Below are 461,373 nucleotides of genomic sequence, written 5' to 3'. Positions count from 1 at the left end.
AAGATGCTCGGGACGCGCGGGCGTACCGTGCTTTTCGAGATACGCGGGCGTCGCGCACACCGTCATACAGCCGGTGGTCAAACGCCGCGTGACAATGCTCGCGCTGCGCATCTGTCGCGTGACCACCACCCCCACGTCGAAACCTTCTTCGACCAGATCGACCTGACGGTCAACCAGCGTGACATCGGGAATGACCTTCGGGTAACGCTGCGCGTACGTCTGCAGGACGGGCGCGAGGTTATGCAACCCGAACACGACCGGTGCGACTATTCGCAACGTGCCGACGGGTTCGTGATTGCGCGCCACCACCATCTGCTCGACGTCTTCCAGTTCGTCGAGAATCTGGCGTGCGCGCTCAAGATAAACCTGGCCGGATTCGGTCAGGGACAAGCTGCGAGTTGTGCGATTGAGCAGCCGCGTACCAAGGCGGCCTTCGAGATCGGCAACGTGACGGGTGGCAACTGCGTTGGAAATATCCATCGCGCTCGCAGCGCGGGCAAAACTGCCGAGATCCGCCACTCTGACGAAAACTCGCATCGACTGCAAATGATCCATGGGACAACTCCTGCCGTGTTACAGCTTCCTGACAATTAGTGAAAACCAGTGAAGCGAACTTGGAATTCTCCTACGACTCGCGAAATCGTGCAGAAGTTGCCCGCCGAAGCGGAAATATTGTCGATATTTGTACCACTGTGCTCCCAAGTGTGAGGCAGAGGTCCCGATTATTCCAACAAGAGCAACAATCTGCTGCGCCGCAGCTTGCACTATCTTTTTTGTTCGAACAGATGCAAAGGCGCCCCGGCATTGCGAAATCAGAAAAAGTCGCAATACGGGGTCGGAATGAAAAAGAAAAAACCGCCCGAAGGCGGCTTTCATGCGAAGTGAATACTCACGTATTCAGGCAGCGAGTTTTCCCTCAAGCGCGCGTTTTGCCTCGGTCAAAGCCGGCGGCAGGCCTTGCTGCAATGTGTCAAACAGCGCGGTATGCAGCGCGAGTTCATCGCGCCAGGCGGCGTCGTCGACTGAGATCACCTGCTGGAATTGCTCGCGGCTGAAATCGAGGCCGCTCCAGTCGATGTCTTCATAACGCGGCGACACACCGAACGCGTGCTCTTCACCATGCGCCTTGCCCTCGATGCGCCCAACCATCCAGCTCAACACACGCATGTTCTCGCCGAAGCCCGGCCAGACGAACTTGCCGTCCGCGCCCTTGCGAAACCAGTTGACGCAGAAGATCTTAGGCAGCTTCGCGTTCAGTTGCTCGAGACGTTCGCCGGTTTTCAGCCAGTGCCCGAAGTAGTCGCTCATGTTGTAGCCGCAGAACGGCAGCATCGCGAACGGATCGCGGCGCACCACGCCTTGCTGCCCCGCCGCCGCCGCGGTGGTTTCCGAGCCCATGGTCGCCGCCATGTAGACGCCTTCGACCCAGTTGCGCGCTTCGGTAACGAGCGGGACGGTGGTGGAACGGCGGCCGCCGAAAATGAACGCGTCGATCGGGACGCCCGCCGGGTTCTCCCAGTCGGCGTCGATCGACGGACATTGCGAGGCCGGCGCCGTAAAGCGTGCGTTCGGGTGCGCGGCCTTGCGCCCGCTCTCCTTCGAGCTCGCCGGCGTCCAGTCCTTGCCCTGCCAGTCGATCAGATGCGCGGGCGGCTCGTCGGTCATGCCTTCCCACCAGACGTCGCCGTCGTCGGTCAGCGCCACATTCGTGAAGATGACGTTTTCCTTCAGCGTGGCCATCGCGTTGAAGTTGGTCTTTTCGCTCGTGCCCGGTGCGACGCCGAAATAGCCGGCCTCCGGGTTGATCGCGTACAGACGGCCGTCCTTACCCGGCTTGATCCATGCAATATCGTCGCCGATCGTGGAGATTTTCCAGCCGTTCAGGCCTTCCGGCGGAATCAGCATCGCGAAGTTGGTCTTGCCGCACGCCGACGGAAACGCCGCCGCGACGTGATGCTTGCGCCCTTCCGGCGACGTCACGCCGAGAACCAGCATGTGTTCGGCGAGCCAGCCTTCGTCGCGGCCCATGGTGGACGCAATGCGTAGCGCGAAGCACTTCTTGCCCAGCAGCGCATTGCCGCCGTAGCCTGAGCCATAGCTCCAGATTTCCCGCGATTCGGGGAAATGGACGATGTATTTGGTGTCGTTGCACGGCCACGGCACGTCTTTCGCGCCCGCCGCGAGCGGCGCGCCGACCGTATGCACGCACGGCACGAACTCGCCGTCTTCGCCCAGCACCTCATACACCTTGCGGCCCATGCGCGTCATGATGCGCATGTTGGTGGCCACATAGGGGCTATCGCTCAATTCGACGCCGATGTGCGCGATCGGCGAACCGAGCGGCCCCATCGAGAACGGCACCACGTACATGGTGCGGCCGCGCATGGCGCCGTCGAACAGGCCGTCGAGCGTCGAGCGCATCTCAGCCGGTTCGATCCAGTTGTTGGTTGGCCCGGCATCTTCACGGCGTTTTGAGCAGATGAAGGTGCGCTCTTCGACGCGCGCGACGTCCGACGGATCGGACCACGCAAGGTAGGAATTGGGACGGTTGGCGGGATTGAGTTTTTTGAGGGTGCCGGCTTCGACCATCTGGGCACATAAGCGGTCGTACTCCTCTTGCGAGCCGTCGCACCAGACGATTTGATCGGGCTTGGTCATAGCGGCAACGCGCTCGACCCATTCGATCAATTTTCGGTGCTTGACCCACGCTGGCGCCGCTGCGGACACCTCGACAGTGGGTTTTCCTTCGAATAAGGGATGATTCATCGACTTGTCTCCGTTTTGAAAGCAATAGAAAAACGGTACAAGCCCAACAATGCTGCATGCGAGAGGCATTCAATTCGTGGCATCGACTTTTCTACAAACCGACGCGCAATTGTGCAGGTCATCGTGGGCTATACGGCCTGTTGTGTGGAGGCGCCGGTGAACGACCTTGCCGACGGTCGTCTGCAACCGTCTGTAAAGCGACTTGCCTCAACACGCAACAAACTGTTAAAAACGATGTCAATCGGCCTTGCCGTGGCGCTGCCGTTCTTCGCGGCAGCTTCTACAGTAAGGCATTCAGCCAGACCGACATGTGACCTGGGTCACATGGTGGGACAGTCAGCATAACACTCCGTTCCGCACCGCTATGGTGCGCCGCAAGACACATACCATGAAGATTGCAATTCTCGACGATTACCAGGACGCCGTCCGCAAGCTCGACTGCTTTCAACTGCTGGCCGACCACGAGGTCAAGGTTTTCAACAATACCGTCCGCGGTCTCGGTCAGCTGGCGAGCCGCCTTTCCGAAGTCGACGCCCTCGTCCTGATTCGCGAACGCACCCGCATCAGCTCGCAACTACTCGACAAGTTGCCGCGTTTGCGCATGATCAGTCAGACCGGAAAAGTTTCCAGCCATATCGATCTGGCGGCCTGTACCGAGCGCGGCATCGCCGTGCTGGAAGGCAGCGGCTCGCCGATCGCACCGGCCGAACTGACCTGGGCACTCATCATGGCGGCTCAGCGGCGGATTCCGCAATACGTAGCAAACCTTAAGCAAGGGGCCTGGCAGCAGTCCGGCCTGAAGACATCGGCACTGCCGCCGAACTTCGGATTGGGCCAGGTATTGCGCGGCCAGACGCTGGGGATTTGGGGTTACGGCAAGATCGGCCGGCTGCTTGCCGGATACGGCAAGGCTTTTGGCATGAATGTGCTGATCTGGGGCCGCGAGCATTCGCGCGAAGCGGCGAGCGCGGACGGATATGGTGTGGCCAAGAGCCGCGAGGCGCTGTTCGAGCAAAGCGATGTGCTGTCGTTGCATCTGCGTCTGCATGACGACACGCGCGGCATCGTCAAGCAGGAAGACCTGATGCGGATGAAGCCGACCGCATTGCTCGTGAACACGAGCCGGGCCGAACTGCTCGACGACAACGCGCTGGTGAACGCGCTGTCGCACAACCGTCCGGGGATGGTCGCGATCGATGTCTACGAAAGCGAGCCGATTCTGCAGGGGTACAGCCTGCTGCGCATGGAAAATGTGATCTGCACGCCGCACATCGGCTACGTGGAACGCGAGAGCTACGAGTTGTATTTCACCGCGGCATTCCAGAACATTCTGGCTTTCGACGCCGGCGACACGGCCAGCGTGGCGAATCCGGAAGCGTTGCAGGGCGGGCGTCGGCGTTAGGCGCCCAGCTCAGCGCGCTTCGTGCGCCCCGGCTTCCAGCAGATCCGCCATGCGTTCCAGAAAGACCTCGCCGTCGACGCGACCGAGGTTGTACGCATGCACCATCTGCGACGGGCTCGTGTAATCCCAACTCGAAATCGGTACCTTGCGCGACGGCTGCACATAGAGCCGTTGCTGCACGCCATGCGGCACGACGAACATCTGCGGCCGGGGATAGAGCCGCGTGACCATCACCAGCACGTTGCCGGGCGCATCGGCGTCGAGCGCGCCGACCGGCACGTTGTCGACCATCCCCCCGTCGAGCACGGGCCGCCCGTTGCGCCGCAAGACTGGCGTGAACGGCGGCGTACTCGACGATTGCAGAATCAGATCGGCGAGATCTTCGACCGTCGCACAATCCTGCGCGCGCACGAATTCCGGATGAAAGCCGAGGGTCTGACCCAGCGTCGGATGCAGCGTTTTGCGCACGTATTTCTCGATGTTGTACGCGATCAGGCCCGCGGCGACCGCGCTTCGCGCGCCGAGCCAGCGCGGCAGATGCGACACGCCGATGCGGATTTCGGGCGCGCTGGCGAGTGTCGAGAATTTGTCGCGGTAGATGTCGAGCAGCGCCTGCCGGTAGATCCGGTAATGTGGAAAAACCGATTCGCCACGCAGCAGATTGCCCCAGTACGCGTTGCGGGTGTTGTGGCGCAGCGCGTCTTCGTAATAGCGCATGACCCAGTCGGAATCGCGCGTGTAGAGCATGCACGCGGTGGCGGCGCCGGCCGAAATACCAGTGATGACGCGCGGACGAATATGCAGCTCGGGCTGCACCACGTCCCAGAATCCCGCTTGCCACCAGCAGCGATTGCCGCCGCCGGCGAATACAACCTGATCGAACATCTTGGCTTTTTCCTCTAATACGGCTTGCGGGCCCGTTTTCAGGCTTCAGTCGAACAGCGCGTAGGTGGTGGTGGCATGGACGGCCATGTTGCCGGCTTCGTCGAATAACTCGACTTCGCCGAACACGAGGTTGCGGCCCATGCGCAGCACGCGCGCGGTGATCATCACGTCGCCGTTGCGAACCGCGCGCATGAAACTGATATTGAGCGAGACGGTACTCATCGGTTTGAAGCCGCCGAGGGCGGCCGAAATCGCGACGATCATTGCCGTGTCGGCGGCCGCCATAAAGACCTGCCCGGAGATCACACCGCCGGAATGGCGCAGCCCGCCGGAAAATGGCAGACGCAAAGTCGCACTTTCTTCGTCGACCTTGACCGGCGTCAGCGCGAGCGCGCGGACCCAAGGCGCGAGGATGCGGTCGAGCAGTTCGATAATCTCTTTGTCATCCATGGCGATTCCCGGTCGAAAGCCGCGCGACGGTTCGCGCGGCAGATGTCCGCGACATGATACCGGACAGCGATCCATGCGCCTTTCCGGTGCCTGACGGCAGGTCGCGCACGCGCTGGGGCGCCCGGTCAGGATTTTTATAAGAAATCTACTAAAGGGACTTGGCAATCTCGGAAAGTTACTGCATAATTTCGCTTCTGTTGGGGCGTTAGCTCAGCTGGTAGAGCAGCGGACTCTTAATCCGTAGGTCGACAGTTCGAATCTGTCACGCCCCACCAAAGAATTCAACAAAAAGCCCGGTCCTTGCGACTGGGCTTTTTGCTTTGCGGCGCCGGTACCATGAGAGCAGGCCGACTCCTTATTCCCCCGAGCTGTCATCGGGATCCACGATTTGAAGCGCCGGAGCCTCACTATGTCCAAGTCAAAGTTAAGCCCGGGCGATCTGGATGCCCCGCTCTCCGAAAAAGAGTTCGACGAACTCGATGAGTTTCTGATTTCCGACATAACGTCGGACGAGACGCTCACGATCATGGGCCTGGACGGTTATCTGACCGCGATGATCATCGGGCCGACTGCCGTACCGCCGAGTTACTGGCTGCCGGGCATCTGGGGACCCAGCGAAAACGACACGCCCGCATTCGAAACAATGGATCAGGCGCAGCACATCCTCGGACTGATCCCGCGGTATATGAACGGCATCATTGCCGAGATTGAGAACGACCCCGATGGGTTCGAGCCGGTATTTGGCGTCAGCCGCATTGACGACAGTGGCCGCGAATACATTGACAGCGAAGCATGGGCAATGGGCTTCATGCAAGGTCTCATGCTCGTCCGCCAAGACTGGCAAGCGCTATTCGATAGCGAGCAGGGTCGGGAATGGCTGGAGCCGATTCGCCTGATGGGCGCACTGGATCTCACGGACGAAGTGCTAGATTTAGTCGACACACCGGAGCAATGCGAAGCCCTCACCAAACAGATCCCCGCCAGCATCGCTGCAATCTATCGTTTCTGGCTTCCCTACCGTCAGGCCGTTCACGAACGGACGCTGGCCACCACCGTTCAGCGCGCCGAACCGAAGGTCGGCCGCAACGATCCGTGTCCCTGCGGCAGTGGCAAGAAATTCAAGAAGTGCTGCGGCGCGGCGGCGGCGCTTCACTGACAGCAATTTCCTTCAATACACCCCGCCCTATCGCCCGATACCGTTGAGCGTCGCAAATCCTGCGCACTCACGTATCGAGGCATCAGATGACTGTCTTACTCTCCATGGCCGCCTTCGCGTTGGCCTCGTCGATTTCTCCCGGTCCGGTCAATGTCGTCGCACTCAGCGCCGGCGCCCAGCATGGATTCGCCGCGAGCATGCGGCATGTGACCGGCGCGACCGTCGGATTCACGCTGCTGTTGTTGCTCATCGGTCTGGGTCTGCATGCGTTGCTCGCGCATTTCCCCAATCTGATCGACGTCGTCAAATGGGCGGGCGTCGGCTTTCTGCTTTACATGGCCTACAAACTCACCGTCGATGACGGCAGGCTCGGCGCGGACAAACCCGCTCGAGGGCCATCATTCGCCTACGGCGCGGCGATGCAATGGCTCAATCCGAAGGCATGGATCGCTTCACTGGCCGGCATGGCCGCCTATGCGGCCGATGGCGACGGCCGGCTCGTCTGGCAATTCACCGTCGTGTACTTCGTGATTTGCTATCTGTCGATCGCCAGTTGGGCGTATGCCGGCACGTTCCTGCGTCGATACTTGCAGGAGCCGAAGCGCGTGCGGCTATTCAATCGTGTGATGGGGGCTTTGCTCGCGGCAAGCGCGTTGTATCTGCTGATAGCGTGACGCGGACCGCGGAACACACGTCCGGAAGTCAACTGCGATACTGCCCGGGCGTAGCGGCGACCAGCCGCTTGAAGGTCCGCTGCAAATGCGCCTGATCGGCAAAGCCCGCGTCGAGCGCCACGTCCGCTATCGGGTGGCCGCGCCGAAGTCGCGCGCGGCTGTATTGAATGCGTCGATTGATCAGATACGCGTGCGGAGTCATGCCATAACGCTGCTTGAACGCGCGGATCAAGTGCGAGGCGGAAAGCTCCGCCGCCTGGCAGACGTCTTCCAGCTTCAATGCACGGGTGCAGTTTTCGGCGATGAATTCGGCGGCTCGTGCAACCTGGCTGCTCGCATCTTCATCCGGCAAGGGTGCCGGATTCAACGTCTGCTGTACGTCCGAAAAGAACATGAGCGCGGCGCTTTCCTTGCGCATGGGCTCGCTATCGTCGTCGACGAGGGTCGCGTATAGACGGTTCAACCCGTCGAACAACGACGGGTCCATCATCATGGTCTGCGAGAAAGCGCGAAACGCGTGGTTGTCGCTGAAACCCAAGTCGTGTTGCAAACCCGTGAGCCACTCCACATCCACATGCAGCATCCGATACGACCAGCGCTCGTCGGCGACCGGGTTACACGCGTGCACGTCGTCTGGATTCATCATCACGACCGCACCGGCGCCGATCCATTCACTCGCGTGGCGATTCACATACACGCTATGCCCACCGGTGACCGCGCCGATCGAGAACGTCTCGTGCGAATGTTTGGCGTAGCAGACCTCGCGGCCGTCTTCGATAGAACGCGCCTCGATGAACGGCAATGCTTCGTCGCGCCAGAACTTTGGCGCTGCAGCCGTCACCGCTGATTCACTCCGGTCATTCGTCCCGCTCATCGCGTGCTCCTCGGTCATGCGCTTTATTCCATCGCAACGTCGTCGCCTGTGCTCGTCGGCGCAAACCCCCATCCTAACGGCGCAATCCGTCGCGGACCAGCGCGGGAAACGTTACGCCCACCGAAAACCCCGACTTTTCGTGCTTGCCAATCCCAAAATACATAGTTATATTATGACTAGCCAAACAATGACTAACTTGCAGCCACTTTGACTATGGTCCGCCACTCTCCGCTCGCCCTCGCCGTCCTCTCCATGCTGACTGAAACGCCGCTGCATCCCTACCGAATGCAGCAGCTCATCAAGGCACGCGGCAAAGATGAGGTGATCAACGTCGGTCAGCGCAACAGCCTCTACCAAACCATCGATCGCCTTTTGCGCGGCGACCTGATCGCCATCCGCGAAACGGAGCGCGACGGCGCGTTCCCCGAACGCACGGTCTATGAAATCACCGAAGCCGGCCGCGACACCGGCCGTCTGTGGCTGCGCGAACAGCTTGCGCAACCCGCCCGGGAATTCCCAGCCTTTCCGGCCGCCATCTCCTTCCTGCCGATGCTCTCGCCCGACGACGTGTGCCGCCAGCTCGAGACGCGCATCGGCGCACTGGAGAGGGAATTGATCCGCTTCGACGAAGGCATGAACGAAGCGACCCGGATGCAGGTGCCGCGGCTTTTCCTGCTCGAAGCCGAACTGGTGCGCGCGCAACGGGTTGTCGAACTGGAGTGGGTGCGCAGCGTGGTGACCGATCTGAAGGCCGGCACGCTGACCTGGAGCCAGGAATGGATCGACGAAATGGCTCAACGTTTCACGTTGCCAGCCGGCGAATACAAGTACAGGCTGGCCCAACCCGCCGCAAAAAAGGAGGCGAAATCATGAACCGTGAACCCATGGAGGTGATCGTGATCGGAGCCGGCACCGGCGGCCTCTGCCTTGCGCACGGGTTGAAGCGCGCCGGCATCAACGTGAATGTCTACGAACGCGACCGCACGCGCGCGGACAGCTTGCAGGGCTATCGCGTCGGCATCAATGCGCACGGGCTCGCGTCGCTGGAAGCGTGCCTTCCGCCCGAACTGTATGCGACCTTTCTGGCCACCTGCGCGCGCACACCCGGTCACTTCAACATCCTGACCGAGCGAATGACCGAATTGCTCACGGTGCCGCTCGAAGACGAATCGATGAGCGGCGGCAAATCGGTCAGCCGGATGACACTCAGGCAAGTGCTGCTCACGGGTCTCGAAGCGCACGTGCATTTCGACAAGACGTTTACGTCGTACGAACAGCATGCCGACGGCAGCGTCACCGCATATTTTGCGGACGGCACGCACGTCACCGGGGATCTGCTGATCGGCGCGGACGGCGCGCGCTCGAAGGTGCGTCGCCAGTTGCTGCCCGACGCGCGGCTGGAAAACACCGGCATCGTCAGCGTCGGCGCGAAGGTGCCCATGGACGAAACGTCGCGCGCGCTACTGCCGCCCAAGGTACTCGACGGCATTACGCTGATCAACGCGCCGAAGGGTTATGGCGGCATCGTGCATGTGATGGAATTTCCGTGGCGCGCGGACGGCAACGGAATGAAGGACGGCATCGGCAGTAACGACGCCGAGCTGCTCTCGCGCTGGCCGGGATTGCTCTGCGACAACACGCGCGACTATCTGATGTGGGCCGTCTGGGGCGCATTGCACAACTTGCCGGCCGATCCCACATCGCTCGGGCAGGCCGCGTTGCTCGCGCTCGCAACGCAGATCACCGATGGCTGGCATCCGAACCTACGCGCCCTCATTCGCGCATCGGATCCGTCCACCGCCTTCAGCGTCGATGTACGCACGTCGGTTCCCGTCGACGCATGGCCGACCACCAACGTCACCGTCCTCGGCGACGCGGTGCATCTGATGACGCCGGGCCGCGGCGTGGGTGCGAACACCGCGCTGCGCGATGCCGCGCTGCTTGCTTCGCGTTTGGGCGATGCACAACACGGCAAGCTGTCGGGTTACGACGCCGTCGCGGGCTACGAAGAAGAGATGCGCCGCTACGGTTTTCACGCAGTCGCGGAATCGCGCAAGCAGTTCGATGCGAGCGGCGCGCTGCATCGGCCGGTGGTCGGACGGATGGCGTTGAGCGCAATGCGCACCAGCTTGCGCGTGGTGAACAACGTGCCGATGCTCAAGCGCCGCATGGTCAACGCCGAGAACGAATTTCGCGGCGCCCATCGCCAGGCGGCGCCCGCCGGGCAAGGCCAGTAAGTTACTTCGCCGTCACGTCGATATTGCCGAGGTATTTCGCCGCCAGCGTCTTCACCGTGCCGTCGGCCTGGACCTTCGCAATCGCCGCGTTCAGCTGATCGCGCAGCGCAGTGTCGCCCTTACGAATCCCGTAGGCGATGCCGCTGCCGAGAATCTTGTCGTCGCGCACCGGCTGACCGACGAACGCGTAGTCCTTGCCGTTAGGCTTCGACAGAAAACCCGTCTGTCCAGCCGGCGCGAGAACGAGCGTGGCATCGAGCCGGCCCGCCACGAGATCCGTGTACACCTGGTTCTGATCCTGATATGGCACCACGGTGACGCCAGCCGGTTCCCAATGCGTCTTCGCGAAGGTTTCCTGAATCGACGCCTGCAACACGCCCACGCGTTTGCCCTTCAACGATGCCGGCGTCGGCAGCAAACCGCTGTCGCGCTTCGCGATCAGTTGCGTCGGCACGCGATACACGACGGTGGTGAAATCGATCGCCTGACGACGCTGCTCGGTGGCGTTCATCGCCGAATTGATCGCGTCGAACTTGCGGCCTTGCAGCGCGGGGATCAAACCGTCGAACGAGGTTTCGACCCATTTGCAGGTCAAATGCGCGGCGACGCAGACGGCATTGCCGACGTCGACGTCGAGACCTTGCAACTCACCGTTCGGGCCTTTCGATTCGAACGGCGGATATTGCGCTTCGAGTCCGAAACGCAGCGTGGATGTGTCCGCGGCGATCGCGCCAGACGACGCGGCAATCGACGCGAATGCGCAGGCCAGCGCCAATAGAGGCTTGAGCAATTTCATAACGTGTCCCTTTTCCTTCAACAATCAAATTTCGCACAAACGTCGCGCGCCTTCAATCAAGGTCGCGTCGTCCTTCGAGAAGCTCAGGCGGATCAAGCCGGAATCCGTGCCGTCGGTATAAAACGCCGACAGCGGAATCGTCGCGACACGTGCATCGCGAATCAGGCGCAGCACGAAATCACTATCGCTTTCTTCGGAGAAATTGCGGAAACGCGCGAGCATGAAGAAGCTGCCTTCGCTCGGCAATAACTCGAAGCGCGATTCGCGCAGCGCATGGGCGAGCAGATCGCGTTTCTTCTGATAGAACGCGGACAGCCCGAGATAGCTCTCGCGATTCGCCAGTGCATCGACGAACGCGTACTGCATCGGCGTATCGGCGGAAAACACCATGAACTGATGGACTTTGCGAATCTCGTCCATGAGCGCGGCAGGCGCGAGGCAATAGCCGACGCGCCAACCCGTCACGTGATACGACTTGCCGAACGAGGACACGATCACGCTACGTTCCGCGAGTTCGGCGTCGCACGCCATGCTCTGATGTTTGGCGCCGTCGAACACGACATGTTCGTAGACTTCGTCGGAAAGAATCACGATGTCGGTGTTGCGCGTCACGGCCTTCAGACGGGCGATGTCATCTTCACTGAACACGGTTGCGGTCGGGTTGTGCGGCGTGTTGATGATGATCATGCGCGTCTTCGGCGTGATCGCGGCGGCGACCTCGTCCCAGTTCACGCGAAAATCGCTCAGCGAAAGTTTGATCGGAATCGGCGTTGCGCCTTGCAGGCGAACGATCGGGCCGTAGCTGTCGAATGACGGCTCGAAGTAAATCACTTCATCGCCCGGATGCACCAGCGCGCTGATCGTCGAATACAGGCCTTCGCTGGCGCTGGCGATCACGGTCACTTCGCTCGACGGGTCGTAGCGCACGCCATACAGCGACTCGACCTTATGGGCGAGCGCTTCGCGCAGGGCGGCGATGCCGGCCATCGGCGCGTACTGGTTATGACCGGCGCGCATGGCTTGCGCGACACCGTCGATCAGTTTCGCGTCGGGCGCGAAGTTCGGCGCGCCTTGCGACAGGTTCAGTGCATCGTGTTGGGCGGCCAACTGGCCGATCACGGTAAAAATCGTCGTGCCTACGTCAGGCAGTTTCGAGCGGGCTTGCGTGGCGCTCTGCATAAGGCTATCTCCCTTTCTCCATCCGGCAGCGGATTCGCGGACCGCCAACTGCGCGGCGGCCCCATCCGGTTCGATGATTAGGCATCAGCCGAAGAACGGTCACAATCGAAACTTTGTCATGCACGGCATGCGTTTACGTCATGGCTCGCGCAATACCGTGCTGGGACGGGCCAAGGCAATAAAATCAGGGGTTTGGCGGGAGAAACACAGTCGCGCGGGGAGCGCGTAAAACAGCCGAGGTATGACGTAATGTGATGCGGGTGGGACGGCTGCGATCGTGCGACCGCAGCCGTAATCCACTGATCAATTGACTAGTGGACGATCAGGCGTCGTCCATCATGCGGACTTTGACCTTCTTGCCCTTCACCTTGCCGCCACTGAGCTTGCGCATTGCCTCGCGCGCGATGCTGCGCTCCACGGCCACATAGGTCGACATTTCGGTCACGTTGATCTTGCCGATCTGCGAACCGGCGAAGCCTGCTTCGCCGGTCAGCGCGCCGAGCACATCGCCCGGGCGGATCTTTTCCTTACGGCCGCCGAGAATCTGCAGCGTTTCCATGGGCGGCAGCAGACGCTCGTTGCTCGCCGGTTTGAGATCGGCCAGCTTGTGCCACTCGACTTCACGCTTTTGCGCCTGTTCGAGACTTCCCACGCGGCCCATCTCGTTCATGCTGGCCAGACTGAGCGCCCAACCTTCCTGATCGGCGCGACCCGTGCGGCCAATGCGGTGCACATGCACTTCCGGGTCCGGCGTCACGTCGACGTTGATCACCGCTTCGAGCTCGGCGATGTCGAGGCCGCGCGAGGCGACGTCCGTGGCAACCAGTACCGAGCAACTGCGGTTCGCGAACTGGATCAGCACCTGATCGCGTTCACGCTGATCGAGTTCGCCGTGCAGCGCGAGCGCATGAAAACCCTGCGCGCGCAGCACGTCGAGCAGATCGCGGCACTGCTGCTTGGTGTTGCAGAACGCCAGCGTGCTCACCGGACGATAGTGGTTCAGCAGCAGACCGACAGCGTGCAGACGCTGATCTTCGGTGACTTCATAGAAGCGCTGACGAATCTTGGTGTCGTCGTGCCGCTCGGCAAGCTTCACTTCCTTCGGATTACGCAGGAATTGCTGGCTGAGTTTGGCGATGCCTTCCGGGTACGTGGCGGAAAACAGCAGCGTTTGACGCTCTTTCGGGCATTGCTTCACCACGGTCGCGATATCGTCGAAGAAACCCATGTCGAGCATGCGGTCGGCTTCGTCGAGCACCAGCGTGTTGAGCGACTGCAACGGCAGGCTGCCGCGCTCGAGGTGATCCATGATCCGGCCCGGCGTGCCGACCACGATGTGCGCGCCGTGTTCGAGGCTGGCCGTTTGCGGACGCATCGGCGTGCCGCCGCACAGCGTCAGCACCTTGATGTTTTCTTCGGCGCGCGCCAGACGGCGGATTTCCTGCGTGACCTGATCGGCGAGTTCGCGCGTCGGGCACAGCACCATCGCCTGCACGGCAAAGTTGCGCACGTCGAGGCGGTTGAGCAGCGCCAGCGAAAACGCCGCGGTCTTGCCGCTGCCGGTTTTCGCCTGGGCGATCAGATCGTTGCCGGCCAGCGCGATCGGTAGGCTCGCGGCCTGAATCGGCGTCATCTCGAGATAGCCGAGCTGCGTCAGGTTGGCGAGCGTGGCGGGCGGTAGCGGTAGCTGGCTAAACGGCGCGCCGGCTTGAGTGGGGGTGTTCATAAGGTATTGGCTCGCTATCGACTGAGAAGGCTGAGGAGACTGAAGAGGCTGAAGGCTAAGGACTATTCGGCCATGGGGCCGGTGGCGGGACGGCCTTCGATCTGCTCGTACAACACCGAACCATCTTCCCCGTCGAAACGCTCGACGTAATTGCGCGCGCCGCACATCGGGCAACGGAACAGGAGTCCCTGCCCTTCATTCTTGATGACGACGTCCGACATCTCCCACTGCTCGCCGCAGGGCTGGTTTCTACAAGTAAACACGTTGATTCTCCAACTGGATTCGATTGTTTATTGGGTGGGCCGGATCAATGGCCCAGCCGTGAATGCCGTCACTGTCGTGGTCGGCACCGCCGACGGTACAAGCCGAGCGCTTCAACCCAGATGCGTATGCCGCGCACGCGTTGCGCTCACGTCCATGTCGGTGAGACCCTGGACGATGCCGCAGTCTTCAACGGCCTGTTCGCCGTGGCATTGCTCGCGCAGCGTGGTCAGTTGCACTTTCAGTTGCTTCAATTCTTCGATACGCGTGTCGACGTGTGCAATGTGCTCGTCGATCAAGGCATTGATGCCGCCGCAACCGTCCGCCGGTGCGTCCGTCAGACGCAGCAACGCACGGATTTCGTCGTGGGTCATATCGAGCGCACGGCAATTGCGGATAAAGCGCAGGCGTTCGACGTGCCTCGCGGAATAGCTGCGGTAATTGGCCTCGGTGCGCTCCGCTTCGGGCAACAGGCCCTCTTTTTCGTAGAAACGGATGGTTTCGGTCGTGCAATGGGCGATTTTCGCCAGTTCGCCAATTTTCATGGACCCTCCGGATTGCGGCCTTGACCTTGTAGTGGCTTCAAGGTGTTTACTAGACCACAAATCGAACCAGGAAGCCACCCATGCCTCACGCCAATCTCGCCGAAGCGGACCGCCCGGAAGCGGCCAAAGCCTGTGCCCACGGGCATGAAGGGCATGTGTACGAGCATGCAAACGACGACGCCGATGGTCACGGTCATCGCGAATTCCGTGGTCACGGCCACGAAGCGCACACTCACGTTCACGGTGAAAGCTGCAGCCATGGCGACGCAGCGAACGACCACGGTCATGCACATGCCCACCGCCATGCCGAGGCAGGCTGTTGCGGAACGGCCCACGTTGCGGCGGCGCCGATCAAGCTTCCACAATCCGAAGCCGTCGGCAGCGACGTACGCACCGCGATCCGCATCATGCAGATGGACTGTCCGACCGAAGAAGCGCTGATCCGCAAGAAATTCAGCCGCATGCCGTATGTACGCAGCATGGACTTCAACCTGATGCAGCGCGTGTTGACCGTCGTGCACGCGCCGGACGCCCTCGACTCGATTCTCGCTGCGATCCGTTCGCTCGACTTCACGCCCGGACTGGCGAGCGCCGGTAGCGACGCCAAGCCTGCGGGCGCACCCAGCGCGCCGCCCAAACCGTGGTGGCCGCTGGCGCTCGCCGGCATCGCCGCGGTGGGCTCAGAGGCTGCCGGCTGGCTTGGCGCTCCGGTCTGGCTGGCTGCGGCTCTGGCGATCCTCGCGATCGCCTCCTGCGGCCTCACGACGTACAGAAAGGGCTGGCTCGCCATCCGCAACGGCAACCTGAACATCAACGCGCTGATGAGCATCGCGGTGACCGGCGCGCTGGCCCTGCAGCAGTGGCCGGAAGCCGCGATGGTGATGGTGCTCTTCACGATTGCCGAACTGATCGAAGCGAAATCGCTCGACCGCGCCCGCAATGCCATTCAGGGGCTGATGCAACTGACACCCGAACAGGCCTGCGTGCAGCAAACCGACGGCAGTTGGCGGCCCACGGACCTCAAGTCGATCACGCTCGGCGCGGTGGTGCGCGTGAAACCAGGCGAGCGGATCGCGCTCGACGGCGAAATCGTCGCGGGCCGCTCTAGCGTCGATCAGGCGCCGATCACCGGAGAAAGCCTGCCGGTCGACAAAACCGTAGGCGATGCCGTGTTCGCCGGCACGATCAACCAGGCCGGGTCGTTCGACTATCGCGTGACGGCCGCGGCCAGCAATACGACGCTCGCCCGCATCATTCACGCGGTCGAAGAGGCGCAAGGCACCAAAGCGCCGACCCAGCGTTTCGTCGACCAGTTCGCGCGCGTGTATACGCCGATCGTGTTCGCCGCCGCGCTCGCCGTGGCCGTGTTGCCGCGGCTGCTGTTCGGCGGACAGTGGCACGAATGGGTCTACAAGGCGCTGGTCATGCTGGTGATCGCCTGTCCGTGCGCGCTCGTGATCTCGACGCCGGTCACGATCGTCAGCGGCCTTGCTGCCGCCGCCCGCAAGGGCATCCTGATCAAAGGCGGCGCCTATCTTGAACAGGGCCGCAAGCTGAGCCGGCTCGCGCTCGACAAAACCGGCACGATCACGCACGGCAAACCCGTGCAAACCGAGTTCGAGATGCTGGGCGACGTCGACGTCGACGTCGTTCGTTGCAGGACGCTCGCGGCGAGCCTGGCGGGTCGCTCGGATCATCCGGTGTCGATGGCGATTGCGGCAGCGGCAAAAAGCGACAGCATCGCCAGCACCACGGTCGATACCTTCGAGGCACTGGCCGGCCGCGGTGTGCGCGGCGAAATCGACGGCTTGCCGTACTGGCTTGGCAATCATCGGTTGGTCGAAGAACTCGGACGCTGCTCGGCTTCGCTCGAAGCGCGGCTCGACGCGCTTGAAGGGCAAGGCAAAACCGTCGTGGTACTGGTGGACGCCGAACGCGTGCTCGCGCTGTTCGCCGTCGCGGATACGGTGAAGGAGACGAGCCGCGCCGCCATCGCCGATTTGCAGCGGCTCGGCGTGCGCGCCGTCATGCTCACCGGCGACAACCCGCACACGGCGGCCGCGATCGCGCAGCAAGTCGGCATCGACGAAGCACGCGGTGATCAGTTGCCTGAAGACAAGTTGAACGCGGTCGCGCAGTGGTCGCAGGAAGGCGCAACGGTCGGCATGGTCGGCGACGGCATCAACGACGCCCCCGCCTTGGCGCGCGCCGACATCGGCTTCGCGATGGGTGCGATGGGCACCGACACCGCGATCGAAACCGCCGACGTCGCGCTAATGGACGACGATCTGCGCAAGATTCCGATGTTCATTCGTCTCTCGAAGGCGACGCATTCGGTGCTGGTGCAGAACATCACGCTGGCACTGGGCATCAAGAGCGTCTTCCTCGTGCTGACGATGATGGGGCTGGGCACGATGTGGATGGCCGTATTCGCCGATGTCGGTGCGAGCCTGCTGGTGGTGGCGAATGGCTTGCGGCTGTTGCGCAAGTAACCCTCATTCGTTGCTCAACAACTAGTAACAAAAAGGGCGGCCCATGGGCCGCCCTTTTTTATCGCTTCACGTCAGCCGCCTCAGAATGCCGCTGTATCCGTGCCATAGGCTTTGTCGTACGGTCCCGCCGGCAAGCCGGTGCCGTACACACCCACCGCGCTGAAATTCGCCTGACGGGCGAGCGGAATGTAGTCCGGCTTCGCCTTTTCGATGGCCGCCGCGACCGCCGCCGAAATCAATACGCCGATCAAGCCGCCGCTCGAATTCACCTGCGGCGAATAATTCAAGACTTCATGGTTCTTCCACAACTCTTCACCGGTGGTGCCGCTCTTCAGCGAATAGTCGAGCTCGACCGTTGTGGTGGTTTTCAGCACCACGTACTTCGACTCCCAGTGCTTGATGCGGATGTACATGATCGCATCGGCGCCGAACATCTTGCCGAGCGCGGTCGGGTCGTTCGAGTGGACCATGTTGGCATCGGACAGACCGTCGTCGGCCATGACCTTCTTGGTCAGATTGACCGGGAACACGTAGTAGCCGCGCTCGGCGATCGGACGCGAAATGGTCGACAGGAAGAAGTCCGGTGCGTCGACGTCGACGCTCTCGTTGACCACCGGCACCACCAGGATCGAGTGCGGCGCCTGAGCGCGGAACGCGGTGTAGTCGGCGTGTTTCTGGGCCGTCTTGATCGGCGCGCAGGCGGCCAGCGCGGCCACCACCACGACAGCAAAGGCCGGACGAAATAAGGAATGAATACGCATCATGGCTTTTTGGTCGGGTTAGTGGACGCAAGGCGGATCATGTTCGTCATCAGCACGGCCGACTCCGGCCAAGTCGCCTTTTCTTTTTCAAAGTATTTGCTCGCGTTGGCGTTGTCGCCGGTTTCGAACAGCAGCTCGCCGTACTCGGCGTACATGCCAGGCGGCACTTTCTTATTCGCCGATTCCGACGCCTGAATCGCGGCCAGCAGCTTCTCCGCAAACGCGTGGCTGTCGGCCGGCGTCTGGTAGTAGCTGTACATCGCCGACTCGTAGTCGCCCCAGTTGTACTTCGCCACCGGCTGTTGCACGCAGCCGCTCGCCAACGCCACCAATGCGGCCGCGCAGCCGCCCTTTATCCAAGTTCTCATCATGGTTGTTTTTCCCCGTTCACACCGTTCGCCACATCGACCTTGATCGTCTCCCCGGACGACGCGAAGACCTTTTTGCTCAGCACAACACCTTCATTGCGTTTCACTTCGATCGTGTGCGCGCCTTCTTCGACGGTCAGCACGCGCTGCACGCCGTCGTACAGCGAGGCCTGGCCGATCACCGTGCCGTCGATCACGAGCGTTGCATCGGCGGGCGCGCCGATCAGCGCGAGCGTGGGCCGCGAACCGCCTGTTTCCACTTTCGATTGAGGCATCGCGCAGCCGCCCAACAGCGTCGCGGCGAGCACACACGACATTCCCAGCGCGCCGAACCGGCGCTTCATTTGGCTTGTGAGCATGGCTTACTCCGCGACGTAGTAGGTGGCCGCGCTCTTCGCGGCAAGCGCGCCGCTCGTGACCTGCGCGACCGACCCTTCATTGGTTTCGTTGTCGCCGAACGAACTGACCACGCGGACGGTCGCAACCGGTGTCGCCGGCAATGCGATCTGGAAGCCGGTCTGGCCGCTTTGCACCGATTCGCCCGGCTTGTACACGCGCAACGTGGCGCCCGGCTGGATGCCCTGGCGCGGACCGCCGGTGATGAACACCGTGCTGCCGTCGACCTTCAGAATGTCGGTGCGCCATTGACGCTCGTTGAGCTTGGTCATCATCGCGCCGATCACATCGGAGATCGCGGCGGAGATGGCCTTGTCGTTGAGCGTGCCGTCGTAGTCGGCACGGCTGCCGAAGCCGGCGATCTCGCCTGACTCGGTGCTCGCCTCGCCGCTGCCCTGCGCGGAGAAGAACACGTAACCGGTCTTCACGTCGACGAGACGCAGTTCGACTTTCGCGTGCGCCGTCTGGACCTTGGTGGAGCTCAGGAAGCCCGCTTTGCCGGTCGTACCGCGGCCGAACTCGGTCACCGAACCGAGGATCAGCGTGTCGACGCCGATCATCTTGCCGTCCTTGTTCAGCCCCTGCTCCGCGGCGATCTTGGTCAGGTCGGGACGCTCGAACACCATGAACTGCTTCGACTCGACCAGACGCGCGGCCAGGATATCGCTCGCCTGTTTGCCGAGCGGGTCGAGACTTGAGTCGGTGACGAAGGTGCGGCCATAGCGCGTCTCGTTCGAGAAACGGCCGATCGCGACCTTGCGTTTGAAGGTCTTCAACGCGGGGCGCGGCTTGCGCCTGTTGCGCGGCGGCCTGCTGGACTCGCGGTTGCGGTGCTTCAACCTTGACCGGTTGATCGGATACCGTCGCGCAACCGGTCATCGCCATGACGAGCGTCACGGCGCTTAAGATACGTTTCTTCATTTTCCCCGATTTGCTTCGTTATGTTGGCCTTGGCGGACTTCAATGCGCGCACTGTTGATGGCCGCATTCGAGTCTGCTCATCGTTATGCATAGCGGATTAATCGACTTCCGTCGGAGGCGAATTCGCTTTATCAATCAAAGACTTTTCACTTTTTATCCGATTCGGAAAACACTCTATACCGCTTCGCATACCGTTAATATCGGCATGCGAATGCGAAACTTAAGGTCTTATTTAATTGCGCATGAAGAAATTCGGAAAGCCACGGCCCGTTGCGCCAATGTCCTATGCATTTAATGCGCGAATGAATAGCCGTGCGATTGCGCGCGGCCACTGATTCCGGCCTTTAACGTATCGGAAGGCCGTATGCCAAACAGCTTCCGGTAATCGGTCGCGAACTGGCTCAGATGCCAGAAACCCCAGGCCACGGCGACATCCTGGACCGAACGTGACGCCGGCGCCGCATGGCACAGATCGCGCCGCGCGCCGTTCAGGCGAATCGTGCGCAGATAGGTCGCGGGCGCCATGCCAAGCACGTCCTGAAAGCAGTATTGCAGCGTGCGCCGGCTCACATGCAGCCGCTCGCACAACTCCGGCACGTTGACCGCACGCTCGCGATTGGCCAGGACGTACTCGCGCGCTTCAGACACGATCGACTGACGCCGCCCGCGCGCAGGCATCGCGACCGGCTCCCCGCAGGCAACGCGCCCACATCGAATAGCGACGCCAGCACCGACGCCTGCAAATTGTCGCGTGCAAACGAGGACAGCGGCGTGCCGTTCGCCGCGCCGTCATCGAGCAGCTGGCGCAGCGACGCGCACAAGCGCGCCTTGCGAGCCGCGCCGATCGACACAACCTCCGTGTTCGGCAGATGGTCGGCCAGACCGATGCGCTCGACTTCAGCCGCGTACCGGCGCAGCACTTCCCCCTTCACCACCACGCCGAAAATCTCGTAGCCCGCCGAGGTCAGCAATTCGAATTCGATCCCGCCCGGACGAAATGCGAGCGCATCGCCCGCGATCACCTGTGCGTCGATCCGGCCGGATCCCTCGGGGCACGTCGGAATGCCGAACCAGTAAGCGTCCTCCTGCACCTCGCAAGTCTGCCGCAACGTATGGCTAGTGGTTTCGACGAACACCTGCATGTGATCGAGACACAGTTCCGTCAAACCGCCGACGAAGCGGCCCGCAGTCAGTTGGTCGTAGGTCTGGTTCCAGCCGTGGAGATTACGCGCCTGCTCGTCGGCGTCGTACGCGACACAGGTCTGCACGCAGAAGCTCGGCTCCTGCGTGTGCGTCGGTGCTGTCAGGCTGTCGTTTCGGAATTCAATCGTCATACCGGATCTGCGAGCACGAAGTATCGAGGAGAAAAAGGAAGGCAATTCCCATGCCGAACGGATTCAACGCTTACTGTGCCTGGATCTCACCGGCAGGTGCTCACGCCCTGTTCAATTCCTGAACAGCGGTGCGCACACTGCTCAGAAACGAAACGCTCATTTCTGGGAACGTGAGCTATGCCACGCGCCACGCGTTGCAGGAGTGCCTGCTGCGCGTGCGCGGCTCACCAGCGCGGTGCATTGGCACAGTTCTGGCTGTAGCCTCTCGCGGCCAAGCGAAATATCACGCCGAATATAGCCCATTCAACATGTGAGGAGCACACAGATGAATCACGCAGAGATGCAATTCTTGACCACCGAATTCCCGTACAAAAAGCAGTATGCGAATTTTATCGGCGGCGAATGGGTGAAGCCTGTAGGTGGCGAGTACTTCGACAACGTGTCGCCGATCACCGGTGAGCCGTTCACCTCGATCCCGCGTTCACGCGAAGCCGATATCGAACTCGCACTGGACGCCGCGCATCGTGCGAAGGCAGCGTGGGGCAAGACCTCGACCACCGATCGCGCGAACATCCTGAACCGCATCGCCGACCGGATGGAAGCGAATCTGCAGCGCATCGCCGTGGCTGAAACGATCGACAATGGCAAGCCGCTGCGCGAAACGATGGCTGCGGATATCCCGCTCGCCATCGATCATTTCCGCTATTTCGCCGGCGCCGTGCGTGCGCAGGAAGGCTCGATATCCGAGATCGACCATGACACCGTTGCGTATCACTATCACGAACCGCTCGGCGTGGTCGGCCAGATCATTCCGTGGAATTTCCCGATCCTGATGGCGGTGTGGAAACTCGCGCCTGCCCTCGCTGCCGGCAATTGCGTCGTGCTAAAACCGGCCGAGCAAACGCCTGCGTCGATTCTCGTGCTGATCGAACTGATCCAGGACTTGCTGCCGCCGGGCGTGCTGAACGTGGTAAACGGGTTCGGCCTTGAAGCCGGCAAACCGCTCGCTTCGAGCAAGCGCATCGCAAAGATCGCTTTCACGGGCGAGACAACGACCGGCCGCCTGATCATGCAGTACGCAAGCCAGAACATCATTCCGGTGACGCTCGAACTCGGCGGCAAGAGCCCGAACATTTTCTTCGCCGACGTGATGAACGAGGACGACAGCTACTTCGACAAGGCGCTCGAGGGCTTCACGATGTTCGCGCTGAATCAGGGCGAAGTCTGCACGTGTCCGTCGCGCGTGCTGATCGACGAAAAGATTTACGACCGCTTCATGGAGCGCGCGTTGAAGCGTGTGGCCGCAATCACGCAAGGCCATCCGCTCGACACGAAGACGATGATCGGCGCACAGGCCTCGCAGGAACAACTGGAAAAAATCCTCTCGTACGTCGATCTCGGCAAGCAGGAAGGTGCCGAGTGTCTCATCGGCGGTGAGCGCAATACGCTTGGCGGCGAACTGAGCAAGGGCTACTACATAAAGCCGACCGTATTCCGCGGCCACAACAAGATGCGGATCTTCCAGGAAGAAATCTTCGGGCCGGTTGTTTCCGTGACGACCTTCAAGAACGAAGACGAAGCGCTCGAAATCGCCAACGATACGCTCTACGGTCTCGGCGCCGGCGTATGGACGCGCGACGGTACACGCGCCTATCGCTTCGGCCGGCAAATCCAGGCGGGCCGCGTGTGGACCAACTGCTATCACGCGTATCCGGCACATGCTGCGTTTGGTGGCTACAAGCAATCGGGCATCGGCCGGGAAAATCACAAGATGATGCTCGATCACTATCAGCAGACCAAGAACCTGCTCGTCAGCTATAGCGACAAGCCGCTCGGTTTCTTCTGAGCGTAACGTAACGACCCTGTCCGAGCGGGCCGCATTGCGCGGCTCGCTCTTTTTCAGCGAGGGCATGTGATGGCTGATGAGAAGGAAGTGGCCCGTGTGATCGCCACGCCTGCTGCGGTCGATTTGATCGATAAGCTACGCGCCGAACACGGAGCCGTGCTGTTTCACCAATCCGGCGGATGCTGCGACGGTAGCGCGCCGATGATGTTTCCGCAGAGCGAGTTCATGGTGGGCTCGTCTGATGTGAAACTCGGTGCGATTGCCGGTGTGCCGTTCTACATGAGTGAATCGCAGTTCGAGTACTGGCAGCACACGCAGTTGATTATTGACGTTGTGCCGGGCAATGGTGGGATGTTTTCTTTGGAGCGTCCGAGCGGGTTGCGGTTCTTGACGCGCTCGCGACTGTTCGAGGATGGCGAAAACGCGTGGTTGGAAACGCATCCGGTGGAACGGGCGGATGCTTAACTCATATCTCTTAGCCGCGCGTGTCTAGTTTGAATCGTCGCCGACTGCGGGTGGTGTCGGCGCACTCGCCAGCAGTGCATCACTGTCGTCTTTCAGGCCGACGCCGGTCAGTCCCAGACGCCGTGCGTTCGTCAACAGATAGTGCAACTTGTGTGCGGCTGATTCGTAGTTAAGACCTTCAGGCCGCACGTTGGAAATACAGTTGCGTTGCGCGTCGCTGCAACCCACTTTTGGCGCGTAGGTCAGGTAGATACCCAGGCTATCCGGCGAGCTCAACCCTGGACGCTCGCCAATCAGCATCACAACCAGTTTGGCGTTGAGCAGTTCACCGATCTCGTCACCGAGCGCAACGCGCGCCTGACGCGCGACTACGACTGGGCCGATCTTCCAATCGGCCATGCGTGGAACGACAGCTTGCAGCAGCGGGATCGATTGCTTCGACGCGGCGAACGCAGAAAGGCCGTCACCGATGACGAAAACCACTTCAGGTGAATCGATCTTGAGTTGTCCAAGCGCTACACGGCTCTCATCGCTTAAGCGCCTGCCCAGATCAGGACGCCGCAAATAATGCTCGCGATCGGGCGCGGCACTATGCACATCCAATGTGCTGAAACTTTGCGCGCGCAACTGTTCGTGCAGCACGTCCACATCGAGCGGATGATGTACCGCGTCGCGCGCCTGCGCATGCGAGAGGTTGAACGCCAGCAATGGTGCCGTCGGCAAACTATTGCCCGCGCGGCCCAATGCGATGCGTGCGTTCGTGAACTGCCGCAGCGCGTTCCATGGATTCTTTTTCGAGCAAGTCGCTCATGCGATCCCCATCCAATCGGGTGCGCCTTCCAGCAGCGGTTGTTGTGTCGATGCACTCAGCAACGCGCCGCGCGCGTCAGTGATCTGCATCGACTCCAGCCATTCTTCGAATTCCGGTGCACGGCGCAGGCCGAGCACGTCGCGCACGTAAAGGGCGTCGTGGAAGGACGTGCTTTGATAGTTGAGCATCACATCGTCCGCGCCGGGAATGCCCATGATGAAGTTGATGCCCGCTACGCCGAGCAGCGTGAGCAGGTTATCCATATCGTCCTGATCGGCTTCGGCGTGATTCGTATAGCAGATGTCGCAGCCCATCGGCACGCCGAGCAGCTTGCCGCAGAAATGATCTTCAAGACCCGCACGCGTGATCTGCTTGCCGTCGTACAGATACTCCGGTCCGATGAAACCGACCACCGTGTTGACCAGAAATGGATTGAACTTGCGCGCGACTGCATAGGCGCGTACTTCGCAAGTCTGTTGATCGACGCCGAAATGCGCATCGGCCGACAAGGCGCTCCCCTGGCCGGTTTCGAAATACATCAGGTTATTGCCGACGGTGCCGCGTTTCAACGACAACCCTGCTTCATACGCTTCCTGCAACAACGCAAGCGAAATGCCGAAACCCGCGTTCGCTTTCTCCGTACCGGCAATCGACTGAAACACCAGATCGACCGGCGCGCCTTTTTCGATCGCCGCAATCGTGTTCGTGACGTGAGTCAGCACGCAGGATTGCGTGGGCACCTGATAGCGTTGCCGGACGTCGTCGATCATCAGCAACAGCTTGGTGATCGCGGCAAGATTGTCGCTGGCGGGATTGATGCCGATCATCGCGTCGCCGCAGCCGTACATCAGGCCGTCGAGCATCGATGCGGCGATGCCTTTGACATCGTCGGTTGGGTGATTTGGTTGCAGACGCACCGACATGTGCCCCGGGCAGACCAACCGTATTGCGAAAGCGCGTAATCACCGGACGCTTACGCGCCGCCGCGATCAGATCCTGATTGCGCATCAACTTCGAAACCGCCGCCACCATCTCCGGCGTGAGGCCGGCGGTGATACGCGTGAGCGCATCCGCATCGGTCGTGTTGCTCAACAACCAGTTGCGGAAATCGCCGACCGTGAGATGCGAGATCTCAGCGAAGGCTTGCGGCGAGTGATCGTCGATCACGAGGCGCGTCACCTCGTCGCTTTCGTATGGGACCAACGCTTCGTTGAGAAACGTGCGCAGCGGCACCTGCGCGAGCGCCATCTTGGCCGCGACGCGCTCTTCTTCGCTCGCCGCCGCGACGCTCGCGAGCTGGTCGCCGGAACGCTGCGGACTGGCTTTCGCCATCAACGTTTTCAGGTCGGCGAAACGGTAAGTACGGCTGCCGATTGTCTCGGTGTAGCTCATCTTTACGACTCCATCGCCGCTGCTTATACAGCGGCTCGATCCGTCACTCTTCGAGCAAAGCGTCCGACGGTGCTGCTTCGCGTTGATGGCGCGTCAACAGGAAGTAGACGTAACCAAGCGCGAGGAAGATCGCGAACACGATAGCCACCAGGAAATTGAAGTAGACCATCGTAGCCAGACAAATCACCGCGGCCACCAGCGCGAACGCCGGAAAGAACGGAAACAGCGGCGCGCGGAACGGCCGCTCCATGTTCGGGTTCGAGCGGCGCAGCTTGAACAGCGACAACATACTGATGATATACATCACGATAGCGCCAAATACGGACATCGTCACGATGTTCGCCGTCAGCGTCTGGCCGCCGAACTGGATCAGCTCGTCGCTGTAGATCGCCGCGATGCCGACCACGCCACCCGCGATGATCGCGCGATGCGGCGTCTTGAAGCGCGGATGCACCTTGGAGAGCCACTCCGGCAGATAACCCGCGCGGGCCAGCGCGAAAATTTGCCGCGAATAGCCGAGGATGATGCCGTGAAACGACGCGACGAGCCCGAAGAGGCCGAGCCACACCAGCATATGCATCCAGCCGCTATGTTCGCCGACGATAAATTTCATGGCCTGCGGCAGCGGATCGTTGATGTTCGACAGCTTGGTCCAATCTCCGGCGGCGCCTGCGAACACCATCACGCCAATGGCGAGCACGACCAGCGTCAGAATGCCGGCGACATAGGCTATCGGAATCGAACGCTTGGGATTCTTGGCTTCTTCCGCAGCCATCGCGACGCCTTCGATCGCGAGGAAAAACCAGATCGCGAAGGGAATCGCCGCGAACATGCCGTGGAACGAACCCATGCTGAAGGTGTCTGCACCGGACCAGCCGCCATTCGTGAAGTTCGACCACTGAAAACCGGGCGACGCGACGCCCATGAACACCAGCAATTCAAAGATCGCGAGCAGCGTCACGCACAACTCGAAGGCCGCCGCGATCTGCACGCCGACGATATTCAACGCCATGAAGACGAGATACGCGCCCATGGCCGCGTGTTTCGGCTCCAGGCCGGGAAACTGCACGTGCAGATAGGCGCCAATTGCGAGCGCGATTGCGGGCGGCGCAAAGACGAATTCGACTAATGTCGCCGCGCCCGCCAGATAACCGCCAGTCGGGCCAAAAGCGTGGCGCGCGTATGCGAAGGGGCCACCCGCATGCGGAATCGACGTGGTGAGTTCGGTGAAACTGAAAATGAAGGTGGTATACATCGCGGCAATAAACACCGCCGTGATGACGAAACCGAGCGTGCCGGCGCTCGCCCAACCATAGCTCCAGCCGAAATACTCGCCGGAAATGACCAGCCCGACCGCGATCCCCCACAGTTGCCACGTGCCGAGCGTCTGCTTCAACTCGTGATGCGTAACTTTACCGACGTGCTGACTTTTGGATTCTGATTTCATCGGACGCTCCTGATGTTGCCGCTTGCTCAACGCCGCAAGGCTTTGCGGTGCATGGGCGGACAGGCTTCAGCCGATGGTAGTGAGCCATTATTCGAGGTGTTATCGAAATTCGGCAAAGTTCGGGGGCGATTGTGTCAGTCGGCGCTTAATTCCGTTTGCGTGCGATAGGTGAAGTTCGCAGGATTTGGTAAATGGGGACGTGGTACTTTGGTTCGCATCCCTTCGGCAATCTTCTTTTGGTTAGTTGGTCACTCACTCATGAACCCATTGGACAATCGGGCGCGCTACGAAACGCGGCTCGGCCGCGTGCTGGATCATATTTACGATCATCTCGACGAACCGCTGGATATCGATCGTTTAGCGGACATTGCCTGCATGTCGCCGTATCACTGGCATCGCATCTATCAGGCGATGTATGGCGAGACGGTCGCGACGACCGTGCGTCGCTTACGGCTGCATCGCGCGGCGGGATATCTGGCGAATGGCTCGATGCCGATCGCTGAGATTGCCGAGCGCTCGGGCTATAGCAGTTTGCAGTCTTTCTCTCGCACCTTTCGCGCGGTGTTCGGCATTCCGCCGACGCAGTACCGCAAACAGGGAACACATAGCCGGTTTCGTCCGGCGCTTTCAGGAGACGATCAAATGACGATGCGTGAAGTGGTGATTCGTCACGTGGAGCCGATGGAGGTTTTGTCGGTGGATCACGTTGGGCCGTATATGCAGATCGGCAAGGCGTTTGATGGATTGTTCGGCTGGCTGGCGAAACACAATTTGCTGGCGGGGCAGATGCGCATGATCGGGATTTATTACGACGATCCGGGGGTTGTTGCAGAGAATGCGTTGCGGTCGAAGGCTGGGGTGTTGTTGCCGCATCCGGTTCAGGCTTCGGTGACGGTGAGTCCGCCGGTTTCGATGGCGCATGTGAAAGGCGGTGAGTACGCGGTGTTGCAGCACAAGGGGCCGTGCAGCGATATGCGTGCGGCTTATGAGTGGTTGTATGGGACGTGGCTTGTGCAGTCGGGGCGTGAAGCGGCGGATGCACCGGTGTTCGAGGAGTATCTGAATAGCCCGAAGGAGACTGCGCCTGCTGAGTTGTTGACGGAGATTTGTTTGCCGTTGGTTTGATGGTTTTGGCTTGGTTCGCTTTGTTCTGCCTGCTTTGTGCTTCCTTGTGCAGCGGGTTCGCGGTTGCCTCTCTGGTTTTTATAGCCTTTGTATATGTATACGTAGTAATAGTTAACAAGCCTCGCACCTGGCTGTGGATAACTTGAATCTTCGTTTACGGATCAAGGGACTGCAGAATCCATAACCCTGCGGAGCGTGGGCGAACAGGAGCAAGGAGCCAGGGAAAACTTTTGACTGACCTGGCGAGGTCGCCGGTTTATCAAAGTTTCGCCCACAACGTGTCAGGTGGGTTGTACAAAAGTTGTCCAGAGGGGGCTGTGGATAAGTGGGGCTATTTGCGTATCCGCCGAAGCGTGAGCCCTTTGCGACGGCTGGAAATTACCGATCCGACATAACCAGTTTCCTCGACGAACTAAAAAAGAAACACGTAGATCTCGAAGAAAGGCAGAGGAAGGGCCGGGTCTTACTCTGGGACTGCGAGCCGATCGACCTCGACGAGCGACGCGCAAATGCCAGTTCCACGGTGCAGTTCCTGCGAAACTCGTCGCTGTAGTCAGCGACGTGATGAGTGGGACGCGCAGAGAGCGATCAGCGGTTGGATAAATGAGCAAGACCGCCTGAACCCGCCCGCTAGGAGCGTGCGCGGCAGAAGTCTGATGTCATCCGGTCGGGCAGGGTAAACGTTGTTAGCAGATGACAACAAGCTATCTCCCCTACGAGCCGCAGCAGCAGATGTTGCTGCCCCACGCGCTGCAAGACTGGCTGCCCGAAGGGCACCTTGCCTACTACATCAGCGACACGGTGGACTCACTCGACCTCTCCGCTTTCCATGCGCGGTATGCCGGCGGTGGTCAGCGCAACCAGCCCTTTCATCCGGCGATGATGGTGAAGGTGCTCGTGTACGGCTATGCGACCGGCGTGTTCTCGTCGCGCAAGCTGGCCAGGAAGCTGCATGAGGATGTCGCGTTCCGGGTCCTGGCGGCGGGCAACTATCCGGCGCACCGGACGCTGTGCGACTTCCGCGCCTTTCACCTCAAAGAACTGTCGGACCTGTTTGTGCAGGTGGTGAAACTGGCCAGGGAGTGCGGACTGATCAGGCTCGGGACGATTGCCGTTGACGGCACGAAGATCAAGGCCAATGCCTCGCGCCACAAGGCGATGAGCTACGACCGGATGAAGAAAGCCGAGCTTGAACTGAAAGAACAGATCGATGCGCTGCTGGCAAAAGCGAAAGTGGCCGATGACGCTGAGAAGAACGAGCCTGAACTCGATATTCCGGCCGAGATCACGCGGCGCGAGGACCGGCTTGCGGTCATCCGTGCTGCGCGTGCGCGTCTGGAAGAGCGCCAGCGCCAGGCCGATATCGCGCGTGGTCGTAGCGACGACGACACGCCGCCGGACGGCGGCGACAAGCCGAAAAAGAAGTCGCGCTTCAAGTACAGGTTCGGCGAGCCCAAGCCCGACGCCCAGGAGAATTTTACTGACCCGGAAAGCCGGATCATGAAGCACGCCGGCGGCGGCTTCGACTATTCCTACAATGCCCAGGCTGCCGTCGACGACACGGCCCACATCATCGTCGCGGCCGAACTGGGTAACAGTGCCGCCGACAGCGGCCAGTTGCCAGGCGTTCTTGCTGCCGTGCTGCGTGACGCTGGCGCCAATCCCAGGCAAGTCCTTGCCGACGCGGGCTACCGGTCGGAAGCGACGTTCGAGCAATTGCGCGAGCATCCCGCCGAGCTGATTGTGGCGCCCGGACGCGAGGGCAAGAAAGATGTGAGGGTCGATGCCCTGAAGCGCCCGCTGTGCGCCGCGATGGCAGAAAAGTTTACTTCTGCGCAAACTCAGGCGGCCTATCGAAAGCGCAAATGGCTGTCCGAACCGCCGAATGCCTGGGTAAAAAGCGTTCTCGGATTTCGACAATTCAGCATGCGCGGACTGGCCAAGGCTCAGGCCGAGTGGAAGCTCGTCTGCGTGGCGCTGAACCTGCGCAGAATGTCGAAAATGAAACTTGCGTAAGCCCGGAAGGGGGCAAGTTTGCCTGATTTCGCCCCCGGGCAAACCATTTTTGCGCGCACTGGCGGGCAAAACTGCAATCGCAGTTGACGCCGCCCGATCTGGCGTCAACTCCGGAGGCTCAAATTCTGTCTGCCGCGCGGACTCCTAGCTCCGCTGCATTGAGCGGGGCGGTTTCCAGCACCACCGAAAACTTGTCTTCCGAAGACCACGCTTCGGGATTCTTCCCATCTCCCGGCACCACCGCTCCCTGTCCTTTCGCCTCGCGGCGCCATGCATACAACGTATAAGTCGTAATCCCTGTCTCTCCGGCTAGCGCCGAAACACGTGCGTTCTCCGGCGGCATCATGCGACGCACCACCGCTTCTTTTCTTTCTGCTGGGTAGGCTTTCATTTACTCTGATTTTACCGTCCCCGGACCTTGTCTATGAGAATCAGATGACACGACAATAAGTCTGACACCGGGGGATTTGACCACGTAGTGCGACTGGCACGGCAGATTCCAGCTTCCGACCGAAGGCCAGAGCGAAATATGCTCGCCGTCGAACGTTAGCGACCAATCTGTCGGCGTGAGCGGGGTTACGACCTCGTTTCCGCAGCCGCAACAGCAGCTGTGAGAGATCGTTCCATATTCCATTGAAACGTAAAGGCGTCCCAGCTCAAGTTCTCTTGGAATGGTCTTGACGAAGACGGGCTCCAGCACCGAGACGCGCATCATTCGTTCACCTCGTTTACGAGCATGTTTCCGTCCGTTGTGTACGAGCAGTGCATCTCTTTGTCCAGATCGCGATAGAAACCGCGATACTTCTTCCACCTGATCACCGCCAGCGCAGCATTGAGTGCGTTTAACTCAGCGATCTGAATATTCGACCGATAAACGTTTTTTTCATCAGCCCCCTCGAACGCGATCTTCCTGTTAGCGAAATCGCGATGTCCAGGTTCGCTGAGTGTTACGCGAAGAATCCCGCCGAGCGTTCCAGCAGAGAGCTCCAATCCCATACCAACATCGAGAAATGGTACGCCAAGCTGCTCAAGACGCCTGACGGCAGTCCGTTTAGCTACTCCGTCATCCATGCAAAGAAACGCAAACGTGACGCAGTCCAGCAAATGCACGTTCGTTTCGTTCAACTCAGACGCGTGCGCGACAATACCGCTCCGCATCTGGCCGTAGATCTGTGCGAAATACTCGACCTTCTTCGGCACTTCGCGCAGCTCGTCAATGGTCGGTGCACCCGGGGCGCGAAACGCGTTGTGCTGGTAAAAATCGTCTCCGTCGATGAGGTGAATTTCCTCTGCCGGTGTCTTGGCGACCAGATCAAGAACATAGGAGCCGGTACCGCCAACGCCGACGCTCGCGTTCCAGCAGCTTCGTCAGTGCGCCAATGCCTGCTCGATCTGATGCTGTCTCGACGTAATTAAACACGCTGTCCTCGTCCGGTTCGACCGCGAACACCTTTCGGGGGCTCGAACCAGGCTCAATCACCCCCGCTGGCCCTGAAATAATCGTTGCATACGTGGCCAATTTCTCGAAATAGTCGACGTACCCGTCCTGATTTGGCTTGCTGGACAGATAGTGCGATCCGACATGCATCAGGTCGTGCGGAATCTGGTTGCCCGCCGCAATGCTGCGCATCGGAGTTCCGTCTGCCTGACACGGGAATACGTGGCCTGACTAGGCAGTCCTCGATATCTGTGACCCTGAAGTTACTGAATGTTCGCGAGGAGTTCAAGGGGCGATCGAACCGTGAAGCTGGTCAAACCGGTTCGCCATTCCTCATTCATTCGCTTTCTGCATCGGTTTAATCTCGACTATTCATGCACACTAATTGCGTATTATCAATCGCACTTGCCACTGTGATAACACCGACCGCGATCCAGTCAGGGTAAAGGCAAAATTTTCCACTCAAATTGTTAAACGGTAAAAATTCCACATTATGTCGCGTGCATCAAATGGGGGAAATTTTTGCATCTTTAATCGATTGGCCATTCTGGTTGACCTAATGTGATACCTTTTCGTCTGAAGAGTCGGTAAAATCGCGTGGCGCCGATTTAGGCAGAATAAAAAGGAATTGCCGTGTCGAATCTTGCTCAAGATTTCAAGGCTCTGCTGGGGGGCAGGCAGCAGGGTCGCATTCTCACCCTGTCATTTCCACACAACGATGCGCCCGCGTCGGTATTGCTCGCGAACCGGCTCGAAGGCACGGAAGCGCTGTCGCGCGATTTTGAGTTCACGGTCGAGATCCTCTCCGATAATGCCGGACTCGCACTTAAGGATTTCATCGGTAAACTGCTTGGCGTTCAACTCGTGCGGGGTGATGGATCGTTACGCTATTTCAGTGGGTACGTGTTTGCTTTCCGTCACGTTAAAACCGATGGAGGTGTCGCGTATTACGAGGCGCAAATCGGTCCGTGGCTGCGATATCTGAAACTGCGTCGCAATAGTCGCCTCTTTCTCGACCAGAATCTCCATACCCAGACATCAACGCTGCTCGGTGACTATGGAGTCCTGCCGGTCTGGGACTGGCGTGTGCATGGCGAAGATCCGTCAATGACAATGGCATGCCAGTACAACGAGGACGATCACAATTATCTGAGCCGCCGCTGGGAAACCGCGGGTTACTTGTATTGGTACGAACACACGAGCGACGGCCACATGCTGGTGGTAACCGATGCGTCAGCGGACGCCGCACAGATTGAAGGTCCAAGCGCCGAGGTCCGTTTTCAAAGCGAAGCCGGATCGCAGGAAGAGGACGGCATCGCAGACTGGGCGCCGGTGCGTCAGATGATGCCCACACAGGTCGCGCTCTCCCGGTTTGACTTCAAGAATCCGCGGCCGGCCACGGTTGATATGCCGACGGTCAACAAGCAAGGCAACGTTCCGCAGCTCGAGGACTACCAGTATGCCGGTGCATACGGGTTCAAGCCCGGGCAGGATGGCGACGATGTCGCGCGCCGCAGGATGGAGGAAATCGAGGCGGCGGCCAAGCACTTCGACGGAAAGGGCAACAGCCGCTACGCGATGCCGGGTCGCTGGTTCCGCCTGACAGACCACTACGGCAGCGCCGTTTCAGGCGACGCAAGCAAAAGCGAGTTCCTCATTATCTCCGTGCGCCATGCGGCATCGAACAACTACCTGCAGGGCACAGAGACGGCTGCGGAATACAGCAATGAACTCACCTGCATCCGCCGCAGCATCCCTTGGCGCCCGGGGCGGGGCTATAACAGCGTCGACACCCGTATCCTGGCTCCCCAGACAGCGACCGTTGTCGGCCCTGCTGGACAAAGCGTATACACGGACCAGTATGGCCGTTGCAAGCTCCAGTTCCACTGGGACCGCGACGCGAAGGGCGACGAAACGAGTTCGACCTGGGTGCGCGTAGCGTCTTCGTGGAGCGGTGGCGAGCAAGGCGGCGCCGCGCCCCCGAGAGTCGGCTCGGAGGTGATTGTCCAGTGGCTGGAGGGCAACCCGGACCGGCCTATCGTCACGGGTCGCGTCGCCAACGAGAAGAACATGCCTTCATGGCAGTTGCCGTCGCAGAGCGCGCTGATGGGGTTCCGCTCGCGGGAATTGGACGGAGCAAGCGGCAACACTGCCGGCGGCCGCAGCAACCATCTCCTGTTCGACGACACGGCCCAGCAGATACAGACGCAGTTACGCAGCGACCACGAGAACAGCCAACTCTCGCTCGGCTATGTCACCCGTATCGAGAACACAGCGGGTCGCCAGGATGCGCGTGGCGAAGGTTTCGAATTGCGCACGGACGCTGTCGGTGCGATCCGCTCCGGCAAGGGCATGCTTATCAGCACCGATCCTCGCCCGCAGGCCAAGTCGCATCTGTCGGACGTGAGCGAGCCTATCGATCGACTCGGGAAGGCCCAGACCCTGCATGGGCAGTTGGGCAAGCTTGCACAGCAATATCAGGCACAGGATAGTGGAGCGGACCAGTCGAGCGTCGCCGACGCCCTGAAGACCCAGAACGATGCCATCAAAGGCAGTGGGGCCGTGAGCGGCAGCGGAAGCAGCAACGGTGGTTCATTTCCCGAATTCAATGATCCCCACCTCGTTGTCGCCAGCCCCGCTGGGGTTGCCATCACCACGCCTGGGTCGTCCCATCTTGCGAGCGGGCAGCACGTGGCGCTCACCTCCGGGGAGGACGTTTCGATCGCCGCGGGTAAGTCGTTGCTCGCGAGCGTGTCCGAAAAGTTTTCCCTATTCGTGCACAAGCTCGGCATCAAGCTGATTGCAGCTAGCGGCAAGGTGCAGGTGCATGCGGAGAACGACGAGCTTGAGCTACTGGCAAAAAAAGTCGTCAGTCTGATCAGCACCACTGACTGGATTAACATCACCGCGAAGCAAGGGATCAAGCTGACTGCGGGTAACAGCCAGTTTGTGATCAGCGCGGACGGGTTGAACGGGTTTACGCCCGGCAGCAACCTGATTCACGCCGGTAGCCACAGCACTATGGGCCCGCAAAGCGTTCCGGCGCAATTCCCTGGCGCAGATCTCTGCTCTTCGTTGTCGAGCGGCGCGGCTCAAGCCGGCAATGCTTCGATCGCCCTGTAGTCCTCGAATGAACAGAATGATTCCACCGATGTTGCCCGTTCCCGAAGTCTCGACCCCGTTGGAGCGTGGTTTTCTGCTGATCGAGCCAGCGACGCTCGTTCATGTGCCCGAGCTCAAACGATTTGACCTGCGTGCGTGCACGCCGCGCGTCCTCGCGCATCGCGAGGAGTTGATGCCGAGACTCCTCGATGTCGAATCGCTCACCGCGGATATGCGTGAAACAGCAACCCGCTACTGGCTGGATGAAATCGAGACCGAACGGCCGCCGGTCGTGTGCGCATGGATCGATAGCGACGCCGATGTCGATACCCTCTCGGAACACATCGCCCGCTATCTGGTCGGGCCTGGCGCGAACGGCCAGCCGGTCTTCTGGCGGTACTACGATCCGCGGGTACTGAGCGTAACGCTGGAAATCTTCGACGCCGCTCAACGGCAGGCGCTGCTCGGGCCAATCAAATCCTGGCAGTTCGCTTGGGCGGGCCATCGCTGGAACGTGCCAGGACCCGGCGTGTCGTCCGACACGCTCGACGGCTATGTTCCGGGGTGGCCGCGCCCCGAACAGTGGCCGCGCGTCGACCGCAGCGATGTCGCGGTACGCGTCCTGAATCGGCTCCCCGCGATGCCCGTCGAAGAGGCGGAACGCTTGCCGGGAAAATTTGACCGGATTTTCTGCGATGTCGTCCAGCGCGGCGTAACGATGGGCGCCGACGATCTCGCGGATTACACGTGGCATTGCCTGCGATATGGCGCGGCATTCGAGCAGCACCCGGTGATCGTTGACGCGTGGCCGGCGCTCTCCCGCCGCGAAACCACCTGGCCCGACGTGAAGGCGCGCCTCACGCCCGGCGATTTTCAGCATTTTGAACAGGCTTCCCGCTCGCAGACGGCGGAGAGGATCAAAACATGACAGCTTCTTGCCCACTGTGCGATCGAAAATCGCTCCTGATCTATCCCGTCCGCTACGCGGTCGCGTGCCCGCTGGGCGCAGCTAAAGCCCCGCCCCTGTCGGGCAATTTCAAAATCGACGGCCGCGCTCCGCAGTCTGCGGGGACTGCTCGATACACGCTGCGCTCGCTGCGCCCGGGCTATCTCTACACCTATGACGAGAAGCGTCAGCGGTTGCGCGCGTACATGGTGCTTGAGGACGGAATCATGTGGAGCTTCCCGCCCGGGACACGGCCGCCGCCGGGCGACGCGGAGCAGGAACTGACACGGGGTTGCGCGATGGCCGGCGACCTCAAATTCGAGTCGCTCGGCCGCTGCATCGACGTCGAGCACACTCCCGGTGTCGATGAGGCGGCGAATTTGTGGATGGGCTGGTCGAACGTGCAGTGGACCAAGGCGCTCGTCGAGAAGGTCTCGGACGCGACCTGGCGCAAGCTGCACATGCAGTGCATCAATGTGCCGGCGATGCTGGCAGGAAGTGCGACCGACACTGGCGAGTTTCAGGCGTCGCAAGCGAAGGTCGCACACTTTGCAATGGACGAAAAGGCGATGAAGGACGCCTTCGGCTTCAGCAACCGGGCACCGAAAGACGAGATCAAGTTGCGCCAACGTAATCTGGTAAAGCGCATCGGAGACGCGATGGCGCAATCTCCGATAAAGAAGGGGTTTATCGTGGCGGTCAACGATCCTGTCGCCGTTACGAATGACCTGGCAGAACTGACGGTCCCGAATCTGAACAACGGCTTTGACCAGGATATCTACTGGAAGTGGATGTCGGCGCAGCTTCTCGAGCGGGCGGAGTCGGGCATTCGGGGGAGCGCGCGCGCGATGACCGGAATGTCGTACGGGATATCGAAGACGATCGCGGATGCTAATGTGCTCAATGCGAAGGCAGGCGTTGAGCAGGCGCCAGACGCAGTAGGGCTCTTCAGGTTCCTCTACAACGCAGCCAAGACGGGAAGCTTTGATCAGGCGTTGAAAGAGGATGAGCGGAACGTGAACGACATTCCCGGCGCACAAACGAGATCGGAGAACGAGGCGTGGGAAGACGCCACGACGAAGATCGGACCAGACGGCAAGCCTACGAGCGTGCTGGACGAAAAGGCGTTAGGGAATTTCAAAACGGAATACCAGAATGCCCTGACCGCGTTTAAACCCAAGTGGCAACCGCTTGTTCAGGCTCACGCGGGCTGGTTAAAGTCGCAATTGCTGGCCGAATGGATGGCCGGTGTGAGCGACGTGAAGGACATCCGCAGCGGCTTTGCCTACAGCGAATCCTGTGCACAGGCGATTGGCGTCGCCGCGGGCACCGAGGATTGCAAAAAGGTGCTCGACGATTGGCTGAGCAGCGCCCAGGCATCAAACATTCGCAATGTGTACGCACGTGCGCTGATGTTCAATCAGGACGACCTGATAAAGGCGGCGGACTCACAGGTACATGGCTCGGATATCCAGTACGAGAATTTCCTGAATATCTACAAGGAAGCTTTCAAGCGTGTCGAAAAAAATGCCACTGCCGCCGCGCTGCGTGACAGGCTCGTTGTAACTACGGCCAATTACATCGTTGCGACCCTCACCAAGGGAACGCGAGGCGCAGCATGGGGATTCACGATGATCCGGCTTTCGCTGCACGCGGGTGTACGCGTCACGCCATCGCAGGTCAGCAATATCAAGATGCGCACCTGGTTGCTGGCTCAGGCAAAGGAACTGGGCGTGAAACTGGACGGCGACCAAACCGAACAGCGGGTGAAGGCAGCACAGGTCAGCAAACAGGTTATCAAGGGGGCGTCTCCTTCCAATCCGGATATAGTGGCCTATGAACTTGACACGGACGCGCTGGTTCGGTCAGGAAAGCTCGACGCAAGCGAGGTCAGTAGTATCAAGATCGCCGGAGTGGAAACCACACGGAAGTGGCTGGGCTCGTCAGCTCCGGTAGAGTTCCATCAAGGCGTGGCGACAGTCATCTTCCAGATGGCGACGTTGACCTTCGCCGCCAAGGACTTCTTGGACAGCGATGAATTTAACAAGACCGATACCTCGATAAAACTTTTGGCGTGCATCGTGTCGATTTTAGGGAATATTGTCGAGACAGCATCGGAGACCGTACGCAGCGGTCCGGTTCATCCGCTTGCGGCCTATATTACGAAGCAATGGGCGGGTGCGAGCGAATGGGCTGAGGTAGGCGCCAAAGTCGGCCGTGGGATGGGGGCTGCGGCGGGCATTGGGCTGGCCTTAATCGACATTTTTAAAAACTTGCCGGAATCTGTTCGCAACAAAGAGTACGGTCTTGGGTTCTTATATTTCTTAAGCGGATCTCTCGGGGCTTACCTCGCAGTTGGCGCATATTTGCAGGTTATTCCGGGCTTCTGGATTGCATTCGTTGCTTCAATACTCGTTGGTATCGCCATTGCCGTTTTCAAGGCATCGGAAATGAAGGATTGGATCTCGCGTTGCAAGTTCAGTGCAGGTGAGCACTATCCCACGCTTGATGCTGAAGTCCGTGCGTTTACGTCGGCCGTTGGGAGCTAAACCATGGACGAGCGATTGATGAAGAAGTGCATCGGCCAACCTGTGCCCGAGTGGGATATGGCGCACAGGTTGCCGATCAACCGACCTGTCGGTCCAGAGGTCCAGGATTTCGGGGCGACCTTTTGTATCAACTCCACGTTCATGGATGTGACTGAGCCGTCATACCTGGACAAGCAGTGGGTTTTGGCAGGGGCTGCGCTGGCCTGCGCGGGTATGGCTATCGGCCCGTACGGTTATGTGATTTCTCACGCCGAACCTGGGCCGGCGTTCTGGATGTTTGCTTTCGACTGCCTGGCTCTTGCAGTGGTGGCGGCGTTCGGCTCGTTGGTGTGGAAAATTGCACGAGGCTTGGTGTTTGGTCTGAAGTACCGGCCGATTCGCTTCCACCGCGGTGAAGCCAGACTCTATGCAATTCGTGCACGGCGGTACTTCGCCAAGCCTGGCGACGGCGACGTCGTATGGGAAGCTCCGTGGACAAGCGATTCGATGTTCTGTCTGCACCGCGAGGAAACGCCATTCGGGACTGTATTTCACATCCGGCACTACGCGGTCGATGGTAAGGGCAATGTCGTCCGGGCGTTCTCGATCGGCCGCGAGTGGACTGGCAAGGCACAGGTTGAGATGGCGTTGGCGCAATGGAATTACTGGTGCAGGTACATGAGCGAAGGGCCAAGTCGGTTGCCGAAGCCTATGCTGTTCCATACTCGGCGCGAAACGCTGCGAGAATCGTTCCTGTTTTCGATGTACAGCTTCGGAATGCGTGCACCCGCTTTTGTGCGAATTATCATGATGCCGCAGATCCTGCTGTTCACAGGATTGCGGGCTCTCGCAAACGTAACCAACCGTGCCCCAGTCTGGCCGGACAACGTTGAAAAAATCAGTTCGATTGCACAAAGCGACCCCTATGCAGAGCCGCGCAACAATACCCCGGTCGGTTGGGGAGACACCGTGCTGGCCCAGCAGCGCGGCGACTATCCAGAGAACCCGAAGGCTCGGGCTGAAGACTGGACCGGCGAAGCCGATGGCAAGGCGCATGCGGTAGCCTGGCTCGCGAACCCGGCCGCTCTGGTGGCCAGGTCCGTTGTGCGAGGGGTGCAATGAAAGATGGAGCAAGGCATGGTCGATGCGGATCCTCGCTAACTCGACGTGTCGGGACCCGGTGTGGCCGGACGCTGTCCAGTGGGTCGGTGCGGTGGTGCCAGACGATCCGTATGCGGAGCCACGCACGGGTACCCCTGTTGGTTGGTAGGGAGCTGTGTTGGCGAGACGGCGGGGCGACTACCCGATCAATCCGAAGGCTCGAGTCTGACGATGAAGAACGAAAGCGGACGAAGCGTGATGAAAACAAGCGTTAACCCAATACGCAGTAGCTTCGCAACTGACGCTATCGCTGCCCTATTTATTGCACTTGCTTTGCTCGCTGGCTGCACGCCAAGTAACGCTTCGACAGACGAAGTTGTCGAGGCGGCAGTCAGATCAGCGCTGCCCAATGAAAAGGATATCAAGTTCGACGGACTGTACGAAACCACTCCCGATTTGCACGGATCCAGCGAAACACCGAACTACAAGCGCGCGTTCACCTGCGGGTACGTTACCTATACGAATGAGGCAGGGAAATCCATCAGGGCGCGCTTCATCTATCTTTCTCATTCGGACGATCCGTCGCAGGCCGGTCAAAATTTTCTCAGTGTGGAGAAGCCCGAAATAAATTACGGCATTCGCGATAAGGAAAATGGCGGTAAATATGTGACTTCATTCGAACTGACTGGATGGAATCGATCGTGTGCCGATGCCCAGCATCCCAAAACTTTCAGCGGCGTTGCTCCGGAAAGCAATGGATAAAACGGACCTGAGTCGACACTGGTTTCATCCGGCCGGCGACGCTACAGAATGAGCAAGGCGAGGCTAGAGATGAAAGACGAAGCTGGACGAGGCGTGATCCGCCTGAACGACAAGACGACACACGGCGGACACGTGACGACCGCCAGCGATAACTTCAAGGTAATGGATGTGCCCGTCGCACTTGAAGGCGACAAGACTTGGTGTCCGCAGTGTCAGGGCACCTACGCCATCTTGCCGAAGGACAGCACACGCCAACATCTCGGAAAAGCGGTCGCCTATCACGGGGACCCAACCGAGTGCGGTGCGACGTTGATCGCGTCGCTGTAAAAGCGGCTTGGTGTTTCTGGATCACGCTGTTCAATTGCAGCGAGGACTCGCGTGACCGGAACTGGCGATGGGCCCGAGGCATCCGATGCGGTAGTCGTGGAGTAGGCGTGGATGATTCATGGTGAAAACGTCTATCGGCAAACCGGCGCCCGGGTTGGGCATGGCGCGCCGTTGCCAGTCGATTGTCGGGTGCTGCCAGCATGCGGGAGCGGGAATGGTCTTTCGCATCAACTCGACCGGCACGCCGGTAACTGAACCTTTGTTCATTTTGAAGCAGGGCTTCATGGCGGCAGCCATGGGACGCAGGCTTTTCGCATCGTGCGAACGCAAGCCGATTTTCAGGCGCACGGCTGCTAAACATCTGTTACCTGGCCCGCTTGGGTCGGCGTTCAGTCCTTTGTGTGCCGACGCATACCCAATTAGCCGAGAAAACCCAAGCCCGATGCCTAAGTCAAAACGATTGCGCCTGATCTACGGCGTAACCCTTTCGTTAATCCGAAGTTCCCCCATCCACCCAAGCCACCAAGCGGGTGCAAGCCCCCGTGTTTCAAGGCATCCGCGCTTTCGAAGCCCTTCCTGTGGATTACAAAATGTAGTCACTAAAATTTCTTGAAATCTACGCAATATTACCTATATTTGTTCTATGGCAAGCAGGACTGGAGCCGCTCACGTCGTCACCACAACGCGCACTTACAAGGGCACGGTGTACCGCACGCACCTGCTGCGACGTAGCTACCGCGAGGACGGCAAGGTCAAGAACGAGACGCTGGGCAACCTCTCGCATCTGCCCGAGCCGCTGATCGAGATCATTCGGCGCTCGCTGCAGGGCGAGACGTTCGTCCCGCTGGGCCAGGCGTTCGAAGTCACCGGCTCCCTCGCTCACGGCCATGTGCAGGCCGTTGAGTTGGCGATGCAGCGCCTGGACTTCGCGTCGCTGCTGGGCAGCAAGCCCTCACCTGAGCGCGAACGGGTGCTGGCGATGGTGGCCGCGCGCATCGTGGCGCCGCACACAAAGCTGGCCACCACGCGCTGGTGGCACACCACCACGCTGGCGACGGACTTCGGCGTGGCCGACGCGAACGAGGACGATCTGTACGCGGCGATGGACTGGCTGCTCGCGCGCCAGGACGCGATCCAGAAGAAGCTCGCCGCGCGGCATTTGAGCGCCGGCGGCCTGGTGCTGTACGACCTGAGTTCGAGCTACTTCGAGGGCACCACCTGCCCGCTGGCCCGGCTGGGCCACAACCGCGACGGCAAGAAGGGACTGCTGCAGGTCAATTACGGACTGCTCACCGATGCGCGGGGCTGCCCGGTAGCGGTGTCGGTGTATGAAGGCAACGTGGCCGACAGCAGCACCTTCCTGCCCGAGGTGCAGCGCCTGCGCGAGAGCTTCGGCGTCGGGCAGCTGGTGATGGTCGGCGATCGCGGCATGATCTCCAGCAAGGCCATCGACGAGCTGCGCGAGACGCAGGGCATCGACTGGATCACGGCCTTGAAGAGTGCATCGATCCGCGCACTGGTCGAGCAGGGCCAACTGCAGCTGGGGCTGTTCGATGAGCACAACCTCATGGAGATCGCCTCGCCGGAGTATCCCGGCGAGCGGCTGGTGGCGTGTCGCAATCCGCAGCTCGCGACGCTGCGAGCGCACAAGCGGCAGGACCTGCTCGCTGCTACCGAAAAGAACCTGCAGCAGATCAAGGAACGCGTGGAAGCGGGCAGACTCAAGGGCGCCGATGCGATTGGGCTGCGCGTGGGCAAGGTGGTCAACCAGTACAAGGTGGCCAAACACTTTGAACTGCAGATCAGCGACGGGAGCTTCTCGTTTACGCGCAAGCACGAGGCGATCGCCGCGGAGGCCGCGCTGGACGGCATCTACATCATCCGTACTTCGGTCGAGGCCACGCGCATGGAGGCGGCCGAGTGCGTGCGCAACTACAAGGCGCTGGCCAACGTCGAGCGGGCCTTCCGCAGCCTCAAGACGGTGGACCTGAAGGTGCGCCCAATCCACCATCGCACGGCTGCTCGGGTGCGCGCGCACATTCTGCTGTGCATGCTCGCCTACTACGTGGAATGGCACATGCTCGAAGCCTGGCGCGAACTGATGTTCGCCGACACCGACCTGGCGGCCAAGGCCACGCGCGACCCGGTGGCGCCGGCGCAGCGCTCGCAGCAGGCGCAGGAGAAGGTGGTGAGTCGCACCGTGGCGGATGGCTCGCCCGTCCACAGCTTCTCCACGCTGATGGCCGAGCTGGGCAGCATTGTGCGCAACACCTGCCGCACACCAGGAGCTGGCCCCGAGGCGCCGACGTTCGACATCATCACCACGCCCAATGTGACGCAGCGTCACGCACTCGATCTGATCAGACAGATCCACCCGTAGACAGAAACCGGATCCCCGAATTTATGCCGGTGCCTGTGGCACGGGGGCAAACTCGCCCGGCCAATACTGGAACTTCGGTCTAGCGTCCCGCGCCGAGTTAGCCAACGCTCGGCCCAAAAAGTGCCGATTGAGCACGTTTGCCGCAATCGCGTGGCGTCCGCCGGCACTCGAAGATGGTGCAACGGAACTCATTAGTATTACTATGTAGTCTACTCAAACCCAACATTCAGCAAGTCCGGTGCATCGTGGTTAAGGTGAGTCCGCAAAACAAAAAAGGGTTACAAGCGAATCGCTTGTAACCCTTTCAACCTCTTGGTAGGGCGCGGATGACTGGAACAGTCGTGCTACGGATTAAGAGATTCCCGCTCTTGCTTGACGTTTCGCCCCGTCTGCCAGTCGCAATAACTGACGTCCGCGTGTGCGGCCACTTAACTCGATCACGGTGTCACTCAGCGAGTACCAAGGCTCACGAAAACTTGCCCGATTTTTTCACTATCTGTGGCAGCAGATTTTCACTTACCTGGCACAGTTTTCACTTTCTGTGGCACCCGACAGCTATCTCAAACATCAATATTCCCCGCCCTCAACGCATTCGACTCAATGAAAGCTCTCCGCGGCTCCACATCATCCCCCATGAGCGTCGTAAAGATGCCATCAGCCGCAATGGCATCCTCAATCTGCACACGAAGCAAACGACGCACGGTCGGATCCATCGTCGTCTCCCAAAGCTGCCCAGGATTCATCTCGCCCAAGCCTTTGTATCGTTGCTTGGAGATATTGCGTTCAGCATCAGCCAGCAACCACTTCATAGCGCTCTTGAAGTCGGTAACAGCCATACTCCGCTCACCACGCTTGATCACCGCCCCAGTACCAATCAACCCCTTAAACGTATTAGCGGTATTGATCAGCTGTTGGTAATCAGCGGTCAGCTGAAAATCCTGATCCAGCACAGAAATCTTCTGATTACCGTGATGGGTCCGCGCAACGCGCAGCGAGCGCAGCTCACGCACCGGGTCATACATCGTGGTGACCTTGACCTCAGGCTTCAACGCATCATCACGCAACTTAGCCTCAAGCGCCGCCGCCGACACTGCAGCCGCTTCCTCGCTGGACAGGTCAATCACAACCCCATCCATCACAGCCTCAAGCGCCCCAGCGTCATACAACCGGCTCAGACGATTCACCACAGCCTGGGCCAGCAAATAAGCCCGAGCCAACTCACCCAACGCATCACCGGTAATCGGCGTAGAACCTTCAGAAGCCAACAACTCCGACCCCTGCAACGCCAGCTTCAGGATGTGGGCATTAACCTCAGTCTCATCCTTCAAATACCGCTCATCCTTACCCGCCTTGATCTTGAACAGCGGCGGCTGCGCGATATAGATATACCCACGCTCGATCATGTCCGGCATCTGACGATAGAAGAACGTCAGCAGCAGCGTGCGGATGTGCGCGCCGTCCACGTCAGCATCGGTCATGATGATGATGCGGTGATAACGCAGCTTATCGAGGTTGTAATCCTCTTTGCCAATACCGCAGCCTAAAGCCGTAATCAGCGTCACAATCTGCTCCGAAGAAAGCAGCTTGTCATAGCGCGCCTTCTCCACATTGAGCACCTTGCCGCGCAGCGGCAAGATCGCCTGAAACTTCCGGTCACGCCCCTGCTTCGCCGAGCCGCCTGCCGAGTCGCCCTCGACGATATAAATTTCCGACTTCGCCGGGTCTTTCTCCTGGCAATCTGCCAGCTTCCCAGGCAAACCAACGCCATCCAGAACGCCCTTACGACGCGTCATTTCACGCGCCTTCCGAGCCGCATCCCGCGCCCGCGCCGCATCAACAATCTTGCCGCAAATGATCTTCGCGTCGTTCGGCGTTTCCAGCAGGAATTCCTCGAGCGCCTTCGCGACCACATCCTCCACCGGCGCGCGCACTTCCGACGACACCAGCTTGTCCTTGGTCTGCGCGCTGAACTTCGGCTCCGGCACCTTCACCGACAGCACGCACGAGAGCCCTTCGCGCATGTCGTCGCCGGACGTCTCGACCTTCGCTTTCTTCGCGACTTCGTGATCGTTGATGTACTTGTTCAACACGCGCGTCATCGCCGCACGCAACCCGGTCAGGTGGGTGCCGCCGTCGCGCTGCGGAATGTTGTTCGTGAAGCACAGCACGTTTTCGTTGTAGCTGTCGTTCCACTGCATCGCCACTTCCACGCCCACGCCGTCTTTCTCGCCGCTGATGTGGAAAATGTTCGGGTGCAGCACGGCCTTGTTCTTGTTGATGTACTCAACAAAACCCTTCACGCCGCCCACAAACGCGAAATCTTCTTCCTTGCCCGTGCGCTGGTCGGTCAGCTTGATTCGCACGCCGTTATTCAGGAACGACAGTTCGCGAATCCGCTTGGCCAGAATGTCGTAGTGATATTCGACGTTGCCGAAAATCGTCTCGTCAGCCAGGAAGTGCACTTCGGTGCCGCGGTTTTCGGTGTCGCCAATCAGCTGAATCGGCGAGACAGCCACGCCGTCGATCTCTTCGATCACGCGGTTCTGCGGCACGCCACGGTGGAATTCCATGAAGTGCTTCTTGCCGTCGCGGCGGATGGTCAGGCGCAGCCATGCCGAGAGCGCGTTCACGCACGAGACGCCCACGCCGTGCAGGCCGCCGGACACCTTGTAGCTGTTCTGGTCGAACTTGCCGCCGGCGTGCAGTTCGGTCATCACGATTTCAGCGGCACTGCGCTTCGGATCGTGCTTGTCGTCCATCTTCAGACCGGTCGGCACACCGCGGCCGTTGTCGGTGATCGAAATCGAGTTGTCCGCGTGGATGATCACCTGGATATCGTTGCAATGCCCCGCCAACGCTTCGTCGATGGAGTTGTCCAGCACTTCGAATACGAGGTGATGCAGACCGGTGCCGTCCGATGTATCCCCGATGTACATCCCGGGACGCTTGCGCACCGCCTCCAGACCTTCAAGGATCTGAATCGACGAGGCGCCGTAGCTGTTATCGGGTTGCGAATTGTTCAGTTCAGTCATGGATTTTTTCCGGTTCTGCGTTACTGCAAGGTTGCTGCTCGGGACTTTTCAAAACACCATAAAAACGCCAAAGGGGCGCTGCGCCCCTTGGTGTTGTTCTTTGGTTTTGGACGCGTTAGATGCGCATCGGCATCACGACGTATTTGAATTCGTCGTTCTCGGGAATCGTGATCAACGCGCTGGAGCTGGCGTCGCCAAGGCTCACTTGCAACATGTCGACCTTCAGGTTCGCGAGCACGTCGAGCAGATACGTGACGTTGAACCCGATATCGACGCTGTCGCCGTCGTACGCGATTTCCAGTTCCTCCTGCGCCTCTTCCTGATCGGCGTTGGTCGACATGATCTTCAACTGGCCCGGCTCGATAATGCAGCGCACGCCCTTGAATTTGTCCGACGTCAGAATCGCGGCACGTTGCAGCGAGCGCTGCAGTTCTTCACGGCCGATCAAGAACTGATTCTTGTGCGACTTCGGAATCACGCGCTGGAAGTCGGGGAATTTGCCTTCGACCAGCTTCGACACCAGTTCGACCTGGCCGAAGGTGAACTTCACCTGCGTGGGCGCGATGTCGATCTTCAGCGTGTCGTCGATGTCTTCCAGCAAACGCTGCAATTCCAGAATCGTCTTGCGCGGAATGATCACTTCCTGACGCGCGAACGAGCCTTCAATCTTCATGGACGAGAACGCCAGACGGTGGCCGTCTGTTGCGACCGCCATCAGCTGGTCGCTGTCCACCACCAGCAGCATGCCGTTCAGGTAGTAGCGGATGTCCTGCTGGGCCATCGAGAAATGGACCATGCCGAGCAACTGGCGGAACGTTTTCTGGGGAACCACCAGGTTCGCGCCGTAGTCTTTAGCCTGAGCAACGGTCGGGAACTCGTCGGCCGCCAGCGTTTGCAGCGCAAAGCGGCTCTTGCCGGATTGCACGGTCAAACGCTTGTCGTTCAGCGTGAGCGTGACCTGCCCGTCGGGCATGGCGCGCAGAATGTCGAGGAGCTTTCTTGCTGCCACCGTGGTCGCGACCGAATCGCCGCCCACGCCAAAATCGGCACGCGTGGTGATCTGCAACTCGAGGTCGGTCGACAGGAACGACACGTCAGGGCCGTTCTTGGTAATCAGCAAATTGGCGAGGATCGGCAACGTATGGCGGCGTTCGACGATGCCGCTCACGGTTTGCAGCGGCCTGAGGAGGTTATCGCGTTCGGTCTTGACCAGTTGCATAGAGTTCCTTCGTTGATATAACGGCCTGCGCGCCTGACTTGCCAGCCTTACAGCGCGCAACCGCGGCTCCCCGCCGGCGCCACGCAGCGCCTGTCACGGCGTGAATTCCGCCCGCGGCCGCCGGGCGGTTAAACCTGTATTGTGCCTGAAAACGGAACCGCTCCACTAAAATGGGGGCGAGTTCCGAAATAAACAGGTCGAATTTCCCATCCGACCTGCTTAACCTTTCAGCGTTTGCTCCAGCACGTGCAATTCGTGGTTCAGCTGCGCGTCCGTGCCGCGCTCGGCGGCGATCTTGCGTACCGCGTGCAGCACGGTGGTGTGGTCGCGCCCGCCAAACAGCTCGCCGATTTCCGGCAAACTCTTCTGCGTCAGCTCCTTCGCCAGATACATCGCGATCTGCCGCGGCCGCGCAATGTTCGCCGGACGCTTCTTCGAATACATATCCGCGACCTTGATGCTGTAGAAATCAGCAGTGGTCTTCTGGATGTTTTCCACCGAAATCTGTCGGTTCTGTACCGTCAGCAGGTCTTTCAGCGCTTCTTTTGTCACTTCAATCGTGATTTCGCGGCCGTGGAACTTCGAATACGCGAGGATCTTGCGCAGCGCGCCTTCCAGTTCACGCACGTTCGAGCGCAGATGCTTGGCGACGAAGAACGCGACGTCTTCATTCAGGCTCACGAACTCGGATTGCGCCTTGCGCATCAGAATCGCGACGCGCATTTCCAGCTCGGGCGGCTCGATCGCCACCGTCAGACCGGAGTCGAAGCGCGAGATCAGGCGGTCGTCGATGCCGGAGATTTCCTTCGGATACGTGTCGCTTGTGATGATCACCTGCGCCTTATTCGCGACCAGCGCCTCGAACGCGTAGAAGAATTCCTCTTGCGTGCGGGACTTGCCGGAGAAGAACTGAATATCGTCGATCAGCAGCAGGTCGAGCGAGTGATAGTAGCGCTTGAAGTCGTCGAACGCCTTGCGCTGGTAGGCCTTCACCACGTCGGACACATACTGTTCCGCGTGGATGTAGCGAATCCGCGCGCCGGCCTTGTCCATGAGAAGCTGGTTGCCGATCGCGTGAATCAGGTGGGTCTTGCCGAGACCCACGCCGCCATATAGAAACAGCGGGTTGTACGAGATGCCGGGGTTGTCCGCGACCTGAATCGCCGCGGCGCGCGCCAACTGGTTGGCCTTACCGGTCACGAAGTTGTCGAAGGTCAGCACGGGGTTGAGCTTCGAACGCTCGTACATGGAGTCGTTATCGCCGTTGCCGTTCGAGCTCGCGCTTTGGCCCGGACGCCATGTACGGCGAGCAGCCGCGGCTTCGTTCGCGTCGAGGCTGGGCAGATCGAGGTCGGCGGCATCTTCAGCCGCCGCGCGGGCGTTCGAGTTGAGGTCGGCCGCAGCGCGTGCATTCGCGTTGAGGTTCGCCATGGCGCTGTTCGCGCCGTTGGCGCGCGCCGCATGTGCCGATTGCACGGCGCCGACGGCCGCATCCACTGCGGCACCGCCGCCGTTTGCACCGGACGAATGGCCACCACCCATCGAGCCTGAAGAAGACGGACGCGACGGCGCCGACGACGCTGCCGCGGGGGCGCGCATGCCGGCTTTCGGGTCCAACACAAATTGCACGTCGACCGGGGCGTGCCAGAAATCGCGGGCCATGTCCGCGATGCGGCCGGAGAACTGGCTCTTGACCCAGTCGAGCTTGAAGCGGTTCGGCGCAGCGATGCTAAGCGTGTTCGCAGCGGCGTCGAAGGCGACCGGGGCCAACGGTTTGATCCACGTCACGTACTGCTGGGGCGTCAGCTCGCGCTCCAGCAATGCGGAACAGTGTTGCCAGAAATCGTTCATCGAGTTGCTGTCGTTATGATATGCACGGCGGTTCGCCGCTGCCCCTGTCGCGCATGCGCAACAAGGCCCTGAGCAGCCAGGCCGAACCAGGCGCAATGGCTCCAGGCGCTTGTGCCACAAGGGTTTGCGGGGCAAGCGAGCCGGAGCGGCGTGCAGGATTTTTGGGAAGTAAGGCGAGATTCTAACGCCAAAACGTCGGCGAAAGGGAGTTATCCACAGGGACGGATCATCCGGTGAACTCTTCGTGGGGTCAGGCCGAACCAGGCTAAACTATTGACGGTCAACGAAAAACCGGTTTAAATAGCGGGTTCCGCGAAAACCAGTTCAGTAAACCTCCGGCCATTGCGCTTTCAGCGATGATCGCGCGGTTATTTTTCGATCAAGTGAGAGCAACATGAAACGTACTTACCAACCTTCCGTTACCCGTCGCAAGCGCACCCACGGCTTCCGCGTTCGCATGAAGACCGCAGGTGGCCGCAAGGTCATCAACGCACGTCGCGCGAAGGGCCGCAAGCGCCTCGCCATCTAAGGCTGGCGAGCGGATTGCGCGCTCTGTCTGTGGCAAGCGACGCCCGCGGTGAAGCGGGAACGGCTGGGGCGCCGCAACTGGGCTCGGTTCCGTTGCGAGCGCAAGCCGCCTTCCCCAAAGCCGCAAGGCTACTGAAAACGGATGAATTTTCATCCGTTTTTCGTTTGCGCCCGTGGCGCCGCACCGCGCACTTCGTGGTGTACGGCCGGCCCACCGGCAACGACGCACGCTTAGGCCTCGTGATCGGCAAGAAGTATGCGCCGCGCGCGGCCACGCGTAATCTGGTACGTCGAATCGCGCGTGAAGCCTTCCGGCTGCGTCGCGCGGAATTCGGCGGTTGGGATGTGCTGTTGCGTCTGCACACGCGCTTCGACAAGAAAGCTTTGCCGAGCGCCTCGTCGCCCCCGTTGAGGGCGCTGTGCCGCAGCGAGATAGAGGCGCTGCTCGACAAGGCAGCGCGCGAAATTGTCCGTCGCGAGGCGCCGCCCGCGGAAGCGCCCAAGACGGATTGATGCTCAAGTGACCGTCCGGTTTGCAGCACAGGTAGCCAAAGCATCGGCAGCCCCGCTGCGCGGGCCTCACCCGGTACTCCACGTTGCGCGGCGCGTCCGGCCGCACCAGTCATGCAAACGGTACTCATCGCTTTACTGCGTTTCTACAAGGTTGCCGTGAGCCCAATGCTCGGCAACCGGTGCCGTTTTTACCCTTCCTGCTCTGATTACGCGCGCGAAGCAATCCAGTATCATGGCGCCGCGCGCGGGACTTATCTCGCCGCCAGGCGTATTTGCCGCTGCCACCCGTTTTCCGCGGGCGGCATCGATCTCGTCCCGCCTCCCATTTCTGAAAAGCGCTGACGCGCCGTTCCATCGACACTGAGACAACGCATGGATATCAAACGCACCGTCCTATGGGTCATCTTTTTCATGTCAGCGGTCATGCTGTTCGACAACTGGCAACGCGACCACGGACGCCCGTCGATGTTCTTCCCGAGCGCCAACCCGACCAAGACCGTCGGTAGCGCCGCACCGGGAACCACGACGCCGGGAACCCAATCGGCCGATCTGCCGGCCACCAACGCAGCAGCGCCGGGCAATGCGCCGGCCGCCGCGGCCCAAGGCCAGCTGATCAGCTTCAGCACCGACGTCTATAACGGCGAGATCGACACCCGCGGCGGCACACTGTCGAAGCTGTCGCTCGTCAAGCAAGGCGACGGCAAGACGCCCGATCTGGTTATCACCCTGTTCGACCGCACCGCGAACCACACGTATCTGGCGCGCACGGGTCTGCTCGGCGGCGATTTCCCGAACCATACCGACATCTTCACACCGGTGCCGAATCAGCCGCACGATCTGACGGGCGACGCCAAGTCGTTCCAGCTCAGCCTCGAGTCGCCGGTCAAGGGTGGCGTGAAGGTCATCAAGACCTACACGTTCACGCGCGGCAGCTATGTGATCGGCGTCGACACGAAGATCGAGAACGTCGGGACCGCACCGGTCACGCCGTCGGTCTATATGGAACTGGTGCGCGACGACACACCGGTGGAAACGCCGCGCTTCTCGCACACGTTCATCGGGCCAGCTGTCTACACCGACCAGCACCACTTCCAGAAGATGACGTTCAGCGACATCGACAAGAACAAGGAAGACTTCGTCAATTCAGCCGACAACGGCTGGATCGCGATGGTGCAGCACTACTTCGCGTCGGCGTGGATTCCGCAGCAAGGTGCGAAGCGCGACATTTATGTCGAGAAGATCGATCCGACGCTGTATCGCGTCGGCGTGAAGCAACCGGTGGCAACCATCGCCCCGGGCCAATCGGCTGACGTGTCCGCGCGCCTGTTCGCCGGTCCGGAAGAAGAGCGCATGCTCGAAGGCATCGCCCCGGGTCTGGAGCTGGTGAAGGACTATGGCTGGGTCACGATCATCGCGAAGCCGCTGTTCTGGCTGCTCGAGAAGATCCACAGCTATGTCGGCAACTGGGGCTGGTCGATCGTGCTGCTCACGCTGCTGATCAAGGCCGTGTTCTTCCCGCTGTCGGCAGCAAGTTACAAATCGATGGCGCGCATGAAGGCGATCACGCCGCGTATGCAAGCCCTGCGCGAACGCTTCAAGGGCGATCCGCAGAAGATGAACTCGGCGCTGATGGAGTTGTACAAGACCGAGAAGGTCAATCCGTTCGGCGGCTGTCTGCCGGTCGTGATTCAGATTCCGGTGTTCATCTCGCTGTACTGGGTGTTGCTGTCGTCCGTTGAAATGCGCGGCGCGCCGTGGATTCTCTGGATTCACGATCTGTCGCAACAGGATCCGTTCTTCATCCTGCCGGTGCTGATGGCCGTCTCGATGTTCCTGCAGACCAAGCTGAACCCGACGCCGCCGGACCCAGTTCAAGCCAAGATGATGATGTTCATGCCGATCGCGTTTTCGGTCATGTTCTTCTTCTTCCCGGCCGGTCTGGTGCTGTACTACGTGGTGAACAACGTGCTGTCGATCGCCCAGCAGTACTACATCACACGGATGATGGGTCAGTCGAAAACGAAACCAGCCTGATGATGTCTTGCCAGCGGCGGGCAGTGGTAGCGCCCGCTGGGTAACTGGCAGAAGCTGGCTGTAAAAAAGCCGCCCGGTTTGCACCGGGCGGCTTTTTTTATGCGACTGACCCGGCCTGAAACGGGCTGGCACCTTTGTCAGGGCAGATCACTCGGCCGGCGCGCCCTTATCTTTCGATGCGTCTTCAGACGCGGCGCCGGCTTCCTGTTGCGTGCCGCCGTCGAATTCCGTGATCAGCTCTTCCACCAGATTGCGCTGGCGCGGCGACAACCCGGCGAACCGGTTAGCCATTTGCGTAACCAGTTCGATCGTTTCCGGCGTCAGTGGATATTTCTCGCCACGAGCAAGCGGCTTCGTCTTGCCGGATGGCGCGGGCCCGTAATGCAGCCAGTGCACGTCTTTTTGCAGCCATGCAGCTAAAACCTGCAACTTATCGCGCTTTGGAAGCGTCGTACCCGCGAGCCATTTGTGCGCGGTTTGTGGCGAGACGGCCGGGCCACCGCTATAGAGCAGATTGAATTCCCTGGCCAAATCGGTCCCACCCTTAATATCTTTGGGGAGTGAGTCTTTCAGCCGTTTGGCGAAAGCTGCTTTTTCTTTGGAGGTCGGCATGGGCCCGATTGTGCAATTCGGCGCATAATCAGTGGACAACCAATTACGCTATTTTATAGCTCAAATAGGCTATTTTTAGCCTGAAATCGCCACCTAATAACGTATTTCACGATTTCGCCGAATACCGTCTTTCCTTGTGCCGTGTGCGTTTTAGGCATTCTGATGCGTCCATCCATCGCAAATGTGTCTTAAGCTATCTTAGCTTGCATAAGATAAATCTTCATTTATCTTATGAAATTCGGGCCGCATTAGGAGCCCTGCCCTGGTCAAGGGTCCGAGGAGGCCCGCGTTACAATGCCCGGCGCCCGCTCATGCGCATTCAATCCCTTCTGATAGCCTCGTCCCCATGCTCGCCACCGATTCCGATCCGATCGTCGCCATTGCCACCGCACCCGGCCGGGGCGGAATCGGGGTCGTGCGGATTTCGTGCGGCCGTGCCGGGGCAGCCGCCGCTGAGCCGCTGATGCAAGCGCTCACCGGCCAGGCGCTCGCGCCACGGCATGCGAGCTATGTGCCTTTCCTCGACGACGCCGGCAACGCGCTCGATCGCGGCATCGCGCTGTACTTTCCCGCGCCGCACTCCTACACCGGCGAACATGTGCTCGAGTTGCAAGGCCACGGCGGTCCGGTCGTGCTGCAACTGGTGCTGCAGCGCTGCATCGAGGCCGGCCGTGCGTTTGGCCTGCGTCTGGCCGAGCCGGGCGAGTTCACGCGCCGCGCGTTTCTCAACGACAAGCTGGATCTGGCGCAAGCGGAAGCCGTCGCCGATCTGATCGAGGCCAGCACCGAGGCCGCCGCACGTTCGGCAGGCCGCTCGCTCGACGGCGCGTTTTCGCGCGACATCCACGCGCTGGTCGAAGAGGTCATCACGCTGCGGATGCTGGTCGAAGCGACGCTCGATTTCCCGGAAGAAGAAATCGACTTTCTCGAAGCCGCCGACGCCCGCGGCAAGCTCACGCGAATTCGCGAGCGCCTTGCGCATGTGCTGAGCGAAGCACGCCAGGGCGCGTTGCTGCGCGAGGGTTTGTCGGTCGTCCTGGCGGGACAGCCGAACGTCGGCAAGTCGTCGCTGCTGAACGCGCTGGCCGGCGCGGAGTTGGCCATCGTCACGCCGATTGCCGGCACGACGCGCGACAAGGTCGCGCAGACGATCCAGATCGAAGGCATTCCGCTGCACGTGATCGACACGGCCGGCCTGCGCGATACTGAAGACGAGGTGGAGAAGATCGGCATTGCGCGCACGTGGAGCGAGATCGAACGCGCGGACGTCGTGTTGCATCTGCTCGATGCGCGAACCGGCATGACCGTTGAAGACGGAACGATTGCTGGTCGTTTCCCAGGCGGCGTGCCGGTGGTGCGCGTGCTGAACAAGACCGATCTGACCGGACTCGCGCCGACCGTGACACCGCTGGACGCCGATCAGGATCTCAGCGAAGTGCGGCTGTCGGCGAAACAAGGCGACGGCGTGGCGTTACTGCGTGAGGAATTGCTGCGCATCGCCGGCTGGCAGGCTGGCGCGGAGAGTGTCTACCTCGCGCGCGAGCGGCATCTGATTGCGCTGCGTGCGGCTGAAGAACATCTTGCGACGGCAGCGGCGCACGCCGATCAGAACGCTCAAGCACTGGATTTGTTCGCCGAGGAGCTGCGTCTCGCGCAGGACCAACTGAATTCGATCACCGGTGAATTTAGTTCGGACGACCTGCTCGGCGTTATTTTCAGCCGGTTTTGTATCGGCAAGTAGGACGGATTGGCTTTTTGCGCACGAAAGGCTTATCAACACTGACAAGCAAGGCCTTTCAACACACTCTTCCTGGCACGCACCAAACGCCACCCGTTGACCCAAAACCGTCCATTTCTTTGGTACACAACCGACATCCGGTTTAAAATCGCCGCTGTCCGTGTATCAAACGATCCGCCATGCCAAAACTAGCCGCCCCCCTCACCGAAACGCAGATCCGCGCGCTTGAACCCCGCGCCACTCGATATTGCGTCGCCGACGGCAACGGCCTCGTCATCGAAATCATGACGACGGGCACCAAGGTCTGGCGCTTCCGCTATTCGCTGAACGGCAAGCGCGAGCCGCTCGTCACAATCGGCGACTACCGGATGATTTCGCTGCGGGTCGCGCGCGCCAAGGCGCAAAAGTACGCGGAGATGGTTGCGGGTGGCGTCTCGCCGGTGGCAACGGCGCGCCGCGACCGCGGAGTGGAGAGCAAGACAGAGGTCCTGCGCGAGGGCGCGGAACTCTATCTCGCGACCGAGATGGCGGGCAAGTCGGCGGAATATCAGCGCACCACGCGCCGCGCGTTTGAAAAAGATGTGCTCCCCGCGATTGGCGCCAAGCCGATCAAAGCCGTGACGGACGACGACATCCGCACAATATGCGACCAGATCAAAAGCCGTGGTTCGCCCAAGATGGCGCTGCACACGCGCAACGCGGTCAAGCGGCTCTATGGGTACCTGATCGCCCGGCAACTCGCCACGGCCAATCCGGCAGAGCTCGTCCCGGCCCGCTTCATCGCCACGCCGGACAGCCGCGCCCGCGTGCTCGCTCCAGACGAAATGGGCGCCATGCTCCGCGCGATTTATGCATCGAACATTCGACGTCCGCTGAAATTGGCTTTGCATCTGCTCGTGCTGACGATGGTGCGGAAATCCGACATCGTCGAGGCGGCCTGGTCCGAATTCAACCTCAACGCAGCGCGATGGACGATCCCCGCCGCGCGGATGAACAAAGGTCGCGACCACGTGGTGCATCTCCCGCATCAGGCAGTCGCCCTGCTTCGCGAACTTCAGGATACGAAGACCAGCCGAAACTTCGTATTCCCGAGCGTCAGGGGCGACGATCGGCCGATCGCGAAAAGCACACTCAATCAGGCCGTCAAGTCGCTCGGACTCGACGTAGAGCATTTCGTCCTACATGACTTTCGACGCACCGCCGCGACCCATTTGCGCGAGATGGGCCAGCCTTCGAACGTGATCGAAAATGCGCTGGCGCATACCGTCAAAGACAACCCGGGCGGAGACGGCCACGCTTCGCGGCCTGTCGCGGAACGGCGTCAAACCTTGCAACTGTGGGCGGATTTCGTCGACACCCAGATCGAGCGCAGCCGACATGGCGTGATCGGCTAAGCGCGGCAAACCCAGCAGACGCCAGGTCCGTTGCCGCGATTCATCTCACCATCGGCCAGTGGCGCCTTTGATGGTACACAACTAAATAAGCATCAACCGCAAGCACCTGCCCAACAAAAGAAAAACATCCTCTTCACTAGGTTCTCAATCTCCCCGCGCCACACCCCGTCAGCCCATTCACGTCAATCCCGCCGCGCTGCCGGCCAACCCATGACCGCGTCCTTTTTTTTCTTGCCGTTCATCGCCTAAACTGAAGCATGCATGCAAGCCGGGACGGAGGCTCCCATGTCTGAATCGTTATTGGCTTATTTGTTGGGACCTTTCGTAATGCTGCTGGTCGGCGTGGCGATCTGGGCGACGTCCCACTACCGCCACAAGACGAGGCCGGAGCGCCTCGAGCGCTGGCTCGACACGCACTATGCGGAGTGGCTGCATCACAAGCATTGAAGGCAGGCACCAACACAAAAAGGCCGTCGCACATTGCGACGGCCTTTTTCTCTGCGGCGCGCGAGCATCGAAACGATGCGCGCCCGCGCATGTCATTTACCAGCCCAGTTGCTGCTGCTGCGGATACCCGTATTGTTCGGGCGGCGGCGCACCGCACGCCACGTACGCACGCTGGTACTGGTCATAGCAGTATCCCGGCGGCGGTCCCGCGTACACGGGCGCCGGCTGATACACCGGTTGCGCGTACACAGGCTGCGCATAGACCGGCTGCTGGTAAGCGACCACCGGCGCCGGATTCAGCGCGGACGTCACCACCGCGCCGAGCAAGGCGCCGCCGATCAGCGCACCGACGACATCGCCGCCATTGCCATGAGCCGACGCCTGACCTGCTGCGCTCAGGCTCCCCACCATCAACAACGCCACCGCAATCTTTTTCATGTTTCGCTCCCGCCGTTCAGGCATGGAACAGATTGTGCAGGGCGCGCGCGGAAATAGATGCTGCAGTTGGTAACCGGGCATTACGGGTGTAACGCCTCTCGGGGTGAAGGGACCACGCCATCCGCCATCCATTCCCACGATCAATGTAAAATTCGCCGCATGACCCGTCGGACAAATCCGACGACCCGCAAAGCTTTCCGATCCTTCGACCCCGAGACCAACAAGTCGACATCGGCGTCGAGACCAAGCCAAAAAGTTAAGGGGCGTGCGCGTGAAACAATGGACCATCCGGCAACGGATTCTGTGCAGCTTCGGGATCGTGCTGATCGTGATGCTGGCAATGGCAATCGTCACGTTCGAGCAACTCGGCGGCATCGACCGCGACGCGAAGAGCCAGCAGCAGGACTCAATGCCCGGCCTCTACTACGCGACCGCGATGCGCGCGGCCTGGTTCGAGAACTACACCGTCACGCAGCGCCTCGTCTATATCGATGCGGACCCCGATTCCGTCAAGCGCGACACCGCTCGCCTCCTGGAGACGCAGCAAACACTGCAGAAGCTACTCAACGATTACGGCGGCACCGTCTTCCGTCAGGACGATCGTGACCTCTTCAACGATTTCCGGCAGCAATACACGCAATACCTGCCGATCCAGGCGTCGCTGATGAGCGCCCTGTCGACCTCGAAAGAGAACGCCGCACGTGTCTTCAACACGCAGCTCACGCCGATCTGGGAAAGCGGCCGGCTCTCCGTGCGCAAGCTGGTGGACGGCAACAAGACCTACGCCGACCAGTCCGCCGAAAGCATCCGCAACTCGGTCGAGACGACCCGTATCGTGCTGCTCGTGATGCTGCTGATCGCCGCGGTCGCTGCCGTGCTGGCCGGTTACTGGCTGCTGCGCGCGGTCACCACGCCGATGGCGAAGGTGCTGCAGGTCGTCGACATCATGCGTACGGGCGATCTCACGCAACGTCTTCAACTGAATCGCGCGGATGAAATCGGTGCGCTCGAAGCGGGCTTTAACCGCATGACCGACGAACTCACCGCGCTGGTCGGCCAGGCGCAGAAGTCAGCGGTCCAGGTCACCACCTCGGTGACCGAAATCGCCGCAACCTCGCGTGAACAGCAAGCCACCGCGAACGAAACCGCGGCGACCACCACCGAGATCGGCGCCACGTCGCGCGAAATCTTCGCGACCTCGCGCGATCTGCTGCGCACCATGAACGAAGTCTCTGAAGTAGCCGGCCAGTCAGCGGCGCTCGCGGGCACCGGCCACGCCGGTCTCGCGCGCATGGAAGACACCATGCGCCTCGTGATGGAAGCGGCCGGTTCGGTCAACGCGAAGCTCGCGATCCTCAACGAGAAGGCCAGCAACATCAACCAGGTCGTCGCCACCATCACCAAGGTCGCGGATCAGACCAACCTGCTCTCGCTGAACGCGGCGATCGAAGCGGAAAAAGCCGGCGAATACGGCCGCGGCTTCGCGGTCGTGGCAACCGAGATTCGCCGACTCGCGGATCAAACCGCCGTGGCGACCTACGACATCGAACAGATGGTCAAGGAGATCCAGTCGGCCGTGGCTGCAGGCGTCATGGGCATGGACAAGTTCTCCGAAGAAGTCCGGCGCGGCATGCTCGACGTGCAGAACGTGGGCGGTCATCTCACGCAGATCATCCAGCAGGTGCAGGCGCTCGCGCCGCGCTTCTCGATGGTCAACGAAGGCATGCAGACGCAAGCCACCGGCGCCGAGCAGATCACCCAGGCGCTGACGCAACTCTCGGAGGCCGCGCAGCAGACGGCGGAATCGCTGCGTCAGTCGACCCAGGCGATCGACGATCTGACGCACGTCGCCAATAGTCTGCGCACCGGCGTATCGCGCTTCAAGGTGACGGCCTGACGCGCCGCAACGGGCTCGTTCAGGCGCACGCACACGCTGAAGCAAACCACCTACACGCCACCCCAGCCCACGCCGATGCTCTTGATCCTCTTCACGCTCGATAGCGAACGCTACGTGATCGACGCGACGCAGGTGGAGCGTCTGATGCCGCTCACGCCGCAATCGCCGCCGAAGACGATCCCCGGCGCGCCGTCGTGGGTCGCGGGCGTACTCGATTACGAAGGCACACCGCTGCCGGTGATCGATCTGCCGGCACTCGCGCTCGGCCGCCCCGCCGCGCAATTGATGTCGACGCGCGTCGTGCTGGTGCGCTATCCGCACGCGGGCACGGTGCGCCTGCTCGCGCTGCTGCTAGAAGGCGCAACGCGCACAATCCGCCTGGACGCGGACACGTTTCACGACGCCGGCATCGACATGCCGCATGCGCGCTATCTCGGCCCGGTCGCGAGCGAAGCGGGCGGTCTGGTGCAATGGATTCGCGTCGAGCACCTGCTGCCCGACGAGGTCAAAGCGCTGCTGTTTCCCGAGCCGCACGCATGAACGCGCATCACGACAACGTGCCGGTCTATCGACGCTTCACCGATCTGCTGCATCGAACCATCGGGCTCGATGCAGCGTCGCTCGGTCATAGTGCGATCGAACGCGCGGTCGATCGGCGCGCCGCCGCTTGGTGCGCGGACGGTCACGTCAACGCCACCCTCGCCGACTACTGGGAAGCCGCGCAGGCGTCGCCGGCCATGGTGCAGGCGCTGGTGGAATCGGTGGTGGTGCCGGAGACCTGGTTCTATCGCGACGCCGACGCGTTCAAAGCGCTCGCACGCCTCGCGCATGAGCGCCTCGACGAACGCGGCACCGCGCTGCCTTTGCGCATTCTGAGCCTGCCCTGCTCGACCGGCGAGGAACCGTACACCATCGCGATGACCCTGCTCGACGCCGGCATCGACGCCGCGCATCTGCGCATCGACGCCATGGATATCAGCGAGCGCTCGCTGGCCGTCGCGCAGCGCGCTGTGTACAGCCGCAATTCGTTTCGCGGCAATGCGTTTCCGTTTCGCGATGCCCACTTCACGCGCACCGAAGATGGCTGGCGCCTCGCGCCGCGCATCGTCGACGCGGTCCGGTTTTCGCGCGCCAATCTGATGCAACTCGATGCCACGGCGCTCGGCGTCTACGACTTCGTGTTCTGCCGCAATGTGCTGATTTATTTCGACCGCGACGCACAGCAAACGGCCTTGCATGCGCTTAACGACGTGCTGGCTGAAAACGGCACGCTGTTCGTCGGTCCTGCGGAAACTGGGCTGTTGATGCGTCACGGCATGCAGTCGGCGAAGATTCCTCTTGCGTTCGCGTTCCGTCGCGCCGGGCCCGCTGAAGAGCAGTTCAACGGCTGGCACACCGCACCGCTCGCCACCGCCGCGGCACTTGCCATGACGCATTCGCCGGTGCCCGCGCTCGCGCCGCCGCAAGTGTTCTCGGCCGAGCCTTTCGCGTGGCCCGATCCGGTTGCGCGCACTGCGTTCAGCGCGAGCTCGCCGCTCGCGTTTTCCAGCGGTACGTCTGCGCACTCGCCCGTTAGCGGCATGGCGGGACGCGTGGCCAACCCGTTGAAACCCGCGTCGTCGCCGCGCGATCTCACGCTGCCGCAAACCACCTCGCCGACTCAAGCCGCGCGCGACACGCTGCAAGCCGCGCACGCGTTGGCCGACGCGGGCCGTCTGACGGAAGCCGCGAACGCGATCAACGCTTATCTGGAACAGCACGCACCGCACGCCGACGCGTTCTACCTGCTCGGTGTACTGGCCGACGCCGGTGGCGACGCGAACCTGGCACGCGGCCAGTATCGCAAGGCGCTCTACCTCGACCCTCAGCACGCCGAAGCGCTCGCGCATCTGGCGACGCTGCTCGAACTCGAGGGCGACCGCAACGGCGCGCGTCTATTGATGGAACGCGCGTCGCGCGCACAGGGAGCGCAACGTGGTTGAAGCGCGCACAGTGACCTTCGACGATTGCTGGAATCGCATCGGCGTGCGCGGCGATTCGTCGTGCGAACGGCTGGTCGAATACGTGCGCTGTCTGAATTGCCCCGTGTTCGAAGCGGCCGCGGCCAAGCTGCTGGAGCGTCCGATTCCGCTCGTGGATCTCTCGCTGCATGACGCCGGTACGCCCGCGTTACAGGCGTTACAGCAACGGCATGAGCCGCAAGGCGCGAGCGAATCGTTCCTCATTTTCCGCATCGGCGGCGAATGGCTTGCGCTGCCTACGCCGATCTTCAAACGCATCGTGCAGACACGGCCGATTCATACGTTGCCGCACCGCCAGCATCGCGCGGTACTGGGCGTCGTGAATGTGCAGGGCGACTTGCTGGTGTGCCTGTCCCTCGCGCATCTGCTGGGTTTCGAGGCCGACACCGCCGTGAGCGACGATCAGGCGCGTCACGATCTGCCCCGTTTGCTGGTGGTGTCGCGCGCCGAAGAGCACGCGGTGTTCCCCGTCGACCAGGTCGACGGCGTGCATCGAATCGCACTCTCTACCTTTTGCCCCCCGCCCGCGACGCTCTCGCAAGCCGCCGCCGCGCATACGCGCGCTGTGGCTCCGTGGCGCGGCATGACGGTCGGCCTGCTCGACGCCGATGCCTTGTTCGATACCTTGAACCGGAGTCTCGGATGACGGACGACCCGCGCCGCCCGTCGCTGATCGATCTCTTCCGCGAAGAAGCGCGTACCCAGGCACGCGTGCTCAACGACGGCCTGCTTACTCTCGACCGCGCGCCGCGCGATGCCGCCGCGCTCGAGGCCTGCATGCGCGCGGCTCACTCGCTGAAGGGCGCGGCGCGGATCGTCGGCGTGCAGGTTGGCGTCGAACTCGCGCACGCGATGGAAGATTGTTTTGTCGCGGCGCAGGAAGGGCGCGCGTTGCTCGATGCAGCGTGGATCGACGAGTTGCTGCGCGGTGTCGATATCGTTGCGCGCATCGGCAATGACGAGGACGAGTCTGCGCGTGACGCGGTCAGTGCGTGCGTGGCGTCGTTGCAAGCGCGTATGGCGGGTGTCGTGCCGCATGGCGCGGCGTTGCGGCGGGAGGCTGTGGCCGCGGCTGCCGCTGCACCTGCCGCGAATCCTGTTCGCGACGCCGGATCTGCAGCCAGCGGAGCCATCGAACCGCAAGCCGCATCCGCCAACGCTGACCATGACGCCGATGCCGCATTCAATCTGCTAGCCAACGCCCTGCGCGCCGAAGCGACGCCCGCCTCGACCGAACCGGCCAGCACGACTGCAAATGGGTCCGCGCCCGCCTTTGGAACCCCGTCCGCTTCTGCAAGCGCCTCTGCGTCCGCCGCAGCAATCCCGGCCGTTCCTGCAAGCACCTCTGGGTCGTCGGCAGCAACCGCATCCGCCCTGAACGAAGCAAGCCTCCCAGCAACCGACCCCGGCCGCATGCTGCGTGTACGCGCCGACAACCTCGACCGGCTACTCTCCTTATCCGGCGAGTCACTGGTCGAATCCCGCTGGCTCAAACCTTTCGCTCAATCGATGCTGCGCGTCAAGCGCGTCCAACGTGACGGCTCGCGCGCGCTGGATCAGTTGCACGAAACGCTCGCGGACCTGAAGCTCGACCCGCGCGCGCACGCCGCGCTCGAAGAATTGCGCCGCCTCACAGCGGAATCGCAGCATCTGCTCGCCGAGCGCCTGGCCGATCTGGAGAGCTTCGACCGCCGCTCGACGCATCTGTCGCAACAGCTTTACGACGCCGCGCTGCAATGCCGGATGCGCCCCTTCGGCGACGGCACCGGTGGTCTCGCGCGCATGGTGCGCGACGTCGCGCGTTCGCTCGGCAAGAAGGTGCGCTTGCAGCTGGTTGGCGAATCGACTCAGGTGGACCGCGACATCCTCGATCTGCTCGAAGCGCCGCTCGGCCATATGCTGCGAAACGCGATCGACCACGGCATCGAACCGCCCGCGATACGTCTCGCGCACGGCAAGCCCGAAGAAGGTACGCTGACGCTCGACGCGCGCCACACCGCCGGCGCGTTGCTCATCACGGTTACCGATGACGGCGCGGGCATCGATCTCGACGCGTTGCGCGCCTCGATTGTCAGCAAGAAACTGGCGAGCGCCGAAACGGCCGCGCGCCTCTCCGAGACCGAACTGCTCGAATTCCTGTTCCTGCCCGGCTTCTCGCTGCGCGATCAGGTTACCGAAGTCTCGGGCCGCGGCGTCGGACTCGACGCGGTATACGACGTTGTCAAACGCGTGCGTGGCACGGTGCGCATCACGCAGGAACCCGGCGTCGGCACGCGCGTGCAATTGCAGTTGCCGCTCACGCTCTCGGTAATCCGCAGCCTGCTCGTCGAAGTCGCGGGCGAGCCGTACGCCGTGCCGCTCGCGCATGTGAATCGCACGCTGCACGTGAGCCGCGCGGATATCGAATTGCTTGAAGGCCATCAGCACATTGCCTTCGACGGCCGCCGCATTGGCGTCGTCACCGCGCATCAGATTCTCGACACCGCACCGCCCGCCAACGAAGCAGACACCGTCAGCCTGATCGTGATCGGCGACGGCGAAGAAACCTACGGCGTGGTAGTCGACCGCTTTCTCGGCGAGCGGATGCTGGTCGTGCAGCCGCTCGATCCGCGCCTCGGCAAGATCAGGAACATCACGGCCGGCGCGTTGATGGAAAACGGCGACCCGGTGCTGATTGCGGATGTCGACGACTGGCTGCGCTCCGTCGAAAGGCTGGTTGCCGGCGGCGATCTGAAACACACGCAGCATGGCGCCGCCCTCGCCGCCCGGCGCGTCACGCGGCGCGTGCTGGTGGTCGACGATTCGCTCACCGTTCGCGAACTCGAACGCAAGCTACTGACCACGCGCGGCTACGACGTGACGATCGCCGTCGACGGCATGGATGGCTGGAACGCGGTACGCGCCGAGCGCTTCGACCTCGTGATTACCGACATCGATATGCCACGCATGGACGGCATCGAACTCGTCACGCTCATCAAGCGCGATCCGCAACTGCAGACGCTACCGGTGATGATCGTCTCGTACAAGGATCGTGAAGAGGACCGCCGCGCCGGCCTGAACGCGGGCGCGGACTACTATCTGGCGAAAGGCAGTTTCCATGACGAAGCGTTGCTCGATGCAGTGCGCGATCTGATCGGCGAAGCTTACGGTTAAACCCACAGGTAAAACGGATGAAAATCGGAATCGTCAATGACCTGCCCCTCGCTGTCGAAGCACTGCGTCGCGCGCTTGCCGCGCGTCACGACTACGAGCTGCTGTGGGTCGCGCAAGACGGCCAGCAGGCGGTCGATTTCTGCACCGCTCACCGCCCCGACATCGTGCTGATGGACCTGGTGATGCCGAACGTCGATGGCATCGAAGCGACGCGCCGCATCATGGCGAAGGCGCCGTGCGCGGTCCTGATCGTGACCGTCGACGTGGGCGCGAACGCGTGGCGCGTCTACGAAGCCATGGGCGCGGGCGCGCTCGACGCGGTGGATACGCCCTCGCTGAGCGGTCCGGACGCGCACAAGAGCATCGCCACCCTGATCGCCAAGATCGACCGCATTGCCGCGCTGGTTGCGGAACGCAATGGGCCTGGCGCCGCGGCTGCGGCGGGACCGGCAAGCGTGACGAATCGCGACACGCCGCTGGTGGCGATCGGCGCTTCGGCGGGCGGCCCGGCGGCGCTTGCCACGCTGCTCGCCGGCTTGCCGAAGGATTTCCCGGCGGCCATCGTCATCGTCCAGCACGTCGATGCGGCGTTCGCCGCCGGCATGGCCGACTGGCTGAACCAGCAGTCAGCGCTGCCGGTGCGGATCGCGAGCGAAGGCGACCGGCCGCAAGCGGGCGTCGTCCTGCTCGCCGCCACCGACGATCATCTGCACCTGAAATTGCCCAACGTGCTCGGCTATACGGACGTGCCAGCGGAAACACCCTACCGGCCTTCCGTCGACGTGTTTTTTCATAGCGTCGTGGCGCGCTGGCCGGCTCGGGCGATCGGCGTGCTGCTGACCGGCATGGGCCGCGACGGCGCGATCGGCCTCAAGGCGATGCGCACCAAGGGTTTTCACACGATTGCGCAGGACGAGGCGACCTGCGCTGTATACGGCATGCCGAAGGCGGCCGCGGCGCTTGACGCCGCCGCCGCGATCCTGCCTCTACCCCGCATTGCCGCGGCGCTCGTCACCGCAGTCGCTGCGGGCTAAGGCCAGGCAGGCGCACACTAGCCGCACATTGGCCCGTTACGACTCATAGACATTCATTCTGGCTGACCAACATGGACACTTCCAAACCGCTTCAGAACGCCACCGCGCCGGACCTCGCAGAACACGACGCGAACGCGCAGGCGTACGCGGAGGACGCGCCCAACAGCGCCATCGACGACGCGTTGGCGCGCATCCTCGGCAATCCGCCCGCGGCCGAGTGCCCGATCATGGTGCTGCTGGTCGACGATCAGGCGATCATCGCCGAGGCGATCCGCCAGGCGCTGGCCGACGAAGGGAGCGTCGATTTTCACTACTGCGCCTCGCCCGAAGAGGCGGTGCGCTGCGCGCAGGAAACCCGCGCGACGGTGATCCTGCAAGACCTCGTCATGCCGGGCACCGACGGCCTCACCCTCGTGCGCCAATACCGGCAAAATCCGGCGACGCGCGACATTCCGATCATCGTGTTGTCGACCAAAGAAGAGCCGCTTGTGAAAAGCGCCGCCTTCGCTGCGGGCGCCAACGACTACCTCGTGAAGCTGCCGGATCGCATCGAGCTGATCGCACGGATTCGCTATCACTCGCGCTCGTATCTGAACCTGCTACAGCGCGACGAGGCCTATCAGGCCCTGCGTCAGTCGCAACAGCAGTTGCTCGCGACCAATCTGGAACTGCAACGGCTCACGCATTCGGACGGTTTGACGGGGTTGTCGAATCGCCGTTACCTCGACCAGTACCTGGCCGCCGAATGGCGTCGCGGCACGCGCGACAAGACCGGCCTCGGCTTTCTGATGATCGACGTGGATAACTTCAAGGCCTACAACGACACCTATGGGCACGTCGCCGGCGACGAAGTCCTCAAGCGCGTCGCGCACACCATTGAGTCGTGCCTCGGCCGCTCGCCCGACCTCGCGGCACGGTTTGGCGGTGAAGAGTTTGCGGTCGTGTTGCCGGGTGCGTCGTCGGGCGGATTGCGTTTGCTCGCCGAAAAGATCCGCCTTGCAATCGAAGGGCTTGCCATTCCGCATGCGGGTTCGACGAGCGGCGTCGTGACGATCAGCATCGGCGCGGCAATGATCGTGCCGTCCGCCGCGGAACCGGTGACAACGTTGATCGAAGCTGCCGACGTCGGACTGTATCGAGCGAAACGCGATGGGAAGAATCAGGTAGCAGTGAGCGGCTGATTGCCGGCAATCCAGTTCAGAAACTGCGCGCTGTAACAGAGGTGGTGGACAATATCGCCGAGAGCAGTTCGAACCTGAACCTGAACCTGAACCTGAACTTGAACCTGATACGTACGGCAAACGAGAGGACGCGTGATGAGCTACGACGACAGCAATCCCTTCGCGAAGATTCTGCGCGGCGAACTACCCTGCATCAAAGTGGCGGAAAGCGACGCGGCGCTGGCCTTCATGGACCTGATGCCGCAAGCCGACGGTCACGTGCTGGTCGTGCCGAAGGAAGCGGCGGTCGAAATTTTCGAATTGTCGGATGCCTCGACGGTCGCGTGCATGCGCATGACGCAGAAGCTCGCCATCGCCGTTCGCGCGGCCTTGCGCCCCGACGGTGTGTTCATCGGACAATTCAACGGCGCGGCGGCGGGACAAACGGTGCCGCACGTGCATTTTCATGTGATCCCGCGCTGGGAAGGACAACCACTGCGCATGCATGCGCGTGAAGTCGCCGATGCGGCCACCCTCGAAGCGCTGGCCGTGCGCATTCGCGACCATTGGCGCGCGCCCACTGACAGCGAGCGCGACGCAGCTGGTCATGCCCCGTAATATGTGTAATAGCCGGTGAAACCAGCCGAACTCGCTGTGCGGCTAGACTGGCGTCTGCCTTGTACCCACAAGGCATTGAGTGTGGATCTCTTTTTAGCCTGCCCGAAACGGCAGGCTTTTTTATTGTGCGCCGAGCATGCGCAACAGCTTGGGGGTGTGAGTCCCCTGTCCAACCTGATGGTGGTGAAGGACTAGCGAAACGCAAGGGCGTCGTCGTGAGGCGGGGTCTGAAGGAAGCGTGTAGCAAAGCCATGACCTGACGAACAGAAACCAGATGCGAGGCCTACCTGGCCGGACGAGCAAGCAATTGATTGCGAAGTCCATAGCCATCAAGGGCTGGGGTGGTAGATCTGGCAGGTGTGTGGGGAAGGCGGTTGCGCTTACCTCGGGAGGCCTGCACGGCGTCCTGAAATGAGGACTGAGCGGCTCGCAAGGGCCGTTGACCACCGTGCAGGAGTCAGCAGAGGGCATATTGTGCGCTGGGCAGCGCGTTGTTCCGGAGGGTTGAAGTCCCTCTGGCGCTCGGATGAGGGGCGCCATATCCGAAAGCGGGGGTAATGCCTCGCTGGCCGGAGAGAGGTGGGAAGGTATGGAGACGTCTAACCGGGCACGAAGGCGAAAGCCGGAAACGGACAAGGCGGACCTGAAGCCATCATCTCGCAGTACTCCGGAGGGCAGGGTGTCCGCCGCGAGGCGGAATCCGAAGGGCATGAGGAGAAGTACCGGGCCGTAGTCGATGGGGGCTGCCCCGATGACGAACCGGTCGGCCAAAGGTGGGGTAAGGTCGAGCCTGCACTATGGAGGCGAAGGCGTTCTCATTCACCCACCGCACCAAGGTGTTTGCGGACGGCACGGTACGGAAGAACAGCGTGTGACCCCAGGAGAACTGGCACAGTCCGCGGGTGGCACCGCGGGAAGTGAGCCTATAAGCGAGGAGCGAAGTGGCGAGCGGTGCTGTGTCAGTAGTCGGACGGCTGAGTAGTACCTGAAGCGTGGCTAAAACCACGTGACCGAGCGATCGGCGACAGAAGTGGGTCGGGGAAGGCAGCCGGCGAAGATGATTGGGAAGAACCCGGACGGCAGTGAGTAAGGACACGGAGGAGGATCAGTTCCATGAGCGAAATACCCGTACATCCGCGCCCGAGGAGACTGTCTGACTGGATCAACCCGATGGAAGCAAGGAAGGTCCACTCATTAATTGACAAGGTTTATCAACGGAAGAATCTGGAAGTCGCCTGGGAGCGAGTCCGGGCCAACCGGGGTAGTGGCGGTGTCGATGGAATCAGCGTGGCAGACTTTGCCGAACAGGCGGACCAGCATCTGGACCGTCTGCAGACAGAACTGCGTGCGCGGACCTATCAGCCGCAACCGGTCCGGCGGGTCTCGATCCCGAAAGTCGGCAAACCGGGGGAGTTCCGCAATCTCGGCATACCGTCGATTTACGATCGCGTATGTCAGCAGGCGCTGCTCAACCGTCTGGAGCCGATCTTCGAGCCGGTATTCGACGAGGCCAACTTCGGGTATCGGCGAGGGCGATCGACACACGACGCTTTGCGCAAGATCTGGAGGGAGATCGAGGGCGGCAGGGAATGGATTGTTGATGCTGATCTGAAGGACTTCTTTGGATCAGTTGACCATGACAAACTTCTGTCGCTCATTGCCCAGCGCATCGCTGACGGTCGGGTACTAAGCCTGATCAAGGCGATGCTTAAAGCCGGTAGTTTCGGCAAGGGTCGTCTCTTTCCGAGCGAGCGTGGAACGCCGCAAGGTGGGGTAGCTTCACCGCTGCTCAGCAATATCCTCCTGACGCCGTTTGATCGGGAGATGCGGCTTAAGGGCTACCAGCTTACCCGTTACGCGGATGACTGGGTGATCACCTGTTCATCCCAGGCAGAAGCGCGCGCAGCCATCGCGGCGGCGACGAAGATTCTGAGCGCACTGGGTGTGCAACTCCATCCGCAGAAGACGCGGATCGTGCATGTCCGGTTTGGATTCGAGTTTCTCGGCTACAAGATCAAGCGTGGGCGGCAGTTATCGCTGCCCACGGCCAAAATCCGCAGTGGCGCCCGATCGGGTGCGCTGTACGCGTACCCCCGGGAGAAATCGGTCCAGCGTTTCATGGATCAGGTGCGTCGTCTTACAAAGAGATGTGTGCCGCTTCGAACGCGGGAGCTGATTGGACGGCTCAATCCCATCCTGCGGGGCTGGGGGCACTACTACAAGCGCTCCCACGTCCGGCGAATCTTCAACCGGCTCAACCGATGGATCGTGCGGCGTATCTGGTCGCATCGATTCAAGCGCTGGCGCAATATGGGCTGGAAGGTCTTGCCCGAGGCGCGGCTCTATGGCGAGTTCGGGTTGGTCAACCTTGTGCAACTGATACCTTCAATTGCGTCCCAGCATGCTGCATCTTCGTGAAAGCTGCATGCCGGAAAACGGCACGTGCAGTTTGAGCGGCGGACGGAGGCCAGCGCGTCAGCGCGCCTCCTCCGACCCAACAGGGCGGCGACGCCTGAAGGCCCGAACGGAAAGGAGCGGCGAGTAAGCCGGAGAACTCGACATGGGAGCGCAGCAGAAAACGCATCGCGTCCTCGACAGCGGAGGCAGGGGTGAAGCTCCGATGGCTGCTGATCGAGGGGCTGAACCTATGGCGGCGAACCCCGAGTCTGAAAGCCCGTCGGCATATGACCGACTGATGGAAGAAGTCTGCGAAAGGGGGAACCTGAAGCAGGCGTTGAAGCGTGTGAAAGCTAACAAGGGCGCACCGGGCGTGGACGGGATGACCGTTCAGGCATTACCGGCGTACCTGCGGGAGCATTGGCCGTCGATACGGGCCACGCTGCTGAACGGCACATACCAGCCTCAACCTGTGAGACGGGTCGAGATACCCAAGCCGGATGGCGGTGGCGTGCGCAAGCTCGGCATCCCTTCTGCGCCTGACCGATTCGTCCAGCAGGCGGTCTTGCAGGTGTTGCAAAGGCAGTGGGACCCGACGTTCTCGGACTCCAGCTACGGTTTCCGTCCGGGACGCTCGGCGCATCAGGCAGTGGCGCAGGCGCAAAGCTACATCCAGTCGGGGTATCGATGGGTTGTAGATTTGGATCTGGAGAAATTCTTCGATCGCGTGAGCCACGACATCTTGATGAGTCGGGTGGCAAAACGGGTTAGTGACAGACGCGTTCTGAAGCTGATTCGCTCCTTCCTGACGGCGGGCGTGATGGAGCACGGGCTGGTTGGTGCGACGGACGAGGGCACCCCCCAGGGTGGTCCCCTGTCGCCGTTGTTATCCAATCTGATGCTCGACGAGCTTGACCGGGAGCTTGAGCGACGCGGGCTGCGTTTCGTGAGGTACGCCGACGATTGTAACGTCTATGTACGCAGCGAACGCGCGGGCCAGCGGGTGATGGCGGGGCTGAAAGCCTTCCTCACCGGCAAGCTGAAGCTGAAGGTCAATGAAGCGAAGAGCGCCGTCGCACGGCCACACACGCGGACGTTTCTGGGCTTCACCTTCTCGGGGCGGGAGCAGATCAAACGGCGCATTGCGCCCAAGGCACTGGCTCGCTTCAAGGATCGGGTCCGGGAACTGACTCAACGCACGCGCGGGGTCAGCGTCGACCAGATGATCGGCGCGCTGAAACGTTATCTGGCAGGGTGGCGGGGCTACTTCGGTTTCTGCGAAACGCCCAGCGTTCTGCAACGCCTGGATGAATGGATACGCCGCCGCATCCGCTGCTTCTTCTGGAAGCAGTGGAAACGGGGCCGCACAAGATTCCGGGAGCTGACAGTACGCGGCGTCAGCCGAAACCTTGCTGCCCAGACGGTCGGTTCGCCACACGATGCGTGGCGGCTGAGTTGCAGTCCCGCGCTGGGCATCGCCTTGTCAAACCGTTACCTTCGCTCGCTGGGGCTTCCATCACTAAGGCCATAGTCGATTAACCGATCCGAACCGCCGTGTACGGACCCGTACGCACGGTGGTGTGGGAGGGGTCGGGCCGCGAGGCCTGCCCCTATCCCGATTGCGCGATGAGTTCGAGAACTGCCCTCGCCTCACGGCGACGCTTGCAGCACGACGATCCATGCCGCAGACCACCGGCTCACAGCCGATGCCGTGCGCTACGCAGCGGATGCCGCCAGTCGATACGGCGCGGTTTCGCCGGCACGGCCCGCAAATCGTGCAAATGCCGATGCTCCTGCCACAATTCATCAGAGAAAAGAAACGCGACGATGAGTAGCGGGATGACCAGAAAGGCGCCCAATATCAAGTGCTCGATCACGGTACCCTCCATCGAAAGAGCATGATTTCATTGTAGAGCACCGCATGTGCCCATACGGTGCCGGGCCCCTCACAAATTTGCGATAACCGGCCTGCGACAACGCGACGCCCCACCCTCGCCGAACCTGCGCGGCGCCGTGAGCTTCGCAAGAACGACGTTCGCCGGAGCCCGGCGTTGCAAGAACTCCCCGCGCTGAGCCCGGACTAACAGGAAACGCGGGCTCGGGTTTTCATCCTGAGCTTGCGCACTCAAATCAATAATTCTCAAGGGGAATCCAATGACTATCGAACACAGCAGCGAACTGACCCTGCGCCCGCTCGAACGCACCGATCTGCGCTTCGTCCACGAAGTGAACAACAACGCAAAAATCATGCGTTACTGGTTCGAGGAGCCCTATGAAACGTTCTCTGAACTGGCCCAACTGTACGACCGGCACGTGCACGACCTGCGCGAGCGCCGTTTCGTGGCGATCGACAATGACGGCCAAACCGTCGGCGTCGTCGAGTTGATCGAGCTGGACTATATTCACCGGCGCGGCGAGTTCCAGATCATCATCGCGCCCCATGCCCAAGGCCGCGGCTACGCCACCGTCGCCACGCAGCTTGCGATCGACTACGCGTTTTCGGTGCTGAATCTGCGCAAGGTCTACCTGATCGTCGACAAGTCGAATACCGCTGCCATCCACGTCTATGAAAAGTGCGGTTTCCGGCACGAGGCCGAGTTGATCGAGGAGTTTTTCGGCAATGGCCGCTATCACAATGCATTACGCATGTGCATGTTCCAGTCCGAGTTCTTCAAGGCCAATCACCACGGCGAATGAGTCCAGCCTGAGTTGCCCAGGGGCGCGATGCTGCGTCGCCTGGCGCGTCTGACAGACCTGGCACCGTTAATCTTCTGTATACACACCGTTATTTCGTGATTTTTTATTAGTCGGATGAATGACTTTGTGTGCAATGCACCAAGTCCATCCATTAATTGTATTAATTCACTTAATTGGTGCCTCTCGTTTACGCGAATACGTGCCGCAAAGCTTTACTGGTTAAAGCGGCGCGCCCTGCCCGTCTTTTAGTTATCCGTTTCAATCCGCCCTGTTTAAGCTTCCGCTCAAGGTTTAAGCGGGTGTGACAGGTGGTGCGACAATTCGCCGCTGTTGCGACCGCACACAAGATGTGCTTGTCGTTCTCTCGCGTTCTCCTAAAGTGCAAGGTGCGGGTTCGACGTTAAAGTTAAATACATAGCTAACCTGAGTAATTCAACCCGCACCGGAGGAAAATATGAAGACGCGAATCGCCCTTGTTTTCGCCATTGCGAGTTTGGCTGCCGCTTCTGTTCAGGCGCAAGACGCCATGGTTAAGCCGCAGCAAACCATCCAGTTCAAGGCCAACGCGTATGGTTGCCTGTCGAAGGATAAACTCGACGCCGCCGATGTGCATGCGCAAGCCGGTGAACAGCAAAAAATGCAGGAATTCTTCTCCGGATATCAGTGCGTCTCAACGCCGGAGAACTCGAGTTTCCGCGTTGTGCGCGTGGTTGGTCACGATGTCGAATTCGTGAATGCCGGCAATAGCGATACACAAGGCCTCTGGGCAAACGATCGATTTATCAAGCAGTAAGCTGACCACTCAAGCCCCGGCGAAATGCCGGGGTTTTAATTTGTGCCATAGACCCCCCGACTTTAAAAGCGGAGGGCTGGGAACCTGCGAGTTATAAAACGGCTGGGCATGGCGCGCCTGGCCGTTTTTATTGCTACCCGCTTTTTCCATGCGGTGAAGCCGATGAAAAAAACCGATGCGGGCTTTCGGTCCGCATCGGTAATACGCCTTCTCGCAAAGCGCAGGGAGAAACGTCCAGCCGGTCAAATGGCGATCAATGAGAGTCGCGCGGCACCGGCGCGCCGCTCGATCCGACCAGGAAGTCCAGATCCGCGCCCTGGTCCGCTTGCAGCACGTGATCGACATAGAGCTTGTAATAGCCGCGCGTGGGCGGCGCAGGCGGCTGCCACGCGGCACGGCGCCGCGCGAGTTCTTCGTCGGTGACGTCCAGATGAAGACGGCGCGCGTCGACATCGAGTTCGATCATGTCGCCGGTTTGCACGAACGCGAGCGGGCCGCCCGCGGCCGCTTCAGGCGAGACGTGCAGCACCACGGAGCCATACGCCGTGCCGCTCATGCGGCCGTCGGAAATGCGCACCATATCCGTGATGCCTTTTTGCAGCACCTTCTTCGGCAGCGGCATGTTGCCGACTTCCGCAAAGCCTGGATAACCCTTCGGCCCCGCACCCTTGAGCACCATGATGCAGTGCTCGTCGATGTCGAGCGATTCGTCGTCGATCTTTGCGTGCAATTCCTCGATGTTCTCGAATACCACCGCGCGGCCACGATGCTTCAGCAACTGCGGCGTCGCGGCCGACGGCTTGATTACCGCGCCATTTGGCGCCAGGTTGCCCTTGAGCACCGCAATGCCGGCCTTCGGCTTGAACGGCTCGGCGAAGCGCGTGATGACCTTCTCGTCGTGATTCGGCGCGCTGCGCACGTTGTCCCAGATCGTCTTGCCATTCACCGTTAGTGCTTCGCGATGCAGCAGGCCTTGCTCGCCGAGTTGCTTGAGCACCGCGGGCAAGCCGCCCGCGTAGTAAAAGTCTTCCATCAGGTATTCGCCTGACGGCTGCAGATTCACGAGACACGGCACGTTCGAGCCGAGCTCCCAGTCTTCCAGCGAAAGTGGCACGCCAATGCGCTTGGCCAGCGCGATCAGATGCACGACCGCATTGGTCGAGCCGCCGATCGCCGCGTTCGTGCGGATCGCGTTTTCGAACGCCTCGCGCGTGAGGATCTTGTCCATCGTCAGATCCTCGCGGACCATCTCGACGATACGGCGGCCCGCCAGATGCGCGAGCACCTGCCGGCGTGCATCGACGGCGGGAATCGCCGCGTTGTGCGGCAAGCCCATGCCGAGCGACTCGACCATCGAGGCCATTGTCGACGCGGTGCCCATCGTCATGCAATGGCCGCGTGAGCGGTTCATGCACGATTCGGCTTCGGTGAATTCCTCCTGCGTCATCGTGCCGGCGCGCACTTCCTCGGACATCTGCCAGACACCCGTTCCGGAGCCGATGTTCTTGCCGCGAAACCGTCCGTTGAGCATCGGGCCGCCCGACACGGCCAGCGCCGGCAAATTGCACGACGCCGCGCCCATCAACAGCGCGGGCGTCGTCTTATCGCAGCCGACTAGCAGGATTACGCCGTCCATCGGATTGCCGCGAATCGATTCCTCGACGTCCATCGAAGCGAGGTTGCGAAACAGCATCGCGGTAGGCCGCAAATTGGTCTCGCCGAGCGACATCACCGGAAACTCGAGCGGCAAACCGCCCGCTTCGTGCACGCCTTTTTTCACATACTCGGCGAGCTCGCGAAAATGCGCGTTGCAGGGCGTCAGTTCGGACCACGTATTGCAGATGCCGATCACCGGGCGCCCGTCGAATTCGTCGTGCGGAATACCCTGGTTTTTCATCCACGAGCGATGCAGAAAACCGTCGCGGTCCTTGAGGCCAAACCACGCCTGGCTGCGCAGCGGCTTTTTAGTCTGGTTGGAATCAGCCATGAAATCTCCTGTTGGCAAGCATGTAGTGAGGGGCGTGCGTTAGCGTCAATGCACGCGCTTGCTGCGGCGGAACTGATCGAACAGCACCGCGAGCAGCAGAATCCCCCCGCGAATCAGGTATTGGTAGAAGGTCGGCACGTTCATCAGGCTCATTGCGTCCTGCACGGAGCCCATGATCAGCACGCCGACCAGCACACCGGAAATCGTCGCGACGCCGCCTGTCAGCGAGACGCCGCCGAGCACGCATGCGGAGATCACGCCGAGTTCGAGACCGACCGACGTTTTCGGGTCGCCGAGACTCATGCGTGACGCCAGCATCACGCCCGCAAAGCCAGTCACCAGGCCCTGCAATACGAACACTGTGATCTTGATCCGGGTAACCGGCAAGCCCGCGAGCAAAGCGGCCTCGCTATTGCCGCCGACAGCCAGCACGTTCTTGCCGAACACGGTTTTCTTCAGCAGAAAACCGAACAGCACGAAGCCGACGATGTTGCTCCAGATCGGATAGGAAATGCCGAGGAACGCGCCACCGCCGAGGTCGAAGAAACGCTCCTCCGAAATCATCACCGCGTCGCCGTTCGACGTGATGAAGGCGAGGCCGCGCACGACTTCCATCATCGCGAGCGTGACGATCAGCGAGTTGATCTTGTAGCGCGCCACCAGCACGCCGTTGACCAGTCCAACCGCGCCCCCCGCGAGCACGCCGGCGGCGATGCCGAGCATCACGCTATGCGTCGCGGTGATCAAGGTGGACGCCACCACGCCTGCGAACGCAACAATCGAGGCCACCGACAGATCCACTTCGCCCAGCGCGAGCACGAACATCATGGTCACGGAGATCGAGCCGATCAGCGTGACGGAGAGCAGCAAGCCCTGAATGTTTCGCGAGCTTAAAAAGTCGGGCACGGTGAACGACAAAGCCGCGAACAGGATGATGAACACCATCACGATGCCGGACTTGTTGATCAGGTCCCAGGTGCGTGCGGCGCGCGCACCCAGACCCGCGGAAGCGATAGCCGGCGTAGAGGAGTCGGTTGAGGGTGTGTGCATGATATCTATTCCGTTGCCTTCAGTTTCATTCGGTTTCCTGATTAATACGGCATGCCTAGCGCGGCAGCGCGAGCTTGATCAGCGCATCCGGCGTGGCCTGCGCCTTCGGCAGATTGCCGACGATGCGGCCTTCCTTCATCACGATCACGCGATCCGTCACGCCGATCACTTCGGCCAGATCGCTCGATACGACGATCACCGTGCGGCCGGCTTCGGCCAGCCCATACAGCAAGCCGTAGATCTCGCTTCGCGCGCCGACGTCGATGCCACGCGTGGGTTCGTCCATCAGGAACACGTCGATGTCTTCAGCGAGCCAGCGCGACAGAATCACCTTCTGCTGATTGCCACCGGAGAGCGTGCCGATCGGCGTTTCGCCGTTACGCGTTTTGATCGAGAGCTTGCCGATGAACTCTTTCGCGGTCTGCGCTTCCTTGCGGCGATTGAGCACGTTGAAGCGGCTGAAGTGGCGGCGGCAACTGATGTTGAGGTTGTCCGACACAGAAGCGATCGAGACGATGCCTTCCTGTTTGCGATCTTCCGGACACAGTGCGACGCCGGCGCGTACGGCATCGCGCGGCGTGGCGAAGCGCACGCGTTTTCCCTTGAGCACGATCTCACCGGCGCCCGGTTTGACGGCGCCATAAATCAGTTTCATCAACTCCGAACGGCCTGCGCCCACCAGACCGAAGAAGCCGACGATTTCGCCTTGACGTGCGGCAAAAGAAGCCGGTTCGCGCAAGCCGCGTCCCATCAAGTCTCTGACTTCGAGTTGCAGGCCACCCAGTTCGCGCGAGCGGTAGCCGTACACGTCGGCGATCGATCGGCCCACCATGCAGCTAATCAGGCGATCGCGATCGAGTCCGTCGCCGGCTTCGAACGTATCGATGCGGCGGCCGTCGCGAAACACCGTCACGCGGTCGCACAGTTCGTAGACTTCATCCATTCTATGCGTGACATAGATAATCGCGCGGCCCTCGGCTTTCAACGCGCGGATGATCCGGAACAACTGCGCGGTTTCGCGCGAGGACAACGAGCTGGTCGGTTCGTCGAACGCAATCACGCGCGCATCGCGCATCAGCGCCTTGCCGATTTCGATCATCTGCCGCTGACCGATCGAGAGATTCTTCACCTGCTGCGAAGGGTCGATTTTTTCGCCGAGTCTTTCCAACTCACGCACCGCACGCGCAACCAGCGCCTTCTCGTCAAGCACACCGAAGCGATTGGGCAGGGCGCCGAGCATCAGGTTTTCCGCAACCGTTAGCTCGGGTACCAGATGCAGTTCCTGATAGATGATCGCGACACCCGCCGCGATAGCCGCCTTGGTGCTGGTGAACTGTTGCTCGACGCCATCGAGCGACAAGGTGCCGGCCGCCGGTTGATTCACGCCCGACAGCACTTTGAGCAGCGTCGATTTGCCGGCGCCGTTTTCGCCCATCAAACCGTGTACTTCGCCGCGCCGCACGTCGAGCGACACCTGGTCGAGCGCGAGCACGCCGGGAAAGCGCACGGTGATACCGTCGAGTTGCAGATACGGATCAGCCGACGAATGCGTAGGCGAGGGCGCTTGCGCGGGCAGCGCCGTTTCGCCAGGGTGAGAAACCGTCATCGAAAGCCTCTTGCGGGTAGATCATCTGTGCGGGCCGATCTCGCGTTGACATGATCGTGAGCGTGAACATGAACGTGAAAGAAGCCCGCAGCGCGCAAACTCGAATAACGCTTAAATGCCGAGCTCTTTACGCACGTCCTGCCAGTTGCCCCGCACCATCAGCTTGCCGGTGGTTTGCGTATCGGCGGGCGGCTGCTTGCCGTCCTTGATCCACTCCACGAGGTTCTCCGTGCTCTCTTTGCCATGCATCGTCGAGCTCACGGCGATCGTGCCGTAGAAGCCTGTCGGTTCCTTCTTCTGGAACTCGGCAAACGCTTCGCCCGCACCGTTAATGCCGACGCCGATCACATCGGCCGCCGGAATGTGCAGTTGCTCGGTCGCGCGAACGCCGCCCAGCACGCTTTCCTCGTTGAGCGCGAAGATCACCCATTTCTTGATGTTCGGATGCTGCGCGAGCACGGGCGACGACGCGTTGAAGCCGCCTTCGTCATCCGTGGTCTTTTGCGGGGCGTCGAAGATGTTTTCCTTCTTGAAGCCGCCGGCCAGCAGCGATTCCGTTGCGCCATCTGTGCGCAGTTTGGCGGTCGGCAATTCGTAGTTCGTGATGCGCAGCGCGCCGACTTCTTCCGGCTTCCAGCCGCGGCGCTTCATCTCTTCAGAGATCGCGGTGCCGACCTGATTGCCGATCTTGAACGCGGACATGCCCAGATGCGGCACGTTCGACAGCGGCTTGCCGGTGGAGTCGACCAGTTGATCGTCGACGGTGACGAACTTCATGTTGTAGCGCTTTGCACGCGCCTGAATCGCCGGTCCGAGCCGCACGTCGGGCGCGCAGATCACGAAGCCTTTGGCGCCTTGCGCACCGAGGTTATCGATCGCGGCCAGCACTTTTTCGCCGTCCGGCGTGCCGATGTTGACCACCGAGAAGCCGTCCTTCTGACCGAGCGCGGTGGCGGCTTTCTGTTCGTTGATGAACCACGCCTGTTCCGGCATCTTCACGAGGAAGCCGACTTTGAGTTGCTGATCGGCGTGCGCGGAGAATTGCGCGGCAAAGGGTGCGGCGAGCGCCGCGGCGGCAATCGCTGAGAGCGTCAAACGGCGAAGCTTGCTGGTCATACCTGTCTCCTGAGGTTGAAAGGCTGCATTGATTTCGTTTAGTTGCAGCACGGGGATTCACGGCGGCGTCAGCCGGCACGTGGATAGGCGATGGGGTGGGGCATGCGGATCGCGATTCATCGACGGGAGGGCGCCACCTAAGGACACTCGTGAGGAAGCTCAGAAAGTCCACGAATGGTATGAGCCGCCCCAATAACTTTCCAATCCCTTTTTAGGCCATCCCGATATCAATTTCGATATGGCATCATGGAGACTTCACGACGGCAATTCGTCCGACAGACGGCTTCAAGCCGCGTAAGGAGACAGGTCATGACGCGTAGCTACTCGAACTGGTTCGTGCGGGCGCGGCTCAAGACGCGGCAGTTGCAATTGCTCGCCGCGATGGAGGAGGAGGGCAACGTCCGGCGAGCCGCCGACGTGCTCGGCATGACCCAGCCCGCCGCGTCGCGGCTTCTGAAAGAGCTGGAGGACATGCTGGAGGTGAGTCTGTTCGATCGCACGCCGCATGGCATGCGCGCCACCCTGTACGGCGAAGTGATGATCCGTCACGCGCGCATGGTGCTCTCGAATCTCAGCCATGCGCATGACGAAATCTCGGCACTTCGGGCCGGTCTGGCCGGCCAGGTGCGAATCGGCGTGATTGCCGCGGCCGCCGCGACAATGGTGCCGCGCGCCATCGCCAACGTGAAAAGACGCTATCCCCAGCTGGAAATCTGGGCGGAAGTGGAAACCTCGGACGTGATGCTGCCGAGGCTCGCCGAAGGCGAACTGGACATCATGATCGGCCGGGTATTGGAGCGGCAAAACCAGTTCAAGACCGACATCCACTACGAACCGCTTGCCGACGAACCGCTCTGCGTGGTGGCGCGTTCCGGCCATCCTCTCGAAAATGAAACAGGTTTGACACTGCGGGGAATCGTCAACGCGAGCTGGGTTTTGCACCCGCCGGGCAGTGTTTTACGCCATCGCTTTGATCTGATGTTTTCGCAGATCGGACTGAATCCGCCCCAAAACGTCGTCAATACCAACAATTTTTTGGCGATTTCGAGCTTATTGCTCCAAAGCGACATGTTGGCGGTTTTACCCGAAGAAGTGGCGCGTCAGTACCAACAGTACGGTGTTTTGCAACGGATACCGATCGATTTACCGTACAGAATGGATACATTCGGTATCATCACGCGCCAGTCGCACCTGCTTTCGCCGGCGGCCTCCGTCGTCCTCGAAGCCTTGCGGGAAGCCGCGGGCGAGGTCTATGGCACCGCCTTCGAGCCGCCAGTGGCGCGATAAATGCTTCTCCCGTTGCGATAGTCGCAATTGCAGCCTGTTTCCGGCTCGGGAGGACACGCGATGTACACCAAACACCGAAAACGGCAACGCGCCGTCGACGATTCTCTTTCTGTTCGCTCCGGTGGAGCGAGCGCCTGGTTCAGTAACGGCATGGCTCTCAAATCGACGATTTACAAGGCAGAACTTCAGATCGCCAACATGGACCGGCACTACTATGCCGACCATGCCCTGACGATCGCCCGCCATCCCTCGGAAACCGACGAGCGGATGATGGTCCGCGTCGCCGCGTTCGCGCTGTTCGCGCAGGAACGCCTCGAATTCTGCAAAGGTTTGTCGGATGTCGACGAACCGGACCTCTGGCAGAAGGACCTCACCGGCGCGATCGAAACCTGGATCGAAGTCGGTCAGCCTGACGAACGGCGCATTGCCAAGGCAAGCGGCCGCTCGAACGACGTGATCGTGATCGCCTATGGCGGCCGCACGTCGGACATCTGGTGGCAAGGGGTGCGCAGCAAGGTCGAACGCATGCGCAATGTGACGGTCTGGACGCTTGGCGAAGACGTGGCGGCGGCGCTTGGCAAGCTCGCCGAGCGGACCATGCGTCTGCAATGCACCGTGCAGGACGGCGAAGCGTGGCTCGGTAGCGCCGACGCCGATGCGGTGAAAATCGAGTGGACGGTGTTGAAGGCACCCGCCAACGGTTGATAGCGTTTGATAACGCCGGAAGCGCCGCATGAGTTTTTCTACGGCTGTGCGCGCCAATCTGGCTTGACGCCGGCCTGTTGCACAGACCGGGAGGCGGCGGTCACCACGCCCTTCATGGCGAAGTTACGGCAACGTCATAGCGACGTCACCCGCGAGGCTTCAGGCGGGCCTTTGAGTTCGACCATATTGCCCTCCGGGTCGAACAGATACAGCGACTGCCCAAACCCATCCGCGCCATAGCGCAAAGCCGGCTCGCCAGGCCGCGCGCCGTGTTCGACCAGATGCGCAGTGAGCGCCTCGGCGTCGAACGGCTCAACGCGCAAACACAGGTGATCCATATTCCGCCCCGCGCCCGGCACACCGTTTTCGGGGTGATCGAGCTTCCCGCCGACCTTTAACAGGTCGATCAGCGAGCGCCCCGCGCGCAATTGTGTCAGGCCCAGATCGGCCTGCTCCTTCTCGACGCTGCAACCGAGCACCTCGCAGTAAAAACGCGTCATCTCCGGAACGTTCGACGCCCGAATGACGATGTGATCGATCTCGCGAATGTGGATTTTCATATCGAACGGCCCCTTGGCTGGCTCGCAGAACGGATGAACAGCAACCAGTGTAGAAGAAAGGAAGAGGCAACGAGAGCGGGAGATGAACCGGCCGCAAGGGACAGATCGGAAATGCTCAGACGAAAAAAAGCCCGCTCTATGTGGAGCGGGCTGAATCCATATCAGGAGGAGACATGGAGGAGACAAGTACTAATATACACATGGGGTTGGTGCGACGCAATAACTTTTTAAGGGAAAACCCGATATCGTGCCAAATTGTCGCAGTTTGACGCGAAACGAGCGCCTGGCGGGGCTCGGTGCCTACGAGGAAGCGCAATGACAGAGCAAGAACCGGGGCGTAGTGTGTTGGCATGCGGCCTACATTGGTGAGCATCGACACCGCCTTTCCGGGACCATCATGAACCGCACCGACCGTACCGATATCGTCGACGAAACCGCCGTCGGCACCACCCGCTGGAGCACCGACGCCGAGCGTTGGGACGCCGTTACCCGCCATGAGCAGCAGGCCGACGGCGCGTTTTTCTACGCCGTCAAAACGACGGGCGTGTTCTGCCGACCGTCCTGCGCGTCGCGCCAGCCACGCCGCGAAAATGTCGCGTTCTTCACCGACGCAAACGCCGCGCGCGCCGCGGGCTACCGCGATTGCAAGCGTTGCCAACCCGGCGGCCTGCCGCGCGAGCTGGAGATCGTCAATCGCGCCTGTGCCGCGATGGATGCCGATCCGCAGCAACGCCTCACACTCGCGCAACTGAGCGACGCGGTGCACGTCAGCCCGTTCCACTTGCAACGTCTGTTCAAGCGCGTGGTGGGCGTCTCGCCGCGTCAGTATCAGGCCGCGCAGCGCGGCGCCGCGTTGCGCGACGCGCTGCAGAGCGGGTCGGACGTGACACGCGCCACGCTGGATGCCGGCTTCGGCTCGCCCTCGCGGATGTACGACAGCGCCTCGGCGGAATTGGGCATGGCGCCGTCCGCGTTCCGCCGCAAAGGCGCGGGGCTCACCGTGCGTTACGCCAGCGCGCCGACCTCCCTCGGCTTCGTGCTGGTGGCCGCAACCGACAAAGGCATCTGCAAAATCGGTTTCGGCGACAATGCCGCGACACTCGCCGACGATCTGCGCGGCGAGTTCGCCAACGCCGATCTGGTCGAAGACGCAACGCGCCTCGCGCCGTTCATCGCGCAGATCGAAGCCTATCTGGAGGGCACGCGTCAGGACTTCGATCTGCCGTTGGACATCGCCGCGACCGCGTTCCGGCAACGCGTCTGGGACGCGCTGCGGCGCATTCCTTACGGTGAAACGCGCAGCTATTCCCAGATTGCGGAAGCGGTCGGCTCGCCCCGGGCCGTGCGCGCGGTGGCAAGCGCGTGTGCGACGAATCCAGTCGCGCTGGCGATTCCGTGCCATCGCGTCGTGCAGAAGGGCGGGGCGCTGGCGGGGTATCGCTGGGGCCTGTCGCGCAAGGCCGCACTGCTCGACAACGAAGCCCAGCACGCCGGCGGCGCTTCGGTCGATGAACCCAAGCGCCGCGAGCACGCGGCCACTGCTGTCACCATCACCAACCTGGACCACGCCGCGTGAGCACGCTTGACGACGTTGCAACACTCGAATTGCCGTTCAAACCACCCTTCGACTGGCCGCGCCTGCTGCGCTTTTTCGGCGGACGGGCCACACCCGGCGTCGAAGCGGTGGAAGACGGCGCCTATCGTCGCGCGATCGACTGGGCCGGCGACAGCGGCACGCTGACGGTGCGCCTGCATCCGCGCAAGCGCTGCATCGTCGCGAACATCGAAGGCCCGGCGAGCCGCCATGCTGACGCGCTCGCCGCGCCGATCGCGCGGATGTTCGACCTGCACGCCGATCCGAAGAAGATCGGCAACGAACTGGCCGCCGATCCCTGGCTCGCACCGTTAGTTGAAGCCGTGCCGGGCTTGCGCGTGCCGGGCGCGTGGTCGGGCTTCGAGCTGGTGGTGCGCGCCATCGTCGGGCAGCAGGTCAGCGTGAAGGCGGCGACCACGATCATCGGACGATTGGTGCAGCGTGCCGGCGAGCGCATCGAGGGTCATCCGCATGAGCACACCGCGTGGCGCTTTCCGACGCCTGCCGCACTGGCCGCCGTGGATCTGGAAAAGATCGGCATGCCGGGTAAACGCGTAGCGGCGTTGCAGGGTTTCGCACAGGCGGTCGCTTCAGGCGACGTGCCGCTCGACAGTGGCGTCGCCGATGCCAACGGCCTGCGCGCGGCCTTGCTCGCACTGCCGGGCATCGGTCCATGGACGGTCGAGTATGTGGCGATGCGCGCATGGCGTGACGCCGACGCCTGGCCCGCATGGGACCTCGTGCTGATGCAGGCGATCTGCGCGCGCGATCCATCGCTCGTGCGGCCCACGCAGCAACGCACTCGCACCGACGCGTGGCGGCCGTGGCGCGCGTACGCGGCGATGCATCTCTGGAACGAGGTCGCGGATCGGGCAGGCGCCGCGCGCGGCGGCTGAGGTTGTGCGGCAGTCGGGAAGCCAGGCCGCACGCCATAGTGGATCGGCCCGGTGCTTGCGCTCGGCAGCGGAGGCCCTGCACGCCGGTCGGGAATCAAAGCGGGTCGCGCCCGCTGGCATGTGACCGGTAGCGTAACAAGGCGGTGGGCAGGCCGTTTCGTATCGAAATTAGGCCAGGTTGAGTCGTCCGAGGGCCTGCCGAAGCGGCCTCAAGCAGCCGTTGTGGCGAGATGTTAAAGTGCCCGCTACCCGAAAATTCCGCCGAACGTTGTCAACCGCGCAGTGCTGCATGATCGCAGTGAAGCGGCACATGGCGGCCGACAACGCCCGACTCGCATCAATGCCAAACACGACACCTTCCCGCACGACCGACGCGTTATTGCACCGCCTGTCCGTGCTGACCGCGGGCCCGCAGCGCGACGCGCTGATACGCGGCCTGCGCGGCATCGAAAAGGAAAGCCTGCGCGTGACGCACGACGGCAAGCTGGCCATGACGCCGCATCCGCGCGCGCTCGGTTCGGCGCTCACACATCCGTCGCTCACCACCGACTATTCCGAAGCGTTGCTCGAACTGATCACGCCGGCCGAGCACGACGTCTCGATCACGCTCGAGAAGCTGGATACGCTGCATCGTTTCGTCTACGCCGAACTCGGCGACGAGATCCTGTGGAACAACTCGATGCCCGGCCTGCTGCCCGAAACGGACGACGGTATTCCGATCGCGCATTACGGCACGTCGAATATCGGCAAGCTGAAGTACGTGTACCGCCTTGGCCTGGCGCTCCGTTACGGCCGCACGATGCAATGCATTGCGGGAATTCACTACAACTATTCGCTGAGCGAAGAAGTGTGGCGGGCGTTGCATGCCGACCAGCAATCCACGGCAAATGCCGTCGATTTCCAGTCCGACCGTTACCTCGCGCTGATCCGCAATTTCCGCCGTACTAACTGGCTGTTGATGTATCTGTTCGGCGCCTCGCCGGCGCTGGATCGCCGATTTCTCCGCGATCGCCAGCACACGCTCGACACTTTCGACGCCGACACGCTGTATCGCCCGTATGCGACCAGCTTGCGCATGAGCGACCTCGGCTACTCGAACACCACCGCGCAAGCCGCGTTGCGCGCCGACTACGACACGCTGCCGGGCTACCTGGATGCGCTGACGAAAGCCGTGAGCCAGCCGTATCCCGCGTATGAGGCGATTGGTACGCAGCGCGACGGCGAGTGGGTGCAGATCAACACGAACGTGCTGCAGATCGAAAACGAGTTCTATTCGACGATCCGACCGAAACGCGTCACGTATCCGGGCGAGCGTCCGCTGCATGCGCTGGCTGCGCGTGGTGTGCAGTATGTCGAAGTGCGCTGCATGGACATCGATCCGTTCGAGCCGACCGGCATTTCGCTGGAGACATCGCGTTTTCTCGATGCTTACCTGCTGGTCTGCGCGCTCGACGACAGCGCGTTGTTGCCACCGGACGCGTATGCCGAGGCGAATCAGAACTTTGGCCGCGTGACGATGGAAGGCCGCAAGCCGGGCCTCGAACTGACGCGCGACGGCAGCCCGATCGCGATGACAGATTGGGCGAACGAACTGCTCGTCAAGATCGACGCAGCTGCGGCAACGCTTGACGCATTGCACGGCGGCGACGCCCACGCCCGCGCCGTGACGGTTGAGCGCGCGAAACTGGCGGACGCATCGCTGACGCCGTCGGCGCGCGTGTTGCAGACGATGCGCGACAAGCAGCAGAGCTTCCTCGCGTTTGGCCTTGAGCAAAGCGAAGCGCACGCCGCATATTTCCGCTCGCGTCCGCTGGATGCCGCGCAGACCAAGGAGTTTGTCGATCTTGCGGCGCAATCGCTTGCAGGGCAGGCCAAACTCGAACGGGAAGAGGTGGGTTCATTCGACGCATTTGTCGCGGCATACCGGGCGTACACACTGAACCGGTTTAGCGTCTAAAGAAGAAGACAGGCTGTTGTGGGCCCATGCCGTTCAGTTAGCACTGAAGGGCATTTTCTTTGGTGAAGCCGAAATCGTCGCAGAGTGCCGCATTTTCTCTGCGCGCAAGTAACGTCTACATAAAGCGGTGCTGGATGAGCGGCCATAGCGGCAAAATCTCCACTCGTTCGAGCCATTCGCCAATGCGTATGAAACACCGTGCCCGGGATGCGGTCCAACTTTCATGACACGCTCCAGAGAGGGAGGCTTCACCGTGATGAAAAGAGGTCTGTTGGCCGCAGTGTGCGTGGCGGCGGTGGGGTGTACGACGCAGGGGCAGGTCGATCCGGACGTCATGCAGATTGCGACCACGCCGTTGACGTGTTCGACCAAGGCCGAGTGTGATGTTTGGTGGCAGCGTGCACAGGCGTGGGTAGCGGGGCATTCGACATACAAGATTGAATCCGCGACTGACACCTTGATCCAGACGGCGGGCCCGGATGGTGGCAAGCGTGCGTTGGCGTACCAGATCACGCGCACGGCGAACCCGGACGGCACGGCAACGATTGGATTCGCGGCGCATTGCGACGGCTCGATGGGATGCAAACCGAACCCATGGGCGGCGGGCGCCGACTTCAAGGAAACCGTACGAGGCACGGCAGCGGGCGCACCGCAAAACGGCGAAAAGCCGTCGCAACCCGCACCAACGGCGATGCACCCGGACGCTTCGGGACAATCGATCCCGGGGGACGCGATAACGCAGTGAGGGAGAAAACAGGAGGCGCCTGAAACTACGAAGGAGCGCCAATCAAACCGACGGCGCAAAGGCACGACGGCCGACTTCAAAAGCTACGCTACGGCGCGCGCAGCGCCGCCGGAAGAATGAGCGCCTTGTCACTCACGCGGAGTGTGCGAGAACACGGATTCCAGATGCACCACTACCGCAACTATGCGGGGGACCCGCTTAAGAATTAGCGGTTTGAGCCGCTTTCTCTTGCTTACTTCTCTTTGCGGCCGGCCGGCAAAGAGAAGTAAGTGCCGCCCCGCACAGGGCAACGCTAATAGACTACGAAGAAATCAAGGAAAGGCCAACACTACGAGGCCAACACCCAAACAAAGCCCCGCACAGGCAACAAAAAAACCTTAGTGCCCCATAGAAGCCCCCATCCCCTTCCTGGGCTTAGTAACCCAAACAAGCAAAGCCAGTACAAGAAACGCCCCACAAGAAATACGAAAAAAATCATTAGTAGCCATCATATAAGCCTGCGCAGTAACAACCTGATTCAACTGCGCGGTGACGCTATCACCCGAAAGCCCGAGCCCGGCCAACGCATTGGTATAAGCATTAGTATTAGCCGAATAGACATTAACCGAATCGGTCAACATCGCATGATGATAGATCGTATCGTTCTCCCAGTACGTTGTACTGACAGCCGTCCCAATCGCCCCGGACAAAGTCCGAAAGAAATTCGACAAACCAGAAGCACTAGCGAGCCGCTCATCCGACACGCTGGACAGCGTAATAGTCGTCATCGGCACGAAGAAACAGGCAACCCCAATACCCTGCACCAACCGCGGCCAGATCACATGATTGAACGGCACGTCGAGCGTAAAAGTCGAATTCCAGAACGACACAAACGCAAACACGATGAACGCAAAACTCGCGACAACGCGCAGGTTCAACCGATGCATATTCTTGCCGATCATCGGCGACAAAAACAGCGCAAGAATACCGACCGGCGCCGTCGCGAGGCCGGCGATCCCCGCGGTGTATCCCATCACCGTCTGCAGCCAGAGCGGGAAAATCACCACCGACCCGAAGAACGCCATAAACCCGAACGAAATAATCACCACGCCGAGCGCGAAGTTACGATCCTTGAATAGCGAAAGATCGACGACGGGTTCCTTCTCCGTTGTCTCCCACACCAGCAGAAACGCTATCGACACCACGGCAATAATCGCCAGCGTGATGATAAATGTCGAATTGAACCAGTCTCGATCCTTGCCCAGGTCGAGCACCATCTGCAGGCACGACACACCGATCACGAGCAACGTGAGCCCGACCGCGTCGATACGCTGTTTGGTCACCTTGGTCTCGCGGCCGCGCAGCAGCAGGAACGCGCACGCCGCCGAGAACAACCCGATCGGCACGTTGATATAGAAGATCCACGGCCACGTGTAGTTGTCCGTGATATAGCCGCCCATCACGGGTCCGAAAATCGGCGCGCAGATCACGGTCATCGCCCAGAGGCCGAGCGCGAGCCCGCGCTTCTCCGGTGGGTATGAGCGCATGAGAATCGTCTGCGAGAGCGGGACCATCGGCCCGGAGACGAGCCCTTGCAGAAGCCGGAACGCGATCAGCGACTCGAAGTTGTGCGCGAAGCCGCACAGCGCGGAGGCGATCGTAAAAAGCAGAACGGACAGCGTGAAGAGCCGCACCTCGCCCACGCGCCGCGCGAGCCACCCGGTCAGCGGCACCGCGATCGCCGAGGCCACGGAATACGACGAGATGACCCATGTACCCTGACTGGTCGCCACGCCAAGGCTGCCGGAAATAGTCGGCACCGCGACGTTCGCGATCGACGTGTCGAGCACTTCCATAAACGTGCCGAGCGCAAGGCCGACGGTAAGCAACGCCAGCGCTCCGCCTTTGAGCGGAGCGGGTTCGGCGGCGGGTAGGGCTTCGGCGGGTGCCGTAGCAGCCATGTGTTTCTCCTCAACCGGGAAAGCTTGTCGCGGCAGCTTTATCGCACCTTTCGAATGGCGCGCTTACATGCCGGATCACCCTCTGCCCAGACAGATATATTCTGACGCTGACGCTTTCGAAAACGCCTCTTGATTACTGCCCGCCGTGATCTGACGGCGGCTCTTCGGGTGATGCCTCTTCCAATTCCTGCGGCGGTCCGAGTCCGCAACAGGCGCTTGCTCCCGCACCGATGCCGTTCGCGATGAAACGGCCGAGCAGGTCGAGCAGGGCGGCATGATCCGCGGCTGAAAATCCGCGCAACTGCTCGTTCAGTACGGCGGCGCCCAGACCGGGCAATTGCTGCGCGGCTTCGTGGCCTTGCGGCGTCAGTTCCAGCTTGACCATCCGGCGGTCAGCGTCGCTGCGCGTGCGTACAACAAAGCCTTTCTTTTCAAGGCGATCGAGCAGGCGCGTCATCGATCCACTGTCGTACGACATGACGCGCGACAACTCGAACGGCGTGCTCGCGCGTTGCGCGGACAACATCAGAATCACGCCGATCTGCTGGGCAGTCAGTCCCAACGGTTTGACCGCACGGTCCATCCGCTCGACAAGCACGTTTCGCGCTTTCGTCAGGTAATAGCCAAGACTCGATTCGAGGTGAATCTTGTCCGCTTCGTAGGGGCCGTCAGTCATCGTGTATCCGGGAACATCGTCAAGCAGAACGAATTCTAGCTGCCTAAGCAGACAAGTCAAATTGGATTTGCGCAGCGCAAACCGCGCAAAAACAACACCGCCATTGCACGTGAAGCAAAGTATCTTGAAATTTAATTGCATAGTCAATATTATTGTAGGCAACGAGTTACGCGCGACCCGCGCCACCCGAGACCATGTTCTGACCGATTGTCTGCACGCCGCCATGGCGCCGTGCTCAAAGGATTTCCCCGATGCTGTACCTCAAAAACACCCTTGGCGGCTTGAGCCGCTCCCTGACCGATTCCGCGCTGAGCAGCTTTCAAGGGCCGCATCGCTGGTGGAAACTGGCGTTGTTCGCCGTGCTGTTCGTGCTGCCCGGTGGATCGGTGGGGGTCGCGGCGTTGGCGTGGGTCGAGCACCGGCGGGGGCAGAAGGGCGCTAAGGCCGTTCCGGCGCAATTGAAAGCGTTGCCGGCTGTGGGCAGCGGTGTCGTCGCAGCGGCCAACGGCACCCCGGTCATTCCCGTGAGCGTTTCGGGCACCTGCCACGCGCGAGGCGATGCACCGTGCCGCGCGGCGGCTGGAAAGCTGGCCCGGCAGACTACCTCGTCGGATTCGCGCGTCTGATCCGTAACAGCGCGTAACCATCCCGACACCCTAAGTAACACACCTTCGCCTCCCCCCGCATTACCCTTTCAGTTTGCCGCGCCCATGCGGCCCCATACGCTAACATTCCGGCAGAGCCATGATCTCGCCCGGCTGGCAGTGCCGTCATTGGCCGCACTGCGGCGTCCTGAAGGAATCCATTGCATGCAGTTTGATCGAATCTCGCGCGCGCGGACGCTTGCGCCCCGCGCCCTGACTATCGCAGTTGCGGCGGCCCTCGCCACCCTGCTGGCCGGTTGTGTGGTTGGCCCTGACTACAAACGGCCCGCGGCCGAGACCCCCGCTTCCTACAAGGAAGCCGCGCCCGGCTGGAAAGTCGCCCAGCCAGCCGATCAGCAAGACCGCGGCGACTGGTGGACCATCTACGAAGACCCGCAACTCAACGCGCTCGAAGACAAGCTGAACGCATCGAACCAGACCATCGCCCAATTTGCCGCCGCCTATCGCCAGGCCCGTGCGCTGGTCGGCGAGGCGCGCGCGGCGTATTTCCCAACCGTTGGTGCATCGGCGGGCGCCACGCGCGCCGGCAACGGTTCATCGTCCAGTGGCAACTCGACTTCGAGCCGCTCCGGCATCAGCAATAGCTTCAACGTGCAACTCGACGCCAGCTGGGAGCCGGACCTGTGGGGCTCGGTCACGCGTTCGGTGAACGCGCAGAAGGCAGGCCAGCAGGGCGCTGCAGCCGATCTCGCGAATGCGCGGCTGTCCGCCCAGGCCACGCTCGCGCAAACCTACTTTTCCCTGCGCGCGCTCGATTCCACCCAGAAGCTGCTTGACGACACCGTCGCGGCTTATGAGCGCTCGCTGCAACTCACGCAGAACCAGTACGCGGCAGGCGTCGCCGCACGTTCCGACGTGATTCAGGCACAAACGCAGTTGCAATCGGCACAAGCGACCGCGATCGACAACGGCGTGCAGCGCGCGCAAGACGAGCACGCGATCGCTGTACTCGTCGGCGAACCAGCCTCGACATTCTCGATTGCGCCGATGCCACTCACGGCCACGCCGCCCGGCGTGCCCTCGCAGATGCCGTCGGCGCTGCTCGAACGGCGCCCGGATATTGCCTCGGCTGAGCGCAAGGCCGCGGCGGCGAACGAGCAGATCGGCGTTGCGATTGCCGCGTTCTTCCCGTCGCTGACCCTGTCGGCCACCGGCGGCTTCCAAAGTTCGGTGTTCTCGCAGTTGCTGACCGCGCCGTCGCGGTTCTGGACGCTCGGCCCACAACTCGCCGGCACGATCTTCGACGCCGGCTTGCGTGAGGCAAAGACCGAAGCCGCTCGCGCTGCTTACGATCAGGACGTCGCAGCGTATCGTCAAACGATTCTGGCCGCGTTCCAGGACGTCGAGGACAATCTCGCCTCGCAGCGCATCCTTGAACAGGAAATCGTCGTGCAGCGGCAGGCGGTGGATTCCGCGCGTCAGGCGCTCGCCATTGTCACGAACGAGTACAAGGCGGGCACGGTCGGCTACGTCAATGTGTTGACCGCACAGACCACCGCTTTCACGGCGGAGCTGAAGCTGGAGAGCATCGCCGGGCAGCGGATGGTTTCGTCGGTGGGTCTGGTGAAGGCGCTTGGCGGTGGTTGGGACGCGTCGCAAATGAACCGCGAAACAGGCGATGTGGCCGCGCCGGCGCCGCTGCCGGCATCGGCGGCGACGCCTGTGGCGCAAAGCGGCGCCACTTCACAGCCGGCGCCGAGCAACTAGACGCGCTAAATGCACACCAACCCGCTCACCAACCCGCCCACCAACCCGCACGTCAGTGCACGAACGTCAACGCGACCGTATCCGGTCCGCTTGGCCGCCCCAACAGATTCAGCAGCCCCGCGAGGTTGTCACGCGCTTCCGGGGCGGCGCTGGCCGTCCCACGAAACGATGTCGAGGCTGCCGACACGCTGCCATTGCCGGTCAGCATCAGCGGTCCCTTGAGGGTCGTCAGATCCAGCGTGGACGACGCACCCTGTGCCTGAAACAGCAGCCGATAAGAACCCAGCGGCTTGACCAGCGAGACGCGCGAACTGACGTCGTTCAGGGTCACGGTGAGCTGGCCGAACGCCTCCTGATTGAAGCTGCGCCAATCGGACCATGCGAGGCGCACGTCGCCTTGCAGGTCGAGCGTATTGAAAGGTGCGCCGAGGCCGCTTAGCAGCGAAGCCGGTACCGCCATCGCGCCCAGCGTGACGGTGGCGCTGCGCGGGGAGATGTCGACGGTGATCGGGTCGGGCATCGCTTCGCTGTGCCGCATGATCATCCGCACACGGCCGGTGAAGAGCGGCCAGAACGCCGTGCTCCATTCGATCCGCCCCGGCAGCAGGGTCGCGGCACTCATGTCGGAACCGGCGGCAAGCATCAGCGTGGCCGAGCCGTGCCACAGCGAGCCGGCAGGATCGACGAGATTGACGTGGCCATGGGTCTGCTTGGCGAACTGCGGCGTGATCCAGGCGGCCGGTAACAACGTGAGCATCACGGCCGCGCTCGCCAGCACCGCGACCGCCAGCCAGGGTAGCGCGACGCGCAGGCGCCGCATCCAGTAAGTCATGCGAGATCCTGTAACGGCGCGGTCATTTCACGGTAGACGGCTGCAACGATGCCGTCAGATCCACCTGGCCGTCTTCCTTGAGAGCCGTCACGTGCGCCTCGGCAACCTGCACCTTGAACTGCTTGCGCGCGTCGTCGACCCAGCTCGTCCACGCCGGGAATGACACATTCTTCATCTGGATCTGCACGGCGTTGCCGATCACCTGCACCTGGGTCGCGGCAAGGCCGTGATCGCTGAGCGATGCGCTTAGTGCGTCCTTCAGCGCGGCGCCGGTCGGCGCGACACCCTGAGCCGCTGCCGAGAGCTGGCGCGCTTCATTCGACTGCGCGGTCATCTGTGCCAACTGGCGCTGCAAGCTGGGCAGCGATTCATGCAGACGCGCGCGGCCATCCTGCGCCGGCGCCCACAGCACGGACCACGCGATCACCACGGCCAGCGCCCCGCCGCCCCACGCCAGCAGCGTTTTTTCGCGTTCGGTGCGCTGGTCCCAGAATCCAGCCCAGCTTTGGGCGAGTTCAGCTTTCATTGTCCGTTCCTGATGGTCCACTTGCCGGTGTTGCTGTCGATCGCGCCGGTCAGGCCGTTGCGCGAGAGGCGTTTGGCGAAATCGGCATCGAGTTTCACCTCGGGCTTGAAGGTCACGTCGAGCCGCCGGTCGTGATAGTCGAGCGCGGCGATGCCGTTGACCGGCACCGGCGCCAACGAGCGCGCGAGGCCATCGGCGAGCGAGAGAAAATCGTCCGGCGACAGTTCACCCGCCGCCACCCGCAACTGCTGCAACTGGCGCGACATCTGATCGGGCGCATCGAGCACGACCGTCGTCTTGGGGAAGGTATTGAGGAGCAGTTCGGTCATCTGCGTGCTGATCGCGTCACGTTGGCGCGAGAGCATCAGCCACTGCACGTTCGCGCCGACGATCGCGATCACGAGCGCGCCGACCGCCAGCATGACCGGCAGGCGCAGACGCCGCAGCGTCGCGCGGTCGAGCCGCCACGGCTGCGAGGCAAACTCGAACTGACACAGGTCGAAGCGGCACGCCAGCGCCCGGCGCGCGAGTTGCTCGAACGGCATCGGGCTGGCCCCGTGCACGTAGGCGGCGAGCTTCGCCGGGCTGGTTGCTGAGAGACTCGGCTCGTTGCCGGGCACCTCCGTCAGCATGTGCAGCGAGACCGGCGCTGCGCCGGCGAGCGCGCCGAGCGTCGCGTTCACAGCGCTAGCCGGCACCGCCAGCCCCTCGCCTTGCGCGCCGCGCGCGATCGCCAGCTCGACGCGTGGCGCACCGTTGGTCATGGCGCTTTCGACCGCGCCTTCGAGCAGCAAGGCGGGCGCGGTCTGAACAACGGCGCCAAGCACGGCCGCCACCATCGGCACCGCCGACGCGACGCCAGGCGCCACCACCGGCGCGCCACCCGGCAACGACGTCGCCACGCTGGCGGAGCCCGCCATCACCGGCTCGCCCGCGTTGACCGTTTCCGCGACTTCGGCGGGGATGTCGAGCGTGGCGGCTGGCGGCAGACAGCGTGTGACCGGCACGGCGCGCAGACTACGATGGCCGGCGGCGGCAAAGCCTTCGCAGATGAAGCGGAACCAGCCGCGGTCGATGATCGCGAGCAACTGCTGGCCGCCCGCGACCGGTTGCGGATCGACGGCGATGTGACAGGTTTGCGGGTCCTGGATCAGCTGATCCTCGACGATATTCGGCAAAGCCTGACGCAGCCGCGGGCCGCGCAAGGGCGGCAGCTTGGCGGGCATCATCAGCAGGTCGCGGGCGGCGACCATCAGCACCGTCGACGAGGCGCGCGGCAGCAGCACAAGCGCCGAGCGGCCTGCGCGTTGGGTACGGCCCGACTTGTCGAGCAGCAGGAACGGCAACTCCGGCAGTTGCCATTCCTGCGACGGGACCGCCGGATCACGCGGCGGCAATAGAACGATCAGCGTGCTCAAAGGCCACTCTCTCTGGGAAAGGCGTTATTCATAGTTGGTCTTGTATCCGCACGATACGCGTTGTGTGAGTCAAAGCGTCGCGATAGACGAGGGTCGTGCGGTCCACTACCGCGCGTTCGTGCTGCACACGGCCGTGGATCAGGAAGTAGTTCGTATTGACGTCCATCTCACTCTGGTCGATGGAGCCCGACTGTACGCCGGCGCCGTTCAAAGCGAGTTGGACGTCGGCGACGTTATGGAAAAACACGGTCTGCCTGCGGGCGACGAAGGCTTGCGCGCTGGACAGGCTCATGCTCGGCACGATCGCCGCGACGACTTCGGCGGAGGCCGTATTCATGTTGACCGCCGACACGGTCGGCAGCACGGTCACGAAGGGCCGCAAGCGCGCGACCATTTCCGGCGTATAGCCGGGGATATCGAGCAATGAATCGACGCTGGTCATTTGCAGCGGCGCGACCGCCGCATTGTCGTCGCCGTCTTCGATACCGGGTTTATCAGTGAAGCTGCCGCTGGTGGCGCCACCACCCGCGGTGATCGGGGTCGCCGCCGAGCCCGTGGTGGACGTGATCGTCTGAAAACGGGTCGCCGATTGCGCGAGACTTGTGCGTACCTGCACGGCGGTGGCTTTCGCCAGTTGGCTGTTGACGCCGAGGGATACGAGCAGGCGCTGATACGCGCCGATCTGTTCCGTGTTCAGTTGCATGACGCCGGGCGCTGGGCTCGAGACCAGATTGCGGAGGTTGAATTTCGACTGGGCGTCTTCGATTGAGCCGGAGAGGTAGGTTGCCTGGCCTTGTTCGGCCCGGACTTCGCCGATTTGTCCCAGGAAATCCGATAGGCGTGTTTTGGCGATGGGGACGCCCCATAGGCCACCCAGGTAGGTGATGCCGGCTGAGGTGTCGCCCTCCGAGCGGAGGATCAGGCGTGTCCAGTCTAGTGCGCCGCGGGCGACCCATTGCGCCTGGGATAGGAGGCGCTGGTTTTCTATCCTTCGGATTTGGACTTGCTGGCGCCAGAGTAGGCCCGATACTAATATCGCTGATAGCGCGACTACTAGTAGGGCGCTGATTATTGCTGCGCCGTGCTGGTTTTTTGGCTGTGCTCTTACGGTGTTGGTCTTTCCTTGTTTTCTTGTCGGTCTATTAGCGTTCCCCCTGTGCGGGGGGGCACCTACTTTTCTTTGCCTGCCGCAAAGAAAAGTAGGCAAAAGAAAGCAGCTCAATCCGCTAACTCTTAAGCGGGTCCCCTGGCTTGGAGGGGGTAGTGGTGCATCTGGAATCTGTGCCCCCGTACCCTCAACCCGAAGTGACAAGGCAGTCATACTTCCCGCCTCGCGCTGCGCGCTCGCCGGAAGGGTCTGCTTATTAGATGCGCCAACCGTTTTTCGTGAATTGCCGCTCGGCGCGCGCAGCGCCGCCGGAACGAATGACTGCTTTGTCACGAAAGTTGAATGTGCGAGGGCACGGATTCCAGATGCACCACTACCGTTGGCTGTGCGGGGGACCCGCTTAGCATTAGCGGTTTGAGCCGCTTTCCTTTGCCTACTTTTCTTTGCGGCAGGCAAAGAAAAGTAGGTGCCCCCCCGCACAGGGGGAACGCCAATCGACCGACAAGAAAACAAGGAAAGGCCAACACCATAAGAGCGCAGACTAGAACGCAGAGCAGACAAAGAACAGAAAGAAAAGCACCGCCGCAGGCGCCCAGACACAGAGCGTCGCGAAGACAACAAAAATCGAGACCGTCGCAGAGACAACAAAAAAACCCTCATCTCATTCTCCGACGAGAAAAACCCGCGTAACAGGCCGCGCCAACGACTTAGCCCCAATACTCACTTCCAGCCCAGTCACCGACCGCGGCAGCGGCGCATTCCCCAACTGGGGCACCTTCAAATTATTATCGTTCTCCGTAATCGCACTCTGCACGTCCTTCATCTGCGTGGTCCAGCCAACCTTCGGCACATAAACACGAGCTGAAATAGCACCGACACCGCCCATCAAAGGCACCGCCGTCCAGCCATTTCCCTCGCCACCGCGCAACGCACTCCGCAACTCGCCCACGTTCCCCAGCGGCGGCGACGCATACCGAATCACCCGCCCCTCGGACACGCGATACCGCACCACCTGCAATCGCGGCGCCGTCCCCGGCAAGACCATCTCCCGCACAATCTGCAACACGCTGCCGCTGACCGATATGGCCGCCTGCCCGGACTCGTCGTCCGACGCGGCCTGCCGCGCGTCGATCCGCATCTGGTCGAATAGCTGCGCGAAAACTCGCTCGTCTTCCATCGCGTTCGTAATCGTCTCGCGGCCACGAATGATCTGGTCCAGCCCGCGCCACGACAACACGGCAATCACCGCCATGATCGCAATCGCGACCAGCAACTCGATCAGCGTGAAACCACGCGCGCCCGATCGGCCGCGGCGCTCAGAGCGAACGGTTGTTTTCATTCGCGACCACCGTGACCATCTGGGCGAGATTGCCGGAACGCCCAGGCGTCGTCACCATCACTTCCACTCGACGAAACACCGGATTCGGCGTCGCCGTCACATGCTCGGTACAGATCAACTCCAGATTGCCCTGCGAACAGTCAAAACTCGTCGAGCCGACGTTCGGCCAGCCATGCGTCAAATGCAATTGCGCCAGCGTATTGTCCGCACTCCATCCCGCCAGCAGACGTCGATGCAGATCGGCTTCGCCGCTCGCGAGACTCCCCACCGCGCGCATCGACGCCGCCAACGCAATCGCGATGATCGCCAGCGCCACCAGCACCTCGATCATCGTAAAACCGCGCTGCGAACCACACTGCGATACGCGCGCCCCCATGTCCCTGCAACGACGCATCTCAGTGCACCTCATAGCGGCCATTGCCGGTGCCGACAATCGTTGCGCGCCCCGCGGCCGAAAACAGCGTGATCTGCACGGGCACGTCAATCGCCTCGGTACCGAAGATGACGCGGCTGGGTTGCGAATCCGAACCCGGATAGCTGATCGTCACGCCGGTCACGCCTCCTTCCCAGTTGCGCGGCCCAAGCAGATCGTCACGCAGCGGGCGCCAGCCGTCTTCAGTACGCAAATCGAAACGAAAGCCGCCGTCGAGCGGTTGCCATGCGATCGGCCGCGCACGCACCTGGGCTTCGTCGCCGGCCGATTCGAACAGCAGCGCGAGTCGCTGCGCTTCTTCGTTCAGATCAGTGCGCGGATTGCGGGTCATCGTCAACGCTGTCAGCGATACCAGAATGCCCGCGATCACCAGCACCACCATCATTTCCAGCAGCGTGAAACCCGCCGCGCGCTTCGAGCCGCCTGCGCTGAAACCACGTGCGCCCCGCGGGCCGCGCACGCGTGCGCCGTCGCACGCCGTGCCCGGCAGCGAGGCCGTACACGGCGTGTCCACACGGGACTTGCAAGCGGACAGTCGCATAGTGCCAGCCACGAACGATCAACTAAAGATCAGAAAAACAAAGAGTCGATAAGACGCGCGGTGGATCGCGAGGAAGCAGGGCGATCCGGCGCGCCGGACAATCAACGGCGCCTAATAAACTACTGAACTACCGGACTACTGCCACGAACCGACGTCGGCGTCGTTACCTTCGCCGCCCGGCTTACCATCCGCGCCATAGCTGAACACGTCGATTTCGCCATGCACGCCCGGGTTCAGATACTGATAGGTATTGCCCCACGGATCGTTCGGCAGACGTTCGAGGTAACCGCCATCTTTCCAGTTGCTCGGCACCGGGTCGGTGGTCGGCTTTTCGACCAGCGCGCGCAAGCCTTGCTCCTGAGTCGGATAACGGCCGTTGTCGAGACGATAGAGTTTCAGCGCCTGCATCACCGTGCCGATGTCCTGCTTGGCGGCCACGCGCCGCGCTTCGTCCGGACGGCTCATGATTTTCGGCACGATCAACGCGGCCAGAATGCCCAGAATCGCGATCACGACCATGATTTCAATCAGCGTGAAACCGCGTTGAAGACGGCTGCGCGGACCCGCGATTTCAATACGTCGAGTGGTCGACAGTTGCATAGCTTGCTACCTCTTCTCAGGTGAAATTTTGATCGGGCGGGATTCGCCTGTCAGCCAATCAGGCTGCCATTGAACGCGCCCGGTCGGTCATTTTAATGTCATGGTGTTGAAGGGTTACGAGAAAACGCCGGGCCGCCCCAAGTTTCCGCTCCGCAGGAAGTCCCCTCCGGGGCTTGGCGCGAAGCGCCAGATCAGGGGCACTTTCCCTCAACGCAATTTTCACAATAGTCCGTACAATGTACGCATGAACGCCATTCAAATCCGCCTTCTGTCGCTCGCCCTGTTCGCCGTGTTTTGCGCGACGCTGACCTACTGGGTCATCACGCTCTCCACGACTTCCGGCGCGCCGTTGCCCGCTGCCGCCGCGCATGCGCAGGTCTCGACCGAACAGGCCGCCACGCTGTTCGGCGGCCAGCTCACCCGCAGCGCCAACCAGGACGTGCATCTGTTCGGCATCCTCGCTTTAGGGGAAGGCGCCGCCGCCATCGTCAGCGTCGGCGGCGAACCGCCGCGTGCAGTGTCGCTCGGCAGCGCGCTCATGCAAGGCGCCAAACTCTCCGAAGTCCGCCCCCGCTCGATCATCATCGACCGCAATGGCGCGCATTCCGAAGTGTTCCTGCCGGCCAATCCGGCAGGTCCCACCATCTACGTGCGCTAACCCAGGCGCTCTGCCTGGCTTTAGCTGATTGCGCGGCCGCTGCAACCGCGCAATCGAAGAACTTCTCCGCCTTACTGCACCAGATTGTTCAACTCGATGATCGGCAGCATCACCGCCAGCACGATCACCAGCACCACGCCCCCCATCGCCAGAATCAGCAGCGGCTCGAGCAGGCTCGTCAGGAACATCGTGCGACGCTCCAGCTCGCGTGCTTCACCGTCGGCCGCGCGGTCGAGCATGGTGGTCACGTCGCCGGTCGCTTCACCCGAACGGATCAGGTGAACCAGCACCGGCGGAAACGTCTTCGTATTGCCGAGCGCGCGCGATAGCGACGTGCCTTCGCGCACACGCACGATCGCGTCGTCGATGTTCTCGCGCATCGCGTTGTTGCTGAGCGTTTCGGCAGCGGCTTGCAGTGCGCGCAGAATCGGCACGCCCGCTGCCGTCAGAATGCCGAGCGTGCTGGCGAAGCGCACCGTGTTGTAGCCGCGCACGAGTTTGCCGAGCAGCGGGGCGGTCAACAGCCACCGGTCGAATGCGAGGCGCGGGCCGGGCTGCTTCAGGATCGAGCGGACCAGATACGCCAGCGCAACGATGCCGATCAGCATGGCCCACCACCAGTGCCGCACGAAACCGGACAGCGCCATCATCATGATGGTGAGGAAGGGCAATTGCTGCTTGGTGCTGGCGAACACGTTCACGACTTGCGGCACCACGTAGCTCAACAAAAACGTGACGATGCCGAATGCGATGAGGGTCACGATTGCCGGGTACGTGAACGCGAGCACGATCTTCTGCTTGAGCGCGTTGCGTTGCTCGATGTAGTCAGCGAGGCGCGACAGCACGAGACCGAGCTTGCCGGTATGTTCGCCGGCGGCCACCAGCGCGCGATAGATCTCGGGGAAGTCTTTAGGATGCTGCGTCAGCGCATTCGCGAGCGAATGCCCGCCAAGCACTTCAGCGCGAATCGACGCCATCAGCTCGCGAATGTAGTCGCGCTCCGATTGCTCGGTCAGGACCGAGAGCGCTTCGTCGAGCGGCAAGCCGGCGATCAGCAGGCTGGCCAGTTGACGCGTGAGAATCGCCTGCTCGCGCTGCGATAAACGCCGCCCCAGCGACAAGCGCTGATTGCGCTCGCCTCGCGTGCGCGTCGCGGCCGGTTCGACGACGAGCGGCGTCAGTCCTTGCGAGCGCAGATTGGTCCGCGCGCCACGCGCGCTGTCCGCGTCGAGCACGCCTTTTTGCGCCTTGCCCGCCGCGTCGATCGCTTCAAAACGAAATGCCGGCATGACCTTATGCTCCGCCCGTCACGCGGATCACTTCTTCAAGCGACGTCAGCCCGGATGCGAGCCAGCGGTCCGCATCCTCGCGGAGCGTACGCATGCCTTGAGCACGGCCCGAAGCCAGAATTTCCGCGTCGGACGCATTGCGGTGAACCAGCGTGCGGATCTCGTCGTCGATCAGCAGCAGTTCGTAGACGCCGCGTCGGCCTGCGTAGCCGGACTGACCACACCTGTCGCAACCGACCGGATGCCAGCGCACGCTGCCATCTTCCTCGACGCGCTCTTCGCGACACACCGGGCACAGTCGCCGCACCAGCCGCTGCGCCAGCACGCCGAGCAGCGACGACGCCAGCAGGTACGGCTCGACGCCCATATCCGTCAAACGGGTCACCGCGGAGGCCGCATCGTTCGTGTGCAATGTCGCCAGCACAAGGTGGCCGGTGAGCGAGGCCTGCACCGCGATCTGCGCGGTTTCCAGGTCGCGGATTTCACCGATCATGATGATGTCCGGGTCCTGCCGCAGAATCGAGCGCAGCGCCCGCGCGAAGGTCATGCCGATCCGCTCGTTGACCTGCGTCTGGCCGATGCCTGAGAGGTCGTATTCGATCGGGTCTTCGACCGTCATGATGTTGGTCGTCGCGGTCTCGAGCCGCGACATCGACGCATACAGCGTGGTCGTCTTGCCCGAGCCGGTCGGACCGGTCACCAGCACGATGCCGTGCGGCCTGCCGATCAGCTTGTCGAACTTGACGAGCGTGTCGGGCGCCATGCCGAGCGCTTCGAGATTCAGGCGCGATGCGTCCTTTTCCAGCAGACGCAGCACCGCGCGTTCGCCGTGGCCGGTAGGCAGCGTGGAGACGCGCACGTCGACCGGACGGCCGCCCACGCGCAGCGTGATCCGGCCATCCTGCGGCAGACGCTTCTCGGCAATGTCGAGCTGCGCCATGATCTTGATCCGCGAGATCAGTGCACCGTGCAGCGCTTTTTTCGGCCGCACGACATCGCGCAGCGTGCCGTCGACACGGAAGCGCACCACGGAAGAAGTCTCGAACGGCTCGATGTGAATATCCGAGGCCTGTTCACGCGCCGCTTGCGTGAGCAACGCATTGATCATGCGGATGATCGGCGCGTCGTCTTCCGACTCCAGCAGATCCTCGACCTCGGGAATGTCCTGCATCAAACGCGAGAGATCGACTTCGCCTTCCACTTCGCCAACCACTTGTGCCGCGCTGCCGTCCTGGCGCGCGTAGGCCTGGTTGATCGCCTGCGCGAGTTCGTCAGCCGGCACACGCGTCACGGACAACGCGCCGAAGTTGCGCGCGACTTCAGCAAGCGCCGCGTCACTGGTTCGTTCGCTGATCCAGACTTCGAGGCTGTCGGCATGCTGATGCGCGACCAGAATCTGGCCGCTGCGGGCAAAGCCGTAGGGCACGAGACGCGCGGCGACCGCCGATGGCGCACCGCGTTCGGCATGCTCCGCCACGACTGCGGGCGGCATCGCCGAGACGCGCGTCGCCGACGGCGGCGTGGACGGCGTGCTCACGGCTGCGCTCCAGGTGACGCTGTGGACGGCGCCGCGGGTACCGGGTTCGTCTGCACAGCACCGCCATTCGTGACCGGCGCCGGAGCGGAACCCGGCGGCGGCGCCATCTGCTGGCGACGCATCTGGTCGAGATTGAACAGGTTCATTGCCGGCGACCCACCCTGGCTCGGCCCAATCGGCATCGGCGGAACCACCGGATCGTCCTTGTCCTTGATCAGATTGTTGTCCGACTTGTACGCGCCCGTCACACCTTGGACGTAGTCGTAACGGTTCGCCGTCACGGCCTGTGCGGTATCGCGATCGGTAATGATCACGGGGCGCAGGAACACCATCAGGTTGGTCTTCTGGCGAGTCTTCTGTTCCGAGCGGAACAACTGGCCGAGCCACGGAATATCGCCCAGCAGCGGCACCTTGCTGTTGCTGACCTGGTAGTTGTCCTGCATCAAACCGCCCAGCACGATGATCTCGCCGTTATCGGCGAGGACCGTCGACTGGATCGAACGCTTGGTGAACTCCGGGCCGGCCGGGTTGGTCGCCGCGTTGGTCGTGCCGTTCACGATCGCCGAATCTTCGGTATAAAGCTGCAACTTGAGAATCCCACCGTCCGTGATCTGCGGCTTGATATGCAGCGTCAAACCGACGTCGACGCGGTCGAACGTATTGAACGCGTTGCTCGTGGTGCCGCTCGTGAGGTTCGAATACGAACCCGTCTGGATCGGCACGTTCGTACCGACGACGATCTTCGCTTCCTCGTTGTCGAGCGTAATCAGGTTAGGCGTGGACAGCACGTTCGCGTCGGCGGTCTGCGACAACGCCTGCAGCAGCGCGCCGAGTCCCTGCACACCGAAAATGTTGTGCACCCACCCGACGTTGAGCCCCTGCTGGATACCCCCATTGCTTGCGAGCGCCCCGGCGAGACCGCCGGTAGCGCCAGTCGCCGCGGCCGCAGCCGTCAAATTGATGATGCTGTTGCCAGAGCCAGTCGCCAGATTGGTACCGGCAAAAATCGAATTGTTCGCCACCTGCCACTGAATGCCGAGATTGGCGTTCGTGTTCGAATTCAACTCGACGATCAGCGCTTCGATATAGACCTGCGCGCGCCGCGCATCGAGCTGGTCGATCACCGCTCGCAGGTTGCGGTACACCGGCTCAGCCGCCGTAATGATCAGCGAGTTGGTCGCAGAGTCCGCCTGGATCATGCCGCCCGGCTGATTGTCGTCGCTCTTGTCCTTGTCGCCGCCGAGCAGGCCGGCTGAACCCGAACCGCCGCTCGAACCATATCCGCCGCCGCTGCCACCCAACGGCGACGCCCCCCCGCTGCTGTTGAGTCCACCCGATGGCAGCGGCGGTGTACCCGACGTGCCCGTCGAATTGCCGCCCAATCCACCACCGCCGTTCTGATTGAACGAATTCGCTTCGTTCGAGCCGCCCGATGAGCCGGTGTCGCCGCCTTTGCCGAGCATCCCGCGCAGGGTCTTCGCGAGCTTCGTCGCGTCCGCGTTGCGCAGCGCCACGACGTGCATGTTGCCAGGCATGGTGGTCGGCGTGTCGAGTTCTTTCGCCAGCTGCTTCGCGGACGCGAGCCTGCCGCCGTTCGACGCACGGATCAGCAGCGAGTTGGTGCGCGGGTCCGCGGTGACCGACACCTTCAGCGTCGCGTCGGTGCTGCCGATCGCGCCGGGGTCGAGCATCTTGGTGAGTTGCGTGGCGATGTCGATTGCGTTGGCATTCTTCAACTGCACCACCGACACCGACTGGCCCGCGGCCGTGTCGACACCCGCAATGATCTGCGCAATACGCCGCACGTTGTCGGCGTAGTCGGTCACCACAATCGTGTTGTTGGCCGGGTAGGCCGCCACGGTATTGTTTGGCGAGATCAGCGGCCGCAAGATGGGCAGCAGGTTATTGGCCGATTCGTTCTTCAGCGAGAACACCTGCGTGACGATCTGATCGCCGCGCGCAACCGGCGTATTGCCGACATAGGTCGGCACGCCTTGCAGCTTGGCATCGGCCTCGGGCACCACCTTCAACACGCCGTGGTCTTGCACCAGCGCGAAGCCCTGCATCCGCAAAGCGGATTGCAGGGTCTTCAGTGCCTGATCTTCAGGCACCGCATTTTCCGACACGAGGTTCAACTGACCCTTCACGCGCGGATCGACGATGATCGTTTTGCCAGTCGCCGCGCCGATCGCCTTGGCCACCTGGTCGATATCGGCGTTCACGAAGTTGAGTGTCACCTGAGCCTGTGCTGTCTGCGCGGTGATCAATCCAGCCACCAGCAGCGCCGTTGCGACGCGACGCAATGCCATACGATTTCTTCTCATGGAATGTGGGATCGATGCCAACGGCCGCAGCCGTCGACGGTCATGCAGTGCGAACATTTGAGCAAGCCGCCGCCCTGTCGGTCTGCCAGCCGGCCTCACGAGCGGTCAACGCCCCGGATGCCAGACATCCAATGTCCAAAAAAAATGAACAGTAACAGTTTTTCATGTCGGATTTGTCACAAAAGAACCAGCCCGTGCGATTACTCTAAAGACCGTCACAAACTGTCAAGCAATTGAAAGCAAATGGCTTCTGTGTGCTAAGCCGCAGAAACGCTTCGTTTTACGCTCGATTATGTCGGTCAGCCAACTTGACGCATATAAGCCTGCCGGTATGATACGAGCCGTTCGAGGTCCTGGTCGCGACCTGCTGAGGCGGGTTTTCCCCGATGCCCGACAAAGGCCCGGCCAGTGAGCCTCACCGGCTCCCAGCGGCTGAATTATGGCTGATGCATTGCCTTACCAGACCTTACCCTTGTGATTTGTTTAGTCGTCTTGACTGATGAAAAGAACCTTCGTCACCGTCGCCGCAGGACTTGCCATGCTGATCGCAGCAGGGCAGGCACACGCCGATTGCTTTGACGAGGCGGCGAAGTATCAGAAGGTCAACCCCCTGATTCTGCGCGCAATTGCGTGGCAGGAGTCGCACAATCGGCCTGACGCGCAACATAAGAACGCCAACGGCTCGACCGACTACGGCGTCATGCAGATCAACTCGATCCATCTGCCCGTGCTCGCGCAATACGGCATCTCGCAGGGCACGTTGATGGAGCCTTGCAAGAACGTCTACATAGCAGCATGGCATCTGCGCCGCCAGATGAATAAGTATGGCAATACCTGGCAGGCGGTCGGCGCGTACCACTCCGAAACGCCGGCGCTGCGGGACAAATACGCGCAGCAGATCGCCGCAATCCTGCGCAAGTGGAATCTGATGCCGGCTGGGCACTGAGCAGTCCCCGCCGCCCGGCGGTTCCCCGTTTGATGCACAATGCGGCTTCGTGCTGCCGTCGGCGTTCGGCCTTCTTCTGGCCCCGGAGTCATGCGACCCCAAGCCCGGCACGCCCTCCAATCCTCTTGTCTTCCCGTACTGCGATGAACCAGCCGCTATTGCCCGTCACCGTGCTCTCCGGTTTTCTGGGCGCCGGAAAGACCACGCTCCTGAATCACATCCTCGCGAATCGTGCCGGTCTGCGTGTCGCCGTGATCGTCAACGATCTGGCGGCCGTCAATATCGATGCAACGCTCGTGCGCGACGCCGCCGCGCTCTCGCATCTCGAAGAGCAGCTTGTCGAACTGTCGAACGGCTGCATCTGCTGCACGTTACGCGATGACTTGCTGGTCGAGATCAAGCGGCTTGCCGCCGAAAAGCGCTTCGACGCGATCCTGATCGAGTCGACCGGTGTGGCCGAGCCGATGCCGATTGCCGAAACCTTTACCTTCGTCAACGACGACGGCGCGTCGCTGTCCGATGTCGCGCGGCTCGATACGATGGTCACAGTGGTCGACGCGTTCAACTTCCTGCGCGACTACGGTTCAGCCGAGGCGCTCTCGGAACGGGGTATCGCCGCGACTGAAGAGGACGATCGGACGCTGGTCGAATTGCTGATCGAGCAGATTGAATTCTGCGACGTGCTGGTGGTGAACAAGGCCGATCTGGTGAGCGCCGATGAACTCACGCGTTTGCAGCGCATCCTCGCTCGCGTCAATCCGCGTGCCGTGCAGGTGGTGAGCCGCTTCGGCGAAGTGCCGCTGGCCGAAGTGCTGAATACCGGGCGTTTCGATTTCGACGAGGCATCGAGTGCGCCGGGCTGGCTGGCGTCGCTTAATGATGAACATGAACACGGCCATGCGCATCACGGTGAGGCAGACGAATTCGGCATCGGCAATTTCATTTATCGCGCGCGGCGGCCGTTTCACCCGGAGCGCCTATGGGCGCTGCTGCATCAGGAGTGGAAGGGCGTCTTGCGCAGCAAGGGATTCTTCTGGCTCGCCACGCGTAACGACATTGCCGGTTCGCTATCGCAGGCGGGTGGCGCTTGCCGGCATGGTCCGGCGGGGATGTGGTGGGCCGCTCAGGATCGCAGCGAATGGCCGGACGGCGATGATGAGCTGGCCGCCGAAATTGCCGCCGACTGGTACGGCGATCCGGACGATCTGAGCATCGGCGATCGTCGTCAGGAACTGGTGATGATCGGCGTCGGCATCGACCCGACTGTCTGGAAAGCAAAGTTCGACGCGTGCCTCGTCACCGATGAGGAATATGCGGCGGGTCCGCAAGTATGGCAACACTTCGCCGATCCGTTCCCGGCATGGGACTTCGACGAGGACGACCACGATCATCGTGATCATGAGGGCCATGGTCACGGCGAAATCGTGCATCGTCACGATTGAGCTTGAGCGGTATCTCCACCCGGTGCCGAGAGCTTTAGCCGCGATTGGCATCGCGGCTAAACCACAAATCGCAGACGAAAAAAAAACCCGCCGTTGGCGGGTGTCAACTGCCAGGCAGTAATCTGCTTAGCGCTTGTTGACTGCGTCCTTGAACGCCTTACCAGCCGTGAACTTGACGGTCTTGGCGGCCGGGATCTTGATAGTCTCGCCGGTCTTGGGGTTACGACCCGTACGTGCTGCGCGCTTGCCCGAACCGAAGCTGCCGAAGCCGATCAACTGGACCGCGTCACCCTTCGACACGGACTTCTTGATCACTTCAAGCAACGTGTCCAGCGTCTCACCGGTTTGAGCCTTGCTGGCGCCGGTCTGTCCTGCGACGGCGTCGATCAGTTCCTGTTTGTTCATTAAGGTTCCTTTCTGAGTTTAGGTTGACACGAACAGCGCGAACGCGCCGATTATACGTGCGCGGGCCGCGCCGTCGAGCAGCTGCGGCTCCGGATCCCCTCCGGACAATTAGCGCGTGGCAGTTGACTGCCCCGCGGCCGTGCTGCCGCTCCCTTCGCGGCGCTTGCTATGATAGCGCAGCGCAAACCCAATCAGGACAAGGGTTTCAAAGAATTAAGCGGTTCTGGGGCCGATACCGGGGGGAAACCCTTCTTTTTCCTCTTCGCGGACCTCAATCGAAGGCTGAAACCCAGTATGGACGGGGCTTAGCGTTGGTTTTTGCCAACGTTGCGCACGTCTTTTTCGCCGCCTGGCGAGCTGCGCGCGCCGGCGGTAACCTCTGACCCGCTCTTTCCAGCGTCATTTTCCGCCGCGCATGACTGATCCGCTGATCCCCGCCGTCCTCGCATTTCGCGCTAACGGCACGCCTTTCTCCCCGTTCTACGACGACATTTATCACAGCGCCGTCGGCAGTCTCGAACAGGCTGAATATGTCTTCCTTCGCGGTAACCGGCTGCCGGAGCGGTGGCAGGGGCGCCGCATTTTTACCGTGCTCGAGACCGGCTTCGGCATGGGCATCAACTTCCTGACGACCTGGGCTGCCTGGCGAGCCGATCCGGCGCACTGCGAGCGGCTGCATTTTGTGTCGACCGAGAAGCATCCGTTTACTCAAGCCGATTTGCGCAGCGTTTATGCGACGACGATTTCAGATCCGGAAATCGCCGCGCTGGCGGAAACGCTGGCCGCTGAATGGCCGATGCTCGTCCCCGGCATGCACCGGCTCGAATTCGAGGGCGGACGGATCACGCTGACGCTCGTGTTCGCCGACGCGGTGGACAGCTTGCCGGCGTTGCGGTTGCGCGCCGACGCGTTCTATCTCGACGGCTTCGCGCCGGCCAGAAACCCCGAAATGTGGACGCCTGCGATCTTCAAAGCGCTCGCCCGGATGGCCGGTGAACGTGCCACGTTTTCGACCTATAGCAGCGCCGGCGAGATCAAACGTGCGTTGACGCAAAACGGCTTTGTGTACCAAAAAGTGGACGGCTTCGGCTGGAAACGTGCGATGCTGGTTGGCCATTTCGCGCCACGCTGGCGCGTGCGCCGCTATGAACCGCCCGCGCCGCTCGAAGTCGACGAACGGCACGCGATCGTAATCGGCACCGGGCTCGCCGGCTGCGCGGTAATCGAGCGTCTGGCCTCGCGGGGTTGGCGAGTCACGTCGCTGGAGCGGCACGCGTCGGTGGCTCAGGACGCCTCGGGCAACCCCGCCGGCGTGTTCCATCCCATGATCTCGCGCGACGACAGTGTCGCTTCGCGCGTCACGCGCGCGGGCTTTCTCTACACGCTCAGACGCTGGGCAGCACTCGAGCGGCTGGGTCACCGTCCATTGCGCGGTGCGCCGGGCTCTTGCAGATCGCCGCGGACGACGAAGAAGCAAGCTCGATGAGCGAGGCCATCGCGGCGTTCGGTTACCCGTCTGAATACGTGACGCCCGTATCGCTCGCCGAAGCACAAAGACTCGCGGGCATGCCGCTCGCGCGCAGCGGCTGGCTCTTTCCGCACGGTGGTTGGATCGACCCGGCGTCGCTTTGCGCCGCGCAGTGCGCAGCGGCGGGCGGGCTGCTCGAACGCCGCTTCGGCGTAGAGGTGACGCGCCTCGAGCGGTCCGGCAATCAATGGTCCGTTTTCGACGCAGCAGGGCAGGCCGTTGCGCGTGCGCCGGTCGTCATTGTCGCGAGCGCACACGACGCCGCGCGCATCGCCGGTTTGCAGCACGCACCGACTCGCAGCATCCGCGGCCAATTGACGTTGCTGCCACCGGGCACCGTCCCTCCGCTCGCGATGCCGGTAATAGGCGAAGGCTACGCCGTCCCGCTCGCCGACGGCGTCACGCTGACCGGCGCGACCTACGAACTCGACGACCCTGACACCTCGCTGCGACCGGATGGCCATCGGGAAAATCTAGAGCGTGTCGCGCAGATGCTGCCGGCCTTTGACGGCATCGTCGATCCGGCTCGCGCGGCGGCGCTTGGCGGGCGCGTCGCGTTTCGCTGCGTGACGAGCGACCGGATGCCCATGGTCGGCAATTTCGCCGACGAAGCCGCCTCGACGCACGACGCCCAGCGCTTGCGTGGCGCATGGCCGCTCGATTTGCCGCGCGTCGACGGCTTATACGGTGCATTCGCTTATGGGTCGCGCGGCCTGGTATGGGCGGCGCTGGGAGCCGAGTTGATCGCTTCGCAGATCGAAGGCGAGCCGTGGCCGCTCGAACGGGAGTTGGCCGAAGACATCGATCCTGCTCGCTTCCTCTTACGCGCGTTGCGCCATGGCACGGCCGGTTAACCGTGCGCGCTGAACCTCGCTGACGAGAAAAGTTATCCACCGAAACGTGTGGATAACCGCGCCGTTTACCGGCGTAACTCATGTGGAACCGTTGTGGACGTAAACGGGGTAACTTTGCCGCCGCCGAAAATCGCCAAAAGTTACCCTCGACTACGCGCCGCTGCCGCACACGCTGTACATCCTGTTATGCGAGCGGCAACCCGATGAATTGATTCGGTAAACCGGGGTTATCCACAGAAAACGAGGCACCTTGTTAACTGTTACTACGTATACATACAGTAAACCGGTAAACAGAAGAGCCGTCGCGAGTTCGGGCGCAATCGTCGAGCTCGAACCCCAGGTGCAACGGATAGAAAAAACCTCCGGCAACATCCCAAAAAAACGCTTCTGCAACGTTGAATCGGTACCCTATGAGAACCCGACCCGTTCTCAAAACGGTCGCTTTTTCCTCATCTTGCGAAGATAACGTACGTTTTTACCGTTTTGCCTGCATGTTCCTGTCTTTTCGGTCGAGTCTGAAAAAGCTATGGCACAATCGCCGTTCTTTTCCGCGTCGTGCCTCGCCTTTGGCGGCACACGCTGCAATGGAACGGTGCGGCTCAATCAGAATCTGATTCAAAGTCGACGGCGTTCTTTCACCGTGCCGGGCCGGTTACTTCGGCCGCACCCCAGAATGTGCCGGGCTCCATGCGGCTGCGGCGCGTTCAGATCATCCGATCGTTGAAAACTCGCAACGCGGGTCACGCGAAGCGATCGCGACAGTGAGCGCCTCATGCGCTCATCCGCTCGCCGGTATTTTTGCGCCGGTTCGTGTCGTCTGCCGTTGCTGCCAAGGAGAACCCATCACGATGAAGTCGGCGTTTTCATTTTTTCCCGCCTGGCCGCTCACACCCGACGCTATTTTTTGGGCTGGTCTTGCTTTGCTCGCCGCAGGCCTGTGTGGTGAGCTTTGCTATCGCGCATGGCGTTTGCCGCGTATTTCCGGGTATGCGGTCATTGGCCTGATAGCGGGCGCAGCCGGTTTCGGCGTGATCGACGCTGATGCCGCGAGCGCCGCGCGGCCGTTGCTCGATGTGGCGCTCGGTTTGTTGTTATTCGAACTGGGCAGCCGGCTCGACCTGCGCTGGATTCGCCGCAATCCCTGGTTGATTCTGTCGAGCGTCGCTGAAGCCACGCTGACGTTCGCGCTCGTTTTGCCGGTTCTGTTGTTTCTCAAAGTGCCGCTGATGGTGGCAACGGTGCTCGCCGCGATTGCCATGGCAACGTCGCCTGCGATGGTGATCCAGCTCAAAACCGAGCTGCGCGCGGAAGGTCAGGTGACCCAACGTTTATTGACCTTGACCGCGCTGAACAGCATGTACGCGGTGGTGATCGAAAAGCTCGTATCGAGCTGGTTGCATCAGGAGGTCTACGGCAACGTTTACGCGACGATTCTGCAGCCGCTTTATCTGCTGGTCGGCTCGCTCGTGCTGGCCTATCTGTTGGCGCGCACCTGCACGTTTTTTTATCGCCGCCTGAACATGCAGGACGAGCATTCGTTTGTCGCGCTGTTCGGCCTCGTGCTGCTGGCCATTGCGGTGGCGCATGTGTTCAAGCTTTCCACCATTCTTGCGTTGCTGGCCGCAGGCATCATCGTGAAGAATCTTGAAGCGCGTCCGCAGTTGTGGCCGGAGCATTTCGGCACGGCTGGCTGGTTGCTGACCGTGATTCTGTTCGTGCTGACGCTGACTACATTCGAATGGAAAGACATCGCGTTAGGCGGAGTCGCGGCGCTGGGTCTGATTGTTGCGCGTCTGGTCGCGAAACTGGTGGGTGTGATGGCCTTCGCCAAGCCGAGTGGTTTGAACTGGAAACAGGGCATGGCCCTCGGATTGTCGCTATCGCCGATGTCAGCGCTGGCGTATCTGCTTGTCGACGATACCTACAGCCTTTATCCGAATTTCGATCCGCAACTGCGCGCGGTCGTCATGTGTTCGATTTTCGTGCTGCAGATTCTCGGGCCATGGCTCGTCTATCGCAGCCTGGCGCTCGTGGCCGAACGGCGCGAGGAGTAGCGCGCGCTGCTGCTCGATGCTTCGGGCGCTCGAATTGCACGCTTTATCCAACTTATTCGATTCAAAAACGGCCGGGTGCGTGACACAGACATGTGAAACGCACCGGCCGACCTGACTCAGGGGACGCCATGTCACTCGAACCCTTCATCGATTCGAAACCGTTCACTTTCGGTGTCGAACTCGAAATGCAGATCGTGAATACGCACGACTATGATCTGACCAAAGCCGGCTCGGATCTGATGCGCCTCATCAAGGATGAAAAAATCCCCGGCAACATCACGCCGGAAATCACCGAAAGCATGATCGAGTTGTCGACCGGTATCTGCACGACGCATGAACAGGCCGTGACCGATTTGCGCAAGATTCGTGACACGCTGGTTTCCGCGGCCGACCATCTGAACGTCGGCTTGTGCGGCGGTGGCACGCACGCGTTCCAGCAATGGAGCGAAAGGCAGATCGTCGATACGCCGCGCTTTCAGTATCTTTCCGAGTTGTACGGCTATCTTGCCAAGCAATTTACGGTGTTCGGCCAGCACGTTCACATCGGCTGTCCGGATCCGAACAGCGCGCTGTATCTGCTGCACTCCATGTCGCGCTTCATTCCGCATTTCATCGCGTTGTCCGCTTCGTCGCCGTTCGTACAAGGCGTCGACACCGGTTTTCATTCGGCACGACTGAATTCCGTGTTCGCGTTCCCGCTGTCGGGCCGTGCGCCATTCGTGCTGACGTGGGACAGCTTCGAGGAATATTTCTCGAAGATGGTCCACACCGGCGTGGTCAACAGCATGAAGGATTTTTACTGGGACATCCGGCCGAAGCCCGGTTTCGGCACGATCGAAGTGCGCGTGATGGACACGCCGTTTTCAGTGGATCGCGCCGCGGCGATTGCCTGCTACATCCAGACGCTTGCACGGCACCTGTTGCTCGACAAGCCGATCACACCGAAGGAAGACGATTACCTCGTCTACACGTTCAACCGGTTCGAGGCATGCCGCTTTGGTCCGGCCGGCAACTGCATCAATCCGCAAACGAGCGAACGCAAGACGATTTCCGAAGACATCCTCGAAACGCTGGATTTGATTGCTCCGCATGCCGAAGCGTTGGGTTCAGGCAACGCGCTCGCCGAAATCGGCGCGATTGCGCGCGGTCAGGTCAATGACGCGACATGGCTGCGTGGCGTCTTCGGGCGGGAAAAGTCCTTGCACGAAGCCGTAAGGCAGCAGTGTCTGCAATGGCGAGCCTAGCCAGATACAGGATTGCTTACGTTAAACCGTAAGGAAGACCCGCTTCGTGCGGGTTTTTTTCATAAATAAATTTCCAGCTCGGGGGGCTTTAGATTTTTCTAAAGTTTACGTATACAAACGTAGTAGTAGTTAACAAGCATTGCATCTGCCTGTGGACAACTGAATAATTCCCTGCAAAGTCAAAGTGCTACGTAAACCATAACTGGGCTGATCCGAGGCGCATCGGCGCCGGTAAACAAGGACAACTTCGGTAAGGGTGGAGGAGGCTGGTTGCTTATCCAGAATCGGCACACACGTCATCCCCGGTGTTTTCCCATGGTTATCCACAACTTGCATTGGATAACTTAGCTGTACGATTGGCCGGTCTCGCATAGAATGTCGTTTCCGCCGTCTTTGGCTGGCAAGGCGGTAAATTTTTGAGATAGTAGAAACCGTCTCGTCTGCTTTTGGGCGAGGCTACCCCACACAGGCTATGGGCGTGTTCGGCAGCGGTTTGCCGGCATCGCACGCAAGCTTTAATAAACCAAACGAAGATTATGAGCGAAGGCGTATACGGAGAAAAGGCAACCGGGCGAGTGACCCACAGCCTATTGCGATTGAGCACGGCCATGCGGAGCCAGGCTTGGGAATGGGCGGAAGGCGCAGGCCTGACGCCGACCCAGGGCGAAATCCTGGTCTTGCTGATGCAGCGCAAGGGCCCGATGCGTCTTGGCGAAATCGCCCGCGAAACGGCGCTGACCGCCGCGACCACCAGCGATGCCGTGAGTACGCTCGAGACCAAAGGCCTGGTCGAAAAACGCCGCGCCCTCGACGACGGCCGCGCCCTCGCGGTCCGTCTGACGGCGCGTGGCCGCACCGCCGCGAAGCGCGCTGCGCAATGGCCGGACTTTCTGGCCAAAGCGGTCGGCACGCTGCGCGACGAAGAGCAGACCCTGTTCTATCGCACGCTGCTGAAGACCATCCACCAACTGGAAGCGCAAGGCACGATTCCGCCGCATCGCATGTGCCTGAGCTGCACGCACTTCGAGCCGAGCAAGAATCCGAAGAAGACGCCGCATCACTGCGCGCTGCTCGACATGAACATGTCGGACACGGATTTGCGTCTCGATTGCTCGGTGTACGAAGCGGCTGACGTCGCCACCCAGAAGAAGACCTGGAAGATCTTCGCCCTGTAAGGCGATTTCTTCCGGGACAATCCGCTACACTGCGAAGCCGTGTTCCGGCGGGCGGCGATTGCCGTCCGCCGGACGGTTCGCGCCGTGTATCGGCAAGTCTTAAGTCAACCTGAAGGTGGGACGGGCTGATGAATCGCGAAGTTCTGGCCATTCGCCATGTGCACTTCGAGGATCTGGGTAGTTTTGAACTGGAGCTCGGGGAGCGTGGTCGGCCGGTGCGTTATCTCGACGTCGGCCTTGGCCGTATCGAAGCGCCGGATCCGGTTGCCGCATCGCTCATGGTCGTACTCGGCGGCCCGATCAGTGCAACCGACGACGCGCATTACCCAACGCTCGTCCCGTTGCTTTCCATGATCGAAAAGCGCATTGCCGCCGGTTTGCCGACGCTCGGCATCTGTCTTGGCGCGCAGTTGATCGCGCGTGCGCTCGGTGCGCGGGTCTATCCCGCAGGCCATACCGAACTCGGCTGGACACCGCTTACGCTCACCGATGCCGGCCGTGCGTCACCGCTGCGTCATCTGGATGGCGTGCACACGTCGATGCTGCATTGGCACGGCGACACCTTCGAATTGCCCGACAACGCCACACGTCTCGCCTCGACGCCTGCCTGTGAAAACCAGGTATTCTCATGGGGCGGCCACGTGCTGGGTCTGCAATGTCACCCTGAGATTCGCGCCGACCGGTTCGAGCCCTGGCTGATCGGCAATGCCGGTGAGGTTGCCGGCCATGGTATCGATGCGCGTCAGTTGCGGGCTGAGACCGCGCAGTTGGGTCCGGTGCTGGAAGCGGCCGCCCGCCGGATGTTCGGCGAGTGGCTCGATCAGGTCGAACCGAAACCCTGACCTGGGCTGCCTGCAGATAATTACCCGCGGTGCTATGCTCGTTCGCTCTCGGGTTTCTACTGGGCGTAATCCATGAGCGCGCTTTTTTCTCCGCTCACGCTGCGTAGCGTGACGCTTCCCAATCGTATCGTCGTCTCCCCGATGTGCCAGTATTCCGCCGATCGTGGCGAGGCTACGGCGTGGCACATGATCCATCTTGGCAGTCTCGCGCTATCCGGTGCAGGCATGCTGTGCATCGAGGCGACCTCCGTGGAACCGGATGGCCGCATTACGCCCGGTGATCTCGGACTGTGGGACGACGCCACCGAAGCTGCGCTGGTGCCGGTCCTGGCCGCGATCCGCAAGCATTCGCACATTCGCGTTGCAATGCAGTTGTCGCATGCTGGGCGCAAAGCGTCGAGTCAGGCGCCCTGGGAAGGCGGCCAGCTGATTGCGGTTTCGCAAGGCGGCTGGCTGCCGAATGCGCCGTCGGCGTTGCCGCACAAGGCGGGTGAAGAGCCGCCGCTCGCACTCGACACACCCGCGTTGAACCGGATTCGCGAAGCGTTCGCGGCTTCCGCGCGCCGCGCCGCGCGTCTCGGCGTCGATGCGCTGGAAATACACGCGGCGCACGGCTATCTGCTGCATCAATTCCTGTCGCCGATCGCCAATCAACGCAGCGACGACTACGGCGGTTCCCTAGAAAATCGCATGCGCTTTCCGCTCGAAATCTTCGATATCGTGCGCGCCGCGTTTCCCGCCGACAAACCGGTCGGCGTGCGGGTCTCGGCGACCGACTGGGTCGAAGGCGGCTGGACACTCGAGGACACGATCGTGTTCGCGCAGGAGTTGAAAAAGCGCGGCTGCGACTGGATCGACGTGTCGTCCGGCGGTGTCTCGCCGTTGCAGAAGATTCCGCTTGAGCCGGGTTATCAGATTCCTTTCGCGAGGGCGGTCAAACAGGCCACCGGCCTCACAACCATCGGCGTGGGTCTGATTACCGATCCGCTGCATGCCGAACAAATTATCGGGGAGGGTGATGCGGATCTGATCGCGCTGGCCCGCGCGCTGCTCTACAACCCGCGCTGGCCGTGGCACGCCGCGGCGCAACTGGGCGCGACGGTCGAAGCGCCGCCGCAGTACTGGCGCTCGCAACCGCGCGACCAAAAGGCACTGTTCGGTGAGATTTCGTTCGGACAACGGTGAACTTGCCAATGCGCCTCATGCGCGCACGTCTTTTTGACGGTTGAAGGAAGCCGTCTTGAGCGTGTAGGATGCCGGATGTGGCGCATGAGCGTCGCAGGTCGACGCGGCGCTCGCAAGGCGCCGCGTTTGCTATCCGCGTCAGAAAAAGCAGCGCGCCAGATGCGGGCATTTTTGACGGCTGCCGGATCTTCACCCCCAGTTCTTCACAAGGATTCATTCAATGAGTTCACGCAGGATCGCCGTGCGCCGTTCGGGTGTGCACGGCAAAGGCGTGTTTGCCACCGAGCCGATTGCGGCCGGCGAACGGCTGATCGAATACAAGGGTGAGCGGATCTCCTGGAAAGAAGCGTTGCGCCGTCATCCGCATAATCCGGACGAACCAAATCACACGTTCTACTTCGCGCTCGATAGCGGCAAAGTGATCGACGGGAAGGTGGACGGCAACAGCGCGCGCTGGATCAACCATTCGTGCGCGCCGAATTGCGAAGCCGAAGAGATCGATGGTCACGTGTACGTGCACGCGTTGCGCGATATCGCCGAGGGTGAGGAAGTCTTTTACGACTATGGCCTCGTCATCGACGCGCGCCAGACCAAGAAGCTCAAGAAGGAATACGAATGCCGTTGCGGCGCGCGCAAGTGCCGCGGCACGATGCTGGCTCCGCCGGAGAAAGAGAAGGGCGCTTCCAGGTCCGACAAGTCGGATAAGAAAGTGAAGGCGACCGAGAAAAAAGCGAAGAAGAAATGAAACGCGGGCTGCCTGAGTTGAACGCAAGTGAACTTCAAGCAGCCCGCGGCGGCGCATTGGGCCGCTGCGGAATCACATATCGATCGGCGCCGAGTGCGCCGATTTTTTTGCCGGACGCCGTGTGCCGGAATCGGCGTCCTGCTGAACGCTGGTTGGAATGGGCATCAGCGGAATGCGCACGATGAAGCGCGCACCGCCTTCCGGCGCATCTTCGTAATGCACGCTGCCGTGATGCAGCACCATGATGTCGTGAACGATCGCGAGACCGAGACCGGCGCCGCTATCCACACCGGCATCGCTCTGGCCGTCGCCGCGGAAGAATCGTTTGAACAGATCGGTTTGCTGTATGAGCGGCACGCCCGGCCCATTGTCTTCGACGACGATTTCGGCCATGCGCAGATCGTCGATCACGGTTTGCGATACCGTCACGGTGATGCGGCCGCCGTCGAAACGCGAAGGTGGCACGTACTTGAGCGCGTTATCCAGCAGATTGGCGATCACTTCGTGCAACAGCACCGGATTGCCGCGCACCATCAGCGGGTGATCGTTAGCCGGATCGTCGAGCCGCTGAAAGCCGAGGTCGACGTGGAAGGTCAATGCGCGCGGCACCCATTCCGCGCCCGTATCGAACGCGAGTGCGGCCATATCCACGTTGACGAACCGTGCCGCCTGTTCACCCGGCTCGGCGCGCGCAAGTGAGAGCAACTGATTCGACAGCCGCACGGCGCGGTCGGCCGCCGCGCGCAGTTCACGGACCGCGGCGAGCGTCTGCTGCGGGTCACGCGCGACTGCAGCCTGTTCCGCATGCAACTTGACGGCGGTGAGCGGCGTGCGCAGCTGATGCGCGGCGTCGGCGATAAATTTGCGCTGGCCGTCGAGGGCCGTTTTCAGACGATCGAGCAGCGCGTTCAGCGCGCCGGTGAGCGGCCGGATTTCGACCGGCACGTAGGTCTCATCCACCGGTTCGAGCGACGTGTGGGTCTGCCGGTTCAGCGAGTCCGCGAGATCGGTGAGCGGATTGAGCTGTTGATTGACTACACGCCACACGATTACCCAACCCGCCAGCAGCAGCAACAGCAGCGGCATCATGATCGCGACCAGAAATTCGGCGGCGATACGAAAACGGTGATGTACCGGCTGACCCACTTCCACGACGATTGGATTGCCTTTCGGCTGATCGACACGCACCTGTGCCACCCGCACGGTCACGCCTTCGTGCTGGGTTTCGAACACGTACGCATAGTGCATACGGCGCACGCTGGTGCCCTGCAGCGGCAGATTGTGGTCGCCGGCGATTTCGGTTTCGCCGTTGCTGATCCGATAGACGAGTTGTTCGACCGGATCGGAGAACATGGCCTGCGCGAGCGGCGGCACCGTCACCTTGGCATCAGGGCCGGCTATCTGGATCTGTTTGGAGATCGCGGTGGCGAGATCGGCGAGCGACCGGTCGACCACATGCTGCGTGTACTGCCACGCCAGCCAGTAAGCGATCAGGCCGCTCATGAGCGCGAGCAGCGATAGGGGAGCAGCGAGGCGCCGCAGCAGCGTGCGGCGCAGACTATTGGCGGCCGGCTGGGGCATGATCGAACGCGCGGGAAAGAGGCAACGGCGACAAGCACCGTGGCGCCGTGAAAACTCGCCGGCTGCCGGCGAATGGCGCACCGAGTGCGCGGCGCCGGCCCGGCGCTGTCAGGCCGCAATACACATATTGCGACCCTTGCAACGATTATGCGGCCTGACGGATTTCCTGCAACAGGTAACCGAAGCCACGCACCGTGACGATTTCGACACGGCAGTTTTCGAGCTTTTTACGCACCCGATGCACATAGACTTCGATCGCGGTATCGCCGAGATCGCCGCCGAAGTGCGTCAGATGGTCTTGCAGCTGAGCCTTGCTGACCACACGGCCATGGCGCAGCAGCAGCATTTCGAGTACCGCGAATTCGCGCGGCGACAGTTCGAGCGGCTTGTCGTCGTTAAAAATGCGGCGATCGACGCCCGACAGACGCACACCGCCCAGCGACACTTCCGGACGCGGCATATCGCCGTGCGGGCCGCTGCGGCGCATCACGGCGCGGATACGCGCTTCGAGTTCAGTGGGTTCGAACGGCTTCAGCATGTAGTCGTCCGCGCCGGAATTCAGGCCCTGCACGCGGTCGTTCAACTCGTCGCGCGCGGTGAGGATGATCACCGGCGTGTGGCGATTGCTCTGACGGAAGCGCGCGAGCAGCGTCATGCCGTCGATACCGGGCAAGCCCAGATCGAGGATCACCAGCTCATGGCGGTTTTGGGTGAGGGCCTGTTCGGCAAAAATACCGTCATGGACCATGTCGACGGTGAAGCCGGCTTGTTCGAGACTACTTTGGATGCCGCGTGCGATGGGGCGGTCATCTTCGATCAGAAGGAGTCGCATGGATTTCGCTCAAGTACAATGGGTTTAGGCGTTTGGGCAAGCGGTTCGCCGGGGCGCCTGCTGCACAGGCAGCCTGCCGCGCGGCCGTGCCGAACCGGCACCTGGCGGCCACGAAACAGCTATCGAGCAGCCATGAAGTAGCCCGAAAGCAGCCACCGAGCGATCACGACGTCATGTCCGAAATAACGATTCACGAACTGGAAGCCGCAATCAACTTCTGGCGCGCCCGCTCACCTTCGAGCGGCGACGAACTCGTTCTGTGCAAGGAGGCAAGCGCGCTCTCCAAGCCGTATGCGCTGATGATTGTACAGCGTCAGCAGACGCTATCACCGGATCGTTTGGACGGGATCGCCAGGCTTGCGTGGGATTCTTACGTGCGCCTTAATAATAGCCTGTAGAACTGAAGGGTTGGGCGCCGGATTGCCTGCAATGCCCTTTCATTGCCGCCAAAAACGTTCGATACGGCGTGAATCGAGGCAGCTGATCCCGTGTATTACGAAGTAATACTGTCGATAAATCGGGCCAATTTGATGTCCCGCTCGGTCAAGCCATTGGCTTCGTGCGTCGACAGGGTGATCTCCACCTTGTTGTACACGTTGAACCATTCCGGGTGGTGATCCATCTCCTGCGCCTTGATCGCCACGCGCGTCATAAAGCCGAATGCTTCGTTGAAGTCGGCGAATTTGAAGTGGCGCTGGATCGCGTCGCGGCCCGCCACGGCTTGCCAGCCGCGCAGTTCCGCAACCTGCGTGGCGCGTTCTTCGGAAGTCAGTTTGTTAATCATGATGCTACCTCCTTGATCTGAACCGGCGCGCCGGTGGGCGTTCGCCATCTGCTATTTTTTCACGGATGCCATCAGCCTGCAGTCGGACTGCTCAGGCTGTGTTGTCAGATATCGCCGTCGGCTTGCCAGCCTTCCTGCGAGCCGCGCGTGATGACGCGGTCACTCGCGAGCACGTCGCCTGCCGCGAACGCGGGCTCGGCGGCCAGCTTTGCCAGCAGCGGCGCGAAGTCGGTTTGCGCCACGCCAAACAATTGCGCGAAGTCGTCGATCACGAAGTAGGTTTTCTGGAACGTGTCGATGCGATAGCGCGTGCGCATCACGCGTTCGAGGTCGAAGCCGAGCCGGTTCGGCGCCGCGCTGTGCTGGCTGTAGAGCGTCTCGCCCTTGCTCGACACGATGCCCGCGCCGCAGATCTTCACGCCGTTCGGACTCGCCGCGTCGCGGATCAGGCCGAATTCGACGGTGTACCAGTAGAGCCGCGCAAGCAGCGGCAGCGCGCCCGCATCATTCGCGGCGAGCGCGGCACGGCCGTACGCGTGCATGTAGTCCGCGAACACCGGATTGATCAGCAGCGGCACGTGGCCGAACAGATCGTGAAAACAGTCCGGCTCCTGCAGATAATCGAGTTGATCAGGACGGCGCATCCACCATGTCACGGGAAAACGGCGGTTCGCCAGATGCTCGAAGAACACCTGATCGGGCACGAGTCCGGGCACGGCGACGATTTGCCAGCCCGTCGCGGGCGTTAGCTTTGCGTTGATTTCGTCGAAGGAGGGCACGCGGTCGGACGGCATGCCGATGCAGTCGACGCCCGCCAGAAACTCATCGCACACCCGACCCTTGAGCAACGCGGTCTGGCGTGCGTAAAGCTGTTGCCAGACGGCGTGGTCGACTGCGCCATATCGTGCGATTGGCTGGTCGATGGTGAAATCGGCGCGGGTTTCGAGGCCGGCGTCGAATTGCTCTTTGAGTTTGGCGGTGTTGGCTGTGGACATGGTGCTGCGCGCTCTACGGTGGCTGCGGGTTGAAACGGTGATGCAAGTGTAGAGCGGTGAACGTGCGGAAAGGGCGCAATGATGGCGTCGTGACGTGTCAATATGCAATAATCGTGCATTGCATACAGGTTTAATGCGGATATCGATCATGCTAGAACTCGATCACTTCGATCTCGCGCTGCTGGACGTTCTTCAGCGGTTCGGCCGGGCCACGCATCAGCAATTGGCTGAGCAGGTGCCGCTGTCACCGTCGCAGATCGGGCGGCGCTTGCAGCGCCTGGAGCAGGTGGGTGTGGTGGACGGCTATCGCGTCGTGCTGCGCCCGGAAAAACTCGGCCTGGGCGTGACTGCTTTTACGAGTCTGAAGTTGAAGCATCACGGCGATTCGATCATCGAGCAATTCCAGCAGCAGATCGAGGTGCTGCCGGAAGTCCTGGAATGTCACGCAGTGGTCGGCGACGCCGATTATCTGCTGCGCATTGTCGCGCCCGATCTGAACTATCTGTCGACGTTCGTGATGAAAAAGTTGATGCGTGTGCCGGGCGTAGACAGCGTGCGCTCCAACATCGTGTTGACCACGTTCAAGCGCAATGGGCCGTTGCCGCTTGGCCATCTGTCGCCGGGAGCGGCCGCTGCCTGATGCTGCGGCTTCCCGGCCGTTGGCGCGCTTTCGGGACTTGAAGAGGGGCGCGGTGAGAGGGTTGACTTCGCCGCGACCGGTGACGCTTCAGTTTTACGCAGCCTGCTTCGGTTCGTTGTCCGGGCTCAGCAAATCGACGTAGGCCACCGCCACCAGATCCGACTCCGGCACGCCGAGGGTCTGGAACATCGCGTGCGCTTCGGCGTGGCCGCCTTCTTCGTCGTCGTCCTGAGCCAGCACGACTTCCAGCTCGACGAAGTCGCCGAGACCATCGACGCGGTCCAGATGGATTCGCGTGCGGCCCGTCAGATAAACGTGACGTTCCTTCGTGACGATGCCACGCGTGGTCAGCGCCGTGGCGAGCAGCGCGTGCATGGCTTCAGGGTTGGTCACCGGGCTGCGCGTGTAATAGGACGCCTTCGGGCCGTCGCGGTCGTCGCGCTGATAGAAGATCAGTTCGGCCGGTGTGCCGTCGTCGAACTGGCGCAGCTTCAGGCGGCCGCGCGGCACGTCGTAGAAAAAGTCCTGCTGGCGGAAGATCAGCGGCGCCTCGGGTGCAAGCTTTGCGGCTCGCTCGCGCAGTTGCTCGAAATGCTGGGCGCGGGCTTTGATTTCAATGTTGCGTGCCATGTCAGGCTCCTGTCGAAGGATGGCGTGGTCGGCAGCTTCCGGTGTTGCCGGGGCGAAGCTGCCAGGAAGGACAAAGTCAGACGGAACAAAAACGAAGCGGGGCCGGCGCGTGAGCGCGAACCCTCAATCTATCAAAAAGCGCGTGACGACGTCGTTTCAGATGACGGGGCCGACAACGATGGCCTGTCAGTATGACTAGCGCCCACGACCGCCAAGGGGCGACCGGTGCGGCTGGTCTGCACAGAACCGCCAGCGGGCACGACTGGCGGGCGCACAGTGAGCGGTTGTCATGAGTGTGGCTCATATCGCGCTCGTTGTGCCCTCGGGCATGTCTTCATGCTGCTTTCATGTCGCCCATTGCTGCTCGATCAGCTTCAGCGCGGCGGCAATCGCCGGTTCGTCCTTGCGCTCCGCCAGCGTGATAAAGCTGAGCTGGGTCGGTACGGTGACGCCTTCGACAATGGTTAACGCGTGCGCATGCGCTTCGGCGATCGCGGTGGCGTCGCGCGCGAGCGTCAGCCCGACGCCTGACTTGACCAGATCGAGCATCGACGGCTCCTGATCCACCTCCGCCACCTTAACCGGTTTTACGCCGGCCTCGTTAAAGCAGCGCGACAACAATCGATTGTGCGCGGACGCGGGCGGCGTCCAGATCCACGGCAGTTCGGCGAGCGAACGCCAGTCCCGCGCGCCCTTCACGCGATCTTTCCAGCCCGCCGGCGCGAGCACGCGGTACTGGAAGTGAGTGAGCGTGACGGCGTGAAAGGTGGCGCTGTCGCGGGCATCGTCATCGGATGGCAGGCCGATGTAATAGCCCACATCCAGTTCGCCCGCGCGAACCTGCTCCAGCACCCAGCCCGACATGCCGTGACGCAAGGCCGTTTCGATGCGCGGCCAGGTTTCCACCAGTTGCTTGAGAAAGCCGCCGAGACGCAGAAAAGCCGGATCGAGAATCGTGCCGATCCTTAGTCGGCCGCGCACTTCGTGGCGCAGCGACGCCGCCGCGCGTTGCACGTCGCTTGCGGCGCCCAGCGCACGTTCGGCATGGGGCAGCAGGGCCTGACCGTCGCGTGTCAGCGAAAGCCCGTGCGAGGTCCGCGTGAACAGCGTCACGCCGAGCGTCTCCTGCAAATGCTTGATTTGCAGGCTGACGGCAGGTTGGGTCAGGTGAAGCTGCACCGCGGCGCGCGTGAGATTGCCTTCGCGCGCGACGGTGACGAACGCCCGTAGCAGAGTGAGATCCATATTCTGATATTAGCTCGGCTTATAGCGCAGTTGAGCATTACTCATTGGATTTGTCGCCCCAAAGCGCCGTACCCTTGCGTTCATCACGCCGGTTTCGGTGGGCGGAAGACATTCTTAGGAAGAGGACAGGAAGATGAGCGAGACCTATCAGGACGAGACCGTCCGGAGCGAGACGAGCGCACGCGCGCTGACCCATTTCATCAACGGCAAGACGATCGAAGGCACGAGCGGCCGCTTTAGCGACGTCTTCAACCCGGCGCTTGGCAGTGTGAGCGCACGCGTGCCGCTGGCGAGCGTCGCTGAAGTCGACGCAGCGGTCGCTGCCGCCAACGCTGCGTTTCCCGCCTGGAGCGAAACCGCGCCGATCAAGCGGGCGCGAGTGTTATTCAAGTTCAAGGAATTGCTCGACCGTCACCATGACGAGCTGGCGGAATTGATCACGCGTGAGCACGGCAAGGTGTTTTCGGATGCGAAGGGTGAGGTGATGCGCGGCATCGAGATTGTCGAGTTTGCGTGCGGCATTCCGAATCTGCTGAAAACGGACTTTACCGACCAGATCGGCGGCGGTATTGACAACTGGAATCTGCGTCAGCCGTTGGGCGTGGTCGCGGGTATTACGCCGTTCAATTTTCCGATGATGGTGCCGTGCTGGATGTTTCCGGTGGCGATTGCATGCGGCAACACGTTCGTGCTGAAGCCGTCGGAGCGTGATCCGTCCGTCTCGAACCGACTGGCTGAACTGCTGAAAGAGGCGGGCTTGCCGGATGGCGTGTTCAATGTCGTGCATGGCGACAAGGTGGCGGTGGATGCATTGCTCGTGCATCCCGAGGTGAGTGCGTTGTCGTTTGTTGGTTCGACGCCGATTGCCGAATACATCTATACGGAAGGCACGAAGCACGGCAAGCGCGTGCAGGCGTTGGGCGGTGCGAAGAATCACCTCGTGGTGATGCCGGACGCGGATCTCGATCAGGCTGTCGATGCGTTGATCGGCGCGGCGTATGGTTCCGCGGGCGAGCGGTGCATGGCGATTTCGGTGGCGGTCGCGGTGGGGCATATTGCCGATGAATTGATCGAACGGCTGACACCGCGCGTGAAGAGTCTGAAGATTTTGAATGGTATGGAATCGGAAGCCGAGATGGGGCCGTTGGTGACGGCGGCGCATCGCGAGAAGGTGACGGGTTATATCGATGCCGGTGTTGCGGCGGGTGCGAAGCTGGTTGTCGATGGTCGCGGTCATCAGGTGGCCGGGCATGAGAAGGGGTTCTTTCTCGGCGGCACGTTGTTCGATGATGTCTCGACCGATATGAAGATTTACCGTGAAGAGATTTTTGGTCCCGTGCTGTGTGTTGTGCGGGTGCCGGATTTTGCTTCTGCTGTCGAGCTGATTAACGCTAACGAGTTTGCTAATGGGGTGTCGTTGTTTACCTCCGATGGCGGGGTGGCTCGGGCTTTCTCGCGGCGGATCGAGATTGGGATGGTGGGGATTAATGTGCCGATTCCTGTGCCGATGGCGTGGCATTCTTTTGGTGGGTGGAAGAGGTCGCTTTTTGGTGATCACCATGCTTATGGTGAGGAAGGGGTTCGGTTTTATACGCGGTATAAGAGCATCATGCAGAGGTGGCCGGATAGTATTGGGAAGGGGGCTGAGTTCACCATGCCGGTGGCTAAGTAGTTTGTTGGTTTTTGCCTGTGAGGCGGTTGTTTGTCTGTGGTTTTATGGCGGTGGCCTTTCCTTGTTTGGTTATTGGTCGATTAGCGTTCCCCTGTGCGGGGGGGCACCTGCTTTTCTTTGCCTGCCGCAAAGAAAAGTAGGCAAAAGAAAGCGGCCCACACCGCTAGCTTATAAGCGGGTCCCCTGGCTTGGAGGGGGTAGTGGTGCATCTGGAATCCGTGCCCTCGCGCATTCCGCGCGAGTGACTAAGGGCTCATCAGCTCCCACTCCGCACTGCGTGCGTCGCGGATGGGTCTGCCTGGGAAACCGGGGGCTTTGTTTAGGTGCGGTGGGGGGCCATCGGCTTCGACTCGCCGTGGTGCGTGATCGCTTGGTAGCAAGTTGTGCTGACTGAGGTGGCCGAGAGTGAGGAAGCGTGGCACGGGCTGCCGAGTGCAGTGATCGGCGGCCAGCAAAAGTGAGTAGGAGAGGGTGCCGAGCGAAGCGGGCGACAGCCAGCGTATGTGATTGGAGTGGGCGTAAGTGAACCAATGTTGTTATGAAGTGCCCTTCGGCGCGCGCAGCGCCGCCGGAAGTATGACTGCCTTGTCACGAAGGCTGAATGTGCGAGGGCACAAATTCCAGATGCACCACTACCTCCTCCAAGCCAGGGGACCCGCTTATAAGCTAGCGGTGTGGGCCGCTTTCTTTTGCCTACTTTTCTTTGCGGCAGGCAAAGAAAAGTAGGTGCCCCCCCGCACAGGGGGAACGCTAATAGACCGATAAGAAAACAAGGAAAGGCCAACACGCCAGGCAACCAGACAAGCAACCGCCGAGCAGGCAAAACCCCCCCCAAGCGCCGAGCAGGCAAAAAAAGCTTAGGAGACGAAACAATGAGCAACACCAAAAAACCACAACAAGCAACCCCCCGCCTGGAAGGCGAATTCGACTACATCATAGTCGGCGCCGGCACGGCAGGATGCGTCCTAGCCAACCGCCTATCGGAAGATCCAGAAATCCAGGTCCTCCTGTTAGAAGCCGGCGGCAAAGACGACTACCACTGGATCCACGTGCCGGTAGGCTACCTCTACTGCATTGGCAATCCCCGCACGGACTGGCTCTACAAAACCCAATCAGAACCCGGCCTGAACGGCCGCTCCCTCTCATACCCACGAGGCCGAGTATTAGGCGGCAGCTCATCCATCAACGGCATGATCTACATGCGCGGCCAACGCGAAGACTACGACGAATGGGCCCGCGTCACCAACGACACCTCCTGGTCCTGGAACGCCGTCCTCCCCATCTTCAAACGCAGCGAAGACCACCACGCCGGCGCATCGGAATCACATGGCGCGGGCGGCCCGTGGCGAGTCGAAAAGCAACGCCTGAAATGGAAAATACTCGAAGAGTTTTCACACGCCGCGCAACAAACCGGCATACCCGCCACCGACGACTTCAATCGCGGTGACAATACCGGCGTCGGCTACTTCGACGTCAATCAGAAACGCGGTATCCGCTGGAATGCGTCGAAAGCGTTTCTGCGTCCAGCGCTCAGGCGCCCAAATCTCACCGTCATCACCGGTGCGCACACACAGCGTGTGGTATTCGAAGGACGACGCTGCACCGGCGTCGAATATCGCGGCGACAACACCGACTATCTCGCCAAAGCCCGTTGCGAAGTCATCCTCAGTTCCGGCTCGGTCAACTCGCCGCAATTGCTCGAACTGTCCGGTATCGGTCAGGGCGCGCGTCTGCAAAACCTCGGCATCGAGGTCGTGAAGGATCTGCGCGGCGTCGGCGAAAATCTGCAGGACCATCTGCAATTGCGAATGGCCTATAAAGTCGAGGGCGTGCGCACGCTCAATACCGCCTCCGCCCATTGGTGGGGCAAGCTGATGATCGGCATGCAGTACGCGCTCTTTCAAAGCGGCCCCATGTCCATGTCGCCATCGCAACTCGGTGCGTTCGCCAAATCCGATCCGGACGATCCCTCGCTCACGCGCCCCGACCTCGAGTATCACGTGCAGCCGCTTTCGCTCGACCGCTTTGGCGAACCGCTGCATCGCTTCAATGCGTTCACCGCGTCGGTGTGCCAGTTACGGCCGACCTCGCGTGGCAGTATTCATATTGGATCAGCCGATGCATCGGCGCCGCCGCTGATCGCGCCCAACTACCTGTCCACGGATTACGACCGGCACGTTGCGGCCAACGCGTTGCGACTCACGCGCCGGATTGCCGCGGCGCCCGCGCTCGCGCCCTATCGGCCGCAAGAGATTCTGCCCGGGATCCAGTACCAGACCGAAGAAGAACTTCAGCAGGCCGCTGGCGCGGTCGGCACCACCATCTTTCATCCGGTCGGCACCTGCCGTATGGGCACCACCGACGACCCCGGCGCCGTAGTCGACAATCGACTACGAGTTATCGGGGTTGACGGTCTGCGTGTGGTCGACGCATCAATCATGCCGTCCATCACATCGGGCAACACCAATTCGCCGACGCTGATGATCGCCGAGCGCGCGAGCGACATGATCCGGGAAGACCGTCGCGCACACGCGGCCGGCAGCGTTCAAGCTCAGTCGAGCACCGCGTCGTCTATGTCCGCTGTGTGACAGTCGGAGGGAGCCGGGGGCGCGGCGCATACCTCGGCGTTCCCAGCTGGCATGGCCCGAGAAGGATTGAGGCCCAGTTCGAGCGGCCTCCAGGCACGCCCCGCACAAGGCTCAAGGAGCACTCGCGCGCGCCGCGAGCCCGCCTCGGGCCTCCTTCACGCAGTTGTCATCCACTAAGTGCAAATCCCAATGAATGCGCTGCATCATTGGCGCGACAATGGCAGCCATGCTGCGTGCCGCCCCACGGATTACCGTCCGGATTGGTGCAGCACGCCAACGAGCGGGCACGGGGGTGCCGCCGTCATCAAACGTCGCGCAGCCGTTCGCGCGGAAGATCGTAGTGCTTCGCCTTACTCCGTATAGAAGGGAACATGATTCTCGGCGATACGATTCTCGAAACGCGCGGCCTCACCCGCGAGTTCAAAGGCTTCATCGCCGTGAACGGTGTGAACCTGCGCGTGTGCCGTGGCTCGATCCATGCGCTGATCGGCCCTAACGGGGCGGGCAAGACCACCTGCTTCAATCTGCTCACCAAATTCCTCGAGCCGACCGCGGGCCAGATCGTCTTCAACGGGATCGACATCACCAATGAACGCCCGGCGCAAATCGCGCGGCGCGGCATCATCCGCTCGTTTCAGATCTCTGCCGTATTTCCACATCTGACAGCATTGCAGAATGTGCGCATCGGTTTGCAGCGCGTGCTCGGCACGGCATTTCATTTCTGGAAGAGCGAGCGCACGCTGCGCCAACTCGACGATCGGGCGATGGACCTGCTCACGCAGGTCGGCTTGACCGATTTCGCCGATGTTTTGACGGTCGAGCTTTCATACGGCCGCAAACGCGCGCTGGAAATCGCCACCACGCTCGCGATGGAGCCCGAGTTGATGCTGCTCGACGAACCGACGCAAGGCATGGGCCATGAAGACGTCGATCGTGTCACCGCCTTGATCAAGAAGGTGTCGAGCGGCCGCACGATCCTGATGGTCGAGCACAACATGAACGTGATCGCCGGCATTTCCGACACCATTACCGTGCTGCAACGGGGCGAAGTGCTCGCCGAAGGCAGCTACGCCGAAGTGTCGAAGAATCCGCTCGTCATGCAAGCCTATATGGGCAGCGCAGATGCAGCGCTCGCCGGAGCCCACGCATGAATACGATTGCCGAGCGCGAAAACCTCGAGGTGAGCGGCACGGTTGGCGGTGCCCCCGCACTGGAGATCGCGGGTTTGCAGGCATGGTACGGGGAGTCCCATATCCTGCATGGCGTCGATTTGACGGTGAACCGCAGCGAAGTCGTCACGCTGCTGGGCCGTAACGGCGCGGGGCGCACCACCACCTTGCGCGCGATCATGGGGCTGACCGGCCGGCGCACCGGTTCGATCCGCATAGGCGGACGCGAAACCATCAACCTGCCCACGCATCGCATCGCCCATTGCGGCATCGGTTATTGCCCGGAAGAGCGGGGGATTTTTTCGAGCCTCTCGTGCGAGGAAAACCTGCTGTTGCCGCCGCCCGTCGGCGACAAGGCGCACATGATGTCGCTCGAAGAAATCTATTCGATGTTTCCGAATCTGCAGGAACGCCGCATGAGCCAGGGCACTCGGCTCTCGGGTGGCGAGCAGCAAATGCTGGCCGTTGCGCGCATTCTGCGTACCGGCGCGAGTTTGCTGCTGCTCGACGAAATCTCGGAAGGCCTTGCGCCGGTCATCGTGCAAGCGCTCGCCCGTATGATCATGACGCTCAAGGAGCGCGGCTACACGGTCGTGATGGTCGAACAGAATTTCCGCTTTGCCGCGCCACTTGCCGATCGCTTCTACGTGATGGAGCACGGTGCGATCGTCGAGCACTTCGGGGCCAACGAGCTCGAAAGCAAGATGCCGGTGCTGCATGACTTACTGGGCGTATAGACAGGAAGTAACGAGAAGCGTCCGATTGCCTCTGATAACCACAAGCGAAGAAACCAGGAGACAGGAATGAAAAAGAACCCACTCGCGCGGCTTGCCACTTTGTGTTTCGCGGTTGCCGCCGGCGCCGCGTTGACGATGAGCAGCGCGCAAGCGGCTGACGATGCGGTGAAGATTGGCTTCATCACCGACATGTCAGGTCTGTACGCGGATATCGACGGCCAGGGCGGCCTCGAGGCGATCCGTATGGCGGTGGCGGACTTCGGCGGCAAGGTCAACGGCAAGCCGGTCACGGTGGTCTACGCCGATCACCAGAACAAGGCGGATATTGCGGCATCGCGCGCGCGTGAGTGGTTCGACCGCGACGGCGTCGATCTGCTGATCGGCGGCACGAACTCGGCAACCGGCCTCTCGATGAACACCGTGGCCGGTGAAAAGCACAAGGTCTACATCAGCATCGGCGCGGGCGCCGACACCCTGACCAATGAGCAGTGCACGCCGTACACGATCCACTACGCGTACGACACGACAGCGCTCGCCAAGGGCACCGGCTCGGCGGTGACGAAGCAGGGCGGCAAGACGTGGTACTTCCTGACCGCGGATTACGCGTTCGGCAAGGCGCTCGAAAAGAACACGTCGGACGTGGTGAAGGCTAATGGCGGCCAGGTGCTGGGCGCCGTGCGTCATCCGCTGTCGGCATCGGATTTCTCGTCGTTCCTGTTGCAGGCGCAAGCGTCGAAGGCGCAGATTCTGGGCCTCGCCAACGCGGGCGGTGACACGATCAACTCGATCAAGGCCGCCAAGGAATTTGGCATCACCAAGACAATGAAGCTGGCCGCGCTGCTGATGTTTATCGACGACGTCCACAGCCTGGGTCTGGAAACCACACAAGGCCTGGTGCTGACCGATAGCTGGTACTGGAACAAGGACGCCACCACGCGCGCCTGGTCGCGGCGCTACTTCGACAGGATGAAGAAGATGCCGTCGAGCCTGCAGGCCGCCGACTACTCGGCAACCATGACTTACCTGAAGGCCGTGCAGGCGGTCGGTTCGACCGATTCCGACAAGGTGATGGCGCAACTGAAGAAGGCCAAGATCGACGACTTCTACGCGAAGGGTTACATCCGTCAGGACGGCAGCATGATCCACGACATGTACCTGATGCAGGTGAAGACGCCGGCCGAATCCAAAGAGCCGTGGGACTACTACAAGATCACCGCGACGATTCCGGGCGAGCAGGCGTTCACAACCAAGGCCGAAACGCGCTGTGCGCTGTGGAAATAAGCGCAGGCTGATAACCAGATGACCGTCTGTCTGCCTTGCGTGTCAGGCGATGCGCGGTGCCGTTTTGGTACACAGACGGACGGCAAACCGCTTCATATGCCGCGTGCGATCGGCGGATGTCTCGCCGATCGCACGCCGGCTGGATTGTGCGTAACCGATCTCATCTTGGCGCTGGCTTAAGGGATTAAGGCTTCAATGGAAATCTTTGGCGTTCCGCTACCGGCGATGCTGAGCCAGTTGCTGCTGGGGCTCGTGAACGGCTCGTTCTACGCGATTCTGAGCTTGGGCCTGGCCGTGATCTTCGGCTTGCTCAACGTAATCAATTTCGCGCACGGCGCGTTGTTCATGCTTGGCGCGATGCTCGCGTGGATGGGTCTGTCGTATTTCGGCTTGCCATACTGGGTGATGCTGGTGCTCGCCCCGCTGATCGTCGGCGTGTTCGGCATCGTGATCGAACGCTCGATGCTGCGCTGGCTCTACAGACTCGATCACCTGTATGGGCTGCTGCTCACCTTTGGGCTCACGCTGGTTGTCGAAGGCGTGTTCCGCTCGATCTACGGTTCGTCCGGCCAGCCGTACGACGTGCCGTCGGCGCTCTCCGGTGCGACCGATCTCGGCTTCATGTTCTTGCCGAATTATCGCGCTTGGGTGGTGGTGGCATCGCTCGTGGTCTGCTTCGCGACGTGGTTCGTGATCGAGAAGACGCGCCTTGGCGCCTATCTGCGCGCGGGCACCGAAAATCCCAAACTGGTCGAGGCGTTCGGCATCAACGTACCGTTGATGATCACGCTCACGTATGGCTTCGGCGTCGCGCTGGCGGCGTTCGCCGGCGTGCTGGCCGCGCCGGTGATTCAGGTCTCGCCATTGATGGGCCAGCCCATGATCATCACCGTGTTCGCGGTGGTCGTGATCGGCGGCATGGGTTCGATCATGGGCTCGATTCTGACTGGGCTGATGCTTGGCGTGGTCGAAGGGCTGACGCGCGTGTTTTACCCGGAAGCCTCGGCGACCGTGGTCTTCGTGATCATGGCGCTCGTGTTGCTGGTGCGCCCGGCGGGTCTCTTCGGCAAGGAAAAATGATGCAGAGAAAAGTGCTCTACGCCGTGCTACTGGTCGCGCTTCTTGCGGTGCCCGTCCTCGGCATCTATCCGCTATTCGTCATGAAGGTCCTGTGCTTCGCGTTGTTCGCGGCGGCTTTCAATCTGCTGATCGGGTACACGGGTTTGCTCTCGTTCGGCCATGCCATGTTTCTCGCCTCGGCCGGTTATGTCACCGGCTACGCGATGCAGACGCTCGGCTTCTCTCCGGAGTTGGGCGTACTGGCCGGCACCGCCGCCGCGACGCTGCTTGGGCTCGTGGTCGGCCTGTTTGCGATCCGTCGGCAGGGTATCTACTTTGCGATGGTGACGCTGGCGCTCGCGCAGATGGTCTACTTCGTGTTCCTGCAAGCGCCGTTCACGCACGGCGAGGATGGCCTGCAAGGCGTGCCGCGCGGCAAGCTGTTCGGCCTGCTGGATCTGTCGTCGGATGTGACGCTGTACTTTGTCGTGCTGGCCGTGATGGTGCTGGCGTTCCTGCTGATTGTGCGAATCGTGCACTCGCCGTTCGGGCAGGTGCTGATAGCGATCAAGGAGAACGAGCCGCGTGCCGTGTCGCTCGGTTATGACACTGATCGCTTCAAGCTGCTGGCCTTCATTCTCTCCGCAGGGCTCGCCGGTTTGGCGGGTTCGCTGAAGGTGCTGGTGCAGGGCTTCGAAACACTGAGCGACGCGTACTGGACCATGTCGGGCCTGGTGATTCTGATGACGCTGGTTGGCGGCATGGGCACGCTGTTCGGGCCGCTGCTCGGCGCGGCGCTGATCGTTGCGCTCGAAGACCGGCTCGGCGATATCGGCACGGCGCTAGCAACGACAACCGGGGTTGAATGGTTCCGGTCGCTGGGCGAATCCGTGACCATCGTGACGGGTGTGATTTTCATTGCCTGCGTGCTGGCGTTCCGGCGCGGCATTGTCGGTGAGATCGTCGCGCGAGTGCGGCCGTTGCGCGCCTGAATTGACGCAAAATTTTAGATTGCTTCGGCATCCGATATAATTCGACGGTCCTTAAAATCAAGCCGGATCGTGCGTTGCGCGGCGATGAGGCCCAGAGTGCAAAGCGGCGCAGAACGTGCCCCAAATTTGTGCCGCAGTGCACCACTAGGGTAATTGCTAGTTGTAAACAGTTAGGTGCTCGTTTAATCTTCATGCAGTTCTGATGCATCGCGAAATTTGCAGGTGGAGAACGAGGAGACAATGAGGCACTCAGTGCCCAGACGAAAGCGCTGTTGGATTGATATCCAACAGCGCTTTTTTTTATTTGTACTTTTCATAAAGCACCATTCAAATCTGCCGCTAATTCGGTGACCCTTTTTTATTCACCGAGCCACGCCCAATTTCACCTGCCGCTACCCTGCAAAATGCTTGCAGCGCGGGGCTTTCGTCCGCTAAACTCGCCATTCACCGACCGCTGGGTCGGGGATTTAAATCCGTGGATTTAAATTCGAATGAATAACGGGGTAGATCGAGGAGCGGGATGAAGTCGGCATTGCGTTGGATGAGCGCGGCATTGGTCGCCACCGGAGTATCCGCGGCATGGAGCGGCCATGCATTCGCGGACGTGAAAATCGGCGTGACGGTCTCGGCAACGGGGCCGGCTGCATCGCTCGGCATTCCGGAAAAGAACACGATCGCGCTGCTGCCTAAAGAAGTGGCGGGCCAGAAAGTCGACTACATCGTGCTCGACGACGCTACAGACTCGACCCAAGCCGTCAAGAACGCGCGCAAGCTCACAAGCGAAGATCATGTGGATGCGTTGATCGGCTCGACCGTCGTGCCGAACTCGCTGGCCATGATCGACGTCGCCGCCGAAAGCACCACGCCGATGATCTCCATGGCTGCGGCGGCGAGCATTGTCGAACCAATGGATGCGAAGCGCGCGTGGGTCTTCAAGACACCGCAAAACGACATTCTGATGGCTACCGCGATCGCGCAGCACATGGCGAATCACGGTGTGAAGACGGTCGGATTCGTCGGCTTTGCCGATGCGTACGGCGAGAGCTGGTTCAAGGAATTCGGCAAGGCGGCCGATCTCGCGAAGATCAAGATCGTTGCAAACGAACGTTTCGCACGCAACGACGCTTCGGTGACCGGTCAGGTGCTGAAGATCATGTCGCAGAATCCTGATGCGGTATTGATCGCTGGCGCAGGCACCCCCGCCGCGTTGCCGCAAAAAACCCTCAAGGAACGCGGTTACAAGGGCAAGTATTATCAGACGCATGGCGTCGCCAACAATGACTTCCTGCGCGTGTGTGGCAAGGATTGCGAAGGCACCTATCTGCCGGCTGGTCCGCTGCTGGTTGCTGACCAACTGCCCGATTCGAACCCGGTGAAGAAGACCGCGCTCGCATACAAGCATGCGTATGAGACCGCGTACGGCGCCGGGTCGGTATCGACATTCGGCGGTCACGCGTGGGATGCAGGCTTGCTGCTGCAACGCGCGATTCCGCTTGCGCTGAAGAAAGGTCAACCGGGCACGCCTGCGTTCCGTGAAGCATTGCGTGCGGCACTTGAAAACACCAAAGACATGCCCGCTTCCCACGGCATCTTCAACATGAGCGCGAACGACCACGCTGGCCTCGACCAGCGGGCGCGCGTGATGGTGGAGATCGTCGGCGGCAAGTGGAAGCTGTCCGGCGACTGAGCGAAGGCGAAGCGATACGGAACCCCATCAAAAAGACGCGTGCAGTTGACGCGTCTTTTTTAGTGCCCGCGTTTGATGAACGGCGGTGCATGAAGTGCGTTGGACGTTGGTCAAGTGAAGGACGAGTGAAGGACAAGTAAGGGATGAGCGCTCAAAAGGCGGCTCAAGCCGCCGGTTTCAGGACAAACCCGCATTCGGGCGACAGTCTATTGACCGTGGATGATGCAGAACGCAATACTACTAACATGTTAGTGTTTCGTGCATAAGAAATCGCAGTCATGGTTCGCAGCAGGGGAGTGGCACCAGAACGGCGAAGGCATTGATGCAGAGCAGGGAAAACCATGCTTGGCATGCCTGAACCCTATAACTAGATTCAGACACCCGGCTCGTGAGCCGGATTACAGATACGCGCTTCAAAGCGTTTGGAGACTTGCATGAAAAAGACAAAGCAATGGGTACGCACCGGTATCGCGATGGCGTTGATGTGCGGCGCGGGCGCTGCCTTCGCGCAGGTGAAAATCGGTGTCACGCTGTCCACCACGGGACCGGCCGCATCGCTCGGGATTCCTGAAAAGAACACGATTGCGCTGCTGCCGAAAGAGATCGGCGGCAAGACGGTGCAATACATCATCCTCGACGATGCATCGGACACCGGCAAGGCCGTGCAGAACACGCGCAAGCTGATCGACGAGGACCACGTCGACGCCATCGTCGGTTCGACCGTCACGCCGAATTCGCTGGCGATGCTCGATGCCGCAGCGGAAGGCAAGACGCCGATGATCTCGCTGGCGGCATCGGCGGCGATCATCTCGCCGATGGACGCGAAGCGCGCATGGGCCTTCAAACCGCCGCAAAACGATAGCCTGATGGCTGACGCAGTCGCCGACTACATGGAACGTCACGGCGTGAAGACGGTTGGCTTTATCGGCTTTGCGGATGCGTACGGCGACGGCTGGAACAACGTCTTCACCGCTGCGGCCGCGGCACATCATCTGAAGATCGTCTCCAACGAACGCTTTAACCGCACCGACGCATCGGTGACCGGCCAGGTGCTGAAGACGATGGGCGCGAACCCGGATGCGGTGCTGATCGCGGGCGCGGGTACGCCGTCGGCGCTGCCGGCCAAGACGCTCAAGGAGCGTGGCTACAAGGGCAAGGTCTATCAGACGCACGGCGTCGCCAACAACGACTTCCTGCGCGTGTGCGGCAAGGATTGCGAAGGCGAATTGCTGCCGGCCGGCCCGATCCTGGTGGCCGACCAGTTGCCGGACTCGAATCCGGTGAAGAAGTCGTCGGAAGCCTACAAGGCCGCGTATGAGAAGGCATATGGCGTGGGCTCGGTGGCGACCTTTGGCGGCCACGCATGGGACGCCGGCCAGATGCTGCAAGCTGCGATTCCGGTCGCACTGAAGACCGCTCAGCCGGGCACTGAGGCGTTCCGTGTGGCACTGCGTGGCGCACTGGAAAACATCAAGGAGCTCCCGGTCTCGCACGGCATCATGAACACCAGCACGACCGATCACAACGGCCTCGACAAGCGCGCGCGCGTGATCGTGCAGATCGTCGACGGCAAGTGGAAGCTGCAGAACGACTAACACCAAAAGCGGTACGCGCCTCTCGCGCAACGTGCGGCGCATGACGCCGCATTGCCATTCTGTTCGATGACAATGGCGACGACCGCCGCGCCTATTCCGGCGCGGCGGTCGCCTTTTCAGGCATTGCAGGTTGGCGGCCGGCTGCGGGTTTTGCCGCCATGACTGTTTCCCGGTTTCGAATTCGACGCTTCAGGACGAGGAAGTATGGATCTATCAATTGCGGCGATCCTCGCGCAGGACGGGATCACCACCGGCGCAATTTACGCGCTGCTCGCGCTCGCGCTGGTGCTGGTGTTCTCCGTGACGCGGGTGATCTTTATCCCGCAGGGAGAGTTTGTTTCGTACGGCGCGCTGACGCTCGCCGCACTGCAGACGCAAAAATTTCCGGCAACGTGCTGGTTGCTGATGGCGATGGGCGCGGCATGCTTTGTCGTCGAGATAGCGGGTCTCGCGCGGCATCCCGAAAGACGCCGGCATGCGGCTCGCACGCTGGTGATGCTGGTCGGCAAATACCTGCTGTTTCCGATCGCGGTTTACGCGCTCACGCAGGGTGTCTTCCTGCACCCACTGCCGATGATCGCGCAGATCGCGTTGACGCTGCTGATCGTGATTCCGATGGGACCGTTCGTCTACCGGCTTGCCTATGAGCCGATCGCGGAAGCGACCACGCTGCTGCTGTTGATCGTGGCGGTGGCGGTGCACTTCGCGATGGTCGGCCTTGGGCTCGTGATGTTCGGTGCGGAAGGCTCGCGCACCACGGCGTTTTCCGATGCGACCTTTAATCTCGGCACGCTGTCGATTTCCGGGCAAAGCCTGTGGGTGGTCGGCACGGCGGCGGTGTTGATCGGCGCGCTCTATCTGTATTTCGATCGCTCGATCTCGGGCAAGGCTTTGCGCGCGACCTCGGTGAACCGGCTCGGCGCGCGCCTCGTCGGCATCGGCACGACGCAAGCGGGGCGCCTCGCGTTCACGCTTGCTGCGGGCCTCGGTGCGCTGTGCGGCATCCTTGTCGCTCCCTTGACCACGATCTACTACGACTCGGGCTTCCTGATCGGCTTGAAGGGCTTTGTAGGGGCGATTATCGGCGGTCTGGTCAGCTATCCGCTGGCTGCGGCAGGCTCGATCCTTGTCGGTCTGCTGGAGTCGTATTCGTCGTTCTGGGCGAGCGCTTACAAGGAAGTGATCGTGTTCACACTGATCATCCCGGTGCTGCTGTGGCGGAGTCTGGCCAGCCCGCACTCGGAAGAGGAAGAGGAGTGACACGATGAAACGGATCATGCAAAACAAGTTCTTCTGGTTGTTCCTCGTGGTGCTGTTCGCGTTGCCGGTTTTGCCGCACCCGATTCACGTGCCTGAGTACTGGGTGACGTTGCTTAACTACATTGGCCTGTATTCGATCGTCGCGATCGGTCTCGTGTTGTTGACGGGTATCGGCGGGATGACGAGCTTCGGGCAGGCGGCGTTCGTCGGCATCGGCGCCTATGCGACCGCGTATCTGACGACGGCGTATGGCGTCTCGCCATGGCTCGCGCTGATCGCGGGCGTGGTGGTGACGGCGTTGATCGCGCTGATGCTCGGGCTCGTGACGATGCGGTTGTCGGGCCACTTTTTGCCGCTCGGCACGATCGCGTGGGGGCTCGCGCTGTTCTATCTGTTCGGCAACCTGGAGATGCTCGGCAAGTACGACGGCATCAACGGAATTCCGGTGTTGAATGTTTTTGGCATCAACCTGGAATCCGGCCGCCATATCTATTACCTGATCTGGGTGGTGGTACTCGGCGCGGTGATTTCTGTTCAAAATCTGCTTAATAGCCGACCGGGGCGGGCGATCCGTGCCTTGCGCGGTGGCGGCATGATGGCCGAAGCGATGGGCGTCAACACGGCGTGGATGCGTGTGGTGATCTTTGTCTACGCCGCGGTGTTGGCGTCGATCTCGGGCTTTCTGTACGCGCATCTGCAGCGCGCGGTGAATCCGACGCCGTTCGGTCTGAACCACGGCATCGAGTTTCTGTTCATGGCGGTAGTAGGTGGCGTGTCGCATGTCTGGGGCGCGGTGCTCGGTGCCGCGATCCTGACGGTGTTGCAGGACTATCTGCAAACATTGCTGCCGAAGCTGCTTGGCGAGAATGGCAACTTCGAAGTGATCGTGTTCGGCATCCTGATGGTGCTGTTGCTGCAATACGCTCGCCAGGGTGTCTGGCCGTTTGTCGCGCGGTTTTTCCCGAAGGGGCCGCGCGCGCATGTGCCGGATCACACGGAGCCGTTGCCGCAGCGCAGCAAGCCGACTGCGGGTGAAAACCTGCTGACGGTGAATAAGGCGCGCAAACAGTTCGGCGGGTTGGTCGCGGTGAACGATGTCAGCTTCGAGGTGAAAGCAGGGCAGATCATCGGCCTGATTGGCCCGAACGGCGCCGGCAAGTCGACCACCTTCAATCTGGTCACGGGCGTGCTGCAAGCGACGAGCGGCGAAATCACGTTTCGCGACGAGCGGATCGATTCACTGAGTTCGCGTGAAATCGTCAAGCGCGGCATCGGCCGCACCTTCCAGCACGTCAAGCTGCTGCCGGGAATGACGGTGCTGGAGAACGTGGCGATCGGCGCACATCTGCGTGGTCATGCCGGTGTGTGGCGCAGCGTTGCGCGGCTGAACGGTGCTGAAGAAGCGCGTTTGATGGCCGAAGCGGCGCGCCAGATTCGCCGCGTCGGACTCGAGCACCATATGTACGACGAGGCGGGGAGCCTCGCGTTGGGGCAGCAGCGGATTCTCGAAATTGCTCGCGCACTGTGCTGTGACCCGACCTTGCTGCTGCTGGACGAACCTGCCGCGGGTCTGCGGTATCAAGAAAAACTGCAATTGGCGGACTTGCTGCGCCGTCTCAAGGCGGAAGGCATGAGCGTGTTGCTGGTCGAGCACGACATGGATTTCGTGATGAACCTCACCGATCGGTTGGTGGTGATGGAATTCGGTACGCGGATCGCAGAGGGCTTGCCGCAGGATGTCCAGCAAGATCCGGCGGTGCTTGAGGCATATCTGGGCGGGGTGGAGTGATGGAGAACACGATGAATGCGGCTCCGATTCTTGACGTGAACGGTTTGTCGGTCCGCTATGGCAAGGTCGAAGCACTGCACAGCGCGGCAATCAAAGTGCGACCCGGGCAGATCGTCTCGGTGATTGGTCCGAATGGCGCGGGAAAGTCCACGCTGCTGAACGCGATCATGGGCGCATTGCCGACTACGGGCCATGCGAAGGGCTCGGTTCTCTATCAAGGTGAAGACGTCAGCGCGGTGCCGGTTGAAAAACGGGTCGCGCGCGGTATGTGCCTGGTGCCGGAAAAGCGCGAGCTGTTTGCTTCGATGACCGTTGAAGACAACCTGGTTCTTGGCGCGTATCGGCGCAAGCGGGCAGGGGAACGTAACTTTCTCGTTCAACTCGAGCCGGTCTTTACGTTGTTTCCTCGCTTGAAAGAGCGCCGGAAGCAGGCAGCCGGGACGTTATCCGGTGGTGAACGGCAGATGCTGGCAGTCGGGCGTGCATTGATGGGCAAACCAGATTTGCTGATGCTCGACGAGCCGAGTCTGGGCCTCGCGCCGCTGATCGTGAAGGAGATTTTTCACATCATTAGTGCGCTGCGGCAGACGGGCGTCGCGACGTTGCTGATCGAGCAGAACGCACGCGCTGCGCTGCAAATATCCGACTACGGTTACGTGCTTGAAACGGGCGAACTGGCGCTGGAAGGGCCCGCGGCTGATCTGGCGCAGAATCCGCGCGTGATCGAAACGTATCTGGGATTGGCCAAGAAAGTGGCTTAGTCCTGTAATTTCGTTCAGGTTGCTGTTGTCTGAGGCGGTGTGTTTCACGTGAAACACACCGCTTTTTTCTTGCCTGGCCATTCGGCCGAAATTCGGGCCTAAACCGAACCCGTTATAATTCGCCCATACATTTTCCTTTGAAAGGCTCACGCGACGATCTGGCGTGAGATCCGCGATGCTTTTTCCCACAGAATTTGACGTAATCGTCGTCGGCGGCGGTCATGCCGGCACCGAAGCCGCATTGGCTTCGGCACGCATGGGCAATACGACCCTCCTTCTGACGCATAACATCGAAACCCTCGGTCAGATGAGCTGCAACCCGTCCATTGGTGGGATTGGCAAGGGCCATCTGGTGAAGGAAGTCGATGCGCTTGGCGGTGCGATGGCGGCCGCGACGGACGAGGGCGGAATTCAGTTCCGCATCCTCAATTCGTCGAAAGGCCCGGCGGTACGCGCTACGCGTGCGCAGGCAGACCGTCTGCTGTACAAGCAGGCGATCCGGCATCGGCTGGAGAATCAGCCGAACCTGTGGCTCTTCCAGCAAGCGGTCGACGATCTGATGGTGGAGGGTGACCGGGTGGTCGGCGCCGTGACGCAGGTGGGAATTCGTTTCCGCTCGCGCGCAGTGGTGCTGACGGCGGGGACCTTCCTCGACGGCAAGATTCACGTGGGTTTGAATAACTACACCGGTGGCCGTGCTGGCGATCCGGCGGCGGTGTCGCTGTCGGCCCGCCTCAAGGAATTGAAGCTGCCGCAAGGCCGCCTCAAGACCGGAACGCCCCCGCGCATCGACGGCCGGACGATCGACTTTTCGAAGCTTGAAGAGCAGTCGGGCGATCTGGATCCGGTGCCGGTTTTCTCGTTTTTGGGCCGCGTCGAGCAGCATCCGCGCCAGGTGCCGTGCTGGGTCACGCATACGAATGAGCGTACGCACGACATCATTCGTGGCGGGCTCGATCGCTCGCCGATGTACACGGGCGTGATCGAAGGGGTGGGGCCGCGGTATTGCCCGTCGATTGAGGACAAGATTCACCGTTTCGCGTCGAAGGAATCGCATCAGATCTTCCTCGAACCGGAAGGCCTGACGACAAACGAGTTCTATCCCAATGGGATTTCCACCAGCCTGCCGTTCGACGTGCAGCTGGAACTCGTGCGTTCGATGCGCGGTTTGGAGCACGCGCATATTCTGCGGTCAGGCTACGCGATCGAATACGACTACTTCGATCCGCGTGGGCTGAAGGCGTCGCTGGAAACCAAGGTGATCAATGGCCTGTTCTTTGCGGGTCAGATCAATGGCACGACGGGCTACGAAGAGGCGGCTGCGCAAGGCTTGCTGGCGGGGATTAACGCCGGCTTGTACGTGCAGGGCAAAGACGCATGGTGCCCGCGCCGCGATCAGGCCTACTTGGGCGTTCTGGTCGACGATCTGGTGACGCGTGGGGTGTCCGAGCCGTATCGCATGTTCACGAGCCGCGCGGAATACCGTCTGAGCCTGCGCGAGGATAACGCCGATATGCGCCTGACGGAGATCGGTCGCGAACTCGGTGTGGTCGACGACGTCCGTTGGGACGCATTCAGCCGCAAACGCGACGCTGTTTCACGTGAAACAGAGCGTCTTCGCACGACGTGGGTTAATCCTAAGACGTTACCGGCTGAAGAAGCGACCGCATTGCTCGGCAAGCCGATCGACCACGAATACAGCTTGGCCGATCTGCTGCGCCGGCCGGGTGTGACTTACGACGGCGTCTGCGGTTTGCGCGAGGGCGCATGCGCTGCGCCTGAAGCGCTGGCCGAAGACAGCGTTCTGCTCGCCCAGATTAAGGAGCAGATCGAGATCGGCATTAAGTATCAGGGTTATATCGATCGCCAAGCCGATGAGATCGAGCGGAATGAATCGCACGAAAGTACGCGTTTGCCGGAGGGATTGGACTACGCCGAGGTAAGAGGGCTATCGTTCGAAGCGCGTCAGAAGCTGACGCAGTTCCGGCCCGAAACCATCGGCCAGGCGTCGCGTATTTCCGGCATTACACCGGCGGCGATCTCTTTGCTGATGGTTCACCTGAAGCGTGGCTTGGGGCGCCGTTCGACGAAACCCGCCGAACCCGGCACCGACAGCTCGCCGGTGACGCAATGACGGTGAGTCAGAAGGGAAGTGGTAGCGAGGCATTGGCGCCGTTGTTAGCAGACGGCGTTCGCGAACTCGGCCTCGATCCGAGCGACGCGCAACGCGGCAAGCTGCTCGACTACGTTGCGCTGCTGTCCAAGTGGAACGCTGTTTATAACCTGACGGCGATTCGCGATCCGCGGCAAATGCTGATCCAGCACATCCTGGATTCGCTCTCGATCGTACCGCATCTTGCCACGCGTGGCGTGTCCTCTGTGCTGGACGTGGGTTCCGGTGGTGGTCTGCCCGGTATCGTGCTGGCTATCGTGCTGCCCGACTGGACCGTCACCGTGAACGACATCGTTCATAAAAAGACGGCGTTTCAGGCTCAGGCCAAAGCTGAGCTTGGCCTTGCGAATCTGTCGGTTGTTACAGGCCGCGTCGAGACTTTGCAGCCGGGCGCCGAAGTACCGGCAAAGTTCGACGTAATCGTGTCGCGCGCATTCGCAGAGCTCGCGGATTTCGTTACACTGGCCCGTCATCTGGTTGCGGAACAGGGCGCGATCTGGGCCATGAAGGGCGTGCGCCCGGATGGCGAGATCGAGCGCTTGCCAGCGGGTGCCCACGTGGAGCAGATCATTCGGCTGAACGTGCCGTCGCTCGACGCGGAGCGGCATTTGATCAAGGTTTTGGTGGACGCCGAGAACTGACAGCCGCCGGCAGGTTCGAGGCACGCACCGCGACCAAAAAGCGCTTTTTACTTTATTCAAGCAGCTTCAAGCAGCAAAAGGGACACACCAACGATGGCAAAAATCTTCTGCGTTGCGAACCAGAAAGGCGGCGTCGGCAAGACGACGACGGCAGTCAATCTGGCCGCGAGCCTGGCAGCGCAGGGGCAGCGTGTCCTCCTTATTGACCTGGACCCGCAGGGCAACGCCACGATGGGCAGTGGCATTGACAAGGCCGCGTGCGCGAACACCGTCTACGAAGTGCTCGTGGATGGCGTGTCGGTGGCAGACGCACGAGTGCGCCCGGAGGCCGTCGGCTACGACGTTCTGCCCGCGAACCGTGAACTGGCGGGTGCCGAGGTTGAACTCGTCAGCGTACAGAATCGCGAGCGCCAGATGAAGATTGCCTTGGCGGCGGTTGAAAGTGAATACGATTTCGTGCTGATCGACTGCCCGCCTGCCTTGTCGCTCCTGACACTCAACGGCTTGTGTGCCGCACATGGCGTGGTGATCCCGATGCAGTGCGAGTACTTCGCGCTCGAGGGCCTGTCGGACCTGGTCAACACGATCAAGCAGGTGCACGCGAACCTGAATCGCGATCTGAAGGTGATCGGCTTGCTCCGCGTCATGTTCGATCCGCGTATCACATTGCAACAGCAAGTCTCGGATCAGCTGAAAGAGCACTTTGGCGACAAGGTGTTCGACGTGGTGATCCCGCGCAACGTGCGTCTTGCTGAGGCGCCTAGCTATGGGTTGCCGGGCGTCGTGTTCGATAAGGCATCGCGCGGCGCGCAGGCGTACGTGCAATTCGGTGCAGAGATGATAGAGCGGGTGCGCACGTTGAATGACGCGCCCCAGGCGTCCTAAGCGGATCGAGGAAGCACAATGAACGCAGTAGCAAGAAAGAAGGGGTTGGGCCGCGGTCTGGAAGCGTTGCTTGGCGGCAGCGCGGATATTACCGAGGTCGTGGCGATCGAGGGTGCGCCGAACGTGCTGCCGCTCAGCAAGCTGCAGGCCGGCAAGTACCAGCCGCGCACGCGCATGGACGAAGGCGCGTTGCAAGAGTTGGCGGCCAGCATCCGTGCTCAGGGGCTGATGCAGCCGATCCTCGTGCGGCCGGTTTCGGCGGATAAGTACGAGATCATCGCCGGCGAGCGGCGTTTCCGCGCTGCGCGTATTGCCGGTCTCGACGAGGTGCCGGTGCTGGTGAAGGACGTGCCGGACCAGGCCGCCGCCGCGATGGCGCTGATCGAGAATATTCAGCGCGAAGATCTGAATCCGCTGGAAGAAGCGCAGGGCATTCAGCGCTTGCTCGACGAGTTCAATTTCACGCATGAGCAGGCGGCTGAGTCGGTGGGCCGCTCGCGCAGTGCAGTATCGAATCTGCTGCGTTTGCTCAACCTCGCGACGCCGGTGCAGACGATGTTGCTGGCCGGTGATCTCGACATGGGGCATGCACGCGCGCTACTGGCCGTCGACGCCGCGACGCAGATCACGCTGGCCAACCAGGTCGTGAACAAGCGCATGTCGGTACGCGAGACCGAAAAGCTGGTGACGGCGACCACCAAGGCTGCGCCCACCGTGAAGGCACGTGCGAATCAGGACGGTGGTCGCGACACGCGGCGGCTCGAAGAGGAGTTGTCTGATCTGCTGGCCGCAACGGTCAAGATCAAGCTCGGCCGACGCGGCCGTGGCCAGGTGCTGGTGGACTTCGGCGATCTGGACGCACTGGAAGGCATTCTTGTCCGGCTGCGTGGTAACGCTACTACTGCTTGATCATCGCGGGTTGAATTTGAGGGGATGTGAACACACTGGGGCCTCGGTGGGTTCCGCTCCTCCTCGAACGCTTAGTGTGTTTGCGGTGGTAGTGGTGGCGCGGCGGCCATATCGGCCGCAGGCATCATTCATTTGACGATTCCCTGATTGATCGATGGTCGGCAAGAGTTTCAGTTGGATTCCTAATTATCTGCCGTGTTTAATAGTGAGGATTCCGGCATATCGGTTTGCACTGCGGCTTTCCCGATGACGCCGATATGGTCAGGTTGCGCCGGGATCCGAGCCTGCGGCGCAGATACGGCCGTTTGCGGGGGGCTTTCTGCTGCATGGCTGCGACGAGTTCCCCATACCGCGTCCTTTGACGTCTCTGGATCTTGCGAAGGGCGTTGTGTGCCGACGCGTGGTAAGGGTGGATGCGAAGGGCGGGGCAGGCATCGACATGAAGCGGTGGATACCTGACTGTTCGCGTCGTCGGTCGCCCGGCATGGAGAACAATGTCCAGCGCTGCGTGGTCGCGATGGGAAGGGCCACGGCCCGCGCTCTCGCCTCTACCTAACGCCGTCCTTTATGTCCACCAAAGCTGGCAAAAACAATCGTCTGTTGCATTTTTGAGACGTCCGCAATAGCGTCGAAACGACGCATCCGCGCGCTTCAACCTCGTCGATTCATTGCGCATGTTTTGCCACCCCCCGGCCGCCTTACATTTGCCGTGTACGCGTTGTCCGACATCATATTCCCGGATCGTGAAGGCCGTTTTCACACTGGTTATTGAGTGGCCTAAAGTCTTGAATTGCCTGCAACTATCGCTTACAATCGCCCGGATTTAATTGCACGGCAACCCCGTAAGCGCAGCGTAAGCTCACGGGCTGGAACAAGACTTTCGGAACACTGCGATGGCGGTTAAAACGTCGAATCAAGCGCCGAAGAATGGGCGTGACGACCACCGCGCTGAACGCACCGTTTCCGATGCGTCCACCGGTCAGCACGTTACAACTGACGATGCGTGGGATGTCGAGCAACAAGATAACAATATCGTTCCGCTCACCCGGGCCGAGGCTGAAAAGCTGTTTGGTTCGAATGTGAGTCGTCCATCGCGCGTTACGCCTTTCAAGGTCGTGGCGGCGCAAATGGTTTTGTCCCTGGGTGCTACGCTCGTGTGGTGGCTTTTTTACAAGCCGCCGGGCGATGCTGCGCTGTCCGCGTTCCTGGGGGGAGCGATCTGCTGGGTGCCGAGCGCGTTGTTCGCGGCACGGCTTAGAACGCTGAGCGGCGCCGAAACAGCGATGAGCTGGATGATCGGCGAAGCGCTCAAGATGGGGACAACGATCGCGATGTTTGTAGCTATCGCTTTCTGGTATCACGACGTACGCTGGGTGCCGCTGCTTGTGACCTACCTCATCGCGCTCAAGACGTACTGGATCGCCTTGGCGTGGCGCTAAGGTTGTTGTAGCGAAAAGTTGTAGCACAAGAGTAGCAGCACAAAATTCAGGCCGGCGCGCAGCGTCGGCATCAGGAGTGCGGATTTGACAGGGTCCGCACCCGGCGTGTTCCCGCAATACAGTATTGCGGCGGGAACGGCCCGAGACGATTTTCGACAATTTGGGTGGCATTAACGATATGGCAGCTAGCGAAGGCACGCGCGCTCTGGATCCGTCCGAGTACATCGCGCACCACTTGCAGAACTTTTCCACCGCGCACCAGACGTCGATTTTCGACATTCACGTGTGGAATCTGGACACCCTTTTCTGGTCGATCGTTTGCGGTCTGGCCACGATCGCCATCCTGCATCTCGCAGCCCGCAAGGCAACGTCCGGCGTGCCGGGCCGTTTCCAGTGCGCGATCGAAATGCTGGTCGAGATGGTCGAAGATCAATCGAAGTCGATGATCCACGGCTCGCGTACCTTCATCGCCCCGCTGGCACTGACCGTGTTCGTCTGGGTCGCCCTGATGAACTCGCTCGACTTCATCCCCGTCGACCTGCCGGGCCGCGTGATCGGCTGGCTGGGCCTCTCGGAAGTCATTCCCCATCACCGCATCGTGCCGACCGCCGACCTGAACGGCACGCTCGGCATCGCACTCGGCGTGTTCGCGCTGATGATTTACTACAACTTCAAGATCAAGGGCGCAGGCGGCTTCGTGCATGAACTGCTGTCGGCTCCGTTCGGCGCGCATCCGCTGCTGTGGATCCCGAACCTTGCATTGAACATCATCGAGTTCGTCGCAAAGACGGTCTCGCTCGGCATGCGGCTGTTCGGCAACATGTACGCGGGCGAACTGTTGTTCCTGCTGATTGCCCTGCTCGGCAGCATGTGGGGTTTCGGCGCGGACGCGTCAGTGCTCGGCTTTATCGGCCACGTCATCGCGGGCACGGTCTGGGCGATCTTCCACATCCTGATCGTTCTGCTGCAAGCGTTCATTTTCATGATGCTGACGCTGGTGTACATCGGACAGGCACACGACAGCCACTAATCACGGCGTGTCGAACGACGAATTGTTTTAGTTTTTGTTTTATTAAATCCCAGTTCCAACCAGTTCTAAAAGACTTTTCACAAAGGAGTGATCATGCAAGCTTTCATCGCCAACATCCAGGGTCTGACCGCCATCGGTATCGGCATCATCATCGGCCTGGGTGCAATCGGCGCCTGTATCGGTATCGGCCTGATGGGTGGCAAGTACATCGAAGCATGTGCTCGTCAGCCGGAACTGATGAACCCGCTGCAAACCAAGATGTTCCTGCTGGCTGGTCTGATCGATGCGGCGTTCCTGATTGGTGTTGGTGTGGCAATGCTGTTCGCGTTCGCGAACCCGCTGCTGTCGAAGCTGGCAGGCTGAGGTTCCTCGGAAGTTTGCGCCTGAGCTATAACTGGTAAAGGCGCAGGGCGGAACGGGCACTTAGGCGCTGATCGAATACAGAATCGATGAGCGCCTTGCCGTTTCACTTTCCGAACTAGCAACGTTTAAGGAAACACCGTGAATCTCAACGCAACCCTGTTTGCGCAAATGGTCGTGTTCCTGATCCTCGCGTGGTTCACGATGAAGTTCGTGTGGCCGCCGTTGATCAACGCCCTCGACGAGCGCTCGAAGAAGATTGCTGACGGTTTGTCTGCCGCTGAAAAGGGCAAGGCTGAACTCGAAGCCGCTCACAAGCGCGTCGACCAGGAACTCGCTCAGGCACGCAATGACGGTCAGCAACGCATTGCTGACGCAGAAAAGCGCGCTGTGACAGTCGCTGACGAAATCAAGGCTCAAGCACAAGCTGAAGCCGCTCGCATCATCGCGCAAGCGAAGGCCGACGCGGACCAGCAAGTCGTGAAGGCGCGCGAAACGCTGCGCGGCGAAGTCGCTGCACTCGCCGTGAAGGGCGCAGAACAGATCCTGAAGCGCGAAGTCGACCAGGCAGCTCACGCTGACCTGCTGAATCAACTGAAAGCCGAGCTCTGATCATGGCCGAACTTGCAACCATCGCCCGTCCGTACGCAGAAGCGCTGTTTGGCGTGGCCGAAGCTGGTGACATCGCCGCCTGGTCCACGCTCGTGCAGGAGCTGGCACAGGTTGCGCGTCTGCCCGAAGTGCTGTCGATCGCCTCGAGCCCGAAAGTAAGCCGCGCCCAGGTCAGCGAACTGCTGCTGGCCGCGGTCAAGTCGCCGCTCAAGGACAACGCGCAAGCGAAGAATCTGGTGCAAATGCTGGTCGATAACCATCGTCTGCAATTGCTGCCGGAAATCGCTGTGCAGTTCGAAGAGTTGAAGAATGCCCGCGAAGGGGCGGCCGATGTGCTGATCGTCAGCGCATTCCCGCTCGAAGGCGCGCAGTTGAACGAACTCGTCGCAAGTCTCGAACGCAAATTCAAGCGCAAGCTGAAGCCGACGGTCGAAATCGACTCGTCGCTTATCGGCGGCGTGCGCGTGACGGTCGGCGACGAAGTGCTCGATACCTCGGTCCGCGCGCGGCTTGCCAGCATGCAGACGGCTCTGACGGCCTGAAGCGCCCGAGGCGCTTCAGCAGCTGGCACGCAACAGAATTGACTATCAGGAGCGAATAATGCAACTCAATCCCTCTGAGATCAGCGAGCTGATCAAGAGCCGGATCCAGGGCCTTGAAGCGAGCGCAGACGTTCGCAACCAGGGCACCGTGATCTCCGTGACCGACGGTATCGTGCGTATTCACGGCCTATCGGAAGTGATGCAGGGCGAAATGCTCGAATTCCCGGGCAACACCTTCGGTCTCGCACTGAACCTCGAGCGCGACTCGGTCGGCGCCGTGATTCTGGGTGAGTACGAACACATTTCGGAAGGCGACATCGTCAAGACGACGGGCCGCATTCTCGAAGTGCCGGTGGGTCCGGAACTGCTCGGCCGCGTGGTCGATGCACTCGGCAACCCGATCGACGGCAAGGGCCCGATCAACGCGAAGAAAACCGACGCAATCGAAAAGATTGCTCCGGGCGTGATCTGGCGTAAGTCGGTTTCGGAACCGGTCCAAACCGGTCTGAAGTCGATCGACGCAATGGTGCCGGTTGGCCGTGGCCAGCGCGAGCTGATCATTGGCGACCGCCAGTGCGGCAAGACGGCAGTCGCAGTCGACGCGATCATCAACCAGAAGGGCAAAAACCTCTTCTGTATCTACGTCGCGATCGGCCAGAAGGCTTCGTCGATCATGAACGTGGTGCGCAAGCTGGAAGAAACCGGCGCGCTGGAATACACGATCGTCGTGGCCGCTTCGGCTTCGGAATCGGCTGCGATGCAATACCTCGCACCGTACGCCGGCTGCACGATGGGCGAATACTTCCGCGACCGCGGTCAAGACGCCCTGATCGTGTATGACGATTTGACCAAGCAAGCTTGGGCATACCGTCAGATCTCGCTGCTGCTGCGCCGCCCGCCGGGCCGTGAAGCTTACCCGGGCGACGTGTTCTATCTGCACTCGCGCCTGCTGGAACGTGCTGCTCGCGTCTCGGAAGAGTACGTCGAGAAGTTCACGAACGGCGAAGTGAAGGGCAAGAGCGGTTCGCTGACGGCACTGCCGGTCATTGAAACGCAAGCAGGCGACGTGACCGCATTCGTTCCGACGAACGTGATCTCGATTACCGACGGCCAGATCTTCCTGGAAACCGACCTCTTCAACGCAGGTATCCGCCCGGCAATTAATGCCGGCGTGTCGGTGTCGCGCGTCGGTGGTGCGGCTCAAACCAAGGTTGTGAAGAAGCTGTCGGGCGGTATCCGTACCGACCTCGCACAGTACCGTGAACTGGCCGCGTTCGCACAGTTCGCATCGGACCTCGACGAAGCGACCCGCAAGCAACTGGAGCGCGGCCGCCGCGTGACGGAACTGCTGAAGCAGCCGCAGTATCAGCCGCTGCAAGTGTGGGAACTGGCTGTCGCGCTGTTCGCCGCGAACAACGGCTACCTCGACGATCTGGAAGTTGCGCAAGTGCTGCCGTTCGAAAAGGGCCTGCGCGATTATCTGAAGACGAGCCACGCTGACCTGGTCAGGCGCATCGAAGATACCAAGGAACTCTCGAAGGACGACGAAGCCCTGCTGCATACGGCTCTCAAAGACTTCAAGAAGTCCGGCGCTTATTGATCCGCGAGTGATCCGCAAGGCATAAACGGACCTCGAAGCGGCGCGGGCCGCAGGCAACTGAACCCGCGCTGATTCGATGGGACCCGAGTAAGCGCTAAAGCGCTAACTCGGGCCGACAAGGAGCAAGCAATGGCTGGAATGAAGGAAATTCGCGGCAAGATCAAGAGCGTGCAAAACACGCGCAAGATCACGAAAGCGATGGAGATGGTGGCCGCATCGAAGATGCGCCGCGCTCAGGAGCGCATGCGCGCTGCTCGCCCGTATGCCGACAAGGTCCGCGATATCGCTGCGCACATGAGCCGTGCGAACCCGGAGTATCGTCACCCGTTCATGGTGTCGAACGAAGGCGCGAAAACGGCCGGCATCATCCTCGTCACGACCGATAAAGGGTTGTGCGGTGGTATGAACACCAACGTGCTGCGTGCGTCGCTGCAGAAGTTCAAGGAACTGGAAGGTCAGGGCAAGACGATCGAAGCAACGGCGATCGGCACCAAGGGTCTGGGTTTCCTGAACCGTCTGCGCGCCAGGGTGGTGTCGAATGTCGTGCATCTGGGCGACACGCCGCATCTGGAAAAGCTGATCGGCGCGGTGAAGGTGCAGCTCGACCTGTACTCGGAAGGCAAGGTTTCGGCGGTGTACCTCGCGTACACGCGCTTCGTCAATACGATGAAGCAGGAGCCGGTGATCGAGCAACTGTTGCCGCTGTCGGCGGACCAGTTCGAGCGTAAGGACGAAGACGGCACGACGCCGAGCACGCAGTGGGACTACATCTACGAGCCGGACGCACAGGCAGTGGTGGACGAACTGCTGGTGCGTTATGTCGAAGCGCTGGTCTATCAGGCCGTCGCGGAAAACATGGCATCGGAGCAGTCGGCACGCATGGTCGCAATGAAGGCCGCTTCGGACAACGCGAAGACGGTCATCAACGAACTGCAGCTTGTGTACAACAAGAGCCGTCAGGCCGCGATCACGAAAGAACTGTCGGAAATCGTCGGTGGCGCTGCGGCGGTCTGACCGTAACGGTCAAGCACGCCGCTTCGTGTGCGCCCTCGTGGCGCGCCCGTCTAGCTGGCCCCATCGAAACTGCGCCTTTGCGCGAGTGAAGAATTGAGTATCTAAAGGAAAAGCGATGAGTACTACTGCTTTGGTAGAAGGCAAGATCGTACAGTGCATCGGCGCGGTGATCGACGTGGAATTTCCGCGTGAATCCATGCCGAAGATTTACGACGCGCTCATTCTCGAAGGTTCGGAACTGACCCTCGAAGTCCAGCAACAGCTGGGCGACGGCGTCGTCCGTACCATCTGTCTGGGTGCATCGGACGGTCTGCGCCGTGGCACGGTTGTTAAGAACACGGGTAAGCCGATCAGCGTGCCGGTTGGCAAGCCGACCCTCGGCCGGATCATGGACGTGCTGGGTCGCCCGATCGACGAAGCCGGCCCGATCAACTCGGACGTGGTTCGCGGTATTCACCAGAAGGCTCCGGCGTTCGACGAACTGTCGCCGTCGACGGAACTGCTCGAAACCGGCATCAAGGTTATCGACCTGATCTGCCCGTTCGCCAAGGGCGGTAAGGTTGGCCTGTTCGGTGGCGCCGGTGTGGGCAAGACCGTGAACATGATGGAACTGATCAACAACATCGCTAAGGAGCACGGTGGTTACTCAGTGTTCGCCGGTGTTGGCGAGCGTACCCGCGAAGGGAACGACTTCTATCACGAAATGAAGGACTCGAACGTTCTCGACAAGGTCGCGCTGGTGTACGGCCAGATGAACGAGCCGCCGGGTAACCGTCTGCGCGTGGCGCTGACCGGTCTGACGATGGCTGAGCACTTCCGTGATGAAGGCCTCGACGTGCTGTTCTTCGTCGACAACATCTACCGTTTCACGCTGGCAGGCACGGAAGTGTCGGCACTGCTCGGCCGTATGCCGTCGGCAGTGGGCTATCAGCCGACGCTGGCTGAAGAAATGGGTAAGCTGCAAGAGCGTATTACGTCGACCAAGACTGGCTCGATCACGTCGGTGCAGGCCGTGTACGTCCCTGCGGATGACTTGACGGACCCGTCGCCGGCTACGACCTTCGGCCACCTGGACGCAACCGTCGTGTTGTCGCGTGACATCGCTTCGCTGGGTATCTACCCGGCAGTCGATCCGCTCGATTCGACCTCGCGTCAGATCGACCCGAACGTGATCGGTGAAGAGCACTACGCGATCACGCGCGGCGTGCAGCAAACGCTGCAGCGCTACAAGGAATTGCGCGACATTATCGCGATTCTGGGCATGGACGAACTGGCGCCGGAAGACAAGCTCGCCGTTGCGCGCGCTCGTAAGATCCAGCGTTTCCTGTCGCAGCCGTTCCACGTCGCTGAAGTGTTCACGGGCTCGCCGGGCAAGTACGTGCCGCTGAAGGAAACGATCCGTGGCTTCAAGATGATCGTTGAAGGCGAGTGCGACCACCTGCCGGAACAAGCGTTCTACATGGTCGGCACGATCGACGAAGCCTTTGAAAAGGCCAAGAAGATCCAGTAAAGGTCGGGTGTAACGAAGCGGGCGCCGCCGGCCTCGCGCGTATCGATACTCAGCGGTGTTGGAACGCAAAACCGGTGCCTCTTACTACGCTCAACAGCCTTGCATGGGACCGGAGTAAGCGCTAAAGCGCCAACTCTGGTCGAGCTTTGCAGGGGACCCGAGTAAGCGCTAAAGCGCCAACTCTGGTCGCCACAGGAGTCGATATGGCAACCATTAAAGTAGACGTCGTCAGTGCGGAAGAGCAGATCTTCTCGGGCCAGGCGAAGTTCGTCGCGCTGCCGGGCGAAGCGGGTGAACTCGGCATTCTGCCGGGCCACACGCCGCTCATCACGCGGATTCGTCCGGGTGCGGTGCGCATCGAAGCTGAAAACGGCGAAGAAGAGTTTGTGTTCGTCGCCGGCGGTATCCTCGAAATCCAGCCTGGCGCAGTGACGGTTCTTGCCGACACGGCAATCCGCGGCAAGGATCTCGACGAAGCCAAGGCTGAAGATGCACGCAAGCGTGCGGAAGAAGCGCTGCAAAACACGGGTTCGAACCTCGAATACGCCACCGCGCAAGCGGAACTGGCGTACGCGACGGCTCAACTCGCTGCGATCCAGCGTCTGCGCAAATTGCGCGGTCAGAACTAGGCAATACGTATTACGTATCAGAGAGAAAGCAGCCTTCGTGGCTGCTTTTTTTTGACCCCTACTTGACGTTTACGGAAAGGTAAGCGAAATTCCTTTTTTGGCCAGCACGGCTGGTAGTTGGCCGCTTGCGGCGTCCGGTGTGCAATCGTACGTTTCGTAGCTCGCGGCCGACAACTCACACTCGCAACTCACGTTCACAGCATGCCGCTGCAGCGATCCACCGATGCGCTGCGGGTAACACTTGATGCCGTCCGGACACAAGCCGGTGGCACAATCGATTTCAAACTCATTTCAATGGGGCGAGCTTCCGCTCACGGAGACAACACCATGGCAACGCACATGTCAGGCGAAGGCGCACTTATCGAACCCAAAGACAGCTTGTCATACGTTCGCGGGTCGGCCGAAAATCCATTGAGCGAGGCGCCGGTCGGGCAATTTCTGCGCGACACTGCGGCGCGTTTCCCTGACCGCCCGGCTGTGGTGTTTCGCGAGCAGCGTATTCGCTGGACATGGAAGGAGTTCGCCGAAGAAGTCGACGTGCTGGCGTCCGGGCTTCTCGCGCTCGGCATCGTGAAGGGCGATCGCGTCGGCATCTGGTCGCCGAATCGCGTCGAATGGCTGCTCACGCAGTTCGCCACCGCGCGTATCGGCGCGGTGCTGGTCAATATCAATCCGGCCTACCGGCTCGCGGAACTCGAGTACGCGTTGAACAAGGTCGGCTGCAAGGCGATCATCGCGGCCGAGCGTTTCAAGACGTCGATGTATCTCGAGATGCTGCAGGAGCTCGCGCCGGAACTCGCGACGCACAATCCGGGTGAACTGCACGCTGCTCGCTTGCCGGATCTACGCTGCGTGATTCGCATGTGCGACACGGAAACGCCCGGCATGCTGACCTTCTCCGATGTGATCGAGCAGGGCCGCGCAACGCTCGACGTCGCGAAGCTCGATGCCATCGGCGCGACACTATCCTGCCACGATCCGATCAACATTCAGTTCACCAGCGGCACGACCGGCAATCCGAAGGGCGCGACGCTGACGCATAGCAATGTCGTCAACAATGCGCGCTATATCGCGATGGCGATGCGTCTAACGGAGCAGGACGGCCTGTGCATTCCCGTCCCGCTCTATCACTGCTTCGGCATGGTGCTGGCGGTGCTGGCGTGCGTATCGGTCGGCGCAAATATGGTGTTCCCGGGCGAGGGCTTCGATCCGGCTGCAACGCTCGCAGCCGTCGCCGAAGAGCAATGCACCGCGCTGCACGGCGTGCCGACCATGTTCATCGCCGAACTCGATCATCCGGACTTCGCCACCTACGACCTCTCGCGTCTGCGCACGGGCATCATGGCCGGCTCGCCGTGCCCGATCGAGACGATGAAGAAGGTCGTCTCGAGAATGCATCTGAACGAGATCACCATCGCCTATGGCATGACGGAAACGAGCCCGGTGTCTTTCCAGAGTTCGACTACCGACCCGCTCGACAAGCGCACCACGACAGTCGGCCGTATCCAGCCACACCTGGAAGTGAAGATCGTCGATCCGCTCGGCAATATCGTGCCGGTGGGGGAAACCGGCGAGCTATGTACCAAAGGCTATTCGGTGATGCAAGGCTACTGGGGGGACGAAGCGAAGACCCGGGAAAGCATCGTCGACGGCTGGATGCATACCGGCGATCTGGCGACGCTCGATGCCGAAGGCTACTGCAACATTGTCGGCCGCCTGAAGGACATGCTGATTCGTGGAGGGGAGAACATCTACCCGCGTGAGATCGAGGAGTTTCTGTTCCGCCATCCGAAAATCCAGAGCGTGCAGGTGTTCGGCGTGCCCGACTCGAAGTACGGTGAGGAAGTGTGTGCGTGGATCGTATTGCGTTCAGGAGAGCAGGCCACAGCCGAGGAAATCCAGCAGTTCTGTCAAGGCCAGATCGCTCACTACAAGGTGCCGAAGTACATCCGCTTCGTCGACGAATTGCCCATGACGGTGACCGGCAAGGTGCAGAAATTTGTGATGCGTGAACGGATGATCAGTGAATTGAAGGTGCAGGAAAACAAGACGGCCTGATGGCCATGCGGGTTCGGCGCCGCACGAAGATTCGCGTGGCGCCGGCCGACATTTTGAGGGAAACCGTTTGCTGTGAAAGGTGGCCGCGAGCGGGAAAACGCGCGGCTGGAAAACCGCAAAATCGACCCGCTAGAAAGCGCGCAAACGTTTGACCAGACGAAAAAAAAGCGGGCCTGGAGCCCGCTAAAAACCACACGCTACGGGGTTAGCGCGAGGAGACCAAAGATGGAACCAACTGAGACGACGACCCTGCGTCGACTACGGCCCCAGCAGGGATGCCCCTTCACAGGGCTTCGGCATACGCCGACCGGCAAGTGCATCGTATCCGCTCACACCACGCACCCAGCCACATCCGTGTTGAAACCGTTGAGGGCATTGTGGGCGAATTAACCTACGAGCGCGGTAACAAAGTGTTTCAGGTTGTAACGCCCGCCAGATAAGGCGTTGCGGGACTTATTTCCAATTCAAACCGTTTTAAACGTAATTTTTACCTATGACTATTGGGCAATTTCATACGCCTGATTGATGCCATCCGAGAAGCATATTGCAGCGTAGTCCATTCAGTCGATTCCGCATGAAATAGTTGCACGCTCATCTTTTTGAGACGAATCGGTTGTGTTACAGGCGTTTTTCCGGCGTAACGACGCCGTCCGTTCGCGGACAAGTGCGTGCGCTGCGCCGCAACATCCCACATAGGCGGTAACGATGCGCAAGGGGGCCGGCGCGGTGGCCCCTGTTCAACTGCATTGTTCGTATTTTGCTTAACACCTTGGGGTCTGGTTACATGATTGTGCCAGCCATGCGAACCTATTAATCGATCAATCCGGCTGGCTTTTCGGATGTGGCGGGACGCGGATTACGTCCCCCGGTCTTTACTTCAGCCATTTATCCGAGATCGCCTGATACTCGCCGGTTGCTCGCGCAAGGTGCAACCATTGATCGACGTATTGCTGGAACGCCACGTCGCCGCGTGGCAGCAACCAGGCCTTCTCACCATACTGGAAAGGCTTGTCCGGATGCACCGAGCAAAGACCCGGATTCAGCTTCTGCTGCAGCAGGGTCTCCGACGCATCCGTCACCATCACGTCGGCCTTGCCGGCGAGGATCTGTTTGAAGATCGTCACGTTGTCCGGATAGACGGTCAGGTTCGCATGCGGGAAATACTGTTTGGCGAAGCGCTCGTTGGTGCCGCCCGGATTAACGATCACGCGAGTTGCCGGTTGATCGATCTGCGCCACGGTCTGGTACTTGTTGACGTCGTCACACCGGACGATCGGCGTTTTGCCGTCGATCATGTACGCCTGGGTGAAAAAAGCGCGCTTCTGGCGCTCGAGCGTCGGCGAGACGCCGCCCACGCCGATATCGCATTTCGCCACGAAGTCGTTCATCAGGTTCGGCCACGACGTCTTGACGAATTCCGCCTTCACGCCAAGCGATTTGGCGAGCGACTCGGTCATGTCGATATCGATGCCCTCGAACTGCCCGTCTGCCTTGTAAAACGAATAAGGTTTGTAGTCGCCGGTCGTACAGGCGCGCAGCGTGCCGCGCGCGAGGATGTCGTCGAGCCGCGAGGGCGCCGCGGCAGGGGCGCTGGTCTGCGCCTGGGCCACGCCTGCATGCATCAAAACACTGGCCAAAACGCCGAGCAATGCGAGTGCTGCCTTATTCATCGATTCTCCTTGGTCGCCCGTAATTGTGTGGTAAAGCCGTCGGATGATAGCCCGGCAATTTGCACTTGAACATTGGCCGTTTGGCTGAGTCACGACGCCGCACGGGGCAGCAAAGACGCCGACCGCCAGCAAGGTCCGCGAGCGTTATTGCCCGCATCAAGCACGATATGGCGAGCCGGGTCCGGTAAAATGCTTCTTTGCCCTCAGTCGTACGCAACGTGGCCCATAAACTCCTGAACGACACTTTCCTGCGCGCGCTGCTGCGCCAGCCGACCGACTACACGCCGATCTGGCTGATGCGGCAGGCTGGCCGCTACCTGCCGGAATACAACGCCACGCGAGGTCGTGCGGGCAGTTTCCTCGGTCTGGCGAAGAACCCGGCGTACGCAACAGAGGTCACGCTGCAGCCGCTCGATCGCTATCCGCTCGACGCCGCGATCCTGTTCTCCGACATCCTGACGGTGCCGGACGCCATGGGTCTGGGTCTTGAGTTCGTTAACGGCGAGGGTCCGAAATTCGCCCGGCCGGTGCGTACGGAAGACGATGTAGCGCGCCTCGCGGTGCCGGATATCGACGCCACGCTGCGCTACGTGACCGACGCGGTGCGTGAAATCCGCACCGCACTCACCGACGCGCAAGGCCGCCAACGTGTGCCGCTGATCGGCTTTTCAGGCAGCCCGTGGACACTCGCGTGCTACATGGTCGAAGGCGGCGGGTCAGCGGACTTCCGCACGGTCAAATCGATGCTGTACGCGCGCCCAGACCTGATGCAGCGCATTCTCGACATCAACGCGAAGTCGGTTGCGGCCTATCTGAATGCGCAGATCGAAGCCGGCGCGCAAGCCGTGATGATTTTCGACACGTGGGGCGGGGCGCTCGCGGACGGCGTCTACCAGCGCTTCTCATTGCAGTACATCCAGCAGGTCGTGAGTCAGTTGAAACGCGATCACGACGGCGAAAAAGTGCCGGTGATCACCTTCACGAAGGGCGGCGGGTTATGGCTCGACGAGATCGCCAATACCGGTGTGGATGCGGTCGGTCTCGACTGGACCGTGAACCTGAGCCGGGCCCGTGAGCGCGTGGGTAGCAAGGTGGCGCTGCAGGGCAATATCGATCCTTCGGTGCTGTTTGCGCCGCCGGCTTCGATTCGCATGGAGGCGCGCGCCGTGCTCGACAGCTTCGGGAATCATCCTGGCCACGTCTTCAATCTCGGCCATGGCATTTCGCAGTTCACGCCGCCTGAAAACGTTGCCGAACTCGTCGACGAAGTACATCGTCATAGCCGCGCGATTCGAAGCGGCGCGCATGCACCAACCTGACACCGAAAACGTTGTCATTTTTGCTGCAATGCGGCGAACTGGGCTCTCGGTCTAAGGGAATATTTGTAGGCAGCGGGCCGTCAGATGGCGGTCTTGCGAAAGTCAAGACTTGACTTATGCACATTGATCACGCTGCGGCGCGGTAGAAGCTTTCGTCGTGCCTCAACCCTTGCACATTGGCGGCGCATTTGATCTAAGCCTTGTCTGGCAAGGGTTTCACGGGTTCACGACAAAATGTGCGGAAACCCACAGAAGGCCGCTGCGGCGCGGTTCCTGGGCCATCCGGGCGAAGTTCTTAACAAAGTTATCCACAGGCAAGCGGACCGATTGCAATTGTTCAGCCGAATCCAAAACTTAGCGCCGAAATTGAAGTTTTACTTTAACTTCGACGGGTTCGCCGTTTGCTCAATGTGCATTGTGATGCGGCGTCGTGCCGCATCCATTGACCTGATCCACCCCGCGGCGTGAGTGAAGTGTTCGTCCGCGTCGCGCTGGATCATCCGCTGCCGACCTTGTTCGACTACCGCTGCGACGCGCCTGAACAGGTCGCGCCGGGCATGCTGGTAAGCGTGCCGTTCGGCAAGCGGCACGTGGTGGGCCTCGTATGCGAAGTGACCACTCACAGTGACGTGCCTACTGACCGCCTGCGGGCGGTCAACAACGTCTGTACCGCTTGCCCGCCGGTGTCGGCCGAATGGTTGGCGCTCGCCGCCTTCGCTGCCGACTACTATCAGCGCGGCCTCGGAGAAGTAGCCCTGCCCGCTTTGCCGCAAGCCCTGCGTGACGCCTCGCGCTGGTCGCGTCTGTTCGCCCCGGAAGAGCGTTACAGCCTGACGGCGACGGGTCGCGCCGCATTGCCGGAAAGCTTGCCTGCGCGCGCCGGCGCGTTGCGCAAGCTTGCCTCGGCGCTCGCCGAGGCTGAATTTCTGATCGCCGCCGACGCTCGCGCACTTCACCCCAAAGCCATTGCAACCCTGGAAGCATGGCAAGCCGAAGGCTGGGTTGCGCTGGAGGTGATCGAAGCTGCCGAGGTGCTCGCGGCCCCCGCATCGCCGGATACGCCCGCACCCGCCTTGCCGACCCTCACCGACGAACAGGCAGCCGCGGTCGAATCGATCCGCGACGCGAACGGTTTTGCCCCGTTTCTGCTCCACGGCGTGACGGGCAGCGGCAAGACCGAGGTATATCTGCGCGCGCTCGCCGAGATTCTGGCGGCGAAGCCCGACGCGCAGGCACTCGTCCTCGTTCCTGAAATCAATTTGACGCCGCAGTTCGAGTCGGCCTTCCGGACGCGCTTTGCCGCGCTCGAAGGCACATCGATCGTCACGCTGCACAGCGGCCTCGCGGAAGGCGAACGGGCCCGCAACTGGTTCGCCGCGCACACCGGGCGCGCCCGCATTGTGCTCGGTACGCGCCTGGCGGTGCTTGCCTCGCTGCCGAAACTCGCGATCATCGTCGTCGACGAGGAACACGATCCGGCCTACAAGCAGCAGGAAGGCCTGCGCTATTCGGCGCGCGACCTGGCGATCTATCGCGCCAAGCAACTCGGTCTGCCGGTTGTGCTCGGCTCGGCCACGCCGTCGCTGGAAAGCTGGTGGCAGGCGGATCAGGGGCGCTATAAGCGTCTTACCCTGTCGCGCCGTGCCGTCGCCGAGGCTGTACTGCCGACCGTCAGGCTGATCGATCTGGAAGAAGAGCGGCGGCGCGGCCGGGCCTCGGTGGAGGGATTGTCCGGGCCGTTGATCGCGGCGCTGAAGGCGCGGCTCGAGCGCGGCGAGCAGAGCCTCGTGTTTCTCAACCGGCGCGGTTACGCCCCGCAACTCGCCTGCGATGCCTGCGGCTGGGTGGCCGGCTGTCCACGTTGCAGCGCGTACGTGGTGTTGCACAAACCCGAGCGCGCGCTGCGCTGCCACCACTGCGGCTGGGAGTCGCGCATTCCGCGCTCGTGCCCGGAGTGCGGCAATGTCGACATCGCCCCGATGGGACGCGGCACGCAACGCGTCGAAGAAACGCTGGCGAGCGCCGTACCCGGCGCCCGCGTGCTGCGCATCGACGCCGACAGCACGCGCCGCAAAGGCAGCGCGCAGGCGCTGTTCTCCGACGTCCACGCAGGCGAAGTCGACATCCTCGTCGGCACACAGATGATTGCGAAGGGCCACGACTTCCAGCGGGTGTCGCTGGTCGGCGTGCTGAATGCCGACACCGCCTTGTTTTCACACGACTTCCGCGCGAGCGAACGCCTTTTCGCGCAATTGATGCAAGTGAGTGGCCGCGCGGGGCGCGCCGGTTTGCCGGGCGAGGTGCTGGTGCAGACGCGCTATCCGCGCCATGCGCTGTATCACGCGCTGGGGCGGCATGACTACGTGGGCTTTGCCACTTCGACACTGGGCGAGCGGCGCGACGCGCATCTGCCGCCGTTCGTGTATCAGGCTTTGCTGCGCGCCGAAGGCCGCACGCTCGAAGCCGCGCTCGCCTTCCTGCAGCAGGCCGCCGCCGCGCTGACGGAGATCCCGGCCGCCGCGCGCGTGACGGTCTATGACGCCGTGCCGCTTACCATCGTCAAGGTGATGCACGTGCATCGCGCGCAATTGCTGATCGAGAGCGCGTCGCGGGCCGCCTTGCAGGCCACTTTGCGCGCGTGGCAACCGATGATGCGCGGGCTGAAAGGCGTGCTGCGCTGGAATCTCGAAGTCGACCCGCTCGACATCTGACGCCTCTTGCCGCGCCACTCGGGGCGTTACTTCTTTGAGTCATATTCATAGAGCGAATGGTCGTTTCGCTTTGCGCCGCCGCTCGCCTATATTTCGCCGAATCGGCGCATCTTTAGGCAAAACCCGAACATTCCCGCGCCGATGCACCTCAACTGACTCGGGGCATGGCGATGAGCGATACCAATCAAACCCTGCCGACTGGCGCAGCGCCCGGCAAACACCGCAGTGGCCTTAGCGCGCACGGCGGCGGTCTCTTTTCCACTGAAGACTGGTGGGCCGTCTGGATAGGCCTGCTGGTGATCGTGATCGCCTGGGGGCTGTTCGCCTCGGGCAGCAGCATCAAGTGGCTGGCGGTTGCGCCGGCTAAATGGTCGAGCGTGACGCAAGTCGTGCAGGACATCGGTAAGCATGTGCCGAACTACGTCGCGCTGTTCATCGCGTTCGCCGTGCTATTCGGCGTGAGCCTTGCTGCGTTGAAGCAGCGCGTCAGTGCTTTTCTGGCGTCGTTTCTGATCCTGTTCATCGCGTCGGCGCTGATTTTCACGCTTGGCGCATGGGTCAATGCGTCGAAGTACAACCTTGAGCCACCGCTGGTGGCGCTGGCGCTCGGCCTCCTGATCTCCAACGTGTTCACGCTGCCGACGTGGTTCTCCGCGGGCTTGCGGGTGGAGTTTTATATCAAGGTCGGCATTGTGCTGCTCGGCGCGACACTGCCTTTCACGTTGCTGGTGTGGGCGGGGCCGGTCGCGGTGGGGCAGGCGACCATCGTCTCGCTCGTGACGTTTTTCGTGATCTTCCTTGCCGGCAAGGCGCTTGGCCTCGATCGGCGTTTTGCGGCCGTGCTCGGTGTGGGCGGCGCGGTGTGCGGCGTTTCGGCGGCGATTGCGATTGCCGGCGCGGTGCGGGCCAAGCGCGAACAGGCATCGGTGGCGATCACGCTGGTCGTGCTATGGGCGATCGTGATGATCTTTGTGCTGCCGTTCGTATCGCGCTCTCTGGGCCTCTCGACGGCGGTGGCCGGGGCATGGATCGGCACCTCGGAATTCGCCGACGCCGCGGGCATTGCCGCCGCGCAAGCCTATGGCGACTTCGCGAAGCAAGCGGGCGGCGTGATTGCCGGCGCGCCCGAGGCGTCGCTGCAGGCGTTCACGCTGATGAAGGTGGTTGGCCGCGACATCTGGATCGGTATCTGGGCGCTCGTGCTGGCGATTGTCGCGACGACGCGTTGGGAATCGCAGGACAGCGGTGTCGAAGCCAAGGCCAATGCGGGTGAAATCTGGGCGCGCTTTCCGAAATTCGTGATTGGCTTCGTGATCGCGTCGGCGCTGGTGACGTGGATCGCCAGCCATTACTCGTTGGCTGATTACCGCAAGGTCGTCACGCCCGAATTCGTCGCGCCGATCGCCGCGCTGCGCACATGGGCGTTCACGTTCTGTTTTCTGAGCATTGGGTTGACCACGCGCCTGCGCGCGCTTTCGGCCACCGGCCTGAAACCGTTCCTGGCCTTTACGGCCGGCGTCGCGGTCAATATCGCCATCGGCTACGCGCTGTCCGCGCACGTGTTCGCACCGTACTGGAATAGCTTGGGGCAGGGCTCGTGATGACCGAGGCCGTCCTCATTGCCGGCACGGCCCACGCACGCTTCGATGCGTGCGCGCCGCGCTGTGCAAGCTGCCGGTATCGCGCAGAAGATCGGCATTCACTGGAGCAGAGCATTCCGGGCCTCGCCGTGTTCAGTTCCGGGTTTGGCGCGAGCGTGGCGGAGAGCCGGCTATGCCGTCTGCACGACCAGTTCGTTTCGCCTGACGACGCCTGCGCCAAGTTCATGCCGATCCCGCAAAGCTGACGCGCGCGTCTTCGCCGCCGCCGCTTGAACGGGGCGACGCACATTCACTACTCGCGGTATCAATCGAGACCGGCGTCGCTGTGTAGGTCGCGAGTCGCCGGATTCAGTCACTCAATCGTTCAATGCTGCGTGCGTTTCGCCGGCCGATGCGCGCGAAGCAGGGCGCGCGCGTCCGTCCACGGACTTGCGCCGGCTCGAAGAGCTACCCGTCGCGCCACGAATGAAGAGCACGGCGCACATCGCGCACATCGCCCAGATGCCCAATATCACTAACCACTTTTCCATTTCACCAGTCCTCTAAAACCCCGTACCGTTTTTATGTGCGTGCCTTGCGGCCGCAATCATCCATGTTCTGTATAACGGCGCGTCGAGCAATCTGATAAGGGTAAATGCAAAAAGAATCACGCCAGGGAAAGTACTGATCGCAACCGCCGTCGCCACGCGTAGCGCAATTCGGCGCAAACCCCCGCCGCAGAGGGCTTCTAAGAAGGTGCAACCATGCATGATGCATGGTTGCACCTTTTTATTGGGAGGCGTACGATTCGCTCAACTTTTAGTCTTTTGCCAGCAATTTAGTCTGGTATCCGAAGAAGGAAACATGGCTAGCACCACCCTTGGCGTCAAGGTCGACGACCTCCTGCGTTCCCGGCTGAAAGATGCCGCCACTCGCCTCGAACGCACTCCGCACTGGCTGATCAAGCAGGCGATCTTCGCTTACCTCGAAAAAATCGAGCACGGCCAATTGCCGCCTGAATTGTCGGGCCACACTGGCTCGGCCGATCTGGCCGACGGCGCCACGGTGGATCAGGAGGAGGACAGTGCCTCGCATCCGTTCCTCGAGTTTGCGCAGAACGTGCAACCGCAATCGGTCTTGCGTGCGGCGATCACCGCTGCGTATCGCCGTCCCGAGCCGGAGTGCGTGCCGTTCCTGCTTGGCCAGGCGCGTCTGCCGTCCAATCTGGCGGGCGATGTGCAGGCCATGGCCGGCAAGCTGGTCGAAACGCTGCGCACGAAGAGCAAGGGCGGTGGCGTCGAAGGGCTGATCCACGAATTCTCGCTGTCGAGCCAGGAAGGCGTCGCGCTGATGTGCCTCGCCGAAGCACTGTTGCGCATTCCGGATCGCGCCACGCGTGACGCGCTGATCCGCGACAAGATCAGCAAGGGCGACTGGAAGTCGCACGTCGGCCAGGCGCCGTCGCTGTTCGTCAACGCCGCGACGTGGGGCCTGATGATCACCGGCAAACTGGTGGGGACCAACAGTGAGGCGAGCCTCTCGTCGGCGCTTACGCGTCTGATCGGCAAGGGCGGCGAGCCGCTGATCCGCAAGGGCGTCGACATGGCGATGCGCCTGATGGGCGAGCAGTTCGTCACGGGCGAGAACATCTCCGAAGCGCTGGCGAATAGCCGCAAGTACGAAGCACGTGGCTTCCGCTACTCGTACGACATGCTCGGCGAAGCCGCCACCACCGAAGCCGACGCGCAGCGCTATTACGCCTCGTACGAACAGGCGATCCACGCGATCGGTAAGGCGGCCGGCGGCCGCGGCATTTACGAGGGCCCGGGCATTTCCATCAAGCTGTCGGCATTGCACGCACGCTATTCGCGTTCGCAGCAGGAACGCACAATGAGCGAGTTGCTGCCGCGCGTGCGTGCTTTGGCGATCCTCGCGCGCCGCTACGACATCGGCCTGAACATCGACGCCGAAGAAGCCGACCGCCTCGAAATCTCGCTCGATCTGCTCGAAGCGCTGTGCTTCGATCCGGAACTGGCCGGCTGGAACGGCATCGGTTTTGTGGTGCAGGCGTATCAGAAACGCTGCCCGTTCGTGATCGAGTACATCATCGATCTGGCGCGCCGCAGCCGTCACCGCATCATGGTCCGCCTTGTGAAGGGCGCGTACTGGGATACTGAAATCAAGCGTGCGCAAGTGGACGGCCTCGAAGGCTATCCGGTCTACACGCGCAAGATCTACACCGATGTCTCGTACGTTGCCTGTGCGAAGAAGTTGCTCGGCGCGCCGGACGCGGTCTATCCCCAGTTCGCCACGCACAATGCGCACACGCTGTCGGCGATCTATCACCTCGCGGGCAATAACTACTACCCCGGCCAGTACGAGTTCCAGTGCCTGCACGGCATGGGTGAACCGCTATATGAGGAAGTCACCGGCCGCGACAAGCTGAACCGTCCGTGCCGCGTGTATGCACCGGTCGGCACGCATGAAACGTTGCTCGCGTATCTCGTGCGCCGTCTGCTGGAAAACGGCGCGAACACGTCGTTCGTGAATCGCATCGCCGACGAAAATGTCGCGATCAAGGACCTGATCGCCGATCCGGTCGACGAAGCCTCCAAGATCGCCCCGCTCGGCGCACCGCACGCGAAGATTCCGCTGCCGCGCAATCTGTTTGGCGCCGAGCGTCTCAATTCGATGGGCCTCGATCTGTCGAATGAACATCGTCTGGCGTCGCTGTCGTCGGCATTGCTGGCGAGCGCGCATCATCCGTGGCGCGCCGCACCTATGCTCGAAGACAACGAGATCGCCGTCGGCGTCGCACGTGATGTGCGGAACCCGGCCGATCATCGCGACCTCGTCGGTACGGTCGTCGAAGCGACGTCGGAACACGTGAGCGCCGCATTGGCCCACGCGGTCGCCGCCGCACCGATCTGGCAAGCGACACCGGTCGAAGCCCGTGCCGATTGCCTCGCGCGTGCCGCCGATCTGCTCGAAGCGCAGATGCACACGCTGATGGGTCTCGTGGTGCGTGAAGCCGGCAAGTCGCTGGCGAACGCGGTTGCGGAAATCCGCGAAGCGATCGACTTCCTGCGTTACTACTCGACGCAGATCCGCGACGAATTCTCCAACGACACGCACCGCCCGCTCGGTCCGGTGGTGTGTATCAGCCCGTGGAACTTCCCGCTGGCGATTTTCATGGGTCAGGTCGCCGCGGCGCTTGCAGCGGGTAACACCGTGCTCGCGAAGCCGGCTGAACAAACGCCGCTGATTGCCGCGCAAGCCGTGCGTATCCTGCGCGAAGCCGGCGTGCCGGCGGGCGCGGTGCAACTGCTGCCGGGCGACGGCGAAACGGTCGGCGCCGCCTTGGTGGCTGACCCGCGCACCCGTGCGGTGATGTTCACCGGTTCGACCGAAGTCGCGCGTCTGATCAACAAGACGCTCTCGAACCGCCTCGATCCGGAAGGCAAGCCGATTCCGCTAATCGCCGAAACCGGCGGTCAGAACGCGATGATCGTCGATTCGTCGGCGCTCGCGGAACAGGTCGTCGCGGACGTGCTGCAGTCGTCATTCGATTCCGCCGGTCAACGGTGTTCCGCGTTGCGCGTTCTTTGTCTGCAGGAAGATGTTGCGGACCGCACGCTGGAAATGCTGACGGGCGCGATGCGCGAACTGGCAGTGGGCAATCCGGACCGGCTGTCGATCGACGTTGGCCCGGTGATCGATCTCGATGCGAAGCGCGGCATCGACGCGCACGTCGCGGCGATGCGCGAGAAAGGCCGCAAGGTCGAGCAACTGCCGATGCCGGAAGGCGGCGCACAAGGCACGTTTGTTCCGCCGACGCTGATCGAACTCGACAGCATCGACGAATTGAAGCGTGAAGTGTTCGGCCCGGTGCTGCATGTGGTGCGTTTCCGCCGCAGCCAGCTGGACAAGCTGCTCGAGCAGATCCGCACAACGGGTTACGGCCTGACGCTCGGCATCCACACGCGGATCGACGAAACCATTGCCCATGTGATCAGCCGCGCGCATGTCGGCAACATCTATGTGAACCGCAACGTGATCGGCGCCGTGGTGGGGGTTCAGCCGTTCGGCGGTGAAGGTTTGTCGGGCACGGGTCCGAAAGCGGGCGGCGCGCTGTATCTGCAGCGTCTGTTGGCGACGCGTCCGGCAGGGTTGCCGAAGTCGCTGGCGCAGTCTTTGATCGCGGATGTGCCACAAGCCGGCCCGAACGGGGATAATCGCGGCGACAATCCGTCCGCTGCATTGACGGCGCTGCGCGACTGGCTGATCAGCGAACAGCAGCCGGTGCTGGCCGCACGTTGCGACGGTTATCTGTCGCATGTGCCGGCGGGCGCCACTGCGGTATTGTCGGGGCCCACCGGCGAGCGCAACACGTACACGTTGGGCGCGCGCGGCACGGTGCTGTGTATCGCCTCGACGGCGAGCGGTGCGCGCGTGCAGTTTGCCGCGGCGCTGGCTACGGGAAATCGCGCGTTGTTCGAAGGCGCGGCCGGTGAACAATTGGTGTCGCAGTTGCCCGCTGCGTTGAAGTCTTACGCAAGCGTGAAGAAGAGTGCCGATGCGTCGTTCGACGCGGTGCTGTTCGAGGGCGATAGCGACGAACTGCTGGCGCTGGTGAAGGAAGTGGCGAAACGTCCGGGTCCGATCGTCTCCGTGCAGGGCGTCGCGGCTCGCGCGCTGGAAAGCGGCGACGAGGACTACGCGCTCGAGCGTCTGTTGACGGAACGTTCGGTCAGCGTGAATACGGCAGCAGCAGGCGGTAATGCGAATTTGATGACGATCGGTTGAGCGACCCTCATCGGTCTTTTCAATAAAACGGAAGCGGTACGGCGACCCCGAAAAACCGCTCCATTCACACCTGGTACCAAGGAGAAGCTATGCAATACAAGATGAAACAGCTGGCAGGCGCAGCGCTGGTTGCGGCCATGTCGCTGGCGGGGACGGCCAACGCTCAATCGACTGAAGACGTGAAGATCGGCTTTGCCGGTCCGATGACGGGCGCACAGGCGCACTACGGCAAGGACTTCCAGAACGGCATCACGCTGGCTGTGGAAGACATGAACGCGACCAAGCCGATGATCGGCGGCAAGCAGGTTCGTTTCGTGCTGGATTCGGCCGACGACCAGGCTGACCCGCGCACCGGCACGACCGTTGCACAAAAGCTGGTGGATGACGGCATCAAGGGCATGCTCGGCCACTTCAACTCGGGCACCACGATTCCGGCCTCGCGCATCTACGCGAACGCGGGCATCCCCGAAATCGCCATGGCGACGGCGCCTGAGTACACGCAACAAGGCTTCAAGACCACGTTCCGCATGATGACGTCCGATACGCAGCAAGGTTCGGTCGCCGGCACGTTCGCGGTGAAGACCTTGGGCATGAAGAAGATCGTTATCGTCGACGACCGTACGGCTTACGGCCAGGGTCTGGCTGATCAGTTCGAAAAGGCGGCGAAGGCTGCGGGCGGCACGATCGTCGATCGTGAATACACGAACGACAAGGCTGTGGACTTCAAGTCGATCCTGACCAAGCTGAAGTCGGTCAACCCGGACATGGTGTACTACGGTGGCGCGGATTCGCAGGCAGCACCGATGGTCAAGCAGATGAAGCAACTGGGCATCAAGGCTCCGTTGATGGGCGGCGAAATGGTTCACACGCCGACGTTCATCCAGCTCGCGGGTGACGCTGCGAACGGCACGGTGGCATCGCTCGCCGGCCTGCCGCTGGAAGAAATGCCGGGCGGCAAGGACTATGTTGCGAAGTACAAGAAGCGTTTCAACGAAGACGTGCAAACGTACTCGCCGTACGCTTACGACGGCGCAATGGCCATGTTCGACGCTATGAAGAAGGCTAACTCGACCGATCCGGCGAAGTACCTGCCGCTGCTCGCGAAGACCTCGATGCCGGCAGTGACGGCAGCGAACCTCGCATACGACGGCAAGGGCGACCTGAAGAACGGCGGCATCACGCTGTACAAGGTTGTCGACGGCAAGTGGACGACGCTGCAAAGCGTGGGCGGGAAGTAAGCGGTTTTTTGCTGCTTGCTTTGACGTCAGGAACCCCGCTTCGGCGGGGTTTTTTTATGACGCTTCGAGCTTGTGCTTCTTGCTTGAGCCTGGCTTGAGACCGACTAGTTAGCCTTCTCCCGAAAAAGAATTCATCGACAATTCCCGCGGGTGGCGCGAAATCAGTAAAGCGCTTTTTATACGAGACATGTCGTATAATTGGAGGTGCGGTTGTCGATACCAAGCAAGTACAGGCAAGTGAAGCGCGCGGTCATCGCAGCGCTCAGATCCGGGAAGTTCCAGCATGAGGCCCGCTCGGGCATTAGCGTGAAAAACCTTCTGTCGACCGGGCAGGTCACCGCTCAATTCGTCGAGACCCTCATCACGCGGAGCGATGGCATGCAATACAGTTCGTCACCTCACCACAGCGTTCCGTCAATCGATGTCCATATCATTGAGTCTGGCGGCTGGTACGTGCAGTTCTACTTCGTGGGCGATCCGGAAACCGTGTTTATCAGCGTGCACCAGTGAGTGAAGCCATGAAGATCAAACTTTACGAAGAAGGCGAGAAGAGCAAGGCAATCTGTCATCGTTGCAAGCAGCTTGTGAGTACGACCTTTGCGCGGCGTGACGTGCCTTTCAGCGACGGCAAAGGTGAGGTGAAGAATATTCTCGCGACGGTGTGCGACGTCTGCGACCACGTGGTGGCTGTTCCAGCGCAATCCACGCCGGCCATTCGCGAAGCGCGGCAGAAGGAAGTCAGGCCGATCGAGGCACAACTGCCCGCCATTTATCTGGATATTCTCGACCTGGCGGCTTATATGGTCGACAACGCGAGCTCGACCGAGTTTCGGAAGGTGCTCATGACGCTCTATCTGCATCGTTTTGCATCCGGCGAATATCCGCGGGCACGGCTGATCGAGGCGCATAAGTCAGCGACTGAGCGCTTCAAGGAGCGGCGCGGCGCTGCACGGCGACGACTTTCGATGAAGGTGACGCCACGCATCGCCGAGGACATCAAGATGCTGATGCACGAGACAACCATGAGTCAGACAGAGGTCATCAAGTCTGTGATCTATCAAATCCAATCCGACGTGATCGAATCTCACAAGCCTGCGCTGATGAAAGAGCTTGGGGCTTTGTCGGTCATATACGCTTAAGCCACGGGCTCGGTGGGTACAAAAAAGCCCTGCGGTTCACTTGAACCGTAGGGCTTTCTCTTGTGTGCTTTTCGCTATGCATGCCGGCCGCAAGGCAACTTCATTACTCCCCTCGGAGCTTCCTCCCCTGCTCCCGAATCTGCTCTAACGTCGCGCCCGGCGTGCTCGCCTCCTGCGGCATGCGAATCTCGATCACCGCTGCACGCTTCGCTTCTATCGAGCGTTGCAATGCAGGCAGAAAATCCTCAGTCCGCTCCACGATCTCTCCGTGCGCGCCGAACGATCTCGCGAACGCCGCGAAGTCAGGATTCGTGAGACCGGTGCCGTGTACGCGATTCGGATAGTGCCGTTCCTGATGCATCCGGATCGTGCCGAAGTGGTTGTTGTTCACGACGATGAAGATCACATGCAAGTCGTACTGCATCGCCGTCGCCAGTTCTTGCGCGGCCATCATGAAACAGCCGTCGCCAGCTAATGCGACGACTGCGCGTTGCGGATACAGCGACTTCGCCGCAATCGCCGCTGGTACACCGTAGCCCATCGCGCCACTGGTCGGCGCAAGCTGCGAGCGGAAATGTCGATACGAGAAATGCCGATGCAGCCACGTGGCGTAGTTGCCCGCACCGTTTGTGAGGATCGCGTCTTCCGGCAGATGCGCGCGCAATTGCTGGATCACTTCGCCCATTTGCACGTCGCCGGGAATCTGACGCGGCTTGCGCCAGTCGAGATACGCCTGGTGCGCTTCTTCCGCCGCGCCGGTCCATGCGAGCTTCTCGGAAGACGGCTTTAATGCCGCAAGCAGTGCCGCAAGTTCTGGCATGCCGGAGACGATCGGCAAGTCCGCCGCGTACACGCGGCCAAGTTCCTCCGCGCCTTGATGCACGTGCACCAGTATTTGCTTCGTCTTTGGAATATCGAGCAGCGTGTAGCCATTCGTCGTTGCTTCGCCCAATCGCGGGCCAAGCGTAAGCAGGAGATCCGCATCGCGGATACGTTGAGCAAGCTCCGGATTGATACCAAGGCCGACATCGCCCGCGTAGTTCGGATGCTCGTTGTCGAGCGTGTCCTGGAAGCGGAACGCGAGGCCGATCGGCAATTGCCAATTCTCGACAAAGCGTTGCAGGTCGGCACATGCCGCAGGCGTCCAACCACTGCCGCCAGCGATCACCATCGGTCGTTGCGCGGCTTCCAGCAATCGGCGCAACTCTTCCATTTGCGCCGCGGAAGGCGACGCCGCCACGCGCTTATACCGCGGCGCACCGGCAACGGCTTCGCACGCATCGCTCAACACATCTTCCGGCAACGACAACACGACCGGCCCCGGACGCCCCGACGTCGCCGTGTGAAATGCATGGCTCAGATATTCGGGAATGCGCTTCGGGTCGTCGATTTGCGCGACCCACTTGGCCATCTGACCGAACATGCGCCGATAGTCGATTTCCTGGAAGGCCTCGCGGTCGAGATGCTCGCGCGCGCATTGACCGATCAGCAGGATCATTGGCGTTGAGTCCTGAAACGCGGTGTGCACGCCGATCGATGCATGCGTCGCGCCGGGTCCGCGCGTCACGATCGCGACGCCCGGACGTCCTGTCAATTTGCCGACGGCTTCAGCCATGTTCGCGGCTGCCGCTTCGTGCCGGCAGACGATGGTCTGGATGTGGTCCGTTTCGTCGTGCAGCGAATCGAGCACGGCGAGAAAGCTCTCGCCGGGCACGCAGAAAACACGTTCGACGCCGTGCGTCAGCAAGGCATCGACAACGAGACGCGCGCCGGTGGTTTGGGCGGCAGGAGAAGCGGAAACGGGAGCATTCGGCAGCGACATTGCGATGAAGCCTCCAGATGGTGCATGGGTGCGATCGGATGTTGCCGCATCGGCTTGAAAGGCGCCGATGGGCGCTTCGACAGCTTACGCCGACAACGCGGCCGATGTCACGGCGCAGCCCAACCTTCCCATCTGCCGATAGCGAACGCGAAAACGGAAACGAAAGCGAAAACGCGGGCCGAAGCCCGCGTCATCAATCGCTTTGGAACGCAGCGTTCAGCACTCGACAATATTCACCGCCAACCCACCGCGCGACGTTTCCTTGTACTTCGTCTTCATATCCGCGCCGGTCTGCATCATCGTCTTGATCACGGAGTCCAGCGAGACGTAATGCGTACCGTCACCGCGTAGCGCCATACGCGCTGCATTCACGGCCTTCACCGAGCCCATTGCATTGCGCTCGATACACGGAATCTGCACCATTCCGCCGACCGGATCGCACGTGAGTCCGAGGTTATGCTCCATGCCGATCTCGGCAGCATTCTCGACTTGCTCAGGCGTGCCGCCCATCACCGCCGCGAGCGCACCCGCGGCCATCGAGCAGGCCACGCCGACCTCGCCCTGGCACCCCACTTCCGCGCCCGAAATCGACGCGTTCAGCTTGTACAGAATGCCGATTGCCGCGGCCGTCAGCAGGAAGTCGATCACGCCTTGCTGATTCGAGCCCGGCATGAAACGCGTGTAGTAATGCAGCACCGCCGGAATGATGCCGGCCGCGCCATTGGTCGGCGCCGTGACCACGCGCCCGCCCGCCGCGTTTTCTTCGTTCACGGCGATGGCGTAGAGATTGATCCAGTCGACCATCGACAGCGGATCGCGCAGCGCCAGCTCAGGATTACTCGACAAGGCGCGATACAACTGTGGCGCGCGACGCTTCACCTGGAACGGACCGGGCAAAGTACCGTCCGCATCCGGATTGTTGATGCCGCAACCGCGCGACACGCACGATTGCATCACGTCCCAGATCTTCATCAAGCCCGCGCGCGTTTCTTCTTCCGTGTGCCAGACGCGTTCGTTGTCCCACATCAATTGCGCGATGCTCTTGCCGGTCGATTTGCACAGCGCGAGCAATTCGTTGCCGCTGCGGAACGAATGCGGCAATTGTTCGACGGCACTCAGCACCTTCGTATTCGGCGCGCCCGCCGTCACCACAAAACCGCCGCCCACCGATAGATACGTCGACTCGCGCAGCGTCTCGCCCTGCGCGTCGAACGCACGCAGCTTCAGGCCGTTCGGATGCTCCGATAGCGCCTGGCGATAAAACGAAATGTGATCTTTTTGCACGAACGGCACGTCGTGCGTGCCGAGCAAGGCGAGCTTGCGCGACGCCTTCACCGCTTCCAGCCGTTGCGCGATCGTGTCCGGATCGACCGTGTCGGGCGCGTCGCCCATCAACCCGAGCATCACGCCGCGATCCGTGCCGTGCCCCTTGCCGGTCGCGCCGAGCGAACCGTACAGATCCACTTTCACCGATGCCGTCGCCGCAAGCAGCCCGTCGCGTTCGAGCCCTTGCGCGAACATCAGCGCGGCGCGCATCGGCCCGACCGTATGCGAGCTGGACGGACCAATGCCGATCTTGAAGAGGTCGAACACGCTGACTGCCATTTACTGCTCCCTGCTGATAAAAGTAAGTTTAGCGCGCTGGCAGCGGTAAGCACACGGCGAGCCACGCGGGCGGCGTCGGTGCGAGCTGCAGCGCGATCGGCGTATAGCGTCCGTCGAGACGCGCCGCCAGGTGAAACAGTTCCGTCGCGTTTTTCGGATCCCATTGACCCGAATAGCCGGGCAAACCGGCCTCGCGACGTTTGGCATCGAACGGAACGTTCGAATGCACGAATTCTTCATGCGTCTTGCTGCCGTCCGCGTACGGCGTGAGCCAGTTCAGCGCGGCCGCCAGTGAGGCGCCATTCGTCCCCTTCTCCGGCAACCAGTTGCGGTTGTGGCGGCGCGCGGCGAGCGCGGCGGTCACGAGCGGCTGCAGGTCGTAGGTGACGTAATGCAAGGCGTCACGCTCGGCGAAGTCCACCGTCGAGCCGTCCGGTGCGATGTTGTCGCCGATATGTTCGTCGAACAAACGCTGCGCCGCGTTGATCATCTTGCGGTTATCCAGCGTGAACGCGGCCATCGCGATCAGCTTGATCCGGTGGCTCTGCCAGTTGTTCTTGAACGTGCCGGTGAGCGGCCGCGGCCGCGCGTCGATTTGCGCGATATAGCCGCTCGCAAGCTTCGTCAGGAACGCCATCGATGCATTGCGCGTCTTCACCGGCAACGCGCTTGCGGTCATGTCATAGGCGAGGATCAGGCCTTCGAAACGGGTTTCGTCGATCGGATTGAAACTGGGTTGATAAGTCGTGACCCACGCATACAGCAAGCGGTCGACCAGCTTCAGATAGCGATCGTCGCTGGTTGCGCGCCAGGCGAGCGCGGCGTCGCGCAACAGATCGAGATCCTTCTCCGCCTCGACGCTTTGATCGTAGATGCCCTCGTGCGGCAGCGTGCCTTCGGTATGCAGTTTCGCCACGGCATGCGGCGGGTCGTTCAGATGCGCCTGCACATTGCTCACCAGTGCCTTGACGCCGGGATCGGCGTTCGTGCGCTCGCTGGTTTGCAGCGCGGGCGCCGCACAAAAATTCATCGCGGCTTGCGCCTGCCGCAGCGGCAGCAGCAGCACCGCTGCGCCTGCCAACAGTAGCGCGCAGGCCTGTTGCCACGTCTGGACTCGCCTTGTTTCGGTCCGGCTTTGCATCAATCGCACCTTTCGCGCCATGCGAAACTCCTCGTTTGGCTGATTCGGTGTGTGATGTTAGCCGTTTGCGGACACAAGCGACAGAACCGCGCAACGCCTGCTTACAACCTTCAGGCGATGCGCGGTCAAGGCCGGACTTACTCGTAGTCGGCGATCGGTACGCAGGAGCAGAACAGATTGCGGTCGCCGTACACGTTGTCCGCACGGCCGACTGGCGGCCAGTACTTCTTCGCGATCAGTGTGGGCAGCGGATACGCGGCGGTTTCGCGCGCATACGCATGCTTCCATTCGTTCGCGATGACCACCGCCGCCGTATGCGGTGCATGCTTGAGCGGATTGTCTTCGCGGTCCGAACGGCCTTCTTCCACCGCGCGAATTTCCTCGCGGATCGCGATCATCGCTTCGATGAAGCGGTCGAGTTCTTCCTTCGATTCCGATTCGGTCGGCTCGACCATCAGCGTGCCCGGCACCGGGAAGCTCATGGTCGGTGCGTGGAAGCCGTAGTCGGCGAGACGCTTGGCGACGTCGTCGACGGTGATGCCGCTGGTTTCCTTGATCGGGCGCAGATCGAGAATGCACTCGTGTGCGACCAGTCCGCCGGGGCCCGAGTACAGCACCGGATAATGCGGCGCGAGTTTGTTCGCGACGTAGTTGGCGTTGAGGATCGCGGTTTCCGTGGCGGCCGTGAGGTTCTTCGCACCCATCATCGCGATGTACATCCACGAAATTGGCAGGATCGAGGCGGAACCGTACGGTGCGCCCGACACAGCGCCGATACCGTTCGGCGCGCGTTCGTAGCCCGTTGCAAGCTGATTCGGCAGGAATTGCGCGAGATGCGCGCCGACGGCGACCGGACCGACGCCCGGTCCGCCGCCGCCGTGCGGAATACAGAAGGTCTTGTGCAGGTTCAGGTGCGAGACGTCGCCGCCGAACTGGCCCGGGGCGCACAGGCCGACCATGGCGTTCATGTTCGCGCCGTCCACGTAGACCTGGCCACCGTGCGCGTGCACGATCTCGCAGATTTCGCGGACGTTCGCTTCGAACACGCCGTGCGTGGACGGGTACGTGATCATGATCGCCGCGAGCTTCTCAGCGTGCTGAGCGGCCTTCTTCTTCAGGTCTTCGATATCGACGTTGCCTTGCGCGTCGCACGCCACCACGACCACTTGCATGCCGGCCATTTGCGCCGACGCCGGGTTCGTGCCGTGCGCCGAAGCGGGAATCAGGCAGACATTGCGATGCGCTTCGCCGCGCGACGCGTGGTAAGCGTGGATGATCAACAGACCCGCGTACTCGCCTTGCGAGCCGGCGTTCGGTTGCAGCGAGACAGCTGCATAGCCGGTGGCCGCGATCAGCATCTGTTCGAGCTGATCGATCATTTCGCGGTAACCGACGGTTTGCTCAGCCGGTGCGAACGGGTGAATCTGACCGAATTCGGGCCACGTGACCGGCAGCATTTCCGAGGTCGCGTTCAGCTTCATCGTGCACGAACCGAGCGGGATCATCGAGCGATCGAGCGCGAGGTCCTTGTCCGACAGGCTGCGCAGATAGCGCAGCATTTCCGTTTCAGAATGATGACGGTTGAACACGTGGTGCGTGAGGTACGCGCTGGTGCGTTCAAGCGCGGCGGGCACAGTGCTCTCTGCGGGAAGCGCCGCATCGAGCGCGTCGATTTGCGCGACTTCGTCGACAAATGCCGCTTGGGCGAACGCCGCGAGCAGATCGGCCAGATCGCTGCGCGTGGTGGTTTCGTCGATCGAGATGCCGACGCGCGTGTCGCTCACGCGGCGCAGATTGATGCGCTTGGCCGTCGCAGCGTCATGCAGTGCCTGGGTGCGTGCACCGGTTTCGAACGTGAGCGTGTCGAAGAACGTGTCGTTGACCAGCGTGTAGCCGAGCTTCTTCGCGCCGGCGGCCAGCAACGCGGCGATACGGTTCACACGCAGCGCGATCGTCTTCAGACCGTGCGGGCCGTGATAGACGGCGTACATGCTGGCCATGATCGCGAGCAGCGCCTGCGCGGTACACACGTTCGAGGTCGCCTTCTCGCGGCGGATATGCTGCTCACGCGTTTGCAGCGCGAGACGCAGCGCCGGATTGCCCTGTGCGTCGACGGTCACGCCAACGAGCCGGCCCGGCATCTGACGCTTGAATTCGTCGCGCACGGCGAGGTAAGCCGCGTGCGGGCCGCCGAAACCGACCGGCACGCCGAAACGCTGCGTGTTGCCGACGGCCACGTCCGCGCCCCATTCGCCCGGCGGCGTCAAAACGGTCAGCGCGAGCAGGTCGGCGGCGACCACCACGTGGCCGCCCGCAGCGTGGATCGCGTCAGCGAGCGCGCGGTAGTCGCGCACGTCGCCGTTCACGCCCGGGTATTGCAGCAGCACGCCGAACGCATTCGCGTTCGCGGCTTCCGCTGCCGGACCCACTTTCACTTCGATGCCGACCGGCGTGGCGCGCGTCTTCACCACTTCGATGGTTTGCGGCAGCACGTCGTCGGCGACGTAGAACACGTTCGACTTCGGCTTGCCGACGCGTTGCAGCAGCGTCATCGCCTCAGCGGCGGCGGTGGCTTCGTCGAGCAGCGAAGCGTTCGAAATCGCCAGACCCGTCAGGTCGACGATCATCTGCTGGAAATTCAGTAGCGCTTCCAGACGGCCCTGCGAGATTTCCGGCTGGTACGGCGTGTACGCGGTGTACCACGCCGGATTTTCCAGCACGTTACGCAGGATCACCGCTGGCGTGTGCGCGTTGTAGTAGCCCTGCCCGATGTACGAGCGGAACACCTGGTTCTTGTCCGCCAGCTCACGCAGCGCGGCGAGCGCTTCGGCCTCGCTCTTCGGCTGCACGAAGGGGCCGAGCGGCAGTGCTTCGCTGCGGCGGATCGTTTTCGGAATGACGGCGTCGATCAGCGCGGCGCGCGACGCGAAGCCGAGGGCTTCGAGCATTGCGTGCTGGTCGGCCGAATCCGGGCCGATGTGCCGTTCAGCGAAGGCGTCGTGCACTTCGAGCGCGGCGAGCGAGAGAGGAGTGCGGTTCATCAGACGATCCGGGTGTTCGAGCTTCATGAGGTGTTCCTGCCGGTGCGGGCGTCCGTTCGATGATCGAATCGGACGCGCCGCGCCTGTCGGGTTTAAACGTAATGGTGCAACGTGCGGCGAATCAGGCGCCGATCGACTTCGAGTACGCGTCCGCGTCGATCAGGCGATCCAGCAATGCGTCCGCGGCCGGCTTGATCTTGAAGAGCCAGTTCTCGTACGGCGCGCTGTTCACGCCGTCCGGGGTGTCGGCGACGGCCGGGTTCGCTTCGATCACTTCGCCCGAAACCGGCGCGTAGATATCCGAGGCGGCTTTCACCGACTCGATCACGGCAACGGTTTCGCCCGCGCTCACGGTCTTGCCCAGTTCCTGGACTTCGAAGAAGACGATGTCGCCGAGCGCTTCCTGCGCGTGGTCGGTGATACCGACCGTCAGCGTGCCGTCCGCTTCGGTGCGGACCCACTCGTGCGATTCGGTGTATTTCAGATCGGCCGGGATGCTCATCGGATGCTCCTATGCGGTGTGATTCGTTAAAAACTTAAAAGTGGACTGACGCACGCGCCGGCTGCTTAAACAGCGAGCACCTTGCCGTTGCGTACGAACGGCAGTTTTACCACGCTTGCGGGAACGTTTTTGTCACGAATCTGGACGTGAACGGTGTCGCCCGGTTGCACGCCTTTCGGCACACGTGCAAAGGCGATTGATTCCTGCATGGTCGGGGAAAAAGTGCCGCTGGTGATTTCGCCTTCGCCCTGCGGCGTGACGACTTTCTGATGAGCGCGCAGCACGCCAGCCGCCTTGCCGTTGTCCTTCAGCAGGATCAGACCGACGAACGCGGCCTGCGAGCCGTCGGCCTCGAGCTTGCCTTTGCCGACGAAGTCGCGCGGCGACGTCAGATCGACGGTCCAGGCGAGGCCGGCGTCGAGCGGCGAGACGTTGTCGTCCATATCCTGGCCGTACAGGTTCATACCGGCTTCGAGGCGCAGCGTGTCGCGCGCGCCAAGACCCGCCGGGCGAACGCCTTGCGCTTGCAACGCGTTCCACAGTGCGACGACGTGATTCGCCGGGACGATGATTTCGAAGCCGTCTTCGCCGGTGTAGCCGGTGCGGGCGACGGTGAGTTCGCCGAACGGCGTGCCTTCGACGCGCGCGGCGTTGAACGGCTTCAAGGCTTCCGTGGCGGCGCGTGCGGCCGGGACGGTTTGCCAGACTTTTTCGCGGGCGTTCGGGCCTTGCACGGCGACGATCGCGTAATCGCGGCGCGGCGTGATGGTCAGGCCGAAGCTGCCTTCGGCGTTGAGCTGGCCGAACCAGGCGATGTCTTTCTCGGCGGTGCCGGCGTTCACGACCACGCGGAAATGATTTTCGCCGAAGTAATAGACGATCAGATCGTCGATCACGCCGCCATTCGGGTTCAGCAGACAGGAGTAGAGCGCGCGGCCCGCCGTTTGCAGCTTGGCGACGTTGTTGGCCAGCGCGAATTCGAAGAAGGCGCGCACGCGCTCGCCGGTGAAGTCGACAACGCACATGTGCGAGACGTCGAACATGCCGGCGTCGGTGCGCACGGCGCGGTGTTCGTCGATCTGCGAGCCGTAGTTGACGGGCATGTCCCAGCCGCCGAAATCGACCATACGGGCGTTGAGCGCACGATGGGTGGCGTTGAGCGGGGTGTGTTTGAGTTCGGTCATGGGGCCTCAGGCGTCTCGCGAAACAAAAAAGGCCATGCGGCGCTACGCCTCGCGGCTAATGCCTGCGAGCGATTGCGTTGCATGACCCCTCTGTCCTCGATACCTGAGAGATTGCGCTGCCGTGCGATGTTGAAGCCGTCATCGCCACGGTGAAACGCGCGCCCCTTCGGTGGGCAGCCTGCCAGAATCTGCTCGATATACGTTCGACGTACGCGACGCAGACGGCTACTGCCGCTCTCCAGAGTGCGAAAAATCCATGTCTTGATGCTGCCTGGACGCGGGTTTTTCGACGCGGTCGGTCCTTTTGCCTGAGAGTTTGCGGGTATGCCCCTTCGGCGGCGCGGCCTGCGATTTTCTGCGGCCAGCACGCTCTCCCGACGCGTGCGGCGAATGTACGCGAGGGCCGGAGGCTTGTCAAATAAAGGCCCGTAACGGGTATGGCGGTTGGCGCTGCGGGCTCGCGGATATCAAAAAAAAAGCGCGGGACGTGATGCCCGCGCTGGTTTGCTTCAGTGCCTGAACCGGCGCGATTATTCGCCGATGGCGTGTGCCGCGTTGTCCAGTTCCTGGTTCAGCACGCGCTGTTCGTCGCCGGAAAGACCGCCGCCGTGTTGTGCCGCCATGTCGCGAGTTTCCTGACGGATCACGTCGAGGCGATGGTGCAACGCGCCGCCTTGCGGGGGCGGGTAGTAGCCTTGGTTGACGTGAGCGTCGATGCGGCGGCTCAGGTTGTCGATACGGCCGTTCACTTGGTTGAAGCGCTGATCCGCGATCTGCTGCGGGTTAGGGCGCGGCGCCGGCGCGGGTTGCTGGGGCGCCACCACGCAGGCGGCGAGGGAGCTGAGCAAGGCGCATGCTGCTACTGCGCGGACGATACGGGGCATGGACTCTCCGGAAGTCGTTGTCGTTGTGTGTGTGGTGCTACTGGGGTAGCAACGGATAGCCGGGGATTCGCGCTGACCGGGAAGGCGGGGTTATTTGTAACGTTATGTTCCTTTCGGGGTTGTCAGGCTTTTTGGCTTTGGCGGCGGCATGGTTCGCATGCCGCCGCCAGATAGTCAGAAAGCGCCCCGTAGGCAAACAGTCAGTCAGCGAATACGCTCGAACGGTAGCCGGGCGCCTTCTTCCGAGCTTCGGGCGGCAAGCTCGATAATCGTCATCACGTCGACCGCGTCCTGAGCGCTGACAGGGAACTTCACGCCGTTCTGAATCGAATCCGCCAAGGCAATATAGAAGCCGACATATTCGCCGTTGCGCGTAGGCACTTCCCGCTCCACTTCCTGACCGTCTTCGAGTACGCGCAGCACGCCCGCCGTGTTGTCTGCGCCGAACCCTTCGTCGCCAGGGCGCAGGCCCGCTTTCAACTGATCTTCCTGCGTATCGAGCCCGTATTTCACGTAGCTCCCCTGCGTGCCGTGAATCGCAAACCTCGGCGCGACGAGCGCGGTCAGCGCGCTTGCATGCAGCACCACTTCGAACTCGCCGTATCCCAGTTGGATATGCACGTAGTCCGGCGCGCTGGCCTGGTCGCGATGCGTCCGAACCGTCGCAGACACGGTCTGCGGTGCGCCGAACAATGCCAGCGCCTGATCGATCAGGTGCGGTCCGAGATCGAATAGCAAACCGCCGCCGCGCGAAGCTTCCTCGCGCCAGCGCTGCCGAACTTCCGGCCGGAAACGGTCGAAATGCGATTCGTATTGTGTGATGCGCCCCAGCTCTCTGCCGGCAAGCAGATCCCGCACGGTCAGAAAATCACCGTCCCAGCGGCGGTTGTGAAAGGGCACGAACAGCTTGCCCCGGGCGAGCGCGATGTTGGCGAGCGTATGGGCGTCGGCGGCGGTCAGCGTGACCGGCTTGTCGACCACCACGTGCTTGCCCGCCTCCAGCGTGCGGCGCGCCAGGTCGAAGTGCGTGTCGTTGGGCGTCGCGATCACAACACAGTCAATTTCTTCGAGCGCCAGCAGGGCGTCGAGATCGGCCACCACCTTTGCATGCGGGTAATCGGCCAGCGCGTGTTCGGGCTGACTCGTCGCGATGGCCGCGATGTTCGCGCGCCCGCAGTGCTCGATCACCGGCGCATGAAAGGTCGCGCCAGCAAAACCGTAACCCATCAATCCAATCTTCAGCGATACGGACATGCGTGTCTTCCTGCAAAAACGGCGCGCCGTTTTGCCACCGCGGCGACGGCGCGCAACGGCGTAATTGTGGCATGTCCCCAAGGCGGACTGTCAGCGTTGTCGAGGGCGGTTGTCGGCGATATCCGTGTTAACATCGCTCCTCTCGCGCGAAAGCGGAGCGAGCTGGAGCCCGCAGCACACGCGGCGCTGTTCCAGCTGCCGCCCCCGCGCAGCATGCCCCCGGGCCTTCGGTCTCGCGATTCCGCAACCAGGCGCCCTCAACCGCATTACCCATCCACAGACGATGTCCGCAGGCCTGAACCCCGCTCAAAATGAAGCGGTCCGTTATCTTGACGGTCCGTGTCTCGTGCTCGCCGGCGCAGGCAGCGGCAAGACGCGCGTGATCACGCAAAAAATCGCGCACCTGATCGAAGCCAAAGGCTTCGAGCCGCGCCACATCGCCGCCGTCACGTTCACGAACAAGGCCGCCCTGGAAATGCGCGAGCGCGTGGGCAAGCTGCTCGAAGGCAAGACGCTTACCACGCCCGGCAAGGAAGGCCGCAAAGTGCCCGTCAACCAGTTGACGGTCTGCACTTTCCATTCGCTCGGCGTGCAGATTCTGCGGCAGGAAGCGGAACACGTCGGCCTGAAGCCGCAGTTCTCGATCATGGATTCGGACGACTGCTTCGGCATGATCCAGGAGCAGGTCGGCTCGACGGACAAGGGCTTCATTCGCAAGATCCAGTCGATCATCTCGCTGTGGAAGAACGGCATGATCATGCCCGAGCAGGCGATCGCGATCGCCGCGAACGAGGACGAACATCAGGCTGCCATCGTCTACCGCAATTACGTGGCGACGCTGCATGCGTATCAGGCGGTCGATTTCGACGACCTGATCCGTCTGCCCGCCGAACTCTTCGAGAAGAACGAGCAGGTACGCGACCGCTGGCAGAACAAGCTGCGCTATCTTCTGATCGACGAGTATCAGGACACCAACGCGTGCCAGTACGAACTGGTGAAACTGCTGGCCGGTAAGCGCGCGGCCTTCACGGCGGTCGGCGACGACGATCAGGCCATCTATGGCTGGCGCGGCGCGACGCTCGAAAATCTCGGGCAGCTCAGCAAGGATTTTCCGAAGCTGCATCTGATCAAGCTCGAGCAGAACTACCGTTCGACGGTGCGTATCCTCACGGCCGCGAACAACGTGATCGCGAACAACCCGAAGCTGTTCGAAAAGAAGCTGTGGTCCGAACACGGCATGGGCGACACGATCACTGTCACACCGTGCAACGACGAAGAGCACGAGGCCGAGTCCGTCGTGTTCCGACTGTCCGCGCACAAGTTCGAGCGGCGCGCGAATTTCCGCGACTACGCGATCCTGTATCGCGGCAATTTTCAGGCGCGCATCTTTGAACAGGTGCTGCGTCGCGAGCGGATTCCGTATGTGCTGTCGGGCGGCCAGTCGTTCTTCGACAAAGCCGAGATCAAGGATATCTGCGCGTATTTGCGCCTGATCGCCAACGCGAACGACGACCCCGCGTTCATCCGCGCGATCACCACGCCGCGCCGCGGCGTCGGCAATACGACGCTCGAAGCGCTCGGCTCGTTTGCGGGCCAGGCGAAGGTGTCGTTGTTCGAAGCGGTGTACATGGGCGGCATCGAGGCCCGTTTGTCGCCGCGTCAGATTGAACCGATGCGCGTGTTCTGCGACTTCATGCAGCGCCTCACCGACCGCGCCGAGAAAGATGCCGCCGGCCCGCTGCTCGACGAACTGATGGACGCGATCCACTACGAAGCCTATCTGTACGACGCGTTCGACGAACGTCAGGCGCAGTCCAAGTGGCAGAACGTGCTCGAGTTCATGGAATGGTTGAAGCGCAAGGGCACCAAGGCTGAGCCCGCGGGCTCGGACGGTTCCGGGAATGGCGAAGCAACCGGCTACGACACCGCCGACGGCCTCGGCGACACCGGCAAGAATCTGCTCGGCCTGATCCAGACCGTGGCCCTGATGTCGATGCTCGAAGGCCGCGAAGAAGATCCGGATGCGGTGCGGCTCTCGACGGTTCACGCGTCGAAGGGGCTGGAGTATCCGCACGTATTTCTGGTCGGCGTTGAAGAAGGCATCATGCCGCACCGTGGCGGCCCCGACGACGAGCCGATCGACGACGCGCGCATCGAGGAAGAGCGGCGTCTGATGTACGTCGCGATCACGCGGGCGCAGCGCAGCCTGCATCTGAACTGGTGCAAGAAGCGCAAGCGCGCGCGCGAAACCGTGGTGTGCGAGCCGTCGCGCTTTATTCCCGAGATGCTGCTCGAGGATGCCCCGCCGCCGACGCCTGAAGAAGCGCCGATGTCGCCGAAAGACCGGCTCGCGAGTTTGAAGGCGTTGTTGCAGAAGCCTTGAGCGTTGGCGCGGCGCGGGTGCAAAACCCCGCGCACGTCAGGTGCATCGGCGGTTTTTCGTGAACGCGAGCTACAGTGGCACGGCCCGTTAATTGGACGTCGATTGCGCGTCTATCGGGCGCTACTCGGAGACCGCCCGCATGCCAACGCCGCCGCTCGCGCACTATCGCCGCGCGCTCGACACCTACATCGACGCAAAAGACAACACGCGTGCTGACCGCATTGCCGAAGCCTTTGCACCGGACGCGGTTCTCACCATTTCGCTCGCTACGTCGAATATCGCGTTTCCGGCGCGCACGGTCGGTAGCGATGCGATCGCGAAAACGCTCGTCAGTGATTTTGGCGCTCAGTACGCGCGGTGCCGCACTTACTACGTGTGTGATTCGCTGACGCTGGATAACGGCACGATCGACGCGTTGCCCTGGCTGGTGGTGATGCGCGAGAAGGCCACCGGCGCATTGCGCGTCGGCCACGGTGTGTATCGGTGGAGTTTCGACGCGACGCCGGCGGTCACGGGGTTTCATATCCACATCGCGCGCATGGACGTCGTGCCCGACGCCGACGGCGCATTGCTCGAAGCGTTGCAGGATGGGTTGAGCTATCCGTGGCTCGTACCCGCCGACTTGCACGCGCATTTTACGTCGCTCGCGCGAAGCACGCCGGCGCTGGCATTCGTCGAGGCGTTCAGCCGTCCTGCGCTTGCATCGGCGGGCACCTGACCTGACGGCGTATCGAGCGCTTGCACATGAAAAATCCCTGCCCGTGTCGCCACGGTGCAGGGATTTTTGTTTTGCAGCAGGCAACCGCCGGAAGCGGTCTCGGAAGCGCCTTATTTCGCCGCGCTGATCATGTAATCGACGGCGGCCTTCACGTCCGCATCTGAAGCGGTCGAACCGCCTTTGGGCGGCATCGCGCCCTTGCCGTGCAGCGCGTAGTTGTAGACCGTGTCGATCGGGTCCTTCAGGCGCGCCGCCCACGCTTCCTTGTCGCCGAACTTCGGCGCGTTCAGCACGCCGGCCGCGTGACACGCCTGGCAAACCTGCTGATACAGCGCTTTGCCGGCTTGCGAGGCGTCCGCGCTTTGCGTTCCGCCGGCCGCCGGTGCAGCGGCTTGCGGCACGCTTGCCATGGCGGCCATCGCGGCGGCGGCTTGAGCGGCCCCGGCGTCCGAAGCACCTGTCGGCGCAGCGGCGGCAGCGCCCGAAGCGGCGGCCGCAGCTCCCGCTGCCGGCTGCGCCGGTTCAGGGAAGCTCGCGCCGGAATTGTTCGCCATGTAAGCCACTGCGCGGGCGATTTCGAAGTCGCTGTAGTCGTCCGGGCTGGTGCCGCCGCGCGGGGGCATCGCGCCCTTGCCGGCGAGGGCCGTGTGCCAGAGCGTGTCGAAGCCCTGCGCAATGCGCGGCGCCCAGTCGGCGGTATTGGTGAATTTCGGCGCGCCTGCAGCACCCGACGCGTGACACGCGGAGCAAACGGCTTTGTAGACCTCTTCGCCGGTCTTGTAGACGCGCGGCGCGTTGGCGTCGCGAATGTCGACTTGCGCGAACGGCTTGATGCGCGCGCTGACCTCGGCTTCGGAAAGACTGTCTGTACCGGCGCCGGTGCGCGTCGAATTATCGACGTAGATCACTAGCAGAACGATGATGACGATCGGCACCGCAAAACTGGCAATGATCGCGGCAATGAGCTGCCCGGGGGTTTTGATTGGGGCTCCGTGTGGTGCTTCGCTCATGCTTGTCTCGTCTCCGTGGGTATGTGAGCGGTACAGCGTGACGGCAACTTCTTGTTCTTAAATCAGGCACGGACGATTATAGACGCAACATTTCGGCGGCGGCGAGGGGCGAGGCGAGGTGTTCAGCAGGCGTTTACCCGCATCGTGAGGCGCAGCTGGCACCGCCTGGATGGCTGGCAGAAGACACCAAATCCCGCCATATAGGCCGTCCGGTGGACGGTTGAGCCGAAACCGGGTATCCTTTCGGTCTCGCTTTGGCGTCGCTCCTGTTCAGGTTGCCGCGCTTTCGTGTTGAAGCGCCCGTAGCTCAATGGATAGAGTACTGCCCTCCGAAGGCAGGGGTTGCTGGTTCGATCCCAGCCGGGCGCACCAAATAGAATCAAGGGATTAGCAAGAATTCCGAAATTCGTTCCTCGCCCATTTCCCGAGGCTCCCGTAATTTTTCCGTAACAGCGTTGCGGAGGATAATGGGAAGCTTGGCAAGCATCATCAAGCGCTCCAGCCGGGGCACCACCAAATACGAAGCCGCAATCAGAAAGCGCGGCGGGGTATCGATTTCCAAGACATTTCCGTCGCGTCGCGAAGCGCAGGCTTGGGCCGCGACCATCGAGAGCGAAATTGCTCGGGGCATGTTTGTTGATCGCACCAGCGCCGAGCGCAACACACTCGGGAACCTACTGGAGCGGTACGCACGGGAGATTTCACCATACAAAAAAGGTGGTGCCCTCGAAATCTTGCGTATGCAGCGCCTCATGAGCGACCCCTTAGCGCGGATCAAGATCGCCGCCCTTATCCGCCTTCGAGCACACGGCCGCACCGCCGTCCGTCGCGAAGCTCGATTTTCCGAAGTGGGATGAAGCGAAGGCGACCTCGGTCGACTTCATCGCCAATCTGAATTTCCTGCTGCAGTTCGCGCAACCCCCCGCTCCCTCCGAAAAGGAATTGATGGCGCGTTTCGCGAAGATTGGCATTGCGCCAGGCGCACCGTTCGATCCGGCCGCCTTGCCGCCGGAAACGCGCGCCGCGCTCGAAGCCGGTGTCGCGGACGGCAAAGCCGCATTGGCCGATGCCGAAAAACACACCACAGGCTCGTTCAACCTGGTCGGCACACCTGAAGATCGCGTGGCCGTGCAATCGGTGATCGCGAAGATCGGCCTGTATCCGCTCGCCGAGTACGACGGCAAGGTCAAGGAAACCGACTGGTCGAAGCTGCCGAGCTTCGGTCCGACCGGTGGTGCCGCGGCCGGCAACGCCGAAGAGATCAAATGGGTCGATCCCAACCGGTTCTGGGACGAACTGCCCATGGTGCTCGAGGAGACGCCGCCGCAACGCGGCGAAGAAACGCTCTACGCGCAGGCGCGCGCGCTGATCGCGGCGGCGCAGAAAGATCCGGCGATCAAGACCGCGATCGTCGACGAAGCGACCAAGGCCGAGGCGGACCTGGTCACGCCTTTGTTCAACTTCAACACTTTCGGCAAGCGGCTGCCCGCCAACTGGAACACCATCAGCAACGGCGCCGCGTTCGGTACGGACTACTTCACGCGTACGGCGGTGGCGAAATCGAACATCTTCGTCAACAAGCCTAACGAGACCAAGTATTTCTACGCCGATGGCTACATCCAGCAGATCGGCCATGACAGCGGTGGCCTGGCCGATGCCACCGGCGGCAATCAGGGGCATTCGGTGGGCATCGGGCCGATGGTCACGTGGTCGGGCAAGGTCCAGAAAACGCCGGTGTCGGCATCGCTGCGGTGGGTCAATGAGTTCAATGTCAGCAACCGGCCGAAGGGGAATGCGGTGGAACTCTCGGTCAGCGCGACCTTCCAGTAACGGAGCATGCGTCTGGTGATGCGTTGTTCCTTGTGTGTGCCGTTTTCCGCCGCCGCCGCGGCGCCCGAGCGGGTCGATGGGCGCCGCAGCGCCGGGTTGCGCGCTTCGGCGGTGGCCGTGGCGTTGCTGCTCGTGTCGGTCCACGGCCACGCGGTGTCGAAATTCACCGATCCCGATGACGGCGCTTTCGACATGAGCAATCTGCTCCTGACGCATAGCGGCGTATTGCCAGTGCCGACGCTGATCACCGCGCCTGCAGTCGGCTATGGTCTCGGCCTGGGCTTGCTCCATTTCTCGCTGCCGAAGAAAAGCGCCGACGCGTCTGGCGACTCCGACGATTCCAAAGCACCGCCGAACATCACCGGCCTCGGCGGCTTTGCGACCGGCACGCATAGCTGGGGTGCGGGACTGATGCACTTCCACACATGGGACGACGATCACATCCGCTATCTCGGGGTGATCGCCAAGGTGGGGCTGCATCTGAACTACTACGGCATCCAGAATCAGCCGCGCGCATATCAGCTCGACGGTATTGCCCTGGTCCAGCAGGTCTTGTTCCGGATCGGCAATAGCCACTGGTACGTCGGCCCGCGCTACACCTTCTTCGACGCGAGCACACGGTTCAGTTCGAGTATCCCGCAGGGCATTCGCCAGTTCGAGAAAGATCAGCGCGTTGCCAAGGGCGGCGTGGTGGTCGACTACGACACGCGCGACAACATCTTCTATCCGTCGAGCGGCACCTGCGCGGAGCTCGAAGCGGACCTCGCACGTGGCGGACTTGGCAGTTCCACCAATCTTCAGGAGCAGACGGCACGCGGCTATCAGTGGATTCCGCTGTCGAAGACCTGGGTGCTCGGTCTGCGTGCCGACACCGGTTTTTCGCAAGGAAACATTCCGTTTTTTGCACAGCCCTATGTGTCGTTGCGCGGGGTGTCCGATGCGAAGTTCCAGGACAACAACCAGCTCACCGCGGAAGCCGAAATCCGCTGGAACGTTACGCCGCGCTGGTCGGTGCTCGGCTTTGGCGGTGTCGGTAAAGCCTATGGCCATCTGCATTCGTTTTCGGATGCGCCGACCGCGTTCGGCTTTGGCGCAGGTTTTCGTTATCTGATTGCTCGCAAGCTCGGCGTGACGATGGGTATCGACGTCGCGCACGGGCCGGGACAGAACGCGTTTTATGTGCAGGCGGGTAGTGCGTGGCGGTGAACCGTGGGAACGTGGTTATGGATCGAAATGGTCGTGAAATGTGGCCCTATTCGACGAAGTGCGCCACCGCACCCGTCGATATGCTGTTCGGGACCCTCGTCGACGTTCGCGCCTCAATGTTGAGGTGTGACCGGCGACGCGATGCGAACCCCCTTTTGCGGACCATCATGAACGTAACCACATCAGACGACTTTATCGGAGTTCAGCCCCAACACCCCTTTTCGAAAGCTTTTATCGTGCTCGGATATCGGGATGGATCGATCTCCACGATCCCGAATAATTTCTTCCGAGACTGGCTGGATGAAGAAGCGAAGATTGGGACCTTCTCGATTGGCAAGTGCTCGGGAATCGGTGTCGGCTCGATCGCCAAATATGATGGCGAGTCGCAGAAGCTTGTCATTGGAAAATATGTCGCGGGTGGCTTGAGATTGAAGTTCCTGCTGAACGGGCAGCACGACATGCGGACGATTTCAACGTCGATGCTTAGCGCTTACGGCAGTGGGCTGAACAACGTACCACCGCCTCAGTACGACGATACGGTAATCCGTAACGACGTATGGATCGGCGACGAAGCAATGTTTCTTGGCGGTTCCACCATCGAAAACGGATGCGTGATCGGGGCGAGAACCGTGGTGCCGCCGAATTTCAAAAGCGAACCCTACGGCATCTATGTGGGTAGCCCTGCACGTCTTGTTCGATTCCGGTTCTCTGAGCGTATCCGCGAGAAACTTCTCGAACTTGCGTGGTGGGACATGCCGATGGTGTGGATGCAAAAAAATAACGACCGTTTCCTTGTTGACCTGACGGCAGACGAGGGGCGGTCAATGGAAATCCTGACCGAGTTGCTACGCGCAAAAGGTGGGGCCGTCGGGACCATGGCCGCGACCGGGACTTGATGCGTCAGCTCGGAGCAGGATGGCATTGCTTGATATCGAGGTCGTGCTGACGGCGAGCAGGAGCGAATTCGCATCTTGCCGATCAGCGTGCCCGGTTGACTTGTCGACTGGGCACGTTGCGTCCGACGACCGGTCTATCCCGCCGTCAATGCTCATGGAGCGATGCATAGTGAAAACAACGATGAAGCAGTCCTTGCTGTTGCTCGCCGGCGTCTGCACGTCGCTGGCGGTGACACTCGCCACGCCTGGACAGGCGCTCGCCGCAGCCGCCGTGCAGCCTGCACTGCAGCCCCTCCCAACTGTCTGGCCGCGCGATTTCGATAGCGCCCAGCAGCGCATCGAGTTGTACCAGCCGCAGGTCGAAGTGTGGCAAGGCAACCGGATCGAAGGCCGGGCGGCCTTCGCGGTCGGCGCGAAGCACGCCGAACTACGGCGTCGCGCATTTCACCGCGCGGGCTGAAATCGACAGGACGAGTTCGACGGTTCAACTGCTCGACATCGTCTTCGATCGGGTCGGCATGCCCGCTACACCGGCTGCCGCTGCCGACGTGAAAACGGCCTTGCAGGAGCGGATTCCGAAAGACGGTCTGACCACCTCGCTTGAACAGCTACAGGCCAGTTATGCCAGCACCCACGAAGGCGGCGAACCCGGCCTCGCGGTGCAGAACACTGTGCCCAACATCATCTTCGCCGAGCGTCCCACGTTGCTCGTGCTGGTCGATGGCGACGCGAACTGGCGTGTGCTCGGCGACACGCACTATCAACGCCTGATCAACACGCGAGCGATGCTGCTCAAAGACGCAAGCGGCACGCTGCATCTGAACGCCGCAGGCTACTGGTACGAGGCAAAAACGCTCGACGGTCCGTGGCATTTGAACGCAACGCCGCAGCACGAACTGGTCGCCGCATCGAACAATGCGCAAACGAATCTCAAATCCGACCCGATGTTGCCCGCCGATGGCAAGAAGCCTGCACAAGCGCCTGACGTGGTGGTCGCCGCGCAGCCGGCCGAACTGGTGGTGACAAACGGCAAGCCGGCGCTGCAACCGGTGAAGGGCGTGAATCTGCTTTCCGTCGCCAACGCCGACCACGCGCTTTTCGTCGAACCACGCGACAACCATTACTACCTGCTGCTGTCGGGCCGCTGGTTCAGCGCGGCGAACCTTGCCGGACCGTGGACCTTTGTCGACGGCAAGAGTCTGCCCGCCGACTTCTCGAAGATCGCCGCCGACGACCCGCATGCGAATGCGCTCGTCTCCGTGCCCGGCACGCCGCAGGCGAAGGAGGCGGCGATCGCCGCGACCATCCCGCAGACGGCGACGGTGTCGCGCAAGACCGCTTCGTTGACGGTCGCCTATGACGGCGCGCCTAAATTCGTCGGTATCGCCGGTACTTCGCTCTCGTATGCGGTGAATACCGCGACGCCGGTGATCCAGACCGCGCCTTCGCAATTCTTCGCGGTCGCCAACGGGATCTGGTTCGCCGCGAGCACTGCGAGCGGCCCGTGGCATGTCGCCGATACCGTGCCGGCCGCGATCTATACGATTCCGGCGGCGTCGCCCGTGCATTACGTGACCTACGTTCACGTCTATTCGGCGACGCCGGATACGGTGGTGGTCGGCTATACGCCGGGGTACATGGGCGTAGTTGTCAACGCGGTCGGCACGGTCGTGTACGGCATCGGCTATGTGTACGCGCCGTATGTCGGCGACGTCTACTATGGCTATCCTGCCACCTATGGCTACGGCGCGGGCTTCGCGCTCGGCACCACGGTGGGCTTCGCGTTCGGCTTTGCGATTGGCGCGACGTGGGGCGCACCGTCGCCGTACTGGGGGCCGTATTGGGGTGGCGGCCCGTGGAGCTGGCAATACGCGAACGTCAACCAGGCCAATATCTACGGTCGCTGGGGGCAGGGCACCGTGACGCACGCAAGCGGCTGGAACGGCTGGACCGGCAATAGCTGGGCGGGCACGGCGGCGTCGGGCTTCAATCCGTACACGGGCGGTGACTTCCAGGCGAGCCGCGGCGCGGTCGAGAACGGCTATAACGGCAACTACGCGGCGGGGCGGCAAGGCTCGTTCAGCAATCCGTCGACGGGACGCAGCGGGGCGGCGCGCGGCGGCGTGGTCGGTAATGAAGGCTCGGGCGACTACGCGGCGGGTAGGCAGCGCGCCGGATACAACGCGCAGACCGGACGTTATGGCGCGGCTGAAGCCGGCGTGAGCGGCAATGCGTATTCAGGCGATCACCAGGCGGGCACGAAAGGCATCGTCGGCAATAAGGACACGGGCAAGGCCGTCGCGTGGAATAACGGCAACGTGTATGCGGGCAGCGACGGCAACGTCTACCGGCATGATCAGGGCGGCGGCTGGGAGCAGCACAGCGCCGACGGTTGGCAACCGATTCAGGCGAATGCTAGCCAAACCCAGCGGCTCGACTCGCTCAAGCAGGGGCATGACCTGGGAAATGCGCGCGCGAGCGGGGAGTTTCAGGGGCAGCGGCGATTTGGCGGCGGCGGAGGCGGGCGGTTCAGGCGCTGAAGCGGGGGCGGCTGATTTCGATTAAAGATATTTGTCGCCCTGCTGGCGATCCCGGACCTTCTTCGCGGGGTTTCCGTACGTCACGGAAAAAGCATCGACCGCCTTCATGACAATGGATCCGGCGCCCACCACGCTGTGCTCGCCAATTGTGATTCCATGACGCAACACGGCGCCGATGCTCACGGCGGCGTGGCTGCCGATGCGGCAATTGCCGCCGGTAGTCACGCCAGGCGCGAGGCTCGAAAAATCCTCCATGATGCAATCGTGATCGAGCGACGCCTTCGTGTTCACAATGCAGAATCGACCCACGCGGCAGTCGGCATTGATAACGGCGCCCGCCATGACAACCGTGCCGGCGCCGATGCTCGTCCCTTTGCCGATGCTAGCCGCCGGGTGAACTGCGCTGACGAATGACAATCGCGGACAGATCTCCGCCACCTTGTCGGCCACCCTCGCGCGAACGCTGTTATCCCCGATTGCCACGATCACACCGTGCAGATCGTGTTCGGTGGCGAGCCTGTCCAGATCGGGCTCACCGCTAAGCACGCGATAACCGAGGGTTGTCTCGCCCACTGCGCGAAAGGCGTCGATAAGGCCCGCGATCCGGTAGCGACCCTGCTTTTCAACAATGTCGATAATGACTTTGGCGTGTCCGGAAGACCCGACAAGCACGATGTTTTGCATTGCCCACGTTCCGCTCTTAAGACCGGCTCAATTCATTGAATGCCTGCGATGATGCCGACAATGCGTTCAACCTGGACAGGATTCAGGTCGGGAAAGATCGGCAGGCACAGGATCCGTTTCGACGCCGCGCTGGCGGCGCTCAAATTTTCCTTGTTCGAAGACGGCAGCCCACGATACATCGGGAATTCGGAAATTAGCGGATAGAAATAGCGGCGCGCATAGATAGCGTGTTCCTTCAGGCGCTCATACAGCGCGTCGCGGCTGATCGGAAAGTTGTCTTCAACCTGCACGGGAAAATAAGCGTAATTGGCGACTTTTTCGCCCGCGTCCGACAGACAACGAATGCCGGGCACGCCAGCCAGCAGCTCACGATACTGCGCATCGATCGCCTTGCGTTTTGCCAATGCGCTATCGACGTGTTGCAGTTGCAGAAGCCCGAACGCGGCATTGATTTCGCTCATCTTGCCGTTGATGCCGGCGGCCACGACCGTCACTTCATCGACGAAACCGAAGTTCTTCAGGTGGTCGATGCGCTGTTTGGTTTTCGCGTCCGGGCAGATGATCGCGCCGCCTTCGAACGTATTGAAGACCTTGGTGGCGTGGAAGCTGACGATCGACAGATCGCCGTGCTTGAGCACGCTGCCATCTTCGGTCTGCACGGCGAATGCGTGCGCGGCATCGTAGATGACCTTGAGGTTGTAGTTATCGGCGATCTTCTGGATGGCTTTCACATCGCAGGGATGGCCGTAGCAGTGCACCGGCATGATCGCGGTTGTTTGCGGCGTGATAGCCGCTTCGATCTTTTCCGGGTCCAGATTGAGCGTGTCCGGATCGACGTCCACGAAGACCGGCTTGATGCCGTTCCAGAGGAGCGAGTGCGCGGTCGCTGCAAACGAGTAGGGCGTCGTAATGACTTCGCCGTTGATGCGCAGCGCCTGCAGCGCGGTCACGAGGGCCAGCGTGCCGTTCGCGAATAGCGCGAGGTGCTCGACGCCCAGATACTCGCAGAGCGCCTTCTCGAGTTGCTGATGGAAGGGTCCCCCGTTGGTGAGGGTCTTGCTGGTCCAGATTTTTTCGAGGTACGGCAGGAACTCGGCCAGCGGCGGCAAATGCGGCTGAGTCACATAGATGCGTTCATCGTCCAGCGACGCGATCGCACGAAGAGGAGCGCTTGAGCCCATGGTTTCCTCGCTACTGTTTTTTAGTCCGGGTCACGGATAACGGCCGTTATGCGGTGTGAACCGGGTCACCGCTTGCTGCTTGCGGGTCGTACGCGTTGAAGGCTGCCGGAGCGAGATCGTTGCACCAGCGGTGCCACATCGTGCGAAATGCGCGTGAAAGACTTTCTGCGACAACTTCCGGCTGGAACGGGGGCGACTGTTTGCAGCGCTCCCGCAACGCCGTGCGAATGCTGGCGAGTGCGGGGATGTCGGAGGCCAACTTGACACCCTTCGCCACGAAGTCGTCCGCGTCTTCAGCCGCGAACGCGTCGAGACCCGAATGGGCGAGCCATGCCATCGCTGCCCGGCTCGCCATGGTCTTGCCGGCTATCGTCAGCGTAGGCGCGCCCATCCACAACGAGTTCAGAACGGTCGTCGAACCGGTATAGGGGAAGGTATCGAGACAGATGTCGACCTGAAAGTGCTGTTGCAGGTAGACCTCTACGCGGGAACGCGGACGGAAAGTCAGGCGGTCTCGTGAAATGCCTTCGTTGACGAACCAGTTGATGAGGTTCTCATCGCCTTCGTCACCGTTCATCGAACCGAGCACCATCCGGGAAGTGGGCAGCTCGCGAAGCAACCTCGCCCACACGGCGATCACGTCGGGGCGCAACTTGTTCAACCGGTTGAAACTGCCGAACGTGATGTAGCCGCTGTGCATGGCCGGCAGGATGTTGACCGGCGGGGCATTCCTGTCCGGCTGGAATGGTCCGATGGCCGCCAGGTGCACGAGTTTCTCGGAGAACTGCTGCTCCATGTCGCCGAACGGCGTAAAGAAGCGGTCGCTGAGGTAGTAGTCCATCGCGTCGAGACCGGTCGTCGCCGGGTATCCGATCCAGCTGACCTGAATCGGTGCGGGTTTGCGCGCGAATGCCTGCAGACGGTTACGGCCGGTATGCCCGCTCAGATCGATCAGAATGTCGATTTTATCGGCGCGGACCTTGGCGATGAATTGCTCGTCCGACATGCCGGTGACCGTGGCCCATTGGTCAGCCTGACTGCGCAACCACTGCGTGTAGTCATCCTCGTGCACATGGTTGTAGTAGACATGGAGCTGCAGGCTCTCGTCGTTCGCGAGCGGCTCCATGATCGGCATCAGGTAGGAGGCGACTGCGTGCCGGAACAGGTCGCCGGAGACGATGCCGACTTTCAACCGGCGATCCGGCGCGCGGCCATTCGTATGACGCGGCTTCGGCAAGCGTAGCGAAGCTTCATGAATCCGCGCAAATTCGCGATGTTCGGCGTAGATTTGCTCCGGCGCGATGTGAGGATTGTGCGCGATGGTAAAGAGTAGATTGCTGCGCGTCGGTGCATTCTTGGGATCGAGTTCGAGCGCGCGGCGAAAGCATAGCTCGGCCTCGTCAGTAGCGCCGGCGTTAAGCAGCACGACGCCCAGCGTGCTGTGTGACTCCGCGTAGTCGGGCGTGAGTTCCGTTGCGCGGCGGCACTCGGCGATCCCTTCGCGGGTGCGGCCCAGGCCGGCGAGCACCATGCCAAGGATACGATGACCTTCCGAATGGTCCGGATGCAGTTCCAGCAGTTTTCTGCACTCGGCTTCGGCTTCGACATTCTGACCAAGCAGGCGCAGCAAGTCGGCCAACGCCTTGCGAACATCGGAATCGTCGCTGCCAAACTTTATGGCGTTTCTCAGGGGCTCGGCGGAATCGCTGTATTGGCCAGCCTTATGAAGCGCGATACCGAGGCAACGCCACGCGAGGCCGCTCGACGGAAATCGTTCCGTCAGGCTTCGTCCGAGCTTGATGGCTTCCGGAATGTGGCCCCTGGCGTAGAGCGTGTTGAAGCGGCTTATTTCTTGCGGAGAGGGGCGGCGCGTATCGAGTGCTGCCGTTTCTGCTTCCGTGGCGTCCGGGTCTGTCGAAATGACCATCGTCGTGGAGGGTTCCGGCGATACAACGACCGGCGCGACCGCGGCGGTGGCGTACCCGACACCGCCGTGTGCCATCCGCGTAATCAGTCCGTTGACTGCTGGCCCCTTCAGTCCCCTTTGCTGACCCATTTCCAGCGCCAGCCAGGCCGCCTGGGTCTGGTCCGCGTCGATCAGTGCGCTGATGTAAGCAACCCAGAATTGCCCGTTGTTCGGCGCTCCGCCGAGCGCGGCTTCCAGATGCGGCAGGGCATCGACAGGGCGGCTGCACTGCACATACAGCACACCGAGGTTGTACTGTACGTCGGTGTGGCTGGGACTGGCTTCGAGGATCGCCTTGTACAGCGCTTCTGCGTCGTCGAACTCCTGCTTGTGGTGATGCGCGAGCGCGGTCTCCAAAACCAGAGCGATGTCATGCTCGAACTGTTGTTCGGGCGTCAAGGGTTCAGCGGTCGGCTGCTCGTGCAGGAGAGTCATGGTGTCAGCGCAGAATGGTCTATGACGGAAATTGTGCGACCGGGAGGGCGTTTCCGATGCGCGGAGATGACGGTAAAAAAGCCGCCTGTTTAGCGCATGGAGAGCGGCGGCGGAGGGCCGGACGCCAAGAAAAAAGCCCGCACGAGGCGGGCTGAGGGAACGAGCGCGCCCTTGCTTCAGCGCGTAGTTCTTATTGTCTGGTACGGCAGTTCAGTGCAGCGGTGCGTTTGCGCGGGTCGATCCCACGCGGTTCGGCCTGTTCGGTTCAGCCAGGAGCGGCCGCCGAATCTTTAGCCCGCTTAAAGCCGGGCCGTCCGCAGATATTCGCCAGCGGCTCTGCTACGCCCCATCGCTGCTTCGAACTCGACGTGCAATTCGTTCTGGGTGGTTTCCGCTTCGGCGAGCAGCGCTTCGTCGATGGACTGGATCCGGCGGATTATCTCCAGCGCGGCCGGTTCCTGATCCGCTGACAGCGACATCAGCAGCGGCGAACGCACCTCGGTCAGGCGGGCGGCTTCCGGCCAGTCGGCCAGTGAGGCTGCCTGTTCGATTTCCCGTGTGATCGACAGCAGACGTTCGACCAACTCCGACTGGTTCATTTCGATCGGGTTCATGGCTTAGCCCTTGTTGGTCGCCAGTGCGCCAGCGCTGTTGGTGCCGCCGAACAGGGCGGTCAGGTACTGCGAATTGTTGTTCATCGTCGCCATCAACGTGTTCAGCGCGGTGAACTGCGCCTGATACTGGCTCGTCAACTGCGCTGTGTAGTCGGCAAGCGCCGTTTGCTGCGTGGTGATGCTCTTCAGGTCAGCGTTCAGCGCGCTATTGCGCGTATCGATGATGCCGCCGGTCTGCGTGAAGGTCGTGATGCTGCTGTTCAACTGTTCGGCAATGCCGTTGGTCGAGTTGAAGAGCGAGGCGACCGTTGCCGGGTTGGCCGTCAGTGCTGTGCTCAGCGCGGTGTTGTCGACCACCATCGTGCCGTCTGCCGGGTCGTCCTTCAGCGTAATGCCGATCGATGCCAGCGTGGCGCCGGTGCTGCCCGAGCCCACCGAGCCGCCAACGATCGAGGCCAGCGCGTTCTTGATCGTCTGCAACGTCGAGTCGCCCAGGAGCGGGCCTTGCGACGAGGACGACGAGTTGAACGACGTGAGCGTGGACATCGTCGTGACGACGGTGTTGTAGAGGCTGACGAAGTTGTTGATCGCGGTGCTCTGCGACGTGGTGTCCGTCGCAACGGTCAGCGTCTGCGTGGTGCCCGCCGATGCCGCCGTCAGATTCATCGTGACGCCGGAAATGGCGCTCGTCACAGAGTTGGTGGAGCTGCTGGCCCCGATCCCGCCGACCGAGAATTCCGCGTCCTGTGCATACCCGCTTTGCGTCCAGGCGCTGCTCGAATTCGCCGACGTGATCGACGACTGGCCGCCCGTGGTGCTTGCGGTCGAGGTCACACCGAGGCTCGACAGGCCGGTGTCGGACGTGACATTGCTGGTCGAGACGTTGATGACGTTGGCCGCGCCCGTGTTCGCCGCGCGCAGCACCAGGTGGGCGCCGTCCGTACCGGTCACGATGGTCGCCGTGACACCGGGGTTGCTGCTGCTGCCGTTGATTGCGGAAGCGATGCCGGAGAGCGTGTTGTTCGTGCTGTCGACGTTGATGTTCATCGACTTGCCGCCGAGCGAAACCGTCAGCGTGCCGGTGCCGAGCTGCGTGGTGGCGCCAAATGCCGCCGAGGACAAAGCCTGCGAGCTGGCGATCTGCGTCACCGCGACCGAGTAGCTGCCTGCCACGGCGCCCGCACCTGCTGTCGCCGACAAACCGGTGCCGCTGGCGGTTGCCGAGAAAGTCGACAGCGTGGTGCCGTTGGCAAGGTTCGTAATGCCCGACTGAAGCGCGCCCAGCGCGGAGCTCAGTGCGCCGTACGCGGACAGCGTGGTGTTGTCCGTAGTTTGTTGTGCCGACAGAGCCGCGGTTTGTCCCGCGGTCTTCGCGTTCACGAGTGCCGTAACGAGCGACGACACATCCATCGACGAGTTGCCGGTCGAGCCGCTGATGATCGATTGAGCGGCCGACTGCAGCGCCGAGTTGGCGGCGGCGGTTGACGCAGCAGTAGACGTGGTTGAGATCGAGGACATGCGGAGGCTCCGGGCGTCTGGAAATCTGTATTGGGTGGTGCGCGATGCTACATCACTTCTTGACGGAAACGCACAGCGGGAGGCGAGCCTCCCGTTGCTTGAAAACCGGTGATGCGCCGCACTTGCGCGCGGCGCATCACCTTACTGCGTCAGCTCTTACTGCAGGAGCTTGAGAACTTGCTGCGGGTTCGAGTTAGCTTGCGCCAACACCGAGATACCAGCTTGTTGCAGCACTTGCGCCTTGCTCAGGTTCGCCGTTTCTTGTGCGAAGTTGGCGTCCGTGATTTGCGATTGTGCCGACGACAGGTCGGTCGATTCAGCTTGCTGCGACGTTGCGATTGCGGTGAAGCGGTTTTGTGCGGCACCCAGCGAAGCTTGCAGGTTGTTGACGGTCTGCAGTGCGTTGTCGATCGAGACCATTGCTTCGTTCGCGCCGGTGACCGTGCTGATGTCGAGGTTCGAAACCGTCGGCGGGCTGTTGATCGCGTTGATCTGTGCGACTGCCGATGCCTGGGCAGCGGAACCCGCGCCTGCCGTCGTCGTTGCAGCAGCCTGGAGTGCCAGAGCCCCGACCTGGACGCCCGTGCCGCCCGTCGCGTTTGCGCCGAACACTGCGGCTGCGACAGTTCCTGCAATCGCCTGGTTGTTCTGATCGGTGAAGGTGTAGCCGCCCTTGCCGTCCGACAGCACGTTGATTGCCGTGATTGCCGGGCTGGCAGCCGTCGTGTAAGCACCCGTCGCGTCCACGCTGAGCGAGACCGTGCCGACGGTTTGACCCGTTTGCACCAGGCCGCCACCGATCTTCGCTGCCGACATCGACTGGCTCAGGTTCAGGCTGATGGTCTGGCCAACGTTCGCGCCGACCTGGAACGTCAGGCTGCCTGCCGAGCCGTCCAGAATGTTCGTGCCGTTGTACGTCGTTTGCGAAGCGATACGGTTCACTTCCGAGATCTGCGCCGAGACTTCCTTCTGCAGAGCTGCCTGGTCGCTCGACGACAGCGAACCGGTCGATGCTTGCACGGCCAGCTGACGGATACGTTGCAGGCTGGACGTCAGCGACGACAGTGCGCTCGATGCGGTTTGAACCATCGACACGCCGTCATTCGCATTCGACACGCCCTGGTTCAGGCCGTTGATCTGCGTTTGCATACGCGTCGAGATCGCCAGACCTGCTGCATCGTCAGCTGCGCTGTTGATGCGCTTGCCCGAGGACAGGCGGGTGATGGCTTGCGAAAGGGCGCTTTGCGAGCCATTGAGGTTTTGCTGTGCAACCAGCGAGTTGATATTGCTATTGATTCCGAGCATGAAAATCTCCTAAATAAGCCTTGAGCCCAATACGCCACGTTGGCATCGGCGGAAGCACTCGTTCATTGCTGGCCGCCTCAGTGAAGGTTGACGGCCCCTCTAAAAAAAACTTGAGGAACTTTGTTCAATAGCGACCCAATTGTTTTTCGGGGCGGTTGGGCCGGCGCGCGTCTGTAAGCCACTTGCAGCCTTGTTCGGGAGATCCGCTGCAGCTATTGAAAAGACGGCGTATTCTCTTTTTCTCTCGCGGCAAACCCTGGAGAAATCATGCAAAAGCGCCGGATTGGACGTTCCGAATTAGAGGTCGCGCCGCTTATGTTCGGCGGCAATGTATTTGGCTGGACCGCCGATGAAGCCACCTCGTTTTCGATCCTGGATGCCTTTGTCGATGCGGGGCTCAACTTCATTGATACCGCCGACGTTTATTCCGCATGGGTGCCGGGCAATCAGGGCGGCGAATCGGAAACCATCCTCGGCAAGTGGTTCAGGCAGAGCGGCAAGCGCGACGGGATCGTGCTTGCCACCAAGGTGTCCAAGCACCCGCAGCGCAAGGGTTTGTCTGCCGCGAACATTCAGGCGGCAGTGGAAGATTCGCTACGGCGCTTGCAAACCGATTACATCGACGTCTATTTTTCTCACGACGACGACACCGAAACGCCTTTGGCTGAAACGCTTGGCGCCTATCAGCGGCTAATCGAGGCGGGCAAGGTGCGGGTGATCGGCGCGTCGAACTACAGCGGCGCGCGCGTCGAGGAAGCGCTCGCCGTGTCCCGCCAGCATGGATTGCCCGAGTACCAGTTGTTGCAGCCGGAGTACAACCTGTATGATCGCGCCGCTTATGAGCGGGACATCGAACCGGTGGCGCTCGCCAATCGGCTCGGCGTGGTGGTGTACTGGAGCCTTGCAAGCGGCTTTCTGTCCGGCAAGTACCGGTCGCAGGCCGATCTGGCCAACAAGGCGCGCGGCAGCCGGGTCGAGAAATATCTGAACGAGCGCGGCTTGCGGATTCTGGACGCGCTCGACCAAGTCGCCGAGCGGCACGGCAGCACGCCGGCCACCGTCGCACTGGCCTGGCTGATCGCGCGGCCGAGTGTAACGGCCCCAATTGCAAGCGCGACCTCGGTCGACCAGCTCAAGAGCCTGGCCGCCGCCGTCCATCTGATGCTGACCAGGGCCGATATTGGAGAACTGGACGAGGCGAGCGCCTGATCGCGCAAGGGACCTGGCGTGATCGCTAAACCCCTGGTAGGATGGAGAGTTTCCTGATATCATCGGGAGTGAATTGAGATCTTTGCCTGTTTCGTTAATGTTTTTCATTGATGAAAGGTTGGCGAAACGGCAACAGGCGTGGCTTTGGCATTTCGTCTGTCCGCGTTCCGCGGTGAACTCCCCACCTCTCTTTTCCGGCCTCCGTGGCCGTTATGCCTCTCGTTTCATTCGTGGTTTGGCCGGGATTTGTCCCGCGTTTGCCTGTTACTGGCCATGAATCGAAACGACCGGAGGGCCGGCGCGTGAGCGGTATCCCGCCACGCAATTTACCCCTATCAAGTGATTGAGTTAGGAATTACATGACGACGATTCTTCTGAAAGAAAACGAGCCGTTCGAAGTGGCGATTCGCCGCTTTCGTCGCGCAATTGAAAAGAATGGCCTGATCGCTGAACTGCGTGAGCGCCAATCGTACGAAAAGCCGACTACGGCCCGTAAGCGCAAGAAGGCTGCTGCTGTGAAGCGCCTGCACAAGCGCCTGCGCAGCCAGATGCTGCCGAAAAAGCTGCACTAAGCACGCTTTTCCGCGCGCGCTTTTCTGCGCATTAGTACGCCGAACGGCGGTGTGAGCTTCGAAAGAAGCCACATCGCCGTTTTGCTTTTGGTGGGCCTGTGGACCGATTTGCGCGGGACTTGTGCGGCTGTGACGCGCTGCGGCGCGTTAGGCGGCGCTCTTCAGGCGCTTCGCGGACAGGCCAAATTGCCGGGCGATCGAGCCCAGACGCTCATGCCATTCCCACGTGCCGAACACGTCATGCACGTTTTGCAGGCAACTGAGCAGAGTGACGGTGGCCGGGTCGTACACATTGAGGTTGGCGTGCAGGAGCGCCTTTTTAAGCGCAGATACGCCGGCATCCATATAAGCGGGCACCTCGACGGATGCTTTGCCGATGTAGCGTACCGGAACGCCTTCCATCGCGGTCACGTAGTCACACGGCTTGATGAAATGGCCGACCGGGCAGCCACCGCAGTAGCCGCGGTAAGCGCCGCCGCCGCGAGGCAGCAAGGCGGCGCGTTTCCGGCCAAGCAGATGATCCACGGCCTGATCGAAAATCTCCTGATGGGTCAGGAAGTTCAGGGATTTCATGGTTGGTCTCCCATGCGTTACGCAGCGGTTATTCGTTGTTCGAGCGCATGAAAGGCAGTATCGGGCACGCGCCGATTCGCGAAACCCGGACTAGCACAGCGAAAAGCCTTCAATTCCCGGGTTTGACCCGTTTGCCGTGCCGCCTCAGCCCGCTTTGCGATTGCGTCCCTTCTTGCCGAGCGCCGCGCATCGCGCGCGGCACATGCAGGTCGCCTCGTGATCGTTCACCATGCCGACCGCCTGCATGAACGCGTAGCAGATCGTCGAGCCGACGAACTTGCAGCCGTAGCGCTTCAGCCCCTTGCTGAGCGCGTCCGAAATTTCCGTGGATGCCGGCGCCTGCTTATACGATGCCCAATCGTTCTGGATCGGCGTCTGATCGACGAACGACCATAAGAAGTTGGCGAGCGAGCCGTGCTCGGCCTGAATCTGCTGCACGGCGCGCGCGTTGGTAATCGCCGACTCGATCTTGCCGCGATGGCGCACGATACTTTCGTCCAGTAGCAGCGCATCGACATGTTTGGGCGTGAAGCGCGCGACTTTATCGATGTCGAAGTCGGCGAAGGCGCGACGATAGCCGGTGCGTTTGTTAAGAATCGTCGACCATGACAAGCCCGCCTGCGCGCCCTCCAGTACAAGCATTTCGAACAAGTGCTGATCGTCGCGCGAGGGTACGCCCCATTCGGTGTCGTGGTAGTGTGCGAGCGCTTCGCTCGATACCCAGTTGCATCGCTGTGTCACTTTCGCGCTCCCGCGTTGTCATGTCGCCCGTCAGCATAGCGGAAGCCGTGCGCGCTGCAAGCTGGCCATTCGGCCGATTGCAGGATCGAAACTGACCTGCCACGCTATGCGTTATTCACCTCCTGAACTCACTCAATTCGATGGATAAAGACCTCTTTTTGATCGGCATCGATGGCGGCGGCAGCGGTACGCGCGTCGTCCTTGGCGACGCCCAGGGCCGCGAACTGGCACAGGCGGCGAGCGGGCCGTCGGGGCTGGGCCTCGGTGTGGAGCGCGCGTGGCAGGCTATCGGAGCCGGCTGCGCCGACGCATTTGCACGTGCCGGCGTGCCGCTGGACTGGTCGCGCTGCGTACTCGGCTGCGGATTGGCAGGGGTCAATAATCGCGACTGGCTGGCCGCATTTCGCGCGCAGGCACCGGCGGTAGCCGGACTCGCGGTGGAAAGCGATGTCTACACCAGCTTGCTTGGCGCGCACGGTGGCGCGCACGGCGTGGTCGTCGCGCTTGGCACCGGCAGTCAGGCGGCCGCGCTCGACGGCAATGGCGAATGCCGAATCTCCGGCGGCTACGGTTACCCGTCTGGCGATGAGGCGAGCGGCGCCTGGCTCGGGTTGCGGGCCGTCGTCCACGCGCAGCAGGCGCTCGACGGGCGCGTACCCCACGACGATCTGGCGCAGGCGCTGCTCGCCCACACCGGTGCGCATGACCGCGACAGCCTCATAGTCTGGCTGTGCGAAGCCAATCAGACGGCTTATGCAAGGCTCGCGCCGATCGTCATCGCGCATCGCACGCATCCGTTCGCGGCGCGATTGCTCGGCGAGGCCGGCGAGGAAGTGGGCAAGATGATTGCCGCGCTCGATCCGTCGGCGGCCTTGCCGGTCGCGTTGTGCGGCGGTCTCGGCGCACCGCTGCGCGAATACGTGCCACAGATTTATCAGCCCCGTTTGCGCGAGCCGTTGGCGGATTCCGCACATGGCGGTTTGCAGTTGGCGCAGCGCGAAGCGGCTCGCGTCGCCGGTTGAGAATCGTCTGGCGCGCCGGCGGCGATCTCGCGGATGCGGCGCACAACGGTAAAATGCGATCTTTGACGCTGCCCGGCTGCTCACACCATGTACAAAGTCATTGCCACGGACCTCGACGGCACGCTGCTTAACGCCGATCACCAGGTGGACCCGTTCACGATCGCGACCGTGCGTAAGCTGGAAAGCGACGGGCTGCACTTCGTGATCGCGACGGGGCGCCACTACTGCGACGTTGCGGGCATTCGCGACCTGCTGGGCATCAACCCGTATCTGATCACGTCGAACGGCGCACGCATTCACGCGCCGGACAACACGGGGATTCACGCCGACGACCTGCCACCGGCCATCGTGCGGCGGTTGGTGCAGCCGGAAATCGTCGGCGCGCACGGCCGCGTGATCGTCAACCTGTTCGCCGACCAGGCGTGGTTGATCGACCGGGATGCGCCGGACCTGTTGAAATTCCATCAGGATTCCGGCTTCACCTACGAGGTAACCGATCTGCCGAAGCACGACGGTGTCGATATCGCGAAGGTTCTTTACATCGGCGAGCCCGCCGATCTCGCGCATGTCGCGGCCAACCTAGCGCGCGAATTCGGCGACGCGCTGTATGTCACCTATTCGCTGCCCGATTGCCTGGAAGTGATGACGTCGAACGTATCGAAGGGGCGCGCGTTGCAAGTCGTGCTCAAGCGCCTCGGCGTCGACGCCTCGCAATGCGTGGCGTTTGGCGACAACATGAACGATATCGATCTGCTGGAGACAGCCGGCCATCCGTTCATGATGAACAACGCCAATCCCGATCTCATCACGCGTTTGCCGGACGTGCCGCGCATCGGCAACAACTTCGAAGCCGGCGTCGCGCACCATCTGCGCAAACTTTTCTCGCTCGACGACGAACTGATGTCCTGAAAACGGAACGGCCCGCGTCCTCTTTCGGGGACTCGAGCCGGTTCTTCGAGACGTCAGGCAGCGTTACGATCAGCCGTGCCAGCCGCCGCGGCGATCGCCATGATCGTCGCGACCCCAGTGTCGGTCGTTGTGATCCCAGCCGCGATCATCCCGATGGTCGTCGCGATAGTAGCCGCCGCGATCGTAGCGATGGTCCCAGCCGCCGTTGCCGTAGGTGCCGTAGTACACCGGCTGCGGTGCTGCATAAACGGGTGCAGGCTGGGCATAAACCGGTGCGCCGAGCGACAGGCCGATATTCAGATCCGTATGCGCTTGCGCGACACCGCATGCGCCCGCCGCGAGTCCAGCCGCAACCAGCAAGTGAGTGACGATGCGTTTCATGGTGTTCTCCTGTGAGGCGACGTGTGTTTGTTGCACAGGACCAATCTACGCATTCCGGGCGTTGGCAACTGCGACGAGATGTTACGGACTGCAAGCATCGTCGCAGGCTCCGAAGGGCTGTAGAAGGAACATTCGAAGGCAACACGCCGGATGCGCTTTCCGCTTGAAGCCCCGTCACATAAGGATTCCAGGCTCCTTGGGACGAGCCGGGACCCAGTTGCCACCGGCCATTGCAACAATCAGACAGCCGCGCTCGTAATCGCGACTTACACCTGTATTACCCGATTAATCAACCGAGCTCGCGGAAGCACCCGCCGCAGCCGCAGAAGGAGTACCCGGCAGCGCCGCGCATGGGCAATCCACAGCGCGGCCGTTCAGTCCCTGGCGGTCAAGTTTGAAACTGGCGTGGGCCGTGCCGTTTTGCCAGTCGAGGCGAACAATATAGATACTGTCGAAATCATCGCTTTGCCAGTTGGGCACATCGGCGGCATTGCCGCCATGCGTGCTCATCATCTGGCGCAACAACTTCACAATCAGCTTGTGCTCCCACGCGACGACAATCAGCTTGTTGCGATTGGACGGATTGACGAGCGCCGTGTCGAGCTGATCAATCTGGGCGAAACCGTACGGCGTTTGAACCGGCATCTGGAATTGGATGGCGGTCGGCTCGATGGTCGCAAGCGGCCGAATGTAGTAATAGGGGTGACCGCTGTCGTCTTTTTGCTGGCCGGGATCGGGCGCATAGATCGCATCCGGTTTGCCGAACTTGGCGGCGATCACGGCCGGCAAGGCCAACGCACGGTTGAGCCCCCGGCAATTGAGTTGGCCGTAACCCTTGGCGGGTTTCTCGCCATGGCGCACGAATACGAGCGTTTCGGTATTGCCGTCCGCCGCATGGGCCGCGGGTAACGCCAGCACACCCGCGCACAAACCGGCGATGGAGAGTGCGACGCCATGCAGGAATCCGCGGAAACGGGTCATCGGTAGCACCTGTGCGAGCTTGGGAAGTCGCACGATTCTAGCAGCGGACTATCGGCCGGCTAAGGCGCTGCCTGCGTCGTGCTGACAAAAAAACAAAGCGGGCGCCGTAGCGCCCGCTTTGACTGCCTGGATAGGCGCACTCGCTGATCAGTCGAGCGCCAGTTCCTGCGACTTGCCGCGGCGGCATTCGGCGATGAGCGGGTACAGCACGCCTGCGATCACTGCGCCGATGATCGGTGCGACCCAGAACATCCACAACTGATCCATCGCTGCGCCGCCGACGAACAGCGCCGGGCCGGTGGAGCGCGCCGGGTTGACCGACGTGTTGGTGACCGGAATCGAGATCAGGTGAATCAGCGTCAGGCACAGGCCAATCGCGATTGGCGCGAAACCGGCCGGCGCACGCTTGTCGGTCGCGCCGAGGATCACGAACAGGAAGAAGCCAGTCATGACCACTTCGCAAATGAACGCAGCCGCGAGCGAATATTGGCCCGGCGAGCGCTCACCGTAGCCGTTGCTGGCGAAACCGCTGGCGACGAGGTCGAAACCCGGTTTGCCCGATGCGATCAACGACAGCACCAGCGCACCCAGCACCGCGCCGATCACTTGCGCGACGATGTACGGCAGCAGGTCGCGAGCCGGAAAGCGGCCGGCGACGGTCAGTCCGACGCTTACGGCCGGATTCAGGTGGCAGCCGGAGATGTGGCCGATCGCATAAGCCATTGTCAGGACAGTGAGGCCGAACGCGAGCGAAACGCCCACAAAGCCAATGCCCAGACCGTGAACCGGACCGGCGAAGTTAGCGGCGAGGACGGCGCTGCCGCAACCCCCGAGCACGAGCCAGAAAGTGCCGAACAGCTCGGCGGCGAGGCGCTTTGACAACTGCATGATTGGTAATCCTAAAATGTTTGACGCCTGGAGTGGCATGAATGCTAAGCGCAGGTGCATGCCATTGAGCGCGCAATTCTAGGGAAAGACAGCCGGATTAGGTGTCAAGAATTGTCAATGTGGAGTCTCCTTTACCTATTATTACGCGATAAAGATCTCGTTTTACAATTCATCGACGCTTAATAATTATCAGATGATTTCTTCCTAAATCGGTATTATTGTCCATTGCGAATTTTTATAATTGCAGCTAGTCTGCGAGCGAATGAGTTCTAGAAAAGGGGAGAACCGGAATGTCTCAATATGCAGACCTCAAGGCGCAGATCGCCAAATTGCAGGCACAAGCAGACGAAGCCCGGCGTACTGAAATCGACAATGTTGTCGCTGACATCCGCCAAAAGATCGCTGAATATGGTCTAACCGCGCAAGACCTCGGCTTTGCGGTTGCCGCACGGCGCGGACGCCCGCCAAAGAAGGCGCCGCTGCCGGCCAAGTATCAGGATCCGAAATCGGGCAATACCTGGAGCGGGCGCGGCAAACCGCCAAAGTGGATTGTCGGCAAGAATCGCGAACGCTTTTTGATTGGCGCGGCGTGAATGCCCAGCCGGTAGCAGGCGAAAGCCAACTGAAGGTTGATCGGTGCGGAATTGTTAATTCGTGATGCGCCAGTCCAGGATGGAAGCGCATCCACACTTGCAATTAAAAAAGCCGCCCGTGAGAGGCGGCTTTTTCGTAGTTGGAAGCGGGTTAACTCCTGCCAACCGCTCGCGCAAACGATTCACCAGGCAAATTTACTCGTGATTGGCGTGCAAATCGGAAAAAGGCAGAAGTACGGCTTAAGCGGCCAAGCGCATAAAAAACGCCAGCCGCTTAAGCGCGTTGCAGAACCCGTTGCTGGACCCGCCGCTCGACCCACCGCGCAATCCAGCATTCAACCCACCGCGACCTGGCGCAACACCGGGCGGCGCGTCGCTTCGATCAGTGCCGAATAGCCGTCAACGTAATTCTGAGCCATCGTTTTCGAACTGAAGCGGCGTTCGAACTGTGCGCGAATCTCCGTGCGCGACAGTTCGTCCAGACGCTGCAGCGCGGCTACCGCACCTTGAACGTCCTCGACAATGTAGCCGGTCACGCCGTGGTCGATCACTTCCGGCACCGAGCCGCGGTTGAACGCGATCACCGGCGTGCCGCACGCCATCGATTCGATCATCACCAGACCGAACGGCTCCGACCAGTCGATCGGGAACAGCAGCGCCTTGGCGCCCGATAGAAACTCGGGCTTCTGCGCCTCGTTGATTTCGCCGACGAACTCCACGTGCGCCATGGAAAGCAGCGGTTCGATTTCCTTCTTGAAGTATTCCTGGTCGACCTTGTCCACCTTGGCGGCGATCTTCAGCGGCAAACCGCTTTGCGCAGCGATCTTGATAGCTGTATCGACGCGCTTCTCAGGACAGATACGACCGAGGAACGCCAGGTATTCCGGCTCTTTGTGTGTTTGCGGCGTGAGCAACTGCTCCGGCAGGCCGTGGTAAATCGTGTTCAGCCAGTTGGCCTGCGGCAGCGGCACGCGCTGCGAATCCGAAATCGATACCACCGGCACATTCGAGAACGCGTCGAACACCGGTTGCAGTTCCGGCAAGTCCAGGCGGCCGTGAAGTGTCGTCACAAACGGCGTGTCCATGGTGGTGAAGAGCGGGAACGGCATGTAGTCGAGGTGAAAGTGCAGCACGTCGAACTCATGCGCGACACGGCGCACTTTTTCCATCATCAGGATGTGCGGAGCCAGCGCGTCGCGGATCGTCGGATCGAGGCGCAGCGCACGAGGCCAGCAGGCGTCGAGGTTCGCGGAGGTGATCGAGTCGCCGCTCGCAAACAGCGTAACGTCGTGGCCGAGGTCGACCAGCGCTTCAGTCAGATACGAGACGACACGCTCGGTGCCACCGTAGAGTTTCGGCGGGACAGCTTCGTACAACGGCGCAATTTGTGCGATTCGCATGCGTTTTCTCCTGTTCAAAACGGCTTCGCACAGCGGTGCTCGAGTAGAGCGAGGCGCGAATGCCTGACGGACGGTTGGGCGCGGTAGGCCGCCGCCCGGGGGGGGCGAACCTGTATCGGGAAATCCCTAGGCTTCATTATCGGGATCGGCCGGCCTAATTCGAGTTATTTTTCAAACACTTAATGTTGTTACAGCGCGAAACATGATGCGTTACAGGTCAATAAAGACCTGTCCCGATAGCCAGGAAGCGCCCCTGGATGGACATTCGAGCGCTGGAAGGACACGAGCAAATGACGAGCAAACCAGGAGCAAGCGACGGTCCCGGGACAGGAGCGCGACCTCTACACCGCGCGCGTTGCGCTGAAGTGAAAACGTCTTATAATTCTTTCTCACCGCAACAAGGTGCGGACCGTGAGTCACCCAGGACTCACCATTTGGTTCACATTTTTGTTGAAGATTCATCCAAAGCGCATCGTCAGCGCCAGGCTGCGCGCCGCTTCACCAGCTTCAACCTTCTTTCCGCCCCCTCCGTGTAGGACAAATTCCTACACGAATGACGGATTAATCCGTCAAGCAGGCAGGGTGTCTGTCCGATTTCCGTCTGCTCCCCCTTTCGACACAATGCTCGCAAGACCAGAAACGAGCCGATTCGTGCGGTTTAAGCGCGCGCGTTCGAGCAAACGTTTCCGTAACGGCCTGACCAGCCAGATACACCCCGGGGGAACCATGAGCGCGACAAGCGAAATGCTCAATGAGATCAGAGAAGTCAACCTGTCTTATCTCCTGCTCGCGCAGCGCCTGCTGCGTGAGGACAAGCCTATGGGCATGTTTCGCATGGGGATTTCGGATCAGCTAGCCGACGTGCTCGCCAATCTGTCTTTGGCGCAGACCGTGAAGCTGGCGGCGTCCAATCAGGTGTTGTGCCGCTTCCGTTTCGACGACCATGCCGTGCTGTCCGCCCTTGCGGACAAAGGCAAATCCAGCGCCGTGGCTCAGGCGCATTCCGCGATCCTGATGGCAAGCCAGCCAGTCGAACAAGTCGGCTGATGGCAGCTTGTAGTTCTAAAAAAGCGATCAGGACGGGGGAAATGCAAGCGGATGGCAATTAAAAGTGTTGTGCAGGAAGTCAGGGAAATCACCCTGGCCATCGAGCTGATCGAACTCGGCGCGCGGTTGCAATTGCTGGAAGCCGAAACCAGTCTGTCGCGCGACCGGCTGATCAAGCTGTACAAGGAACTGAAAGGGGTGTCGCCGCCCAAGGGCATGCTGCCGTTTTCGACCGACTGGTTCATGACCTGGCAGCCGAACTTTCACTCCTCGCTGTTCTATAACATCTACCGTTTCATGGCCGGCCACGGCGGCTGTCTGACGATCCAGTCGATCGTGAAGAGCTACCGGCTCTATCTGGAACACGTTCAGTTGCACGACGACGAGCCCGTGCTCAGTCTCACGCGCGCGTGGACGCTGGTGCGCTTCTTCGACTCCGGAATGCTGCAAATGACCGCCTGTTGCCGGTGCGGCGGGCATTTTGTCGCGCATGCGCACGATCCGCAGCACGCCTTTGTCTGCGGGCTGTGTCAGCCGCCTTCGCGCGCGGGTAAGACAAAGAAATTTGTCGACGCCCGGGCCCGCGAAAGCCTCGCCGCGCTCGAAGTTTGAGCCGCGGGGGCGGCATCGGCCCACCGCTCGCAACCCGAGCGCGGCATCCACAAGCGCCTTCTGGCGGGCTTTCCGGCCAGGTCGGCCGGCGCCGGGCCCGGCCGGTCCGGCTTAACCCGCCTCTGGTTTACACCGGAGCGCCGCGCCGCTTTTCCGTCAAAGTTTTCTGCCCCGTTGCCGTAAACCAGATTAACGACGGTAACCGTCGCTTCTTTGTGAGGGCTCGGCAGTGCTGATTTTCGTGGGAACACTCGTGACGCTTTTGTCCGTTTTCGGCGGTTACGCGCTGGAAGGCGGCCATCTCAGCGCGCTGTTGCAACCCGTCGAAGTGCTGATGATTGTCGGCGCCGGGGTCGGCGCGTTCATTCTCGGTAACGGGATGAAGACGATCAAGGCGACGCTGCGCGTCATTCCGACGCTGTTCAAGGGCGCGAAGTACAACAAGGACGTCTATATGGAGCTGATGGCGCTCCTTTACGTTCTGCTGGCCAAGGCGCGCAAGGAAGGCACGCTGACGCTGGAAGCCGACATCGACGATCCGTCGAAGAGCCCGATCTTCACGCAGTACCCGAAGATCCTCGCCGACCACCACATCATCGAATTCCTGACCGACTACCTGCGTCTGATGGTGGGCGGCAACATGAACGCGTTCGAGATCGAAAGCCTGATGGACGAGGAGATCGAGACGCATCACCAGGAAGGCGAAGCGCCCGCGCACGCCCTGAACAAGGTCGGCGACGCGATGCCGGCATTCGGTATCGTGGCCGCGGTGATGGGCGTGGTGCACACCATGGCCTCCGCCGACAAGCCGCCCGCGGTGCTCGGCGAGATGATCGCCCAGGCGCTGGTCGGCACCTTCCTCGGCATTCTGCTCTCGTACGGGCTGATCGGGCCGCTCGCAAGCGTCGCCGAACAGCGCGTGACGGAGTCGACCAAGATGTTCCAGTGCATCAAGGTGACGATCCTCGCCAGCCTGAATGGCTATGCGCCGGCTATTGCCGTCGAATTCGGCCGCAAGGTGCTCTTCTCGACTGAACGCCCGTCGTTCGCCGAGCTGGAAGAGCACGTGCGCCGCGTCAAAGCCAAGTAACGGCCGCCGGGAACCGATTCGATGAGTAAGGACAAAGACCGCGCCATTGTCGTCAAGCGCTCCGCGCCGGCCAAGAAAGGCCATCACGGCGGCGCGTGGAAGCTCGCGTATGCGGACTTCATGACCGCGATGATGGCGTTCTTCCTGCTGATGTGGCTGCTGAGTTCGGCCTCCACCGTGCAGTTGAAGGGCATTGCCGACTACTTCAACCAGCCGTTGAAGATCACGCTGTGGGGCGGCGATCGCAGCGCCGAGGACTCGAGCATTCTGAAGGGCGGCGGCCGCGACATTTCGACCGACTCACAAGGCATCACGCGCGCCACCGACGGCTCGACCGCCCGTGCCGAGCGCACCGCAGCGCATAACAACGAAGATTCAGACAAGCAGTCGCAGGGCGAGCTGGAACGCCGCGAACAGGTCCGCCTGCACGATCTGCAGGTCAAGCTGATGGCCGCGATCGAAGCGAACCCGGTGCTGCGCCAGTTCAAGCAGCAGATCCGCATCGACTCGACGCTGACCGGCCTGCGCATCGAAATCGTCGATTCGCAGAAGCGGCCGATGTTCGCGACCGCGCGAGACGTGGTTGAACCGTATATGCGCGACATCCTGCGAGAAATCGGCCACACGCTGAACGACGTGCCGAACCGGATCATCGTGCAAGGGCACACCGACGCCGTGCAGTACGCCGGCGGCGAGAAGGGCTACAGCAACTGGGAACTCTCCGCGGACCGCGCCAACGCGTCGCGCCGCGAGTTGATCGCCGGCGGCATGGACGAAGCGAAGGTGATGCGCGTGCTCGGCCTCGCGTCGACGCAGAACCTGAACAAGGCGGACCCGATGGACCCGGAAAACCGCCGTATCAGCATCATCGTGCTGAACAAGAAGTCGGAGGAGGCGCTTGACCATGACGACTCCACCACGACCACCTTGTCGGACGACGCAGCCGGCTCCAAGCCGCTGCTGCAAAGACTTGCGCCACCGGTGACGGTTGCGCCGAAGGTGTCGGCGGCAGCGCCGGCAGCCCAGTAACAGATAGCGGTTGGCTGACCGGTCCATGCGTCCAGATGGCGCGAACGGCCAGCCGATCCATCGCGTAAGTGCAGTGAGGTTTTCATGATCAGGCACATCCTGGCAATCGACGATTCGGCATCGATGCGGCAAATCCTCGCCGCCACGCTGACGACGGCCGGCTATGAGGTGACGCTCGCGGCGGACGGCAACGAAGGGCTCGAAAACGCGCTCGCCATGTCGTTCGACCTCGTGCTGACGGACCAGCACATGCCGGGCAAGACAGGCCTCGATCTGATCGCCGAACTGCGCGGCAACCCGGCCTACCAGGCAACACCCATCCTCGTCCTCACGACGGAATCGGGCGAGCCCTTCAAGGCGGCGGCGCGGGCCGCGGGGGCGACCGGCTGGATCGAAAAGCCGCTCGACCCGGACATGCTGACCGAACTGGTCGCGGCGTTAGCTGAACCGGATCAGGCATGAGCGCTTAAAAAAACACCACCTTTACACAAGTTATAGAAGCTTTCGACGCGGCGGCACGGCAGCCCAAGCCTAGACAGGAACTCTCGCGGTGACCCAGGCATGACACTCGACATCACTCAGTTCTATCAGACGTTCTTCGACGAAGCGGACGAACTGCTCGCGCAGATGGAGCAGTTGCTGCTCAATCTGGATATCGCCCACCCGGACCCCGAAGACCTCGCCGCGATTTTCCGCGCGGCGCATTCGATCAAGGGCGGCGCGGCGACGTTCGGCTTTACCGCGCTGACAGAAACGACGCACATTCTCGAATCGCTGCTCGACCGCGCGCGCAATAACGAACTCGTGCTGCGCAAGGACATGATCGACACGTTCCTCGAAACCAAGGACGTGTTGTCGGGCCAGCTCGCCGACTACCGTGCGAGCGCCGAGCCGGATACGGCTGTGGCCAAGGCGATCTGCGCGAAGCTCGAACAGTTGCACGCGGAAAGCCGTCTTGGTATTGAAGCGGCAGCGGTGGCGCCGGCAGTGGCTGCGCCGGTGGCAGTCGCGGCAGCCGTGGGAGCACATACGGAAGCACATACGGAAGCACAAGGCGGTACCCCGCCGGAGCACGTCGTCGAACAGGCGGTGTTGGCGGCGGGTGAATGGACTGACGGCGAAGCGGCACAGACCGCGCAAGCCGGGGGCGCCGGCAGTGAAGGCGGCCCACATCTGAAAATTACGCTACGGGGCGTGGGTGAGAAGGACCAGGAACTGCTGGCCGAAGAGCTCGGCAACCTGGGGAACATAGTCGGGAAGGTCAAAAGCGGCGGCGATCTGACGCTGTGGCTGCAGACCGATGTGACCTCCGACGACATCATCGCCGTGTGCTGTTTCGTGATCGACGAAAGTCAGATCTCGATCGGCCGCGGCACCGCACCGGCGGACGAGACGGAGCAAGGCGAACCTGGAACGCCGAACGCTGCCGATTCGACCCCGGCGCAAGCAGCACAGGCGGCACCGGCGGTACAGGCAGCATCGTCGGCACCGGCGGCCCACACCGCTGCGCCCGCTCAGGCCGCCGCCACACAAGGAACGTTTGAAGCATCGGCGCCGCCGGCAGCTGCCGCGGCTGCACCCGCAGTGGCGAGCAGCGCACCGGTGGCAAGCGCGGCAGCCAGCGCACCGGCAACCGCGGAACAGGACCGCAAGGCAGCGCGTCCGGCCGCGGCGGCAGGCGGCGCGGAAGGCAGCTCGATTCGCGTCGGCGTCGAGAAGGTCGATCAGCTGATCAACCTGGTCGGCGAACTGGTGATCACGCAGGCGATGTTGGCCGAGACCACCAGCACGTTCGATCCGGCCTTGCATGACCGGCTCTTCAACGGCATGGCGCAACTCGAGCGTAACGCGCGCGATCTGCAGGAAGCGGTGATGTCGATCCGCATGATGCCGATGGATTACGTGTTCAGCCGCTTCCCGCGTCTGGTGCGCGATCTGGCGGCGAAACTCGGCAAGGAAGTGGAACTCGTCACCTTCGGTCAGGCGACCGAACTCGACAAGAGCCTCATCGAACGGATCATCGATCCGTTGACCCACCTCGTGCGCAACAGTCTCGACCACGGCATCGAAACCGTGGAAGCGCGACGGGCGGCGGGCAAGGACGCAACCGGTCAGCTGGTGCTGTCGGCCGCGCATCATGGCGGCAACATCGTCATCGAAGTAAGCGACGACGGCGCCGGTTTGCGCCGCGACAAGATTCTCGCGAAGGCCGCGAAGCAGGGCATGCAGGTCAGCGAAACGATGTCCGACGAAGAAGTCTGGAACCTGATTTTCCTGCCGGGCTTCTCGACGGCGGAACAGGTCACGGACGTCTCGGGCCGCGGCGTCGGCATGGACGTGGTGAAGCGGAACATCCAGTCGATGGGTGGTCACGTGGAAATCACCTCGCATGCGGGCAAGGGCAGCACCACGCGCATCGTTTTGCCGCTGACGCTGGCCATTCTCGACGGCATGTCGGTGAAGGTCGGCAACGAGATTTTCATTCTGCCGCTGAACTTCGTGATGGAGTCGCTGCAACCGCGAGCCGAGGACATCTACACGGTGGCCAACGGCGAACGCGTGGTGCGCGTGCGCGGCGAATATCTGCCGCTCGTCGCGCTGCATGAAGTATTCACCGTCGAAGACGCCAAGCAGGAACCGACGCAGGGCATCGTCACCATCATGCAAACCGAAGGGCGCCGCTTTGCGATGCTGATCGACGAGCTGGTGGGGCAGCAGCAGGTGGTCGTGAAGAATCTGGAAACGAATTACCGCAAGGTGCACGGCATTTCCGCCGCAACCATTCTCGGCGACGGCAGTGTCGCGCTGATCGTGGACGTGGCGGCGCTGAATCGCGAATCTCGCCACGCGCACGGCGCGATGAGCCTCGCATGATGTCCGTCAAACTCGTCGCAACACTCACTAAATTTATTTCATCCCAACCGTTTGGGGGCTAACGTGGCAGAAGTCCAATCCATCAATTCGAGCGTCGCGAACGCGACGAATGGTCGCCGCGACGCGCAGCAGGCAGACGCCGGCGGTCAGGAATTCCTCGTCTTCACGCTCGGCGCCGAAGAGTACGGCATCGACATTCTCAAGGTGCAGGAAATCCGCGGCTACGACAACGTGACGCGTATCGCCAATGCGCCCGAGTTCATCAAAGGCGTGATCAATCTGCGCGGCATCATCGTGCCGATCGTGGACATGCGTATCAAGTTTCATCTGGGTCGCGTCGAGTACGACCACCAGACCGTCGTGATCATCCTGAACGTCGCGCATCGCGTGGTCGGGATGGTGGTGGACGGCGTGTCGGACGTGCTGACGCTCGCCACCGACCAGATCATGCCGGCGCCGGAATTCGGAGCGACGCTGACGACCGAGTACCTGACGGGGCTGGGCACCGTCGACGGCCGCATGCTGATCCTGATGGACATCGAGAAGCTGATGACCAGCCGCGAGATGGCGCTGATCGAAACGCTCAGCTCCTGAACCTGGATACGACTCAGTAAGAAGCACAGATAGAAGCACAGATCGAACAGGGAGCGCCAAGATGCTGAGCAGGTGGTCGATTCGCACATCGTTGACGATGATGGGGATCATTCTCGTTGCGCTGACCGTCGTGGTCGGCGCCCTTGGTCTAACCGCGTTGAACGGCGCGAGCCAGTCGCTCGACCGCATTGCGCGCGGCGACCTGGTTGCCATTCACGCGCTCGACGATGCGTCGTCGTACCTGTTGCGTTCGCGCGTGACGCTGGACCGGTTCGCCGCGTTGAGCACCGCTGGCGACACCGAGCAGGCAAAGAAGGCGCTCGATCGTGCGCAGGAGTTGATCGGCAAGTCAAACGAGAACTGGCAGGCGTTTCTCAACGCACCGAAGAACGGTGTCGACCAGGCGTTGATCGACGAACTGACGGCGCGCCGCACGACCCTGACGCGAGACGGCGTGGACCCGGAATTCGTCGCGTTGCGCGCGAACGATCTGACGGCCTATCACGCGATCGCCGATACCAAGATCCCCCCGATGTTCCTTACGTACGATAACGCGGCGTCTGCCGTCATCAAGGGGATGCAGCAACACGCGATAGATCAGCAGACGAGCGCGCAATCGAACGTCTCGCTGATGACGACGCTGATCATCGGCGTCACCGTGTTCGCGCTGCTGATGGTGGTGGGTATCCGCTTCGCGCTGCGCGGCCTGATCGTGCAGCCGCTGAACGACGCGACGGCGTGCTTCGAACGGATCGCTTCGGGCGATCTGTCCGAGTCAATCGAAGTATTCAGCCGTAACGAAATCGGCCGCCTCTTCGCCGCCATCAAGCGGATGCAGGAAAGCATGGCGACGATGGTGAAGGCGGTTCACAGCAGCACCGAATCGATCGACACCGGCGCGCGCGAAATCGCGATGGGCAACACCGATCTCTCGCAACGCACGGAGCAGCAGGCTGCCTCGCTGCAGGAAACCGCATCGAGCATGGAGCAGCTGACCGGCACCGTGCGCCAGAACGCGGAGAACGCGCGCCAGGCGAGCCAACTGGCCGTCAATGCGTCGGACATCGCAACGCGCGGCGGCGACGTGGTGAGCCAGGTCGTCACAACGATGCAGGACATCGCAACCAGTTCGAACAAGGTCGTCGACATCATCGGCGTGATCGAAGGGATTGCCTTCCAGACCAACATTCTCGCGCTGAACGCGGCGGTGGAAGCCGCGCGGGCAGGCGAACAGGGCCGCGGTTTCGCGGTGGTCGCAGGCGAAGTGCGTAGCCTCGCGCAGCGCAGCGCCAGCGCCGCCAAGGAAATCAAGGAACTGATCGGCGACTCGGTCGACAAGGTGCAAAGCGGCTCGGCGCTGGTCGGCCGCGCGGGCACCACGATGGAGGAGATCGTGCAGGCGGTGCGCCGCGTGACCGACATCATGGGCGAAATCAGCGCGGCTTCGGAAGAGCAGTCGGGCGGCATCGAACAGGTGAATCGCGCGGTCGTGCAGATGGACGAGGTGACGCAGCAGAACGCCGCGCTCGTCGAACAGGCTGCGGCCGCCGCGGCGTCGCTCGAAGAGCAGACGCGTCAGTTGCAAACCGTGGTGAACGGCTGGAAGGTCGCTGGCGGCGAGGCGCGCAGCAACGTGACGGCGGCCCGTCCGCACGCTGCGGCACGCTCGAACGGCAGCAAGAGCGGCGGGCAGCAACGGCAGTCGGCAAAGGCGACGCCGCAAGCGCCCGCACACGCCGCCGCGCACCCGGCGGCAGGCAAGGCGGCCAGCACGGCAACCCATGCAGCATCCGCTTCGGCCACCCAGGGGGCGGACGGCGCCCGTGTCGAACCGGCTCTCAAACCGAAGACGGCCCGTGCCGCCTCCGAATCCGCAGTACGTCCGGCCGCAGCAGGCGCCACGACGGCGGGATCGGACGCGGACTGGGAAACGTTCTAGGAAGTGGCACAGAGACATGCGGTCATTCGGCATCTCGCTCCCTGAGGGGCGAATCATCGAAGCACGCTTACAAGGCGTGTGGCGGGCCGACTGTGTGTTGGCAGAACTCGCGGGCGGGCGCGACCCCGCGAACTCAATCCCTTTCGTCAGAAGCAACCCTTCTGACGAAAAGCCGGATGGCTCGTATTGCAGGCAGGAACATTCATGATGGCAACGCGCGCACAGCAACGCTCCGAGCGGGCGGAACCGGCTAGATCCGGCGAGCAAGGACGGGATTTCGAATTCACGTCGGCGGATTTCGCTCGTATTCGCGATCTGATTCATCGCAGCGCGGGCATTTCGCTGTCGGATCACAAGCGCGACATGGCGTACAGCCGGCTGGCGCGGCGGCTGCGCGCCCGTGGCCTCGAAGCCTTCAAACAGTACCTCGACCTGCTCGAAGCGGAAAACGATCCGGCCGAGTGGGAAGCGTTCACCAATGCGCTGACCACCAACCTGACCGCCTTCTTCCGCGAAGCCCATCATTTTCCGATCCTCGCCGAATTCGTGCCGCGCCGCGCGCAGCCCGTTTCGGTGTGGTGCTCGGCGGCCTCGACCGGCGAGGAGCCGTATTCGATCGCGATGACGCTGATCGAAGCGCTCGGCGATAGCGGCGCGCGTCAGGCCAGCGTGCTCGCCACCGACATCGACACGCAGGTGCTGGCGAAAGCCGAAGCCGGCATGTATCAATTCGACCAGGTGAAGCATCTGTCGCCCGAGCGGCTCAAGCGCTTCTTCCTGAAAGGCGCCGGCGCGCACGCCGGCATGGTCAAGGTGCGCCCGGAAGTGCGCGCGATGGTGCGCTTCGAACAGCTCAATCTGACCGACCGCGACTACGCGTTGCGCTCGCAGTTCGACGCGATTTTCTGTCGCAACGTGATGATCTATTTCGACAAGCCGACCCAGGCCCAGGTGCTCGCGCGCTTTGAGCCGGCGATGAAATCGGGTGGCTTGCTGTTTGCCGGCCACTCGGAAAACTTCACCTATGTGACGCAGGCATTCAAGCTGCGCGGCCAGACCGTCTATGAACTGACGCGCGACGCAGGCGCCGCCGCGCGCACGCCGGCACGCGCCACGAGCCATGCCGGCAGCGGGGTGACAGCATGAGCAGCAGCCTGCCGATCGCCAACAATCTGTATTTCGACAACCACTTCCAGCGCCCCGGCGTGAAGTTGTTGCCGAACGAGTTCTACACCACGAGCGAAGACATGGTGCTCGTCACCGTGCTCGGTTCGTGTGTCGCGGCCTGCATTCAGGACCGCGCGGCCGGCATTGGCGGCATGAATCACTTCATGCTGCCCGACGACGGCGCGGACGCCGGCCAGCCCGCGTCGGATTCGATGCGCTATGGCGCGTACGCAATGGAAGTGCTGATCAACGAGTTGATCAAGGCCGGTGGCCGCCGTGAACGCTTCGAAGCCAAGGTGTTCGGCGGCGGCGCCGTGCTGGCCGGCATGACCACGATGAACATCGGCGATCGCAATTCGGAATTCGTGCGCCGCTATCTGGCGCTCGAAAAGATCCGCATCGTCGCGGAGGATTTGCAGGGTAATCACCCGCGCAAGGTCGCCTTCATGCCGCGCTCCGGCCAGGTGATGGTGAAGAAATTACGCCTGCAGCAGGAAGCGGGCGTGGCCGAGCGCGAACAGGCGCTCATGCGGCAAAGCGCCGAAGCGCGTGCCGAACGGCTCGCGGCGGCGCGCAAACGGGTCGAATTGTTCGCGACGCCGGCCGCCACGCGGCCCAAGGTCGAACTGTTCGGCACAGCGGCAGGCGGTGCGGGCACCGGTGCATCGAAGCCGCGCATCGAGCTGTTCGGCGCAGGCCCGCGCCCGATTAATTCAAACAACGCCAGAACTACAGAGGAGGCGTGAGCGCTGTGCAAAAGATCAAAGTACTGTGCGTCGACGATTCGGCGCTGATCCGCAGCCTGATGACGGAAATCATCAATGGCCAACCGGACATGACGGTCGTGGCGACCGCACCCGACCCGCTGGTCGCGCGCGATCTCATCAAGCAACACAATCCGGACGTGCTGACGCTCGACGTCGAAATGCCGCGCATGGACGGTCTCGACTTCCTCGAGAAGCTGATGCGTCTGCGGCCGATGCCGGTCGTGATGGTGTCGTCGCTAACCGAACGCGGCAATGAAATCACGCTGCGCGCGCTGGAACTGGGCGCGGTCGACTTCGTCACCAAGCCGAAGGTCGGCATTCGCGACGGCATGCTCGACTACTCGGAAAAGCTCGCCGACAAGATTCGCGCCGCGGCCCGCGCACGGGTGCGCCAGGCCGCGCCGGTGCAGCACGCGGCCACGCAGGCCGCGCATGCGCCGGCCGCCGCCGCGCCGCTTTTCAATAATCCGCTGCTCAGTACCGAGAAGCTGATCATCGTCGGCGCCTCGACGGGCGGCACCGAAGCGATCCGCGAAGTGCTCGTGCCGCTACCGCCGGACGCGCCTGCCGTGCTGATCGCACAGCATATGCCGCCGGGTTTTACAAAATCTTTTGCACAACGCCTTAATGGTTTGTGCAGGATTACCGTTAAAGAGGCAGAGCACGGCGAGCGCGTGCTGCCAGGACATGCCTATATCGCGCCCGGCCACGCTCACCTGTTGCTGGCCCGCAGCGGCGCGAACTATATTGCGCATTTGTCCGACGAACCGCCGGTGAACCGGCATCGGCCGTCGGTCGACGTATTGTTCCGTTCGGCCGCGCAGCACGCGGGCAAGAACGCGGTTGGCGTGATCCTGACGGGGATGGGGCGCGATGGCGCCGCCGGACTGCTGGACATGAAAAAAGCGGGGGCGTATACCCTTGCGCAGGACGAAGCGAGCTGTATCGTGTTCGGCATGCCGCGCGAAGCGATTGCGCTCGGCGCTGCGGACGAAATTGCGTCGCTGTCGGAAATGAGCCGTCGCGTGATGGCGCGTCTGTCGTCAATGGGTGATCGCGTACAGCGGGTATGATGCGCGGGCCTGACTGAACTGGCGGTAATGCACCGCATCATGAATCAAGCAAAGGGAATGAAATGGATAAGGGAATGAAGATTCTGGTGGTTGACGACTTTCCGACGATGCGCCGGATTGTCCGCAACCTGCTCAAAGAGCTCGGCTACTCGAACGTGGACGAGGCGGAAGACGGTCAGGCCGGCCTCGCGCGTCTGCGCAGCGGCACCTACGAGTTCGTGATCTCCGACTGGAACATGCCGAACCTCGACGGTCTGGCCATGCTCAAGGAAATCCGTGCCGACGCCAACCTCACGCATCTGCCGGTGCTGATGGTGACGGCCGAGTCGAAGAAGGAAAACATCATCGCGGCGGCGCAAGCCGGCGCGAGCGGTTATGTCGTCAAGCCGTTCACGGCCGCGACGCTCGACGAGAAGCTCAACAAGATTCTCGAGAAGATGGCCAAGACCGGGAGCTGATGTGAATTTGCCGACCAACGCGCAAGGCGCCGACGCAGTCAATGAAAGCGGCGACTTCGCGTCCGACCGCATTCTGGCCCGCATTGGACAACTGACGCGCACGCTGCGCGACTCGATGCGTGAGCTTGGGCTCGACAAGCATGTCGAGCGTGCGGCGGAAGCCGTGCCCGATGCTCGCGACCGTCTGAAGTACATCGCGAACATGACCGAGCAGGCCGCCGAGCGCGTTCTGTCGGCGATCGACATCGCGAAGCCGATCCAGACGCAATTGCAGCAGGACGCGGGCGAGCTCGATGCGCGCTGGGAAAAGTGGTACGAGGCGCCGATCGAGCGCGAGGAAGTGCGCGCGCTGATGAACGACACGCGCACCTTCCTGCGCGGCGTGCCCGAAGCCACGGGCGCGACCAATTCGCAGCTGATGGAAATCATGCTGGCGCAGGACTTCCAGGATCTGACCGGGCAGGTCATCAAGAAGATTACGGACGTCGTGTACCTGATCGAGCAGCAATTGCTCGGCGTGCTGGTCGAAAACATCGCGCTCGAACGGCGCGAACAATTCGCGGCGAACGCGGCGGCGCTGGCGGCCGAGCCGTCGTCCACCGGCAGTCCGGAACATCTGCTGAATGGCCCGCAGATCAATCCCGAAGGCAAGACGGACGTGGTGCAGGACCAGTCGCAGGTCGACGATCTGCTGGCGAGCCTCGGCTTCTGACCTGGCGGCCGCCAGACCGCCGGCCGCCGGACCGGTAATGGATAGCAAGCCGCGCTCCCGCGCGCGCCTGCTGTCTGCCGACACAAACCACAGGCATACTACGGACTCAAGCAGCGGCACCACCCTCTGGTGAGAAGTAGTCACCGGCCGGTGGCACGGTGAGGCATTGCTTCAAAGTGCGACCGCGGCGGTGCCGTATGATCGGCATACATGCGGCCGGTTCGCGCGGTGCGAGCCGAGCAGCAGTAGCTCGGGAGGAGCCTTGTCATGTGGAGTCGTGTACGTCGCGCCGGGTTCGTTATGGCGCTAGCATTACCCTCGCTGTCTGCCGTGCAGTCCGCCTATGCGGGACTGGGCGGCACCCCAATGACACCCCCGGCGGATGCGTCGGTTTCTTCCCGCACCGTCCAGCCCGGTACCAGTTCGGCAACGGCGGCGCAAAGCGTGATGCGTTCTGCATCCAACGCGGCTTCTTCCACTTCGGCCACCGCGTCCTACACCGTGCGTGAAACCACCTTCGGCAACGGCACGGTGGTGCGCGAATATCTTGCCACGGACGGTTCGGTCTTCGGCATCGCATGGCGCGGTCCGCAAATGCCGGATCTCAACGATCTGCTCGGCAGCTATTTCCCGCAATACGTCGCCGGCGTCAAGGCTGTGCGCGCGGCGCGCGGAGGCGCTCGTGGCCCCGTTGCGGTCGACCAGAGCGGCCTCGTGGTCCGCTCCGGCGGCCACATGGGCGCGTTCAGTGGCCAGGCCTGGTTGCCGCCGGCGTTGCCCGCCGGCGTCAGCGGTTCCGACATCCAGTAAGAGCGAGGACGAACGATGCGAACCATGCAAAGTGCTGTGAAGCCCAAGGGCTGGATGCAGGCCATCCTGGCCGTGGCGTTGGTGTCGATGGTGGCCGCCTGCGGCGGTGGCGGCGGCTCCAGTTCCAGTGGCAGTTCGTCGGACTCGCTGAACGGCGGTTCGCTGCCGGCCAGCCCGACCCAGCAACCGATCGCCTCGAACGCGGTGAACACCGTGCCGATCACGGTCGCGCGGGGTGTGAACGGCGTGATCAATATTCCGACGGTTAGCGTGACCGTGTGCCCGCCGGGCACGACATCCAATTGTCAGACGATCACCAACGTCCAGGTCGATACCGGTTCGTTCGGGCTGCGTCTGGTTAGTTCGGTGGTGAATTCATCGCTGCTCAATGCGTTGCAGCCCATCTCCATTGGCGGGGCGCAACTCGCCGAATGCGCGAACTTCGCCGACGGCTTCACGTGGGGTACGGTGCGCACCGCGACCGTGCAGATCGGCGGCGAGACGACGGCCACGCCCGTTCCGATACAGATCATCGGCGACAAGGCGTCGAGTTCCGTCCCGACCGGCTGCGGCAGCGGCACGGCGGAAAACACGGCTAACGATCTCGGCGCCAACGGCATTCTCGGTATCGGCACGGCGCCCACCGATTGCGGCACAACCTGCTCGAACGCGTCGACCGCCGCCACTTACAGCAATTATTTCGCGTGTCCGGGCGGGACCTCCTGCTCCCGTATTCCGGTGCCGATCAACCAGCAGGTCGCCAATCCGGTTGCCAACTTCGTGGCCGACAATAATGGCGTGATCGTGCAGATGCCGCCGGTGTCGAATACCGGTGCATCGTCAGCCGCTGGTACGCTGGTGTTCGGGATCGGCACGCGGTCGAACAATGCGCTGGCGGCCGCGCAGACCTTCGCCACCGATTCCTTCGGCGACATGAACAACAGCGTCTATAACGGCACGACCGTGCAGGCGTTCCTCGACTCGGGTTCGAACGCGTACTTCTTCTCGGATAGCTCGCTCGCGCTGTGCGGCAGCAATTACGCCGGGTTCTATTGCCCGTCGTCCGCGCAGACCCGGTCGGTCACCCTGGCCGGCGCGAATAGCACGAAAGCCAGTGTCAACATCGGCATCCTGAGTGCGGCCACGCTGTTCGGTAACAGCAGCAACTATGCGTTCAACGATCTGGCCGGGCAGATCGGCAGCGGCGGCAGCTTCGATCTCGGTTTGCCGTTCTTTTATGGCCGGTACGTGTACTACGGCTTCGATCAGACGGCGAACGGCGGTCAGTCACCTTACGTCGGCTTCTGAGGCGCCGGGCGCCGGGCTCCGGGCGCATGGCGAACGTGTAAGAACCGGCCGGACACCCGCGCGAAACCGCGCGGGTGTCCGCCGGCCATAGCTCGCGCGCAGCCGGGCACCCTTGGCTGGTAGTTCTTTGGCCACCCACCACCTTCGGCCGAAGCAGGACCTTTCCGAGAGTCCTTCCCGGTCCCGCCAGCAAGCTCCGCCGGGCACTTTGCCGGCTGTTCCATCTCTCGAAATACCCCCCTTTCTCCGCCCTTATCCGCCGATCGCCGCTTGCGTCGAGCGGGAATAATCGCTCTCACTGGAAAGAGGCGTCGTGCCTCGGCCGACTGGAGAGCGTTTGTGGCAGAGGATAGCGACCTCGAAAAAACCGAATCAGCCACCCCTCGGCGCCTGCAAAAGGCGCGCGAGGAGGGGCAGATCGTGCGTTCGCGGGAGCTGTCGACGTTTGCGCTGCTTGCAGCGGGATTTTTCGGCGTGTGGGGCATGTCCAGCAGCATCGGCGAGCATCTGCAGGCCATGCTGCACGCGGCCTTTACGTTCGACCATGCCACGGTGTTCGAAACCCGCCGCATGCTGATCGGCGCAGGCGCCGCGGGCCGCGAAGGCCTGTCTGCGCTGCTGCCGATTCTGGCCTTCACCGGCGCGGCTGCCTTGCTCGCGCCGATGGCGCTGGGCGGCTGGCAGTTTTCGTCGAAGGGCCTCGAGCCCAAGTTCAACCGGCTGAATCCGATCGAAGGGCTCGGCAAGATGTTCTCGATCAACGGGCCGATCCAGCTCGGCATGTCGCTCGTTAAGACGCTCGTGGTGGGCGTCATCGGCGGTACGGCGATCTGGAATCGCCGCGAGGAAATTCTCGCGCTGGCGACCCAGCCGGTGCATCTGGCGCTCGCCAACACCATGCATCTGATCGCGGTGTGCTGCGGGATGACGGTAGCGGGCATGTTCGTCGTCGCCGCGCTCGATGTGCCGTATCAACTCTGGCAGTTCCACAAAAAATTGCGCATGACGAAGGAAGAAGTGAAGCGCGAACACCGCGAAAGCGAAGGCGATCCGCACGTCAAAGGCCGGATTCGCCAGCAGCAGCGCGCCATTGCCCGCCGCCGCATGATGACCCAGGTGCCGAAGGCCGACGTGGTGGTCACCAACCCGACGCACTTCGCGGTCGCGCTGCAGTACACCGACGGCGAGATGCGCGCGCCGAAGGTGGTCGCCAAGGGCGTGAATCTGGTGGCCGCGCGGATTCGCGAAATCGCCGCCGAAAACAACGTGCCGCTGCTGGAAGCACCGCCGCTCGCGCGTGCGTTGTATCACAACGTCGAACTGAACCGTGAGATTCCCGGCCCGCTGTATGGCGCGGTCGCCGAGGTGCTCGCGTGGGTGTATCAGTTGCGGCGTTTCAACACCGAAGGCGGCGTCGCGCCGGTCGCACCGACCGAGTTCGACGTGCCCGCGGACCTCGACAAGGGCGGCGTCCCGGACGATGAAGCCGAACAGGAAGCCGCCGACGTGCTCAATTCCGCCAACAAGCCAGATAACAACGACGTTTCAGGAGCCTCCGCATGAACGCTCGCGCCGGATTCCTGTCCCGACGGCCGGATGCCTTGAGCAGCACCAATTTGCGCGCCCTCGCCGGGCCGGTGCTGATCTGCATGATCCTCGGCATGATGATTTTGCCGTTGCCGCCGTTTCTGCTGGATCTGCTGTTCACCTTCAATATCGCGCTTTCCGTGATGGTGCTGCTCGTCAGCATGTACACGATGAAACCGCTCGACTTCGCCGCTTTCCCAAGCGTGCTGCTGTTCTCGACCTTGCTGCGCCTGTCGCTGAACGTGGCGTCCACCCGGATCGTGCTGCTTGAAGGCCACACCGGCCCGGATGCGGCGGGCCAGGTGATCGAGTCGTTCGGCCACTTCCTCGTGGGCGGCAACTTCGCGGTCGGTATCGTCGTCTTTGTCATTTTGATGGTCATCAACTTCATGGTGATCACCAAGGGCGCGGGCCGGATCGCGGAAGTGTCCGCGCGTTTCACGCTCGATGCGATGCCCGGCAAGCAGATGGCGATCGACGCCGACCTGAACGCCGGCCTCATCAACGAAGATCAGGCCCGCAGGCGCCGCCTGGAAGTCTCTCAGGAAGCCGAGTTCTACGGTTCGATGGACGGCGCCAGCAAGTTCGTGCGCGGCGATGCGGTCGCCGGCTTGCTGATCATGGTGATCAACATCCTGGGAGGGCTGATCGTCGGGATGGTGCAGCACGGCATGGATTTCGCGTCCGCCGGCAAGACCTACACGCTGCTGACCATCGGTGACGGCCTTGTCGCGCAGATCCCGTCGCTGGTGATTTCGACGGCGGCCGGCGTGATCGTCTCGCGCGTCGCGACGAATGAAGACATCGGCACGCAGCTGACCGGCCAGCTCTTCACGAACCCGCGCGTGCTGATCATAACGGGCGTCATTCTGGTATTGATGGGTCTGATTCCCGGCATGCCGCACTTCGCGTTTCTGATTCTCGGCGGCGGTCTGATTCAACTCGGCCGGACGATGAAAAAGCGCAGCGAGGAACGCAAGAGCAGCGCGACGCTGGTCGATGTCGCACCGGCCGCGATGGCCCCGGTGGAAAACGCCGAAGCGAGCTGGGACGACGTAATGATGATCGACACGCTCGGTCTCGAAGTGGGCTACCGGCTGATTCCGCTTGTCGACAAGAACTCGGACGGCGAACTGCTCAAGCGGATCAAGAGCATCCGCAAGAAGTTCGCGCAGGAAATCGGCTTCCTGCCGCCGGTCATCCATATCCGCGACAACCTCGAATTGCGGCCGAACGGCTACCGGATCGCGCTCAAGGGCGTCGAAGTGGGCGTCGGCGAAGCGTATCCGGGGCAGTGGCTGGCGATCAATCCGGGGCAGGTGTCCGCCGCGCTGCCAGGTACGCCGACGCAAGATCCGGCGTTCGGCCTGCCGGCGATCTGGATCGATACGAATCTGCGCGAACAGGCGCAGGTGTATGGCTACACGGTGGTCGATTCGAGCACCGTGGTGGCCACGCACCTGAATCACCTGGTGGTCACGCATGCGTCCGAATTGCTCGGGCGCCGCGAAGTGCAGTCGCTGCTGGAGCGCATGCAGAAGGACACGCCGTCGCTGGTCGACGATCTGGTGCCAAAGTCGCTGCCGCTCACCACGCTGCAAAAGGTGCTGCAAAACCTGCTGGAAGAAGGCGTGCCGATCCGCGACATGCGCACGATTCTCGAAGCCCTTTCCGAACACACGCCGAAGATCACCGACGCGCACGATCTCACCGCCGCCGTGCGCCTCGCGCTCGGCCGCGCGATTACGCAGCAGTGGTTCCCGGGTGTGGGCGACATGCAGGTGATGGGCCTCGACTCGAACCTGGAGCGGGTGTTGTCGCAGGCGCTTTCCACGGGCGCCAATCCGGGCCTCGAACCGGGCCTCGCGCATACGCTGCTGAACGAAACGCAGAAGGCCATGACGCGTCAGCAGAACCTTGGGCTCTCGCCGGTGCTGCTGGTGCAGCATGCGTTACGGCCGATGCTCGCGCGCTTCTTGCGCCGGAGCCTGCCGCAGCTGAAGGTGCTCTCGTACGCGGAAGTGCCGGATACGCGCAACATCAAAGTAGTGAATCTGATCGGGGCACACGGTTAAACCCCGCGCGGCTGGGCCTGACGGATAGCCGAAATTGTTCCAGACCGATGGTTTCCGCCGGCGCTCCTCGAGCGCCGGTTTTCATTTCGGCGCCTGATTTTTCGCGCTACAAGCGGGCGACGGAGATCATGCTGCGTCCGCGAAAGGGCCGCCGGATGGCGTCGCAGAGCCTGTTTCAAACCGTCGAGCGTGTGAATCGAAACGCGTTTCCATCGCCCGAATTGCCTGCCTTTACCCGTCTTTATCCATCGATCGTCACTCGACGGGTTTCGCAATAATGATCTCAATGGGAAGCGGTATGTTGCCGGTCCGTTAGTCCGTATACCTCATCGGGGGTCCAGCTTGAACATTCGTAAATTTGTCGGTGCTACCAGTCGCGATGCTCTGCGTCTCGTGCGCGAAGCGTTGGGCCCGGATGCCGTCGTTTTGTCCAATCGCACGATGGAAGACGGCAGCGTCGAGATCGTCGCACTGGCCGACAGCGACCTCGCCGCCATCACGCCGAAAGCGCCGCGCGGCAGCGCGGGCGCACCGCTGGCCGCACCGATGAACGCCATGGCCGGACAGCATCCCGCGCTCGCCGCACCGCGCGCCAACCCGACGATGCAAGCGAATCCGTATGCGAGCGGCATGCCCGACGTGTTCTCGTCCGTGTTCGGCGCAAGCCCGGAAGCGGGTACCGAGAACATGACGCCGAGCGCCGCCAACGCTGCTGGCGCTGCTTCGGGCTCGAGCGCCAAAGCAGCCGCCCCCGCCGCGCCGAAGGCCACGCTGCAGAACGCGCCTAAAGCAACGCCGGGCGCGCCCGCTGCGGCATCGCCGTCGCAATCGATCAATGTCGAGCAGCCCAGCGCCCGCGCGGCGGCGACGCGTCTCACCGAAGACATCCGTGCGGATCTGCTCAAAGCCGCCGGTGTGCAGGCCGCGCCCGCTGCCGCACAGCGCACGATGGCCGAATCGAATCCCTGGCTGATCGATCACGCGCGCCGCATCGCGGCCGAACAGCAGGAGCAAGGCGCGTACAGCGCGCGCCCCGCCGCGATGACGCCGGCCGCCGCGATGGCCAAGGGCCTCGGCGCCGCGGTCGAACCCGGCGCGCAACCGGCCGTGCCGCTAGCCGCCGATACACCCGAGTGGGCGCGCGAAGCCGCGCAACTCGCCGCGCGCCGCGCCGCTCAGAAAGTCGCACCGATGCCCACCGGCGACGACGCCCGCACTCCCGCGGCAGTCGCCGAAGCGATCAAGGCGCGCATGGAGCAGGTCGTCAACGACACCGTGATGAACGAACTGTCGTCGATGCGCGGGATGATGGAAGAACACTTCGCCGGCCTCTTGTGGGGCGATCGCCAGCGCCGCAGCCCGACGCGCGCCGCGCTCACCAAGCACCTGTTCGCTGCGGGTTTCTCCGCGCAACTGGTGCAGATGATGGTCGACAACCTGCCCGACGACGTCGACAACATGGAAGGCGGCATGGATTGGGTGCGTTCGGTGCTCGAATCGAACCTGCCGGTGATGGAAGACGAAGACGCGCTGATGGAGCGCGGCGGCGTGTTCGCGCTGATGGGCCCGACGGGTGTGGGCAAGACCACGACCACCGCCAAGCTCGCCGCGCGCTGCGTGATGCGCTTCGGCGCCAGCAAGGTGGCGCTCCTCACCACCGACAGCTACCGGATCGGCGGCCACGAACAACTGCGCATCTTCGGCAAGATTCTCGGTGTGTCGGTTCACGCGGTGAAAGACGGCGCCGATCTGCAACTTGCGCTCTCCGAGTTGCGCAACAAGCACATCGTGCTGATCGACACGATCGGCATGAGCCAGCGCGACCGTCTGGTTTCCGACCAGATCGCGATGCTGTGCCGCGCCGGTCAGCCGGTGCAGCGTCTCCTGCTGCTCAACGCGACGAGCCACGGCGATACCTTGAACGAAGTGGTACAGGCCTATCAGCGCGCACCGGATCAACAGCCGCTTGCCGGCTGCATCCTGACCAAGCTCGACGAAGCCACCAATCTGGGCGGCGTGCTCGATACGGTGATTCGCTACAAGCTGCCGGTGCACTACGTGTCGACCGGTCAGAAGGTGCCGGAGAACCTGTACGTCGCGACGAAAAAATTCCTGATCAAGAGCACGTTCTGCATTCCGCGCGATAACTCGCCGTTCGTACCGCACGACGACGACATTCCGGCGTTGCTGTCCGCGCTGTCCGCGCGTTCCACGGCCGAACTGCACGAGGTCCGCTTTGGATAAATACATCTCCGATCAGGCGGAAGGATTACGGCGGCTGTTGGCGAAAAGCGGTTCGCGGGTGCTGGCGGTGACGGGCGGCTCGGGCGGCGTTGGCTGTACGACGACAGTGGTGAATCTCGCCACGGCGCTCGCGCAGCAGGGTAAGGACGTGCTGGTGATCGACGAGTGCCTCGGCGGGCAATCGGTGAGCGCGATGCTCGGCGGCGTGCGCGGTGCGGGCAATTTTGCGGCGGTGATGCGCGGCGAGATGACGCTCGACGACGCCGCTACGCGCCACGCGCTCGGCTTCTCCGTGCTGGCCGCCTCGCGCAATCACCGCGAAGGCCACACGGCCGAGCAGTTCGGCGTGGTGTTGCGCGGTTCCGCCGACATCGTGCTGATCGATGCGCAACTCGACCAGCACGGCCACCTGTCGCCCCTCGCGATGCAGGCGCACGACGTGATGATCGTGACAAGGGTTGCCGCGCAAGCGATCACCGAGGCGTACGCCTGCATGAAGCGTCTGCACTACGCACACGCTACCGCGCAGTTTCGTGTGCTGGTGAACCACGTGCAGAGCGTGGACGACGCGCATACCGCTTTTGTGAACCTGGCCGGCGTGGCGGGGCGCTACCTGACGGTGGCGCTGGAAGACGCCGGTTGCATTGCCGCCGATGTGCGGATGGCGCGAGCCCTGGAGTTGTCGCGATGTGTCGTCGATGCGTTCCCGTCGACACCGGCTGCGCGCGACTTCCGGCATCTTGCCGCCGAATTGCAGTACTGGCCGATGCGGCCAGCGATGTCGTCGCAAACGCCGTGGATGGCGCCTGCGACAGTTACAGCGGCGCAACACGCCGACCAACCGTCCGCGCAGCACGCCTGAGAGGCGGCACATGGACAAGGGGAGCACGATGTATAACGCTCAGGGAAAGATTTCCCAAGCCGACGTTCTGACGAAGTACGCGCCTCTGGTGCGTCGCCTCGGCTTGCAGCTCGTTGCCAAGATGCCGGCGAGTGTCGATCTCGACGACCTGATTCAGGCCGGCATGATCGGCCTGCTGGACGCGGCGAGCCGGTACAAGGAAGACCAGGGCGCGCAGTTCGAGACGTATGCCAGCCAGCGGATTCGCGGCGCGATGCTCGACGAATTGCGCAGCAACGACTGGTTGCCGCGCAGCTTGCGGCGCACGTCGCGCGAAGTGGAATCCGCGGTACACAAGGTCGAACAGAATCTGGGCCGCTCGGCGAGCGAAACGGAGATTGCCGAGCATCTGCAAATGCCGCTCGACGAGTACCAGTCGATGCTCCAGGATCTGCACGGCAGCCAGCTCATCTATTACGAAGACTTCGACCGTTCCGCGGACGACGAACCGTTTCTCGACCGTTACTGCGTCGATCATTCGGACCCGCTGTCGGCGCTGCTGGACGACAGCTTGCGCTCGGCCCTGATCGAGGCGATCGACCGCTTGCCGGAGCGCGAGAAGCTGCTGATGTCGCTGTACTACGAGCGCGGCATGAACCTGCGCGAAATTGGCGCGGTGATGGAAGTGAGTGAGTCGCGGGTGTGCCAGTTGCACAGCCAGGCCGTGGCGCGCTTGCGCACACGCCTGCGCGAGATGGCCTGGGCGAACGCCGAGGCGACTTGAGTTTGATGGACTGATGTTGGGGCGGCGGTGCGAGAAACGTCCGCCTGTTTTTCTCTTCTCTTCGGTTACCCGTTACGCGTCCGCCATCTCATGTTCCGCGGCCAGCGCGAGAAACGCCGAGCGCGACATGCCGCGCGCCTGGGCGTAAGCGTCGATATCGTGAACCAGCGCTTCGGGCAGCGAGATATTGATGCGCACCGCTTTTTTCAGCGCCGGAATATTCCGCGTGGTGACAAAACCCCAAGTAAAACCCGCGTAGTCCGGATTAAGCCGATGCTCGTCCAGGGTCAGCCGCTCGGGAATCGGCAAGCCCTCGTCGAGCAGCGTATCCAGATGTGCCTCGATCGCTTCTTTCGCGTTCGCGTAGGCGTCTTCCAGTGAATCACCCGCCGAATGACAACCCGGAATGTCGGGGACAACCACGCCGAACGCATGGTGTGCGTCACCAGGCTCGATCGCGATCGGGAAAATCAGATTCTTCATTTCAGGCCTGCCTGTTTCAAGCTGCTGTTCAGTGTGCCGGGCGGAAGATCTTTCTTCGGGTGCGGGATGGCCACGAGACCGTTTTTTTCCGCGTGCCGGAAATGATGGTGGCTGCCCGATATTCGGACCAGCCGCCAGCCATCCGCTTGAATTGCTTTCACGAGCTCGGCGCTGTTCATATTGCATTCCTGGAATGCATACACACGATTACACAACTTCGCTAGTGGGTAACGCTCCGCGTGGCTCGTCTGGAGCAGCATCGAAAAGCTGCGCGTGACGGTGGAGAACCTCGGCGGAGAACCTCAGTGGGGGACCCGTGATTTCAACGTGGTGCAAGATTCCGCGCTACCTGGCCGGATGGCTAACGTGCGTCGGAGGAGGGCTTAGGCGCCCTTTGCGGGAGGAGAAAACAAAAAGGGCTCGTCAAAGACGAGCCCTTTTTGTTGTGCGCCGAGCATGCGCAACAGCTTGGGGGTGTGAGTCCCCTGTCCAACCTGATGGTGGTGAAGGACTAGCGAAACGCAAGGGCGTCGTCGTGAGGCGGGGTCTGAAGGAAGCGTGTAGCAAAGCCATGACCTGACGAACAGAAACCAGATGCGAGGCCTACCTGGCCGGACGAGCAAGCAATTGATTGCGAAGTCCATAGCCATCAAGGGCTGGGGTGGTAGATCTGGCAGGTGTGTGGGGAAGGCGGTTGCGCTTACCTCGGGAGGCCTGCACGGCGTCCTGAAATGAGGACTGAGCGGCTCGCAAGGGCCGTTGACCACCGTGCAGGAGTCAGCAGAGGGCATATTGTGCGCTGGGCAGCGCGTTGTTCCGGAGGGTTGAAGTCCCTCTGGCGCCCGGATGAGGGGCGCCATATCCGAAAGCGGGGGTAATGCCTTGCTGGCCGGAGAGAGGTGGGAAGGTATGGAGACGTCTAACCGGGCACGAAGGCGAAAGCCGGAAACGGACAAGGCGGACCTGAAGCCATCATCTCGCAGTACTCCGGAGGGCAGGGTGTCCGCCGCGAGGCGGAATCCGAAGGGCATGAGGAGAAGTACCGGGCCGTAGTCGATGGGGGCTGCCCCGATGACGAACCGGTCGGCCAAAGGTGGGGTAAGGTCGAGCCTGCACTATGGAGGCGAAGGCGTTCTCATACACCCACCGCACCAAGGTGTTTGCGGACGGCACGGTACGGAAGAACAGCGTGTGACCCCAGGAGAACTGGCACAGTCCGCGGGTGGCACCGCGGGAAGTGAGCCTATAAGCGAGGAGCGAAGTGGCGAGCGGTGCTGTGTCAGTAGTCGGACGGCTGAGTAGTACCTGAAGCGTGGCTAAAACCACGTGACCGAGCGATCGGCGACAGAAGTGGGTCGGGGAAGGCAGCCGGCGAAGATGATTGGGAAGAACCCGGACGGCAGTGAGTAAGGACACGGAGGAGGATCAGTTCCATGAGCGAAATACCCGTACATCCGCGCCCGAGGAGACTGTCTGACTGGATCAACCCGATGGAAGCAAGGAAGGTCCACTCATTAATTGACAAGGTTTATCAACGGAAGAATCTGGAAGTCGCCTGGGAGCGAGTCCGGGCCAACCGGGGTAGTGGCGGTGTCGATGGAATCAGCGTGGCAGACTTTGCCGAACAGGCGGACCAGCATCTGGACCGTCTGCAGGCAGAACTGCGTGCGCGGACCTATCAGCCGCAACCGGTCCGGCGGGTCTCGATCCCGAAAGTCGGCAAACCGGGGGAGTTCCGCAATCTCGGCATACCGTCGATTTACGATCGCGTATGTCAGCAGGCGCTGCTCAACCGTCTGGAGCCGATCTTCGAGCCGGTATTCGACGAGGCCAACTTCGGGTATCGGCGAGGGCGATCGACACACGACGCTTTGCGCAAGATCTGGAGGGAGATCGAGGGCGGCAGGGAATGGATTGTTGATGCTGATCTGAAGGACTTCTTTGGATCAGTTGACCATGACAAACTTCTGTCGCTCATTGCCCAGCGCATCGCTGACGGTCGGGTACTAAGCCTGATCAAGGCGATGCTTAAAGCCGGTAGTTTCGGCAAGGGTCGTCTCTTTCCGAGCGAGCGTGGAACGCCGCAAGGTGGGGTAGCTTCACCGCTGCTCAGCAATATCCTCCTGACGCCGTTTGATCGGGAGATGCGGCTTAAGGGCTACCAGCTTACCCGTTACGCGGATGACTGGGTGATCACCTGTTCATCCCAGGCAGAAGCGCGCGCAGCCATCGCGGCGGCGACGAAGATTCTGAGCGCACTGGGTGTGCAACTCCATCCGCAGAAGACGCGGATCGTGCATGTCCGGTTTGGATTCGAGTTTCTCGGCTACAAGATCAAGCGTGGGCGGCAGTTATCGCTGCCCACGGCCAAAATCCGCAGTGGCGCCCGATCGGGTGCGCTGTACGCGTACCCCCGGGAGAAATCGGTCCAGCGTTTCATGGATCAGGTGCGTCGTCTTACAAAGAGATGTGTGCCGCTTCGAACGCGGGAGCTGATTGGACGGCTCAATCCCATCCTGCGGGGCTGGGGGCACTACTACAAGCGCTCCCACGTCCGGCGAATCTTCAACCGGCTCAACCGATGGATCGTGCGGCGTATCTGGTCGCATCGATTCAAGCGCTGGCGCAATATGGGCTGGAAGGTCTTGCCCGAGGCGCGGCTCTATGGCGAGTTCGGGTTGGTCAACCTTGTGCAACTGATACCTTCAATTGCGTCCCAGCATGCTGCATCTTCGTGAAAGCTGCATGCCGGAAAACGGCACGTGCAGTTTGAGCGGCGGACGGAGGCCAGCGCGTCAGCGCGCCTCCTCCGACCCAACAGGGCGGCGACGCCTGAAGGCCCGAACGGAAAGGAGCGGCGAGTAAGCCGGAGAACTCGACATGGGAGCGCAGCAGAAAACGCATCGCGTCCTCGACAGCGGAGGCAGGGGTGAAGCTCCGATGGCTGCTGATCGAGGGGCTGAACCTATGGCGGCGAACCCCGAGTCTGAAAGCCCGTCGGCATATGACCGACTGATGGAAGAAGTCTGCGAAAGGGGGAACCTGAAGCAGGCGTTGAAGCGTGTGAAAGCTAACAAGGGCGCACCGGGCGTGGACGGGATGACCGTTCAGGCATTACCGGCGTACCTGCGGGAGCATTGGCCGTCGATACGGGCCACGCTGCTGAACGGCACATACCAGCCTCAACCTGTGAGACGGGTCGAGATACCCAAGCCGGATGGCGGTGGCGTGCGCAAGCTCGGCATCCCTTCTGCGCCTGACCGATTCGTCCAGCAGGCGGTCTTGCAGGTGTTGCAAAGGCAGTGGGACCCGACGTTCTCGGACTCCAGCTACGGTTTCCGTCCGGGACGCTCGGCGCATCAGGCAGTGGCGCAGGCGCAAAGCTACATCCAGTCGGGGTATCGATGGGTTGTAGATTTGGATCTGGAGAAATTCTTCGATCGCGTGAGCCACGACATCTTGATGAGTCGGGTGGCAAAACGGGTTAGTGACAGACGCGTTCTGAAGCTGATTCGCTCCTTCCTGACGGCGGGCGTGATGGAGCACGGGCTGGTTGGTGCGACGGACGAGGGCACCCCCCAGGGTGGTCCCCTGTCGCCGTTGTTATCCAATCTGATGCTCGACGAGCTTGACCGGGAGCTTGAGCGACGCGGGCTGCGTTTCGTGAGGTACGCCGACGATTGTAACGTCTATGTACGCAGCGAACGCGCGGGCCAGCGGGTGATGGCGGGGCTGAAAGCCTTCCTCACCGGCAAGCTGAAGCTGAAGGTCAATGAAGCGAAGAGCGCCGTCGCACGGCCACACACGCGGACGTTTCTGGGCTTCACCTTCTCGGGGCGGGAGCAGATCAAACGGCGCATTGCGCCCAAGGCACTGGCTCGCTTCAAGGATCGGGTCCGGGAACTGACTCAACGCACGCGCGGGGTCAGCGTCGACCAGATGATCGGCGCGCTGAAACGTTATCTGGCAGGGTGGCGGGGCTACTTCGGTTTCTGCGAAACGCCCAGCGTTCTGCAACGCCTGGATGAATGGATACGCCGCCGCATCCGCTGCTTCTTCTGGAAGCAGTGGAAACGGGGCCGCACAAGATTCCGGGAGCTGACAGTACGCGGCGTCAGCCGAAACCTTGCTGCCCAGACGGTCGGTTCGCCACACGATGCGTGGCGGCTGAGTTGCAGTCCCGCGCTGGGCATCGCCTTGTCAAACCGTTACCTTCGCTCGCTGGGGCTTCCATCACTAAGGCCATAGTCGATTAACCGATCCGAACCGCCGTGTACGGACCCGTACGCACGGTGGTGTGGGAGGGGTCGGGCCGCGAGGCCTGCCCCTATCCCGATCAAAGCAATCTACTCAACCGCGTCAGCGCGTGAAACGCGCCGCGCGATCGAAATCTTCAAGCTGCCGGACGCGCCGGAATTCGCCCGTCCGGTCCGTAGAAACCGGCCTTCTGAGGCACGGCCACTTGCAGCGCGGTCAGCGCGCGCTGGTTGTAGTCCATCCGCACGCGGATCAGCTCGCCGTTGCTCGTATTGAAGCGCCGCGCCCGCTCGGCGGCTTTTTGCAGCAGCGCCCATTGCTCGGCGAGCCGCGTATCCGCGCTGGCGGCGAGTTCCATACCGGGCCAGCCGGCCGGAAAGCCCATTTCCGCAAGCAGCGCGTCGCGCGTCGCTTCCAGATTTGCGAGCGTGCCGATCAGTTCGGTTTTCTTTTCAACGATTGGCGGCAGCAGTTCGAGCGGCGACAAGGCGGTCAGTGCCTTGGTCTCGAGCGCCAGAATCGAGGCGAACGCCTCGACGGCCGAATATTCTTCGATGAGGGTGGCAAGCAGGGCGTCTTTCATCTCAACAACTCGCTGAACACGACGACTCGCGCATGATTCGCGAGCCGGGTTTGTCGAACGCCGCCCGGCACTTCACCGTACTTCGATGCGTCGGTTAGTTGCCGGTCGACGAGGTTTTGCTTTGCAACAGTTCGCGCGCGGTGTTCAGCACGCCGTCGGCGATCTTGCTCGAATCGATCGTGAGCGAGCCATCCTTGATGGCTGCCTTGATCGACTCGACGTGCGCCGTGTCGATATCGGCTGAGCCGGATGCCGCGAGACTGCGCAGATGCTGCGACAGACCCGACAGGCTGACGCTGGCGTCGCCCGAGCTCGAACCGCTGGTGGTGGTCTGCGAGGCTGTGCCCGCACTCTGCGCGTTGGTGTTCGCGGTCGCCGCGTCGCTTTGCTGCGAGCGGGACAGGGCGTCTTTCAACGTCGGCAGATTCGAATTGGTTGTGGAATCGACTTTCACGATTGGCTTCCTGAACGATTTGATTCTGATAACGGCAACCCGTGATCAAAACTTTAGCGCAATCGCTCCGGGTGTTACCTTTCCTTACAAGTCGATTTGGCCCCACGACGGGTTCCATGGGCACTACATCCACAGCGCCCGAATCCGCCTCGGCGCGCGGGTTGCCGGACTTGCCGCCGCACTCGCCGCCGCGCAGTTTCACAATTGAATCTCCACCGTCGAACCATCCTTGACGATGCCGGAGATGATCTGGCCGTTGGCCGTCTTCACCCGTACCTGCTGACCCGGCGAGGCGTTGTTCATCGCGCTGCCTTCGGCCGAAATCGCGAACCCTTCGCCCGCTGCGACGACCCGAACCGTTTGTCCGATCGACACCGCCGACGCGCTTTTCAGCATGTCGCGGCGCAGCGGCATGCCGCCAGCGATGCGCACGAGCGACACCGAGCCGACCGCCTGCGACGGGTCCGTGACGATTGCCTGCGGCAAACCGGTCAGGTCGCCGTCGCGCGCGACGAGGTCGGCGGCCGTGAACACTTCACCCGGCGCCATCGCGCGGGCGGCCAGATAGTAGGTGGCGTGCAGCGAAATGCGCGCTTGCAGATAGATGGTCCACGGCCGTTCGCCGGCGCAACGCACGCCAACGGTCATACGGCCCCACAGGCGCGCGCCGCTGGGCATGAAGGGCTCGAGCATCGTGCAGGCCGCGAGCCCGCGCGGAAACGCTGGGGCGACGGTGATGTCGACCTTGCCCGGCAAGCCTGCCGATTGCTGCTGCAAGAAGGCGAGCGCCGCGCTGCGGATCGCCTCGGCGTCCTGCTGGCCCGGGAGCGGCACGGGTTGCGCCACCACGGCGGGGCGCAGATTCGGTTGCGTGACCGCGGGCGCCACCTGGCGCATCGCCGGCGTGCGGGCGATGGTCGCGGGCGGTGTCGGCATCGGCGCGGGCGTTGCCGCGGCCGCCGGTGCGGGCTTCGATGCGGCTGCGGGGGGCACAATGGGTTTGCCGTTCGCGCCCAACTGGGGCGGCTCGCCGCGCGAAGCAAGACTGTCGAAGCCGCTGGCCGCCGGCGCGTTGCTGGTTGCGCTTTCCACACCGTTGCTGGGCGAGTTGGCGAGCACCGATTGCACGCCGGTGCCTTGCCGCGATCCCGGCGCCATATTGACGCGTGCAAGGTCGGCCGCGGGATTAGCCATCGCCGCCGCATTGGCGCTGCCCGGCGCGGGAATCGTCACGACCCCGTTCGCGTCGGGCTTGAAACTGGTACGGATCATCTGCGGCGCGGCAGGCGGTTCGCCCGCGCCCGCAATGACGATCGAGCCACTTGCATTGGCGGCGCGCGTGAATGGATCGGCGTTGCGTGCGACCGGTCCCGGCGTGAGCGACTGCGCGGTAGCGGCGGCAAGCGTTGCCGCGGACCCGGTGCGTTTCGCGGGCGTTGCCTGCATCTGCGCGGCCAGATCGGCGAGGGCGGCGGGATTCTTTTCACCGGGGCCAGGAATCACGATGGAGGCGCCGGTGTCCTGCGCCTGCGCAACCGGAAGCAGCACGATGCCGCCGGCGACCCACACCGCCAGGCTCACAACGAGGCGAGTCAGGAGACCGCGTGCCCCACACGAAGCACGCCGGACCGCGCCCACGCGATGCGCCGCCGCGCGGCTTGCGCGGTGCGTCGGATCGAAGCTGGATTGGTCCATCGTGTTTCTCCATCGAATGCATCGGTACGTCTTGCATTCTAGTGAGCGCCCCCATTGCGCAAACGTTGAATAGAAGCCCCCTTTCCCGGTTATTCGTCCGATTGCCACTTGCGTTCGGCCCATAAGATGCACTTCATGCAAAAAGGTCTTCCCGGCCGACGCATGCCTCGTGCGAGGCATTGCCAGGCACAAGCGGGAAGCCTCGGGAACGTTCTCCGGAGATTTCTATGCTGGACAAACTCGATGCCGAATTCGCCTTTGGCCGCCAGGCGCTCGATGTGCGCGCTTACCGGCAGGAGCTGCTGTCGTCGAATATCGCCAACGCCGATACCCCCGGGTACAAGGCGCGCGATGTCGACTTCGCTTCGTCGCTGGCCGGCGCGCTGAAGAAGACGGGCGGCGGTGTGGGCACGGGCGCCTCGAACAATTCGACGCTCGCCATGACCCAGCCCGCCGGGGTGACGAGCGGCATGTCGATGGTGTCGACCGCGCCGGGCCACATGTCCGGCAAGACGACGCTGACGCCGACCGGCGGCACGCCGGACGACTACGGCAATCTGCAATACCGCATTCCGACGCAGCCCGCGCTCGACGGCAACACGGTCGACATCGATACCGAGCGGGTGCAGTTCGCGGACAACACGTTGCACTTCGAATCGGGCATGACGGTGCTGTCGGGCCAGATCAAGACGATGCTCGCGGCGATTCAGTCGGGCTCGTAGTCGAGCTTGTAGAGAGCCGGCATAACGACCGGCACCGCACAGAGTCACGCAGTACGCAGGAACAATCGCTACGGGATTTAACGGAAGCCGGGTCGAACCGCGCAACTACGTTGCATGGGACCGGAGTAAGAGCTTTGCATGGGACCAGAGTAGGCGCTAAAGCGCCAACTCTGGTCGACAGCTGAAGCGCTAACTCCGGTCGACATAGGAGAGGGAAGGAAACATGCCATCTTTGATGAACATTTTTGGTGTTGCAGGCTCCGCGATGTCGGCGCAGTCGCAGCGGCTCAACGTGACGGCGTCGAATCTCGCCAACGCGGACAGCACGACCGGCCCGGACGGCCAGCCGTACAAGGCCAAACAGGTCGTGTTCGCGGTCAATCCGATTGGCGGCGCGCGCTCGGGCTCCGGCCAGCAGATCGGCGGCGTGCAGGTCACCGGCGTGGTCGACGACCCGACGCCGATGAAAACCGCCTACGACCCCGGCAACCCGGCAGCCAATTCGGACGGTTACGTCACGCTGCCCAACGTCGACCCGGTGCAGGAAATGGTCAACATGATCTCGGCCTCGCGCTCGTACCAGGCCAACGTCGAGACCCTGAACACCGCCAAGACGCTGATGCTGAAAACGCTCACGATCGGAACCTGAGGAGAGCTCCTTGACCACCAATACCACCATCGGCAGCAACGGCACCAACGTGTCGCAAACGCTGCTCGATACGATGAACGGCACGAGCAGCAGCAAGAGTGCGACCAGCGCCACCAGCTCGACCGGCAGCACGTCGGGCACCTCGGCGACCGATCTGCAGAACACCTTTCTGCAATTGCTCGTCGCGCAGTTGAAGAACCAGGATCCGACCAATCCGATGGACAGCTCGCAGATGACCTCGCAGCTGGCGCAGATCAACACGGTGTCGGGCATCAGCCAGCTGAACACGACGCTCACCTCGCTCGCCACCCAGATGTCGGCAGGCCAGCAGTCGCAAGCCGCGCTGCTGATCGGCTCGACCGTGCTCGCGCCGGGCAACTCGGTGTCGGTCGCAAGCGGCAAGGCCGGCGCGTTCGGCGTGCAGCTCGCCAACTCGGTGAGCGATCTGCAGGTGGTCGTGAAGAACTCGGCGGGCACGATCGTCAACACGATCGACCTCGGCAAGCAGTCGGCCGGCACGATTCCAGTGGGCTGGACGCCGACCGACACGGCCGGCAATACGCTGCCCGACGGCACCTACACGATCAGCGCAGTCGGCACGATCAACGGTCAGCAGGCTACGGCCACCACGCTCGCGGGCGCGACGGTGCAAAGCGTCGTCATGCAAAGCAGCGGTACGCCGGGCCTCGTGCTGTCGAACGGCTCGACCGTGGGGCTGACCAGCGTCGCCGCCATCCTCTGATTCAGATTCTGTCAGTTACGTCTTTCCAGATACGGAGACCGTCATGGGTTACCAACAAGGTTTGAGTGGTTTGTCGGCGTCGTCGAGCGACCTCGACGTGATCGGCAACAACATCGCCAACGCGAATACGGTTGGCTTCAAGAGCGGCGCGGCGCAATTCGCCGACATGTACGCCAATTCGGTGGCGACGGCGGTGGGCAACCAGGTCGGCATCGGTACGAAGCTTTCCGAAGTGCAGCAGCAGTTTGCGCAGGGCACGATCACCAGCACCAACCAGGCGCTCGACGTCGCGATCAACGGCAACGGCTTCTTCCAGCTGTCGAACAACGGCTCGCTGGTGTACTCGCGCAACGGCGTGTTCCAGCTCGACAAGAACGGCAACATCGTCAACGCGCAAGGCCTGCAACTGATGGGCTATGCCGCGAACACCGCGGGCATCATCAATACCGCGCAAACCGTACCGCTCAGCGTGCCGACGGCGAACATCGCGCCGCAAGCGACCACCAAGATCGTCGCCGGTTTGAACCTGAACGCGCAGGATCCGCTCATGCTCGGCACGCCGGTCGTGACGCCCGGCGTTCACACCGGCACGACTACCACCACCGGCGCGACCATCACGAACACCGCTTCGGGCACGAACAACGACAACTACACCGTCACGTTCACGAGCCCGACTACGTACACGGTGACGGACACCACGCTCGGTACGACGACCGCCCCTGCTACGTACACGGCCGGCACGTCGATCCCGCTGGGCAATGGCCAAACCGTCACGTTCAACGGCGTGCCGGCGACCAACGACACCTACACGATCGCGCCGACCCCGGTTGCGTTCAACCAGAACAGCTCGTCGACGTACAACTACTCGACCAGCACGACGGTCTACGACTCGCTCGGCGGCTCGCAGACGGTCAACATGTACTTCGCCAAGACCTCGGCGGGTACGTGGAATGTGTACGCTGGCACCTCGACCGGCACCGCGAACCTGGTCGGCCACGCGAACTTCAATTCGTCGGGCACGCTGCTCGGCACCACCGACGCGGCCGGCGTCGCCACCACCACGCCGTTCGTCTTCAACTTCGGCATTCCGACCACCGACGGTTCGTCGACGCCGCAGAACCTCACGCTGAATATCGCCGGCACGACGCAGTACGGCGGCAAGGACGGCGTGAACTCGCTGCAGCCCGACGGCTACGCAGCCGGCACGCTGACGAGCTTCACGATCGGCGCGGACGGCACGCTGACCGGCAACTACTCGAACCAGCAAACCGCGGCGCTCGGCCAGGTCGTGCTCGCGAACTTCTCGAACCAGAACGGTCTCGTGAACCTCGGCAACAACGAGTTCCAGCAAACGTCCCAATCGGGCGTCGCGCAGATCTCCGCACCGGGCTCAACCAATCACGGCGTGCTGCAAGGCGGCGCGGTGGAAAACTCGAACGTCGACCTGACGAGCGAACTGGTGAACCTGATCACCGCGCAACGCAACTATCAAGCGAACGCGCAGACGATCAAGACCCAGCAGACCGTCGACCAGACCCTGATCAACCTGTAAGCGACCGGGACTAACCCATCATGGATCGGCTGATCTACACCGCGATGTCGGGCAGCACGCAAGCGCTCGAACAGCAGGCTATCGTTGCCAACAATCTGGCGAACGCCTCGACCACCGGCTTTCGCGCGCAGCTTGCGACTTTCCGCGCCGTGCCGATGGCGTTCGGCGACGGCAGCTCGATCAACGACAACACCACGCGCACCTTCGTGCTGTCGTCGACGCCGGGCGCCGACTATACGCCGGGGCCGATCCAGCAGACGGGCAACCCGCTCGACGTGGCGATTCAGGGTCCGGGCTGGCTGGCGGTGCAGACCGCCGACGGCAACGAGGCTTACACGCGCGCCGGCAATCTGCACGTTGACGAAAACGGGCAACTGGTGAACGCCATGAACCAGACCGTGCTCGGCAACGGCGGCCCGGTATCGGTGCCGCCGGGAGCGGAAATCACCATCGGCAAGGACGGCACGGTGTCCGCGCTGACGCCGGGCGATCCGCCGACGGCGGTGGTGACGGTCGATCAGCTGAAGCTGGTGAATCCGGATCCGCAAACCATGACGCGCGGCGACGATGGTCTCTTTCGTACCGCCGACGGCAATGCCGCCGACGCCGATCCGGCCGTCACGCTGGCGCCGGCATCGCTTGAAGGCAGCAACGTGAATCCGGTCAGCGCGATGGTCTCGATGATCACCAACGCCCGCCAGTTCCAGATGCAGACCAAGCTGCTGGAAAGCGCGGATAAGAACGACCAGTCCGCCAACCAGTTGCTCAGCTTTAGCTAACGGATGGGATCGGACTAAGCGCTAAAGCGCTAACTCCGGTCGACACAGGAGAAGAATAGTGAATCGCTCACTCTACATCGCCGCTACCGGCATGAATGCGCAACAGGCGCAGATGGACGTGATCTCGAACAACCTCGCGAACGTGAGCACCAACGGCTTCAAGGGTTCGCGCGCGGTGTTCGAGGATCTGCTGTATCAAACCATCCGCCAGCCGGGTGCGAACTCGACACAAAACACCGAGCTGCCGTCCGGCATCCAGCTCGGCACGGGTGTGCAACAGGTCGCGACCGAACGTCTGTACACGCAGGGCAACCTGCAGCAGACCGGCAACTCGAAAGACATCGCGATCAACGGTCAGGGCTTTTTCCAGGTGCAGATGCCTGACGGCACGACCGCCTACACGCGTGACGGTTCGTTCCAGACCAACGCGCAAGGCCAGCTCGTCACGTCGAGCGGCTATCAGGTGATTCCGGCGATCACGATTCCGAACAACGCGACCTCGCTGACCATCGGCAGCGACGGCGTAGTGTCGATCACCGTGGCAGGCTCGACCAACAGCCAGCAGCTCGGCTCGATGCAGGTCGCCACCTTCATCAACCCGGCCGGTCTGGATGCGAAGGGTGAGAACCTGTTCTCGGAAACTGCTTCGTCGGGTGCGCCGAATGTCGCGCAACCGGGCCTGAACGGCGCCGGCACGCTCAATCAGGGTTACGTGGAAGCGTCGAACGTGAACGTGGTGCAGGAACTGGTGAACATGATCCAGACGCAGCGCGCTTACGAAATCAACAGCAAGGCCGTGACGACGTCCGACCAGATGCTGCAGACCCTCAGCCAGATGCAGGTTTAAGGCGTAGGGACTGGGAATTAAGAGGCGTTACCAAGATGTCGCACTTCACTCGTAATCCGGTTCACTCGCGCACCGCTCAGGCGCTCGTGCAGCTTACGCTGCTCGCGGCGCTGGGCGGCTGCGGCCTCGTGCCGAAGCAGCCGATCACCCAGCAGCCGATGACGGCACTGCCGCCGATGCCGCCGCAAGCGCAGTCGCCGGGCTCGATTTTCAATCCGGGTTACGCGGGCCGGCCATTGTTCGAAGACCAGCGGCCGCGCAATGTCGGCGACATCCTGACGATCGTGATTCAGGAAAACGTCAACGCGACCAAGTCGTCGGGTGCCAACGCGAATCGCTCGGGGAACACGGCCTTTAGCGTGCCGACCGCGGGCTTCCTCGGCGGCCTGTTCGGCAAGACCAACTTGGCCGCGAGCGGCAGCAACGGGTTCCAGGGCACCGGCGGCGCGAACGCGTCGAACACCTTCAACGGCACCATCACCGTGACGGTGACGGGTGTGCTGCCGAACGGCAACCTGATGGTGAGCGGCGAAAAACAGATGCTGATCAACCAGGGCGATGAATTCGTGCGTTTCTCCGGCGTGGTGAATCCGAACACGATCTCCAACCTGAATGCCGTGTACTCGACCCAGGTGGCCGACGCGAAGATCGAATACTCCGCGAAGGGCTATCTCAACGAAGCCGAGAACATGGGCTGGTTGCAGCGCTTCTTCCTTAACGTGTCGCCGTGGTGATCATGCGTACCGTCTTCTTTCGCTCCGGCCGCCTCAATCGCCCCAGCCGGTTCACGCGGCTGGTTCAGCTCGGCCGCGCCATGGCGCTGCTCGCACTCGCCTGCGCGGCCTTGCCGGTGGCGACGCCCGCCTATGCCGAACGTCTGAAGGACCTCGTGCAGATCCAGGGCGTGCGTGACAACCCGCTGATCGGCTACGGCCTCGTCGTCGGTCTCGACGGCACGGGCGACCAGACCACGCAAACCCCGTTCACCACGCAGACGCTCGCCAACATGCTGGCGAACCTCGGCATCTCGATCAACAACCAGGCGGCGGGCTCGAGCAATCAGCAATCGTCGCTGTCGAACATCCAGTTGAAGAACGTCGCCGCGGTGATGGTGACGGCGGTGTTGCCGCCCTTCGCGCGTCCCGGCGAAGCGATCGACGTGACGGTGTCGTCGCTCGGCAATTCGAAGAGCCTGCGTGGCGGCACGCTGCTGCTCACGCCTCTCAAAGGCGCGGACGGCCAGGTGTATGCGCTCGGTCAGGGCAACGTGGCGGTCGGCGGCGCCGGCGCCAGCGCGAACGGCAGCAAGGTGCAGGTGAATACGCTCAATGCGGGCCGCGTTGCCGGCGGCGCGATCGTCGAACGCGCGGTGCCTACGTCGGTATCGCAAGCGGGCACCATGCAGCTCGACCTGAACGAGATGGACTACGACACCACGCAACGCGTCGTAGCCGCGGTGAACAATGCGTTTGGCAGCGGCACCGCCACGGCGCTCGACGGCCGCACGATTCAACTGCGCGCGCCGTCCGATCCGGAACAGCAGGTCGCCTTCATGGCGCAATTGCAGAATCTCGACGTGAAACCGGCGCAAGCCGCCGCGAAAGTGATCCTGAACGCACGTACCGGCTCGATCGTGATGAACCAGATGGTCACGTTGCAAAGCTGCGCGGTGGCGCACGGCAATCTGTCGGTGGTGATCAATACGCAGCCGGTGGTGAGTCAGCCGGGCGCGTTCTCGAACGGCCAGACGGTGGTGGCCAAACAGTCGCAGATTCAGTTGAAGCAGGACAACGGCGCACTGAAGCTGGTGACCGCCGGCGCCAACCTGGCCGAAGTGGTGAAGGCGCTCAACGCACTGGGTGCGACACCTGCGGATCTGATGTCGATCCTGCAGGCCATGAAGGCGGCGGGCGCTCTGCGCGCCGACCTGGAAATCATCTAAGGAAGACACAAGATGAATTCGGATACGACCAATTCGGCCAACGCGGCGAACGACCTGACCCAGCGCTTTGCGCTCGACGTGCAGGGCTTCGGCAAATTGAGCGCGCAGGCCAAGGCTTCGCCGCAAGCCGGCATGAAGATGGCCGCGCAGCAGTTCGACGCGGTGTTCACGCAGATGATGCTGAAAAGCATGCGCGATGCGACGCCGCAGGACGGCCCGTTCGACTCGCACGACAGCGCCACCTTCACGTCGATGATGGATCAGCAGTTGTCGCAACAGATGTCGCAGAAGGGCATCGGCGTGGCTGACGCGATGCTCAAGCAGATGATGCGTAATCAGGGCATGCAGGTGGGCAGCGCGAACGGCGCGGGCGGTGGCCTGACCGGCATGGCCAATGCGCTGGGCGGCGGCAGCGGTGGCGACGAAGGCCAGACGGCGGCGCTGAACGCGCTGGCAAAAGCCTACGGCAACGCGCAGGCCAATGGCCAACTGGCGATGGGCAAGGGCTACTCGGCCAACAGCGCACTGACTCCGCCGATCAAAGGCGACGGCAGCTCGCCGAGGGTCGACGCGTTCGTCGACAAGCTCGCCGGACCGGCCCAAGCCGCGAGCGCGGCAACCGGCATTCCGGCTCGCTTTATCATCGGCCAGGCCGCGCTCGAATCGGGCTGGGGCAAGAGCGAGATCAAGAAGGCGGACGGTTCGACCAGCCACAACGTGTTCGGCATCAAGGCGACCAAAGACTGGAGCGGCAAGACCGTTTCGACGGTCACGACTGAATATGTGAACGGCAAGCCGCAACGCACGGTCGAAAAATTCCGCGCGTACGACTCGTATCAGGAAGCGATGACCGACTACGCGAGCCTGCTCAAGGGCAACCCGCGCTACGCACAGGTGATCAATTCCGCGCATGACGTGAATGGTTTTGCCAACGGCATGCAGCGCGCCGGTTACGCTACGGATCCGCATTACGCGAAAAAACTGATGTCCATCATGCAGAAAATGGGCTGATTGCCGTTAATGCAGGTGCGCGGCAGGTGCGTGGCAGATGCGCAGTTGCATTCGACCGCGCAGCCGGTCAGTTTATGCGGTCTGATTTTCTCGAATACTGTATGCACGCGACGGGGCCAGGTGCATAACAAGACGGACGAGGCCGGCCGCCTGCGGGCGGCCGGTCCACCCGCATATCCGGCATGATTGCAGCCGGGATTCGATGCAACCGGATTTCACTGGCGACATATCGGCGTTTTAACGTTTGCGGCAAATATTTCATTACAGGCCCCTAAATTTTGGCCGAAAGCTGCCGCTAATCAGTTAGACCCGATACCGGAAAGCGTTGTAATGTCCGGTTGAATGCGCGTGCTGCGGCTTCGATGAAGACCGCGCGAAAGCCCCGGCAGGAGCCTTGGCACGCGCCCGCAAGAACATGCATACCGGCAAGCCCATGGATACTACCCAGTCGCACGGCCAGACCGACGCACCCGGCCAGTCGCACGCACAGCTAGACGAGAGCGCACCCGATTTCGGTCGTCGCAATCCACTGGAGATCGGCGTTCAGTTACGCAACCTCGTGAATCGAGGCGATTTCCTCACCGTTGAATATGCGGGCGGTCAACTCGTAACGCGACTGCTCGATGTCGACGTGCGCGGGCGCACCTTCACGTTCGACTGGGGCGCGCTCTCCGACCAGAACAAAGGCTTATTGGGCGCGCCGCGCTGCCAGTTCCATGCGTCGCCTGACGGCGTGCGCGTCGAGTTCGCGACCGGCACGCCGCGTGAAACCCGCTACGAAGGACTGCCTGCGTTCGAGGCCAACTTCCCCGAGGTGCTGTTTCACGTTCAGCGCCGCGAGTATTTCCGCGTCGATGCGCCGATTCTCGATCCGTATATGTGCAGCGGCCGTTTGCCCGAAGGCGACACGTTCCGCTTCGAAGTGCACGATCTGTCGCTCGGCGGCGTCGGCATGCGCACCTCGGATGAACGTGTGGCTGAATTGCCGATGGGCACGCGCCTGCAGGATTGCGAACTGTCGCTCGGCTCGCTCGGCCGGCTTTCGCTCGATCTGCAACTGGTGTCGCACCGCTCCACCGCGTTGCCGAACGGCACGCAGCGCTATCAGCTCGGGTTCCGTTTCCTGACGCTGCCGGGCAGCGCCGAAAACACGCTGCAACGTCTGATTACGCAACTCGAAATGAAGCGCCGCTCACTGGTGCGCTAGACAAGCTAGGAAGCCTTGCGGCACGCGCCTCGCAAACGTTGAAACAAACGTCGAACACACATCGGAATGGCCCTCAATTTTTCCTCGCCGGGGCCGTTAAACAGATTGTTCAAGTAACGCGGCGGCAAGTGGTCGGTGTCGCCCTTCAGGATGACGCATGTCGAGCAACCTCATCAATCTCGGACTCAGTGGACTGAACGCAGCCCAGTGGGGACTCACGACGACGGGCCAGAACATCAGCAACGCGTCGACGCCCGGCTACACGATCGAGACCCCGGTCTACGCGGAAAGCGCCGGCCAGTACACGGGTTCCGGTTTTCTGCCGCAAGGTGTCTCGACCGTCACCGTGACGCGCCAGTACAGCCAGTACCTGACCACTGAGCTGAACAACGCGCAGAGTTCGGGCAGCTCGCTGTCGACGTACAACACGATGATCTCGCAGTTGAACAATCTGATCGGCAGCCCGACCTCGGGCATTGCGAGCGCGATCACCAGCTATTTCACCGGTTTGCAGAACGTCTCGAACAACGCCTCCAGCCTGGCTACCCGCCAGACCGCGATGAGCGGCGCGCAGACGCTCGTGAACCAGATCAATGCCGCGGGCCAGCAATACGACTCGCTGCGCCAGAGCGTCAACACGCAGCTCTCCAACACCGTTTCGCAGATCAACAGCTACACGCAACAGATCGCACAGCTAAATGGACAGATCGCATCGGCGAGCACACAAGGTCAGCCGCCGAACCAGTTGATGGATCAGCGCGATCAAGCCGTGTCGAGCCTGTCGCAACTGATCGGCGTGAACGTCGTGAACAGCAACGGCAGCTACAGCGTGTTCATGAGCAACGGCCAGCCGCTCGTCTCGGCCGGCAATAGCTACAACCTGGGCACGGCGCCTTCGACGGGCGACACCAGCGAACTGTCGGTGCAGTATCTCGGCCAGGCCGGTGCGAACCCGGCTGCCGCGCCGCAAAACCTGCCGGACAGCAAGATCACCGGCGGTACGCTGGGCGGTCTCGTCGCGTTCCGCAGCCAGACGCTCGACCCGGCCGAAGCGCAACTCGGCGCGATAGCGGTGAGCTTTTCCGCGCAGGTCAATGCGCAGAACGCCCTCGGCATCACGCTCGCGGGCGCCCAGGGCGGCGCGCTGTTCTCGGTGGGCGGCCCGACCGTCTACGCGAATACGCAGAACACCGGCAACGCGTCGTTGAACGTTTCGTTCGCGAACCCCGCGCAGCCGACCACCGGCGATTACACGCTGGCGTTCAACGGCAGCACCTACACGCTGACCGACAATTCGACCGGCAGTGTGGTGGGCTCGGCCACCAATCTGACCCAGCCGATCAACGGTCTGAATTTCTCGACCACCGGCACGATGAACGCCGGCGACTCGTTCACGGTCGAACCGACCCGCGGCGCGCTGAACAGCTTCAACACCGCGACCACGGACCCGTCGGCGATCGCCGCGGCAGCACCCGTGCTCGGCTCCGCGGCGTCGACCAATACCGGCACCGCCACGATCACGCAAGGCACGGTGACGGCCGGCTACACGATGCCGAATGCGACCACCACGCTGTCGTACAACGGTGCGGGTCTCTCCGGCTTCCCGGCAGGTTCGACGGTGACGATAGCGGGTACGCCCCCCACCGCTTACCCGATCGCCAGTGCGGCGACCGTCGTGCCGTATTCGGCGACCACCGGCGCGACGCTGACAATCACCAACCCGACCGCCGGCCAGATGAACAACGTCTCGGTGACGATCAGCGGCGCACCGGCGAGCGGTGACAAGTTCACCATCGGCCCGAACACCGGCGCGAACAACGACGGTCGCAATGCACTGGCGCTGTCGAACCTGTCCGCGGCGAAGGCATTGGGCGGCGGCACGGTCACGCTGGCGGGCGCGTATGCGAACTACGTCAACCTGGTCGGCAACCAGACCAACCAGATTCAGACCTCGAGCACGGCGCAGACCTCGCTGGTGACGCAGATCACCACCGCGCAGCAGTCGGTCTCGGGCGTGAACATCAACGAAGAAGCAGCCAACCTGCTTCAGTATCAGCAACTGTATCAGGCGAACAGCAAGGTCATCCAGACCGCGCAGACCCTGTTCCAGACGCTGCTTGGCATCTTCCAGTGAGGCGTTGAACATGCGCATCTCCAGCACGCAGTACTTCAACATGAACGTGGCGACAATGAGCGATCAGCAAGCTCAGTTGTCGCAGTTGTATCAAGAGATCTCGAGCGGCGTGAGCCTCTCCACGCCGTCGGACAATCCGCTCGGCGCGGCACAGGCGGTGCAGTTGAGCTCGACGGCGACGACCCTGTCGCAGTACACGACCAACCAGGGCGCGGCGCTCGCTTCGCTGCAACAGGAAGATTCGACGCTCGGCAGTGTAAATACGGTGCTGCAGAGCATTCACACGCTGGTGCTGCGCGCCGGCGACGGATCGCTCAACGACGGCGACCGCGGCTCGATCGCGACGCAATTGCAGAGCCTGCGCAGCCAGTTGATGACGCTCGCCAATTCGACCGACCCGCAGGGCAACGCCTTGTTCGGCGGCTATCAAACTACTGCGCAGCCGTACACCACCAACTCGGCCGGCGTCGTGACCTATTCGGGCGACACCGGCACGCCGAGCATGCAGATCACCTCCTCGCACACCGTTCAGACCGGTGACAACGGGATTGCGATCTTCGGCAGCGTGGCGGCGATCGGCACCAGCTCGGTGCCGGCCGCGACGACCGGCAACACGGGTACGGGCGTGATCAGCACCGTCAGCCTGACGAACCCGACCAACCCGGCCAATGCGGACACGTACAACATCGCCTTCACGTCGGCGACCACCTTCACGGTGACGCAGACCACGCCGTCCGGCACGGTGACCACGGGCGCTCCGCAACCGTTCACGGCCGGCTCGGCGATCACGCTCGGCGGCCAGACGGTGAACATCACCGGCGCGCCGAACGCGGGCGACAGCTTCACGGTGACGCCGGCCACGCAAGGCAGCACGGATGTGTTCGCCAACCTGAGCCAGTTGATCACCACGTTGCAAACGCCGGTGTCGGGCGGCGCTTCGACGGCCAGTTACCAGAGCGCGTTGACCACCAGCATGACCCAGCTCGAAAACACGATGAACAACGTCGTGACCGCGCAGGCAGCGGTGGGTGGCCGCGAACAGGAAGTGCAGGCGTTGCAGACGGTCACGCAGACCAACACGTTGCAGACGTCGAGCAACCTGGCGGATCTGACGCAAACCGACATGGCCAAGACGATCGGCCAGTACACGATGACGCAAAACGCGCTGCAAGCGGCACAGCAGGCATTCGTGAAGATTCAGAGCGTGTCGCTGTTCCAGTACCTGAACTGATCGGGCGAAGTAGTCGGAAACAAGGAAAGGGCGGAAACCGATGTGAACCGGGTCCGCCCTTTTCTGTTTTGGGTGGCCGATGCGCGACTGAAGTGCGTGAGCGATTCACGCGCAACGCGTGGCTTACACGCAGCCAGCCGCGCTACTTCAACCCGGCCGCCACACGTCCCATCTGATCGATGCCGACGTCGAACAGGCGCATGAAGAACGGAATCATGTTCGGGATCATCAGTTGCAGAAGCAGCATGCCGATCAGCATCGTCAGCGGAAAGCCGATCTGGAATACGCCGATTTGCGGTGCGGCGCGGTTCAGGATGCCGAGCGCGAGGTTGGTGATCAGGAGCGCGACGACCACCGGCAGCGACAGCAGCAATCCCGCCGAAAACACCGTGCTGCCGAAATTCGCCAGCGTGCGCCAGCCGGGCGCGCCCAGAATGTTCGCCGACACGGGCACGGACTGGAAGGTGGCCAGCAACGCGCTGATCATCTGCAGATGGCCGTCGATCACCAGAAACACCAGCATGGCGATGGTGTTCATGTAGCTCGACAGCACCTGGCTCGAACTGCTTGCCTGCGCGTCGAAGAAGGTTGCGAAACCGAGGCCCATGCCCAGACCGACGAAATCGCCGGTGGCGCTGATCGCCTGAAAGACGATCTGCATCGTCATGCCGAGCGCGATGCCGATCAGGAACTGGTTGACGATGATCCACACGCCTTGGGCGGAAAACACCGTGGCCTGCGGCAGCGCGCCGAGCGTGGGTGCGACGATGATGGTGATGAAGGCCGCGAGGCCGATCTTCACGCGGGTCGGCAGCGAGCGGTTGCCGAGTACCGGCGCGGTCGCCACCAGCGCAAGAATCCGCACGAACGGCCACAGGAACGCCGTGAGCCAGGTGTTCAGTTGGGCGTAGGTGACGGAAAACATGACGGTGCGGGAGAGCGGATGCGCCGAACGGAGGCCGGGGCCGCGCTCAGTTGACGAGCGTCGGGATGCTGGTGAGCGTCTGGCGCAGGTAGTCGAGCATGGTCGTCAACATCCACGGACCGGCGATCACCATGGTGATGGCGATCGCGAGCAGCTTCGGAATGAACGACAGCGTGGTTTCGTTGATCTGCGTAGCGGCCTGGAACAGGCTCACCACCAGACCGACCACCAGCGCGACCAGCAGCAACGGCGCGGCAAGCAGCAGGCCGACATACATGGCCTGGTGCGCGAGCGTCATGACGGATTCCTGATTCATGGCGTAGTACCGGAAGCGTGAAGGATTGAGTGAGCGGAATAAACGCGCGGGTTAAACAAAGCTCTGCGCGAGCGAGCCGAGCAGCAATTGCCAACCGTCGACCAGCACGAACAGCATCAGTTTGAACGGCAGCGAGATGGTGGCGGGCGACACCATCATCATCCCCATCGACATCAGCACGCTCGCCACCACCATGTCGATGATCAGGAACGGGATGAAAATCGTGAAGCCGATCTGGAAGCCCGTCTTCAGTTCACTGGTCACGAACGAGGGCACCAGTAGCGACAGCGGCACGTCTTCCGGGCCTTGCATCGGCGCGGCGTGCGAGATGCGGGCGAACAAGGCGAGATCGCTTTCGCGGGTCTGGCGCAGCATGAAGGTCTTGAACGGCGCGAGGCCGCGGTTGACCGCCGTCTCCATCGGCATCGAGCCTTCGGAGAACGGTTTGTAGCCGTCGTTATAGGCTTTGTCGAGTACCGGCGACATCACGAACAGCGTGAGGAACAGCGCAAGACCGACCAGCACCTGGTTAGGCGGCGTGGTGGTCGTGCCGAGTGCCTGGCGCAACAGCGACAACACGATGATGATGCGCGTGAAGCTCGTCATCATCAGCACCATCGCCGGCAGGAACGACAGCATCGTGAGCAGCAGCATTGTCTGCACGCTCAGCGAGTAAGTCGTGCCGCCGTTCGGGCCCGGGCTCGTATTGAAGGCCGGCAAGCCGGCGGTTTGTGCGAACGACAGCGTCGGCAGCGCGAGCATCAGCGCCGGCAACATGACCGGCGCGACGCGGCGCAGGACTGCGAGGATTTTCGCGGTGGCGCAAGACATGCGGGTGGTGTGCTGATAACGCGCTGACTGAACCGATTGCACGGATTGCGCTGATTGAAGGCTGAACTGCATTACCGATCCCCGCTGCCTTGCCCATTGAAACGTTTGCCCATTTCGCCTTTCAAAGCGTCGCGAAAGCGTTGGCCGAAGGTGCCGGGCAACGCTGCGCCGGGTGCGGCCGATGCGCCTGGTTGCGTGCCGGCGACCGGATCGAGCGCGGCTGAACCGGCGGGCATCGTGTGCAGCAGACGCACATTGCCGGGCGCCGTGCCGAGCACGAGCCACGTATCGCCGATCTCCACCACGGCGACCCGCTCCTTGCCGCCGAGCGAGGCGCCGCCGATCGTCTTCACGAGACCGCCGCGATTGGCCGGCTGCAAGCCGAAGCGGCGCGCGAGCCATGCACAGGCGAACACCAGACCGATCACCACCAGCAGGCCGACGATGGTTTGCAACACCGCGCCGACGCCGAGTGCCGGAACGGCGGTGCCGGCACCCACACCCGACGCGATTTTCGCGGCGTTGTTGACCGCGTTCATGTCGGCTGCGTGGGCGGGCGAGGGTGTGAATGCCGCCACCGAAGTCAGCGCGAACATCAGCGCCGAGGCGGCCGCTGCCGTGCTTGTCGTCATTGCCGTCGCTGTCGTTGCTGCGGGCAGGGCGCGATCGAGAACTTTGCGCGCCGCATGCAGCATGGCGCGACCGGCAACGCGTGTCATCGATTCAACTTCCGGATGCGTTCGGACGGCGTGATGATGTCGGTCAGACGGATACCGAACTTGTCGTTCACGACCACCACTTCGCCTTGAGCGATCAGGCAGCCGTTGACCAGCACGTCCATCGGCTCGCCTGCCATGCCGTCCAGTTCCACGACCGAGCCCTGCGCGAGTTGCAGCAGGTTGCGGATCGCGATTTTGGTGCGGCCGAGTTCGACGGTCATCTGGACGGGAATGTCCAGGATCATGTCGATGTCGTTGCGCGTCGAGGTCGATTCGACCTTCGAGAGCGGCTGGAACACGCCGGCCGTGGCCGGGCTGACTTCCGTGTTGTCGTTCTGCTCGGCCAGCGCGCTGGCCCAGTCGGCCATGGCCGCGTCGTCTTCGGCGCCGGCTGCGTCGGCGGCCAGTTGCGGCTCGCCAGCGGCCAGTTCGGCCTCAGTCTTTGCGTTCAGGTCACTCATATCCACCTTCCTTCATCGTGTCGGCTGCGCTGATCATTTTCTGGACCCGCAACGCGTACTGACCATTGAAAATTCCGTAGCCGCATTCCATCACCGGCACGCCATCGACTTTCGCCGTGATGTGTTCGGGGATGTTGATCGGCAGAACATCGCCTTTGCGCATGTTCAGGATCTGTTCGAACGTGATCGGCACCTGGGCTAGGTCGGCGGTCAGTTCCACTTCCGCTGCCTGCACCTGTTGCGACAGCACGCGGACCCAGCGACGGTCGACTTCCAGCGCCTCGCCCTGGATCGGCGACGAGAGAATGTCGCGGATCGGTTCGATCATCGAATACGGCATGCAGATGTGCAGCGTGCCGCCCGTCGTGCCGAACTCGATCGAGAACTGCGTGACGATGACGATTTCGTTCGGCGTTGCCACGTTGGCGAACTGCGTGTGCATTTCCGAGCGCACGAATTCGAACTGCAGCGGACGCACGCTTTTCCACGACGCCGCGTAGTGCTCGAACGTGAGATTGAGCAACTTCATGATGATGCGCTGCTCGGTTGCCGTGAAATCGCGGCCTTCGACGCGGGTATGGAAACGCCCGTCGCCGCCGAACAGGTTATCGACCACGAAGAACACCAGATTCGGGTCGAACACGAACAGCGAGGTGCCGCGCAACGGCTTCACGTGGACCAGATTCAGGTTGGTCGGGATCGGCAGGTTGCGGGTGAATTCGCTGTACTTCACGACCTTCACCGGACCGACGGAGATTTCCGCCGAGCGCCGCATGAAGTTGAAGATACCGACGCGCAACAGACGCGCGAAGCGGTCGTTGATGATTTCAAGACCGGGCATCCGGCCGCGGACGATGCGTTCCTGCGTCGCGATGTTGTACGGGCGTACGCCCGTATGTGCGGCCTGCTCGGATTCCGAGTCGGACTCGCCGGTGACGCCCTTGAGGAGGGCATCGACCTCCTCCTGGGACATGAACTCTTCGTGGCCCATTCCTTATTCCTCGTGCGTCCGGCGGTTAATGATGGCGGCGTGAAACAGGATCACTGCACGACGAATTCGGTGAACAGCACGTCCTGGACGTGGATCGGCGCGGCGCCCTTATCGGTCGGCTGTTCGATCAGCGTCTGAAGTTCGGTGGCGAGCGCGCGTTTGCCTTCTAGCGGCGCGAGGTCTTCCGGGTGTTTATTCGACAGTGCGAGGAGGATGCGGCTGCGCACTTCCGGCATATGGTCGGAGAGTTCCTGCTGGGTTTTCGGGTCGTTGAGCTTGAGCGTCAGGCCGATGCGCAGGAAGTGTTGCTGACCGTCGTCCGATTGCAGGTTGACTGTCATCGATTCGAGCGGGAAGAAGATCGGGACGGCTGATGGCGCTGGTGCGCTGGGGGTTGCTGTTGAGGCGGGGGCCGGGCTGCGCTGGGACATGTAGAACCACACACCCGCGCCGGCAACGCCTGCGGCGACGATCGCGATGAGGGCGATCAGGATGATGCGCTTCAAGGGGCCCGGGGAAGCGGGCGCGGCTTGCTGGTTTGCGGTCGTGGTTGCCATGAGGTTTGCTTTGCTTGCCTTTAGTGCTGGTGAGGGTGATTGTTGTTGATTTGCCTGCGGCGCGATGGGTCGAAAAGAAGGGTTATTGAGGGCTATCTCTGGTTTTTGCCTTTCAGGCGGGATTTGTTTTTTGGTTTTGGGTTTGGGGTTTTTTGCCTTTGGTGGGTTTGTTGTTGTTGCTCATTTGGCCGTGTGGCGTTTGGTTTCTGTTTGCCGGGGGCGTTGGCCTTTCCTTGTTTTCTTATCGGTCTATTAGCGTCGCCCCTGTGCGGGGCAGCACCCACTTTTCTTTGCCTGCCGCAAAGAAAAGTAGGCAAAAGAAAGCGGCTCACACCGCTAGCTCATAAGCGGGTCCCCTGGCTTGGAGGGGGTAGTGGTGCATCTGGAATCTGTGTTCTCGCACATTCAGCCCTGGTGACAAAGCCGTCATACTTCCGGCGGCGCTGCGCGCGCCGAAGGGCATTTCATAGAACCAGCTGTTGCGTTTTTGCGATCCTGCCGCGCTCGGTTTGCGGTACTTCCAGATTTCGATCGTGTTTGCGCATTCGGCTGCGCGCCGAGGCGAAGCCAATGGCTCCCACCAAGCGAAAACGAAGCCCAAGGTTTCCCAGGCAGACCCATCCGCGACGCACGCAGTGCGGAGTGGGAGCTGATGAGCCCTTAGTCACTAACGGCGAGTGTGCGGGGGCACGGATTCCAGATGCACCACTACCGTGGCTGCGCGGGGGACCCGCTTAAGAATTAGCGGTTTGAGCCGCTTTCTTTGCTTATCTTTCTCTGCGGCGGCAAAGAAAGTAAGTGCTGCCCCGCACAGGGGCAACGCTAATAGACCAATAACAAATCTAGGAAAGGCCAACGGCATAAAAACACAGACAACAACCGCCGAGCAGACAAAAACCGCTAATTAAGCAAACGTATCCACCAATCCCACCTGCCGCCGCACGGCAACATTAGCCACGACAGAATCAGAAGAATCCGAACCAGCGCCACCGGCAAAACCCCCTGCAGCCCCGCTGCCACCCCCACCGGAACGGCCAGAACCACCTGCACTCTGCTGCTGCCCACTCTGCCGGGCAAACCCATCGCTAACACTAGCGCTCCCCAACCCAATCCCGTTGGACTCCATCGCCTCGCGAAGCTTCGGCAGCGCGGCCTCGACCGCCTCCCGCACCTGCTGGTGCTGCGAAACAAACAACGCATGGGCATGGTTATCGGCAACCTGCAACACGACCTGTAACGGCCCCAAATCCTTCGGATTCAACGTCAGTTCGGCGCTCTGCGAATGCCCATTCGACAAAAACACCACCTTCTGACTCAACGCGTCTTCCCAGTCCGTTGTGCCAACCTGCGGCGACAACGTGTTCGCCACTTCCGCCGCACCGGCGCTACCCGCCGTTTGCACAGCCGCCGACGCACTCGCAGCGCCCGCCGCGGCCTGGCCGGCTGCCAGCGCCGCCGTTGCGGCATCCGCCGCGCTCTTGAAGGACGCCAGATCGCTAGCCTGTGCACCACCGGCAGTCGTCGCGGTCAACGCGTCAGCCGCCGCTTTCGCCGCCGTCGATGGATCCGCAACCGTCGTGGCTGCCGCCGTCAATGCAGCCTTGCCGGCGCTCGATCCCTTGCCGTCGCCAAACAAACCGGCCGCAAGCGTCTTGCCGTTCGCCGATCCGTTGAGTCCATTGAGTCCGTTGTTCGCGCCGGTACCCTGGCCGCCGGCCGCGGTCGCAGCGTTCGTCGCCGCACCGCTCGCCAGCGCCTGCGCCGGCACCATGCCCTGGCCGTTCGCCAGCGCAGCCAGCGCCGCCTGCAATGCGTCCTGCGCCGACTTCGGATCGGTCGCGTCAGTCTTTTTGCCCGTGGTGCCCGTCGTACCATCCGCGCCGGTCTGCGTGGTCGCGGCGTCAGTCAGTGCCGTGGCCGGGTCAGCTGTGGTCGGGTCCGTGACGTTGTTCGCATTGGCTTGAGCCTGCATCTGAGCCTGGGCTTGAGCCTGCGCGGCAGCGGCTGCCGCGGCCGTGCCCGCGTCGGTCTGCGTGGTCGCGTTACCGGACTTCGACGGCGTTGAGCTGGTCTTGTCGGTCGAGGCCTGCTGCGTGTTGGAGGAAGAAGCCGACGACGAGCCCGACGAAGACGCGCTCGTCGTGCTGCTGTTGTCGGCTTTGCTGCTCGCGGCATCCGCGCTCCTGGTCGACGGATCGGGCGGCGGCGGCGCGTCATGCACGCTCGACGAAGAGGCCGAAGCCGGCGGGGAAGCAGACGAAGACGCAGCGGATGAAGCGGACGACGAAGCCGGCGGCTTGCTCGCACTCTGCGCGGCCGCATTGTTTTGCAGGTCGATGTTCTGCTGCAAGGTTTGCGAAAACGACGTGGCGTTCGCCGCGGCGGCCATGGCCGCGCTGCTGGACGTGCTTCTGGCCGAGCCGAGCAGTGAGCCGATCTGTGAAAGAAGCGACATAGGGGATCCTGTCAATCCGTCAAACGGGGTGTTCGGTCAATCGAGGCGGCGCCCGGTGCGTCAAACGCCCTCGGCACGCATCCTCAGAATGCGGGCGGCATGTTCGTCGGCGTCGCGCTGATCGCGCCGCGCCATGGTTTTCGCTTCGGCGGCTTCGCCACGCGCCTGCAGCACTTCATACGAGCCGAGCTTCTGCTTCTGGCGCTGCCAGTCGGGCTTGGCGGCCTCGACGCGGGCATTCGCCGTGACCAGCAGGTTGCGCTGCTGTTCGATGGCGGCGTCGAGCGTGTCGATGAACGCCTGGAAATTGCGCATGTTGCCGGCAGGCATGCCAGTCTGGGCGGTTGCCGTGAAACGCGCGTGATATTCGTCGCGATACTGCACCAGCGAGTCAAGTTGCGACTGCACGTCGTTGCGCTCGCGCTGCGCGCGGCCCAAACGTTGTGCGGCGGCATCCACATCGTCCTGGGCAAGGCCGATGAGTGTCTTGATCGGAAAGTGTTTCGCCATCGTCAGCCTCCTTGGGCAAACAGAGCGTCCAGCATCTCGAGACTCGGTTCAAAATTCGCGCATTCGCGAAAGCCTTGCTGCAAAAACGCTTCCATCCGCGGGTACAACGCAATCGCCCGGTCGAGCAGCGCGTCGCGCCCGCTCGAATAGGCGCCGACGTTGATCAGATCGCGGTTGCGCTGATAGCGCGACAGCATCTGCTTGAACATACGCGTCTTTTCCAGATGGTTATCGTCGATCAGCGCGGTCATTGCCCGGCTAATCGAGGCTTCGATGTCGATCGCCGGATAATGCCCGGCCTCGGCGAGCGAGCGCGACAGCACGATGTGGCCGTCGAGAATCGCGCGCGCGGAGTCGGCGATCGGATCCTGCTGGTCGTCGCCTTCGGTGAGCACGGTGTAGAACGCGGTGATTGAACCGCCGCCCGCCGGGCCGTTGCCGGTTCGCTCGACGAGCGCCGGCAGTTTGGCGAACACCGAAGGCGGATAACCCTTGGTGGCGGGCGGCTCGCCCACGGCCAGCGCGATCTCGCGCTGCGCCATCGCGTAACGGGTCAGCGAATCCATCAGCAGCAGCACGTGCTTGCCCTGGTCGCGGAAATATTCGGCGAGCGAGGTCGAGTACGACGCAGCCTGCATTCGCAAGAGCGGTGAGACGTCGGCCGGCGCCGCGATGACGACGGAGCGCGCGAGGCCTTCCTCGCCGAGAATCTGCTCGATGAATTCCTTCACTTCGCGGCCGCGTTCGCCGATCAGGCCGATCACGATCACCTCGGCGCTGGTGTAGCGCGCCATCGTGCCGAGCAGCACCGATTTACCGACGCCCGAACCGGCGAACAGGCCCATGCGCTGGCCGCGGCCCACGGTCAGGAGCGCGTTGATCGCGCGCACGCCGACGTCGAGCACCTTGTGAATCGGTTCGCGGTTCAGGGGGTTGATGACCGGCGCGGAGAGCGGCGCATCGGCATGCGCGCCGAGCGGGCCGAGGCCGTCGAGCGGGCGGCCGGACGCATCCAGCACGCGGCCGAGCAATTCCCAGCCGACCGGCAGGCGTTTCGCGCCCGCCATCGGATCGGCGATCGGTGCGCTTTCGAGCGGATAGACGCGCGCGCCGGGCAGCAGGCCGATCACTTCGGTGGTCGGCATCAGAAACAGCTTGTCGCCGGAGAAGCCGACGACTTCCGCTTCGGCCATTGCCAGCGAACTGCCGAACGGCAGTTCGATCATCACTTCGGCACCCACCGAAAGGCGCAGGCCGACCGCTTCGAGCACCAGACCGGCGGCGCGCGTCAGGCGTCCGCAGGCACGCATCGGCTTGGCGATGGCGTTGCGGGCGCGCAGTGCGTCGAGCCGGCCACGCCAGGCTTGCATGTGCGGGTTGCTGTCGAGTGCGGGATCGTACGGGGCGGGAGGGGGTGAAGCAGGACGTGAAGAGGCGGTATTCGAAGCGGCATCGGCAGTGGCGGACGTGGCGAACACGCGGCTGGCCGCCGTGCCCTTCGCCGGGTGCCCAGCGCCCGGACCGCGCAACGCGGCGTCGATCGCCGCGACTGCAGCCGCGGCGGGCGTCACCGCCGCCGGGACATCCGCCAGCGCCTCGGCGCCGAACGATGCCAGCGCCAACTCGCGTTCGAGCGGCGTCAGGTCGCTTGCGCGGATATCCTCGAGCGTCGGCTTCACCATGTGCTCACCTTGCCAAGCGCGGCGGCGACGCGCTCCCAGCGCGTGTCGATGCCGGCGTCTACCTCGCCGGTGCCGGCTTGCGCGCGGCAACCGCCGCGTTCAACCGCCGGATCGGTCCGCACGGTCCAGCCGCGCGTTTGCAGTTCTTCCATCAGATAGGCTTCGACGACCGGCAGATCGGCGGGGCTGACGATCAGCGCCGGTGCACCGACCAGCGCCGGCTCGGTAGCCAGCACCTCACGGGCGGCGGCAATCAGCGCGGTCGGATCGTGCTGCACGTGCTGGCGCACCACCTGCTGGGCGATGTCTAGCGCCAACGCGACCAGCGTTTCGGAGATCGCGCCTTGCGCTCCGTCGAGCGCCGCCTTGAACGTCTCGGCCAGCGCCGCGAGACGCGCCACTTCTTCGCGCGCTTCGCTCTGGCCCTGCTCGAAACCTTGAGCGTGACCCTGGTCGTAACCGGCCTGATAACCGAGCGCCTGCCCGGCTACATGACCTGTCGCGATGCCCTGTGCATGCGCGGCGTCGCGCAGACGTTCGAGCTCGGCTTCGAACGCGCCGTCGTCGACTTCAGGTTCGGGCGGCGCCGGCGGCACCGGATCGAACGAGGCCATCTCCCAGCGCTGGTAGGCCGAGAGCCTTTCCTTTGCTGCGGAGTTCTGATCAGACATATGCATCTTCCGCCTTGCCGCCTAGAACGATCTGGCCGCTTTCCGCCAGATTGCGCACGATCTGCAGGATGCGGCGCTGCTGCGTCTCGACTTCGGAGACGCGGACCGGGCCGCGCGCATCGAGGTCTTCGGCGAGCAGTTCGGCAGCACGCTGCGACATGTTCGACAGGAACTTCTGGCGCAGCGCGGGCGGCGCGCCCTTCAGCGAGATGATCAACGCCTCGGACTCGACTTCCTTCAGCAACAGCTGGATCGCGCGGTCTTCCAGATCGAGCAGGTTCTCGAACACAAACATCTGATCAATGATCTTCTGCGCGAGTTCCGCGTCGTATTGGCGAACGTTCTCGATGACGCCTTCTTCATGGTTGCTCGACATGAAGTTGAGAATTTCGGCCGCCGTGCGGATGCCGCCCATCGGGCTGCGCTTGAGGTTGTCGCTGCCGGACAGGAGGCCGGTCAGCACGTCGTCGAGTTCGCGCAGCGCGGCCGGCTGGATACCGTCGAGCGTCGCGATCCGCAACAGCACGTCGTTGCGCAGACGCTCGGTGAAACAGGCGACGATTTCTGACGCCTGATCGCGGTCCAGGTGAACGAGGATAGTCGCGATGATCTGCGGGTGTTCGTTCTTGATGAGCTCGGCCACCGCGGCGGAGTCCATCCACTTGAGGCCTTCGATCCCGCTGGTGTCGCTGCCCTGCAGAATCCGGTCGATGATCGCGCCGGCCTTGTCGTCGCCGAGCGCCTTGGTCAGCACCGAACGGATGTAGTCGCTCGAATCGAGCGAAAGGGCGGTGTGCTGCTCGGCTTCGCGCACGAATTCCTGCAAGACTTCGTCGACCTGCTCGCGCGTCACGTTCTTCAGCGCGGCCATCGCGACGCCGATCTTCTGGACCTCACGCGGCCCGAGGAATTTGAACACCTGCGCGGCTTCTTCCTCGCCGATCGACATCAGCAGGAGCGCGCTCTTCATTACGCCTTCAGCGCTCATCGGACACCCAATTTTTCACGACGGTTGCGACGATCTTCGGATCCTGACGCGCGATGTTGCGCGCGAATTCCAGATTCCGTTCGTATTTGTGTTTCGAGTTTTCCAGCGCGAGCATTTCACTATCGCCTTCCAGTTCGGCGACGTCGGCCGCGCCCGCGCGCTCGGCGGCGGGAATGCCGTCCAGCAGGATCGGCTCGTCGGGCGACGGCAGCGCCGCGGCGGTAGCCGACTCCGGCGGCGGGAAAGCGCGGCGCAGCGCCGGCTTCACCATCACGAAGTAGAGGAACAGGGCGACTGCGGCGATGCCGAGGTAGGTCGCGATCTGCTTGGCGAGCGCGATCATCTCCGGCGTGCGCCACCACGGCAGGTCGGCATCCGGGTCGACGTCGGTGGTGAACGGACTGTTGACCACGTTGACCGAGTCGCCGCGCGCCTGGTCGAAACCCATCGCGTCCTTCACCAACTGATTGACCTGCGCGAGCTTGTCGGCGGTAACCGGCTGCATGGTCGCGTGACCCTTGGCGTCGACCACCCGCAAATAGTTGACCACCACCGCCACCGAGAGACGCTTGATGCCGCCCATCGGCCGCTCCGAATGCCGCACGGTCTTGTCGAGTTCGTAGTTGGTGGTCGAGTCCTTGCGGTCGCTGACCGGCGTGGTCGTCACGCCAGGCGAGCCGTTACCCGCGGTGATCGGCGCGGAAGCCGGCTGCGGCGGCTGGTTCGACAGCGCGCCCGGCACGCCCGAGGCCGCGGCTTGCGACATTTCGGTGGCGGTGCTCGATTGCTGGCTGCGGATCGCCGCCTGCTGCGGGGTGCCGTTCGGACCGTAGTTTTCCGAGGTCTGCTCGCTGCGCGAAAAGTCGATGTCGGCGCTGACCTGCGAGTGCGCGTTGCCGGAACCGAACAGGGGCGACAGGATCGCGTCGATGCGTTGCTGGGTGTTGCGCTCGATCTGCTGGCGGTACTTGAGTTGCGAAGCGTCCAGACCGCTGCCGGTGGACGGCTGCGTCAGCAGGTTGCCGTCCTGATCGAGGATGGTCACGCCCTTCACCGGCATATCCGGCACCGCCGACGACACCATATGGGTGATCGCCAGCACCTGGCCTTCGTCGAGCGCACGGCCCGGGTAGAGATTGACCAGCACGGAGGCCGATGGCGCTTCCTTGTCGCGCACGAACACGGAGGGCTTCGGAATGGCCAGATGCACCCGCGCCGACTTCACCGACGAAATCGATTCGATTGTGCGCTCCAGCTCGCCTTCCAGCGAGCGTTGATAATTGATCTGCTCGGCGAACTGGCTGATGCCGAACTTCTGGTTGTCCATCAGTTCGAAACCGACCGAACCGCTCTTGGGCAGACCTTGCGAAGCCAGACGCAGGCGCATTTCATGCACCTGGTCGGACGGCACGAGGATTGCGCCACCGGCGTCGGAGAACTTGTAGGGGATATTGGCTGCCTGCAACGCGGTGATGATGGCGCCGCCGTCGCGGTCCGACAGGTTGCTATACAGCACCTTGTAGTCCGGCGCGCGCGACCACAGGAGCAGGCCCGCTACGATCGCGACCAGCAACGCGACCGCGAATATCAGCGGGGCGCGCGGGTTGCCACGCATTTGCGCGAGACCCGACAGACGCTGGCCGAAGTTGCCGCCCAGGTTGCTCCCCAGGCCGCCGAGGTCCGCGGCGGCGCCGGCCTGGCCAGTGCCGGCAGCACCGGCGCCGGGCTGCGCGCCGGCGAGGCCCATGCGGGCGTCGGGGTTGATCAAAGAGTTGGCTGACGAATCCATGCGTCGGGTATCTCCGGGATGCCTTTGCGTTCTGCCGCTTGAGCGCACCGAGGGTCGGCGGGCGTGCGGACAGAGACTTTCACCATTGAAATTATCCGCAGCGCCGCCCAACCCGATTGCTTGAATAGAGCCGGGTTTCCCCCCTAGTTTCGGGGCTTTCCCGTATGACCCGCTGCTATGCTTTCGTCCAGATCGGTACGGTTTCCGGCATGCCGGTCGTCATTCCCAGGAGAGAACATGACTTTGCCCGTGAACGCGCTCTCGTCGGCGCTGCAACAGATGCAGTCGATGGCGGCGCAAGCGGCCGGCGGCAATAGCCCGGTCGCCGACCAGTCCGGCGCGGCGACGGCCGGCGGTTTTGCCTCGGCGCTGAAGGCGTCGTTGGACAAGATCAGCGGCGATCAGACCAAGGCGGCCGGCGAAGCGCAGGCGTTCGAGCTCGGCGCGTCGAATGTCTCGCTGAACGACGTAATGGTCGACGGGCAGAAGGCCAACATCGGCTTCCAGTTCGGCTTGCAGGTGCGCAACAAACTGGTGACGGCCTATAACGACATCATGCAGATGTCGGTGTAAGTGCGACTCGGGCGGCAAAGCGGTTCCGCCCGCCCGAATGCCTGCGCCCGGATACAACGCTGTGCGGTTGTACGGCAGGACAGTCTGCCCGCCGCGCTCTCGAGGCGCTTCGCGGCGGGCGGCCTTGCCACGCTCAGCGCGATATCGCACCTATCGGCTCCTTAATCCTCCTTACAACGGACTAAAGCTTTCCCGCTGCCTATCCGATAACCAGATACAGGCAGAAATCCGGGTGCGGCAACGTGCCAGGATTGGGAGGCCACGACCAACCGCAGTAGCAGAGAGGAGGAGCGCCGATGTTTTCCCCAGGACACTCTGGAGCCAATGCGTACGCACGCGTCGGCGTCGAGACAGGGGTGATGGGCGCGAGTCCGCATCGTCTGATCGTGATGTTGTATCAGGGCGCCCGGCAAGCGATCGCGCAAGCTCGCATGCATGTGCAGCAAGGCAATGTGCCGGCTCGTGGAGAGGCGATCGGCAAGGCGATTCAGATCGTCGAAAGCGGGCTGCAACTGTCGCTAAACCTTGAGGTAGGCGGCGAGATTGCAGAGCGGTTGGACGCGCTATATAGCTATATGTCGCGCCGGCTGCTCGAAGCCAACATAAAACAAAGCGAGGCGATGCTGGTCGAGGTCGATGGCCTGCTGGCGACACTCGAAGAGGCATGGATCGGGATCGCCCCGGAGATCGCGCGGATGGCTGTCCAGCCGGCCGCGGAAAGCATGAGATGACATCAAACGCAGAATATTTCGCCCGCTACGAGGCGATTGCAGCGATTTCCCGCCGCATGCTGACGGCTGCCCGGCGAGCCCTGTGGAACGATCTGGTCCACTTGCAGGAGGAATATCGGAAGCTGGTGGACGCGTTGAAAGACGCGGAAACCGGCGTCAGCCTGGACGATGCGGAGCGCCTGCGCAAGTACGCGCTGATCCGTCAGATCCTGGCCGACGACGCTGCGATCCGCGATCTGGCGAATCCGCGCATGGCCAATCTGTCGGCGCTGTTCGCCGGACGGCCGACCCGCGTACTCAAAGAACTGTACGGGGCGCGCTGAGAGTGCCGGCGGCCCGCGTGCTGCATGAGTCCGCCTGACTGAATTTGAGCGCGTCGCAGTCAATGCGACCAAGGAATCGGTATGAACGGAATCGACACGGTCGTCACTTCGCTGCTCGCGAACCGGGTCGACAGTCTGCTCAACCTCGCGCCGGGTAGCGCGACGGCCTCGCAGACTGGCGCGGCGGGCGTCGATGCCGAGGTTCTCAATACCACGCCGGTTTCGCCGCCTGCGGCACCGCCGGCTTCCGCGCAAACCGCGCTGTCCGCCGTCGCACTGACGCTCAATGCGATCGTGAACTCAGGCGGCGAGGCGACTCCGGCGGTGCTCGGCCAGACGCCGATCTGGCCGGCCGCGCCGGCGCTCGACGTCGAAGCCGGCGGCTTGCCGCTCTTCGATACGGCGGCTACGCCCGCGGCTTCATCCGCGAATCCGAATACAGCCGGTGCTGCCGCTACTGCCGGTACGACGGGTGCCGCCAGTACCGCAGCCACCACCAATGTGGCGGCGGCTCAGGTGCCGGTCGCCGCCCTCGCGGCCGCGCTCGAACAGACGGTCAGCGAAAGCGGCCTCTTTTACGAATCCCATCTCGCGCAATGGCTGGCGGGCCAGCGGCCGCCTGCCGCGCTGGCTGGCGAGGCGCAAAACAAACTGGTGGCCGCCGCCGCGCAATTGCCGCTCGACTGGGCGAGCGACGCCGATCAGGCTTCTTCTCCCAATGGGGCACCTCGGCAGGGCATGGGCGCGGGACCCAACGGTCCGGCCAACGGCTCGCCGGACGGCAACGCAGCAGCGCGTGCGATGCCGTCGATCCAGACCGCGCAGGCCGCGCGCTTCGTAGCCGGTGAGGTGCTGGCGAGTTCTCTTTCCGACCTGAACGGCCAGCCCGCGCACTCGAGCTTAAGAAGCGCCGCGGCGCAACTGGCCGACGGCGGGTCATCGCAAAGCTCGCAATCGATGGCGGCCGCGGTGCATCCCGCGACCGTTCCCTTGGTGCGCCAGCAACTCGATCTGCTCGCCACCGGGCAGTTTCGCTGGACCGGCGAAGCATGGCCGGGCGCCAAGCTCGACTGGACCATCGAACAGGAAGGTGACGAATGGGACCGCAGCGGCGGCGGCATGGCAAGCGAGGACGACCAACCGTGGCGTACGCGGCTGACGCTCTCGCTGCCCACGCTCGGCACCGTCGATGCGGACTTGACGCTGACCGGCTCGCGGCTCGTCGCGCGCGTGCAGGCGAGTCCGGCCGGCGCGGCGCGACTGGCAATGCAGGGTGAGAGTTTTCGTCAACGGCTCGCGGCAGCGGGCATCGAACTGAACGGACTGACGATTCGCGAGATCGGCGGCGGCATTCCGGCTACCGCGGCCGGTGCAGCGGGCGCAGCGGCTACCGGACAGGCGGCGGCGTCGGCGTATGCGCGCTCGGCGTCGGCGGCCTCTGCGGCTTCGGCGACTTCGACAGTTGACAGAGCGCCGGTGGGGCGCCGCACGGCGCGTGTTGCGCACCCGGGAGCCATGCCGCTCGACGATTTCGATTGGGATATGTGAGATGAGCCGCAAACATCGCCGCAGTGCGGCCGCGCTCGTCTATGACGCACAGGGCAGCGATCCCGCGCCACGCGTGATCGCCAAAGGCTACGGCATGCTGGCCGAGATGATTGTGCAGCGCGCCAAGGAAGCCGGTTTGTATGTGCACGAGGCGCCGGAAATGGTCTCGTTGCTGATGCAGGTCGATCTCGATACGCGGATTCCGCCGCAGCTTTATCAGGCGGTGGCGGAGCTGCTCGCGTGGCTGCATCGGCTGGAAAGCGGCGCCGAGGTTGAGCCCGAAGGCGGTGCGGCCGCCGCGCAGGACGTGACCGATGTGGTGGCGACGGATATCGCGGATGGTTCTGGCCGGGCGGCCGGGCGCTGAACGCGTCGCGCGGGTGGCCGGCGCACGGACGGCCGGCCCGTCAAAACCGCATCATCAACTTCAGTAGCGCATTCACCCGCTTGCCGTACGGCGGCGAGATCCAGCCGCGCGCGTTCAGGCGCGCCTGCGTCAGCACCGGCTTCATCTTCGAGAAGGTCACGAAGCCTTCGTAACCGTGATAAGCCCCCATCCCGCTCGCACCGACGCCGCCGAACGGCAGGCTTTCGCACGCCAGATGCATGAGCGTTTCGTTGATCGCCATGCCGCCCGCGATGGTGTCGCGCGTGACGCGATCGATGGTCGCGGTGTCGTCGGCGTAGAGATACAGCGCGAGTGGACGCGGACGCGCGTTGATCCATGCGATCGCGTCGTCGAGCGTGTCATAGGAGACGATCGGCAGCAGCGGGCCGAAAATTTCCTCCTGCATCAGCGCGCTTTCATCCGGCGCGTTCGTGACGGCGATCAGCGGAAAGCGGCGGCTTGCCTCGTCCGGCATGCTGTCGGTGAGCGTGTGTAGTTGCGCGCCTGCGGCCTGCGCTTCATCGGCAAGTCGTTGCAGTCGCGTAAAGTGCCGCTCCGAGATGATCGAGGTGTAATCGAGGTTGTGCGCAAAGCCGGGGTACATCTTGGTCATTCGCACGCGTGCCCGGTCGATGAACGCCTGCTCCTTGCCGCGCGGCACCAGCACGTAGTCCGGCGCGACACAGGTCTGGCCGGCGTTGAGCGTCTTGCCGGCGACGAGGTTATCCACCGCGTAGTCGAAGCGCGCGTGCTGACCGATGATGGCCGGCGACTTGCCGCCCAGTTCTAGCGTGACCGGCGTCAGATGTTCGGCGGCGGCGCGCATCACTTCATGGCCGACCTTGGTCGAGCCGGTGAACAGCAGATGGTCGAACGGCTGCGCGCTGAACGCGGCGGCGAGCGCGGCGTCGCCGTTCACCACGGCGACGTGATCGCGTGCAAAGGTCTGGCCGATCAGCTGCTCGAATAGCGCCGAAGTGCGCGGCGTCAATTCGGACATCTTGATGATCGCGCGGTTGCCGGCCGTCAGCGCACTGATCAGCGGACCCACCGCGAGCAGCACCGGATAATTCCACGGCACGATGATGCCGACCACGCCAAGCGGCTGCGGCACGACTTTCGCGCGCGCCGGCATGAGCCATTTGTTGGTGCTGCGGCGCTGCGCTTTCATCCAGCGTTTGCCGTGCCGGAGCGCGCCGGCGATCTCTTCCTTGATGAGCAGGAATTCGGCGAGCAGCACTTCCTGCTTCGCGCGATTGCCGAAGTCGGCGTTCATCGCGTCGGCGAGTGCGTCGCGGTTGTCGAGCATGACGTTGCGCAGCGCTTTCAGATGCCCGGCGCGGGCCTCCCACGACGGATACGGCGCGCGCAAATAAGCATGGCGTTGATCGCGCAGCAGCGCTTCGAGCGCGGCGACTTCCGGCAGATCGTTCTTCATATATGTCCACTCCCTGATGGATAACGGTGCGCGTTAAGTCGCGCTTATTGATGTGCCTGGTACGTTGTCGATCCACCCGCTTCGCTTCAAGCGGGAAATGCTCTTTCGATGATCGCCGCGTGGTCGAACGTGACCGGCAGCGTGCCGTACACGCGGCCGTTCTCGCCGCAGCCGTCGGCGAGACGCGTGGCGATGAAGGCCTCGGCCACTTCGAGCGGCGCGTGCTTCAGGAGCAAGGTGGCTTGCGCGATCAGCACGATCTGCTGCGCGATCCGTCGAGCGGAGGCTTCACGATGTTCGGCCGGACCGGTGAGCGTGGCGGCGAGCCTGCCGAGTGCGGCGCTCAAAGCCGGGTGCCCTTGCGCATCCGCCTGCCATGCGGCGGACAGGGCCTGCGCCGCGTCGGGCTCGCGCTCTATGGCGCGCAACACGTCGAGGCACATCACGTTGCCCGAACCTTCCCAGATCGAATTTACCGGCGCTTCACGATAGAAGCGCGCCATCGGACCGGTTTCGACGTAGCCGTTGCCGCCCCAGACTTCCATGGCCTCGCCGGTGAATTCCAGCGTGCGCTTGCAGACCCAGTACTTCGCCGCCGGGGTGACGATCCGCCGCCATGCGCGTTCGGCGGGTGCGGCCGACGACGCATCGGCCGATTCTTCGAAAGCGCGCGCGAGCCGCATGAACAACACCGTCGCGGCTTCCGATTCCAACGCCAGATCGGCGAGCACATTGCGCATCAACGGCTGATCGGCAAGATGCCGGCCGAAGGCGCTGCGATGCCGGGCATGGTGGATCGCCTGCACCAGCGCCGCGCGCATCAAGGCCGCGCTGCCGATCACGCAATCGAGCCGCGTGTAGTTCGCCATTTCGATGATGGTCGGCACGCCGCGGCCTTCGTCGCCGATCATGATGCCGAACGCGTCGAAGAATTCGACTTCGCTGCTGGCATTCGAGCGGTTACCGAGCTTGTCTTTCAGACGCTGGATCTGCACCGCGTTCTTGCTGCCATCTGGCGCGAAACGCGGCACGAAAAAGCATGAGAGGCTCGCGTGATCGTCGGTGCGGGCGAGCACCAGATGCGCGTCGCATTGCGGCGCGGAGAAAAACCATTTGTGTCCGACCAGGCGGTATTCGGTGCCGCGGCCGCGGCCGCTGCCGGGCGTGGCATACGCACAGGTTTGATTGCTGCGCACGTCCGAGCCGCCCTGTTTCTCGGTCATGCCCATGCCGATCATCGCGGAGGTTTTTTGCGTGAGCGGCACGTCGCGGGGATCGTGTTCGCGGGCATAGAGCTTGTCGCGCAGCGTGTCGAACAACGCGGGTTCGCGTTGCAACACGGGGATGCTCGCGAAGGTCATCGTCAGCGGGCAGAGGGAGCCGGATTCGAGTTGCGCGTGCAGGAAATAGCCCGCGCAACGGGCGACCATGGCGCCGTGCTGCGGATCCGAAAACGGCAATGCGTGCAGGCCTTCGCGGCGCAATAGCGACAGCAGGGTATGCCACGAAGGATGAAACTCCAGCGCGTCGATGCGTTCGCCGCGCGGGCTGTGTGTGACAAGTTCGGGCGTGTGGCGGTTCGCCAGTTCGGCAAGCGCAAGTGTCTCGGGCGTGGTGAGGGCCGCGCCGTGCCGCTGCAACGCCTCGCGATGCCACGCGGCCCCTTCGCGGTCGAGGGCGGCGGACAACGCCACGTCGCTCGAAAACAGGTTGTAGTCCGCGAGAGGAGGCGCCTGATTTGTCACGTCGTGGGTGTGGCCGAAGCTGTTCCGATCCATCTGCTGTCTCCGTTCACCGGATGCGTGCCGCCGCTGATCGACGGCGTGCTGTTTTATCGCGGCGTGTCGTGCCGCACGCTCAGAGGACGGCGTGCGAGGCGCCGTGTTTGAATGCCGTGCGCGGCGGCCTGGCGGGCGCATGCGCGTCTTTCATCATAGGGTCGCGGGCGGGCTTTCGTTTAGAGGGATCGCTCTGACACGAACCCGCCGTCGCGCCTGAACGCTCCCTACAATGCCGATAAAACACACGTAGACAAGTGTGCACGAGACCGGGTCTGCAAGCAACGCGGCCCCACCAGGAGGAGCGGATGCAATACGACTACATCATTGTCGGTGCGGGCTCGGGCGGCTGCTCGCTCGCGAGCCGTCTGGCGGATAGCTGCCCCGACGCGACGATCGCCCTGATCGAAGCGGGTCCGCATACGGACCGCAATCTGTTCGTGAACATGCCGGTGGGCGTGGCGGCCGTCGTGCCGCACAAACTCAAAACCAACTACGGCTATCTGACGACGCCCCAACCGGGGCTCGCCGGCCGCCAGGGTTATCAGCCGCGCGGGCGGGGCTTCGGCGGGTCGAGCGCGATCAACGCCATGATCTACACGCGCGGCCATCCGCTCGATTACGACGAATGGGCGCAGCTCGGCTGCGAAGGCTGGTCGTGGGCCGACGTGCTGCCGTATTTCCGTCGGGCCGAAGGCAACGAGCGCGGCGCCGATGCATGGCACGGCGCGGACGGCCCGCTAACGGTGTCCGATCTGCGCTATCACAATCCGTTTTCGAAGCGCTTCGTGCAGGCCGCGACCGAAGCCGGTTACAAACTGAACACCGATTTCAACGGGGCGGACCAGGAAGGCGTCGGTTTCTATCAGGTGACGCAGCGCGACGGACAGCGCTGCAGCGTCGCGCGTGCTTATATCTACGATCGCGCGCGGCCCAATCTCCATACGATCGCCGATGCGACGGTGCTGCGCGTGACCTTCGACGGCAAGCACGCGAGCGGCGTCGAAATCGTGCGCGGCGGCCGTACTGAAACGCTCGAAGCGCGCGCCGAGGTGGTGCTCGCAGCGGGCGCGTTCAATTCGCCGCAACTGCTGATGTGCTCGGGGATCGGGCCGGCGGCGCATTTGCAACAGCTCGGTATCGACGTGCTGCACGATGCGCCCGTGGTCGGTCAGAACCTGATCGACCACGTCGACTTCACGATCAATAAACGGGTGTCGTCGATCGAGCCGACCGGCTTTTCGATTCGCGGCATCGCGCGGATGCTGCCGCAGTTCGTGACCTTCATGCGGCATGGGACAGGCATGCTGTCGAGCAACGTCGCCGAAGCGGGCGGCTTTTTGAAGAGCCGGCCGACGCTCGAGCGCCCGGACCTGCAACTGCATTTCTGCGCGGCCATTGTCGACGACCACAACCGCCATATGCACTGGGGCCACGGCTATTCGCTGCACGTGTGCGTGTTGCGTCCGCATAGCCGCGGCACGGTGACGCTCGCGAGCGCCGACGCGCGCACCGCGCCCGTGATCGATCCGCGGTTTTTCAGCGACTCGCGCGATCTCGACCTGCTGGTGGAAGGCGCGCAGATGGCGCGGCGCATTCTCGACGCACCCTCGCTGGCGCTACACGGCGGCAAGGAGCTGTACACGCATTCCGGCCAGACCGAGGAAGATTTGCGCCGGACCATCGCCGAGCATGCCGACACGATCTATCACCCGGTGGCTACGTGCCGGATGGGCGGCGACGCGCAATCTGTGGTCGATCCGCAGTTGCGGGTGCGCGGCGTGACGGGGCTGCGGATCGTCGATGCGTCCGTGATGCCGACGCTGATTGGCGGCAACACGAATTCGCCGACGGTGATGATCGGCGAGCGCGCGGCTGAACTGATTGTGGCGAGCCGACGCGCGGGGCAAACGGTGCCTGCGATGGCGGCGGGAGTCGCCGGTGTAGCGGCGTGAGGAACAGCAATCTTCTTAATCTTGGTCGTAAATATAAGAATATTTAGGCGAACGTCGGTTAATTCGTCATAAATTGTGTCGCTTCGTTTATGAGATTTCCCCAAACCTATAATCGCGCCGCGAAAAAGAGCGCGTCAGGTGGCGCGTTCGGGAACTCTAGGAAGCGAAGCAATGAGTATCAATGTGATTCAGCTGATTCAGTCCGCGTTGACGGACGGTATTGTGCGACAGCTGGCGACCCGCTTCGGGCTGCCGCCGGACGCGACCCAGAAGGTGCTTGCAACAACCGGCCCGGCGCTCATCGCCGGCCTGATGCAGAAGGGTGCAACGCTCGACGGCGCGCGGTCGCTGTTCGCCGCGATCATTTCGCCTGAGGTGAATGGCCACATCGCCGAGCAGTTGCCGCAACTGCTCGGCAGCACCACCGGCGTGAGCCAACTGGAAGGTGCGGGTCGCCACTTGCTCGAGCGCGTGCTCGATCGCCGCGTCGATACGCTCAGCGACGAAGTCGCCACTCAAACCGGTGTGCCGGCGCATGCGACGCACGCCATGACGGGCATCGTCGGCGCAACGCTGCTGGGCCTGCTGAAGCGTCATTTTCTCGAAGGCCAGGGCAACGTGGGCCAACTGCCGACGCTGCTGGATCATCAACTGCCGGCGATTGCGCCGTACCTGAACGATCGTTTGATGGGCGGCCTTGGCCTGAGCACACTTGGCGCGTTCAGCGGCAATATTCTGTCGCAACTGAAGGCGGTCTCGGCGCACATCGACCATCCGACGCCTGCCGCCAAGCCGGTGGCCGAGGCCATGTCGAGCATCCGCGTGCCAGTCGACGCTGTGGTGCGCGAAGAGCGCCGTCCGCGCAAGTGGCTGTGGTGGCTGCTCGCGGCGATTGCTGCCGTGCTGGCTTTCCTTTTCCTGCGCGGTTGCCAAAATGAGCAACGCGGCGCACAAAGCAGTGAGCGCAGTAGCGCGGAAGCCGCGGCCACTGCGCAGCCCGCATCCGCACCGGCTGAGGCCTCGGCCGCCGCGGTCTTAACGCCCGCTGCGAGCGACGCAGCGGCTTCGACGGCAGCCGCCAGCGCCGTTGCGGCAAGCGCCGCCAGCGAAGCGCAGCAGCCCGCCGCCGCACCCGCGCCGACCAAAGACAGCCAGATCAGCTTCACGGTCGACGCCGCCGGCAAGCCGACGCTCACCGCGACGGTCGGCAGCGAAGCCGACAAGACTCAACTGATCGACGCGCTGACCAGGCGCATCGGTGCCGAGCATTTCGTCGCGAACGTGACAGTGGACCAGGACACGAAGTCGGCCGACTGGCTCGCTCGTCTTGACGGCCTGATGCCGCTAATGGCATTGCCGGGCGCGGAGGTGAAAGTGGACGGCGCGCGCATCGAACTGAGCGGCAGCGCGGCAAACGCAAAGCTCGGCTGGCTCGATAAGCTGAAGTCGCTGTTCGGCGCGTCGTATCAGATCGGTTCGTTCAACGTCGAACAGGCGGTCGCCAATGCAACTGAGAACTTCCACGGTGCGATCAAGGGCCTGCTCGCGCCGGACAGCTCGTGCGTGACAGCGGACGTGGTCAAGGTCCTGAACCTGCAGGTCATCAACTTCGTGAGCGCCAGCGCCCGCGTGCCCGTCTCGGCGATGGCCGATCTGAACCAGTCGGCACAAGTGCTGCACGCCTGCGCCCGCAACGGCAGGGCGCCCAAGCTCGAAGTGGCCGGTTATTCGGACAATGTCGGCGGCACACAAGCCAATCTGGAACTGTCGACGAGGCGCGCCGAAGCGGTTCGTGCGTATCTCGTAAAGACGGGCGTGCCGGCGGATTCGCTTGTCGCGCAAGGTTACGGCGACGTGCGTCCGGTCGCGAGCAACGACACGGCGAGTGGCCGCTTTGCTAACCGCCGCATCGAGTTTGTCACGCAACAGTAATGACGACGTTCGGTGAGCGTCCGAGGTAAGCCGCTGAGGTGAGTCGCTGAGGTGCGCCTGAAAAACATGCCGTCCGGTCTGCGCCGGGCGGCATGTTGTCATTTGGCTGGCCGCATTGGCGGCGGCCGCGTTTGCGGTGGCCGCATTTGCAGTGGTCCCGTTCGCGTTAGCCGCATTTACGGCTTCGGTGTCTGAACAGGCGCCGTGATGCCGATCACGCCGATGCCCGGCCCCAGCATGAAATCGTCGCCGGCCTGGCCGGGCAGCGTCTCGCGCGCCACCTCCAGCCACGCGCGCGCCGCATGCGACAGATACCCGTTGCGGCGCCAGCCAATCGCCATCTCCCACGGAATTTCCGGTTCCACCACGGGGCGGCAGGTGAACTGCGCAGGGTCGAGCCGTCGGCAGTAGGGCGCCGGCAACAGCGCGATGCCGACGCCGGCCAGCACCAGCGCCGCCATGAAATCCCAGTGCCCGCTGCGCCCGACGATGGTCGGCGCAAAGCCGGCAGCGCGGCACGCATTCAGCACGACATCGTTGAGTGCGAGGCTCTCGCCGTAGAACACGAACGGCTCGTTGGCGAGCTCGGCGAGCGGTACTTCGTGCAGGTCGTCCCAGCGCGAGCCGGCGCGCGCGACCAGCCATAGCAATTGCCGCGTCATCGGCAGCACGTCGATGTTTTCCGGATCGACTGGTTGAAGCACTCCACCGAGTTCCAGCTCGCCATGGATCAGCGCGGCTTCGATCGCGCGCGAACCCTGCTCGAACAGCTTCAGCTCGATTTTCGGGTAGCGCTGGCGGAAAGCGGCAATGGCGGGCGTGAACAGCGAACCGCCCATTGGCGGAATGCCGATGGTCAGCTCGCCCCGACCGAGGGTGTCGAGATCGTTCAGTTCGGCCTGCAATTGCGCGTGCGCCGCCAGCACGTCCTGACCGCGCTGGTAGACGATCCGGCCGGCGTCGGTCAGCACCATCTGGCGCCCGTCGCGCAATAGCAGCGGCGAACCGATTTCATCTTCCAGCGACTTGACCATCTTGCTGATGGTCGGCTGCGTGACGAACATCTGCTCGGCTGCGACAGTGAAGCTCTGCTGACGGACCACTTCGACGAAATACCGCAGCGCACGTAGTTCCACGATGCCTGGCTCCGAAATTCCAATTTGGAATGAATTCGGTAATTGTAAGTCATTAAATTTATGCCGCAGGCGCAACCTGATGATGCACTTCGTATCTGCGTCGTTCGTGGGCCGCGCGTTGTTCGGCGCGGTCGCGCACGGTGCTTCGTCAGCTTTTCCAGGATGGACGCCGCCGGAAGCGGGATAACATCCGCGGTTCTCTATCGTTCGGCCCGCCGCGCCTGTTTCAGCCCATGACGCCCATCTCGATCATCATTCCCTGCTACAACGGCACGACGACGCTCGCCCGCGCGCTTCAAAGTTGCCTGATCCAACCGGAAGCCGCGCAGATCATGGTGGTGGACGACGGCTCGACCGATGCCTCCGCAGACCTGGTCGCACACTTCGGGCGTCTCGACCCGCGCGTGTGCCTGCTGCAGATGCCGTGCAACGGCACCCCGGCTCGGGCGCGCAACTGGGGCGCGATGCATGCGGATCACGGTCTGCTTGCTTTCCTCGACGCTGACGACGAATACCTGCCCGGCGCGCTAGCCGTCGCGAGTGCGTTTCTCGCGCAGAACCCGAAAGAAGTGTCCGTACGTCTCGACGTCGACTACACGGATTTTCCGGCCGATATTCTCGGTCACCCCGATTTCGACAAGCATGCCGCCACGCTCAGCAACACCGTGCCGAGCAGCCTGATTATTCGTCGCGCGGTGTTTGCGGCCCTCGGCGGTTTTCCGATGACTGACGTGTTCCGCCGCATGGGTGGCGAAGACGGCGCGTTTTCTTGGGCGTTGCGTGATATTTTCGGCAACCGGCGTCTGGACGACGTGAAGCGCGTGCGCATGCACTATCACGCGGGCATTCACGCCGAACGCTATTTCCGCATTGCACTTGGCTTTCAGACGCCGGATCCTGCCGATGTGGCCGAGGCGTTCCACTTTTCAAGGCAGTTCCTCGACACCGCGCGCGCGGGTATCGAGCAATTGCGCACGGCAAGCGTCGTTGTCGAGCCTGCCGCGTCTGCTCACTCGAATCAGCCCGCTTAGTAACTCACCCGCGCAAACCGCGCTCAATCCGCCCCCAATGCAGCACCCTCCCGATCCCCACCCCGAAGCCATCTCGATTTGCTACAATCGCCGTTCGTCTTCGAGGAGCGTTGCGACGGGTACCGCGAATCAGCATTCGCCGGCCGCCCGCCAGGCTCGGAGGCTTCAATCGGAGGGGCAGGAGGCGCACCGCGCGTTCCCATCCACCGCATCGAACCGCGCTCACGTCAAATTTCTAGTCAATTTCTTAGAAAGGAGGGCGTGATGAACGCCGCAGTTCTCGATTCAAATTCCAGGCAGGATTTCCTCGTCGCCGATATGTCGCTTGCAGCCTGGGGCCGCAAGGAACTGAATATCGCTGAAACCGAAATGCCCGGCCTCATGCAGACGCGCGAGGAATACAAGAGCTCGCAGCCGCTGAAGGGCGCGCGCATTGCGGGTTCGCTGCACATGACGATTCAAACCGGCGTGCTGATCGAAACCTTGACGGCACTCGGCGCGGACGTTCGCTGGGCATCGTGCAATATTTTCTCGACGCAGGACCATGCAGCCGCCGCGATCGCGCAAGGCGGCGTGCCGGTGTTCGCATTCAAGGGCGAATCGCTCGACGAATACTGGGAATTCTCGCACCGCATTTTCGAATGGCCGAATGGCGAATTTGCCAACATGATCCTCGACGACGGCGGCGACGCTACGTTGCTGTTGATCCTCGGCTCGAAGGCCGAGAAAGACCGTTCGGTGATCTCGAAGCCGGAAAACGAAGAAGAAGTTGCGCTGTACAAGTCGATCGCCAAGCATCTGGATGCGGATCCGGTGTGGTACTCGACGCGTCTCGCGCACATCAAGGGCGTGACCGAAGAAACCACGACCGGCGTGCACCGTCTGTATCAGATGGAAAAGGAAGGGCGCCTGCCGTTCCCGGCCATCAACGTGAACGACTCGGTCACGAAGTCGAAATTCGACAACCTGTACGGCTGCCGTGAATCGCTGGTCGACGGCATCAAGCGCGCAACCGACGTGATGATCGCGGGCAAGATCGCGGTCGTGGCCGGTTACGGCGATGTGGGCAAGGGCTGCGCGCAATCGCTGCGCGGTCTGGGTGCCACGGTGTGGGTCACGGAAATCGATCCGATCTGCGCGCTGCAAGCAGCAATGGAAGGCTATCGCGTCGTGACGATGGAATATGCCGCCGACAAGGCCGACATTTTCGTGACGGCAACGGGCAATTTCCACGTGATCGGCCACGATCATATGGCTGCCATGCGCAACAACGCGATTGTCTGCAACATCGGTCACTTCGATTCGGAAATCGACGTTGCCTCGACGCGCCAGTACCAGTGGGAAAACATCAAGCCGCAAGTCGACCACATCATTTTCCCGGACGGCAAGCGCGTGATCCTGCTGGCTGAAGGCCGCCTCGTGAATCTGGGTTGCGCGACGGGTCATCCGTCGTTCGTGATGTCGGCATCGTTCACGAACCAGACGATCGCGCAGATCGAGCTGTTCGTTCACGGCGACAAGTACGAAAACAAGGTCTACGTGTTGCCGAAACACCTTGATGAAAAGGTCGCGCGTCTGCACCTTGGTCGTATCGGCGCGGAACTGACGGTGCTGTCGGATTATCAGGCTGGCTATATCAGCGTCCACAAGAACGGCCCGTTCAAGCCGAACCACTACCGCTACTAAGTAACCGCGTCTAAGTGACATTAAGCACGCGGGCGGTTAAAGCATGACAGTTTGACGACCGGGCGGCCCGCAAGGCGCCGCCCGGTTCGCCATGCCCGCCTCGTCCCGTTCAAACGGACATCCTGCCTGAAAGGAGCTCTACATGACCGTGCTGCTGACCTGGCTGATCAACGCGCTTGCGCTCCTGATCATCACCTACCTCGTACCGTCGATTCATATCCGCAGTTTTGGCACCGCTTTGATCGTCGCGGTGGTACTCGGGTTGATCAACACGATTCTGCGACCGGTGCTGATCCTGTTGACGCTGCCCGTTACGATCGTCACGCTCGGACTTTTCATTCTGGTGGTCAATGCGCTGTGCTTCTGGTTGTGCGCGTCGCTGCTGAAGGGATTCGAAGTGTCGGGTTTCTGGTCGGCGTTCTTCGGCTCGATTCTGTACAGCATCGTTTCGTGGCTGCTGTCCGCGCTTATTTTCGGCAACCGCAGTATCGGTTGATCTACTGAATCATGAACCCGATCGAACTTTCATTCGAATTCTTCCCGCCGAAAACGCAGGAAGGCGTCGAGAAGCTGCGCGCCACGCGTGCGCAGCTCACACCGCTCAAGCCCATGTTCGTGTCCGTCACGTTCGGCGCTGGCGGTTCGACGCAACAGGGCACGCTCGATACCGTCGTCGAAATGGCGAAGGAAGGTCTTGAAGCGGCACCGCACGTGTCGTGCATCGGCTCGTCGAAAGAGAGTCTGCGCGCGATCCTCAACGAGTACCGCGCGCATGGCATCCGCCATATCGTCGCATTGCGCGGCGACTTGCCGTCCGGCATGGGCGAAGTCGGCGAACTGCGTTACGCGTCGGAACTCGTGAGCTTTATCCGCGCCGAGTTCGGCGACTGGTTCTGGATCGAGGTGGCCGGCTACCCGGAGTACCACCCGCAGTCGCGCTCGCCGCGTCACGATCTGGAAAACTTCGCCCATAAGGTGAAGGCCGGCGCCAATTCGGCGATCACGCAGTATTTCTTCAACGCGGACGCGTACTTCCGCTTCGTCGACGATGCGAGGAAGCTCGGCGTCGACGTGCCCATCGTGCCGGGCATCATGCCGATCACGAACTTCTCGCAGCTGATGCGTTTCTCGGAGATGTGCGGCGCGGAAGTGCCGCGTTGGGTCGCGCGCCGTCTGGAAAGCTTCGGCGACGACCGCGAGTCGATTCGCGCGTTCGGGCTGGATGTGGTGACGGATCTGTGCCAGCGTCTCATCGACGCAAAGGTGCCGGGCCTGCACTTCTATACGTTGAACGGCGCAGCGGCGACCAAGGCGATCTGCGAGCGGCTCGGCGCTTAAGCACCGGGCGACCGCCAGTGGCCTGAACATCGTTGTAAAGAACCGCACGGTTGACCAAACCGCGCGGTTTTTTTTCGGGCGGGCAATCTCGCGCGGCCATCTATCTCGTACGGAAAATTCGCGCCCGCGAATTTGTTCTGAAACTGTTGCTGCGCCGCAACAGACATGTGCCACCCGGCATTTCCTTCCGCACGTATAAGCCCGCATTGAACCCGATTTTTGCGCTGTCTATGCTCGAAGCGCAGCCGACGTGGCTGCTGTGCGGAGAACGATATGACAGTCTCAGAGAAGCTGTTTGCGGTTCGCCAGTTCTGCCAGCCAGTTCTTGCCGCCCTCGCGGTTGTCACGGCAAGCATGTTGCCCGTGGCGGCGCAAGCGGCTTCCCTGCCCGACAAAACGCTCGTGTTCTGCTCCGAAGGCAGTCCCGCGGGCTTTGATTCCGCGCAGTACACGACCAGTGTCGAATTCACCGCCGCCTCGTACACGGTCTACAACCGCCTTGTCGAGTTCGCGCGCGGCAGTACCGATATCGAGCCGGGCCTCGCCGAGAAGTGGGAGGTGTCGCCGGACGGCCTGCAATACACGTTCTACCTGCGGCACGGTGTGAAGTTTCAGACCACCTCGTTCTTCAAGCCGACCCGCGAATTCAATGCCGACGACGTCGTCTTCACTTACCAGCGGATGCTGGATCCGGACCAGCCGTTCCGTAAGGCGTACGCGGTTCCATTTCCCTACTTCGTCGACCTCGGACTGGCGAAGAACATCGCCAAGGTCGAGAAACTCGATCCGTACACCGTGCGCTTCACGCTGAAGGAAGTCGATGCACCGTTCCTGCAGCAGATCGCGATGCCGTTCGCGTCGATTCTCTCGGCGGAGTACACGGATCAACTGCTGAAAGCCGGTAAAGCGTCCGATATCAATCAATACCCGGTCGGCACCGGGCCGTTCATTTTCCGAAGCTATACCAAGGACGACACGATCCGCTTCGACGGCAATCCCGACTATTGGAAACCGGGCATCGTGAAGGTCGGCAAGCTCATCTTTTCGATCACCCTGGACCCTGCGGTGCGGTTGCAGAAACTGAAACGGGGAGAATGTCAGGTGATGAGTTATCCGCGCCCTGCGGATATTCCGCAGATCAAGGCCGACTCGTCGCTGGCACTGCCGAGCGAGGTTGGCTTCAATCTGGGCATCCTCGGCTACAACACGACGAAAAAACCGCTCGACAACGTGCTGGTGCGACGCGCGCTGGATATGTCGATCAACAAGAAAGCGATTATCGAGTCGGTGTATCAGGGCGCCGGGCAAATCGCGACGAATCCCATGCCGCCGACCCAATGGGGTTACGACAAGAACCTGAAAGATGCGCCTTACGATATTGATAAGGCCAAGGCTTTGCTGAAGGAGGCCGGCTACCCGGACGGCTTCGACCTGACGCTGTGGGCCATGCCGGTACAGCGTCCCTACAACCCGAACGCCCGGCTGATGGCCGAAATGCTGCAGGCCGACTGGGCGAAGATCGGTGTCAAGGTAACGATCGCCACCTACGAGTGGGGCGAGTACATCCGCCGCGCCCACGCTGGCGAACACGAGGCGATTCTGATCGGCTGGACGGGGGATTACGGCGATCCTGACAATTGGCTTGGCGTGCTGCTCGGCTGCGATGCGGTGAAGGGCAGCAATTTTTCCAAATGGTGCTACAAACCTTTCGACGACCTGATCAGGAAAGGCCGCGGCACCACCGATCTCGCCGAGCGAACCAAGGCATATATGGAAGCGCAGGAAATCTTCAAGCAACAGGTTCCGTTCACGCCGATTGCCCACTCGACTGTCTACCAGCCGATCAGCAAAGACGTCACCGGCTTCAAGATCGACCCGTTCGGTCCGACGCAATTCATGAGCGTTGGCCTGAAATAGCCGCAGAAACAACCCGTGGGCCGCTTTTTGCCGGGCCCACCTTTGGCGCCGCACGTTCCGGCCAGCGCCGGCGTGCGGTCGCCCATATGCCGCATCTGTTTCCGATCGTCAACGGGGGTATTTTCCTCCGCTTGTTGGTGGTAGCCAAGCTCAAGTAATATCGCGCTACGCCGGCGGGAGCCGGCCCCGAACCTGGAGGAAACATGAAGCAAAACAACCTGTTGCGCGCTGCGCGTGTTACGACGCTCGTCGCCGCTGCAGCGGCATCGCTGGTGGGCGCAAGTGTCGCGCGCGCCGAGATTCCGAATAAAACCCTGGTTTACTGCTCAGAAGGCAGCCCTGCGGGTTTCGATCCGGCCCAATACACCACGGGCACCGATTTCACGGCTAATACATTCACCGTCTACAACCGCCTCGTCGAATTCGAACGCGGCGGCACCAAAGTCGAACCGGGCCTCGCCGAGAAGTGGGATGTCTCCGCGGACGGCAAGACCTACACGTTCCATCTGCGTCATGGCGTGAAGTTCCAGACCACGTCGTTCTTCAAGCCGACGCGCGAATTCAATGCGGACGACGTCGTGTTCACGTTCCAGCGCATGCTGGACACGAACCAGCCGTTCCGTAAGGCGTACCCGGTCCAGTTCCCGTACTTCACGGACATGGGCCTCGACAAGCTGATCACCAGCGTCGAAAAGGTCGACCCGTACACGGTCAAGTTCACGCTGAAGGAAGTCAACGCGCCGTTCATCCAGAACATGGCGATGGAATACGCGTCGATCCTCTCGGGTGAATACGCGGACCAGCTGCTGAAGGCCGGCAAAGCCGCCGACATCAACCAGAATCCGGTCGGCACGGGCCCGTTCATTTTCCGCAGCTACACGAAAGACGCGACGATCCGTTTCGACGGCAATCCGGATTACTGGAAGCCGAACGCGGTGAAGATCTCGAAGCTGATCTTCTCGATCACGCCGGACGCCGGCGTGCGCGTGCAGAAGATCAAGCGCGACGAATGCCAGGTGATGAGCTATCCGCGTCCGGCCGACATCGCGCCGCTGAAGGCTGAAGCGAACATCGACATGCCGTCGCAGCCGGGCTTCAACCTCGGCTACCTCGCGTACAACGTGACGCACAAGCCGGTCGACAAGCTGGAAGTGCGTCAGGCGCTCGACATGGCGATCAACAAGAAGGCGATCATCGAGTCGGTGTACCAGGGCGCAGGCCAGTCCGCGACGAACCCGATGCCGCCGACGCAATGGTCGTATGACAAGAATCTGAAGAGCCCGTCCTACGATTCGGACAAGGCCAAGGCGCTGCTGGCGAAGGCCGGCTACCCGAACGGCTTCGACATCACGCTGTGGGCGATGCCGGTGCAACGCGCGTATAACCCGAACGCCCGCTTGATGGCGGAAATGATCCAGGCCGACTGGGCCAAGATCGGCGTGAAGGCGAAGATCGTCACGTATGAATGGGGCGAGTACATCAAGCGCGCTCACGCAGGCGAAGACGACACGATGCTGATCGGCTGGACCGGCGACAACGGCGATCCGGACAACTGGCTCGGCACGCTGCTCGGCTGCGAAGCGGTGAACGGCAACAACTTCTCGAAGTGGTGCTATAAGCCGTTCGACGATCTGATCCAGAAGGGTCGCGTCACGTCCGATCAGGGCGCACGCACGACGGCGTACACGCAGGCGCAGCAGATCTTCGCGCAGCAACTGCCGTTCTCGCCGATCGCTCACTCGACGGTGTACCAGCCTGTCAGCAAGAAGGTGGTCGATATGCGTATCGAGCCGCTCGGTTATGCGCGCTTCGATGGCGTCAGCGTCAAGTAAAAGTAATACAGTCAAGCTTACGCAGTAGCTTTTCGCACGGTTAGAAAACTGGTCGAAATGGTCCGGCGGCCGGGGTCACAAGCCCTCGTCGCCGGTTGCGTTTTTTCTTCATCAAGACCATAGGGACGAACCATGTTCCGCTTTGTTTTGCGCCGCATCGGCATGGTGATACCGACGTTTATCGGCATCACGATCCTCGCGTTTGCGCTGATTCACCTGATACCGGGCGACCCCATCGAAGTGATGATGGGCGAGCGCGGCGTCGATCCCGCCATGCATGCCGCCGCGATGCATCGCCTCGGGCTCGACGAATCTCTGCCGATGCAATATGTCCACTACATTGGACGCGCCGCGCACGGCGACCTCGGCACCTCGATCATCACCAATACCAGCGTGATGGGCGAATTCCTTGCACGCTTCCCCGCTACCGTTGAACTGTCGTTCTGCGCCATGATGTTCGCGTTGATCGTCGGCCTTCCGGCGGGCGTGTTCGCGGCCTTGAGGCGTGGCACGGTGGTCGATCACGGCGTGATGGGCACGGCGCTGACCGGCTACTCGATGCCGATCTTCTGGTGGGGCTTGATCCTCATCATGGTGTTTTCCGTGAAGCTCGGCTGGACGCCGGTGTCGGGCCGCATCGCGGTCGAATACGACATTCCGCACGTGACCGGCTTCATGCTGATCGACGCGATGATGTCCACCGACGAAGGCGCGTTCAAATCCGCGCTCAGCCATCTGATCCTGCCGGCCATTGTGCTCGGCACGATTCCGCTGGCGGTCGTCGCGCGTATGACGCGCTCGTCGATGCTCGAAGTGTTGCGCGAGGATTACATCCGCACTGCGCGTGCGAAGGGCTTGTCGCCTGGCCGCGTGATTGTTGTGCATGCATTGCGTAATGCGCTGATTCCGGTCGTGACCGTGATCGGCTTGCAGGTCGGCACGCTGCTCGCCGGCGCGGTGCTCACCGAGACGCTGTTTTCGTGGCCGGGTATCGGCAAGTGGCTGATCGACGCGATCGGCCGACGCGATTATCCGGTGGTGCAGGGCGGTATCCTGATGATCGCTACGCTGGTGATCGTTGTGAACCTCATCGTCGATTTGCTGTACGGCGTGTTGAACCCGCGCATTCGCCATACGAGGTAACACGACCATGGCAGACATTCAAAACACAGTCCCCACCGCGGTCACGCCACCTAGTGGCCGCGCAATAGCCGCTCGCGAATTCTGGGCGAATTTCTCGCGCAATCGTGGCGCGGTCGGCGCCGGCATGGTCGTGCTGGTGTTGATCTTCATCGCGATCTTCGCGCCGTTGATCGCGCCACATAGCCCGATCGAGCAGTATCGCGACTCCGTCAAGATCCCGCCCGCATGGCTCGACGGCGGCAACTGGAAGTTCATTCTCGGCACCGACGAAGCGGGCCGCGACATCCTCTCGCGTCTGATGTACGGCGCGCGGTTGTCGTTCTGGATCGGCTTCGTTTCGGTGGTGCTGGCGCTGATTCCGGGCATCGTGCTCGGTCTGATCGCGGCATTCTTCGAGAAGTGGGCCGATACGCCGATCATGCGCATCATGGACGTGCTGCTCGCCTTGCCCTCGCTGCTGCTCGCAGTCGCGGTGGTCGCGATCATCGGTCCGGGTCTCGTCAACACGATGCTGGCGATTGCGATCGTCGCGTTGCCGGGCTATGTGCGTTTGACGCGTGCTTCGGCGCAAGGCGAATTGCAGAAAGAGTATGTGACGGCTTCGCGTGTTGCCGGCGCGAGCACGCTGCGCCTGATGTTCTCGCAAGTGCTGCCGAACTGCACCGCACCGTTGATCGTGCAGGCTACGCTGGGCTTTTCGTCGGCGATTCTCGACGCCGCGGCGCTCGGCTTCCTCGGTCTCGGCGTGCAACCGCCGTCGGCGGAGTGGGGCGCGATGCTGGCCTCGGCGCGCGACTATATCGACAGTGCATGGTGGATCGTCACGATGCCGGGCCTCTCCATCCTGATCTCGGTGCTCGCGATCAATCTGCTCGGCGACGGGCTGCGCGACGCACTCGATCCCAAACTGAAACGGATGGCCTGATATGGATAAGTTATTGACCATCCGCAATCTCGCGGTGGACTTCAACGGCCTGCCCGCTGTCGATCGGATCAACCTCGACGTGGCGCCGGGCGAAGTAATCGGCGTGGTCGGCGAATCGGGTTCGGGCAAGAGCGTGACGATGATGGCGCTGATGGGCCTGATCGACGCGCCAGGCAAAGTCACCGCGGATGAAGTCACCTTCAACGGCAAGAATTTGCTGAAGGCATCGGCAAGAGAGCGCCGCAAGATCATCGGCAAAGACATCGCGATGGTGTTCCAGGACGCGCTCACCAGTCTGAATCCGAGCTACACGGTCGGCTATCAGATCAAGGAAGTGCTGAAGCTGCACGAGGGCTTGCGCGGCAGCGCGTTGGACAAACGCACGCTGGAGTTGCTCGACCAGGTCGGCATTCCGGACCCTAAAGGCCGCATCGGCTCGTTCCCGCATCAGATGTCGGGCGGCATGAACCAGCGCGTGATGATCGCCATGGCGATCGCTTGCAACCCGAAGCTGCTGATCGCCGACGAGCCGACCACCGCGCTCGACGTGACGATTCAGGCGCAGATCATGGAGCTGCTGATCAAGCTGCAGAAGGAACGCGGCATGGCGCTCGTGCTGATCTCGCACGATCTGGCCGTGGTGTCCGAGGTCGCGCAGCGCGTCGCGGTCATGTACGCTGGCGAAGTGATCGAAACCAACCGCGTTCCGGATATCTTCGCGGCGCCGCATCATCCGTATACGGAAGCGTTGCTGGCGGCGATTCCCGAGCACAATGTCGGCGCGGTGCGGCTCGCCGCGCTGCCGGGCATGGTGCCGGGTCGCGACGACCGTCCCAAAGGCTGTCTCTTCGCACCGCGCTGCAAGTACGTGGTCGACGACTGCATGAAGGCGCGCCCCGCACTGGCGCAGATGCAGGACCACGCTGAAGTGGCGCGCGTGCGCTGCATCAAACCCCTGAACCTGAGCGGCGACGCCAACGTTCACACCCATGGAGGCGCACGATGAACGCAGTATTCGAACCGCGGCGCCAGTCGGACCATCCGGGCGATCACGTGCTGGTTGCCGACCAGCTTGCGCGTTACTACACGGTGAAACGCGGCATGTTCAGCCAGGGCACGGTCAAGGCGTTGAACGGCGTGTCGTTCGCGCTCGAACGCGGCAAGACGCTCGCGGTGGTGGGTGAATCCGGTTGCGGAAAATCCACCCTCGCGCGGCAACTGACCATGATCGAAGCACCCAGCGCGGGCCGCTTGTTGATCGACGGTGAAGACGTGGCCGGTGCCGATCACGCGAAGATCGCCGCGCTGCGGCGGCGCGTGCAGATGGTGTTTCAGAATCCGTTTGCTTCGCTGAATCCGCGTAAGACCGTCGAGCAGACGCTTGGCGAACCGCTCGCGATCAACACGCAACTGAGCACGACCGAACGTGCCGAACGGATCGCGCAGATGATGCGTACTGTCGGCCTGCGTCCCGAACATGCAAAGCGCTATCCGCATATGTTCTCGGGCGGTCAGCGTCAGCGCGTGGCGATTGCGCGCGCGATGATCCTCGATCCGCAGATCGTGGTTGCCGATGAACCGGTGTCCGCGCTCGACGTGTCGATCCAGGCGCAGATTCTCAATCTGTTCATGGATCTGCAGGAGCAGTTCAAGACCAGCTACGTGTTCATCTCGCACAATCTCTCGGTGGTGGAGCACATCGCCGACGATGTGATGGTGATGTACTTCGGCGGCGTGGCGGAACTCGGCGACAAGAAACGGATTTTCTCGAATCCGCGTCATCCGTACACGCGTGCGTTGATGTCGGCCACGCCTTCGATCTTCGAAGCGGACCGCACGATCAAGATCAAGCTGCAAGGCGAAATGCCGTCACCGCTGCATCCACCGTCGGGCTGCACGTTCCATCAGCGCTGCCCGTACGCGATCGACCGGTGCCGCAGCGAAGAACCGAAGTTGCGTGAAGTGGATGGCCGTCAGGTGTCATGTCACCGTGCCGAGGAGGTGGGGGACGTGGATGCCTGATGCAGTGGCGGCGCGTCGTCTTACGCGCCGCTCGCGTGATGGCGGCTGCCACGCTGCTTTTGCGCGGCGCTGGGGAGCGCGCGCACTGACCGGTGCCGTGCTCCTCGGCGTTTGTTCTGTTTTTCATCCGGGCGCGGGGCCGATCGGCGTCGCGCAGGCCGCCGGGGCGGCCGCCAATACGCCCGCTCAGGCGGGGCGGCCGGCGCTGCCAGTGCCCAATCTGCCGGCGCCGCCACGCGCCACCCTGCCGGGCTTCAATCCGCCGCCCGCCACGCCGGGCACCACGGCGAGCGGCCCGGTGCGTATGCAACCGGCGCGCATGCCGTTCTACGTCGCGACACGCGGCACCACGACCATCTATGTGCTCGGCACGCTGCACGTGGGAGACCCCGCCGACTATCCGCCCGGGCAACCCTTCCGCGCGCCGGTCCTCGGCGCACTGGCGGCATCGCCGACGCTGGCGCTCGAACTCTCGCCCGACGAATTGCTGGTCTCGCAAGACGACGTGTCGAAGTACGGCGTATGCCGGCGCGACTGTCTGCCGGGCCTGCTGCCGGAACCGCTGTGGCACAAGCTGGCTTTACGCCTGCGTGGCAATCCCGCGGCGCTGGATGAGATCAAGAAGATGCGGCCGTGGCTCGCGTCTCTCGTGGTCGAAACCTACGATTCGTTGAGTGCCGGCTTGCAGACCGAGTACGGCACGGAAGCGCAATTGCAGAACGTGTACATCAGGACACGCGGCAAGATCGTTGGTCTCGAGACCTTGCCTCAGCAGATGCGCGCGTTCACCGGACTCACGCTCGCGCAGCAACGCGAAATGCTCGCACAAGACCTGGTGCAGACGCCTGCGGAAAACGTCGACGATGTGAAGACGCTGCATCGGCTGTGGCGAGTGGGGGATGCCGATGCGATCGCGGCCTGGCAAACTGCGAAGTCCGAAAAACTGGCGCGCGACAAGCGTATCTCCGGTTCGATCGACAACCGGATCGTGTACGAGCGCAACCGCCGCTTCGTGTCGCGGATGCTGCTGATCGCCGGGCCGAACAAGCCGGTGTTCGTGGCGATCGGCGCATTGCATCTGGGCGGCCGCAAGGGTGTGCTGCAGCTATTGCGGCAGCACGGGTTCGTGGTGGATGCGGGGTGAGATTCGTCCCAGCCTTGCGCGAGACATGCACAGAGTGTCCGGCTACAGTCCGAACCGGGGTAGGCCGTCCGGCCAGAATAGGAACCGGTATTTGAACAACCAGTCCGATGCCGACGTGCGCCGCAAACTGCTCGCGGCTCACGCGGACATAGCTACCCATGCGTGCTATGATGTATGTACAGACGTCAATACAGGTGCTGAGTGCGGTTTGAATGGGACGGAGTCAAGAATCAAATCAACATTCGTAAGCATGGCATCGACTTTGGAGATGCCGTCGACGTGTTCGATCATCCGGTGCTGACGGCGATAGATCAGCGGGAAGACTACGGTGAAGATCGCTGGGTCGCGTTAGGCTGGATGGCCGCCATCGTAGGCGTGGTGGTGTACGTTGAACGCAGTGCGGATGTGATCCGTATCATTTCGGCCCGCAAGGCGACAAGGCATGAGGTGAAACGCTACAAGTACAGCGTCTGGAATTGACTGGCACCGTGGGTGGCGTTGGAATGGCTGAAAACGAGCAGAGGCGAAATTATGGGTAAAACATCAGGAACCGACTGGAAGCGGCTTGCAAAGGCAGGCGACGCGCAAATCGACACGAGCGATGTGCCGGAATTGGGCGACGACTTTTTTGACCGGGCTGAGCTGCACGTTCCGCCGAAGCAGGCTGTAACGATGCGCCTGGATGCGGACGTGCTGGAGTGGTTCAAAGGGCAGGGGGCGGGCTATCAGACGCGCATCAACAAATTGTTGCGCGCCTACATGCTGGCGCAGCAGCGTCGTCGTTCTTAACGCGCGGCGCGGTGGCGTTCTGTCTGCGCATGAACGGGTTGAAAAGGCGCTGCGCAAGATCGCCTGAAATCTGCGCAGCGAAGACTTTATAGACTGCCGTCGCGTAGTTCGTCCGACACACGGTTGACCACCGGCGCCCAATCGCCCAACGCCGCTTGCCGGAACAATTTCATCGACGGATACCATGGCGAATCGCTGCGCGCTTCGAGCCAGCGCCAGTCGGAGTTCGCGGGCAGCAGGACCCACACCGGCTTGCCCAGCGCGGCAGCCAGGTGCGCCACGCCGGTGTCCACGGCAATCACGAGATCAAGATTCATGATGAGCGCGGCCGTGTCGTCGAAGTTGTGCAGATCGGCGGTGAAATCGTGGGCGCGGAAAGCTTCGGGCGCATCAGCCAACTGATCGTGCGCCAGGCCCTTTTGCAGTGCGTACCATGCGACGTCTTTCAACTCGCCTAGCATGCTCAAGTCGGCCAATGTCATCGAGCGATAACGGTCATTGCCAAACGTCGGACTGCCGGACCAGACCAGGCCCACTTTGCGTTTTCCTTTGCCGGCTGCGTCCACCCGCCTGCGCCATTTTTTGATCTTTGCCTTGTCCGCGAACATATACGGCACCTCCGCGGGAATGGTCGGCAGCTCGGTGCCGACGCACGAGGGCACGCTCATCATCGGCACCCAGAAATCGTACTGACCGTCTGGCGTGCCACCGAACGCGCGATGCACGCCCGGAATGCGCCCGACCAGCGGGAGCAGCGGCTCGCGCACACAGATATCGACCGTGGCGCCAAGCTGCTCGAGCACGCGTGCTTAGCGCAGAAACTGGAAGTGATCGCCGAAACCCTGTTCGCCGATCAGCAACAGTCGGCGCCCGTCGAGCGGCTCGCCATGCCACTCGGCAACGTCCGGCACGGCGATCGCCTCGTAATCGTTCCTGCGCCAGCGCTTCGCAAATTCTGCCCAGCCCTGTTTGTAATCCCCGCGCTTGAGCAACAGCCACGCGAGGTTTTGATGCGCGTCCGCGTAGTTGGCATCGAGCGTAAGCGCCTGGCGATAGAAACCTTCCTCTTCGTCCAGACGGCCTTGGGCGCCGAGCGATCCACCGAGGCAAACCAGATTCGTGGGGTTCGGCGTGAGTGCGACGGCCTGCCGATACTTCGATTCGGCACCCGCGTAGTCTCCGCGCTTACCGATCAGGCTGCCCAGGTTGATGTGCGCCTCGGCATAGTCGCCGCGCAGTGCCAGTGCCTGTTCGAAACTGGCGATGGCCGCCACGTGATCGCCCTGTGCGTTGTGCGCATTACCCGCGTTGAAGTGCGCCTCCGCCGATTGCGGATCGAGCGACAGCGCCTGTCGATAGCAGCCCAGTGCCTCGTGGTAGCGACCAAGCTTGCTCAGCGCGGTGCCGAGATTCAGATACGTATCGGCCATCGACGGATTCGCCGTCAAAGCCAGTTGGTATTGCCCGATCGCCTCTTCGAGCGCGCCTTGCGCTTGTAGCGCGACGCCGAAGTTGTTGCGCGCGTCGGCGAAATCCGGCTGTAACTGCAACGCCTGGTCGTAGCAGATCATCGCCTCGCCGGGATGGCCGAGGGCGGCGGCGACGAGGCCGCGATTGCTCCAGCGGGCGGCGTCGGTGCGATCGAGTTTGAGCGATTCGCTCATCAACTCGGCGGCGAAACCATGGTCGCCGCGCTGATGTTGCAGCACGCCGAAGTAATGCAGCGCTTTGGCATACGCGGGATCAAGCGCGAGGGCTTCGCGGCAGAACGGCTCGGCGGCATCGAGGTGGCCGGCCTGGTGTGCTTCGAGTGCGGCCTCAATCAGCGAGGTGAGGTAAGCGGAGGGCGGCGTGCCGGTGTTTGCGGCGTCAGGGTGGGATTGATGTTCCATGAGGGACCTGCTGGAAGGCGCTGGCGGCGCGCTGCGCGCCGGCGCGTGTGGATGGGAAACCATCCACCAGCTTATGTTCCAGCCGTTTTGCTGACGATCGGACGCATCTTAAATTGGCTATTTCATTTTGGTCCGGGTTGAGCCGTCTGCCTCGCTCGTCTGAATCCAGCCCATCGATTCACATCGGCGCGAATCGCCGCTCCAGCCCACACATTCAAACGCCTGGTTCGTCAATGTAAGCCGAAGCGGTGAGCCAAAATTCCTACAAGAACATCAGGAAATTCAGCAGGAAAATATTCACGACCAGCAAGGTCAGTGCGGTGGGCACCTGCACTTTGATGACTGCGTTCTTATCCGGCAATTCCAGCAGCGCCGCCGGCACCATGTTGAAGTTCGCGGCCATCGGCGTCATCAGCGTGCCGCAGTAGCCCGAGAACATGCCGATCGCAACCATCACCGCTGGGTTGCCGTGAAACACGCCGACCAGAATCGGCACGCCGACGCCGCCGGTCATCACCGGAAATGCGGCGAAGCCGTTGCCCATCACCATTGTAAAAAGCGCCATGCCGATGCAGTATACGGCCACTGCGACAAACCGGTAGTCGAGGCTGATGTAGGCCGTGGTGACGTGGGCGACCGCCTTGCCGACGCCTGTGTCCGAAAACACGAGGCCGAGCATGCCGAGCATCTGCGGCAGTACCGCGGCCCATGACAACGCATCGACGAGGCGGCGCGCCTCTTTCATCGACTGTCCGACCGTGTCGCGCGTCAGCACGCAGGCAATCGCAAGTGCGATCACGCAGCCAATGCCGAAGCCGATCAGCGTGACGTTGGCCTTCTCGATCAGCGGCATGCCGCCGAAGATCAGATGGCTGGCCGATAGCGTAATGAGCACGGTCACAACCGGAATCGTCAGCGCGGGCACGAACAGCTTGTTGCCGAGCCGTGTGGCGCTAGCCTTGCGCGCGTCGAGTGACAGCAGCTTCGGCTTGGCCGCGGTCACGCCGCCGAAACCCGCAATCAGCGCCATCACGATCACCAGCACGCCAACCACCGAGGGCGGCAGCTTGTCGCCGATCAGGAAGATCAGTGCATAGAGAATCCAGAAACCACCGGCGGTGAAGCGGCGCGGGTGCTCCTTGTCCGTGACGATCATGCCGCCGACAACCAGCAGCACCACGCCCAGCAGCCAGAACAGATAGGTAATCGTGAGCGTCATGCTTTGTCTCCTGCGGCGGGTTGCGTCGGCGAAACGGCGGCGGTGTTCGCTGCGGCATTGCCGCGCAATTCGCGTTCGAGCCTGCGGTCGAGCATATAGAGGCGGAAGCCGTGAATGATGAACGCGCAGATCGCGGTCGGGATACCCCAAACGGCCACGTGAATCGGCTCGACGACGATACCGGCTTCCTTCAGGAAGGTTGTCATCAGCACAATCGCGCCGAACGCGACGAAGATGTCTTCACCGAAGAACAGGCCGACGTTGTCGGTTGCCGCGGAGAAGGCGCGCAGCTTGAAGCGAACCGCGTCGCTGATCTTGCCGAAGCGCGTTTCCGTCGCGCCTTCGGCCATCGGTGCGATCAACGGACGCACCATCTGCGGATGGCCACCAAGACCGGTCAGGCCGACCGCCGCGGTCAGCTCGCGCACCAGCAGGTAGACGATCAGCAAACGTCCCGCGGTCGCGGCCTTGATACCGCCGATCCACGCCTGGGCGCGCTCACGCAGGCCATGCCGTTCCAGCAGGCCGATCACGGCCAGCGGCAGCAGAATGATCAGCGGAATATTGCGGGTCTTGATAAAGCCGGTGCCGATTTCGGCGAGGATTTTTTCAGGCGGGAAGTGCGCCGCGAAACCCGTGATGATCGCGGCTGCCGCCACGATCAACATCGGATTGAACCGTAATAAAAAGCCAACGATGATAACGGCCACGCCAATAAGCGGCCATAGACTGACGGTTGTCTGCATCTGGATCTCCAAACAGGGTTTCAACCTCGCCGCTTGTGGCGGCTAACGTGGGCCGGCGCTGGGGGACCCCGCGCCGTCTTGCTGTCACGGCTCTTGCTGGCCGCGTTGCTTCGACTACACCTGCATCTGCACCTGCACCTGCTGCTTGACTGCTGTTCCACAGCGGATACTGCAAAACGTCCTGCACCTGGCAAACGCCCCGCTTGGAGCGGGGCGTTCGGGGTTGGGGTTCGGTAGCGGTTGAATCGCGCTGTCCGGTTCGCGTGGGTCGACGCGGGGATCAGACGCTCGCGGCGCCGGCCGCGTGAACTTCAATGCCCGCTTCCTGTAGCGCGCCGCGGATGCGCCGTGCGAACGCCAGCGCATGCGGGCCGTCGCCGTGCAGGCAGATGGTTTGCGCATTGAGCGGCACCCAGTGTCCGTCGACGGACCGCACGCGGCGCTCGCGCACCATGGCGAGCGTGCGCTCGAGCACCTCGTCTTCGTCGTCGAGCAGCGCGCCCGGCTCACTGCGCGGCACCAGCGAGCCGTCGGCGCGATAGCCACGGTCGGCGAATACCTCTTCGACGGCGGTCAGGCCCACTTTGCGCGCGGCTGTCACGAGTCCGCTATTGGCGAGTGCGAACACCGCGACCGACGGGTCGAAATCATGGACCGCCGAGACGATCGCGTCGGCGATCTTCGCGTCGCGCGCGGCCTGGTTGTAGAGCGCGCCGTGCGGCTTGACGTGCGCGATGCGCCCGCCTTCGGCCTGCGCGATCGCCGACAACGCGCCGAGCTGATACAGCACGCCCGCATAGATCTCGTTGGCCGGCAGGTCCATTTCCTTGCGGCCAAAATTCTCAGGATCGTTAAAGCTTGGATGGGCGCCGATCGACACGCCTTTTTGCACCGCCCATCGCACGCAGTCGCGCATGGCGTTGGCGCCGCCCGCGTGCCAGCCGCACGCGATGTTGGCAGAACTGACGAGGTCGAGCAGGGCCTCGTCAGAGCCGCAGCCTTCGCCGAGATCGGCGTTCAAATCGATTTCCATGGTGTTCCTCTACTTAGTGTTACAGCGCTGCGACCGCCGGCTGGCGCGCACAGCGTTCTTCGTGCATGGCAATGGCAGCGTCGATCTGCCGCAAGTACGTGCGTTCTTCCAGTAAAGCCTGACGGGCCTCAAAGGGCGTCGTCGGGATGAAACGGATGGCGGCGTTCAGGCGGACCTGCGCGAGTTTCCACAGATCGGCCTGGATTACGGCGCCGATTTTCGGATAGCCGCCGGTAGTCTGCGCATCGCTCATCAGCACGATTGGCTGGCCGTTCGGCGGGACCTGGATCGTGCCGGGCAAGACCGCGTGCGAGAGCAGATCGTTTTTCTGGGTGCGCTTCAGTGCCGCGCCGGCGAGGCGGTACCCCATGCGGTTGCTGTTCGGTGTCACCAGCCATTCGTCGGACCAGAACGACTCGTGCGCTTCTTCAGTGAAGCTGCCGTATTCAGGACCTTGCAGCACGCGGATCGGCACCGCCCACGGCACGCCGGACGGATGCCGGCCGCGCCGCAGCGGCTCGTGAACCAGCACGAACTTGCACCAGGCGGGCGCCTTTACGCCGAACTCCGGCGCGTCGGGGGTGAAACCGACGTGGCCGCGTTGCGGCGGCGCGCCAACCGGCAGACGATCGCCGTCGCGCAGCGCCCGGCCGCCGAGTCCGCCGAACTGGCCGGCGAGATCGGTGCTGCGCGAACCGAGCATCGGCAAAACGTCGATGCCGCCCGCGACGCAGACATAAGCGCGCATGCCGCGTTTGGCGGCTTGCAGGATCAGTTCCTGACCGGCTTGCACCGGCAGGCTCCACCATGAATAGACCGGCTTGCCGTCGAGCGTCGCGCCGAATTCGGTGCCGGTGATGGCGACGCGCGTGGCGCGCAGGAAGCGCAGCACCGTTGGGCCGAAGGTAATTTCCAGGCCGGCCGCATCGGGGCGGTTGCCGACCAGCCGGTTGCCGACTTCGAGCGACAGACGGTCGAGCGCGCCCCCCATCGCGACGCCGAGGTGCCGGTAGCCGTGACGGCCGAGATCCTGAATCGTAGTCAGAAGACCCGCGCGAATCACATCGATCATGCCTGTATCCCCGCGACAGTAAAGCGCACCCGGTCGCCCGGTTGCAACAGCGTGGGCGGGCGCCGGGCCGGGTCGAACAGCGGCAGTTCGGTGCGGCCGATCAACTGCCAGCCGCCGGGAGAGGTCGCCGGATAAATACCGGTCTGCTCACCGCCGATGCCGACCGAACCGGCCGGCACTTCCAGCCGCGGCGACGAACGGCGCGGCGTGTGCAGGACTTTGTCGAGCCCTCCCATATAGGCGAAGCCCGGCTGGAAGCCGAGAAAAAACACCACGTATTCGCCTTCCGCATGACGTTGCACGACCTCGCGCACGCTCAGGCCGGTGTGATCGGCGACCGCTTGCAGGTCGGGTCCGAACTCGCCGCCGTATTGCACCGGGATTTCCACTTCGCGGCCCGCTGCGGGCACGTCGCTCACCGCGTTCCAGGCCGCTTGCAGTTGGCTTACCAGCGCTTCGCAATCGGCTTCGAGCGAATCGAATACGAGCGTCAGATTGTTCATGCCCGGTACGACTTCCAGCACATGCGGCCACTCGCGCGCAGCCTCGGCGGCGGCCCACACGTGCCGCTGGCACTCCAGCGTGGCGGGCGGCGGCGCCTCGCAGACTAGCGCGGCATCGCCGAGCGGAAAGATTCGTGGTTGGCTCATCGCTTACTGGCCCAGGTCGAGTCGGAAATGTCGAGCATATCGGACCCTCTGGATATATACCGGCAGAGGGTGTGCGATGTGTGCAGCGTACATTATCAGTAAAATATCAACAAATTCTCAATAAGCGTTTTCGCCAGGCTTTCGGGACGAGTCGCTCGTCGTACACTCCCGACACCTTCCCAACCCGTTTCTCGAGAAACTTCATCATGTCGCGCCACCCCACCAAGATCGTCTCCTCGGAACATCTCGTGTCTGACACAAGCGCGGAACTGTCGGAGCTGGAGTACGCGCTCATCATGGCGGGCAACGCGTTCAACCGATGGATGGTGCGCTGCATGTCGGCCGCCGGCGAAAAGGACATGACCGCGATCGAAGTCTCGTTGCTGCACCACGTCAGCCATCGCGAGCGGCGTAAGAAGCTGGCGGACATCTGCTTCGTGCTGAATATCGAAGACACCCACGTCGCGACCTATGCGCTGAAGAAGCTCGTAGCTAGAGGGTATGTAAAAAGCGAAAAGACCGGCAAGGAAGTGTTCTTCTCGGCGACCGATGCGGGCCGCGAGCTCTGCCTGAAGTACCGCGAGGTGCGCGAGAGTTGCCTGATCTCGACGCTGAAGGAGAGCGGCTTGACCAACGAGCAGATCGGCGAGGCGGCGCAACTGATGCGCAACGCGTCCGGGCTGTATGACACGGCCGCGCGGGCGGCGGCGTCTTTATAACGGGGTTTGGTCCAGGCGATCGGTGAGGGATGCGCCTCGCCCGGTGCTCCTCAAACGCTTAATCCGCCGGGCGCGGATAAAGGCCGGCTTCCGTCACGATCAGATCGAGCGGAATGTCGTGGGCTTCGCGCCGCAAGGCGTCCGTGCGGCACGCTTCATAGGCGATGCCCACAGTAACCGGCTTCTTCGACCCCGGCCAGGCGGCGAGCGTGCGATCGTAGTAACCGCCGCCGTAACCGAGCCGGTAGCCGTCGGCATCAAAGCCGACGCAGGGCACGAACAACAGATCGGGAATGACGACGCGCCCCGAAGCGGGCTCGGCAATCTTGTGATGGCCGATCTTCATTGGCGTATCGGGCGCCCATGCGTGAAATTCGAGTGGTACGCCGCGTTCCTTGACGACCGGCAAACTCGCCTCGCGTTGCGGGTCGGCCGCGAGCCAGATCGCAATCGCCGCGCGCGTGTCGAATTCACCCGCCAGCGGCCAATAGAAACCCACGCGGCTCACGCCGTAGTGCTTCAACGCATCGAGAATGCGACGACTGAGCGCGGTATTGTGCGCCGGCTGGGAAGCCGCTTGTAGCCTTGCTTCCAATAGCATTCGACGCAGCGCCTTTTTCGATTCTGCGACAGGGTTGCATGCTATGCTTGGGTCCAATTCGCGCTCCAGAAACAACGATGTCAAAACGCCTCTATCGAGTATATCGCGCGGCCGGTCTGGCGCTTGCCGCTGCGGCACTCGTCGCGTGCAGCACGGCCTCCGCCGTCAAGCCCATTCCCCTTTCGCAACTCACGAACGACGACCAGATCTTCGTCCAGCTTCGCGAGGCCGCCCGCAATAATGACGCGGCGCGCGCAGCGCAACTGGCGAGCATGATCCCGAGCTATCCGGCGCCTTCGTATCTGGAGTACTTCCAGCTCAAGCCGCAGTTGTTCGATTCCAGCGGCCATGCGCGCGTTGACGCGCCTGATGCGCCGGTGCTGTCGTTCCTGCAGAAGTACGACGGCCAGGCCATTGCCGACCGTCTGCGCAACGACTACCTCACGGTGCTCGGCGCGCGTCACGACTGGCGTAACTTCGATCAGCAATACGCGCGCTTCGTGTTGAACGACGATACGCAGGTAAAGTGCTACGCGCTCGAATCGCGTGCCGCGCGTGGCGAGAACGTTGCGGACGCCGCGCGTGCGCTGCTGGTCGATCCGAAATGGTACGGCGACGGCTGCGTCGATCTGATCACCTCGCTGGCGGTCAGCCAGCAATTCAGTTCCGACGACGTGTGGCAACAGATCCGCCTCGCGTACGAGCAGAACTACACCAGCACCGGCAGCAAGCTGGTCGACGCGCTCAGCAACCAGCCGCCCGATCCGGTGCTGTTCGGCCAGGCCACGAGCACGCCGCCGTTGCTGCTGGCGCGCGGCGTCGGTCCGGACACGCTGTCGCACCAACTCGCGTTGCTCGCGATCACGCGCATGGCGCGTAACGACCCGGCCATGGCCGCGGCCACGTTCGCCTCGGTGGCGCCGTCGCTGAGCTCGCCCGAGCGCGCAATCGGCTGGGGCACGATTGCCTATCAGGCCGCAACCAAGCAAATGCCGAGCGCGGTCGACTGGTACCGGCTCTCGGTGAATGCGCCGCTGTCGAACCCGGCGTACGAATGGCGCACCCGCACTGCGCTGCTCGCGGGCGACTGGACGATGGTGCGCTGGTCAATTGAACAGATGCCGGCGGCGCTGCGCAGTCAGCCGTCGTGGGTGTACTGGCATGGCCGTGCGCTCAAGCAGGCCGGCGACACGACCACGGCCAACCAGGAATTCGAGTCTATCTCGCAGGGCTTCAACTTCTACGGCCAACTGGCTTCTGAAGAGCTCGGCCAGAAGATCACCGTGCCGCCGAAAACGACGGTGACCGATGCCGAAATCCAGCAGGCCGGCAATACGCCGGGGTTCGATCTGGCGCAGCGGTTCTATGCGCTGAATCTGCGGCTTGAAGGCAATCGCGAATGGAACTGGCCGCTTCGTAACATGAGCGACCGGCAACTGATTGCCGTTGCCGAATATGCGCGCCGTATCGAGCTATATGACCGCACCGTCAACACGGCGGACCGCACGAAGAGCGAGCATGATTTCTCGCTGCGTTATCTGTCGCCGTTCAAGGACATCGTGGAGCGCGATGCGCAGTCAAACGGGCTCGACGTCGAATGGGCGTACGGGCTGATTCGTCAGGAATCGCGCTTCATCATGAACGCGCGCTCGGAAGTCGGCGCGAGCGGTCTGATGCAGTTGATGCCGGGCACCGCGCAACTGGTGGCGAAAAAGATCGGCCTCGGTCCGATTTCGCGCGAGCAGATGAACGACATCAACACCAACATCCTGCTCGGCACGAACTATTTGTCGATGATCTACAATCAGTTCGATGGGTCCGCCGTGCTGGCCACCGCCGGTTACAACGCCGGTCCCGGCCGTCCGCGCAACTGGCGGCAATCGTTGCAGCGTCCGGTTGAAGGCGCGATCTTTGCCGAGGCGATTCCGTTCCAGGAAACACGCGACTACGTGAAGAATGTGTTGTCCAACACGGTCTACTACGCGGCATTGTTCGAAGGCCGTCCGCAATCGCTGAAGGCGCGTCTGGGTTATATCGCACCGTAAGCGCCGTGCTGCCGCCGCGTCATTTCTGATGCGGCGGTGCGCCACGCCAGCCGTTGCCGCGGCTTCCACCAGGGAGTCGAAAATGCGACATCAAGCCGTTGCGATCATCGGTGGTTCCGGTTTTATCGGCAGCTATCTCGTCAACGCCCTCGTTGAAATGGGCAAAGACGTGCGCATCGCCACCCGGCGCCGCTACAACGCCCGCCATCTCACCTTGCTCCCCATCGACGTGATCGAAGCCGACGTGTTCGATCCGGTGCAACTCGCGCGTTTCGTTGAAGGCGCCGATTGCGTCGTCAACCTCGTTGCCACGCTGCATGGCAAACGCGGCACGCCTTATGGCCCGGAATTCGCGCGCACGCACGTCGAATTGCCGACTAAAATCGTTGCGGCTTGCGAAGGCAAAGGTGTGCATCGCCTGATTCATATCAGCGCGCTCGGCGCCGACTCGAACGGGCCGAGCATGTACTCGCGCTCCAAGGGCGACGGCGAAAAGGCCGTGCACGCGGCGAATCTGGCGTGGACGATTTTCCGGCCCTCCGTGGTGTTCGGTCCCGAAGATCAGTTCCTCAACAAGTTCGCGTTCCTGCAGCGGATGTTCCCGGTGATCCCACTTGCCATGCCGGATGCGAAATTCCAGCCGGTGTACGTCGGCGACGTGGCGAAAGCGATCTGCAACGTGCTCGATCTCGACGCCGCCAGCGGCCATACTTACGAACTGGGCGGCCCAACCGTCTATGCGCTCGAAGATCTCGTCAAGTATTGCGGTGATGTGATTGGCCGGCATGCGCGGATTATTCGTCTGCCGGAAGCGCTGGCGCGTTTGCAGGCATTGACGTTCGAAATGGCACCGGGCGAACCGGTGATCTCGCGCGACAATCTCGATTCCATGAAAGTCGACAACGTGTTGAGCCGACCGCTTGCGCCTGAACTCGGCATTGAACCCGCCAGCATCGAAACTATCGCGCCCGTGTATCTGACCGGCGCGTCGACGCGTTCGCGCTTCGACACATTTCGCGCCAGCGCGGGGCGCTGAACCTTTTTATCCACTCCTTTAAACAAAGCATGAAACTGCTTATCGGCGACAAGAACTATTCGTCATGGTCGATGCGTCCGTGGCTGCTGCTCAAACATTTCGGCATCCCGTTTGATGAGATGCTGATTCATCTGAATGAACCCGGCACGAAGTCCGCGATTCTGGCCCATGCGCCGACGGGTCCGGGCAAGGTGCCGTGTTTAGTCGACGAAGACGGATCGACCACCTGGGATTCGCTGGCGATCGCCGAGACGCTGTCTGAGCGTTTCCCGCAGCATGCGCTGTGGCCGCGCGATGCTGCGGCGCGCAGCCGCGCGCGCAGCGTGAGCGCCGAGATGCATTCGGGCTTCGGCGATTTGCGCTCGAATATGTGGATGAACATTCGCGCGTCGTTTCCCGGGAAGAACGGCACGCCGGGCGTGCTCGCCGACATCGCGCGTATCGAGGCGATCTGGAGCCAGTGCCTCGCGGCCCACGGCGGCCCGTTCCTGTTCGGCGAGTTCGGCATTGTCGACGCGATGTACGCACCGGTGGTGATGCGCTTCAGGACTTGGCAGCCGGCGCTATCGGACGTCTCCGCGGCCTACGTGGAACGCGTGACGGCGTTGCCGGCGGTGAAAGCCTGGATCGACAACGCGCTTCGCGAAACGCACGCGGTTCCTTATTTAGACGATTGCCCATGAATATCTACGCGGTCGGCGGCGCGATTCGCGACGAGTTATTGGGCGTGCCGGTGCAGGACCGCGATTACGTGGTGGTTGGCGCTACGCCCGAGCAGATGGTGGCGCAGGGCTATCGTCCGGTGGGCAAGGATTTTCCGGTGTTCCTGCATCCGCAAACGCACGAGGAATACGCGCTCGCACGCACCGAGCGCAAGACGGCGGCGGGCTATCACGGCTTCCAGTTCTTCTACGCACCGGACGTCACGCTTGAAGAGGATCTCGCTCGCCGCGATCTGACGATCAACGCAATGGCGCGCGAAGTGCGCCCGGACGGCGAACTGACCGGTCCGGTGATCGACCCGTTCAACGGCCGGGGCGATTTGCAGGCGCGGTTGTTTCGTCACGTCAGCGATGCGTTTCTCGAAGACCCCGTGCGGATTTTGCGGATTGCGCGGTTCGCGGCGCGCTTCGTCGATTTCACCGTGGCGCCGGAGACGATGGCGTTGATGCGCAAGATGGTGGGCGACGGCGAGGTGGATGCGCTGGTGGCCGAGCGCGTGTGGCAGGAGGTGTCGCGCGGGTTGATGGAGAAGAAGCCGTCCCGGATGTTCGAGGTGCTGCGGGAGTGCGGCGCGTTGGCGCGAATTCTGCCGGAGATCGATGCGTTGTTCGGCGTACCGCAGCGGGCCGACTATCACCCCGAGGTGGATACGGGCGTGCATGTGATGATGGTGATCGACCATGCGGCCGCGCAGGGGTACGCACTGACAGTGCGATTTGCTGCGTTGACGCACGATCTGGGCAAGGCGACTACGCCGGAAGATGTGCTGCCGCGGCATATCGGTCACGAGGGGCGCAGCGTCGATTTGCTGAAGCCTTTCTGTGAGCGGTTGCGGGTGCCGAATGAATGCCGCGATCTGGCGCTGCTCGTTGCGCGGGAGCACGGGAATATTCATCGCGTGATGGAGATGGGGGCTGCGGCGCTGGTGAGGTTGCTCGAGCGCAGCGATGCGATTCGGAAACCTGCGCGGTTTGCTGAAGCCTTGCAGGCGTGCGAGGCGGATGCGCGTGGGCGGCTTGGGTTTGAGATGCGGGAGTATCCGCAGGCCGAGCGGTTGCGGATTGCGCTTGTTGCTGCGCGGGGTGTGGATGCGGGTGCTGTGGCTCAGCGGCTCGTTGACTCGCCTGGTGGGATTAAGGATGCGGTGCATCAGGAGCGCGTTCGCGCTGTTGAAGTGGCTCTTTTGTGAGGGTTTTGGTTTTTGCCTCTTTTGAATTTTGAGTGGGGCCAACACCATAAAAACACAGACAAACAAAGCGTCGCGCAGACAAACAGCTCAAAAAAAACCCACGCAGCAGGCATAAACACGAACAAGCGCCGCTAAGCCAAAACCCTGGCAAGAATCGACAAAACCATAGAAAGCACCAACGTCGACATAAACGGAAACGGATACTCCCGCCCGAAGAGGCGCAACGTCACATCCCCAGGCATCCGCCCAATCCCAATCTTCCTGAGCCACGGCCAGCAGGCCGACAACACCGCCACCGCAACAAACGTAGTCAACAGCCAGCGGATCATCACAAATCCCTAAGGCAAAAAATCACAGCGTATGTGACCGGTCGCCGCCGGCAAACGCCTGCAACGTGTCATCCAGCCCGCGCGAAAACGCGATCACTTTGAATAGCTCGCCCATCTCCGCTTCGGACAATAACTTCTGCACCGCATTCGCCGCCGGCAAAAACTTCGCGCTATCAGAAGGATCGAGCGCCGATAACGCCTCGGTAATCCCCGCGTTCAACAAGAATCGTGCTTGTGAAGTGAACCCCAATAAGTCCGCGCCCGCCTCAACGCCGGCTTCGGCAATGCCGGTAAATTCCACGTGCGCCGTGATGTCCTGCAAGCCCGGATAAACGAACGGATCACCATGCGCCCGGTGCCGGTAATGGCACATCAACGTACCCTGCGCGCGCTGCTCATGGTAGTACTCGTGACGCGGAAAACCATAATCGATAAAGAACGCCGCGCCACGCGTGAGCATCGTGCAAATGGTCCGCGTGAACGCGCGGGCGGCATCGTGCGTTTCGGTGACGTAGTCCTCGCCGGCAGGTTCTATCTCAGCCAGAAGCGCAATGTCCGAAGCCTCCGACACCAGACGGTCGTCGAACGCAAAAAACTCGTCGTGCCACACCACGCCGCGTTCGTGCCAGGCGCCGCCGGTAAAGGAAAAAAGCCGCACGGGCATCGCGTCCAACACCTCGTTGCCAATCACCACGCCTTCAAAACTTTCCGGCAACGCGTCCAGCCAGCGCACCTTCGCGGCCAGCGCGGGTGCCGCGGCTTCGATCGTCTCGCGTTGGCGCTCGCGCAACTCACCCGACAAATCCACGATCGCGTAGCTGTCGAACTCGACACCCAGCGCGTCGAGCGCGTTCAGCAAGCCGGCGGCGAGTTTGCCCGTACCGGCGCCGAATTCCATCACGTCGCGCGTGCCGCTTGTCTGCAATGCCTCGGCAAGCGGGCGTGCCAGCGTTGCCGCGAACAGCGGCGACATTTCCGGCGCCGTCACGAAGTCGCTGCCGTCGTCGCCGCGCAGGCCGAATTTGCGGGCGCCGCCGCTGTAGTAACCGAGTCCCGGCGCGTAAAGCGCGCGCTCCATGTAGCGGTTGAAGGGCAGCCAGCCGCCTGCCGCTTCGAGCTCCGCACGGACCTGCGCGACCAGTGCTTCGGACTGCGCAAGCGCGCTCGGGCCGGGAGCAGGTAAACTATCGAGTTGGTGAGCTTTCGGATTCATCCCCGCATTGTAAATGACCGCCTCTCTGGATACTGCTGCCGCCCGCGCGCCTGAAACGCCGCGTATCGCGCTGATTACCGGCGCCGCCCGCCGCATCGGGCGCTCGCTCGCGCTCGGTTTCGCCGCGCGCGGCTGGGACGTGGCGGTCCATTACGGCGCGTCGCGAAAAGAAGCCGACGAAGTGGTCGCGGAAATCGTCGCCCTGGGCCGCCGGGCGGTGGCGCTGCACGCGGAATTGGGCGACGAAGCCCAGGTCGAGCGGCTCTTGCCGGCCTGCATTGCCGCGCTGGGCCGCCCGGTCTGTATCGTCAACAATGCGTCGCGCTTTGAAGAAGACACGGCGCGCAACGTCGGTTACGACCTTCTGCTGAAGCTGACAGCGATGAATCTCGGCGCACCGCTCGTGCTGGCGCGTATGCTGTTCGAGGTCACGCCGGAAGCCGCGCGCACGGATGAAAGCCAGCGCAGCGTGGTTATCAATGTGCTGGACCAGAAGCTGTACAACATGAACCCGGACTACCTGTCCTACACGCTGTCAAAAGCAGCGCTGCAGACAGCGACGGTCGCACTGGCGCAGGCGTTGGCGCCGAAAGTGCGGGTGGTCGGGCTCGCGCCCGGTCTGACGATGCAATCCGGCGATCAAACGCCGGCTGATTTTGAAGCCGCTCACCGAACTACGCCTCTAGGCCGCGCGTCGCGGCCGGAGGATATTGTCGCCGCCGCGCTGTATCTCGCCGATGCAGCGGGCGTCACCGGAACGACGCTGGTGGTCGACGGCGGGCAGCACCTCGTGCCCCTGTCGCGCGACGTAATGTTTTTGACGGGCGCCTGAAGCGCGCGCGTGCGGGTTGCCGGCCAAAGCCGGCGGCCGTTCGCGCGTTGATGCGTCCCTTTGCGTGTCCCGCACACTTTTTTCGACTGGAACGAACATGTTTGCCGCTCTTTCGCATCCCCGGCTCGCCGATTGCCGCCGGCTCTTTCTGCGCAATTACGAAGTGCATATCAACATCGGTGTGCACGACTTCGAAAAGCGCGGCGAACAGCGCGTCGTGATCAACGTCGAACTGTTCGTGCCGCTCGCGATGTCCACGCCGGTTCAGGACAAATTGCACGAAGTCGTCGACTACGACTTCATGCGCTCGACCATCGCGCGCCGCGTTGAACAAGGTCATATTCACTTGCAGGAAACCCTCTGCGACGACCTCGTCAAGGCACTGCTCGATCATCCGCAGGTGCGCGCGGTGTGTGTGTCGACCGAAAAGCCGGACGTTTATCCCGACTGCGACGCGGTGGGCGTCGAAGTCTTCCGTATCAAAGAGGATTGAGCCATGAATGCTCAGGACATCCTGAACGGCACGGCGGCCGCTGAGGCGGGCGAGGCCGCGCACGCCCCCGCGGGCAAGGCGCCGCTCACACGCCGCGAGCAGAAAGAAGCCTACGAGAACAACAAGCTGTTCAAGCGGCTCGCGCGCCAGGTCGGTGAGGCGATCGGCGACTTCAACATGATCGAGGAAGGCGACAAGGTGATGGTGTGCCTGTCGGGCGGCAAGGACAGCTACGCGATGCTCGAGATCCTGATGCGGTTGCGCGAACGCGCGCCGATCAACTTCGACATCGTTGCGGTGAATCTCGATCAGAAGCAGCCGGGCTTTCCGGAGCATGTGCTGCCTGAGTATCTGAAGCAGCTCGACATTCCGTTTCACATCGAGAACCAGGATACGTACAGCATCGTCAAGCGGCTGGTGCCGGAAGGCAAGACCACCTGCTCGCTGTGCTCGCGGCTGCGTCGCGGCATTCTGTATCGCGTGGCGGGCGAACTCGGTGCGACCAAGATCGCGCTCGGCCATCACCGCGACGACATCCTGCAAACGCTGCTGCTGAACATGTTCTACGGCGGCAAGCTGAAGGGCATGCCGCCCAAGCTGCAATCGGACGACGGCAAGAACATCGTGATCCGCCCGCTCGCGTACGTGAAGGAAATCGATCTGGAAAAGTACGCGGAACTGCGCGAATTCCCGATCATTCCGTGCAACCTGTGCGGCAGCCAGCCGAACCTGAAACGCGCTGAAATGAAAGCGCTGATCCGCGATTGGGAGAAGCGCTTCCCGGGCCGCATCGAGAACATGTTCAATGCGTTGTCGAACATCGTGCCGTCGCATCTGATGGATCACAAACTGTTCCCGTTTGCCGACCTGCGCGCAACCGGCGAGGTCGATCCGCAAGGTGACATCGCTTTCGACGAAGAGCCGTGTTCGACCGATACCGGCGAAGGCGCGTTGCTCAACGGATCGAAACCGATCTCGATCGTCCAGTTCGACGATATGTGAGCGGCGTGGGGACAGGCAAAAAGCACGTGGAAAATGTGCGATTTCGCGCATTTCCGCTCGTGGTGAGGGCGCGCCAGCGGCCGTTACCGTCATAGGCTGCGTGATAGAATCGTCGGCTCCAAACTCGTCTGATTGCCGACGCCATGAACATCGTTATTTTGGCGGCAGGCACCGGTAAGCGCATGCGGTCCGCGCTTCCCAAGGTGCTCCATCCTCTGGCCGGCCGGCCGCTCCTCGCTCATGTCATCGACACCGCTCGTGCGCTCAAGCCCACGCGTCTGGTCGTGGTGGTGGGTCATGGCGCGGAAGCCGTGCGTCAAGCGGTAGCGGCACCGGACGTCCAGTTCGCTGCGCAGGAGCAGCAACTCGGCACGGGCCACGCGGTCCAGCAGGCGCTGCCCTTGCTCGATCCGTCCGAACCCACGCTGGTGCTGTACGGCGACGTGCCGCTCACGCGCGCCAGCACGCTGCAGGCGCTGACCGATCGCGCGGGCCGGGACGGCTACGGCGTTCTCACCGTCACGCTCGACGACCCCAGTGGCTATGGCCGCATCGTGCGCGATCAGCACGGCAAGGTGTCGCGCATCGTCGAACAGAAAGACGCAACGCCCGAACAGCTCAAGATCGCGGAAATCAACACCGGCATCATCGTCGCGCCGACCGGGCGTCTTGGCGGCTGGCTCGCGGCGCTGAAGAACGACAACGCGCAGGGCGAGTTTTACCTGACCGACGCGGTCGAGATGGCGATTGAGGCGGGACTCGAAGTCGTCACCACCCAGCCCGATGAAGAGTGGGAAACGCTCGGCGTGAATAGCAAGCAGCAGCTTGCCGAACTCGAACGGATTCATCAGCACAATGTCGCCGAAACGCTGCTGGTTGCAGGTGTGACGCTTGCCGATCCGGCTCGCCTCGACGTGCGCGGCTCGCTCGAATGCGGCCGCGACGTCTCCATCGACGTGAACTGCGTATTCGAAGGCCGCGTTACGCTGGCCGACAACGTGACCGTCGGGCCGAACTGCGTGATCCGCAACGCGACGATCGGCGCCGGTACACGCATCGACGCGTTCACGCACATCGAAGGCGCCGAAGTCGGGGCGAACGTCGTGCTCGGCCCTTATGCACGGCTGCGTCCGGGCGCGTCGTTGCAGGACGAGTCGCATGTCGGCAACTTCGTCGAGGTGAAGAACGCAGTGCTCGGTCATGGCTCGAAAGCGAACCATCTCACGTATATCGGCGACGCGGACATCGGGGCGCGTGTGAATATCGGCGCGGGTACCATCACCTGCAACTACGACGGCGCGAACAAATTTCGCACGATCATCGAAGACGACGTGTTCGTCGGCTCCGACACGCAACTCGTTGCGCCTGTGCGCGTGAAGCGTGGCGTGACGATCGCGGCGGGCACAACGGTCTGGAAAGATGTCGAAGAAGGCATGCTGGTCCTGAACGACAAGACTCAAACGAGCAAGCCGGGCTATGTACGCCCGGCCAAGAAGAAAAGTTGATGGGCGTGACGCGCGCACGAAGCGCGCTCCCTGAATCTCGTTACTGAAAAGGAATAAGCCATGTGCGGCATTGTCGGCGCGGTTGCGCAACGTAATATCGTTCCCGTCCTGATCGAAGGACTGCGTCGCCTCGAGTATCGCGGCTACGATTCCTGCGGCGTGGCCGTTCTCGGCGACAGCGGGCCGCGTCGTGCGCGCAGCGTCGCGCGCGTTGCCGATCTGGACGAGCAGGTGCACGAAAGCCACCTGGATGGCATCACGGGCATTGCGCATACGCGCTGGGCGACGCACGGCGCGCCGGTGACTGACAACGCCCACCCGATCTTCTCGAAAGATGAGCTCGCGTTGGTACACAATGGCATCATCGAGAACTACGAATCGCTGCGTGAAATGCTGCGGGGCAAGGGCTACGTGTTTGTCTCGCAGACCGATACAGAGGTTATTGCCCACCTGATTAACAGCCTGTATCGCGGCGACCTGTTCGCGGCGGTGCGTGAAGCCGTCATGCAATTGCACGGCGCGTACGCGATCGCGGTGCTGCATAAGGATCAGCCGCATACGGTGGTCGGCGCGCGGCAAGGTTCGCCGCTGGTAGTGGGACTCGGCAACGGTGAGAACTTCCTCGCTTCGGACGCGCTGGCGCTTGCCGGCAGCACCGAACGCTTCATCTTCCTGGAAGAAGGCGACGTCTGCGAACTGTCGCTCGAAGGCGTGCGTATCGCCGATCGGGACGGCAACGAAGCGCAGCGCGAAGTGCGCCAGGTCGCGGCATATGGCGGCGCGGTCGAACTCGGCCCGTATCGTCACTTCATGCAGAAGGAAATTTTCGAGCAGCCGCGTGCGATTACCGACACGATCCCGCAAGCCGATTCGTTCGACGCATCGCTATTCGGCGAGGGCGCCGACAAGGTCTTCGCGGACATCGACAACCTGCTGATTCTGGCGTGCGGCACGAGCTACTACTCGGGGCTGACCGCGAAGTACTGGCTCGAGTCGGTCGCGAAGATTCCGACCCAGGTGGAAATTGCCAGCGAGTATCGCTACCGTGAGTCGGTGCCGAATCCGAAGTCGCTGGTCGTGGTGATCTCGCAGTCGGGCGAAACGGCCGACACGCTGGCGGCGCTCAAGCATGCGCAGGCGCTGGGGCATAAACATACGCTGTCGGTATGCAATGTCGGCACGAGCGCGATGGTGCGCCTAACGGAATTGTCGTTCCTGACGCATGCGGGTCGCGAGATCGGCGTGGCGTCGACGAAGGCCTTCACGACGCAACTGGTTGCGCTGTTCGTGCTGGCCGCGACGCTCGGGAAGCTGCGTGGGCAGGTGACCCAGGAGCAGGAAGCCGAGTATCTGAAACTGCTGCGTCACTTGCCGGCCGCGTTGAATAGCGTGCTGGCGCTGGAGCCGCAGATCATCGCGTGGTCGGAAGAGTTTTCGCGCAAGGAACATGCGTTGTTCCTCGGACGCGGGCTGCATTACCCGATCGCGCTCGAAGGCGCGTTGAAGCTCAAGGAGATTTCCTATATTCACGCGGAAGCGTATCCGGCCGGCGAACTGAAGCACGGTCCGCTGGCGCTCGTGACTGAAGCGATGCCGGTGGTGACGGTGGCGCCGAATGACGCGCTGCTGGAGAAGCTGAAGTCGAATATTCAGGAAGTGCGCGCGCGGGGCGGCGAACTTTATGTGTTCGCGGACGCGGATACGAAGATCGTGAATGACGAAGGTCTGCACGTGATCCGGATGCCGGAGCACTACGGCTTGCTGTCGCCGATTCTGCACGTGGTGCCGCTGCAGTTGCTGGCGTATCACACGGCGTGTGCGCGAGGCACGGATGTGGATAAGCCGCGCAACCTGGCGAAGTCGGTGACGGTGGAGTGAGGCCTGTCCTTGTCATCGAGGATGTTGTTCGCACCAAATGAAAGTGTTCCGCGACCTCTTGTAAAAGCGTTCCGTGTAGGGGGTCGAAATTTGGCTCAAACGCTTGCTGGACGGGCCACGGAACACTTCTACTGGGTAGTGTGTAATCGGTCAAAAAGTCGGTCTCACGCCCCCCGGCTCTGAGAGCAATCGCGTAGGGGTTACGTTCACGGAACGCTTCTCCGCTACCGTATAGCGTTCTTTGTGTCCCGCCTAAATAGAAAGCTTCCAGAAGTGGTGGTCGAAAGCTGTTTGCGAGGGGGCTCTTTCCCTCGCTAAGCCTTGGTGCACAAGGCTGAAAGTCTTCTTCGCGTTGTTGACGCCTAATGCGTTTTCACGCCTCTCACTTACCCCCCAGGGATAGGCTATTTCTGGTGCCAGAATGTCATCGGCCTGAAAGGCGATGAAATCCGAACCGCACCGGTTTCGCCTGAAAATTTGACCCAAAGCTCGGCTATTGAGCGCTCTCTCAGAGGTCAGCCGGAGCCTGTAGGCGCTGACGCGGGCGTGAGCTCAAGCGGCATTGAGCGCAATTGATAAATGGTTCCCGCCCGCGCGTGGTCGGAAACCTTGCGAAGACGACATCACAGACGGTGAGCCGGACGATGTTCAAGACGCGTTCGATGGTTCGAGAAATCTGGCGAACTCGGTGACCGTGGAGGCGCGAGAGTTTCCGAGTTCCCGCTGGTGCTGACATGGAATAGTTTCTTTTACGGTTCCCCGAAAAAGTTCCTTTTACGGTTGCGTTCGTAGCCGCACAGCTTTACGCAACAAGGCGTAAACGAAACTAATCATCGAAGGGCGCTGACGCGATTTTCAGCGCCCTTTGTTTGCAACCGGTCTTCCGTTTTTTTGCTTCCAAGAAGACGGCGAGGGCCTCCAACGTCGCATGGCCGTCGAAATGGCAGCGGTGTCGCCTGTTCGGGGCACGGCTAGTCCGTCAGCTATGAACCACTCCGTCACCCCGGCCGGATAGTCTTCCGGCCACCCTTCCGCCAGCTATTCCGCCTCCCGCACCGCCGCAGCGATTACTCCCAAATCGCTTTCGGCCATGCCCTCCGCCAGCGGCGCTCCCGACGCGCCCGTTTCACTTCCGTTGCCGGCAACCTCCTGCATTGTTTCCAGCAACTTTTGCGCGCAAGCCGCCGTGGGATTCGCCGACAGAGTTATTGCCCAGTGGTTACGTGATGCAGTTCAGGGGAAAGTCACACTCTGGACTACTTCACGCCGGCAAAATCGGCTCATCGTGCGGCCATCGGGCAGATGGTGGTCCACTACCCAACTTATTTTGAGGTCGTCCTCGAAGCCTTCACATAGGACGCAAGGCGGTGCTGCAGCAGCACGCCTATATCCATGCTGTCGAGCCCTAATGTGGATTTACGCTACTGATGTCGCGAAGTGCACCCTACTCGTGTCGCTTTAGGGCGTTTTCGACCAGATTTTGAGAGGAGGCGGCTGCGCCAAAAGGCCGCAAGGAAGCGATGTACACCCTACCGGTGTCGCACATCTATCTCAGTGCACCCAACAGATGTCGCACGGGCCATTTCCCTCAAAGCCCCGCCAGACATGGCTGAACATCGGTCGGCAGCCGAGTTTGTTGCATGTACGCGCTGAGCTTAGGTCCTAATCAACTCACCTCGCATTTCAAGCGCGCCTACATATATGAAGCCGCGCTCTTCACGCGTCGTCGTCTCCGGCCACGCGGGGTTCATACGCTAGCAAATCACACATGCACTGCATATGCATACAGTATCGTGCTGCCGCCCGCCCGTCACCGCCCTGAGACCCTCGAGGAACGTGACCGTCGTCCATCACGTCAAAACGCCGCGGCCAGTCGGCCGTCAAGAAGAATCACGCGAGTTTTTGGCTTCTGTAGTGCGGCGCGCACCATTTAACACAAAGAATTCCACCGCCCCGGTCGGATAGTCTTCCGGCCTCCCCCTTGCCAGCAATTCCACAGTCCCCATCCGCGTTCGCGCCCCCGCTTCGGCGCACTTCACCCTCTTGCTCCCGCCCGCATTGATGCCAAAAGCGATTGCGCGCAAGCCGTCCTGTCGCGCGCGCGTCGCAAGCGTTCGCGCATCTCGTCCCGCATGCCAAGTTCTCGCGTGACCAACTCGACGTCGGTTGCAGTGCCTGATATCCGATGTACTTGATAAAGCCCCGAAATCTCGGATAGACTTCGCTTCTGTTTGCTAAACGAAAGCTTAAAAGAGCCACTGCAGGCAAGAACCAAGCGAACACTCGGGGGAATTCATGCGCGCAAAAATCCGCGCGGCGCTCGTCGCCGCAAGTCTTATTACGCTGTTCGCAGGCTGCAGCCAGCCGACCGAAACCGTAATTCCATCCGACACGGCAAGCTGGGATACCAAGCTTGCGCCGAGCATGCAAAAGCTCAGTGAAGAAGACCGCAAGCTCGCCGCAGGCTACCTTGTGCGAGTAAAGATGAGTGAGGTCTTTGGAGCCAAGGGCGGTATCCCGGTTGGCATGACGCTCGGTCAGGCAATCGAGGAACAGCGTAAATGGATTGCGGCGCAGAAAGAGAAGGAGGCCGAAGAGGCGGCGTTGAAGGAGAAGCTCCAGAAGGAGCATGAGGAAGCGTTGGCGCGCATCAATCAGGCAGTCACAGTCACCCTACTGGAGAAAGGCGAGCGGTTCAAAGATTACCAGGTCGGGCGCTTCAGTGACCAGCAAACCTTTCGAATCGGTGTCAAGAACAAGTCAGAGAAAGCCCTTGCCGGTGTCTCCGGTGACCTTGTATTCATTGACATCTTCGACAAGGAAGTCGGTCGAGTCGGCTTCAAGATTGCCGAAACCATTGCGCCGGGGCAGGACTACGTGTGGGAAGGGACTCGCGACTACAACGAATTCATATCAGAACAGAAAGCGGTGTGGAATTTGGAAGAGGGCAAGTACAAAACCAGATTCGAGCCGGATACGCTCGTCTACGCGGACGGCACAAAGCTTGTCGGGGAAGCGCAGTAAGCAGCCCACCCCTCGTCCGAACGCTAGCCACCGTCATTGATTCCAAAACCGATTGCGGGTATCGGATACGCATATCAGCGCGGTTTCATCGCGGCCCGAAACGCGGATTCATCAGAGGCCGTGCGTCGGACGCGTCTGCCGGGCAAGCAAACAATTGAAAGCACTGCCCGGCATTGATGACTGCGCCCACGTCCTACGCGGCGCTTTGCCTGCGGTATCGGGGACTGACGTCGCGGCGCACGCGGCGTCAGCAACCCTCAGCCAGCCGGATACTCCTCCGGTCACTCTTCTGCTAGCAAGGCCGCGCGTCTCGCATGGCCGTCACGAGGCGCCGGCTCCCGAGGTCATCCACGCGTTCCTTGTGGGTCAGCCCGACCATTTCAGCAACTCGAACTACGACGGCATTCCGCAAGTTGGCATGCCTGTATGACCGCGCTGCCTACGGCTGCCGTGATGAGCGCCTGCCGCCAAGCGTTGCACAGCCTTGCGGTCATAATGGAAAGGCGGGATTCGGTGCTTATCGCTCGCGCGAGCAAACCAGCACGGGCTCGGGAGCACTCGAAACTCCAGAGAGCGCTCGCAATCTTTGAGTCAGTTCGCAGTTACAGCCACCTCGCACCATCACGTCGACGAACCCGGCGTCCCGAAATTTACAGCCGACGAGAAGCATCGATGATTCTCACGACCACCTGCACGCTCGCCGCCGCCGCAATGGAATGGTAAGCGCCATCAGGGCACTACGTTTTCAGATGCGAAGTCTCGATGTCACGGCTAGCTTTTGCCGTGCTTTTTGAGGTCAGGAAAAAGTATAATTATCAAGGCTGCGTGTGTGGTGTCCAACTTGTATGCGTCGGCAGCGCTGGCCTCGCGCGCTTCGCGATAGGCGGCCAGCTTCTTGCGCCACTTGCCGGTCTTGTCTTGGTCGAGCAGTCCCTGCATTCGTCCGAAGACAGTTAGCGCACGCAAGAAAAACTGGAATATCTCCTTGTGCTTGGCCTCAACCTGGTGCGCGACTTCGAGAAGGTTCTTGAAACGCCAGCCAACCGGATGTCCATATTTCGCCGAATAAAGCGCATCAAGGAGCGCACGCGGAAGGCCCGCGGGAAGCATTGGCAGAACTACTGGCGTGTAGGCGCTGCGTCGATGGAGGTTGTCCCACTCGTCTTCCAGGCCGTTCGGCCCATAGCTAGAATATTGATTCCAATACCATTCGAAGTAACCTCGGAACGTCCCGAGCGCTTCTGCAACTCGCTCGCTCTCACGCTCATTCACAAGGCGTTCTTTCTCAGCGCGGTAGTCGAAATAGAAGACACGCTGCTCCGCCGCGTCAAACGTAAGCTCGTCAAAACCGACGAGCTTGCGGCGAAGCTTAAAATCATTGGCGACCGAGGCCGGGTCGGCCCAGATGCACCCCAGCATGAACCGTTTCGCATTCTGCGACGCAAGGACGGTACGTGCGTTCACAACGAACGCGTTCTGGTTATTGTTGAAGAAGACGTCGTCGGCCGTCAGTCGCCGGCCGTTGAGCTCAAAGTTCGCGAACACCCAAAGCAACATCGCGCCCTGCTCAAGGTAAAAGATTCGCCGTTCAGCGATGACATCGAGGAACGTGGTGGACAACTGGACCTCGACCACGACTGGTCGCCTCTCAAAGCAGGCGCTCACATCGGGCTGGCGCCACTCCCCGGTCAGCGCGTTCCTCAGGCGCTTCTCTGTGACAATGTGTGTGAAACGCGTGTCAAGCCGCATGCATCGGACAACCCATGCCTTCATCCTGCGATGAAGCTCGCTTTCCTTAGCGCCATTGTATTTGCGAGCCCTAATTTCAGCGTGAGTGAGTTCCGCCCGCGTCACCGCGGCGCAACTGCCATCTTCGTATTCGTGACGAAAGTGAAACTGACGCTTGTCTGCACGCGCGACAAGATAGACGGCCACACCGCACAAAGGGCACGCATACAACGGCCTCTCCATCTTCTGGCTGGTTTTGATGGCCATCCGTAATTCGATGGCCTTCGCGTAATCATCGCCGATGACATCGGCGGCAGAACAATGCTCTCCTGTCCGAAGGTCTAGCACTTCTGCAATCGTAGGATTTTCAACCGCGTACGACATGTTGCATCCAGGCTGGGCGAGACGTAATTGATACTGGGGCGCGTCCGCAACGGCGAGTTCGGCTCCCTGCACGGTCCGGGAGTGTTGCGTTCAACGCAGGGTGGTAGGCATGTCTTCATGCATGCCCCCGGAGGCCGGACGCAGCAGCGCGTTGCGTCCAATCCACTAACCCCCCACTGCCTATCGGCGCTGGCGACTGAAGATGTAGTTACGAGCCAGCGCCCCAAGGCCATCGGCCCCATTAGTCCCCTAATCGGAGCGTTACAACACCCCGGAAGGGCAATCAGCCGCCTTTGCTCTTAAACAGACGTTCGTGCATCCATCCCTCACTGGTTGCAACCAGAACGGCCTTGGACGGAACTGGCTCCCCGAGACCCGCTTTGACATCGGGATACGCTGCCTGAATCGCCGGCTGCGTAACCCAGCTTGGAGCATCCTCGACAATCAAAGAATAGTTCACTTGCGAAATCTTCGTACCAAACATGTCGGCCGGCTCGGTGAAATTCACCACCTCCTTCACCTTGTATTTACCACCGCAGAAAGCATCGAAGCCGCCGAAGTTTCCCGAGCCGCCTTTGACGAGATACTTCTTTCCTTCATCGGTCAATGTATATTGAGTGGCGGGAATTTTCTGATTTGGAAAGACCGAAGGTACCTCTGTTTCGCCCGCCGACAGCAGGCCAGCGTTCACCAGCGCGGCTGCTTTCTCAGGTTCATGAGCGAAAAAGAACCCTCCCTTCTTCTCGAGTGCGAACGGTGCTTCCTTTCTCGGTAATGCGACGCAAACACCCTTCGTCGTGTTGAGATAATCTTGAATAGCGTCCGCGAAATTGCTCTTATTCGCATCTTTTTTGCTTCCACAACCGGACACTGCAAGCAGTGCAACTGCAGACAAGGCGAAAACAATCAATTTCTTCATTTTCTAATTCCCATTTTTTATGCGTCTTGCTTAGACCAACTGCGCCGCCCCCGGCGACGCGGTGCAATTATGTCTTCACTCAACCGGTTACTCAACTCCGCCCCAAGCGCCAACTTGCTTTATTTGGCAATTGCAAAGATTGACCGTCAAGTGGGCTAAAGATATTCCCCGCTGTTGCCGTTAACGTCGTCGTCGCCTTTTCAACAATAACGAGGGTTAATGTGAGCATCGGTTTCCGATTGTCGGTAGTGGCAGCTGCATTTACGTTGACGGCGTGTGCCGAGACCGGCACTGCTTTGCAAAGCTTGAACAACGGTCTGGCGCAAGTGAATCAAGCTATGGCTCCCTCGGGAGGGAGTACACCGTCTATCTTTGGACCCTCGCTATCAGTGGAGCAGCAGGGGCAGATGCGCGACGCAATCAGTGCATCGCTATCATCAAGAGATGCTGGGCTCCGCGGCATGGTTGGTTCCGCCCAGCCGGTTCTAGTGGCTGTGATGTCAAAATCAGCCTGTTATCACGACTGGAATGCCTCTCGTGTCCTTAGCATGTATACCTCAGCACAGCTTGGGAATGGCTATATTCCAGCGCCGTACAGCAGCATGAGGTATGCCCCAAAGAACCGCTGTTTGAGCGTATTGCGAACCGATTCGTGGACACAGAAGTCCCTGAACGCATTCACCTTCAGGGCCGTTTACTACAGCCCGGAGAGCGGCGAGAGCCAGGGTCTCACATATGAATTCATCAAGTCAGACGGCTCTTGGCTTCTGAACGCCGTACTTTGAGTAGTCATCGAAGTCGCCGTGCACCGCCGTCGATAGTCAAGGCATTATCGGCGCCGCCCGCAATCGGTACGGTAAGTTTGTTTGCTCTGTTTGTTCATTGCCACACTTTGGGGGTTCAGTTGAAGGTAAGAAATCTTGTTGTCACGCTGTCCTTGATGGGGCTTGCTGCTTGTGGTAAGAATGACGATAGTGCCAAGGCTACCGCGCCAGCTTCTCCGCCGAAAGTTGCTACCGCTGCGGAGACTGCCGCTCCAGTACCAAATGCCGTAGCTCATCAACTTCCCAATAGCCAGTCGGAGAACACTCCACTCGCAAGCTACGAGCAGGTTGACCGGACTGACGGAACGTGGCTGACGTATGTTGCAATCACTCATGCGACAGGTCAGCCTGCTCAGGAAGAGCTACTCAATCTCTTCTCGCCACAGTATTACAACGAACACGACGCGTTCAAGAAGCATGATTTGATTGCAACAGAATGGCCGCGAATTCAGACGAATATGCAGCACTATGCTGCACAAAAGTACTACTCTGTTCCGTTTGGCGCGTCACCGACGACGAACGGAAGCAATGCACTCAACGTCGCAACTTTCGCAATCAAGCCATACGATTTCGACACAAAGAGCTTCCCCTTGACTCCATTTGGTCAAACGGTCTACGGCAACCGACAAGGGGTGCAACTATACATTAGCACCCCCGATGCATTTACCCATCTGAAGGTCGGTGATGAGGCGCTGGCACGTCAAATGGAGCAAGCGCGCTCAAATATCAGTTTATTTATCGGCGGCACGGTGTATCTCCGCGTAGATGATATTCAAAATGGAAATCAAGTGCATGCGACGGTCGAGCATGTCCACTACGACATTTACGACAGGATGCCCGGGATTGGCGGCGGGAAAAAAATTGCCGAATCAGATACCTAAGGTTCCCGCGACTAGCCTTTGAGCATAGGAGAGACTCGCGGTCGAGGACGCTATCGTAGGTGCTCGCACCTAGAGTACGAGCCAAGGACCATTCACGTCGTCCAGCAATTCGAAAAGTTAGAGCGTAGTTTGTCCGCTGTCTTGTCGCATTACATGTAACCGGCAGGGTGCGACTCGACAGGACGGTCCTCTGGAATCGTGCGTTGCCAGCAGCACCGTCTAGCGAAGAATAATCAACCGGGAAGCAGTCAGTTGGTCAGCCGGTTCATCGCTCGTCAGCGACCTCTGCGGACATGAGAGTACAGACTTCGAACAAGCAGAGCAACGCTCGGCGTACGGCGTAGGCGGCATCGACACGATTAGCTTGGAGTTCGGAGAGGCGCCCGCAGTGAGACTGCGATATCTGAAAAGCGGATGGCCTTTCTGGCTTGACTTAGCCGATTCCTGCACAAAAGCACCCGAAGACCTAGATGCTTTCACGGTAGAGCTTGATTTCGCGCGGTTGGACGAGGGCTGAGACCCTGGTCCTGCGCCTGACCCGACGATTGTTCAATGGTGCCAGCAGGTTTGCTCATGTCTTGGCGAGCACGAGACTTCTCAATGCCCCACGTGGTCTGGGCGATGTCTTCAATCTTTGACACGAACTTATCGACGTTCAGTCCGGCTATGAACGCAAATGCGAGATAGCCGATATGCGAACCACCGGGCTTGCTACCGGCATCCAGAACGAGAAGTCCAGCCTTCAGAAAAAGGTAACCCGCTCCGCCGCAGATGATACTGGCAAACGGACGGAGGAAATACCAGCAATACCAGTCGGCGGACCAGCGGTCATGCACGCTCCTGTTCACGTACACTGCACGGATGCAGTATAGGGCGCCGCCGATACCTCCGGACAAACAGCAAAGCAGGCCGATGCGTAGTACCGCCGCCCACGTCGGCAGCGCGCCGACGAGAATGGCGGCAATGCCGGCCGCGCTGGTCACAGCTGTTGCAGCCAGATACGCGACAATGAGATAGAACATGGTTGACCCCGGAAGTTGTCCGTTCGAGTTCTAATTTGCACTGCCTTCACGAACGAGCGCAGCATACCCTTCGGGGTGCCGGATGAGCAAGACTGCTGCGTGCTTCAACTGACCATCAAGAAGAGCTGCCGTGTCGCGGTCCATCTGAGAAGGGCCGCTCGGTTGCAAATGACTATGCCACGTGCCAAGGCACCACAGCGTACCGTTCGCAGAGGCCTGATAGCGACGGATGGCGTCTTCCCTACCTTCTACTCCCAAAACGAATCGCGCTGCCGAGCGTTGACTGTCTGACGGAGCCGGAATCGTACCGGTGATGAAAATCTCGCGTGTCAGCACAGATACGCTACCGACGATAAGCCCACCGCTTTCAAGACCCGGGTACTGAGCGACGTTATCGACAATCTGTCGGTGGGCAGCATCCAGAACTCGAACCGTCCACTCATTGGAGTCGTAGACTTTGGCGATTTGAGTCGCGCCAACCGAGTCACTGTTCCACTGGATGGACATCCCGTCGTCGCCAATCATGGCAAGCGCCGCGATACCGGTTGGCGGGCGGCCAGCATCATCAATCTGCAGGAGCTTCTGCCCAACGCCAGCTGCCACAAGCGAAACACGCGCATCCGACATCGCAATCGTGACTGAGTGACAGCCGACACCAATGTCGAGTGTATGGTTTTCAGCATCTTCGGACGAACGCAATATTCCTGCCTTGCGCATGCGTTCATAGCAGTGGTACATGAGTTCCGTAGAAGTGGGGGTCCGTTGAGGTCCTTCTATCGTCATGAACGCGGCGTGTCCGCGGTTGACCAACGCCGCTTCGACAACGCGAGCGGAAATCGGGGCTTGCGTAAGGAAATTCCGGACTGCGGGCGAACCAGTCGTATTCACGACGAACGCCTCATCTCCCGCAAAGGCGCCGCGGTATCGTATGTCCGTGAAATCGAGCTTGCGCAGGTCATCCTCGAATATCGTCGGTGCCCTTCGTCCGAAGGACGCGACAATCTGCGAAAGGCGGCGGGCTTTGCCACTTAGCCGGGCCACATCGTCGGGCAACAAAGTGTGCCGAGCCGCGTTATGCGCAACAACAATCTTGCTGTCAATCAGCAAAGACGGTCGAATACCGGCACGAGCGACATGCATTACAAGCTTCGACCCGAGGCTGCCGCAGCCGGCGAAGACATATTGCGCCGTTGACCTCTCTGACAACCCCGACGTCCTCTTCAACAGCGCCGCACCAATAGGCGTGTTGAATGCAATCATCGTAACGGGCTTGTCGCTGCCCACATCGAGTCTTTCAGGCATCGCAAGCTCGACACGATATGCCAGCATCTCGTAGGGCGTTTTCTGCCCGATGATGTGGATTGGGCGACGAATCGGAAAGACGAAGAAGATATGAAGACGACCGCGGTTCCGCTCATTGACGACTAGCCGGTTGAAGTTGCTCACGAAGTCATCGACCGAGACACGACAGCCTAGCTCTGTCGCACGCGCGGCCATCTGCGCGAGAGTCTGCACCGTATCGGCTTTGTACGTGATATCAACCGGTGCGCCGTTCGGTCCGCCAGACGTCGGCCAGCACACAAGTATGGGCGCGACGCCGTCCAGGCCACGCTCCCACGTCTTTTGCTGCTGAACAGTTTTCGCCATCCACTCTGACGATAAGCCACCTTTGTGCATGTAGCCTTTCCATGTCAACGACATGGTTCGGTCGTCCCAAGACAGCGTGGGGCACATGAACATGCGCCAGCCGCCCAACGGCGGACCGGGCGGATTCGACGGTACAAGCGAGTCTGGGTCAATCTGCAGGACGTTGAACTTCGCGTCTCGCCGACTCGGTTCCCAACCCTGCTCATTGTTGGTCAGTTCATCAATGGCTGCCCTGTCGAGCCAGTCGGAAAGCTGCACGATGAGGCGGTAGATGCCTTCATCGTGCAAAATGTCTCGCTGGTCGCCGACGGTAATGCATGGCGGCACAGGGTCGCCCGCAGAGTGGGGATATATGTGCGGCAGGTTCGTCGGAAAATCCGCTCGCAACGTGAATCGAGGCGCAGCGGTCGGGAAATTCGCAGGGAACGCGACCAGTACTTCTTCAGACGCCAGAACGCCGTTTTCGCTTCGGCCGGCAGCCGCCGCGCGCGATGGCAGATTCACCGAAATGTGCGCTATGACGGCCCACACGCCGTTACGTTCGCCGATTACCTGGGCATCCAGCACTGCCGGATGCGCCTTCAGCGTCTCAATCGCCCCACGGATAGCCGGCGTCACCTGCGCATCAAATTCATCGGCCATGGGAAAGCGGTTTGGTCGCCAAAACCGATGCAACAGCCGCACGCGGCTCAACCGACGTTTTCCATTTCGCCTTCACGCCACCCGACGTAACTTCGAATGTCATCGGCTCAGGCTTCTTCTCGTTCGGATGAGTCGACGTGTTGATGAAGGTGCCCGAAGCATCTTTCGCGATAGCTACGTACTCCCGCTTCGCGCGGATGCAAGGCGGGTCGTTATCGTCGTCCTTGATGGGACAACTGCTTGCCACGAGGTACGCGCCCGGCCGCGTCTGAGAGAGCGCATCGCGCGCGTCCGGAGACACCTTGGCGCCTTCCTTCTTCTCGCTCCAGCTGTCGTACGACAACGTATGCCACGAACAATGGTGCGGAGTCGAAAGCAGGTCGTATTGCAGCACATGCGGCTTGTTCTTGTGCCGCTTCCATTGCTTTTCCCAGATGTAGACTTCGGCATCGCCACCCGAGAGGAATTTCACCGCATCGGACTTTGCGCCAGTGCCGATGGAGTAGTTCATGATGACGCTTGACTCATTCTTCGAGAGCTTTTCAGCATCTTCTTCGTTGTCTGCGTTCATCGGCGCGAGCAACAAGGCGCTGAAATTTGTCTCCGCGTGGCCGGCGACCCGAGTAACCGTGGAGTCCGTTTTGATAACGATTTGGCCGAGATTGTCGGTCTTGCCATCGGCGTCCTCACCGAGGATAAGAACGCGGTCTCCATCCTCGCCCATTCCCTCTTCTTCGAAGAGGCGAACACGGCGCTTCGCCTCCGTGTTCCATGCCTTAGCGTCATCGCACAGCGTGTGGTACTTCGAAGCCCGCCGGAAAATCAGCGGCGAAGACCACATTTCACGAACGACGATTTTCGACGGCGTGCCTGTTGTCGGGTAATCCGACAGCGGTGACATATGAAAATGCTCACGCAGCCCGCGGCAATGGTCCTGGTCCGGATGGCTGAGAACCATCACGTCAACATATGGGCGACCCTCCGCGTCCTCGTCAAGCATTTCGCGAAGGTCTTTCAAGACGTCGCGAACATCGTCCCCCGGTTGGCGAATGTTTACGTCGATAAGAATCTTGCGGCCGCTCGACAGGCGGATGAGTGTCATGTCCCCGTTGCCGACGGGAAAAAAAGTGATTTGCGGTGTCACCGATAACCCCTGTATCAAGACGTGTTTTAGGCTCCTGTCGCACCCTGAATGTGTCAGAAGCGGCACGGCGTTCGGCCCCTTATTTTAGTCATCTCTACAAAATACGCCACAAATTCGCTGCATGACCACTAGATGTGGTATTTTTCAGTGTAACACAATCAACTCGCGGCAATGAGCCGGACGGAACACATTGCCGCTTCGCGCTAACGTCGCGCCGATAGGGGTAAGCTCGTTGCGCTTGTCGTAAGGTCACTGCGGGTCAGTTTGCGACCTCGCGGACCGAGTTGACCGTCGACCTTTCACACCTTGCGACGCGCCATCTTCTCCGGGGGCCTCACTGGACGTCTTGCGTGCGCTCGCGCCTGCGTTGGTCGATTTGGACGTACTGTCCGCCTTCTCTTTCGTAGACGCTTTCGCCGTTTGCGCTGAAAAAAGGCTTTCGCAGGCGACTACAAGCTTGTGTGCGTAGGAAAACGCCGCGCTTCGGACCGTTTCCTCTGTAAAGAACCCAATCCATGCAAACAGCATAATCACTGCAATGCCAAGTGATATCCACTCCCCGCCGGAGAAGAGTGCCTCAGCATCGGCCGTCTTGTGCAAACGGTCGAAAAGCGGCGACAAGCCGTGTCGAAGGAGCGTCCACGAGATAACGCATACGCAGACCAGAATGCCAAGCCGGCGCAGCGCGTGCCCGTTCCGCCTGAAACCGTAAGCGATGTTGTCATTCAGCAAGAGGCGATACTTCTTCTCATCGCGAGTCGCCTCGCGAAGCCAGTTTCCGGCAGACGCATACACCCCGTCGGCGGCAGCCGGATTTTTTGCTTCCTCCGCCGCCGTCGGAAACTTCTTGCCGATTTTCTTCGCGAGCATCGCGTGGTATCGCGCCTTCGAAACCTCGTCGAATGTTGTATCGGAGTGCCGCAGCATCTGGTTACTCGGCGGACCGCCCCACTTTGCCCACATCGCCTTTTCGCGCGATTTCCCTCGACTGCGCGCAAAGTCAGCTAGCAGGCTCCAGCCACCGCATACACCGATAGTCGTCACAATGGTGCCGAGCACGCCGAGTGATTTGCCGTAGAGCGCGATAATCGCGACGACCGCGGGTAATAGCACCAGCAATGCCGGCGCCAGACGCGCGTTACGGTCATAGCGGTCGCCGAACTTCGAGAGGGCGTCCGCAATCGCTGCGGTCATTCCCTTCGTTTCACTCATTTCTCCACCTCGGCAAAGAACGGCAGGTAATTAAGCGGCCCATAGCCTTCACGCGTCGGCATCCCTTTCGAATACAGCCAGATACTTTGACCCTTCGTCTGCGCCACCTTGAAGCCCCGACGCTTGAATGCATTCGTTACCAGCTTCTTCGGATGCCGCGGCGCCTGAGCGGCGGCGGATACATAGGCCGACCGCGTAGGCTCCTCGACTGCCTGAGCCAACGGCTTGCCGACAATCATATTCAGCGTTTCAGTCGATACATTGTGCCGACCGCCGTGGTGCGGGATTTGGACGAACGCAACCTGGGAGGGCAAATCGACACCAATGCTTTTTGCATAGTCCGACGATGCCCGCAGCGTGTCGATGCCCGCGTCACCTGTGAGCAGGTATCCTCGGTCACGAATAGTCGCAAAGAGAACTGCACTGCTTTCGTTCTCAGCCGACGTCTTGACGTTGTCTGGCAGAAACTCTTTATCCCAGACGTCTGCTACAGCCCCCGCCGCTTCCTTGACGAAATCCACCACGGCGTCGAACATACCTTCGGCCTTCTTCAGCTCAGGTGATTTTTCGAACTGCGGGATGAGTTCCTTGACGTAGCGGTCTTTGGCGGGCGAGAGAACCGTAAAAATGCCGATTTTTGAGCCAGCGAACGGTTCGAAGACTCTGACGCCTTTCTCCTCGGCCATCTTTTCAAGCGCATGGGCGGCGGCCATCTTGTCCCGCAATCGCTGTGCAAGGCTCTCGTCGGTAATGCGGCCATCATGGAAGTAGTGGCGAATCTCGCTACTGTAGTTCCAAGGCTGGTGCATCCAGAGTTCGCCGACCGTCAGGTTTTCAAGTACGTAAAGAAGCCCACCCGCATGGTCGTTGTCCGGGTGCGAATTCACCACGTAATCAACGTGCTTCGTGTTGAAGTGCTTCATAACGTGTTCGACGAGAGGGCGTCCATACTCCTTTGTGCCGCCGTCGTACAGCATCACCCTGTACTTGCCATCAGCAATCCAGCGTACCGCAATTGCATCACCGCTCTTTTCGCCGGTTCCCACCGGCAGAAAATCAATCTCAATACCGTCAGCCATTCTCCCTCCTGTTATATTTTTACTGCTTTTTCTCTGGTCGTGGCAGGCCAGCCGCTTCGGATTGCGGAAGGCAGCGAACGTGTGCGCAAAAAAAGCGACTGGCAGGCTCACCCCGAGCCGCTCAGTCGCTTGGTTATAAATATGGTTGGCGAGGCCCACTTCAAGGGCGCACCTGCGGATTTTTTCCGATTCGTGCAGAACGGCCTATGGCCATCATCGAAGCGGCCTTACCCCCATCGGCGCGCCCCGGGAGGCCGCCGTCGCACCGGTGTCACGTGGCGATACTAGCCCACCTCAGTCATCCGAGAAATGGCCACACGCCGCGTTAAACAAAGTCGCCGTGACAAACAGCGCAACTTGACTTACGGCGCTGCCGCACAAGGTAAACGCAACAGGCTGCATCAAGGGTGCGGTGGTAGGCGAGGGTCGCTGGGCATTACGCGGGGCACCACGCTGTCCTTGTTGCGGCCGGTGGCCGCATGGTCGGCAGGCACCTTGCGAAGCAGCACGCTCAACAGCAAGCCGCGCAACCTCAGGCAGCACAGGCGGAATAGAAAGTCGTCCACCTGGTGTACCCGGTGGAATCAGAAAATCGCTGGTCCACCAGGCACCTGACAACTAGGTTTAGGTCGTCAATTCGGCCCCAGACTCGACTGTGCCCACTGGAGCGGGCATGGATGCGCTCTGGCGTGGCGCTTTTTTCGCCGGCGCTTTCTTGACTGCAGCCCGCACAGTGTCCTTCGCTGCTGCTTTCTTAGCCGGCGTCTTTGCGCTCACGGCCTTCTTGGCAGCGGTTTTCTTCACCGTCGGGGCCTTCTTCCCAACAGCCTTCGTGACCGCCGGTTTCGCATCGGCCGCCGTGCTAGCACCATCAATCAGAAACCGCCTCCGGTCTTTCGCGCCGGCTAGCCACGCCGGCGCCGGACCGCGCCCACTCCATGTCGCACCGGACTTCGGGTCGCGATATTTGGCCGGCTGCGGACCCTTGGGTTGTCCCTTATAAGCAGTTGCGCCACCAGCAGTCGAAGCTTTCTTGACAGCAGTCTTCGCTTTGCTCACAGTGCGGCCAGTCGCAGCGACAACGGCATCAGCGCCATCCTGAATCAGGAATCTGCTGCGGTCTTTAGCGTTCGCAATCCAACCGGGAGCACGCCCGTGTCCGGACCAGGTGGCACCGGTTTTCGGGTCCTGATATTTCGCCGCGGAAGCCTTCGCAAAAACCGCAGCCTTTGTACCGGGCTTCGGTCCGCGTTTCTTGCCGCCAGTGTGCGCATCGATATCAGCGGTGGTCAGGCCATGTGTTGACATCAATTCGCGAATCTTCTCGATAACAGCGCTCGACTTTTTCGCGATAAGCGCATCAGCTTGCGCCTGAAGTTTTCGGATTTTTGATTGCAAAGAATCCAGGGTTGCCATTCCCACCTCCACAGTTGAGAAGCCCGCACTATGACATGCACGGGGCCGAGCGCGCTAGTTCTGGTCGAATGGCCGAACTATTGGAGACAGCAATGTCATTCAAGTTCGAGGCTTCTGTGCCGTCAATCGATGCGTCGCGTCATGGCCTTCAGCACATGTAAAGCAATACTTGGAGCGCGGTCCGCGTCAAGTGCTCACGGTTCAATACGCACAACCGTAGACGTGGAGTTCGAGTCGACGTCGGGCTGCCCATGTTTATCGTACGCACCCGTGTGAATCTTCATCTCCGCGATAACTGAAACGGCTATGCCCACCGGCGACACGACGGTCTGCATGTCATCCATTTCGGCGTTCGGCAAAAACTCGTAGCTGTCGCCTGCCAGTTTTAGAAGGTCGGCACTTGCAACCAGTTCACCCTCGTCCTCGTGAAAGACCGTACCGGCTTTCGCGCCCGCACTAAGCTTTCGAACGCGTAGCTGAAAAGAGTCGTGACGGTCGCTATCCAACTCGAAAGTGGCCGTGCGGGGGTTCTTTGAGCGTATGTGCACGACCAGTAGTCTCAAATTATCGTGATACGGCAGAACCTGGGTTTCAAGCGTGAGATTGTTCTGCCAATCAGTCGAGCCGGCAAGCCAGAAAACCCAGGCCGCCCATGCTCCAGCGCACAAGATAGCGATGCAAGACAGAACCTTCAGTCCAAGGTCTACTATCTCGATGGCTCTTCTCATTGTCACTGTCCCTAAGCTTTATGTCACACGGTTTTGGGACTTCAACGCGCGTCAGGAATAACAAGCCTTTTCTTGCCAATCCGGTCGAGGCCCTGATTTGCTAATTACGTTATAGCCGCGGCACGATGAGCATTCAAGCGAGCCACCGATGGACTCAACGTTTACCAGATTAGCTTTGCGAGGTTTTTTCATGCATACGGCGATGACGGGCGCAACTGCGCAAACTGAGTGCTGTCTTTCAGTTCAACAGACGTGCTGTTCCGGTCGGTCTTCGCGTAGCCCGCCCGTCGGAAGAAGCCGACCGCCGTCGTTGTGAGCAACCACAACTCAGAAATGCCGTAAGCGCGTCCGAGGTTCTCGGCGCGCACCATCATGTTGCTTGCCTCGCGACCATTGCGAAAGACCTTCGCAACCGACAGCGACCGCAGCAGCGCATTGTGCCTCGCCAGAGTCACTGTCGTCGCATTCCAAGACGCGCCGATTTGTTTGGGAATTGAGGGATAATTCCGACAGTTGCAGACAGACGGCAGCCTGAGAGAGCGGTCCGTTTCGAGACCTTTGAAAAAGGAATATTCCGCAGTGACCAGAAAAAGCAAGGCTCGCCGGGACCAGGCAAAGCTCAAGAAACCCGTCACGTCACCAGCCCACGGCACCGCGTCAGCGACGGCGGGCGGCTTTAACGAGCCGCGCGCATCGACGGAAGACCCGTTCGGCATTCAGACCGTTGCAGACCTGAAGAACAACACACGGATGTGCGTTGAGGCGGGAGACTGGGATTCTCTGCTGAGACTGGCGGACACGCCACCGGAATACATTCTTGACGCAGATGAGGTGACCGCTCGGCTCTGGCTGTTGCGCACTCGCATTTGCGCGTTCACCAAAGGTCAGCCTGGTTCAGCGAGCAGCCTCAGTGGCGAATGTCGCGACGAGGCGAAGGCGGCGGTGACGGAATTGAGCAAGGGGTGCGCAGACTTCCCCAAGCTTCCAGAATTTGCACTTTTCGTTCGACTGCTCGGCCACGAATTCGACGAAGTCTTGTACGGCTTCGAGGTGCTGGCCGATGCCTGCAAGGAACCCCTCGAGTTCTTCTGGATTGAACGTTTTCGCTCGGTCTGCCACCGGCTCATGTTTCTCGAGGAGTATGTCAATGAGGACGGGGAGGAGATTCCACAGGCGCACTACGCAGCGCGGGAGAGATTGCCTGAAATTGACCTCGTGCTGGCGCAAGCCTATGTGCGTGCAGAAGAAATTCCTGACCTTGGGACGGGCAACCTCGCGCGTCTTCGAGCCTTTCAGGCCGAGTTGCTGATGCAGATGGCCGAGCAGGCTGAGGCGGATGCCGTACGCGCCGCGCTATCCCGAATTCCTGCTCCGGTCATCGCTGACCCTGACGACGACCAGGGAGAGGACGAAGGCTGGTCTCGCGAAGAGATGAGCGCTAACGACTGGGGCTTTCTGTGGGAGCTGAGCTGGCAGTCCTTCGGAGGCTACGCCGACCTGCTGGGGCGATACCCGGGCCCCTACGAAAACGACCTGTGTGAGGGGCTCGCAAATCTGATAAAGAGCGCACTGGCCAACGGCAAGGGTCGTGCCGCACAACTATTTTCCGCAGGTGTTCACAGCCTTGCACGGTTTCAGACCGGGCTGGGCTCGATGCTGGGCGCGAGCTTGACGGTCGGCACCCCGGAAGGCGGTCGAACTGAGGTTCCCATCGCGTATCAGAATTTGCGCCACCCGAGCGCCGAAAGCCTCGTGCAGCGCCTGGTAGACCATATCCCGAGCACTTACAGCCATAATCGGGAGCTATGCCAGTTTTCCCGGCTGTTCGCGGGCGCCATGAGCTACTACGGCAATGAACGGCACAATCCCGGTGAAGACACCACGTATGAGGCCGTCGAATCAATCAGGGATACAACGTCTGCGCTGTTCCAATGGATGGCGATTGACGGCTGGGAGTCTTTGGCTGAGCGAATTAAATTCTTCGTAGGGGCGCTCATGCACCCCTACGCGTCGACGCAGATTCGAGAGCATTACTCCCTGCCAGTCCTGCAAGGAGACGTGCCGGCTGACAAGGTCCGTGCTGTCCTGGGGGTGTTGACCGAATTCGCGGGCTGTCGCCACAAACTTGAACCGCACCCACATCTGGATTCGCTCTGGAAGCAGTCCGCCGTAAGGATTTTTGATGCCCTGATGTCGGCCGACGGGGAAGACCAGTCGGACCTGCTCTGGCTCGCCAGAGAGCTTGCCGAAGACCTTATGAGCCCGCGAGGAACGTTCCTGCTCGCGTACCTCGAGCAGGTCGCAGGCGACAAGCAGGTAGCGCTTGCGACGTACCTCGACTCGCTGGCTCTCTCCGAAAAGGCTTCTGATGTGCTGCTTACGAACGCGAAACTGCTTTGGGCGAATGAGACGGAGCTCGTCGCTGTTCAAGCCTTCGTCGAAACCCTTCGCAGCAGTACCGGCGGCGAAGCGCACGTCAAGGCCGCCGTCAAGGATTTGCTGAACAGTGCCGAACAACGACTGAAGACGTTGCGGACGCAAGACCAGTTTGAGCGCACAGCGGTCACACGGTGGCCAAGTCTCACCTGGCAGGCGAAAAACGTCTTGATGGCATTGAACCAGATTGACAGCTTCAATGGTTTCGAGGAACTCGGCAAGTACGCTGGCATGACTGCGTACTGGGCGCAGCACCACCATCGCAAGTTGATGAGCGACGGCATGCTGTTCGAGCGAGACGGGCGCTATCAAATCAACCCGCACATCCTCCCGCTACTGGAGCGCGAGAATCAGCACGCGGTGGCGGGCCGGATTGTCCGTACTCAAGGGACGTCGGCCGTCAAGCAGGTCTTCAACAGCCAGCGCGAGTTCTCCATCTATCAGGTCGTTGTCCAGTTGTGTCCGAACCACCTCGTGTTCCCGAACTGCTCGTTGCAAAGCATCATGAGCTACGACCGCATGAAAGAGCTGGTGGAGTCCGAGGACTTCGGATACTACCTACGCGCGAGCGTCGATATCGTGGTGGTCTCCAGTACAACCTACCTGCCGTTGCTGGCAATCGAAGTCGACAGTCCATGGCATGACACTGAGAAACAGCAGGAAAGAGACGATAGAAAAGACGGCTTGTTTGCAGTGGCCGGCATCCCGTTCCTGCGATTGCGTCCTTTCGGGCGGCCGACGCCCGCGGTGATTCGAGGAGAAGTCTCGGCGCACCTTGCAGAGCTCATCAGCATGGTCCGAACCGACATGCCGGGTTACGACCAGGCACGTCACCTTATCGACGACCTCGCGAAAACAGAAACACCGGCGGACGACTGCGCGTCTTTAGGTTGACGCAAAGTGATTTCTCCGTTCGGCAGCCGCGATTGACCCTCATCACCACGTGGACGATGCTGTCAGTGCTGGCGGCTGAAATCGACATTAGTTGATAGGGCCGTGCCTGACCGCGGGCCACTCTCACATACCCGGGGTTGTCGTGTAGCCGTGACTTCACGACGCGTCCCAAGAAAGTCTGGAGAGTAGCCAGCAGTGTTTCTCGCGAGAGATAAGAACGGTTGTCCCTGTCGAGGACGACGCGGCCGTGCGCTGCTTCAGGCAGCCACTTTGGCCGGAAGACATCGCCCTGTTTTAAAACTGCAGGAGAAGCATCCTGTCCCGCGGTCGGCGGGGGACCATGAAGCCCCCTCAGGGCGCCTGACGGTTCTCCGCAAGTTCATCCAGTATCGGGCACTCTGGCCGCAAGTCACCGCGACAGTGCGACGCCAGATACTCGACGGTCTCCTTCATCGCCTTCGTCTCACGAATCCGCTGGTCCAGTTCCGCGAGGTGCCTGTTAATCAAGCGCTCGACCTCGCCGCTGGGCCTGCTTCGGTCTTGCCACAACTCAAGCATGGCAGCGATTTGTCCAATCGAAAAACCAAGACGGCGCGCCTGCTTCACAAAGCGAAGTATTGCGACATCGGTCAAGCGGTAGACGCGGTAATTCGACCCCGTTCGGTCCGCAGGCCTGACGAGCCCGGTCCGCTCGTAGTGGCGAATCATCTTCGCCGACAAGCCGGATGCTTTCGCTGCTTCACCAATGTTCATCTTAGCCGCCACAGTCTGGCCGGCCAACGTGCCGTATATTTACATTTTTAAACCTTCCTGTAGTGTCAAGGTCAAGCGTCGCACGACGGCGGACCGACGTCCGCCATCGAGTCACGGTATCGCTTCCGTCTGACTGCGAACCCGGAAGAATTTCTCCACCGGAATGACTGCAACGACGCCATCTCCGATTGCGCCGACATGTGCGATATCCATGATGGTCTTCACGAGCGCGTCGACGTTTTCCGCCTGCGCAAAGATTTCGACCTTGACGTGCTCTGTCGTCCAATCGTCGGCGAACAGATTCGGATGTGCGCCGAATCCTCGTACTCTGGTAACGGTCACGCCATGGATGTGAATGGCGCCAAGCTGACGCTCCAGTGCTTCCACGACATCAGGCCTGACAATGGCAACAACACATTTAAGTTCCATGTTGGTCTCCTTCAACTGATTGACGGGGGCATTGAGCGCGGCTACCCACGAGGAGGTGCAGGATGGTCAAGCTTCGCCCTGTTCGTCCCGCCCAATCAAAACGCTTTGGGTCGACCCAAACATGTAACGCGGCACATCCAGATTTTGCGGAGCCGGTTTGTTTTTGAACACGCGACCGCCGAGGTCATAGGTAGAGCCATGGCATGGGCACAGGAAGCCGCCCGGCCAGTTGTCCGGCAGATTGGCCTGCGGCCCCTCCTGAAACCGCGGTCTGGGTGTGCAGCCGAGATGCGTACAAACGCCGACGACCACGAGCAGGTTCTGGTGATTCGCGCGAGAGCGGTATTCGTTCGTGCAGTATTTCGGCAATGGCATGGAGAACGGATGACGGGTGTCGGGGTCTGCGACCATGGAATTCGCCTTCACGACATCCGCCAACATTACTTCTGTCCGGTTGACCACAAATACCGGCATGCCGCGCCACGCAACTGTCACCATCTCGCCAGGTCCCAGCGTACTGATGTCGACGGCGACCGGAGCGCCAGCAGCCCGTGCTTTTTCCGATGGCGCGAATGAGTCCACAAATGGCACCAATGTGGCTACACCGGCAATGCCTCCGGCGACCGACGTTGCAATCACCCACTTGCGGCGGCTACCGTCCACGTTTTCCCGCTGAACTAAGTCCACCTTGAACTCCATGTATTTGAAGCGTGGTCAGTTTGACTCCCGACTCGCAGGACACCTTTCACGTCGGCTGGGACCTTCAATCGTTCATTGACTGGCACGCCGCCTGGTTTATACGGAGCATTTGCCGTACAAGCCAAGCTGCGGATTGCATCCGGCAGGCTAACGCGTGCACTCGACGACACGCGGTACCTGCACGATGGCTGTGCAGTGAAAGCGCATGCGTCGTATGCCGTTGTCCTGCCGACGCGCACGAGACACTCATCGCCGTTCGCGCGCAGCCCAATCATGAAGCGAACCGACACTGCGCGCGTCGTGGGCTATTGCTGGTAAGCCAAATCCGCTCGGCGGTTTTGCGCCCACGACGCTTCATCGTGTCCGGTTGCGATTGGTTTTTCCTTTCCGAAGCTGACTGCCTCGAGCTGTGAATCGGGAACGCCGAATAGCATCAGCTCTCGGCGCACGGCCTCAGAGCGTCTTTGACCCAATGCCAGGTTGTATTCGCTTGACCCGCGCTCGTCGGTGTTGCCCTGGATGCGCACGTGGCGTTGTGGATGGCTCTTGAGATATTGCGCGTGCGCCCTCAGAAGCGGTTCATAGTCAGACTTGACTGTATAGTCGTCGAAGTCGAAGTAGACGCTGCGCTTGGCAAGCGGACTGTTCGGGTCGTTCAGCGGGTCGACACTGACCTGTGCAACGGCGTTCGGGTTCGTTTGTGCGCCGATTCCGCCATTGGTGCCGGTGGCATTGGCACCCTCATTGAGCTTGACACCCGAGTGACATGCGGTCAGTGCTCCGACCAGCAGCATCGCGAGCAGCTTAGGAATTTTTGACGTCATTTGGTCTCTCCTTATGTGGCGTAGAGACGGTCACCAAGAACAAATCATCAAGGTCGTCGCCGCCACATTCCGACTGTTATCGAAGCCGGCAATCAATTGCCGTTGTTGCGCTCCTGGAGGAAAAATCCGTCACCGCGCAAATGTACGAAGCGCCCCTTTCCTGGCGGCTCAACAAGTTGCCAAGCAGGGTACGTCGGCTCATGGACCAAAGGTGGAATCGCGTGTGTCGCCAGCGGCACGTCATCCTTCACGAGTGACATGTCATTTGCGACGGACGTCAGGTTCACCTCGACCCGATTGTGCATTCCGATGTCGATGCGGTCTTCAGGGTAGGCGTTAGCTGGTGGGCTCACGCATGTGGCAGTCAAGGCTATGAGCAAAACGACTGGACAGTATTTCATGGCTTTATCTCCAATCTGCTGCCCCCTCACGGGCACCGACCCTACCCTGTGACCCTCTCCGTCCGTCTTTTCGACAATCCCCCGCACAAATCTCTTGCGCTCATCCTGACGGGACGGCTCACGGCTCTCAACGCGTGACTAATCGTGCCATCAAGTCGAGAAAAACGATTGCCGCAATCACTGAACCAATTAAAGCAGCGAGTACGAGAACGACAACCCAAAAGCTCTTCATAATTCCTGACTCCCGATGCGCCGGGCGCGAAAGTCTGGAGGACTCGCACACTTCCATCAGGCCGACTCCTTCATCGCACCTCGCCGTGGCCATCTGTGCGTGGACTTCGACGTATCGACGCGCGACTCCCGTATCGGTTTCATGTCTCATTACCGACCTGCAACTTGTTCTCAAATCTGTCCAACTGCGTTTTTCCCGAGCTTCAAATCAACCACATTGCCACATTCGGTCACGGCCCGTTATGACCGCCGCGCACACTTCAACGTAGCGGCCGTACGTAGACGTCGCAGGTTGGAGGCGTCGCTCACGCCATGGCCGGAGAGCACTCAATTTCAACGCCCGTTCGGCCTCCTTGTCTACATGGGCCATACAAACACCTCATGCGCGTGCGAACCTGCCGTCACGTTCACCGCACGGTGCGCCTGCTTTCCTTTGTAGGTGACGGTCACGGTGTACCGGCCATTTGGTAGCGAAATCAGCATGAACGGACCGCGAGAGTTTGTATCCAGCAAGACGTTACCGTTCACATCAGAAATCTGGACTGGTATGTCAGCAAGGTAGTCGTTTCCGGCATCCGTCTTGCCCGCGAACTCAAGAGCAAGTGGATAGTGACGCATCTCGTCCTTGATTGCTGCAGACCGGTCGCTGCCCACACCACCGGACAAATAGCTTACGGCACCTGAGTGCTGCACCGGTGGAAGGCTCCCCGGCATAGCCGATGCGAGTTGTGCGCTTCCGGCGAGCACGAGAACCGTGACACCTAATCGCAATATCGAACGTTGCTTCATGTTGACCTCCGTCGAACGCACAGAAAGACGAGCGCATCCGGTACGGACTTTCCTACCCCAAGTCGATAGCCACAAAAACTGGATGGCCATTACGCTCAACCAGCAGCGCGACGTTGCTGCCAGCCTTGCTGAGTTCATCACGCAGTTGGGCCGGGCTTGACACCGGCGTACTGGCCACCCGCGAAATAATGTCCCCCGGCTGAATGCCAGCCAGCGCTGCAGGGCCTGCGCTCCGCTCGACGCGGACACCGCTATTCACCCCAGCCTTGCTCAGCTCTTCGGATGTCAGGCTGCGCACCGTTAGGCCTATCTGACCGACCGTCGCCTGAGCGGGAACGTCCGACACCAGCGAGTAGCCCTGCAGGGCTCCCAACATGACCGAAGCCTCATGGGTTCCATGGTCCCGCCAAAACTCCACGCGCACCACGGAACCAGGACGCAGGTCGGCTACGACCATTGGCAATTGCGTCGAATCGGTGATTGTTACGCCGTTCAGTTGCAGGATGACGTCTCCAACACGCAGGCCTGATTTGGCTGATGGACCATTCTCATCGACTGAACTAATGAGCGCGCCAACTGGTTTTGCCATCCCAAAGGACCGGGCGAGAGGCGCAGTGACCTCCTGAACGCTCAGGCCCAGACGGCCGTGTTCAACTCTCCCGTGGAGCTGCAACTGTCGCTCGATTCCCATCGTCACATCAATGGGAATCGCGAATGAAAGGCCCTGAAATGCAGGATGGGCGGGCGCTTCGAGGCCTATTACGTCGCCGTTCAAATCGAACAGCGGCCCACCGGAGTCTCCGGCGTTGAGCGTCAGGTCGGTCTGAATCAGGGGGACGTACGTTTCATCCGGAAGCAATCGCCCCTTGCTGCTGATGATGCCGGCGGTGGCCGTATTCTCAAACCCGTATGGCGAACCGATTGAAACGACCCATTGGCCAACCTTCGCATCGGACGGTGTCCCGATTCTCACAGTCGGGAGGCCACGCGCATCGATTTTCAGCAGTGCAATGTCGCTCGGCGAGTCGATGCCCACGACCGAGCCCTTGAATTCGCGATGGTCGGTCAGCTTGACGTTGACTTGCGATGCGCCTGCGACCACGTGGGCCCCGGTGAGGATGTATCCATCCGAGCTGATGATGAAGCCGGAGCCGAGGGTTCCCGACGACAATATGCTTTCACTGGGCCGGCCGGGCGAGAATTGTCTGAAAAATTGGACAAATGGGTCATGTTCGTTCGACGCGGGTGGCCAGAGCGGCGTCAGATTGGCGACGGACCTCCCGCGAGCTGCACTGATATTGACCACCGCAGGCCCGTTCCGCCGCACGATATCCGCAAAGTCCGTCACAATCCCTGGCGCTGGTTGGTGCTGCGTCGCGGGTTTAGCGCCGGTGATTACCGCATCCGGCGCGACCGACGGCTGGGCCGACCGGGGCATGCATCCGGCAGACAAAGCCGCCACCAGACATACCACGAGCCGTGCGCGCATCAGATTTCCGGTGTGCATGACATCACTCCAGGCGGTGCGAGAATTGCTCTGCGCCCCCCAAAGGTCGGCCAAGAACTGTACATCTACACCGCGTCGATTTGAGAGTAGGGCGGCAAACTTAAGCAACTCTTAAAATCGCCGACGGCCGGAGAGCTGGAGACCTGGAGAGGACTAGATAGGACAATCGCGCGAGAAGGCGGCCCGGAACGCCCGGCCCCTTTTTCGCTTTGGATATGCTTCTTCTGTGCATTCCATCTGCATCCCGATGAAACGTCCATCGTTCTCGGTGATACCGGGTCTCTTGCTACGCTTCTGTGGTCGAGCGCACTCCGGCGCGAACGCGTTCAGGTAGGCGCGTTCGAGTTCCTCAAGATGGGAATCGTGATGATGTTGCCAGCGCTGATTGTCGCCCTTGCGGTGCCGGACCTTGCGAGCCGATTTTGAACGACTATCGATACGCATCTTGCGCGCCCTGATTTCCCGAGCATCACAGATAGCTGTTCAGATTCATTCTTCAGTTGCGCGAATGCATGACAATATCAGCGTTCACACAGACCAGCACTGAAAAGAGGACACGTGCAGACTGATTCCAACGAGCGGACCAGCACGCTTGGCCAGATTCCCCGTGGCATCTGGATGCTCGGTTTCGTAAGCATGTTCATGGACATATCGTCGGAGGTCATTCACAGCCTGCTGCCGATGTTCCTCGTGACGAGTCTCGGCTCGAGTGCCATGGCGGTCGGACTGATTGAAGGCATCGCCGAGGCGACCTCGCCCATCGTAAAGGTGTTTTCCGGGGCACTGAGTGACTACCTGGGCAATCGCAAGTGGCTTGCGGTCATTGGATACGGTATGGGAGCGTTGAGCAAACCGCTGTTTGCGTTGGCGCCCACTGCGGGCGTTGTGTTGGCCGCACGTGTGGTCGACAGGGTCGGCAAGGGAATCCGGGGAGCACCGCGTGACGCCCTCGTGGCTGACATCACGCCCGCACAACTTCGCGGGGCCGCCTACGGCTTGCGACAGGCCCTTGACACTGTCGGTGCGTTTCTAGGGCCGTTGCTCGCGGTCGCGCTGATGCTGATGTGGGCGGACAATTTCCGTTGGGTATTCTGGGTCGCGGTCGTTCCGGGGCTCGTTGCCGTTGCGTTGCTGGCGTTCGGCATCAGGGAACCACCACGGCAGCCGGGAGCAAAACGCGTCAACCCGATTACGCTCGAGAACCTGAAGAAACTCAGCCGGCCGTATTGGTGGGTCGTCGGTGTCGGTGCAGTCTTCACGCTTGCACGCTTCAGTGAAGCCTTCCTCGTGCTGCGCGCCATGCAAGGCGGCGTCCCGATAGCCCTCGTGCCTCTGGTCATGGTCGCGATGAACGTCGTGTATTCGCTGTCGGCGTACCCGTTCGGAAAACTCGCCGACTCCATGAGTCACACCAGAATACTGGCCGTCGGCCTCGTGGTGCTAATCGCGTCTGACATTGTTCTGGCACACGGCAGTTCGTGGCCAATCGTGCTGATTGGTGTGGCGCTGTGGGGTCTGCATATGGGGCTCACGCAGGGTCTGCTCGCGACCATGGTTGCACATTCGGCACCGCCAGAGTTGAAAGGCACCGCATTCGGCTTTTTCAACCTGATGAGCGGCGTGGCCATGCTGGTTGCGAGCGTCGTCGCTGGCGAACTGTGGGACAAATTCGGAGCCAGCGCGACGTTTTACGCAGGGGTGGGATTCTGTCTTTTGACGCTGGTTGCGCTGGCAATTGGCACAGCGATTCGAAACAAAAACGCCGCCTGAACGGTGACGCCCGCCGAAACTTTGTGGCATTGACGAGGCCGACCATGCAGAAACTGAATCAGGACGAAAGCATCAGCCTGCTCGCTTCGTTGCGTGCGGTGGCCAGCCAATATGACGACATTCACGAGCGAGCGATGTTCGGATGCCCAGGTTTTTTTGCAGGCACGTCGATGGTTGCCTGCGTGTATGGCGACCAGATAGTACTCAAGCTGCCTGCGGACCGTGTCACCACGTTACTGCAAACGCCGGGCTGCTCGTACTTCAAGCCATATGACCGGACGCCCATGCGGCAATGGCTGGCGTTTGGAACGAGCAGTCCCGCGTTTAGCGCGCTCGCGGTGCTCTTTGAAGAGGCGGTGTCATTCGCGAAGGCGCCATCTCCCAACGGGAAACGGCGCGTCAAGGCGACAACGAAAAGATAGTGTCGCCCGTTGTCCGTGACGTCAGGACACGACCTCGCATCACTATTTCCACATGCACCATTGCGTCGCCTATGTTATCCACATATTTTGTCGGCAAGATTGTGGATATCCTGAGTACGCGAACGCCAACTCGTTGACGCGTCGGCGATTTCGCAGACGGACCGGCCGCAATGCAAACAGTAATCGAATGCCGCTTACGTCATGCTAGCCGTTGGCGGCGAAACGGTCACACTTGCGGCGGGCAGTTACACCTGGGTAAGCGGTCGATAAGTCGCAGGCACTTCATCAACCACCGATGAACGACATGTCGACTCTGTGCTGATTAAGGGCGGCACTGTTCTCGCCCCGTAGCTCCGAATAGCGGTCCGCCCGTCGCCTCCAAAGGTCTGCCACACGTCGACGCAATGCGTCATCAGACTCTCCGTTTCGTATTGGCGCGCGTATGTCCAGGCCATGAGAGGCAAACAGACAGGTGAAGAGCTGACCGTCTGCCGACAAGCGCAGCCGCGTGCAGTCGCCGCAGAAAGGCTGTGAAACGCTCGAGATGATACCGATTGTTCCCTGACCGTCGGCATAGCGAAACCGAACCGACGTGTCTGAGGACTTTTCGCGGCCAACTGGTGCGAGCGGGAAAGCCGCATCGATGCAACCAACGACCTCCGATGACGGCACGACCGACTCCATATTCCACCCGTTGCTCGTGCCGACGTCCATGAACTCGATGAAGCGGAGCTCCACGCCGGTTCCCCGGAAATGGCCCGCCATCGGCAGAATCTGCGTGTCGTTCACGCCGCGCTTGACCACCATGTTGACCTTGACCGGAGAGAGGCCGACATGCAGTGCTGCGTCGATACCTTCCAGCACCAGCGCGGCAGGAAAGTCGACGCCGTTCATTTGCTGGAAGACGGATTCGTCAATTGCGTCGAGACTGACGCTGATACGCTTCAATCCCGCATCGCGAAGGGACTGCACCTTGCGACTCAGGAGCGAGCCGTTGGTCGTCAGCGTCAGGTCGATGTCCTCGTCGCGAGGCGTTCGCAACGTGGCCAACCGCTCGACAAGATATTCAAGGTCTTTCCGTAACAATGGTTCTCCGCCCGTCAGCCGGACTTTCTCAACACCAAGGCCAACGAACACCCGCGCAATGCGCTCAATTTCTTCGAAGCTGAGCAGCTCACGCCGTGGCAGGAACGCGTAGTCCCTCCCAAACACCTCCTTCGGCATGCAGTAAATACATCGGAAGTTGCACCGGTCGGTTACCGAGATACGCAGGTCCCGCAGCGGCCGCCGACGCGCGTCGCGAAGCGGCAACTCAGCTGCCGTGACATCGGCGACACGGAAGGTGCGCTCCGCCGAGTCAGCGACAGAGACTTCCACCAGCGGAATGACTCGTCCCAGCGTGAATGACCTCATCGCTCCACCCATCCCCGCGCGCAGATAGTCGCCGGCCAGGAAAAAGAGAGTGCGGCCGGCGATGCACCGGCCGCAGGCGCCTAGGTATAGCGTCGGCTCTTGAAGCTGACCGTACGCTTGTAATCCTCCATCGACCCGACGCGACGTATGTTCGCCCACGTCCCCTTGTAGTAAGGGACGATATTGCGGTCCGTCCAGGTAGTCGTGACATCATCCTGGATGCCATTGATATGGCCGAAGACCATGAAGGTCTGGTCATGCTTTATTTCGGCTGCCGGGTAGGCCATCGCGTAGGTGGACCCAAAGTCGTTGTAGACCTCGACGATATCGCCGGCGGCAATTCCAAGTTCCTGCGCGTCACCGGGGTTGATTTCGATGTAGGCCATCGGGTCACGTGCGCGGACGAACTCGTTGTACTGGTCGTGATACACCGTCTGCCACACTTCGTTCGTACGACCGTTGTTAATCCAGAAACGGTACTTCCCTTTCAGGTCCGAGACCAGTTTCGGCAGTCCCGGCCACGGCGATTGCTTGAACTGCGCCTTGCCGTCCGGCGTATCGAACTTGCCGTCCATGTACATCATTTCCGTGCCGACGAGTTTGCCGCCTTCCCACGCCTTTGCCGGCAACTGCACGCCATTGTTCGCCATCACGCGCAGCCGTTGGTACGTGACAAGGTTGCCTGTGCTGCCGCCCTGGCTGTCTATCTTTTCCACCCCCGGTTGTCCCGCGCGCCGGAATCCGTCGTTGAATGCGTCCTCTTCGGTCTTCCAGTCGAAGCCGTCAAACCGCGCGGCCATCTTCGTGTTGCCATCCTTGCGATACATGTCGCGCAGCGTGTTGGCCACACGTGCCGCGATGAGGCAATCCGGCATCGCCGTTCCCGGCGGGTCCATGAACCGTTCCGACAGCCGCATGCGACGTTCACCGTTCATCGACGTCAGATTCATTTCGCCAGGATGCGTCGCGGGCAGCATGAGATGTGCGGCTTCGGCCAGTTTCGTCGGATAGATGTTGATGCTCGCCACGAAGAGGCCGCCCTTGGATGTCGCGTCATAGACGACATCTACCATCTGCTCTGTGGTCGCACCGCGTGCTCCCTGCATCGCGTCCTTCACGATTTGCGAGCGGCGCAGCACGACCTCGCGCAATCCCTGCGCGTTGTTGCTGGTCTGGAAGTTGTTGCACGCCCACCACGTCATCATCCTTCCCCTGCCGTGAATGAGTTCCTGGTCGATGTATATCTTGGTGCTGCCCGGATAAGGCGGTCGCGTGTATCCCTCCTGGTGACCACCCATGCGCACGCATCCCGTGCCTCGCCGGCCGACGTTGTGTGTGGCGAGAACGAGGTCTACGAGCGACGACTGAATCAGATAGTTGTCGTTGCCCCAGATGATGCCCTTTTCATAGGTGTGCATCGTCCGCGGTGACTGGCCCGGCGCCTTCGGCTTGTACGACCATTCCGCCGCCGTCTGAATCTTTTCGACGGGTACGCCGGTAATCTTGCTGCATTCGTCCAGAGACAGCCTGTTCGCCTTCACGGCGTCATCGAACCCGTTCGTGTGAGCAGCGACGAAGTCGCGGTCAATCCACCCCTGCTGGACCACGTAGGTGAAGAGGCCGTTGAAGAGCGCGACATCGGTACCCGGCTGAATGTCGAGATGCAGTACGTTGTCCTTCCCGGCCACCTGCTCGGCAACCGCGATGGTCGGGGTTCGTCTCGGGTCGACGAACACGACCTTCGTCTTCGGAAATGTCTCACCCTGGAACCACTTCCTTTTCTTGTCGAGCGTGCCGCCCTGCAGGTTGGGCACCCAGTGATTGAGAAAGTAGTTCGTCTGCGTCTCGTAGGAGTTCGCGCCGATGGACCAGATGACATCGGCCAGTTCAGCGTCCTCGTATGAGTTGTTCAGCTCGCCGATGCCCATCTCGCGCGTGGCGTGACACTCCGAGTTGTATGCCGGGCGATTGTGGATGCGCACCATCGGCGTCTGCAACGCAGTGAACATCAGCTTGCCGGAACCCCACGTGTTCTCGAATCCGCCTCCCGCGCCACCATGGTCGAAGGCGGAAAACACAATCCCGTTTGGCCCGTCCTTGTCGAGCACCTTCTTCAACAGGCCGGCGTAGAGTGCCATCGCGTCGTCCCAGGTCGTGTCGACCCATTGGTCGCTCAAGAACACCCGAGGATTTCTCAACCGGTCCTGGGTGATGCCGTCCGGCGTGTACATGTAAGTGGCCATCTTGCCGCCGCGCGTCGAGCTCAGCCCGCTATTCACGACGCAATTCTTGTCCGGAACAATCATGATGGTGTGTCGAGAGCCGTCGTGGTCGGTGACCACGTTCTCCATCGCGGGCGTCATGATGAGTGTGAGAGGCGGCAACTGCTTGCGGAAATCCACGCCGAGCGCATTCTGATTCGGTGCGCGGCCACCTTCCTGGTCTTCCGGCCACTTGTAGACGTGATACCCGCATCCAACGATGCAGAAGTGGCAGGTCATGTTGGTTCGCTGGGCCGTGACCGGCGGTAGCACAATGCGGTCCTTGTCCTTAGCCATTTTCAGCTCCTCGAACTCAAAGAACGTTGGCCTGACGGCCGTATATCAAACCTTCGATGCCCACTGCGGATACGGTGCCGCTCTTCTCGTCGAAATGAAGTCGCACACGCGGTAGATTTTCCGTAGCCTGCCCGGCAATCATCTGTCCGGCCTTCTCCGCATCGAACATGCTGAAATGGCACGGGCATTTGAAGACCTTTGTCTTCGGCTCGTACGAGACGGGGCAGCCCATGTGAGTACACATGGCGCTAAAGGCCACGATGTCGCCGTCAGGGCCGACGCCGCCAGGTACGCGGCTACCCAGTTTGAGGGCTGTACAGGGTGACGCGGCGTCGGGATAGGTGAAGGAGACCGGTGTGTTCAGCGCCATGCGCCCGACCTGGGCCACTGCCTTTTTCGGATAGGGAAGATTCGTCTTACTTGTATCCATTGGATTCGCGGCAGCGACCGCTTTCGGCGCAAGGGCCGACGCAGCCGTTGCGGCGACCGAGCCGGCACCGAGCTTCAGGAAAGTCCGGCGCGCGATTTTCAGCTCTGACATGGCCTCCTCCTTTGCTTGAATCTTGCAGGTGTTGTCGTTAGCATCGATTGAAGGGCAAGAGGTATGCCACCCGGCTTGACCTTTGCTGAGAGGCCCGCGCGCGGTAGCGTTGCCGCCGTCGGGTTGCTGGACGGCATTACCGTCCGGTAACGGTTCGTGATGGGGAGTGAGCCGTTATGTCACCAATTCGTAACATCCGGCGGCGGCAGATTCTGCGTTTCGCGCTAAGCGTTCCGCTCCTCTCGAAATTCAGGTTCGCTGTCGGCAACGAAAATCCAGCGGTCGCGTTTGGCACGACCGCCGTGTTCCTCGATAACGAAATCGGCCTGCTCGACCAGTGGAGCCGGGAACTGGGAGAGATTTGCAGTGCAGACGTGAGGTTTGTGCAGCGCAATAGCTATCGGGAAATCAATGACCTGCTGGCTGACGACCGAGTTGACGTCGCCTGGGTCTGCGGGTTCCCGTACGTCACGCACATGCAGACGATGCGATTGATGGCGATACCGGACTATCAAGGCCAGCCGCTGTACCGCTCGTATCTGCTTGTTCCCAGGAGCGATTCGACTACGACCCACATCACCCAGCTCCGGAGCCGCGTGTTTGCCTTCAGCGACCCGCAGTCGAATTCAGGCTTCCTGGTTCCGACCACCGAATTGATTCGCGCCGGTATCCGGCCAAGCCGTTTTTTCAGGAAGTCCTTTTTCACTTATGCGCACAGGAAGGTCGTTGACGCTGTGACTTCCGGGATTGCCGACGGGGGAGAAATTGACGGATACGTGTTTGACACCATCGAGAAGGAGCACCCGGAACGCACTCGTGATGTACGGGTAGCATGGCAGTCTCCGCAGTACGGCTTCCCACCCATCGTGGCGCGTCGCTCTCTCGACGACGACTCATTTCTTCGTATCCAGCACGCACTCGTCGGCATGAAGGACCGTGCGGACGGGCGGGACGTCCTGCAGCGACTGAACCTTGATGGCTTTGTGCCTGACGACGACAGGGTGTTCGACGGCATCCGCCGCCTGGTCGCCATCCTGAACGCCGGGCCGGTCTAGGGTCGCGCAGATGTTTTCTCACCTCAGCTACCGCTACAAGATTCCGCTCGCGCTGAGCGCAGTCATCCTGTTGACGGAATTGCTCGTGACCATCGCGCTGGTGAGCGTCGCAGTCTCCGACGCAAGAAATGACCTGGAAAGCAGCGCGAAGAATCTGTGTCAAGTGCTCACACTGTCGCTTCGCAACCCCATGGTGAAGGATGACTTGTGGCATGCGTTCGAGGTGATTCGAACACCCGTGGCGGTCAGGGAACCGACAAATCCGCTAAAGGAAATCGTCCTCTTCGATGCCAGGGCTCGCGTATATGTTTCGACCTCACCCCGGACAGAACCCATCCAGCGTCCGGTCGCCCAGCTTCCTGCCCAGTTCGCTTCGGTCATCTCGCATCTGGGCGGCCCCGGCGACCCGTTCTTTTTCGACTTCCCGGGATTCTTCGCGCGCCGTGATGTCACCGCAGGCATGTCGGTAGATTCCGATGACGGCAGTCGCCTCGGCTATGTGGTTCTGGTCTACGACGCCGACACCTTCTATGGCCGCGTACGGTCAACGCTCGTCAAACTCGCGGTGGCCACCGTGCCGGTCCTGTTGCTCCTCATACCGGTGGGTTGGGTCTGGGGAGACCGGATGGCGAAGCCGCTCCTGCGCCTCACTGCAGCCATGGCCCGCATTGGGAAGGAGCCTCCGGAGAAAGTGGGCGCAGACATCACGACACAGAGCAACGACGAAATAGGCCAACTGGGACAACAGTTCCAGGCGATGCTCTCCGAACTCGAACAAAAGCAGGCGCTCGAACGCGAAGTCGTTATCTCAGAAAGACTCGCGGCCGTCGGGCGCGTCGCGGCGGGCATCGCGCACGAAATCAATAACCCATTGGGCGGCATGTTGAACGCCATCGACACGCTCAACACCCACGGCGAGCCCGACGCGCAGACGAGGAAGACTTTGGGGCTCCTCGAGCGCGGTTTGGCCCAAATCCGCGCGACAGTCGGAGCATTGCTGTTCGAGGCGCGGCTGGACTCACCGGCGATGAGTTTGTCGGACTGGCAGGACTTGAAGTTGCTGGTTGCGCCACAGATACAGGCGAAGCAGGCAACGTTTCATTGGGACATTGCTCTAGACGAGGACGTCGCATTGCCAGCCCACCTCGTGCGCCAGCTCGTGCTCAACCTGCTTCTGAATGCAGTGAAGGCGGTCGAGACTGGCGGGCACGTCAACTGCCTGGTAGCGGTCCGCGAAGGTGCTCTACGAATTACGGTGTCGAATACCGGCCAGTACATAGCCGGCGTCGCCATGGAACATCTGTTCGAGCCGTTTGGGTCGGTCGCTGCATCCGAGGGGCGGCGCTCATATAGCCTCGGGCTGTGGGTGAGCTATCAAATCGTCACGCAGCTCGGCGGCACAATTTCAGTTGATAGCGAACCGGGTCAGACATGCTTTGCCGTGCTGTTGCCGGTTACTTCTCGTTGAAGCGGGAGAGCATCATGTCGCCTGCCCTTATCTGTGTCGTCGAAGACGACCCCATCATGGGAGAGTCGCTCGCTGACCGCTTCCGGTTGGAGGGGTTCGACGTTGATTGGCACACCAACGGCGAATCCGCCTGGGGCGCTCTGCAGAACCGTCCATACCAGGCTGTCATCAGCGACATCCGGCTGCCAGACATTTCGGGCGAGGACCTGTTTTCACGTTCGGTAACGGCGCGAACAACCGTGCCTCCGTTTGTCTTCATTACGGCGTACGCCTCGGTCGACACTGCCGTTTCACTGCTAAAGCGAGGCGCAGCGGACTACATCACGAAGCCGTTCGACATCGGCGCACTGGTCGAGAAGGTCAGACTCCTCACAGGGGCAGGCATACCGGACCACGCGATGCCAGCGCAAAGTGAGCTAGGCGTGTCCGACCCCATGCGACGGCTTGCTGAGCTTGTGCCGAGAATCGCAGGCCGCGCCAGGTCGATTCTGGTTACCGGCGAATCGGGCGTCGGCAAGGAAGTGCTTGCACGGTTCATCCATCGACATGCACCGGGCGATATGCTCCCTTTCGTTGCAGTCAATTGTGGTGCTGTCCCGGAGACGCTTCTCGAATCGGAGTTTTTCGGTCACGAACGGGGGGCCTTCACCGGTGCGGAACGACAAAAGAAGGGATATTTCGAGCAGGCGGAGGGCGGCACGCTCTTTCTCGATGAGATAGGCGATTTGCCCCTGTTGATGCAGGTGAAGCTCCTGCGCGCCCTGCAGGAGCGTCGCATCACGAGAGTCGGCGCGGAGAGAGAAGTCGAAGCGAATTTCAGTCTCATCTGTGCGACGAACCGGGACCTTGCAGAACAGGTCCGGCTTGGGAGGTTTCGCGAAGACCTGTTTTACCGCATCAATATCCTGCAGCTACGTGTACCGGCGCTTCGCGACCGGCCCGACGACGTCCTGTGGCTTGCCCACCGTTTTGTACGCGATATCGCTGGCCGGCTGGGTGAGCCGACGAAGCTGTTTCACCCCTCCGCAGAGGCGCGGCTCGCGACGTACGGCTGGCCCGGCAACGTACGGGAGCTGCAGAATCGCCTCGAGCGCGCGTGCATCGTATGCGCCCGCAATATGCTCTTTTCCTCAGACATTTTTGACGAGGAAGGGGCCGAGGTTTTGGCGGCACCGGAGACGGATACTCCTCTGGACAGCTATATGGCCGCGTGTGAAAACGCTTTCCTTCGCGCGGCGCTGTTGCAACATCAAGGGCGCATTTCTGAGACTGCCCACGCGCTTGGCATTTCCAGAAAGAGCCTTTGGGAAAAGATGCGCAGGCATGCGATTGCAGCAGAACCCCACATTGATGCGTCGAAGTAGCGCTACCGCTTAGGAGGACCGTGTATGGGAGCTGAAGACGGGATGCTTGAGACCCGGCTGGTCCGGGTACATGGCCAGGTGCAGGGAATCGGGTACCGGGAAGCCTGCGTGCGCTATGCGACTGAGCTGGGCGTTACCGGCTGGGTCCGTAACCGCATGGACGGTTCAGTAGAGGCATTGCTGCAGGGCTCGCCGGAGCAGCTTGCTGACATGTGCGCCTGGTTAAGCGAGGGAATGTCCGCCGCACTTGTCGACGAACTTGCGGTCACCGAAGTGCAACCACCATTTACCCGCTTTGACGATTTCGAACGGTTACCCACCTTGTGAGGATGGGCAGCGTGGCGAAGGGGCGAGGCCTTTCGCCACACCATCGGCGCTAGCGCTTCCGCGCGCTATGGAATTCGGCCTGGTCAATCCGCCCGGCGGCCTGTTCACGCGGGCTTCCACCTTCAACCACGACAGCTTCCTTGTCGGCTCCCTTAAAGCGTGGTTGCCGTTGGAACATGCGAGCGCTCCATCCAAAGGAAGACGACGACTGCGAGGGCTCCGCCTACCAGTTCACTCACGATGAATCCCGGCGCATCGACAGGGCGGATGCCGGCAAAGGTATCCGTCAGCGAACGCGCGATAGTCACCGTCGGATTAGCAAACGAGGTCGAAGCGGTGAACCAGTAAGCGGCGGTGATATAGCCGCCCACGGCGACCGGAACGAATTCGATACGTCGCTTTGCCACGTTCAGAATCACGGTGAGCAGGCCGAATGACGCGACTACCTCACTCCACCACTGTGACGGACCTGTACGAACGTGTCTGGATGCCTCTATCAACGGCAGGTCGAACATACCGTGAGCAGCTATGACCCCGGCGATGGCACCGACAGCTTGTGCCGCGATATAGGCGCCAGCGTGCTTCCACCGAAGTTTGCCAAGGCAGACCTCGGCGAGCGTGACCAGCGGGTTAAAGTGTGCACCCGAGATACTGATAAACGTCGCAATCAGGGCCACCAGACCCGCGCCCGTCGCTAGCGTATTCGCCAAAAGGGCGATTCCCACATTGCCGCCGGCAAGTCGTTCCCCCATGATGCCGGAACCCACGACGGTTGCGAGAAGCAGCGCCGAGCCAAGAAACTCGGCGACGACAGCATGACGCAACCTCATGGTGTCGACTTCCCGATATCAGTCACTTCGTTCTTCAGAGCAAGACGGTCGAGCGATGCGAGCGGAAGGCTCCTGAAGAGTTCGATGCGCTTGCGAAGTGTCGCGGCAGCATCCTTGAAGGCGCGCATTTTCGCGTCGTCGGAGCCCTCGACAGCCGCCGGGTCTGGAACACCCCAATGTGCAGTGATGGGTTGCCCCGGCCAGACCGGGCATTGCTCGCCGGCGGCCCGGTCGCACACCGTGAAGACGAAGTCCATCACCGGCGCATCTGGGGTTGCAAATTCGTCCCATGACTTGCTTCGAAGTCCGTCGGTGGAAAGTCTCATTTGCTTCAGGAGCTGCAGTGTCAACGGGTTGATTTCTCCCTTGGGGTGACTGCCAGCGGAGTAGCCCCTGAAGCGCCCACCGCCGAGCACGTTCAATTGAACCTCGGCGAGTATGCTGCGAGCCGAATTGCCCGTGCAGAGAAACAGCACGTTGTAGACCTTATCGCTCATGTCGAATCCCTGGCGGATACGCGGTCGAAAGACCGTTCGTAGTTATTACCCGATGGTGGTGACGTCGATGTCGCCAACCCGTCGCAACTCGGCACGAATGGCGGCGTCATCGAGTTCGTCCAGCGGCACTTTCAGGAACACCTCGACCCGGTGCTTTATCTGCCGATAGACCTGCTCAAATGCAGCGCGCTTCGTGTCATCGGTACCTTCGATGGCAGCCGGGTCGTAGAAGCCCCAATGCGCTGACGCGGGATGTCCCGGCCACAGCGGACATACCTCGCCTGCAGCCTGGTCGCACACCGTGATGATGAAGTCCATATGCGGTGCGCCCGGTTCGGCGAACTCATCCCACGACTTGCTACGGAGATTCGATACTTCGTAGCCCGTCTTCATTACCTGTTCGACGGCGAAAGGATTGACCTTTCCGGTCGGATGACTGCCAGCGCTGAACGTATGGACGCGACCTTGCCCCAACGTGGCGAGAAGCGCTTCCGCCATCACGCTGCGCGCAGAGTTGCCCGTGCAGAGGAAGAGTGCGTTGTATGTCCGGTCGCTCATGAACGGCTCCGGAACGAGGTAGCCGGCGCCGTGGGTGCGCAGCATGCGCCTATCAATTCTTCCGGAGGCTTCGCCCGCGATTCACCAAAAACCGGAATCGAATCCAGCGTATGGTAAGTCTCCCAGGCGACGCCTTGAGGGTCCACGGTCCAGTACTTGTCGGACCTGGCATAGCAGCACGCTGTGCCGGTTTGTGTTTCCTTGGGAAGCGCAGCTGTATCAAGGCGCGCATTCATTTCCGCCAATTCCTCATCCGACTCGACCTGGATGCCCAGGTGGTCCACCCCGACTGGTTGCCCGCGTTGCGAAATCGCGAAATTGACCCGCGGGTCGTCGAGCATCCACTTGGCGTAGTCACCCTTCGTAACAACTGGCTGTGCATCGAAGAGCACAGAGTAGAAGCGAATACTGTCAGCCAGATTCTCGACGGATACGTGCACATGCATGCGTTTCATGACTCTTCTCCACAGCAAGGCTTGAGGGCGTCGGCGACCGCACAGGGCGCGCCCGCGCAGCAGTTTTCAGTCAGGAACCCGATGAGTTCGTTCATCGCCTCGAAGTTGGCCGAATAGAACACGTAGCGACCCTCCTGTCGCGAGGAAACGAGTTCGGCGTAAGACAGGTCCTTCAGGTGGAACGAGAGGCTCGACGGCGAGACGCCCAGTTGTTGAGCTATCTCGCCAGCCGGCAGACCATTGGGGCCCGCCGTGACGAGCATGCGGAATACGGCAAGCCTCGATTCGTGGGCGAGCGCGGCAAGTGAGCGGATGGCAAGGTTCGAGTCCATATCGTGAATGATAGTCGCGCATTTTCAATATTTCAAGAAGTGTTAAAATGAGGCAAACACTGCATGCACTCTCCAGGCGTGCACGGCGCCCCGCTCTTAATGCCCGGGCATAGCGCACGCGTCACTTACCAATTTGAGCAGACCGACATGACCGTCACTATCTTTCATAACCCGAACTGCGGGACATCGCGCAACACGCTTGCGCTCATCCGGAATGCGGGCATCGAGCCCAATATTGTCGAGTATGTGCAGCAGCCACCGGGCCGCGAACAAGTGAAGGACATGATTGAAAAGGCCGGCCTGACGGTGCGTGGCGCGCTGCGTGAAAAAGGTACGCCGTACGCCGAACTCGGACTCGACAACCCGGCGCTGGCGGACGAGCAACTGCTCGACGCCATGCTCGAGCATCCGATTCTGATTAACCGGCCGTTTGTCGTGACGCTACTGGGCGTACGCCTGTGCCGGCCATCCGAGGTTGTGCTGGATATTCTCCCGTCACCACAGCAGGGGCCATTTACGAAGGAAGATGGCGAGGTCGTTATTGACGCGCAGGGGCGGAGAGTTCTTTGATGACAAAGGACATGCCTAACATCAGCGCGCCGCATCTGGACACGCCTGACCTGCAAAAGCTCGAACCGTGCACTGTCTCAACGCACGCACCGCGCATCCTGTTGCTCTATGGTTCGCTGCGGCCGACGTCCTACAGCCGGCTCCTCGCGCTCGAAGCTGAACGCATCCTGAAACACTTCGGCGCGGAAACCAGGGTGTTCGACCCGCACGGACTGCCCATTGCGGACAGCGTGCCAGCCGACCATCCGAAGGTGGTCGAGCTCCGAAAATTGTCCGAATGGTCGGAGGGGCAGGTGTGGTGCAGCCCCGAGCGGCACGGCACACTGACCGCAGTTTTCAAGAACCAGATTGACTGGCTGCCTCTTGAACTGGGCAGCATTCGTCCCACGCAAGGGAGAACGCTGGCGGTCATGCAGGTTTGTGGCGGCTCCCAGTCGTTCAACGCAGTCAATGCGCTACGCGTGCTCGGACGATGGATGCGGATGGTCACCATCCCCAATCAGTCGTCGGTCGCGAAGGCCTACCAGGAGTTCGATTCGAATGGGCGCATGATGCCGTCGTCTTACTACGATAGAGTCGTCGACGTGATGGAAGAGCTTTACAAGTTCACGTTGCTAGTCCGCGACCGGTCTGATTATCTGACCGACCGGTATAGTGAACGCAAGGAGGCGACGCCCGAACTGGCCAACACCCTGGCTCGCGCGGCGATGGCTCACGAGAAGGCTGCGGGGACCTCTGACACCGACGGTGATGAAGTTGAATGAATGAACCTTGCTCGCCGTGACATTCGAGTCGGCGATAGCGTTCCTTTATGCCTTACGGGCAAGCACGCGCGAGCGGAAGCAGTGGTTGGGCGCCGCTGAGCGGCCAGTCAACGACTAACGGAATTGGTTTTTAGAGGTGCTCTGATGGAAATTCGTGCCGCGCAATCCACCGACCTTGAGACCGTTCGCGCGCTGTTGGCGAGCGCCGACCTGACGAACACGGATGTGACTGCCAAACTGCTCACCGACTTTCTGGTTGCTGCCCATGCAGACGGGACACTTCTCGGCTGCGTGGGGCTTGAGCGTTTCGACTCGGACGCATTGCTTCGGTCTCTGGCGGTGTCCGTTGGCGCTCGCGGCACCGGCGTCGGAAAGGCCTTGCTGCAACTCGCCGAGACCACGGCTGCTTCTAGCGGTGTTTCGAGGCGGTACCTGCTAACAACAACGGCGAGCGATTACTTCCTCAATGCCGGCTATCGCGTGGCCGGCAGGGCGGCGGCGCCGGCTGAACTGCAAGCCAGCACGCAGTTCTCGGCGCTGTGTCCCGCCACGGCGGTTTGTTTGCAGAAAACGCTTCCGTGACCTTGCTTCAGTTGTGTCGGTTCGGGTCGTCGTGGAAAGCGTTTGACGCACCGCTCATCCCGGCTGTCCTGTGACCTTGTCGTCTCACGCGCGCGGTTAGTCAGTGACGCGTCTGCTGGCCGCCTGAAACCAGCACGTCGAACGCTTCGCGCGCGTCCCTCAGTTCCTGCATTGCGGCGGCGAATCTTGCGAGTTCCAACGTAGAAGGCTGCCGATTTTCTTCCTCGTCGAAGTGCGCCTCAAGCGCTGTTGAAGCCGCGTATACCTACTGTGGTTGAGCGCCAGGTACTAACTGCCGCTGTTGCAATATATACAAGACTCAGCCACATCGGATTAAGCGCGCTCTTCAAATTTTGTTGGAAACGAATGGTAGCAACTGGAACAGTGAAGTGGTTCAACGACGCAAAAGGCTTCGGCTTTATCACGCCGGATGACGGCGGAGAAGACCTGTTCGCCCACTTCTCGGAAATCAAGGCAGAGGGCTTCAAGTCGCTGCAAGAGAATCAGAAGGTCAGCTTCGACGTGAAGATGGGCCCGAAGGGCAAGCAGGCTGCAAACATTAAGCCGGTCTAACGGCCAGTTCATCCTTTGCAGTGGCGAATCCCCGGTTCGCCGGGCATTTTCGACTTTTGCGCGGCGTTCAGCTATGAGAGCATGGATGCCGGCTGACGGAATTTTTCTGCCGCCAGGCTTTGCGGTTTTGCTAGCCATTCGCTGGCACACTTGCGACACGCTTCTGTACCGCGTTTGCAATATATCTTCCTGATGCTCCTCGCATTCTGCCGCGCACGCAACACACACCTGCACGCACAAGGAGCAGATAGCCGTCGCGTGCCGGCTGCTGCACACCATGGCACCGGATGCAAGGCGGCAGAACGCCGCGCAATCGACATCGAGTTTTATGCGTTCGGCCATTTCGGTCGCATGTTCCACTCACGAACGGGAAGCGACGCAGTGGTCGCAAGCCGTCGCGCATGCGTGGCAGGCCGAGATGCCAGGTTGATGCTGTTCATGTGCCATTTAATGCTCCGACGCAATGGCCGGTGACAAGACCGGCTCATTTCACCGAGCAACGCACGGACCCAATCCGCACCATTGTCTTTTTCGGCCCCCGGTGCCAAAGCAGGGGCGACCGCACTCGGGACCATTGGCATGAGCCGTCAGGTCAAGGTATTGCCTCAGACTGCGTGCGGACGCGGAAAAACCTTTCGACGGGAATAATCGCGACTATGCCGTCTCCGGCCGGCCCGACGTGAGCGATATCCATTATTGCTCTTACGAGGGTTTCAACGTCCGATGCCTGGGCGAAAATTTCGATTTTGAGGTGCTCGGTCGTCCAATCATCGGCAAACAGGTTTGGATGCGCGCCGAACCCTTTTACCTTGCTGACGGTTATGCCGTGGATATCAATAGCGCCGAGCCTCTTTTCCAGAGTTTTCAGAACGTCCGGCCGGACAACCGCCACAACACATTTAAGTTCCATGTCTTGCTCCTCGTTAACTACTTGACGGAGGGACGTCATGCACTGCTACCCCTTCGGCGCCGACCTTGCATCAACTACTGCCTAATCTTCCCTGTATCTCGAATTTCGTCTTGTGTCATCTGATAGTGTATCTCTGCCATACCTTGGGGAACCGGACAAGTCACTGTCCATCTGGTCTTAAAAGCATTGCGGGTTGGAGCGATGCTCGCCACGATTTTCGCAACCGCACCAGCAGTAGAGTTTGTTCAGTACTGCTGGAATCTGGGTCACTACCCAGTACGCGCGCCTCATGCCCCTGTCTGAAAATTGACCAGGGTTGAGGACAAGGGAAGCATCCGACAGGCCACTTGGGATAATGCGCAACCCGTTGGCACGATTCGCCAATCGATACCGCGAACTACCCACGTCCCCTCATGAATCAGAAATACCACTGCGCAACGCTGCACGACTATTCTCTTTACCCTGCGCTCTGAATATTTCGACAATCATAAAAGTTACGGGCGTCGCACCTCCTTCTTCAGGCTTAACTACCCAAGGCGTCGCGCTCAAGCTGCTCTCGGGATACATGGCGAACATCGGCACCCTTGACAACATAGACAACAAACTCGGCGATATTGGTCGCGTGGTCGCCGATACGCTCGATAGCCTTCGCAATGAACAGGTAGTCCAATCCAATCGAGATTGTTCGAGGGTCTTCCGTCATGTATGTGACGAGCTTGCGCACGAATGCTCGAAACTCGTTATCGATGGCTTCGTCATCCCGCACAATCCGTGCAGCGGCAACGGTATCCATCCGCGCAAACGCGTCCAGCGCCCTGCGCAGGATGTGTAAGGCCATTTCGCCGGAGACCTTGATTTCAGCGATGTTGACGGTTAGCGTTGCGCTGTTCTCGTGGATGCGCCGCATTCGTTTTACTATCTTCCGCGCCTCGTCGCCCGCGCGCTCGAGGTTGGTAATGCATTTTGAAGTGCCCACCAGGAGTCGCAGGTCACGCGCAGCGGGCTGTCGACGAGCAATGATATTGCTAACCTCTTCGTCGATTTCGATTTCCATCGCATTGAGCCGATGTTCACCCTCGAGGACCTGGTCAACGAGTGCCAAATCGAATTCGTTGAGGACTTCCAGCGCGTACGCAATCTGTGACTCCACAAGTCCGCCCATTTCGAGCAGCCTGGATGACAGGAGGTTGAGGTCCGCATCAAACTTGCTGGAAAGATGCTTGTCCGACATGTTCGTTCCTCAGCCGGCGCGGCTAGTCAACTAATCTTCGGTAGCCGTGTCGGGTTGCACAGATTCATTCGGTTGCCGCTCCGACCTCGGGCATCAACTTGTTTCACCTGGCGCCTGGCCCTAGGTGTTCCGACCGTCGAGTCCGTCGCTTTCGGCGCCCTTCAAAACAATATATACCGTATTATCGTACGCTTCGAAATCGAGGCACACAACAACGTGGCCTTCGTGCGGCCATACCCTGTCGCCAATGACAGGGGCGGGCGCCCCATCAGGAAAGTCGACCATCGTTGGACAACGCCTTGGAGTTGCAATTGTTGTTGAATTGTCCGCGTGTACGTAAGCGCGCGCTTTGTCGCCGAAGCGGATACGCTCAATTGCACCGTCGAGCGCTTTTCACGAGAGAAAGCCAAGGGTGGCGCCAAGAAGGCCGGCAACACATACCGCCGCGGATATGCCAGAGACAAGCCACAGGTAAACTCCGCGAGGACGATGCTGACGAGGTAGCGCAGTGACGCTGAGCGCGATAAGCAATCCGACTACAAGTGGCAGCATCAGCGCGTTGACCACCTGCGCACCGACATTTAGTGATATGAGGTTCGGCGCCAGCCAGACGAGATATGCACTGACGGCGACCGAAATCACGTAAACGCCGTAGAACCACGGCGCGCTCGCCGGTCGGTCTTCAAGTGACCGTCTGTATCCCGCCACTTCACCCAGCCCCCACGCCAGCGACAGCGAGCAGACAATAGCGGCCACCATCGACGCGCCAAGAACGCCGGCACTGAAGAGAAGGCGTCCCGCATGTGGGCCCACAACGGTCTCGAGAGCGTTACTGATTTCGCCGACGCTTTGTAACGAGCGCGGATGACCGTGTCCCGATAGCGTTGCTGCCGCAGCAACCAGAACCGCTGCCGTCAGCAGCTGAGTAAGGACTGCCCCAACGGCCGTTTCGACCCGGGCCGATGTGTAGTCTCGCGGAATCAGCTTTTTATCTGCCACCGCCGCCTGCTGGTAGAAGACCATCCATGGATTGAACGTTGCGCCAATCAGTGCAGCTGCGAGGTATCCAAACTGGCGATTACCAAGCGGGAGACTGGCTAACTGCCTGACCGGGTCGTGGATATGCGGATGCGCCTTCCACGCAACAACAAAAAACGTCAATTCGAAGGCGCCAATGACGATTGCGACCTTGTCTACGCGCTTATGCGAGCCGGTGAGCACGACGGCTATCAGGGCAACGACGGCAAACGGCAATGTAACGGAGCGCGAAATCCCATACATCTCACCTATACCAGCGACACCTGTGAATTCGGTCACGAGTGAGCCGAATACGGCAATGACCAGTCCGATTGCCGATACCCATGCCCATAGCGGGCCGAAGTTCGAGCGAATGAGTTCGCCGTGGCCTCGTCCGGTGAAGATGCCAAGCCGGACTGTGAGCTCCTGGACCATGTAAAGCAGCGGAATGAGTCCAAGCAGCACCAGCAGCAACTGAAGGCCCCATTGCGCGCCGGCCTGCGCCGCCGTGACGACATTCCCTGCATCGCAGTCGGCAAGCATGACGAGCAGTCCAGGTCCCCACAAAGCAACCCAGCGCAGACTGGGTGAGACCTTCGGTTTGAGAAGCGAGGAACCAGTCATGCGTTCTGAAAGGAAGCAAAGGTAGTATTTGACGTTTGATTGTAGCGTGTCGAGTACGGTCAACTGACGTCCCAACCTCAGCGATGAACGATACACGGGTGGGTAACGGGCGCGCCGGAGACACCGCTACCGCACTGGTGTGTTGACCCGCAAGGCAATGAGATTTCGAGGATTTGAAATGGACACGTACGTCCTCTTGGGCTGTGGTTTCGGGCTGGCCCTCCTGATTGCAATCTGGGGAATCTGGAATCTCAGGCAATCCCCTGAGCAGGAAGTCGATGAGCGCGACGCGAAGGACGCAGACCGTTACCAGTCAGAACGCTCGTAGCGTAAGAATGCAGCGCGCGCCGGGTCGGCACACGGTACAAGGCACTCAGGCCGCCGTACGATACCTGGGCGTATGCGGCATGAGCGAGAATAGGAGCGCTTGTCGTTCGCAGTGAAAGCCGGACATGGGGCCTTTACCGTTGTTGTCACCGGAAGACGCCGGACTACACACGGACTAAAATGGAAACCAGCGCCTGGTGACTGGAGAGCCGGCTATGCCTTGCGATTGCAGCCACGCGTCGGCGAACACCGAAAACGAACGGAAGACGCTGCGCGTCGCACTCGTGTTGAACGCCACGATGTTCGTGGTCGGCATGGCGGCCGGCCTTTGGGCTCAGTCAAGCGGATTGATGGCGGACGCGCTGGACATGCTCACCGACGCGACCGCGTACGGACTTGGGCTCATGGCGGTGACACGGGGTATGCGATTCAAGCAGTACTCGGCTCGCTGGACCGGCGCAACACTCATGCTCCTGAGCGCCGGCATCATCGCCGACGTCATACGCCGTTTTGTGTTCGGAAGCGACCCGCTCGGTGCCATGATGGTCGGGTTTTCCATTTTGTCACTCTGCGTCAACGTCACGGTCCTGCGGATGCTCGCAAAGTATCGCGGAGGCGAGGTCCATATGCGCGCCAGCTGGATTTGTACGCGCACCGACGTGGTGGCGAATTTTGGCGTGCTGGCGTCGGGCCTGGTCGTCCTGGCGACAGGCTGGCGCTATGCAGACCTGGTAGTCGGCCTCACCATCGCTATCTATGTGGCAAAAGAAGCTGCCGAGATTTGGAGACAGACCCACCATCAAGGCGGAGGGGTTTCCGCGCTTTCAGAGCGGTGACGCGTTCACGCGGCCTACCTGCCCCGTGCCGTTGCTCGGGGCGCGTCCGGCCGCCCGGCCGCGCTCCACTCCCAGTCGAAAGCGTGGCAGTCGACTGCGGCTCGGCATAGTGCGGAAATCTACTGTGGATGACCGGATACATTCCTCGCGGCGTCCATGCTCATCTACCGATTCCAGATTGGGGAGACTGGCTCGCGTGAACACATAGCCCGTCAACTGCGAGGGGTCGGCCCAGCAACGAAATATAGCCGCACCGTCATTGCTTGCGAAAGCAGCAGTAAAGAAACTGTTGTGTGGCACCTGCAGGCGTATGGTGGTCTTCGAGTATGGCCGCTGAGAGTTCGAACCCGGGTCCCATTTCGGCGAACAGACTGTTCGCATCGTATCTCATCACGTGCAGTCCGCTACAGCTGGTGGGCCCTGCCGGGCCGAAAGTGCCCATCACCACGTGACCGCCAGGCCTGAGCGCTGCCGACAGCAGCTGGACATACGCGTCTCGTTGCGATGGTTCGGTCAGGAAGTGAAAGACGGCGCGGTCGTGCCAGACGTCGTACCGGTCCTGCGGCAGCTGCGCCGTTGTGATATCGGATTCAACCCACACGATGTGGCTGGCGCTCGTACCCAACCGCCGTTTCGTCGTGTTGAGCGCAACGGCGGACGTGTCGAGAACCGTCAGATTCCGGTATCCGCGTTCGACCAAATCGTCCACCAGGGTCGACTCGCCGCCACCGACATCGATGATAGTCGCGTTCCGGTCCGACGCCACTTCGCCAATCAGTCTCAACGAAGTATCAAGGTGCGGCCGATACCAGCTTACGGCGTCCGGTGCCTTTGAGCGGTAGAGCTCTTCCCAGTGTTCCTTGCTGTCCATCTCATTCCTCGACCGCCATTGCCTCTTCAGTCACACGATAGACGATGCTGCCACGCGCGGCCCTGACTATTCCAGAATGCGTGACGGCGAGCGGCGCGACGCATAGCGGATAGCAACGCGAAAAAGTGCTGGGGTTTAACGCGCCACTGCAAGCCGCCGCTCTTGCCAGGTGGCGTCGGTCATCCACGAAGACGTCGCCAGTCACAAAGCCGTCGTGAAGGCAGTCAGCCACGGTGGACTCGCCGAGAGAATCGCCGTCTCGAGCACCTTGTCCACCCCGGTCAGCGTGAGTACGCCGAACGCGACAAAAAATGCTCCGAAGACGGCCTTCCCGACCCTCGCTGCTGAGCCGAGTCCATTGCGCCACCTGGTCATCGACGCTCGTGAGAGTGCACCCAGTATGACCAGCGGAAGGCCGGCGCCCACACCGAACACCATCATCAGCAGGGCAACCTCGCCCAGGTTTCGTCCCTGGGACGCGAGCGTCGTGGCCGCCCCCAATGTCGGACCAACGCAGGGTGTCCAGACAATCCCTACGAGCAGTCCGATAGCGAACTGACCGGGCATGGTCTCGCCCCTTATCCTGCTCAGCCACCTCTGGCCCGCACTGCCGAAGCGCGCGGTCGCACGACTGAACATCGTCTGCAGGCGGGCGGAAAGCATCACCAGCCCAAACAGAATCATCAACAGAGCGGCGCCGTTGCGAAATACACTGTCATCGAATCCGAGCGATGCGCCCAGCGTCGCCAGAAAAAGGCCGATGGCTGAAAAGGAGACACCCAGTCCGAGCGCGAGTGCGACGACTGCCATCCGGTGCGCCGACAACGCCGACGCGACGAGAACCGGAACCAGCGGCAGCACGCAGGGGGACAACGTCGACAGCGCGCCCGCCGCGAAACCCAGTCCATAAGTACCCACCCCGAAGTCCATCACAATGCCTTCGCGAAGGTATCCCTGATATCGCGCTCGCGTGTCTGTCCGGTCGACCGGGCGACTTCGTGGCCACCTTTGAACACAACAAAAGTCGACTGCTGTGTCACCTTCATGGCGCGCTTCAACGCGACTTCCCTGTCGTAGTCCGCCACGAAAATTGTCACCTGCTTCATGTCGGGTTGCGCCGAGAGGCGGTCGACAATCGGCTGCTGAACCTTGCAGGTGGGGCACCACGTCGCGTGGAAGTAGACGATGACCGGCTTCCCGGCGGCGTTAAGCTGGTCAAACTGCGCCTGGTCAAACGGCTGTTCGCCGCCGACCGCTCCGCCTGCGGCAAAGGCGAGCATGGCAACAAGAAAAATCCGCGCTATCGTTTTCCACATGCTGACTCTCCGGTTACTGACGGTGCAGACGTGATATTCGTTTGACAGGAAAGGCTATGCCACGTTTCGCTGACGGGCACGACGCGCAGATACTGGCCTGCGCCGGGTCCCCAGGAAGCTGGGTACCTCCGGCTTTCCGGGCCAGCAGACCTGCCGGATTCAGGCAGCCCCCGCGTTGAAGCGCCGAGGCCGCGTAGTTGACGGTGGCAAATCAGCGGACGCCGCATGACCCCGCCTGTTGTACCGACGGACACGCCGTCGTGCCATACGAGCAGTACACGCAACAGTCCCCGGCCTTCGGCCTGAGAATCGTCCTGCAGCGCTCGCACTCGTAAAACCACACGCAGGCATCCGTGGGCATCGTTTCTCGTTTGGCGTACCCGCACACCGGACACGTAATGGTCGATTCCAGTATGACTGCCTTCATCACTTCATCTCCCGGAACCTGAACGGACCACCTGGTAGTTCCCGATAGAACCGTACAGACGGTAGCGCCACGTATTAACAAAAAAGGTCGCTCTTAGTCTGCCGGACGACGTGACCCGTTGTCGGAGAATGTCCCGAAGCGTCGACATAAGAGGTAGTCCAGCGACCAGTTACCGGCCCCGCGGCACAGCAGAACCAGCAGAATGGCAACCCACTGGATGTGCGTCGGCCACGCGAGCGGATACACGAACACCTCGATGACGGTCGTCATGCCGAGCAACAGCAGCGCGACGGGTCGCGTGGCCAGGCCCAGCACAAGTAGAACAGGTGTCGTCAGTTCGATTGACACCGCGAGGTACGCCGTGAACTCGGGCGCAAGCAACGGCACCCGATAGTCCTCCCTGAACAGCTCAAGTGCGGCATTCCAGTCGGCCAGTTTGGTCATCGCCGAGTTCCAGAAGACCGTTGCCACCGCGAGTCGCAGTGGGAGCGCAAGGACCGTATATGGCACTCGCTCCAGCCATCCAATGACGTTCCGTATGCGGTCGTTCAGCGTCGACCCGCGAGAGGTGTTAGAAACGGATTGAGATTCGCGCGTCATGTGAACTGGCTCCCGGTCGTGGGTCCGCATGCGTCGTTTGATGTGCAGACATCGATAAAACACCCCGACGCGAGGAGGGATGCGAGCCAGCGGTGCGCTTCCCCGTGCGGCGCCTCGGGAAGCACATCCTGCAATGGGCACCCAGCAAACAACGCCGTCGCAAACCGCCATTGCCACTCAGCTATCTGCCTGACCTCTACACCGGCTGTGCTCCGGAAAACATGGAGCCAGACCGGGCCAGCGCTCAGCCTGATGGCCGCCAGTGCGCCATCGTCGCGGGTCAATACCGCACGCCAGATGACATCGACTGGATAAGCGGATTGAAGTAGTCGTACAACCGGGTTCGGCACGAACCGTACGGACTTCAGCCCGTCATCGTTCAATTGCCCAAGGCGCGGCAGGTCAAGCGGCCTTGCGTCTGGTGCATGCAGCACTTCGGTCACGGCCCATTCGAGACGTGCGGTGTCCGGCAGATAGTCGAGTGACACCGCTTCCGGCATCTGTGCCAGGAAATCCGGGAACGTCGCACCGTAGCTATCGAGCTGCGCATGCGACGGTGGGCATTGCCCGATGAACAACCGTGCGGCCCCTTCAAAGAATTCTTCTCCAACCAGAGCCTGTACGGCCGGATAGGAAAGCTGCAGCGCTTTCAGCAGCGTACTGTTCGCCGTATTGCGATAGATGGCGAGCCGTGCCTGCGGGGTCAGCCCTTCGGGTATCACGTAATCAGCAGCGCCGCCGTCAGCAAGACCGAGCAGGTCGCTGCGGACCGCGCGTTGCAACTCAAGCAGCGTTGGCGCATACGTCGTCATTCTGCTGCCCCTCTATATAGGCTTGCGCAATCGCCGCCTCCTCCATCAGGATGCCAAGCGCCGGCACGTCCGTGTCCCACTCAATGAGGGTGGGAACCGGTCCGAAGCGCCTGAGAGCCTGCCCGAACAGGTCCCACACGGGAGGCGCGACGCGCGAGCCGTGGTCGTCGATGCGAATAACCTGACCATGGTCAAGCTGCCGCACGGCGTGACCGGCCAGGTGAATCTCGGTAATCGCCGCTGGTGGCAGCGCATCCAGGTAAGTCAGTGCGTTCCAGCCATGATTGCTGGCGCTGACGTAGATATTGTTGACGTCGCACAGGATGCCGCAGCCGGTGCGACACGCGACCTCTGCAAGAAATTCCCATTCCGGGATGGTCGAGTGCAGGAAGCCCAGGTAGGTCGACGGGTTCTCTATCGAGATGCGCCGCTGCAGATGGGTCTGGACATGGTCGACGTGGGTACAGACAACGGCCAGCGCCTCGTCCGTCAGCGGCAATGGCAACAGGTCGGCAAAGTAGGTGCCGCCGCTGATGCTCCAGGACAGGTGTTCAGAAACCAGTCCCGGCTCCACGCGCCCGACGACCGCGCGCACGCGCTCCAGATGCGCCGCGTCCAGGCCTTCGGCGCTACCCAGAGAGAGCCCTACCCCGTGGAGAGAGACCGGGTAATCACGGCGTATGGCGTCCAGATAGCCCGGCGCGCTGCCGCCACCCATGTAGTTCTCGGTATGCACCTCAAACCACGCGACCGGCGGACATACTTCGACAACCTCCTGATGGTGCCGGAAGCGTAGCCCAATCCCGGCACGCGCCGGAATCAGGCCGGACGCACATTGCGATGCAGCAGAAGCGGTAGGCATCGATTACCCCGTTGGTTACGCGGGCTTCAGCTTGCCGCCCTGGATTTTGCTGCAATCTCCGGCGGGGAGCAGAACGAATGACTTCGTATCGCGTGCCTGGGTGGCCTGGCCGGCGCAGGAGTGGGCGCCCTCCGCGCAGTCGTTCTTCGACACGGCGTTGACGCCGTAACACTTCTCGAGTTTGTTCTGCTCCATCCGGGCCATGTTGTCCTTGACGACCTGGGGCATCTTGCTCATGTCCTTCATTTCCTGGGCCTGGGCCGGCAGCGCCTGTAGGACCAGCGCCAGGCCAATTGCCGACGACAGGGTCGAAGCGGCCATTAGATGTCTGTTCATCACGCGTCCTCCTGAGGGTTGCGGCCCGGCATCCTGGCCGTGTAGAGAAGTTCGGCCGGTCACCACAAAAGGTTACGTCTCAGGAAAACTTTTTCTGGGTGACAAACTGTCCCCTGAACCGCAAAATTTCAGGATGCGCCGGCATTCACACCCGCCCAGTCCCGTTCCAGGTTCCAAGAAAGAGGACCGGGAGTCAGTTGCGCCGCGCCGGCAGACCGGGCCTCTGGCCAACCGTACTGACGGCACGCTGGACTGGTCCACTGCGATGGCGAGAGCACAGGCGGGTGACAGGGAGGCCTATCGTGCGCTGCTTAACGACATCACGCCCTATCTTCGTGCGCTCGCCGCACGCCACATCCGCAATGGCGAGGACATGGAGGACACGGTTCAGGACGTGCTGCTCACCGTGCACGCCGCGCGCCACACGTACGACCCGGCCCGCCCGTTCGGACCGTGGCTGGTCGCCATCGCCAACCGGCGCATCGTCGACGGTCTGCGTCGGCGCGGACGCATCGGGTCACATGAAATGCCGGTAGAAACCGACCTGGAAACCTTTTCTGATGCTGCGGCGAACTTGCAGGAAGAGGCAATGAACGCCCGCCTCGTCAGGGAAGCGATTGACCAGTTGCCGGTCGGACAGCGTGATGCCATGCGAATGCTGAAGCTCGAGGAAATGTCTCTTCAGGAGGCCGCGACTGCGAGCGGAACGTCGGTTGCTGCGTTAAAAGTGGCCACTCACCGGGCAATGAAGCGGCTGCGCGGACTGTTCCTGCCGCGAGGTAGCAAATCATGACGCGGACCCCGGAACTGATTGACGTGCTGGTTGCGGACGCAACGCCGGTCCGGCGTCTGCGCCCGCCCGCGGCGAGAGCCGCATGCTGGCTGCTGTTTGCGGGACTTGTGATGCTTTTCGTCGGTATCGCGCATGGAGTGCGGGTCGACCTGGCGCTCAAACTCCATCAACCTCTTTTTGTCATCGGCGTGGCCGCAGCCATGACGACGGGTGTGCTTGCCGCAGTGGGGGCGTTTATCGCCAGTGTGCCGGGTAGGTCACGTCGTTGGCTTCTGTTGCCAGCACCAGCTGCTCTCGTCTGGGTGGCGACGATTGGCTATGGCTGCCTGACCAGCTGGGTCTCCATTGGGCCGGACGGTATGTCGTTGGGAGAAACGGCCCGATGCTTCGCAACGCTGGTGCTGGTTAGCGTGCCGCTATCCCTGGTGATGCTCATCATGCTGCGCTACATAGCTCGCCTCTCCCCAGGCCCGGTGACGATGGCGGGTAGTCTCGCGGTCGCCGCAATGACTGCGGTCGCGCTCTCAATCCTTCACCCGCTCGACGCGACGGCGATGATACTGCTGTGGAATCTCGGTGTGGCTGCACTTTTTCTTTCGGTAAGCGGTCGGTACGGCCAGCGGATTCTTGTCTGGCTGACGCGGGGCTAATGCGCCTGTGAGCCGTCAAAGCTCCAGAAGGCGTTTCCTCGGGCAGGCGATGCGCTCTGATGCTAGTTGCCAGTTTTCCAGAAATGCCTTGATATACTTCGGGCTGCAAAATGCAAGCGAACGCGGCCGAAGTAATCCGAAAATGAACACGGTTATGTGTGTGGCGGCGTCGATTTTTCATTAGACAGCGGCGATTGAATGCGCAAACACCCTGTCTATGATTTAACGGCCATCGGTAATATTGCTAGCCCGCGCGCAGCGGTTTTCCCGCCGTCTGCGCACTCTCTTTCGTTGCAAACCAGAACGACGGACGTCGGATGGAAAACACCCGAGAGTTAAACGCCGGAGATGCAGCCGCACTCCTGTGCTATCTGGCGGTCTGCGAGCTCGCGGTCATGGCTCTTCAAGGCGCATCGCTGACGACCGCAGACCTCGTCGAATCGTCCCGGATATGGCTCGCCCGCAATTGTCTGTCCGCCGGCTGGCTTGAACGCGTCACACTCGCGCAGCGTGCTGGCGACGTTGTAAAGCAGGTCGTGCATCAGGGCAGGATTTCTCCGGAGAAATTGATACCCCAACGTATGTTCGTCGATGCCACGACGGTCAACTATGAGGACCCTCTCGTGGCACGTGTGTGGAAAGCCAGTCTGGACGCCGTCGGCGAAGGCGGATAGCGTTAGCCGGGCCGCCGAATGACAATTGACGTCCTCTTGCCCCGAAGGAAGGGAGGACATCAACCGCACCCCATGCTCCTGCATGCATTGAACTAATTGGCGATGCCAGACTGCTCAGCTATGACAGAGATTCGACAGGGCTAACCCATCAGTTTCATCAAGGCACATCGCCCGATTTCGGCTTTCGCATATTCGATGGCAAATTGACGCGCTTCAACCTCGGTCGGAAAGGTGCCTAGTGCCCCGGTTGCCTGCCTGTGCTGCCCTGTTTCGTCGGAGATGACGGCGCTCGCGATGAAACCTCTAATGTCCTGCCCAACGACTGCGAAAATCAAGGTCCCCATGTAGTCAACGGATGCTACCTGTAACATGACGGAGTTCCTCCTGTAAGTCAGATACTGAAAGCCGATGTACTGGCCCGCCGCGTTTCTCTCGCAGCACAAGCTTCAAGGGACTGCCGATTCAGCAATGGCGTCGCCCCATCTACGCTCTCGTTGTAGAGTATTCCTAAACTTCACCTGTGCGGCAATCCCACTCATTCAAACACGGCTATTGTGCATCCCCTCCGGCGACCGTGGCCTCGTCGGAGCGACAGAACCGTCGTGCGAGCCCAACGGTTTCGATGCCGTGACAAGAATCCGGCCCCCTGAGACATCTGGTTCTCTGCGACGGGCGCCGAGACGTCTTCGCGAACCGCAATGCGGTCGCGACCGCGACGGCTGCCAGCGCGGTGTCGAGCGGCCTGAATCCGCGCCTAATCCGGATTGACCCCTGAACTACAGTAGGCTACAACATCACTGTTGACCTCTCTGATAGCGGTCGGGAACTGCAATTGAGCGCAAGGTACTAGCTGCCCTGTTGCAGGGTATGTAAGCCTCGCGCGCACCGAATTAAGCGTGCTCTGAAAATTTTATTGGGAACGGATGATGGCGACTGGCACGGTAAAGTGGTTTAACGACGCCAAGGGCTTCGGGTTTATCACGCCGGACGATGGCGGAGAGGACCTATTTGCCCATTTCTCGGAAATTAGCGCAGCAGGTTTCAAGACGTTGCAAGAGAACCAGAAGGTCAGCTTCGACGTAAAGATGGGGCCAAAGGGCAAGCAGGCCGCAAATATCAAACCGGTCTAGGCGGGGAGTCTGCGCCTTTGACCCGCACGATGCCCGGTCGCGGCGCATCGAGTTTTCAAGCAGGAGTCGCGAAAAGGCGCCCGATGAAAACGTGGCGCCCTGCTGCAAGCACCGAAATTCCGCATCAACGCGAGGTTCGGGTATAGGCGTCGCCCGGCTGGACGGAGGTCGGGGCGGCACGCAGCGGCAACGAAGGAACACACCGCGAGTATTGCGCCGACGCACAGTTCGCCTACCAGAGTTACGGCTCGGCTAGGCGCTCAACTGCGTGGCTACCGCTGCCATTACCTGGGCGAAATAGCGGAAGCGCGCCTCGACGCCCTTGAGTCGCAGTAACACACTATCTCCGGACTGGAGGGCGGCTTCAGGTATCGCCGGTACAATCGAAGCACCTATCGCTTTGACCTCAGAACATGACCGCGCGACCATCCGTACAAGACGAGTTTCTGCAGACGCTCTTAAACGACAAGACCACAGTAAACGTGTTCCTCGTGAACGGCATCAGACTGAGTGGTCAACTGGCCGGCTTTGACCAGTTTGCAGTTCTGTTGGAGTCTGGCCCAGGCGTGCAACTTGTTTTCAAACATGCCATTTCGACCGTGATGCCGGTCAATGGCAGGGGCCCGGCACTCGACCCGACCGACGCCTCGGTGAGCCACGACAAGCCGAATCAATTGCGAGTTCGCGCCCGATGAGAACTGCGATGACATGCTGTGCGCTACACTTGAACTGCACATAGCCAGGCGACGTCCACGTCGAGAAGTTCAGAAAGACGCGCGCAATCAGTGCTCTTCGGAACGATGACTCCGGCGCGCCAAAGGGTCACTTCGCGTTCCGGTACGCCGAGCGACCTGGCCACCCGGCTTGATGTGACCTTTGCCCGCTTGATGGTCATGTCCAGACGTGCTGCGAAGGCCCGCCTGGAACTGTTGTTTCTGAGGGCGCTCTCCAGATGTGCATCCATATTCAGGCGACGATTCATGGCGTGAAATGCTCCTGTTTGACTCCATCTCAACCAAACTTATTTGTCTCAAGCCACGAATGTATGACGCGGCACGAAGGCGGCTGCTTGCAGTCAAGCGCTAACGCCAGACACGCGTGTCGTTCAGGCGAGCTTCAATGCATTGAAACGCTTCTTGCTGCACGTCGTCCCCGCGCCGCGATAAGCCAACGTTCAGTCGATGGCAATCGACTCAGACGCTGCTCCCGATATCGCGGTCACGGTCAGACGTCGCTCCACCGTGTTCCTCGAGTGAAGTGAGCGCGCAATAAAAAACTCATCCGACGAAGAAGCTGTCGAAACACATGCGCAAAGGCGCGCTCCTGTTTTGCGTCACCCGCTTTTTGTCGCCAGCGGGTCCTGGAAGTTCCATTTTCAGAACACGGGCTTGCCTGAAAAAAGTGCCGCACTGTTCCGCGAGTTCGTCACGAATCGCGAAGATGAGCGCCGCGCGGAAACGCCATCGCAATGAGGAACGGCGGCCAATACGTTACGCCGCGGCAAGGAAAAACGCCTCCTGACAGAGTGCCCCACGATAGGCCGATTCAATTGGCATATCAACCGTCACCGTCCTGTAATGGAGTCTTCGTCGTTTGCAGTTTCTGCATCTGTTGACTCTTGCCGAGCTTTCTAAAATGTATGAAGACACGCTGGCTTCCCGGCGACGGGCTTCATCATTTGGTCACCGTTGCCGAACATGCTGAGCTTTGGATATATGCCTTCAGGGGACGAACATGACTGAATTTCAGGGGCAAGTTGCTGCAGCCCGACAAGCAAATCTTGACTTCTTTTTTGGCCTGGCCGGCAAAATGCTGGAAGGCGAGGAAAAGCTTGTCAGACTGAATCTGGAAACGGCGAAGACGACGTTTGCCGATTGGTACCAACGCACGCAAGAGGGGCTGACGCAAAAGGAGGGACAGGAAGTTACCGGCTTGCAAAACGCGCTGGCGCTGCCCCTGGCGGAGAAGGTCCTGACGTACGAGCGTCAGGTTGCCGAGATTGCATCGACCATGCAAACGCAGCTGGCAGAGGTCGTCAATGCCCATTACCAAGAGGTCAATCGCCTGGTCCAACGGTTCGTCGAGAATGTCGCGCAAAACGCCCCGGTCGGCTCCGAGGCCGCCATCGCATTTCTGAAACAAGGTGCTTCGCTCGCCAACACCACCTACGAAGACGTGCAAGGAGCCACGCAGCAGGCAGTCGAAGTCGAGCAAAGCGACCTGAGCGCCACAACTGAAGCCGCATCGGAGGTGACCGAAGCGGCTGACCTGGCAGTCAAGAAAGCGGCGAAGCCGGTAAAGCAGTAATTTGAAGGAACGGTGGACGCGCGTGGTCGCACGGCCCGGCGAGGTAACGAGCGTGGCCACACTGCGATGTGGCCACCAGCGGACAAACCCGACTGTCGAGTGCGCGGGTCGTTCTTTCCGGTGCGCGCCATGTTCGCGCTTCGGCTTCTCGCATTCGGCGCGGTTGTTCAGCTTGGGTACGTCTGCAGAGTTGTCGCTGACATCAGCCTGTTTGCAAGGCCGCAATTCGAGAAGACGTCGCGCAAGCATCAAGCCCATCGACCGGTAGTCGCCGAGGATGTCCAGCGCTTCCGACCGAGCCCCCAAGCTCGGGCGCCTCGTCCTGAACCGCGGCCGCAGCGAGTATGTCCTTGTCTGGTACAGCGGCGAGGAACGCGCAGACGATGTTTTGACACCTAGCCTGGAGAAAGCTGGGACCGCCCTCCGAAAAGCATGGAAGCAGCGGTTGTCGGCGCCCCTTTTCACACGCACGGACATGTTAGTTCGAGGAGGAGGATGCCATGACGAATCACCCAATTGAACAGACGCGCGGTGTGAACCGCGGCGATGATAAAGACGAGCGGCCGGCGGACGCCCCGGACCGTGACGTCGGCTCGCCGGTGCCTGACACCGCCGCCCCCATCCTGCAGTCAGAGGACGATGAACTGTTCGATGAAGATGCGCCGAAATAGATGCGACGTTACGGACAATCGATGGCTGTCCGGAAGCTGGGATATCAAGTGCCGTCAGGTGGCGTGAGGCCGGAATCAGTCGGGAACTGTATGCATTGTTGGAAGAGGAAGTGTCATGGAGCGAATCGGAAACCTCAGAATTCTGTTCATCGCGGGCTTTGGTCCAATCGTCCGTGATGCAGTGGCAAGCCGCAAGCTCTACAGCGAGGACCTCGGCATTCTTGGTTTCGTCATCTGTGCTCCCATTGATAAAGTTTATCAAAAAGGAGTGTCTTAAAAAGTCAGGCTACCTCAATCCTCTTCAAAGAGGAGAGTGGCGGTTATCTTCATACGGAGGCCCTGAAAGGCGCAAAGAGTTTTGCCCTGTGGCCACTTTCTCAGGCGGCCCAGTCGTGTTTCGGCAAGGAGTCTTGGCCGGACGACATTCCCGTTCCACAAGCCAGGCTCGAGTTTGATGTTGACAGTGTCGAAAAGGCAACAGCGGAGCTTGAATCGCGAGGATATCGAATGCTTGTCAAGAACAAGAAAGAACCTTGGGGTCAGACTGTCAGCCGTTTTATCTCGCCAGAAGGATTGTTGGTCGGTATTACGTTTACTCCAGGAATGCGAGGAGAAAAATAGCGTCGACTGTCCACAAAAATAGACCCGCGAGAACGGGCAGTGTCCTATGGGATACAGCGTGTGGGGTCACGCTATCCTTCAGCAGGATGCTATCCTGCTGCCCGAGCGGTACGCGGCTGGTGGGACTATTACCCAAAACAACAGGCTCGTTGAGACTTCGGGAATCCTTGGCCATTTCAGCACCGAGGATGAAGCACGGCATGCCGGACTTGCCTGGGCGCTGGCCTGGATAGATAGCCACGGGCAGTCGAATTCAACTTTGGTCGGTGCAAGAACGCCTTATCGACTGCCTCGACCGGGGCGCTTTTAACACTGTGCACCTCTTTCCTGTTCTGAATCTTGCTCACGAGAGACCCCGCTCCTGCGGAGGTCCCCCGTTAAAAGAGTCCCATGCAACTTATGGCTTTATATGTCAGAAGAAGTCTTCGATTGAAGAAGATGTAAAGACATATCTAGCGAACGGCTTTAGCCGGCGCGCCACCTGAATTTTAGAAACGCATGCCTATCGAGGCGGGCGCGCCGGACTGTAGCGCGACAATCCGACGTGCTGTGCAAAGGCAGGCCGTTTTCGGCCGGAAAGACGGACTGGCCAGTTGAGCATTCCTGGACGGCGCAACTGACGGGAGTCGCTCAAGCCTGGCGACGCGCGGTAGCAGACAGGAGCGCTAGCAGCGCGGCCACGTTCACATCCTCACCGATTTCAGGCCAGAACAATTGCTGGCGGTCCATCGAGATAGCAAAGTGTTCGCGCTCTGCTGGCGTCGCTGTTTCCAGAACAGGAAACCAGTTCAATGGGAATCGGACAGCCTGCCCGTCGGACAGGTCCAGAAGCAAATGCGTGCTGCTGTCAAAGCGCACGTCAACTGCTGCACCGCGCATGATTATCTCCTGAATGGGAAACAGGTCATAGGACAGGTCGCGGCCCGTGGCGTTCCGGAAAGAACGCCTGAAAGAAGAAGACTCGCGGCACCAGGACCGAGTCCACCTGCCGTTCAAATGACGGGAACCCAAATCGAATGTTAGTGCCCGGACATCCGCCCCGATACTTCCTGCGGCGGTCCGTCGAGCAGGCCATGAATCGCCTTTATCAACCGGCCTATGGGGACCGGCTTTAGCAACAGCACATCCCATAGCGGCTCCTCTGGTTCAGGCGGTAGCGCGGCCGACAGCATGACCACCGGAATGTCGGCCGTAGCGGTGTCGCCCTTCAAGCGCCGGCACAGGTCGACGCCGTCCAGGCGTGGCATCATCCAGTCGGTCACAATCAGCCCTGGACTCTCAATGGCGGCGACCGCGAGTGCGGCCTGTCCATCCTCCGCCGTAAGCACGCGGTATCCTTCCCGCTCCACCAGCACTCGAAGCGGGCGCAGAATATTCGGGTCATCATCCACGAGCAGTACTGTCGCCATTCTAGGAGCCGCGTTTAAATCACAAAGGGTAATGGTGTAGTGCAGCAATAGTTGTACCCAGCCTCGTCGACCGCCTGGCGGGCATTGTTACACCGGGCCCTTGTGATGCAGCGCCTACAATTCATTCTGCATGGTAATTTCTTCCGTGCGGCCACACACCGATTACGACCTGGAGGCTATATGGCCGGACTGCCTGCGTCATTGGCAGCGGACCGCGCGCGGCGCGAGGACGGTCTTGTCACGCCGACGCTCGACACGCGCGCGCATCGGCCGCCGGACTACGCGGCAGAAAGCAGCGCGATGCACTGTCTGGCGCAGGCACTTACTTCGTCCGACGGCGCCATGCTGCAGACGCTCTCTGACATGGCACTCAGTTTGTGTGAAGCGGGTAGCGCGGGCATCGGCCTGCTGGAAACCGACACTGACGGCACCCCTGTGTTCCGCTGGGTCGCGGTTTCGGGCGCATGTGTTGACACGTTGGGCACCACCACCCCGATTGCAGATAGCCCGAGCGGCTTGACGCTCGAACTGGCTGCAGGACAACTGTTTTCGTTTCCCCAGCGCCACTTCGCCTGCCTGAACGATGTTTCCCCCGAGATTATCGAAGAACTGGTCGTGCCGATTCCAGGTCAACCTGAACCGTGGGGCACCCTGTGGGTCATGTCTCACGACGGGGAGCATCTTTTCGACGCGGAGGACCGCCGAATCCTGACCAGCCTCGCGAACTTCACCTGCGCCGCGCTCACGATGACCCGGGCAAAGGCTGATGCGGAAGCCCGGGCGGCGGAAGCTGAGGCGGCCAGGAATGCACTGGCCCTGGAAGAATCACGCAAGGATGACTTCATTGCGACCCTGAGTCATGAACTACGCAATCCCCTTGCGCCCATCGACAGCGCCCTGACGGTCGCACGAAAACTCGCTACGGACAATTCCGCCGTGCTGGCTGCGTTGGGCATCGCCGACAGGCAGATGCGAATACTGAAACGGCTTGTCGGAGACCTGCTCGACGCGTCCCGGATAAGACATGGCAAACTTTCCGTCCACCTCTCATACGGGCTGCTTCAGGATATCGTGGCCGATGCGGTGACCGCGATGAAGGCCGATGCCAGAAACGGCGAGCACCGACTGCATGTCACTGTTCCGCCGTATCCGGTGACCGTTCACGCCGACGCGGCTCGACTCACCCAGGTCATATCGAATTTGTTGACGAACGCGGTGAAATACACCCCTCCCGGCGGCGACATTTCTTTATCCGTAGACGCGCCGGACCTTAGCACCGGGTCACACGACCCGTCGGTTTGCCATGCGGTCATCACGGTGAAGGACAACGGCGCGGGCATTTCATCGTCACTGCTGCCGCACGTCTTCGACATGTTTACCCAGGCGGCGTCAGCGCGAGGGCATGCAGAAGGTGGACTCGGAATCGGACTGGCGGTTGTGAAGCATCTGGTCGCCGCACACAACGGCACGGTTACCATTGCAAGCGAGGGCGAAGGTCAAGGGACAGAAGTCACCGTACAGCTCCCCATTGTCTGCAAAAGCATCGATGAACCCGTTGTCACCACGAGCCGCCCGATGGCGCCGATTCGCATCCTCCTCGTCGACGACAACGCGGACACCATGGAGGCACTGGGCACGTTGCTGGAGCTCGATGGACATCAGGTGAAACGGGCTCAGAGCGGACCCGACGCGCTCTCGATTGTGGAATCGTTCATCCCGGATGTTGCCCTGGTTGATATCACCATGCCCGGCATGGATGGCCTCGAGCTTGCGCAACTGCTCCGCCTTCGGGCCCAGTGCTGCCAGACGAAGCTGGTCGCGTTGACGGGCCATACCGATGCCGCCAGCGGACCTCAGACCGACGAACGGGTATTTGACTTCCATCTCACCAAGCCACTGTCGCTTGATGACCTGGCGGATGTCATGCGGCGCTCATAGAACCGGGCCATTTCATTGAACGGCGAAGCTGCGTGAATACTTTGCAAGGACCACACACGTGGAAACCAACAACAATGATGGAATGCTTGAGACTCGGCTGGTGCAGGTGCGTGGCCAGGTGCAGGGCATCGGCTATCGGGAAGCCTGCGTACGCCAGGCCCAGACGGCAGGCGTCACCGGATGGGTACGGAACCGCCTGGATGGCTCAGTGGAGGTAATGCTGCAGGGTTCACCGGAGCAGCTTGCCGACATGTGCGTCTGGCTAAGCGAGGGCATGTCCGCAGCGCTGGTCGAAACGCTCGAGGTGACCGAGATGCAGCCGCCGTTTGCTCGCTTTGACTCCTTTGAGCCATTGCCCACGCTGTAAAGGCGCGTAATTCACGACGGCGAATCAGGTGGAGTTTTCCACGTGCAGGTATGCCGGGCAGCTTCATCACGAATCCCAACGCGAGGGGCGGTCAAACGAACCCAGCAGCATCGATAAGCCGCGTCGCGGCTCATATAAAGCTGGCCGGCACCCTTGCTGAACAGTGCAGACAGCGTATGGCTGTCTTAGACTGGATACGCGACACGTGCATCGTCGGACAAGGTTGCAACTCCTTGGCTAGCAAGAGAAATAGATGGGTGGCGACAGCGACGGCCTGGCGCAGCAAGATGCTCCACCCGCCACGACGTGCCGTTAGCCTGCGGTCCGGTGCGAGACCATCACTTTCCCTGGAACCTCGACGCGTGCTCGATAAATTTGAGCGCTGCAAGATTCAGTGATAAAGATGTCCCGGTTCTCAGGTCCGCCGAAAGCGAGGTTCGTGGAGAGATTGCCGGCCGGCGTATTTACTCGGTAGGTCGGCTCGCCTCGTGCGTTGAAGACCCAAACGGCGCCCATACCTGCATGGGCAATCAGCAGACCGCCCGAGGAATCGAGCGCCAATCCATCAGGGCCAACGCCGCCCGAAAGCTGGATGAACGTACCGACCTTTGCGACACCACCATTGAGGATTGGCACTCGCCACACCGCGTTCGCACGCGTTACCGCGAGCAGCAGCGCGTGTTCATCGAGGTCCATCACCAGACCGTTCGGGCTGGGCACATTCGATAGCAGGCAATCGACCTTTCCATCTCGCCTCACGCGGAAGACACGTCCGGTCGGGTCGTGCAGGCCCGTGAGTCCCTGGTCGGTGAAAATGAGGTCACCGTTGGCCGCGAAGAACAAGTCATTGACGGCCTTGAATCGCTCCATGCCGGCTCGCACCAGGAACGGCTTCACAACCTTCGAGCCGGGCTCATGCATCATGATGCCGTGCTTGTAGTCAGCGATGAACACGAGACCATCTTCGCGAATCTTGAGCCCGTTAGGCCAACCGTCGTATTCGACAGCAACCGAGAATTCACCATTCTGGTCGATATTCAGGATTCGGCCATTGACTACATCGACGCACCAGAGAATCCCATCGCGGTCAAATGACGGTCCTTCAAGGAAGCTCGAGGCGTGCAGTCCAGCCGGTTGGCCCGCGTTCCATTCGCTTGTCTCGGTGCCGGTGCGCAGTTCGTCCGGTAAGCGTGCGAACGGCTTGGCTTCAAGCGTTTCGGGTAGTGCATACATCGCTGGTTGCCTCCGTTACGGTGATGGGACCACGCGTGAGCATCAGGGTTGCCGCAGCAGCTGCCAGCACCAGAATACCCGTGATGACGAAGCCGGCGTGATAGCTATGTGTCATCGACACGACGTAACCGGTAGCGATAGGAGCCATGAGGCCGAACAGGTTGCCACCAGTGCTAATCATGGCAATCGCGGTGCCCGAGTCCTTCTTCGACGGCAGCAAGTCGTTGACCAGCGAAAGATTCGACGCGACCGCCGCCGTGCAGCCGGTGAGCGAGAGGGTCAGCAACGTCATAACCAACCAAAGTTCGTTCACCGTCGGAATCAGCAGGATGAGCGCGGACAACACCAGGCAGGCAGCGACCACTACGCGACGATTGCCATCGGAAATCTTTTTGTTGCGCAGATAGCGGTCACTGCAGATACCAACCAGCACGCCAAGCACTGCCGCACCGGCATAGGGAAACGCGGTAAAAAAGCCGCTTCGCGTAATACTCATGCCCTTCTCCGCCTGGAGGTAGCTCGGCATCCAGGTCAGGAAGAGGTACGTCGCGTACACGGCGCAACCGTGAGCGAACGCGATAGCCCAGATGGTCTTTGAGCGAACCAGCGCTTCAAAGCCGAGGCGCTCAGGTTCCGGCGCTTTGGACGTGCCGAAAGCGTCACGGGATTCGAGGATGTATTTGCGTTCCTCAGCACTCAGCCACTTTGCGTCTCCAGGCTGACGGAACCAGATGAGCCATGCTGCCAGCCAGACTAAACCCATCGAAGCGGCGACGAGAAATGCAGCGCGCCAACCATAGGTCGTGACGACCCAACTGAGCCCAATTGCGCCAATTGCGGGGCCGAGAAGACTGCCGGCATGAAAGACAGACGTCGCGATACCGCGCTCGGACGCCGGAGCCCACTCACGCAACACTCGCCCGCCTGCCGGATAAGACGTCGATTCGCCGAGTCCCATCAGCAAGCGAGTCACCAGAAGAGAGACGAATCCGCCCGTTGCTGCCGTGAGCGCCGTTGCGAGCGACCAGAAGCCGATGCCCCAGGCGTTCAAACGCTTCGTGCCGTACATGTCGACCAACAGTCCCATCGGAATGAGGGCAATGAAGTAAAGCCACAAGAACGATGAGAACAGGTAGCCGAGCATCACCGGCGACAACGAGAATTCCTTGCTTATCTGGGACGATGCGATGGACAACGCCACACGGTCGACATAGTTCACGACCGTCAGCAAAAATAAGAACAGGTATATCCAATATCGGCGCTTCATTGCATCGTCTCCAAATATGTAGTTTTCGAACCTCGAAGCTGATTACTCGAGCGTTTCGTCCTTGCCCATCACGCCGGCGGCGCGCAGCGCGTCATCGAGCCACGGCGAAACGAGGATGCCGTCACGGATTTCGGCGAGGCGTTGAGCCTCTGCTTCGAGCTTCTTCTCAGCTGCTTTCAGAACCCTGTCCACGTCCGCACGCGGGATAACGACGACGCCGTCGCAGTCACCGATAACCAAATCGCCCGGTTCGACCGAGACGCCGCCCAACGAGATGGGAACGCCGATGCGACCGTCGAGGCCCTTGGTCGGGCCAGCGGGGTTACGGCCATTCGCAAAAATCGGCATGCTGCTATCACGAAGCGTCGCCACATCGCGCGCAGCGCCGTCGACAACCAGACCGCCCAGCCTGGCAGCGATGGCCTGGGTCACCATCAATTCGCCGAGGAGCGCGCTCGACTGAAAGCCCTTGCCGTCGACAACTATGACGTCACCCGGCTTTGCAAGTGCCAACGCCACGTGGAACATCAGGTTGTCGCCAGGGCGCACTTCGACTGGGAACGCGGGGCCTGCAACGACCATGCTCGGAACGAGCGGCTGGATGTCGCCGTGCAGAGCGCCGCGACGGCCAGCGACGTCGCACAGAACCGCGGATTGAAATTCACGGGCACGCTCGATTTGTTCCGGCGTGACGCGTTCGAAGTTTGCGGTTTCATTGAAACGGTTCGTCTTCATGGGATGACCTTAAACAGTTGCGTTGATGGCGTTCGGCTTCGGGAGAACCTGGTGCGGCGGAGTGCGGCCAGCCAGAGCTTCGATGACCGCGTGCGCGGCCGCGTGGCCCATCCGGACCAGCGATTCCTTGCTGCTGGCTGCAATATGAGGAGAAGCTACGAAGTTCTCGAGCGTCAGCAGCGGATGCGACGCCGGGACCGGTTCGGTTTCGAACACGTCGCTCGCCGCGCCTGCAATTTGTCCATCGACCAGCGCCTGATAAAGAGCGCATTCGTCGACAATGCCGCCGCGCGCCACGTTGATGAAGAGCGCTGAGTTGCGCATGAGCTCGAATTCGGCTTTGCCGACGAGGTTCTTCGTGGAAGCCAGGAGTGGCAAGTGCAGGCTGACAACGTCGCAGAGCGGAAGCAGTTCCTGGATGGAATTCACACGAACGGCGCCAAGCTCTTCAAATGCAGCGCCGGGAACGTATGGGTCGTACACCATCAACCCGGTACCGAACGCGGCCCTGAACAGACGCGCCGTTCTTCGGCCGATGTCACCGAAGCCGAGAAGACCGACGGTCTTTCCGGTCAGTTCGACGCCGCCCTGGAGTTGCGTTTGCCGCGGTTGACGCAGTTCCCGGTCCGCCACACTGACCTTCCTGGCGAGCGCCAGCGCGATAGCGAGTGCGTACTCGGCGACAGCGTTTGCATTGGCTCCCGGCGTGTTCGTCACCAGGACGCCAGCTTCGCTCGCTGCCTCGATATCGACGTTATCCACGCCAGTGCCGTGCTTCGCGATAATCTTGAGATTTTTGGCCTTCGGAAAATCAGACGCTCTAACTTCAAACGTTCTGACGACGATGGCATCTGCGTTGGCGTGCCAGTCGGCGTTTCGCGATTGGGGGTAATTGACGACCGTGTGAGCCTTCGAGAGCAGTTCAACTGCGCTCGGGTCAATCGGGTCCATGACGAAGACTTTCATGTGCTTGTTCCGCTGTTGGAGAGGTAGTGGGGCCAAGCATAAGAGCGTCGTGGGGCCGATACGTAGCGACATTTCTCGACGCGGGACCATTCAATTCGCGACTGTCCGGTATAACCCTTAATAGCAAACGCTGAATCAGGCAGATAGCGATGAGGTTGGTGATGTAGCACACCTTTCTCGGTGGGCTTTCAGGCCGCTTGCGGGCCAACTAGGGGTTATTACGCAAGTCAGAAAAGGAATGCAGGAACATCGACAAAAGTCGTTATGCCTTGACCTTTCAGGCGGCTTAGGATGGGCCACGGTCAGAGAACCGGAACAGTAACCGGCGCCGCCGGGCTAGAAGGAGACATGCATGAAAGGCAGCAGCAACGCCCGGACGGGCTATCGCTGGATTGTTCTCGCGATGATATTTTTGACTTACTCCATCGCAGGAGCAGACCGCGCCAATCTTGGTGTGGTCATCCCAACGATTCGAAACGAATACCACCTTAGCAATACCGACATTGGGGCCATGGCGAGCCTGTTCTACTTCGGCTACGCCATCGTGCAGATTCCGACCGGATACCTCTTCGGCAAGCTCGGCGTGCGAGGACTCATGGTCGGCTCCATGGTCTTGACTTCCCTCGCGACCCTGTTCATGGGCTTGACAGGAAGCGTCTTCCAGCTCAAGGCGGCTCGCGCAATCCTCGGACTCGCCGAAGGTCCAATCAACATCGGTATTGTGTCAACCATCAATCGGTGGTTTCCGCCTCAAGAGAAGGGGCTTGCAGCAGGTGTATTCATCTCGGCCATCAAATTCTCTCCTGCATTCGTTCCGCCGCTGTGCGCTCTGTTGCTTCTAAAGTTCGGCTGGCGAGATGTGTTCTTCTTCTTTGCCATACCCGGACTTATCAGTTCGCTGCTCTGGTTCTGGCTGGTCCGCGACGAGCCCAAAGAATCACGCTTCGTTTCGCAGAGCGAGGTCGACTACATCAAGGCGGTGCCGTCGGTAGAGCAGGTGAAGAGCCCGATGAAAGATGGCACGACCGTTGAGCACTCGTGGGTAGACCGCCTTATTCGGACTCGCCGGGTGGAACTGCTGTCTACAGGTCGCTCCATCTTTACGTCATGGAACGTCTGGGGATGCGCGCTCGGCTATTTCTTCCTGGTGGGCATTACCTACGCCATCATGACCTGGGTTCCCACATACCTGGTAAGCGTGAAGCACTTGTCGGTGATGAAGATGGGAGCAGTCGCTTCCGCACCTTGGGTCGGCGCCATTGTCGGCAACCTGCTCGGGGGTTGGCTTTCGGACACGGTATTTGCGCGGCGTCGTAAGCCCGTCATGATGATTACCTCAGTGGCAACGGTCGGCATGATGTACGCGCTGCTGTTTGCCCCCAATGACCCGATGCTGCTTGCACTCCTGTTCTTCACCGCAGGCGTGCTGCTGAATCTCGGATACTCGACGTTCCTGGTGTATCCGATGGGCATTGCGACCCGCGATAAGGTACCGCTCGCCGCTTCTATCGTGAACACCGGTGGCTCTCTCGGTGGTGCATTCGCTCCGTTCATCGTCGGTCTCATTCTCGACAACTCCGGCTGGCCGTGGGTGTTCGCTTTCCTGGCTGCATGCTCGGCCGCAACGTTCCTGCTTCTGCTCAGCATCATCGAACCGCGAAGCGCAGCATCTGGCGATGAGCAACCAGCAGTTGCAAGCCCCGGTCACGGAACCGACAGGCAACTCGTCGAGAGAAGCGCTTAATCAATCTTTGCGATGTACTTCTGCTCACCTGCAGCGACCGCTGCCATGCACTCCTATAATGGGACGCCGCGAGTTCGCGGTGTCCCAGTAGGTTATCCAACGCGATATGACTCTCAAACAGCTTGAGGCCTTTTATTGGGCGGCGAGCCTTGGCAGCTTCTCGATAGCCGCAACCCGGTTGCACGTAACGCAGTCTACGCTCTCGAAACGCATTGCCGAACTGGAAGCCGCTCTGAACGTACCGCTCTTTGACCGGTCGGCCCAACGGTCGGTGTTAACAGAGCATGGGACTCGGATTCTCGGCCATGCTCACAAGATTCTTCAGTTCGAGGGGGAGATTCACGAACTCCTCGGTACTCCACCGCATCTATCAGGCCTCTGCCGCTTCGGCGTCAGTGAACTCACGGCTCTCACCTGGTTCCCGAAGTTCGTGGCACGAATTACAACCGAACACCCCGACTTGGCATTGGAGCCGTATGTAGACCTGGCAGCGGGACTGGAGCGCCGCCTCGTTCGCGGTGAGATTGATTTCGCTATCCTTCCGCAAAGCAGCGAAGAGAACCCAACGCTGACGTCGGTTCCGCTAGCGACGCTCGAGTTTGCGTGGATGTCCTCGCCCAGGCGAATTCCCACTGGCGCGGTCCTGAAATCCGAGGACATTGCGCGTCACCCAATCCTGACCATGACAGCGGAGTCTCGCCTGACTGCGACTTACGAGTCCTGGGCCGCCTCGAACAAGATTCACGGTCGACGTATCCTGGCCTGCAACAGCCTCAGCGCCATCGTCGGTCTGACGGTGGCTGACGTCGGCATTAGCTTCCTGCCGCGGCTGTTCATGCGCAACCTTGTCGAAGCAGGTCAGCTGAACGCCTTCAAGACGGTTCCGGAACTCCCAAGCATCGAGTATTGCTTCAAGTGGCGCACGGACGACACGAGGGCCTTCATTTCGGCGCTTGCTCAATTTGCCAAAGAGGAAGCGGACTACACGCTCTCGCTTGGCTCCCAGACGGCACACAATTCGACGACAACAGGACAATGACATCGCAAGCCGGCGGCACATCTCGCTTCAGCAAGATTCTCAGCCTTGACGACTTCGAGGCGGCAGCCAAACGGTATCTCCCACGCCCAATCTTTGGCTATGTTCATGGCGCAGTGGAAGACAATGTCTCGCTTGTCATGACCCGTGAGCGCTTCAGGTCCTTTGCCTTCATACCGCGAGCGCGCCGGGCCTGCGGGCAAGTTCGCGGCCCCATCGACATGGAGTTCCGCGTGCGGTGAGAGTGCGCGCGCGACACGCGCGGACCGCTGCACCTAGTGTCATGGCGAAGCAGCCCGCATGCCGGAAGCTCGTCCGGCAATTCAGCCTGACGTGTCGGAAATTCCTCGTCTGATAACGCCCGAGGGGAACGCGCTGCGCATTGATGCTCACGACTCGCATGTTGAGGTCGTGCGCAGATGGAATCGGCAAGCTACAAGAGATACCGCATCTTCGGTCACGCCATAGTTCATCAAGAGGACATCCTTTCGTCTGAGCGATATGCAGGCGGCGGGACCATCACCCGTGACGCAAAGATGGTTGAAGCCTCCGGGGTACTCGGCGTTTTTTATACGGAAGAAGAGGCTCAACTCGCGGGATTAGACTGGGCGCGCGCGTGGGTCGATAACCACGGATAGTGCCTGGCGGACTTCAGTCCACGGCGCCTCATGCTGGCTTGAATTTTATCGGCCCAACCCATTATCAAGGGATATTTTCAGCTCCGGTTGCTGCTATGACGCGGTTTCGGTTAGTGTTCGACGTTCCGGAGCGAGAGCACGCTACCAACGACAGGGCGAGACAGGATGAACCAGCGACAGGACGACGATTTTCAGGACGACTCTGCCATCCTCGAACAGGCAGGCATCGGCGCGAAGGCCATCGGCTTCTCAGACCGCATCGTGCCGAAGGGCATAAGCATCAGCCTGTTCCTGATGAACTTGGAGCAGCGTAAATACCAGATTCCGACCTTCCAGCGCGACGTCGTCTGGATGCCCGAAAACGTCAAGAAGCTGTGGGACAGTCTTTTCAAGTTCTATCCGCTTGGCAGCCTGCTGGTATGGCGAACTGGCGTAGCTTTGCACAGCCACCGCCAGATTGGTCGTCTGCTGATATCGCCGCACGAAAAGCAGACCGAGTATCAGTATCTGCTCGACGGTCAGAGGACCACTGCGCTCTACACTTCCATTTTGGGTGGCACGATTGCCGGTCGCGAGGATTTCAAGCCGGACCTGTATGTGGACCTTTCTGTAGAGCTCGACTGTGACACCGATGACAACAGCTACCGCAAACGGTTGCGTACATCACCCAGCTCACCAACCTTCAGATTTCCGCGCGTAACCCGGTGGACTACTTGAAGGACATTGCCAGTCAGCCGAAATTCCCTGACGTCCTGGAGGGCCACATCATTCCTAGAACGATTCTCGAGCTCGCGGGGAAGGAGACGATGCCGATTGACGCCCTGAAGACCTTCATTGAGCACCGCATTGACCAACTCGTGAATCGACTCAAGAGTCTCGGGCTGAAGGTGGCGGAGTCGGACAGCCACACGCCGCCGGGTCGCATCGTTGAGACTCAGGCCGAAGAAGGGTAAAGGGGTCGCCTTCGGCCAGCTTTGGCGGATTCCCGAGCGAGACGCTCCCTTTTTCCGCATGCTTGCGGTTGACGTCCTGCAGTCTTTAGACATCTTCTACCTATCCCCAAGGGTACTGCTGTTTGGGATTTAGGCAGGTAGTAAGTGATGGTCGCGTCGGAAAGTACGGCGCACGCTGTTAGAAAGGTGACGAGTCAGGCCGATTGATTGAGGTTTCATTTCATCTTGTCGGCTCCCACTGGGCAGAAGCTACGATGGACGGCGTTTGGCAAGCCGGAGCGCCATCGAAGTCGTAGTCCGTGCACTAGCGCACAAAGAAAACGGTCTATCGGGGCAGACCCGCCGCGCGCGGCAACGCCGCATTACGCGCTACCGTGCGAATATAGAGCCCGCCTAAGCAGTGCGCCAATAAGCCCGTAAGCCAAAGGAAAGGCCATGTTCGACCTACGTAAAGTCTGGAATTTTGGCTCGTTGGCGTTTGGATTCCTCTTCCCTTTTTTGCTCGGCGCGTTCGAGTCGACGCTACGGGGCGCCGCAGGTGACAATGACCCGCAGTTCTTCCTGCCGGCGTTAGCCGCAGCCGGACTTGCCGCCCTCCTGCCATGCTTTTCCGTCGGACCGCGACCGGAACCGGCTGCGCCGGGAGAGTCAACGGAGGCGGCGCGCAGGCGCTGGGACTACAATTGGAATGCGGGTGTGCTACTGCTCGCGGGAGGATGGTTCATCGTGGGAAGTCTCCTTTGGGCGGTCATCCTCGTCCATTCCATAAAAGGGACCCTTCCCGTCTGGTGGCCAGAGTTCACGTTCAACAAGGCAATCGGCGTATCAGGTTCCGAGACTCTCGCGTTTTACGTGCCGGCGACGATGCTGGCCATTGCCAAACTGGTGAAACCATGAGCGGATTTCTGTCGTTCGCGCAGGAGAACCCAGCAATGCTGGTTGTGCCAGCAATAGGCTTTCTTGCGTCCTTATGGCTGGTACGCATCAAGATGAGATATTTGAGCAAAGGTGTCCTTTTTGGCCGCGCGGCGCCGACCACGGATAACCCTGCTGTCGACGACAAGGACGCTTCGCCGTCCGGTTCCGGCGCGAGGGCTGAGCAGCCGGAGACGCCCGCCAGCTTGGCGATACCGGCGTTCGGCGGCCAGTTGTGGTTCGTCGTTTTTGAGGGTCTCCTCGCAAGGTATGGCGGCCTGGCAAAGTCCGTCCGTCAATCGCAGTCTCAGACAGAATCAGGCCAAATCGAGCCTGCTCTTGCCAAAGCGGCGGCAGCGAGCGTCGCACAAATCACCGAGGACTGGCAGGTGGCGAAACAAACGATGGGGAAGACTGCAGAAGCCCGATTCCATTTCGAAGTTCATATACTGGACCAAATCGTTTTCGGTGACATGCACGCCTCAGACCTTCGGGAACAATCCCATCTGGAACAAAGGGCGGCCACCGCGATTATCGATTTCGTGGATGTATTGCGTCGCCTTCAAACCGAAGCTGCAAGGGCGCCGCAGCGATGGGTCGAACCGCCTCAGCATGCGAGCGACACAAAGCGCTCAAGCGCCTGACGACCGACGGCGAAAATCAACCTGGCAGCCCACCGCGGTAAGGCTGCCGGTACAGTGCTCTCACCCTGTGATGGCCGGGGGCTCACAGCGGTCGACCGCTCGGTGCTCAAGCCACCCATGCACACGCGCTTCTCAGGTTCCGCGCAGGTCACGACTTTCTTCCTGCGAGTCGAATTACTCTTTTCGGGCGAACTCCAGTCGTGCGCGGTAGTATTCGACAGACGCGTCGTCGACAAGGTACTGTCCATTGTCAGCGAGCGTTCCGGTCAAATCGCCACGCTCAAGAAGCCGCTTTACGTGCACTTGTCTGACAAAAAGGTACCTGGCTACTTCTTTGATGTTCATCTCGGACCTCCCGAATGCACCCGCTTCACGACAAGACCGATGCCGGCAAGATACAGTCGCCGTCACCGGCGCTTATACGTCGGAATTATTTGAAAATCTTGGCGATTTAAAGCCCGAGGACGAACAGCGTAGCAATTACGGCCATGGACACATCGAACCACTTCGCGACGCAATTGATATTCTTCTGCGATGAAGCGAAACGGAGTAGCCACTTCATGTGACGGCGCGCCTAGCTAACGTCGACGCCACTATCTGCCGCCATCCAGAAAATCGCGCCAGTCCCACGCGTAAGCGCACTCCATGGGCTCCGGGTCCTCGTCAATTAATGGGCGTGTCGAAAACGCCATACGTTTTTTGAACAGGCTTCGCGCAGGTTCCGGTATCTCCCGAAAGCGCACATACGGAGTATTGCCTGAGATGCGAACGGGAACATCGAGTTGTTGGGGGCGTGGGGGTAGCTCCTCCTTCCCTGTCAGCGCGACCGCAACTGCACGAGCTACGAGGTCCCATAGGGTGGAGGCATAGCGTGGGTAGTCGTCCAAGGACCCGCATATTTTCCCATGCGGGTCCTCGCTTAGTTCGACCTTATAGTTCGCGAGGGAACCACTTTTAACCCGGCCAATCTTCGCGGTTGCCAACACCCGACTGCCGCTCTCGCGGCCGCCCGGCCATAATTCGACAGTTACTTTGAGCATCAACGCTGCCTCGGTCACATATTTCGGTTCAAGAATTTTCAAACCAGGAACGCCTTGGTTCGCGAATTCGATGCACCGAATCGAACTGGTTAGGAAAACTAGGTGTTTCTGTTATTGTGTACCCTGACAAGCCATTCCCGAACGCGTTGCTGTGCGCCTTCGTCACTGATGCCGAGCGTCGAGTCTAGGAGCACGAAGTTCTGCACCAGCTCACCAGGCTCTCGGCCAAAATTGGAAGCGTCGTACACGGAATCATCGAGTGCTAGCCAGTTCTTCAAGCCCTTCCCAAAGGCGTAGCAGGTGATTATGTCGGTGCGCCCAGAGCCGTTCTGCATGTAACTGAACCGTGCTTTCCTGCCACGAGTGGTGTCGACAACCCTCCGCGCCAATTCCGGCGGCAGGTACGAAATGACTATCTCCGTTGGCATCGTTTGAAGCCATGATGTCGTAAGGACGATTTGCACGGCCGGATATGGTTCAAGCATTCCAATCAGAAGCGGAGCGAATTCGAACAATGGGCGACCAGAGTCGAGAGTTATCTGGCCGCGCTCATCGACAAACGCGTGACCAGCGTGAAGCGTGCCATCGTAGTCAACGAAGAGAGTCGGCGTTGTCATATCTAGCGCAACGGTCGGCTTCGTGTCGGGTTTCCTGGCACGTGACTGGCTCGCCATGACGTCATGCCAGTTCACAGTTTGGCCGAGCGCCTGCGTGACGATGTCGGCGTCGCCCCTAGGCATCACCAGCATGGCAAGGCCAAACCCCGTCAGCACTTTGAACAGGCGCTCGGTCCTTACAGATTTTCCGTTCTCGATACGGGTGAGTACGCCAGACGAGACACCAATCGAATCGGCGGCGTCGCGTACATTGAGCATGCAGCGCAAACGGGTGTCTTTTACCAACTTCCCGAGCGCCGGCAGATTAAATGCGAGCGGGTTTGCACTGTTGTCCTGAGCCGACGAAGAGACAGGCATGGTAGCGACACATCAAGTGGTTGGTTCCGTGGATTGAGGATAGCCGCGGATGTCCCTTACGAACCGACTAGTGTTCGTAGTCGCTGAGCGAGCCACGTCAGTTCGTCTGGCGATATCCAGGCCTTGCCCGCAACGGCCCTGCATACGTGGTCGAGCGTCCGGTCATTTGAGTGCTGGGGATGCGCCGCTCCCTCCTTGCGCACAATAGGAACGAACTGGTTTGCGATGTATTCGCAGATGAGCCAGCGCTCGTATCTCGCCGTATCTGTTTGTCCCGTGACATAGATTCCGTCGACCAATACCGCGTAGAGCTTTGGTTGGGCTCCGGAGACAACCGGGGGCATCATGTCTCGCGGAAAACTGGCAGGGACATCATCGTGGATTTCCATTTTGCTCGCGCCTACCTATGGTCGGGGCGCAATCATCCTTGGCCAATTACTGGCTGTGCCCAAACGCCAGGTAGCGCCGAAGCAGACACAGAAAGGTCAACGTCGAGCGGATAGTGCCTAAGGAGGTCCGCTGCAACAGTCTGGACAAGGCCAGGGATAGCGACTTCGTCTGCATGAACAATCATTCGCAAAAAGTCGCGCGTCTTCACGACGGCTTTGGTGCGCTCGTCAGGGGTCGTCATTTCAGTGCCCTCGTAGCAATAGCTTGAAAGTGTTGTCGCAGGCTCCTTCGTTGCTCAGTGGCCGGGAAATCGCACGTGCGTGACGGTTCTAAGTCACCGCGTTTTCCAACCAAAAAAACAACGTAAAAATCGCCGTATTTGAAGTTTAGAAAAGCTTGAGAAAATAGCAAGACCGGAATGAGCTGGAGTTCATTCGACCTGTGCGTTGTTGGTCACCTGAACGGCGGCTATCAGGTCTTCGTAATCCACGTAGCGCTCGAGACTGGAGCTGCCCAGTGCGACCAGGCACTGAAGAAATTCCGGAAGAGACAGCGTTCCCCGAGAGAGGTGTGACGCAAGGGTCTTTTCGGTAAGGTCGGCCCCGAGACGAACCATTCTCAGCGCCAACTCGTCGATGGTAACGGTCGGCTGCCGCGACAGCTCCGCAGCGACAACAGCGCTTGCACGGTGTTCCCATGTGCCTGATGCGCACAATGCCTCATCCCATAACGACGGTATTTTGGCACCTGTGACAGAGAGTATCTGCAATAACAATTCCAGCTTAATCCTTCCGCGGGAGACGCGAGAAGCGAGGGACCGCTCACTCTCCCTCACTCTGACCGAAGACAGCGCCTCAGACAATTGTGCATAACTGAAGTCCTTGCGTGCGAGAACTACGCGCACTACGCGGGAGGCCAGACCGGCCCAAGGTGGGTCTGCGTCGCTCACAACTTTCCTTGTCTCAGGGAAAACATGGACTAAAATGAAATGACAGTAAAAATCGCCGATTTATTTTTGATGTCAATGCATGGGCTGGCGCAAAGTGCTCGCGATGTGAGCGAGTGCGCTGCGGGAATTGTACCAGGCGTGTCAACTACGAGCTTGCTCGTATCTGAGAGGCGGCACCGGTTCCGTCTTGCAGAGGCCCGGATGCGTCGTAGGGATGTCAACGCCAAACCTGTGACGCTCGCTTGCGAGCGTGCGGCAATTCGAGACGAAAAGGAGATGGAACTAAGGGGTCTTGCGATGTGGGCGGGCGTCAAGTACCATCGGCACCGGGAATATGGCAGCTAGTATACTTTAAATGCGAATTTGTCAAGTCACCGTGCGGGCGACCGACGAATCGAGCTTTTTATCCAGTTAAGGAGGCGTAACACCGCAGTCACGCATCGGCATCGTATGCCCAAATGAAAAACGGAGGCGAGGGTTGCAGCCCGAGCCTCCGTTAGATGGCGCATCCCAAGAGAGACATTCCACCGCTTACGCGCGCGTAGATTCTCACACTGGGTGCGTCGTGTCAACCCCTGTCCGGACGCTTTTGAAGACGTCGCGGACGCACCTCAAACAGTGAGATTTCTATGTCGACGCCAATCCTTTCCGGCACGGACCGATGCTGTCTGGGTCCGACTACGCCATCTGCATCGTCCACGGAGAGACCTGAGAGCGCATTTCTCTGCGCCGCTCTTTGTCCCGCAATCCGTTCTCCAGCCCCTCCATCGTCCGGCCGTAAGGAGCGGTCAACGCCGCAGCACCATAGCGTGGCCTTCGACGCCACGCCATGGTCCGCCAATCGCGGTCGGACTCTCGATGCGTGGTTCTGTCGCACCGTTGCCTGTGACATTCGGGCGGGTGGATGATGGAACTCATCGAAGTACCCACGTGGCCGGTGTTCCGCCGCGGGTTGGTAGTCATGCAGGCTGACAGCCTTGAGTCATACGTCTGCCAGACCTCGGAGCTACCAGAGTTCGCGCATGCGCCGAGTAAGGCGGCCGTTCTCAAGCGGTTGCGCAAGAGGCTCGTCCCTGAAGACAGGGATTTGTGGAAGGCCGGCCCTGAAGCGAAGATTCGAGCAATGACGCAGTTCGACAAGGGGTATCTCGCAACCGAGGACATTGTGAGGTACACGTACACGCTCGTCTCGGCTTACGTCGACTGCATGCAGGACAAATGCATTACCAATCCGAGGTACCGCCGGTATTTCTATTCGTTCCAACAAGCGGTCCAAGGACGGGGCTCCATTCCGAGTCGCGACAACCTCGATACGCTCACCGGCGTCAATTTCGTCATAACTGGTTGCTCCCAGTCGGGCCGGACGGCATACATACAGCGCCTGCGCAATCTTTTTGGACCACCGTTTCGTGTGGTGGCGTCATCGTTGGCCGACATCAAGCTCGTCTGGTACTTCCCCATTGTGGTTTTGCAGTGGCCCAGCTGCGGAACGCTGAAGGGACTGCTTGAGCAGATTCGAGAGAAGTTCGTATCGGAGATTAAAGACCCAGCGAGCCTCGCCCCCGTATTTCGGAAAATGCGCGGAAAGAGTGCAGCGTCCGCAGTCATTGCAGCGTCAGTTCTATTGAACGTGGGTCTGTTCGTCATTGACGGTGCCAACGCTCAAAGTCTTAAAGGACAAATTCGCGACATTCTCAAGTTTTTGTGCCGACTCCAGGGGCACACGAACATCCCGCTTCTGCTTTCATGCACGGACGTGTTCATGGCCGGCGCGAAGCAGTTGGATTCGGACGTCGACGCTGTGCTAAGTGGCCGAATTTTCGCCTTTATGCCGATGGCCGCCCCCCCAGACAACATCGAAGCCATTCTCTGCGGGCGCAGCCTGCATGACGTGACCGCGGATGACCTCGACAAACTGGATTTTTGGTACCAATTCAATCTGTGGTTCTGGAAAGCAGGGCTGCTTTCGCCGCTTCTCGAGATGCCGCATGGTTTGCCGAAGTGGACTTTCAAAGTCTGTCGTGGTCGTATCGGTTGGCTAGCTGCAGGTTTTCGTGCACTCCACGAACGTCTCGCATGGGAGCCGGAATTGCTGAAAAACGGCGGCCCCTCGAAGGAGGTGGTCGCGGAAATCTTCGAAGCGCAGCTCCAAACATATGAGCCTGCCTGTAGGGCCATTGCAGCATACGTGGAGGACCCCGCATCGATATCACGTCCCGCTGTCAAACTATACCTCGACCACTTGCCCTTTGGCGCCGGCACTATTCTCGCGGGACTTCCGACCCGGCCCAGGCTCGGAGGCGGCCATGTCTGAGTATCTCCCTTCAAGGGTGTTGATAACCCCCTTCCCCGATGGTGAGACCGTAAACTCGCTGCTGCGGCGAACTGCGGACTTCGCCGGCGATAGCACGCTTCGCAAGATTAGCCGGCAGTTGCTCACGAGGGGCATTGGCCTAGATGGTATGCCAAGCCGGTTAGATGAATTTCAGGCTCGCATTGGGTACCTGTTCGGCGACCGAAACGAGCTTGAGGCGAAACACACGCTGCTTGCCTATGAGTTGCTAGGGGTGCCGAAGGAGCGACAATCCGAGCAGAAAAGGCGGCTGAGAGCGCCATGCAAAGGACCGATTCGGTCGTCAAGGCTGCCTGTCCTGCTGGCGCCGTCTGAACGAGCATTTTTTTTGTGCCCCGAGTGTGCGGAGGAGGCGCAGGACCAACATGGTTTCTCCTTCACGCACCGTCGCAACGTTGCTCCATTTGTTGCAGCGTGCCCGGTCCACTTTTGCTGGCTCAGAACATCATTGACGCAGGAGCCACTGTTTGATGCGCAGTGTCATTGTGCTCGTTCGGCTGTGAAACTCCGGAACGCCATCGAGTTCGCGAAGCGCTCCGACACGTGCGTCGCGGGTATGGAGGCAGCGACTGAATACGGCAAGTCTGGCGTGATTGACGCCCTGCGAGATGCGCGCTGGTTGATGAACAGCGGCCGCCTTCGGCTTTCGGAACTCATCTCAACGTTCGAGGCTTTCTATCGAGAATCTTTCGACGACTCTCGGCTGGACACCCTCGTCTCGACGCCCGACTATGTCGACGCGGCGCTTCGCACCCTCATGCGTGACCACCGCGCGATACACCCGGTGTGGTGTATTTTGCTTAGATGGTTCAGCCAGCACTGTGAGTGCCCGCACCCGTCCGGCGCGGACCGCACTCATCGGGACGTAAAGTGCTTCTCGGTCGACCAGGCGAGAGCAGCACTGTTGCAGCACGGGACAGTTGTTTCTGCTGCCAATGAGCTAGGCACGAGCGCACACGCGCTGACCATCCTCTGTCGCTGCTCAGGAATACCTATCGATGCGCGCCCGTCGAAGTTGGCCGATGCGACGTTGGCCAACATTCAGCGACTTCTCGTTACTGGCATGCGCCCGCAGGACATCGCGCTTGCCACAGGCATGTCTACGAGTTCCGTATATCGCGTACTCGCCGCAATGCCATCCGTCGAATCGCACTATCGGACATACCTGACACGTTCGACTGATGAAACGAAGTCGCTCTGGCTGAAGCTGCGCCGCGAGCATCCGGACGCCACGCAAACTCAACTCCGGGATTTGGCACCGGCGGCATTCGCATTGCTGCGTCGGAATGCGCCCGAGTGGCTCAAGCGGCAACGCCGCACGAAACAGACCAAACACTCGACGGCGCCCGCATCCAGGCCTCATGCAGGACTTTCAGCGTTAGCTCGCGCAATCGATGCTGCTGAATCACATCTCGTTTCCCTCGAAGGCCCTCCTATGCGGCGAAGTGCATATCGACTTCGCGAACTACTGGGCATCAGCGAGTACGCACTGACCTCATCCTTGCCGAGCATCGCGACGCAAGCGTTCTCACAAACTCGCGATGGGTATATCGCCGCTCGTGTGGAATGGGGGACACGGCAAGGAGCGAGCGCTCGTGTAGGCCACTGGCGCATGGCACGAGCGGTAAAGCTGCGACAAACAACACTAAAAAATTGGGAAGCTCGTCGACAAGACGAAGCACAAACAGTGAAAGATGAGCACGGTAAATTTGTTTCACGGGACAGGTATCAAGCATGAAGAGGATTTCACTGGATTTGTGGTGCGGCAGGCTGAGTTGAGCGACGTGAACAATCACCGTGGCGTGATGGCAGTGATGGACAAGGTCCACCATAGACCAGCATTCGTACACCCATCAAATATTGAAGGAATAGCGAGCTTGTTTCCGGGGAGCTTGCCGGGCTGGGAGTCGCTCGTTATGAATCACACGCGCTACCGCCTGAACAGCGCATTTCTTCCCGAGTCGAAGAGCCAGGCGTTGCTTGAACAGTATCGACTTGGCACCCTGCCGGGTTCGATAAGCCATGTGCCAAAGCACAAGGCAGTTCTCCGTGGTCGCCTGCAAATCTGTCGGAGCTGCATGGAGTCTGACTTTGCGACGCATGGACACGCTATCTGGCATCGCCTTCATCTCATGCCATCGATACGCTACTGTCCGAAGCACAAGGAGGCGCTTATGACATTCGCTCCTGGTCGTGACGTTAGCCATCGCAGAAGCCCCCCGACATGGCATCCTCGACATCAATGCCCGCGCGGTGATGAACTGCGTGCCCTTGGCAGAATGACAAACCACGATAGCGTGGAAGCGGCAGTCGCCATTGCGCAGATGGCGCAGGAAGTGCTCGAAGGTCACATTGATACATCGGCACTCGCAGAAAATACGGGGCCGATTCTTCGGCGAAAGATTCGGCACATCGCTCATACGTCCGACCGCCGTGACTATCATCAGGTGGCACAGGAGAACCTCGAGTGGCGATTGGGGGCCGAGTTGACTCCGCTCCTCGGTTTTGCGGGACATACCTTCGTTCGGGTCACTGGCCATGAGGCGTCTGATGGACCTCTGATAAACCCAGTCCAGAACATCGCGGCTATATGGAGTCTATTCGGAGGATGGCACGACTTTCTGAATGAAGTGAACGCTCGTGAGGTCAGCCCCAAGGAATACGACGCCCAAGCTCGAATTCCGCCGAAGTACGTGCGTCGGACACCGGATAAAAAAATCGAGCGATGGCGTCGCAATTTCGAGCAGCTTGATGCGGTCGAGATGGAGCACTACCGCGAACAGTGTCGCTCTGCAATTCTGGCCGGAAAGACCCTCACACCGACCTTTACGCGTAACAGCATTATCGACCTGCCGGATGGCCAGAAGCTAGCGTTCTTTGCATTCCACTACGACCGAAATTGGTTCGACGAGAACTTACCGTCGCAATCAAGAAAGTCTGCCTTGCCAAAGGTAGTCGCGCGAAAGCAGACGCTTGAGGCGAAAAAAATGGAGCTGGTGCGACAACGCTATGAGGACACCATTCGCCACGACCCGAGGCGTCGCATCTCGCGAGCGTTTCTCCTCAGCGAGACAGGCAGCGAGTCGGCATACAAGCGAGGAACAGGCACGCCCGAACTTGAATCGCTGTTGGACCAATGCGCCGATAAGTACGAGACCTGGCGTGACCGACAGATTGAGTTGCATACGTCGCTAGCGAAGAAGGTCGATAAAGATTCGAAATGGGCTACTCGTAAGACGTACGAAGGTCGCTCAAAAAATGCCTTTTCCAAACGCATCTGTAGGGCTAGAGAATGGATAGAAAAAAACAAAGACTGAACGGTGACTGCTCGCATCTGTCGTTTTCGCGCGCTAGAGGCAAGCTCTTGCGCGGTATTGCTATCGCGAGCGGGTTGCGGGTGACGGAGTGGCATCCATGGTCGATGAGTGTCACCATTTCGAAGAGTCTTGCAATCGACGAGCGTGACGTCGAGGAAGATGGGCGAACAGGTCAGGAATTCCAGCTTCGCCGGCTTGCCGGCTGGCCTGTTCTTCAATGGCCAATCGTTCTCCCCGAAACTGACCCACGTGGTGTGTTGAGCGCCACGAAGTTCGAGTGCTGGAAAAAGGCAAGCGACAGCCGCGTGGGTATCGCTGGCTATTACTTCAGCTTTAAGGCCGGCGGCAAGGTTGCGTGTCATTCCCACCTCGAAGCACGCCTTCTGGTGTACTTCGAAATGTGTCCCTTCGTCGTCGAGATACGAACGCAGTACCCGCAATGGAATCGAGAAGCGTTTCTGGCGTACTGTCGGGCAGACCGCATGTTCCCTCGGAACGAGCTAGCAACAATCGACTTCATGCTCACGTTGAGGATACCAGGAGTGCCGTATCTGATTTACCACGCTGTTTCGGCAAAGCCGCATGAGCATCTTTCACTTCCCAAAGTTAGGGCAAGACACGAACGCGAGAAAAAGGGGGCGGCGGAATGGTGTGCGACCCACGAAATCATGACCGAACTGAGCGTCACGGAGCTTGAATACTGGAGCTATCTGCGGATGCTTTCGCACATGCAACATGTGGAGCTAGACGAGATTGGGGGGCTTGGTGGAGTCGCTGGGCCGTTCGCGCAGGACCTTCTCGCCACGAGAGCTAGCGGCAACGCCGAACGTGTCGTTTCTATGCTAGGCAAACGGCGTGGGTGGAACAAGGAAAAATCCTTCCGGATGCTTGCCGTCGCTCTTTTCCTCGGCCACCTCAAATGGGATGTTCGTTTCAGCTACGAACTCGGAGAGCCGCTAAATTTCGTTCGCCCGAAATCGAACTGAGGCACGCTTCGAGTTGCATCGAGAATCATCATGAATTGTCCGAATCCGGCAACAGAAAAAATTACGCTATTTCGCAAGTTCTCAAATGTGACCGTGGTGCTTCCTAAGGGCCCGCACTTGCTCGCTAGGTATCTAGGAGAAGACAACGCATACGTATATCTGGTACGACTGGGCTATGTGGAGAACGGCGTCGCTACATTCCACAAAGACCCCGATACGATGAAATATCGAATGAAGTTCCCTATCGAAGTGATGCGGAACCTCAGGGACCGGGAACTCGCGTGGCGTGTCGACGAATGCGGGATACCGAAAGGTATGTCGAAATTTTCGCTCGCAGACAAAGAGGATAAAGAGGCGCTACGGGAAAAGAATGACGTCGTGTCACATATTGTTCGTGTCTATGGGGATAGCCCATTCAAGGACAAAAAGACCTATTCTGAGGCAGTCGCCAATGCAGCGAGAAAGTTCGGCTTTACGGAAAAGTCGGTACGTAAATATTACGAGCACTTTCTTTTCTATGGGGGGCACGAGTTCGCACAGGCGCCTCGAGACTGGGACAAAGGTGGCGAAGGCGTCGAGCGCCTCGGAGCGAGACGTGCTGACGGTACCCTTATTGAGTCGGGTCGGAAGACGTTCGCAGAAGTTATCGACCCGTCGACACATCTCTCACGGATGCAGTTTCCGGTGTACCTATTCGAGAGATTGAAGAAGTACGTAAGGCGCGAAGCACACGTTCCCGGAGCTACCATTACGGACATTGCACGAGGTTTTCTGCGGAGCCAGGTGGGACACAACCGTGATGCCGACGGCAAGAAACAAACATTCGCTGTCGACCCGCGGACGTTGCCGAGCGAGCGAAACACTATAAGAAAGGTCACGCCAATCTTTCACGAGGAGAAGGCGAAGTTGGCGCTGCTCCGAAGCTCCGCGCGAGGGCGAGGCTATTCAGCGCAGATTGCGAACGGGGACCTCAATGTGGTGGATATTGACGGCACCGTGGCCGACTGCTTCATTCGTTTCGGCGACTCAATTGTTGGCATCGACAGCGTATTGAAGCCGACGGTGCTTCTCGCGATTGACCGTTCAAGCCGTGCGATTATCGGATGGTATGTGACCTACCGGCCAGAGGACGCCAACTCCTACCTGGCGTGTGTCTTTAGTGCATGTACGGACAAGGAGGACGAACTCGCACGATGGCGTGTCTCTCACTTAGATGGGATGGTCTACGGTTGTCCGAGTGCGATTTTCGTAGACCGCGGTCCAGGCATTTCGGAAAAAGTGCATCGCGCCATTGTCAGTGGGATGCGGCAGCGACTGCTTATGGCCGAGCCGGGAAAGCCGCAGGCAAAGGGTGACGTCGAGCAGACGATGGATTTTTTTCAGGAAGAAGTCGCTGACATCATTGGCTCGACGCATGGCGAGCCGGTCAAAGGAAAAGGCCCAGAGAAGGACGCGGCGCGCAAGCGCAATCGAGAAAAGCTGAGGAAAGCGGTGGCGAGTGCAAAGTTGACGCTTGAGCAATTTATGCGAGCGCTTCTCACTGCAATAAGCAGGCATAACTTGAACTCAGACATGCGTCGAGCACGGACTCGCTTGATGGCGGAAGCCGAGGTGCCGCCGGTGCCGAAGCATATGTTTCTGTTCAATGTAGCGATGCGGGCTGGTGATGCTGCGTGGGACCTTACGGAGGAAGCGATAATCCGCCGACTCGCTAAGCCGTTCTCTCCCGACATGACGGCGCCGAGCGGAATTGTTAGCTTTGACAAGAGAGAGTTCACCTGTGACGAACTTCGAATTAGAGCGATTGAGCACGAAGCCACGCACAATGGGAGTTCGATGCCGATTAAGGGCTACGAGCTGTTCACTTCCAAGCTTCATGCTTTGTGGGACGATGATGGCTATCTCGTGGAACTGGGGCCCTCCGAGCAGACCCTCGAGAAGTTTGGCATCGCAATTCCCGACTTGCGTGACTACATCCAGATGCGGGACCTAGCGGACCTCGAAAAACAGAGAGACAAAAACCGGTTGCATCCCACCGTCGAGCAGGCCGTCAAACGAGGCGGTGTCTCGCAGGCGACGCAGAGGCGAATGGAGGCAACAGAAGGCCTGCCACCGACAGTCAACAACAGAAGGGCTCGCAAAACTGCAGAGGCACATGCCAGCGCGGCTCACACTCGCGCGGTGCTAGCTTCGGCGCAGAAGACGTCAGCGCTGGACAGCAACGCCCGTGTGCCGGCGGTGGCAGAGCCACCGACTCGCTCCGGTAGCCGCCGCGTTATCGACATCAATTTCTAGCGAGAGCGTTGCGTTTGGGGGAGTTGCCTCAAACGCAACTCCGTCGCGCGTGATTCTAAACTGATGGAGCGGGCGCTCTCTACGGAGTCTGCGCGCTAACGACCATTGCGGCCACGGAACTCTGCAGGTTGAGATTTGATAGTTTTTTCATTGCTTTGCGTCGCGCGTCACGTTGAGGCCGTAGAGGAGCCCCCTCAGTATCTTAGCCTGTGGACGCAGGCGAACTGGATGCCGGACGAGGAGGCGCGGGGCCGGCTATAAACGGCGACGCAGTCGAAGTTGAGCGAGGGGTTGAATTTAGCTGGAAGCCAGCATTGACGGAGCGCAGAACGCTTTCATTGGTAGAAGGAGGTTTTTTGCGAATCTTGGTGGCTGCGGGGGGGCGCTCGGCAATTTTTTGAAATGCCTGCCAAACACAAGTCGTTGATTTACCTGAACTACTCTCAAGTGAGAGAAATTGGCGGTACGCTTTCATTTGGTGCGAACAGATGTGTGACGTTCGAACAGAAGCGCATATCTTTGCGTCAACAGAAACGCATATCTCTCGGAAAAAGTCTCGCTGAGGCTTATCCCGCTGCGATTGTTCGAACAAAAGCACATACCGTGGGCCGGGGCCTCTTGGAACCAATGACCACTCCTCAAGTGGTGAAAAAAAGCGCTTTATGTCCGGAAGGGCTCGACAGACGAGCCCTTGGGGCCTAACATTCAGTACCGTAATCAAGCACCCAAGCCGCTGATTACAATACAAAAAGTAATGAATTAATACTGTCGGCGTACGTGGCGATGTTATCGATCAGAAGGCTCGCAATGTAAGTAAAAACTTATTTAATTAAATAGCGGACGAAAAAAAACGAGAGGCGCCAACCTCTCGCTTTTCCGGATCGCCGTAAGGAGAACCGAGTCATCAACTCAAGTCTCCCCCATGGCATCCAATTCGTCAAGGACTCTCCAGGCTTTTTTGCTTGCGGAGTGTAAACACTCGCCCTTACTGGATTGCTATGGGACTCTCGATATCACGGGGGCCGGCACGGTTTTCGCCTAATCATTCCGGCAGAAACTGACGTCTTTAATTTCTGGCGATCCTGCTTTCGGTAATTAGTCGTTTCTCAGGAGCTTGCACATGTTTACGTTCACTCACCGCAATCCCGCGATGCAACTGGATCGGCACCACACGGCTCTCGTGCTGGCGGACATCCAGAACGAATTCCTTTCGGAAACGGGAAGTTATTACCCGATGATTGAAGAGAGCCTGAAAGCTAACAAGGTTCACGATCATCTCGAGCAGCTGCTGCAATGTGCAAAGGAGTGCGGCTTTCCCGTCATTCATTCGCCGCATTACTACTTTCCGTCTGATGGTCAATGGGTCGCGCCGGGCGGCGCCATCTCTGACTACCTCGCCACACAGATCCAGTTCGTCGGACGCAAGGATCCTGTCGATCTCGAGGGCTTCGCAGGCTCGGGCACCTAGGCGCAACGGGGCGCACCCGATTGGTCGGGCCAAGAACACGAGAGGGTTTCAAAACGTAGCTACAAGTATACATATCGTATATATCGGCATACAATGACGGTTCTCTATGTATGGAGGTAGTTACGATGACGAGACAGCTTCCGCCTGTCACCGACCCGAGCTTCCGGTCTGCTTTGAAAGCAGCGCGCGAAAACATGCGGTTTTCGTATCGCGAGCTTGCCCGCCGCGCTGGCATTCATGCCGTAATGCCATCTCGCTATGAAAATGCGGATAGCGCGGACGCGACTCTGCCCAGTTACGCCACTTGGGAGAAGCTCAACGCGGCACTGTTCCCGGTTGACATCGAGGCGGCAGAGTCAGCTACATCGCAGGACGAGGTGTGCCTGAAAGATGCCTCGGTGGAAGAAATCGTCGCGGAGCTAAAGCGTCGCGGCGCCGAATCGGTCGCAATCAACTGGTAACCGCCTGAAGATAGTCAGATGAACAGCTTTGAGAACCTGAGTCCTGAGGACCGCAAACGCGTGTCGTATCTGAAAACTCGCGATGATTGCGCGCAGCTTGCGAAGAATGCCGGCGACAAATATCCGCATCTCGTGGTCGCGGCACGTCAACGGTCAATTGAGGTGCAGGTGAACGCCATGAATCTCGACTCAGCCTTGCGTCGCGACATCTGGAGCGTCGTCTACGCTCAGGAAGAAGCAATTTTCGTGAGGAACGGCAGACGTCTGCGCGCCAACAGAACCCTTCAGTGCATCACCAACCGCGGAGAACTCGGTGGTGTTCCACCTCACGCACACACCGCTCGATGTGCTGCGCAAAAAAGGCCTGCGAGCGAACGCGCTCGCGGACTACACCGTGCACAAGCTCATTGGGCGCCTGCAGGAGCGAATGGCACCGGCACTTGAGGAGACGGCTCGCCGGTTCACCCGCACGCATGGGGATTACTACCCGCTCGAATTGAGCCTATGGGAGCAGTTGTCTCTCGCACCTCCGCATTACAGCGGCGTGCTCCTGTCTCTCACGCAGGACGACGCCTTGGCCGGTTTGAACGAAACATCCGAACCAAACAGGAAGTTGCGTGCGATGCTTCAGTTCTCGAAGCAGTTCGCGCCCGAGGCACTTGAATCGATAGCTCGATTTCACGATGGCGATACCGCTCATGCGCTCGGTAGATTGGAGCGCGCGCCGGCAACGCCCGGACATCTGCTTCGTTTGCGCGAACAGCCTTCGTTAGAGGACGGTTTCTTCTCGCTGCTTGCTCAGCCGTTTCTCGAGGTGAACGGCATCTTACGTAACTATGATAGAGGTGCCGATTTACGCCCCGAAGCCCGTGCCATCTGGTTCAACGGCATCATTCCGTTCGAGTGCTTTGAGGTCCTGCCATTGCAGTCTGGCGGAGCACCGTAACTGTCAGGGGGCTTTAGTTAATACACCACCAAGTCTCCGCTTCGGCGCATGCGGAGAGATGCAGATGGCGTGTCGCCCTTCTCACGCTGCGAGCTTGTGCTCGTAATAGGGCCAGTCCTTGTCATCGAGGATGGCGTACATCGCTGCCAGGCTCGACGCGCTCGGATTGAACCACGCTTCGATGTTCTCGGGCTTGATGGGGATGATGCACCGGTCATGGCTGACCGCTTCAATCTCTGGCGGCGGCTCATCCGTGATGGCCGCAAACGACAAGAGGTTCGCTATGTGTTCGTCAGTGAATTCACTCATGTTCGATGCGCCTGCTCGCTTCGGTCGCCAGTGTATAGCTCCGAAACGGCCGATAGCGCACGGCACCGTATGCTCAATATCCGGCCTTTTTCTTAAAATGGCGGCAATTCGATAGCGTTGGCAGGACCGCTCGAAGCAAGTCTAGTTCGACATCGATACCGGCTCTCGCGGTGCTGGACGAACTGCTCAACGGCGAGAGCATCCACTGCGGGTTCGGCGAAGTGTTCGCCTCCCTCGCATCGGGCGTCGACGCAGCGAGCCAAACCTCGGCTGGCCAGGTGAATCATCGAGCTTGCGCCCACCTTCGCGGTTAAAATCTGTTCAGCAAAATTGAATGAAATGCAACTAAGATATACGTTCGCAAACTCGCTTCACGTCTACGCTTAATGACAATAACTATAGGAACAAGATGCGTAACAATGCACTTTCGCGCATTGCAACCAAGGTCTGAACCGCCGGGTGCATGCAGTGGAAGAGACCGTCGGCCTTGATAGAGGAACGCAAAGCCCGTACGGCCGGCCCCACGCCGCGACTTAACAAACCTCGAGGCCTCTCGCCCTCATCGAATGTATTCGACGAAAGCCTTCTGGTTCTTCCGACCTACAACCACGGCGCCTTCCTCAGCCTTGGGGCTGAAATGTCCGATGCGACGCGCAATATCATTTTCATATACGGTGTAGCCCGGAAAATCGACCGTTGAACGGCCGCTTTACAGATAGCCACGGGCTGCCTTGGGTCGAGTATCGCCGCCCCCCCCGCCGAGGAGCAAAGCGTGGATATGCAATCTGCATCGGGCAGAACCCGGTAGAGTCGAGTTGTGGCGCGGTAAGTGTTGCTGGTAAACGCGTTTGAATTTTGTTAACTTCGGCGAACCCATTGCGCCGGAGTCCAGATGAAGTGTGTTGTAGAGCTGAGCGAAGCCGAGGAAAAGACCTTGCAACAGATGTCGTTGAACCACCAGCATCGCGACATGCGCATCCGGGCCGCGGGCGTGATGATGCTCGGCCGCAAGATCAAACTGACTGAAGTGGCTGCGCAGCTCAGCGTGAGCGGGCAGTCGGTCTACAACTGGGCGCGCGCGTGGCGGGAATCCGGCATATGTGGGCTGCTGGTCGGTCATAAAGGCGGACGTCCCCGTTCGTTGTCTGAAGCCATGATCGCCACCGCCATCGAGGCGGCCAGCGTCGAATTGATGACGCTCAGACAGATTGCGCAGCGCGTTGAAGAAGCTCATGGTGTGCAGTTTCCCTGCCGCCTGGATACCTTGTCGACTGCGCTCAAACGAGCGGGGTTTTCCTACAAGCGTGGTCGCTATTCGCTCAAAAAAAGCGTAGCCCCGAGGAGTTCGCCGTGAAGGCCTCCACCCTCGCGAAGCTACAGCAGGCCGCACTCGACGGTGCGTGCCAGCTGTTCTACTTCGATCAATCGGGGTTCAGTGCTTCGCCCCCGGTGCAGCGCGGCTGGTCGCCCATCGGCGAACCGCATCGTGTGTTCCCGCAACCGCACTGCAAACGCTCCGTCCTTGGTGCACTGGATTTCGGCGCCAACCTGCTGACGTATCACACCAGCAAGACCACGATCAAACGCCCCGATGTCGTGCAATTCCTTGAGCAGATCGCGCGGAAAAGCACGCCCGGTCTGACGACCGTAGTGGTGCTCGACAACGCCTCGATCCATCACAACATCGATCAGGAAACAATCGACCGATGGTTTCTCGAACATCGCATGGTGCTGTTCTATCTGCCGCCCTACAGCCCCGAACTGAATCTCATCGAAATCCTCTGGAAGCACGCCAAGTATCACTGGCGCGGCTTCGTCACCTGGACCAAGGAAACCATCGATGCCGAGGTCAAAAAACTGCTCGACGGATTCGGCTCAGATTTTCAAATCAGATTTTCGTGAACACTTAGCATTAGGTTCAGCTTGTCTGTTTCCGCCTCTTTCGTCTGGCGGTGCCCGAATATCCTGGCCTTAACCCCGTTTCCGCACCCCGCGCATCGAACCGGACATGCAGATCTCCCGCATCCGGCTCTCGGACAAGACATCACGCCTTCGTACTCGGCAAGTCACTTCCAAGGCCCTTGTAGACGAGCGAGACCGAAGTGCCCGTAGAGGTGCGAGGTTGGATAGCTCCCGCCCCTGCGACGTCTTACCTTGCGCTTGGTACGTAACCACCGACGCAACCGCGCGCTGGTGTAGCTATCGAGCGCCCGATATGCTCGACTGACCGTGCCTACCTTGAAGTAGTTCGCCCAGCCGCGCACCGTGCGGTTCAATTTGCCAATCAGCTCCGTGGTGTCCATCCACGTCATAGAAGCGGCGGCTCGCGTTGCCAGTCCTCTTTCGCATCCGACCAGACACGTTCCTGCAGGTCGTGCTCGTCAGCTAGGAGCGTGCGCGGCAGAAGTCTGATGTCATCCGGTCGGGCAGGGTAAACGTTGTTAGCAGATGACAACAAGCTATCTCCCCTACGAGCCGCAGCAGCAGATGTTGCTGCCCCACGCGCTGCAAGACTGGCTGCCCGAAGGGCACCTTGCCTACTACATCAGCGACACGGTGGACTCACTCGACCTCTCCGCTTTCCATGCGCGGTATGCCGGCGGTGGTCAGCGCAACCAGCCCTTTCATCCGGCGATGATGGTGAAGGTGCTCGTGTACGGCTATGCGACCGGCGTGTTCTCGTCGCGCAAGCTGGCCAGGAAGCTGCATGAGGATGTCGCGTTCCGGGTCCTGGCGGCGGGCAACTATCCGGCGCACCGGACGCTGTGCGACTTCCGCGCCTTTCACCTCAAAGAACTGTCGGACCTGTTTGTGCAGGTGGTGAAACTGGCCAGGGAGTGCGGACTGATCAGGCTCGGGACGATTGCCGTTGACGGCACGAAGATCAAGGCCAATGCCTCGCGCCACAAGGCGATGAGCTACGACCGGATGAAGAAAGCCGAGCTTGAACTGAAAGAACAGATCGATGCGCTGCTGGCAAAAGCGAAAGTGGCCGATGACGCTGAGAAGAACGAGCCTGAACTCGATATTCCGGCCGAGATCACGCGGCGCGAGGACCGGCTTGCGGTCATCCGTGCTGCGCGTGCGCGTCTGGAAGAGCGCCAGCGCCAGGCCGATATCGCGCGTGGTCGTAGCGACGACGACACGCCGCCGGACGGCGGCGACAAGCCGAAAAAGAAGTCGCGCTTCAAGTACAGGTTCGGCGAGCCCAAGCCCGACGCCCAGGAGAATTTTACTGACCCGGAAAGCCGGATCATGAAGCACGCCGGCGGCGGCTTCGACTATTCCTACAATGCCCAGGCTGCCGTCGACGACACGGCCCACATCATCGTCGCGGCCGAACTGGGTAACAGTGCCGCCGACAGCGGCCAGTTGCCAGGCGTTCTTGCTGCCGTGCTGCGTGACGCTGGCGCCAATCCCAGGCAAGTCCTTGCCGACGCGGGCTACCGGTCGGAAGCGACGTTCGAGCAATTGCGCGAGCATCCCGCCGAGCTGATTGTGGCGCCCGGACGCGAGGGCAAGAAAGATGTGAGGGTCGATGCCCTGAAGCGCCCGCTGTGCGCCGCGATGGCAGAAAAGTTTACTTCTGCGCAAACTCAGGCGGCCTATCGAAAGCGCAAATGGCTGTCCGAACCGCCGAATGCCTGGGTAAAAAGCGTTCTCGGATTTCGACAATTCAGCATGCGCGGACTGGCCAAGGCTCAGGCCGAGTGGAAGCTCGTCTGCGTGGCGCTGAACCTGCGCAGAATGTCGAAAATGAAACTTGCGTAAGCCCGGAAGGGGGCAAGTTTGCCTGATTTCGCCCCCGGGCAAACCATTTTTGCGCGCACTGGCGGGCAAAACTGCAATCGCAGTTGACGCCGCCCGATCTGGCGTCAACTCCGGAGGCTCAAATTCTGTCTGCCGCGCGGACTCCTAGTGCCAGAGCCGTCACCTGCTCGATCTTCATTTCATCGTTGCGGAACAGCTCGAGCAGCTTTGGCGAGACATTCGCCAGTTTCAGACGCCGGCGCACGACCAGCGGCGAGATTCTGAACAGCGCGGCAATGTATTCGATGCTTTTGCCTTCCCCGGCCAGCATCCGGATCGGGGTATTTCCGTAGCAGCAGGATGCATGACGCGATTGCCAGTGCTCATTCTCTAGACTAATATCCACAACGCCATTGTCGATCTTGACAATTCTTGACATTCACGTGCGGATCGAACCGGTTTTCATCGCTCGATCGCCTTCGATTGCGAAAGGAAATGCGAACTCAGACGGCCGATAGCGCCGAGGCGAGGCCAGATGCCGGGCGGCGTAGTATCGAAGAGGGCGGTGATCGGTTATGCCTGCGGTCTGCTTCCGAGTGCGATCGCGCTTTCCTTCGCGAGGTGTTCGAAAGCACCCGCGCGGACGAATTCGCGCGGACGGGATGGCGTCCCGAGCGCATTGTCTCGCTGCTGGCCGAGCAATTTTCCATGCAAGACACGTATTACCGTCGGCATTACCCGCACGGCCGCTTCGACGTGGTCGTGCTGGGCGAGCGCGCCGTCGGTCGTCTTTATCACGACTGGCACGGCAGCGAGGCGCGCTTGATCGACATCGCGCTGCTGCCCGCTCATCGTGGCGCCGGCATCGGCACGCGGCTCCTGCGAGCGTTCGTGACGCGGGCTGCGGCCCGCGCGGTGCCCGTCGTGCTGTACGTCGAGATGAACAACCCGGTGCAAGGACTGTATCGACGGCTTGATTTCGAGCCGGTAGGCGAGAACGGAATCTACATCCAGATGCGGCGGCCCGTCATGCCGTTCGGCGACGTGGACGTGGCAAGTGTCGATGGGCTTGGCCACGAGGCTGAAGGCACGCGGTAGCGGGCCGACGCTCAGGTGGCGGTTCGCTCTCGGGCGGGCCGCTCAGATAAGGCGGCAATAACATAGACCATGGCCGATGCTGTCGGCGAGACACAAATCGAACAACGAGCGGGGGCTTGTTTGCTATCCATCCCTACCCATGCCGAATTGCTCGAGGCGATCGGGCAACGGTTCACCTTTGGTGCTGCCAACGGGCAGTCCGTCGAGGCGGTGCTCTCGCACGCGCCTGCTGGCGTGCCTATGAACGGCGGTTTTGTCTGCTACGCGGCCACGTTCGAGCTGCCCGCAGGCGTTTCGCTTGCGCAGGACGTTTATCGCATTGGTTCACCCGTGGGACGTGCGTGGGATCTGCTCGCCACGCCGACACGGCCCACCGAGGACGGACGATCGACGCTCACTGTCGTCGTGCATACCCGTACCGACGAGCTGGCTAAAGCAGCCGGCTCGCCGGATGTGACGTAGGCGTTTTTCTTTTCTTCGACAGGAGACCTTCGATGAGCGATCCGTTTTTGGGCGAAATCCGCATGGCCGGCTTCAATTTCGCACCGAGGGGCTGGGCGCAGTGTCAGGGCCAGTTGATGCCGATTTCGCAGAACCAGGCGTTGTTCTCGCTACTCGGCACGTTCTTCGGCGGCAACGGGGTGTCGAACTACCAGCTGCCGGATCTGCAAGGCCGCTCGCCCGTGGGCATGGGGCAGGGTCTGGGGCTCTCGCCCATCGACATCGGCGAGACCGGCGGGACGGAGAATGCTTCGCTGACGATTGAGAATCTGCCGCAGCATACGCATACGGCGACGGTGTCGGGCGGCGCCGGGACGGCCTCGATCGCGATCCCGGCATCGACATCGACGGCTTCGGGTACTCAAACCGCGGCGCCCAGCAATACATCCGTGTTGGGGCCGATCAGCGCCGGCGGGCGGCCGGGCGAAATCTATAGCACCGCGACAGCCGACACGACCCTCAAGCCGTTTAACGCGACGTTGAGCGGTACGGCTCCCACGGTTCAAAACAGCATGACCGGTAGCAGTCTGCCGTTTTCTCTGCGTAATCCGTACCTCGGCATCAACTTCATCATTGCGCTGCAAGGGGTTTTCCCCCCGCGCGGGTGATGAACGCGTGCCGTAAGGCACGCTTTTAGGGACGACAAGCGATGACATTCGCCGGCAGCCTTTCCAAGCTTACCGCCGCCCTGCGCGCGCCCGCAGCCCGCCCGCGCAACGCGGGCGCTGCGATGCCTGCGCCGCTCATCGTCGCGCTCGAGCCGCGCATCGTCTACGATGCGTCGGCCGCCTCGATCGGAGCGGCGGCCGTCGCGGCTCAGCATCATGCGAGCGCCGACACCTCCGCCTCGAGTACCTCGGGCGACGCGGCGGCGGGACACAGCTCGGGCGCGGCGGCGCACGCGTCTCATGCGGGCGTCAACGCCGCGGCATCGACCCGTGCGGTGCACGGCTATACGGCGGCTGTAACAGGCGAAAGCGCGGCCGGCGTTGCCGACGCGTCGGCGATGCGCGCGGTACACGGCTTCACCGCTACGGTGGCTCAGAGTACCGATCGCCAGGTCGTCTTCGTCAATTCCAACGTCTCCGGGTATCAAACACTCGTCTCGGGTCTGCCGCAGGGCACGCAGGTCGTCATCCTCGATTCGACGAAAGACGGCCTCGTGCAAATCGAACAGTATCTGGAGCAGCATCCGGGGGTCGGCGCGATCCATCTCGTCTCGCACGGGTCCGACGGCAACGTGCAGATCGGCAGCACTTGGCTCAATCAGGGCGACTTGTCGGCGTATAGCGCGGAGCTTGCGCAGATCGGTGCGGCGATGAAGCCCGGCGGGGATTTCCTGATCTACGGCTGCGACGTCGCGCAAAATGCGGACGGCAAGGCGCTCGTGCAGCAGATCGCCTCGATATCCGGTCTGAACGTGGCGGCCTCGACCGATGCGACGGGCGCGGCGGCGCTGGGCGGCGATTGGACGCTGGAGTACGACGCGGGCACCGTGCACACGCCGGTGATTTTTTCGACGGCTGCGGAACAGCAATATGGCGCGTTGCTGAGCGTGACGGACGAAACGTACGACGGCCACCTCGGTTTCGACACGACGGGCGGCGCGGCCGGTGTCACATCGTTTTCGCTGGATGGCATCACCTACACGATGGACCAGGCTTCCGAGTTTTCCGTCGACAGTACCACTATCAATCAAGGCGGTGCGCCGGCATTGAGCACGGGGCCGAGCGACGGGGTGCTAGTCGGCAACGTGCAAGGCACTCCGTTGACGACGATGACGATATCGCTGCAAAACGGCGATAAGATGGCCATTCAGAGCTTCGATCTCGACACGTTCGACGGGGCGGTCAGACTCGATGCGCTCAACGCATCCGGCGTTGTCGTCGGCACGGTCTCGCTGAATCCCGCCGGCAACGGCGGCACGTTCCATGTGGACGTATCGTCCAATCCTGCGTTTTCCAATATCACGAGCCTGAGGTTCGTCGAGACGGATGGCTATTACCTGTCGCCGACGCTGAATAACTTCACGTACGTCGACCTTTCTTCGCCTCCTGCAATGACGGCGAGCGGCGGCAGCACGTCTTTCGTCGAAGCCGATAACGTCGCCTCCACGCCTGTCGCGATCGACAGCGGCATGACGTTGACAGACGGCGATGCGACCACTGCGAAGCAAGGCACCGTCAGCATCACGAGCAACTTCGCGAGTGGGCAAGACGTGCTCGGGTTCACGAATACGAGTGCCGCGACATACGGCGACATCAGCGCCGCTTACAACGCCACCACCGGTGTCATGACGCTCACGTCGGCGAGCGGTACCGCCACGATCACGCAATGGCAGAATGCATTCCGTGCCGTGACCTACACCGATACCGCCGCTGCGTCGCCGAATACTGCTACGCGTACGATCAGCTTCGGATTGGCGACCGACGCCTATTTTTCTTCCAGCAATACGGTGACGAAAAACGTGACCGTCACGGCGACCGATCAAACGCCGATTGTCCATGCGACCGGCGGCACAACGAGTTATAGCGACGGCACGTCGCCTATCACGATCGACAGCGGGGTCACGGTCAGCGATGCCGACAACACGACACAAGCGTCCGGAACGGTTTCGATATCGGGCGGCTTCCATAGCGGCGATACGCTGAGTTTCACGAACGATGGTTCGACGATGGGCAACATCGCCGCCTCGTACAGCGCGGCAACGGGCGTGATGACGCTGACGTCGGCGGGCAACACGGCCACCGACGCGCAGTGGGGGCACGCGTTGTCGGCGGTGACGTTCGCAAGTACGAGCCCGACGTACGGCGCTCGCACGATCTCGTTCGCCACGAGCGACGGCACGAAAACGAGCACCGCGGCGACGGACACGATCAATGTCGTCAATCCGGTCCAAGTCACGACCGATTCGGGCTCCGCCTCGTTCGTGGCCGGCGATAACACGGCTTCGACGCCGGTCGTGGTCGATTCCGGGCTGACCGTGACCGATACCGCCGTCGCGACGCTCGGCTCCGCGACCGTCGCGATCACCGGCAACTTCGCAAGCGACGAAGACGTGTTGGCGTTCACGAACGACGGCTCGACGATGGGCAATATCGCGGGCTCCTACAACTCGGGCACGGGCTTGCTGACCCTGACGTCCTCGGGTGCCACCGCCACGCTTGCGCAATGGCAGAGCGCGCTGCGTTCGGTGACGTATTCCGACACGCGGGTTATGCCGAGCAGCTCGACACGCACAGTCGGCTTCACCGTCGTCGACAGTCTGAGCAATACGAGCACGACCTCCACGCGTACAGTGACGGTGACGGACACCGATCAAACGCCGATCGTGACGACGACGGGCGGCACGATGGGCTATGTGGGCGGCACTTCGGCAGCGACGGTCGACGGCCACGTGACGGTCAGCGATCTGGACAACACGACGCAATCGTCGGGAACGGTGTCGGTCACCAGCGGGTTCAACAGCGGCGACACGTTGACGTTCGTCAACACGAATTCGACGACGTTCGGCAACATCGTGGCTTCGTACAACGCGGGGACGGGTGTGCTGACGTTGTCGTCCACGGGCGCGACGGCCACCGATACACAGTGGTCCAACGCGCTGAGCGCGGTGACGTTCTCGGCGAGCTCCAGTGCCCCGCCGGGTAATCGCACGATTTCGTTCACGACGAACGACGGGACCAAGACCAGCGCGGCGGCGACCGATACGGTGGATGTGCTGGGGCCGCCGACGATCACGACCGACTCGGGCTCGGCCGCGTTCGTCGCGGGCGACAACGTGACCTCGACGCCGGTGACGATCGATTCGGGCTTGACGCTGACGGACGCCAGCGCCTCGACGCTCGGATCGGCCACTGTTGCAATCACAGGCAACTTCCATAGCGGCGAGGACCTGCTTGCGTTCACGAACACGAACTCGGCGACGTTCGGCAACATCGCCGCTTCGTACAACGCCGCGACGGGTGTGCTGACGATGACATCCTCGGGCGCGACGGCGACGCTTGCACAATGGCAGGCGGCGCTCGACGCGGTAACTTACACCGATACGGCGGTGACGCCGAGCGCGGCGACGCGCACGATCAGCTTCACGGCGGTCGATTCGGGTGCCAACACGAGTAACACGGCTACCCGCACGGTGACGGTGGCCGACACCGATCAAACCCCAATCGTGACGACGACGGGCGGCACGACGAACTACGTGGGCGGCACCTCGGCGGCGACGGTCGACGGTCATGTCACGGTGGGCGATCTGGACAACACGACGCAATCGTCGGGAACGGTGTCGGTCACCAGCGGGTTTAACAGCGGCGATACGCTGACGTTCGTCAACACGAATTCGACGACGTTCGGCAACATCGTGGCTTCGTACAACGCGGGGACGGGTGTGCTGACGTTGTCGTCCACGGGCGCGACGGCCACCGATGCGCAGTGGTCCAATGCGCTGAGCGCGGTGACGTTCTCGGCCAGCTCCAGTGCCCCGCCGGGTAATCGCACGATTTCGTTCACGACGAACGACGGGACCAAGACCAGCGCGGCGGCGACCGATACGGTGGATGTGCTGGGGCCGCCGACGATCACGACCGACTCGGGTTCGGCCGCGTTCGTCGCGGGCGACAACGTGACCTCGACGCCGGTGACGATCGATTCGGGCTTGACGCTGACGGACGCCAGCGCCTCGACGCTCGGATCGGCCACTGTTGCAATCACAGGCAACTTCCATAGCGGCGAGGACCTGCTCGCGTTCACGAACACGAACGCGGGGACGTTCGGCAACATCGCCGCTTCGTACAACGCGTCGACGGGTGTGCTGACGATGACGTCCTCGGGTGCGACGGCGACGCTTGCACAATGGCAGGCGGCGCTCGACGCGGTAACTTACACCGATACGGCGGTGACGCCGAGCGCGGCGACGCGCACGATCAGCTTCACGGCGGTCGATTCGGGTGCCAACACGAGTAACACGGCTACCCGCACGGTGACGGTGGCCGACACCGATCAAACCCCAATCGTGACGACGACGGGCGGCACGACGAACTACGTGGGCGGCACCTCGGCGGCGACGGTCGACGGTCATGTCACGGTGGGCGATCTGGACAACACGACGCAATCGTCGGGAACGGTGTCGGTCACCAGCGGGTTTAACAGCGGCGATACGCTGACGTTCGTCAACACGAATTCGACGACGTTCGGCAACATCGTGGCTTCGTACAACGCGGGGACGGGTGTGCTGACGTTGTCGTCCACGGGCGCGACGGCCACCGATGCGCAGTGGTCCAATGCGCTGAGCGCGGTGACGTTCTCGGCCAGCTCCAGTGCCCCGCCGGGTAATCGCACGATTTCGTTCACGACGAACGACGGGACCAAGACCAGCGCGGCGGCGACCGATACGGTGGATGTGCTGGGGCCGCCGACGATCACGACCGACTCGGGTTCGGCCGCGTTCGTCGCGGGCGACAACGTGACCTCGACGCCGGTGACGATCGATTCGGGCTTGACGCTGACGGACGCCAGCGCCTCGACGCTCGGATCGGCCACTGTTGCAATCACAGGCAACTTCCATAGCGGCGAGGACCTGCTCGCGTTCACGAACACGAACGCGGGGACGTTCGGCAACATCGCCGCTTCGTACAACGCGTCGACGGGTGTGCTGACGATGACGTCCTCGGGTGCGACGGCGACAGTTACCGAATGGCAAGCGGCGCTCGACGCGGTGACCTACACCGACACGGCTGTGACCCCGAACAATGCCACGCGCACGATCAGTTTCACGGCAGTCGATTCGAGTGCCAACACGAGCAACACGGCTACTCGCACGGTGACGGTGGCCGACACCGATCAAACGCCGATCGTGACGGCAACCAGCGGGACGACGAGCTATAGCTCCGGCTCGGCGCCGACGATCGTCAATCCGCATGTGAGCGTGACCGACCGCGACAACCCGACGCAAGCATCGGGCGCCGTATCGATCGGTACGGGCTTCGTGAGTGGCGACGTACTCTCGTTCACGAATACAAGCCAAGCGACCTTCGGCAACATTGCCGCTTCGTACAACGCCGCGACGGGTGTGCTGACGCTGACGTCCACCGGTGCGACGGCTACCGATGCGCAATGGTCGAACGCAATGAGCGCAGTCACATTCTCGAGCAGCAGCGCGAGCTTCGGCAATCGAACGATCTCGTTCGCAACGAACGACGGCACCGAGACGAGCGCCGCGGCGGGCGCAACCGTTGCCTTCTTCGATCGTCCGCATGTAACGCCCGACTCGGGGGTTGCATCGTTCACGTCCGCCGACAACGCCACATCGACGCCCGTCATCGTCTCACCGGGCTTGACGTTGACGGACGCCAGCGTGAGCGCCGGCAGTACCGCGTTGTCCTCTGCGTCGGTGACGGTCACGGGCGGCTTCCATGCGGGGCAGGACGTGCTGGCGTTCACGAACGACGGCTCGACGATGGGCAACATTCAAGCGAGCTACAACGCGAGCACGGGCGTGCTGACGCTGACCTCGGCGGGCGGTACGGCGACCTTGAATGCTTGGCGCTCGGCGCTGGCATCGGTCACGTATACGGACACCGCGGTGGTGCCCGACAACGCGACGCGCACGATCAGCTTCGCGGTGACGGACCGGAACGGGACGGCCAGCGATGCGCAGACACGCAACGTGACGGTGACCGACACGGATCAGACGCCGACGCTGTCCGTGAGCGGAGATGTGACGTTCACATCGCAAGTGACCGTTTCGACGCCGGTGGCCGTGGCACCGCAAGTGACGCTGGGCGATCGCGATCCGAACGCCACGCTCACATCGGCGCAGGTCGCGATCAGCGGCGGTTTCGATGCAGTGCATGACACGCTCGCATTCGCGAATGCATCGGGAACGAGTGATTTCAGCGCGAACTACGACGCGAACTCCGGCGTGTTGACGTTGACGTGGACGGGCAGCGGCAAGCCGACGTTTGCCCAATGGCAAAGCGCGCTCGAATCGGTGACGTACTCGAACTCGGGGTTCCGCGCGAGCGGCAGCCGGTCCGTGACGTTCACGATCACCGATGGCGTGAAGACGAGCGTGGCGGCATCCAATACGATCGCGATCGTCACGGGGCGTTCGGGCGGCACGCCGACCGCGGCGTTGCCGGCGGCGACAACCACGACCACAACGACGGATACGTCGGCCTCGCGTTCGACGGGTTCCGACAACACCGGCGCGCCGGACGTACTCGACGAACTCGGTGGCAGGCAGCCGATCGGCTCAGTGCCCGTCGTCCCAACGATGACGTTTTCCGACCCGAGCGCGCCCACGGGCAACTACTTGATCGATCGCGCGACGGTGTCGCGCTTCGATGCCGCCGCACTGGATGCGGCGCTGGCCGTGACGCAGTCGTCGGAGATGTTCATGTCGGCGTCGGAGATCGCCGTGCCTGTGCCGGAGTACGACCCGTTCTCGATCGACGTGGCGACGCTCTTGCCGCCGTCGCAGGCGCTGCGGGATGGGGCTTCCGACGTGACGGTGCAGCTGGCCAACGGCCGCTCCCTGCCTGGTTGGCTTCACTACGACGCCGCGAGCGGCGTGCTGCGCGGCAAGGTGCCGCCGGGTGTGGAGGGCGTGCGTATCGTCGTGGAGTTGCACGATGCATCGGGGCACGTGTCGCGTCGCGATGTCGTGCTGGCGCCGAATGCGCGCAGCAGCGGGCACGACGTCGCGCAACCGAACCATGGGCACCCGCATGCGCATCCGAACCCGAATGGGAATGCGAACGGCCACGCGGCGCTCGATCTCGTGCAACCGCTTGCCTCGCGTGCGGCACGTCCCGCCGGTAAGACCTCGCTGGACCACCAATTTGCCCAAGCGCGCGCGGCGCTGCACGTGACGCGTGTCGTGGGCGCGGTCCGTCGCGTATGAATTTCTGTCATCTTTCAAGAACAATGAGCCCACAAACGACCATTGCCGAAGTCGCTTCCTCATCCGCCGGCGCTCGCGATGCCACACGCGCGGCACGCACGGGCCGCGCGCCTCGCGCCTCTCTGATTGGTGTCGCCGTGGCGGCACTGTGGCTGTCCGGCTGCGCGATCCACCCGATGCCCTTCACCGACGCCGAGCGCGCGCAAACAGCGCAGGCCGACCGCACAGCGATGTTCGAAGGCCAGCCGCAGCTCTCCGGCCCCGTGACGCTCGACGAGGCGATGGCGCGTGCCATTCGATTCAACCTCGACCAGCGCTTGAAGATGATGGAAGAGGCGCTGGCGCAAAGGCAGCTCGATCTGGCGAACTTCGACATGTTGCCGAAGCTGACGGCGCAAGCTGGCTACACGAACCGCAACAATCTGCTCGTGTCCTCGTCGGAGGATTACTTCACGCGCGGGCAGTCGCTGCCGCCTTCATATTCGAGCGATCGGGACGACCGCACGGCCGATCTCTCGTTCTCCTGGAATATCCTCGATTTCGGCGTCAGCTACTTCGAGGCGAAGGAGCAGGCCGATCGCGTGCTCGTGGTCGAGCAGCGCCGCCGCAAGGTGGTGCAGCTGATGATGCAGCAAGTGCGCGAGGCGTATTGGGAAGCGGCTGGAGCACAGCGCCTGGAGAGCCGCATCGGCCCGCTGCTGACGCAGGCCAAGCAGGCGCTCGAGGAGTCGCGTCAATCGCAATCGGAAGGCTTGCGCTCACCGCTGGAAACGCTCGCTTATCAGCACGCGCTGCTCGACATCATGCGCCAGCTCGAAGCCGTGCGGGACCAGCTCGAAGAAGCCAAGCCTCGGCTCGCTTCGCTGATGAACATCGCGCCGGGCACCGATTTCACGCTGGCGCCGCCGCAGGGGTTCCAGGTACCCACGTTCGACATGCCGATGGCGCAGATGGAGGAGACCGCGCTGGAGCGCCGGCCGGAACTGGTCGAAGCGAGTTACAACGAGCGCATCAGCGTGAATGAGACGCACAAGGCGATCGCCAAGCTGCTGCCCGGGATCGAGCTGCAACTCGGTTCCCATTACGACAGCAACAGCTTCTTGATGTTCCACTCGTGGCGTGCCGCCGGTGTCAACGTGAGCTGGAACCTGCTGAACTTGCTCAACGAGAAGAACATCCGCGGCGCGGCCGACGCCCAGCACGATGTCGCGCATGCGCAGCAACTTGCGTTGTCGATGGCCGTGCTGACGCAAGTGCACGTGGCACGCGCCGAGCTCGCCGCGAAGCAACGCCAGTTCGATCTGTTCAAGCAGCTCGACGATGTCGACGAGCAGATTCTGAAGCACACGCACAATGCCACGGTGGCCAACGCGCAAGGCAAGCTCGAGGAGATTCGCGCGGCGACGTCGGCGATGATGTCCGAGCTGCGTCTGTACCAAAGCTACGGCGAACTCGAGAGCTCATACGGACAAATGCTCGCGACGCTCGGGCTGGATCCGCTGCCGGGGAGAGTCGACAAGGACGACCTGAAATCGATCGAACAATCGATCGACAAAGAGCAAGCGCGCTGGGCCTCGTTCGGCAGTGTGAATGGAGCGAAGGCGCAATGAATCAATGGTGTAAGACAGGGCTGTGCGGTGCGGCTCTGATGCTGGTCGTACAGGGAGCATGGGCCGCGGCGCCGCAACCCGCGACGGCGCACGCGCCGGCTCCGGTTGTTACGGCATCCGCGCAGGCTGCGGGCGCCGACCATTCGGCGGACGACGGCCGCATCCGCATTCAGCTCGTCGCGCGCGATCAGGTCGATCTGTCGAGCGAAATCAGCGCGAAGATCGCCTCGATGCCGCTGCGCGACGGCGATGCGTTCCGCGCGGGTCAAACGCTCGTCTCGCTCGACTGCTCGCTGTACGCGGCGCAATTGCACAAGGCGCAGGCCGAGGCCGAGGCGGCGGTACAACTCAAGCACGTCGACGATCGGCTCTCGCAACTGCATTCGATCGGTGAAATCGACGTACAGGAAGCCGAAGCGAAGGCGAAGGCGAGCGCGGCCGAAGTCGCCTATATGCAGGCGACGGTGCGCAAGTGCAGTATCCCCGCGCCGTTCGACGGACGCGTCCTCAAGCGCAGCGCGGCGGCGCAGCAGTTCGCCGAGCCTGGTAAGACCCTGCTCACGGTGGTCGATACGAGCCATCTCGAACTGAAGATGATCGTGCCGTCGACATGGCTCGCTTGGCTCAAGCCGGGCCATCCGTTGAGTGTGAACGTCGACGAAGTCGGCAAGACGTATCCGGCCACGGTGGCGCGGATCGGCGCGCGCGTCGATCCGGTGACGCAAACGGTGGACGTGACGGCCGCGCTGTCGGGCCATGCGCCGGAGCTTTTGCCCGGCATGAGCGGCTGGGCGAGCTTCGCCGGCACCGGTCACTAGCCGGCGGTCGCCATGAACGCTCCGCTGCAGATCGAGGCGACCACGCTCGCCGTGCTATGGCAACTATCGGCGCGCGCGAGAGAGGCGGCGAGCGAGGAAACGCTCGGCTTCGTGATCGTCAACGAATCGCTTTCGCTCGTGCCGTATCGCCAAGCGGCATGGTGGCGCGCACCCGCACCTGTGCCCGGCGCGGTCGCGGCCGTCTCCGGGCTGCCGCAAAGCGACCCGGGCGCACCCTACGTGCAATGGCTCGGCGAGGTATGCAGGGTGCTCGAACGTCGTGCGACGCACGCGGGAGCCGCTGCATCGCAGCCAGGACGGCCGGCCGGCGATACCGATGCCGGCGCAGCGACGGTTACCGCCGCCGATGCGTCGCCGCCTGCCGCCGCCGAACGCGTGTGGCCGCGAGCGTTCACCTTTGACAGCCTGCCCGATGCACTCGCCGTCGATTGGGATGCGTGGTGGCCGACGCATGCGTTGTGGGTGCCGCTCGTCGATCGGACGGCGCGCTCGCTCGGCGGCGTTATCTTTGTGCGTGAGCAGCCTTGGACCCACCTGGACGAAGCGCTGTTGGCGGAGCTTGCGCGCGTCTGGTCGCACGCGCTCGCGGCGTTTTCACCGCGAACGTCGTGGACGGAGCGCGCCAAACTGGCGTTGCGCGCCGGCAAGCACCGGCGCCGCGTGCTGGCCGCGATCGTCTGCGCCCTCATCGTTCCCGTACCGTTGACGATCCTCGCGCCGGCCGAAGTCACGGCGAAGGATCCGTTCGTCGTGCGCTCGCCGCTCGACGGTGTCATCGATCGCCTCTACGCGCAGCCGAATCAGCGCGTGGCGGCCGGTGCGCCGCTGTTCGCGCTGGATTCGACGACGCTCGCCTCGCGCTATGCGCTGGCGAACAAGCAGTACGCCACGGCGCAGGAGGAATATCGGCAAACGGCGCAGCTCGCCGTGACCGACGACAAAGACCGGCTCGACATGGCGCTGCGCAAGGGCAAGCTCGACGAGAGCGCGGTCGAACTCGACTACACCAGGCGCGAACTGGCTCGGGTGCACGTGAATGCGCCGCGGGCCGGAGTGGCTGTCTTCTCCGATCCGAACGACTGGAACGGCAAAGCCGTGTCGATCGGCGAAAAGGTCATGCTGCTCGCCGATCCCGCCAGCGTCGAACTGACGGCTTACGTGCCTGTCGCCGACAATGTCGACGTCGTGCCGGGAGCGACGCTCACGCTGTACCCGAAGAGCTCGCCGCTCGAGGCGTACGACGCGCGCATCGATACGGTGGCGTATCGGGCCGAGCCGACGCCGGAGGGTGTGGTCGCCTATCGCGTGAAAGCGACGTTCGTCGGTGCAGTCAAGCCGCCGCTCGGTGTGATGGGCACGGCGCGCATTCACGGCCGCTGGGTGCCCCTGTCGTACTATCTGCTGCGCCGGCCGCTCGCGACGGCACGACAGTGGCTCGGCTGGTAGGCCGTGCTGGCCGCTCGCTCTCACTTGATCTAGCGCTTCGATGTCCCGCCTTCCGCCCCTTCGCCAAGAACTGAGCCTGACGCCCGGTGCGACGACGCCCGACGGCGCGCCCACGTGGATGCTGCACGATCCGGCCGCCAACCGCTTCTTTCAGATCGGTTGGCCCGCGTTCGAAATGCTCTCCCGCTGGCCGCTCGACGATGCGCAGGCGATCGTCGCATCGGTCAATGCCGAGACCACGCTGACGTTGACGCCGGACGATTTCGACGCGCTCGTGCGGACGCTGCATCATCAGCATTTGCTGGTCTCGATGAGTGCGGACGACACCGGGCGGCTCGGCCGCTACGCCGCGGCGAGCAAGCTCTCGCATGCGATGTGGCTGCTCAAGCATTACTTGATGATCCGCGTTCCGCTGTGGCGGCCGATGCCGTTCTTGCGTCGGTTCGCGCGCTATGCCGAGATCGCGTATCGTCCGGCCTTTTGGGCTGTCGTCGCGCTCGCCGCGCTGACGGGCCTCGTGCTCGTCTCGCGCCGGTGGGACGAATTCATCCACACGTTTCACGGCTATGCCGACCTGCGCGGGCTCGTTGCCATCGGCCTCGCGCTCGGTTGCGCGAAGGTTCTGCACGAATTCGGGCATGCGTTCACGGCGCATCGCTACGGGTGCCGGGTGCCGACGATGGGCGTGGCGCTGCTCGTGATGGTGCCCGTGCTCTATACCGATACGACGGAAGCATGGAAGGTGCCGGGGCGCGCCGAACGATTGCGCATCGGTGCCGCCGGCATGCTGACCGAACTCGCGCTGGCGGCGTTCGCGACGCTCGCCTGGAGTATCGTGCCCGACGGGACGATGCGCGCGGGGGCATTCCTGCTCGCAACGACGACATGGATCGGCACACTGACGATCAATGCCAGCCCGTTCATGCGTTTCGACGGCTATTTTTTGCTGTCCGATTGGCTCGACATGCCCAATCTGCACGACCGCGCTTTCGCATTCGGCCGCTGGTGGATGCATGAGCGGCTGTTCGGGTTCAACGATCCACAACCCGAGCCATGCGCGCCTAGACGCAGACGTTTCTTGATCGCGTTTTCGTTTGCGACGTGGTTGTATCGGCTCGCAGTGTTTTTCTCGATTGCGCTCGTCGTCTATCACACGTTCTTCAAGGCGTTGGGGTTGGCCCTGTTTTGCGTCGAGTTCGGATGGTTCATCGCGCGGCCGGTCGTGCGCGAGATTACAGATTGCTGGCAGCGTCGCGCCGCATTGCGCTGGTGTCGCGAGACGCGCCGTACGGCCGTCGCGGGTGCGGTGCTGTTCGCGTTTTTGGTGCTGCCGTGGCATGGCGGCGTTAGTGCGCCGGCCGTGCTCGGGCCGTTGCGTGCGCAAGGGCTCTACGCCCCGGAAGCCGCTTATGTGACGGCAGATGCATCGATCGCGCACGACGGCCAGCGCGTGCACGCAGGCGACGTGCTTGCCGTACTGGCGTCGCCCGATCTCACGCACAAGCTGCAAGCGGCGCAAGCCGACGAAGCGTTGCTGCGGTGGCAGGTCGAGCAGCAGTCGTTCGACGATCGCCTGCTCGAGCAAGGGGTGGCGCTGCGCCGCAAGTGGGATGCGGCGCGCGAAACGGTGGCGGGGCTCACGGCTCAAACCGCACAATTGACGCTGCGCGCGCCGTTCGACGGCCTCGTACAAACCGATGAAGCGTGGGCGCCGGGCACTTGGCTGCCGCGCGGCGAGCATCTGTTCGACATCGTTGGGCCAACGGGTGTCAAAGGCGAGGCGTTCGTCGGCGAAGACGACGCATCGCGCGTGGCGCCGGGCGATCGCGTGACGTTCGTCGCCTCGCTGCCCGAACTGGGTGCGCAGGACTGTGCGGTGACGGCTGTCGATCGGGTCAACGTCGCGACGCTCGACCTGCCTGCGCTAGCGAGTATCTACGGCGGTCCGCTGGCGGTACAACTACAGCCGAACACGCGCCAGCTCGTGCCGCTCGCGGCGACCTACCGTGTGCGGATTGGTGAGTGTCCGGCGGGCGAGGCGTGGCCGCGCGAGATCGTCGGGGAAGCGACGATCGGCGGCGCGCGGCAAAGCTTCGCATGGCGAGCGTTGAAGTGGCTCGCGTCGGTGTTCGAGCGGGAAAGCGGGGCGTAAGGCCGCGCCTGGCAGCCGGCAAGACTTGCCTTGGCGACGTGAGGCTTTCGCCGTCCATCGCGCCCTACGCCTCATATTCGAGCTTGAGCCGGACGTCTTCGAACGCGCCGCCGCGTCGGACTAAGCCGAACTCGGTTTGCCCGTAAAAGCCGAGATCGGTTTCGCGCGCGGCGCTACTTGGTGGCTCGGAGGCGAGCGAACGTGACGCAATAAAGGGATGGCGTCAGATCCCGGTGCGTCGCCTGGCCGGCATATCAGTTGCCGCGCATCGGCAAAGACATTTGTGCGTGTGGGAAACTTCGATGCTGCTATTTACTGCGCGCGAAGGTCCGCACGGGGTAGCTCTTCCCTCGGATTAGACCTTGGATGGGGAGACAATCAAGCCGCCGTCGGGATCGCACTTGCGTGCGGCGAATTGCACCGACAAAGCGTCCAACGAGGCTATAACCACCGCTTCAGTGAATGGGTCATATTTTCACAAGGTGCGGCGTCGCTCCGAAACTATGCGCTTCTGTTCCGTTGAAATAGTCACGCTGAATTCGCTAGATCCGCGGGGGATCGCGCTTCGCCAAGTTTAAGGGCTTTCGTCGGCTCGAATGCCGTGGCATAAGAGGCTATGCGCTATCGTTCCTTCAAGGAAATGCGCTTGTGTTCGAACGGCACAGATGGCATACATCGCTTCCAGGCTCGATGCGGTCGGATTGAGCCACGCTTCAATGTTCTCGGGCTTGATAGGGATGATGCACCGGTCATGGCCGGCAGCTTCAATCTCCGGCGGTGGTTCATCCGTGACGGCTGCGAACGACAACAAACCGGGCTCGCCCGCTGACCATCGCGACCAAAGACAGCGCACCATTAGTGCCCACACCATCAAAAACGAACAACGAATCGATGTCTTTCGCGGTTAATCCCCAAACGGGTTGCCGGTGTCTTTCACTTCAGTATTGAGGTTGTATTCCGCACGCACGGCCTTGAGCACGCCCTCTATGTCGCGCTCGAAGCCGACCGCGTTGCCGAAGTGGGTCATGTTCCAGTTGCAGCCTGTCTTGTCAGCCTCTTGCAATTGCGGGCGCGGCACACGAATCTTCACGCCATCCTCGACGATTTCCTGCAATCGATGGATTCGCCGGTTGACCTCCTGCTGAAGCTGCGAGGCATTGAGCGTCTTGCGTACCATCCAGGTCTCCCTCCGGTTGCTCAAGCCAGTCTAGCGCAAGTGAGGCGTTCCGCGACTTGGCGCTGAAATGCAAAGTGCCTGAGAGAGCAGGCGCCTTGGTTCGTAAGAGTAGTTTAGTACGCGACAATCACGACGCCGCTGCCGCCAATGCCACGACAAGCGATGCACGCACGGTCCCAAATTCTCAGGGCACTTGCTGGCCGAGAAGCCGAGATAAAGCGACGGTTGCGCGCTTGAGCAACTCTGCGAACTGCTCGACCCGCTGCTCAGTGACCCGGACGCTCGGACCAAAAATGCATAGCGAGCCTGCGACTTGATTGGCCCCGTTGAAGAACGGTGCGGCGACGGCGACGGCGCCATCAATCAATTCGTGATGACTCGTACCGAACCCTTTTAAACGGATTTGTTCGATGTCTTGAATCAACGCCGACACATCCTGAGTAGGGTCGACGAGATAACGCGTCAGTTCGTCGGGCGTGAGTCGCATCTGCGAAAGAATGGTGCGGCCGCTGGCGCCGCGCACAAGCTTTTCGCGGTAGCCGACTCCGCGCCGAAAACTAAGCGGCTGATGACTCTCGAGTTCCGCCACGCAAAGTCGATACGTGTCGTCTGGAACAAACAGAGCCACGGTTTCGGACGTCGCTTCCCAGAGGTTGCGCAGCACCGGCTGTGCCAGCTCGGCGATTCTGTGTTCGCTCAGCCAGACGTGTGCTAATTGAGCCACCGAGCTTCCCAAGTGGAACCGCTGCGGTTCACCGGTCGATGCGAGGAATCCGGCCTGCTCCAATGTGTTTAGCAGCCGATACAACGTCGGACGGCTGAGATTCACTCGCCCAAGCAACTCAGCGACGGTTAGAGATTCATCTCCCGGCCTGAACGCCAAAAGTATTTCTAAAGCTCGCTCAACCGCACGAACGCTCTCGTGCCCCTTTTTTTCTTCCATGTTCCGCTGTCCCCTTGGGCGATGCCATCTGCGCCATTGTAGAGAAACTACCTATTCGTAGAGGCTTGACTTCAAATTTCGTGTCCGTAGAATGAGAATACAATCTCATAACACGGACAACGTCACATACGATTTGGAGTTTGAGCATGGACAAGAACATGTCGGAAACGCTTGTGCGCACGGGTCCCGGCACGGCAATGGGTAACCTGATGCGGCGCTACTGGGTGCCGATACTGCTGGTAAGCGAAATCGCGGAGCCAGACTGCCCGCCAGTGCGTGTGCAAATCCTTGGAGAAAAGTTGCTGGCGTTTCGGGATTCGGACGGCAATGCGGCGCTGATTGATGAGTTCTGTTCGCATCGCGGTGTGTCGCTCTATTTCGGGCGCAACGAGGAGAACGGCATCCGCTGCTCGTATCACGGCCTCAAATTCGACCGGAATGGGAACTGCGTCGAGGTGCCGTCCGCGCCGCAAGCGTGCAAGCACATGAGCATCACGGCATACCCGTGTATCGAGCGCGCCGGTATTGTCTGGGCTTACATGGGCCCCAAAGACAAGCAGCCGGCACCGCCGGACCTCGAATGGTGCAACCTGCCGGCGGACCACGTATTCGTTTCCAAACGTCTGCAGGAGTCAAACTATCTGCAGGCTATGGAAGGCGGCATCGACACAAGCCACGTCTCGTACGTGCACCGCTACGAAGTCGACGAAGACCCGATGCACCAAGGCACCAAAGCGCTCGAGTACATCAAGGCGGATGGGAACGTCATCTTCGAAATCGAGAAGCAGCCGTTTGGCCTCACGCTCTTCGGGCGTCGCAATGGCGAGCCCGATTCTTACTACTGGCGAATCACGCAGTACCTCTTCCCGTGGTACACGCTCATTCCGCCATTTGGCGACCACTCACTCGCAGGTCACGTCTGGGTGCCGATTGACGACCACACCTGCTGGGCGTGGAGTATCAACTTCCGTCCGGACCGTCCGTTGTCCGAGGAAGAGATGAGCGACCTGAACGCAGGTAAGGGCATCCACTGCGAATACGAGCCGGGCACGTTCCGTCCGAGGGCGAACAAGGACAACGATTATCTGATTGACCGTCAGGCCCAAAAGGACAAGCGCGCATATTCAGGCGTCTTCGGCTTCGCGATGCAGGACGCGTCGCTGCAGGAAAGCATGGGTCCCATTCAGGACCACAGCAAGGAGAAGCTGTTGCCGACGGACCGCGCCATCGTAATGGCTCGACGCATGCTCTATGAAGCAGCGACCGCTTTGCAGGTTGACACTGACCCGCCCGCAATCGAGGCAGACCAGCAGCGCGTGCGTGCGGCCGGTGCCTTGCTCCCGCGCGACCAGAAACCGCAGGAGTGGGCTGTCATCCATCTCTCGGATGGCAAGGGCCAGCCGATTTACTCCATCTGAGCGAGCTCATCGCTCATTATTCAACTCTGCGTAAGGAGGCCGGCACCGCGCCGGCGTGAGATGCAAGGTTCAAGACTAAAAGACAGAGTCGCGTTGATTACGGGCGGCGGAGGCGGCATTGGTGCATCCACCGCACGTGTTTTCTGTGACGAAGGCGCTGCGGTCGTCCTCGTCGACGCAAATCCACAAGCGCTCGCGAACGTCGCAGACGACTTGCTCAGCCGCGATGCCGCAGCAAGGATTCAAACGTATGTCGCTGACGTGGCGAACGCCGATCAGGCTGTTGCAGCCGTCGAGATTGCCGAACGCGTGTTCGGCCGGCTTGACGTGCTCGTCAACAATGCCGCGATGCGTAACTACAGCGCGCTCGCCGACGCGACGCCGGAAGAATGGCAAAGCATGGTGTCAGTGAATCTGGTGGGCACCGCGAACTATTGCAGGGCTGCTTTGCCGTTGTTGCGTGCTGCGGGTTCGGCGAGCATCGTCAACGTATCGTCCTGCTACGCGGTCACCGGACGCAAGGGCATGGGTCTCTACGATGCGACTAAGGCCGGCATGCTCGCTATGACTCGCACGCTTGCCTTTGAGGAGGCTGCACACGGTGTCCGTGCCAACGCAATATGCCCGGGCTCGACGCTGACTGATTTTCACGTCAACCGGGCGCAGGCCGCTGGAAAGAGTGTAGAGATGCTCAAAACACAAAGGCAAGACACGTCGTTGTTAGGACGTTGGGCGTCTCCTGAGGAAGTCGCATGGCCAATTCTATGGCTTGCGAGCGATGAGGCATCGTTTATCACCGGCACCACGCTGATGGTCGACGGCGGCTTGTCGATTATGTGACGGTGGTGGCCATGAAGAATTCCACAATGATGGTGCGGGTTGCGCGGCGCAATATCGAGGCTGACGGCATCGTCAGTTTTGAATTCGCAAGTCCGGACGGTCATGATTTGCCGGCGTTCGATGCTGGCTCACACATCGATGTCCACTTGCCTACGGGGCATGTCCGGCAATATTCGCTTTGCAGCGCGCCCCACGAGCGCTCGCGTTATCAAATTGCCGTGTTACGCGAAGAGCACTCGCGAGGTGGTTCGGCAGGTATGCACGACGCAGTTAAAGAAGGGGATGAACTGAGCGTCAGTATGCCTCGCAATCACTTCGCGCTCGCGTCCGTTCCTGCGAAGCACCTGATGTTGGCCGGGGGCATCGGACTCACTCCGTTGCTTTGCATGGCACAGCACCTCGACCGTACCGGTAAAGATTTCGAGCTGCACTACTGTGCACGCTCGCGTTCGCGTGCGGCTTTCCTCGAACGGCTCGCGGACGCGTCATGGGCTGAGCGCGTTCACTATCACTTCGACGACGAGGATGAGCACCAACGCCTTCGTCTTGATGCGCTGCTCAAGGACGCCACCCCGGACACGCATCTCTATGTCTGCGGGCCGCAAGGCTTCATGACCGCGGTGCTTGATGCGGCGCGCGAGAGCGGGTGGCCAGAGAGTCGAATGCATTACGAGTTCTTCTCGGCTCCCATCGTCGACACGTCGGCCGATGGCGGCTTTGAAGTGTGCCTTGCGCGCACTGGAAAGACGGTGACCATCCCCGCAGACCGCACGGTGACGCAGGCGCTCGCGGACGCTGGAGTTGACGTACCCGTTTCGTGCGAGCAGGGCATTTGTGGAACCTGCCTTACCCGCGTTCTCGACGGTGAGCCGGAACATCGAGACCTGTTCCTATCTCCGGAAGAGCAGTCGCGAAACGACCAGTTTCTACCGTGCTGCTCGCGCTCGAAATCCAGGACGCTTGTGCTGGACCTGTAACGCTGCAGCCCCGCAACACGCGCCCGGCGCGCCTTAAGTGCCGGATGTCAAAACGGAAGAAGAATAAGGGCGGCGTACGCACGCCCTGCATGGAGGAGTCGTGGGAAAAAACCTGACGTCATCGAGTGACGTATCGGGCGCGGACTGGACCGCGTCAAGCGTCGATGTAACAGCGGCGAGCCCCTACCGCTGGGTTGCTCTGTTTATCGTGTGGGCAGCATTTCTTCTCAGCTACGTCGACCGCGTCGCATGGAGCACGGTCGCAGCGCCTGTTGGCGCATCGCTCGGTATCAAGGTGTCGCTTCTTGGTGCCTTTGTTACGGCGTTCTATGCGGGATACGTGGTTGCAAACATCATCGGAGGCATGCTGACCGATTTTCTCGGCGGTCGGGCCATGATGACTCTCGCCTTGCTTCCGCTGGGTGTCTTTACATTCTTTTTTGGCGAGACGACCTCGTTGACGGTGGGCATTCTGATTCAACTGGCAATGGGCTTTGCAGCCGGAGCTGACTATTCGGCCGGGATGAAGGTGATTCCTGCGTGGTTCACGCGAGACCGGGGTCGAGCGATGGGCATTTACACGACGGCAACATCGCTCGCCGTGGTCCTCGCCAATGCAATCGTGCCCACCATTTCCGCGCAGTACGGCTGGGCCAGCGCGTTTCGCATGCTCGGCATTGCCACGTTCGCCTGGGGCATCGTCTCCCTTCTGTTTCTCAAGAATCGCCCGGTTGGCGAACGAGCTCCGGCTCGCAACAGTGCGAACGAGATGCTTAGTCTCTTGCGCAATCGCAATCTGATATTTCTTTCCATTGCTGGTTGCGGCGGTCTCTGGGCGACTGTTGGCTTCGGCGCATGGGGAAATGCACTGATGACACGGCAATACGGCATTTCTCCCGTCGTGGCCGGGTCGATTATCGCGTCTTTCGGCATCGGCGCAGTCATTGCGAAACCCACGCTCGGTTGGATTTCCGACATGCCGGGAATCTCGCGTCGACTCATGTCCATTCTGGTTCTGGTCGCGTTTGCCATTACTCTTGTGGTGTTCGGCATTTGCTCGACTGTCACGCAGTTTTATATCGTCGCTCCTGTTCTTGGCGCGTTTTCATATGGTTACCTACCGGTGCTCATGGCACAGGTGAGCGACGCATCCGGAAAACGTCTGGCTGGAGCAAGCGCTGGTTGGACGAACGCCATTTGGCAAATGGGTAGCGCTGTGTCACCTCTGGCTGTCGGACACGTCTATGGCGGGACGCATTCAATCGTGCTTGCCGTTCTTACGCTTGCCATCGGGCCAGTCGTCGGTCTTGTAGCGATGCTGTTCGTGAGCAAACGCATCGCACAGGTTTAATTCGGTCCGCACGGTCGGATGCAAATAGAAAAATTGTCGATGCGTATCGCCATAATATTACGTCAGTACAACTACTCATAATAAGGAGACTAGCTTGAAATCGAATCACGGTACGCCACTGTTGAGGATAGTGCTCGCTGCTACGATATTTTCGTCGGCAACTATTGCAGCTCACGCTCAGTCCTCGGTAACGCTCTACGGCATTCTTGACTCTGGCGTCGAGTACGTCACCCATGCAGCCAAGCACGGCTCCGGTAGCCTGTTTCGTGTTAACACCGGCAATCGCATCAATTCTCGGTGGGGTTTTACTGGCAAGGACGACCTTGGGGCAGGTCTGCGCTCGATATTCACGCTCGAATCGGGCTTCGCAACCAATAACGGTACCCTGCAGCAGGGAGGTCGGTTTTTTGGCCGCCAGGCGTTCGTTGGCCTGGAGAGCGATAAGTTCGGTGCGGTGATGGCTGGCCGGCAGATGACGCCTATGTACCGCTTCTTCCTGGCTCTCGACCCTCTCAATTACTCCAGCTATGGCTTGTCGGCCCAGGATGCGCAGTTTGTTGGACGGGCCGATAACGCGCTCGAGTATCTGGGGCACGCCGGTCCTTTCGAGCTGAACGCGCTCTACAGTTTTGGCTACGATTCGACGATTGCGAATGGTGGCCAGGTGCCGGGAGAGTTCCGAGTCGGCAAGCAATTTGATATTGGTGGCCGGTATCGCCAGGGTCCATTTAACCTGACCTTCGTTTATGAGCAACGCCAAGGGACGAGTGTTGCCTCGTCCGGCGACAGCGAGCAGAGATATCTCGCGGGCGGTTCGTGGACTATCGGCAATGCGACCCTGTACGCTGGTTACGAACTCCTTCTGAACGACATTGCCGCTACGTTCGCGGCGTCACCGCCGCAGACCATGGCATTTGGAGGCCTTCGCTATAAGATAACACCCGCGTTTCAAGTTTCGGCGGGGTCGTACTATCACTCATTTCGGACGGTTTCGGCGCATGCCATCAGCTCAGGCGTCAACGCAGACTACCTGTTATCCAAACGCACCACGCTGTACACGGATGTCACGTACGTCATCAACAGCACGAAGTCTGCTTTAAGTGCGACAGGGTCGACCACCCCAGTCGCGACCGGTGCCAACCAACTCGCGGTGGTAGTCGGAATCGCGCATGCTTTCTGAGTTGTCCGGGGTCGGCAGGACTACGCGGGCTGCGCAATTGGGGCCGGTGTTGCTGGCGCGCGTCCGCAGCCCCCGTGCAAGGTGGCGCTCACGTAGCCTTGGTGGGTGGTGCGACCGCAGGGGCGCTCGGCGTGGTTGTCGGCACTGTTCGCATCGTCAAGACGCAAGGAGCGCAATAGACGCGTTGCTGCTGACAACCCGTGATGGAACCCGCCCGTTTCCGACCTGAGAACGGCATATGGCGAAGCCACCTTGCGCGGAGGCCATCAGAGCCTCAGCAACTCTGCTTTCATCCAGTCGTGGACCGCCCGGCTCAATTCCCGTTGTGAGGTGTCTCGGGGTGAAAATGCGGGACCGACGACAACCCGGATACGCCTCACCCCGTCGGCCCGGCTTCGCGGACTAGCCTTTTCTGGCGTTGTGGACGACTGGAGCGCCCGTCGCACATGCCAGACGAATACCACCCGAGGTCAGTCTCAATGGTGCGCCACTCACGCAGCCGGGCGCGACGTCGTCCGAGCTGATGCCCCCAACGAGTTACTCGTCAATTGGAAGCGTTACGCTGGGCGGTCGGCGCCATCGTACCGTTCCTGAAGCCGCAAAACGCGCGACCGCCTAACTGTACTCATGGTTCTGCTCGTAGAGTCGACTGTCCCGGTAACCGTACAAAATTATCAATGAGCCGCAGCAAGTCCGTCTCGTCCGGGCGGGTGCCCCATCGGCTGTATCCCGCGACAGATGCAATGGCAAACCACGAATGCGGCGGAAACAATTCTGCTTGCACTGTGATGCCGCCGATGATTCGTAGCCGTCCCGTATCGCAGAGAAATTCAGCGTGAATTCTTTCGCCGCCTACGGTTTTGCTGGCAATGACTGGCGTGGACCGAAACATAGTGTCCTCCTGCGGTTTTCTAACTGCTAAAAACGGATGCTTGTGTGATAACTCTCCCGAAGAAAACGAACATTGATTCAGCGTTTGCACCGCCTCTCAATAGACGGCGAACACGAAGCTGACGGAAAGACCCTAACTGGGACGAGGCAAGTTGCGCGCCAATTTGAGCAAACGACCGAAAGACGGTCTTTTGCTCATTTTTGCGCGCCACATAGGCCCTTTTCAGGAGCCGTTACCCTCGGCGACGCACCAGGTTGAAGAACAAGGCACCTGTTCCGTGCCGTGTCGTTCGCCGTGACGACTGTTTCCTGATTCCAGACGTCCGTTCTGGGAGCCAGCGGGCAAGCTGACGCTAGCCGGCGACAAAGCGACACACGCTTAGCCGTTAGACCGATACGCCGGAGCCCGCCTGCTGCCAATAGCTGCGATGCCTGCGTTTTGTGTTGGTCGGAGTCTGGTTATGTTCGACCGTTGCCGTAAGTCACTCGACGCGCGCACGTATCACGCGTTTTCTTTGCTGCCCAACTGAATCGCCAGCCAAGTCGCATGAATTGAAGGCGGAAAGAAGCCATGCTCGTACCCTCTTTGTTTATTTTTTCGCACTTGCCGAGGCGCTCTGCGCAGTCGGATACTGACTTGGCTCGCGTTGTCTCCTCTGCGGGTGCATCAGTCTTGGCCCGCCCCGTGCGGGCCTCTTTTGAGCGATGCGTGCGAACGCTTGCCAATGACGGTGATGTGAATCCGGAGACGCCATGGAAATCTGCGACGGATGCGCCGACATTGACGGCCGACCCGTTGGTGTTGAGAGGCACGAAGGCATCACGTTGATTGGTGTGGCGGAATGCAACGGTGCGCTCGCGCTCGAACATTATCGCTGCGACAGATGCCGGGCGATTATTGCCAGACGATTCACAGGCGAGTCCGATGAGCGTGTCTGGAGCGTAATCGAAGCCGCACACTAGCGACCCGACCGCCTCCGAATCGCGAGAGCCTTCGCGCGCGACCATACCCGTCGCGCAGGCCCGCGACATCAATTTCCGACCGAGACTGCCTATATGCTTCCGAGGCGTGTGCGATGGTTCATGCGAGCAGGTGTTCTGCTATCCAGTCGATGAAAACTCTCAATCGGTTGCTTAAATATCTATTGGGCGGATACACAACGTAGAACGGATAGGGCGCAGGGCTCCAGTCCTCAAGAATCGGCACGATGTCACCTGCTTCGATATGCGATTGCGCCGTGTACAGGAAGGTCTGAATAACCCCGAGGCCCGCCAGACCCGCCGCAAAGTGTGCGTTGCTTTCGTTCACCCCTATGACATGGGGTACAGCAAGTTCGATTTTCTCTTTGCCGCGAGCGAAGAACATTGGCGTCGGTCGACTGGTTCGTGTCGATATGTAATTGACTATCGAATGGCCAGTTTCCAAATCGCGAGGTTTGCGTGGCACGCCATGCTTTTCGAGGTAGCCGGGGGTTGCGCAGGTCACCCGCGGCGCGTTGCCAATCAATCTGGCAACCAGCGAGAGGTCGCCAAGTTCGCCACCTCGGATAACACAATCGACGTTGTCGCTAATCAGGTCGACCTGTCGGTCGCTGACTCCGAAGTCAATGCTGATGTCCGGATATTTCGCGAGAAAGTCGGGAAGAGCTGGAATAACTACCAGGCGGGCAAACGTGCCGCCGATGTCGACACGCAGATGACCGCGCGGCTTGCTTTGCGCGGATTGGAAGCTTGAGTCGATGTCTTCCAGGCTTTGGAGGAGCGCTGCAGTTTTCTCGTAGTAAGCCGCGCCGTCCGTGGTTACCGTGACCCGTCGCGTCGTACGAAGCAGGAGCTTCACGCCGAGGTGCTTTTCGAGGGTGCGCACGAGCTTGCTCACCGTTGCCAAGGGAATCTGCAGCGAGTCGGCCGCCTTCGTGAAGGTGCCGGCTTCTACCACACGGGCGAACGCCCGGATTGCGAGTAACTGGTCCAAAGATAGTGCCCCTTTGCGCACTTGCCGATTTCGGGCCTCGACGATTAGCCACCTTCATTATCTACCACAGTAGATAAATATTTTGCATTTCGCTACTTTTTCTAATCATTCGCGGACCGTACATTGAGCCCCATGGTCACCGGCAATCGAGTAGAGGGCTACCGCTAGCTCCGTGGTCACCAGCGGTCGGGTAGAACCCTACCACCGCCTCACTAAACGAACTGGAGTCAATCATGACGACGCGCAAACTTGAAGGCAAAGTAGCTTTGGTAACTGGCGGTACGAGCGGTATTGGTCTGGCATCCGCGCAGGAATTCGCGGCGCAAGGCGCGAAGGTGTTCATCACCGGCCGCCGGCAGGCAGAACTCGACGCAGCGGTCGCGGCAATTGGCGACGCCGCGGTGGGCATTCGCGGCGACGCTTCGAATCTGGACGACCTGGACCGCGTGTACCAGGAAATCGCGGCAAAGGCCGGTCACCTCGATGTCCTGTTGGCGAACGCCGGCGGCGGCGACATGCTGCCGCTCGGCTCCATCACCGAAGAGCAGTTCGACCGGATTTTTTCCGTGAACGTCAAGGGTGTGCTGTTCACCGTTCAGAAGGCGCTTCCACTTCTGCGCGATGGTAGCTCGGTGATTCTGATGGCGTCGACGACGTCGGTGAAGGGTACGGCCAATTTCAGCGTCTACAGCGCAAGCAAGGCCGCGGTGCGTAACTTCGCCCGCTCGTGGTTGCTCGACCTGAAACCCCGGAACATCCGCGTAAACGCAGTCAGCCCGGGACCGGTTCGCACGCCTGGCCTCGGTGAGCTCGTTCCCGCAGAGCATCGGGAAGGCCTGTTCGCACATCTGTCCTCGGTAGTGCCGATGGGGCGTTTGGGCGAACCCTCCGAAGTCGCAAAGGCCGTCACATTCCTCGCATCTGAGGACAGCAGCTTCGTGAACGGCATCGAACTGTTTGTCGATGGCGGTACCGCACAAATTTAAGCCTTCCGCGTGGGTTCCGGCACGCGTTCGTGCGTCCCGGAACCCACGGGACCATCACTGAGATTCCCATCATTACGCTACACACCTGGACCACGCCCAACGGGCGAAAGGTCTCGATTATGCTGGAAGAACTCGGCATCGCTTACGACGTCAATGCGGTGAATCTCGGCAAGAACGCGCAGTTCGCCCCCGAGTTTCTCGCCATCTCGCCGAACAACAAAATCCCGGCAATCACCGACCTCCTTCCCGACGGCAGCTCACTGTCTGTGTTCGAGAGCGGCGCCATTCTTACCTATCTGGCAGAAAAGCACGGCCAGGTTCTGGATGCGTCGGGCCCCGGTCGCTACAAGCAGCTCGAGTGGCTGAACTGGCAAGTCGGCGGATTGGGACCGATGCTTGGTCAACTCGGTTTTTTCGAAAAGTTCTCTAAGGAAAAATCGGAGCTGGCCAGTCAACGTTTCGTCACCGAAGCGGACCGCCTGCTGACAGTTATGGACGCCGCCTTGTCCAGGAATCAATACCTGGGCGGCGACACATACTCAATCGCTGACATTGCCGCCTATCCGTGGGTACTCACCGCTAATACCTTCCTGGCTGACGTGCTCTCTGCGCAAATTGCCGCAAAGCCCGACTTGCAGGACTGGCTTGCACGCGTCGGCGCACGCCCTGCGGTTCAACGCGGAATGGCGATTCCTGCCGTGTAAGGAAAAATCGTGGCGACACACACAGAGCCAGCCGCGCTGAAACAGATGGCAGAGGCAAAAACGGGTTCCCTTGCCTTGATGCTCGGCGGTCTGGCGCTTCTGGGGCCGCTCTCTGTCGATGCGTATCTGCCAGCGTTCTCGCACATTGAACGTTCGTTTAACGTGGGAGCGCACCAGCTACAGCTCACACTCACAGCCTATCTGTTTGCCTTCGCAATCATGAGTCTGTGGCACGGCGCGTTATCGGACGCGTTCGGTCGTCGCAAGGCTATTTTGGTCTCGCTTGCCGTGTTCGCAATAGCGTCTCTTGGTTGCGCAGCCGCACCTGACCTTAGCTGGCTTTGGGCTTTCCGGGTAATGCAAGGCGTCTCTGCAGGCGCGGGAACGGTAGTCGGTCGAGCCATCATTCGCGACGTGCATGCGGGACCGGTGGCCGCTCGCCTGTTATCACCTGTCAGCATGATTTTTGCCCTCTCGCCAGCGGTCGCTCCGGTACTTGGCGGCTGGATTGTCACAGCGTTTCAATGGCGCGCAATTTTTGTCTTCCTGTTCGTCTATACAGCGCTGCTTCTGTTTTACTGCTTCAGGTACCTAGGTGAGTCCTTGCCATTGGCGAGCCGCCGTCCGCTCGAACCGAAAAGACTTCTGCACGACTACGGGCGAGTATTCGCATCGCCCACGTTCCAGCGAGGTGCCGGTGCGATTGCGTTCAATTTTGCGGGCCTGTTCCTTTATGTCGCCGCCGCGCCCGTGTTCCTGACTAAGCACCTTGGACTTACGTCCGAGGGCTTTGCCTGGGAATTTATGCCGTTGGTCGCGGGCATCTTTCTGGGTTCGCTAGGTGCCGAGAGAATGGCGGGCAAGGTCTCTCAAGGTACACAGATTGGCGCCGGTTTTGCAATCATGATGGCCTCAAGTGTCGCCAACATTGCCTTTCATGCGGTACACGCCGCAGCCTTGCCCTGGTCAGTCGCACCGCTCTTCTTTTACTCGTTTGGCATGTTGCTTATCGCGCCGGGCGTGACGCTGATGGTGCTAGACCTGTTTCCGAACATAAGAGGTCTTGTTGCCTCGTGCCAGGCGTTCACAATGGTCTTGTTAGCCGCATTGGTTACAGGGTTTGTCGCACCAGTTCTCGACCGGTCGGTACTGTAGCTAGCGACGGGGCAGGGCGCTTTCGGGTGTATTGGACTAGCGCTATGGTTGCTCGAACTGAAGGTCCTGCCGCATACAAAACCGCAGACTTGACAAGCTTTACGTGCGAACGCCGACTACCTGTCAGGTCAGGTCAGGTCAGGTCAGGTCAGGTCTAGGCTAATACACGCACGGTAGCGGAGACCTTGACTCTCGACTGGCCCATCGTTGTTTCATCAGCGGTCGGTTCTGATATCGCGCCCGTACTTATGGGCGGCCGTTTTTTGCTTCAAGGGACCAAGGTGAATCCGTCTCGCGCTCGCCCCGGCGCTTACAACTCCGGACGCGCCAAATCGCTGGTCACAATGTGCTCGCCAAACACCTGCGCCGCCGCGACGGCTTCCAGCTTGGTCGCGTAGGGTCCGAGTTCCGGCGCGCCGTCGAACGGGAACAGCACGCGGCCATCGGTGGTACGAATCACTTTCAACACGCCATAAAAACGCCGGTAGCCGGCCAGTTTCGACGTCGCCGACACTTCGAAGTCTTCCTCCGACGCCCCGGGGACGCTAGGAATGAATGCGGTCTTGCTCATACCTGAAAACATCTCTTGTTCAATGGGCCAGTACCTGCTGGAAAGGCCAGGGCACGCCCGGTTGTCGCGGGAAGACATTCACCGGCGGGCTCCCATTGTCTCAAATCCTGGCGCATTGAATCGGACACACGATCAGCCGGCCGACCGTCGCCTGCATAACGCAGATTGGGTCGCCGCAGCAGACCAGACAGCCAGACAACATCAGGCGCCTTTGACCACCGCCTCATGCGCGGCCGCCAGCGCAACATCCTGCTCGCTCACCTTCACGAAGCTCGGCCGTGAGCAGACGCGCTGGACATACTCGAGCACAACTGGCGTCTCCGGCACCAGCTTGAACATCATTCCCCAATGCAACGCGATGCCCCACAAGATATCCGCAGCCGACATCTTGTCTCCGAGCAAATAGGGCGACGCCCGCAACTGGCTCGTCACTGTGCCGAGCATTGAATCGAAATCGCCGTACGGCGAGGTGGAGGGCGGAGCGGGGTCGCGCTTCATTGCCTTGTCGACCAGCGCCGGTTCGTAACATGCAGCGTAGTACACCAGCCATCGCAGATATGGCCCGCGCGACGGATCGTCGAGCGCCGGTGCGAGACCCGCTTCGGGAAACAGGTCGGCCAGATAGATAAAGATGGCGACCTGTTCGGTGATCAGCGCGTCGCCGTGAAGGATCGCCGGAATCTTGCCGAGCGGATTGATCGCGAGATACGGCGGCTTGCGCTGCTCCCCGGCCTTCATATTCAGCACCTTCAGCTGATACGGCGCGCCGAGCTCTTCGAGCAGCGTCAGTGCGCTGACTGAGCGGCATTGCGGCGAGTGGAAGAGCGTGATCGTGCGATCGGTAGTCATGGTGTCGGCCTTCTGAGTGAGCGTCTCGTTGGAAGAACCAGCGTCCTTCGGGCGCCGGATGCTCTCATCCTAAACGCCCATACCTGTCAGTTTGTGTCAGGTATGACTACACTTGCCTGTATGAGAGCCAGCCGCCTCCTTTCCATCCTGATGACCCTGCAAGCGCGCGGACGCGTGACCGCGCAGTCGCTCGCCGACGAATGCGCGGTCTCGCTGCGTACGATCTATCGCGACATCGACGCCTTGAGCGCCGCGGGCGTCCCCGTCCAGAGCGAACGTGGCGCGGAAGGCGGCTATCGTCTGCTTGATGGATACCGGACGCGTCTGAATGGCCTGTCGTCGCAGGAAGCGGAGTCGCTGTTCCTCGCGGGCTTGCCCGGACCGATGCAGGCACTTGGTCTCGGCGCCGTGATGGCCGGAGCGCAAACCAAGTTGCTTGCCGCGCTGCCGGTGGAGTTGCGCTCGACCGCGGAGCGCATGCGCTCGCGTTTTCACCTCGACGCCCCGGCCTGGTTCGCCGATGTGGATCAGCCCGCGAATCTGCCGTTGATTGCCAGCGCGGTGTGGGAACAGCATCCGTTGCAGATTCGCTATCAGAGCTGGAAAGCCGAAAAGTTTCGCCGGATCGAACCGCTCGGCATCGTGCTGAAAAGCGGGGCCTGGTATGTGGTTGGGCGCGTCGGCACGGACATCCGCATCTATCGCATTTCGCGCATTCTCGAATTGAGCGTACTGGACGAAACGTTCGAGCGGCCGCCCGCCTTCGATCTGGCGGCTTACTGGCAAGACAGCGCCCAACGTCTGTCCGAAGAAATGCACGCGAACGAAGCAACGCTGCGTCTGTCGCCGTGGGGCGTGCAGATGCTCGAAGTCTTTGTCACGCCCTTCGCACGCTCAGCCGCGAAAATCGGCGAGCCGGACCCGGCCGACGGCTGGCGTACGGTCACAGTGCCGGTCGGCTCGATGAGGCAGGCGTGCGCGGAACTGCTCCGCTTCGGCACCGAGGCCGACGTGCTGGCGCCGCCCGAGTTGCGCGCCCGTTTCGCCGAGGTGGCGGCAGCCTTGCATCGCCGCTACGCGCAGGAAGGCGACGGTTCGCCGCCACCGTAGCCACGCTTATATGTTGCGTTGAATGACCGATATATTGTGAAAATGTGGCGTCGTTCACTCGAGCGTCATACGTGCTGCATACAGTTTGCCCGCGAATAAAACTCTAATCCCCGAGGGCAAAAAAACATGTCACAACGCAGCGGGTTGCGTGCTTTCTTCATGGTCGTTTGCGCGGCCTTAGTCGGCGTTATCGTCGCCGCGTGCGGCTCGTCTTCGTCGATCAGTGTGACCGGGCAGCAGCAGATCAGGCACGTCTTCGTCATCACGCTCGAAAACGAAAACTACGCGACCAGCTTCGGCGCGAACAGCAAGGCGCCGTATCTGTCGCAGACGCTGGCCGCCCAAGGCGCAATGGTGCAGCAGTACTACGGCACGGGCCACGTGAGCCTCGACAACTACATCTCGATGCTCAGCGGCCAGGCGCCGACGCCGGAAACGGACAACGACTGCATCACCTATCAGGACTACAAGCTCACCGGCACGACCTCGGATGGTCAGGCGATCGGCTCGGGCTGCGTGTATCCCGCCAGCATCAAGACGCTGCCGGACCAGTTGAAGGCCGCCGGCTACACCTGGAAGGGCTATGAAGGCGACATGGGCAACGACCCGACGCGCGAAGCCGCCACCTGCGGCCACCCGACGCTCAACACGACCGACCTCACCCAGTCGGCCGAAGCGCCGAGCGCGGCCGTGCCGCTGGGCGACCAGTACGCGACGCGTCACAACCCGTTCATGTACTTCCACTCGATCATCGATTCGCCGGATTGCGGCCAGAACGTCGTGAACCTGAACACGCTCACAACGGACCTGCAATCGATCTCGACCACGGCCAACTTCAACCTGATCACGCCGAACCTGTGCGACGACGGTCACGACGCGCCGTGCGTGAACGGCCAGCCGGGCGGACTGACGAGCGCGAACACGTTCCTGCAGAAGTGGGTGCCGATTATCACGGCCTCGCCGGCGTTCCAGAAGGACGGTCTGCTGATCATCAACTTCGACGAAAGCAGTTACGCCACGGTCACGCAGTCCGCATCCGGCGAGGATCTGGTCTTCTCCGGCGCGACCTGCTGCAGCCAGCAGCCGGGTCCGAATCTGCCGCCGTTCCCGCAGACTTCGTCGCTGTCGTACAAGGGCTTGACGATCAACCTGACCAAGCAGAGCTTTGGGGGCGACCAGACCGGTGCGGTGATGATCTCGAAGTTCATCAAACCGGGCACGGTGTCGACGGTGCAGTACAACCACTACTCGATGCTCAGGAGCATTGAAGACATCTTCCAGCTGGGCCATCTGGGTTACGCGGGGCAGGCTGGTCTGGTCGGGTTCGGCAACGACATCTTCACGAACCTGTAAGCGATCAGATGCCGGTTTTTGCAACGCGATTCACCGGGCGCACCGCCGCGCGATGGGCGGCGCTCGCAGTGCTGGTCGGTGCCGCATTGCTGCCGTTCGGGGCAGCGGCGGCGGCATCTATAAAGGCTGGAGCGCCGGCCGATGCGAAGCCTGTCTATAGCGATGCGGCGGCGCTCGGCAAGCTGATGTTCTTCGATGCGTCGCTCTCAGCGTCGGGCAAGATGTCGTGCGCAAGCTGCCATAGCCCGTCGCACGCGTACGGGCCGCCCAACGGGTTGGCCGCGCAGTTGGGTGGGCCCGATATGCGCTCGCAAGGCACACGCGCTGTGCCAAGCCTGCGCTACGTGCTGAACCGCACGCCGAGGTGGAGTCATGCGCAGGCGGCCAGCATGTCCGAACGCCTGAGCGAGACAGACAACGCGCCGGTTGGAGGCTTCGGTTGGGACGGGCGCTTTAACCGTCTGCAGGATCAGGCGAGTTTCCCGTTGCTGAATCCGAACGAGATGGCCAACAAGGACCCGGCGGCGGTGCTCGCGAAACTGGAGCACGCGCTGTACGCGACGCGCTTCAAGGACGTGTTCGGCGAGAACATCTTCACCGATCCCAGCAAGGCGTTCACCCTGGCGATGTATGCCATCGAGCGCTTCGAGCTCGAAGACCCGAGCTTTCATCCGTACACCAGCAAGTTCGATTACTACCTCGACGGAAAATTGCAACTAACGGCTCAGGAGTTGAGAGGCAAAAAACTGTTCGACAACCCGGCGGGCGGCAATTGCGCGTCGTGTCACATCGATCAGTCGGGTGTCGACGGCTCTCATCCGCTTTTCGCCGACTTCAACTTCCAGGCGCTTGGCGTACCGCGCAATCCGGAGTTGCGTGCGAACATGGACCACAAGTACTTCGATATGGGTTTGTGCGGACCGTTGCGCACCGACCAGTCGAGCGACAGGAGCAACTGTGGACTCTTCAAGTCGGTATCGCTGCGGAACACGGCGACGCGTCAGGTGTTCTTCCACAATGGCCGCTTCCACACGCTGAAGGACGCGCTGCGTTTCTACGTGCAGCGCGATACGAATCCGGCGAAGTGGTATCCGAAAGACGCGCACGGCAAGGTCGACAAATTCAACGATTTGCCGGTTGCGTTGCGTGTGAATGTGGATACGACCGACGAGCCGCTCACGCGCAAAGCAGGTGAGCGCCCCGTGTGGTCGGAGCGGGATATCGACGACGTCGCCGCTTTCCTCGCCACCCTGAACGACGATTACGTACTGAAACCGACGCAGTCGAAATAGCAAACGCGCACGCACCAACCGGCGCCTTTCTTCAGATGAACTTTGGCCGCGTTGGTGCCTCTTTTGGGGGCAGAGCTATAATGCGCAAATCCCCTCTTTTCCCCGTCCTCCGTTATGAGCCGGTTACTTTGCCTGATCGTGCTTTCGCTCGGCCTGATGCAAACCGCAACGGCCGACGAAAACAGTGACCGCATGTCCACGTATCTGACGCAGAAATTCGGTCTGGCAAAGGAAAAAGCTCAAAAGATTTCGGACGCGGTGCAGTCCGCCGCGTCGAAATATTCACTGCCGCCGGCTCTCCTGCTGGCGATCATCTCGATCGAATCCCGCTTCAAGGAAAAGGCCAAGGGCGCCAACGGCGCGACCGGGCTGATGCAGGTGGTGCCGGGCGCCCACCGCGGGTTGCTGAGGAACGTCAAGGACCTCACTGAGCCGACCACGAACATCGACGTGGGCTCGGCGATCCTCTACGGTTACATGCGATCGGCAAATGGCGACCTGAGCGCGGCGCTCAAGAGCTACGGCGGCTCGCAGGCCTACGCGAAGAAGGTGAGCTTGCGTGTCGACGATTTCGCCGACGTCGCCGGGCCGAAAGACGTCGCGTCGCATCCGGACGCACAAGCCAGTCTGTGCGAGGCCGACCGTTGCGCGGCGCCGGGCAATTGGGCCGACGCGTTCACGATACCGGCCGCCGATACCGTCAGCGTGAAAAGTGTGAACGGCGCGGCGGCACTGCAAAGCGCATCGCCTGCAACGCCGCACTGAGCGGCAGCTTCCTTTTATTTCCCCCTTGTCGTGCGCCCGCGCCAAAGCCGCGGATTGCGTCGTCACGTCTGTCGTGTAAGGCGGCGCGGAGCGAGCGCTGCGCGCTTTTTACGCACACCTGGCAACGGCTCTACAATGCTTTCCCATTCGAGCTCACGCCGCGCCTCTTCCGATCGACCATGTCCACCTCGTTTTCCAAAGCCACTGCCGCTTCGCTTCTCGGCTTGCTGACACTTGCCGCGTGCAGCAGCGCGCCGCAGCCGAAATTCCAGCAGGAATTGTTCGAAACGGGCGCGAGCCCTTACGCGCGAAATTTCAACTCGAGCACCACGGATACCTGCGAGGCCGCGCGCCGCGCGCTCCTGAGCCAAGGCTATCTGACGACGATGACGCGCACGGATACCGTCGACGGGACAAAAAACTTCCAGCCGACCGGCGATACGCACGTCGTTGTCGAATTTCATGTGGTGTGTACGCCGGGGGAAGAGGCGAGCGATACGAGCATCGTCTATGTCAATGCTGTGCAAAACGGTTTTGCGCTGAAGAAAAGCGATACGTCGGCGAGCGTCGGCCTAAGCGTGCTGGGTTCGCTGTCGTTGCCGATCCGTTCGAACAACGACGCGATGGTCAAGATTTCGAGCGAAACCATCCCGTCGGGCAAGTTCTACGATCGTTTCTTCGGCCTCGTCGATCACTATTTGCAAACCGTGGTGCGTACGCAGCCGGTTGCGAACAGCCGTATCGAGACGCGTATGTTGCCGGTGCCTGTCGAAGCGACGATTCCCGCGCCGCTTCCCGATCTGCCTGACGCAATCGACAAGGCTGCCTCGGCACAACCCGCAAGCGGGGCCGGCGTAGCGCCGTGAAGCATCTGCCGTCGCCGGTGGGGTCCAGTCTGGTCAAGACCTGATCAGCCTTCGATCTGATCACGAAGCGATACTTATCCTATGTCTTTTACTTCAGCCGTATATATATGTAGTAATAGTTAACAAGGGTTAACCCCGTCTGTGGATAACTCTCAATTTCCCGGTTACATCAAGGTCTTGCGAAAACCATAACCCTGCGGAACATATCTGTAGAAAAACTACAAAGCCGGGATAACTTTGACGGGGCTTGCCTCGCGTCGCGTCTTATCAAGATTTCGCACACAGGCTGTCCGATGCGCTATCCCGAAGTTATTCATAGGCAATTGTGGATAACTTGCCCATCCCGCCATGTTTCGCCGGGCGGCAGAGTGGGTTTTTCGTCGATGTTATGCGCTCGCCAGCGTACAGACCGAGTCCCCCCGCACGCGCACATTGAAGTTGAAAGGTACAAAGATTGCGTCGAAGTTTTTGCAAGCGCAACTGTTGCTATTTAGTCAAAATCATTTCAGCAACGCCCGATCCAGGCATAGAGTTAAAGTGTTTTCTGAGGTTATTGGTGCAGTGCGGGGGTGTGCAATGAAACGCAGAACAGCACGACAGCTAGTCCGTCTTCTCTCGGATATCAGACATGCCAGCCACTGCACTACGCTGCGGGCGGCGGCCACCAATCGGGCCATATCCCTCGCCGCGTCCGAGCGTGACGACGAGGGCGCCGATAGCGACGAAAGCAACGAAGCGGCACGCGAGGCGAGTCACGACAAACCGGCCCGGAGCGGATCATGAGAGCCGCAAGCGAACAATCGCTGCGATTTCTGGTCGAGAAATGGCTGGCGCCGGGGCCCTCCGTTCCGGTTCACGTCACCGAATTCAGTCGCACCCGTCTGGGCGGCAGGCGTTATGTGCGCGTGGAGACTTCTGTCGAAGCCGGATCGCGTGGTCTCTTTTTCTTTCGTCACGACGATGGCTGCTGGTGTGTGTTTCCACCTACCGCAGATACACCCAAGGTGTTCGCGCAGCCGCGGGCTGCTTAACGGTAGTGGGCGCGCGCGACTGGCTAAGCCCTCACGCTTCGTGAGGCAAGCGATCACGTTCGTTCCCGCGTCGCGGGGCGGGCATCACCTGACACACAATCAAACCGGCGAGCATGAGCGCGCATCCAAAGAGCGCGCGCGCCGACAGTGTTTCGCCGAGCACCAGCCATCCGGCGAGCGCGGCGAAAACGCCTTCCATACTGAAGATCACCGCGGCGTGCGAGGGCGCCGCGTACTTTTGCGCAACCACCTGAATCGTATAAGCAATGCCCACCGACAGCGCACCGCCGTACAGAATCGTCGGCGCGGCACGCTCGATCACCGCAAGACTGACCGGCTCGATCACGAGGCCGATCGCCAGACATGCGAGCCCGCAAGTCACGAACTGCACGAGCGCCAGCATGAGTGTGTCGTGCCGCAGCGCGAAGCGGCCGACCAGCATCATCTGGACGGAAATTACCAATGCACCGGCCAGCTGGTACCAGTCGCCGTACAGGATCGAGAAGTGTTCGTTGACGCTCAGAAAATACATCCCGAGCGCGGCGAGCGTCGCACCGAGCCACGTGCCAAATCCCGTTCGATGACGAAACAGCATGCCGAGCATCGGCACGAGCACCACGTACAACGAACTGATGAAGCCGGCGTTGGCAACCTTCGTGTATTGCAGGCCGATCTGCTGCAACGAAATCGACACGGCCAGCACGACGCCGAGCAGCACGCCGGCGCCGAGCAGTTCGCGTGCGCCGCCGGGTTCGCGCTTCGACAATTCCGCAAGCGCGGAGCGCCGCACGCAGACGATCATGGTCAGCACGACTAGCGCGCCTAGCAGGAAACGCAGTCCGGTAAATAGAAACGGTCCGATCGCATCGAGGCTCAAGCGTTGCGCGACGAACGCGGAGCCCCAGATCATGGCCGCGATGAGCATCAGCAGATTGGCGCGCAGGTGTTGGCGTGTGTCAGGTTTCAAGGGCGGTTTGTCGAATTCGGTTGTCCTCGATCAGCGGCATGCTGGTTTCGAGGGGGGCCTTCAGATCAGTCTCCACAATCAGGCACCGATTCTATCCGCGCGCACTCGTGCCGGATACGCCGCGAACATTCGCGAACACTTGAACACAATTGCGCACACATTCCCCCAACTTCAGGACAGACGTGGCGAGGCGGCGTCCCTAGACTGCGGCTTCAGTCTCAAATAAAAAGTCCTGACCGTGCGCAAACGCCTCACTTATCTGTGTATTCCGCTGTTTGGCCTGACCTGCTCGTCGATGGCCTACGCCGAGAACTTCTATATGTTTTCGCTGGCCGGGGGTGTCGCGCCGCGTTATCAGGGCAGCCGCGATTACCGTCCGCTTGTTGCCCCGCTGATCGCCGCCGAGTTCGGCAACGGCATCTTTCTGAGCCCGACGAACGGGCTCGGTTACAAGCGCACGTTCGCCAATGGTCTATTTGCATGGGCGGCGCTCAGCTATGACTTCGGCCGCACCGATCGCAATCGTGCGGATTTGCCGGGTTCCGACTATCTGAAGGGCATGGGCCGGATTCCTGGTTCGGTGATGGTGTCGTTACAGGTCGGTGCGCATCTGTTCGGTCCGTCGACCATCAGCATCACGCTGGACCAGCCGGTTACGAATACGAGTCACGGCACGAGCGGGCACGTCGATCTGACCGTGCCGGTACTGCAATCCGTCGACAACGACGTCAGCATCACGGGCAGCGTGCATGCCGGCAGCGGCCGCTATACGCAAACCTTCTTCGGTGTCACCGATGCGCAGGCGGCCGCGAGCCGCTTCCAGCCGTATGCGGTGAAAGGCGGGTTCGACAGCGCAAAAGTGTCGGCGGCCTGGACGTACATGTTTTCGCCACGCTGGTCGGTGCATACCGAAGGCGGCGTGACGCGGTTGCTCGGCGCCTCGGCGAACAGCCCGATCGTGCAGTCGAAGAACAACTACTTCGCGATCACGGCGTTGACGTATCGCTATTGATGCGCGTGTTGTTGCGCTAATCGACCCGCCTGTTGATCGGTTGTCCGGATCAATGTTTCGACGATCCGACGTCCTTGCAAGGAGCTCGCGATGTTTGCATGGCAAACCCCTCTGTCCAACGCCTGGCAGGAGAGCCTGGTCTCGTCGGCGCGCGCGAAGGCAATGGGCGTCGACAGTCTGATGCTGACCGGCGCAACCGGTTTTATCGGCGGCAATCTGCTGGTGACGCTGATCAACACCGGACTGGTGGAGCGCATGGTGTGTCTGGTGCGCGGCGCCAGCGTGGCCGATGCGCTCGCGCGGCTGCGCGCGTCGGCAGTGCGCTGCGGGCTGCCGCATGCCCGCGCCCAACGAATCACGGAAGCCAACGTGATGGTCGGCGAACTCGGCAGCGCGTTTTCGGAAATCGATCTGGCGCGGCTCGCCGAGGTATCGCACGTGATTAATTGCGCGGCGCTTGCGTCGTTTTCGACACATCCGCAAGTACTCGACACGAATGTGCACGATACCTTGCGTTTCGCGTCGCGTTTTGTCGGCAGCAAAACGCTGCGGCGCTTTCTGCACGTGAGCACGGCGATGGCGTGCGGCACGCAATGCGGCGCGAACGTTCAGGAATCGCCGTTCGGCTATGGCGAAACGCGTCACCTCGTGCCGTACACGCGCAGCAAACGCGAAGTCGAACGCTTGCTGCGCAGCACGTATCCGCGCCTGCCGCTGGTGGTGGTGCGGCCATCGATCGTGGTCGGCCATACGGTGCTCGGCACGTTGCCGTCGGCGAGCGTGTTCTGGGTATTTCGCGTGGTGCATGGCGCGCGGCGCTTCACGGCACGGGCGATGAACCGCATCGACGTGGTGTCCGCCGACGACTGCGCGCGCGCACTTGCGCTGCTGGCGGTGAAGCCGTCACTCGCTTTCGATACGTATCACGTGTCGGCGGGTTCGGAAGCGCCGACTATCGGTCAGATCATCAGCGCCATGGATGAAGCTACCGGCACCTCGGGCCGCCGCTATTCGATGTGCCGCGTGCGCGACTTCGGCAAGATCGCGCGCGAAGTGGTGGGCCGTGACCGTTGCGGCAGCGGCCGTCTGATCGAACACGCGCTGCGTTTGTACGCCGGTTTCGCGGAGCTGGACTACACGTTCGACAACCGCCGTCTGCGTGACGAAATCGGTTTCGAGCCGCTGCCCTTTACGGACTACGTGAGCGAATGTGTGCGGACCTCGCGAGGCGTGGGGATCGCCGAGCAGATGCGCTGGGACCTCAAATAGGTCTTCGGCAGCCCGTACAGCGAGCGACTCGCGCGATAATCGCGCAATGGCCAGACAACGCAAGACATCATTGATTCACCGGGCCGACTGACTTTCAGGCAGACGCAATGGACGAGAAAGACTGGATCGCGGGCGCCGCCAAGGCGCTGGCGATCATCGAAGCATTCGACGAAGAGCACGCGCGCATGACGCCGACCATGGTGGCCGCCCGCGCCGGGCTTTCGCGCACGGCGGCGCGCCGCTATCTGCTGACGCTGCGCGAACTCGGCTATGTGGATACCGACGGCAAGCTGTTCTGGCTTGCGCCGCGCGTATTGCGGCTCGGTCAGTCATATCTGGATTCGGCGCGCTTGCCGCGCACCGTGCAGCCGTTTCTTCAGCGCATCACTGCAACCCTGCAGGAAACCGCGCTGGTTGCGATTCTCGACGAACACGACGTGGTCTATGTCGCCCGCAACGGTGTGAACCGGGCGATGGCGGTCGGTTTCGTGCTGGGCTCGCGGGCGAGCGCGCCGTTGTCGTCGGCGGGTTTGATCCTGCTGGCCTTCCAGGCGTCCGACAGCATCGACCGGTGGCTGGCGTCCTATCTGATCAAGGTATTCACGCCCTATACGTATTCGACCATCGAGCGTTTGCGCGAAGTGCTGGGCGAAATCCGCCGCGATGGGTATGTCGTCACCGATCAACAACTGGAATTGGGCATGCGTGGCGTGGCAGTGCCGTTGCGTGACCGGCATGGCTCGGTCGTGGCGGCGATCAGCGTGAGCATGCCGATCGGCCAGGAGTCGGCGAATGCCGCGCTGCACCGGGTGCTGCCGACCCTTCAGGAAACCGCCAGTCTGCTGCGAAACCTCATCTAGACGCGGGACTAGGTAATCTCCCCAATATGGCCTGTTTAACGAGTGAAAGCATGACGAAAGCCAGCTGTCTCCCGGAAAATACATATCGAGTTTTGGGCATGACAAACCGCCTACACTGCGTAATACTCTCCCGCGGGGAGCGGGAAGGCGCCTCAAGCCCTGCCTGCTTCACCGTGCAGCTATTTCATTCACATTGACTCAGTCGTCCAGGTTTGGGGAACAACACATGAAAAAAGTTATCGTCTCGCTCGCAGCAGCATCGATCGCGCTGGTTTCCGTTCAAGCTTTCGCACAGGCATCGGACGCAGCAGCACCGGCCGCTGCAGCTAGCGCACCGAAGCACCACGTCAAGAAGCTGAAGACGCACGGTAAGCGCGCTCCGGTTTCGGCAGCCGCTTCGGCGGCTGGCACGAACGACAAGGGCACGGCAAACTAAGCTCACGCTTGGTTTAGTCGGGCGAACCCTGCCGGTTCTCTTCTGCGCGCCGCTAGCCGGCGAGTGCAGCGTAGTGCCGGTTAAATGTCGCCAGCAAAAAGGCCAGAGCTTGTGCTCTGGCCTTTTTGTATTGGGCGACGGTCTTGCGCGGTCTTTTGCGGCGTTTTAGCCCGCGAGGCCGCGCTTGATGACCTCGTTCAGCAGTCCGGACATGCCTTCAGGATGCGTGGCGGCCCGTTCTTTCAATTCCTCGACCAACTCGCCATTCAGCTTGCAGGCAAAAGCGACGAGGCCCTGCGCCTGGTCGAGCTTGCGCTGTTCGCGGCGATCGAGCTTCGGGTCGGCGGCAGCGGCTTTGCCGAAGCGGTCGGCGGTCGACAGCTTCATTGCGTTGTTCAGCTTGAGTGCCTTGTTCTTTTCAAGGTCGGTTTTTTTCATCGTCATACGGAAAGCCTCTGCCAGATAAGTAATCCCGCATTGTACGCATCGCGCCGGGCGTCGAGCGAGCGGCGGTGATTCCGTACCCGTGCGGCGTTGGCGCGGTGCTCAGATCTCGCCGAGTCTGAGCCGTCGAGCGGTGTTCAAACGGGGCGTTCCGGTGCGCCGGCCACGCTGTCCATCAACGCACGCATGCGTTGCCAGTGTGTGCCTTCCCAGAATACGCGTTGGCACACGTCGCAGGTGACGAACTGGTTATGCCGTTCCAGCACGCCATCGGGCGCCCGGTTGCCGACTTCATTCTTCGCAATGCGCCGAAGCGGCGCATTGCACATCAGGCACAAACGGAACGGCTGTGCACTGCCGGCCAGATCGAGCCTTTCAAACACTTCACGCAATTGCTCGCGCGGCCGCAGCGTGCGTACGTAGCAGCCATGCGTGATGGTGCGGCGTTTTAATAGTTCCCGATCGCGTGTCAATACGATGCGCTGTTGGGCGGCCGCGAGCGCCTCGATATCGGCGTCGGGAAAGTGGTTGTCGTACAGCGTATCGAAGCCGGCCAGCCTCAGCAGCGGGGCAAGACCGCCCAGATGCGCGTCCGCAATGAAGCGCACCACGCGCAGCGGACGTTTGCGCACACGCAATAACGGTTGGATGTCGAGCGCTTCAAACTTCGGATAAACGGCGATGCGATCGCCGTCGGACAGCGGATGATTGAAACCGACCGACTCGCCGTTGACCAGAATCAGTTCGACCTCGGTATGCGGCACGCCGAGTACTTCGATCATATGTTTCGCGGTGGCGCCGTGCGCGCAGGCGTAACTGAACGCGCGCCGGCGCAGGGGCCGGGCGAGAAAGTCGTTCAGCTCCTCATAGAAGCGGAATGTCGCGGTGACCATGGCATCAGTATCGCACCGTGTTTAATTGCGCGCTGTCCTGCACGTGTCGCATGGGTGTGCTTTACTTCCAGTTCTTTAGAAGATGGAGCGACAGATGGACATCGGTTTTATCGGTCTCGGCGAGATGGGCGCCGCGATGGTTGCAAATATTTTGAAAGCCGGGCACCAGGTGCGCGTGTGGAACCGCTCGCCGGAACGCGCGCAATCGCTCGCCGACGCAGGCGCGCGGATCGTCGCGACACCGGCCGAAGCGTTTGCTGGCGACGCCGTGTTCTCGATGCTCGCCGACGATACCGCGCTGCGCGAAGTCATCACCGCGTCGCTGCTGGAACACGCCCCGCGCGGTCTGATCCACGTGAACATGGCGACGATTTCGGTGGCGCTGGCCGAAGAACTGGCGACGGCGCACGCCTCGCGCGGGGTCCACTACGTCGCCGCGCCGGTGATGGGGCGGCCCGACGTCGCGGCGGCCGGCAAGCTGACGATCGTGGCGGGCGGCCCGGCCGAGTCGATCGACCGCGTGCAGCCGATTTTCGACGCCGTCGGCCAGAAAACCTGGCGCATCGGCTCGCTGCCGCAGCAGGCGAACGTGATGAAACTCGCGGCCAACTTCATGTTGGGCGCGGCGGTCGAGACGCTTGGCGAGGCCGCCACGCTGGTGACCGGCCACGGCCTTGCGATCCAGGATTTCCTCGACGTCATCACGAGCGGTCTGTTCCCGGGACCGGTCTATTCGGGCTACGGCAAGCTGATCGCGGAGCAGCGCTACGAACCGGCGCTGTTCAAGGCGCGCCTCGGATTGAAGGACTTGCGTCTTGCGCTGGCGGCCGCCGACGCGGTCAACACGCCGTTGCCGATCGCGAGCGTGGTGCGCGACAGCCTGATCGAAGCCGTGGCGCATGGCGACGGCGAGAAAGACTTCGCGGTGCTGGGGCAGGTGGCGGCGCGGCGGGCAGGGCGCTGAGCGGGAGCGGGGTTTGCGGGCGCGCTTCAGGGCGCGCGCGGGCATAATAGCCGCCCGAGCCCTTTCTGCGTCGTTCCCAATGAGTCTGCATACCTGGTGGCTGTTCGCCGCCACTGTTTTCGTCATTTCCGCGATTCCGGGTCCGAACATGCTGCTAGTGATGACCCACGGGGCCCAGCACGGCTTGCGACGCTCCAGCGCAACCATGGCCGGCTGCCTGTCGGCGCTGGTGTTGATGCTGGCGGTGTCCGCGGCGGGCCTCGGCGTGTTTCTCGAGGCGTGGCCGGCAATGTTCAACGCACTGCGGATGATCGGTGCGGCGTACCTCGTCTATCTGGGCATCAAGGCGTGGCGGGCGCCCGCTGACGAAGGCGTTGCCGGCGCGGTCAACGAATTGTCGGCGAGGCCCGCGCGCTCGCGCTTCGCGCTGTTTCGCAATGGCTTCCTGGTGGCGGGCAGCAACCCGAAAGCCATTCTGTTCGCCGCTGCGTTGTTGCCGCAGTTCATTGACGCGGCGCAGCCCAAGCTGCCGCAGTTTGGCGTGCTCGTCGCCACCTTCGCGGTGATCGAGGTGAGCTGGTATCTGGTGTACGCCGGTTTCGGCACGCGGATTGGCGCCAGGTTGAAGAGCCGCAGCGTCGCGAAGATATTCAATCGTCTGACGGGCGGTGTGTTCGTCGGCTTCGGCGCGATGATGGCGCTGGTGCGCCACGAGGCGAACGGCTGGCTTGCGCATGGCAGGTTTGTTGCATCTGTACAACGCCGAGGGTCAACCCTAATTTGCATGTTGCGACGCACCAAATCATTTGCTATAGTTCGTCCTGTCTCCTCCATGTCTCCTCTGATATGGATTCAGCCCGCCCACTTAGGCGGGCTTTTTTTGCCCTGAAATTCCAGCGTCCTCGCTCCAGAAAAGACAAAGCCGGCTGACCCCTTCCACGGGGCCGCCGGCTTTGTCGTGTCTGCGCCGAGCCTAGAACTTGTATGAGACGGCCAGGAACGAAATGATCGGGTCGGCTTTCAGTTCCGCCTTCGAAACGCTCAATTCCGTGCCGTCCGCCGCCTTGATGATGACCGACGAGGTGGTCTTCAACGGAATGTACGTAACCGATGCCACGAGGCCCCAATGGTCGGTGATGTTGTAAGCGAGACCTGCATTGAACACCGGCTGCCACGACGACGACGCCTTCGCCGACACCTGCGTCTGCCCCGGCTTGCCCGCCCCCGCCGCCAGCACCGCGCCGAGATTGTTCTGCGTCGAGGTCACGAAGTTCTGGCTCAGTTGAACGTCGGAGAACCAGTTATACGACACACCGATGCCGACGAACGGCCTGAACTTGGCCGTCGGCGCATTGAAGTAGTACTGGAACAGCAGCGCCGGGCTCCACTGGCGCACGCTCTTCACGATCGGATTGGCCTGCGGATCGCCCAGATTCTGCTGGCCGAGCGCGCCTGCCGGTCCCGGCGGCTTGATCGTGCCGTGCCCGTAGATTTTGAAGACCGGCGGCACGCCCGCCACCGTCGACACGGCGATGTGATCGGTGAGGTAGTGGCTGAATACGAGGCCAACGGTATTAGCCGTATTGGTCGACAGCGATGTGCCGCTGGACGTGAACGAACTCGGCAGACGCAGCGGTGTATTGATCGGCGTCGGAGCGACGTTGGTGGTCAGCGGCGAACTCGAATCCTGCGGCATGACATGGAACCAGCCGAGCACGGCGACGTTGTCGCCCGCGTGTTGTGCGTGCGCACTGGCTGACAGGCAGATGGCCAGTATCGCGAAAAAGATTTTTTTCATGTTGCTCCTCCCTCCTGAGGCGCGCGCTGCGTTCATCGCGCGCGGCGAGCGACGGCGGGTTCGCTGCCCGGCCGGTGCGCTCGATATTCGGTGAACGCCGGCTGCCGCGCTGCGCTATCGCAGTGAGCGGCAACCGGGACGCGAACGCCGTGTTGCATGTCGGCGCGTGCAGCGTCCATTACTGGACGAAGGCGCCAATCGTGAAGTACGGCGAGGCCGCGTTGGTCAGATCGAGGTAGCCGAACACGCCACCCGTGAAGATCATCTTTCCGGTCGGCGTGGTGCCGGTCGAGGCGCCCACGTGCGTCGTCGTCACCACACCCGGTACGGTCTGCGTGAAGTCCAGATTCAGCGCCGTCGCAAGCGATGCCTGCGATGCATTGAACGGATCCAGCAGCGTGGCCTGCGTACCTTCGAGCGCCGTGGTGCGATAGTCGAACTGGCTATCCACACCGATGTACTCACCGTTTTGTGAGTTCACCGCGATCGAGGTTTGCGGCGCCAGGATCGAGATGCCCGATTCGTCGTCCGCATACGGGCCGAGTTCGCCGTTCACCGGCGTCGTCACCGACGAGTTCGCCGCGCCGGTTCGCACCAGGATCGGCACCACCTGGTTGCGCAGCTTGCCGACGATCATGTAGCCGCGTGCCTTGGGCGTCGTGGCGAGCGTCGGTTTGGCCTGGCCCAGGAACTTGTCGGTTTCGAATGCGCCGCTGCCGTCGGATGACTGTACGAAGTTCGTACCCGGCTGCTGGCACTTGCCCGCGTTGACACCGGAGTTGTCGCACTCGGTCCACGTGCCGTCCGCGTCGATCGTGATCTTCGTATCGACCGCGACCGGCGCGAAGTTCTGCGACGGAACCTGGTGGTAGCCGAGCTGGTTGTACGTGCCGGCCACGTTCGCGAGGTTCGTTTCAATCGACGAGAAACCGATGAACGGGTAGTACGGGAACGTGGTGTCGGGCACCGCGCCCACGCCGAGAATCCCGGCGAAGGAGATTTCCGCCCCCGGAATCGTGCCGCCCGCCACGCCTTCGCCGACGAAAATCCGCGCCGGGCGATTCGGGTCAAGGCTGGCGCCGTTCAAACGGAAGGCGCACTGGTTGAGCTTGTTGGTTGGCAGCAGCGTTTCCTGGGTCAGCGTGCCGCTCGCGCTCTGGCCGGCGCGCGTCGGCGCGACGGTGCCGTTGGTCGCCGGGATCGGCGACTCGATGTAGCTGATTTGCCAGGTCATCTTGGTCGTGTCCATCTGCAGCTTGACTAGTTCGCCGTCACCGCCGCCACCCGTGAACACCGTGTTGTAGTCAAGCGACGAAGGACAGAGACGGACTTCGGTCACCGGTCCATCGCCGTTGCCGCCACCGCCACCGCACGCCCCCAGCAACGGTGCTGCAAGAGCGAGCACCGAAAGGATTCTCCATTTCATACCGCCTCCAGAATTTTCTCGTTGTGTGTGGCCGGCTCCCAGTCCAGCCACCTTTTGCTCTATTTATGTCTCGTACTGCGAACTGCCGGTCCTCCGGTCCTTATTTGCTGATCTGCGAGCCGATGCCGAAGTAGGGGGCGTTTGGCGTGTCCGAATTGGCCGACGTCGGCGTGATGCCGCCGTTGACGGTGCCTTGAATTTCGATTGCGTACAGGCCGCCTGAGGCAATCGCGAAACCGGTCTGGCCATTTGCTTGCTGGACGCCGACCAGTCCGGGGCTTGGCAAGCCGTAGCCCAGGCCGAAGCCGTCTTCCGCCGCAGAAGTCGACGGGTTGATGAAGGTGCCGACACCACCCTGGATCAATGTCGCGGTGGACTTGAAGTTCGAGTCCGCGCCGGCATAGCCGCCATCGAATCCGCCCGACGCAAGCGGCGTGGCTGCGGCGAGCATGGCGATGCCGGATTCGTCGTCGACCGACAGGCTGGCGATTTTGACGTGCCCGGTGCGGACCACCAGCGGCACAGTTGCGCCGTTGATCTGGCCGATGATCATGTGAGCTGTGCCTGATTTGTCGGTGCGCAGCGGCGCAGGATTGCCACCGTTGACGATTTGCGGCGGAGTCGCGCTGTCGAAATAGCCGTTGCTATTGAGCGTGAGTGTGGCGCCGGTCGTCAGGCAGCCACTCGAGCTCGACGACGTGCAGTTACCGCTCGCATCGAACGTCTCTACCGAGGTGGTGGCAACGGTTTCGTAGTTCGCGGTCGGCGAGAGGTGATAAAGCAAGCCGTTGTAGGTGCCTGTCAGCTTAGTGAGGTCGGTTGTGGTGCTGGCGAAGCCGAGGAACGGATAAAAGTCGAAATGGCGCTTGTTCACAGCACCAATACCTAACCCCAGCGCGCCGGCGTATTGCACCGTTGCGCCTGGAATGCCGCCGCCGGCCACGCCTTGCCCCACGAGGATCGTCGGCGGATTCGGATTGTTCACGAAGTCGGGCGTCGTGTACGTGGTGCCGTCGGAGGCGGTGCCTGTGCCTTTACCAAGAACGAATGCGCAACGGGTCTGTTCCGCTGTCGGCAGCGTGCCGGTCGGCGGGTGGATCAAAGCGCCGGTGATTTGCGTACCGGCTCGCGTGATTTCGACGCTGGCACTCGTCAACGGAATCGGCGACTCGAGCCACTTCAGCGTGTACGTCATCGCGGTCGCGTCGATGTTCACCTGCACGATTTCGCCGCTACCCGCGCCACCGAGATACGTCGTTTTAACGATGTCGGCGGTAGCAGGGCATAGCGCAGTCGCGCTCGCGCTCGAAGTCGGCGGACCTTGCACGCCGCAGCTCGAACCCGAGCATTGCGGTGCGCTGATCGTGCCGGGATTGTCGGCTTTGCCGCCGCCGCAAGCGATGATGAATGGGGCCGTGGCAATGGCCATCGCCAGGCCCCGAGTAATGCCGTGCGACATGCTGCTGTCTCCCTTCATGTAATTGTGCGAACTAATTTCGCTGCGCGATTAATGCCTGTCAATTGAATGAGCCGTCTAAAAAGATCGATTCAAACGGGGCATTTTTTGTCGAACGCGCACAGCGAGGGGCTTGGGAGCCCTTTTAAACAAAAAAGGATTTTTCGCTTCGTCGGCGGCACCGTTGCTTCGTCGCACATCCTTGCCAGGTAAGCGTTGCGGCAAAATTGCTCTATCATCTTCGAACGATCGTTCGAGAAAAAATCCGGAATTTCCCTATGCGGAAAACTATGCTGTACGGGTCAATTTGGGGAATGAATTACCGTCAGTTGATGAGCAGTCCGATTTTTCTTTTTTAAGTAATGCGGGCAACTACTGATTAACTGCGAAAGAGGAATTTTGAGGGCAGGTTTTTTAAACCAAAAAAGCCGGTCTTTGCAGACCGGCTTTTCAGTGGATTGACAGCGGATGCCGTCCGTATCCCGAACTTGTTCAGCGTTTCAAGCCGGTTTCTTCGGCGGTGCCGATCGCGAGGTTCATACATTGGATGGCTGCACCCGAGGCGCCCTTGCCCAGGTTATCGAGGCGCGCAACGGTCACGAAGCGCTCTTCGTTGCCGAACACGAACAGGTCGACGCGGTTGGTATCGTTGTTCGCCTGTACGTCGAAGAAGCCGCTGTCGAGGTTCGCGTCCGCGTCGAACGGCGCAATATGCACGAAGGCCTCGCCCGCGTAGTACTCGGCAAACAGCGCCTGCACGTCTTGCGGCGTGGTTTTCTTGGCCAACTGACTCGGCGAGAAGAACGTGGTGACCGCGAGACCCTTGTAGAAGTCGCCGACGATCGGCGTGAACACCGGCGCCGAGCTCAGGCCCGTATGCGCCGCCATTTCCGGCAGATGCTTGTGCGTGAGAGCGAGTGCGTACGGGCGCGGGCTCTTGAGCTTCTCATTGCCGCCGGCTTCGTAGTCGGCAATCATTTTCTTGCCGCCGCCGCTGTAACCGGTGATCGAGTAAGCGTGCGCGGCGAAGTCCGGCGCCACGACGCCGGCTTCGACCAGCGGACGCATGGCCAGCACGAAGGCCGATGCGTGGCAACCCGGCACGGCGATGCGTTTCGCGGTGCGCAGACGCTCGCGTTGCGAGCGGGCCAGTTCGGGCAGGCCGTAGGCCCAGTCGGCCGACGTGCGGAATGCCGTGCTGGCATCGATCAGCACGGTGTGATCGTTTTCGACCAGCGAGGCCGACTCGCGCGAGGCGACGTCCGGCAGACACAGGAACGTGACGTCCGACGCGTTGATGAGACGACGGCGCTCGTCGAGGTCCTTGCGCTTCACTTCTTCGATACGCAGGATTTCCACGTCGGCGCGTTGCGACAGGTATTCGAAAATCTTCAGGCCGGTCGTGCCTTCCTGTCCGTCGACAAAAACTTTCGTGCTCATCTCGATCTCACTGGCTTGCTGGAAACGTGGCGCGACACCGCGCCGGAACGCTATTTTAAGACCTGATAGCGGCGGACGTGCAAAACGGGGTGAAAAAACGACGATGCGCGCCCAAAGTGACATCGGCGTGACGGGTTACGCGCCAGATGCAAGCCGATGCACGTGGGTTCCGGGCAGATTCACGGCGCTTGCCGGGGGCGCGCCGCGCGTGTTCTGACGGGCACCGCGCCCGCCTCGAACGCGCGGCAGGGATGTGGACACCCGACGCGAACCTGCTTGAGGCAATGCGCTATCGAGCCCCGGTGATCCACCGCGCCGTAACGGCAGCAACGCGCGCGCCGAACATCCGGGCCGTTTCCAGATCGCCCGCGGGCGGCGCTTCTTCGGGCGACGCATCCGCCGGAGACTGCGCCAGCAGGCCGGTAAAGCCGCCCACGTAGTTCAGGTCGTTGCGGGTCGCCGCCTTGGTGTTCGACGGCATCATGCCGGTGCCCACCCAGATCATGCTGTGCTGCATCGCCAGCGTGACGAAGTACTGGATCGTCGAGAACTTGTCACCGTTCATGGTCGCCGAGTTGGTGAAGCCGGCCGCGATCTTGTCCTTCCATGTCTGGCCGAACCACGGTTTCGAGCTTGCATCGGCGAATTTCTTGAAGTCGGCGGACGGCCCGCCCATGTAGGTCGGCGCGCCGAAGACGATGGCGTCCGCGGCCGCCAGTTCTGTCCAGGCAGCGTCGTCGATCTCGCCGACCGGCATGAGTTTCGCGTCCGCGCCGGCTTCGAGCGTGCCGGCCAGCACGGCCTCGGCGACTTTCTTCGTGTGGCCGTAGCCGCTGTGATAAACGATGACGATCTTCGACATGGGACTCTCCGGCAAGATGAAAAGGCAGGGTAAGCACAGCAACAGTGCGCGCATATAGCGACGCGGCTTCGACAAGCATCGCCTGCGCGGCTCTGTTGCACACAAGCGTGTGCGGATGACAGAAATTCCGCGGCGGCGGCAATGCGATGGAACCTGTGCGTCAATTCACGCGTCGAGTCGGCGCAACGCGCGGGGACTCGGCACGCGGCGAACTGCTAGTCGCGCTTCAGTCGCGGCCTATGCAGTTCGAGTCGGATTTGACGGGCGCCGCTATCGTCCGTAGTTGACTACCATCCGCGCGCTGCCGAGCGTGGCGGTGCCGATCTCGTGATCGAACATGAGCGCCGGGCGTCCTTGCGCGAGGCGCAGGTCCGAGGAGCTCAGCGCATAAACGGTGATGACGTAGCGATGCGGTTTGCCAGACGGCGGGCACGGGCCACCGTAGCCGTCGATATCGAAGTCGTTGCGCGCTTCGACCGCGCCAAGTTTCTTCAGGAAGCCCGACGCGCTGGCGTTTTCCGGCAAGCTTTCGACGGTGGCCGGAATGCCGGCTACGGCCCAGTGCCACCAGCCGCGACCGGGCGCATCCGGATCGAACATCGTGACTGCGAAACTGCGCGTACCAGCCGGCGCGTCGCGCCACGTCAGTTGCGGCGAGCGATTGCCGCCTTTGCAGTCGTCCTGGTTGAAGACCTGAGCTGCATCCACGGGACTGCCCGCATGGAAGCTGGTGCTGGTCAGCGTGAACACACCCTCGGCGAGTGCATGAGTGCCGTGACTCGCCAATAGCGCGAGACCCAGCATCACGCAGGCGAGGGAAGGTATGCGACGGATCGGCGAAGCAAGCGAAACAACCAGGCAACGCGAGCGCATGTGCCGGTTCTCCTGTCAGGGCGCGAGGGCGGTTGTCCTCGCGAGGATTATTGTCCCTATTTTGGTGCCCCAAGGTCGAATCAAGTCTAACATTCGCTTCTGCGACGGATCATTGTTGTCGCCAGCGGGCTGGGCGGCCTTGAAATCGGGCTATAGTCGGAGGAATTGTCCGCGCGAATACAGACCGCGTACCCGATCAGTTCAAGTACCAAGAATAGAAAGGCATGTCAGAAGTTTTGGAGAGTGGTTTATCTGTCGAGGGGAGGGCAATGCAAGATCCAGTCAGGGTCGTGATCGCTGACGACCATCCGGTGATTCGGTTCGGCGCAGAACAGGCTTTGCTCAAGTTTCCAGGTCTGCAGGTCGTCGCCGCGCGCGACAATCAACCGGACTGGTCAAGGTGCTGCAAACCGTAGCGTGTGATGTGCTTGTCACGGATCTGGCAATGCCAGGTGGCCAATACGGCGACGGTTTGCCGCTGATCGGCTATCTGCGCCGCAATTTCCCCGACCTTCCCATCGTCGTGCTGACGATGCTTGAAAAACGCCGCGTTGCTCAAGCGGCTGAGCGAACTCGGCGTGACTTCGGTCGTCAACAAATCGGACGATCTGAGCCACATCGGGCTCGCGGTGCAGCACGTCAGCCGCAATCTGGAATACATGAGCCCGTCCGTCAAGGCGTCGCTCGATACACTGCGCATGAATGCCGGCGACAAGAACGAAGATGTGATGCTGTCCCGGCGCGAACTCGAAGTTGTGCGCCTGTTCGTGTCCGGCATGACGATCAAGGAGATCGCGGAGCAACTCAATCGCAGCATCAAGACGATCAGCACGCAGAAGAATACGGCGATGCGCAAGCTCGGTATCGATCGCGATTCCGAGTTGTTCCAGTACGCGCAAAGCAACGGCTTGCTGAATCTGTCGTCGCATTCGGTTGACGGTACCGGTAGCGCATCCTAACTACGGTCGTCCTTTCGCCCGGCTTGGCGAGCGCAATGAAAAAAGGCCGCCTGTCTCATCGACAGGCGGCCTTTTTTATTCCAACCGTGCTTATTACTGCGCCGCGTTGGCGCCGCCGTGTGCCGCGGACCATTCGGCCGGTGCGTGCAGGAATTTTTCCACTTCATCGAGCGTCTTGGTGTCGAAGTAATTGTTTGCCTTGGCGACGCGCAACACATCCCACCACGTGGCAAGCGCGTGCAGATCGACGTCGATGTCTTTCAGTACCGACACGCTTTCCTTGAAGATGTTGTAGTGGAACAGCACGAAGCAGTGGTTCACCGTGGCGCCGGCGGTGCGCAGCGCATTGATGAAGTTGATCTTGCTGCGGCTGTCCGTGGTCAGATCTTCGACCAGCAGGACGCGTTGCCCTTCGGTCAGCAGACCTTCGATCTGCGCGTTACGGCCGAAACCCTTCGGCTTCTTGCGCACGTATTGCATCGGCACCATCAGGCGATCGGAGAGCCATGCCGCGAACGGGATGCCGGCGGTTTCGCCACCGGCCACTGCGTCCGATCTGTTCATAGCCGACGTCGCGCAGGATGGTGGCTTCGGCCATTTCCATCAGGCCACGGCGCACGCGCGGATACGAGATCAGCTTGCGGCAGTCGATATAAACCGGGCTCGCCCAGCCGGACGTGAAGATGTACGGTTTCTCCGCGTTGAAGTGCACTGCTTGCACTTCCAGCAGCATCTTGGCGGTAGTGTCGGAGATCGTCTGGCGATCGAAGCCTGTCATGGGCGGATCCTTGGGTGTGAGCGAGGTGAAGCGGGCGCGGAGCCCGGTGGCGCAGCAAGTGGGGTATGCCGCGCCATGATGGGCGGCGCCTTGATAGGCCAATACGCAACCGGCCAGTGGAGTGCAGGCCAGTTTTTGCTGCGCGCGTAGCCCGGCATTTTACCCGAAAAGGGCCATCCCGAGGCGGCCGTCGTGCGTGCCTGCCGCGAATGACGGCTATAACGGCCGCACCGAACGCGGCTTGGGAAGCTCGTCCAAGGACGCAGTGTTGCTGCCTTCCGGGCTGTTTTCCGGGTCGCTTTCTGGTCTGCTTTTTGGTTCGCTTTTTGGTCTGCTTGTGAGCGGCTTTGGGCGCCTTTACACTCACGCGAATTTCCTCGGCGGCCCTGCAGTTTGGTCGCCTCTCTGTCTTGCGGAATGCTTTCAATGACTGCCGTTTCTTCTGCCACCGAGCCCCCCGACACTCGCGAACCTGCTGAAGGCGGCCCCGCCAAAAGCGGCTATGCCGGCCGGGCGCTGATCGCCTCAGTGCTCGGTTACGCGATGGACGGCTTCGATCTGTTGATCCTCGGCTTCATGCTGCCGGTGATTGCCGCGGACCTGCATCTGAGCTCCGCGCAGTCAGGCTCGCTCGTCACGTGGACGCTGATCGGCGCGGTGGCGGGCGGTCTGATTTTCGGCGTGCTGAGCGACTATTTCGGCCGCGTGCGGATGCTGACGTGGACGATTCTGATCTTTGCTGTCTTCACGGGACTGTGCGCGCTGGCGCAAGGTTATTCCGACCTCCTGATCTATCGGACCATTGCAGGCATTGGTCTCGGCGGCGAATTCGGTATCGGCATGACGCTGGTCGCCGAAGCGTGGCCGGCATCGCAGCGGGCGCGCGTGTCGTCTTATGTCGGGCTGGGATGGCAACTCGGGGTGCTGGCGGCCGCGTTGCTGACGCCGCTGCTGCTGCCGTTGATCGGCTGGCGCGGCATGTTCGCGCTGGGATTGCTGCCTGCCGTGGTGTCGTTTTTCGTGCGGCGCCACGTGGAGGAACCGGCGCTATTTAACGAGCGCGTTGCACGTGGCATGCGTAAGCTGCCGCTCAAATTGCTGGTGGCCGACGGACGCACCACGCGCGCCAGCATCGGTGTCGCGATTCTCTGCTCAGTGCAGAACTTCGGCTATTACGGTCTGATGATCTGGCTTCCGAGCTATTTGTCGAAGACATTCGGCTATTCGCTGACCAAATCCGGTGTGTGGACAGCCGTCACGGTTCTCGGCATGGCGGCTGGCATCTGGCTGTTCGGCATGGCCGCCGACCGGTTCGGGCGCAAGCCGACGTTCCTGTTTTTACCAGGTGGGCGCGGTAGTGATGGTATTCGTCTACGCCCATCTGACAACGCCGATGGCGCTGCTGATCGGCGGCGCGGCCATGGGTGTGTTCGTCAACGGGATGATCGGCGGCTACGGCGCGCTGATCTCCGAGCTTTATCCCACCGATGCGCGCGCCACCGCGCAGAACGTTCTGTTCAATATCGGCCGGGCGGTTGGCGGTTTCGGGCCGGTAGTCGTGGGCGCTTTGGCTGCACGCTATTCGTTCGGCGCCGCGCTCGCTTTGCTCGCATCCATCTATTTGCTCGACGTCTTTGCGACGCTCTTTCTGATCCCGGAACGACGCGGCGCCGCGCTCGAATGACTCGCGCGTGACGCACGCAGGACCATCAGCAAAATGATCGTCGGATGCGGCGCTGCAGCATTGTCAGCGGGTGTTTCGCCGGTGGCGAGCCATGTTAACCGCTCAGTGCACCGACGCATTCGGGGTGTACACTAACCGGCCCGCGTAGCACTCCGCACCGTCTTGCCCTCCGCTGAGGTTCGACGCCGCGCCCAACCGGCGCATGCGAAAACCGCCGCAGGCGATTATCCATTCGATAGACGCAAGCGACGCCAACGGTGCCGTGCGGCGGGCCCAATTACTTACGTCTCGCAGGCTAAAAAATGGACGAACAACTTAAGCAAAGCGCTCTCGCGTACCACCAGTTTCCGAAACCCGGCAAGATTTCGGTCACCCCCACCAAGCCGCTCTCGAACCAGCTCGATCTGTCGCTCGCCTATTCGCCGGGCGTCGCCGCAGCGTGCACGGCGATCTACGAAGACCCGCTCGACGCCCAGAAGTACACCTCGCGCGGCAACCTCGTCGGTGTGATCACGAACGGCACGGCCGTGCTCGGTCTCGGCAATATCGGCCCGCTGGCAGCGAAGCCGGTGATGGAAGGCAAGGGTTGCCTGTTCAAGAAGTTCGCCGGCATCGACGTGTTCGATATCGAACTCGCCGAGTCCGACCCGGACAAGCTGGTTGAAGCGATCGCGATGCTCGAACCGACCCTGGGCGGCATCAACCTTGAAGACATCAAGGCGCCCGAGTGCTTCTACATCGAGAAGAAGCTGCGCGAGCGCATGAAGATTCCCGTCTTCCACGACGATCAGCACGGTACCGCGATCATCGCTTCGGCGGCGATCCTGAACGGCCTGAAAGTGGTCGGCAAGAAGCTCGACGAAGTGAAGCTGGTGTGTTCGGGCGCGGGCGCTGCGGCCATCGCGTGTCTGGATCTGCTGGTGAACCTCGGCCTGTCGAAGAAAAACGTGCTGGTCACGGACTCGAAGGGCGTGATCTACGAAGGTCGCGGCAACCTGGATCCGTCGAAGGAACGTTACGCGGCGAACACCGAAGCACGTACCCTGGCCGACGCGATTCGCGGCGCCGACGTGTTCCTCGGCTGCTCGAGCGCAGGCGTGCTGAAGCCGGAAATGGTGGTCGAAATGGGTACGCGGCCGCTCATTCTGGCGCTGGCAAACCGGGAACCGGAAATCCGTCCGGAAGACGCCAAGAAGGTGCGCCCGGATTGCATCGTCGCAACGGGCCGTTCGGACTACCCGAACCAGGTCAACAACGTGCTGTGCTTCCCGTTCATCTTCCGCGGTGCGCTGGATGTCGGCGCCACCACGATCACGGAAGAGATGAAGCTCGCGTGCGTGCGCGCGATTGCGGAACTGGCAGAAGAAACCGACCAGGGAGATGAAGTCGCCAAGGCGTACGAGGGCCACTCGCTCGAATTCGGCCCGGATTATCTGATCCCGAAGCCGTTCGATCCGCGCCTGATCATCAAGATCGCGCCGGCTGTCGCGCAAGCCGCGATGGACTCGGGGCGTCGCAACCCGTCCGATCAAGGACATGGACGCGTACCGCGAGGAACTCGGCGCAACGGTGTACCGCACCGGCATGGTGATGCGTCCCGTGTTCGCCGCGGCGAAGTCGGAGGTGGCGCGCATCGTGTTCGCCGAAGGTGAAGACGAGCGCGTGCTGGCGCGCCGCGCAATTCGTGCTGCTGGAAAAGATCGCCAAGCCGATTCTGGTCGGCCGTCCGTCGGTGATCGAGATGCGTCTGAAGAAGATGGGCTCGAAGCTGAAGTGCGGTGAAGACTTCGAAGTCGTCGATCCGGAAGACGATCCGCGCTATCAGAAATGCTGGCAGGCTTATCACGAACTCGGCGCGCGCGAAGGTGTGACGCCGGACGTCGCGAAGGCCGCGATGCGCAAGTTCAACACGCTGATCGGCGCGATCCTCGTGCGCCTCGGCGAAGCCGACGGCATGATCTGCGGGATGATCGGCCAGTACCACACGCATCTGAAGTTCATCGAGCAGGTGCTGGGCAAGGCGGACAACGTGCAGAACTTCGCTGCAATGAATCTGCTGATGCTGCCGGGCCGCAATCTGTTCATCTGCGACACGTACGTGAACGAAACGCCGACCGCCGAACAGCTCGCGGACATGACGATGCTGGCCGCCACTGAAATCGAGAAGTTCGGCATTTACGCCGAAGGTCGCGATGCTGTCGAATTCGAACTTCGGCAGCGCGCCGTCTTCGTCGTCGCAACGCATGGCGGCGGCCCGCAAGCTGATCGTCGAACGTGCGCCTTCGCTCGAGATCGACGGTGAGATGCATGGCGACGCGGCATTGTCGGAAGCCGTCCGCAAGGCTGCGTTCCCGGGCACGACGCTGACCGGCGAAGCGAACCTGCTGATCATGCCGAACGTGGAAGCGGCGAACATCACGTACAACCTGCTGAAAATGATCGGCGGCGAAGGCGTGACGGTGGGACCGTTCCTGCTGGGCGCGGAAAAGCCGGTGCACATTCTGACCCCGGCTGCGACTGTGCGCCGGATCATCAACATGACGGCGGTGGCTTCGGCAAACGCACGCAAGCGGGTGAGCGCGCAGTAATGCAAGTAGGTTGATGTTTGACGCGGCGCTGCATTGCAGCGTTCGCTGGACAGCTAGGGGAACGCCACGGAAGTTATTTCCGTGGCGTTTTTTATGTGCGCGTTCCTATTCTGGTGGTTGTTGGTCTGAGGAATTCTTACGCGACTAAGTGAGCTTTAAGAATGCTCCTATTCGATTTGCTGTGACACTTTTGTAAAGTTACTTCTGAAGCGCAGCACAACGCGAAAGCAACGGAACAGTCGGCTGGTCAATCCCTGCATCGAGTCAGGCGCTGCGCTTCATCTGGTGTTGGATGGTTGTGGTTGTTGAAGTAGCAGTAGCAGTAGCAGTAGCGGTTGAAGTTGAAGTTCTGATGGTGAAGACAAGCTGTATCAATGGGTCGCAGTACTTGCAGTAAATGTGTGTTGTGAAGTTGGTAGTTGGTAGTTGGTAGTTGGTAGTTGGTAGTTGGTAGTTGGTAGTTGGTAGTTGGTAGTTGGTAGTTGGTAGTTGGTAGTTGAGTTTGAAGTTTGCAATCGAAGTGGAAGTTCGCAGTAGCAGTTCGCACTCGAAGTTCGCAGTTGAAGTAGCAGTAGTAGTAGGTGAACCTGAAGTAGAAGTTGCCGTTTGGTAGTTGTTTGTTTTTGGTTGGTTGTTGTGGTGTTGGAAGGAGCCGTGCCGCTTGTTCTTGTACACACGCATCACGTGTCGAAACAGGCAAAAAAAAGGCGGCTGTCCGTGAGGACAGCCGCCTTTTCCATTTCAGGCCGACGCCAGCCGGTCAAGCCGGCAAGATCATGCCGCGTGCTGGGCCTTTCCCGTTTCCGTCGAGCGCCAACGCGTCAGCAAGTCGTTCCACTTGACCCGCACGCCCTTCAGATTGTTTTCCTTCACGTGCCCGTAGCCGCGGATGCCGTCCGGCAGATTCGCCAGTTCGACCGCCAGTTCACGCTTCTGCGCGGTCAGGCCGCCGATCAGCTCGTGCACCAGTGCTTCGTATTCAACGATCAGCGCACGCTCCGTGCGACGCTCCTCCGTCTTGCCAAACACGTCGAGCGCGGTCCCGCGCAGGAACTTGAGTTTTGCGAGCACGTGCATGGCGCTGAACACCCAAGGTCCGTACTTCTTCTTCACCAGATGACCTTGTGCGTCTTTCTTCGAGAACGTCGGCGGCGCGAGGTGAATGTGCAGCTTCCAGTCGCCCTCGAAATTCGCCTTCAGTTTTTCGATGAACGCGGGGTCGCTGTAAAAGCCGTGCGACTTCGTACTCGTCCTTGTAAGCCATCAGCTTGTGCAGGTTCTTCGCGACTGCTTCGGTCAACGGGCAACTGGCCGTCGACCGAATCGAGCGCCGATTCCGCCACACGCACTTGCGACACCAGGGCACGAAAGCGCTCGCGTATGCGGCGTTTTGCCCATGCTGCAAGATAGTCGGCGCGCTTGTCGATCAGCGGCGTCGAGTGCCTTCGGCGTGTGCAGCGAGATGATCTTGCTGCTCGCCGTTTCCTCTGCGGCACGCGTGCTTGCGACTGCGCGAGCTTGCGCACCGCCGCCAGATCATGCGCGGCACGGCGACCCCATTCGAATGCCGCACGGTTCTTCTCGATCTGCACGTTGTTCAGTTCGATTGCGCGCATCAGCGACTGATAGGTTAGCGGCACCCAGCCCTTTTGCCATGCGTAGCCGAGCACGAAACGGATTCGTGTAGATCGCATCGCCGAGCAACGCAACGGCGAAGTGATTCGCATCGACCATATCGAC

The 461,373-nt window shown here is 61.3% G+C and carries 406 protein-coding genes, 2 tRNA genes, 16 pseudogenes and 3 riboswitches (1 of these 427 only partly in view); of the genes and pseudogenes, 246 read left to right on the top strand and 178 right to left on the bottom strand.

Annotation, left to right across the window (positions count from 1 at the left end; genetic code table 11):
• Positions 1–555, bottom strand: partial view of a LysR family transcriptional regulator gene (locus B0G76_RS34715; protein ID WP_120297301.1) — the 5' portion only. The gene continues 546 nt to the left of window position 1, outside the view; the window shows 555 of its 1,101 coding nt (coding positions 1–555); the start codon lies at positions 553–555; its stop codon lies off the left edge, out of view.
• Between the two features lie 342 nt (positions 556–897).
• Positions 898–2,766: a phosphoenolpyruvate carboxykinase (GTP) gene (locus B0G76_RS34710; protein WP_120297300.1), complete on the bottom strand. Its 1,869-nt coding sequence runs from the start codon at positions 2,764–2,766 to the stop codon at positions 898–900.
• A gap of 388 nt (positions 2,767–3,154) precedes the next feature.
• Here B0G76_RS34710 and B0G76_RS34705 point away from each other — a divergent pair, with 388 nt between their 5' ends.
• Positions 3,155–4,168 (top strand): D-2-hydroxyacid dehydrogenase family protein, encoded by a 1,014-nt coding sequence (locus B0G76_RS34705; protein ID WP_120298033.1) that lies wholly within the window; start codon positions 3,155–3,157, stop codon positions 4,166–4,168.
• A gap of 9 nt (positions 4,169–4,177) precedes the next feature.
• On the opposite strand, the gene B0G76_RS34700 is transcribed toward B0G76_RS34705, so the two are convergent.
• Together B0G76_RS34700 and B0G76_RS34695 are read right to left on the bottom strand one after the other, a co-directional pair.
• Entirely contained in the window at positions 4,178–5,053 is an 876-nt protein-coding gene (locus B0G76_RS34700; protein ID WP_120297299.1) for a patatin-like phospholipase family protein, read from the bottom strand.
• Between the two features lie 45 nt (positions 5,054–5,098).
• Complete coding sequence (locus B0G76_RS34695; protein WP_120297298.1) at positions 5,099–5,503, bottom strand: PaaI family thioesterase; 405 nt, start codon at positions 5,501–5,503, stop codon at positions 5,099–5,101.
• Between the two features lie 199 nt (positions 5,504–5,702).
• On the opposite strand from B0G76_RS34695, the gene B0G76_RS34690 reads away from it, so the two are divergent.
• The 3 genes from B0G76_RS34690 to B0G76_RS34680 all read left to right on the top strand — a co-directional run bounded on the left by B0G76_RS34690 (position 5,703) and on the right by B0G76_RS34680 (position 7,333).
• Positions 5,703–5,778 (top strand) — tRNA-Lys (locus B0G76_RS34690).
• Positions 5,779–5,912: 134 nt separating this feature from the next.
• On the top strand, positions 5,913–6,659 hold the full coding sequence (locus tag B0G76_RS34685; protein WP_120297297.1) for a UPF0149 family protein: 747 nt from the start codon (positions 5,913–5,915) through the stop codon (positions 6,657–6,659).
• 86 nt (positions 6,660–6,745) lie between these two features.
• Positions 6,746–7,333, top strand: coding sequence for a LysE family translocator (locus B0G76_RS34680; protein WP_120297296.1), 588 nt, complete (start codon positions 6,746–6,748; stop codon positions 7,331–7,333).
• 28 nt (positions 7,334–7,361) lie between these two features.
• Here B0G76_RS34680 and B0G76_RS34675 read toward each other — a convergent pair whose 3' ends face one another.
• Complete coding sequence (locus B0G76_RS34675) at positions 7,362–8,207, bottom strand: AraC family transcriptional regulator (protein ID WP_409076779.1); 846 nt, start codon at positions 8,205–8,207, stop codon at positions 7,362–7,364.
• Between the two features lie 213 nt (positions 8,208–8,420).
• Here B0G76_RS34675 and B0G76_RS34670 point away from each other — a divergent pair, with 213 nt between their 5' ends.
• On the top strand, positions 8,421–9,080 hold the full coding sequence (locus tag B0G76_RS34670; RefSeq protein ID WP_120297294.1) for a PadR family transcriptional regulator: 660 nt from the start codon (positions 8,421–8,423) through the stop codon (positions 9,078–9,080).
• A complete protein-coding gene (locus B0G76_RS34665) occupies positions 9,077–10,444 on the top strand; it encodes an NAD(P)/FAD-dependent oxidoreductase (RefSeq protein WP_220700810.1) in 1,368 nt (455 codons plus the stop codon). Before B0G76_RS34670 ends, B0G76_RS34665 begins: the two co-directional genes overlap by 4 nt.
• Position 10,445: 1 nt before the next feature.
• On the opposite strand, the gene B0G76_RS34660 is transcribed toward B0G76_RS34665, so the two are convergent.
• The 5 genes from B0G76_RS34660 to cadR form a co-directional block, all read right to left on the bottom strand.
• The gene (locus B0G76_RS34660) at positions 10,446–11,240 is read right to left on the bottom strand and encodes an ABC transporter substrate-binding protein (RefSeq protein WP_120297293.1); all 795 of its coding nucleotides are present in this window, start codon (positions 11,238–11,240) and stop codon (positions 10,446–10,448) included.
• A gap of 24 nt (positions 11,241–11,264) precedes the next feature.
• A complete protein-coding gene (locus tag B0G76_RS34655; protein ID WP_120297292.1) occupies positions 11,265–12,419 on the bottom strand; it encodes a pyridoxal phosphate-dependent aminotransferase in 1,155 nt (384 codons plus the stop codon).
• A gap of 322 nt (positions 12,420–12,741) precedes the next feature.
• Entirely contained in the window at positions 12,742–14,145 is a 1,404-nt protein-coding gene (gene dbpA, locus B0G76_RS34650; RefSeq protein ID WP_120297291.1) for an ATP-dependent RNA helicase DbpA, read from the bottom strand.
• Between the two features lie 62 nt (positions 14,146–14,207).
• Positions 14,208–14,408 carry a hypothetical protein gene (locus B0G76_RS34645; RefSeq protein WP_028197690.1) on the bottom strand — a complete coding sequence of 67 codons (201 nt, stop codon included), beginning with the start codon at positions 14,406–14,408 and terminating at the stop codon, positions 14,208–14,210.
• Between the two features lie 111 nt (positions 14,409–14,519).
• Positions 14,520–14,951 carry a Cd(II)/Pb(II)-responsive transcriptional regulator gene (gene cadR, locus B0G76_RS34640; RefSeq protein WP_120297290.1) on the bottom strand — a complete coding sequence of 144 codons (432 nt, stop codon included), beginning with the start codon at positions 14,949–14,951 and terminating at the stop codon, positions 14,520–14,522.
• Between the two features lie 80 nt (positions 14,952–15,031).
• Here cadR and B0G76_RS34635 point away from each other — a divergent pair, with 80 nt between their 5' ends.
• Positions 15,032–17,443, top strand: coding sequence for a heavy metal translocating P-type ATPase (locus B0G76_RS34635; protein WP_120297289.1), 2,412 nt, complete (start codon positions 15,032–15,034; stop codon positions 17,441–17,443).
• A gap of 80 nt (positions 17,444–17,523) precedes the next feature.
• Here the strand turns inward: B0G76_RS34635 and B0G76_RS34630 are convergent, their stop codons facing one another.
• The 5 genes and pseudogenes from B0G76_RS34630 to B0G76_RS34610 all read right to left on the bottom strand — a co-directional run bounded on the left by B0G76_RS34630 (position 17,524) and on the right by B0G76_RS34610 (position 21,223).
• Positions 17,524–18,207, bottom strand: a complete 684-nt coding sequence (locus tag B0G76_RS34630) for a GNA1162 family protein (protein ID WP_120297288.1) — start codon at positions 18,205–18,207, stop codon at positions 17,524–17,526.
• Complete coding sequence (locus tag B0G76_RS34625) at positions 18,204–18,575, bottom strand: DUF4810 domain-containing protein (RefSeq protein ID WP_120297287.1); 372 nt, start codon at positions 18,573–18,575, stop codon at positions 18,204–18,206. The genes B0G76_RS34630 and B0G76_RS34625 overlap by 4 nt, the downstream gene beginning before the upstream one ends.
• A complete protein-coding gene (locus B0G76_RS34620) occupies positions 18,572–18,931 on the bottom strand; it encodes a hypothetical protein (RefSeq protein WP_147394128.1) in 360 nt (119 codons plus the stop codon). The genes B0G76_RS34625 and B0G76_RS34620 overlap by 4 nt, the downstream gene beginning before the upstream one ends.
• Positions 18,932–18,934: 3 nt before the next feature.
• On the bottom strand, positions 18,935–19,744 hold the full coding sequence (locus tag B0G76_RS34615) for a CsgG/HfaB family protein (protein WP_259460913.1): 810 nt from the start codon (positions 19,742–19,744) through the stop codon (positions 18,935–18,937).
• Between the two features lie 436 nt (positions 19,745–20,180).
• Positions 20,181–21,223 (bottom strand): annotated as a pseudogene (locus B0G76_RS34610) (helix-turn-helix domain-containing protein).
• A 325-nt stretch (positions 21,224–21,548) separates the two neighbouring features.
• On the opposite strand from B0G76_RS34610, the gene adh reads away from it, so the two are divergent.
• On the top strand, positions 21,549–23,069 hold the full coding sequence (gene adh, locus B0G76_RS34605; protein ID WP_120297285.1) for an aldehyde dehydrogenase: 1,521 nt from the start codon (positions 21,549–21,551) through the stop codon (positions 23,067–23,069).
• A gap of 69 nt (positions 23,070–23,138) precedes the next feature.
• A complete protein-coding gene (locus B0G76_RS34600; RefSeq protein WP_120297284.1) occupies positions 23,139–23,534 on the top strand; it encodes a DUF779 domain-containing protein in 396 nt (131 codons plus the stop codon).
• A 24-nt stretch (positions 23,535–23,558) separates the two neighbouring features.
• On the opposite strand, the gene eutC is transcribed toward B0G76_RS34600, so the two are convergent.
• From eutC to eat, 3 genes and pseudogenes are all read right to left on the bottom strand, one after another.
• Entirely contained in the window at positions 23,559–24,308 is a 750-nt protein-coding gene (gene eutC / locus B0G76_RS34595) for an ethanolamine ammonia-lyase subunit EutC (RefSeq protein WP_120297283.1), read from the bottom strand.
• Between the two features lie 33 nt (positions 24,309–24,341).
• A pseudogene (locus tag B0G76_RS34590) lies at positions 24,342–25,737 on the bottom strand (ethanolamine ammonia-lyase subunit EutB).
• A 43-nt stretch (positions 25,738–25,780) separates the two neighbouring features.
• Positions 25,781–27,184: an ethanolamine permease gene (gene eat, locus B0G76_RS34585; RefSeq protein ID WP_120297282.1), complete on the bottom strand. Its 1,404-nt coding sequence runs from the start codon at positions 27,182–27,184 to the stop codon at positions 25,781–25,783.
• A gap of 258 nt (positions 27,185–27,442) precedes the next feature.
• Between eat and B0G76_RS34580 the strand changes: the two genes are divergently transcribed.
• From B0G76_RS34580 to B0G76_RS34570, 3 genes are all read left to right on the top strand, one after another.
• Positions 27,443–28,309: a GyrI-like domain-containing protein gene (locus B0G76_RS34580; protein WP_120297281.1), complete on the top strand. Its 867-nt coding sequence runs from the start codon at positions 27,443–27,445 to the stop codon at positions 28,307–28,309.
• A 325-nt stretch (positions 28,310–28,634) separates the two neighbouring features.
• Positions 28,635–28,862 (top strand): DUF3460 family protein, encoded by a 228-nt coding sequence (locus tag B0G76_RS34575; protein ID WP_120297280.1) that lies wholly within the window; start codon positions 28,635–28,637, stop codon positions 28,860–28,862.
• Positions 28,863–29,002: 140 nt separating this feature from the next.
• Positions 29,003–30,325 (top strand): IS1182 family transposase, encoded by a 1,323-nt coding sequence (locus tag B0G76_RS34570; protein ID WP_120289662.1) that lies wholly within the window; start codon positions 29,003–29,005, stop codon positions 30,323–30,325.
• Positions 30,326–30,470: 145 nt separating this feature from the next.
• Here the strand turns inward: B0G76_RS34570 and B0G76_RS34565 are convergent.
• The 4 genes and pseudogenes from B0G76_RS34565 to B0G76_RS43140 all read right to left on the bottom strand — a co-directional run.
• Positions 30,471–30,716: pseudogene (locus tag B0G76_RS34565) on the bottom strand (transposase); the annotation flags it as partial.
• On the bottom strand, positions 30,717–30,959 hold the full coding sequence (locus B0G76_RS43375; protein ID WP_310793974.1) for a DUF6527 family protein: 243 nt from the start codon (positions 30,957–30,959) through the stop codon (positions 30,717–30,719).
• Between the two features lie 77 nt (positions 30,960–31,036).
• Complete coding sequence (locus tag B0G76_RS44370; RefSeq protein ID WP_183082269.1) at positions 31,037–31,525, bottom strand: hypothetical protein; 489 nt, start codon at positions 31,523–31,525, stop codon at positions 31,037–31,039.
• A 112-nt stretch (positions 31,526–31,637) separates the two neighbouring features.
• Positions 31,638–31,955 (bottom strand): DUF6791 domain-containing protein, encoded by a 318-nt coding sequence (locus B0G76_RS43140; RefSeq protein ID WP_183082268.1) that lies wholly within the window; start codon positions 31,953–31,955, stop codon positions 31,638–31,640.
• A 441-nt stretch (positions 31,956–32,396) separates the two neighbouring features.
• On the opposite strand from B0G76_RS43140, the gene B0G76_RS34550 reads away from it, so the two are divergent.
• The 7 genes from B0G76_RS34550 to B0G76_RS34515 all read left to right on the top strand — a co-directional run bounded on the left by B0G76_RS34550 (position 32,397) and on the right by B0G76_RS34515 (position 42,909).
• Positions 32,397–34,886 carry a type VI secretion system Vgr family protein gene (locus B0G76_RS34550; RefSeq protein ID WP_120297278.1) on the top strand — a complete coding sequence of 830 codons (2,490 nt, stop codon included), beginning with the start codon at positions 32,397–32,399 and terminating at the stop codon, positions 34,884–34,886.
• A 7-nt stretch (positions 34,887–34,893) separates the two neighbouring features.
• Positions 34,894–35,793, top strand: coding sequence for a DUF4123 domain-containing protein (locus B0G76_RS34545; protein ID WP_259460912.1), 900 nt, complete (start codon positions 34,894–34,896; stop codon positions 35,791–35,793).
• Positions 35,790–38,360, top strand: a complete 2,571-nt coding sequence (locus B0G76_RS34540) for a T6SS effector BTH_I2691 family protein (protein ID WP_120297277.1) — start codon at positions 35,790–35,792, stop codon at positions 38,358–38,360. The genes B0G76_RS34545 and B0G76_RS34540 overlap by 4 nt, the downstream gene beginning before the upstream one ends.
• A 3-nt stretch (positions 38,361–38,363) precedes the next feature.
• Positions 38,364–39,461 (top strand): DUF6708 domain-containing protein, encoded by a 1,098-nt coding sequence (locus tag B0G76_RS34535; RefSeq protein ID WP_120297276.1) that lies wholly within the window; start codon positions 38,364–38,366, stop codon positions 39,459–39,461.
• Between the two features lie 210 nt (positions 39,462–39,671).
• Positions 39,672–40,202: a hypothetical protein gene (locus tag B0G76_RS34530; RefSeq protein WP_147394127.1), complete on the top strand. Its 531-nt coding sequence runs from the start codon at positions 39,672–39,674 to the stop codon at positions 40,200–40,202.
• 69 nt (positions 40,203–40,271) lie between these two features.
• Complete coding sequence (locus B0G76_RS34525; RefSeq protein WP_120297274.1) at positions 40,272–40,529, top strand: PAAR domain-containing protein; 258 nt, start codon at positions 40,272–40,274, stop codon at positions 40,527–40,529.
• 643 nt (positions 40,530–41,172) lie between these two features.
• The gene (locus B0G76_RS34515; protein ID WP_120297272.1) at positions 41,173–42,909 is read left to right on the top strand and encodes an IS1634 family transposase; all 1,737 of its coding nucleotides are present in this window, start codon (positions 41,173–41,175) and stop codon (positions 42,907–42,909) included.
• Positions 42,910–43,469: 560 nt separating this feature from the next.
• Here the strand turns inward: B0G76_RS34515 and gyrB are convergent.
• From gyrB to dnaA, 3 genes are all read right to left on the bottom strand, one after another.
• Positions 43,470–45,941 carry a DNA topoisomerase (ATP-hydrolyzing) subunit B gene (gene gyrB / locus B0G76_RS34505; RefSeq protein ID WP_120297270.1) on the bottom strand — a complete coding sequence of 824 codons (2,472 nt, stop codon included), beginning with the start codon at positions 45,939–45,941 and terminating at the stop codon, positions 43,470–43,472.
• Positions 45,942–46,056: 115 nt separating this feature from the next.
• Positions 46,057–47,160 (bottom strand): DNA polymerase III subunit beta, encoded by a 1,104-nt coding sequence (gene dnaN / locus B0G76_RS34500; protein WP_120297269.1) that lies wholly within the window; start codon positions 47,158–47,160, stop codon positions 46,057–46,059.
• A 219-nt stretch (positions 47,161–47,379) separates the two neighbouring features.
• Positions 47,380–49,011 (bottom strand): chromosomal replication initiator protein DnaA, encoded by a 1,632-nt coding sequence (dnaA, locus tag B0G76_RS34495; RefSeq protein ID WP_220700808.1) that lies wholly within the window; start codon positions 49,009–49,011, stop codon positions 47,380–47,382.
• A 394-nt stretch (positions 49,012–49,405) separates the two neighbouring features.
• On the opposite strand from dnaA, the gene rpmH reads away from it, so the two are divergent.
• From rpmH to yidC, 4 genes are all read left to right on the top strand, one after another.
• Positions 49,406–49,540 carry a 50S ribosomal protein L34 gene (gene rpmH / locus B0G76_RS34485; RefSeq protein WP_004198824.1) on the top strand — a complete coding sequence of 45 codons (135 nt, stop codon included), beginning with the start codon at positions 49,406–49,408 and terminating at the stop codon, positions 49,538–49,540.
• Positions 49,541–49,554: 14 nt separating this feature from the next.
• Entirely contained in the window at positions 49,555–50,052 is a 498-nt protein-coding gene (locus B0G76_RS34480) for a ribonuclease P protein component (protein ID WP_409076773.1), read from the top strand.
• Between the two features lie 111 nt (positions 50,053–50,163).
• Positions 50,164–50,394, top strand: coding sequence for a membrane protein insertion efficiency factor YidD (gene yidD, locus B0G76_RS34475; RefSeq protein ID WP_183082267.1), 231 nt, complete (start codon positions 50,164–50,166; stop codon positions 50,392–50,394).
• A gap of 30 nt (positions 50,395–50,424) precedes the next feature.
• On the top strand, positions 50,425–52,086 hold the full coding sequence (yidC, locus tag B0G76_RS34470) for a membrane protein insertase YidC (protein WP_120297267.1): 1,662 nt from the start codon (positions 50,425–50,427) through the stop codon (positions 52,084–52,086).
• Between the two features lie 147 nt (positions 52,087–52,233).
• On the opposite strand, the gene B0G76_RS34465 is transcribed toward yidC, so the two are convergent.
• Complete coding sequence (locus B0G76_RS34465) at positions 52,234–52,698, bottom strand: XRE family transcriptional regulator (protein ID WP_259460911.1); 465 nt, start codon at positions 52,696–52,698, stop codon at positions 52,234–52,236.
• A 346-nt stretch (positions 52,699–53,044) separates the two neighbouring features.
• Here B0G76_RS34465 and mnmE point away from each other — a divergent pair, with 346 nt between their 5' ends.
• From mnmE to B0G76_RS43135, 3 genes are all read left to right on the top strand, one after another.
• Positions 53,045–54,439, top strand: coding sequence for a tRNA uridine-5-carboxymethylaminomethyl(34) synthesis GTPase MnmE (gene mnmE, locus B0G76_RS34460; protein WP_120297266.1), 1,395 nt, complete (start codon positions 53,045–53,047; stop codon positions 54,437–54,439).
• Between the two features lie 176 nt (positions 54,440–54,615).
• Complete coding sequence (locus B0G76_RS34455) at positions 54,616–55,830, top strand: tyrosine-type recombinase/integrase (protein WP_120297265.1); 1,215 nt, start codon at positions 54,616–54,618, stop codon at positions 55,828–55,830.
• A gap of 285 nt (positions 55,831–56,115) precedes the next feature.
• Complete coding sequence (locus tag B0G76_RS43135; RefSeq protein ID WP_183082266.1) at positions 56,116–56,277, top strand: hypothetical protein; 162 nt, start codon at positions 56,116–56,118, stop codon at positions 56,275–56,277.
• Positions 56,278–56,373: 96 nt separating this feature from the next.
• On the opposite strand, the gene B0G76_RS34445 is transcribed toward B0G76_RS43135, so the two are convergent.
• Positions 56,374–56,715 (bottom strand): ecotin precursor, encoded by a 342-nt coding sequence (locus tag B0G76_RS34445; RefSeq protein ID WP_120297263.1) that lies wholly within the window; start codon positions 56,713–56,715, stop codon positions 56,374–56,376.
• A 265-nt stretch (positions 56,716–56,980) separates the two neighbouring features.
• Between B0G76_RS34445 and B0G76_RS34440 the strand changes: the two genes are divergently transcribed.
• The 10 genes from B0G76_RS34440 to ltrA (B0G76_RS34395) all read left to right on the top strand — a co-directional run bounded on the left by B0G76_RS34440 (position 56,981) and on the right by ltrA (B0G76_RS34395) (position 70,526).
• The gene (locus B0G76_RS34440; protein WP_183082265.1) at positions 56,981–58,612 is read left to right on the top strand and encodes a methyl-accepting chemotaxis protein; all 1,632 of its coding nucleotides are present in this window, start codon (positions 56,981–56,983) and stop codon (positions 58,610–58,612) included.
• 75 nt (positions 58,613–58,687) lie between these two features.
• Positions 58,688–59,152: a chemotaxis protein CheW gene (locus tag B0G76_RS34435; RefSeq protein WP_120297262.1), complete on the top strand. Its 465-nt coding sequence runs from the start codon at positions 58,688–58,690 to the stop codon at positions 59,150–59,152.
• The gene (locus B0G76_RS34430; protein WP_120297261.1) at positions 59,149–60,594 is read left to right on the top strand and encodes a protein-glutamate O-methyltransferase CheR; all 1,446 of its coding nucleotides are present in this window, start codon (positions 59,149–59,151) and stop codon (positions 60,592–60,594) included. The genes B0G76_RS34435 and B0G76_RS34430 overlap by 4 nt, the downstream gene beginning before the upstream one ends.
• Complete coding sequence (locus tag B0G76_RS34425) at positions 60,587–61,279, top strand: chemotaxis protein CheW (RefSeq protein WP_120297260.1); 693 nt, start codon at positions 60,587–60,589, stop codon at positions 61,277–61,279. Before B0G76_RS34430 ends, B0G76_RS34425 begins: the two co-directional genes overlap by 8 nt.
• The gene (locus tag B0G76_RS34420) at positions 61,276–63,786 is read left to right on the top strand and encodes a hybrid sensor histidine kinase/response regulator (protein WP_120297259.1); all 2,511 of its coding nucleotides are present in this window, start codon (positions 61,276–61,278) and stop codon (positions 63,784–63,786) included. The genes B0G76_RS34425 and B0G76_RS34420 overlap by 4 nt, the downstream gene beginning before the upstream one ends.
• 17 nt (positions 63,787–63,803) lie before the next feature.
• Positions 63,804–64,820 (top strand): chemotaxis response regulator protein-glutamate methylesterase, encoded by a 1,017-nt coding sequence (locus B0G76_RS34415; protein ID WP_120297258.1) that lies wholly within the window; start codon positions 63,804–63,806, stop codon positions 64,818–64,820.
• Between the two features lie 71 nt (positions 64,821–64,891).
• The gene (locus B0G76_RS34410) at positions 64,892–66,001 is read left to right on the top strand and encodes a diguanylate cyclase (protein ID WP_120297257.1); all 1,110 of its coding nucleotides are present in this window, start codon (positions 64,892–64,894) and stop codon (positions 65,999–66,001) included.
• Between the two features lie 135 nt (positions 66,002–66,136).
• The gene (locus B0G76_RS34405; RefSeq protein ID WP_120297256.1) at positions 66,137–66,598 is read left to right on the top strand and encodes an HIT family protein; all 462 of its coding nucleotides are present in this window, start codon (positions 66,137–66,139) and stop codon (positions 66,596–66,598) included.
• A gap of 1,113 nt (positions 66,599–67,711) precedes the next feature.
• A complete protein-coding gene (gene ltrA, locus B0G76_RS34400) occupies positions 67,712–69,016 on the top strand; it encodes a group II intron reverse transcriptase/maturase (protein WP_120297255.1) in 1,305 nt (434 codons plus the stop codon).
• A 142-nt stretch (positions 69,017–69,158) separates the two neighbouring features.
• Positions 69,159–70,526, top strand: coding sequence for a group II intron reverse transcriptase/maturase (ltrA, locus tag B0G76_RS34395; RefSeq protein ID WP_120297141.1), 1,368 nt, complete (start codon positions 69,159–69,161; stop codon positions 70,524–70,526).
• A gap of 166 nt (positions 70,527–70,692) precedes the next feature.
• Here the strand turns inward: ltrA (B0G76_RS34395) and B0G76_RS34390 are convergent, their stop codons facing one another.
• A complete protein-coding gene (locus B0G76_RS34390) occupies positions 70,693–70,872 on the bottom strand; it encodes a hypothetical protein (RefSeq protein WP_120298027.1) in 180 nt (59 codons plus the stop codon).
• Positions 70,873–71,149: 277 nt separating this feature from the next.
• Between B0G76_RS34390 and speG the strand changes: the two genes are divergently transcribed.
• Entirely contained in the window at positions 71,150–71,692 is a 543-nt protein-coding gene (gene speG, locus B0G76_RS34385; protein WP_120297254.1) for a spermidine N1-acetyltransferase, read from the top strand.
• 454 nt (positions 71,693–72,146) lie between these two features.
• Positions 72,147–72,485 carry a surface attachment protein Sap1 gene (gene sap1 / locus B0G76_RS34380; protein ID WP_120297253.1) on the top strand — a complete coding sequence of 113 codons (339 nt, stop codon included), beginning with the start codon at positions 72,147–72,149 and terminating at the stop codon, positions 72,483–72,485.
• 253 nt (positions 72,486–72,738) lie between these two features.
• On the opposite strand, the gene B0G76_RS34375 is transcribed toward sap1, so the two are convergent.
• The 4 genes from B0G76_RS34375 to B0G76_RS34360 form a co-directional block, all read right to left on the bottom strand.
• The gene (locus B0G76_RS34375) at positions 72,739–74,472 is read right to left on the bottom strand and encodes an IlvD/Edd family dehydratase (RefSeq protein ID WP_120297252.1); all 1,734 of its coding nucleotides are present in this window, start codon (positions 74,470–74,472) and stop codon (positions 72,739–72,741) included.
• Between the two features lie 45 nt (positions 74,473–74,517).
• Positions 74,518–75,522: an L-arabinose ABC transporter permease AraH gene (gene araH / locus B0G76_RS34370; protein ID WP_120297251.1), complete on the bottom strand. Its 1,005-nt coding sequence runs from the start codon at positions 75,520–75,522 to the stop codon at positions 74,518–74,520.
• A 55-nt stretch (positions 75,523–75,577) separates the two neighbouring features.
• Positions 75,578–77,128, bottom strand: a complete 1,551-nt coding sequence (gene araG / locus B0G76_RS34365) for an L-arabinose ABC transporter ATP-binding protein AraG (protein ID WP_120297250.1) — start codon at positions 77,126–77,128, stop codon at positions 75,578–75,580.
• 111 nt (positions 77,129–77,239) lie between these two features.
• Entirely contained in the window at positions 77,240–78,244 is a 1,005-nt protein-coding gene (locus B0G76_RS34360) for an arabinose ABC transporter substrate-binding protein (RefSeq protein ID WP_120297249.1), read from the bottom strand.
• A gap of 309 nt (positions 78,245–78,553) precedes the next feature.
• Here B0G76_RS34360 and B0G76_RS34355 point away from each other — a divergent pair, with 309 nt between their 5' ends.
• Both B0G76_RS34355 and B0G76_RS34350 read left to right on the top strand, forming a co-directional pair.
• The gene (locus B0G76_RS34355; protein ID WP_120297248.1) at positions 78,554–79,531 is read left to right on the top strand and encodes a LysR family transcriptional regulator; all 978 of its coding nucleotides are present in this window, start codon (positions 78,554–78,556) and stop codon (positions 79,529–79,531) included.
• 150 nt (positions 79,532–79,681) lie between these two features.
• Complete coding sequence (locus B0G76_RS34350) at positions 79,682–80,236, top strand: YaeQ family protein (protein WP_120297247.1); 555 nt, start codon at positions 79,682–79,684, stop codon at positions 80,234–80,236.
• Between the two features lie 134 nt (positions 80,237–80,370).
• Here the strand turns inward: B0G76_RS34350 and B0G76_RS34345 are convergent, their stop codons facing one another.
• Positions 80,371–80,796 (bottom strand): VOC family protein, encoded by a 426-nt coding sequence (locus B0G76_RS34345; RefSeq protein WP_120297246.1) that lies wholly within the window; start codon positions 80,794–80,796, stop codon positions 80,371–80,373.
• 397 nt (positions 80,797–81,193) lie between these two features.
• On the opposite strand from B0G76_RS34345, the gene ada reads away from it, so the two are divergent.
• From ada to B0G76_RS34325, 4 genes are all read left to right on the top strand, one after another.
• A complete protein-coding gene (gene ada / locus B0G76_RS34340) occupies positions 81,194–82,372 on the top strand; it encodes a bifunctional DNA-binding transcriptional regulator/O6-methylguanine-DNA methyltransferase Ada (RefSeq protein ID WP_120297245.1) in 1,179 nt (392 codons plus the stop codon).
• Positions 82,369–83,286 (top strand): DNA-3-methyladenine glycosylase, encoded by a 918-nt coding sequence (locus tag B0G76_RS34335; protein WP_120297244.1) that lies wholly within the window; start codon positions 82,369–82,371, stop codon positions 83,284–83,286. Before ada ends, B0G76_RS34335 begins: the two co-directional genes overlap by 4 nt.
• A gap of 340 nt (positions 83,287–83,626) precedes the next feature.
• Entirely contained in the window at positions 83,627–85,243 is a 1,617-nt protein-coding gene (gene gshA, locus B0G76_RS34330) for a glutamate--cysteine ligase (RefSeq protein WP_120298026.1), read from the top strand.
• Positions 85,244–85,499: 256 nt separating this feature from the next.
• Positions 85,500–85,988, top strand: a complete 489-nt coding sequence (locus B0G76_RS34325) for a hypothetical protein (RefSeq protein WP_183082264.1) — start codon at positions 85,500–85,502, stop codon at positions 85,986–85,988.
• A 377-nt stretch (positions 85,989–86,365) separates the two neighbouring features.
• Here the strand turns inward: B0G76_RS34325 and B0G76_RS34320 are convergent, their stop codons facing one another.
• Together B0G76_RS34320 and B0G76_RS34315 are read right to left on the bottom strand one after the other, a co-directional pair.
• Complete coding sequence (locus tag B0G76_RS34320) at positions 86,366–87,928, bottom strand: DHA2 family efflux MFS transporter permease subunit (RefSeq protein WP_120297242.1); 1,563 nt, start codon at positions 87,926–87,928, stop codon at positions 86,366–86,368.
• A 133-nt stretch (positions 87,929–88,061) separates the two neighbouring features.
• Positions 88,062–88,604, bottom strand: a complete 543-nt coding sequence (locus B0G76_RS34315) for a MarR family winged helix-turn-helix transcriptional regulator (protein ID WP_120298025.1) — start codon at positions 88,602–88,604, stop codon at positions 88,062–88,064.
• 251 nt (positions 88,605–88,855) lie between these two features.
• On the opposite strand from B0G76_RS34315, the gene B0G76_RS34310 reads away from it, so the two are divergent.
• Both B0G76_RS34310 and B0G76_RS34305 read left to right on the top strand, forming a co-directional pair.
• Positions 88,856–89,230, top strand: a complete 375-nt coding sequence (locus tag B0G76_RS34310; protein ID WP_120297241.1) for a hypothetical protein — start codon at positions 88,856–88,858, stop codon at positions 89,228–89,230.
• A 183-nt stretch (positions 89,231–89,413) separates the two neighbouring features.
• A complete protein-coding gene (locus B0G76_RS34305) occupies positions 89,414–90,976 on the top strand; it encodes an efflux transporter outer membrane subunit (RefSeq protein ID WP_120297240.1) in 1,563 nt (520 codons plus the stop codon).
• Positions 90,977–91,028: 52 nt separating this feature from the next.
• Here the strand turns inward: B0G76_RS34305 and B0G76_RS34300 are convergent, their stop codons facing one another.
• From B0G76_RS34300 to gspG, 8 genes are all read right to left on the bottom strand, one after another.
• On the bottom strand, positions 91,029–91,808 hold the full coding sequence (locus B0G76_RS34300; protein WP_120297239.1) for a type II secretion system protein N: 780 nt from the start codon (positions 91,806–91,808) through the stop codon (positions 91,029–91,031).
• 22 nt (positions 91,809–91,830) lie between these two features.
• Entirely contained in the window at positions 91,831–92,334 is a 504-nt protein-coding gene (locus B0G76_RS34295) for a type II secretion system protein M (protein WP_120297238.1), read from the bottom strand.
• On the bottom strand, positions 92,331–93,752 hold the full coding sequence (gene gspL, locus B0G76_RS34290) for a type II secretion system protein GspL (protein WP_120297237.1): 1,422 nt from the start codon (positions 93,750–93,752) through the stop codon (positions 92,331–92,333). Before gspL ends, B0G76_RS34295 begins: the two co-directional genes overlap by 4 nt.
• A 28-nt stretch (positions 93,753–93,780) precedes the next feature.
• Positions 93,781–94,824 carry a type II secretion system minor pseudopilin GspK gene (gene gspK / locus B0G76_RS34285; protein ID WP_409076778.1) on the bottom strand — a complete coding sequence of 348 codons (1,044 nt, stop codon included), beginning with the start codon at positions 94,822–94,824 and terminating at the stop codon, positions 93,781–93,783.
• A gap of 697 nt (positions 94,825–95,521) precedes the next feature.
• The gene (locus B0G76_RS34275; protein WP_120297235.1) at positions 95,522–96,199 is read right to left on the bottom strand and encodes a type II secretion system protein J; all 678 of its coding nucleotides are present in this window, start codon (positions 96,197–96,199) and stop codon (positions 95,522–95,524) included.
• A complete protein-coding gene (gene gspI, locus B0G76_RS34270; RefSeq protein WP_120297234.1) occupies positions 96,177–96,593 on the bottom strand; it encodes a type II secretion system minor pseudopilin GspI in 417 nt (138 codons plus the stop codon). Before gspI ends, B0G76_RS34275 begins: the two co-directional genes overlap by 23 nt.
• 1 nt (position 96,594) lies before the next feature.
• A complete protein-coding gene (locus B0G76_RS34265) occupies positions 96,595–97,173 on the bottom strand; it encodes a GspH/FimT family pseudopilin (protein WP_120297233.1) in 579 nt (192 codons plus the stop codon).
• 135 nt (positions 97,174–97,308) lie between these two features.
• Positions 97,309–97,773, bottom strand: coding sequence for a type II secretion system major pseudopilin GspG (gene gspG, locus B0G76_RS34260; RefSeq protein ID WP_120297232.1), 465 nt, complete (start codon positions 97,771–97,773; stop codon positions 97,309–97,311).
• Between the two features lie 244 nt (positions 97,774–98,017).
• Between gspG and B0G76_RS34255 the strand changes: the two genes are divergently transcribed.
• Positions 98,018–98,431 (top strand): type II secretion system protein N, encoded by a 414-nt coding sequence (locus B0G76_RS34255; RefSeq protein WP_120298024.1) that lies wholly within the window; start codon positions 98,018–98,020, stop codon positions 98,429–98,431.
• Positions 98,432–98,502: 71 nt separating this feature from the next.
• Here the strand turns inward: B0G76_RS34255 and gspF are convergent, their stop codons facing one another.
• From gspF to gspD, 3 genes are read right to left on the bottom strand one after another with little or no spacing between them, the layout of a single operon-like run.
• Positions 98,503–99,720, bottom strand: a complete 1,218-nt coding sequence (gene gspF, locus B0G76_RS34250; RefSeq protein WP_120297231.1) for a type II secretion system inner membrane protein GspF — start codon at positions 99,718–99,720, stop codon at positions 98,503–98,505.
• A gap of 4 nt (positions 99,721–99,724) precedes the next feature.
• Complete coding sequence (gene gspE, locus B0G76_RS34245; RefSeq protein WP_183082309.1) at positions 99,725–101,212, bottom strand: type II secretion system ATPase GspE; 1,488 nt, start codon at positions 101,210–101,212, stop codon at positions 99,725–99,727.
• A 41-nt stretch (positions 101,213–101,253) separates the two neighbouring features.
• Positions 101,254–103,566, bottom strand: coding sequence for a type II secretion system secretin GspD (gene gspD / locus B0G76_RS34240; RefSeq protein WP_120297229.1), 2,313 nt, complete (start codon positions 103,564–103,566; stop codon positions 101,254–101,256).
• A 514-nt stretch (positions 103,567–104,080) separates the two neighbouring features.
• Between gspD and B0G76_RS34235 the strand changes: the two genes are divergently transcribed.
• Positions 104,081–104,527, top strand: a complete 447-nt coding sequence (locus tag B0G76_RS34235) for a lytic transglycosylase domain-containing protein (protein ID WP_120297228.1) — start codon at positions 104,081–104,083, stop codon at positions 104,525–104,527.
• A gap of 143 nt (positions 104,528–104,670) precedes the next feature.
• Positions 104,671–105,969: a GTP-binding protein gene (locus B0G76_RS34230; protein ID WP_120297227.1), complete on the top strand. Its 1,299-nt coding sequence runs from the start codon at positions 104,671–104,673 to the stop codon at positions 105,967–105,969.
• 126 nt (positions 105,970–106,095) lie between these two features.
• Here the strand turns inward: B0G76_RS34230 and B0G76_RS34225 are convergent, their stop codons facing one another.
• Positions 106,096–106,374 carry an HU family DNA-binding protein gene (locus B0G76_RS34225; RefSeq protein WP_006050811.1) on the bottom strand — a complete coding sequence of 93 codons (279 nt, stop codon included), beginning with the start codon at positions 106,372–106,374 and terminating at the stop codon, positions 106,096–106,098.
• A gap of 415 nt (positions 106,375–106,789) precedes the next feature.
• Here B0G76_RS34225 and mnmC point away from each other — a divergent pair.
• The 7 genes and pseudogenes from mnmC (at position 106,790) to B0G76_RS34190 (ending at position 116,001) form a co-directional block, all read left to right on the top strand.
• Positions 106,790–108,756, top strand: a pseudogene (gene mnmC, locus B0G76_RS34220) (bifunctional tRNA (5-methylaminomethyl-2-thiouridine)(34)-methyltransferase MnmD/FAD-dependent 5-carboxymethylaminomethyl-2-thiouridine(34) oxidoreductase MnmC).
• Positions 108,757–109,604: 848 nt separating this feature from the next.
• Positions 109,605–110,810: a cation:proton antiporter gene (locus B0G76_RS34215; RefSeq protein ID WP_120297226.1), complete on the top strand. Its 1,206-nt coding sequence runs from the start codon at positions 109,605–109,607 to the stop codon at positions 110,808–110,810.
• Between the two features lie 128 nt (positions 110,811–110,938).
• On the top strand, positions 110,939–112,054 hold the full coding sequence (locus B0G76_RS34210; protein WP_120297225.1) for a YbdK family carboxylate-amine ligase: 1,116 nt from the start codon (positions 110,939–110,941) through the stop codon (positions 112,052–112,054).
• Between the two features lie 536 nt (positions 112,055–112,590).
• Complete coding sequence (locus tag B0G76_RS34205; RefSeq protein WP_120297224.1) at positions 112,591–113,229, top strand: MarR family winged helix-turn-helix transcriptional regulator; 639 nt, start codon at positions 112,591–112,593, stop codon at positions 113,227–113,229.
• A gap of 128 nt (positions 113,230–113,357) precedes the next feature.
• Complete coding sequence (locus B0G76_RS34200) at positions 113,358–114,071, top strand: glutamine amidotransferase (protein WP_120297223.1); 714 nt, start codon at positions 113,358–113,360, stop codon at positions 114,069–114,071.
• 72 nt (positions 114,072–114,143) lie between these two features.
• Positions 114,144–115,256: an NADH:flavin oxidoreductase/NADH oxidase gene (locus B0G76_RS34195; RefSeq protein WP_120297222.1), complete on the top strand. Its 1,113-nt coding sequence runs from the start codon at positions 114,144–114,146 to the stop codon at positions 115,254–115,256.
• A gap of 220 nt (positions 115,257–115,476) precedes the next feature.
• On the top strand, positions 115,477–116,001 hold the full coding sequence (locus B0G76_RS34190; RefSeq protein WP_120297221.1) for an SET domain-containing protein: 525 nt from the start codon (positions 115,477–115,479) through the stop codon (positions 115,999–116,001).
• Positions 116,002–116,073: 72 nt separating this feature from the next.
• Here B0G76_RS34190 and B0G76_RS34185 read toward each other — a convergent pair whose 3' ends face one another.
• Positions 116,074–117,582, bottom strand: coding sequence for a sensor histidine kinase (locus B0G76_RS34185; RefSeq protein ID WP_120297220.1), 1,509 nt, complete (start codon positions 117,580–117,582; stop codon positions 116,074–116,076).
• Between the two features lie 145 nt (positions 117,583–117,727).
• A complete protein-coding gene (locus B0G76_RS34180) occupies positions 117,728–118,414 on the bottom strand; it encodes a response regulator transcription factor (protein WP_028197606.1) in 687 nt (228 codons plus the stop codon).
• 173 nt (positions 118,415–118,587) lie between these two features.
• On the opposite strand from B0G76_RS34180, the gene B0G76_RS34175 reads away from it, so the two are divergent.
• Positions 118,588–118,812, top strand: coding sequence for a DUF3717 domain-containing protein (locus B0G76_RS34175; RefSeq protein WP_063498128.1), 225 nt, complete (start codon positions 118,588–118,590; stop codon positions 118,810–118,812).
• Between the two features lie 95 nt (positions 118,813–118,907).
• Here B0G76_RS34175 and B0G76_RS34170 read toward each other — a convergent pair whose 3' ends face one another.
• Together B0G76_RS34170 and phhA are read right to left on the bottom strand one after the other, a co-directional pair.
• Entirely contained in the window at positions 118,908–119,198 is a 291-nt protein-coding gene (locus B0G76_RS34170; protein ID WP_120298023.1) for a 4a-hydroxytetrahydrobiopterin dehydratase, read from the bottom strand.
• A gap of 104 nt (positions 119,199–119,302) precedes the next feature.
• A complete protein-coding gene (gene phhA / locus B0G76_RS34165; RefSeq protein ID WP_220700807.1) occupies positions 119,303–120,193 on the bottom strand; it encodes a phenylalanine 4-monooxygenase in 891 nt (296 codons plus the stop codon).
• A gap of 148 nt (positions 120,194–120,341) precedes the next feature.
• On the opposite strand from phhA, the gene B0G76_RS34160 reads away from it, so the two are divergent.
• Positions 120,342–120,833, top strand: coding sequence for an Lrp/AsnC family transcriptional regulator (locus tag B0G76_RS34160; RefSeq protein WP_054042727.1), 492 nt, complete (start codon positions 120,342–120,344; stop codon positions 120,831–120,833).
• Positions 120,834–120,926: 93 nt separating this feature from the next.
• Here the strand turns inward: B0G76_RS34160 and B0G76_RS34155 are convergent, their stop codons facing one another.
• On the bottom strand, positions 120,927–121,463 hold the full coding sequence (locus B0G76_RS34155; protein WP_120297218.1) for a class IV adenylate cyclase: 537 nt from the start codon (positions 121,461–121,463) through the stop codon (positions 120,927–120,929).
• 345 nt (positions 121,464–121,808) lie between these two features.
• Positions 121,809–122,708: a LysR family transcriptional regulator gene (locus B0G76_RS34150; protein WP_120297217.1), complete on the bottom strand. Its 900-nt coding sequence runs from the start codon at positions 122,706–122,708 to the stop codon at positions 121,809–121,811.
• A gap of 133 nt (positions 122,709–122,841) precedes the next feature.
• Here B0G76_RS34150 and B0G76_RS34145 point away from each other — a divergent pair, with 133 nt between their 5' ends.
• The 26 genes from B0G76_RS34145 to B0G76_RS34015 all read left to right on the top strand — a co-directional run bounded on the left by B0G76_RS34145 (position 122,842) and on the right by B0G76_RS34015 (position 154,700).
• The gene (locus B0G76_RS34145) at positions 122,842–124,380 is read left to right on the top strand and encodes a CoA-acylating methylmalonate-semialdehyde dehydrogenase (protein WP_120297216.1); all 1,539 of its coding nucleotides are present in this window, start codon (positions 122,842–122,844) and stop codon (positions 124,378–124,380) included.
• An 872-nt stretch (positions 124,381–125,252) separates the two neighbouring features.
• Entirely contained in the window at positions 125,253–126,968 is a 1,716-nt protein-coding gene (locus B0G76_RS34140; RefSeq protein ID WP_120297215.1) for a GMC family oxidoreductase, read from the top strand.
• Between the two features lie 371 nt (positions 126,969–127,339).
• Entirely contained in the window at positions 127,340–128,119 is a 780-nt protein-coding gene (locus B0G76_RS34135) for an ABC transporter ATP-binding protein (RefSeq protein ID WP_120297214.1), read from the top strand.
• Positions 128,116–128,874: an ABC transporter ATP-binding protein gene (locus tag B0G76_RS34130; protein WP_120297213.1), complete on the top strand. Its 759-nt coding sequence runs from the start codon at positions 128,116–128,118 to the stop codon at positions 128,872–128,874. Before B0G76_RS34135 ends, B0G76_RS34130 begins: the two co-directional genes overlap by 4 nt.
• A 66-nt stretch (positions 128,875–128,940) precedes the next feature.
• Complete coding sequence (locus B0G76_RS34125) at positions 128,941–130,155, top strand: ABC transporter substrate-binding protein (RefSeq protein ID WP_120297212.1); 1,215 nt, start codon at positions 128,941–128,943, stop codon at positions 130,153–130,155.
• A gap of 195 nt (positions 130,156–130,350) precedes the next feature.
• Positions 130,351–131,235, top strand: coding sequence for a branched-chain amino acid ABC transporter permease (locus tag B0G76_RS34120; protein WP_120297211.1), 885 nt, complete (start codon positions 130,351–130,353; stop codon positions 131,233–131,235).
• Positions 131,235–132,206 (top strand): branched-chain amino acid ABC transporter permease, encoded by a 972-nt coding sequence (locus tag B0G76_RS34115; protein ID WP_120298022.1) that lies wholly within the window; start codon positions 131,235–131,237, stop codon positions 132,204–132,206. Before B0G76_RS34120 ends, B0G76_RS34115 begins: the two co-directional genes overlap by 1 nt.
• 520 nt (positions 132,207–132,726) lie before the next feature.
• Positions 132,727–133,893 carry an ABC transporter substrate-binding protein gene (locus tag B0G76_RS34110; RefSeq protein WP_120297210.1) on the top strand — a complete coding sequence of 389 codons (1,167 nt, stop codon included), beginning with the start codon at positions 132,727–132,729 and terminating at the stop codon, positions 133,891–133,893.
• 434 nt (positions 133,894–134,327) lie between these two features.
• Complete coding sequence (locus tag B0G76_RS34105; RefSeq protein ID WP_120297209.1) at positions 134,328–135,488, top strand: ABC transporter substrate-binding protein; 1,161 nt, start codon at positions 134,328–134,330, stop codon at positions 135,486–135,488.
• Between the two features lie 204 nt (positions 135,489–135,692).
• Complete coding sequence (locus tag B0G76_RS34100; protein ID WP_120297208.1) at positions 135,693–136,748, top strand: branched-chain amino acid ABC transporter permease; 1,056 nt, start codon at positions 135,693–135,695, stop codon at positions 136,746–136,748.
• Positions 136,749–136,752: 4 nt separating this feature from the next.
• A complete protein-coding gene (locus B0G76_RS34095; protein ID WP_120297207.1) occupies positions 136,753–138,537 on the top strand; it encodes an ABC transporter permease subunit in 1,785 nt (594 codons plus the stop codon).
• Positions 138,538–138,548: 11 nt separating this feature from the next.
• The gene (locus B0G76_RS34090) at positions 138,549–139,298 is read left to right on the top strand and encodes an ABC transporter ATP-binding protein (protein ID WP_120298021.1); all 750 of its coding nucleotides are present in this window, start codon (positions 138,549–138,551) and stop codon (positions 139,296–139,298) included.
• 175 nt (positions 139,299–139,473) lie between these two features.
• Positions 139,474–141,432: a tRNA uridine-5-carboxymethylaminomethyl(34) synthesis enzyme MnmG gene (gene mnmG / locus B0G76_RS34085; RefSeq protein ID WP_120297206.1), complete on the top strand. Its 1,959-nt coding sequence runs from the start codon at positions 139,474–139,476 to the stop codon at positions 141,430–141,432.
• Positions 141,429–142,112 carry a 16S rRNA (guanine(527)-N(7))-methyltransferase RsmG gene (gene rsmG / locus B0G76_RS34080; RefSeq protein ID WP_120297205.1) on the top strand — a complete coding sequence of 228 codons (684 nt, stop codon included), beginning with the start codon at positions 141,429–141,431 and terminating at the stop codon, positions 142,110–142,112. Before mnmG ends, rsmG begins: the two co-directional genes overlap by 4 nt.
• A 93-nt stretch (positions 142,113–142,205) precedes the next feature.
• The gene (locus B0G76_RS34075; protein WP_120297204.1) at positions 142,206–142,997 is read left to right on the top strand and encodes a ParA family protein; all 792 of its coding nucleotides are present in this window, start codon (positions 142,206–142,208) and stop codon (positions 142,995–142,997) included.
• An 18-nt stretch (positions 142,998–143,015) separates the two neighbouring features.
• The gene (locus B0G76_RS34070) at positions 143,016–143,906 is read left to right on the top strand and encodes a ParB/RepB/Spo0J family partition protein (RefSeq protein WP_120297203.1); all 891 of its coding nucleotides are present in this window, start codon (positions 143,016–143,018) and stop codon (positions 143,904–143,906) included.
• Between the two features lie 893 nt (positions 143,907–144,799).
• Positions 144,800–145,345, top strand: a complete 546-nt coding sequence (locus B0G76_RS34065) for an ATP synthase subunit I (RefSeq protein ID WP_120297202.1) — start codon at positions 144,800–144,802, stop codon at positions 145,343–145,345.
• A gap of 178 nt (positions 145,346–145,523) precedes the next feature.
• Positions 145,524–146,375 (top strand): F0F1 ATP synthase subunit A, encoded by an 852-nt coding sequence (atpB, locus tag B0G76_RS34060; protein WP_120297201.1) that lies wholly within the window; start codon positions 145,524–145,526, stop codon positions 146,373–146,375.
• A 93-nt stretch (positions 146,376–146,468) separates the two neighbouring features.
• Positions 146,469–146,738, top strand: a complete 270-nt coding sequence (gene atpE, locus B0G76_RS34055; protein WP_007180033.1) for a F0F1 ATP synthase subunit C — start codon at positions 146,469–146,471, stop codon at positions 146,736–146,738.
• Positions 146,739–146,876: 138 nt separating this feature from the next.
• Entirely contained in the window at positions 146,877–147,347 is a 471-nt protein-coding gene (locus tag B0G76_RS34050) for a F0F1 ATP synthase subunit B (RefSeq protein WP_074281809.1), read from the top strand.
• Between the two features lie 2 nt (positions 147,348–147,349).
• Entirely contained in the window at positions 147,350–147,889 is a 540-nt protein-coding gene (locus B0G76_RS34045) for a F0F1 ATP synthase subunit delta (protein ID WP_042327176.1), read from the top strand.
• Positions 147,890–147,947: 58 nt separating this feature from the next.
• Positions 147,948–149,489: a F0F1 ATP synthase subunit alpha gene (gene atpA, locus B0G76_RS34040; protein ID WP_120297200.1), complete on the top strand. Its 1,542-nt coding sequence runs from the start codon at positions 147,948–147,950 to the stop codon at positions 149,487–149,489.
• Between the two features lie 129 nt (positions 149,490–149,618).
• Positions 149,619–150,503, top strand: a complete 885-nt coding sequence (gene atpG, locus B0G76_RS34035) for a F0F1 ATP synthase subunit gamma (RefSeq protein ID WP_120297199.1) — start codon at positions 149,619–149,621, stop codon at positions 150,501–150,503.
• Between the two features lie 115 nt (positions 150,504–150,618).
• Entirely contained in the window at positions 150,619–152,013 is a 1,395-nt protein-coding gene (atpD, locus tag B0G76_RS34030) for a F0F1 ATP synthase subunit beta (protein ID WP_120297198.1), read from the top strand.
• A gap of 203 nt (positions 152,014–152,216) precedes the next feature.
• Complete coding sequence (locus B0G76_RS34025; RefSeq protein WP_012434800.1) at positions 152,217–152,642, top strand: F0F1 ATP synthase subunit epsilon; 426 nt, start codon at positions 152,217–152,219, stop codon at positions 152,640–152,642.
• Between the two features lie 327 nt (positions 152,643–152,969).
• A complete protein-coding gene (locus B0G76_RS34015) occupies positions 152,970–154,700 on the top strand; it encodes an AMP-binding protein (protein ID WP_120297196.1) in 1,731 nt (576 codons plus the stop codon).
• Between the two features lie 872 nt (positions 154,701–155,572).
• Here B0G76_RS34015 and B0G76_RS34005 read toward each other — a convergent pair.
• Positions 155,573–156,370, bottom strand: coding sequence for a transporter substrate-binding domain-containing protein (locus tag B0G76_RS34005; protein ID WP_120297195.1), 798 nt, complete (start codon positions 156,368–156,370; stop codon positions 155,573–155,575).
• Between the two features lie 218 nt (positions 156,371–156,588).
• Between B0G76_RS34005 and hemE the strand changes: the two genes are divergently transcribed.
• The 8 genes from hemE to B0G76_RS33960 all read left to right on the top strand — a co-directional run bounded on the left by hemE (position 156,589) and on the right by B0G76_RS33960 (position 169,163).
• Positions 156,589–157,689: a uroporphyrinogen decarboxylase gene (hemE, locus tag B0G76_RS34000; RefSeq protein ID WP_120297194.1), complete on the top strand. Its 1,101-nt coding sequence runs from the start codon at positions 156,589–156,591 to the stop codon at positions 157,687–157,689.
• Positions 157,690–158,153: 464 nt separating this feature from the next.
• Positions 158,154–160,400 carry a primosomal protein N' gene (locus B0G76_RS33990; protein ID WP_183082263.1) on the top strand — a complete coding sequence of 749 codons (2,247 nt, stop codon included), beginning with the start codon at positions 158,154–158,156 and terminating at the stop codon, positions 160,398–160,400.
• Positions 160,401–160,570: 170 nt separating this feature from the next.
• Positions 160,571–162,001: a YeiH family protein gene (locus B0G76_RS33985; protein WP_120298019.1), complete on the top strand. Its 1,431-nt coding sequence runs from the start codon at positions 160,571–160,573 to the stop codon at positions 161,999–162,001.
• Positions 162,001–162,246 carry a hypothetical protein gene (locus B0G76_RS33980; RefSeq protein ID WP_120297192.1) on the top strand — a complete coding sequence of 82 codons (246 nt, stop codon included), beginning with the start codon at positions 162,001–162,003 and terminating at the stop codon, positions 162,244–162,246. The genes B0G76_RS33985 and B0G76_RS33980 overlap by 1 nt, the downstream gene beginning before the upstream one ends.
• Positions 162,247–162,844: 598 nt before the next feature.
• Positions 162,845–166,786, top strand: a complete 3,942-nt coding sequence (putA, locus tag B0G76_RS33975; protein ID WP_120297191.1) for a trifunctional transcriptional regulator/proline dehydrogenase/L-glutamate gamma-semialdehyde dehydrogenase — start codon at positions 162,845–162,847, stop codon at positions 166,784–166,786.
• A gap of 89 nt (positions 166,787–166,875) precedes the next feature.
• Positions 166,876–168,024: a branched-chain amino acid ABC transporter substrate-binding protein gene (locus tag B0G76_RS33970; RefSeq protein WP_120297190.1), complete on the top strand. Its 1,149-nt coding sequence runs from the start codon at positions 166,876–166,878 to the stop codon at positions 168,022–168,024.
• Between the two features lie 237 nt (positions 168,025–168,261).
• Positions 168,262–168,534, top strand: a complete 273-nt coding sequence (locus B0G76_RS33965) for a hypothetical protein (protein ID WP_259460910.1) — start codon at positions 168,262–168,264, stop codon at positions 168,532–168,534.
• Between the two features lie 8 nt (positions 168,535–168,542).
• Positions 168,543–169,163 (top strand): hypothetical protein, encoded by a 621-nt coding sequence (locus B0G76_RS33960; protein WP_220700806.1) that lies wholly within the window; start codon positions 168,543–168,545, stop codon positions 169,161–169,163.
• 103 nt (positions 169,164–169,266) lie between these two features.
• Here the strand turns inward: B0G76_RS33960 and B0G76_RS33955 are convergent, their stop codons facing one another.
• From B0G76_RS33955 to B0G76_RS33920, 8 genes are all read right to left on the bottom strand, one after another.
• Positions 169,267–170,985 (bottom strand): thiamine pyrophosphate-binding protein, encoded by a 1,719-nt coding sequence (locus B0G76_RS33955; RefSeq protein WP_120297189.1) that lies wholly within the window; start codon positions 170,983–170,985, stop codon positions 169,267–169,269.
• Positions 170,986–171,201: 216 nt separating this feature from the next.
• Positions 171,202–172,590 carry an L-serine ammonia-lyase gene (locus tag B0G76_RS33950; RefSeq protein WP_120297188.1) on the bottom strand — a complete coding sequence of 463 codons (1,389 nt, stop codon included), beginning with the start codon at positions 172,588–172,590 and terminating at the stop codon, positions 171,202–171,204.
• 28 nt (positions 172,591–172,618) lie between these two features.
• Positions 172,619–173,752, bottom strand: a complete 1,134-nt coding sequence (locus B0G76_RS33945; RefSeq protein WP_120297187.1) for an alginate lyase family protein — start codon at positions 173,750–173,752, stop codon at positions 172,619–172,621.
• 116 nt (positions 173,753–173,868) lie between these two features.
• Complete coding sequence (gene gcvP / locus B0G76_RS33940) at positions 173,869–176,799, bottom strand: aminomethyl-transferring glycine dehydrogenase (RefSeq protein WP_120297186.1); 2,931 nt, start codon at positions 176,797–176,799, stop codon at positions 173,869–173,871.
• A gap of 94 nt (positions 176,800–176,893) precedes the next feature.
• The gene (gcvH, locus tag B0G76_RS33935) at positions 176,894–177,274 is read right to left on the bottom strand and encodes a glycine cleavage system protein GcvH (RefSeq protein WP_120297185.1); all 381 of its coding nucleotides are present in this window, start codon (positions 177,272–177,274) and stop codon (positions 176,894–176,896) included.
• A gap of 65 nt (positions 177,275–177,339) precedes the next feature.
• A complete protein-coding gene (gcvT, locus tag B0G76_RS33930) occupies positions 177,340–178,458 on the bottom strand; it encodes a glycine cleavage system aminomethyltransferase GcvT (RefSeq protein ID WP_120297184.1) in 1,119 nt (372 codons plus the stop codon).
• A gap of 80 nt (positions 178,459–178,538) precedes the next feature.
• A riboswitch (glycine riboswitch) is annotated at positions 178,539–178,710 on the bottom strand.
• A gap of 33 nt (positions 178,711–178,743) precedes the next feature.
• A riboswitch (glycine riboswitch) is annotated at positions 178,744–178,845 on the bottom strand.
• Between the two features lie 143 nt (positions 178,846–178,988).
• On the bottom strand, positions 178,989–179,342 hold the full coding sequence (locus B0G76_RS33925) for a hypothetical protein (RefSeq protein ID WP_120297183.1): 354 nt from the start codon (positions 179,340–179,342) through the stop codon (positions 178,989–178,991).
• A 204-nt stretch (positions 179,343–179,546) separates the two neighbouring features.
• Positions 179,547–180,596 (bottom strand): oxidoreductase, encoded by a 1,050-nt coding sequence (locus B0G76_RS33920; RefSeq protein WP_120297182.1) that lies wholly within the window; start codon positions 180,594–180,596, stop codon positions 179,547–179,549.
• Between the two features lie 283 nt (positions 180,597–180,879).
• Between B0G76_RS33920 and B0G76_RS33915 the strand changes: the two genes are divergently transcribed.
• Together B0G76_RS33915 and B0G76_RS33910 are read left to right on the top strand one after the other, a co-directional pair.
• A complete protein-coding gene (locus B0G76_RS33915; protein ID WP_120297181.1) occupies positions 180,880–182,979 on the top strand; it encodes a UvrD-helicase domain-containing protein in 2,100 nt (699 codons plus the stop codon).
• A gap of 139 nt (positions 182,980–183,118) precedes the next feature.
• Positions 183,119–183,697: a hypothetical protein gene (locus B0G76_RS33910; RefSeq protein WP_120297180.1), complete on the top strand. Its 579-nt coding sequence runs from the start codon at positions 183,119–183,121 to the stop codon at positions 183,695–183,697.
• A 110-nt stretch (positions 183,698–183,807) separates the two neighbouring features.
• Here B0G76_RS33910 and B0G76_RS33905 read toward each other — a convergent pair whose 3' ends face one another.
• Positions 183,808–184,707 (bottom strand): cytochrome c5 family protein, encoded by a 900-nt coding sequence (locus B0G76_RS33905; RefSeq protein WP_120297179.1) that lies wholly within the window; start codon positions 184,705–184,707, stop codon positions 183,808–183,810.
• Between the two features lie 296 nt (positions 184,708–185,003).
• On the opposite strand from B0G76_RS33905, the gene B0G76_RS33900 reads away from it, so the two are divergent.
• The 6 genes and pseudogenes from B0G76_RS33900 to B0G76_RS33875 all read left to right on the top strand — a co-directional run bounded on the left by B0G76_RS33900 (position 185,004) and on the right by B0G76_RS33875 (position 191,179).
• A tRNA-Arg gene (locus tag B0G76_RS33900) sits at positions 185,004–185,079 on the top strand.
• 104 nt (positions 185,080–185,183) lie between these two features.
• Entirely contained in the window at positions 185,184–185,564 is a 381-nt protein-coding gene (locus tag B0G76_RS44365) for a hypothetical protein (RefSeq protein ID WP_259460909.1), read from the top strand.
• Positions 185,565–185,652: 88 nt separating this feature from the next.
• A complete protein-coding gene (locus B0G76_RS44360; RefSeq protein WP_259460908.1) occupies positions 185,653–186,537 on the top strand; it encodes a transporter in 885 nt (294 codons plus the stop codon).
• 18 nt (positions 186,538–186,555) lie between these two features.
• Positions 186,556–187,743 carry a BamA/TamA family outer membrane protein gene (locus B0G76_RS33885; protein ID WP_259460958.1) on the top strand — a complete coding sequence of 396 codons (1,188 nt, stop codon included), beginning with the start codon at positions 186,556–186,558 and terminating at the stop codon, positions 187,741–187,743.
• Between the two features lie 167 nt (positions 187,744–187,910).
• Positions 187,911–188,639: an acetyltransferase gene (locus tag B0G76_RS33880; RefSeq protein WP_120298015.1), complete on the top strand. Its 729-nt coding sequence runs from the start codon at positions 187,911–187,913 to the stop codon at positions 188,637–188,639.
• Positions 188,640–188,820: 181 nt separating this feature from the next.
• Positions 188,821–191,179, top strand: a pseudogene (locus tag B0G76_RS33875) (carbohydrate-binding family V/XII).
• Positions 191,180–191,200: 21 nt separating this feature from the next.
• On the opposite strand, the gene B0G76_RS33870 reads toward B0G76_RS33875, so the two are convergent.
• The 6 genes from B0G76_RS33870 to B0G76_RS33845 form a co-directional block, all read right to left on the bottom strand.
• Positions 191,201–191,863 (bottom strand): acetyltransferase, encoded by a 663-nt coding sequence (locus B0G76_RS33870; protein ID WP_120297178.1) that lies wholly within the window; start codon positions 191,861–191,863, stop codon positions 191,201–191,203.
• Between the two features lie 32 nt (positions 191,864–191,895).
• Positions 191,896–193,044, bottom strand: coding sequence for a dTDP-4-amino-4,6-dideoxy-D-glucose aminotransferase VioA (gene vioA, locus B0G76_RS33865; protein ID WP_120297177.1), 1,149 nt, complete (start codon positions 193,042–193,044; stop codon positions 191,896–191,898).
• A 46-nt stretch (positions 193,045–193,090) separates the two neighbouring features.
• Positions 193,091–195,436 (bottom strand): tetratricopeptide repeat protein, encoded by a 2,346-nt coding sequence (locus B0G76_RS33860; RefSeq protein WP_409076777.1) that lies wholly within the window; start codon positions 195,434–195,436, stop codon positions 193,091–193,093.
• A gap of 308 nt (positions 195,437–195,744) precedes the next feature.
• A complete protein-coding gene (locus B0G76_RS33855) occupies positions 195,745–196,059 on the bottom strand; it encodes a flagellar protein FliT (protein WP_120297175.1) in 315 nt (104 codons plus the stop codon).
• 3 nt (positions 196,060–196,062) lie between these two features.
• On the bottom strand, positions 196,063–197,577 hold the full coding sequence (fliD, locus tag B0G76_RS33850) for a flagellar filament capping protein FliD (protein WP_120297174.1): 1,515 nt from the start codon (positions 197,575–197,577) through the stop codon (positions 196,063–196,065).
• Positions 197,578–197,733: 156 nt separating this feature from the next.
• Positions 197,734–198,882, bottom strand: a complete 1,149-nt coding sequence (locus B0G76_RS33845) for a flagellin (RefSeq protein WP_120297173.1) — start codon at positions 198,880–198,882, stop codon at positions 197,734–197,736.
• A gap of 267 nt (positions 198,883–199,149) precedes the next feature.
• On the opposite strand from B0G76_RS33845, the gene B0G76_RS33840 reads away from it, so the two are divergent.
• Both B0G76_RS33840 and rpsU read left to right on the top strand, forming a co-directional pair.
• A complete protein-coding gene (locus B0G76_RS33840; RefSeq protein WP_120297172.1) occupies positions 199,150–200,091 on the top strand; it encodes an aldo/keto reductase in 942 nt (313 codons plus the stop codon).
• Positions 200,092–200,450: 359 nt separating this feature from the next.
• A complete protein-coding gene (gene rpsU / locus B0G76_RS33835; protein WP_006050883.1) occupies positions 200,451–200,663 on the top strand; it encodes a 30S ribosomal protein S21 in 213 nt (70 codons plus the stop codon).
• A 147-nt stretch (positions 200,664–200,810) separates the two neighbouring features.
• On the opposite strand, the gene B0G76_RS33830 is transcribed toward rpsU, so the two are convergent.
• Together B0G76_RS33830 and B0G76_RS33825 are read right to left on the bottom strand one after the other, a co-directional pair.
• On the bottom strand, positions 200,811–201,236 hold the full coding sequence (locus B0G76_RS33830) for a hypothetical protein (protein WP_120297171.1): 426 nt from the start codon (positions 201,234–201,236) through the stop codon (positions 200,811–200,813).
• 144 nt (positions 201,237–201,380) lie between these two features.
• Positions 201,381–201,977, bottom strand: coding sequence for a DNA-3-methyladenine glycosylase I (locus tag B0G76_RS33825; RefSeq protein ID WP_120297170.1), 597 nt, complete (start codon positions 201,975–201,977; stop codon positions 201,381–201,383).
• A gap of 140 nt (positions 201,978–202,117) precedes the next feature.
• Here B0G76_RS33825 and B0G76_RS33820 point away from each other — a divergent pair, with 140 nt between their 5' ends.
• Both B0G76_RS33820 and B0G76_RS33815 read left to right on the top strand, forming a co-directional pair.
• Positions 202,118–202,999, top strand: a complete 882-nt coding sequence (locus B0G76_RS33820) for a BadF/BadG/BcrA/BcrD ATPase family protein (RefSeq protein ID WP_120297169.1) — start codon at positions 202,118–202,120, stop codon at positions 202,997–202,999.
• Between the two features lie 87 nt (positions 203,000–203,086).
• Positions 203,087–203,908, top strand: a complete 822-nt coding sequence (locus tag B0G76_RS33815; protein ID WP_120297168.1) for a Cof-type HAD-IIB family hydrolase — start codon at positions 203,087–203,089, stop codon at positions 203,906–203,908.
• Positions 203,909–203,977: 69 nt separating this feature from the next.
• Here B0G76_RS33815 and B0G76_RS33810 read toward each other — a convergent pair whose 3' ends face one another.
• From B0G76_RS33810 to aqpZ, 3 genes are all read right to left on the bottom strand, one after another.
• Entirely contained in the window at positions 203,978–204,289 is a 312-nt protein-coding gene (locus B0G76_RS33810) for a PXPV repeat protein (protein WP_120297167.1), read from the bottom strand.
• Between the two features lie 285 nt (positions 204,290–204,574).
• Complete coding sequence (locus B0G76_RS33805; RefSeq protein ID WP_120297166.1) at positions 204,575–205,270, bottom strand: histidine phosphatase family protein; 696 nt, start codon at positions 205,268–205,270, stop codon at positions 204,575–204,577.
• A 147-nt stretch (positions 205,271–205,417) separates the two neighbouring features.
• The gene (gene aqpZ / locus B0G76_RS33800) at positions 205,418–206,158 is read right to left on the bottom strand and encodes an aquaporin Z (RefSeq protein WP_120297165.1); all 741 of its coding nucleotides are present in this window, start codon (positions 206,156–206,158) and stop codon (positions 205,418–205,420) included.
• A gap of 290 nt (positions 206,159–206,448) precedes the next feature.
• Here aqpZ and B0G76_RS33795 point away from each other — a divergent pair, with 290 nt between their 5' ends.
• Positions 206,449–206,751: an H-NS histone family protein gene (locus B0G76_RS33795; protein WP_028198479.1), complete on the top strand. Its 303-nt coding sequence runs from the start codon at positions 206,449–206,451 to the stop codon at positions 206,749–206,751.
• 335 nt (positions 206,752–207,086) lie between these two features.
• Here B0G76_RS33795 and B0G76_RS33790 read toward each other — a convergent pair whose 3' ends face one another.
• Entirely contained in the window at positions 207,087–208,151 is a 1,065-nt protein-coding gene (locus B0G76_RS33790; RefSeq protein WP_120297164.1) for a glycosyltransferase family 4 protein, read from the bottom strand.
• A 726-nt stretch (positions 208,152–208,877) separates the two neighbouring features.
• Between B0G76_RS33790 and flhD the strand changes: the two genes are divergently transcribed.
• The 20 genes from flhD to B0G76_RS33685 all read left to right on the top strand — a co-directional run bounded on the left by flhD (position 208,878) and on the right by B0G76_RS33685 (position 231,162).
• Positions 208,878–209,198 (top strand): flagellar transcriptional regulator FlhD, encoded by a 321-nt coding sequence (flhD, locus tag B0G76_RS33785; protein WP_154559870.1) that lies wholly within the window; start codon positions 208,878–208,880, stop codon positions 209,196–209,198.
• A 51-nt stretch (positions 209,199–209,249) separates the two neighbouring features.
• Positions 209,250–209,810 carry a flagellar transcriptional regulator FlhC gene (flhC, locus tag B0G76_RS33780; RefSeq protein WP_120297162.1) on the top strand — a complete coding sequence of 187 codons (561 nt, stop codon included), beginning with the start codon at positions 209,250–209,252 and terminating at the stop codon, positions 209,808–209,810.
• A gap of 229 nt (positions 209,811–210,039) precedes the next feature.
• Positions 210,040–210,900, top strand: coding sequence for a flagellar motor stator protein MotA (gene motA, locus B0G76_RS33775; protein ID WP_120297161.1), 861 nt, complete (start codon positions 210,040–210,042; stop codon positions 210,898–210,900).
• A 21-nt stretch (positions 210,901–210,921) separates the two neighbouring features.
• Positions 210,922–211,929 carry a flagellar motor protein MotB gene (gene motB / locus B0G76_RS33770; protein ID WP_120297160.1) on the top strand — a complete coding sequence of 336 codons (1,008 nt, stop codon included), beginning with the start codon at positions 210,922–210,924 and terminating at the stop codon, positions 211,927–211,929.
• An 84-nt stretch (positions 211,930–212,013) separates the two neighbouring features.
• A complete protein-coding gene (locus tag B0G76_RS33765) occupies positions 212,014–212,391 on the top strand; it encodes a response regulator (protein ID WP_120297159.1) in 378 nt (125 codons plus the stop codon).
• Positions 212,392–212,490: 99 nt separating this feature from the next.
• Entirely contained in the window at positions 212,491–214,803 is a 2,313-nt protein-coding gene (cheA, locus tag B0G76_RS33760; protein WP_120297158.1) for a chemotaxis protein CheA, read from the top strand.
• A gap of 63 nt (positions 214,804–214,866) precedes the next feature.
• Positions 214,867–215,397, top strand: coding sequence for a chemotaxis protein CheW (cheW, locus tag B0G76_RS33755; RefSeq protein ID WP_120297157.1), 531 nt, complete (start codon positions 214,867–214,869; stop codon positions 215,395–215,397).
• A 61-nt stretch (positions 215,398–215,458) separates the two neighbouring features.
• On the top strand, positions 215,459–217,336 hold the full coding sequence (locus B0G76_RS33750; RefSeq protein ID WP_120297156.1) for a methyl-accepting chemotaxis protein: 1,878 nt from the start codon (positions 215,459–215,461) through the stop codon (positions 217,334–217,336).
• 204 nt (positions 217,337–217,540) lie between these two features.
• The gene (locus B0G76_RS33745) at positions 217,541–218,482 is read left to right on the top strand and encodes a CheR family methyltransferase (RefSeq protein ID WP_120297155.1); all 942 of its coding nucleotides are present in this window, start codon (positions 217,541–217,543) and stop codon (positions 218,480–218,482) included.
• Entirely contained in the window at positions 218,479–219,249 is a 771-nt protein-coding gene (gene cheD, locus B0G76_RS33740; protein ID WP_120297154.1) for a chemoreceptor glutamine deamidase CheD, read from the top strand. Before B0G76_RS33745 ends, cheD begins: the two co-directional genes overlap by 4 nt.
• Positions 219,250–219,254: 5 nt before the next feature.
• Positions 219,255–220,343, top strand: a complete 1,089-nt coding sequence (locus B0G76_RS33735) for a chemotaxis response regulator protein-glutamate methylesterase (RefSeq protein ID WP_183082262.1) — start codon at positions 219,255–219,257, stop codon at positions 220,341–220,343.
• Between the two features lie 62 nt (positions 220,344–220,405).
• Complete coding sequence (gene cheY, locus B0G76_RS33730) at positions 220,406–220,801, top strand: chemotaxis response regulator CheY (RefSeq protein ID WP_120297152.1); 396 nt, start codon at positions 220,406–220,408, stop codon at positions 220,799–220,801.
• A 1-nt stretch (position 220,802) separates the two neighbouring features.
• A complete protein-coding gene (gene cheZ / locus B0G76_RS33725; RefSeq protein ID WP_120297151.1) occupies positions 220,803–221,513 on the top strand; it encodes a protein phosphatase CheZ in 711 nt (236 codons plus the stop codon).
• A gap of 267 nt (positions 221,514–221,780) precedes the next feature.
• The gene (locus tag B0G76_RS33720) at positions 221,781–222,323 is read left to right on the top strand and encodes a DUF2844 domain-containing protein (RefSeq protein WP_120297150.1); all 543 of its coding nucleotides are present in this window, start codon (positions 221,781–221,783) and stop codon (positions 222,321–222,323) included.
• A 15-nt stretch (positions 222,324–222,338) separates the two neighbouring features.
• Positions 222,339–223,631, top strand: coding sequence for a DUF3443 domain-containing protein (locus tag B0G76_RS33715; RefSeq protein WP_120297149.1), 1,293 nt, complete (start codon positions 222,339–222,341; stop codon positions 223,629–223,631).
• Positions 223,632–223,970: 339 nt separating this feature from the next.
• Complete coding sequence (flhB, locus tag B0G76_RS33710; RefSeq protein ID WP_120297148.1) at positions 223,971–225,194, top strand: flagellar biosynthesis protein FlhB; 1,224 nt, start codon at positions 223,971–223,973, stop codon at positions 225,192–225,194.
• Positions 225,191–227,293, top strand: coding sequence for a flagellar biosynthesis protein FlhA (flhA, locus tag B0G76_RS33705; protein ID WP_120297147.1), 2,103 nt, complete (start codon positions 225,191–225,193; stop codon positions 227,291–227,293). The genes flhB and flhA overlap by 4 nt, the downstream gene beginning before the upstream one ends.
• Positions 227,294–227,635: 342 nt before the next feature.
• On the top strand, positions 227,636–229,537 hold the full coding sequence (gene flhF / locus B0G76_RS33695; protein WP_120297145.1) for a flagellar biosynthesis protein FlhF: 1,902 nt from the start codon (positions 227,636–227,638) through the stop codon (positions 229,535–229,537).
• Positions 229,530–230,399, top strand: coding sequence for an AAA family ATPase (locus B0G76_RS33690; RefSeq protein WP_120297144.1), 870 nt, complete (start codon positions 229,530–229,532; stop codon positions 230,397–230,399). Before flhF ends, B0G76_RS33690 begins: the two co-directional genes overlap by 8 nt.
• A 28-nt stretch (positions 230,400–230,427) precedes the next feature.
• Complete coding sequence (locus B0G76_RS33685) at positions 230,428–231,162, top strand: RNA polymerase sigma factor FliA (RefSeq protein WP_063497637.1); 735 nt, start codon at positions 230,428–230,430, stop codon at positions 231,160–231,162.
• A 72-nt stretch (positions 231,163–231,234) separates the two neighbouring features.
• On the opposite strand, the gene B0G76_RS33680 is transcribed toward B0G76_RS33685, so the two are convergent.
• The gene (locus B0G76_RS33680) at positions 231,235–231,645 is read right to left on the bottom strand and encodes a type II toxin-antitoxin system HicB family antitoxin (protein WP_120297143.1); all 411 of its coding nucleotides are present in this window, start codon (positions 231,643–231,645) and stop codon (positions 231,235–231,237) included.
• A complete protein-coding gene (locus B0G76_RS33675) occupies positions 231,642–231,824 on the bottom strand; it encodes a type II toxin-antitoxin system HicA family toxin (protein WP_120297142.1) in 183 nt (60 codons plus the stop codon). The genes B0G76_RS33680 and B0G76_RS33675 overlap by 4 nt, the downstream gene beginning before the upstream one ends.
• Before the next feature lie 1,254 nt (positions 231,825–233,078).
• Between B0G76_RS33675 and ltrA (B0G76_RS33670) the strand changes: the two genes are divergently transcribed.
• Together ltrA (B0G76_RS33670) and ltrA (B0G76_RS33665) are read left to right on the top strand one after the other, a co-directional pair.
• Entirely contained in the window at positions 233,079–234,383 is a 1,305-nt protein-coding gene (gene ltrA / locus B0G76_RS33670) for a group II intron reverse transcriptase/maturase (protein ID WP_120289905.1), read from the top strand.
• Between the two features lie 142 nt (positions 234,384–234,525).
• A complete protein-coding gene (gene ltrA, locus B0G76_RS33665; RefSeq protein ID WP_120297141.1) occupies positions 234,526–235,893 on the top strand; it encodes a group II intron reverse transcriptase/maturase in 1,368 nt (455 codons plus the stop codon).
• A 145-nt stretch (positions 235,894–236,038) separates the two neighbouring features.
• On the opposite strand, the gene B0G76_RS33660 is transcribed toward ltrA (B0G76_RS33665), so the two are convergent.
• Positions 236,039–236,485 carry a flagella synthesis protein FlgN gene (locus B0G76_RS33660; protein ID WP_120297140.1) on the bottom strand — a complete coding sequence of 149 codons (447 nt, stop codon included), beginning with the start codon at positions 236,483–236,485 and terminating at the stop codon, positions 236,039–236,041.
• Between the two features lie 94 nt (positions 236,486–236,579).
• Positions 236,580–236,939, bottom strand: coding sequence for a flagellar biosynthesis anti-sigma factor FlgM (gene flgM / locus B0G76_RS33655; RefSeq protein ID WP_120297139.1), 360 nt, complete (start codon positions 236,937–236,939; stop codon positions 236,580–236,582).
• On the opposite strand from flgM, the gene B0G76_RS33650 reads away from it, so the two are divergent.
• Positions 236,923–237,147, top strand: coding sequence for a hypothetical protein (locus B0G76_RS33650; protein WP_120297138.1), 225 nt, complete (start codon positions 236,923–236,925; stop codon positions 237,145–237,147). The two genes, flgM and B0G76_RS33650, sit on opposite strands and share 17 nt — an antisense overlap.
• Here the strand turns inward: B0G76_RS33650 and flgA are convergent.
• The gene (gene flgA, locus B0G76_RS33645; RefSeq protein WP_120297137.1) at positions 237,138–238,634 is read right to left on the bottom strand and encodes a flagellar basal body P-ring formation chaperone FlgA; all 1,497 of its coding nucleotides are present in this window, start codon (positions 238,632–238,634) and stop codon (positions 237,138–237,140) included. The genes B0G76_RS33650 and flgA overlap by 10 nt on opposite strands.
• A gap of 227 nt (positions 238,635–238,861) precedes the next feature.
• Between flgA and flgB the strand changes: the two genes are divergently transcribed.
• The 12 genes from flgB (at position 238,862) to flgL (ending at position 251,450) form a co-directional block, all read left to right on the top strand.
• A complete protein-coding gene (flgB, locus tag B0G76_RS33640; RefSeq protein WP_120297136.1) occupies positions 238,862–239,356 on the top strand; it encodes a flagellar basal body rod protein FlgB in 495 nt (164 codons plus the stop codon).
• A 223-nt stretch (positions 239,357–239,579) separates the two neighbouring features.
• Complete coding sequence (flgC, locus tag B0G76_RS33635) at positions 239,580–240,005, top strand: flagellar basal body rod protein FlgC (protein WP_120297135.1); 426 nt, start codon at positions 239,580–239,582, stop codon at positions 240,003–240,005.
• A gap of 10 nt (positions 240,006–240,015) precedes the next feature.
• Positions 240,016–240,747: a flagellar hook assembly protein FlgD gene (gene flgD / locus B0G76_RS33630; protein ID WP_120297134.1), complete on the top strand. Its 732-nt coding sequence runs from the start codon at positions 240,016–240,018 to the stop codon at positions 240,745–240,747.
• Positions 240,748–240,790: 43 nt separating this feature from the next.
• Positions 240,791–242,299, top strand: coding sequence for a flagellar hook protein FlgE (locus B0G76_RS33625; RefSeq protein WP_120297133.1), 1,509 nt, complete (start codon positions 240,791–240,793; stop codon positions 242,297–242,299).
• 20 nt (positions 242,300–242,319) lie between these two features.
• Positions 242,320–243,078 (top strand): flagellar basal-body rod protein FlgF, encoded by a 759-nt coding sequence (gene flgF / locus B0G76_RS33620; protein ID WP_120297132.1) that lies wholly within the window; start codon positions 242,320–242,322, stop codon positions 243,076–243,078.
• A gap of 58 nt (positions 243,079–243,136) precedes the next feature.
• Positions 243,137–243,925 (top strand): flagellar basal-body rod protein FlgG, encoded by a 789-nt coding sequence (gene flgG / locus B0G76_RS33615; RefSeq protein WP_120297131.1) that lies wholly within the window; start codon positions 243,137–243,139, stop codon positions 243,923–243,925.
• 35 nt (positions 243,926–243,960) lie between these two features.
• Positions 243,961–244,659 carry a flagellar basal body L-ring protein FlgH gene (flgH, locus tag B0G76_RS33610; RefSeq protein WP_120297130.1) on the top strand — a complete coding sequence of 233 codons (699 nt, stop codon included), beginning with the start codon at positions 243,961–243,963 and terminating at the stop codon, positions 244,657–244,659.
• A gap of 2 nt (positions 244,660–244,661) precedes the next feature.
• Complete coding sequence (locus B0G76_RS33605) at positions 244,662–245,867, top strand: flagellar basal body P-ring protein FlgI (protein ID WP_409076772.1); 1,206 nt, start codon at positions 244,662–244,664, stop codon at positions 245,865–245,867.
• A 12-nt stretch (positions 245,868–245,879) separates the two neighbouring features.
• Positions 245,880–246,878 carry a flagellar assembly peptidoglycan hydrolase FlgJ gene (flgJ, locus tag B0G76_RS33600; RefSeq protein WP_120297129.1) on the top strand — a complete coding sequence of 333 codons (999 nt, stop codon included), beginning with the start codon at positions 245,880–245,882 and terminating at the stop codon, positions 246,876–246,878.
• Between the two features lie 433 nt (positions 246,879–247,311).
• Entirely contained in the window at positions 247,312–248,085 is a 774-nt protein-coding gene (locus tag B0G76_RS33595; protein ID WP_183082261.1) for a flagellar brake protein, read from the top strand.
• Positions 248,086–248,242: 157 nt separating this feature from the next.
• A complete protein-coding gene (gene flgK, locus B0G76_RS33590) occupies positions 248,243–250,219 on the top strand; it encodes a flagellar hook-associated protein FlgK (protein WP_120297128.1) in 1,977 nt (658 codons plus the stop codon).
• Positions 250,220–250,229: 10 nt separating this feature from the next.
• A complete protein-coding gene (flgL, locus tag B0G76_RS33585) occupies positions 250,230–251,450 on the top strand; it encodes a flagellar hook-associated protein FlgL (protein WP_120297127.1) in 1,221 nt (406 codons plus the stop codon).
• A 142-nt stretch (positions 251,451–251,592) separates the two neighbouring features.
• Here the strand turns inward: flgL and fliR are convergent, their stop codons facing one another.
• The 13 genes from fliR to fliF form a co-directional block, all read right to left on the bottom strand.
• The gene (gene fliR / locus B0G76_RS33580; RefSeq protein WP_120297126.1) at positions 251,593–252,375 is read right to left on the bottom strand and encodes a flagellar biosynthetic protein FliR; all 783 of its coding nucleotides are present in this window, start codon (positions 252,373–252,375) and stop codon (positions 251,593–251,595) included.
• Positions 252,376–252,421: 46 nt separating this feature from the next.
• Positions 252,422–252,691: a flagellar biosynthesis protein FliQ gene (fliQ, locus tag B0G76_RS33575; RefSeq protein ID WP_120297125.1), complete on the bottom strand. Its 270-nt coding sequence runs from the start codon at positions 252,689–252,691 to the stop codon at positions 252,422–252,424.
• Between the two features lie 51 nt (positions 252,692–252,742).
• Positions 252,743–253,522, bottom strand: a complete 780-nt coding sequence (gene fliP, locus B0G76_RS33570) for a flagellar type III secretion system pore protein FliP (RefSeq protein ID WP_259460906.1) — start codon at positions 253,520–253,522, stop codon at positions 252,743–252,745.
• A gap of 71 nt (positions 253,523–253,593) precedes the next feature.
• Positions 253,594–254,241, bottom strand: a complete 648-nt coding sequence (gene fliO, locus B0G76_RS33565; RefSeq protein ID WP_120297123.1) for a flagellar biosynthetic protein FliO — start codon at positions 254,239–254,241, stop codon at positions 253,594–253,596.
• Positions 254,238–254,702 carry a flagellar motor switch protein FliN gene (fliN, locus tag B0G76_RS33560; RefSeq protein WP_120297122.1) on the bottom strand — a complete coding sequence of 155 codons (465 nt, stop codon included), beginning with the start codon at positions 254,700–254,702 and terminating at the stop codon, positions 254,238–254,240. Before fliN ends, fliO begins: the two co-directional genes overlap by 4 nt.
• Positions 254,695–255,693 (bottom strand): flagellar motor switch protein FliM, encoded by a 999-nt coding sequence (fliM, locus tag B0G76_RS33555; protein ID WP_120297121.1) that lies wholly within the window; start codon positions 255,691–255,693, stop codon positions 254,695–254,697. The genes fliN and fliM overlap by 8 nt, the downstream gene beginning before the upstream one ends.
• A 50-nt stretch (positions 255,694–255,743) precedes the next feature.
• The gene (fliL, locus tag B0G76_RS33550; protein ID WP_120297120.1) at positions 255,744–256,250 is read right to left on the bottom strand and encodes a flagellar basal body-associated protein FliL; all 507 of its coding nucleotides are present in this window, start codon (positions 256,248–256,250) and stop codon (positions 255,744–255,746) included.
• 904 nt (positions 256,251–257,154) lie between these two features.
• Positions 257,155–258,705, bottom strand: coding sequence for a flagellar hook-length control protein FliK (locus B0G76_RS33545; RefSeq protein WP_120297119.1), 1,551 nt, complete (start codon positions 258,703–258,705; stop codon positions 257,155–257,157).
• Between the two features lie 60 nt (positions 258,706–258,765).
• Positions 258,766–259,215 (bottom strand): flagellar export protein FliJ, encoded by a 450-nt coding sequence (fliJ, locus tag B0G76_RS33540; protein WP_120297118.1) that lies wholly within the window; start codon positions 259,213–259,215, stop codon positions 258,766–258,768.
• A gap of 2 nt (positions 259,216–259,217) precedes the next feature.
• Entirely contained in the window at positions 259,218–260,897 is a 1,680-nt protein-coding gene (fliI, locus tag B0G76_RS33535; protein WP_120297117.1) for a flagellar protein export ATPase FliI, read from the bottom strand.
• Complete coding sequence (gene fliH, locus B0G76_RS33530) at positions 260,891–261,574, bottom strand: flagellar assembly protein FliH (protein ID WP_183082260.1); 684 nt, start codon at positions 261,572–261,574, stop codon at positions 260,891–260,893. The genes fliI and fliH overlap by 7 nt, the downstream gene beginning before the upstream one ends.
• The gene (fliG, locus tag B0G76_RS33525; RefSeq protein ID WP_097390666.1) at positions 261,561–262,556 is read right to left on the bottom strand and encodes a flagellar motor switch protein FliG; all 996 of its coding nucleotides are present in this window, start codon (positions 262,554–262,556) and stop codon (positions 261,561–261,563) included. The genes fliH and fliG overlap by 14 nt, the downstream gene beginning before the upstream one ends.
• Positions 262,546–264,345, bottom strand: a complete 1,800-nt coding sequence (gene fliF / locus B0G76_RS33520) for a flagellar basal-body MS-ring/collar protein FliF (RefSeq protein ID WP_120297115.1) — start codon at positions 264,343–264,345, stop codon at positions 262,546–262,548. The genes fliG and fliF overlap by 11 nt, the downstream gene beginning before the upstream one ends.
• A 237-nt stretch (positions 264,346–264,582) precedes the next feature.
• Here fliF and fliE point away from each other — a divergent pair, with 237 nt between their 5' ends.
• From fliE to B0G76_RS33495, 5 genes are all read left to right on the top strand, one after another.
• Positions 264,583–264,918 carry a flagellar hook-basal body complex protein FliE gene (gene fliE / locus B0G76_RS33515; protein ID WP_120297114.1) on the top strand — a complete coding sequence of 112 codons (336 nt, stop codon included), beginning with the start codon at positions 264,583–264,585 and terminating at the stop codon, positions 264,916–264,918.
• A gap of 296 nt (positions 264,919–265,214) precedes the next feature.
• Positions 265,215–265,649: a flagellar export chaperone FliS gene (gene fliS / locus B0G76_RS33510; protein ID WP_120297113.1), complete on the top strand. Its 435-nt coding sequence runs from the start codon at positions 265,215–265,217 to the stop codon at positions 265,647–265,649.
• Complete coding sequence (locus B0G76_RS33505) at positions 265,646–265,972, top strand: flagellar protein FliT (RefSeq protein WP_120297112.1); 327 nt, start codon at positions 265,646–265,648, stop codon at positions 265,970–265,972. Before fliS ends, B0G76_RS33505 begins: the two co-directional genes overlap by 4 nt.
• A gap of 81 nt (positions 265,973–266,053) precedes the next feature.
• Positions 266,054–267,520 (top strand): flagellar hook-length control protein FliK, encoded by a 1,467-nt coding sequence (locus B0G76_RS33500; protein ID WP_120297111.1) that lies wholly within the window; start codon positions 266,054–266,056, stop codon positions 267,518–267,520.
• 1 nt (position 267,521) lies between these two features.
• Positions 267,522–267,887: an EscU/YscU/HrcU family type III secretion system export apparatus switch protein gene (locus B0G76_RS33495; RefSeq protein ID WP_120297110.1), complete on the top strand. Its 366-nt coding sequence runs from the start codon at positions 267,522–267,524 to the stop codon at positions 267,885–267,887.
• 40 nt (positions 267,888–267,927) lie between these two features.
• On the opposite strand, the gene B0G76_RS33490 is transcribed toward B0G76_RS33495, so the two are convergent.
• Positions 267,928–269,346 carry a coniferyl aldehyde dehydrogenase gene (locus tag B0G76_RS33490; RefSeq protein WP_120297109.1) on the bottom strand — a complete coding sequence of 473 codons (1,419 nt, stop codon included), beginning with the start codon at positions 269,344–269,346 and terminating at the stop codon, positions 267,928–267,930.
• Between the two features lie 86 nt (positions 269,347–269,432).
• Positions 269,433–271,124, bottom strand: a complete 1,692-nt coding sequence (locus B0G76_RS33485) for an isovaleryl-CoA dehydrogenase (RefSeq protein WP_120297108.1) — start codon at positions 271,122–271,124, stop codon at positions 269,433–269,435.
• 308 nt (positions 271,125–271,432) lie between these two features.
• Between B0G76_RS33485 and B0G76_RS33480 the strand changes: the two genes are divergently transcribed.
• Positions 271,433–273,079 (top strand): GMC family oxidoreductase, encoded by a 1,647-nt coding sequence (locus B0G76_RS33480; protein ID WP_120297107.1) that lies wholly within the window; start codon positions 271,433–271,435, stop codon positions 273,077–273,079.
• Between the two features lie 171 nt (positions 273,080–273,250).
• Positions 273,251–275,011 (top strand): OmpA family protein, encoded by a 1,761-nt coding sequence (locus B0G76_RS33475; RefSeq protein ID WP_120297106.1) that lies wholly within the window; start codon positions 273,251–273,253, stop codon positions 275,009–275,011.
• Positions 275,012–275,187: 176 nt separating this feature from the next.
• Here B0G76_RS33475 and B0G76_RS33470 read toward each other — a convergent pair whose 3' ends face one another.
• Positions 275,188–276,147 (bottom strand): LysR family transcriptional regulator, encoded by a 960-nt coding sequence (locus tag B0G76_RS33470; RefSeq protein ID WP_120297105.1) that lies wholly within the window; start codon positions 276,145–276,147, stop codon positions 275,188–275,190.
• Between the two features lie 233 nt (positions 276,148–276,380).
• On the opposite strand from B0G76_RS33470, the gene B0G76_RS33465 reads away from it, so the two are divergent.
• From B0G76_RS33465 to B0G76_RS33405, 13 genes are all read left to right on the top strand, one after another.
• Positions 276,381–277,178 (top strand): glycosyltransferase family A protein, encoded by a 798-nt coding sequence (locus B0G76_RS33465; RefSeq protein ID WP_120297104.1) that lies wholly within the window; start codon positions 276,381–276,383, stop codon positions 277,176–277,178.
• 96 nt (positions 277,179–277,274) lie between these two features.
• Positions 277,275–277,409, top strand: a riboswitch (S-adenosyl-L-homocysteine riboswitch).
• A 33-nt stretch (positions 277,410–277,442) separates the two neighbouring features.
• The gene (gene ahcY / locus B0G76_RS33460; RefSeq protein WP_120297103.1) at positions 277,443–278,864 is read left to right on the top strand and encodes an adenosylhomocysteinase; all 1,422 of its coding nucleotides are present in this window, start codon (positions 277,443–277,445) and stop codon (positions 278,862–278,864) included.
• 142 nt (positions 278,865–279,006) lie between these two features.
• The gene (locus B0G76_RS33455; RefSeq protein ID WP_028198543.1) at positions 279,007–279,360 is read left to right on the top strand and encodes a phage holin family protein; all 354 of its coding nucleotides are present in this window, start codon (positions 279,007–279,009) and stop codon (positions 279,358–279,360) included.
• Between the two features lie 11 nt (positions 279,361–279,371).
• Entirely contained in the window at positions 279,372–280,202 is an 831-nt protein-coding gene (gene metF / locus B0G76_RS33450) for a methylenetetrahydrofolate reductase [NAD(P)H] (protein WP_120297102.1), read from the top strand.
• Positions 280,203–280,475: 273 nt separating this feature from the next.
• Entirely contained in the window at positions 280,476–282,119 is a 1,644-nt protein-coding gene (locus B0G76_RS33445) for an ABC transporter substrate-binding protein (RefSeq protein ID WP_120297101.1), read from the top strand.
• Positions 282,120–282,322: 203 nt separating this feature from the next.
• Positions 282,323–283,951 carry an ABC transporter substrate-binding protein gene (locus B0G76_RS33440; protein WP_120297100.1) on the top strand — a complete coding sequence of 543 codons (1,629 nt, stop codon included), beginning with the start codon at positions 282,323–282,325 and terminating at the stop codon, positions 283,949–283,951.
• Positions 283,952–284,083: 132 nt separating this feature from the next.
• A complete protein-coding gene (locus B0G76_RS33435; protein WP_120297099.1) occupies positions 284,084–285,094 on the top strand; it encodes an ABC transporter permease subunit in 1,011 nt (336 codons plus the stop codon).
• A gap of 7 nt (positions 285,095–285,101) precedes the next feature.
• The gene (locus tag B0G76_RS33430; protein WP_120297098.1) at positions 285,102–286,019 is read left to right on the top strand and encodes an ABC transporter permease subunit; all 918 of its coding nucleotides are present in this window, start codon (positions 285,102–285,104) and stop codon (positions 286,017–286,019) included.
• Between the two features lies 1 nt (position 286,020).
• On the top strand, positions 286,021–287,025 hold the full coding sequence (locus B0G76_RS33425) for an ABC transporter ATP-binding protein (RefSeq protein WP_120297097.1): 1,005 nt from the start codon (positions 286,021–286,023) through the stop codon (positions 287,023–287,025).
• A complete protein-coding gene (locus B0G76_RS33420; protein ID WP_120297096.1) occupies positions 287,022–288,041 on the top strand; it encodes a peptide ABC transporter ATP-binding protein in 1,020 nt (339 codons plus the stop codon). The genes B0G76_RS33425 and B0G76_RS33420 overlap by 4 nt, the downstream gene beginning before the upstream one ends.
• Positions 288,034–289,185: a TraB/GumN family protein gene (locus B0G76_RS33415; protein WP_120297095.1), complete on the top strand. Its 1,152-nt coding sequence runs from the start codon at positions 288,034–288,036 to the stop codon at positions 289,183–289,185. The genes B0G76_RS33420 and B0G76_RS33415 overlap by 8 nt, the downstream gene beginning before the upstream one ends.
• A 201-nt stretch (positions 289,186–289,386) precedes the next feature.
• On the top strand, positions 289,387–289,665 hold the full coding sequence (locus tag B0G76_RS33410; RefSeq protein WP_120297094.1) for a BrnT family toxin: 279 nt from the start codon (positions 289,387–289,389) through the stop codon (positions 289,663–289,665).
• Between the two features lie 18 nt (positions 289,666–289,683).
• Positions 289,684–289,974 carry a BrnA antitoxin family protein gene (locus B0G76_RS33405; protein ID WP_236066917.1) on the top strand — a complete coding sequence of 97 codons (291 nt, stop codon included), beginning with the start codon at positions 289,684–289,686 and terminating at the stop codon, positions 289,972–289,974.
• Positions 289,975–290,060: 86 nt separating this feature from the next.
• Here the strand turns inward: B0G76_RS33405 and B0G76_RS33400 are convergent.
• From B0G76_RS33400 to pxpB, 6 genes and pseudogenes are all read right to left on the bottom strand, one after another.
• A pseudogene (locus B0G76_RS33400) lies at positions 290,061–291,866 on the bottom strand (tetratricopeptide repeat protein).
• Positions 291,867–292,128: 262 nt separating this feature from the next.
• The gene (locus tag B0G76_RS33395; protein ID WP_120297093.1) at positions 292,129–293,085 is read right to left on the bottom strand and encodes a DUF979 domain-containing protein; all 957 of its coding nucleotides are present in this window, start codon (positions 293,083–293,085) and stop codon (positions 292,129–292,131) included.
• The gene (locus tag B0G76_RS33390; RefSeq protein WP_120297092.1) at positions 293,082–293,831 is read right to left on the bottom strand and encodes a DUF969 domain-containing protein; all 750 of its coding nucleotides are present in this window, start codon (positions 293,829–293,831) and stop codon (positions 293,082–293,084) included. The genes B0G76_RS33395 and B0G76_RS33390 overlap by 4 nt, the downstream gene beginning before the upstream one ends.
• Before the next feature lie 280 nt (positions 293,832–294,111).
• Positions 294,112–294,864: a 5-oxoprolinase subunit PxpA gene (gene pxpA, locus B0G76_RS33385; RefSeq protein WP_120297091.1), complete on the bottom strand. Its 753-nt coding sequence runs from the start codon at positions 294,862–294,864 to the stop codon at positions 294,112–294,114.
• Positions 294,865–294,883: 19 nt separating this feature from the next.
• Entirely contained in the window at positions 294,884–295,936 is a 1,053-nt protein-coding gene (locus tag B0G76_RS33380) for a biotin-dependent carboxyltransferase family protein (protein ID WP_120297090.1), read from the bottom strand.
• The gene (gene pxpB / locus B0G76_RS33375) at positions 295,933–296,586 is read right to left on the bottom strand and encodes a 5-oxoprolinase subunit PxpB (protein ID WP_120297089.1); all 654 of its coding nucleotides are present in this window, start codon (positions 296,584–296,586) and stop codon (positions 295,933–295,935) included. Before pxpB ends, B0G76_RS33380 begins: the two co-directional genes overlap by 4 nt.
• A gap of 206 nt (positions 296,587–296,792) precedes the next feature.
• Here pxpB and B0G76_RS33370 point away from each other — a divergent pair, with 206 nt between their 5' ends.
• Positions 296,793–297,305 (top strand): winged helix DNA-binding protein, encoded by a 513-nt coding sequence (locus B0G76_RS33370; RefSeq protein ID WP_054040851.1) that lies wholly within the window; start codon positions 296,793–296,795, stop codon positions 297,303–297,305.
• 58 nt (positions 297,306–297,363) lie between these two features.
• On the opposite strand, the gene B0G76_RS33365 is transcribed toward B0G76_RS33370, so the two are convergent.
• Positions 297,364–297,906 (bottom strand): 5-formyltetrahydrofolate cyclo-ligase, encoded by a 543-nt coding sequence (locus B0G76_RS33365; RefSeq protein WP_259460905.1) that lies wholly within the window; start codon positions 297,904–297,906, stop codon positions 297,364–297,366.
• 77 nt (positions 297,907–297,983) lie between these two features.
• Here B0G76_RS33365 and B0G76_RS33360 point away from each other — a divergent pair, with 77 nt between their 5' ends.
• The 4 genes from B0G76_RS33360 to B0G76_RS33345 all read left to right on the top strand — a co-directional run bounded on the left by B0G76_RS33360 (position 297,984) and on the right by B0G76_RS33345 (position 302,899).
• Complete coding sequence (locus B0G76_RS33360) at positions 297,984–299,951, top strand: lytic transglycosylase domain-containing protein (protein ID WP_120297088.1); 1,968 nt, start codon at positions 297,984–297,986, stop codon at positions 299,949–299,951.
• Between the two features lie 82 nt (positions 299,952–300,033).
• On the top strand, positions 300,034–300,987 hold the full coding sequence (locus B0G76_RS33355) for a complex I NDUFA9 subunit family protein (protein ID WP_120297087.1): 954 nt from the start codon (positions 300,034–300,036) through the stop codon (positions 300,985–300,987).
• A gap of 29 nt (positions 300,988–301,016) precedes the next feature.
• Positions 301,017–301,670 carry a glutathione S-transferase family protein gene (locus B0G76_RS33350; protein WP_120297086.1) on the top strand — a complete coding sequence of 218 codons (654 nt, stop codon included), beginning with the start codon at positions 301,017–301,019 and terminating at the stop codon, positions 301,668–301,670.
• Entirely contained in the window at positions 301,667–302,899 is a 1,233-nt protein-coding gene (locus B0G76_RS33345; protein WP_120297085.1) for a multifunctional CCA addition/repair protein, read from the top strand. Before B0G76_RS33350 ends, B0G76_RS33345 begins: the two co-directional genes overlap by 4 nt.
• Positions 302,900–303,030: 131 nt before the next feature.
• Here B0G76_RS33345 and B0G76_RS33340 read toward each other — a convergent pair whose 3' ends face one another.
• Together B0G76_RS33340 and B0G76_RS33335 are read right to left on the bottom strand one after the other, a co-directional pair.
• The gene (locus B0G76_RS33340) at positions 303,031–303,228 is read right to left on the bottom strand and encodes a DUF2905 domain-containing protein (protein ID WP_120297084.1); all 198 of its coding nucleotides are present in this window, start codon (positions 303,226–303,228) and stop codon (positions 303,031–303,033) included.
• 22 nt (positions 303,229–303,250) lie between these two features.
• A complete protein-coding gene (locus tag B0G76_RS33335) occupies positions 303,251–304,441 on the bottom strand; it encodes a class I SAM-dependent methyltransferase (RefSeq protein ID WP_120297083.1) in 1,191 nt (396 codons plus the stop codon).
• Positions 304,442–304,454: 13 nt separating this feature from the next.
• Here B0G76_RS33335 and B0G76_RS33330 point away from each other — a divergent pair, with 13 nt between their 5' ends.
• The 6 genes from B0G76_RS33330 to B0G76_RS33305 all read left to right on the top strand — a co-directional run bounded on the left by B0G76_RS33330 (position 304,455) and on the right by B0G76_RS33305 (position 313,175).
• On the top strand, positions 304,455–305,273 hold the full coding sequence (locus B0G76_RS33330) for an SDR family oxidoreductase (RefSeq protein ID WP_120297082.1): 819 nt from the start codon (positions 304,455–304,457) through the stop codon (positions 305,271–305,273).
• A 97-nt stretch (positions 305,274–305,370) separates the two neighbouring features.
• Positions 305,371–305,766: a dihydroneopterin aldolase gene (locus B0G76_RS33325; RefSeq protein ID WP_120297081.1), complete on the top strand. Its 396-nt coding sequence runs from the start codon at positions 305,371–305,373 to the stop codon at positions 305,764–305,766.
• 3 nt (positions 305,767–305,769) lie between these two features.
• A complete protein-coding gene (gene ttcA, locus B0G76_RS33320) occupies positions 305,770–306,768 on the top strand; it encodes a tRNA 2-thiocytidine(32) synthetase TtcA (protein ID WP_120297080.1) in 999 nt (332 codons plus the stop codon).
• A 143-nt stretch (positions 306,769–306,911) separates the two neighbouring features.
• Positions 306,912–308,273 carry a bifunctional UDP-N-acetylglucosamine diphosphorylase/glucosamine-1-phosphate N-acetyltransferase GlmU gene (glmU, locus tag B0G76_RS33315; RefSeq protein ID WP_120297079.1) on the top strand — a complete coding sequence of 454 codons (1,362 nt, stop codon included), beginning with the start codon at positions 306,912–306,914 and terminating at the stop codon, positions 308,271–308,273.
• Positions 308,274–308,333: 60 nt separating this feature from the next.
• The gene (gene glmS / locus B0G76_RS33310; RefSeq protein ID WP_120297078.1) at positions 308,334–310,151 is read left to right on the top strand and encodes a glutamine--fructose-6-phosphate transaminase (isomerizing); all 1,818 of its coding nucleotides are present in this window, start codon (positions 308,334–308,336) and stop codon (positions 310,149–310,151) included.
• 2,295 nt (positions 310,152–312,446) lie between these two features.
• Entirely contained in the window at positions 312,447–313,175 is a 729-nt protein-coding gene (locus B0G76_RS33305) for a hypothetical protein (RefSeq protein WP_120297077.1), read from the top strand.
• Between the two features lie 771 nt (positions 313,176–313,946).
• Here the strand turns inward: B0G76_RS33305 and B0G76_RS33300 are convergent.
• Together B0G76_RS33300 and B0G76_RS33295 are read right to left on the bottom strand one after the other, a co-directional pair.
• Positions 313,947–315,287, bottom strand: a complete 1,341-nt coding sequence (locus B0G76_RS33300; RefSeq protein ID WP_147394126.1) for a DUF6035 family protein — start codon at positions 315,285–315,287, stop codon at positions 313,947–313,949.
• Between the two features lie 283 nt (positions 315,288–315,570).
• A complete protein-coding gene (locus B0G76_RS33295; protein ID WP_120297075.1) occupies positions 315,571–316,206 on the bottom strand; it encodes a hypothetical protein in 636 nt (211 codons plus the stop codon).
• 760 nt (positions 316,207–316,966) lie between these two features.
• On the opposite strand from B0G76_RS33295, the gene B0G76_RS33285 reads away from it, so the two are divergent.
• Entirely contained in the window at positions 316,967–317,911 is a 945-nt protein-coding gene (locus tag B0G76_RS33285; protein WP_147394125.1) for a hypothetical protein, read from the top strand.
• Positions 317,912–318,387: 476 nt separating this feature from the next.
• On the opposite strand, the gene B0G76_RS33280 is transcribed toward B0G76_RS33285, so the two are convergent.
• From B0G76_RS33280 to B0G76_RS33245, 8 genes are all read right to left on the bottom strand, one after another.
• Entirely contained in the window at positions 318,388–318,933 is a 546-nt protein-coding gene (locus tag B0G76_RS33280; protein WP_183082259.1) for a hypothetical protein, read from the bottom strand.
• A gap of 30 nt (positions 318,934–318,963) precedes the next feature.
• Complete coding sequence (locus B0G76_RS33275) at positions 318,964–321,222, bottom strand: Mov34/MPN/PAD-1 family protein (protein ID WP_120297072.1); 2,259 nt, start codon at positions 321,220–321,222, stop codon at positions 318,964–318,966.
• Positions 321,212–322,366 (bottom strand): metallohydrolase, encoded by a 1,155-nt coding sequence (locus tag B0G76_RS33270; protein WP_120297071.1) that lies wholly within the window; start codon positions 322,364–322,366, stop codon positions 321,212–321,214. The genes B0G76_RS33275 and B0G76_RS33270 overlap by 11 nt, the downstream gene beginning before the upstream one ends.
• 249 nt (positions 322,367–322,615) lie before the next feature.
• Positions 322,616–323,578: a hypothetical protein gene (locus B0G76_RS33265; protein ID WP_183082258.1), complete on the bottom strand. Its 963-nt coding sequence runs from the start codon at positions 323,576–323,578 to the stop codon at positions 322,616–322,618.
• Entirely contained in the window at positions 323,575–324,816 is a 1,242-nt protein-coding gene (locus tag B0G76_RS33260; protein ID WP_183082257.1) for a ComEC/Rec2 family competence protein, read from the bottom strand. The genes B0G76_RS33265 and B0G76_RS33260 overlap by 4 nt, the downstream gene beginning before the upstream one ends.
• Positions 324,817–325,281: 465 nt before the next feature.
• A complete protein-coding gene (locus tag B0G76_RS33255) occupies positions 325,282–326,073 on the bottom strand; it encodes an H-NS family nucleoid-associated regulatory protein (protein ID WP_120297069.1) in 792 nt (263 codons plus the stop codon).
• Between the two features lie 194 nt (positions 326,074–326,267).
• Positions 326,268–326,801 carry a hypothetical protein gene (locus tag B0G76_RS33250; protein WP_120297068.1) on the bottom strand — a complete coding sequence of 178 codons (534 nt, stop codon included), beginning with the start codon at positions 326,799–326,801 and terminating at the stop codon, positions 326,268–326,270.
• Between the two features lie 188 nt (positions 326,802–326,989).
• Positions 326,990–327,397: a hypothetical protein gene (locus B0G76_RS33245; RefSeq protein ID WP_147394124.1), complete on the bottom strand. Its 408-nt coding sequence runs from the start codon at positions 327,395–327,397 to the stop codon at positions 326,990–326,992.
• Between B0G76_RS33245 and B0G76_RS33240 the strand changes: the two genes are divergently transcribed.
• Positions 327,381–330,131 carry a DUF2726 domain-containing protein gene (locus B0G76_RS33240; protein WP_147394123.1) on the top strand — a complete coding sequence of 917 codons (2,751 nt, stop codon included), beginning with the start codon at positions 327,381–327,383 and terminating at the stop codon, positions 330,129–330,131. The two genes, B0G76_RS33245 and B0G76_RS33240, sit on opposite strands and share 17 nt — an antisense overlap.
• 351 nt (positions 330,132–330,482) lie before the next feature.
• On the opposite strand, the gene cueR is transcribed toward B0G76_RS33240, so the two are convergent.
• From cueR to B0G76_RS44665, 8 genes are all read right to left on the bottom strand, one after another.
• A complete protein-coding gene (gene cueR, locus B0G76_RS33235) occupies positions 330,483–330,884 on the bottom strand; it encodes a Cu(I)-responsive transcriptional regulator (RefSeq protein WP_120298010.1) in 402 nt (133 codons plus the stop codon).
• Positions 330,885–330,995: 111 nt separating this feature from the next.
• Positions 330,996–331,313, bottom strand: coding sequence for a P-II family nitrogen regulator (locus tag B0G76_RS33230; protein WP_120297065.1), 318 nt, complete (start codon positions 331,311–331,313; stop codon positions 330,996–330,998).
• A gap of 66 nt (positions 331,314–331,379) precedes the next feature.
• Positions 331,380–332,012 (bottom strand): ubiquinol-cytochrome c reductase iron-sulfur subunit, encoded by a 633-nt coding sequence (gene petA, locus B0G76_RS33225; protein ID WP_120297064.1) that lies wholly within the window; start codon positions 332,010–332,012, stop codon positions 331,380–331,382.
• Between the two features lie 305 nt (positions 332,013–332,317).
• Positions 332,318–332,836, bottom strand: coding sequence for a peptidoglycan-associated lipoprotein Pal (gene pal, locus B0G76_RS33215; protein WP_120297062.1), 519 nt, complete (start codon positions 332,834–332,836; stop codon positions 332,318–332,320).
• 92 nt (positions 332,837–332,928) lie between these two features.
• Complete coding sequence (locus B0G76_RS33210; protein WP_147394122.1) at positions 332,929–333,237, bottom strand: hypothetical protein; 309 nt, start codon at positions 333,235–333,237, stop codon at positions 332,929–332,931.
• A gap of 588 nt (positions 333,238–333,825) precedes the next feature.
• Positions 333,826–334,257, bottom strand: a complete 432-nt coding sequence (locus B0G76_RS33205) for a carboxypeptidase-like regulatory domain-containing protein (protein WP_120297060.1) — start codon at positions 334,255–334,257, stop codon at positions 333,826–333,828.
• 52 nt (positions 334,258–334,309) lie between these two features.
• Complete coding sequence (locus B0G76_RS33200; protein WP_120297059.1) at positions 334,310–335,764, bottom strand: trypsin-like peptidase domain-containing protein; 1,455 nt, start codon at positions 335,762–335,764, stop codon at positions 334,310–334,312.
• A 153-nt stretch (positions 335,765–335,917) separates the two neighbouring features.
• Positions 335,918–336,208 carry a hypothetical protein gene (locus B0G76_RS44665; protein ID WP_147394121.1) on the bottom strand — a complete coding sequence of 97 codons (291 nt, stop codon included), beginning with the start codon at positions 336,206–336,208 and terminating at the stop codon, positions 335,918–335,920.
• A gap of 114 nt (positions 336,209–336,322) precedes the next feature.
• Between B0G76_RS44665 and B0G76_RS33195 the strand changes: the two genes are divergently transcribed.
• Positions 336,323–337,534 carry an MFS transporter gene (locus tag B0G76_RS33195; RefSeq protein ID WP_120297058.1) on the top strand — a complete coding sequence of 404 codons (1,212 nt, stop codon included), beginning with the start codon at positions 336,323–336,325 and terminating at the stop codon, positions 337,532–337,534.
• 44 nt (positions 337,535–337,578) lie between these two features.
• The gene (locus B0G76_RS33190) at positions 337,579–337,956 is read left to right on the top strand and encodes a TfoX/Sxy family protein (RefSeq protein WP_120297057.1); all 378 of its coding nucleotides are present in this window, start codon (positions 337,579–337,581) and stop codon (positions 337,954–337,956) included.
• A gap of 285 nt (positions 337,957–338,241) precedes the next feature.
• Here B0G76_RS33190 and moaA read toward each other — a convergent pair whose 3' ends face one another.
• The 3 genes from moaA to B0G76_RS33175 form a co-directional block, all read right to left on the bottom strand.
• Entirely contained in the window at positions 338,242–339,369 is a 1,128-nt protein-coding gene (moaA, locus tag B0G76_RS33185) for a GTP 3',8-cyclase MoaA (RefSeq protein WP_120298009.1), read from the bottom strand.
• 80 nt (positions 339,370–339,449) lie between these two features.
• A complete protein-coding gene (locus B0G76_RS33180) occupies positions 339,450–341,927 on the bottom strand; it encodes an arsenate reductase (azurin) large subunit (protein ID WP_120297056.1) in 2,478 nt (825 codons plus the stop codon).
• 16 nt (positions 341,928–341,943) lie between these two features.
• Entirely contained in the window at positions 341,944–342,468 is a 525-nt protein-coding gene (locus B0G76_RS33175) for an arsenate reductase (azurin) small subunit (RefSeq protein ID WP_120297055.1), read from the bottom strand.
• A gap of 302 nt (positions 342,469–342,770) precedes the next feature.
• Here B0G76_RS33175 and B0G76_RS33170 point away from each other — a divergent pair, with 302 nt between their 5' ends.
• From B0G76_RS33170 to B0G76_RS33155, 4 genes are read left to right on the top strand one after another with little or no spacing between them, the layout of a single operon-like run.
• Complete coding sequence (locus tag B0G76_RS33170) at positions 342,771–343,523, top strand: PhnD/SsuA/transferrin family substrate-binding protein (RefSeq protein ID WP_259460904.1); 753 nt, start codon at positions 342,771–342,773, stop codon at positions 343,521–343,523.
• Positions 343,524–343,533: 10 nt separating this feature from the next.
• Positions 343,534–344,991, top strand: coding sequence for a sensor histidine kinase (locus B0G76_RS33165; RefSeq protein WP_120297053.1), 1,458 nt, complete (start codon positions 343,534–343,536; stop codon positions 344,989–344,991).
• A gap of 14 nt (positions 344,992–345,005) precedes the next feature.
• Positions 345,006–346,355 carry a sigma-54 dependent transcriptional regulator gene (locus B0G76_RS33160; RefSeq protein WP_120298008.1) on the top strand — a complete coding sequence of 450 codons (1,350 nt, stop codon included), beginning with the start codon at positions 345,006–345,008 and terminating at the stop codon, positions 346,353–346,355.
• Between the two features lie 24 nt (positions 346,356–346,379).
• Positions 346,380–346,682: an acylphosphatase gene (locus tag B0G76_RS33155; protein WP_120297052.1), complete on the top strand. Its 303-nt coding sequence runs from the start codon at positions 346,380–346,382 to the stop codon at positions 346,680–346,682.
• Between the two features lie 152 nt (positions 346,683–346,834).
• Here B0G76_RS33155 and B0G76_RS33150 read toward each other — a convergent pair whose 3' ends face one another.
• From B0G76_RS33150 to B0G76_RS33130, 5 genes are read right to left on the bottom strand one after another with little or no spacing between them, the layout of a single operon-like run.
• Positions 346,835–347,512: an MIP/aquaporin family protein gene (locus B0G76_RS33150; RefSeq protein ID WP_120297051.1), complete on the bottom strand. Its 678-nt coding sequence runs from the start codon at positions 347,510–347,512 to the stop codon at positions 346,835–346,837.
• On the bottom strand, positions 347,509–348,009 hold the full coding sequence (locus B0G76_RS33145) for an arsenate reductase ArsC (protein WP_120297050.1): 501 nt from the start codon (positions 348,007–348,009) through the stop codon (positions 347,509–347,511). The genes B0G76_RS33150 and B0G76_RS33145 overlap by 4 nt, the downstream gene beginning before the upstream one ends.
• A 45-nt stretch (positions 348,010–348,054) precedes the next feature.
• Positions 348,055–348,567 (bottom strand): arsenate reductase ArsC, encoded by a 513-nt coding sequence (locus B0G76_RS33140; protein ID WP_120298007.1) that lies wholly within the window; start codon positions 348,565–348,567, stop codon positions 348,055–348,057.
• Entirely contained in the window at positions 348,564–349,022 is a 459-nt protein-coding gene (locus tag B0G76_RS33135) for an ArsI/CadI family heavy metal resistance metalloenzyme (RefSeq protein WP_120297049.1), read from the bottom strand. The genes B0G76_RS33140 and B0G76_RS33135 overlap by 4 nt, the downstream gene beginning before the upstream one ends.
• Positions 349,019–349,354: a helix-turn-helix transcriptional regulator gene (locus B0G76_RS33130; protein WP_120297048.1), complete on the bottom strand. Its 336-nt coding sequence runs from the start codon at positions 349,352–349,354 to the stop codon at positions 349,019–349,021. The genes B0G76_RS33135 and B0G76_RS33130 overlap by 4 nt, the downstream gene beginning before the upstream one ends.
• 147 nt (positions 349,355–349,501) lie before the next feature.
• Between B0G76_RS33130 and arsC the strand changes: the two genes are divergently transcribed.
• The 4 genes from arsC (at position 349,502) to B0G76_RS33110 (ending at position 351,843) form a co-directional block, all read left to right on the top strand.
• Positions 349,502–349,924 (top strand): arsenate reductase (glutaredoxin), encoded by a 423-nt coding sequence (gene arsC, locus B0G76_RS33125; RefSeq protein WP_120297047.1) that lies wholly within the window; start codon positions 349,502–349,504, stop codon positions 349,922–349,924.
• Positions 349,924–350,688: an arsenical resistance protein ArsH gene (arsH, locus tag B0G76_RS33120; protein WP_120297046.1), complete on the top strand. Its 765-nt coding sequence runs from the start codon at positions 349,924–349,926 to the stop codon at positions 350,686–350,688. The genes arsC and arsH overlap by 1 nt, the downstream gene beginning before the upstream one ends.
• A 144-nt stretch (positions 350,689–350,832) precedes the next feature.
• Positions 350,833–351,270: an arsenic resistance N-acetyltransferase ArsN2 gene (gene arsN2 / locus B0G76_RS33115; protein WP_120297045.1), complete on the top strand. Its 438-nt coding sequence runs from the start codon at positions 350,833–350,835 to the stop codon at positions 351,268–351,270.
• Positions 351,271–351,636: 366 nt separating this feature from the next.
• Positions 351,637–351,843: a cold-shock protein gene (locus tag B0G76_RS33110; protein WP_120297044.1), complete on the top strand. Its 207-nt coding sequence runs from the start codon at positions 351,637–351,639 to the stop codon at positions 351,841–351,843.
• 592 nt (positions 351,844–352,435) lie between these two features.
• Here B0G76_RS33110 and B0G76_RS33100 read toward each other — a convergent pair.
• From B0G76_RS33100 to B0G76_RS33085, 3 genes are all read right to left on the bottom strand, one after another.
• Positions 352,436–352,753 carry a P-II family nitrogen regulator gene (locus B0G76_RS33100; RefSeq protein ID WP_120298006.1) on the bottom strand — a complete coding sequence of 106 codons (318 nt, stop codon included), beginning with the start codon at positions 352,751–352,753 and terminating at the stop codon, positions 352,436–352,438.
• Between the two features lie 523 nt (positions 352,754–353,276).
• Complete coding sequence (gene phoU / locus B0G76_RS33090; protein ID WP_120297043.1) at positions 353,277–353,984, bottom strand: phosphate signaling complex protein PhoU; 708 nt, start codon at positions 353,982–353,984, stop codon at positions 353,277–353,279.
• A gap of 393 nt (positions 353,985–354,377) precedes the next feature.
• Positions 354,378–355,688, bottom strand: coding sequence for an NRAMP family divalent metal transporter (locus B0G76_RS33085; RefSeq protein ID WP_259460903.1), 1,311 nt, complete (start codon positions 355,686–355,688; stop codon positions 354,378–354,380).
• A 479-nt stretch (positions 355,689–356,167) separates the two neighbouring features.
• On the opposite strand from B0G76_RS33085, the gene B0G76_RS33080 reads away from it, so the two are divergent.
• Positions 356,168–356,788: a cation diffusion facilitator family transporter gene (locus tag B0G76_RS33080; RefSeq protein WP_120297042.1), complete on the top strand. Its 621-nt coding sequence runs from the start codon at positions 356,168–356,170 to the stop codon at positions 356,786–356,788.
• A gap of 256 nt (positions 356,789–357,044) precedes the next feature.
• Here the strand turns inward: B0G76_RS33080 and B0G76_RS33075 are convergent, their stop codons facing one another.
• The 8 genes from B0G76_RS33075 to B0G76_RS33040 form a co-directional block, all read right to left on the bottom strand.
• Entirely contained in the window at positions 357,045–357,659 is a 615-nt protein-coding gene (locus B0G76_RS33075; RefSeq protein WP_120297041.1) for a class I SAM-dependent methyltransferase, read from the bottom strand.
• A 201-nt stretch (positions 357,660–357,860) separates the two neighbouring features.
• A complete protein-coding gene (locus tag B0G76_RS33070; protein WP_120297040.1) occupies positions 357,861–358,589 on the bottom strand; it encodes a cytochrome c biogenesis CcdA family protein in 729 nt (242 codons plus the stop codon).
• Entirely contained in the window at positions 358,589–358,975 is a 387-nt protein-coding gene (locus B0G76_RS33065; protein ID WP_120297039.1) for a thioredoxin family protein, read from the bottom strand. The genes B0G76_RS33070 and B0G76_RS33065 overlap by 1 nt, the downstream gene beginning before the upstream one ends.
• 211 nt (positions 358,976–359,186) lie before the next feature.
• A complete protein-coding gene (locus B0G76_RS44350) occupies positions 359,187–359,402 on the bottom strand; it encodes a GDCCVxC domain-containing (seleno)protein (RefSeq protein ID WP_120297038.1) in 216 nt (71 codons plus the stop codon).
• Positions 359,403–359,495: 93 nt separating this feature from the next.
• Positions 359,496–360,002, bottom strand: a complete 507-nt coding sequence (locus tag B0G76_RS33055; RefSeq protein WP_120297037.1) for a DoxX family protein — start codon at positions 360,000–360,002, stop codon at positions 359,496–359,498.
• Positions 359,999–360,814, bottom strand: coding sequence for a DNA-binding domain-containing protein (locus B0G76_RS33050; protein ID WP_120297036.1), 816 nt, complete (start codon positions 360,812–360,814; stop codon positions 359,999–360,001). Before B0G76_RS33050 ends, B0G76_RS33055 begins: the two co-directional genes overlap by 4 nt.
• The gene (locus B0G76_RS33045; RefSeq protein ID WP_120297035.1) at positions 360,786–361,676 is read right to left on the bottom strand and encodes a DUF692 domain-containing protein; all 891 of its coding nucleotides are present in this window, start codon (positions 361,674–361,676) and stop codon (positions 360,786–360,788) included. The genes B0G76_RS33050 and B0G76_RS33045 overlap by 29 nt, the downstream gene beginning before the upstream one ends.
• A 15-nt stretch (positions 361,677–361,691) precedes the next feature.
• The gene (locus B0G76_RS33040; RefSeq protein ID WP_120297034.1) at positions 361,692–362,012 is read right to left on the bottom strand and encodes a DUF2282 domain-containing protein; all 321 of its coding nucleotides are present in this window, start codon (positions 362,010–362,012) and stop codon (positions 361,692–361,694) included.
• A gap of 265 nt (positions 362,013–362,277) precedes the next feature.
• Here B0G76_RS33040 and B0G76_RS33035 point away from each other — a divergent pair, with 265 nt between their 5' ends.
• From B0G76_RS33035 to B0G76_RS33025, 3 genes are all read left to right on the top strand, one after another.
• Entirely contained in the window at positions 362,278–362,805 is a 528-nt protein-coding gene (locus B0G76_RS33035) for a sigma-70 family RNA polymerase sigma factor (protein WP_120297033.1), read from the top strand.
• Positions 362,802–363,455, top strand: coding sequence for an NrsF family protein (locus B0G76_RS33030; protein WP_120297032.1), 654 nt, complete (start codon positions 362,802–362,804; stop codon positions 363,453–363,455). Before B0G76_RS33035 ends, B0G76_RS33030 begins: the two co-directional genes overlap by 4 nt.
• Positions 363,456–363,772: 317 nt before the next feature.
• Positions 363,773–364,129 (top strand): hypothetical protein, encoded by a 357-nt coding sequence (locus B0G76_RS33025; protein ID WP_120297031.1) that lies wholly within the window; start codon positions 363,773–363,775, stop codon positions 364,127–364,129.
• 140 nt (positions 364,130–364,269) lie between these two features.
• On the opposite strand, the gene B0G76_RS33020 is transcribed toward B0G76_RS33025, so the two are convergent.
• Positions 364,270–364,500: a hypothetical protein gene (locus B0G76_RS33020; protein WP_147394120.1), complete on the bottom strand. Its 231-nt coding sequence runs from the start codon at positions 364,498–364,500 to the stop codon at positions 364,270–364,272.
• 555 nt (positions 364,501–365,055) lie between these two features.
• Here B0G76_RS33020 and B0G76_RS33015 point away from each other — a divergent pair.
• A complete protein-coding gene (locus B0G76_RS33015; protein ID WP_120298004.1) occupies positions 365,056–365,259 on the top strand; it encodes a cold-shock protein in 204 nt (67 codons plus the stop codon).
• Between the two features lie 413 nt (positions 365,260–365,672).
• A complete protein-coding gene (gene hfq, locus B0G76_RS33010) occupies positions 365,673–365,954 on the top strand; it encodes an RNA chaperone Hfq (RefSeq protein WP_120297029.1) in 282 nt (93 codons plus the stop codon).
• A 23-nt stretch (positions 365,955–365,977) separates the two neighbouring features.
• On the opposite strand, the gene B0G76_RS33005 is transcribed toward hfq, so the two are convergent.
• On the bottom strand, positions 365,978–366,241 hold the full coding sequence (locus B0G76_RS33005) for an XRE family transcriptional regulator (protein WP_120297028.1): 264 nt from the start codon (positions 366,239–366,241) through the stop codon (positions 365,978–365,980).
• Positions 366,242–366,993: 752 nt separating this feature from the next.
• Here B0G76_RS33005 and B0G76_RS32995 point away from each other — a divergent pair.
• The 4 genes and pseudogenes from B0G76_RS32995 to B0G76_RS44345 form a co-directional block, all read left to right on the top strand.
• A complete protein-coding gene (locus B0G76_RS32995) occupies positions 366,994–367,566 on the top strand; it encodes a phasin family protein (RefSeq protein ID WP_120297026.1) in 573 nt (190 codons plus the stop codon).
• Between the two features lie 500 nt (positions 367,567–368,066).
• Entirely contained in the window at positions 368,067–368,237 is a 171-nt protein-coding gene (locus B0G76_RS43130) for a hypothetical protein (protein ID WP_183082256.1), read from the top strand.
• A gap of 115 nt (positions 368,238–368,352) precedes the next feature.
• A pseudogene (locus B0G76_RS32985) lies at positions 368,353–368,858 on the top strand (glyoxalase).
• 46 nt (positions 368,859–368,904) lie between these two features.
• A pseudogene (locus tag B0G76_RS44345) lies at positions 368,905–369,099 on the top strand (hypothetical protein); the annotation flags it as partial.
• Between the two features lie 389 nt (positions 369,100–369,488).
• Here the strand turns inward: B0G76_RS44345 and B0G76_RS32975 are convergent.
• Together B0G76_RS32975 and B0G76_RS32970 are read right to left on the bottom strand one after the other, a co-directional pair.
• The gene (locus B0G76_RS32975) at positions 369,489–369,737 is read right to left on the bottom strand and encodes a DUF2442 domain-containing protein (RefSeq protein ID WP_120297025.1); all 249 of its coding nucleotides are present in this window, start codon (positions 369,735–369,737) and stop codon (positions 369,489–369,491) included.
• 140 nt (positions 369,738–369,877) lie between these two features.
• Positions 369,878–370,267, bottom strand: a complete 390-nt coding sequence (locus B0G76_RS32970; protein ID WP_120297024.1) for a PleD family two-component system response regulator — start codon at positions 370,265–370,267, stop codon at positions 369,878–369,880.
• A gap of 180 nt (positions 370,268–370,447) precedes the next feature.
• On the opposite strand from B0G76_RS32970, the gene B0G76_RS32965 reads away from it, so the two are divergent.
• Together B0G76_RS32965 and B0G76_RS32960 are read left to right on the top strand one after the other, a co-directional pair.
• The gene (locus tag B0G76_RS32965) at positions 370,448–372,205 is read left to right on the top strand and encodes an ATP-binding protein (RefSeq protein ID WP_120297023.1); all 1,758 of its coding nucleotides are present in this window, start codon (positions 370,448–370,450) and stop codon (positions 372,203–372,205) included.
• 82 nt (positions 372,206–372,287) lie between these two features.
• The gene (locus B0G76_RS32960; RefSeq protein WP_120297022.1) at positions 372,288–372,572 is read left to right on the top strand and encodes an acylphosphatase; all 285 of its coding nucleotides are present in this window, start codon (positions 372,288–372,290) and stop codon (positions 372,570–372,572) included.
• Between the two features lie 312 nt (positions 372,573–372,884).
• On the opposite strand, the gene B0G76_RS32955 is transcribed toward B0G76_RS32960, so the two are convergent.
• The 4 genes from B0G76_RS32955 to B0G76_RS32940 are packed head-to-tail and all read right to left on the bottom strand — an operon-like array spanning position 372,885 to position 376,773.
• Positions 372,885–373,805 (bottom strand): SMP-30/gluconolactonase/LRE family protein, encoded by a 921-nt coding sequence (locus B0G76_RS32955; protein WP_120297021.1) that lies wholly within the window; start codon positions 373,803–373,805, stop codon positions 372,885–372,887.
• The gene (locus B0G76_RS32950; protein WP_120297020.1) at positions 373,780–375,072 is read right to left on the bottom strand and encodes an MFS transporter; all 1,293 of its coding nucleotides are present in this window, start codon (positions 375,070–375,072) and stop codon (positions 373,780–373,782) included. Before B0G76_RS32950 ends, B0G76_RS32955 begins: the two co-directional genes overlap by 26 nt.
• A gap of 42 nt (positions 375,073–375,114) precedes the next feature.
• Positions 375,115–375,807, bottom strand: a complete 693-nt coding sequence (locus B0G76_RS32945; protein ID WP_120297019.1) for an RraA family protein — start codon at positions 375,805–375,807, stop codon at positions 375,115–375,117.
• Positions 375,808–375,816: 9 nt separating this feature from the next.
• Positions 375,817–376,773 (bottom strand): hydroxyacid dehydrogenase, encoded by a 957-nt coding sequence (locus tag B0G76_RS32940; RefSeq protein WP_183082255.1) that lies wholly within the window; start codon positions 376,771–376,773, stop codon positions 375,817–375,819.
• A 352-nt stretch (positions 376,774–377,125) separates the two neighbouring features.
• Between B0G76_RS32940 and B0G76_RS32935 the strand changes: the two genes are divergently transcribed.
• From B0G76_RS32935 to B0G76_RS32900, 7 genes are all read left to right on the top strand, one after another.
• Positions 377,126–378,517 carry an MFS transporter gene (locus B0G76_RS32935; RefSeq protein ID WP_120297017.1) on the top strand — a complete coding sequence of 464 codons (1,392 nt, stop codon included), beginning with the start codon at positions 377,126–377,128 and terminating at the stop codon, positions 378,515–378,517.
• 106 nt (positions 378,518–378,623) lie between these two features.
• Entirely contained in the window at positions 378,624–379,556 is a 933-nt protein-coding gene (locus B0G76_RS32930; protein WP_120297016.1) for a LysR family transcriptional regulator, read from the top strand.
• 416 nt (positions 379,557–379,972) lie between these two features.
• Entirely contained in the window at positions 379,973–380,191 is a 219-nt protein-coding gene (locus tag B0G76_RS44335) for a hypothetical protein (RefSeq protein WP_120297014.1), read from the top strand.
• Positions 380,192–380,356: 165 nt separating this feature from the next.
• Positions 380,357–380,908, top strand: coding sequence for a DUF262 domain-containing protein (locus B0G76_RS32915; protein WP_120297013.1), 552 nt, complete (start codon positions 380,357–380,359; stop codon positions 380,906–380,908).
• 89 nt (positions 380,909–380,997) lie between these two features.
• Positions 380,998–381,144 carry a hypothetical protein gene (locus tag B0G76_RS43125; protein ID WP_183082254.1) on the top strand — a complete coding sequence of 49 codons (147 nt, stop codon included), beginning with the start codon at positions 380,998–381,000 and terminating at the stop codon, positions 381,142–381,144.
• A 435-nt stretch (positions 381,145–381,579) separates the two neighbouring features.
• Entirely contained in the window at positions 381,580–382,041 is a 462-nt protein-coding gene (locus B0G76_RS32905; protein WP_120297011.1) for a hypothetical protein, read from the top strand.
• Positions 382,038–382,703, top strand: a complete 666-nt coding sequence (locus tag B0G76_RS32900; protein WP_120297010.1) for a hypothetical protein — start codon at positions 382,038–382,040, stop codon at positions 382,701–382,703. Before B0G76_RS32905 ends, B0G76_RS32900 begins: the two co-directional genes overlap by 4 nt.
• Before the next feature lie 174 nt (positions 382,704–382,877).
• Here B0G76_RS32900 and B0G76_RS43120 read toward each other — a convergent pair whose 3' ends face one another.
• The 6 genes from B0G76_RS43120 to B0G76_RS32875 form a co-directional block, all read right to left on the bottom strand.
• Positions 382,878–383,048: a hypothetical protein gene (locus B0G76_RS43120; RefSeq protein WP_183082253.1), complete on the bottom strand. Its 171-nt coding sequence runs from the start codon at positions 383,046–383,048 to the stop codon at positions 382,878–382,880.
• 248 nt (positions 383,049–383,296) lie between these two features.
• The gene (locus B0G76_RS32895) at positions 383,297–383,785 is read right to left on the bottom strand and encodes a hypothetical protein (RefSeq protein WP_310793968.1); all 489 of its coding nucleotides are present in this window, start codon (positions 383,783–383,785) and stop codon (positions 383,297–383,299) included.
• Between the two features lie 56 nt (positions 383,786–383,841).
• Entirely contained in the window at positions 383,842–384,717 is an 876-nt protein-coding gene (locus B0G76_RS32890) for an HAD domain-containing protein (RefSeq protein WP_120297009.1), read from the bottom strand.
• 56 nt (positions 384,718–384,773) lie between these two features.
• Positions 384,774–385,106, bottom strand: coding sequence for a hypothetical protein (locus B0G76_RS32885; protein WP_120297008.1), 333 nt, complete (start codon positions 385,104–385,106; stop codon positions 384,774–384,776).
• Between the two features lie 32 nt (positions 385,107–385,138).
• A complete protein-coding gene (locus B0G76_RS44660; RefSeq protein WP_120297007.1) occupies positions 385,139–385,348 on the bottom strand; it encodes a BPSL0761 family protein in 210 nt (69 codons plus the stop codon).
• Between the two features lie 189 nt (positions 385,349–385,537).
• Positions 385,538–386,056: a DUF6471 domain-containing protein gene (locus tag B0G76_RS32875; protein WP_120297006.1), complete on the bottom strand. Its 519-nt coding sequence runs from the start codon at positions 386,054–386,056 to the stop codon at positions 385,538–385,540.
• Between the two features lie 904 nt (positions 386,057–386,960).
• Here B0G76_RS32875 and B0G76_RS43115 point away from each other — a divergent pair.
• From B0G76_RS43115 to B0G76_RS32835, 8 genes are all read left to right on the top strand, one after another.
• A complete protein-coding gene (locus B0G76_RS43115; protein ID WP_183082252.1) occupies positions 386,961–388,370 on the top strand; it encodes a hypothetical protein in 1,410 nt (469 codons plus the stop codon).
• Positions 388,363–390,147, top strand: a complete 1,785-nt coding sequence (locus B0G76_RS32865) for a TnsD family Tn7-like transposition protein (RefSeq protein ID WP_183082251.1) — start codon at positions 388,363–388,365, stop codon at positions 390,145–390,147. Before B0G76_RS43115 ends, B0G76_RS32865 begins: the two co-directional genes overlap by 8 nt.
• Positions 390,104–391,726 carry a TniQ family protein gene (locus B0G76_RS32860; protein WP_120297003.1) on the top strand — a complete coding sequence of 541 codons (1,623 nt, stop codon included), beginning with the start codon at positions 390,104–390,106 and terminating at the stop codon, positions 391,724–391,726. Before B0G76_RS32865 ends, B0G76_RS32860 begins: the two co-directional genes overlap by 44 nt.
• Positions 391,702–392,712, top strand: coding sequence for a hypothetical protein (locus B0G76_RS32855; RefSeq protein WP_147394119.1), 1,011 nt, complete (start codon positions 391,702–391,704; stop codon positions 392,710–392,712). The genes B0G76_RS32860 and B0G76_RS32855 overlap by 25 nt, the downstream gene beginning before the upstream one ends.
• 30 nt (positions 392,713–392,742) lie before the next feature.
• Positions 392,743–395,007 (top strand): DDE-type integrase/transposase/recombinase, encoded by a 2,265-nt coding sequence (locus B0G76_RS32850; protein ID WP_120297001.1) that lies wholly within the window; start codon positions 392,743–392,745, stop codon positions 395,005–395,007.
• 1,120 nt (positions 395,008–396,127) lie between these two features.
• Positions 396,128–396,475 (top strand): isochorismatase family protein, encoded by a 348-nt coding sequence (locus B0G76_RS32845; protein ID WP_259460902.1) that lies wholly within the window; start codon positions 396,128–396,130, stop codon positions 396,473–396,475.
• A 110-nt stretch (positions 396,476–396,585) separates the two neighbouring features.
• The gene (locus B0G76_RS32840; RefSeq protein WP_259460901.1) at positions 396,586–396,936 is read left to right on the top strand and encodes a helix-turn-helix transcriptional regulator; all 351 of its coding nucleotides are present in this window, start codon (positions 396,586–396,588) and stop codon (positions 396,934–396,936) included.
• 394 nt (positions 396,937–397,330) lie between these two features.
• The gene (locus tag B0G76_RS32835; RefSeq protein ID WP_147394118.1) at positions 397,331–397,882 is read left to right on the top strand and encodes a hypothetical protein; all 552 of its coding nucleotides are present in this window, start codon (positions 397,331–397,333) and stop codon (positions 397,880–397,882) included.
• Positions 397,883–397,963: 81 nt separating this feature from the next.
• Here the strand turns inward: B0G76_RS32835 and B0G76_RS32830 are convergent.
• Positions 397,964–398,161: pseudogene (locus tag B0G76_RS32830) on the bottom strand (hypothetical protein); the annotation flags it as partial.
• A gap of 922 nt (positions 398,162–399,083) precedes the next feature.
• Here B0G76_RS32830 and B0G76_RS32820 point away from each other — a divergent pair.
• Together B0G76_RS32820 and B0G76_RS32815 are read left to right on the top strand one after the other, a co-directional pair.
• Positions 399,084–399,545 carry a helix-turn-helix domain-containing protein gene (locus tag B0G76_RS32820; protein ID WP_259460622.1) on the top strand — a complete coding sequence of 154 codons (462 nt, stop codon included), beginning with the start codon at positions 399,084–399,086 and terminating at the stop codon, positions 399,543–399,545.
• Entirely contained in the window at positions 399,542–400,093 is a 552-nt protein-coding gene (locus B0G76_RS32815) for an IS630 family transposase (RefSeq protein WP_120289909.1), read from the top strand. The genes B0G76_RS32820 and B0G76_RS32815 overlap by 4 nt, the downstream gene beginning before the upstream one ends.
• A gap of 164 nt (positions 400,094–400,257) precedes the next feature.
• Here the strand turns inward: B0G76_RS32815 and B0G76_RS32805 are convergent, their stop codons facing one another.
• Complete coding sequence (locus tag B0G76_RS32805; RefSeq protein ID WP_259460955.1) at positions 400,258–400,494, bottom strand: group II intron maturase-specific domain-containing protein; 237 nt, start codon at positions 400,492–400,494, stop codon at positions 400,258–400,260.
• A gap of 145 nt (positions 400,495–400,639) precedes the next feature.
• Here B0G76_RS32805 and B0G76_RS32800 point away from each other — a divergent pair, with 145 nt between their 5' ends.
• Positions 400,640–401,962, top strand: a complete 1,323-nt coding sequence (locus tag B0G76_RS32800) for an IS1182 family transposase (RefSeq protein ID WP_120289662.1) — start codon at positions 400,640–400,642, stop codon at positions 401,960–401,962.
• Between the two features lie 118 nt (positions 401,963–402,080).
• Here the strand turns inward: B0G76_RS32800 and B0G76_RS42615 are convergent, their stop codons facing one another.
• Entirely contained in the window at positions 402,081–402,380 is a 300-nt protein-coding gene (locus B0G76_RS42615) for a hypothetical protein (RefSeq protein WP_147394117.1), read from the bottom strand.
• Positions 402,381–402,436: 56 nt separating this feature from the next.
• Here B0G76_RS42615 and B0G76_RS32790 point away from each other — a divergent pair, with 56 nt between their 5' ends.
• From B0G76_RS32790 to B0G76_RS32755, 8 genes are all read left to right on the top strand, one after another.
• Positions 402,437–403,039 carry a GNAT family N-acetyltransferase gene (locus B0G76_RS32790; RefSeq protein ID WP_120296997.1) on the top strand — a complete coding sequence of 201 codons (603 nt, stop codon included), beginning with the start codon at positions 402,437–402,439 and terminating at the stop codon, positions 403,037–403,039.
• Positions 403,040–403,159: 120 nt separating this feature from the next.
• Positions 403,160–403,501 (top strand): DUF6916 family protein, encoded by a 342-nt coding sequence (locus B0G76_RS32785; RefSeq protein ID WP_147394116.1) that lies wholly within the window; start codon positions 403,160–403,162, stop codon positions 403,499–403,501.
• 32 nt (positions 403,502–403,533) lie between these two features.
• Complete coding sequence (locus tag B0G76_RS32780; protein ID WP_120296995.1) at positions 403,534–404,148, top strand: phage tail protein; 615 nt, start codon at positions 403,534–403,536, stop codon at positions 404,146–404,148.
• Between the two features lie 41 nt (positions 404,149–404,189).
• Positions 404,190–411,443, top strand: a complete 7,254-nt coding sequence (locus B0G76_RS32775; RefSeq protein WP_120296994.1) for a DUF4347 domain-containing protein — start codon at positions 404,190–404,192, stop codon at positions 411,441–411,443.
• A 23-nt stretch (positions 411,444–411,466) separates the two neighbouring features.
• Entirely contained in the window at positions 411,467–413,053 is a 1,587-nt protein-coding gene (locus B0G76_RS32770; RefSeq protein ID WP_120296993.1) for a TolC family protein, read from the top strand.
• Positions 413,050–413,871 carry an efflux RND transporter periplasmic adaptor subunit gene (locus B0G76_RS32765; RefSeq protein ID WP_120296992.1) on the top strand — a complete coding sequence of 274 codons (822 nt, stop codon included), beginning with the start codon at positions 413,050–413,052 and terminating at the stop codon, positions 413,869–413,871. Before B0G76_RS32770 ends, B0G76_RS32765 begins: the two co-directional genes overlap by 4 nt.
• 12 nt (positions 413,872–413,883) lie before the next feature.
• Positions 413,884–415,338, top strand: a complete 1,455-nt coding sequence (locus tag B0G76_RS32760) for an efflux RND transporter periplasmic adaptor subunit (protein WP_120296991.1) — start codon at positions 413,884–413,886, stop codon at positions 415,336–415,338.
• Between the two features lie 40 nt (positions 415,339–415,378).
• On the top strand, positions 415,379–417,490 hold the full coding sequence (locus tag B0G76_RS32755) for an HlyD family efflux transporter periplasmic adaptor subunit (protein WP_120296990.1): 2,112 nt from the start codon (positions 415,379–415,381) through the stop codon (positions 417,488–417,490).
• A 574-nt stretch (positions 417,491–418,064) separates the two neighbouring features.
• Here B0G76_RS32755 and B0G76_RS44330 read toward each other — a convergent pair.
• The 3 genes and pseudogenes from B0G76_RS44330 to B0G76_RS32740 all read right to left on the bottom strand — a co-directional run.
• A pseudogene (locus B0G76_RS44330) lies at positions 418,065–418,349 on the bottom strand (hypothetical protein); the annotation flags it as partial.
• Between the two features lie 45 nt (positions 418,350–418,394).
• Entirely contained in the window at positions 418,395–418,667 is a 273-nt protein-coding gene (locus tag B0G76_RS32745) for a hypothetical protein (protein ID WP_120296989.1), read from the bottom strand.
• Positions 418,668–418,851: 184 nt separating this feature from the next.
• Positions 418,852–419,610, bottom strand: coding sequence for an IclR family transcriptional regulator (locus B0G76_RS32740; RefSeq protein WP_120296988.1), 759 nt, complete (start codon positions 419,608–419,610; stop codon positions 418,852–418,854).
• A gap of 146 nt (positions 419,611–419,756) precedes the next feature.
• Here B0G76_RS32740 and B0G76_RS32735 point away from each other — a divergent pair, with 146 nt between their 5' ends.
• The 5 genes from B0G76_RS32735 to B0G76_RS32715 all read left to right on the top strand — a co-directional run bounded on the left by B0G76_RS32735 (position 419,757) and on the right by B0G76_RS32715 (position 425,376).
• On the top strand, positions 419,757–421,028 hold the full coding sequence (locus B0G76_RS32735; protein WP_120296987.1) for an aromatic ring-hydroxylating dioxygenase subunit alpha: 1,272 nt from the start codon (positions 419,757–419,759) through the stop codon (positions 421,026–421,028).
• A 60-nt stretch (positions 421,029–421,088) separates the two neighbouring features.
• A complete protein-coding gene (locus B0G76_RS32730; protein WP_120296986.1) occupies positions 421,089–421,868 on the top strand; it encodes an SDR family NAD(P)-dependent oxidoreductase in 780 nt (259 codons plus the stop codon).
• 11 nt (positions 421,869–421,879) lie between these two features.
• Positions 421,880–422,845, top strand: coding sequence for a PDR/VanB family oxidoreductase (locus tag B0G76_RS32725; RefSeq protein WP_183082306.1), 966 nt, complete (start codon positions 421,880–421,882; stop codon positions 422,843–422,845).
• A 100-nt stretch (positions 422,846–422,945) separates the two neighbouring features.
• The gene (locus B0G76_RS32720) at positions 422,946–424,196 is read left to right on the top strand and encodes a nitrate/nitrite transporter (protein WP_120296985.1); all 1,251 of its coding nucleotides are present in this window, start codon (positions 422,946–422,948) and stop codon (positions 424,194–424,196) included.
• A gap of 94 nt (positions 424,197–424,290) precedes the next feature.
• A complete protein-coding gene (locus B0G76_RS32715; RefSeq protein ID WP_120296984.1) occupies positions 424,291–425,376 on the top strand; it encodes a porin in 1,086 nt (361 codons plus the stop codon).
• Between the two features lie 625 nt (positions 425,377–426,001).
• Here B0G76_RS32715 and B0G76_RS32705 read toward each other — a convergent pair.
• Complete coding sequence (locus tag B0G76_RS32705) at positions 426,002–426,358, bottom strand: hypothetical protein (RefSeq protein WP_259460899.1); 357 nt, start codon at positions 426,356–426,358, stop codon at positions 426,002–426,004.
• Between the two features lie 662 nt (positions 426,359–427,020).
• Between B0G76_RS32705 and B0G76_RS32700 the strand changes: the two genes are divergently transcribed.
• The gene (locus B0G76_RS32700) at positions 427,021–427,230 is read left to right on the top strand and encodes a hypothetical protein (protein WP_120296982.1); all 210 of its coding nucleotides are present in this window, start codon (positions 427,021–427,023) and stop codon (positions 427,228–427,230) included.
• Between the two features lie 118 nt (positions 427,231–427,348).
• Here the strand turns inward: B0G76_RS32700 and B0G76_RS32695 are convergent, their stop codons facing one another.
• Positions 427,349–428,242 carry a LysR family transcriptional regulator gene (locus B0G76_RS32695; RefSeq protein WP_120296981.1) on the bottom strand — a complete coding sequence of 298 codons (894 nt, stop codon included), beginning with the start codon at positions 428,240–428,242 and terminating at the stop codon, positions 427,349–427,351.
• A gap of 233 nt (positions 428,243–428,475) precedes the next feature.
• Here B0G76_RS32695 and B0G76_RS32690 point away from each other — a divergent pair, with 233 nt between their 5' ends.
• From B0G76_RS32690 to B0G76_RS32680, 3 genes are read left to right on the top strand one after another with little or no spacing between them, the layout of a single operon-like run.
• Positions 428,476–429,228: an SDR family NAD(P)-dependent oxidoreductase gene (locus tag B0G76_RS32690; RefSeq protein WP_120296980.1), complete on the top strand. Its 753-nt coding sequence runs from the start codon at positions 428,476–428,478 to the stop codon at positions 429,226–429,228.
• A gap of 29 nt (positions 429,229–429,257) precedes the next feature.
• Entirely contained in the window at positions 429,258–429,932 is a 675-nt protein-coding gene (locus B0G76_RS32685) for a glutathione S-transferase family protein (protein ID WP_259460898.1), read from the top strand.
• Positions 429,933–429,941: 9 nt separating this feature from the next.
• Positions 429,942–431,087, top strand: coding sequence for a multidrug effflux MFS transporter (locus B0G76_RS32680; protein ID WP_259460897.1), 1,146 nt, complete (start codon positions 429,942–429,944; stop codon positions 431,085–431,087).
• Between the two features lie 310 nt (positions 431,088–431,397).
• On the opposite strand, the gene B0G76_RS32675 is transcribed toward B0G76_RS32680, so the two are convergent.
• Positions 431,398–431,658, bottom strand: a complete 261-nt coding sequence (locus B0G76_RS32675; RefSeq protein ID WP_120296979.1) for a DUF6723 family protein — start codon at positions 431,656–431,658, stop codon at positions 431,398–431,400.
• A gap of 201 nt (positions 431,659–431,859) precedes the next feature.
• Positions 431,860–432,507 carry a glutathione S-transferase family protein gene (locus B0G76_RS32670; protein WP_120296978.1) on the bottom strand — a complete coding sequence of 216 codons (648 nt, stop codon included), beginning with the start codon at positions 432,505–432,507 and terminating at the stop codon, positions 431,860–431,862.
• 102 nt (positions 432,508–432,609) lie between these two features.
• On the opposite strand from B0G76_RS32670, the gene B0G76_RS32665 reads away from it, so the two are divergent.
• The 6 genes from B0G76_RS32665 to B0G76_RS32635 all read left to right on the top strand — a co-directional run bounded on the left by B0G76_RS32665 (position 432,610) and on the right by B0G76_RS32635 (position 438,924).
• A complete protein-coding gene (locus B0G76_RS32665; RefSeq protein ID WP_259460896.1) occupies positions 432,610–433,617 on the top strand; it encodes a YafY family protein in 1,008 nt (335 codons plus the stop codon).
• 126 nt (positions 433,618–433,743) lie between these two features.
• A complete protein-coding gene (locus tag B0G76_RS32660; RefSeq protein WP_120296976.1) occupies positions 433,744–434,970 on the top strand; it encodes an alkaline phosphatase family protein in 1,227 nt (408 codons plus the stop codon).
• Between the two features lie 8 nt (positions 434,971–434,978).
• The gene (locus tag B0G76_RS32655; RefSeq protein ID WP_120296975.1) at positions 434,979–436,262 is read left to right on the top strand and encodes a cytochrome-c peroxidase; all 1,284 of its coding nucleotides are present in this window, start codon (positions 434,979–434,981) and stop codon (positions 436,260–436,262) included.
• Between the two features lie 114 nt (positions 436,263–436,376).
• The gene (locus B0G76_RS32650; RefSeq protein ID WP_120296974.1) at positions 436,377–437,027 is read left to right on the top strand and encodes a lytic transglycosylase domain-containing protein; all 651 of its coding nucleotides are present in this window, start codon (positions 436,377–436,379) and stop codon (positions 437,025–437,027) included.
• 179 nt (positions 437,028–437,206) lie between these two features.
• On the top strand, positions 437,207–437,893 hold the full coding sequence (locus B0G76_RS32645; protein ID WP_120296973.1) for a DUF2242 domain-containing protein: 687 nt from the start codon (positions 437,207–437,209) through the stop codon (positions 437,891–437,893).
• Between the two features lie 779 nt (positions 437,894–438,672).
• Positions 438,673–438,924: a hypothetical protein gene (locus B0G76_RS32635; RefSeq protein WP_120296972.1), complete on the top strand. Its 252-nt coding sequence runs from the start codon at positions 438,673–438,675 to the stop codon at positions 438,922–438,924.
• 31 nt (positions 438,925–438,955) lie between these two features.
• On the opposite strand, the gene B0G76_RS32630 is transcribed toward B0G76_RS32635, so the two are convergent.
• Positions 438,956–439,891, bottom strand: coding sequence for a DMT family transporter (locus tag B0G76_RS32630; protein WP_120296971.1), 936 nt, complete (start codon positions 439,889–439,891; stop codon positions 438,956–438,958).
• A 265-nt stretch (positions 439,892–440,156) separates the two neighbouring features.
• On the opposite strand from B0G76_RS32630, the gene B0G76_RS32625 reads away from it, so the two are divergent.
• The 4 genes from B0G76_RS32625 to B0G76_RS32610 all read left to right on the top strand — a co-directional run bounded on the left by B0G76_RS32625 (position 440,157) and on the right by B0G76_RS32610 (position 443,468).
• Positions 440,157–440,903 (top strand): MipA/OmpV family protein, encoded by a 747-nt coding sequence (locus B0G76_RS32625; protein WP_183082305.1) that lies wholly within the window; start codon positions 440,157–440,159, stop codon positions 440,901–440,903.
• Between the two features lie 90 nt (positions 440,904–440,993).
• Entirely contained in the window at positions 440,994–442,172 is a 1,179-nt protein-coding gene (locus B0G76_RS32620) for an SDR family oxidoreductase (protein WP_120296969.1), read from the top strand.
• A 107-nt stretch (positions 442,173–442,279) separates the two neighbouring features.
• Positions 442,280–443,032, top strand: a complete 753-nt coding sequence (locus tag B0G76_RS32615; protein ID WP_120296968.1) for an IclR family transcriptional regulator C-terminal domain-containing protein — start codon at positions 442,280–442,282, stop codon at positions 443,030–443,032.
• A gap of 226 nt (positions 443,033–443,258) precedes the next feature.
• Positions 443,259–443,468, top strand: coding sequence for a hypothetical protein (locus tag B0G76_RS32610; RefSeq protein ID WP_120296967.1), 210 nt, complete (start codon positions 443,259–443,261; stop codon positions 443,466–443,468).
• 165 nt (positions 443,469–443,633) lie between these two features.
• On the opposite strand, the gene B0G76_RS32605 is transcribed toward B0G76_RS32610, so the two are convergent.
• Together B0G76_RS32605 and B0G76_RS32600 are read right to left on the bottom strand one after the other, a co-directional pair.
• Positions 443,634–443,912 (bottom strand): hypothetical protein, encoded by a 279-nt coding sequence (locus B0G76_RS32605; RefSeq protein WP_120296966.1) that lies wholly within the window; start codon positions 443,910–443,912, stop codon positions 443,634–443,636.
• Between the two features lie 137 nt (positions 443,913–444,049).
• Positions 444,050–444,805 (bottom strand): Mut7-C RNAse domain-containing protein, encoded by a 756-nt coding sequence (locus tag B0G76_RS32600; RefSeq protein ID WP_120296965.1) that lies wholly within the window; start codon positions 444,803–444,805, stop codon positions 444,050–444,052.
• Between the two features lie 94 nt (positions 444,806–444,899).
• Here B0G76_RS32600 and B0G76_RS32595 point away from each other — a divergent pair, with 94 nt between their 5' ends.
• Positions 444,900–445,769 carry an NAD(P)-dependent oxidoreductase gene (locus B0G76_RS32595; RefSeq protein ID WP_120296964.1) on the top strand — a complete coding sequence of 290 codons (870 nt, stop codon included), beginning with the start codon at positions 444,900–444,902 and terminating at the stop codon, positions 445,767–445,769.
• 79 nt (positions 445,770–445,848) lie between these two features.
• Positions 445,849–446,481, top strand: a pseudogene (locus B0G76_RS32590) (LysE family translocator); the annotation flags it as partial.
• Between the two features lie 261 nt (positions 446,482–446,742).
• On the opposite strand, the gene B0G76_RS32585 reads toward B0G76_RS32590, so the two are convergent.
• The 3 genes from B0G76_RS32585 to B0G76_RS32575 form a co-directional block, all read right to left on the bottom strand.
• Entirely contained in the window at positions 446,743–447,567 is an 825-nt protein-coding gene (locus B0G76_RS32585) for an OmpW family protein (protein ID WP_120296963.1), read from the bottom strand.
• A 178-nt stretch (positions 447,568–447,745) separates the two neighbouring features.
• On the bottom strand, positions 447,746–448,993 hold the full coding sequence (locus B0G76_RS32580) for a DUF2957 domain-containing protein (RefSeq protein WP_120296962.1): 1,248 nt from the start codon (positions 448,991–448,993) through the stop codon (positions 447,746–447,748).
• 100 nt (positions 448,994–449,093) lie between these two features.
• Positions 449,094–450,452: a DUF2957 domain-containing protein gene (locus B0G76_RS32575; protein WP_120296961.1), complete on the bottom strand. Its 1,359-nt coding sequence runs from the start codon at positions 450,450–450,452 to the stop codon at positions 449,094–449,096.
• A 130-nt stretch (positions 450,453–450,582) separates the two neighbouring features.
• Here B0G76_RS32575 and B0G76_RS42610 point away from each other — a divergent pair, with 130 nt between their 5' ends.
• The gene (locus tag B0G76_RS42610) at positions 450,583–450,828 is read left to right on the top strand and encodes a hypothetical protein (protein WP_147394115.1); all 246 of its coding nucleotides are present in this window, start codon (positions 450,583–450,585) and stop codon (positions 450,826–450,828) included.
• 113 nt (positions 450,829–450,941) lie between these two features.
• On the opposite strand, the gene argC is transcribed toward B0G76_RS42610, so the two are convergent.
• The 3 genes from argC to B0G76_RS32560 all read right to left on the bottom strand — a co-directional run bounded on the left by argC (position 450,942) and on the right by B0G76_RS32560 (position 453,624).
• Positions 450,942–451,889: an N-acetyl-gamma-glutamyl-phosphate reductase gene (argC, locus tag B0G76_RS32570; protein WP_120296960.1), complete on the bottom strand. Its 948-nt coding sequence runs from the start codon at positions 451,887–451,889 to the stop codon at positions 450,942–450,944.
• A 289-nt stretch (positions 451,890–452,178) separates the two neighbouring features.
• Complete coding sequence (locus tag B0G76_RS32565; protein ID WP_120296959.1) at positions 452,179–452,751, bottom strand: flavodoxin family protein; 573 nt, start codon at positions 452,749–452,751, stop codon at positions 452,179–452,181.
• Positions 452,752–453,021: 270 nt separating this feature from the next.
• Complete coding sequence (locus B0G76_RS32560) at positions 453,022–453,624, bottom strand: YbhB/YbcL family Raf kinase inhibitor-like protein (RefSeq protein ID WP_120296958.1); 603 nt, start codon at positions 453,622–453,624, stop codon at positions 453,022–453,024.
• A 269-nt stretch (positions 453,625–453,893) separates the two neighbouring features.
• On the opposite strand from B0G76_RS32560, the pseudogene B0G76_RS32555 reads away from it, so the two are divergent.
• Positions 453,894–454,583: pseudogene (locus B0G76_RS32555) on the top strand (response regulator).
• 93 nt (positions 454,584–454,676) lie between these two features.
• Here the strand turns inward: B0G76_RS32555 and B0G76_RS32550 are convergent.
• Positions 454,677–455,361 (bottom strand): annotated as a pseudogene (locus B0G76_RS32550) (orotate phosphoribosyltransferase).
• Positions 455,362–455,787: 426 nt separating this feature from the next.
• Between B0G76_RS32550 and B0G76_RS32545 the strand changes: the two are divergent.
• Positions 455,788–457,045 (top strand): annotated as a pseudogene (locus tag B0G76_RS32545) (MFS transporter).
• Positions 457,046–457,347: 302 nt separating this feature from the next.
• A pseudogene (locus B0G76_RS32540) lies at positions 457,348–459,633 on the top strand (NADP-dependent malic enzyme).
• Between the two features lie 774 nt (positions 459,634–460,407).
• On the opposite strand, the pseudogene B0G76_RS44655 reads toward B0G76_RS32540, so the two are convergent.
• A pseudogene (locus B0G76_RS44655) lies at positions 460,408–460,978 on the bottom strand (DUF6537 domain-containing protein).
• A gap of 191 nt (positions 460,979–461,169) precedes the next feature.
• A partial coding sequence (locus B0G76_RS44650) for a hypothetical protein (RefSeq protein WP_310793967.1) occupies positions 461,170–461,373 on the bottom strand: 204 nt, incomplete at its 5' end.

The sequence above is a fragment of the Paraburkholderia sp. BL23I1N1 genome (assembly GCF_003610295.1).
Classification (GTDB): Bacteria; Pseudomonadota; Gammaproteobacteria; order Burkholderiales; family Burkholderiaceae; genus Paraburkholderia.
Note: the sequence above shows the minus strand (reverse complement) of the source record. Positions and strands in the feature narration are given on the sequence as shown.

Excerpts from the sequence above, each read along its gene's own strand:
- B0G76_RS34025 (WP_012434800.1), top strand. The coding sequence starts at position 152,217 with ATGGCAACCATTAAAGTAGACGTCGTCAGTGCGGAAGAGCAGATCTTC.
- B0G76_RS32805 (WP_259460955.1), bottom strand. The coding sequence starts at position 400,494 with ATGGACACCACGGAGCTGATTGGCAAATTGAACCGCACGGTGCGCGGC.
- B0G76_RS33080 (WP_120297042.1), top strand. The coding sequence starts at position 356,168 with ATGCCTTGCGATTGCAGCCACGCGTCGGCGAACACCGAAAACGAACGG.
- B0G76_RS34275 (WP_120297235.1), bottom strand. The coding sequence starts at position 96,199 with ATGAAAACAACCGTTCGCTCTGAGCGCCGCGGCCGATCGGGCGCGCGT.
- B0G76_RS32735 (WP_120296987.1), top strand. The coding sequence starts at position 419,757 with ATGGACAAGAACATGTCGGAAACGCTTGTGCGCACGGGTCCCGGCACG.
- B0G76_RS32745 (WP_120296989.1), bottom strand. The coding sequence starts at position 418,667 with ATGGTACGCAAGACGCTCAATGCCTCGCAGCTTCAGCAGGAGGTCAAC.
- dnaN (WP_120297269.1), bottom strand. The coding sequence starts at position 47,160 with ATGCAACTGGTCAAGACCGAACGCGATAACCTCCTCAGGCCGCTGCAA.
- B0G76_RS32560 (WP_120296958.1), bottom strand. The coding sequence starts at position 453,624 with ATGCGCTCGCGTTGCCTGGTTGTTTCGCTTGCTTCGCCGATCCGTCGC.
- sap1 (WP_120297253.1), top strand. The coding sequence starts at position 72,147 with ATGAAGACGCGAATCGCCCTTGTTTTCGCCATTGCGAGTTTGGCTGCC.
- B0G76_RS34135 (WP_120297214.1), top strand. The coding sequence starts at position 127,340 with ATGATTCTCGGCGATACGATTCTCGAAACGCGCGGCCTCACCCGCGAG.
- B0G76_RS32850 (WP_120297001.1), top strand. The coding sequence starts at position 392,743 with ATGAATTGTCCGAATCCGGCAACAGAAAAAATTACGCTATTTCGCAAG.
- B0G76_RS33885 (WP_259460958.1), top strand. The coding sequence starts at position 186,556 with ATGCGTTGTTCCTTGTGTGTGCCGTTTTCCGCCGCCGCCGCGGCGCCC.
- B0G76_RS33045 (WP_120297035.1), bottom strand. The coding sequence starts at position 361,676 with ATGCCTACCGCTTCTGCTGCATCGCAATGTGCGTCCGGCCTGATTCCG.
- B0G76_RS43130 (WP_183082256.1), top strand. The coding sequence starts at position 368,067 with ATGACGAATCACCCAATTGAACAGACGCGCGGTGTGAACCGCGGCGAT.
- B0G76_RS34130 (WP_120297213.1), top strand. The coding sequence starts at position 128,116 with ATGAATACGATTGCCGAGCGCGAAAACCTCGAGGTGAGCGGCACGGTT.
- B0G76_RS43140 (WP_183082268.1), bottom strand. The coding sequence starts at position 31,955 with ATGCGCAGCATTGCGGCGGGCAACCAGATTCCGCACGACCTGATGCAT.
- cheA (WP_120297158.1), top strand. The coding sequence starts at position 212,491 with ATGACACTCGACATCACTCAGTTCTATCAGACGTTCTTCGACGAAGCG.
- B0G76_RS33920 (WP_120297182.1), bottom strand. The coding sequence starts at position 180,596 with ATGTCCGTATCGCTGAAGATTGGATTGATGGGTTACGGTTTTGCTGGC.
- B0G76_RS33985 (WP_120298019.1), top strand. The coding sequence starts at position 160,571 with ATGAGCGATACCAATCAAACCCTGCCGACTGGCGCAGCGCCCGGCAAA.
- B0G76_RS33880 (WP_120298015.1), top strand. The coding sequence starts at position 187,911 with ATGAACGTAACCACATCAGACGACTTTATCGGAGTTCAGCCCCAACAC.
- glmU (WP_120297079.1), top strand. The coding sequence starts at position 306,912 with ATGAACATCGTTATTTTGGCGGCAGGCACCGGTAAGCGCATGCGGTCC.
- B0G76_RS33015 (WP_120298004.1), top strand. The coding sequence starts at position 365,056 with ATGGCGACTGGCACGGTAAAGTGGTTTAACGACGCCAAGGGCTTCGGG.
- B0G76_RS34355 (WP_120297248.1), top strand. The coding sequence starts at position 78,554 with ATGACGCGTAGCTACTCGAACTGGTTCGTGCGGGCGCGGCTCAAGACG.
- B0G76_RS33545 (WP_120297119.1), bottom strand. The coding sequence starts at position 258,705 with ATGTCGCTTCTTTCACAGATCGGCTCACTGCTCGGCTCGGCCAGAAGC.
- B0G76_RS32565 (WP_120296959.1), bottom strand. The coding sequence starts at position 452,751 with ATGTCGAAGATCGTCATCGTTTATCACAGCGGCTACGGCCACACGAAG.
- B0G76_RS32950 (WP_120297020.1), bottom strand. The coding sequence starts at position 375,072 with ATGAAGCGCCGATATTGGATATACCTGTTCTTATTTTTGCTGACGGTC.
- B0G76_RS34160 (WP_054042727.1), top strand. The coding sequence starts at position 120,342 with ATGCTAGAACTCGATCACTTCGATCTCGCGCTGCTGGACGTTCTTCAG.
- B0G76_RS34695 (WP_120297298.1), bottom strand. The coding sequence starts at position 5,503 with ATGGATGACAAAGAGATTATCGAACTGCTCGACCGCATCCTCGCGCCT.
- B0G76_RS34095 (WP_120297207.1), top strand. The coding sequence starts at position 136,753 with ATGAAACGGATCATGCAAAACAAGTTCTTCTGGTTGTTCCTCGTGGTG.
- B0G76_RS34710 (WP_120297300.1), bottom strand. The coding sequence starts at position 2,766 with ATGAATCATCCCTTATTCGAAGGAAAACCCACTGTCGAGGTGTCCGCA.
- B0G76_RS33350 (WP_120297086.1), top strand. The coding sequence starts at position 301,017 with ATGAAACTGCTTATCGGCGACAAGAACTATTCGTCATGGTCGATGCGT.
- B0G76_RS44665 (WP_147394121.1), bottom strand. The coding sequence starts at position 336,208 with ATGCGTATCGATAGTCGTTCAAAATCGGCTCGCAAGGTCCGGCACCGC.
- B0G76_RS34210 (WP_120297225.1), top strand. The coding sequence starts at position 110,939 with ATGTCACTCGAACCCTTCATCGATTCGAAACCGTTCACTTTCGGTGTC.
- B0G76_RS34140 (WP_120297215.1), top strand. The coding sequence starts at position 125,253 with ATGAGCAACACCAAAAAACCACAACAAGCAACCCCCCGCCTGGAAGGC.
- B0G76_RS32965 (WP_120297023.1), top strand. The coding sequence starts at position 370,448 with ATGGCCGGACTGCCTGCGTCATTGGCAGCGGACCGCGCGCGGCGCGAG.
- B0G76_RS33980 (WP_120297192.1), top strand. The coding sequence starts at position 162,001 with ATGACCGAGGCCGTCCTCATTGCCGGCACGGCCCACGCACGCTTCGAT.
- B0G76_RS33355 (WP_120297087.1), top strand. The coding sequence starts at position 300,034 with ATGCGACATCAAGCCGTTGCGATCATCGGTGGTTCCGGTTTTATCGGC.
- B0G76_RS33505 (WP_120297112.1), top strand. The coding sequence starts at position 265,646 with ATGACATCAAACGCAGAATATTTCGCCCGCTACGAGGCGATTGCAGCG.
- B0G76_RS33075 (WP_120297041.1), bottom strand. The coding sequence starts at position 357,659 with ATGGACAGCAAGGAACACTGGGAAGAGCTCTACCGCTCAAAGGCACCG.
- B0G76_RS32635 (WP_120296972.1), top strand. The coding sequence starts at position 438,673 with ATGAGAGCCGCAAGCGAACAATCGCTGCGATTTCTGGTCGAGAAATGG.
- B0G76_RS33840 (WP_120297172.1), top strand. The coding sequence starts at position 199,150 with ATGCAAAAGCGCCGGATTGGACGTTCCGAATTAGAGGTCGCGCCGCTT.
- B0G76_RS32840 (WP_259460901.1), top strand. The coding sequence starts at position 396,586 with ATGGAGGTAGTTACGATGACGAGACAGCTTCCGCCTGTCACCGACCCG.
- pxpB (WP_120297089.1), bottom strand. The coding sequence starts at position 296,586 with ATGAGCCAACCACGAATCTTTCCGCTCGGCGATGCCGCGCTAGTCTGC.
- fliS (WP_120297113.1), top strand. The coding sequence starts at position 265,215 with ATGTTTTCCCCAGGACACTCTGGAGCCAATGCGTACGCACGCGTCGGC.
- B0G76_RS32995 (WP_120297026.1), top strand. The coding sequence starts at position 366,994 with ATGACTGAATTTCAGGGGCAAGTTGCTGCAGCCCGACAAGCAAATCTT.
- atpE (WP_007180033.1), top strand. The coding sequence starts at position 146,469 with ATGCAAGCTTTCATCGCCAACATCCAGGGTCTGACCGCCATCGGTATC.
- arsH (WP_120297046.1), top strand. The coding sequence starts at position 349,924 with ATGACAAAGGACATGCCTAACATCAGCGCGCCGCATCTGGACACGCCT.
- B0G76_RS33150 (WP_120297051.1), bottom strand. The coding sequence starts at position 347,512 with ATGAGGTTGCGTCATGCTGTCGTCGCCGAGTTTCTTGGCTCGGCGCTG.
- B0G76_RS34255 (WP_120298024.1), top strand. The coding sequence starts at position 98,018 with ATGAACGCCATTCAAATCCGCCTTCTGTCGCTCGCCCTGTTCGCCGTG.
- moaA (WP_120298009.1), bottom strand. The coding sequence starts at position 339,369 with ATGAGGTCATTCACGCTGGGACGAGTCATTCCGCTGGTGGAAGTCTCT.
- B0G76_RS33210 (WP_147394122.1), bottom strand. The coding sequence starts at position 333,237 with ATGAAATACTGTCCAGTCGTTTTGCTCATAGCCTTGACTGCCACATGC.
- B0G76_RS34115 (WP_120298022.1), top strand. The coding sequence starts at position 131,235 with ATGCAGAGAAAAGTGCTCTACGCCGTGCTACTGGTCGCGCTTCTTGCG.
- B0G76_RS33660 (WP_120297140.1), bottom strand. The coding sequence starts at position 236,485 with ATGAAAGACGCCCTGCTTGCCACCCTCATCGAAGAATATTCGGCCGTC.
- B0G76_RS34200 (WP_120297223.1), top strand. The coding sequence starts at position 113,358 with ATGAATCGCGAAGTTCTGGCCATTCGCCATGTGCACTTCGAGGATCTG.
- B0G76_RS43115 (WP_183082252.1), top strand. The coding sequence starts at position 386,961 with ATGATGGAACTCATCGAAGTACCCACGTGGCCGGTGTTCCGCCGCGGG.
- B0G76_RS34705 (WP_120298033.1), top strand. The coding sequence starts at position 3,155 with ATGAAGATTGCAATTCTCGACGATTACCAGGACGCCGTCCGCAAGCTC.
- B0G76_RS33340 (WP_120297084.1), bottom strand. The coding sequence starts at position 303,228 with ATGATCCGCTGGCTGTTGACTACGTTTGTTGCGGTGGCGGTGTTGTCG.
- atpB (WP_120297201.1), top strand. The coding sequence starts at position 145,524 with ATGGCAGCTAGCGAAGGCACGCGCGCTCTGGATCCGTCCGAGTACATC.
- B0G76_RS32600 (WP_120296965.1), bottom strand. The coding sequence starts at position 444,805 with ATGGTCACCGCGACATTCCGCTTCTATGAGGAGCTGAACGACTTTCTC.
- B0G76_RS33025 (WP_120297031.1), top strand. The coding sequence starts at position 363,773 with ATGGAAAACACCCGAGAGTTAAACGCCGGAGATGCAGCCGCACTCCTG.
- B0G76_RS34235 (WP_120297228.1), top strand. The coding sequence starts at position 104,081 with ATGAAAAGAACCTTCGTCACCGTCGCCGCAGGACTTGCCATGCTGATC.
- pal (WP_120297062.1), bottom strand. The coding sequence starts at position 332,836 with ATGACGTCAAAAATTCCTAAGCTGCTCGCGATGCTGCTGGTCGGAGCA.
- B0G76_RS32885 (WP_120297008.1), bottom strand. The coding sequence starts at position 385,106 with ATGGAAATCCACGATGATGTCCCTGCCAGTTTTCCGCGAGACATGATG.
- B0G76_RS34700 (WP_120297299.1), bottom strand. The coding sequence starts at position 5,053 with ATGTTCGATCAGGTTGTATTCGCCGGCGGCGGCAATCGCTGCTGGTGG.
- B0G76_RS33365 (WP_259460905.1), bottom strand. The coding sequence starts at position 297,906 with ATGCTATTGGAAGCAAGGCTACAAGCGGCTTCCCAGCCGGCGCACAAT.
- B0G76_RS33255 (WP_120297069.1), bottom strand. The coding sequence starts at position 326,073 with ATGGCAACCCTGGATTCTTTGCAATCAAAAATCCGAAAACTTCAGGCG.
- gyrB (WP_120297270.1), bottom strand. The coding sequence starts at position 45,941 with ATGACTGAACTGAACAATTCGCAACCCGATAACAGCTACGGCGCCTCG.
- B0G76_RS33955 (WP_120297189.1), bottom strand. The coding sequence starts at position 170,985 with ATGTCGCTGCCGAATGCTCCCGTTTCCGCTTCTCCTGCCGCCCAAACC.
- putA (WP_120297191.1), top strand. The coding sequence starts at position 162,845 with ATGGCTAGCACCACCCTTGGCGTCAAGGTCGACGACCTCCTGCGTTCC.
- B0G76_RS32975 (WP_120297025.1), bottom strand. The coding sequence starts at position 369,737 with ATGCGCGGTGCAGCAGTTGACGTGCGCTTTGACAGCAGCACGCATTTG.
- rpmH (WP_004198824.1), top strand. The coding sequence starts at position 49,406 with ATGAAACGTACTTACCAACCTTCCGTTACCCGTCGCAAGCGCACCCAC.
- B0G76_RS33005 (WP_120297028.1), bottom strand. The coding sequence starts at position 366,241 with ATGAATCGTCGCCTGAATATGGATGCACATCTGGAGAGCGCCCTCAGA.
- B0G76_RS33035 (WP_120297033.1), top strand. The coding sequence starts at position 362,278 with ATGGCGAGAGCACAGGCGGGTGACAGGGAGGCCTATCGTGCGCTGCTT.
- B0G76_RS32855 (WP_147394119.1), top strand. The coding sequence starts at position 391,702 with ATGGATAGAAAAAAACAAAGACTGAACGGTGACTGCTCGCATCTGTCG.
- B0G76_RS34625 (WP_120297287.1), bottom strand. The coding sequence starts at position 18,575 with ATGATGAGAACTTGGATAAAGGGCGGCTGCGCGGCCGCATTGGTGGCG.
- B0G76_RS32775 (WP_120296994.1), top strand. The coding sequence starts at position 404,190 with ATGACATTCGCCGGCAGCCTTTCCAAGCTTACCGCCGCCCTGCGCGCG.
- rpsU (WP_006050883.1), top strand. The coding sequence starts at position 200,451 with ATGACGACGATTCTTCTGAAAGAAAACGAGCCGTTCGAAGTGGCGATT.
- B0G76_RS32790 (WP_120296997.1), top strand. The coding sequence starts at position 402,437 with ATGCGAACTCAGACGGCCGATAGCGCCGAGGCGAGGCCAGATGCCGGG.
- B0G76_RS34345 (WP_120297246.1), bottom strand. The coding sequence starts at position 80,796 with ATGAAAATCCACATTCGCGAGATCGATCACATCGTCATTCGGGCGTCG.
- B0G76_RS33480 (WP_120297107.1), top strand. The coding sequence starts at position 271,433 with ATGCAATACGACTACATCATTGTCGGTGCGGGCTCGGGCGGCTGCTCG.
- B0G76_RS33140 (WP_120298007.1), bottom strand. The coding sequence starts at position 348,567 with ATGAGCGACCGGACATACAACGCACTCTTCCTCTGCACGGGCAACTCT.
- B0G76_RS33425 (WP_120297097.1), top strand. The coding sequence starts at position 286,021 with ATGGATAAGTTATTGACCATCCGCAATCTCGCGGTGGACTTCAACGGC.
- B0G76_RS34180 (WP_028197606.1), bottom strand. The coding sequence starts at position 118,414 with ATGCGACTCCTTCTGATCGAAGATGACCGCCCCATCGCACGCGGCATC.
- B0G76_RS34300 (WP_120297239.1), bottom strand. The coding sequence starts at position 91,808 with ATGACTTACTGGATGCGGCGCCTGCGCGTCGCGCTACCCTGGCTGGCG.
- B0G76_RS33305 (WP_120297077.1), top strand. The coding sequence starts at position 312,447 with ATGCGCGCAAAAATCCGCGCGGCGCTCGTCGCCGCAAGTCTTATTACG.
- B0G76_RS33380 (WP_120297090.1), bottom strand. The coding sequence starts at position 295,936 with ATGATCGATGTGATTCGCGCGGGTCTTCTGACTACGATTCAGGATCTC.
- B0G76_RS33110 (WP_120297044.1), top strand. The coding sequence starts at position 351,637 with ATGGTAGCAACTGGAACAGTGAAGTGGTTCAACGACGCAAAAGGCTTC.
- B0G76_RS34435 (WP_120297262.1), top strand. The coding sequence starts at position 58,688 with ATGCTCTTGATCCTCTTCACGCTCGATAGCGAACGCTACGTGATCGAC.
- B0G76_RS33595 (WP_183082261.1), top strand. The coding sequence starts at position 247,312 with ATGGATACTACCCAGTCGCACGGCCAGACCGACGCACCCGGCCAGTCG.
- B0G76_RS33020 (WP_147394120.1), bottom strand. The coding sequence starts at position 364,500 with ATGTTACAGGTAGCATCCGTTGACTACATGGGGACCTTGATTTTCGCA.
- B0G76_RS34665 (WP_220700810.1), top strand. The coding sequence starts at position 9,077 with ATGAACCGTGAACCCATGGAGGTGATCGTGATCGGAGCCGGCACCGGC.
- B0G76_RS32945 (WP_120297019.1), bottom strand. The coding sequence starts at position 375,807 with ATGAAGACGAACCGTTTCAATGAAACCGCAAACTTCGAACGCGTCACG.
- B0G76_RS33055 (WP_120297037.1), bottom strand. The coding sequence starts at position 360,002 with ATGACGCGCGAATCTCAATCCGTTTCTAACACCTCTCGCGGGTCGACG.
- pxpA (WP_120297091.1), bottom strand. The coding sequence starts at position 294,864 with ATGGAAATCGATTTGAACGCCGATCTCGGCGAAGGCTGCGGCTCTGAC.
- B0G76_RS33455 (WP_028198543.1), top strand. The coding sequence starts at position 279,007 with ATGACCGTGCTGCTGACCTGGCTGATCAACGCGCTTGCGCTCCTGATC.
- fliN (WP_120297122.1), bottom strand. The coding sequence starts at position 254,702 with ATGAGTGACCTGAACGCAAAGACTGAGGCCGAACTGGCCGCTGGCGAG.
- arsN2 (WP_120297045.1), top strand. The coding sequence starts at position 350,833 with ATGGAAATTCGTGCCGCGCAATCCACCGACCTTGAGACCGTTCGCGCG.
- B0G76_RS34225 (WP_006050811.1), bottom strand. The coding sequence starts at position 106,374 with ATGAACAAACAGGAACTGATCGACGCCGTCGCAGGACAGACCGGCGCC.
- B0G76_RS44335 (WP_120297014.1), top strand. The coding sequence starts at position 379,973 with ATGGAATCGGCAAGCTACAAGAGATACCGCATCTTCGGTCACGCCATA.
- B0G76_RS32605 (WP_120296966.1), bottom strand. The coding sequence starts at position 443,912 with ATGACGATGAAAAAAACCGACCTTGAAAAGAACAAGGCACTCAAGCTG.
- phhA (WP_220700807.1), bottom strand. The coding sequence starts at position 120,193 with ATGTCCACAGCCAACACCGCCAAACTCAAAGAGCAATTCGACGCCGGC.
- yidC (WP_120297267.1), top strand. The coding sequence starts at position 50,425 with ATGGATATCAAACGCACCGTCCTATGGGTCATCTTTTTCATGTCAGCG.
- fliR (WP_120297126.1), bottom strand. The coding sequence starts at position 252,375 with ATGTTTTCCGTCACCTACGCCCAACTGAACACCTGGCTCACGGCGTTC.
- argC (WP_120296960.1), bottom strand. The coding sequence starts at position 451,889 with ATGAGCACGAAAGTTTTTGTCGACGGACAGGAAGGCACGACCGGCCTG.
- B0G76_RS33435 (WP_120297099.1), top strand. The coding sequence starts at position 284,084 with ATGTTCCGCTTTGTTTTGCGCCGCATCGGCATGGTGATACCGACGTTT.
- B0G76_RS33280 (WP_183082259.1), bottom strand. The coding sequence starts at position 318,933 with ATGTTCTATCTCATTGTCGCGTATCTGGCTGCAACAGCTGTGACCAGC.
- B0G76_RS44360 (WP_259460908.1), top strand. The coding sequence starts at position 185,653 with ATGGCGCGTTTCGCGAAGATTGGCATTGCGCCAGGCGCACCGTTCGAT.
- B0G76_RS33745 (WP_120297155.1), top strand. The coding sequence starts at position 217,541 with ATGATGGCAACGCGCGCACAGCAACGCTCCGAGCGGGCGGAACCGGCT.
- mnmE (WP_120297266.1), top strand. The coding sequence starts at position 53,045 with ATGCTCGCCACCGATTCCGATCCGATCGTCGCCATTGCCACCGCACCC.
- B0G76_RS32905 (WP_120297011.1), top strand. The coding sequence starts at position 381,580 with ATGTTCGACCTACGTAAAGTCTGGAATTTTGGCTCGTTGGCGTTTGGA.
- B0G76_RS34190 (WP_120297221.1), top strand. The coding sequence starts at position 115,477 with ATGAGTTCACGCAGGATCGCCGTGCGCCGTTCGGGTGTGCACGGCAAA.
- B0G76_RS32580 (WP_120296962.1), bottom strand. The coding sequence starts at position 448,993 with ATGAAATGGAGAATCCTTTCGGTGCTCGCTCTTGCAGCACCGTTGCTG.
- B0G76_RS33815 (WP_120297168.1), top strand. The coding sequence starts at position 203,087 with ATGTACAAAGTCATTGCCACGGACCTCGACGGCACGCTGCTTAACGCC.
- B0G76_RS32800 (WP_120289662.1), top strand. The coding sequence starts at position 400,640 with ATGACAACAAGCTATCTCCCCTACGAGCCGCAGCAGCAGATGTTGCTG.
- dbpA (WP_120297291.1), bottom strand. The coding sequence starts at position 14,145 with ATGAACACCCCCACTCAAGCCGGCGCGCCGTTTAGCCAGCTACCGCTA.
- gshA (WP_120298026.1), top strand. The coding sequence starts at position 83,627 with ATGCCAAACACGACACCTTCCCGCACGACCGACGCGTTATTGCACCGC.
- cueR (WP_120298010.1), bottom strand. The coding sequence starts at position 330,884 with ATGAACATTGGTGAAGCAGCGAAAGCATCCGGCTTGTCGGCGAAGATG.
- flgL (WP_120297127.1), top strand. The coding sequence starts at position 250,230 with ATGCGCATCTCCAGCACGCAGTACTTCAACATGAACGTGGCGACAATG.
- flgF (WP_120297132.1), top strand. The coding sequence starts at position 242,320 with ATGGATCGGCTGATCTACACCGCGATGTCGGGCAGCACGCAAGCGCTC.
- B0G76_RS32900 (WP_120297010.1), top strand. The coding sequence starts at position 382,038 with ATGAGCGGATTTCTGTCGTTCGCGCAGGAGAACCCAGCAATGCTGGTT.
- ltrA (WP_120297141.1), top strand. The coding sequence starts at position 234,526 with ATGGGAGCGCAGCAGAAAACGCATCGCGTCCTCGACAGCGGAGGCAGG.
- glmS (WP_120297078.1), top strand. The coding sequence starts at position 308,334 with ATGTGCGGCATTGTCGGCGCGGTTGCGCAACGTAATATCGTTCCCGTC.
- B0G76_RS34680 (WP_120297296.1), top strand. The coding sequence starts at position 6,746 with ATGACTGTCTTACTCTCCATGGCCGCCTTCGCGTTGGCCTCGTCGATT.
- B0G76_RS33330 (WP_120297082.1), top strand. The coding sequence starts at position 304,455 with ATGACCGCCTCTCTGGATACTGCTGCCGCCCGCGCGCCTGAAACGCCG.
- B0G76_RS33155 (WP_120297052.1), top strand. The coding sequence starts at position 346,380 with ATGGGAGCTGAAGACGGGATGCTTGAGACCCGGCTGGTCCGGGTACAT.
- B0G76_RS34195 (WP_120297222.1), top strand. The coding sequence starts at position 114,144 with ATGAGCGCGCTTTTTTCTCCGCTCACGCTGCGTAGCGTGACGCTTCCC.
- gspI (WP_120297234.1), bottom strand. The coding sequence starts at position 96,593 with ATGCGTCGTTGCAGGGACATGGGGGCGCGCGTATCGCAGTGTGGTTCG.
- B0G76_RS33130 (WP_120297048.1), bottom strand. The coding sequence starts at position 349,354 with ATGGACTCGAACCTTGCCATCCGCTCACTTGCCGCGCTCGCCCACGAA.
- B0G76_RS34465 (WP_259460911.1), bottom strand. The coding sequence starts at position 52,698 with ATGCCGACCTCCAAAGAAAAAGCAGCTTTCGCCAAACGGCTGAAAGAC.
- hfq (WP_120297029.1), top strand. The coding sequence starts at position 365,673 with ATGACCGCGCGACCATCCGTACAAGACGAGTTTCTGCAGACGCTCTTA.
- B0G76_RS34530 (WP_147394127.1), top strand. The coding sequence starts at position 39,672 with ATGAAGAACGAAAGCGGACGAAGCGTGATGAAAACAAGCGTTAACCCA.
- B0G76_RS32970 (WP_120297024.1), bottom strand. The coding sequence starts at position 370,267 with ATGGCGACAGTACTGCTCGTGGATGATGACCCGAATATTCTGCGCCCG.
- B0G76_RS34670 (WP_120297294.1), top strand. The coding sequence starts at position 8,421 with ATGGTCCGCCACTCTCCGCTCGCCCTCGCCGTCCTCTCCATGCTGACT.
- B0G76_RS34660 (WP_120297293.1), bottom strand. The coding sequence starts at position 11,240 with ATGAAATTGCTCAAGCCTCTATTGGCGCTGGCCTGCGCATTCGCGTCG.
- B0G76_RS34525 (WP_120297274.1), top strand. The coding sequence starts at position 40,272 with ATGAAAGACGAAGCTGGACGAGGCGTGATCCGCCTGAACGACAAGACG.
- B0G76_RS33765 (WP_120297159.1), top strand. The coding sequence starts at position 212,014 with ATGATCAGGCACATCCTGGCAATCGACGATTCGGCATCGATGCGGCAA.
- eat (WP_120297282.1), bottom strand. The coding sequence starts at position 27,184 with ATGAAATCAGAATCCAAAAGTCAGCACGTCGGTAAAGTTACGCATCAC.
- B0G76_RS32585 (WP_120296963.1), bottom strand. The coding sequence starts at position 447,567 with ATGAAAAAAATCTTTTTCGCGATACTGGCCATCTGCCTGTCAGCCAGT.
- B0G76_RS34265 (WP_120297233.1), bottom strand. The coding sequence starts at position 97,173 with ATGCGACTGTCCGCTTGCAAGTCCCGTGTGGACACGCCGTGTACGGCC.
- B0G76_RS32930 (WP_120297016.1), top strand. The coding sequence starts at position 378,624 with ATGACTCTCAAACAGCTTGAGGCCTTTTATTGGGCGGCGAGCCTTGGC.
- B0G76_RS34320 (WP_120297242.1), bottom strand. The coding sequence starts at position 87,928 with ATGGCTGCTACGGCACCCGCCGAAGCCCTACCCGCCGCCGAACCCGCT.
- B0G76_RS33390 (WP_120297092.1), bottom strand. The coding sequence starts at position 293,831 with ATGCAGACAACCGTCAGTCTATGGCCGCTTATTGGCGTGGCCGTTATC.
- B0G76_RS34170 (WP_120298023.1), bottom strand. The coding sequence starts at position 119,198 with ATGATTAACAAACTGACTTCCGAAGAACGCGCCACGCAGGTTGCGGAA.
- fliJ (WP_120297118.1), bottom strand. The coding sequence starts at position 259,215 with ATGGCGAAACACTTTCCGATCAAGACACTCATCGGCCTTGCCCAGGAC.
- B0G76_RS34145 (WP_120297216.1), top strand. The coding sequence starts at position 122,842 with ATGAGCGAGACCTATCAGGACGAGACCGTCCGGAGCGAGACGAGCGCA.
- fliP (WP_259460906.1), bottom strand. The coding sequence starts at position 253,522 with ATGTCTTGCGCCACCGCGAAAATCCTCGCAGTCCTGCGCCGCGTCGCG.
- B0G76_RS32770 (WP_120296993.1), top strand. The coding sequence starts at position 411,467 with ATGAGCCCACAAACGACCATTGCCGAAGTCGCTTCCTCATCCGCCGGC.
- B0G76_RS33175 (WP_120297055.1), bottom strand. The coding sequence starts at position 342,468 with ATGTCAGAGCTGAAAATCGCGCGCCGGACTTTCCTGAAGCTCGGTGCC.
- B0G76_RS32960 (WP_120297022.1), top strand. The coding sequence starts at position 372,288 with ATGCTTGAGACTCGGCTGGTGCAGGTGCGTGGCCAGGTGCAGGGCATC.
- vioA (WP_120297177.1), bottom strand. The coding sequence starts at position 193,044 with ATGGGCTCAAGCGCTCCTCTTCGTGCGATCGCGTCGCTGGACGATGAA.
- B0G76_RS33490 (WP_120297109.1), bottom strand. The coding sequence starts at position 269,346 with ATGAAGAACGATCTGCCGGAAGTCGCCGCGCTCGAAGCGCTGCTGCGC.
- araG (WP_120297250.1), bottom strand. The coding sequence starts at position 77,128 with ATGACGGTTTCTCACCCTGGCGAAACGGCGCTGCCCGCGCAAGCGCCC.
- B0G76_RS32655 (WP_120296975.1), top strand. The coding sequence starts at position 434,979 with ATGCCGGTTTTTGCAACGCGATTCACCGGGCGCACCGCCGCGCGATGG.
- flgJ (WP_120297129.1), top strand. The coding sequence starts at position 245,880 with ATGAATTCGGATACGACCAATTCGGCCAACGCGGCGAACGACCTGACC.
- ttcA (WP_120297080.1), top strand. The coding sequence starts at position 305,770 with ATGAATGCTCAGGACATCCTGAACGGCACGGCGGCCGCTGAGGCGGGC.
- cheY (WP_120297152.1), top strand. The coding sequence starts at position 220,406 with ATGGATAAGGGAATGAAGATTCTGGTGGTTGACGACTTTCCGACGATG.
- fliO (WP_120297123.1), bottom strand. The coding sequence starts at position 254,241 with ATGACACGCGTTGCCGGTCGCGCCATGCTGCATGCGGCGCGCAAAGTT.
- B0G76_RS44660 (WP_120297007.1), bottom strand. The coding sequence starts at position 385,348 with ATGACGACCCCTGACGAGCGCACCAAAGCCGTCGTGAAGACGCGCGAC.
- B0G76_RS32615 (WP_120296968.1), top strand. The coding sequence starts at position 442,280 with ATGGACGAGAAAGACTGGATCGCGGGCGCCGCCAAGGCGCTGGCGATC.
- aqpZ (WP_120297165.1), bottom strand. The coding sequence starts at position 206,158 with ATGCAGTTGTCAAAGCGCCTCGCCGCCGAGCTGTTCGGCACTTTCTGG.
- B0G76_RS32820 (WP_259460622.1), top strand. The coding sequence starts at position 399,084 with ATGAAGTGTGTTGTAGAGCTGAGCGAAGCCGAGGAAAAGACCTTGCAA.
- B0G76_RS33805 (WP_120297166.1), bottom strand. The coding sequence starts at position 205,270 with ATGACCCGTTTCCGCGGATTCCTGCATGGCGTCGCACTCTCCATCGCC.
- B0G76_RS33945 (WP_120297187.1), bottom strand. The coding sequence starts at position 173,752 with ATGGCGCGAAAGGTGCGATTGATGCAAAGCCGGACCGAAACAAGGCGA.
- fliF (WP_120297115.1), bottom strand. The coding sequence starts at position 264,345 with ATGGATTCGTCAGCCAACTCTTTGATCAACCCCGACGCCCGCATGGGC.
- B0G76_RS33295 (WP_120297075.1), bottom strand. The coding sequence starts at position 316,206 with ATGAAGAAATTGATTGTTTTCGCCTTGTCTGCAGTTGCACTGCTTGCA.
- B0G76_RS33395 (WP_120297093.1), bottom strand. The coding sequence starts at position 293,085 with ATGACGCTCACGATTACCTATCTGTTCTGGCTGCTGGGCGTGGTGCTG.
- fliH (WP_183082260.1), bottom strand. The coding sequence starts at position 261,574 with ATGCATATGTCTGATCAGAACTCCGCAGCAAAGGAAAGGCTCTCGGCC.
- B0G76_RS33495 (WP_120297110.1), top strand. The coding sequence starts at position 267,522 with ATGAGCCGCAAACATCGCCGCAGTGCGGCCGCGCTCGTCTATGACGCA.
- B0G76_RS34570 (WP_120289662.1), top strand. The coding sequence starts at position 29,003 with ATGACAACAAGCTATCTCCCCTACGAGCCGCAGCAGCAGATGTTGCTG.
- B0G76_RS34455 (WP_120297265.1), top strand. The coding sequence starts at position 54,616 with ATGCCAAAACTAGCCGCCCCCCTCACCGAAACGCAGATCCGCGCGCTT.
- B0G76_RS32730 (WP_120296986.1), top strand. The coding sequence starts at position 421,089 with ATGCAAGGTTCAAGACTAAAAGACAGAGTCGCGTTGATTACGGGCGGC.
- B0G76_RS33100 (WP_120298006.1), bottom strand. The coding sequence starts at position 352,753 with ATGGAACTTAAATGTGTTGTGGCGGTTGTCCGGCCGGACGTTCTGAAA.
- B0G76_RS34675 (WP_409076779.1), bottom strand. The coding sequence starts at position 8,207 with ATGAGCGGGACGAATGACCGGAGTGAATCAGCGGTGACGGCTGCAGCG.
- B0G76_RS32765 (WP_120296992.1), top strand. The coding sequence starts at position 413,050 with ATGAATCAATGGTGTAAGACAGGGCTGTGCGGTGCGGCTCTGATGCTG.
- B0G76_RS34620 (WP_147394128.1), bottom strand. The coding sequence starts at position 18,931 with ATGCTCACAAGCCAAATGAAGCGCCGGTTCGGCGCGCTGGGAATGTCG.
- B0G76_RS33950 (WP_120297188.1), bottom strand. The coding sequence starts at position 172,590 with ATGGCAGTCAGCGTGTTCGACCTCTTCAAGATCGGCATTGGTCCGTCC.
- rsmG (WP_120297205.1), top strand. The coding sequence starts at position 141,429 with ATGACGGTGAGTCAGAAGGGAAGTGGTAGCGAGGCATTGGCGCCGTTG.
- B0G76_RS33135 (WP_120297049.1), bottom strand. The coding sequence starts at position 349,022 with ATGAAACGCATGCATGTGCACGTATCCGTCGAGAATCTGGCTGACAGT.
- B0G76_RS34185 (WP_120297220.1), bottom strand. The coding sequence starts at position 117,582 with ATGCCCCAGCCGGCCGCCAATAGTCTGCGCCGCACGCTGCTGCGGCGC.
- B0G76_RS34350 (WP_120297247.1), top strand. The coding sequence starts at position 79,682 with ATGGCTCTCAAATCGACGATTTACAAGGCAGAACTTCAGATCGCCAAC.
- fliD (WP_120297174.1), bottom strand. The coding sequence starts at position 197,577 with ATGTCCTCGATCTCAACCACGTCTACTGCTGCGTCAACCGCCGCCGCC.
- B0G76_RS32845 (WP_259460902.1), top strand. The coding sequence starts at position 396,128 with ATGTTTACGTTCACTCACCGCAATCCCGCGATGCAACTGGATCGGCAC.
- flhD (WP_154559870.1), top strand. The coding sequence starts at position 208,878 with ATGAGCGCGACAAGCGAAATGCTCAATGAGATCAGAGAAGTCAACCTG.
- fliI (WP_120297117.1), bottom strand. The coding sequence starts at position 260,897 with ATGGTGAAGCCGACGCTCGAGGATATCCGCGCAAGCGACCTGACGCCG.
- B0G76_RS33810 (WP_120297167.1), bottom strand. The coding sequence starts at position 204,289 with ATGAAACGCATCGTCACTCACTTGCTGGTTGCGGCTGGACTCGCGGCG.
- B0G76_RS34405 (WP_120297256.1), top strand. The coding sequence starts at position 66,137 with ATGAGCTACGACGACAGCAATCCCTTCGCGAAGATTCTGCGCGGCGAA.
- cadR (WP_120297290.1), bottom strand. The coding sequence starts at position 14,951 with ATGAAAATTGGCGAACTGGCGAAAATCGCCCATTGCACGACCGAAACC.
- B0G76_RS34515 (WP_120297272.1), top strand. The coding sequence starts at position 41,173 with ATGGCAAGCAGGACTGGAGCCGCTCACGTCGTCACCACAACGCGCACT.
- B0G76_RS33485 (WP_120297108.1), bottom strand. The coding sequence starts at position 271,124 with ATGGATCGGAACAGCTTCGGCCACACCCACGACGTGACAAATCAGGCG.
- gspF (WP_120297231.1), bottom strand. The coding sequence starts at position 99,720 with ATGCCGGCATTTCGTTTTGAAGCGATCGACGCGGCGGGCAAGGCGCAA.
- B0G76_RS32690 (WP_120296980.1), top strand. The coding sequence starts at position 428,476 with ATGACGACGCGCAAACTTGAAGGCAAAGTAGCTTTGGTAACTGGCGGT.
- B0G76_RS34540 (WP_120297277.1), top strand. The coding sequence starts at position 35,790 with ATGACAGCTTCTTGCCCACTGTGCGATCGAAAATCGCTCCTGATCTAT.
- B0G76_RS34635 (WP_120297289.1), top strand. The coding sequence starts at position 15,032 with ATGCCTCACGCCAATCTCGCCGAAGCGGACCGCCCGGAAGCGGCCAAA.
- B0G76_RS34015 (WP_120297196.1), top strand. The coding sequence starts at position 152,970 with ATGGCAACGCACATGTCAGGCGAAGGCGCACTTATCGAACCCAAAGAC.
- B0G76_RS34310 (WP_120297241.1), top strand. The coding sequence starts at position 88,856 with ATGCTGTACCTCAAAAACACCCTTGGCGGCTTGAGCCGCTCCCTGACC.
- B0G76_RS34155 (WP_120297218.1), bottom strand. The coding sequence starts at position 121,463 with ATGGCACGCAACATTGAAATCAAAGCCCGCGCCCAGCATTTCGAGCAA.
- B0G76_RS33440 (WP_120297100.1), top strand. The coding sequence starts at position 282,323 with ATGAAGCAAAACAACCTGTTGCGCGCTGCGCGTGTTACGACGCTCGTC.
- B0G76_RS32740 (WP_120296988.1), bottom strand. The coding sequence starts at position 419,610 with ATGGAAGAAAAAAAGGGGCACGAGAGCGTTCGTGCGGTTGAGCGAGCT.
- B0G76_RS32645 (WP_120296973.1), top strand. The coding sequence starts at position 437,207 with ATGTCCACCTCGTTTTCCAAAGCCACTGCCGCTTCGCTTCTCGGCTTG.
- B0G76_RS33190 (WP_120297057.1), top strand. The coding sequence starts at position 337,579 with ATGCAGAAACTGAATCAGGACGAAAGCATCAGCCTGCTCGCTTCGTTG.
- B0G76_RS32890 (WP_120297009.1), bottom strand. The coding sequence starts at position 384,717 with ATGCCTGTCTCTTCGTCGGCTCAGGACAACAGTGCAAACCCGCTCGCA.
- B0G76_RS32865 (WP_183082251.1), top strand. The coding sequence starts at position 388,363 with ATGTCTGAGTATCTCCCTTCAAGGGTGTTGATAACCCCCTTCCCCGAT.
- arsC (WP_120297047.1), top strand. The coding sequence starts at position 349,502 with ATGACCGTCACTATCTTTCATAACCCGAACTGCGGGACATCGCGCAAC.
- B0G76_RS33040 (WP_120297034.1), bottom strand. The coding sequence starts at position 362,012 with ATGAACAGACATCTAATGGCCGCTTCGACCCTGTCGTCGGCAATTGGC.
- B0G76_RS34175 (WP_063498128.1), top strand. The coding sequence starts at position 118,588 with ATGTCCGAAATAACGATTCACGAACTGGAAGCCGCAATCAACTTCTGG.
- B0G76_RS34075 (WP_120297204.1), top strand. The coding sequence starts at position 142,206 with ATGGCAAAAATCTTCTGCGTTGCGAACCAGAAAGGCGGCGTCGGCAAG.
- atpG (WP_120297199.1), top strand. The coding sequence starts at position 149,619 with ATGGCTGGAATGAAGGAAATTCGCGGCAAGATCAAGAGCGTGCAAAAC.
- gcvP (WP_120297186.1), bottom strand. The coding sequence starts at position 176,799 with ATGAAGCTCGAACACCCGGATCGTCTGATGAACCGCACTCCTCTCTCG.
- B0G76_RS43375 (WP_310793974.1), bottom strand. The coding sequence starts at position 30,959 with ATGGAATATGGAACGATCTCTCACAGCTGCTGTTGCGGCTGCGGAAAC.
- B0G76_RS34415 (WP_120297258.1), top strand. The coding sequence starts at position 63,804 with ATGAAAATCGGAATCGTCAATGACCTGCCCCTCGCTGTCGAAGCACTG.
- B0G76_RS34375 (WP_120297252.1), bottom strand. The coding sequence starts at position 74,472 with ATGGCTGATTCCAACCAGACTAAAAAGCCGCTGCGCAGCCAGGCGTGG.
- B0G76_RS33360 (WP_120297088.1), top strand. The coding sequence starts at position 297,984 with ATGTCAAAACGCCTCTATCGAGTATATCGCGCGGCCGGTCTGGCGCTT.
- B0G76_RS32955 (WP_120297021.1), bottom strand. The coding sequence starts at position 373,805 with ATGTATGCACTACCCGAAACGCTTGAAGCCAAGCCGTTCGCACGCTTA.
- B0G76_RS32940 (WP_183082255.1), bottom strand. The coding sequence starts at position 376,773 with ATGAAAGTCTTCGTCATGGACCCGATTGACCCGAGCGCAGTTGAACTG.
- B0G76_RS34315 (WP_120298025.1), bottom strand. The coding sequence starts at position 88,604 with ATGACTGACGGCCCCTACGAAGCGGACAAGATTCACCTCGAATCGAGT.
- B0G76_RS34125 (WP_120297212.1), top strand. The coding sequence starts at position 128,941 with ATGAAAAAGAACCCACTCGCGCGGCTTGCCACTTTGTGTTTCGCGGTT.
- B0G76_RS34360 (WP_120297249.1), bottom strand. The coding sequence starts at position 78,244 with ATGACCAGCAAGCTTCGCCGTTTGACGCTCTCAGCGATTGCCGCCGCG.
- B0G76_RS32610 (WP_120296967.1), top strand. The coding sequence starts at position 443,259 with ATGAAAAAAGTTATCGTCTCGCTCGCAGCAGCATCGATCGCGCTGGTT.
- B0G76_RS34630 (WP_120297288.1), bottom strand. The coding sequence starts at position 18,207 with ATGATGCGTATTCATTCCTTATTTCGTCCGGCCTTTGCTGTCGTGGTG.
- B0G76_RS33830 (WP_120297171.1), bottom strand. The coding sequence starts at position 201,236 with ATGAAATCCCTGAACTTCCTGACCCATCAGGAGATTTTCGATCAGGCC.
- fliM (WP_120297121.1), bottom strand. The coding sequence starts at position 255,693 with ATGGGCCACGAAGAGTTCATGTCCCAGGAGGAGGTCGATGCCCTCCTC.
- motB (WP_120297160.1), top strand. The coding sequence starts at position 210,922 with ATGAGTAAGGACAAAGACCGCGCCATTGTCGTCAAGCGCTCCGCGCCG.
- B0G76_RS33715 (WP_120297149.1), top strand. The coding sequence starts at position 222,339 with ATGCGAACCATGCAAAGTGCTGTGAAGCCCAAGGGCTGGATGCAGGCC.
- B0G76_RS34005 (WP_120297195.1), bottom strand. The coding sequence starts at position 156,370 with ATGAATAAGGCAGCACTCGCATTGCTCGGCGTTTTGGCCAGTGTTTTG.
- B0G76_RS33275 (WP_120297072.1), bottom strand. The coding sequence starts at position 321,222 with ATGGCCGATGAATTTGATGCGCAGGTGACGCCGGCTATCCGTGGGGCG.
- B0G76_RS33795 (WP_028198479.1), top strand. The coding sequence starts at position 206,449 with ATGTCTCAATATGCAGACCTCAAGGCGCAGATCGCCAAATTGCAGGCA.
- flhA (WP_120297147.1), top strand. The coding sequence starts at position 225,191 with ATGAACGCTCGCGCCGGATTCCTGTCCCGACGGCCGGATGCCTTGAGC.
- B0G76_RS34430 (WP_120297261.1), top strand. The coding sequence starts at position 59,149 with ATGAACGCGCATCACGACAACGTGCCGGTCTATCGACGCTTCACCGAT.
- B0G76_RS33465 (WP_120297104.1), top strand. The coding sequence starts at position 276,381 with ATGACGCCCATCTCGATCATCATTCCCTGCTACAACGGCACGACGACG.
- B0G76_RS34685 (WP_120297297.1), top strand. The coding sequence starts at position 5,913 with ATGTCCAAGTCAAAGTTAAGCCCGGGCGATCTGGATGCCCCGCTCTCC.
- B0G76_RS33345 (WP_120297085.1), top strand. The coding sequence starts at position 301,667 with ATGAATATCTACGCGGTCGGCGGCGCGATTCGCGACGAGTTATTGGGC.
- B0G76_RS33870 (WP_120297178.1), bottom strand. The coding sequence starts at position 191,863 with ATGCAAAACATCGTGCTTGTCGGGTCTTCCGGACACGCCAAAGTCATT.
- B0G76_RS34600 (WP_120297284.1), top strand. The coding sequence starts at position 23,139 with ATGGCTGATGAGAAGGAAGTGGCCCGTGTGATCGCCACGCCTGCTGCG.
- B0G76_RS33855 (WP_120297175.1), bottom strand. The coding sequence starts at position 196,059 with ATGAACCCGATCGAAATGAACCAGTCGGAGTTGGTCGAACGTCTGCTG.
- B0G76_RS42615 (WP_147394117.1), bottom strand. The coding sequence starts at position 402,380 with ATGTCAAGAATTGTCAAGATCGACAATGGCGTTGTGGATATTAGTCTA.
- B0G76_RS33165 (WP_120297053.1), top strand. The coding sequence starts at position 343,534 with ATGTTTTCTCACCTCAGCTACCGCTACAAGATTCCGCTCGCGCTGAGC.
- B0G76_RS34110 (WP_120297210.1), top strand. The coding sequence starts at position 132,727 with ATGAAGTCGGCATTGCGTTGGATGAGCGCGGCATTGGTCGCCACCGGA.
- B0G76_RS32755 (WP_120296990.1), top strand. The coding sequence starts at position 415,379 with ATGTCCCGCCTTCCGCCCCTTCGCCAAGAACTGAGCCTGACGCCCGGT.
- gspD (WP_120297229.1), bottom strand. The coding sequence starts at position 103,566 with ATGGCATTGCGTCGCGTCGCAACGGCGCTGCTGGTGGCTGGATTGATC.
- B0G76_RS33905 (WP_120297179.1), bottom strand. The coding sequence starts at position 184,707 with ATGAGCGAAGCACCACACGGAGCCCCAATCAAAACCCCCGGGCAGCTC.
- petA (WP_120297064.1), bottom strand. The coding sequence starts at position 332,012 with ATGGAGTTCAAGGTGGACTTAGTTCAGCGGGAAAACGTGGACGGTAGC.
- flgA (WP_120297137.1), bottom strand. The coding sequence starts at position 238,634 with ATGGACCAATCCAGCTTCGATCCGACGCACCGCGCAAGCCGCGCGGCG.
- B0G76_RS33145 (WP_120297050.1), bottom strand. The coding sequence starts at position 348,009 with ATGAGCGATAAGGTCTACAACGTGCTGTTTCTCTGCACGGGCAATTCG.
- B0G76_RS33845 (WP_120297173.1), bottom strand. The coding sequence starts at position 198,882 with ATGCTCGGAATCAATAGCAATATCAACTCGCTGGTTGCACAGCAAAAC.
- gspE (WP_183082309.1), bottom strand. The coding sequence starts at position 101,212 with ATGCCGCCCGCAGTCGTGGCGGAGCATGCCGAACGCGGTGCGCCATCG.
- B0G76_RS32660 (WP_120296976.1), top strand. The coding sequence starts at position 433,744 with ATGTCACAACGCAGCGGGTTGCGTGCTTTCTTCATGGTCGTTTGCGCG.
- B0G76_RS32650 (WP_120296974.1), top strand. The coding sequence starts at position 436,377 with ATGAGCCGGTTACTTTGCCTGATCGTGCTTTCGCTCGGCCTGATGCAA.
- B0G76_RS34410 (WP_120297257.1), top strand. The coding sequence starts at position 64,892 with ATGGACACTTCCAAACCGCTTCAGAACGCCACCGCGCCGGACCTCGCA.
- B0G76_RS33265 (WP_183082258.1), bottom strand. The coding sequence starts at position 323,578 with ATGAGTGAAACGAAGGGAATGACCGCAGCGATTGCGGACGCCCTCTCG.
- adh (WP_120297285.1), top strand. The coding sequence starts at position 21,549 with ATGAATCACGCAGAGATGCAATTCTTGACCACCGAATTCCCGTACAAA.
- B0G76_RS33430 (WP_120297098.1), top strand. The coding sequence starts at position 285,102 with ATGGCAGACATTCAAAACACAGTCCCCACCGCGGTCACGCCACCTAGT.
- B0G76_RS33625 (WP_120297133.1), top strand. The coding sequence starts at position 240,791 with ATGGGTTACCAACAAGGTTTGAGTGGTTTGTCGGCGTCGTCGAGCGAC.
- B0G76_RS33335 (WP_120297083.1), bottom strand. The coding sequence starts at position 304,441 with ATGAATCCGAAAGCTCACCAACTCGATAGTTTACCTGCTCCCGGCCCG.
- B0G76_RS33230 (WP_120297065.1), bottom strand. The coding sequence starts at position 331,313 with ATGGAACTTAAATGTGTTGTTGCCATTGTCAGGCCTGATGTCGTGGAA.
- B0G76_RS33300 (WP_147394126.1), bottom strand. The coding sequence starts at position 315,287 with ATGTCGTACGCGGTTGAAAATCCTACGATTGCAGAAGTGCTAGACCTT.
- metF (WP_120297102.1), top strand. The coding sequence starts at position 279,372 with ATGAACCCGATCGAACTTTCATTCGAATTCTTCCCGCCGAAAACGCAG.
- ahcY (WP_120297103.1), top strand. The coding sequence starts at position 277,443 with ATGAACGCCGCAGTTCTCGATTCAAATTCCAGGCAGGATTTCCTCGTC.
- B0G76_RS44350 (WP_120297038.1), bottom strand. The coding sequence starts at position 359,402 with ATGAAGGCAGTCATACTGGAATCGACCATTACGTGTCCGGTGTGCGGG.
- B0G76_RS33050 (WP_120297036.1), bottom strand. The coding sequence starts at position 360,814 with ATGACGACGTATGCGCCAACGCTGCTTGAGTTGCAACGCGCGGTCCGC.
- B0G76_RS33680 (WP_120297143.1), bottom strand. The coding sequence starts at position 231,645 with ATGAAGAATCTGATTTTCCCGATCGCGATCGAGCCTGGTGACGCACAC.
- fliL (WP_120297120.1), bottom strand. The coding sequence starts at position 256,250 with ATGGCAACCACGACCGCAAACCAGCAAGCCGCGCCCGCTTCCCCGGGC.
- B0G76_RS33970 (WP_120297190.1), top strand. The coding sequence starts at position 166,876 with ATGCAATACAAGATGAAACAGCTGGCAGGCGCAGCGCTGGTTGCGGCC.
- B0G76_RS33200 (WP_120297059.1), bottom strand. The coding sequence starts at position 335,764 with ATGCACACCGGAAATCTGATGCGCGCACGGCTCGTGGTATGTCTGGTG.
- cheD (WP_120297154.1), top strand. The coding sequence starts at position 218,479 with ATGAGCAGCAGCCTGCCGATCGCCAACAATCTGTATTTCGACAACCAC.
- araH (WP_120297251.1), bottom strand. The coding sequence starts at position 75,522 with ATGCACACACCCTCAACCGACTCCTCTACGCCGGCTATCGCTTCCGCG.
- dnaA (WP_220700808.1), bottom strand. The coding sequence starts at position 49,011 with ATGAACGATTTCTGGCAACACTGTTCCGCATTGCTGGAGCGCGAGCTG.
- B0G76_RS33445 (WP_120297101.1), top strand. The coding sequence starts at position 280,476 with ATGACAGTCTCAGAGAAGCTGTTTGCGGTTCGCCAGTTCTGCCAGCCA.
- B0G76_RS32595 (WP_120296964.1), top strand. The coding sequence starts at position 444,900 with ATGGACATCGGTTTTATCGGTCTCGGCGAGATGGGCGCCGCGATGGTT.
- B0G76_RS43120 (WP_183082253.1), bottom strand. The coding sequence starts at position 383,048 with ATGAACATCAAAGAAGTAGCCAGGTACCTTTTTGTCAGACAAGTGCAC.
- B0G76_RS32620 (WP_120296969.1), top strand. The coding sequence starts at position 440,994 with ATGTTTGCATGGCAAACCCCTCTGTCCAACGCCTGGCAGGAGAGCCTG.
- B0G76_RS33675 (WP_120297142.1), bottom strand. The coding sequence starts at position 231,824 with ATGAACAGCGCCGAGCTCGTGAAAGCAATTCAAGCGGATGGCTGGCGG.
- B0G76_RS33420 (WP_120297096.1), top strand. The coding sequence starts at position 287,022 with ATGAACGCAGTATTCGAACCGCGGCGCCAGTCGGACCATCCGGGCGAT.
- B0G76_RS34065 (WP_120297202.1), top strand. The coding sequence starts at position 144,800 with ATGGCGGTTAAAACGTCGAATCAAGCGCCGAAGAATGGGCGTGACGAC.
- flhC (WP_120297162.1), top strand. The coding sequence starts at position 209,250 with ATGGCAATTAAAAGTGTTGTGCAGGAAGTCAGGGAAATCACCCTGGCC.
- B0G76_RS33925 (WP_120297183.1), bottom strand. The coding sequence starts at position 179,342 with ATGCCCCGTATCGTCCGCGCAGTAGCAGCATGCGCCTTGCTCAGCTCC.
- flgH (WP_120297130.1), top strand. The coding sequence starts at position 243,961 with ATGTCGCACTTCACTCGTAATCCGGTTCACTCGCGCACCGCTCAGGCG.
- ada (WP_120297245.1), top strand. The coding sequence starts at position 81,194 with ATGAACCGCACCGACCGTACCGATATCGTCGACGAAACCGCCGTCGGC.
- mnmG (WP_120297206.1), top strand. The coding sequence starts at position 139,474 with ATGCTTTTTCCCACAGAATTTGACGTAATCGTCGTCGGCGGCGGTCAT.
- B0G76_RS32915 (WP_120297013.1), top strand. The coding sequence starts at position 380,357 with ATGAACCAGCGACAGGACGACGATTTTCAGGACGACTCTGCCATCCTC.
- gcvT (WP_120297184.1), bottom strand. The coding sequence starts at position 178,458 with ATGACCGAACTCAAACACACCCCGCTCAACGCCACCCATCGTGCGCTC.
- B0G76_RS43135 (WP_183082266.1), top strand. The coding sequence starts at position 56,116 with ATGTCTGAATCGTTATTGGCTTATTTGTTGGGACCTTTCGTAATGCTG.
- B0G76_RS34105 (WP_120297209.1), top strand. The coding sequence starts at position 134,328 with ATGAAAAAGACAAAGCAATGGGTACGCACCGGTATCGCGATGGCGTTG.
- B0G76_RS32935 (WP_120297017.1), top strand. The coding sequence starts at position 377,126 with ATGAAAGGCAGCAGCAACGCCCGGACGGGCTATCGCTGGATTGTTCTC.
- B0G76_RS33160 (WP_120298008.1), top strand. The coding sequence starts at position 345,006 with ATGTCGCCTGCCCTTATCTGTGTCGTCGAAGACGACCCCATCATGGGA.
- speG (WP_120297254.1), top strand. The coding sequence starts at position 71,150 with ATGACTATCGAACACAGCAGCGAACTGACCCTGCGCCCGCTCGAACGC.
- B0G76_RS34445 (WP_120297263.1), bottom strand. The coding sequence starts at position 56,715 with ATGAAAAAGATTGCGGTGGCGTTGTTGATGGTGGGGAGCCTGAGCGCA.
- gspG (WP_120297232.1), bottom strand. The coding sequence starts at position 97,773 with ATGCAACTGTCGACCACTCGACGTATTGAAATCGCGGGTCCGCGCAGC.
- B0G76_RS33605 (WP_409076772.1), top strand. The coding sequence starts at position 244,662 with ATGCGTACCGTCTTCTTTCGCTCCGGCCGCCTCAATCGCCCCAGCCGG.
- B0G76_RS32665 (WP_259460896.1), top strand. The coding sequence starts at position 432,610 with ATGACTACACTTGCCTGTATGAGAGCCAGCCGCCTCCTTTCCATCCTG.
- atpD (WP_120297198.1), top strand. The coding sequence starts at position 150,619 with ATGAGTACTACTGCTTTGGTAGAAGGCAAGATCGTACAGTGCATCGGC.
- phoU (WP_120297043.1), bottom strand. The coding sequence starts at position 353,984 with ATGTCGGACAAGCATCTTTCCAGCAAGTTTGATGCGGACCTCAACCTC.
- B0G76_RS34070 (WP_120297203.1), top strand. The coding sequence starts at position 143,016 with ATGAACGCAGTAGCAAGAAAGAAGGGGTTGGGCCGCGGTCTGGAAGCG.
- B0G76_RS33960 (WP_220700806.1), top strand. The coding sequence starts at position 168,543 with ATGAAGATCAAACTTTACGAAGAAGGCGAGAAGAGCAAGGCAATCTGT.
- B0G76_RS33065 (WP_120297039.1), bottom strand. The coding sequence starts at position 358,975 with ATGTGGAAAACGATAGCGCGGATTTTTCTTGTTGCCATGCTCGCCTTT.
- B0G76_RS32860 (WP_120297003.1), top strand. The coding sequence starts at position 390,104 with ATGAGCACGGTAAATTTGTTTCACGGGACAGGTATCAAGCATGAAGAG.
- B0G76_RS34545 (WP_259460912.1), top strand. The coding sequence starts at position 34,894 with ATGAACAGAATGATTCCACCGATGTTGCCCGTTCCCGAAGTCTCGACC.
- B0G76_RS34090 (WP_120298021.1), top strand. The coding sequence starts at position 138,549 with ATGAATGCGGCTCCGATTCTTGACGTGAACGGTTTGTCGGTCCGCTAT.
- B0G76_RS34100 (WP_120297208.1), top strand. The coding sequence starts at position 135,693 with ATGGATCTATCAATTGCGGCGATCCTCGCGCAGGACGGGATCACCACC.
- B0G76_RS34205 (WP_120297224.1), top strand. The coding sequence starts at position 112,591 with ATGAGCGAAGGCGTATACGGAGAAAAGGCAACCGGGCGAGTGACCCAC.
- B0G76_RS33370 (WP_054040851.1), top strand. The coding sequence starts at position 296,793 with ATGTCGCGCCACCCCACCAAGATCGTCTCCTCGGAACATCTCGTGTCT.
- B0G76_RS33820 (WP_120297169.1), top strand. The coding sequence starts at position 202,118 with ATGGATAAAGACCTCTTTTTGATCGGCATCGATGGCGGCGGCAGCGGT.
- flgC (WP_120297135.1), top strand. The coding sequence starts at position 239,580 with ATGCCATCTTTGATGAACATTTTTGGTGTTGCAGGCTCCGCGATGTCG.
- B0G76_RS34655 (WP_120297292.1), bottom strand. The coding sequence starts at position 12,419 with ATGCAGAGCGCCACGCAAGCCCGCTCGAAACTGCCTGACGTAGGCACG.
- fliQ (WP_120297125.1), bottom strand. The coding sequence starts at position 252,691 with ATGAATCAGGAATCCGTCATGACGCTCGCGCACCAGGCCATGTATGTC.
- B0G76_RS33720 (WP_120297150.1), top strand. The coding sequence starts at position 221,781 with ATGTGGAGTCGTGTACGTCGCGCCGGGTTCGTTATGGCGCTAGCATTA.
- B0G76_RS33070 (WP_120297040.1), bottom strand. The coding sequence starts at position 358,589 with ATGGACTTCGGGGTGGGTACTTATGGACTGGGTTTCGCGGCGGGCGCG.
- B0G76_RS33030 (WP_120297032.1), top strand. The coding sequence starts at position 362,802 with ATGACGCGGACCCCGGAACTGATTGACGTGCTGGTTGCGGACGCAACG.
- B0G76_RS32725 (WP_183082306.1), top strand. The coding sequence starts at position 421,880 with ATGAAGAATTCCACAATGATGGTGCGGGTTGCGCGGCGCAATATCGAG.
- B0G76_RS33415 (WP_120297095.1), top strand. The coding sequence starts at position 288,034 with ATGCCTGATGCAGTGGCGGCGCGTCGTCTTACGCGCCGCTCGCGTGAT.
- B0G76_RS33325 (WP_120297081.1), top strand. The coding sequence starts at position 305,371 with ATGTTTGCCGCTCTTTCGCATCCCCGGCTCGCCGATTGCCGCCGGCTC.
- ltrA (WP_120297141.1), top strand. The coding sequence starts at position 69,159 with ATGGGAGCGCAGCAGAAAACGCATCGCGTCCTCGACAGCGGAGGCAGG.
- B0G76_RS34295 (WP_120297238.1), bottom strand. The coding sequence starts at position 92,334 with ATGAAAGCTGAACTCGCCCAAAGCTGGGCTGGATTCTGGGACCAGCGC.
- B0G76_RS34120 (WP_120297211.1), top strand. The coding sequence starts at position 130,351 with ATGGAAATCTTTGGCGTTCCGCTACCGGCGATGCTGAGCCAGTTGCTG.
- B0G76_RS34420 (WP_120297259.1), top strand. The coding sequence starts at position 61,276 with ATGACGGACGACCCGCGCCGCCCGTCGCTGATCGATCTCTTCCGCGAA.
- B0G76_RS34305 (WP_120297240.1), top strand. The coding sequence starts at position 89,414 with ATGCAGTTTGATCGAATCTCGCGCGCGCGGACGCTTGCGCCCCGCGCC.
- flgK (WP_120297128.1), top strand. The coding sequence starts at position 248,243 with ATGTCGAGCAACCTCATCAATCTCGGACTCAGTGGACTGAACGCAGCC.
- B0G76_RS33500 (WP_120297111.1), top strand. The coding sequence starts at position 266,054 with ATGAACGGAATCGACACGGTCGTCACTTCGCTGCTCGCGAACCGGGTC.
- B0G76_RS34230 (WP_120297227.1), top strand. The coding sequence starts at position 104,671 with ATGAACCAGCCGCTATTGCCCGTCACCGTGCTCTCCGGTTTTCTGGGC.
- B0G76_RS34150 (WP_120297217.1), bottom strand. The coding sequence starts at position 122,708 with ATGGATCTCACTCTGCTACGGGCGTTCGTCACCGTCGCGCGCGAAGGC.
- ltrA (WP_120297255.1), top strand. The coding sequence starts at position 67,712 with ATGAGCGAAATACCCGTACATCCGCGCCCGAGGAGACTGTCTGACTGG.
- B0G76_RS32780 (WP_120296995.1), top strand. The coding sequence starts at position 403,534 with ATGAGCGATCCGTTTTTGGGCGAAATCCGCATGGCCGGCTTCAATTTC.
- B0G76_RS33475 (WP_120297106.1), top strand. The coding sequence starts at position 273,251 with ATGAGTATCAATGTGATTCAGCTGATTCAGTCCGCGTTGACGGACGGT.
- B0G76_RS33180 (WP_120297056.1), bottom strand. The coding sequence starts at position 341,927 with ATGGCTAAGGACAAGGACCGCATTGTGCTACCGCCGGTCACGGCCCAG.
- flgB (WP_120297136.1), top strand. The coding sequence starts at position 238,862 with ATGCTGGACAAACTCGATGCCGAATTCGCCTTTGGCCGCCAGGCGCTC.
- B0G76_RS34535 (WP_120297276.1), top strand. The coding sequence starts at position 38,364 with ATGGACGAGCGATTGATGAAGAAGTGCATCGGCCAACCTGTGCCCGAG.
- B0G76_RS33250 (WP_120297068.1), bottom strand. The coding sequence starts at position 326,801 with ATGAGAAGAGCCATCGAGATAGTAGACCTTGGACTGAAGGTTCTGTCT.
- atpA (WP_120297200.1), top strand. The coding sequence starts at position 147,948 with ATGCAACTCAATCCCTCTGAGATCAGCGAGCTGATCAAGAGCCGGATC.
- fliE (WP_120297114.1), top strand. The coding sequence starts at position 264,583 with ATGACTTTGCCCGTGAACGCGCTCTCGTCGGCGCTGCAACAGATGCAG.
- B0G76_RS32675 (WP_120296979.1), bottom strand. The coding sequence starts at position 431,658 with ATGAGCAAGACCGCATTCATTCCTAGCGTCCCCGGGGCGTCGGAGGAA.
- B0G76_RS34215 (WP_120297226.1), top strand. The coding sequence starts at position 109,605 with ATGAAGTCGGCGTTTTCATTTTTTCCCGCCTGGCCGCTCACACCCGAC.
- ltrA (WP_120289905.1), top strand. The coding sequence starts at position 233,079 with ATGAGCGAAATACCCGTACATCCGCGCCCGAGGAGACTGTCTGACTGG.
- B0G76_RS32575 (WP_120296961.1), bottom strand. The coding sequence starts at position 450,452 with ATGTCGCACGGCATTACTCGGGGCCTGGCGATGGCCATTGCCACGGCC.
- B0G76_RS43125 (WP_183082254.1), top strand. The coding sequence starts at position 380,998 with ATGCCGATTGACGCCCTGAAGACCTTCATTGAGCACCGCATTGACCAA.
- B0G76_RS33685 (WP_063497637.1), top strand. The coding sequence starts at position 230,428 with ATGTATAACGCTCAGGGAAAGATTTCCCAAGCCGACGTTCTGACGAAG.
- B0G76_RS34325 (WP_183082264.1), top strand. The coding sequence starts at position 85,500 with ATGAAAAGAGGTCTGTTGGCCGCAGTGTGCGTGGCGGCGGTGGGGTGT.
- B0G76_RS32760 (WP_120296991.1), top strand. The coding sequence starts at position 413,884 with ATGAACGCTCCGCTGCAGATCGAGGCGACCACGCTCGCCGTGCTATGG.
- B0G76_RS33910 (WP_120297180.1), top strand. The coding sequence starts at position 183,119 with ATGCCAACGCCGCCGCTCGCGCACTATCGCCGCGCGCTCGACACCTAC.
- fliG (WP_097390666.1), bottom strand. The coding sequence starts at position 262,556 with ATGAGCGCTGAAGGCGTAATGAAGAGCGCGCTCCTGCTGATGTCGATC.
- B0G76_RS33205 (WP_120297060.1), bottom strand. The coding sequence starts at position 334,257 with ATGAAGCAACGTTCGATATTGCGATTAGGTGTCACGGTTCTCGTGCTC.
- B0G76_RS32670 (WP_120296978.1), bottom strand. The coding sequence starts at position 432,507 with ATGACTACCGATCGCACGATCACGCTCTTCCACTCGCCGCAATGCCGC.
- B0G76_RS34045 (WP_042327176.1), top strand. The coding sequence starts at position 147,350 with ATGGCCGAACTTGCAACCATCGCCCGTCCGTACGCAGAAGCGCTGTTT.
- gcvH (WP_120297185.1), bottom strand. The coding sequence starts at position 177,274 with ATGAGCATCCCGGCCGATCTGAAATACACCGAATCGCACGAGTGGGTC.
- B0G76_RS34580 (WP_120297281.1), top strand. The coding sequence starts at position 27,443 with ATGAACCCATTGGACAATCGGGCGCGCTACGAAACGCGGCTCGGCCGC.
- B0G76_RS33750 (WP_120297156.1), top strand. The coding sequence starts at position 215,459 with ATGCTGAGCAGGTGGTCGATTCGCACATCGTTGACGATGATGGGGATC.
- B0G76_RS32700 (WP_120296982.1), top strand. The coding sequence starts at position 427,021 with ATGGAAATCTGCGACGGATGCGCCGACATTGACGGCCGACCCGTTGGT.
- B0G76_RS33790 (WP_120297164.1), bottom strand. The coding sequence starts at position 208,151 with ATGCGAATCGCACAAATTGCGCCGTTGTACGAAGCTGTCCCGCCGAAA.
- B0G76_RS33915 (WP_120297181.1), top strand. The coding sequence starts at position 180,880 with ATGTCCGCAGGCCTGAACCCCGCTCAAAATGAAGCGGTCCGTTATCTT.
- yidD (WP_183082267.1), top strand. The coding sequence starts at position 50,164 with ATGCAAACGGTACTCATCGCTTTACTGCGTTTCTACAAGGTTGCCGTG.